The 452,536-nt window shown below is 59.8% G+C and carries 408 protein-coding genes, 5 tRNA genes, 1 pseudogene and 6 riboswitches (2 of these 420 cut by a window edge); of the genes and pseudogenes, 191 read left to right on the top strand and 223 right to left on the bottom strand.

Going from position 1 to position 452,536, the window contains the following annotated elements; translation table 11 throughout:
* Positions 1–1,527 carry the 3' portion of a methyl-accepting chemotaxis protein gene (locus B9Z50_RS08090; protein WP_146183184.1) on the top strand. The gene continues 408 nt to the left of window position 1, outside the view, so 1,527 of the gene's 1,935 nt are visible here — the last part of the coding sequence; its start codon lies off the left edge, out of view; its stop codon occupies positions 1,525–1,527.
* A 52-nt stretch (positions 1,528–1,579) separates the two neighbouring features.
* Here the strand turns inward: B9Z50_RS08090 and B9Z50_RS08085 are convergent, their stop codons facing one another.
* The 4 genes from B9Z50_RS08085 to B9Z50_RS08070 form a co-directional block, all read right to left on the bottom strand.
* The gene (locus tag B9Z50_RS08085; protein WP_108363121.1) at positions 1,580–3,619 is read right to left on the bottom strand and encodes a M3 family metallopeptidase; all 2,040 of its coding nucleotides are present in this window, start codon (positions 3,617–3,619) and stop codon (positions 1,580–1,582) included.
* Between the two features lie 36 nt (positions 3,620–3,655).
* Positions 3,656–4,507: a bifunctional methylenetetrahydrofolate dehydrogenase/methenyltetrahydrofolate cyclohydrolase FolD gene (folD, locus tag B9Z50_RS08080; protein WP_108363120.1), complete on the bottom strand. Its 852-nt coding sequence runs from the start codon at positions 4,505–4,507 to the stop codon at positions 3,656–3,658.
* Between the two features lie 89 nt (positions 4,508–4,596).
* Positions 4,597–5,223 carry a response regulator transcription factor gene (locus B9Z50_RS08075; RefSeq protein WP_090142963.1) on the bottom strand — a complete coding sequence of 209 codons (627 nt, stop codon included), beginning with the start codon at positions 5,221–5,223 and terminating at the stop codon, positions 4,597–4,599.
* Positions 5,224–5,251: 28 nt separating this feature from the next.
* Positions 5,252–7,750: a PAS domain S-box protein gene (locus B9Z50_RS08070; RefSeq protein WP_108363119.1), complete on the bottom strand. Its 2,499-nt coding sequence runs from the start codon at positions 7,748–7,750 to the stop codon at positions 5,252–5,254.
* Between the two features lie 177 nt (positions 7,751–7,927).
* On the opposite strand from B9Z50_RS08070, the gene aceE reads away from it, so the two are divergent.
* From aceE to lpdA (B9Z50_RS08055), 3 genes are read left to right on the top strand one after another with little or no spacing between them, the layout of a single operon-like run.
* Complete coding sequence (gene aceE, locus B9Z50_RS08065; protein ID WP_108363118.1) at positions 7,928–10,624, top strand: pyruvate dehydrogenase (acetyl-transferring), homodimeric type; 2,697 nt, start codon at positions 7,928–7,930, stop codon at positions 10,622–10,624.
* A gap of 15 nt (positions 10,625–10,639) precedes the next feature.
* Positions 10,640–12,313: a dihydrolipoyllysine-residue acetyltransferase gene (gene aceF / locus B9Z50_RS08060; RefSeq protein ID WP_108363117.1), complete on the top strand. Its 1,674-nt coding sequence runs from the start codon at positions 10,640–10,642 to the stop codon at positions 12,311–12,313.
* 9 nt (positions 12,314–12,322) lie between these two features.
* On the top strand, positions 12,323–14,179 hold the full coding sequence (lpdA, locus tag B9Z50_RS08055) for a dihydrolipoyl dehydrogenase (RefSeq protein ID WP_108363116.1): 1,857 nt from the start codon (positions 12,323–12,325) through the stop codon (positions 14,177–14,179).
* A 73-nt stretch (positions 14,180–14,252) separates the two neighbouring features.
* Here lpdA (B9Z50_RS08055) and B9Z50_RS08050 read toward each other — a convergent pair whose 3' ends face one another.
* From B9Z50_RS08050 to B9Z50_RS17425, 4 genes are all read right to left on the bottom strand, one after another.
* Positions 14,253–14,999: a DUF924 family protein gene (locus B9Z50_RS08050; protein ID WP_199221691.1), complete on the bottom strand. Its 747-nt coding sequence runs from the start codon at positions 14,997–14,999 to the stop codon at positions 14,253–14,255.
* Between the two features lie 32 nt (positions 15,000–15,031).
* Positions 15,032–15,901 (bottom strand): nuclear transport factor 2 family protein, encoded by an 870-nt coding sequence (locus tag B9Z50_RS08045; RefSeq protein ID WP_108363115.1) that lies wholly within the window; start codon positions 15,899–15,901, stop codon positions 15,032–15,034.
* 19 nt (positions 15,902–15,920) lie between these two features.
* Positions 15,921–16,370 (bottom strand): nuclear transport factor 2 family protein, encoded by a 450-nt coding sequence (locus tag B9Z50_RS08040; protein ID WP_158270648.1) that lies wholly within the window; start codon positions 16,368–16,370, stop codon positions 15,921–15,923.
* Positions 16,371–16,818: 448 nt separating this feature from the next.
* Positions 16,819–17,010, bottom strand: a complete 192-nt coding sequence (locus B9Z50_RS17425) for a hypothetical protein (RefSeq protein WP_146183183.1) — start codon at positions 17,008–17,010, stop codon at positions 16,819–16,821.
* A 189-nt stretch (positions 17,011–17,199) separates the two neighbouring features.
* On the opposite strand from B9Z50_RS17425, the gene B9Z50_RS17420 reads away from it, so the two are divergent.
* Both B9Z50_RS17420 and B9Z50_RS08030 read left to right on the top strand, forming a co-directional pair.
* Positions 17,200–17,568, top strand: a complete 369-nt coding sequence (locus B9Z50_RS17420) for a hypothetical protein (RefSeq protein WP_146183182.1) — start codon at positions 17,200–17,202, stop codon at positions 17,566–17,568.
* Between the two features lie 209 nt (positions 17,569–17,777).
* Positions 17,778–18,113 carry a hypothetical protein gene (locus tag B9Z50_RS08030; protein WP_146183181.1) on the top strand — a complete coding sequence of 112 codons (336 nt, stop codon included), beginning with the start codon at positions 17,778–17,780 and terminating at the stop codon, positions 18,111–18,113.
* Positions 18,114–18,408: 295 nt separating this feature from the next.
* On the opposite strand, the pseudogene B9Z50_RS08020 reads toward B9Z50_RS08030, so the two are convergent.
* Positions 18,409–19,239: pseudogene (locus B9Z50_RS08020) on the bottom strand (IS30 family transposase); the annotation flags it as partial.
* Positions 19,240–19,548: 309 nt separating this feature from the next.
* Here B9Z50_RS08020 and B9Z50_RS08015 point away from each other — a divergent pair.
* From B9Z50_RS08015 to B9Z50_RS08005, 3 genes are read left to right on the top strand one after another with little or no spacing between them, the layout of a single operon-like run.
* Positions 19,549–20,127 carry a GbsR/MarR family transcriptional regulator gene (locus B9Z50_RS08015; RefSeq protein WP_108363110.1) on the top strand — a complete coding sequence of 193 codons (579 nt, stop codon included), beginning with the start codon at positions 19,549–19,551 and terminating at the stop codon, positions 20,125–20,127.
* 41 nt (positions 20,128–20,168) lie between these two features.
* Positions 20,169–21,527, top strand: a complete 1,359-nt coding sequence (locus tag B9Z50_RS08010) for a cytochrome ubiquinol oxidase subunit I (protein WP_199221714.1) — start codon at positions 20,169–20,171, stop codon at positions 21,525–21,527.
* Positions 21,528–21,577: 50 nt separating this feature from the next.
* Positions 21,578–22,576, top strand: a complete 999-nt coding sequence (locus B9Z50_RS08005) for a cytochrome d ubiquinol oxidase subunit II (RefSeq protein ID WP_108363108.1) — start codon at positions 21,578–21,580, stop codon at positions 22,574–22,576.
* Between the two features lie 81 nt (positions 22,577–22,657).
* Here B9Z50_RS08005 and B9Z50_RS08000 read toward each other — a convergent pair whose 3' ends face one another.
* The 4 genes from B9Z50_RS08000 to B9Z50_RS07985 form a co-directional block, all read right to left on the bottom strand.
* Positions 22,658–23,512: a hypothetical protein gene (locus tag B9Z50_RS08000; protein ID WP_108363107.1), complete on the bottom strand. Its 855-nt coding sequence runs from the start codon at positions 23,510–23,512 to the stop codon at positions 22,658–22,660.
* A gap of 77 nt (positions 23,513–23,589) precedes the next feature.
* Positions 23,590–24,360, bottom strand: coding sequence for a class II aldolase/adducin family protein (locus B9Z50_RS07995; protein WP_158270647.1), 771 nt, complete (start codon positions 24,358–24,360; stop codon positions 23,590–23,592).
* A gap of 109 nt (positions 24,361–24,469) precedes the next feature.
* On the bottom strand, positions 24,470–25,198 hold the full coding sequence (locus B9Z50_RS07990) for a response regulator transcription factor (RefSeq protein WP_108363693.1): 729 nt from the start codon (positions 25,196–25,198) through the stop codon (positions 24,470–24,472).
* Between the two features lie 38 nt (positions 25,199–25,236).
* On the bottom strand, positions 25,237–26,871 hold the full coding sequence (locus B9Z50_RS07985; RefSeq protein ID WP_158270646.1) for a cell wall metabolism sensor histidine kinase WalK: 1,635 nt from the start codon (positions 26,869–26,871) through the stop codon (positions 25,237–25,239).
* Between the two features lie 111 nt (positions 26,872–26,982).
* Positions 26,983–27,089: riboswitch (TPP riboswitch) on the top strand.
* Between the two features lie 75 nt (positions 27,090–27,164).
* Between B9Z50_RS07985 and B9Z50_RS07980 the strand changes: the two genes are divergently transcribed.
* The 3 genes from B9Z50_RS07980 to B9Z50_RS07970 all read left to right on the top strand — a co-directional run bounded on the left by B9Z50_RS07980 (position 27,165) and on the right by B9Z50_RS07970 (position 30,686).
* On the top strand, positions 27,165–28,271 hold the full coding sequence (locus tag B9Z50_RS07980) for a thiamine ABC transporter substrate binding subunit (RefSeq protein ID WP_108363104.1): 1,107 nt from the start codon (positions 27,165–27,167) through the stop codon (positions 28,269–28,271).
* A 92-nt stretch (positions 28,272–28,363) separates the two neighbouring features.
* Entirely contained in the window at positions 28,364–30,022 is a 1,659-nt protein-coding gene (locus B9Z50_RS07975) for an iron ABC transporter permease (RefSeq protein ID WP_108363103.1), read from the top strand.
* A gap of 4 nt (positions 30,023–30,026) precedes the next feature.
* On the top strand, positions 30,027–30,686 hold the full coding sequence (locus tag B9Z50_RS07970; protein WP_108363691.1) for an ABC transporter ATP-binding protein: 660 nt from the start codon (positions 30,027–30,029) through the stop codon (positions 30,684–30,686).
* 39 nt (positions 30,687–30,725) lie between these two features.
* On the opposite strand, the gene B9Z50_RS07965 is transcribed toward B9Z50_RS07970, so the two are convergent.
* The 5 genes from B9Z50_RS07965 to B9Z50_RS07945 all read right to left on the bottom strand — a co-directional run bounded on the left by B9Z50_RS07965 (position 30,726) and on the right by B9Z50_RS07945 (position 35,784).
* On the bottom strand, positions 30,726–31,319 hold the full coding sequence (locus B9Z50_RS07965) for a 3'-5' exonuclease (protein ID WP_108363102.1): 594 nt from the start codon (positions 31,317–31,319) through the stop codon (positions 30,726–30,728).
* Between the two features lie 38 nt (positions 31,320–31,357).
* Complete coding sequence (locus B9Z50_RS07960; protein WP_108363101.1) at positions 31,358–32,710, bottom strand: ATP-binding protein; 1,353 nt, start codon at positions 32,708–32,710, stop codon at positions 31,358–31,360.
* On the bottom strand, positions 32,707–33,249 hold the full coding sequence (locus B9Z50_RS07955) for a heme NO-binding domain-containing protein (protein WP_108363100.1): 543 nt from the start codon (positions 33,247–33,249) through the stop codon (positions 32,707–32,709). The genes B9Z50_RS07960 and B9Z50_RS07955 overlap by 4 nt, the downstream gene beginning before the upstream one ends.
* 122 nt (positions 33,250–33,371) lie before the next feature.
* The gene (gene ylqF / locus B9Z50_RS07950) at positions 33,372–34,298 is read right to left on the bottom strand and encodes a ribosome biogenesis GTPase YlqF (protein WP_108363099.1); all 927 of its coding nucleotides are present in this window, start codon (positions 34,296–34,298) and stop codon (positions 33,372–33,374) included.
* Positions 34,299–34,875: 577 nt separating this feature from the next.
* Positions 34,876–35,784, bottom strand: a complete 909-nt coding sequence (locus B9Z50_RS07945; RefSeq protein WP_108363098.1) for a LysR family transcriptional regulator — start codon at positions 35,782–35,784, stop codon at positions 34,876–34,878.
* Positions 35,785–35,889: 105 nt separating this feature from the next.
* On the opposite strand from B9Z50_RS07945, the gene B9Z50_RS07940 reads away from it, so the two are divergent.
* The 4 genes from B9Z50_RS07940 (at position 35,890) to B9Z50_RS07925 (ending at position 40,986) form a co-directional block, all read left to right on the top strand.
* The gene (locus B9Z50_RS07940; protein ID WP_108363097.1) at positions 35,890–37,050 is read left to right on the top strand and encodes a twin-arginine translocation pathway signal protein; all 1,161 of its coding nucleotides are present in this window, start codon (positions 35,890–35,892) and stop codon (positions 37,048–37,050) included.
* Between the two features lie 174 nt (positions 37,051–37,224).
* A complete protein-coding gene (locus B9Z50_RS07935; RefSeq protein ID WP_108363689.1) occupies positions 37,225–39,249 on the top strand; it encodes an ATP-dependent DNA helicase RecQ in 2,025 nt (674 codons plus the stop codon).
* 35 nt (positions 39,250–39,284) lie between these two features.
* Positions 39,285–39,764 (top strand): hypothetical protein, encoded by a 480-nt coding sequence (locus B9Z50_RS07930; protein ID WP_108363096.1) that lies wholly within the window; start codon positions 39,285–39,287, stop codon positions 39,762–39,764.
* 4 nt (positions 39,765–39,768) lie between these two features.
* A complete protein-coding gene (locus B9Z50_RS07925; RefSeq protein WP_108363095.1) occupies positions 39,769–40,986 on the top strand; it encodes a CaiB/BaiF CoA-transferase family protein in 1,218 nt (405 codons plus the stop codon).
* A gap of 22 nt (positions 40,987–41,008) precedes the next feature.
* Here the strand turns inward: B9Z50_RS07925 and B9Z50_RS07920 are convergent, their stop codons facing one another.
* On the bottom strand, positions 41,009–41,755 hold the full coding sequence (locus B9Z50_RS07920) for a tripartite tricarboxylate transporter substrate binding protein (RefSeq protein WP_108363094.1): 747 nt from the start codon (positions 41,753–41,755) through the stop codon (positions 41,009–41,011).
* 193 nt (positions 41,756–41,948) lie between these two features.
* On the opposite strand from B9Z50_RS07920, the gene B9Z50_RS07915 reads away from it, so the two are divergent.
* Positions 41,949–43,124, top strand: coding sequence for a YbfB/YjiJ family MFS transporter (locus B9Z50_RS07915; protein WP_108363093.1), 1,176 nt, complete (start codon positions 41,949–41,951; stop codon positions 43,122–43,124).
* Here the strand turns inward: B9Z50_RS07915 and B9Z50_RS07910 are convergent.
* Positions 43,121–43,828 carry a VOC family protein gene (locus B9Z50_RS07910; RefSeq protein ID WP_108363092.1) on the bottom strand — a complete coding sequence of 236 codons (708 nt, stop codon included), beginning with the start codon at positions 43,826–43,828 and terminating at the stop codon, positions 43,121–43,123. The genes B9Z50_RS07915 and B9Z50_RS07910 overlap by 4 nt on opposite strands.
* Positions 43,812–44,375, bottom strand: coding sequence for a C40 family peptidase (locus tag B9Z50_RS07905; protein ID WP_108363091.1), 564 nt, complete (start codon positions 44,373–44,375; stop codon positions 43,812–43,814). Before B9Z50_RS07905 ends, B9Z50_RS07910 begins: the two co-directional genes overlap by 17 nt.
* 135 nt (positions 44,376–44,510) lie before the next feature.
* On the opposite strand from B9Z50_RS07905, the gene B9Z50_RS07900 reads away from it, so the two are divergent.
* The 9 genes from B9Z50_RS07900 to B9Z50_RS07860 all read left to right on the top strand — a co-directional run bounded on the left by B9Z50_RS07900 (position 44,511) and on the right by B9Z50_RS07860 (position 57,180).
* Positions 44,511–45,116, top strand: coding sequence for an isochorismatase family protein (locus tag B9Z50_RS07900; RefSeq protein ID WP_108363687.1), 606 nt, complete (start codon positions 44,511–44,513; stop codon positions 45,114–45,116).
* A gap of 184 nt (positions 45,117–45,300) precedes the next feature.
* Positions 45,301–47,199: a propionate--CoA ligase gene (locus B9Z50_RS07895; protein WP_108363090.1), complete on the top strand. Its 1,899-nt coding sequence runs from the start codon at positions 45,301–45,303 to the stop codon at positions 47,197–47,199.
* Positions 47,200–47,427: 228 nt separating this feature from the next.
* Complete coding sequence (locus B9Z50_RS07890) at positions 47,428–50,295, top strand: 2-oxoglutarate dehydrogenase E1 component (protein WP_108363089.1); 2,868 nt, start codon at positions 47,428–47,430, stop codon at positions 50,293–50,295.
* A 91-nt stretch (positions 50,296–50,386) separates the two neighbouring features.
* Positions 50,387–51,643: a 2-oxoglutarate dehydrogenase complex dihydrolipoyllysine-residue succinyltransferase gene (gene odhB, locus B9Z50_RS07885; protein WP_108363088.1), complete on the top strand. Its 1,257-nt coding sequence runs from the start codon at positions 50,387–50,389 to the stop codon at positions 51,641–51,643.
* 60 nt (positions 51,644–51,703) lie between these two features.
* Positions 51,704–53,131 carry a dihydrolipoyl dehydrogenase gene (gene lpdA / locus B9Z50_RS07880; RefSeq protein ID WP_108363087.1) on the top strand — a complete coding sequence of 476 codons (1,428 nt, stop codon included), beginning with the start codon at positions 51,704–51,706 and terminating at the stop codon, positions 53,129–53,131.
* Between the two features lie 113 nt (positions 53,132–53,244).
* On the top strand, positions 53,245–54,342 hold the full coding sequence (zapE, locus tag B9Z50_RS07875; protein WP_108363086.1) for a cell division protein ZapE: 1,098 nt from the start codon (positions 53,245–53,247) through the stop codon (positions 54,340–54,342).
* The gene (locus tag B9Z50_RS07870; RefSeq protein WP_146183180.1) at positions 54,339–54,803 is read left to right on the top strand and encodes a hypothetical protein; all 465 of its coding nucleotides are present in this window, start codon (positions 54,339–54,341) and stop codon (positions 54,801–54,803) included. Before zapE ends, B9Z50_RS07870 begins: the two co-directional genes overlap by 4 nt.
* On the top strand, positions 54,800–55,042 hold the full coding sequence (locus B9Z50_RS07865; protein ID WP_370463061.1) for a DUF465 domain-containing protein: 243 nt from the start codon (positions 54,800–54,802) through the stop codon (positions 55,040–55,042). The genes B9Z50_RS07870 and B9Z50_RS07865 overlap by 4 nt, the downstream gene beginning before the upstream one ends.
* On the top strand, positions 55,039–57,180 hold the full coding sequence (locus tag B9Z50_RS07860) for an ATP-dependent DNA helicase (protein WP_108363084.1): 2,142 nt from the start codon (positions 55,039–55,041) through the stop codon (positions 57,178–57,180). Before B9Z50_RS07865 ends, B9Z50_RS07860 begins: the two co-directional genes overlap by 4 nt.
* On the opposite strand, the gene B9Z50_RS07855 is transcribed toward B9Z50_RS07860, so the two are convergent.
* A complete protein-coding gene (locus B9Z50_RS07855; protein WP_108363083.1) occupies positions 57,149–57,937 on the bottom strand; it encodes an outer membrane protein assembly factor BamD in 789 nt (262 codons plus the stop codon). The genes B9Z50_RS07860 and B9Z50_RS07855 overlap by 32 nt on opposite strands.
* Positions 57,938–58,008: 71 nt before the next feature.
* Here B9Z50_RS07855 and B9Z50_RS07850 point away from each other — a divergent pair, with 71 nt between their 5' ends.
* The 22 genes from B9Z50_RS07850 (at position 58,009) to B9Z50_RS07745 (ending at position 79,510) form a co-directional block, all read left to right on the top strand.
* On the top strand, positions 58,009–59,001 hold the full coding sequence (locus B9Z50_RS07850; protein WP_108363082.1) for an RluA family pseudouridine synthase: 993 nt from the start codon (positions 58,009–58,011) through the stop codon (positions 58,999–59,001).
* A gap of 129 nt (positions 59,002–59,130) precedes the next feature.
* The gene (scpB, locus tag B9Z50_RS07845; protein ID WP_108363081.1) at positions 59,131–59,901 is read left to right on the top strand and encodes an SMC-Scp complex subunit ScpB; all 771 of its coding nucleotides are present in this window, start codon (positions 59,131–59,133) and stop codon (positions 59,899–59,901) included.
* The gene (locus B9Z50_RS07840; protein ID WP_108363080.1) at positions 59,898–61,106 is read left to right on the top strand and encodes a pseudouridine synthase; all 1,209 of its coding nucleotides are present in this window, start codon (positions 59,898–59,900) and stop codon (positions 61,104–61,106) included. The genes scpB and B9Z50_RS07840 overlap by 4 nt, the downstream gene beginning before the upstream one ends.
* 141 nt (positions 61,107–61,247) lie before the next feature.
* Positions 61,248–61,673: a nucleoside-diphosphate kinase gene (ndk, locus tag B9Z50_RS07835; protein WP_062404397.1), complete on the top strand. Its 426-nt coding sequence runs from the start codon at positions 61,248–61,250 to the stop codon at positions 61,671–61,673.
* Between the two features lie 52 nt (positions 61,674–61,725).
* The gene (rlmN, locus tag B9Z50_RS07830) at positions 61,726–62,892 is read left to right on the top strand and encodes a 23S rRNA (adenine(2503)-C(2))-methyltransferase RlmN (protein ID WP_108363079.1); all 1,167 of its coding nucleotides are present in this window, start codon (positions 61,726–61,728) and stop codon (positions 62,890–62,892) included.
* Entirely contained in the window at positions 62,870–63,826 is a 957-nt protein-coding gene (locus B9Z50_RS07825; protein ID WP_108363078.1) for a helix-turn-helix domain-containing protein, read from the top strand. Before rlmN ends, B9Z50_RS07825 begins: the two co-directional genes overlap by 23 nt.
* A 2-nt stretch (positions 63,827–63,828) precedes the next feature.
* A complete protein-coding gene (gene ispG / locus B9Z50_RS07820) occupies positions 63,829–65,118 on the top strand; it encodes a flavodoxin-dependent (E)-4-hydroxy-3-methylbut-2-enyl-diphosphate synthase (RefSeq protein WP_108363077.1) in 1,290 nt (429 codons plus the stop codon).
* A 29-nt stretch (positions 65,119–65,147) separates the two neighbouring features.
* Complete coding sequence (gene hisS, locus B9Z50_RS07815; RefSeq protein WP_108363683.1) at positions 65,148–66,443, top strand: histidine--tRNA ligase; 1,296 nt, start codon at positions 65,148–65,150, stop codon at positions 66,441–66,443.
* A 27-nt stretch (positions 66,444–66,470) separates the two neighbouring features.
* A complete protein-coding gene (locus B9Z50_RS07810) occupies positions 66,471–67,148 on the top strand; it encodes a tetratricopeptide repeat protein (protein ID WP_108363076.1) in 678 nt (225 codons plus the stop codon).
* Positions 67,149–67,186: 38 nt separating this feature from the next.
* On the top strand, positions 67,187–68,278 hold the full coding sequence (bamB, locus tag B9Z50_RS07805; RefSeq protein WP_108363075.1) for an outer membrane protein assembly factor BamB: 1,092 nt from the start codon (positions 67,187–67,189) through the stop codon (positions 68,276–68,278).
* Positions 68,279–68,297: 19 nt separating this feature from the next.
* Positions 68,298–69,638, top strand: a complete 1,341-nt coding sequence (gene der, locus B9Z50_RS07800) for a ribosome biogenesis GTPase Der (RefSeq protein ID WP_108363074.1) — start codon at positions 68,298–68,300, stop codon at positions 69,636–69,638.
* 70 nt (positions 69,639–69,708) lie between these two features.
* Positions 69,709–69,972 carry an RNA chaperone Hfq gene (hfq, locus tag B9Z50_RS07795; protein WP_082431612.1) on the top strand — a complete coding sequence of 88 codons (264 nt, stop codon included), beginning with the start codon at positions 69,709–69,711 and terminating at the stop codon, positions 69,970–69,972.
* Positions 69,973–70,024: 52 nt separating this feature from the next.
* Positions 70,025–71,212 (top strand): GTPase HflX, encoded by a 1,188-nt coding sequence (gene hflX / locus B9Z50_RS07790; protein ID WP_108363681.1) that lies wholly within the window; start codon positions 70,025–70,027, stop codon positions 71,210–71,212.
* Positions 71,213–71,268: 56 nt separating this feature from the next.
* Complete coding sequence (gene hflK, locus B9Z50_RS07785; protein WP_108363073.1) at positions 71,269–72,648, top strand: FtsH protease activity modulator HflK; 1,380 nt, start codon at positions 71,269–71,271, stop codon at positions 72,646–72,648.
* Positions 72,649–72,659: 11 nt separating this feature from the next.
* Positions 72,660–73,559, top strand: a complete 900-nt coding sequence (gene hflC / locus B9Z50_RS07780) for a protease modulator HflC (RefSeq protein ID WP_108363072.1) — start codon at positions 72,660–72,662, stop codon at positions 73,557–73,559.
* 3 nt (positions 73,560–73,562) lie between these two features.
* Complete coding sequence (locus B9Z50_RS07775) at positions 73,563–73,748, top strand: DUF2065 domain-containing protein (protein WP_108363071.1); 186 nt, start codon at positions 73,563–73,565, stop codon at positions 73,746–73,748.
* Between the two features lie 142 nt (positions 73,749–73,890).
* Positions 73,891–75,051, top strand: coding sequence for an ATP phosphoribosyltransferase regulatory subunit (locus B9Z50_RS07770; protein WP_108363070.1), 1,161 nt, complete (start codon positions 73,891–73,893; stop codon positions 75,049–75,051).
* A gap of 17 nt (positions 75,052–75,068) precedes the next feature.
* Complete coding sequence (locus tag B9Z50_RS07765; protein WP_108363069.1) at positions 75,069–76,397, top strand: adenylosuccinate synthase; 1,329 nt, start codon at positions 75,069–75,071, stop codon at positions 76,395–76,397.
* Positions 76,398–76,452: 55 nt separating this feature from the next.
* Entirely contained in the window at positions 76,453–76,977 is a 525-nt protein-coding gene (locus B9Z50_RS07760; RefSeq protein WP_108363068.1) for a phosphoribosyltransferase, read from the top strand.
* A gap of 72 nt (positions 76,978–77,049) precedes the next feature.
* The gene (locus tag B9Z50_RS07755; protein WP_108363067.1) at positions 77,050–78,306 is read left to right on the top strand and encodes a PLP-dependent transferase; all 1,257 of its coding nucleotides are present in this window, start codon (positions 77,050–77,052) and stop codon (positions 78,304–78,306) included.
* Positions 78,307–78,432: 126 nt separating this feature from the next.
* Complete coding sequence (locus B9Z50_RS07750) at positions 78,433–79,302, top strand: DUF2189 domain-containing protein (RefSeq protein WP_199221690.1); 870 nt, start codon at positions 78,433–78,435, stop codon at positions 79,300–79,302.
* A gap of 10 nt (positions 79,303–79,312) precedes the next feature.
* Entirely contained in the window at positions 79,313–79,510 is a 198-nt protein-coding gene (locus B9Z50_RS07745) for a hypothetical protein (protein WP_108363066.1), read from the top strand.
* A 187-nt stretch (positions 79,511–79,697) separates the two neighbouring features.
* Here the strand turns inward: B9Z50_RS07745 and mnmH are convergent, their stop codons facing one another.
* Together mnmH and B9Z50_RS07735 are read right to left on the bottom strand one after the other, a co-directional pair.
* Positions 79,698–80,756: a tRNA 2-selenouridine(34) synthase MnmH gene (mnmH, locus tag B9Z50_RS07740; protein ID WP_108363065.1), complete on the bottom strand. Its 1,059-nt coding sequence runs from the start codon at positions 80,754–80,756 to the stop codon at positions 79,698–79,700.
* Positions 80,753–81,403, bottom strand: a complete 651-nt coding sequence (locus tag B9Z50_RS07735) for an arylesterase (RefSeq protein ID WP_108363675.1) — start codon at positions 81,401–81,403, stop codon at positions 80,753–80,755. The genes mnmH and B9Z50_RS07735 overlap by 4 nt, the downstream gene beginning before the upstream one ends.
* Between B9Z50_RS07735 and B9Z50_RS07730 the strand changes: the two genes are divergently transcribed.
* From B9Z50_RS07730 to B9Z50_RS07720, 3 genes are all read left to right on the top strand, one after another.
* Positions 81,402–82,088, top strand: coding sequence for an ABC transporter ATP-binding protein (locus B9Z50_RS07730; protein ID WP_199221689.1), 687 nt, complete (start codon positions 81,402–81,404; stop codon positions 82,086–82,088). The genes B9Z50_RS07735 and B9Z50_RS07730 overlap by 2 nt on opposite strands.
* Before the next feature lie 115 nt (positions 82,089–82,203).
* Positions 82,204–82,938: a 23S rRNA (guanosine(2251)-2'-O)-methyltransferase RlmB gene (gene rlmB, locus B9Z50_RS07725; RefSeq protein WP_089960603.1), complete on the top strand. Its 735-nt coding sequence runs from the start codon at positions 82,204–82,206 to the stop codon at positions 82,936–82,938.
* Between the two features lie 43 nt (positions 82,939–82,981).
* Positions 82,982–83,332: a hypothetical protein gene (locus B9Z50_RS07720; protein WP_108363064.1), complete on the top strand. Its 351-nt coding sequence runs from the start codon at positions 82,982–82,984 to the stop codon at positions 83,330–83,332.
* A 38-nt stretch (positions 83,333–83,370) separates the two neighbouring features.
* Here B9Z50_RS07720 and B9Z50_RS07715 read toward each other — a convergent pair whose 3' ends face one another.
* The 4 genes from B9Z50_RS07715 to B9Z50_RS07700 are packed head-to-tail and all read right to left on the bottom strand — an operon-like array spanning position 83,371 to position 85,758.
* Positions 83,371–83,973, bottom strand: coding sequence for a chromate transporter (locus B9Z50_RS07715; protein WP_108363063.1), 603 nt, complete (start codon positions 83,971–83,973; stop codon positions 83,371–83,373).
* Positions 83,970–84,566 (bottom strand): chromate transporter, encoded by a 597-nt coding sequence (locus B9Z50_RS07710; RefSeq protein ID WP_108363062.1) that lies wholly within the window; start codon positions 84,564–84,566, stop codon positions 83,970–83,972. The genes B9Z50_RS07715 and B9Z50_RS07710 overlap by 4 nt, the downstream gene beginning before the upstream one ends.
* Positions 84,567–84,598: 32 nt before the next feature.
* A complete protein-coding gene (locus tag B9Z50_RS07705; RefSeq protein WP_108363061.1) occupies positions 84,599–85,198 on the bottom strand; it encodes a YigZ family protein in 600 nt (199 codons plus the stop codon).
* 38 nt (positions 85,199–85,236) lie between these two features.
* On the bottom strand, positions 85,237–85,758 hold the full coding sequence (locus B9Z50_RS07700) for a hypothetical protein (protein ID WP_108363060.1): 522 nt from the start codon (positions 85,756–85,758) through the stop codon (positions 85,237–85,239).
* Between the two features lie 168 nt (positions 85,759–85,926).
* Here B9Z50_RS07700 and B9Z50_RS07695 point away from each other — a divergent pair, with 168 nt between their 5' ends.
* The 4 genes from B9Z50_RS07695 (at position 85,927) to B9Z50_RS07680 (ending at position 91,496) form a co-directional block, all read left to right on the top strand.
* The gene (locus tag B9Z50_RS07695) at positions 85,927–86,814 is read left to right on the top strand and encodes a helix-turn-helix transcriptional regulator (protein ID WP_108363059.1); all 888 of its coding nucleotides are present in this window, start codon (positions 85,927–85,929) and stop codon (positions 86,812–86,814) included.
* Positions 86,815–86,886: 72 nt separating this feature from the next.
* The gene (locus B9Z50_RS07690; protein WP_108363058.1) at positions 86,887–88,617 is read left to right on the top strand and encodes an FAD-dependent monooxygenase; all 1,731 of its coding nucleotides are present in this window, start codon (positions 86,887–86,889) and stop codon (positions 88,615–88,617) included.
* Positions 88,614–88,805, top strand: a complete 192-nt coding sequence (locus tag B9Z50_RS07685) for a DUF2783 domain-containing protein (protein WP_108363057.1) — start codon at positions 88,614–88,616, stop codon at positions 88,803–88,805. Before B9Z50_RS07690 ends, B9Z50_RS07685 begins: the two co-directional genes overlap by 4 nt.
* 105 nt (positions 88,806–88,910) lie before the next feature.
* Positions 88,911–91,496 (top strand): YgiQ family radical SAM protein, encoded by a 2,586-nt coding sequence (locus B9Z50_RS07680; RefSeq protein WP_108363056.1) that lies wholly within the window; start codon positions 88,911–88,913, stop codon positions 91,494–91,496.
* Positions 91,497–91,994: 498 nt separating this feature from the next.
* Here the strand turns inward: B9Z50_RS07680 and B9Z50_RS18150 are convergent, their stop codons facing one another.
* The 5 genes from B9Z50_RS18150 to B9Z50_RS07655 form a co-directional block, all read right to left on the bottom strand.
* Complete coding sequence (locus B9Z50_RS18150; protein ID WP_158270645.1) at positions 91,995–92,261, bottom strand: DUF2971 domain-containing protein; 267 nt, start codon at positions 92,259–92,261, stop codon at positions 91,995–91,997.
* A 289-nt stretch (positions 92,262–92,550) separates the two neighbouring features.
* Positions 92,551–92,925: a DUF350 domain-containing protein gene (locus B9Z50_RS07670; protein ID WP_199221688.1), complete on the bottom strand. Its 375-nt coding sequence runs from the start codon at positions 92,923–92,925 to the stop codon at positions 92,551–92,553.
* 8 nt (positions 92,926–92,933) lie between these two features.
* Positions 92,934–94,049, bottom strand: coding sequence for a glutathionylspermidine synthase family protein (locus tag B9Z50_RS07665; protein WP_108363053.1), 1,116 nt, complete (start codon positions 94,047–94,049; stop codon positions 92,934–92,936).
* A 3-nt stretch (positions 94,050–94,052) separates the two neighbouring features.
* On the bottom strand, positions 94,053–94,613 hold the full coding sequence (locus B9Z50_RS07660) for a hypothetical protein (protein WP_108363052.1): 561 nt from the start codon (positions 94,611–94,613) through the stop codon (positions 94,053–94,055).
* Entirely contained in the window at positions 94,610–95,962 is a 1,353-nt protein-coding gene (locus B9Z50_RS07655; RefSeq protein WP_108363051.1) for a saccharopine dehydrogenase NADP-binding domain-containing protein, read from the bottom strand. The genes B9Z50_RS07660 and B9Z50_RS07655 overlap by 4 nt, the downstream gene beginning before the upstream one ends.
* 379 nt (positions 95,963–96,341) lie before the next feature.
* On the opposite strand from B9Z50_RS07655, the gene B9Z50_RS07650 reads away from it, so the two are divergent.
* On the top strand, positions 96,342–96,689 hold the full coding sequence (locus B9Z50_RS07650) for a hypothetical protein (RefSeq protein WP_108363673.1): 348 nt from the start codon (positions 96,342–96,344) through the stop codon (positions 96,687–96,689).
* Positions 96,690–96,749: 60 nt separating this feature from the next.
* On the opposite strand, the gene B9Z50_RS07645 is transcribed toward B9Z50_RS07650, so the two are convergent.
* Positions 96,750–97,538 (bottom strand): DeoR/GlpR family DNA-binding transcription regulator, encoded by a 789-nt coding sequence (locus B9Z50_RS07645; protein ID WP_108363050.1) that lies wholly within the window; start codon positions 97,536–97,538, stop codon positions 96,750–96,752.
* A 124-nt stretch (positions 97,539–97,662) separates the two neighbouring features.
* On the opposite strand from B9Z50_RS07645, the gene B9Z50_RS07640 reads away from it, so the two are divergent.
* Positions 97,663–99,369 (top strand): glycerol-3-phosphate dehydrogenase/oxidase, encoded by a 1,707-nt coding sequence (locus B9Z50_RS07640; RefSeq protein ID WP_233249805.1) that lies wholly within the window; start codon positions 97,663–97,665, stop codon positions 99,367–99,369.
* 40 nt (positions 99,370–99,409) lie between these two features.
* On the opposite strand, the gene aroQ is transcribed toward B9Z50_RS07640, so the two are convergent.
* A complete protein-coding gene (gene aroQ, locus B9Z50_RS07635; RefSeq protein WP_108363048.1) occupies positions 99,410–99,847 on the bottom strand; it encodes a type II 3-dehydroquinate dehydratase in 438 nt (145 codons plus the stop codon).
* A gap of 186 nt (positions 99,848–100,033) precedes the next feature.
* On the opposite strand from aroQ, the gene B9Z50_RS07630 reads away from it, so the two are divergent.
* Genes B9Z50_RS07630 through B9Z50_RS07610 form a run of 5 tightly spaced genes read left to right on the top strand, consistent with a single transcriptional unit; the run spans position 100,034 to position 103,165 of the window.
* Positions 100,034–100,690: a DsbA family oxidoreductase gene (locus B9Z50_RS07630; protein ID WP_108363047.1), complete on the top strand. Its 657-nt coding sequence runs from the start codon at positions 100,034–100,036 to the stop codon at positions 100,688–100,690.
* Positions 100,691–100,699: 9 nt separating this feature from the next.
* A complete protein-coding gene (locus B9Z50_RS07625; protein ID WP_108363046.1) occupies positions 100,700–101,323 on the top strand; it encodes a histidine phosphatase family protein in 624 nt (207 codons plus the stop codon).
* Positions 101,320–101,700, top strand: a complete 381-nt coding sequence (locus B9Z50_RS07620; RefSeq protein ID WP_108363045.1) for a thiol-disulfide oxidoreductase DCC family protein — start codon at positions 101,320–101,322, stop codon at positions 101,698–101,700. Before B9Z50_RS07625 ends, B9Z50_RS07620 begins: the two co-directional genes overlap by 4 nt.
* Positions 101,700–102,470 (top strand): formylglycine-generating enzyme family protein, encoded by a 771-nt coding sequence (locus tag B9Z50_RS07615; protein WP_108363044.1) that lies wholly within the window; start codon positions 101,700–101,702, stop codon positions 102,468–102,470. Before B9Z50_RS07620 ends, B9Z50_RS07615 begins: the two co-directional genes overlap by 1 nt.
* Positions 102,467–103,165, top strand: coding sequence for an SDR family NAD(P)-dependent oxidoreductase (locus tag B9Z50_RS07610; RefSeq protein WP_370463060.1), 699 nt, complete (start codon positions 102,467–102,469; stop codon positions 103,163–103,165). Before B9Z50_RS07615 ends, B9Z50_RS07610 begins: the two co-directional genes overlap by 4 nt.
* 22 nt (positions 103,166–103,187) lie before the next feature.
* Here B9Z50_RS07610 and B9Z50_RS07605 read toward each other — a convergent pair whose 3' ends face one another.
* On the bottom strand, positions 103,188–103,499 hold the full coding sequence (locus tag B9Z50_RS07605) for a hypothetical protein (RefSeq protein ID WP_146183179.1): 312 nt from the start codon (positions 103,497–103,499) through the stop codon (positions 103,188–103,190).
* Between the two features lie 130 nt (positions 103,500–103,629).
* Positions 103,630–105,426: an ATP-binding protein gene (locus tag B9Z50_RS07600; RefSeq protein ID WP_108363042.1), complete on the bottom strand. Its 1,797-nt coding sequence runs from the start codon at positions 105,424–105,426 to the stop codon at positions 103,630–103,632.
* A 140-nt stretch (positions 105,427–105,566) separates the two neighbouring features.
* On the opposite strand from B9Z50_RS07600, the gene B9Z50_RS07595 reads away from it, so the two are divergent.
* Positions 105,567–106,199 (top strand): LysE family translocator, encoded by a 633-nt coding sequence (locus B9Z50_RS07595; RefSeq protein WP_108363041.1) that lies wholly within the window; start codon positions 105,567–105,569, stop codon positions 106,197–106,199.
* Positions 106,200–106,339: 140 nt separating this feature from the next.
* Here B9Z50_RS07595 and B9Z50_RS07590 read toward each other — a convergent pair whose 3' ends face one another.
* Positions 106,340–108,265 (bottom strand): radical SAM protein, encoded by a 1,926-nt coding sequence (locus B9Z50_RS07590; protein ID WP_108363040.1) that lies wholly within the window; start codon positions 108,263–108,265, stop codon positions 106,340–106,342.
* Between the two features lie 152 nt (positions 108,266–108,417).
* On the opposite strand from B9Z50_RS07590, the gene B9Z50_RS07585 reads away from it, so the two are divergent.
* The gene (locus B9Z50_RS07585; protein ID WP_108363039.1) at positions 108,418–109,587 is read left to right on the top strand and encodes a J domain-containing protein; all 1,170 of its coding nucleotides are present in this window, start codon (positions 108,418–108,420) and stop codon (positions 109,585–109,587) included.
* Here the strand turns inward: B9Z50_RS07585 and B9Z50_RS07580 are convergent.
* The 9 genes from B9Z50_RS07580 to B9Z50_RS07540 form a co-directional block, all read right to left on the bottom strand.
* Entirely contained in the window at positions 109,568–110,050 is a 483-nt protein-coding gene (locus tag B9Z50_RS07580) for a GNAT family N-acetyltransferase (RefSeq protein ID WP_108363038.1), read from the bottom strand. The two genes, B9Z50_RS07585 and B9Z50_RS07580, sit on opposite strands and share 20 nt — an antisense overlap.
* Before the next feature lie 2 nt (positions 110,051–110,052).
* On the bottom strand, positions 110,053–111,312 hold the full coding sequence (locus B9Z50_RS07575; protein WP_108363037.1) for a D-amino acid dehydrogenase: 1,260 nt from the start codon (positions 111,310–111,312) through the stop codon (positions 110,053–110,055).
* 62 nt (positions 111,313–111,374) lie between these two features.
* Positions 111,375–111,476, bottom strand: a riboswitch (glycine riboswitch).
* Between the two features lie 10 nt (positions 111,477–111,486).
* Positions 111,487–111,576, bottom strand: a riboswitch (glycine riboswitch).
* 137 nt (positions 111,577–111,713) lie between these two features.
* Complete coding sequence (gcvP, locus tag B9Z50_RS07570) at positions 111,714–114,620, bottom strand: aminomethyl-transferring glycine dehydrogenase (protein WP_108363036.1); 2,907 nt, start codon at positions 114,618–114,620, stop codon at positions 111,714–111,716.
* 233 nt (positions 114,621–114,853) lie between these two features.
* Positions 114,854–115,219, bottom strand: coding sequence for a glycine cleavage system protein GcvH (gene gcvH, locus B9Z50_RS07565; protein ID WP_108363035.1), 366 nt, complete (start codon positions 115,217–115,219; stop codon positions 114,854–114,856).
* Positions 115,220–115,322: 103 nt separating this feature from the next.
* Positions 115,323–116,462 carry a glycine cleavage system aminomethyltransferase GcvT gene (gcvT, locus tag B9Z50_RS07560; protein WP_108363034.1) on the bottom strand — a complete coding sequence of 380 codons (1,140 nt, stop codon included), beginning with the start codon at positions 116,460–116,462 and terminating at the stop codon, positions 115,323–115,325.
* Positions 116,463–116,506: 44 nt separating this feature from the next.
* A riboswitch (glycine riboswitch) is annotated at positions 116,507–116,639 on the bottom strand.
* Positions 116,640–116,649: 10 nt separating this feature from the next.
* Positions 116,650–116,767: riboswitch (glycine riboswitch) on the bottom strand.
* Positions 116,768–116,776: 9 nt separating this feature from the next.
* Positions 116,777–118,054 carry a TRAP transporter large permease gene (locus B9Z50_RS07555; RefSeq protein WP_108363033.1) on the bottom strand — a complete coding sequence of 426 codons (1,278 nt, stop codon included), beginning with the start codon at positions 118,052–118,054 and terminating at the stop codon, positions 116,777–116,779.
* Positions 118,051–118,545, bottom strand: coding sequence for a TRAP transporter small permease (locus B9Z50_RS07550; RefSeq protein ID WP_108363032.1), 495 nt, complete (start codon positions 118,543–118,545; stop codon positions 118,051–118,053). Before B9Z50_RS07550 ends, B9Z50_RS07555 begins: the two co-directional genes overlap by 4 nt.
* Positions 118,546–118,617: 72 nt before the next feature.
* Positions 118,618–119,589, bottom strand: a complete 972-nt coding sequence (locus B9Z50_RS07545; protein ID WP_108363031.1) for a TRAP transporter substrate-binding protein — start codon at positions 119,587–119,589, stop codon at positions 118,618–118,620.
* 189 nt (positions 119,590–119,778) lie between these two features.
* Positions 119,779–121,470 (bottom strand): electron transfer flavoprotein-ubiquinone oxidoreductase, encoded by a 1,692-nt coding sequence (locus B9Z50_RS07540; protein ID WP_108363030.1) that lies wholly within the window; start codon positions 121,468–121,470, stop codon positions 119,779–119,781.
* 152 nt (positions 121,471–121,622) lie between these two features.
* Here B9Z50_RS07540 and B9Z50_RS07535 point away from each other — a divergent pair, with 152 nt between their 5' ends.
* Both B9Z50_RS07535 and B9Z50_RS07530 read left to right on the top strand, forming a co-directional pair.
* The gene (locus B9Z50_RS07535) at positions 121,623–122,405 is read left to right on the top strand and encodes an SDR family oxidoreductase (protein WP_108363029.1); all 783 of its coding nucleotides are present in this window, start codon (positions 121,623–121,625) and stop codon (positions 122,403–122,405) included.
* A gap of 10 nt (positions 122,406–122,415) precedes the next feature.
* A complete protein-coding gene (locus B9Z50_RS07530; RefSeq protein WP_108363028.1) occupies positions 122,416–122,838 on the top strand; it encodes a thioesterase family protein in 423 nt (140 codons plus the stop codon).
* A 5-nt stretch (positions 122,839–122,843) separates the two neighbouring features.
* Here the strand turns inward: B9Z50_RS07530 and B9Z50_RS07525 are convergent, their stop codons facing one another.
* A complete protein-coding gene (locus tag B9Z50_RS07525) occupies positions 122,844–123,740 on the bottom strand; it encodes a metal-dependent hydrolase (protein WP_108363669.1) in 897 nt (298 codons plus the stop codon).
* A gap of 101 nt (positions 123,741–123,841) precedes the next feature.
* On the opposite strand from B9Z50_RS07525, the gene B9Z50_RS07520 reads away from it, so the two are divergent.
* Complete coding sequence (locus B9Z50_RS07520) at positions 123,842–124,573, top strand: TetR/AcrR family transcriptional regulator (RefSeq protein ID WP_233249804.1); 732 nt, start codon at positions 123,842–123,844, stop codon at positions 124,571–124,573.
* On the opposite strand, the gene B9Z50_RS07515 is transcribed toward B9Z50_RS07520, so the two are convergent.
* On the bottom strand, positions 124,531–125,139 hold the full coding sequence (locus B9Z50_RS07515) for a peroxidase-related enzyme (RefSeq protein WP_108363026.1): 609 nt from the start codon (positions 125,137–125,139) through the stop codon (positions 124,531–124,533). The two genes, B9Z50_RS07520 and B9Z50_RS07515, sit on opposite strands and share 43 nt — an antisense overlap.
* A 57-nt stretch (positions 125,140–125,196) precedes the next feature.
* Here B9Z50_RS07515 and B9Z50_RS07510 point away from each other — a divergent pair, with 57 nt between their 5' ends.
* On the top strand, positions 125,197–125,610 hold the full coding sequence (locus tag B9Z50_RS07510) for a carboxymuconolactone decarboxylase family protein (RefSeq protein WP_108363025.1): 414 nt from the start codon (positions 125,197–125,199) through the stop codon (positions 125,608–125,610).
* A 39-nt stretch (positions 125,611–125,649) separates the two neighbouring features.
* Here B9Z50_RS07510 and B9Z50_RS07505 read toward each other — a convergent pair whose 3' ends face one another.
* Positions 125,650–126,210 (bottom strand): PAS and helix-turn-helix domain-containing protein, encoded by a 561-nt coding sequence (locus B9Z50_RS07505; protein ID WP_108363024.1) that lies wholly within the window; start codon positions 126,208–126,210, stop codon positions 125,650–125,652.
* A 78-nt stretch (positions 126,211–126,288) separates the two neighbouring features.
* Between B9Z50_RS07505 and B9Z50_RS07500 the strand changes: the two genes are divergently transcribed.
* Positions 126,289–126,996 (top strand): CoA transferase subunit A, encoded by a 708-nt coding sequence (locus B9Z50_RS07500; protein WP_108363023.1) that lies wholly within the window; start codon positions 126,289–126,291, stop codon positions 126,994–126,996.
* A gap of 1 nt (position 126,997) precedes the next feature.
* Positions 126,998–127,639 (top strand): 3-oxoacid CoA-transferase subunit B, encoded by a 642-nt coding sequence (locus B9Z50_RS07495; RefSeq protein ID WP_108363022.1) that lies wholly within the window; start codon positions 126,998–127,000, stop codon positions 127,637–127,639.
* 118 nt (positions 127,640–127,757) lie between these two features.
* Here B9Z50_RS07495 and B9Z50_RS07490 read toward each other — a convergent pair whose 3' ends face one another.
* The gene (locus B9Z50_RS07490; protein WP_108363021.1) at positions 127,758–128,579 is read right to left on the bottom strand and encodes a bZIP transcription factor; all 822 of its coding nucleotides are present in this window, start codon (positions 128,577–128,579) and stop codon (positions 127,758–127,760) included.
* Between the two features lie 222 nt (positions 128,580–128,801).
* On the opposite strand from B9Z50_RS07490, the gene B9Z50_RS07485 reads away from it, so the two are divergent.
* Entirely contained in the window at positions 128,802–128,984 is a 183-nt protein-coding gene (locus tag B9Z50_RS07485; RefSeq protein WP_199221687.1) for a hypothetical protein, read from the top strand.
* A 63-nt stretch (positions 128,985–129,047) separates the two neighbouring features.
* Here B9Z50_RS07485 and B9Z50_RS07480 read toward each other — a convergent pair whose 3' ends face one another.
* Complete coding sequence (locus B9Z50_RS07480) at positions 129,048–129,743, bottom strand: GntR family transcriptional regulator (protein WP_108363020.1); 696 nt, start codon at positions 129,741–129,743, stop codon at positions 129,048–129,050.
* Positions 129,744–129,834: 91 nt separating this feature from the next.
* On the opposite strand from B9Z50_RS07480, the gene dctP reads away from it, so the two are divergent.
* From dctP to B9Z50_RS07455, 5 genes are read left to right on the top strand one after another with little or no spacing between them, the layout of a single operon-like run.
* Entirely contained in the window at positions 129,835–130,830 is a 996-nt protein-coding gene (gene dctP, locus B9Z50_RS07475; protein ID WP_108363019.1) for a TRAP transporter substrate-binding protein DctP, read from the top strand.
* A 13-nt stretch (positions 130,831–130,843) separates the two neighbouring features.
* Entirely contained in the window at positions 130,844–131,374 is a 531-nt protein-coding gene (locus tag B9Z50_RS07470; RefSeq protein WP_199221686.1) for a TRAP transporter small permease, read from the top strand.
* Positions 131,371–132,678: a TRAP transporter large permease gene (locus tag B9Z50_RS07465; protein ID WP_108363017.1), complete on the top strand. Its 1,308-nt coding sequence runs from the start codon at positions 131,371–131,373 to the stop codon at positions 132,676–132,678. Before B9Z50_RS07470 ends, B9Z50_RS07465 begins: the two co-directional genes overlap by 4 nt.
* A 7-nt stretch (positions 132,679–132,685) precedes the next feature.
* Positions 132,686–133,999 carry a malonyl-CoA decarboxylase domain-containing protein gene (locus B9Z50_RS07460; RefSeq protein ID WP_233249803.1) on the top strand — a complete coding sequence of 438 codons (1,314 nt, stop codon included), beginning with the start codon at positions 132,686–132,688 and terminating at the stop codon, positions 133,997–133,999.
* A gap of 21 nt (positions 134,000–134,020) precedes the next feature.
* Complete coding sequence (locus B9Z50_RS07455; RefSeq protein WP_108363016.1) at positions 134,021–135,568, top strand: malonyl-CoA synthase; 1,548 nt, start codon at positions 134,021–134,023, stop codon at positions 135,566–135,568.
* Between the two features lie 161 nt (positions 135,569–135,729).
* Here B9Z50_RS07455 and B9Z50_RS07450 read toward each other — a convergent pair.
* From B9Z50_RS07450 to B9Z50_RS07440, 3 genes are all read right to left on the bottom strand, one after another.
* Positions 135,730–136,958, bottom strand: a protein-coding gene (locus B9Z50_RS07450) for an IS3 family transposase (protein WP_370463059.1) whose coding sequence is annotated in 2 segments (ribosomal slippage) — positions 135,730–136,613 and positions 136,613–136,958 — 1,230 coding nt in all. Because the reading frame shifts where the segments join, the coding sequence is not laid out codon by codon here.
* 186 nt (positions 136,959–137,144) lie between these two features.
* Positions 137,145–137,218, bottom strand: a tRNA-Gly gene (locus B9Z50_RS07445).
* A 13-nt stretch (positions 137,219–137,231) separates the two neighbouring features.
* Entirely contained in the window at positions 137,232–138,710 is a 1,479-nt protein-coding gene (locus tag B9Z50_RS07440; RefSeq protein ID WP_108363015.1) for an NAD-dependent succinate-semialdehyde dehydrogenase, read from the bottom strand.
* A 192-nt stretch (positions 138,711–138,902) separates the two neighbouring features.
* On the opposite strand from B9Z50_RS07440, the gene alaS reads away from it, so the two are divergent.
* Complete coding sequence (alaS, locus tag B9Z50_RS07435) at positions 138,903–141,554, top strand: alanine--tRNA ligase (RefSeq protein ID WP_108363663.1); 2,652 nt, start codon at positions 138,903–138,905, stop codon at positions 141,552–141,554.
* 105 nt (positions 141,555–141,659) lie between these two features.
* Here the strand turns inward: alaS and B9Z50_RS07430 are convergent, their stop codons facing one another.
* The 6 genes from B9Z50_RS07430 to B9Z50_RS07405 all read right to left on the bottom strand — a co-directional run bounded on the left by B9Z50_RS07430 (position 141,660) and on the right by B9Z50_RS07405 (position 148,025).
* A complete protein-coding gene (locus tag B9Z50_RS07430) occupies positions 141,660–142,877 on the bottom strand; it encodes a CaiB/BaiF CoA-transferase family protein (protein ID WP_108363014.1) in 1,218 nt (405 codons plus the stop codon).
* 2 nt (positions 142,878–142,879) lie between these two features.
* Positions 142,880–143,668, bottom strand: a complete 789-nt coding sequence (locus B9Z50_RS07425; RefSeq protein WP_108363013.1) for an enoyl-CoA hydratase/isomerase family protein — start codon at positions 143,666–143,668, stop codon at positions 142,880–142,882.
* Positions 143,668–144,951 (bottom strand): TRAP transporter large permease, encoded by a 1,284-nt coding sequence (locus tag B9Z50_RS07420; RefSeq protein WP_108363012.1) that lies wholly within the window; start codon positions 144,949–144,951, stop codon positions 143,668–143,670. The genes B9Z50_RS07425 and B9Z50_RS07420 overlap by 1 nt, the downstream gene beginning before the upstream one ends.
* Positions 144,948–145,484, bottom strand: a complete 537-nt coding sequence (locus B9Z50_RS07415; protein ID WP_108363661.1) for a TRAP transporter small permease — start codon at positions 145,482–145,484, stop codon at positions 144,948–144,950. The genes B9Z50_RS07420 and B9Z50_RS07415 overlap by 4 nt, the downstream gene beginning before the upstream one ends.
* Positions 145,485–145,697: 213 nt before the next feature.
* The gene (locus tag B9Z50_RS07410) at positions 145,698–146,723 is read right to left on the bottom strand and encodes a TRAP transporter substrate-binding protein (RefSeq protein ID WP_108363011.1); all 1,026 of its coding nucleotides are present in this window, start codon (positions 146,721–146,723) and stop codon (positions 145,698–145,700) included.
* A 90-nt stretch (positions 146,724–146,813) separates the two neighbouring features.
* Complete coding sequence (locus tag B9Z50_RS07405) at positions 146,814–148,025, bottom strand: alanine--glyoxylate aminotransferase family protein (protein ID WP_108363010.1); 1,212 nt, start codon at positions 148,023–148,025, stop codon at positions 146,814–146,816.
* Positions 148,026–148,141: 116 nt separating this feature from the next.
* Here B9Z50_RS07405 and B9Z50_RS07400 point away from each other — a divergent pair, with 116 nt between their 5' ends.
* Positions 148,142–148,879, top strand: a complete 738-nt coding sequence (locus B9Z50_RS07400; protein ID WP_233249802.1) for a GntR family transcriptional regulator — start codon at positions 148,142–148,144, stop codon at positions 148,877–148,879.
* Positions 148,876–151,989 (top strand): FAD-binding and (Fe-S)-binding domain-containing protein, encoded by a 3,114-nt coding sequence (locus tag B9Z50_RS07395; protein ID WP_108363009.1) that lies wholly within the window; start codon positions 148,876–148,878, stop codon positions 151,987–151,989. The genes B9Z50_RS07400 and B9Z50_RS07395 overlap by 4 nt, the downstream gene beginning before the upstream one ends.
* 19 nt (positions 151,990–152,008) lie before the next feature.
* Here the strand turns inward: B9Z50_RS07395 and B9Z50_RS07390 are convergent, their stop codons facing one another.
* The 7 genes from B9Z50_RS07390 to B9Z50_RS07360 form a co-directional block, all read right to left on the bottom strand.
* Complete coding sequence (locus B9Z50_RS07390; RefSeq protein WP_108363008.1) at positions 152,009–152,926, bottom strand: pseudouridine synthase; 918 nt, start codon at positions 152,924–152,926, stop codon at positions 152,009–152,011.
* A 1-nt stretch (position 152,927) separates the two neighbouring features.
* A complete protein-coding gene (trmB, locus tag B9Z50_RS07385) occupies positions 152,928–153,677 on the bottom strand; it encodes a tRNA (guanosine(46)-N7)-methyltransferase TrmB (protein WP_108363007.1) in 750 nt (249 codons plus the stop codon).
* Between the two features lie 94 nt (positions 153,678–153,771).
* Positions 153,772–154,239, bottom strand: a complete 468-nt coding sequence (locus B9Z50_RS07380; RefSeq protein ID WP_108363006.1) for a PIN domain-containing protein — start codon at positions 154,237–154,239, stop codon at positions 153,772–153,774.
* Complete coding sequence (locus tag B9Z50_RS07375) at positions 154,226–154,453, bottom strand: DUF6364 family protein (protein ID WP_233249801.1); 228 nt, start codon at positions 154,451–154,453, stop codon at positions 154,226–154,228. The genes B9Z50_RS07380 and B9Z50_RS07375 overlap by 14 nt, the downstream gene beginning before the upstream one ends.
* A gap of 48 nt (positions 154,454–154,501) precedes the next feature.
* Complete coding sequence (gluQRS, locus tag B9Z50_RS07370; protein WP_108363004.1) at positions 154,502–155,410, bottom strand: tRNA glutamyl-Q(34) synthetase GluQRS; 909 nt, start codon at positions 155,408–155,410, stop codon at positions 154,502–154,504.
* Positions 155,411–155,415: 5 nt separating this feature from the next.
* Positions 155,416–156,462 (bottom strand): NAD(P)/FAD-dependent oxidoreductase, encoded by a 1,047-nt coding sequence (locus B9Z50_RS07365; protein WP_108363003.1) that lies wholly within the window; start codon positions 156,460–156,462, stop codon positions 155,416–155,418.
* A gap of 77 nt (positions 156,463–156,539) precedes the next feature.
* The gene (locus B9Z50_RS07360) at positions 156,540–157,478 is read right to left on the bottom strand and encodes a LysR family transcriptional regulator (RefSeq protein WP_108363002.1); all 939 of its coding nucleotides are present in this window, start codon (positions 157,476–157,478) and stop codon (positions 156,540–156,542) included.
* A gap of 132 nt (positions 157,479–157,610) precedes the next feature.
* On the opposite strand from B9Z50_RS07360, the gene B9Z50_RS07355 reads away from it, so the two are divergent.
* The 3 genes from B9Z50_RS07355 to B9Z50_RS07345 all read left to right on the top strand — a co-directional run bounded on the left by B9Z50_RS07355 (position 157,611) and on the right by B9Z50_RS07345 (position 159,739).
* Positions 157,611–158,324, top strand: a complete 714-nt coding sequence (locus tag B9Z50_RS07355) for a pirin family protein (RefSeq protein WP_108363001.1) — start codon at positions 157,611–157,613, stop codon at positions 158,322–158,324.
* A 53-nt stretch (positions 158,325–158,377) separates the two neighbouring features.
* Positions 158,378–158,911, top strand: a complete 534-nt coding sequence (locus B9Z50_RS07350) for a flavodoxin family protein (protein WP_108363000.1) — start codon at positions 158,378–158,380, stop codon at positions 158,909–158,911.
* 132 nt (positions 158,912–159,043) lie between these two features.
* Positions 159,044–159,739 (top strand): DUF599 domain-containing protein, encoded by a 696-nt coding sequence (locus B9Z50_RS07345; RefSeq protein ID WP_108362999.1) that lies wholly within the window; start codon positions 159,044–159,046, stop codon positions 159,737–159,739.
* 61 nt (positions 159,740–159,800) lie between these two features.
* Here the strand turns inward: B9Z50_RS07345 and B9Z50_RS07340 are convergent, their stop codons facing one another.
* The 3 genes from B9Z50_RS07340 to B9Z50_RS07330 are packed head-to-tail and all read right to left on the bottom strand — an operon-like array spanning position 159,801 to position 166,918.
* The gene (locus B9Z50_RS07340) at positions 159,801–160,709 is read right to left on the bottom strand and encodes a transglutaminase family protein (RefSeq protein WP_108362998.1); all 909 of its coding nucleotides are present in this window, start codon (positions 160,707–160,709) and stop codon (positions 159,801–159,803) included.
* Between the two features lie 22 nt (positions 160,710–160,731).
* Positions 160,732–163,476 carry a circularly permuted type 2 ATP-grasp protein gene (locus tag B9Z50_RS07335; protein WP_108362997.1) on the bottom strand — a complete coding sequence of 915 codons (2,745 nt, stop codon included), beginning with the start codon at positions 163,474–163,476 and terminating at the stop codon, positions 160,732–160,734.
* Positions 163,469–166,918 carry a DUF2126 domain-containing protein gene (locus tag B9Z50_RS07330; RefSeq protein WP_108362996.1) on the bottom strand — a complete coding sequence of 1,150 codons (3,450 nt, stop codon included), beginning with the start codon at positions 166,916–166,918 and terminating at the stop codon, positions 163,469–163,471. Before B9Z50_RS07330 ends, B9Z50_RS07335 begins: the two co-directional genes overlap by 8 nt.
* Before the next feature lie 312 nt (positions 166,919–167,230).
* Here B9Z50_RS07330 and B9Z50_RS07325 point away from each other — a divergent pair, with 312 nt between their 5' ends.
* The 3 genes from B9Z50_RS07325 to B9Z50_RS07315 all read left to right on the top strand — a co-directional run bounded on the left by B9Z50_RS07325 (position 167,231) and on the right by B9Z50_RS07315 (position 172,400).
* The gene (locus B9Z50_RS07325; RefSeq protein WP_108362995.1) at positions 167,231–169,888 is read left to right on the top strand and encodes a DNA internalization-related competence protein ComEC/Rec2; all 2,658 of its coding nucleotides are present in this window, start codon (positions 167,231–167,233) and stop codon (positions 169,886–169,888) included.
* Between the two features lie 67 nt (positions 169,889–169,955).
* Positions 169,956–171,407: a circularly permuted type 2 ATP-grasp protein gene (locus B9Z50_RS07320; protein ID WP_108362994.1), complete on the top strand. Its 1,452-nt coding sequence runs from the start codon at positions 169,956–169,958 to the stop codon at positions 171,405–171,407.
* A 15-nt stretch (positions 171,408–171,422) separates the two neighbouring features.
* Complete coding sequence (locus B9Z50_RS07315; RefSeq protein WP_108362993.1) at positions 171,423–172,400, top strand: alpha-E domain-containing protein; 978 nt, start codon at positions 171,423–171,425, stop codon at positions 172,398–172,400.
* 1 nt (position 172,401) lies between these two features.
* Here the strand turns inward: B9Z50_RS07315 and xth are convergent, their stop codons facing one another.
* Positions 172,402–173,181 (bottom strand): exodeoxyribonuclease III, encoded by a 780-nt coding sequence (gene xth, locus B9Z50_RS07310; protein WP_108362992.1) that lies wholly within the window; start codon positions 173,179–173,181, stop codon positions 172,402–172,404.
* A 336-nt stretch (positions 173,182–173,517) separates the two neighbouring features.
* Here xth and B9Z50_RS07305 point away from each other — a divergent pair, with 336 nt between their 5' ends.
* The gene (locus B9Z50_RS07305) at positions 173,518–175,785 is read left to right on the top strand and encodes a tetratricopeptide repeat protein (protein WP_108362991.1); all 2,268 of its coding nucleotides are present in this window, start codon (positions 173,518–173,520) and stop codon (positions 175,783–175,785) included.
* 71 nt (positions 175,786–175,856) lie between these two features.
* On the opposite strand, the gene B9Z50_RS07300 is transcribed toward B9Z50_RS07305, so the two are convergent.
* From B9Z50_RS07300 to B9Z50_RS07280, 5 genes are read right to left on the bottom strand one after another with little or no spacing between them, the layout of a single operon-like run.
* A complete protein-coding gene (locus B9Z50_RS07300; RefSeq protein WP_108362990.1) occupies positions 175,857–176,345 on the bottom strand; it encodes a dihydrofolate reductase in 489 nt (162 codons plus the stop codon).
* A gap of 10 nt (positions 176,346–176,355) precedes the next feature.
* Positions 176,356–177,189, bottom strand: a complete 834-nt coding sequence (locus B9Z50_RS07295; protein WP_108363657.1) for a thymidylate synthase — start codon at positions 177,187–177,189, stop codon at positions 176,356–176,358.
* Between the two features lie 58 nt (positions 177,190–177,247).
* Positions 177,248–178,423, bottom strand: coding sequence for a sugar MFS transporter (locus B9Z50_RS07290; RefSeq protein ID WP_108362989.1), 1,176 nt, complete (start codon positions 178,421–178,423; stop codon positions 177,248–177,250).
* Positions 178,420–179,844, bottom strand: coding sequence for an FAD-binding oxidoreductase (locus B9Z50_RS07285; protein ID WP_108362988.1), 1,425 nt, complete (start codon positions 179,842–179,844; stop codon positions 178,420–178,422). The genes B9Z50_RS07290 and B9Z50_RS07285 overlap by 4 nt, the downstream gene beginning before the upstream one ends.
* A 5-nt stretch (positions 179,845–179,849) precedes the next feature.
* Entirely contained in the window at positions 179,850–180,281 is a 432-nt protein-coding gene (locus B9Z50_RS07280) for a DUF2069 domain-containing protein (protein ID WP_108362987.1), read from the bottom strand.
* Between the two features lie 21 nt (positions 180,282–180,302).
* On the opposite strand from B9Z50_RS07280, the gene B9Z50_RS07275 reads away from it, so the two are divergent.
* Positions 180,303–181,556 carry a YihY family inner membrane protein gene (locus B9Z50_RS07275; RefSeq protein ID WP_108362986.1) on the top strand — a complete coding sequence of 418 codons (1,254 nt, stop codon included), beginning with the start codon at positions 180,303–180,305 and terminating at the stop codon, positions 181,554–181,556.
* A gap of 24 nt (positions 181,557–181,580) precedes the next feature.
* On the opposite strand, the gene B9Z50_RS07270 is transcribed toward B9Z50_RS07275, so the two are convergent.
* Genes B9Z50_RS07270 through B9Z50_RS07255 form a run of 4 tightly spaced genes read right to left on the bottom strand, consistent with a single transcriptional unit; the run spans position 181,581 to position 185,405 of the window.
* Positions 181,581–181,904 carry a DUF962 domain-containing protein gene (locus B9Z50_RS07270; protein WP_108362985.1) on the bottom strand — a complete coding sequence of 108 codons (324 nt, stop codon included), beginning with the start codon at positions 181,902–181,904 and terminating at the stop codon, positions 181,581–181,583.
* An 18-nt stretch (positions 181,905–181,922) separates the two neighbouring features.
* Positions 181,923–183,251 carry a cytochrome P450 gene (locus B9Z50_RS07265; RefSeq protein ID WP_108363655.1) on the bottom strand — a complete coding sequence of 443 codons (1,329 nt, stop codon included), beginning with the start codon at positions 183,249–183,251 and terminating at the stop codon, positions 181,923–181,925.
* 40 nt (positions 183,252–183,291) lie between these two features.
* Positions 183,292–184,110, bottom strand: a complete 819-nt coding sequence (locus B9Z50_RS07260) for an alpha/beta fold hydrolase (RefSeq protein WP_108362984.1) — start codon at positions 184,108–184,110, stop codon at positions 183,292–183,294.
* Entirely contained in the window at positions 184,107–185,405 is a 1,299-nt protein-coding gene (locus B9Z50_RS07255) for an O-acetylhomoserine aminocarboxypropyltransferase (protein WP_108362983.1), read from the bottom strand. Before B9Z50_RS07255 ends, B9Z50_RS07260 begins: the two co-directional genes overlap by 4 nt.
* 111 nt (positions 185,406–185,516) lie before the next feature.
* Here B9Z50_RS07255 and B9Z50_RS07250 point away from each other — a divergent pair, with 111 nt between their 5' ends.
* The 7 genes from B9Z50_RS07250 to B9Z50_RS07220 all read left to right on the top strand — a co-directional run bounded on the left by B9Z50_RS07250 (position 185,517) and on the right by B9Z50_RS07220 (position 194,087).
* On the top strand, positions 185,517–185,975 hold the full coding sequence (locus B9Z50_RS07250; protein WP_108362982.1) for a CBS domain-containing protein: 459 nt from the start codon (positions 185,517–185,519) through the stop codon (positions 185,973–185,975).
* Between the two features lie 162 nt (positions 185,976–186,137).
* Positions 186,138–187,385: a TolC family protein gene (locus B9Z50_RS07245; RefSeq protein WP_108362981.1), complete on the top strand. Its 1,248-nt coding sequence runs from the start codon at positions 186,138–186,140 to the stop codon at positions 187,383–187,385.
* On the top strand, positions 187,378–189,561 hold the full coding sequence (locus B9Z50_RS07240; protein WP_199221685.1) for a type I secretion system permease/ATPase: 2,184 nt from the start codon (positions 187,378–187,380) through the stop codon (positions 189,559–189,561). The genes B9Z50_RS07245 and B9Z50_RS07240 overlap by 8 nt, the downstream gene beginning before the upstream one ends.
* Positions 189,558–190,766, top strand: a complete 1,209-nt coding sequence (locus B9Z50_RS07235; RefSeq protein WP_108362980.1) for an HlyD family type I secretion periplasmic adaptor subunit — start codon at positions 189,558–189,560, stop codon at positions 190,764–190,766. The genes B9Z50_RS07240 and B9Z50_RS07235 overlap by 4 nt, the downstream gene beginning before the upstream one ends.
* Positions 190,767–190,824: 58 nt before the next feature.
* On the top strand, positions 190,825–191,922 hold the full coding sequence (gene aroC, locus B9Z50_RS07230) for a chorismate synthase (protein ID WP_108362979.1): 1,098 nt from the start codon (positions 190,825–190,827) through the stop codon (positions 191,920–191,922).
* A 3-nt stretch (positions 191,923–191,925) separates the two neighbouring features.
* Positions 191,926–193,107, top strand: a complete 1,182-nt coding sequence (locus B9Z50_RS07225; RefSeq protein ID WP_108362978.1) for an MFS transporter — start codon at positions 191,926–191,928, stop codon at positions 193,105–193,107.
* A gap of 104 nt (positions 193,108–193,211) precedes the next feature.
* Complete coding sequence (locus tag B9Z50_RS07220) at positions 193,212–194,087, top strand: alpha/beta fold hydrolase (RefSeq protein WP_233249800.1); 876 nt, start codon at positions 193,212–193,214, stop codon at positions 194,085–194,087.
* 9 nt (positions 194,088–194,096) lie between these two features.
* On the opposite strand, the gene B9Z50_RS17930 is transcribed toward B9Z50_RS07220, so the two are convergent.
* From B9Z50_RS17930 to map, 4 genes are all read right to left on the bottom strand, one after another.
* Positions 194,097–194,417, bottom strand: a complete 321-nt coding sequence (locus B9Z50_RS17930) for a flavin reductase family protein (RefSeq protein ID WP_233249799.1) — start codon at positions 194,415–194,417, stop codon at positions 194,097–194,099.
* Positions 194,418–194,478: 61 nt separating this feature from the next.
* A complete protein-coding gene (locus B9Z50_RS07210; protein ID WP_108362977.1) occupies positions 194,479–195,402 on the bottom strand; it encodes an aldo/keto reductase family oxidoreductase in 924 nt (307 codons plus the stop codon).
* Between the two features lie 242 nt (positions 195,403–195,644).
* Positions 195,645–198,293: a [protein-PII] uridylyltransferase gene (locus tag B9Z50_RS07200; protein ID WP_108363649.1), complete on the bottom strand. Its 2,649-nt coding sequence runs from the start codon at positions 198,291–198,293 to the stop codon at positions 195,645–195,647.
* Between the two features lie 19 nt (positions 198,294–198,312).
* Positions 198,313–199,134, bottom strand: a complete 822-nt coding sequence (gene map / locus B9Z50_RS07195) for a type I methionyl aminopeptidase (RefSeq protein ID WP_108362976.1) — start codon at positions 199,132–199,134, stop codon at positions 198,313–198,315.
* A 134-nt stretch (positions 199,135–199,268) separates the two neighbouring features.
* Here map and B9Z50_RS07190 point away from each other — a divergent pair, with 134 nt between their 5' ends.
* Genes B9Z50_RS07190 through B9Z50_RS07180 form a run of 3 tightly spaced genes read left to right on the top strand, consistent with a single transcriptional unit; the run spans position 199,269 to position 202,164 of the window.
* Entirely contained in the window at positions 199,269–199,955 is a 687-nt protein-coding gene (locus B9Z50_RS07190; protein ID WP_108362975.1) for a GntR family transcriptional regulator, read from the top strand.
* A complete protein-coding gene (locus tag B9Z50_RS07185) occupies positions 199,952–200,824 on the top strand; it encodes a phytanoyl-CoA dioxygenase family protein (RefSeq protein WP_108362974.1) in 873 nt (290 codons plus the stop codon). Before B9Z50_RS07190 ends, B9Z50_RS07185 begins: the two co-directional genes overlap by 4 nt.
* The gene (locus B9Z50_RS07180; protein WP_108362973.1) at positions 200,821–202,164 is read left to right on the top strand and encodes an NAD(P)H-dependent oxidoreductase; all 1,344 of its coding nucleotides are present in this window, start codon (positions 200,821–200,823) and stop codon (positions 202,162–202,164) included. The genes B9Z50_RS07185 and B9Z50_RS07180 overlap by 4 nt, the downstream gene beginning before the upstream one ends.
* 116 nt (positions 202,165–202,280) lie before the next feature.
* On the opposite strand, the gene B9Z50_RS07175 is transcribed toward B9Z50_RS07180, so the two are convergent.
* Both B9Z50_RS07175 and B9Z50_RS07170 read right to left on the bottom strand, forming a co-directional pair.
* Positions 202,281–202,550, bottom strand: a complete 270-nt coding sequence (locus tag B9Z50_RS07175) for a type II toxin-antitoxin system RelE/ParE family toxin (protein WP_108362972.1) — start codon at positions 202,548–202,550, stop codon at positions 202,281–202,283.
* Positions 202,543–202,803, bottom strand: a complete 261-nt coding sequence (locus B9Z50_RS07170; RefSeq protein WP_108362971.1) for a CopG family ribbon-helix-helix protein — start codon at positions 202,801–202,803, stop codon at positions 202,543–202,545. Before B9Z50_RS07170 ends, B9Z50_RS07175 begins: the two co-directional genes overlap by 8 nt.
* Positions 202,804–203,017: 214 nt before the next feature.
* Between B9Z50_RS07170 and purL the strand changes: the two genes are divergently transcribed.
* Both purL and B9Z50_RS07160 read left to right on the top strand, forming a co-directional pair.
* Positions 203,018–207,208, top strand: a complete 4,191-nt coding sequence (purL, locus tag B9Z50_RS07165; protein WP_108362970.1) for a phosphoribosylformylglycinamidine synthase — start codon at positions 203,018–203,020, stop codon at positions 207,206–207,208.
* Positions 207,209–207,220: 12 nt separating this feature from the next.
* Entirely contained in the window at positions 207,221–210,625 is a 3,405-nt protein-coding gene (locus tag B9Z50_RS07160) for a DEAD/DEAH box helicase (RefSeq protein WP_108362969.1), read from the top strand.
* Between the two features lie 53 nt (positions 210,626–210,678).
* Here B9Z50_RS07160 and B9Z50_RS07155 read toward each other — a convergent pair whose 3' ends face one another.
* The 7 genes from B9Z50_RS07155 to B9Z50_RS07125 form a co-directional block, all read right to left on the bottom strand.
* Positions 210,679–212,085 (bottom strand): sensor histidine kinase, encoded by a 1,407-nt coding sequence (locus tag B9Z50_RS07155; RefSeq protein ID WP_108362968.1) that lies wholly within the window; start codon positions 212,083–212,085, stop codon positions 210,679–210,681.
* A gap of 98 nt (positions 212,086–212,183) precedes the next feature.
* A complete protein-coding gene (locus B9Z50_RS07150) occupies positions 212,184–214,154 on the bottom strand; it encodes a U32 family peptidase (RefSeq protein WP_108362967.1) in 1,971 nt (656 codons plus the stop codon).
* A 432-nt stretch (positions 214,155–214,586) separates the two neighbouring features.
* A complete protein-coding gene (locus tag B9Z50_RS07145) occupies positions 214,587–215,360 on the bottom strand; it encodes a peptidylprolyl isomerase (RefSeq protein WP_108362966.1) in 774 nt (257 codons plus the stop codon).
* Positions 215,361–215,453: 93 nt separating this feature from the next.
* Positions 215,454–215,726: a BolA family transcriptional regulator gene (locus B9Z50_RS07140; RefSeq protein WP_108362965.1), complete on the bottom strand. Its 273-nt coding sequence runs from the start codon at positions 215,724–215,726 to the stop codon at positions 215,454–215,456.
* Positions 215,723–216,265 (bottom strand): septation protein A, encoded by a 543-nt coding sequence (locus B9Z50_RS07135; RefSeq protein WP_108362964.1) that lies wholly within the window; start codon positions 216,263–216,265, stop codon positions 215,723–215,725. The genes B9Z50_RS07140 and B9Z50_RS07135 overlap by 4 nt, the downstream gene beginning before the upstream one ends.
* A gap of 43 nt (positions 216,266–216,308) precedes the next feature.
* The gene (gene msrB, locus B9Z50_RS07130) at positions 216,309–216,716 is read right to left on the bottom strand and encodes a peptide-methionine (R)-S-oxide reductase MsrB (protein ID WP_108362963.1); all 408 of its coding nucleotides are present in this window, start codon (positions 216,714–216,716) and stop codon (positions 216,309–216,311) included.
* The gene (locus B9Z50_RS07125) at positions 216,713–218,302 is read right to left on the bottom strand and encodes a YdiU family protein (RefSeq protein ID WP_108362962.1); all 1,590 of its coding nucleotides are present in this window, start codon (positions 218,300–218,302) and stop codon (positions 216,713–216,715) included. The genes msrB and B9Z50_RS07125 overlap by 4 nt, the downstream gene beginning before the upstream one ends.
* A gap of 122 nt (positions 218,303–218,424) precedes the next feature.
* Between B9Z50_RS07125 and B9Z50_RS07120 the strand changes: the two genes are divergently transcribed.
* The 15 genes from B9Z50_RS07120 to B9Z50_RS07050 all read left to right on the top strand — a co-directional run bounded on the left by B9Z50_RS07120 (position 218,425) and on the right by B9Z50_RS07050 (position 235,504).
* On the top strand, positions 218,425–220,053 hold the full coding sequence (locus B9Z50_RS07120) for a 3-(methylthio)propionyl-CoA ligase (RefSeq protein ID WP_108362961.1): 1,629 nt from the start codon (positions 218,425–218,427) through the stop codon (positions 220,051–220,053).
* Positions 220,054–220,192: 139 nt separating this feature from the next.
* Positions 220,193–221,425 carry a branched-chain amino acid ABC transporter substrate-binding protein gene (locus B9Z50_RS07115; RefSeq protein WP_108362960.1) on the top strand — a complete coding sequence of 411 codons (1,233 nt, stop codon included), beginning with the start codon at positions 220,193–220,195 and terminating at the stop codon, positions 221,423–221,425.
* A 209-nt stretch (positions 221,426–221,634) separates the two neighbouring features.
* Entirely contained in the window at positions 221,635–222,669 is a 1,035-nt protein-coding gene (locus tag B9Z50_RS07110; protein WP_108362959.1) for a branched-chain amino acid ABC transporter permease, read from the top strand.
* Between the two features lie 4 nt (positions 222,670–222,673).
* Positions 222,674–223,966 carry a branched-chain amino acid ABC transporter permease gene (locus B9Z50_RS07105; protein ID WP_108362958.1) on the top strand — a complete coding sequence of 431 codons (1,293 nt, stop codon included), beginning with the start codon at positions 222,674–222,676 and terminating at the stop codon, positions 223,964–223,966.
* Entirely contained in the window at positions 223,963–224,733 is a 771-nt protein-coding gene (locus B9Z50_RS07100) for an ABC transporter ATP-binding protein (RefSeq protein ID WP_108362957.1), read from the top strand. The genes B9Z50_RS07105 and B9Z50_RS07100 overlap by 4 nt, the downstream gene beginning before the upstream one ends.
* Positions 224,733–225,428 carry an ABC transporter ATP-binding protein gene (locus B9Z50_RS07095; protein WP_108362956.1) on the top strand — a complete coding sequence of 232 codons (696 nt, stop codon included), beginning with the start codon at positions 224,733–224,735 and terminating at the stop codon, positions 225,426–225,428. The genes B9Z50_RS07100 and B9Z50_RS07095 overlap by 1 nt, the downstream gene beginning before the upstream one ends.
* A gap of 139 nt (positions 225,429–225,567) precedes the next feature.
* Positions 225,568–227,679, top strand: a complete 2,112-nt coding sequence (locus B9Z50_RS07090; protein ID WP_108362955.1) for a 3-hydroxyacyl-CoA dehydrogenase NAD-binding domain-containing protein — start codon at positions 225,568–225,570, stop codon at positions 227,677–227,679.
* A 59-nt stretch (positions 227,680–227,738) separates the two neighbouring features.
* The gene (locus tag B9Z50_RS07085) at positions 227,739–228,914 is read left to right on the top strand and encodes an acetyl-CoA C-acyltransferase (protein WP_108362954.1); all 1,176 of its coding nucleotides are present in this window, start codon (positions 227,739–227,741) and stop codon (positions 228,912–228,914) included.
* Positions 228,915–229,086: 172 nt separating this feature from the next.
* Complete coding sequence (locus B9Z50_RS07080) at positions 229,087–230,928, top strand: acyl-CoA dehydrogenase (RefSeq protein ID WP_108362953.1); 1,842 nt, start codon at positions 229,087–229,089, stop codon at positions 230,926–230,928.
* Positions 230,928–231,233 carry a Dabb family protein gene (locus B9Z50_RS07075; RefSeq protein ID WP_108362952.1) on the top strand — a complete coding sequence of 102 codons (306 nt, stop codon included), beginning with the start codon at positions 230,928–230,930 and terminating at the stop codon, positions 231,231–231,233. The genes B9Z50_RS07080 and B9Z50_RS07075 overlap by 1 nt, the downstream gene beginning before the upstream one ends.
* 22 nt (positions 231,234–231,255) lie before the next feature.
* The gene (locus tag B9Z50_RS07070) at positions 231,256–232,047 is read left to right on the top strand and encodes an SDR family oxidoreductase (RefSeq protein ID WP_108362951.1); all 792 of its coding nucleotides are present in this window, start codon (positions 231,256–231,258) and stop codon (positions 232,045–232,047) included.
* A gap of 20 nt (positions 232,048–232,067) precedes the next feature.
* The gene (locus B9Z50_RS07065; RefSeq protein ID WP_108362950.1) at positions 232,068–232,559 is read left to right on the top strand and encodes a PaaI family thioesterase; all 492 of its coding nucleotides are present in this window, start codon (positions 232,068–232,070) and stop codon (positions 232,557–232,559) included.
* 79 nt (positions 232,560–232,638) lie between these two features.
* Positions 232,639–233,655, top strand: a complete 1,017-nt coding sequence (locus tag B9Z50_RS07060; RefSeq protein WP_108362949.1) for an NADP-dependent oxidoreductase — start codon at positions 232,639–232,641, stop codon at positions 233,653–233,655.
* 11 nt (positions 233,656–233,666) lie between these two features.
* Positions 233,667–234,602 carry a glutathione S-transferase family protein gene (locus B9Z50_RS07055; protein WP_108362948.1) on the top strand — a complete coding sequence of 312 codons (936 nt, stop codon included), beginning with the start codon at positions 233,667–233,669 and terminating at the stop codon, positions 234,600–234,602.
* On the top strand, positions 234,599–235,504 hold the full coding sequence (locus tag B9Z50_RS07050) for an SDR family oxidoreductase (RefSeq protein WP_108362947.1): 906 nt from the start codon (positions 234,599–234,601) through the stop codon (positions 235,502–235,504). Before B9Z50_RS07055 ends, B9Z50_RS07050 begins: the two co-directional genes overlap by 4 nt.
* A gap of 28 nt (positions 235,505–235,532) precedes the next feature.
* Here B9Z50_RS07050 and B9Z50_RS07045 read toward each other — a convergent pair whose 3' ends face one another.
* Both B9Z50_RS07045 and B9Z50_RS07040 read right to left on the bottom strand, forming a co-directional pair.
* Positions 235,533–235,757, bottom strand: coding sequence for a hypothetical protein (locus B9Z50_RS07045; protein ID WP_233249798.1), 225 nt, complete (start codon positions 235,755–235,757; stop codon positions 235,533–235,535).
* A gap of 324 nt (positions 235,758–236,081) precedes the next feature.
* Positions 236,082–236,453: a hypothetical protein gene (locus B9Z50_RS07040; protein ID WP_108363647.1), complete on the bottom strand. Its 372-nt coding sequence runs from the start codon at positions 236,451–236,453 to the stop codon at positions 236,082–236,084.
* A gap of 352 nt (positions 236,454–236,805) precedes the next feature.
* On the opposite strand from B9Z50_RS07040, the gene B9Z50_RS07035 reads away from it, so the two are divergent.
* The 5 genes from B9Z50_RS07035 (at position 236,806) to B9Z50_RS07015 (ending at position 242,417) form a co-directional block, all read left to right on the top strand.
* A complete protein-coding gene (locus B9Z50_RS07035; RefSeq protein WP_108362945.1) occupies positions 236,806–239,181 on the top strand; it encodes a Tex family protein in 2,376 nt (791 codons plus the stop codon).
* Between the two features lie 458 nt (positions 239,182–239,639).
* Entirely contained in the window at positions 239,640–240,737 is a 1,098-nt protein-coding gene (locus B9Z50_RS07030) for a phospholipase (RefSeq protein ID WP_108362944.1), read from the top strand.
* Positions 240,738–240,746: 9 nt separating this feature from the next.
* Positions 240,747–241,034, top strand: coding sequence for a DUF1330 domain-containing protein (locus B9Z50_RS07025; protein ID WP_108362943.1), 288 nt, complete (start codon positions 240,747–240,749; stop codon positions 241,032–241,034).
* Between the two features lie 28 nt (positions 241,035–241,062).
* A complete protein-coding gene (locus B9Z50_RS07020; protein ID WP_233249797.1) occupies positions 241,063–242,016 on the top strand; it encodes a rhodanese-related sulfurtransferase in 954 nt (317 codons plus the stop codon).
* 14 nt (positions 242,017–242,030) lie between these two features.
* Positions 242,031–242,417 (top strand): TfoX/Sxy family protein, encoded by a 387-nt coding sequence (locus B9Z50_RS07015; RefSeq protein ID WP_108362941.1) that lies wholly within the window; start codon positions 242,031–242,033, stop codon positions 242,415–242,417.
* A 276-nt stretch (positions 242,418–242,693) separates the two neighbouring features.
* Here the strand turns inward: B9Z50_RS07015 and B9Z50_RS07010 are convergent, their stop codons facing one another.
* Positions 242,694–243,830, bottom strand: a complete 1,137-nt coding sequence (locus B9Z50_RS07010) for an iron-containing alcohol dehydrogenase (protein ID WP_108362940.1) — start codon at positions 243,828–243,830, stop codon at positions 242,694–242,696.
* Positions 243,831–244,016: 186 nt separating this feature from the next.
* Between B9Z50_RS07010 and B9Z50_RS07005 the strand changes: the two genes are divergently transcribed.
* Both B9Z50_RS07005 and B9Z50_RS07000 read left to right on the top strand, forming a co-directional pair.
* Positions 244,017–244,988, top strand: coding sequence for an alpha/beta hydrolase (locus B9Z50_RS07005; protein ID WP_108362939.1), 972 nt, complete (start codon positions 244,017–244,019; stop codon positions 244,986–244,988).
* Positions 244,989–245,335: 347 nt separating this feature from the next.
* Positions 245,336–246,193 (top strand): YbgC/FadM family acyl-CoA thioesterase, encoded by an 858-nt coding sequence (locus tag B9Z50_RS07000; protein ID WP_108362938.1) that lies wholly within the window; start codon positions 245,336–245,338, stop codon positions 246,191–246,193.
* A gap of 285 nt (positions 246,194–246,478) precedes the next feature.
* Here B9Z50_RS07000 and B9Z50_RS06995 read toward each other — a convergent pair whose 3' ends face one another.
* Complete coding sequence (locus B9Z50_RS06995) at positions 246,479–247,435, bottom strand: folate-binding protein YgfZ (protein WP_108362937.1); 957 nt, start codon at positions 247,433–247,435, stop codon at positions 246,479–246,481.
* 71 nt (positions 247,436–247,506) lie between these two features.
* Between B9Z50_RS06995 and mltG the strand changes: the two genes are divergently transcribed.
* The 5 genes from mltG (at position 247,507) to B9Z50_RS06970 (ending at position 251,853) form a co-directional block, all read left to right on the top strand.
* Complete coding sequence (gene mltG, locus B9Z50_RS06990; RefSeq protein WP_199221684.1) at positions 247,507–248,511, top strand: endolytic transglycosylase MltG; 1,005 nt, start codon at positions 247,507–247,509, stop codon at positions 248,509–248,511.
* A gap of 201 nt (positions 248,512–248,712) precedes the next feature.
* Positions 248,713–249,354 (top strand): dTMP kinase, encoded by a 642-nt coding sequence (gene tmk, locus B9Z50_RS06985; protein WP_108362936.1) that lies wholly within the window; start codon positions 248,713–248,715, stop codon positions 249,352–249,354.
* On the top strand, positions 249,351–250,355 hold the full coding sequence (locus B9Z50_RS06980) for a DNA polymerase III subunit delta' (protein ID WP_108362935.1): 1,005 nt from the start codon (positions 249,351–249,353) through the stop codon (positions 250,353–250,355). Before tmk ends, B9Z50_RS06980 begins: the two co-directional genes overlap by 4 nt.
* Before the next feature lie 5 nt (positions 250,356–250,360).
* Positions 250,361–251,167, top strand: a complete 807-nt coding sequence (locus tag B9Z50_RS06975) for a TatD family hydrolase (protein WP_108362934.1) — start codon at positions 250,361–250,363, stop codon at positions 251,165–251,167.
* 17 nt (positions 251,168–251,184) lie between these two features.
* On the top strand, positions 251,185–251,853 hold the full coding sequence (locus tag B9Z50_RS06970; protein WP_108362933.1) for an ankyrin repeat domain-containing protein: 669 nt from the start codon (positions 251,185–251,187) through the stop codon (positions 251,851–251,853).
* A gap of 231 nt (positions 251,854–252,084) precedes the next feature.
* Here B9Z50_RS06970 and B9Z50_RS06965 read toward each other — a convergent pair whose 3' ends face one another.
* The 5 genes from B9Z50_RS06965 to B9Z50_RS06945 form a co-directional block, all read right to left on the bottom strand.
* A complete protein-coding gene (locus B9Z50_RS06965) occupies positions 252,085–254,583 on the bottom strand; it encodes a penicillin acylase family protein (protein ID WP_108362932.1) in 2,499 nt (832 codons plus the stop codon).
* A gap of 43 nt (positions 254,584–254,626) precedes the next feature.
* Positions 254,627–255,538 carry an LD-carboxypeptidase gene (locus B9Z50_RS06960; protein WP_108363643.1) on the bottom strand — a complete coding sequence of 304 codons (912 nt, stop codon included), beginning with the start codon at positions 255,536–255,538 and terminating at the stop codon, positions 254,627–254,629.
* Positions 255,539–255,611: 73 nt separating this feature from the next.
* Positions 255,612–257,021 (bottom strand): tRNA adenosine(34) deaminase TadA, encoded by a 1,410-nt coding sequence (gene tadA, locus B9Z50_RS06955; protein WP_108362931.1) that lies wholly within the window; start codon positions 257,019–257,021, stop codon positions 255,612–255,614.
* Positions 257,018–257,659 carry an FMN-binding negative transcriptional regulator gene (locus tag B9Z50_RS06950; protein WP_108362930.1) on the bottom strand — a complete coding sequence of 214 codons (642 nt, stop codon included), beginning with the start codon at positions 257,657–257,659 and terminating at the stop codon, positions 257,018–257,020. The genes tadA and B9Z50_RS06950 overlap by 4 nt, the downstream gene beginning before the upstream one ends.
* Positions 257,660–257,701: 42 nt before the next feature.
* A complete protein-coding gene (locus B9Z50_RS06945; protein WP_233249796.1) occupies positions 257,702–258,859 on the bottom strand; it encodes a PQQ-dependent sugar dehydrogenase in 1,158 nt (385 codons plus the stop codon).
* A gap of 426 nt (positions 258,860–259,285) precedes the next feature.
* On the opposite strand from B9Z50_RS06945, the gene B9Z50_RS06940 reads away from it, so the two are divergent.
* Together B9Z50_RS06940 and B9Z50_RS06935 are read left to right on the top strand one after the other, a co-directional pair.
* Positions 259,286–259,690, top strand: a complete 405-nt coding sequence (locus B9Z50_RS06940) for a hypothetical protein (RefSeq protein WP_108362928.1) — start codon at positions 259,286–259,288, stop codon at positions 259,688–259,690.
* Complete coding sequence (locus tag B9Z50_RS06935) at positions 259,687–259,935, top strand: hypothetical protein (RefSeq protein ID WP_108362927.1); 249 nt, start codon at positions 259,687–259,689, stop codon at positions 259,933–259,935. Before B9Z50_RS06940 ends, B9Z50_RS06935 begins: the two co-directional genes overlap by 4 nt.
* Before the next feature lie 45 nt (positions 259,936–259,980).
* Here the strand turns inward: B9Z50_RS06935 and B9Z50_RS06930 are convergent, their stop codons facing one another.
* From B9Z50_RS06930 to B9Z50_RS06810, 25 genes are all read right to left on the bottom strand, one after another.
* Complete coding sequence (locus B9Z50_RS06930; protein WP_146183177.1) at positions 259,981–262,020, bottom strand: PKD domain-containing protein; 2,040 nt, start codon at positions 262,018–262,020, stop codon at positions 259,981–259,983.
* Between the two features lie 120 nt (positions 262,021–262,140).
* On the bottom strand, positions 262,141–262,695 hold the full coding sequence (locus B9Z50_RS06925; RefSeq protein ID WP_199221683.1) for a hypothetical protein: 555 nt from the start codon (positions 262,693–262,695) through the stop codon (positions 262,141–262,143).
* Positions 262,696–262,749: 54 nt separating this feature from the next.
* The gene (locus tag B9Z50_RS06920) at positions 262,750–262,986 is read right to left on the bottom strand and encodes a hypothetical protein (protein WP_108362925.1); all 237 of its coding nucleotides are present in this window, start codon (positions 262,984–262,986) and stop codon (positions 262,750–262,752) included.
* A complete protein-coding gene (locus B9Z50_RS06915; protein WP_199221682.1) occupies positions 262,983–264,545 on the bottom strand; it encodes a terminase in 1,563 nt (520 codons plus the stop codon). Before B9Z50_RS06915 ends, B9Z50_RS06920 begins: the two co-directional genes overlap by 4 nt.
* Positions 264,542–265,072, bottom strand: a complete 531-nt coding sequence (locus B9Z50_RS06910; RefSeq protein ID WP_108362924.1) for a hypothetical protein — start codon at positions 265,070–265,072, stop codon at positions 264,542–264,544. Before B9Z50_RS06910 ends, B9Z50_RS06915 begins: the two co-directional genes overlap by 4 nt.
* Positions 265,069–265,311, bottom strand: coding sequence for a helix-turn-helix domain-containing protein (locus tag B9Z50_RS06905; RefSeq protein ID WP_108362923.1), 243 nt, complete (start codon positions 265,309–265,311; stop codon positions 265,069–265,071). Before B9Z50_RS06905 ends, B9Z50_RS06910 begins: the two co-directional genes overlap by 4 nt.
* Entirely contained in the window at positions 265,302–265,487 is a 186-nt protein-coding gene (locus B9Z50_RS06900; RefSeq protein WP_108362922.1) for a hypothetical protein, read from the bottom strand. Before B9Z50_RS06900 ends, B9Z50_RS06905 begins: the two co-directional genes overlap by 10 nt.
* Positions 265,488–265,500: 13 nt before the next feature.
* Positions 265,501–265,683: a hypothetical protein gene (locus B9Z50_RS06895; RefSeq protein WP_108362921.1), complete on the bottom strand. Its 183-nt coding sequence runs from the start codon at positions 265,681–265,683 to the stop codon at positions 265,501–265,503.
* Positions 265,684–265,686: 3 nt separating this feature from the next.
* Positions 265,687–266,073 carry a hypothetical protein gene (locus B9Z50_RS06890; protein WP_108362920.1) on the bottom strand — a complete coding sequence of 129 codons (387 nt, stop codon included), beginning with the start codon at positions 266,071–266,073 and terminating at the stop codon, positions 265,687–265,689.
* 18 nt (positions 266,074–266,091) lie between these two features.
* Positions 266,092–266,844 (bottom strand): hypothetical protein, encoded by a 753-nt coding sequence (locus B9Z50_RS06885; protein WP_108362919.1) that lies wholly within the window; start codon positions 266,842–266,844, stop codon positions 266,092–266,094.
* Positions 266,841–267,515 (bottom strand): hypothetical protein, encoded by a 675-nt coding sequence (locus B9Z50_RS06880; protein ID WP_108362918.1) that lies wholly within the window; start codon positions 267,513–267,515, stop codon positions 266,841–266,843. Before B9Z50_RS06880 ends, B9Z50_RS06885 begins: the two co-directional genes overlap by 4 nt.
* Before the next feature lie 81 nt (positions 267,516–267,596).
* Positions 267,597–268,061 (bottom strand): hypothetical protein, encoded by a 465-nt coding sequence (locus B9Z50_RS06875; protein ID WP_108362917.1) that lies wholly within the window; start codon positions 268,059–268,061, stop codon positions 267,597–267,599.
* A 119-nt stretch (positions 268,062–268,180) separates the two neighbouring features.
* Entirely contained in the window at positions 268,181–268,381 is a 201-nt protein-coding gene (locus B9Z50_RS06870) for a hypothetical protein (protein WP_108362916.1), read from the bottom strand.
* 22 nt (positions 268,382–268,403) lie between these two features.
* Positions 268,404–268,616 carry a DUF3820 family protein gene (locus B9Z50_RS06865; RefSeq protein ID WP_108362915.1) on the bottom strand — a complete coding sequence of 71 codons (213 nt, stop codon included), beginning with the start codon at positions 268,614–268,616 and terminating at the stop codon, positions 268,404–268,406.
* A 250-nt stretch (positions 268,617–268,866) separates the two neighbouring features.
* Positions 268,867–270,990, bottom strand: a complete 2,124-nt coding sequence (locus B9Z50_RS06860) for an AAA family ATPase (protein WP_108362914.1) — start codon at positions 270,988–270,990, stop codon at positions 268,867–268,869.
* The gene (locus B9Z50_RS06855; RefSeq protein ID WP_108362913.1) at positions 270,983–271,162 is read right to left on the bottom strand and encodes a hypothetical protein; all 180 of its coding nucleotides are present in this window, start codon (positions 271,160–271,162) and stop codon (positions 270,983–270,985) included. Before B9Z50_RS06855 ends, B9Z50_RS06860 begins: the two co-directional genes overlap by 8 nt.
* Complete coding sequence (locus B9Z50_RS06850) at positions 271,159–271,539, bottom strand: AlpA family transcriptional regulator (protein ID WP_108362912.1); 381 nt, start codon at positions 271,537–271,539, stop codon at positions 271,159–271,161. The genes B9Z50_RS06855 and B9Z50_RS06850 overlap by 4 nt, the downstream gene beginning before the upstream one ends.
* Positions 271,536–271,727, bottom strand: a complete 192-nt coding sequence (locus tag B9Z50_RS06845; RefSeq protein ID WP_108363641.1) for an AlpA family transcriptional regulator — start codon at positions 271,725–271,727, stop codon at positions 271,536–271,538. The genes B9Z50_RS06850 and B9Z50_RS06845 overlap by 4 nt, the downstream gene beginning before the upstream one ends.
* 290 nt (positions 271,728–272,017) lie before the next feature.
* On the bottom strand, positions 272,018–272,230 hold the full coding sequence (locus B9Z50_RS06840) for a hypothetical protein (RefSeq protein ID WP_146183176.1): 213 nt from the start codon (positions 272,228–272,230) through the stop codon (positions 272,018–272,020).
* 19 nt (positions 272,231–272,249) lie between these two features.
* Positions 272,250–273,713 (bottom strand): site-specific integrase, encoded by a 1,464-nt coding sequence (locus B9Z50_RS06835; RefSeq protein ID WP_108362910.1) that lies wholly within the window; start codon positions 273,711–273,713, stop codon positions 272,250–272,252.
* Positions 273,714–273,940: 227 nt separating this feature from the next.
* Positions 273,941–275,554: a glutamine-hydrolyzing GMP synthase gene (guaA, locus tag B9Z50_RS06830; RefSeq protein ID WP_089957620.1), complete on the bottom strand. Its 1,614-nt coding sequence runs from the start codon at positions 275,552–275,554 to the stop codon at positions 273,941–273,943.
* 70 nt (positions 275,555–275,624) lie between these two features.
* Positions 275,625–277,094, bottom strand: a complete 1,470-nt coding sequence (gene guaB / locus B9Z50_RS06825; RefSeq protein ID WP_108362909.1) for an IMP dehydrogenase — start codon at positions 277,092–277,094, stop codon at positions 275,625–275,627.
* Positions 277,095–277,179: 85 nt separating this feature from the next.
* Positions 277,180–278,088, bottom strand: a complete 909-nt coding sequence (locus B9Z50_RS06820; protein WP_108362908.1) for a class I SAM-dependent methyltransferase — start codon at positions 278,086–278,088, stop codon at positions 277,180–277,182.
* A 7-nt stretch (positions 278,089–278,095) separates the two neighbouring features.
* Positions 278,096–278,464 (bottom strand): RnfH family protein, encoded by a 369-nt coding sequence (locus tag B9Z50_RS06815; protein ID WP_108362907.1) that lies wholly within the window; start codon positions 278,462–278,464, stop codon positions 278,096–278,098.
* A complete protein-coding gene (locus B9Z50_RS06810) occupies positions 278,457–278,897 on the bottom strand; it encodes a type II toxin-antitoxin system RatA family toxin (protein WP_108362906.1) in 441 nt (146 codons plus the stop codon). Before B9Z50_RS06810 ends, B9Z50_RS06815 begins: the two co-directional genes overlap by 8 nt.
* Positions 278,898–278,991: 94 nt before the next feature.
* Here B9Z50_RS06810 and smpB point away from each other — a divergent pair, with 94 nt between their 5' ends.
* A complete protein-coding gene (smpB, locus tag B9Z50_RS06805; protein ID WP_108362905.1) occupies positions 278,992–279,486 on the top strand; it encodes an SsrA-binding protein SmpB in 495 nt (164 codons plus the stop codon).
* Between the two features lie 18 nt (positions 279,487–279,504).
* Here smpB and B9Z50_RS06800 read toward each other — a convergent pair whose 3' ends face one another.
* The 12 genes from B9Z50_RS06800 to B9Z50_RS06745 all read right to left on the bottom strand — a co-directional run bounded on the left by B9Z50_RS06800 (position 279,505) and on the right by B9Z50_RS06745 (position 295,559).
* Positions 279,505–280,587, bottom strand: a complete 1,083-nt coding sequence (locus B9Z50_RS06800) for an enoyl-CoA hydratase/isomerase family protein (protein WP_108362904.1) — start codon at positions 280,585–280,587, stop codon at positions 279,505–279,507.
* Positions 280,580–281,461, bottom strand: coding sequence for a DMT family transporter (locus tag B9Z50_RS06795; RefSeq protein WP_108362903.1), 882 nt, complete (start codon positions 281,459–281,461; stop codon positions 280,580–280,582). The genes B9Z50_RS06800 and B9Z50_RS06795 overlap by 8 nt, the downstream gene beginning before the upstream one ends.
* Before the next feature lie 14 nt (positions 281,462–281,475).
* Positions 281,476–283,293: a translational GTPase TypA gene (gene typA / locus B9Z50_RS06790; RefSeq protein ID WP_108362902.1), complete on the bottom strand. Its 1,818-nt coding sequence runs from the start codon at positions 283,291–283,293 to the stop codon at positions 281,476–281,478.
* A 13-nt stretch (positions 283,294–283,306) separates the two neighbouring features.
* On the bottom strand, positions 283,307–284,287 hold the full coding sequence (gene truB, locus B9Z50_RS06785; RefSeq protein ID WP_108362901.1) for a tRNA pseudouridine(55) synthase TruB: 981 nt from the start codon (positions 284,285–284,287) through the stop codon (positions 283,307–283,309).
* 2 nt (positions 284,288–284,289) lie between these two features.
* Positions 284,290–284,664, bottom strand: coding sequence for a 30S ribosome-binding factor RbfA (gene rbfA, locus B9Z50_RS06780; RefSeq protein WP_108362900.1), 375 nt, complete (start codon positions 284,662–284,664; stop codon positions 284,290–284,292).
* Entirely contained in the window at positions 284,665–287,670 is a 3,006-nt protein-coding gene (infB, locus tag B9Z50_RS06775) for a translation initiation factor IF-2 (protein ID WP_108363639.1), read from the bottom strand. It abuts the gene before it with no gap.
* A 26-nt stretch (positions 287,671–287,696) separates the two neighbouring features.
* Positions 287,697–289,181, bottom strand: coding sequence for a transcription termination factor NusA (gene nusA / locus B9Z50_RS06770; protein WP_108362899.1), 1,485 nt, complete (start codon positions 289,179–289,181; stop codon positions 287,697–287,699).
* A 71-nt stretch (positions 289,182–289,252) separates the two neighbouring features.
* Complete coding sequence (rimP, locus tag B9Z50_RS06765; protein ID WP_108362898.1) at positions 289,253–289,816, bottom strand: ribosome maturation factor RimP; 564 nt, start codon at positions 289,814–289,816, stop codon at positions 289,253–289,255.
* Positions 289,817–289,972: 156 nt separating this feature from the next.
* Complete coding sequence (locus B9Z50_RS06760) at positions 289,973–291,580, bottom strand: ABC transporter ATP-binding protein (protein ID WP_108362897.1); 1,608 nt, start codon at positions 291,578–291,580, stop codon at positions 289,973–289,975.
* The gene (locus B9Z50_RS06755; RefSeq protein WP_108362896.1) at positions 291,577–292,632 is read right to left on the bottom strand and encodes an ABC transporter permease; all 1,056 of its coding nucleotides are present in this window, start codon (positions 292,630–292,632) and stop codon (positions 291,577–291,579) included. The genes B9Z50_RS06760 and B9Z50_RS06755 overlap by 4 nt, the downstream gene beginning before the upstream one ends.
* Entirely contained in the window at positions 292,629–293,666 is a 1,038-nt protein-coding gene (locus B9Z50_RS06750; RefSeq protein ID WP_108362895.1) for a microcin C ABC transporter permease YejB, read from the bottom strand. Before B9Z50_RS06750 ends, B9Z50_RS06755 begins: the two co-directional genes overlap by 4 nt.
* Positions 293,667–293,669: 3 nt before the next feature.
* The gene (locus B9Z50_RS06745) at positions 293,670–295,559 is read right to left on the bottom strand and encodes an extracellular solute-binding protein (RefSeq protein WP_108362894.1); all 1,890 of its coding nucleotides are present in this window, start codon (positions 295,557–295,559) and stop codon (positions 293,670–293,672) included.
* A 37-nt stretch (positions 295,560–295,596) separates the two neighbouring features.
* On the opposite strand from B9Z50_RS06745, the gene fabI reads away from it, so the two are divergent.
* A complete protein-coding gene (gene fabI / locus B9Z50_RS06740) occupies positions 295,597–296,412 on the top strand; it encodes an enoyl-ACP reductase FabI (RefSeq protein ID WP_108362893.1) in 816 nt (271 codons plus the stop codon).
* Between the two features lie 429 nt (positions 296,413–296,841).
* Here fabI and B9Z50_RS06735 read toward each other — a convergent pair whose 3' ends face one another.
* Positions 296,842–299,115, bottom strand: a complete 2,274-nt coding sequence (locus tag B9Z50_RS06735; RefSeq protein WP_108362892.1) for an arginine/lysine/ornithine decarboxylase — start codon at positions 299,113–299,115, stop codon at positions 296,842–296,844.
* 196 nt (positions 299,116–299,311) lie between these two features.
* On the opposite strand from B9Z50_RS06735, the gene B9Z50_RS06730 reads away from it, so the two are divergent.
* Positions 299,312–299,402: transfer RNA gene (locus B9Z50_RS06730), tRNA-Ser, on the top strand.
* Positions 299,403–299,508: 106 nt separating this feature from the next.
* Here B9Z50_RS06730 and B9Z50_RS06725 read toward each other — a convergent pair.
* From B9Z50_RS06725 to B9Z50_RS06710, 4 genes are all read right to left on the bottom strand, one after another.
* The gene (locus B9Z50_RS06725) at positions 299,509–300,675 is read right to left on the bottom strand and encodes a branched-chain amino acid ABC transporter substrate-binding protein (RefSeq protein ID WP_108362891.1); all 1,167 of its coding nucleotides are present in this window, start codon (positions 300,673–300,675) and stop codon (positions 299,509–299,511) included.
* A gap of 112 nt (positions 300,676–300,787) precedes the next feature.
* Positions 300,788–301,057: a hypothetical protein gene (locus B9Z50_RS06720; protein WP_108362890.1), complete on the bottom strand. Its 270-nt coding sequence runs from the start codon at positions 301,055–301,057 to the stop codon at positions 300,788–300,790.
* Positions 301,054–301,488: a DNA polymerase III subunit chi gene (locus B9Z50_RS06715; protein ID WP_108362889.1), complete on the bottom strand. Its 435-nt coding sequence runs from the start codon at positions 301,486–301,488 to the stop codon at positions 301,054–301,056. Before B9Z50_RS06715 ends, B9Z50_RS06720 begins: the two co-directional genes overlap by 4 nt.
* A 31-nt stretch (positions 301,489–301,519) precedes the next feature.
* Positions 301,520–303,052: a leucyl aminopeptidase gene (locus B9Z50_RS06710; RefSeq protein ID WP_108362888.1), complete on the bottom strand. Its 1,533-nt coding sequence runs from the start codon at positions 303,050–303,052 to the stop codon at positions 301,520–301,522.
* Positions 303,053–303,076: 24 nt separating this feature from the next.
* Here B9Z50_RS06710 and lptF point away from each other — a divergent pair, with 24 nt between their 5' ends.
* The 6 genes from lptF to B9Z50_RS06680 all read left to right on the top strand — a co-directional run bounded on the left by lptF (position 303,077) and on the right by B9Z50_RS06680 (position 308,934).
* Positions 303,077–304,186: an LPS export ABC transporter permease LptF gene (gene lptF, locus B9Z50_RS06705; protein WP_108362887.1), complete on the top strand. Its 1,110-nt coding sequence runs from the start codon at positions 303,077–303,079 to the stop codon at positions 304,184–304,186.
* Positions 304,183–305,289 (top strand): LPS export ABC transporter permease LptG, encoded by a 1,107-nt coding sequence (gene lptG, locus B9Z50_RS06700; RefSeq protein WP_108362886.1) that lies wholly within the window; start codon positions 304,183–304,185, stop codon positions 305,287–305,289. Before lptF ends, lptG begins: the two co-directional genes overlap by 4 nt.
* Positions 305,290–305,297: 8 nt before the next feature.
* Positions 305,298–305,681 carry a sirohydrochlorin chelatase gene (locus B9Z50_RS06695; protein ID WP_233249795.1) on the top strand — a complete coding sequence of 128 codons (384 nt, stop codon included), beginning with the start codon at positions 305,298–305,300 and terminating at the stop codon, positions 305,679–305,681.
* 35 nt (positions 305,682–305,716) lie between these two features.
* Positions 305,717–306,658, top strand: a complete 942-nt coding sequence (locus tag B9Z50_RS06690) for a CysB family HTH-type transcriptional regulator (protein WP_108362884.1) — start codon at positions 305,717–305,719, stop codon at positions 306,656–306,658.
* Between the two features lie 21 nt (positions 306,659–306,679).
* Positions 306,680–307,849 carry a pyridoxal phosphate-dependent aminotransferase gene (locus tag B9Z50_RS06685; protein WP_108362883.1) on the top strand — a complete coding sequence of 390 codons (1,170 nt, stop codon included), beginning with the start codon at positions 306,680–306,682 and terminating at the stop codon, positions 307,847–307,849.
* Positions 307,850–307,992: 143 nt separating this feature from the next.
* Positions 307,993–308,934: an alpha/beta fold hydrolase gene (locus tag B9Z50_RS06680; RefSeq protein WP_158270644.1), complete on the top strand. Its 942-nt coding sequence runs from the start codon at positions 307,993–307,995 to the stop codon at positions 308,932–308,934.
* Between the two features lie 95 nt (positions 308,935–309,029).
* Here the strand turns inward: B9Z50_RS06680 and B9Z50_RS06675 are convergent, their stop codons facing one another.
* Both B9Z50_RS06675 and B9Z50_RS06670 read right to left on the bottom strand, forming a co-directional pair.
* Entirely contained in the window at positions 309,030–310,007 is a 978-nt protein-coding gene (locus B9Z50_RS06675) for an NAD(P)H-binding protein (protein ID WP_233249794.1), read from the bottom strand.
* Positions 310,008–310,235: 228 nt separating this feature from the next.
* Positions 310,236–311,531, bottom strand: a complete 1,296-nt coding sequence (locus B9Z50_RS06670) for a serine hydrolase (RefSeq protein ID WP_158270643.1) — start codon at positions 311,529–311,531, stop codon at positions 310,236–310,238.
* Positions 311,532–311,706: 175 nt separating this feature from the next.
* Between B9Z50_RS06670 and B9Z50_RS06665 the strand changes: the two genes are divergently transcribed.
* Both B9Z50_RS06665 and def read left to right on the top strand, forming a co-directional pair.
* Positions 311,707–313,404 carry an AMP-binding protein gene (locus tag B9Z50_RS06665; RefSeq protein ID WP_108362880.1) on the top strand — a complete coding sequence of 566 codons (1,698 nt, stop codon included), beginning with the start codon at positions 311,707–311,709 and terminating at the stop codon, positions 313,402–313,404.
* Positions 313,405–313,512: 108 nt separating this feature from the next.
* A complete protein-coding gene (gene def, locus B9Z50_RS06660; protein ID WP_108362879.1) occupies positions 313,513–314,052 on the top strand; it encodes a peptide deformylase in 540 nt (179 codons plus the stop codon).
* A gap of 88 nt (positions 314,053–314,140) precedes the next feature.
* Here the strand turns inward: def and ligA are convergent, their stop codons facing one another.
* Genes ligA through smc form a run of 3 tightly spaced genes read right to left on the bottom strand, consistent with a single transcriptional unit; the run spans position 314,141 to position 320,902 of the window.
* Positions 314,141–316,267 (bottom strand): NAD-dependent DNA ligase LigA, encoded by a 2,127-nt coding sequence (ligA, locus tag B9Z50_RS06655; RefSeq protein ID WP_108363635.1) that lies wholly within the window; start codon positions 316,265–316,267, stop codon positions 314,141–314,143.
* A 14-nt stretch (positions 316,268–316,281) separates the two neighbouring features.
* On the bottom strand, positions 316,282–317,355 hold the full coding sequence (locus B9Z50_RS06650; RefSeq protein ID WP_108363633.1) for a cell division protein FtsZ: 1,074 nt from the start codon (positions 317,353–317,355) through the stop codon (positions 316,282–316,284).
* Between the two features lie 19 nt (positions 317,356–317,374).
* Positions 317,375–320,902 (bottom strand): chromosome segregation protein SMC, encoded by a 3,528-nt coding sequence (gene smc, locus B9Z50_RS06645; protein ID WP_108362878.1) that lies wholly within the window; start codon positions 320,900–320,902, stop codon positions 317,375–317,377.
* A gap of 160 nt (positions 320,903–321,062) precedes the next feature.
* Between smc and dapC the strand changes: the two genes are divergently transcribed.
* From dapC to B9Z50_RS06625, 4 genes are all read left to right on the top strand, one after another.
* Positions 321,063–322,277 (top strand): succinyldiaminopimelate transaminase, encoded by a 1,215-nt coding sequence (gene dapC / locus B9Z50_RS06640; protein ID WP_108362877.1) that lies wholly within the window; start codon positions 321,063–321,065, stop codon positions 322,275–322,277.
* A 3-nt stretch (positions 322,278–322,280) separates the two neighbouring features.
* On the top strand, positions 322,281–323,450 hold the full coding sequence (gene dapE / locus B9Z50_RS06635) for a succinyl-diaminopimelate desuccinylase (RefSeq protein ID WP_108362876.1): 1,170 nt from the start codon (positions 322,281–322,283) through the stop codon (positions 323,448–323,450).
* A gap of 106 nt (positions 323,451–323,556) precedes the next feature.
* A complete protein-coding gene (prmB, locus tag B9Z50_RS06630) occupies positions 323,557–324,432 on the top strand; it encodes a 50S ribosomal protein L3 N(5)-glutamine methyltransferase (protein ID WP_108362875.1) in 876 nt (291 codons plus the stop codon).
* A 218-nt stretch (positions 324,433–324,650) separates the two neighbouring features.
* Positions 324,651–326,729, top strand: a complete 2,079-nt coding sequence (locus B9Z50_RS06625; protein ID WP_108362874.1) for an ATP-binding cassette domain-containing protein — start codon at positions 324,651–324,653, stop codon at positions 326,727–326,729.
* 208 nt (positions 326,730–326,937) lie between these two features.
* Here the strand turns inward: B9Z50_RS06625 and B9Z50_RS06620 are convergent.
* From B9Z50_RS06620 to tolB, 6 genes are all read right to left on the bottom strand, one after another.
* Positions 326,938–327,013 (bottom strand) — tRNA-Lys (locus B9Z50_RS06620).
* A 44-nt stretch (positions 327,014–327,057) separates the two neighbouring features.
* Entirely contained in the window at positions 327,058–327,855 is a 798-nt protein-coding gene (locus B9Z50_RS06615) for a ThiF family adenylyltransferase (protein WP_108362873.1), read from the bottom strand.
* Positions 327,856–327,904: 49 nt separating this feature from the next.
* On the bottom strand, positions 327,905–329,017 hold the full coding sequence (locus B9Z50_RS06610; protein WP_108362872.1) for a YeeE/YedE family protein: 1,113 nt from the start codon (positions 329,015–329,017) through the stop codon (positions 327,905–327,907).
* A gap of 6 nt (positions 329,018–329,023) precedes the next feature.
* Complete coding sequence (gene ybgF, locus B9Z50_RS06605; protein ID WP_108362871.1) at positions 329,024–329,833, bottom strand: tol-pal system protein YbgF; 810 nt, start codon at positions 329,831–329,833, stop codon at positions 329,024–329,026.
* A gap of 8 nt (positions 329,834–329,841) precedes the next feature.
* Positions 329,842–330,381: a peptidoglycan-associated lipoprotein Pal gene (gene pal / locus B9Z50_RS06600; RefSeq protein WP_108362870.1), complete on the bottom strand. Its 540-nt coding sequence runs from the start codon at positions 330,379–330,381 to the stop codon at positions 329,842–329,844.
* 41 nt (positions 330,382–330,422) lie between these two features.
* The gene (gene tolB / locus B9Z50_RS06595; RefSeq protein WP_108362869.1) at positions 330,423–331,709 is read right to left on the bottom strand and encodes a Tol-Pal system beta propeller repeat protein TolB; all 1,287 of its coding nucleotides are present in this window, start codon (positions 331,707–331,709) and stop codon (positions 330,423–330,425) included.
* Here tolB and B9Z50_RS06590 point away from each other — a divergent pair.
* Positions 331,708–331,893: a hypothetical protein gene (locus B9Z50_RS06590; protein WP_108362868.1), complete on the top strand. Its 186-nt coding sequence runs from the start codon at positions 331,708–331,710 to the stop codon at positions 331,891–331,893. The two genes, tolB and B9Z50_RS06590, sit on opposite strands and share 2 nt — an antisense overlap.
* A 50-nt stretch (positions 331,894–331,943) precedes the next feature.
* Positions 331,944–333,755, top strand: a complete 1,812-nt coding sequence (gene msbA / locus B9Z50_RS06585) for a lipid A export permease/ATP-binding protein MsbA (protein ID WP_108362867.1) — start codon at positions 331,944–331,946, stop codon at positions 333,753–333,755.
* A gap of 6 nt (positions 333,756–333,761) precedes the next feature.
* Here msbA and rng read toward each other — a convergent pair whose 3' ends face one another.
* The 9 genes from rng to B9Z50_RS06540 form a co-directional block, all read right to left on the bottom strand.
* Positions 333,762–335,234 carry a ribonuclease G gene (gene rng, locus B9Z50_RS06580; RefSeq protein ID WP_108363631.1) on the bottom strand — a complete coding sequence of 491 codons (1,473 nt, stop codon included), beginning with the start codon at positions 335,232–335,234 and terminating at the stop codon, positions 333,762–333,764.
* 79 nt (positions 335,235–335,313) lie between these two features.
* Positions 335,314–335,916, bottom strand: coding sequence for a nucleoside triphosphate pyrophosphatase (locus B9Z50_RS06575; protein ID WP_108362866.1), 603 nt, complete (start codon positions 335,914–335,916; stop codon positions 335,314–335,316).
* Positions 335,913–336,380, bottom strand: a complete 468-nt coding sequence (rlmH, locus tag B9Z50_RS06570; RefSeq protein WP_108362865.1) for a 23S rRNA (pseudouridine(1915)-N(3))-methyltransferase RlmH — start codon at positions 336,378–336,380, stop codon at positions 335,913–335,915. Before rlmH ends, B9Z50_RS06575 begins: the two co-directional genes overlap by 4 nt.
* A gap of 6 nt (positions 336,381–336,386) precedes the next feature.
* Positions 336,387–337,199: a ribosome silencing factor gene (gene rsfS / locus B9Z50_RS06565; RefSeq protein ID WP_108362864.1), complete on the bottom strand. Its 813-nt coding sequence runs from the start codon at positions 337,197–337,199 to the stop codon at positions 336,387–336,389.
* On the bottom strand, positions 337,199–337,858 hold the full coding sequence (gene nadD / locus B9Z50_RS06560; protein ID WP_108363629.1) for a nicotinate (nicotinamide) nucleotide adenylyltransferase: 660 nt from the start codon (positions 337,856–337,858) through the stop codon (positions 337,199–337,201). The genes rsfS and nadD overlap by 1 nt, the downstream gene beginning before the upstream one ends.
* The gene (hemF, locus tag B9Z50_RS06555; protein ID WP_108363627.1) at positions 337,855–338,775 is read right to left on the bottom strand and encodes an oxygen-dependent coproporphyrinogen oxidase; all 921 of its coding nucleotides are present in this window, start codon (positions 338,773–338,775) and stop codon (positions 337,855–337,857) included. The genes nadD and hemF overlap by 4 nt, the downstream gene beginning before the upstream one ends.
* 34 nt (positions 338,776–338,809) lie before the next feature.
* Positions 338,810–339,451, bottom strand: coding sequence for a 1-acyl-sn-glycerol-3-phosphate acyltransferase (locus tag B9Z50_RS06550; protein WP_108362863.1), 642 nt, complete (start codon positions 339,449–339,451; stop codon positions 338,810–338,812).
* A gap of 14 nt (positions 339,452–339,465) precedes the next feature.
* Complete coding sequence (gene purD / locus B9Z50_RS06545) at positions 339,466–340,746, bottom strand: phosphoribosylamine--glycine ligase (RefSeq protein ID WP_108362862.1); 1,281 nt, start codon at positions 340,744–340,746, stop codon at positions 339,466–339,468.
* A gap of 9 nt (positions 340,747–340,755) precedes the next feature.
* On the bottom strand, positions 340,756–341,481 hold the full coding sequence (locus tag B9Z50_RS06540; protein ID WP_108362861.1) for a YebC/PmpR family DNA-binding transcriptional regulator: 726 nt from the start codon (positions 341,479–341,481) through the stop codon (positions 340,756–340,758).
* Between the two features lie 71 nt (positions 341,482–341,552).
* Here B9Z50_RS06540 and B9Z50_RS06535 point away from each other — a divergent pair, with 71 nt between their 5' ends.
* On the top strand, positions 341,553–343,082 hold the full coding sequence (locus tag B9Z50_RS06535; RefSeq protein WP_108362860.1) for a helicase HerA-like C-terminal domain-containing protein: 1,530 nt from the start codon (positions 341,553–341,555) through the stop codon (positions 343,080–343,082).
* A 105-nt stretch (positions 343,083–343,187) separates the two neighbouring features.
* On the opposite strand, the gene clpA is transcribed toward B9Z50_RS06535, so the two are convergent.
* The gene (gene clpA / locus B9Z50_RS06530; RefSeq protein WP_108362859.1) at positions 343,188–345,521 is read right to left on the bottom strand and encodes an ATP-dependent Clp protease ATP-binding subunit ClpA; all 2,334 of its coding nucleotides are present in this window, start codon (positions 345,519–345,521) and stop codon (positions 343,188–343,190) included.
* Between the two features lie 60 nt (positions 345,522–345,581).
* Positions 345,582–345,941: an ATP-dependent Clp protease adapter ClpS gene (clpS, locus tag B9Z50_RS06525; RefSeq protein WP_108362858.1), complete on the bottom strand. Its 360-nt coding sequence runs from the start codon at positions 345,939–345,941 to the stop codon at positions 345,582–345,584.
* Positions 345,942–346,100: 159 nt separating this feature from the next.
* On the opposite strand from clpS, the gene B9Z50_RS18100 reads away from it, so the two are divergent.
* Together B9Z50_RS18100 and B9Z50_RS06515 are read left to right on the top strand one after the other, a co-directional pair.
* Positions 346,101–346,418: a cold-shock protein gene (locus B9Z50_RS18100; protein WP_108362857.1), complete on the top strand. Its 318-nt coding sequence runs from the start codon at positions 346,101–346,103 to the stop codon at positions 346,416–346,418.
* Between the two features lie 199 nt (positions 346,419–346,617).
* Positions 346,618–347,142, top strand: a complete 525-nt coding sequence (locus B9Z50_RS06515) for a DUF192 domain-containing protein (RefSeq protein WP_108362856.1) — start codon at positions 346,618–346,620, stop codon at positions 347,140–347,142.
* A gap of 3 nt (positions 347,143–347,145) precedes the next feature.
* Here B9Z50_RS06515 and B9Z50_RS06510 read toward each other — a convergent pair whose 3' ends face one another.
* The 8 genes from B9Z50_RS06510 to thrS all read right to left on the bottom strand — a co-directional run bounded on the left by B9Z50_RS06510 (position 347,146) and on the right by thrS (position 354,831).
* A complete protein-coding gene (locus B9Z50_RS06510; RefSeq protein ID WP_108362855.1) occupies positions 347,146–347,493 on the bottom strand; it encodes a DUF1840 domain-containing protein in 348 nt (115 codons plus the stop codon).
* A gap of 23 nt (positions 347,494–347,516) precedes the next feature.
* Complete coding sequence (locus tag B9Z50_RS06505) at positions 347,517–347,867, bottom strand: integration host factor subunit alpha (protein WP_090046653.1); 351 nt, start codon at positions 347,865–347,867, stop codon at positions 347,517–347,519.
* Between the two features lie 9 nt (positions 347,868–347,876).
* Entirely contained in the window at positions 347,877–350,306 is a 2,430-nt protein-coding gene (gene pheT / locus B9Z50_RS06500; RefSeq protein ID WP_108362854.1) for a phenylalanine--tRNA ligase subunit beta, read from the bottom strand.
* 33 nt (positions 350,307–350,339) lie between these two features.
* Positions 350,340–351,377 carry a phenylalanine--tRNA ligase subunit alpha gene (gene pheS / locus B9Z50_RS06495; protein ID WP_108362853.1) on the bottom strand — a complete coding sequence of 346 codons (1,038 nt, stop codon included), beginning with the start codon at positions 351,375–351,377 and terminating at the stop codon, positions 350,340–350,342.
* A 120-nt stretch (positions 351,378–351,497) separates the two neighbouring features.
* Entirely contained in the window at positions 351,498–351,860 is a 363-nt protein-coding gene (gene rplT / locus B9Z50_RS06490; RefSeq protein ID WP_026036460.1) for a 50S ribosomal protein L20, read from the bottom strand.
* 25 nt (positions 351,861–351,885) lie between these two features.
* Positions 351,886–352,089: a 50S ribosomal protein L35 gene (gene rpmI, locus B9Z50_RS06485; RefSeq protein WP_108331276.1), complete on the bottom strand. Its 204-nt coding sequence runs from the start codon at positions 352,087–352,089 to the stop codon at positions 351,886–351,888.
* A 136-nt stretch (positions 352,090–352,225) separates the two neighbouring features.
* Positions 352,226–352,825: a translation initiation factor IF-3 gene (gene infC, locus B9Z50_RS06480; protein WP_108362852.1), complete on the bottom strand. Its 600-nt coding sequence runs from the start codon at positions 352,823–352,825 to the stop codon at positions 352,226–352,228.
* Between the two features lie 86 nt (positions 352,826–352,911).
* Positions 352,912–354,831, bottom strand: a complete 1,920-nt coding sequence (gene thrS / locus B9Z50_RS06475) for a threonine--tRNA ligase (RefSeq protein ID WP_108362851.1) — start codon at positions 354,829–354,831, stop codon at positions 352,912–352,914.
* Between the two features lie 258 nt (positions 354,832–355,089).
* On the opposite strand from thrS, the gene B9Z50_RS06470 reads away from it, so the two are divergent.
* A complete protein-coding gene (locus B9Z50_RS06470; RefSeq protein ID WP_108363625.1) occupies positions 355,090–357,324 on the top strand; it encodes an NADP-dependent isocitrate dehydrogenase in 2,235 nt (744 codons plus the stop codon).
* Positions 357,325–357,600: 276 nt separating this feature from the next.
* Here the strand turns inward: B9Z50_RS06470 and aceA are convergent, their stop codons facing one another.
* Complete coding sequence (gene aceA / locus B9Z50_RS06465) at positions 357,601–358,932, bottom strand: isocitrate lyase (RefSeq protein WP_090138925.1); 1,332 nt, start codon at positions 358,930–358,932, stop codon at positions 357,601–357,603.
* A gap of 330 nt (positions 358,933–359,262) precedes the next feature.
* Here aceA and B9Z50_RS18065 point away from each other — a divergent pair, with 330 nt between their 5' ends.
* Complete coding sequence (locus tag B9Z50_RS18065) at positions 359,263–359,388, top strand: hypothetical protein (RefSeq protein WP_255418356.1); 126 nt, start codon at positions 359,263–359,265, stop codon at positions 359,386–359,388.
* A 56-nt stretch (positions 359,389–359,444) separates the two neighbouring features.
* Complete coding sequence (locus B9Z50_RS06460; protein ID WP_108362850.1) at positions 359,445–359,849, top strand: SWIB/MDM2 domain-containing protein; 405 nt, start codon at positions 359,445–359,447, stop codon at positions 359,847–359,849.
* A 125-nt stretch (positions 359,850–359,974) separates the two neighbouring features.
* On the opposite strand, the gene B9Z50_RS06455 is transcribed toward B9Z50_RS06460, so the two are convergent.
* Positions 359,975–361,675, bottom strand: coding sequence for a thiamine pyrophosphate-binding protein (locus tag B9Z50_RS06455; RefSeq protein WP_108362849.1), 1,701 nt, complete (start codon positions 361,673–361,675; stop codon positions 359,975–359,977).
* An 89-nt stretch (positions 361,676–361,764) separates the two neighbouring features.
* A complete protein-coding gene (gene clpB, locus B9Z50_RS06450) occupies positions 361,765–364,368 on the bottom strand; it encodes an ATP-dependent chaperone ClpB (protein ID WP_108362848.1) in 2,604 nt (867 codons plus the stop codon).
* 87 nt (positions 364,369–364,455) lie between these two features.
* Between clpB and B9Z50_RS06445 the strand changes: the two genes are divergently transcribed.
* Positions 364,456–365,007 (top strand): hypothetical protein, encoded by a 552-nt coding sequence (locus B9Z50_RS06445; RefSeq protein ID WP_108362847.1) that lies wholly within the window; start codon positions 364,456–364,458, stop codon positions 365,005–365,007.
* Between the two features lie 29 nt (positions 365,008–365,036).
* On the opposite strand, the gene B9Z50_RS06440 is transcribed toward B9Z50_RS06445, so the two are convergent.
* From B9Z50_RS06440 to B9Z50_RS06415, 6 genes are read right to left on the bottom strand one after another with little or no spacing between them, the layout of a single operon-like run.
* The gene (locus tag B9Z50_RS06440; protein ID WP_108362846.1) at positions 365,037–365,525 is read right to left on the bottom strand and encodes a molybdenum cofactor biosynthesis protein MoaE; all 489 of its coding nucleotides are present in this window, start codon (positions 365,523–365,525) and stop codon (positions 365,037–365,039) included.
* A gap of 4 nt (positions 365,526–365,529) precedes the next feature.
* A complete protein-coding gene (gene moaD / locus B9Z50_RS06435; RefSeq protein ID WP_108362845.1) occupies positions 365,530–365,781 on the bottom strand; it encodes a molybdopterin converting factor subunit 1 in 252 nt (83 codons plus the stop codon).
* Positions 365,778–367,034, bottom strand: a complete 1,257-nt coding sequence (gene glp / locus B9Z50_RS06430; protein ID WP_108362844.1) for a gephyrin-like molybdotransferase Glp — start codon at positions 367,032–367,034, stop codon at positions 365,778–365,780. Before glp ends, moaD begins: the two co-directional genes overlap by 4 nt.
* A gap of 6 nt (positions 367,035–367,040) precedes the next feature.
* On the bottom strand, positions 367,041–368,486 hold the full coding sequence (thrC, locus tag B9Z50_RS06425; RefSeq protein WP_108362843.1) for a threonine synthase: 1,446 nt from the start codon (positions 368,484–368,486) through the stop codon (positions 367,041–367,043).
* Complete coding sequence (locus B9Z50_RS06420) at positions 368,486–369,808, bottom strand: homoserine dehydrogenase (protein ID WP_108362842.1); 1,323 nt, start codon at positions 369,806–369,808, stop codon at positions 368,486–368,488. Before B9Z50_RS06420 ends, thrC begins: the two co-directional genes overlap by 1 nt.
* Positions 369,809–369,859: 51 nt before the next feature.
* On the bottom strand, positions 369,860–371,101 hold the full coding sequence (locus tag B9Z50_RS06415; protein ID WP_108362841.1) for a pyridoxal phosphate-dependent aminotransferase: 1,242 nt from the start codon (positions 371,099–371,101) through the stop codon (positions 369,860–369,862).
* A gap of 122 nt (positions 371,102–371,223) precedes the next feature.
* On the opposite strand from B9Z50_RS06415, the gene B9Z50_RS06410 reads away from it, so the two are divergent.
* From B9Z50_RS06410 to B9Z50_RS06400, 3 genes are all read left to right on the top strand, one after another.
* Entirely contained in the window at positions 371,224–371,601 is a 378-nt protein-coding gene (locus B9Z50_RS06410) for an Mth938-like domain-containing protein (RefSeq protein ID WP_108362840.1), read from the top strand.
* A 160-nt stretch (positions 371,602–371,761) separates the two neighbouring features.
* Positions 371,762–372,247, top strand: a complete 486-nt coding sequence (locus tag B9Z50_RS06405) for a peroxiredoxin (RefSeq protein ID WP_108362839.1) — start codon at positions 371,762–371,764, stop codon at positions 372,245–372,247.
* Between the two features lie 156 nt (positions 372,248–372,403).
* Positions 372,404–374,107 (top strand): PhoH family protein, encoded by a 1,704-nt coding sequence (locus B9Z50_RS06400; protein ID WP_108362838.1) that lies wholly within the window; start codon positions 372,404–372,406, stop codon positions 374,105–374,107.
* A gap of 17 nt (positions 374,108–374,124) precedes the next feature.
* On the opposite strand, the gene dnaB is transcribed toward B9Z50_RS06400, so the two are convergent.
* The 7 genes from dnaB to ppsA all read right to left on the bottom strand — a co-directional run bounded on the left by dnaB (position 374,125) and on the right by ppsA (position 381,795).
* Positions 374,125–375,543 (bottom strand): replicative DNA helicase, encoded by a 1,419-nt coding sequence (dnaB, locus tag B9Z50_RS06395; RefSeq protein WP_108362837.1) that lies wholly within the window; start codon positions 375,541–375,543, stop codon positions 374,125–374,127.
* A gap of 175 nt (positions 375,544–375,718) precedes the next feature.
* A complete protein-coding gene (gene rplI / locus B9Z50_RS06390) occupies positions 375,719–376,171 on the bottom strand; it encodes a 50S ribosomal protein L9 (protein ID WP_108362836.1) in 453 nt (150 codons plus the stop codon).
* Between the two features lie 11 nt (positions 376,172–376,182).
* Positions 376,183–376,464, bottom strand: a complete 282-nt coding sequence (gene rpsR, locus B9Z50_RS06385; protein ID WP_019427495.1) for a 30S ribosomal protein S18 — start codon at positions 376,462–376,464, stop codon at positions 376,183–376,185.
* Between the two features lie 14 nt (positions 376,465–376,478).
* Positions 376,479–376,766, bottom strand: coding sequence for a primosomal replication protein N (gene priB / locus B9Z50_RS06380; protein ID WP_108362835.1), 288 nt, complete (start codon positions 376,764–376,766; stop codon positions 376,479–376,481).
* 17 nt (positions 376,767–376,783) lie between these two features.
* Complete coding sequence (rpsF, locus tag B9Z50_RS06375; protein WP_108362834.1) at positions 376,784–377,149, bottom strand: 30S ribosomal protein S6; 366 nt, start codon at positions 377,147–377,149, stop codon at positions 376,784–376,786.
* 95 nt (positions 377,150–377,244) lie between these two features.
* On the bottom strand, positions 377,245–379,371 hold the full coding sequence (locus B9Z50_RS06370) for a VC_2705 family sodium/solute symporter (protein WP_199221681.1): 2,127 nt from the start codon (positions 379,369–379,371) through the stop codon (positions 377,245–377,247).
* 33 nt (positions 379,372–379,404) lie between these two features.
* The gene (ppsA, locus tag B9Z50_RS06365) at positions 379,405–381,795 is read right to left on the bottom strand and encodes a phosphoenolpyruvate synthase (protein ID WP_108362833.1); all 2,391 of its coding nucleotides are present in this window, start codon (positions 381,793–381,795) and stop codon (positions 379,405–379,407) included.
* 147 nt (positions 381,796–381,942) lie between these two features.
* On the opposite strand from ppsA, the gene B9Z50_RS06360 reads away from it, so the two are divergent.
* Positions 381,943–382,764, top strand: a complete 822-nt coding sequence (locus tag B9Z50_RS06360) for a pyruvate, water dikinase regulatory protein (RefSeq protein WP_108362832.1) — start codon at positions 381,943–381,945, stop codon at positions 382,762–382,764.
* Positions 382,765–382,841: 77 nt separating this feature from the next.
* Here B9Z50_RS06360 and glmM read toward each other — a convergent pair whose 3' ends face one another.
* The 4 genes from glmM to B9Z50_RS06340 all read right to left on the bottom strand — a co-directional run bounded on the left by glmM (position 382,842) and on the right by B9Z50_RS06340 (position 387,887).
* Positions 382,842–384,170, bottom strand: a complete 1,329-nt coding sequence (gene glmM / locus B9Z50_RS06355) for a phosphoglucosamine mutase (protein WP_108362831.1) — start codon at positions 384,168–384,170, stop codon at positions 382,842–382,844.
* A gap of 83 nt (positions 384,171–384,253) precedes the next feature.
* Positions 384,254–385,108 (bottom strand): dihydropteroate synthase, encoded by an 855-nt coding sequence (gene folP / locus B9Z50_RS06350; protein ID WP_108362830.1) that lies wholly within the window; start codon positions 385,106–385,108, stop codon positions 384,254–384,256.
* Positions 385,109–385,201: 93 nt separating this feature from the next.
* Positions 385,202–387,118 (bottom strand): ATP-dependent zinc metalloprotease FtsH, encoded by a 1,917-nt coding sequence (gene ftsH, locus B9Z50_RS06345; RefSeq protein WP_108362829.1) that lies wholly within the window; start codon positions 387,116–387,118, stop codon positions 385,202–385,204.
* A 106-nt stretch (positions 387,119–387,224) separates the two neighbouring features.
* On the bottom strand, positions 387,225–387,887 hold the full coding sequence (locus B9Z50_RS06340; RefSeq protein ID WP_108362828.1) for an RlmE family RNA methyltransferase: 663 nt from the start codon (positions 387,885–387,887) through the stop codon (positions 387,225–387,227).
* A 31-nt stretch (positions 387,888–387,918) separates the two neighbouring features.
* Between B9Z50_RS06340 and B9Z50_RS06335 the strand changes: the two genes are divergently transcribed.
* The gene (locus B9Z50_RS06335; RefSeq protein ID WP_108362827.1) at positions 387,919–388,392 is read left to right on the top strand and encodes a YhbY family RNA-binding protein; all 474 of its coding nucleotides are present in this window, start codon (positions 387,919–387,921) and stop codon (positions 388,390–388,392) included.
* Between the two features lie 68 nt (positions 388,393–388,460).
* Here the strand turns inward: B9Z50_RS06335 and greA are convergent, their stop codons facing one another.
* The 17 genes from greA to rpsB all read right to left on the bottom strand — a co-directional run bounded on the left by greA (position 388,461) and on the right by rpsB (position 406,739).
* A complete protein-coding gene (gene greA / locus B9Z50_RS06330) occupies positions 388,461–388,937 on the bottom strand; it encodes a transcription elongation factor GreA (protein WP_053176598.1) in 477 nt (158 codons plus the stop codon).
* A 102-nt stretch (positions 388,938–389,039) separates the two neighbouring features.
* Positions 389,040–392,300: a carbamoyl-phosphate synthase large subunit gene (gene carB, locus B9Z50_RS06325; protein WP_108362826.1), complete on the bottom strand. Its 3,261-nt coding sequence runs from the start codon at positions 392,298–392,300 to the stop codon at positions 389,040–389,042.
* 1 nt (position 392,301) lies between these two features.
* Positions 392,302–393,465 carry a glutamine-hydrolyzing carbamoyl-phosphate synthase small subunit gene (carA, locus tag B9Z50_RS06320; RefSeq protein WP_199221680.1) on the bottom strand — a complete coding sequence of 388 codons (1,164 nt, stop codon included), beginning with the start codon at positions 393,463–393,465 and terminating at the stop codon, positions 392,302–392,304.
* Between the two features lie 197 nt (positions 393,466–393,662).
* Positions 393,663–394,436: an RNA methyltransferase gene (locus tag B9Z50_RS06315; protein WP_108362824.1), complete on the bottom strand. Its 774-nt coding sequence runs from the start codon at positions 394,434–394,436 to the stop codon at positions 393,663–393,665.
* Positions 394,433–395,050, bottom strand: coding sequence for a ribonuclease HII (rnhB, locus tag B9Z50_RS06310; protein ID WP_108362823.1), 618 nt, complete (start codon positions 395,048–395,050; stop codon positions 394,433–394,435). Before rnhB ends, B9Z50_RS06315 begins: the two co-directional genes overlap by 4 nt.
* Positions 395,022–396,140 (bottom strand): lipid-A-disaccharide synthase, encoded by a 1,119-nt coding sequence (lpxB, locus tag B9Z50_RS06305; RefSeq protein ID WP_108363621.1) that lies wholly within the window; start codon positions 396,138–396,140, stop codon positions 395,022–395,024. The genes rnhB and lpxB overlap by 29 nt, the downstream gene beginning before the upstream one ends.
* A gap of 56 nt (positions 396,141–396,196) precedes the next feature.
* Positions 396,197–396,991 carry an acyl-ACP--UDP-N-acetylglucosamine O-acyltransferase gene (lpxA, locus tag B9Z50_RS06300; protein WP_108362822.1) on the bottom strand — a complete coding sequence of 265 codons (795 nt, stop codon included), beginning with the start codon at positions 396,989–396,991 and terminating at the stop codon, positions 396,197–396,199.
* Between the two features lie 5 nt (positions 396,992–396,996).
* On the bottom strand, positions 396,997–397,443 hold the full coding sequence (gene fabZ / locus B9Z50_RS06295; RefSeq protein WP_108362821.1) for a 3-hydroxyacyl-ACP dehydratase FabZ: 447 nt from the start codon (positions 397,441–397,443) through the stop codon (positions 396,997–396,999).
* 11 nt (positions 397,444–397,454) lie between these two features.
* Positions 397,455–398,432, bottom strand: coding sequence for a UDP-3-O-(3-hydroxymyristoyl)glucosamine N-acyltransferase (gene lpxD / locus B9Z50_RS06290; RefSeq protein ID WP_108362820.1), 978 nt, complete (start codon positions 398,430–398,432; stop codon positions 397,455–397,457).
* 29 nt (positions 398,433–398,461) lie between these two features.
* A complete protein-coding gene (locus B9Z50_RS06285; protein WP_370463068.1) occupies positions 398,462–398,953 on the bottom strand; it encodes an OmpH family outer membrane protein in 492 nt (163 codons plus the stop codon).
* A gap of 26 nt (positions 398,954–398,979) precedes the next feature.
* Positions 398,980–401,292: an outer membrane protein assembly factor BamA gene (bamA, locus tag B9Z50_RS06280; RefSeq protein ID WP_108362818.1), complete on the bottom strand. Its 2,313-nt coding sequence runs from the start codon at positions 401,290–401,292 to the stop codon at positions 398,980–398,982.
* 211 nt (positions 401,293–401,503) lie between these two features.
* Positions 401,504–402,697: a 1-deoxy-D-xylulose-5-phosphate reductoisomerase gene (ispC, locus tag B9Z50_RS06275; RefSeq protein WP_108362817.1), complete on the bottom strand. Its 1,194-nt coding sequence runs from the start codon at positions 402,695–402,697 to the stop codon at positions 401,504–401,506.
* Positions 402,698–402,713: 16 nt separating this feature from the next.
* Positions 402,714–403,562 (bottom strand): phosphatidate cytidylyltransferase, encoded by an 849-nt coding sequence (locus B9Z50_RS06270; RefSeq protein ID WP_108363619.1) that lies wholly within the window; start codon positions 403,560–403,562, stop codon positions 402,714–402,716.
* Positions 403,563–403,650: 88 nt separating this feature from the next.
* Entirely contained in the window at positions 403,651–404,211 is a 561-nt protein-coding gene (gene frr / locus B9Z50_RS06265) for a ribosome recycling factor (protein WP_062405022.1), read from the bottom strand.
* Positions 404,212–404,235: 24 nt separating this feature from the next.
* A complete protein-coding gene (gene pyrH, locus B9Z50_RS06260) occupies positions 404,236–404,958 on the bottom strand; it encodes a UMP kinase (RefSeq protein ID WP_090139365.1) in 723 nt (240 codons plus the stop codon).
* A gap of 59 nt (positions 404,959–405,017) precedes the next feature.
* On the bottom strand, positions 405,018–405,911 hold the full coding sequence (gene tsf / locus B9Z50_RS06255) for a translation elongation factor Ts (protein ID WP_108362816.1): 894 nt from the start codon (positions 405,909–405,911) through the stop codon (positions 405,018–405,020).
* Between the two features lie 78 nt (positions 405,912–405,989).
* Positions 405,990–406,739: a 30S ribosomal protein S2 gene (rpsB, locus tag B9Z50_RS06250; protein WP_108362815.1), complete on the bottom strand. Its 750-nt coding sequence runs from the start codon at positions 406,737–406,739 to the stop codon at positions 405,990–405,992.
* A gap of 221 nt (positions 406,740–406,960) precedes the next feature.
* Here rpsB and B9Z50_RS06245 point away from each other — a divergent pair, with 221 nt between their 5' ends.
* Complete coding sequence (locus B9Z50_RS06245; protein ID WP_108362814.1) at positions 406,961–408,316, top strand: amidase; 1,356 nt, start codon at positions 406,961–406,963, stop codon at positions 408,314–408,316.
* A gap of 4 nt (positions 408,317–408,320) precedes the next feature.
* The gene (locus tag B9Z50_RS06240) at positions 408,321–409,820 is read left to right on the top strand and encodes an NAD(P)H-hydrate dehydratase (protein ID WP_108362813.1); all 1,500 of its coding nucleotides are present in this window, start codon (positions 408,321–408,323) and stop codon (positions 409,818–409,820) included.
* Positions 409,821–409,842: 22 nt separating this feature from the next.
* Here the strand turns inward: B9Z50_RS06240 and rnr are convergent, their stop codons facing one another.
* The gene (gene rnr / locus B9Z50_RS06235) at positions 409,843–412,086 is read right to left on the bottom strand and encodes a ribonuclease R (RefSeq protein WP_199221679.1); all 2,244 of its coding nucleotides are present in this window, start codon (positions 412,084–412,086) and stop codon (positions 409,843–409,845) included.
* A gap of 51 nt (positions 412,087–412,137) precedes the next feature.
* Here rnr and B9Z50_RS06230 point away from each other — a divergent pair.
* Positions 412,138–412,222: transfer RNA gene (locus B9Z50_RS06230), tRNA-Leu, on the top strand.
* Positions 412,223–412,374: 152 nt separating this feature from the next.
* Positions 412,375–412,459, top strand: a tRNA-Leu gene (locus B9Z50_RS06225).
* 171 nt (positions 412,460–412,630) lie between these two features.
* On the opposite strand, the gene rimO is transcribed toward B9Z50_RS06225, so the two are convergent.
* Positions 412,631–414,040 (bottom strand): 30S ribosomal protein S12 methylthiotransferase RimO, encoded by a 1,410-nt coding sequence (rimO, locus tag B9Z50_RS06220; protein WP_108362811.1) that lies wholly within the window; start codon positions 414,038–414,040, stop codon positions 412,631–412,633.
* A 57-nt stretch (positions 414,041–414,097) separates the two neighbouring features.
* Complete coding sequence (gene phaR, locus B9Z50_RS06215) at positions 414,098–414,688, bottom strand: polyhydroxyalkanoate synthesis repressor PhaR (RefSeq protein WP_108362810.1); 591 nt, start codon at positions 414,686–414,688, stop codon at positions 414,098–414,100.
* A gap of 192 nt (positions 414,689–414,880) precedes the next feature.
* Between phaR and B9Z50_RS06210 the strand changes: the two genes are divergently transcribed.
* The 9 genes from B9Z50_RS06210 to tolA are packed head-to-tail and all read left to right on the top strand — an operon-like array spanning position 414,881 to position 421,422.
* Entirely contained in the window at positions 414,881–415,519 is a 639-nt protein-coding gene (locus B9Z50_RS06210) for a riboflavin synthase (RefSeq protein WP_108362809.1), read from the top strand.
* Positions 415,516–416,643, top strand: coding sequence for a bifunctional 3,4-dihydroxy-2-butanone-4-phosphate synthase/GTP cyclohydrolase II (gene ribBA, locus B9Z50_RS06205; protein ID WP_108362808.1), 1,128 nt, complete (start codon positions 415,516–415,518; stop codon positions 416,641–416,643). The genes B9Z50_RS06210 and ribBA overlap by 4 nt, the downstream gene beginning before the upstream one ends.
* 2 nt (positions 416,644–416,645) lie before the next feature.
* Positions 416,646–417,155 carry a 6,7-dimethyl-8-ribityllumazine synthase gene (ribH, locus tag B9Z50_RS06200; protein WP_108362807.1) on the top strand — a complete coding sequence of 170 codons (510 nt, stop codon included), beginning with the start codon at positions 416,646–416,648 and terminating at the stop codon, positions 417,153–417,155.
* A complete protein-coding gene (gene nusB / locus B9Z50_RS06195) occupies positions 417,152–417,673 on the top strand; it encodes a transcription antitermination factor NusB (RefSeq protein ID WP_108362806.1) in 522 nt (173 codons plus the stop codon). The genes ribH and nusB overlap by 4 nt, the downstream gene beginning before the upstream one ends.
* Positions 417,674–417,683: 10 nt before the next feature.
* On the top strand, positions 417,684–418,871 hold the full coding sequence (locus B9Z50_RS06190; protein ID WP_108362805.1) for a pyridoxal phosphate-dependent aminotransferase: 1,188 nt from the start codon (positions 417,684–417,686) through the stop codon (positions 418,869–418,871).
* Positions 418,868–419,287 carry a tol-pal system-associated acyl-CoA thioesterase gene (gene ybgC, locus B9Z50_RS06185; protein ID WP_108362804.1) on the top strand — a complete coding sequence of 140 codons (420 nt, stop codon included), beginning with the start codon at positions 418,868–418,870 and terminating at the stop codon, positions 419,285–419,287. The genes B9Z50_RS06190 and ybgC overlap by 4 nt, the downstream gene beginning before the upstream one ends.
* Positions 419,284–419,988 carry a protein TolQ gene (tolQ, locus tag B9Z50_RS06180; protein WP_108362803.1) on the top strand — a complete coding sequence of 235 codons (705 nt, stop codon included), beginning with the start codon at positions 419,284–419,286 and terminating at the stop codon, positions 419,986–419,988. The genes ybgC and tolQ overlap by 4 nt, the downstream gene beginning before the upstream one ends.
* 10 nt (positions 419,989–419,998) lie before the next feature.
* Positions 419,999–420,418: a biopolymer transporter ExbD gene (locus B9Z50_RS06175; protein ID WP_108362802.1), complete on the top strand. Its 420-nt coding sequence runs from the start codon at positions 419,999–420,001 to the stop codon at positions 420,416–420,418.
* Between the two features lie 11 nt (positions 420,419–420,429).
* Positions 420,430–421,422 carry a cell envelope integrity protein TolA gene (gene tolA / locus B9Z50_RS06170; RefSeq protein ID WP_233249792.1) on the top strand — a complete coding sequence of 331 codons (993 nt, stop codon included), beginning with the start codon at positions 420,430–420,432 and terminating at the stop codon, positions 421,420–421,422.
* A 186-nt stretch (positions 421,423–421,608) separates the two neighbouring features.
* On the opposite strand, the gene dnaE is transcribed toward tolA, so the two are convergent.
* Both dnaE and B9Z50_RS06160 read right to left on the bottom strand, forming a co-directional pair.
* Positions 421,609–425,175, bottom strand: coding sequence for a DNA polymerase III subunit alpha (gene dnaE, locus B9Z50_RS06165; protein ID WP_108362801.1), 3,567 nt, complete (start codon positions 425,173–425,175; stop codon positions 421,609–421,611).
* Positions 425,176–425,272: 97 nt separating this feature from the next.
* On the bottom strand, positions 425,273–428,083 hold the full coding sequence (locus tag B9Z50_RS06160) for a DUF349 domain-containing protein (RefSeq protein WP_233249791.1): 2,811 nt from the start codon (positions 428,081–428,083) through the stop codon (positions 425,273–425,275).
* 401 nt (positions 428,084–428,484) lie between these two features.
* On the opposite strand from B9Z50_RS06160, the gene B9Z50_RS06155 reads away from it, so the two are divergent.
* The 3 genes from B9Z50_RS06155 (at position 428,485) to nrdR (ending at position 431,238) form a co-directional block, all read left to right on the top strand.
* Positions 428,485–429,273 (top strand): lytic transglycosylase domain-containing protein, encoded by a 789-nt coding sequence (locus B9Z50_RS06155; protein ID WP_158270642.1) that lies wholly within the window; start codon positions 428,485–428,487, stop codon positions 429,271–429,273.
* 38 nt (positions 429,274–429,311) lie between these two features.
* Positions 429,312–429,480, top strand: a riboswitch (ZMP/ZTP riboswitch).
* Positions 429,481–429,531: 51 nt separating this feature from the next.
* Positions 429,532–430,776: a serine hydroxymethyltransferase gene (glyA, locus tag B9Z50_RS06150; protein ID WP_108362799.1), complete on the top strand. Its 1,245-nt coding sequence runs from the start codon at positions 429,532–429,534 to the stop codon at positions 430,774–430,776.
* Between the two features lie 12 nt (positions 430,777–430,788).
* Positions 430,789–431,238: a transcriptional regulator NrdR gene (gene nrdR, locus B9Z50_RS06145; RefSeq protein ID WP_108362798.1), complete on the top strand. Its 450-nt coding sequence runs from the start codon at positions 430,789–430,791 to the stop codon at positions 431,236–431,238.
* A gap of 101 nt (positions 431,239–431,339) precedes the next feature.
* On the opposite strand, the gene B9Z50_RS06140 is transcribed toward nrdR, so the two are convergent.
* Complete coding sequence (locus tag B9Z50_RS06140; RefSeq protein WP_108363613.1) at positions 431,340–431,891, bottom strand: GspH/FimT family protein; 552 nt, start codon at positions 431,889–431,891, stop codon at positions 431,340–431,342.
* Between the two features lie 136 nt (positions 431,892–432,027).
* Between B9Z50_RS06140 and B9Z50_RS06135 the strand changes: the two genes are divergently transcribed.
* From B9Z50_RS06135 to ribD, 5 genes are all read left to right on the top strand, one after another.
* A complete protein-coding gene (locus tag B9Z50_RS06135; RefSeq protein WP_108362797.1) occupies positions 432,028–432,489 on the top strand; it encodes a type IV pilin protein in 462 nt (153 codons plus the stop codon).
* Between the two features lie 43 nt (positions 432,490–432,532).
* A complete protein-coding gene (locus B9Z50_RS06130; protein ID WP_233249790.1) occupies positions 432,533–433,234 on the top strand; it encodes a hypothetical protein in 702 nt (233 codons plus the stop codon).
* Entirely contained in the window at positions 433,231–434,346 is a 1,116-nt protein-coding gene (locus B9Z50_RS06125; protein WP_233249789.1) for a hypothetical protein, read from the top strand. The genes B9Z50_RS06130 and B9Z50_RS06125 overlap by 4 nt, the downstream gene beginning before the upstream one ends.
* The gene (locus tag B9Z50_RS06120) at positions 434,343–434,855 is read left to right on the top strand and encodes a hypothetical protein (protein WP_108362796.1); all 513 of its coding nucleotides are present in this window, start codon (positions 434,343–434,345) and stop codon (positions 434,853–434,855) included. Before B9Z50_RS06125 ends, B9Z50_RS06120 begins: the two co-directional genes overlap by 4 nt.
* A 73-nt stretch (positions 434,856–434,928) precedes the next feature.
* Positions 434,929–436,044 (top strand): bifunctional diaminohydroxyphosphoribosylaminopyrimidine deaminase/5-amino-6-(5-phosphoribosylamino)uracil reductase RibD, encoded by a 1,116-nt coding sequence (gene ribD / locus B9Z50_RS06115; protein WP_108363607.1) that lies wholly within the window; start codon positions 434,929–434,931, stop codon positions 436,042–436,044.
* A gap of 4 nt (positions 436,045–436,048) precedes the next feature.
* On the opposite strand, the gene rpiA is transcribed toward ribD, so the two are convergent.
* The gene (gene rpiA, locus B9Z50_RS06110) at positions 436,049–436,720 is read right to left on the bottom strand and encodes a ribose-5-phosphate isomerase RpiA (RefSeq protein ID WP_199221678.1); all 672 of its coding nucleotides are present in this window, start codon (positions 436,718–436,720) and stop codon (positions 436,049–436,051) included.
* Between the two features lie 105 nt (positions 436,721–436,825).
* Between rpiA and B9Z50_RS06105 the strand changes: the two genes are divergently transcribed.
* Positions 436,826–437,869, top strand: a complete 1,044-nt coding sequence (locus tag B9Z50_RS06105; RefSeq protein ID WP_108362794.1) for a quinone-dependent dihydroorotate dehydrogenase — start codon at positions 436,826–436,828, stop codon at positions 437,867–437,869.
* A 37-nt stretch (positions 437,870–437,906) separates the two neighbouring features.
* Here the strand turns inward: B9Z50_RS06105 and B9Z50_RS06100 are convergent, their stop codons facing one another.
* Positions 437,907–438,737 (bottom strand): acyl-CoA thioesterase II, encoded by an 831-nt coding sequence (locus B9Z50_RS06100; protein WP_233249788.1) that lies wholly within the window; start codon positions 438,735–438,737, stop codon positions 437,907–437,909.
* Between the two features lie 73 nt (positions 438,738–438,810).
* Entirely contained in the window at positions 438,811–439,920 is a 1,110-nt protein-coding gene (locus B9Z50_RS06095) for an NAD(P)/FAD-dependent oxidoreductase (protein ID WP_108362792.1), read from the bottom strand.
* A 199-nt stretch (positions 439,921–440,119) separates the two neighbouring features.
* Between B9Z50_RS06095 and B9Z50_RS06090 the strand changes: the two genes are divergently transcribed.
* A complete protein-coding gene (locus B9Z50_RS06090; protein WP_108362791.1) occupies positions 440,120–440,881 on the top strand; it encodes an SDR family NAD(P)-dependent oxidoreductase in 762 nt (253 codons plus the stop codon).
* Positions 440,882–441,083: 202 nt separating this feature from the next.
* Here B9Z50_RS06090 and B9Z50_RS06085 read toward each other — a convergent pair whose 3' ends face one another.
* The gene (locus tag B9Z50_RS06085; RefSeq protein WP_108363605.1) at positions 441,084–441,665 is read right to left on the bottom strand and encodes a superoxide dismutase; all 582 of its coding nucleotides are present in this window, start codon (positions 441,663–441,665) and stop codon (positions 441,084–441,086) included.
* Between the two features lie 373 nt (positions 441,666–442,038).
* Positions 442,039–443,394, bottom strand: coding sequence for an exodeoxyribonuclease VII large subunit (gene xseA / locus B9Z50_RS06080; RefSeq protein WP_108362790.1), 1,356 nt, complete (start codon positions 443,392–443,394; stop codon positions 442,039–442,041).
* A gap of 353 nt (positions 443,395–443,747) precedes the next feature.
* Between xseA and B9Z50_RS06075 the strand changes: the two genes are divergently transcribed.
* The 11 genes from B9Z50_RS06075 to B9Z50_RS06025 form a co-directional block, all read left to right on the top strand.
* Positions 443,748–444,365 (top strand): MotA/TolQ/ExbB proton channel family protein, encoded by a 618-nt coding sequence (locus B9Z50_RS06075; RefSeq protein WP_108362789.1) that lies wholly within the window; start codon positions 443,748–443,750, stop codon positions 444,363–444,365.
* Positions 444,366–444,376: 11 nt separating this feature from the next.
* Positions 444,377–444,799: a biopolymer transporter ExbD gene (locus B9Z50_RS06070; RefSeq protein WP_108362788.1), complete on the top strand. Its 423-nt coding sequence runs from the start codon at positions 444,377–444,379 to the stop codon at positions 444,797–444,799.
* A gap of 6 nt (positions 444,800–444,805) precedes the next feature.
* Positions 444,806–445,798, top strand: a complete 993-nt coding sequence (gene lpxK, locus B9Z50_RS06065; protein ID WP_108362787.1) for a tetraacyldisaccharide 4'-kinase — start codon at positions 444,806–444,808, stop codon at positions 445,796–445,798.
* A gap of 72 nt (positions 445,799–445,870) precedes the next feature.
* Positions 445,871–446,077, top strand: coding sequence for a Trm112 family protein (locus tag B9Z50_RS06060; protein WP_108362786.1), 207 nt, complete (start codon positions 445,871–445,873; stop codon positions 446,075–446,077).
* A gap of 10 nt (positions 446,078–446,087) precedes the next feature.
* Positions 446,088–446,882 (top strand): 3-deoxy-manno-octulosonate cytidylyltransferase, encoded by a 795-nt coding sequence (gene kdsB, locus B9Z50_RS06055; protein WP_108362785.1) that lies wholly within the window; start codon positions 446,088–446,090, stop codon positions 446,880–446,882.
* A gap of 106 nt (positions 446,883–446,988) precedes the next feature.
* Entirely contained in the window at positions 446,989–447,645 is a 657-nt protein-coding gene (adk, locus tag B9Z50_RS06050; protein ID WP_108362784.1) for an adenylate kinase, read from the top strand.
* A 315-nt stretch (positions 447,646–447,960) separates the two neighbouring features.
* Positions 447,961–448,632, top strand: a complete 672-nt coding sequence (lexA, locus tag B9Z50_RS06045) for a transcriptional repressor LexA (RefSeq protein ID WP_108362783.1) — start codon at positions 447,961–447,963, stop codon at positions 448,630–448,632.
* Positions 448,633–448,812: 180 nt separating this feature from the next.
* A complete protein-coding gene (locus B9Z50_RS06040; protein WP_146183175.1) occupies positions 448,813–449,067 on the top strand; it encodes a hypothetical protein in 255 nt (84 codons plus the stop codon).
* Between the two features lie 152 nt (positions 449,068–449,219).
* On the top strand, positions 449,220–450,227 hold the full coding sequence (locus B9Z50_RS06035; RefSeq protein WP_108363603.1) for a D-2-hydroxyacid dehydrogenase family protein: 1,008 nt from the start codon (positions 449,220–449,222) through the stop codon (positions 450,225–450,227).
* A gap of 136 nt (positions 450,228–450,363) precedes the next feature.
* Positions 450,364–451,884, top strand: coding sequence for a 3-hydroxyacyl-CoA dehydrogenase (locus tag B9Z50_RS06030; protein WP_108362781.1), 1,521 nt, complete (start codon positions 450,364–450,366; stop codon positions 451,882–451,884).
* 2 nt (positions 451,885–451,886) lie between these two features.
* Positions 451,887–452,536: the 5' portion of an oxepin-CoA hydrolase, alternative type gene (locus B9Z50_RS06025; protein WP_108362780.1), read on the top strand. 130 nt of this gene lie beyond the right edge of the window; only the first 650 of its 780 coding nucleotides appear in the window; it begins with the start codon at positions 451,887–451,889; its stop codon lies off the right edge, out of view.

Raw genomic sequence — 452,536 nt, 5'->3', positions numbered from 1 at the left:
CTGTCGCATGTGCAAGCTTTGATAGACGAGTTGCACCACTTCATCCACGCCCTCTACAACGAAGTGCATGACACATCGCAGGCCGCTCAGTCGGTGACCTCGACTTGGCTGGACCACCCTTTGCTGGGACCGGCTTTGGCCAAGATGGGGCAGGGCCATGTGCAGTTGCTCAAAACGGTGCATGACATGACCACGGTGGTCGAAAAAAGTGCCATCACGCTGGCCGATTTGTCATGGCAAGCCAACACCATCAACCGGGAGATGAAGGCCTTGGCCGCCAAGGGGGCTCAGATCTCGGCTTCCTCGCGCTCCTTGGCCGACAACTCCAGCCGAGTCAGTGCCGATGCGGCCTCGGTCGCGCAGCTGGCCCAGCAGGCCCGTGACAATTCACACTTGGGGCAGCTGGAGCTGTCTCGCACCATGGAGAGCATGCGCCAGATGGGTGCGCGCACGCAGTTGGTGTCGACTTCGATCACTGGTTTGCAGTCAAGTTCTCAAAAAATCGAACACATCGTTCAGCTCATCCGCGACATCGCCAACAAAATCAATCTGTTGTCTTTGAATGCGGCGATTGAAGCGGCGCGGGCAGGCGAACACGGCAAAGGCTTTGCAGTCGTGTCTGACGAAGTGCGCAAACTGGCCGAAAAAACCTTCGAGGCCACCCAAGAGATTGACGCGAGTGTGGGCGGCATCATGAGCCAGACTGGGCAGGCGGTCAGCAACATGAATGATTTGCTCGGTGATGTGCAGGCCAATGTGGGGCAGATCGAGCAAGTTGGGCAGCGCCTGTCGGGCATTCTGGATTCGTCGAGCGTGTTGTCTGAGCAGATGGACGGCATTGTTCATGCGTCGAGCCAGTCGGCGCAGGAGGTGGCCAAGATCTCCAGTTATCTGGGCGAGATCCAAGACGAGCTGGCCAGCTTTGGTGTGCGCATCGAGTCGCAGGAAAACCAGACCCAAGCGCTGACCGAACTGAGCGAGGGCTTCTATGAAAAACTCGTGGATTTGAATCTGGAGACCACCCACAGCCGCATGTTTGTGGTGGCCCGTGCCGCAGCCGATGCGGTGCAGGCGGTGTTTGAGCAAGCGGTGGCACAAGGCACGATCAGTCAGGCAGACTTGCTCAGCCAGGAGCATGAGCCGATCCCGGGCACCAACCCGGTCAAGTACACCTCACGCTTCGATGCCTTCACCGACCGGGTGTTGCCTGCGATTCAGGAAAAGGTGCTGGCTGCGCATCCGCAACTGGTGTTTGCCATTTGCACCAACAAGAGGGCTTATGTGCCCACCCACAACGACAAGTTTGCCAAACCCCTGACAGGCCGCTACGAGGTGGATTTGGTCAACAGCCGCAGCAAACGGATTTTCAGCGACCGCACTGGCAGCCGTTGTGGTTCACACACACAGAAGATGCTGCTCCAGACCTACAAGCGCGATACCGGTGAAATCATGCACGACCTGTCGGTACCCATCCGCGTGGCGGGCACGCACTGGGGCGGTTTTCGCATGGGTTACAAGGCCGATTGAGCGGCCCTGCCGCGGCAGACACAAAAACGGGAGCCGAGGCTCCCGTTTTGCATCAGGCGTTGACCATGCCTTGGTGGCGCAGCAAAGCGTCCAGATTGGGCTCGCGGCCTCTGAAGGCCTTGAACGATTCGAGTGCCGGGCGGCTGCCACCCGCTTCCAAAATGGCTTGGCGGTACAAGCGACCCGTTTCCACGCTCGGCGATCCGTCTTCAGCAGCGGTTTCCTCAAACGCGGCATAGGCGTCTGCGCTCAGCACCTCGGCCCATTTGTAGCTGTAGTAGCCCGCCGCATAGCCGCCTGCAAAGATGTGGCTGAAGGTGTGGGCCATGCGGTTGAAGGCGGGTGGTCGCATCACGGCCACCTCGTCACGCACTTGTTGCAAAAGCGGCATGAAGTCTTGCGCGGGGTCGTGCTCGGCATGCACCAGCATGTCAAACAGCGAAAACTCGATCTGGCGCAGCGTCTGCAAGCCGCTTTGGAAGTTTTTGGCGGCCAGCATTTTGTCGAACAGCGCACGCGGCAGGGGCTCGCCGGTGTCCACATGGGCGGTCATGTGGCGCAGCACCGACCATTCCCAGCAGAAGTTTTCCATGAACTGGCTGGGCAGCTCGACCGCATCCCACTCCACGCCGCTGATGCCCGAGACATCGCGCTCGTTCACTTGGGTGAGCATGTGGTGCAGGCCGTGGCCAAACTCGTGGAAGAGGGTGATCACGTCGTCGTGTGTGAGCAAGGCCGGTTGGCCGTTCACGCCTTCGGCGAAGTTGCACACCAGGTGCGCCACAGGCGTTTGCAGCACACCCGTGTCGGGGCGCTGCCAACGGCCGCGCACATCGTCCATCCACGCGCCGCCGCGCTTGCCGGCGCGGGCTGGGGGGTCCAGATAAAACTGACCCACCAGTCGGCCTTCACGCTCGATGCGGTAAAACGCTACAGCAGGGTGCCACACGGGGGCTTGGTCGGCGCGGATGCTGACTTCGAACAAGGTTTCGATGATTCTGAACAGCCCGGCCAAGACCTTGGGCGCGGTGAAGTACTGCTTGACCTCTTGCTCGCTGAAGCTGTAGCGGGCTTCTTTGAGTTTTTCGCTCAAGTAGGGCACATCCCAGGCGTTAAGAGGACTGGTAATCCCTAAGGCGTTGGCGGCGAATTCGCGCAGGTCGGCCAAGTCTTTTTCGGCAAAGGGGCGGGCTTTGGCCGCCAGGTCGCGCAAGAAGGCGGTGACTTTTTCGGGCGACTCGGCCATTTTGGGCACGACCGACACTTGGGCGTAATTGTCAAAACCCAGCAGACGCGCTTCTTCTTGGCGAAGCGCCAGAATTTCCTGCATCAAGGGTGTGTTGTCGAAATGTTTGGCGTCATCGGGGGCTTGGTCCGAGGCGCGCGTCACATAGGCTTTGTAGAGTTGCTCACGCAGTGCGCCGCTGTCTGCGAACTGCATGACCGGCAGATACACCGGCATTTTGAGCGACAGTCGGTGGCTTTCTTTGCCTTCTTTTTGCGCGGCATCGCGGGTGGCTTGCACCACATCGGCGGGCACACCTTGGAGCTGGTCTTCGCTCACGTACAGCGAGAACTTGTCGGTCGCGTCGAGTGTGTTTTCGCTGAACTTTTGCGTGATTTCAGCCAAGCGCTCCTGAATGGCGGCATAGCGCTCTTTGGCCGCGCCTTGCAGTTCGGCACCGCCCAGGACAAAGCCGCGCAGGGCATTTTTTTGGGCTTGTTTTTGCTCTGTGTTGAGGCTGGCCGCGTCAATGGCTTTGTATTTGGCGTAGAGGCGTTCGTCGCTGCCCAAGCGCGTCCAGAACTCCGTCACGCGGGGCAGGGCGGCGTTGTAGGCGGCGCGCAATTCAGGGGTGTCGGCCACGCTGTTGAGGTGACTGACCGCTCCCCAGGCCATGCCCAACCGCTCGGTGCTCACGTCCAAGGTCTTTGCAATGGCTTTCCAGTCAGCCGGAAACTCGGCGGCGGTGACGGTGTCCAGGGCTTTTTCGGCGGCGGCCAGAAGTTCGTCCAGAGCCGGGGCCACATGCTCGGGGGCAATGCGGTCAAACAAGGGCAGGCCAGAGGTGTCGAGCAAGGGGTTGGTCATAGGACTTTCAGTGAGCAGTTCAGTGGTTACTTTGTATCACTTGGAGGCGCGTTCGGCCGCCTCAAGGGTATTGACCAGCAGCATGGTGATGGTCATGGGGCCCACGCCGCCGGGCACGGGGGTGATGTGGCTGGCGACTTCTTTCACGCCTTCAAAGTCCACATCGCCGCACAGCTTGCCTTCGTCGTTGCGGTTCATGCCCACGTCCAGCACCACCGCGCCGGGTTTGACCATGTCCGCCGTCAGCACATTACGTTTGCCAACGGCCGCCACAATCACATCGGCTTGCAGGGTCAGGGCTTTGAGGTTTTGGGTGCGCGAGTGGGCCACCGTCACCGTAGCGTCTTTTTGCAGCAGCATGAGTGCCATGGGTTTGCCCACAATGTTGCTGCGGCCAATGACCACAGCGTGTTTGCCACGCAGGTCGTAACCGATGGATTCCAGCATCTTCATGCAGCCATAGGGCGTGCAGGGCCAAAAGCCGGGCATGCCGGTCATGAGTGCACCCGCGCTGGCGATGTGAAAGCCGTCCACGTCTTTGGCGGGGCTGATGGCCTCAATGACTTTTTGGGCGTCGATGTGCGCGGGCAGGGGCAGTTGCACCAAGATGCCGTGGATGCTCGGGTCGTTGTTGAGCGCTTCCACCCGAGCCAACAAGTCGGCTTCGGTCATGGTGGCTTCGTATTTCTCCAGCACCGAATGCAGGCCGCTGTCTTCGCAAGCTTTGACCTTGTTGCGCACATAAACCTGGCTGGCCGGGTTGTCGCCGACCAGCACCACGGCCAGGCCTGGTGTCACGCCCTTGGCTTTGAGGGCTTGGGCGCGGGTGGCGACTTCGGTGCGCAGTTGTGTGGAGAGGGCGTTGCCGTCGATGCGTTGTGCGGTCATGTGAGAGAACCCCAAAAGTCAGAAAGAAAATGCAAAACGCCCGGCAGGTGCGGGCGTTGGATACAGGCGTTTCGGCGCAGGAAAGGAGATCAGGCCTTGGGTGCGTTTTGCCCGAGCGCGATCTTGAGCAGATCGGCCACGGTGTTGGCGTTGAGCTTTTCCATGATGTTGGCGCGATGCGCTTCCACCGTCTTGATGCTGATGCCCAGATCGTCGGCGATTTGCTTGTTCAAGCGTCCTGCGACGATCCGCTCGAGCACTTGGGCTTCGCGGCCGGTCAGTTTGGACAGCAGTGCATCGCGGCTGGCCGCTTGCTGGTAGTCGGAGAACGAGTCACGGGCTTCGTCGAGCATGCGCTCGACCAGACCCAGCAGTTCTTCTTCTTTGAAGGGCTTTTGGATGAAGTCCATGGCACCTTTTTTCATGGTGTTCACCGCCATGGGCACGTCGCCGTGACCGGTGATGAACACGATGGGCAGAGGTGACTTGCGCTCGATCAAGCGGTCTTGCAGCTCCAGACCGGTCATGCCGCCCATGCGAATATCAGCGATCAGGCAGGCCACTTCGCGAGGGTCGTAGCGGCTGATGAAGGATTCGGCACTGTCAAAACAGCGCACCCGGTAGTCCTTGCCCTCGAGCAACCACTGCAGGGAATCGCGCACTGCTTCGTCGTCATCAACGACATAAACCGTGCCTTTTTTTGGTATCAAACTCATTCATTTACCCCAGTGGGTTGTAGTGTGGTCAATGGGTTTCGACCGGTATCCAGAAGGAGAATCGACATCCTGTCACTTCGCCCGAATTGTAGAGGTTCTCGGAAGTGATTCTGCCCTGGTGGGATTCGATGATGCTGCGGCATAAATTCAGGCCAATGCCCATGCCTTCGACCTTGGTTGAGAAAAAGGCCTCGTACACCCGCTCTGTGTCCTCTAACGGCAAGCCTTGCCCGGTATCGGTCACTGAAAATTCAACCACCGATTGCTGGTCGATTTGCTTGGGCACGATGCGCAATTCCACCTGACGTTGACCGGCCGGGCGCTGGGCGTTGTCGATGGATTCGGCGGCGTTTTTCATGAGGTTGATCAGCACCTGCTCGATCAGGATCGGGTCCACCATCAACTGCGGCAGACGCGCGGCCACATGGTGTGTCAGTCGCACGTTGCGCCGGCGCATCTCGATCTCAGCGAGTTCCAGCGATTCACTGACCATGGCCGAGACATCGGATAGGGTGCGGTTGGGTTCGCTGCGTTTGACGAAGCTGCGGATGCGCAAAATGATTTGCCCAGCACGTTGCGCCTGACGGGCCGTTTTGTCCAGGGCCGACAACAGGTCCTCTTCTTTGACCTGTTGTGATTTGATGCGCGAAATCATGCCACTGCAGTAATTGCTGATGGCCGTCAGCGGCTGGTTGAGTTCGTGTGCCACGCTCGACGCCATCTCGCCCATGGTGATCAGGCGGCTGGCGGTTTGGGCACGTTCAGCTTGTTGGGCGGCCAGCTCTTCGGCTTGGCGGCGTGGGGTGATGTCGCTGGCGATCACCATCTGCGCCAGTCGACCATCGGCCCAATTGATGTAGCGCGAGCGCACTTCCAGCCACTTGCCCAATTCTGTGACAAATATTTCTGCGTTTTCTGAACTGGCCACGGTCAGGCTTTCGGTGGGCAGGCCTGCCATGTCGTCCACATCATCAGAGGCCTGTTCGCCGTTGTAGGCCCCGGCTTGCTGCACCAGGCGCAAATGGCCTTCGGTGTTCTGGCCAAACCAAAGTCGATAGAGTTTGTTGGCAAACAGCAGCTCTTGGCTGCCCAAAGGAGCCACCGAGACCGACGCGTCCAGCGCTTCCAGAACAATGGTGAAGCGCTCGTGCGAACTGGCCAGTTGTTCCCGAATCCGGTTGGGCTCGGTGATGTCGGTCATCGACGTCATCCAGCCGGTTTGCTTGCCCGTGGCATCGATCAGGGGCGACACATACATGCGGGCATCAAACAACTGGCCGTTTTTGCGTTTGACCCGCACCTGGAAGCCGCCCGCTGAGTGCTGGCCGCTGATTTCTTCTTCCAGCCGCTTCATCAGCAATTCGCGGTCCTGGTCTGGCCAATAAGGGAAAGGGGCCACGGCGCCCACCAGGTCGTTTTCGCTCCAGCCGGTCATTTGGCAAAAGGCGGGGTTGACGTAGGTGATCCGCCCGCGCAGGTCCAGGGCCCGCATGCCTGTGAGCATGGAGTTTTCCATGGCGCGGCGGAAATTGGTTTCGGCCACCAAGGCTTTTTGGGCCTGCAGCCGCCTGCGGGTGTGACGCCAGTTGCCAATCAGCATCCAGGCGGTCATGACGCTGAGCACGCTGACCAGCCAGAACAGACCGCTGCCCACCAGGCCTTGAGAGGTGCGCCACGCTTGGGCACGTAAGACCAGGTCGTTGCCCACCGGTGAGACGGGCACCTCGTAGTCGTTATTTCGCCTGTCGCTGCCTGGCAGCAGTCGCCACAGCGCAATGCGCTCGGGAATGACTTGACCGGCCAGCAAGCGGCTGCTGCCGTCTTGAAGGGCCACTGCATATTTGGCCAGCACCTCAGTGGGTATGCCGTAACGCAGCAGGCCCTCCATGCTGTACTCGGCCAAGATCACGCCGGCGAAACGTCCCTGGTCGTTGGTCAGGGGTGTGTGCAGTTGCAGCACCGACATCTGGGTGTCGCGATCCGCTTCGGCATCCAGCTGGCCGTAAATAGGCTGCATCAGGTCACGTGCCAAACTGAAGTGGCTTTCAGATTCACCGATTTTCAGCACCGTGCCCGCCCGCAGTTGTTGACTGGGAGCGATGCTGGAGATGCTCTGGTTGGCCACGATGCGGCGGCGGTCATCGATCCAGGTCAGTGACAAAAATTCTGGGTACTGCTGCACCAGCGCTTCGGCGCGTGACAAAAACTGGTCGGTGCGGATTTCTTTGTTGGACACATCGCGTGCCAAGCGCATGACCTGCTCTTGGCGCTCCAACAAACGCAGGCGCAGGCGCTGCTGGGCGTATTCGACATCACGCTTGATGGCTTCTTGCTCGCGTTCCATCTCCTCGACGCGCAGGTACCAGAACGCGGTGGCGATGGCGGCCAAAAAAAGCACCACCGCAGCCACAGGGGCGAGGTTGGCGAAACGGTCCTGCCGGTTGGGCGACTGGCTGCGCCACCACGACAGCCACCAAGCCCACGGACCGACTTTGGTCACCACCGATGCTGCTTTGTTCAATTCCATACCAAGGAGTTTAGAGGACAAGCTGAGTCGTCTTGACTTGAAAGGATTTCAAAAAGTTATGGCCGATGGTCAAATAATTTCATAATACAAAATCAATAGGCACTATTTGAAATTTTCGGCAAATCATGGGAAAATCCAGGCATCATTTACCCACAACATTCACTTCAGGAGACAAGCATGACAGCGGCAACACCACAACAACCGGGCCGTGACCTGGACAGCCAGGAAACCCGTGAATGGATGGACGCCCTGTCCGCCGTGATCGAAAAAGCGGGCCCTGAGCGCGCCCACTTTCTGCTCGAGGAACTGCTGGAAGAAGCCCGCCAGCACAGCATTGACTTGCCGTTTTCTGCCACGACGGGGTATGTCAACACGATTGAGCCTACCGAAGAAGCCCGTTGCCCCGGCAACATCGAGATCGAAGAGCGCCTGCGCGCCTACATGCGCTGGAACGCCATGGCCATGGTGGTCAAAGCCAACCGCCACAACCCGGCAGACGGCGGTGATTTGGGCGGCCACATCGGCTCCTTTGCCTCCTTGGCCCACATGTTTGGTGCCGGTTTCAACCATTTTTGGCATGCCGAGAACGAAAACCACGGCGGCGACTGTCTCTACATCCAAGGCCACGTGTCGCCCGGCGTCTATGCCCGCGCTTACCTCGAAGGCCGCCTGACCGAAGAGCAGTTGCTCAACTTCCGCCAGGAAGTGGACGGCAATGGCTTGTCGAGCTACCCGCACCCCAAACTCATGCCCGAGTTCTGGCAGTTCCCCACCGTGTCCATGGGTTTGGGCCCCTTGATGGCGATCTACCAAGCGCGATTTTTGAAATACCTGCACGCCCGTGGCATTGCCAACACAGAAAACCGCAAGGTTTGGGTGTTCTGCGGTGACGGCGAGATGGACGAGGTCGAATCGCTGGGCGCGATTGGCTTGGCCGCCCGCGAGAACCTGGACAACCTGATTTTTGTTGTCAACTGCAACTTGCAGCGCCTTGACGGCCCAGTGCGTGGCAACGGCAAGATCGTGCAAGAACTCGAAGGTGAGTTCCGTGGCTCCGGCTGGAACGTTATCAAGCTGCTTTGGGGCAGCGAGTGGGACAGTCTCCTGGCCCGCGACAAAGACGGCGCTTTGCGCAAGTTGATGATGGAAACCTTGGACGGCGACTACCAAGCCTTCAAAGCCAACGATGGCGCTTATGTGCGCAAGCATTTCTTTGGCCGCGATCCGCGCACGCTGGAGATGGTGGCGCACCTGTCGGACAACGACATCTGGAACCTCAAGCGCGGCGGTCATGACCCGCAAAAGGTGTACGCCGCCTACCACAAGGCCGTCAACACCAAGGGTCAGCCCACGGTGCTGCTCATCAAAACCGTCAAAGGTTTTGGCATGGGCAAAGCGGGCGAGGGCAAGAACACGGTCCACCAGACCAAGAAGCTCACGGACGATGACATCAAGTACATGCGCGACCGTTTCAACATCCCGATTCCTGACAGCGAACTGGCCAACATTCCGTTTTACAAGCCCGCTGACGACACGCCCGAAATGCGTTACCTGCACGAGCGCCGCCAGGCCCTGGGTGGCTACCTGCCCAAGCGCCGCGCCAAGGCCGATGAAAGCTTCACGGTGCCTTCGCTGGAGACCTTCAAAGCTGTGATGGAGCCCACCGCCGAAGGCCGTGAGATCTCTACCACCCAAGCCTATGTGCGTTTCTTGACCCAGTTGCTGCGCGACCAAGCCTTGGGCCCACGCGTGGTGCCTATCTTGGTGGACGAAGCTCGCACTTTCGGTATGGAAGGCCTGTTCCGTCAAATCGGTATTTACAACCCCGCAGGTCAGCAGTACACCCCGGTCGACAAAGACCAGGTCATGTACTACAAGGAAGACAAGGCCGGTCAGATCCTGCAAGAAGGCATCAACGAAGCCGGCGGCATGTCCAGCTGGATCGCTGCGGCCACCAGCTACTCCACCAGCAACCGCATCATGTTGCCGTTCTACGTGTACTACTCGATGTTCGGTTTCCAGCGCATTGGCGATTTGGCCTGGGCGGCGGGCGACATGCAAGCTCGCGGCTTCTTGTTGGGTGGCACATCGGGCCGCACCACTTTGAACGGTGAAGGCTTGCAACACGAAGACGGTCACAGCCACATCATGGCCAACACCATCCCCAACTGCGTGTCTTATGACCCCACCTTTGCACATGAAGTCGGTGTCATCCTGCACCACGGCTTGAAGCGCATGGTCGAGAAGCAAGACAACGTCTTCTACTACCTGACCTTGCTCAACGAAAACTACGCCATGCCAGGCCTGACGCCCGGCACCGAAGAGCAGATCATCAAGGGCATGTACATGTGCAAGCCCGGTGCCGCCGGCGACAAGCGCGTGCAACTGCTGGGTTCGGGCACCATCTTGCGCGAGTCGATTGCCGCCCAAACCCTGCTGGCCACTGACTGGGGCATTCAGGCCGATGTGTGGAGCTGCCCAAGCTTCAACGAACTGACCCGCGATGGCCAAGACGCCGAGCGCCACAACATGCTCCACCCCATGGAGGCGCCGCGTGTGTCGTTTGTGGGCCAACAGCTGGCTGCACACAGTGGCCCCGTGGTCGCATCGACCGACTACATGAAGGCCTATGCCGAGCAAATCCGTCCGTTCATTCCAAAGGACCGCACCTACAAAGTGTTGGGCACCGACGGTTTTGGCCGCTCTGACTTCCGCAGCAAGCTGCGCGAACACTTCGAGGTCAACCGCCACTACATCGTGGTCGCCGCGCTCAAGGCGCTGAGCGAAGAGGGCAAAGTTCCTGTTGCGCAAGTGGCTGAAGCGATCCAAAAGTACGGCATCAAAACCGACAAGATCAACCCCTTGTACGCATAAAAACTGGAGACAAACATGGCACTGGTAGAAGTTCAAGTCCCAGACATCGGGGATTTCGATGAAGTGACCGTCATTGAGTTGATGGTCAAAGTGGGCGACACCGTCAAAGCTGAGCAGTCGCTGATTACCGTCGAGTCTGACAAAGCCTCTATGGAAATCCCGTCAAGCACCGCAGGCGTCGTCAAGGAAATGCGCGTGGCCCTGGGCGACAAGGTCAAGCAAGGCTCCGTCGTGCTGGTGGTGGAGGCCGTTGCTGCCGCACCCGCAGCAGCGAGCGCAGCCCCTAGCTCGACAAGCCCATCACCCGTCATTGCGAGCGAAGCGCGGCAAACCAATCCAGCACCTGCTGCACCAGCCGCATCTGGCCCTGTTCAGGTGCATGTGCCTGATATCGGTGACTTCAAAGACGTGGCCGTCATCGAAGTCATGGTCAAGCCTGGCGACACCATCAAGATCGAGCAATCGCTGATCACCGTGGAGTCTGACAAGGCCTCGATGGAAATCCCGTCCTCACACGCTGGCGTGCTCAAAGAGCTCAAAGTCAAAGTGGGCGACACCGTCAACATCGGTGACTTGTTGGCGATTCTGGAAGGCACTGTGACTGTTGCTGCGCCTGTGGCGGTGGCGGTTGCTGCAGCCCCTGCGGCTTCTGCGGCTGTGGCTTCGGCACCCGCTGCTGCGCCAACCCCAGTGGCTGCAGCCGTCGCTGCGGTGGCAGCACCTGCCCACGCACCCGGCGGCACCACGCTGGGCTTGCCCCACGCCTCGCCCTCCGTGCGCAAGTTCGCCCGTGAGCTGGGTGTGCCGCTCGCAGAAGTCATAGGTTCGGGCCTCAAAGGCCGGATCACAGAGGCCGATGTACAAGCCTTCACCCAGGCGGTCATGTCGGGTGCTGCACAAACCAAGGCGCAAGCGGCCAAAGCCCCTGCGCAGGCTTCGGGTGGCGGCGGCTCCGAGTTGGGTCTGATCCCATGGCCCAAGGTGGACTTTGCCAAGTTCGGCCCCATCGAGCGCAAAGAAATGGGCCGCATCAAGAAGATCAGCGGTGCGAATTTGTTGCGCAACGCCATCATGATCCCGGCCGTCACCAACCACGACGATGCCGACATCACCGACCTCGAAGCCTTCCGTGTCTCGACCAACAAAGAGAACGAGAAGAGCGGCGTGAAGGTGACCATGCTGGCTTTCTTGATCAAGGCTTGCGTGGCCGCGCTCAAGAAATACCCCGAGTTCAACAGCAGCCTGGACGGCGACGCACTGGTCTATAAAAACTACTGGCACATCGGCTTTGCCGCTGACACGCCCAATGGTTTGATGGTGCCCGTCATCCGCGATTGCGACAAAAAAGGCGTGCTGCAGATCAGCCAGGAAATGGGTGAGCTGGCCAAGAAAGCCCGCGACGGCAAACTCGGCCCCGCAGAAATGACAGGCGCAACCTTCACCATCTCCAGCCTCGGCGGCATTGGTGGCAAGTACTTCACGCCCATCATCAACGCGCCCGAAGTAGCCATTTTGGGTGTGTGCAAGAGCACCATGGAACCCGTCTGGGACGGCAAGCAGTTTGTGCCCCGCCTGATGCTGCCTTTGTCGCTGACATGGGACCACCGCGTCATCGACGGCGCCGCAGCGGCACGCTTCAACGCGTTCCTCGGTCAAATCCTCAGCGACTTCCGTCGCGTGTTGCTCTAAGGACAGACCATGGCACTGATCGATATTCAAGTCCCCGACATCGGCGACTTCGACGAAGTCACCGTGATTGAGTTGATGGTCAAGGTGGGCGACACCGTCAAATCTGACCAAAGTCTGATCACCGTGGAGAGCGACAAAGCCTCCATGGAAATTCCTTGCAGCCACGCCGGCGTGGTCAAAGAACTCAAAGTCAAGCTCGGCGACAAGGTCAAGCAAGGCTCAGTGGTGTTGGTGCTGGAAGGCGAGGGCGCGTTGCCCGTCATGGCGAGCGACGCGCAGCAATCCACAGCACCTGTCATTGCGAGCGAAGCGCAGCAATCCATGGATCGCGTCGTCCCTCGCGATGACGGTCCTGCGCCTACGGCCGCCAGCTTCAGCGGCCCCTCAGACATCGAGTGCGATGTGCTCGTATTAGGCGGCGGCCCCGGCGGCTATTCGGCAGCCTTCCGCGCGGCCGACCTCGGCCTGAACGTCGTCATCGTCGAGCGCTACGCCACCTTGGGCGGTGTGTGCCTGAACGTAGGTTGCATCCCCTCCAAAGCCTTGCTGCACGTCGCGGCCGTCATGGACGAAGTCAGCCACATGGCTGACTTGGGTGTGGACTTCGGCAAGCCGGTGGTCAACATCGACAAGCTGCGCGGCCACAAAGAGAAAGTCATTGGCAAACTCACAGGCGGCTTGGCTGCCATGGCCAAGATGCGCAAGGTCACCACCGTGCGCGGTTTGGGTCAATTCGTGGGGGCAAACCACCTCGAAGTGAGCGAGACCACCGGCACCGCGCAAGAACAAAACGGCAGCAAAAAAGTGATCGCCTTCAAACGCGCCATCATCGCTGCTGGTTCGCAAGCGGTCCGTTTGCCTTTCATGCCCAACGACCCACGCGTGGTCGACAGCACCGGCGCTTTGGAACTCAAAGAAGTGCCCAAGCGCATGTTGATTTTGGGCGGCGGCATCATCGGCCTGGAGATGGGCACGGTTTACAGCACGCTGGGCGCACGCCTGGACGTGGTGGAAATGATGGACGGCCTCATGCAAGGCGCTGACCGCGACTTGGTCAAAGTCTGGCAAAAGATGAACGCCAAGCGCTTTGACAACATCATGCTCAAGACCAAGACCGTGTCTGCACGTGCCTTGCCCGAAGGCATTGAAGTCACGTTTGCACCGGCAGAAGAGGGCGGCACAGCCCCCGCACCACAGGTGTACGACCTCGTGTTGCAAGCCGTGGGCCGCACGCCCAACGGCAAAAAACTCGCGGCTGAAAAAGCAGGCGTGTCTGTGACCGATCGCGGCTTCATCAACGTCGACATTCAAATGCGCACCAACGTGCCGCACATCTTCGCCATCGGCGACATCGTGGGCCAGCCCATGTTGGCGCACAAGGCGGTGCACGAAGCACATGTGGCAGCCGAAGTGATTGCGGGCGAACTGCAAGGCAACAAAGAGTTGGCAGCCGCGGCGTTCAACGCACGCGTGATCCCGAGCGTCGCTTACACCGACCCCGAAGTGGCCTGGGTGGGCTTGACCGAAGACCAAGCCAAAGCGCAAGGCATCAAGGTGAAAAAGGGCTTGTTCCCTTGGACGGCTTCTGGCCGCGCCATTGCCAACGGCCGCGACGAAGGCGTGACCAAACTGCTGTTTGACGATTCACCCGAGGCCCACGGCCACGGCAAGATCTTGGGCGGCGGCATGGTGGGCACACACGCTGGCGACATGATTGGCGAGATCGCTCTGGCCATCGAGATGGGCGCAGATGCGGTTGACATCGGCAAAACCATCCACCCCCACCCCACGCTGGGCGAAAGCATCGGCATGGCGGCAGAAGTGGCGCACGGCAGCTGCACGGACTTGCCGCCTAGCAAGAAGTAAACGCTTCGCGCTGTAAAAAAGCCGTCAACCTGAGAGGGTTGGCGGCTTTTGTCAAGCTGGTTTGATTCCCATATTAAATCGGTCGGTCAAATGGCAATTTGCCACCAGCCCAAGTGGGTAGATTGTCTTTGTCAGCGAGCCACGCAAGTTCGGCTTGGGTGCTTGGCCGTCCGAAGTCAGTGTTTCTTTGAGGATATCGCCCGAACTTTTGGAGCACTTGCCGATGTTGGTTAACGGCCTGCTTGTTACGTCCTTCAAACAATTTGAAATCAGGATAAGCCTTGATCGCCATATCGATGACTTCGCAAGCGCGCTCTAAATCCGCCAAGTCCTCCGAATGCGCCAGAGCCCAAGGCAACAAATACAAAATGGCTGCTGGCAGTGTGAGCGTCGCCTCAATCTCTTGCGCACTGACCAGTTCACGCACCAATTGCCTGGCAATCGGGTCGTAGGAAAAGGCCTCTGCAGAGCCGCGAAAACACGATCTGGACAGTTGGTCTCCAAGCAACACCTTGGCCACCTTGCCCTCTAAAGTGTCCCACTCCCCCCCGACCAAACTCGGAGGATCGGCTTTCAGCTCGCGCACCACGGGCGCAAAGGGCTGACAGAGATCGTCCAGTGCCCTACCGCTTGCAAACCAAATGCCCAAAAGAGGGCCGACCTTGTCGTCGGTATTCAGGCCACTTTGCACTTTGGGGTCTGCGGTGTCGCAGCCACAGATGTAGTTAAGCACGCTGCGTGGCGAGCGCGGGTTGTCAAGCGCCCGAAGTACATCCGGTAGCTGGCGAAATGTATCCGGGGTAAGTGTGGTGACCAACATGTCGTCTGGGCCTTTCTCTGGGTTGCGGCGCTTTACAGCCCGGACAGCATGCCATTGGAGTTGGCCAGGCCGGTGGTGGGAATGTTCTGGATCACATCCCAGTGTTCCGCGACCTTTCCATTTTCAAAACGAAATAAGTCATAGAACACCGATGGAACACCTTTGACCGTACCTTCCGATATGGTCAACACGAAATTGCCTTCGGCCAGAACCTTGTAGCGCTTCTTATAAACCCATTGCTCCGCACCAAAGGCCGCAAAAATTGCAGAAACGCCATCCCCCACCGTAGGGCTGTGTTGTTTGTAGTCGGGCAAGAAGTTATTAGTGACCACGGCGCCGATATCTGCCGGAACCCCTTCAATGATGGTGTCAATAATGTTGGTGGCCAGCGCCTTGTTGGTGGCAGTTTTTTCCAAATCGGTGATCGCAGTAGTGCCATCGGTCAGGCTTCTGCCTGATGGGTTGAGCGGCGTGTTGGGCATGATTGCATCCCAGTGCTCGGCGACTTTGCCGTTGCCGTCAAACCGGAAGACATCAAAAGTGACCACTTGGTCTGATCCAAACGGCGTAGCTTTGTTCCAGAAATTGTGAACTGCGACAAAGTTGCCGTCTTCAATGACCCGGATGTTGTTGACGGTGGTTCCTGCTGCATCCAGTGTGGGGAAAAGCCCCACAATACCGGCCCTGCCTGTGGGAACGTAGGGGTTGTGCTGAATGAAGCCCTCCCACACCACAGACTCAAAGAGAGGGACGTTCTTCGCATTGACTGCTGCAAAAAAGGTGTCTATTTTTTCCCTCTGTGTGGTCTCGGTATTGGAGCCACCGCAGGCAGTAAGGGATGCCAGCAATGCTGCACCCGCCATCAGATAGACCGTTTTCAGGATCAGTGGTAATTTCTTCATGATAGTGTCGCCTTTCCGTCTACCTGAAACCAAACATGCCGTTGGTATTGGCTAGGCCCTTGGTGGGGATTTCTTGAATCACGTCCCAGTGCTCAACAATTTTGCCGCCTTCAAAGCGCAGCAAGTCGTAAAACGCCACAGCCTTGCCTTTGTGTGTGCCCTCGGCAATAGAGAGGACAAAGTTGCCTTCGCCCAGCACTTTGTGCTGCTTTTTGAACACCCACTGCTCGGTCAGCATAGCGGCCAAGAAGCCTTTTAGGCCGTCCGCTGCCATGGGGTTGTGTTGTTTGTAGTTGGGGGCAAAGTTGGCCTGCACGGCGGCACCGGCTTGTTCGGGCGTGCCGTGGATCAGGGCATCAAACAACTGCTTCACCTGCGCTTTGTGGGCCTCGGTTTTGTCGAAGTCGGTGATGGCGGTTGCGCCATCGGTCAGCGTGCGCCCAGAAGGGTTCGGCGGTGTCTTCGCCATCATCGCGTTCCACAACGCACGGCGCAGACATCCGCCACATACTGGAGCTCATCGGGGTTAATTCAGAGCCGCAGCGCATCACCCCAGCAGGCGGGACGCCGCTGTGTGACGCGTGCGGTCTGCAAACATGCGCTTGTTGCGGTGTGGCACCGGTCTGGAGCGATACGGCACAACCGGCACCCGAATTTGGAGTCGATCAGCACATCAGTTGATAGGGTGCAACAGCGTTTTTGCAAATGCTGAGAGGCAGGTTACGTCTGTCACCGCCAAAATGCGTCATAGCGAAAATCTCGGTCAACTGAGCCGGTGTAGGTACCCATGCCAATCCCAATGGGTAGACTTTTTTGCAATCAAAAAGAATGCAATAATTGCACTTATGCACATGGATTGCCTATCCGTCGATTCAATGCACCCATCTTTATGCGCCAGATGCATAGAAAATTTAAATTCAACTTGATTTTTCAATCAAAGGCAATATTTTCAAAATGAGGCCCTCTTCAAAAATCAACCCTATACACTCATTTAAGTTAATTTTGTTACTTTTAATCTTTGCCGGACCAGCAAACGGAGAGGATTTATTTAGAACCCTATCTCTAACTGAAAAGTTACAGATCGCAAGCAACGTTTCTTCACGTTGCACAATTAACTTCAAACAACAAACCACCAAAATATCCAATCAATACATTCAGGGAGTTTGCAGTTGTATTGGCAATCAAATGGCCGAATTGCTTACTCCATTCGATATTTTAGAAGAATCTCAAAAGAATCCAAATTACGTTATTGACGACGCAACTAACTTTCGAAAAATTCAAAAATTATCGATATCAAGATGCACAAATACAAATCCATAATTATTTCAACTTGTCTAGCCATTTGCGTGGTTACTACTGCTCTTGGGCAATCTTTTCCCCAGGATAAGTTAGGCTTAAGTTGTTTCTTCGCGGGTGAAACTCAGCTTCCACCATCTACTTACATAATTGATTTAAAAAATGGGATTGCCTCACAAGATCAAAAATTTTTCGGTCCAGTTGTTTCAGTATCCGATGATGCTATTATTTTTAAAATTGCGGACAATAAAAATAATTTAGACTTTACTTATAGTTTAAATAGATGGAGTGGTGATATAGCAGTTTTTGATAAATCTGGCGTATTTACCAAGTTATGGTTTAAGTGTTCAAAAATTAGCAGAATGTTTTGACATTCATGGAGGAGCTAAAAGAATTTGACCTTGGTTGGACTTGGCAGGTTAGATCCTCTTGGCCGACCAACTCGCATAGCAGACCATATTGAGTCTGTACCAATTCGGTGACAGCACCTTTGTCACCGGCTACTTCAACATCGAGTATTTCCTCGAATGCAACCACCAGGATTTCGTGACTATCCAACCCAACCACCGAAGAAGCCACCATGACCGCATCAACACGATACAAACTGTTTTTGAACGCCGTCCTTGGCATGTTCCTAGTCGTTGGCAAGGTTGAAGCGCAAACCTACCCAATTACCCCGGAGCAAGCCGCGAATCGTGCGGCCTTAGTCGATGATTGGGTTGACGGCGGTCACCGCTACTGCATCCTCAATGGAGGCGGTATAAATTTTTGTGGCTGCATTGCTGGCGGTATTCGCGAAACCCCGGTGGTAGATATCCTTGTTGTCAAAGCCCTGCTCGCCAAGGATATCCCTATCGCAAACACCCGCGCCGTCAAGTACGTTGAACACGTTTACCGAGTTTGTTCACATCGTTAAAACGCGGTTTAACCGTGAAGCGCTATTCACCAATACCAATAGCGATTTGTAGTTGGTGCGGCAACCAAATGGAGAAATCACTATGACTGCTATGGCGACTATCGCTTTTATCGCTTGGATTTTATATTGGGCGGATTCAAGTACGAACTGCAACACGGTTTAACGAGGCGTGAAACACCTCGTGGGGTGTCTTGAATCCCAGCCGCTTTCTGGGCCGGTGATTCAATCTGTTTTCGATCATAGTCAACTCTTCATCTGTGACAGTTTCCATGCGCCGCTTTTTGGGAAGGCGGATTCAAGTACGAACTGCAACACGGTTTAACGAGGCGTGAAACACCTCGTAGGGCGTCTTGAATCCGAGCCGCTTTCTGGGGCGGTGATTCAATCTGTTTTCGATCATAGTCAACTCCTCATCGGTGACAGTTTCCATGCGCCGCTTTTTGGGAATGTATTGGCGCAGCAAACCATTGAAGTTCTCGTTGCTGCCGCGCTGCCAGCTGCAATACGGATCGGCAAAATAAGTCTGGATGCCAAGGGTCTGATCGATGGCCTGGTGATCGGCAAACTCCTTGCCGTTGTCCACCGTCAAGGTCTTCACCCGTGAGTTCAAGGGCTTGAGCTTGGCTTCAATGGCCCGCGCCACCAAATCAGCCGTCTTGTTGGACACCTTGGCCAGCACAGCAAAGCCACTCTTGCGTTCTACCAATGTCACGATGGCTTGTTTGTGAGCCGCGCCAATGACGGTATCTCCCTCCCAGTGGCCCACTTGCTTGCGATCTTCAATGTGACTTGGTCTCTCGCTGATCAGGCGGCGGTTCGGGATCTGGCCACGCCTGTCACGCCCGCACAGGTGGCGTTTGCGCCGGGGCTTTTGGCTGCGCAGGTTCTTGTGTAAATCACCACCGGCGGCTTTGTTGGCATACACATGCAAATAGACGCTCTCATGGCTGACCGCCACCTTGCCTGCAATCTGCTCGGGGCTCCATTGAATGCCAAGGTAGAAATCCACATCGGACCAGACTTTGGAATCTACACGGCGGGCATTACGGCTTCGCTGTGCTCGCTCAGACGCCTTGGCGCAGGCTTGTTCGGCTCGATAGCCACGCTGACCTCGGCCACGACTGAGGCGGTGGAGCGTTGCTAGGCGCGGCGTTGTTGCGTTTGCCTAGAACTTCAAGCCGCCAACCCATTCAAATAATCATCCGCCCGCGTCACCTGTATCTCGCCCAGCACATGGCTGTGCGGCAAATGGCGCACCACTTGCTCTGCCTCATTACCCTCGACGCTGACAAGCGCCGCCATTGAAGCCCCGAACTGGGAACGGTCCGGGTTTTTTTATGTTCAGGTATTGCCACGAGATACGGGATAACCCTATAATCATTTCTGAATTTTCAGTATTTACTGAAAATTCTTAAACAAAAGCCAACGTCACCCCATGCCCATTTCTGACCAAATTCCTGCCCTCAACCGAGAGTTCATCGCCCATTTCGGTGAAATGGGCAGCAAATGGGGCATCAACCGCACCGTGGGTCAAATTTATGCGCTCATTTATGTGTCACCGCAGGCATTGAATGCCGATGAGATTGCGGAGGCGCTGGAATTCTCTCGCTCCAATGTGAGCATGGGCCTCAAGGAGTTGCAGGCCTGGCGGCTGGTGCGTTTGCGTCATCAAGCGGGTGACCGGCGCGAATACTTTGAGGCACCCGCTGACATTTGGGAAATCTTTCGAGTCTTGGCCGAAGAGCGTCGTCGCCGTGAAATCGAGCCCACATTGTCCATGCTGCGAAGCGCTTTGCTTGAAACGCCCACTACCGACGCAGAGCGGCATGCCCAGCAGCGCATGCGCGAAATGCACGACCTGATCGACCGCCTCATGACTTGGTTTGACGACGTGCAAAAGCTCGCGCCCGAGACCGCCATGCAGCTCATGGGCATGGGCGCCACGGTGACCAAAGTGCTCGAATTCAAAGACCGTCTGACAGGGCGAGCCAACAAAGCGCCTGCATCAACCTGACACGCCAAGGCGAATGATCCCCAAAGAAAGCCACCATGGACATCGACGCACTCATCCTCTCTCGTATCCAGTTTGCTGCAAACATCAGCTTCCACATCCTGTTCCCCACCATCACCATCGCGCTGTGCTGGTTCTTGCTGTTCTTCCGTTGGCGCTTTGCCCGCACCCATGACCAGGCGTGGGAAGAGGCCTACTATTTTTGGACCAAGGTGTTCGCGCTCACCTTTGCGCTGGGGGTGGTCTCGGGCATTGTGATGAGCTTCCAGTTCGGCACCAACTGGCCAGGTTTCATGGAGCGCACGGGCAATATTTCAGGGCCGTTGCTGGGCTATGAGGTGCTGACAGCGTTTTTTCTGGAGGCCAGTTTTCTGGGCATCATGCTGTTTGGCCGTGGCCGGGTGAGTGAGCGGGTGCACCTGATCGCCACATTTTTGGTCGCGTTCGGCACCACCATGTCGGCTTTCTGGATCCTGAGCCTGAACTCCTGGATGCACACCCCGGCAGGTTTTGAAATCGTCAACGGCCAATTCATCCCCACCGATTGGCTGGCGGTGGTCTTTAACCCTTCATTTCCCTACCGCTTCTCGCACAAGTTGCTCGCTTCGGCACTGACCGCGTCGTTTTTGATCGCTGGTCTGTGCGCTTGGCAACTGATCAAAGGCAGCGCCACGCGCGGCACCCACAAAGCCATGCGTGCGGCCGTTTTCACCGCCGCTTGCGTGATGCCGCTTCAGTTCCTTGTGGGTGACATGCACGGCCTCAATACGCTGGAGCACCAGCCTGCCAAGGTCGCTGCCATGGAGGGCATCTGGGAGACCGAGCGTGGCGCACCGCTGACGCTGTTTGGCATTCCTGACCAAGAAGCACGCACCACCCACTACGCGGTGAAGATCCCCAAAGTGGCCAGCCTGATCTTGACCCATGAGCTCGACGGCGAAGTCAAGGGCATCAACGAATTTGAAGGGGCACACCCACCCGTGGCGCCGGTGTTTTATGCCTTTCGCGTGATGGTGGGTGTGGGTTCGCTGATGCTGCTGGTGGCGGGTTTCACCGCCTGGCGCTTGTGGCTTCAGCGCAGGCAGCCAGAAGTGACACTGCCCAAGCCCCTGCTTTGGGTGCTGTCGGGCATGGCGTTCTCCGGCTGGGTCGCCACGCTGGCGGGCTGGTACGTGACCGAGATCGGTCGCCAGCCCTTCCTGGTGCATGGCTTCATGCGCACCAGCGAAGCCGCCACCACCTTGCCTCCGCCCTATATTGCGCTCACTTTAACGGCTTACCTGGTGGTTTATGGCCTGCTGTTGGTCACTTACGTCGGCGTGTTGAAGTACATGGCAGAGAACCCCAAAGAACACAAACAAGAAGCGCCCACGGTTGCCTTGTTGGGCAAAGCAGGGGTGTGATGTCCCACTCCCAGCTGTTCTGTATTTGAAAATGATTTTGAAAGGCGACCATGACTTGGGCTGAATTTCTGCCATTGTTTTTCCTGGCTGTGATGGGGTTGTCCCTGCTGGCTTATGTGGTTTTGGATGGTTACGACCTGGGCGTTGGCTTGCTGCTCTTGCAAGCGACCGACGCGGAGAAGGACACCATGATCGCCAGCATCGGCCCCTTTTGGGACGCCAATGAGACCTGGTTGGTCCTGGGCGTGGGTGTGTTGTTGATCGCCTTTCCGATGGCCCATGGCCTGGTCCTGCAGGCCTTGTACCTGCCCGTGGCGATGATGTTGATTGGCTTGATCTTGCGAGGCGTGGCGTTTGACTTCCGCGTGAAAGCGCCGCTGCGTTACAAGCCGTTCTGGAACCGCGCGTTTTTTGCCGGCTCGCTCATGGCCAGTGCATCTCAGGGCTGGATGCTGGGCAGTTACATCACCGGCTTTGCCAGCGGTCCCCTGGGCTGGGCATTTAGCCTGGGCATCGCCGTCACCTTGCCTGCGGCTTATGTGCTGCTGGGCTCGGGCTGGTTGATCATGAAAACCGAAGGCGACCTGCAGCAGAAGGCTGTGCGCTGGGCGCGGCTTGTGCTGTGGCCCATGGCAGGCGCTTTGCTGGCCATCTCGGCGGCCACGCCGCTGGTCAAAGAGGGCGTGCTGGAGAAATGGTTTGGTGTGCCGCAGGTGTTTGCCTTGCTGCCAGTGCCCCTCATGTGCGCTCTGGCTTTTTTTGCCATGCGCTGGGTGCTCACGCGTGCGAATTTGGTGAACGCGGGCTATGGCTGGCTGGTGTTCGCCAATACCGTGCTGATTTTTGTGCTGGCCTTTTTCGGCTTGGCCTACAGCATCTTCCCCGACATCGTGATCGGCCGCATGACGGTGTGGGAAGCTGCCATCAGCACGGCTTCGCTGAATGTGATTTTTTTCGGTGTGGCGATCACGCTGCCGGTCATCATCGGCTACACGGTGTTCATGTACCGCGTGTTTTGGGGCAAGGCGACCGCGCTGAAGTACGGCTGAGCGTCACACGTCTGGTTCAGGGCTGAACGGCCCTGGGCACAGAGGCGGCTGATTCAGCTTCGAAAGTGGCGAAATGCAAAGTCAGTGCGCCCCGAGGTAACACCCCTCAGCCCGCGCCCCATCCACTTCATCACCTTCTTCGCTGCACAGCGCCGCAATCAAGGTTGGGTCCACCACTTGGCCGGGTAGCAGCAGTTCTTCATTCGTCCAGCGCTTGACCAAGTGGCCATTGGCCACACCGCCGGTGTGGGGGGCTTGGTAGGCGCGGCGGTGTTGCATGGTGAGCCGGCTGTTGGCGTTGGCAATAAAGCGGCTTTCGCCCAAGGCCCAAGGTTCAAAGTAGGCGTTGGCGGCGGCATCGACTTGGCGGAAGAAGCTGCGGGCGCCTTCGGCGTTGAGCTTTTTGCGCACGGTGCGGGTGATCAGGCCTTGCAAGTGGTCTAGCGCGGCAGCCTCCATTTGGCTCAAGGCTTCGGGGCTCATGTCTTGTGTGGTCAGCGCCGCTATCTTGGCCAATTCGGCGGGTAACTCGGCAGCTAAGACTTGCACCATGGCTTTGACCACATCGCGGTGCGGTGCTACGGCGGTGGCCACGCCGCGTGTTTGCGGTTGGATGGGGCAGCGGATTTCCACAAAGCGCGGTTTGACGGGGCCGGTGCAGCCGTCGTGGTGGTAGTACTCGCCTTGGCTCAGGCGCCCTTTGCTGGAGCGTCCGCGCACGTCGCGGTAGGTGGGGTGCCCGGTGTGGACGTTCAGGCAGACTACCAAGCCGGTGTCATCGACCAGTTGGTAAAAGGCTTCGCGCCATTCGGGCAACAGCAGTTTGTTGTGCAAGTAGTCGGTTGGGGCTTGTGACTCTTGACCCACTTCACCTTCAATCACCAACACAAAGGGCTTGGGTCGGCGCACCCGCCACAAAGCGTTGGCGAAGTTCAAAGTTGAGTGTGTGTGGGCAGGGGGGAGTGGGGCGATTGTGCTGGGGACCATGCCGCAATTTTAGGGGGCGGACATGTTCAATCGACATACCCCGGGTTCACCCGGTCGACCACGCGCATCATGGCTTCAAAAAAGAGGTGCTCGCGTTCGCTGCGGGGATGGCGGTCTTGCGGGCTGGGGTTTTTGATGCGCTGGATGACGGATTCGGTCAGCACGTTCAGGGGCTGGCCAGTGCCCATGGCCAGCACTTGGGTGCGGCAGGCTTTTTCGAGTTTGTAGAGTCTGCGGTAGGCTTGCGCCACGGTGTCACCGACCGTCATGACGCCATGGTTTTTCATGAAGAGCACGGTTTTGCCGCCGCTCATGAGTTGTGACAGGCGTTCCCCCTCAGACAGGTCTGCCGCCAGCCCCGTGTAATGGTCGTCGTAGGCAATGACGCCATCAAAGAAAGCCGCAGTTTGCGTGGCGGGCAGCAAGCGGTTGGCTTTGAGCATGTTCAAGGCCGTGGCCCAAGGCTGGTGGGTGTGCAGCACCACTTTGGCGCCCGTGAGGCGGTGCACCGGGGCGTGAATGGATTGCGCTGACAACTCCACCACGCCTTCGCCCTCCAGGGTTTCGCCCGCTTCGTTGAAAACCATCATGGTGCTGGCACGGGCCTCGGACCAGTGCACACCAAAGGGCGAAATCAGGTATTGGTCTTCACGCCCCGGCACGGCCACGGTGAAGTGGTTGTCGATGCCCTCGTCAAAGTCGTGCATCACCGCCAAACGCAGGGCGGCCGCCAAGTGCACTTTGGCTTGCCAGACAGGGTCATTGGGGTTGTGTGCGGGTGCTGCAGTGGTCGACATGTGCAATCTTTCGGGCGATGAATGAGCCCTGACTCTATGCATCAGCCGCCTGGGTGCCTGTCACTTTGGCAGCAAATCCTGCAGGCTGAGTGTCAAATGGGCCCCATGATCAGACCGACTGGGGCAATGCGGTGTCATCTGGCGCTTCCAGTCGATAACCCAAACCGCGCAGGGTCTGTATCAGGGGGCTGTCGCGGCCTTCGTCGATCTTGCTGCGCAAGCGCCGAATGTAGACATCCACCACGTTGGTCAGCGGGTCTTCGTTCAGGCCCCAGACACTGGACAAAATGCGCTCACGGCTGAACAGCCTGCCCGGCTCGCTCATCAACAGTTCCAGCAGCGCCAGCTCTCGCGCCGTCAGGTTCAGGGCTTCGCCTGCTCGGCTGGCCCGCATGCTGTTGCGGTCAAGCACGATGTCGGCCACCTGCAACTGGCTGGGGCGACTGACCATGCCCTGTGCGCGTCGGCCCAAGGCCTCCAGCCGTGCGAGCAGTTCTTCGAACTCGAAGGGCTTGCACAGGTAGTCGTCAGCCCCCATGCGCAAGCCTGCGACGCGATCTTCTAAGGTGCTCAGCGCCGTGAGCATCAGGATGGGGAAGGGCACAGCTTGGGCCCTCAGGGTTTGGCAAATGTCCAGGCCGTTCATGCCCGGCAGCATCAGGTCGAGCACCACCACGGTGGGGATGTGGCTTGTGGCGTTTGGCCGGGCTGCGTCTAGCACCAAGGCAAGTCCCTCGGGGCCGGTGGCTGCGTGCTCTACCTGCAGCCCCTCTGCAATCAGGCCGCGTTGCAAAAAATCGGCGATGCGCGGGTCATCTTCGATCAGGATGATGTTCATGGTGGGGCTGGGTGGGGTCAACATGGAGGCCATGCCTGTCAGCTGGTTGTGGGTGCAGCGGAGGACGGGGAGGTCAGCAAAGGCAGACTCAGCTGCACGCGGGTGCCCTGGCCTGTGGTTTCGTCGGCAGGGCTTTCCAGGGACAAACTGCCACCATGGGCCAGGGCCCAAGCCTTGGCGATGGGCAAGCCCAGGCCGCTGCCGGCGGCGCGGTGCAGACGGGCCGTGCGCCCCCTGAAATGCCGATCAAACACCTGATGCAGCTCTTCGGCTGGAATGCCGATGCCTTGGTCAATCACCTGCAGCACCAGCATCGGGGGCGTTTCGTCACTGCGCCACCAGCGCAGACTCACACAACCATCCGGGTGGGAGTAGCGCACCGCGTTGTCTAGCAACAAGAGCAGCAGCTGACACAAACGCTGCGCGTCGCCCATGACGTGCACGGCAGCGGCGGGCATGGCTTGTGCGTCGATCCGGATGTGCCGCTCTCCCGCCAAAGCTTGCGCCTGCGCCAGCGCATCGGCCAGGGGGGCGGACAGGTCGACCCGCTGTTGCACCATGCTCAGGGTCTCCATGTCGCTGCGGGCCATGGCCAGCAAGTCGTCGATCACCGAGCCCAGTTGCTTGGAGGTCATCACGATGCGCTGCAGCGCTTGCCGGTATTGCGCCGCTGGTCGCTCGCCTCCGCGCAAGGTGATTTCGGCCTCACCTCGGATGGCGGTGGTGGGGGTGCGCAGTTCGTGGCTGATGTCGGCCAGCAACTGGCGCCGGCGCGTGTCGGTTTGCTGCAGCGACTGGTTGGCCTCGTGCAAGGCGCTGGTGCGCTCGCGCACTTGGCTCTCCAGCCGTTGACGGTGTTCGATTTCTTGTTGTTGGTGCTTTTCTAGCTCGGCGGCCATCGCGTTCATGCTGCGGGCCACATCAGAAAACTCATCTTGATCGTCGAGTGGAACACGGTATTGCAGACGACCTTGGCGCAGCCTGCGCGCGCCTTGCACCAACTCATCGATGGGGCGGCGCAGTGCCCGTTCAAAGTAGAACGTGGCACCCAAAGCCAGCAAAGCCAGGGTCAAGGCCATGCCAATCCACAGCCAGCGAATGCGTGCCAGCGTGGCGTCGGCAGCCAAGCGTTCGCGCTGCATGGCGGCACTTTCGCGGGCGACGCTTTGGGCGATAAGTTCCCGCAAATCGCGGCCCTCTGATTTGTCAAATACCTCACTGAGTGATTCCCAGCCCAGCCGCGCGGGCATGTTGGCGGGCAGGGTTTGAATCTGCGCCAGGGCTTGGCCGAGTGCGTGAACGTTTTGGCCCAGCACCTGCAAAGCGTCAGTTCGGGCGGCGTGTTCTTCGCTGTCCCGGCCTTGGAGCAGGCCCAAGGCGGCTGATTTTTGGGCCAGCAAAGCCAATTCGCCCAAGCTTTGCTGCATCTGCTCAATCAACGCATCGCGCTCTGAGGGATTGCCACCAGCGCCGATTTTGTGCTGCGTGACCCACGAACGCAGGTGCTGCTTGGTGGCCGACAGTTGCACAAACCCCTGGTGGATGTCGCTGGCCAAACGCCCGCGCACCACTTGGCGTTCGGCCTCGCGCAAGGCAAACACCGCCCCCAAGCCTTGCAAAACGATGCACGCGGCCAGAAAAATCAACACCCCACTGAGTTGTCTACGGAACATCGTTCGATTGTCACCGCCACGGCCCCATTTCGCGTCCGTTTCATCTGCGGTTAATGCAAGTCCGTGGCTGGGTAGAGCGCGTGCGCCGCGCATGGTACGCGCCTACAATGCACGTTTCACCGGGGGTGCTCTGGCTGCGCTGTGCAGCGGGGGCTGAGACATACCCCTCTCACCTGATCTGGGTTGTGCCAGCGTAGGGAGCGTGAAGCAATGGCCACCCTCAGCACTCAGCGTGCACCAAGGCTTTGCGCTTCATGCCCCGAGCGGGCTTGTGGCAAGAAAGGCATCGGTACATGTGGCAAAGGTTTAAGCGTTTTGGGATTTCTGCAGCAGCAGCGGCTGGCCTGGGTGCCTGTCTTGCGGCTGTGCCTTCTTGGGCTTGGGCACAAGCGGGCTCGGCTGCAGGCTCGCCACTGCGGGTCATGACGCACAGCTCTTTTGACCTGCCCAAACCCTTGTTGGCCCGTTTCGAGCAAGAGGCGGGCGTGAAGCTGCAGCTCATCAAGGGCGGAGATGCAGGTGAGATGCTCAACAAACTCATCTTGAGCCAGGCCGCGCCCGTGGCCGATTTGGTCTACGGCATCGACAACACCTTGCTGCCTCGCGCTCTGGCCAGCGGCATTTTGGCCCCGTTGCCACAGGCTGCAGGCTCTGAAGCGCAACGCCCAGCCCTGGCCCGAATGGCGGAGACTGCGGGGCCGGATGGTGTGGTGGGTGGCTTGGTGCCCATCAATTACGGCTACGTGAACCTGAACATCGACAAAGCCTGGTTTGCCCAAAAAGGCCTGGCTCTGCCCCAGAGCTTGCAAGATCTGAGCAGCCCAGCTTACCGGGGTTTGCTGGTGGTGCCCAACCCGGCCACATCGAGTCCGGGCCAGGCCTTCATGCTGGCCACCGTGGCCGGCATGGGCGAGCAAGCCGCTTTTGACTGGTGGGCCCGCATGCGGGCCAATGGCCTCAAAGTGGTCAAGGGCTGGAGTGAGGCTTATTACACCGAGTTCAGCCGCAACGGCGGCAGCCGCCCTATCGTGGTGAGCTATGCCACCAGTCCTGCAGCCGAGGTGTTCTACAGCAAGGAAAAAATCAGCGCCTCACCCACAGCGAATTTATTTTTGCAGGGGGCTGTGTTTCGCCAAGTCGAGGGGGCTGCCTTGCTCAAAGGGGCCAGCCCAGCAGCCAAGGCCGCAGGGGTGAAGTTCATTGAATTTTTGCGATCTCCTGCGGTGCAACAAGCGCTGCAAACTTCGATGTGGATGTACCCCGCTGAGCCGGGCTCGCCACACGACGCGGTCATGCAACACGCGCAGGAGCCCACCCGTTTTGAAGTTTTGCCCCTGCCCGCCTTGACTGCGCAAGCGGCCCGCTGGCAGCAGCGTTGGACACAAGTGGTGCTCAAGTAATGGCTGCTCAAGTCATGGGCGTGCAAGTCAGTTGAGTGCGAGTCGCAGTGGCCTATGCACATGGACCGCTTTCATGCCATGAACACGTTGCCATGACGCCCACCCGGTTTTTCACCTCGAACACCGCACGCCTGCGTCAGCGCCGCCTGTCGCTGTGGCTGGCGGCCGGACCGGCGTTGTTTGTCTTGGCGCTGTTGGCTTTGCCTGTAGCCCGGCTGTTGTGGCAAGGCCTTTGGGGCGAGCCTCTGGCGGGTTTGGCCGTTCACGACACAGGCCCTTGGTGGCTGGACGCACACGTCCAGTGGCGCTTGGGCTGGACCCTGGTCCAAGCGCTGGTCACTTGTGTGCTGTGTCTGGTCTTGGGCTTGCCCATGGCTTGGGTTTTGGCTCGGTTGGAATTCAAAGGGCGAATGGCCTGGCAACGCGCTTTGATGCTGCCTTTTGTGGTGCCCACGCTGGTGGCCTCGCTCGGCATCTTGGCGCTGTGGGGTCCACAAGGTTTGCTGGGCACCCCTCTGGCGCAGGCGGGCTGGACGCTGGAGGGCAGCCCCTGGCTGCTGCTGTTGGGCAATTTATTTTTCAACTTGTCCTTGGTGGTGCGTGCGGGCATGGACGGATTGGCGCAGGTCAGTGCTCAGCGTGTGGCGGCGGCCCGCACCCTGGGAGCCACGCCGTGGCGGGCCTTTTGGCGGGTCGAATGGCCAGTGCTTGCGCCTTGGCTGGCTTCGGCTTTGTGCCTGGTGTTTTTGTATTGTTTGACGGGCTTTGGTCTGGCCCTGGTGCTGGGCGGGCAGCGTTGGGCCACGGTCGAGGTGGAGATTTACACGCTGATCGCCCACGAGTTGGCGCTGGCCCAAGCGGCCTCGTTGGCGGTGGCCATGTTGGCGCTTACGGGAGGCATGGCTTGGGTCTATGCATGGGTGGAGCGGCGCTTGGCCAGCCCGGCCCGCGTCATCCCGGTGCCACGCCGTCCTGTGCGGGGACTGGCCATTCGGGGGGGCTGGGCGCTGGCCTTGGGCGGCTGGTTGTTGTTGTGTGGTGCGCCTTTGTTGGCCTTGCTGCTGCAAGCGCTAGAAGCGGTGTGGGCTGGGCAGGGATGGCTGGTGCTGGTTGAGGAGGACACTTGGTTGGCTTTGGGCAACACCTTGCGGTTTACCTTGATGGCGCTTGTGTTGGCCACAGCGATGGGCGTGCTGCAGGCGCTGGCGGGGCAGGCCATGGGCCGATGGGCGCCTGCTGCGCTGGTTTGGCGGGCCAGCGCCTATGCGCCGCTGGTGGTCTCGCCCGTGGCCCTGGCCTTCGGTTTGTTGTTGCTGTATCCGCAATGGCTGGCCAGTTTGCCGCTGCTGGTGGCTGCATATGCTTTGCTGGCCTACCCTTTTGTGGCCAAGGCACTGACTGCGGCGTTGGATGCGTTGCCGGCGCAATATGCCCATGCCGCTGCCACTTTGGGGGCGCGGCCCTTGCGCGTGTTTTGGCGCGTGACCTTGCCATTGGTGGCGCCCGCCTTGCGCCGAGGCATGGCCTTTGCAGCCGCCACCATGTTGGGCGAGTTTGCCGTGTCCTTGTTGCTCTCGCGCCCCGAATGGCTGACCTTGAGCACCTTGATTTACCAACGCCTGGGCCGCCCCGGCAGCGCCAACCTGGATGCCGCGCTGGTGCTTTGTGCTGGGCTCATGGCCCTGGCCTTGATCGCTTTTTGGCTCATCGAAGGGCGAGGTGAACACCACCGAGTCCCCCACCAGGATTGACCTCATGCTTGAACTGCGCCACATCACCCACCACTGGATAGGACCCCAAGGCCAGCGCCAAACCCTTTTGCAAGACGTGAACTTGCGCATCGAAGCCGGCCAAACCGTGGCCCTGCTTGGGGCCTCGGGCAGCGGCAAAAGCACGCTGCTCAAAATCGTGGCGGGGCTGGAGACGCCGGAGTCGGGCCGCGTTTGGCTCGACGGTCAGGACATCACCGACTGGCCTCCAGAAACACGCCGCCTGGCGCTGATGTTTCAGGACTTTGCGCTGTTCCCGCATCTGAGCTTGCAAGACAACGTGGCCTTTGGACTGGTGGAGCAAGGCTTGAGCCGCGCCGCTGCGCGGGGCAAGGCACAGACACTTTTGGAGCGCTTTGGCTTGTCAGGCCGGGGCGGCGATCGGGTGGACACGCTGTCGGGCGGCGAGCAGCAGCGCGTGGCCTTGGCCCGGGCGCTGATCACCCAACCTCGGGCATTGCTGCTCGATGAGCCCTTTTCTGCACTCGACGCTGAGTTGCGCGTGAGCCTGCGCGAAGAATTTGTCCGCCACATTGCCGAGCACGGCATGCGCGCCTTGCTCGTCACCCACGATGAAGCCGAAGCCCGTGCCATGGCCGGCGCCGCCTGGCGTGTGCAGGGCGGCAGCTTGGTCAGTTTGTGGTGACGGGGTCAACCTCGTGAAGCTGGCGCTTTTAAGATCCCGTCAAAGTTCCAGGGCTTGCCAGACCCGAATGGCCGCGTAGGCATCGTTGGCGGCGTAGACCAGTTGCGCCTCGCTCAGGCGGGTGTTGGCCCAGTTGCTGGTGGCGGCTTTTTTGGACTTGATGAATCGCTGATTGAACAGCACCGCCACTGCCCCTTTGACGCCCATGTCCTTGCGGTAACCGCGTTCGCGAAAGATGGTGTTGAGCTCCAAGATGCCTTGCGGGTCAATGCCCAGCTTGTGCACGATGCGCTTGCGGTCGTCACCCAGGCCAAACCCGGCTTTGGCAATGCCCCCGCGTGCCAGCAAATCGGCGGCTACTGCGCGGCACTCGGGCTCGTGCAACTGAAACACCCATGCTCGTTCGGGGGTGGCCAGCTGCAGAATGTGCGGCCCGTCGGACTGTTCGCCCACTTTGAAGGTGGGTTTGGACTCGGTGTCAAAGCCCCAAGCTCTGGCGGTGATCAACTGGTCATGCGCCTGATGCGCCTGCGCCGCAGTGTTCACCAGGCTGATGCGGTCCAGCCCCAGACGCTCAAATTCGGGCAGCAGGGCGATGGCGTCTTTGTCGGGGGTAGGGCGTTGGGCGTTCATGGGCGCTGACCTTATCACCTTCTGCTTGGCTTTTGAGCTCAGCCTTGCTCTGCCCCAGGCAGCATCGGCTGGGCAAACAGTTGGTGCAGCTTTTCTTGCAGGTCCTTGGCCAAGATGGGTTTGGACAAATAGTCGTTCATGCCCGCTTCCAGACACATCTCGCGGTCACCGAGCATGGCGTTGGCGGTCATCGCCACGATGGGCAAATCGCGAAAGGGCGGCATCTGTCGAATCTTGGCGGTGGCCTCTAGGCCTCCCATGACCGGCATTTGCATGTCCATCAGGACCAGATCGACGCTGTCGGTGTGCGCGCTTAGGCGATCCAGGGCCTCTTGCCCGTTTTCAGCCAAACTGACCCGATGGCCCCACTTTTCCAGCATCCTGCAGGCCAGCATCTGGTTGATCGGGTGATCTTCTACGATCAGGATGGACAGCGATGGCAATGGCGCAAGCGTCAGCACGGGCGTGGGTTGTGGGGCTTCGGGCGTGGCGGCCTTCTCAAAAGGCAAATCGAACTCGAACGTACTGCCGACGCCGAGCTGACTTTGGACCCATAAGCGACCGCCCATCAAATTGACCAAGCGCTGGGTGATGGTCAGGCCCAAACCTGTGCCGCCATAGTGACGTGTGGTGGAGATATCGGCCTGAGCGAAAGCCTCAAAAATGTTGTCGAGCTTCTCATTGGGAATACCAATCCCGGTGTCTTGCACACTGAATTTCAAGCGTGAAGGCGGATCTGCGAGAGGCTGCAGTTCGATGTCGAGGGTGATGCTTCCCTCCTTGGTGAATTTGATGGCGTTGCCGATGAGGTTGATCAGGATTTGTCTCAGGCGCGTTGGGTCGCCCATCACCATATGGGGGGCTTGATCAGAAAAACTGCATTCGAGGCGCAGGTTTTTTTCTTCCGCTCGCCCGCGCAACACCTGAAGGCAGTCGCTGACTGTTTGATGCAGGTTGTATGCAACGTGCTCGAGGTGGATTTTTCCGGCCTCAATTTTCGAAAAATCAAGGATGTCGTTGATGACGGCCAACAAAGACTGCGCCGAGCGTTTGACGATGTCCAGGTACTCTTGCCGCTCTTGCTGGGTGTCGGCATCGAGCGCCAAATCGGTCATGCCGATGATGCCGTTCATGGGGGTGCGAATTTCGTGGCTCATGTTGGCCAAAAAATTACTCTTGGCCAAACTGGCAAGTTTGGCGGCCTGCAGGGCTTGGGACAATTCGGCGGTGCGCTGCACCACCAGCATTTCGGCTTGTTCGGCGGCTGCTTGCAGCCGGACATTGGCGTTGTACAGCGCCAAGGATTTTTCTTCCAGGATTTTTTCGGCTTCTTTGCGGGCCATGCGCTCACGCGCCAGGCGTTTGTGCAGGCGGTCGATGTCTTCGCTCATGTGCGCGTCAAAATAAATCGTTCCTGGCGCTGGCCCTGGTTCTCCACAGTTTCTCGGTGCAGTTCGATTTTTTCTCCGAAATGCATGATGCACCCCGCGATCAATCCTTCGGCTAAATCTTCAAAATGTCTGCTCGAGTGGTAGAGCAGCACGAGCCGTTGGGGGCTGTGGTGCTCGGTCTCAAACCGTGGCAGTTGCGCATCGGGGTAGAGCTTTAAAACCTCTGCATGGATGATGACTTCGATGCCGGCCAGAAAGCTCAAGGCGTCATGGACATTGGCAAAAAAGGACGGGTGCGTCGAGAAAAAATGTGCAAACAGATGCTGACCATAGGCGCGCAACAAATCCGGTATGGCAATACCCGAGCGCTTGGACAGCGCCACGACCAAGTCCACCATTTCTTCATGCGGGTAGGTGCCCACAGCGGTATAAGCCCCGCAGGAAGGCAAATCGCAGTCGTCAATGATGTCATCCACCATGTCGGCTGTGAATTGACTCTCCACCATTTCGAGGAATGAGGTAAAAACAACGCCCTTCACAGATCACCTATTTTGAGTAATTAAGTGAACTATTTTATGGCTTTTGGCCAGGGGTTGACGCCATTTCTAACCTGCAGGAAGCCAGATCTCGACGGCAGCCATGCGCGGCCAGCGCAAGCCGCTCAGTCTTTCAGAGCTTTTTGGGCCTTCTTGCTGCCCGCTTTGCGCACGGCCCGCTCGGCATCGGCTTTTTTGCCCTCGGCCAGCCAGACGGCAAATTCAGCGGGGGTTTCCAGCGTCAGGCGCCCCAAAGCGGCTGAGCGGAAATCGTGAATCACGATTTCTGCGGCTTTGGTGGTGTTGACCCGGCCGCCGCTTTGGATCGCGCCGCGCTGGCGGGCGATGGCTTCGAGCAGGGTTTCGTCGGTGTGACTGGCGACGTTCTGAACTTTGTAGCGCTCGGTGATGGCCTGCGGGTAATGCGGTATCAGGTAGTTCAGCAATTCCAGCGCCACCACCTCTTCGTCAAAGGCGTTCACACCAATCGCGCCGCTGGCGGCCAGGTTGTAGCCGCTTTGCTCCACGATGATGCGAGGCCACAGCACGCCAGGTGTGTCGTAGAGGTAAAAGTCATCGGCCAAGGTGATGCGCTGCTCCAGCTTGGTCACACCCGCTTCGTCACCGGTTTTGGCCGCGCGTTTGCCTTTGAGGGTGTTGATCAGCGTCGATTTGCCCACGTTGGGAATGCCGCAGATGAGCACCCGCATGGGCTTGACCATGCCGCCCCGGTTGGGTGCCAGCTGACGGCAGGCGTCGATCAAGGCTTTGGCCGGCTGCGTCATGCTGGTGTCCAGCCCCAGGGCACTCACACCCGGCAGGGCGTTGTAGTGGGTCAGCCAGGCGGCGGTTTGCGCCGGGTCGGCCAAGTCTTGTTTGCTCAGGATTTTGAGGCCCGGTTTGGCCCCGATCAACTCGGCCAGCATCGGGTTGGCACTCGATCCCGGCAAGCGGGCGTCCAGCATCTCAATGACGACGTCGATGTCTTTGATGCGCTCCCCAATCGCCTTGCGCGTGAGGTGCATGTGTCCGGGAAACCATTGAATCGCCATAAAAGAAGCCGCTGCTGACTGAAAGTGCTAGAGGCTTGATTGTCGGGCAGTTCGGACCCGCTCAGCTGCAAGCAAAACCCACGATCAGTACAAAGCCTAGGGGATGATGACTTGAACCATGAACAGGATTCTTCGAATTCGTGATGGCGAGCCAGGCGCGTTGATCCCAAGCCAGCCGGAAAAATGGATTGCCGCGCTTCGCTCGCAATGACGCTTTCACTGTCATGGCGAGGAACGAAGTAATCCAAATCACCATCATTGCGAGGAACGAAGCAATCCACAGCCCCCCAGAGGTCATGGATTGCCGCGCTGCGCTCGCAATGACGGGGGCACAGTCATGGATTGCCGCGCTGCGCTCGCAATGACAGGTATACCGTCATTGCGAGGAACGAAGCAATCCACAGCCCCCCAGAGGTCATGGATTGCCACGCTGCGCTCGCAATGACGGGGATGCCGTCATGGATTGCCACGCTGCGCTCGCAATGACAGGGATACCGTCATTGCGAGGAACGAAGCAATCCACAGCCCCCCAGAGGTCATGGATTGCCACGCTGCGCTCGCAATGACGGGGATGCCGTCATGGATTGCCGCGCTGCGCTCGCAATGACAGGGACACCGCTTCAGCCAAAAAGTCAAACACCGCCCGCATCAGTGCACTGGTGCGCAGCTCGCGGTGCACCGTGAGCCAAACGGGTAACACGGGCAGCTCGATCATGGGCAGGATGGCCGTGACGGTGGGGTCTGAGCCGATCAGGTGCTCGCTCATGAAACCCACGCCCAGGCCGGCTTGCACCGCGGCCCATTGGGCGTTCAGGTCGTCGCTGCGCAGGCCGTGTCGCAGGCCGCTGGCCGGAAAACCGAGCGCCGCAAAGCCGTCTTCGATCTCGGTGTTGTGGTCGCCGGTGATGAGGTCGTGCGCCAGCAGGTCTGCGGGTTGCACCGGCGTGCCCCTGCGCTCCAAATAGCTTTGGCTGGCACAGGCGCGCAGGGCCATTTGGCCAATGTGCTTGGCCACCAAGCTGCTTTGCTCAGGCCGCACCATGCGCAGCGCCATGTCGGCCTCGCGCATGAGCAAGTTGCTCACCGAGTTGCTGACCAGCAAATCGACCACCACATCGGGCAGCGCTTGACGCATGCGGGCCAGGATGGGTGGCAACAAAAAGCAGGCCACGGGCTGGCTGGCCGACAGCCGCACCCGGCCTTGCACCGTTTGCCCCGAGCCCGAAGCCATGCGAGAAAACCTCGCCGCACCGTCTTGCATGGCGTGGGCTGCTTCGGCCAGCGACAGGGCTTGCGCGGTGGGCTGCAACCCGCGCCCGGTGCGCTCAAACAGCACGAGTTGGAGTTGCTCTTCCAGCTCGGCGATGTGCCGCCCCAGTGTGGGCTGGCTCACGCCCGTGGCGCGGGCCGCGCCCATCAGGCTGCCGTGCTCCAGGGCCGCCAAAAAAGAGGGGATGAGTGCCCAGTTGAAGTTGGATGTATTCATGAATGAATGGCTGGTGTTCGGTTTTATGCAATTGTGCAATGGCGCTGAGGTCCAGACAATCCACCTCAGACCTTTTATGAACACTTTTTAACCAGGAGCCACACCATGAACAGAAGACAGATGTTGCGCATTGCAGGCGGCGGATTCATCGCCGCAGCCACCGTGAGCAGCTTGACCGGCTGCGACAGCAGCATGCCGCCCGAGGCCATTGCGGCCTGGAACCCTCCAGCCGACAGCCTGGACATCCGCCGTTGGGTTTTGTCTCACGCTTTGTTGGCACCCCACGCGCACAACCTGCAGTCGTGGTTGGTGGACTTGGACACGCCTGACACCATCGTGCTGCGTATGGACATGACGCGCCTGCTGCCCGAGACCGATCCGCTCTCGCGCCAGTTGGTGATCAGCCAGGGCACTTTCATTGAGGTGCTGGATTTGGCAGCCCGCCAGCGCGGCTACCGCACCGAGGTGGCGATGTTCCCCGAAGGCGAATACAGCGCCCAAGCCCCCGACACCCGGCCCACGGCCCGCATTCATTTGGTGCGCGACGCGCAGGTGCGGCCCGACCCGCTGTTTGCGCAGGTGTTCCGGCGCCACACGCACAAGGGTGTGTACGAAACCCGCACGCCCGATGCGGCTGCTTTGCAGGCGGTGGGTGACAGCGTGAAAGGCTTGCCCGTCACTTTGGGCCTGGTCACTCGGGGCGAAGACGCGGCCATGGCCCGCCACGCGCAGATCGCCATGGATGCATGGCGCACCGAACTGGTCACACCGCGCACGCTGCTGGAGTCCTACCATGTGCTGCGCATTGGCCCGAAGGAAATCGCCCAGCACCGCGACGGCATCTCGCTCAACTCGCCCATGGTGCGTGCACTCCATGCCCTGGGATTGTTTGACCGCACCAAGGCCTCGGCCCCAGACAGCTCGGAAATCAAGGGCCAACTGGAGCGCTTCAATGCCGCCATTGCCAGCACGCCCGCCTATTTCTGGCTGAGTACCGAGCGCAACGACCGCGTCACCCAACTGCTGGTCGGCCGTGCCTATGTGCGGGCGCAACTGGCCGCCACGGCACAAGGCCTGTCCATGCATCCTTTGTCGCAGGCCTTGCAGGAATACCCCGAGCAAAAACCGCATTACCAGGCCGTGCACCAGTTGCTGGGCGCTGCTGAGCGTGGGCACACGGTGCAGATGTGGACGCGTTTGGGCCATGCTCCGGCCATTGGGCCTGCGCCGCGCCGGGGGCTGGCGGCGCATTTGGTGAAGGCTTGATGCACAAAGGCCCATCGGTCGGGTTGGTGTCGATGGGGTGCTCATGAACGGGTGCTGCGTTGCAAAATGGCGCTTTATTAAAAACGCCAGCCAAGGCGAACAGGGGAGCCGATGAACACAGCCAGTCACTTGCAGCCGCCAAGCTCACCCACCCGTGACTTCGCCGTAAAGCACATGCACACCATCCTGGCCCGCCTGGCCGGGGCAGGCGCTGTGCCTCGCGCTGATCAGGTTGATGCGGTGCACGCGGTGCTGCAGCCCGCCTCGCGGGTGTTGGTGGTGCAGGCCACGGGCTGGGGCAAGTCGGCGGTGTACTGGGCGGCCACGCACGCGATCCGCAGCACGGGCGCTGGCCCCACGCTGGTGGTCTCGCCCTTGCTGGCGCTGATGCGTGACCAGGTCAGTGCCGCCGAGCGGGCGGGTCTGAAGGCAGCCACGGTGAACTCCACCAACATCGACGACTGGGACGAGGTGTTCCAGCAGCTGGACGCGGACGCCATCGACGTGTTGCTGGTCTCGCCCGAACGCTTGGGCAACCCGCGTTTTGCGGCGCGGCTGGGCGCTTTGCTGGCCCGGGTGGGCCTGATCGTGATCGACGAGGCGCATTGCATCAGCGATTGGGGTTTTGATTTCAGGCCCGATTACCAGCGGCTGGCGCGGGCGCTGCTGTCTACACCCACGGCCAGTGTGCTCGCCACCACGGCCACGGCCAACGAGCGGGTGACTTTGGATATAGGTAAACAGTTGGGTGAAAGCACTGTGACTTTTCGCGGCACGCTGGCCCGCACTTCGCTCACGCTGTCGGTGGTGCCGGGCTTGTCGCCCTTGCAGCGCTATGCCTGGATTGCCGATGCGCTGGCACAATTGCCCGGCTCGGGCATTGTGTATGTGCTGACGGTGGCCGAGGCGGAACGGCTCACGGCGTTTTTGCGCAGCTGTGGCCATGCGGTAGACGCCTACAGCGGCCAGACCGACGCCGACACGCGCCTGAAAGTGGAAGAGCGTTTGCGCCACAACCAGGTCAAGGCGGTGGTGGCCACCTCGGCGCTGGGCATGGGTTATGACAAACCGGACCTCGGGTTTTGTGTGCATGTGGGCTCGCCCTCGACCCCGGTGGCCTATTACCAGCAGGTGGGCCGGGCGGGCAGGGCGGTGGCGCATGCCGAAGGGGTGTTGCTGCCGTCGGACGCCGACGAGCGCATCTGGGATTACTTTGCCACCGCGTCGATTCCCGATGCGACCACGGCGGCCAAGGTGCTGAGCAGCTTGGACAACGACGGACGCAGTTTGCTGGAGATCGAAGCCGACACGGGCGTGCGCCGCGGGCGGCTGGAGGCGCTGCTCAAAATCTTGGCGGTCGATGGCGTGGTGGACAAAGACGGCCCCACTTGGCGCGCCACGGGCATGCCTTATGAACACGATACGGCCAAATGGACCGCTCTGGCCCAGGTGCGCCAGCAAGAGGCGGGCATCATGCGCCAGTACGCGCAGGGTGCGGGCTGCCTGATGGCGTATTTGCAAACTGCGCTGGATGACCCTTCGCCTGCGCCTTGCGGTCGCTGCTCGGTGTGCACCGGGCATTTGCCGTTTCCGGGCCTCACGCCTTCACCAGACAAACTGATCGCGGCGCGTGACTTTTTGCGCGGCATGGACGTGGACATCGAGCCGCGCAAACGCTGGCCGGGTGGTGTGGGGCGCAAAGGAAGTATTCGCGGCTTTGACGCGGGACGCGCCGTGGCCTTTGCCGATGACCCGGGCTGGGTGGCCGAATTGCTGGCCCTGCGTCACGGCGCATCGGACCAGGTGCCTGAGGCGCTGCTGGCCGGTGCGGTGGCCAGCTTAGGGCGCTGGGCCAAGAGCTGGCCTGCACGTCCGGTGTGCGTGGTGCCGCTGCCTGCGCCCGACATGGCCGCCAACCGTGTGCTGGCCGAGCAGATCGCCCGCAAGGGGCGCTTACCGCTGCACGATGTGTTCAGCTGGCGCGGTGGCCCCGCGCCCGACGACAGCGCCTCCACGCCCGTGGTGGCGCACCTGGAGTCGGCCATTCGCCTGGCCTCCCATGCCGCACTGCCCGCCGGGCCGGTGCTGCTGGTGGCCACTCAGGTGCGCACCCGCTGGGCCGCCACGGTGGCGGCGGCGCTGTTGCGCGAACAAGGTGCGCCTCAGGTGCTCCTGCTGGCATTGCATTTGCAGCCTTGAGGCATGATCGGCAGCAACTTTTGAGCGATGACACGATGAGCGACGACACACAAGACACCCCTCTGCGGCAAGAAGCCCGCCTATGGCAAGACGACAACTGGACCGCCCAGGTCATCAAAAACGAGGACGACGACGGCTGGGCGGTGGCGATGTACAAGGTGGGTGAGTCTGAGCCTGCCTTGGTCGGCCCTTGGACCATGGGGCGCGACAAGAAAAACCCCAAGCCGCTGGACGGCACGGCCTTCATCACCTTGGTCAAAACCGCCAGCGAGTTTGTGCGACGCAGCGAGCAGCAGTTGCACGCGCAGCTCAACCAGAGTGTTGTGGTGAACGGCCAGGACAGCCGCGTGACGGTGCTGCTGCGCATCGTGCCCGACGAGGACAACCCCTATGCCGTGCTGAGTGCGCAGGACGAAGGCGGCGATGCGCTGGCCGAAGTCAAGGTGGATGCCGGTTTCAAGCTGAACCGCCAAACCGCGCAGGCCTGGGTGGATGCGGACTTTGCCTACACTTGAGACCATGAACGCAGACAAAGCTTTTTCACCCGCCACCGGCCCCTTGGCCGGGCTCAAGGTCCTTGAATTGGGCCAGTTGATTGCAGGCCCTTTTGCGGCCAAAACCCTGGGCGATTTTGGGGCCGATGTGGTCAAGATCGAGCCCCCCGGCGCAGGCGACCCTTTGCGCCAATGGCGCTTGATGAAGGGCGGCACCTCGGTCTGGTGGCAGGTGCAGTCGCGCAACAAACAGTCTTTGGCGCTGGACCTCAAGCAGCCCGCCGCGCAGGACATCGTGCGCCAATTGGCTGCCGAAAGCGATGTGCTGATTGAAAACTTCCGCCCCGGCGCCATGGAGGGCTGGGGTTTGGGGCCGGAGGATTTGTTGGCCCTCAATCCGCGCCTGATCATGCTGCGCGTGAGCGGCTACGGCCAGAGTGGCCCCTACCGCGATCGCCCGGGTTTTGGCGTGGTGGGTGAAGCCATGGGCGGTATTCGTCACCTCACGGCCGAGCCAGGCCGGGTGCCGGTGCGTGTGGGCATCAGCCTGGGCGACACGCTGGCGGCTTTGCATGGCGTGATCGGCATCTTGATGGCCTTGCACGAGCGCCAGACTTCGGGCCGGGGCCAGGTGATTGACGTGGCTTTGTACGAGGCGATGTTCAATTGCATGGAAAGCTTGCTGCCCGAATACAGCGCCTTTGGCGCTGTGCGTGGCCCAGCCGGTAGCGCTTTGCCCGGTATTGCCCCCAGCAACGCTTATTTGTGCAAGGACGGTGGCTACGCCCTGATTGCAGGCAATGGCGACAGCATCTTCAAACGCCTGATGGCCGAAATTGGCCGCGACGACCTGGCGCAAGACCCGGCCCTGAAAGACAACACGGGTCGAGTGGCCCGCGTGGCCGAAATCGACGGTGTGATTGGCCAGTGGACGGCCCAGCACACGGTGGACGAGGTGCTGGCCGCATTGGACCGCGCCAGTGTGCCGTCCGGGCGCATTTACACCGTGGCCGACATTGCGCAAGACCCGCACTACTTGGCGCGTGACATGCTGCAAACCGTGCGCATGCCAGACGGCAGCGATTTGATGGTGCCCGGTATCGTGCCCAAGCTCTCGCGCACGCCCGGCGGCCACCGCCGCAATGCACCTGGCATCGGTCAGGACAGCGACGCGGTGTTGTCTGGCATGGGGCTGAGTGCTGTGCAAATCCAGGCCCTGCGCGAACAGGGCATCGTGGCCTGAGCGCAGCGCCTGGCTGGGCGCATCACTGCGCTTTGGCGCCCGACTCCTTCACCACCTTGGCCCACTTGGTGATTTCGCTGGCTTGGTAGCGGGCCAGCTCTGCGGGGTTGGAGAGCACCGGGTCGAGGCCCAGGGTTTTGAGGCGTTCTTGCACTTCGGGCAGTTTGAAGACGCGCAACACCTCGGCGTTGAGCTTGTCGATCACGGGGCGGGGCACATTGGCCGGTGCGAACATGGCAAACCAAGTGGTGGCCTCAAACCCGGGCACCGATTCGCCCACGGTGGGAATGTCTGGTGCGGCTGGCGAGCGGGTGGCGGTGGTTTGTGCCAAAGCCCGGATCTTGCCCTCCTTGGCCATGGGCAGGGCCGAGGGCATGTTGTCAAACATGAGCTGGATGCTGCCGCCAATCAGGTCAGGGATGGCGAATTGTCGGCCCTTGTAGGGCACATGTTCCATGGTGGTGCCGGTCAGCGACTTGAACAATTCGCCTGAGACGTGCACCGAGGTGCCGATGCCGGGTGAGCCAAACGAGAGCTTGTTGGGATTGGCCTTCATGTAAGCAATCAGCTCGGGCACGTTTTTCACGGGCAGGGCGTTGTTCACCACCAGTCGCAAAGGCTTGGAGGGAGAGGCCTGAGCCACAGCGCTGGTGGCACTGAAGGCCCCCAAGCTCAGCAGCAAGAGGCTCAGACCTGCTTGCCGTTTGAGTGGCGAGGCCAGTTGGGCGCGGGTCGAGGTGATGCGAGAGTGGAATGGGTTGATGGGCATGTGGTGTCTCCTTGGGGTTTTCACTTTGGGACGCGCGGCCAGCCCCGAGCATGGTGAAAACCCTTTGCACCTTGTTCGGGACTGTCATCTGCGTGACGCGCCAAGTGGCTTCAAGCGACCGAGTGGCTGGGTGTGTACTTCGAATCAGGGGTGCATCAGGCCACAATGGCATCCCTTGACCGAATCACCGCACATGACCTCCACGCCCATCACCCGTCCCCTACAAGCTTGGCAAGTCATGCTGGGGGGCATTTGCGGCTTGGTGCTGACCATTGGTCTGGCTCGTTTTGCCTACACGCCCTTGCTGCCCGCCTTGCAGGCACAAACCGGTTTGAACGATGCCGCCGCCGGAGGCTTGGCCGCCATCAATTACGCGGGCTACATCGTCGGGGCCCTGGTCACGGCCTGGATGGACGATGTGCGCTGGCGTCACCGTTTTTACAGCGCAGGCCTGTGGATGGCCTTGCTCACCACGGCGGCCATGGCGCTGTCGAGTTGGTTGCCCGCTTGGGGGCTATGGCGCTTTTTGGGTGGTTTGTGTGGTGCCACCGGCATGCTGCTGGGCTCGGGGCTGGTGCTGGGCTGGCTAATGCGCCAGGGCCGCAGGCCTGAGCTGGGCGTGTTGTTCATTGGTCTGGGGTTGGGCATCGTGGTGTCGGCGCTGGGGGCTTGGGTCTTGTCGGACATTTGGACGCTGTGGTCGGACCAGTGGTTGGCTTTTGCCGCGTTGGGTCTGGTGTTTTTTGTACCGGCTTGGCTGTGGCGTCCGCCTGTGCCGCCCGCGCCCATCGCCGCAGCCGCCGCTCTGGCGCAGCCATTGGTCTCGCGGCGCTGGATGGCGACCATGGCGCTGGCCTATTTTGCGGCGGGCTGGGGGTTTGTGATCAGCGCCACCTTCACTGTGGCCATTGTGGAGCGCGAACCGGCTTTGGCCGGGCAGGGCGCTTTGGCCTGGGCACTGGTGGGGCTGGCGGCCATGCCGGCCGTGTTTTTATGGGACCGTGTGGCCCGAAGATTAGGCGACATACCAGCCTTGCTGCTGGCTTTTGGTTTGCAAACGGTGTCCATCGTGCTGCCCGCTTTGTCGGGGTCACTGACGGCGGCGCTGATCGGTGCAGTGGGTTATGGGGCGACTTTCATCGGCATCGTGAGCCTGACCTTGGCCTTGGTGGGGCGGCGTGCGCCCCAAAACCCGGGCAAGGCCATGGCCCGTTTGACGCTCAGCTACGGCGCCGCGCAAATGATGGCGCCCGTTGTGGCCGGTGCCATGGCGCAGGCCACAGGCAGTTTCAAAGGTGCTTTGTGGCTCACGGCCGCCGTGATGCTGGTGGGCATGGCGCTGCTTTTGGCTTTGCCCAAAGAGACTTAAATCCCCAAGCTTTGCAGTTGCACCAATCCTTTGGGGGTTTGCAGGCTGGCCACCAGGTTGGCGGGGCCGGTTTCGATGGCGATGTCTGCCAGGCCGATGGCATCAAAAGCGGCTTGGAGCTTGGGGCCGCTGGGGTGACTCACGGTCAGACTTTGCAGGGTCACGCCTGAGCGCGGTAGGCTGTTGCGGGGGTGCAGGCGCAGCGGTTCGGTCGCATCAGGTTTGCCCCACTGGATCAAGGTGGGCAAGCAGCCGTTGAAGAGCCGCTCGCCGTCTTCGCGCACGGTGATTTGCCAGTTGAGCGTGCCCTTGCTCGATTTGCGGCTGGCGTGCACCACCTGACCTCGTTCAATGCCTTGGGTGCGCAGCAGATGTCGGGCGGCCTTCACGTCATCGGTGCTGCTGACGAAATGGACAAGCCTGGGGCCTTGTGCCACGGCTTTTTGCAAAGCGGGATTGTCCATGTCGAACCAGCGCGGCACTTGTGCGCGCTTTGGAATCACAGCCTGTGGGTTGATGGCAATGATTTCGAAATAGGCCAATGGAAATTGGGGTGAAGCGATCTTGAACAGGCGGTTGTGCGTCCCGTATTTTTCATGTTCGCCGCCGGGGCCGGGGGTGATGCCCAGGGTGTCTTCGCACCACTGAACACCTTGGTCCAAGGATGCAGCCATCACCACCAGGTGATCAATTTGAGTTTTCATGCTTGGGATTGTCGCCGCTCAAGGGCACTCGGCGTGCGCCGTTGAAGCGTTTTTGCCAATAAGCGCTGCGCATGTCTTCGACGTTGACTGATTTGCCAGTACGCGGGGCGTGGATGAATTTGCCATCACCCACGTAAATGCCCACATGGCTGAAGGCCCGGCGCATCGTATTGAAAAACACCAGATCGCCGGGTTTGAGTTCTTCTCGGTCAATGATCTCTGTGGCTCGGGCCTGGTCGATGGCACGGCGCGGCAGAATTTGTCCGACCGATTTTTCGTAAAGGTGGCGTACAAAGCCGCTGCAATCAAAACCGGTGCTTTCGCTGGTGCCGCCACGGCGGTAGGGTACGCCCAGCAAACCCATGGCTTGCTCCACCAAGCCTGCAGCTTGGTCGCCTGCCTTGTCTTTGACCGCGCTCAATTGGGTGCCGATCTGAGAGACCAGGCCTCGTTCGGCCAGGCCCGGTGTGGCGACTTCCTCCGTTGGGGATGACCAAACAGGCAAGTTCAGGGCCGCAGCCAGAGATAAAAAAAGGATCCAACGCATAGCTCTCCAGCATAACGGATATTTTTGGCTTAAAAATGGGTGTGGCAGTTGCTGGATTGTTTTTGATGGCCATTCAATTTTTCAGTCCACGATGCTGCTGCGACAATCCAGCCTAAGAAACACAGAGGAATGAACATGTTGATCGATGCAGATGAAAGCCAATTGGTGCTGGTGGATTTCCAGGCGCGACTCAAGCCTGCGATGCTGGACGCCGATGCGGTCTGGGCCAACGCCGCGCGTCTGGCCACCTTGGCCCAGGCACTGGACGTGCCCACCTGGGGCACCGAGCAAAACCCATCGCGCTTGGGCGAGATGCCCCCGGAAATTCGCAGTCACTGCCGTCAGGTGTTGGCCAAGATGCAGTTCAGCGCCGTCGAAGAAGGCTTGGGCGAGTGGCTGCAGCCCGAACCCGTGCAGGCCCCGCGCGGCAATGCCCGCAGCTTGCCGCGCCACCTGCAAAAGCCTCAGCCGGGGGCTGAGCCGCGCAAGACCATCGTATTGGCCGGTTGTGAGGCGCACATTTGTTTGATGCAGACCGCGCTCGATCTGCTGGAAGACGAGTTTGAGGTGTGGGTGGTGACCGATGCCTGCAGCTCACGCACCGAGCGCAACCGCGATGCCGCCTATGATCGACTGGCAGGTGCTGGAGCCGAGTTGGTGACCGCCGAGATGGTGGCGTTTGAGTGGATTCGCACGGCCGAGCACCCCGACTTCAAGTTGCTGCAAAGCTTGTTCAAGTGATCTTTTGACCCGGGGCTTGGCCCCGGATTTCACCGCCCATGAATGGGGCGAAGAGCTGTCCGGCACGGGACAGAGTCAGCTTGTTGCAAGTCCCTTGCTCATAATTATGAATTCAGAAGAGGCGGGCACCCGATGGGTGACCCCAATGCCTTTTTCTTCATGTTGGGACATCAGGAGACTTTTCATGGGCAACTTTGCTGACTTTCACGCGCGCTCGATCAATGACCGCGACGCATTCTGGGCCGAGCAGGCCAAACTGGTGGACTGGAAAGTCCAGCCCCAGCAAATCTGTGATTACAGCAACCCACCCTTTGCCAAGTGGTTTGTGGGTGGCGAAACCAACCTGTGCCACAACGCGGTGGACCGCCATTTGGCCGAGCGGGCCGACCAGCCCGCTTTGATCTTTGTGTCCACCGAGACCGATCAGGAAAAAACCTACACCTACCGTGAGTTGCACGCCGAAGTGCAGCGCATGGCGGCCATCTTGCAAGACCTGGGCGTGGTCAAGGGCGACCGCGTGCTGATTTACATGCCCATGATCGCCGAGGCTGCTTTTGCCATGCTCGCCTGCGTGCGTTTGGGCGCGATCCACTCGGTGGTGTTTGGTGGTTTTGCCTCGCACTCGCTGGCCACCCGCATCGAAGACGCCTCGCCCAAAGTCATCATCAGTGCCGACGCCGGCTCGCGTGGCGGCAAGGGCGTGCCTTACAAACCGCTGCTCGACGAAGCCATCAAGCTCTCGGCTCACAAACCCGCCAACGTGGTCATGGTCGACCGCAAGTTGGCCCCATTCACCCCTGTGGTCGGCCGCGATGTGGATTACGCCACCGAGCGAGCCAAGCACATGGATGCGGTCGTGCCGTGTGTGTGGGTCGAATCCACTCACCCCAGCTACACGCTCTACACCTCAGGCACCACCGGCAAACCCAAGGGCGTGCAGCGCGACACCGGGGGCTACACCGTGGCCTTGGCTGCCAGCATCCCCAACATCTTTGAAGGCAAGCCGGGCGGCACCTTTTTCTGCACCAGCGACATCGGCTGGGTGGTGGGCCACAGCTACATCATCTATGGCCCGTTGATCGGCGGTATGGCCACCATCATGTACGAAGGCCTGCCGATTCGCCCCGATGGCGGCATCTGGTGGAGCTTGGTCGAAAAGTACAAAGTCCAAGTGATGTTCAGCGCCCCCACGGCCATCCGTGTGCTCAAAAAACAAGACCCCGCGCTGCTGACCAAATACGACCTGTCCAGCTTGCAAGCCTTGTTCTTGGCCGGTGAGCCACTGGACGAGCCGACCGCCAAGTGGATTTCTGAAGGCTTGAACGGCAAGGCCATCATCGACAACTACTGGCAGACCGAGACTGGCTGGCCGATTTTGAGCATTTGCAATGGCGTGGAAAAAGCGGCCAGCAAGTTCGGCTCGCCCGGTAAGGCGATTTATGGTTACAACGTCAAACTGGTCGACGACCAAACGGGCGAAGAGCTCACCGGCGCCAACCAGAAGGGCGTATTGACCATCGAGGGCCCTTTGCCACCCGGCAACCTGCAGACCATCTGGGGCGACGACGAGCGTTTTGTCAAGACCTATTGGAAGACTGTCCCGGGCAAGTTGGTCTACAGCACCTTCGACTGGGCGGTGCGTGACGAGGACGGTTATTACTTCATCTTGGGCCGCACCGACGACGTGATCAACGTCGCAGGCCACCGTCTGGGCACCCGCGAGATCGAGGAAAGCATCTCCAGCCACCCCAATGTGGCCGAAGTCGCGGTGGTTGGTGTGGCCGACCAGCTCAAAGGGCAGGTGGCTATGGCGTTTGCCATTGCCAAAGACACCTCGGGCCTGGCGGACGCGGCGGCACGCCTGAAGCTCGAAGGCGAAGTCATGAAGGTGGTGGACAGCCAACTCGGCGCAGTGGCCCGTCCATCGCGTGTGTTCTTTGTCTCGGCTCTGCCCAAGACGCGCAGCGGCAAGTTGCTGCGTCGTGCCATCCAGGCCGTGGCCGAAGGGCGCGATCCGGGTGACCTGACCACCATGGACGATCCAGGTGCTTTGCAGCAGATCGTGGATCTGATCAAAGGCTGATGTTTGGGGACCCCGCTTTGTCGGGGTCTTTTTTTAGCCCAAATACCTTCTCCCCATTTTTGTTTCATGTGACTGTAAGTTTGGTATCGGATAAGGCGTGGCACAATGCGGGCTGTACTCAGGCCCTTCCTTTGCCACAGTCGCATCCGCCAACCGGTTCAGCCGTGTCGCGGAAGGTAAATCTCAACCAACTAATGTTTCCCAGAGGGAAACGGAGGTCAGCGAAATATGAGCGAGACTAATTCCGTCTACGCTGCCTACCAAGGCAACACTCACTTGTTCGGCGGTAACGCCCCGTACGTCGAAGAGATGTACGAAAACTACCTGGCCAACCCCGGTAGCGTCCCAGACTCCTGGCGCGACTATTTCGACGCACTTCAGCACGTCCCCGCAGTCGACGGCACCAACGCCAAAGACGTCCCCCATCTGCCCGTCATCAATGCTTTTGCCGAACGCGCCAAGTCCGGCGGCACCAAAGTTGTCATGGCCAGTGCCGATGTTGAAATGGGCCGCAAGCGCACCGCCGTTCAACAGCTGATCGCCGCTTACCGCAACGTGGGCCAACGCTGGGCTGATCTGGACCCCTTGAAGCGCACCGAGCGCCCCAATATTCCTGACCTCGACCCCGCTTTCTTCGGCTTCACCGATGCCGATCATGAAATCGTGTTCGACACCAGCAACACCTTCTTCGGCAAAAACCGCATGTCTTTGCGCGAGTTGCTCAATGCGCTGCGAGAGACCTATTGCGGCACGATCGGGGTCGAGTACATGTACACCACCGAGCAGGCTGAAAAGCGCTGGTGGCAGCAAAAGCTTGAAAGCATCCGCAGCAAGCCCAACTTCACGGCCGAGAAGAAAAAGCAGATCCTCGACCGCCTGACGGCTGCCGAAGGCCTGGAGCGCTACCTGCACACCAAATACGTGGGCCAAAAGCGCTTCTCCCTCGAAGGCGGGGAAAGCTTCATTGCCGCCATGGACGAGCTGATCCAATCAGCAGGTGCCCAGGGCGTGCAGGAAGTTGTGATCGGCATGGCCCACCGTGGCCGCCTGAACGTGCTGGTCAACACCATGGGCAAGTTGCCAGCGGACCTGTTTGCCGAGTTTGACCACACTGCCCCGGAAGACTTGCCTGCCGGTGACGTGAAGTACCACCAGGGTTTCAGCTCTGATGTGAGCACGGCCGGTGGCCCTGTGCACTTGTCGCTGGCGTTTAACCCCTCGCACCTCGAAATCGTGAACCCCGTGGTCGAAGGCTCGGTGCGTGCCCGCATGGACCGCCGCGATGACCCATTGGGCAAGCAAGTGCTGCCCGTGCTGGTGCATGGCGACGCCGCGTTTGGTGGCCAAGGTGTCAACCAGGAAACCTTTGCACTGGCGCAAACCCGTGGTTATTCCACAGGCGGTACGGTGCACATCATCATCAATAACCAAATCGGTTTCACGACGTCTGACCCGCGCGACATGCGTTCGAGCGTGTTTTGCACCGACATCGTCAAGATGGTTGAAGCTCCTGTGCTGCACGTCAACGGCGACGATCCAGAGGCCGTCGTCATGGCTGCACAACTCGCTTTGGAATACCGCATGACCTTCTGCAAGGATGTGGTGCTGGACGTGGTGTGCTTCCGCAAACTGGGTCACAACGAGCAGGACACCCCCGCTTTGACCCAGCCGCTGATGTACAAAAAGATCGCGGCCCACCCTGGCACGCGCAAACTGTTTGCCGACAAACTGGCCGCTCAAGGCTTGGGTGACACATTGGGCGAGGAGATGGCCAAGGCCTACCGGGCCGCCCTGGACGCAGGCAAGAACACGACCGAGCCTGTGCTGACCAATTTCAAGACCAAGTTCACCGTGGACTGGTCGCCCTTCCTGGGCAAGAAGTGGACCGATGCCGGTGACACCGCCATCCCCTTGGCCGAGTGGAAGCGTGTGGCCGAGAAAATCTCGACCATTCCTGAATCTGTCTCACCACACCAGCTGGTCAAAAAGGTGTACGACGACCGTGCGGCCATGGGCCGGGGCGAAATCCCGGTGGATTGGGGCATGGGCGAGCACATGGCTTTTGCCTCTTTGGTGGCCAGCGGCTATCCCGTGCGCCTGTCGGGCGAAGACTGCGGCCGTGGCACCTTCACACACCGCCATGCAGTGATCCACGACCAAAAGCGCGAAAAGTGGGATACCGGCACCTATGTGGCGCTGCAAAACGTCACCGAGAACCAGGCACCCTTCACCGTGATCGATTCGATCCTTTCTGAAGAAGCGGTGCTGGCGTTTGAATACGGCTACGCCTCGAACGATCCCAACACCTTGGTGATCTGGGAAGCGCAGTTTGGTGACTTTGCCAACGGCGCACAGGTGGTGATCGACCAGTTCATCGCGTCGGGTGAAGTCAAGTGGGGCCGTGTCAACGGCATCACCCTGATGCTGCCCCACGGCTACGAAGGCCAAGGCCCCGAGCACAGCTCGGCCCGCGTTGAGCGCTTCATGCAGTTGGCGGCCGACACCAACATGCAACTGGTTCAGCCGACCACCGCCAGCCAGATCTTCCATGTGTTGCGTCGCCAAATGGTGCGCAACCTGCGCAAGCCCTTGGTCATATTCACGCCCAAGTCGCTGCTGCGCAACAAAGACGCGACTTCGCCCGTGTCCGAGTTCACGCATGGCAGCTTCCAGACCGTGATCCCCGAGAACAAAACGCTCAAAGCCGACAAGGTCAAGCGCGTGGTGGCTTGCTCGGGCAAGGTGTACTACGACCTGGTCAAGCACCGCGAAGCCAAGGGTGCCGACGACGTGGCCATCATCCGTGTCGAGCAGCTCTATCCATTCCCGCACAAGGCGTTTGCGGCCGAGCTGAAAAAGTACCCCAATGCCACCGACATCGTGTGGTGCCAGGACGAGCCACAAAACCAGGGTGCCTGGTTCTTCATCCAGCACAACATCCACGAAAACATGCAAAGTGGCCAAAAGCTCGGTTATGCCGGTCGCGCCGCCTCCGCTTCTCCAGCGGTGGGTTACTCGCACCTGCACCAGGACCAGCAAAAGGCGCTGATTGAGGCGGCTTTTGCCAAACTCAAAGGCTTCGTGCTGACCAAGTGAAGTGGCTCCTGGCGCTGAGTGTTCAGCGCCAGACCCTTCACCCACATCCTCCCGTACACCTTCCTAACGTACAACGCATAACGGAAAAATCATGGCAATCGTAGAAGTCAAAGTTCCCCAACTGTCCGAGTCCGTGGCCGAGGCCACCATGCTGCAGTGGAAAAAGAAAGTCGGCGACACCGTGGCCGCCGACGAGATCCTGATCGAGATCGAAACCGACAAGGTCGTCCTTGAAGTGCCCGCGCCCGCCGCTGGTGTGCTGTCTGAAATCATCCAGGGCGACGGTGCCACCGTGGCCGCCGAGCAACTGATCGCCCGCATCGACACCGACGGCAAAGTTGCCGCTGCCGCCCCGGCAGCCGCTGCAGCGCCAGCCGCCGCTGCGCCTGCGCCTGTTGCCGCAGCGCCAGCTGCTGCCACAGGTGGCAGCATGGCCGGTGTGGCCATGCCCGCCGCCGCCAAACTCATGGCCGACAACAGCTTGGCTGCAGGTTCTGTGGCAGGTTCTGGCAAAGACGGTCGTGTGACCAAGGGTGATGTATTGGCCGCTGTGGCCGGTGGCGTCAAGTCCACCGCCGCCGTGATCCCGACCGGCGTGCCCACCAAGGCCTTGCCTCAGGTGTCTGGCCCTGCTGTGGATTTGGGCGAGCGCCCAGAGCAGCGCGTGCCCATGACCCGTCTGCGTGCCCGCGTGGCCGAGCGTTTGCTGCAATCGCAATCGACCAACGCCATCTTGACCACCTTCAACGAAATCAACATGGCCCCGGTCATGGAGATGCGCAAGCGCATGCAAGAGCGTTTCGAGAAGGAACATGGCTGCAAGTTGGGCTTCATGAGCTTCTTCGTCAAAGCCGCTGTGCACGCCCTGAAGAAATTCCCGGTCTTGAATGCTTCGGTCGACGGCAACGACATCGTCTATCACGGCTATTTCGATATCGGTATTGCCGTGGGTTCGCCCCGTGGCTTGGTGGTGCCCATCTTGCGCAACGCCGACCAGATGAGCTTTGCCGACATCGAGAAAAAGATCGCCGAATTCGGCGTCAAGGCCCGTGACGGCAAGCTGGGCATGGAAGAGATGACCGGTGGCACCTTTTCGATCTCTAACGGTGGCACTTTCGGCTCGATGATGTCCACCCCGATCATCAACCCACCCCAGTCCGCTATTTTGGGCGTGCACGCGACCAAAGACCGCGCCATGGTGGAAAACGGCCAAGTCGTGGTTCGCCCCATGAACTACTTCGCCATGTCGTATGACCACCGCATCATCGACGGCCGCGAAGCCGTTCTGGGCCTGGTGGCCATGAAGGAAGCGCTGGAAGACCCAGCCCGCCTTTTGTTCGACATCTAAATCCCCTTGTTTTGAATGCCCCCTGCCCAGGGGGCGTTTTTCATCCAGAAGACATATCCCATGAGCAAACAATTCGACGTCGTTGTCATCGGCGGTGGCCCCGGTGGCTACATCGCAGCCATTCGCGCTGCCCAACTCGGTTTCCAGGTCGCCTGTATCGACGAGTGGAAAAACGCAGCCGGTGGCCCAGCGCCTGGCGGCACCTGCACCAACGTGGGTTGCATCCCCTCCAAGGCTTTGTTGCAGTCCAGCGAGCACTTTGACCACGCCAACCACCACTTCGCCGAGCACGGCATCAGCGCCACGGGCGTGAAGATGGACGTGGCCAAAATGATCGCCCGCAAAGACACCGTGGTGAAGCAAAACAACGACGGCATCTTGTACTTGCTCAAGAAAAACAAGGTCACGTTTTTCCATGGTCGCGGCAGCTTTGCTGGCAAGGCTGAAGGCGGCTACACGATCCATGTGGCGGGCAAGACCGAAGAGGACATCACCGCCAAACAAGTCATCATCGCCACCGGCTCCAATGCCCGCGCTTTGCCTGGCACACCGTTTGACGAAGTCAATGTGTTGTCCAACGACGGCGCTTTGCGCGTGGGTGCAGTGCCCAAGAAGTTGGCCTTGATTGGTTCTGGCGTGATTGGCCTGGAAATGGGTTCGGTCTGGCGTCGTCTGGGCTCGGAGGTCACCATTTTGGAAGGTCTGCCCACATTCCTCGGCGCTGTGGACGAGCAAATCGCCAAGGAAGCCAAGAAAGCTTTTGACAAGCAGGGCCTCAAGATCGAGCTCGGCGTGAAAGTCGGCGAGATCGTCAACGGCAAGAAGGGCGTCACGGTCAACTACACCAACGCCAAAGGCGAAGCCGTGAAGCTGGACGCCGACAAGCTGATCATCTCGATCGGTCGCGTGCCCAACACCATCGGCTTGAACACCGAAGCGGTGGGCCTGCAGTTGGACGAGCGCGGCGCGGTGGTCGTGGACGCCGACTGCAAAACCAACTTGCCTGGTGTCTGGGCAGTGGGTGACGTGGTGCGTGGCCCGATGCTGGCGCACAAAGCCGAAGAAGAGGGCGTTGCCGTGGCTGAGCGCATTGCTGGCCAACACGGTCATGTCAACTTCAACACCATCCCTTGGGTCATTTACACCAGCCCAGAGATCGCTTGGGTCGGCCGCACCGAGCAGCAGCTCAAAGCCGACGGCGTGGCCTACAAGGCGGGTTCGTTCCCGTTCCTGGCCAACGGCCGTGCCCGCGCCCTGGGCGACACGACCGGCATGGTGAAGATGCTGGCCGATGCCGTCACCGATGAAATCCTGGGCGTGCACATCGTGGGTCCACAAGCGTCCGAGCTGATCGCCGAAGCCGTCGTGGCCATGGAGTTCCGCGCCAGCGCGGAAGACATTGCACGCATTTGCCACGCGCACCCTTCCTTGAGCGAGTCCACCAAAGAGGCCGCTTTGGCGGTGGACAAGCGCAGCCTGAACTTCTAAGACCTTGACGCGCCCGGCACTGCAGCGCTGGGTGAGTTGGGTTAAAGTTCTGCATCCCTGAAAACCCGGGCCTGGTCCCGGGTTTTGTTATTGAATTGAAGAGCAAGCCACCCATGTCCGTTCGTGAAGTTTACGAAGAAGAACTCCAAAAACGGGGCTACCAAAGCGACCCCGCGCAGTTGCGGGCCATCGAGGCACTGGAGCGCTGCGCCACCGAGTGGGCGGCTTACAAGTCCAAGCGATCTGGCCTTTTGGGCAAATTCTTCAGCCGCCCCGAGATCCCCAAGGGGGTTTACATGTTTGGCGGAGTGGGGCGCGGCAAGAGCTTTTTGATGGACTGCTTTTTTGCGGCCGTGCCGATCGAGCGCAAAACCCGTTTGCACTTTCATGAGTTCATGCGCGAAGTACACCGCGAACTCACGGTGATCCAAGGCACCGTCAACCCGCTAGACGAATTAGGCAAACGCATGGCCAAGCGTTACCAGTTGATTTGCTTTGACGAGTTCCATGTGGCCGACATCACCGACGCGATGATCTTGCACCGCTTGCTTGTGGCGCTGTTCGACAACGGTGTGGGCTTTGTCACCACCTCCAACTTCGAGCCCGATGGCCTTTACCCCGACGGCCTGCACCGCGACCGTATATTGCCTGCCATCGCATTGCTCAACCAGCGCATGCAGGTGCTCAATGTGGACAACGGCACCGATTACCGCCGCCGCACGCTGGAGATGGTCAAGCTCTACCACTCGCCTTTGGGCGAGCAGGCCGATGCCGAGATGAACGACGCCTTCAACCGCTTGGCCACGGGGCCGGACGAAGACCCGGTGCTGCACATCGAAGCGCGAGAGATCACCGCCCAACGCCGTGCCGGTGATGTGGTCTGGTTTGACTTTCGCGCCATTTGCGGCGGTCCACGTTCGCAAAACGACTACCTTGAAATTGCCACGCAGTACCACACGGTGCTGCTGAGCAATGTGCCGCACATGCCCGTGAGCATGGCGTCTGAGGCGCGGCGTTTCACCTGGTTGATCGATGTGTTGTATGACCGCCGGGTCAAGCTCATCATGTCGGCCGCGGTGCCGCCCGAAGGGCTGTACACCTCGGGCCCCATGTCTCACGAGTTTCCGCGCACCGTCTCGCGCCTGCACGAGATGCAGTCCAGCGAGTTCTTGGCGTTGGAGCACCGCACTGTGGACACGCACCTCACATGACACGCCGACCTGTACGCGGATGGTGTGGCTTGGTGCTGGGCCTCTTGACACTCTGTGCAGCCCAGGCGCAATCGGCCCAAGAACCATCCAAACTTCTGGCCCTTGCAGCTGGTGTGCCGTTCACCGCACCATCGTCAGCCCCAGCGCAGAATCTACCCCAGTCCAACGCGCAGTCAGCATCCAACCCCGACGCGCTGCCCGAGACCATCACCCGTCAAAGACAAGCGCTGGCTTTGCAGCGAAGCGCCATCGAGCAGGCTGAAGCAACGCAGCAGGCGGTCTGTTGGCAAAAGTTCGCTGTCAATGCCTGTTTGACCGAGGCGCGCCGCGCCCGCCGACAGGCACTAGAACCCCTGCGCCAGCAAGAGCTGGCCCTGAACGCCCAAGAGCGCTTGTGGCGCACCGAGCAGCGCGAGAGGCGGCTGCAAGGCAAGCAGTCTGATACCCGGGAGACGCCATGAGCACGGACAACTGCGCAGATGCTTCCCAAAGCGCTGCGATGGATCTGCGCTCGCCGCAGCGCCAGTTGATCGAGTGGCAAATCGAGCATGCCGACCTGGATGCGCTGATTGACCAAGCGGCTGCAGCGCCAGGCCACCTGGATGAGTTGCGAATGCGCCGCATGAAAAAGCGCCGATTGGCTTTGCGTGACCAGATGGCCAGCCTTCAAGCGCAGTTGGCCCCCAAGGAGCCCGCTTGAATTTGCTTGACCAGCGGGTGGCCGAGACCCTGTCCGATCACGGAGTGTTGGCGCAGACGGTGCCTGGCTTTCAGCCCAGACAGGGCCAGACCGACATGGCCATGGCCGTCAGCCGCACGGTGCAAGACGGCGGCCAGTTGGTGGTGGAGGCGGGCACAGGCACGGGCAAAACCTATGCCTATCTGGTGCCGGTTTTGCTCAGCGGTCAGCGGGCGCTGGTGTCCACGGCCACCAAGGCGCTGCAAGACCAATTGTTTTCACGCGACATCCCGCGCCTGGTGGAGGTGCTGGGTCTGCCTATCCGTGTGGCTTTGCTCAAGGGGCGATCCAATTACCTGTGCCTGCACCGCATGGAGCAATCCCGCCACAGCCCCGAGTCGGCCCAGCCCGGTGCACAAAAAGCGCTGGCCAAAATCGAAACGTGGGCGCAATCCACACGCACGGGCGACATGGCCGAGCTGACGGGCCTGGACGAGCGCTCGTCCCTGTGGCCGCTGGTCACCTCCACCCGCGACAACTGCTTGGGCTCGACCTGCCCACGCTACCGCGCCTGCCACGTCAATCTGGCACGCAAAGAGGCCATGGCATCGGATGTGGTCGTCATCAACCACCATTTATTTTTTGCCGACCTGTCGGTGCGCGAGTCGGGCGTGGCCGAGTTGCTGCCCACGGTGCGCGTGACGGTGTTCGATGAGGCCCACCAGCTCAATGAGATTGGCGTCAATTTTCTGGGTCAGCAACTGTCCACCGTGCAGTTGCACGAGTTGGTGCGCGACGTTCTGGCCACGGGCTTGCAATTGGCGCGTGGCTTGGTCGATTGGCAAAGTTTGACGGGCCAATTGGAAAAAACTGCCCGCGACCTGCGCTTGGCGGCGGGCATGCACCGCGGCTCGGTGCGCTTGCGCTGGATCGGCCAGCAACCCGAGGGTGTGGAGCCCAGCGAATGGAACGCGGCTTTGCAGGCGGTGACCCAGGCCTTGGGCCATTTACAAAATGGCCTGGACATGGTCAGCGAGCTGGCTCCGGATTTTCAGCGTCTGGGTGATCGCACGCGCGAGTTGATGCAGCGCGCGGCCCTGTTTGCCGACACCCCGAACCCCGAAGGCGTGCGCTGGGCCGAGGTCAGTGCGCAGCTGCGCCTGATCGAGTCGCCGCTGGACATCGCTCAAGCCTTTTCTGCCTTGACTCGGCCCGTGTCGGTCGCGCCGGCCGGTGATGCCGAGTCTGGTGCAGCGCTCGGCCCCGATGTCGATCCCGATTCACTGGAGGCCTTGATGGCGGGTGACCCCCGACACGCAGCCGGCGAGTCGGCTGCATCTGGGCCTGTGTGCGGTGTCGGTCAGCGGGCCTGGATTTTCACCTCGGCCACCTTGGGCGACGAGCCGAGTTTGCGCTGGTTCACCGAGCCTTGTGGCCTGAGCACGGCCGAGGTCATGCAGGTCAACAGCCCCTTTGACTATGCCCAGCAAGCGGCGCTGTATGTGCCGCCGCACTTGCCGCGACCGGGTGACCCGGCCCACGCCAGCCAGGTGGCCGCTTTGGTGTTGGAGGCGCTGGCCACATTGGGTGGCAGAACCTTGGTGCTGACCACCACTTTGAACGCCATGCGCAGCATTGGCGAGCAACTGCAAGCGCAGTGCGAAGGCGGTGTGGAAGTGCTGGTTCAGGGTCAAAGCCCCAAGCGCCGTTTGATGGAGCGCTTTCGCGAAGGCGGTGGCCTTGGCGATGCACACGGCCGCACGGGTTGCGTGCTGGTGGCCTCGGCTTCGTTTTGGGAAGGGTTTGACGTGCCCGGAGATGCGCTGCAGTTGGTGGTCATCGACAAGTTGCCTTTTCCGCCGCCCGGTGACCCGTTGTTTGAGGCACGCAGCCAGCGCATCACGCAGCAGGGCAAGAGCGCATTTGCCGACCACGCTTTGCCCGAGGCGGCGGTGTCACTGAAACAAGGCGCAGGGCGATTGATTCGCAGCGAAACCGATCGCGGGATTTTGGTGGTCTGTGACAACCGTTTGAGCACGATGTCATATGGACGCCGTTTGGTGCGGGGTTTGCCCGCCATGCGCCGCCTGGAGGACCACGCGGCTTTTCTGCACGCGCTGCGTCAGCTCACCACAGACGCCAGCCACCCGAGCGCTTGACCTCTGCGCCATCGGTGAGCAAAAAGGGCGACTTCGGGAAGTTGGTCTGCAACACGCGCTTGGCATCGTTGCTCAGCGCCGTCATGCCCATGGCCTTGTAGGAGCTGACCAAAATCGCCAGCGCCTCTTCAAGGGCGGGCACGCCTTGGTAGTCGGCAATGGCCTGCTGCGCCCGGTTGATGGCGGCCACATGCGCGCCACGGCTGGCGTAGTAGCGCGCCACATGCACCTCGTAGGCAGCCAGCGAGTTGACGATGTGCGTCATACGCTGGCGCGCATCGGCGCTGTATTTGGAATCTGGAAAGCGTGTGGTCAGCTCGCGAAAGGACTCGTAGGAGTCTTTGGTCGCCTTTTGGTCGCGCTCGGACAGGTCTTGTCGCGTGATGAAAGAGAACAAGCCCAAGTTGTCGTTGAAGTTGACCAGACCTTTGAGGTAGATGGCGTAATCAATGGCGGGGCTGGTGGGGTGCAGGCGGATGAAGCGGTCCAAGGTGGCAACCGCTTGGATCTTGTCGCCGGTTTTGTACTGGGCAAAAGCCTTGTCGATTTGGGCTTGCTGAGCCAGCGCCGTGCCGGCTGCGCGGCCTTCGAGTTTTTCGTAGTAGCCAATGGCCTTGTCCCAAGCCCCAGCGTTCACTTCATCGCGCGCTTCGCTGTAGATTTTTTCAGGGGTCCAGCCCGCCGTCGGGTCATTGGGGGTGTTGGCGCAGCCGCTCAGAAGGAGTCCCGTGGCCAAAACCAGGCCGGCTGGAACCATCGATAATCTGAAGCTTTGCATCTGTGACACCTTGATTGTTGAACGCTTTGATTATATCGACCGACCCCGAAATGCCTGATCCCGGCGAGCTGACCGAGGATGCCGAGTCCGCGCTTGAAGCGTCGCAAGAAGAGGTGCGCCAAGCGGCGGTCCCTGTGGCCTTGCACGGCCAGCGGCTGGACAAGGTGTTGGCGCAGCTGGTGCCTGAGTTTTCCCGCAGTTATTTACAGCAACTCATCGAGCAAGGTGAGGCGCTGATCGATGGCCGCGTCACCACCAAGGTATCGGCCAAGGTGCGGCTGGGACACCAACTTCAAATCACCTTGCGGGCCACGCCGCAGTCACAAGCTTTTGTGCCCGAGGCCATGCCCATCAACGTGGTGTACGAAGACGAGCACCTGCGCGTGGTCCACAAACCGGCGGGTTTGGTGGTGCACCCGGCGCCGGGTAACTGGCGCGGCACGCTGCTCAATGGCTTGTTGGCGCTCGACCCCAAAGCCTTTGAGGTCCCCCGTGCGGGGATCGTGCACCGGCTGGACAAGGACACCAGCGGCCTGATGGTCGTGGCCCGCACGCGCCAGGCCATGGACGCACTGGTGGCTCAAATTGCGGCGCGGCAAGTGCACCGCCAATACCTGGCCTTGGGGCACAAAAACTGGACAAGCGCCTCACCGCGCACGATCGAAGCGGCCATTGGCCGTGACCCGACCAACCGCCTGCGCATGGCCGTGGTGGACCTGAGCCACCAACCGGGCAAAACGGCGGCCACCACCTTTGATTTGCGGGACCAAGGTGAGCGCTGCTGCCTGGTCCAGTGCACCTTGCACACCGGACGCACGCACCAAATTCGGGTCCACATGGCGCATTTGGGTCACCCCCTGTTGGGCGACGCGGTGTACGGTGGCGCCCCCTTGGGCGGCATGTCGCGCCAGGCCTTGCATGCTTGGCGGCTGGCCTTTGAGCATCCGATCACGGGACAGCGCATCGACCTGACATCGGCTTTGCCCGAGGACATGGCCCAGGCCATGCAAAATCTGGGCCTCAGTTACAATCTCAGCCCTTGAAGCGACTTGAGTGAGGCGCTGCCAGATCATCCATTTGGGGCCTGGTCGCTCACATCGCCTTCATTTCGACACGCCGTGAGGCGTTTTGCCACCACGCCGTGAGGCGTTTTTTTCCGAAAGACCGACACCATGAATACGGCGCAAGCCAAGCGTGTCCTGGAAACGGCCCTGCTGACGGCGGGCCAGCCATTGTCCTTGCGCGACTTGCGCGTGCTGTTTGACGATGTGCTCGGGGCAGATACCCTGCGGTTGATGCTGCAAGACCTCGAACTTGAATGGGCTGGCAAAGGCCTGGAGTTGACCCATGTGGCCAGTGGTTGGCGCTTTCAAAGCCGCCCTGAGCTGCGGGTTTATCTGGACCGCCTGCACCCTGAAAAGCCCCCCAAATACACCCGTGCTGTGCTGGAGACCCTGGCCATCATCGCTTACCGACAGCCAGTCACCCGAGGCGACATGGAAGACATCCGGGGCGTGACCATTGGCTCACAAATCATCAAGCAGCTGGAAGACCGAGGGTGGGTCGAAGTCATTGGCCACCGCGAAACCGTGGGCCGTCCCAGCTTGTTTGCCACCACCCGTCAGTTCCTGGACGATCTGGGTTTGTCCTCGTTGGACCAGTTGCCTTTGCTCTCCCAGGTCGATTCGCCCGTGTCGGCTCTGGCGGGCATGCTGGACGAATCGCCTGCTCAAGCCAGCCTCTCACTAGAAGAGGCCCTGGCCGACTCAGTCGAGTTCAGGTTGGCAGCCGAGCCCAGCACAGCCGCGATGACTCAAGACGTCGACATCACCCCCCACAACGATCTGGCCAGCGACCCGCTCGTTGCGCCATCCTCCGACGCCGATCTGCCTGACGCAGCCTCTGCCCACCCTGGCCGCGGCCAAGAAAACACCCCGACATGAACGATTCCTCCTCCAACGCACAGGGCCAGCGCACTGGCGTCTACGCCACCCGCAAGCCGGGTACAGCCTCTAGCTCGACGCCCACACCCTACAAAGCGATTGACCTGGCCGATGTGGTCTCTGGCCAGTTCGATGACGAGGACGCCGTCGAAGACGTGACACAAGACCTGGGCAAGCGCGTGCTTGCCCCCCAGTCCGACTCGCCCAAACTGCACAAGGTACTGGCTCAGGCCGGCATGGGCTCGCGCCTGGAGATGGAAAAACTCATCACCGAAGGTCGCATCGCCGTGAACAACGAGCCCGCCCACGTGGGCCAGCGCGTGCAGTATGGTGACCAGATCAAGGTCGACGGCAAACCGATCCGCATTCGCATCGACCCGCCGCCGGCTCGCGTGATTGCCTACCACAAGCCTGCAGGCGAAATCGTCAGCCACGATGACCCGCAAAACCGCCCCTCGGTGTTTCGCAAACTGCCACGCCTGCAAAACGGCAAATGGCAGTCGGTGGGGCGTTTGGACCTGAACACCGAAGGGCTGCTGCTGTTTACCAGCTCAGGCGAGCTGGCCAACCAACTCATGCACCCGCGTTTTGGTCTGGAGCGCGAGTACGCCGTGCGCGTCTTGGGGGCTTTGAGCAAGGATGAAAAGCAAAAATTGCTGGACGGCGTGATGCTCGACGACGGCCCAGCCCAGTTCGGCTCGATCGAGGACGGCGGCGGCGAAGGCTCCAATTGCTGGTACCGCGTCACCATCTCTGAAGGCCGCAACCGTGAGGTGCGCCGCATGATGGAAGCGGTGGGCCACGCAGTCAGCCGCCTGATCCGCATCCGCTACGGTGCGATGGTCCTCCCGCATGGCTTGCGCCGCGGTGCGTGGCTGGAGCTGGACGAAGCGGACATCCGCTCTTTGATGCGTGCAGCGGGAACGAGCGAGCGCCCCCGTCCGGTGAGCGACCTCCCCACACGCACCAACCGCAACGACCGACGTCCGCGCACGGGTGGACAGGGCAGGGCGGGGACAGCGGTGCCGCGTGCCAAGCCCGCAGCCAAACCCAACCAAGCGCCCGGAGGCTCAGGCCTCCACGCCAAATCCGATGCACCCAAAAGCGAGGCCAAGTACATTGGCGCTGAAAGTTTCAACCGTCTCAAAAACAAACCGGGTGGACCTGGTCGGGGTGGGCGCGGCGGCAGTGGCCGAAGTCGATGAGATTTCTCGCTTGACCCCGCTGTGCCAACGCCCCTTTGACCCTGCGTTGCAGAGGCCTTTTGCCTGCCCCGCTCAGGTTAGAATAGTGGGCTTTGCCGCAGGGCAAAAATGCTTTTACACACTTTCGTAACAGGAAATCTTATGGCCATCGAACGCACCCTCTCCATCATCAAGCCCGACGCCGTCGCCAAGAACGTTATCGGCCAGATCTACGCCCGTTTCGAAGCCGCTGGCCTCAAAGTGGTCGCAGCCAAGATGGCCCACCTCTCGCGCGGCGAAGCCGAGCAGTTCTATGGCGTGCACAAAGAGCGTCCTTTCTTCAAGGACTTGGTGGACTTCATGGTTTCCGGCCCCGTCATGATCCAGGCCCTGGAAGGCGAGAACGCCATCGCCAAAAACCGCGACCTGATGGGTGCGACCGATCCCAAGAAAGCCGCTGCTGGCACCATCCGCGCTGACTTCGCTGACAGCATCGACGCCAACGCCGTGCACGGCTCTGACGCTCCTGAAACCGCTGCCGCTGAAGTTGCATTCTTCTTCCCCGGCATGAACGTGTACGCACGCTGATCGCGTCGCGGACCGCACGCGCCCTTTAGCGCCCCGACCCCGCCCTGACCCTATGACGGCCAACCTTCTCGAATTCGACCTGGAAGGTCTGGCCGTTTTTTGCGAGGGTCTGGGTGAAAAGCGCTTTCGGGCCACCCAGTTGTTCCGCTGGATCCACCAGCGGGGCGCTGCGGATTTTGATCAAATGAGCGATCTGGCCAAGTCTTTGCGCCAAAAGCTCCAGTCTCATGCGCACGTCACGGCATTGCCCGTGATCACCCAACACATCTCAGCCGACGGCACCATCAAGTGGTTGTTTGATGTGGGCGATGGCAACGCCATCGAATCGGTGTTCATCCCCGAAGACGACCGGGGCACCTTGTGCATTTCCTCCCAAGCCGGTTGCGCTGTGGGATGTCGTTTTTGCTCCACCGGCCACCAAGGCTTCAGCCGCAACCTCACCACCGGTGAGATTCTTGCGCAGCTGTGGTTTGCCGAGCACTTTTTGCGCAAACACCTGAACACGCCAGACCGCGTCATTTCCAACGTGGTGATGATGGGCATGGGTGAGCCGCTGCAAAACTATTCGGCCTTGGTGCCCGCTTTGCGCGCCATGCTCGACGACCATGGTTATGGCCTCTCGCGCCGCCGCGTCACGGTGTCCACCTCGGGCGTGGTGCCCATGATCGAGCGCTTGTCCGGCGATTGTCCGGTGGCCTTGGCCGTGTCCTTGCACGCGCCTTTTGATGCGCTGCGCGACAACCTCGTGCCGCTCAACCGCAAATACCCGCTCGACGAACTCATGCAGGCTTGCATTGGCTACCTGGCCCACGCACCGCGTGACTTCATCACCTTTGAATACTGCATGCTCGATGGCGTGAACGACCAACCCGAGCACGCCAGCGCCCTGATTGATTTGGTGCAAAAACACGCCCGCCAGGGTCTGCGCTGCAAGTTCAACCTGATTCCCTTCAATCCTTTCCCGGCCTCCGGTTTACTGCGCTCACCACAGGGCCGAGTGCAGGCCTTTGCCAAGCAGTTGCAAGACGCGGGCTTGGTCACCACGGTGCGTAAAACCCGGGGTGACGACATCGATGCGGCCTGTGGCCAGTTGGCCGGTGATGTCAAAGACCGCACCCAGGTCCAATCGCGCATGGCCGAGCAGCGCACTGTTTCGCTGGTGCCCCTGTCTGCTGTGACTTATTCGGAGCCCCGTCATGACACCAAGCCTCAAAACTGAGTCCGCTTCAGAAGACGGCCTCGCTCAGCCCAAAGCTGCGTCCTTGACGGCTGGGCAGTTGTTGCGTGAGGCGCGCCAAAAAGCGGGCATGCACCTGGCGGTTTTGTCGGTGACCTTGAAGGTGCCCGTGCGCCAACTCGAGGCTTTGGAGGCCGATGAGCTTGACCTGGCCAAGGGCCCGGTTTTTTACCGTGGTTTGGCCTCCAGCGTGTGCCGCCACCTGCAAACTGACCCCACCCCAATTTTGGCGCTATTGCCGCACATGAGCACCCAGTTGCCGCCCCGGAGCAGCTCCATTCAACCTCTTGGGCCCCTAAACTCATTGCGTATTGGCGGCATGCCCTGGGCCCGCGTGGCATCTTCCAAAGTGTTTTGGGGTGCAGCTTTCATTGTGCTGTTGACGGGCGCATTTCTCTGGCTGCCTGCGCCGTCGCAGTGGGCTTGGTTGAATGACGTCAAGTCCTTGATGGCCGATGAGGTGGTCTCGCAAGAGGTCACTGAGACCATGGTGGTCACGCCTGCGCTGGTGTTTGATGAACCAGTGCCCTTGTTGGATGCCTCTGCCGCCGCCCCGTCATCGACTGCTGCTTCAGCTCCCACTCAGGTCACAGTCCCCGCTGCGGCATTGCCCCCAGTCCAGCCCACTCCAGTTGCGCAACCCGCGCCAAGCGCTGCCTTGGCCCCTTTGGGTTCTGGTCCCGAATGGGTTTTTTCTGCCACCAACGACAGCTGGCTGGAACTGCGCAACGCGCAAAAAGCTGTGGTTTGGAGCGGTGTGGTCAAGGCCGGTGAAAGTGCCCGCATTCAAAGCCCTTTGCCGGTCAGTGTGGTGGTGGGCCGTGCCCAAGCGGTCACCGCCACGCTGCGCGGTCAGCCTTTTGATCTCAAGCCCCACACCCAGGTGACCGTGGCCCGTTTTGAAGTGAAGGAGTGAACATGTCCGTACCCGACTTGCCCCTGAGCCCTGAGCCCATTGCCATTGCCCGTCCAGCATTGCGGCGCAGCCGCCAATCCAAAGTGGTCTGGGGTTCTCGCGTGGTCACCGTGGGCGGTGGCGCCCCGGTGCGTGTGCAGTCCATGACCAACACCGACACGGTCGATGTAATTGGCACCGCCATTCAGGTCAAGGAACTGGCGATTGCCGGCTCCGAGATGGTGCGCATCACCGTCAATACGCCAGAAGCCGCAGAGGCCGTGCCACACATCCGCGACCAGCTCGACAAGATGGGCATCGACGTGCCCCTGATTGGTGACTTCCATTACAACGGCCACCGCCTGCTGACCGATTACCCGGCATGTGCCGAGGCCCTGTCCAAATACCGCATCAACCCAGGCAATGTGGGCAAGGGCGACAAGCGCGATGTGCAATTTGGCCAAATGATCGAAGCGGCCATGCGTTGGAACAAAGCCATCCGCATCGGCGTCAATTGGGGCAGTTTGGACCAGGAGCTGTTGGCCGACCTGATGGACACCAACAGCCAGCGCGCCGCCCCTTGGGAAGCGCGTCAGGTCATGTTCGAGGCGCTGATCGCTTCGGCCATCTCTTCGGCCCAGCGCGCCGAGGCCATGGGCCTCAATGGGGACCAAATCGCCTTGTCATGCAAGGTGTCGGGCGTGCAGGACTTGATCTCGGTGTACCGCGAACTCGGTCGCCGCACCGACTATGCCTTGCACCTGGGCCTGACTGAAGCGGGCATGGGCACCAAGGGCACGGTGGCGTCGGCGGCGGCTTTGTCCGTGCTGCTGCAAGAGGGCATTGGCGACACCATCCGCGTCTCGCTCACGCCCCAGCCGGGCGAAGCCCGCACGCAAGAGGTGGTGATCGCCTCCGAAATTTTGCAGTCGCTGGGTTTGCGCATTTTTGTGCCCAGTGTGACGGCTTGCCCCGGTTGCGGCCGCACCACCAGCAGCACCTTCCAGGAGCTGGCCAAACAGATTGACGACTTCTTGCGCGCCCAAATGCCCGTCTGGCGCGTGCGCTACCCTGGGGTAGAAAACCTGAAGGTGGCGGTGATGGGCTGCATCGTGAACGGCCCCGGCGAAAGCAAGCATGCCGACATCGGCATCAGCCTGCCCGGCACAGGCGAAGCGCCTGCGGCCCCGGTCTTCATTGACGGTGAGAAGCGCCTGACTTTGCGCGGCGAGGGCATTGCGCAAGAGTTCCAGGTGCTGGTTGAAAACTACATTGAGAACCGTTTTGGTTCCGGATCTGCTGAGAAAAAATGAGCGAATCGGTGAAAGAAAACGCCCCCAAAATGGCCAAAGCCCAAAAGCTGGTCGGCGTCAAGGGCATGAACGATATCCTGCCGCCCGACTCGTCGCGTTGGGAATGGCTGGAATCACAAGTGCGGGCCTTGATGGCCCGCTATGCCTACCGCAACGTGCGCCTGCCCATCGTCGAACCCACAGCTTTGTTTGTGCGCGGTTTGGGCGAGGTGACCGACATCGTTGAAAAGGAGATGTACTCCTTTGAAGACCGCTTGAACGGTGAGCAACTGACTCTGCGCCCCGAAGGCACAGCCGGTTTGGTGCGCTCGGTGGTCGAGCACAACCTCCTGTACGAAGGCGGCAAGCGCCTGTATTACATGGGCCCCATGTTCCGCCACGAGCGCCCGCAGCGTGGACGCTACCGCCAGTTCCACCAGATTGGTGCCGAGGTGCTGGGTTTTGGCGGAGCTGAGGTCGATGCAGAGCTGATCTTGCTCGCCAATGACCTGTGGAAGGTGTTGGGCCTGAAAGATGTGCGACTGGAACTCAACAGCCTGGGCCAACCGGCCGAGCGACAGGCCCACCGCGCCGCGCTGATTACGCACCTCGAAAAGCACAGCGATGTGCTCGACGAAGAAGCCAAGCGCCGCCTGCACAGCAACCCGCTGCGCATTTTGGACACCAAAAACCCGGCCATGCAAAGCGTGGTCGAGGCTGCGCCCCGTTTGCTCGACTTTTTGGGTGAGGCTTCTTTGGCCCACTTTAATGCGGTCAAAGCCATCCTGGACGCCAATGGCATCGCCTACAGCATCAACCCGCGCTTGGTACGCGGCATGGATTACTACAACCTCACGGTGTTCGAATTCATCACCACCAGCCTGGGCTCGCAAGGCACCATTTGCGGTGGTGGCCGGTATGACTACCTGATTGAGCAAGTGGGCGGCAAACCCGCACCCGCTGTGGGATGGGCGCTGGGCGTTGAGCGCGTGCTCGAACTGATCAAAGAGCAGGGTGAGGCCTTGCCTGATCTGGCCCCCGATGTGTACGCCATCATCCCCGAGTCCACCGCCTTGCCGGTGGCCATGCAGGTGCTGCAATCCTTGCGTGCCTGTGGTGTTTCGGCCCAAATGCACGCGGGCAGTGGTGAAGGCATGGGCAGCATGAAATCTCAATTCAAAAAGGCCGATGCTTCAGGCGCGCGTTTTGCCTTGGTTTTTGGTGCCGAAGAACTGGCCCAAGGCCTGGTCGCGGTCAAATCGCTGCGCGACGGTGCAGGTGCCCAGCGGACAGAGACGCTTGGCACTGTGGCCCACTGGGCGCACAGCCTACAATCCGCGCTTTGATTCGCACAATCCTCACTCACACACACCATGGCCAAAGCCCTCGACCTTGAAGAACAAGAACAACTTGACCAGATCAAACATTTCTGGAAAAAGTACGGCAACCTGATTTCCTGGGTGCTGATTGTCGTTTTGGGCAGTTTCGCGTCCTTGAACGCCTACCAATATTGGCAACGCGACCAGGCCGCCAAGGCGGCTGTGTTGTTTGACGAGGTCGAGCGCGCTGCTACCGCCGGGGATGTGGCCCGTGTTGAGCGCAGTTTGGCCGATATGAAGGACAAGTTTGGCGGCACGCATTACGCGCACCAGGCTGCCTTGCTCGCAGCCAAGGCCTTGCAGGCCAAAGACAAGGCCGATGCGGCGCGTGCTGCCCTGAAGTGGGTGGCCGAGGGCGCGCCCGATCCAGCTTACCGCGACATTGCACGTTTGCGTCTGTCGGCTCTCTTGGTCGATGCGGGCTCCCACGACGAAGCGCTGACCCAGTTGAGCGCGCCTTTTACCCCCGCTATGGCTGGTTTAGCCGCCGATTTGCGTGGTGATGTCCTGTTGGCCAAAGGTCAAAAAGCCGAAGCCTTGAGTGCCTACCAAAGCGCCTGGCAGCAACTGGCCGACAGCCCGGATTACCGCCGCTTGGTCCAAGCCAAGCTCAATGCCTTAGGTCAGGATCCTCAATCGGACTCGGCCAATGCCACAGGAACTGCCAAGTGACTGCTTCTTTGACCTCTGCATGGACCCGTTGGTTGGCGATGGCCAGCTTGGGGCTTTTGTCGGCTTGCTCTAGCGCGCCAGACAAACCACAACCTTCTCCTTTACCCGCTGTGAGCGGCGCGTTCAAGCTGCAAAAAGCTTGGACCAACCAAATTGGGGAGGTCAGCGGCCCGATGATGGCTTCAGTGCATGGACAGCAAGTCGCAGTGGCCTCTAGCCTCGGCCAGTTGGCCCTGATCGATGCGGGCAGTGGACAAGATGTGTGGCGTCTGAATCTGGGTGCGCCCATTCAGGCGGGCGTTGGTGGTGATGGCCAGCGCTTTGCTGTGGTCACACGCAACAACGAACTGGTGGCTGTCGAGTCAGGCCGTGTGATTTGGCGCCAGCCTTTGCCCGCCTTGTCTTACACGCCCCCTTTGGTGGCCGGTGCCCGGGTGTTTGTCTTGACAGGCGACCGTGCCGTGAGTGCCTTTGATGGGGCCTCGGGCCAAAAACTCTGGACGCAGCAGCGTCCGGGTGACCCACTGGTCCTGCGCCAGGCCGGCTTGTTGATGCCTGTGGGCGACCAGTTGCTGGTCGGCTGGGGCGGCCGTCTGGCGTCATTGAACCCCTTAACGGGCAGTGTGCGATGGGAAACCCTGGTGGGCAGTACCCGCGGCACCAACGAAGTCGAGCGCTTGGTCGACGTGGTTGCCGGAGCCAGCCGTGTAGGCAATTCCGTGTGCGTGCGCGCGTTTCAAACGTCTGTGTCCTGTGTCGACGCCGCCAACGGCCGCTTGGCCTGGAGCCGCCCCGCCAATGGTCACCAAGGCCTGGACGGTGACGCCCAAACCCTGTGGGGCGTTGAGTCCGATGGCAAGCTGTTGGCTTGGCAGCGTACGTCGGGTGCACCGCTGTGGACCCAAGAAGCATTGCGTTTCCGTGGGCTGAGCTTGCCTTTGGCCTGGGGTCAAGCTCTGGTGGTGGGCGATCAAGAGGGCTGGGTGCATGCACTGTCGCCCCAAAATGGACAACCCTTGCAGCGCATAGGCACGGATGGCAGCGCCATCACTGGCCGACCTGTGGCCGTGGGGCAGACTTTGGTGGTGGTGACACGCACCGGGGGCGTCTTCGGATTTCGCCCTGAATGATGGATCGGAAAATTTTTAAGTGAAACCTGTACTGGCCCTCGTTGGCCGCCCCAATGTGGGCAAATCCACGCTGTTCAACCGCCTCACCAAGAGCCGGGATGCCATCGTGGCCGATTTTGCGGGCTTGACCCGGGACCGCCATTACGGCAACGGCAAACAAGGCCGTCAGGAATTCATCGTCATTGACACGGGCGGTTTCGAGCCCGATGCCAGCAGCGGCATCTACAAAGAGATGGCCAAGCAGACCCAGCAGGCTGTGGCCGAGGCCGATGTGGTCATTTTTGTGGTGGACGCCCGAGGCGGGCTGTCAGCGCAAGACCACGACATTGCCAAATATTTGCGCAAGATCGGTAAACCCTGTTTGCTGGTGGCCAACAAGGCCGAAGGCATGCTCGAAGGCATCCAGCTGACCGAGTTCTACGAACTGGGTTTGGGCGAGGTGATCGCCATCTCGGCAGCGCATGGTCAGGGCACCCGCGGCTTGGTCGAGTTGGCTTTTGAATCGCTGAATTTGCCCGACGAACCCGAAGAGACCGAAGAAGACCCCTCGGTCATCAAGTTGGCAGTGGCCGGTCGCCCCAACGTGGGCAAGTCCACCCTGATCAACACTTGGCTGGGCGAAGAGCGCCTGGTGGCCTTTGACATGCCGGGCACCACGCGGGACGCGATCAGCGTGCCGTTTGAACGCCAAGGTCAGAAATTCGAGCTGATTGATACGGCTGGTTTGCGCCGCAAAGGCAAAGTGTTTGAAGCCATTGAAAAGTTTTCGGTGGTCAAAACCCTGCAAGCCATCGAGTCGGCCAACGTGGTGTTGCTCTTGCTTGACGCCGAGCAGGGCGTGACCGATCAGGATGCGCACATCGCCGGTTACGCGCTCGAAAGTGGCCGCGCCATGGTGCTGGCGGTGAACAAATGGGACGCGGTAGACGAATACCAGCGCCAGTTGGTGCAGCGCTCGATTGAAAACCGTTTGCCGTTTCTGAGTTTTGCCAACATGCACTTCATCTCGGCTAAGAAACGCCAGGGTTTGGGGCCGGTCTGGAGTTCGATTGTGCAAGCCCACAAATCGGCCATGTGCAAGATGAGCACGCCGATTCTCACGCGCTTGCTGCTCGAAGCCGTGCAGTTTCAAAGTCCGCAGCGCGGGGGCATGTTCCGCCCCAAGATGCGTTATGCCCACCAAGGCGGCATGAACCCACCTGTGATCGTGATCCACGGCAATTCGTTGGAACACGTCACCGACACCTACAAACGCTTTTTGGAAGGGCGCTTTCGCAAGGCCTTCAACCTGTCCGGCACGCCGTTGCGAATTGAAATGAAAACTTCGACAAATCCTTTTGCTGACAAAGAATCCAGCTGAGATTTGTGGAATTCATTTTTCCCCTCGAGTCAGGCCCTGACCCTGTGGTAAGGTCAGGGCTTCAAAACTTCTGAACACGGAGAATATCGTGAGCAACAAAGGTCAACTTTTGCAAGACCCCTTCTTGAACGCACTGCGCCGCGAGCATGTGCCGGTTTCTATTTACCTGGTCAATGGCATCAAGCTGCAAGGCCAAATCGAATCCTTCGACCAGTATGTGGTCCTCCTTCGCAACACCGTCACGCAAATGGTTTACAAACACGCCATTTCGACCATCGTTCCTGGTCGTTCCGTGACTTTCAGCACCCCCGAAACGGGTGAAATCACCGCTTGATGCGGTGTTTGTTCTCCCGGTGGCGTGACGCCGCCACTGCAGGTTGCTGACATTGTCTGAAACATCCTCCAAACAAGCTGCGCCGACCTTATTGGTCGGCGTTGACTTTGGGCTGCCTCATTTTGACGGTGAACTGCAAGAACTCGGCCTTTTGGCGGAGTCTGGCGGTTTAAAGCCTGTGGCACGCCTGATCTGTAAACGCAAAGCACCAGACCCGGCGCTTTTTGTGGGCAGTGGCAAGGCCGACGAGATCAAAGAATTGGCCCTGATGCACGGGGCGGTCGAGGTCTTGTTCGACCAGTCCCTAAGCCCTGCGCAGCAGCGAAATCTGGAGCGCCACATCGGTTTGCCGGTGAATGACCGCACCTTGCTGATCCTGGAAATTTTCGGCCAGCGTGCGCGCAGCCACGAGGGCAAGCTGCAAGTGGAGCTCGCTCGCCAGCAGTACCTCAGCACCCGCCTGGTGCGCCGCTGGTCGCACCTTGAGCGCCAAAGCGGCGGTATCGGTATGCGCGGTGGTCCCGGTGAGACCCAAATCGAACTCGACCGCCGCATGATCAACGACTCGATCAAGCGCATCAAAGAGCGCTTGGTCAAAGTCAAAAAGCAGCGCAACACCCAGCGCCGCCAGCGCGATCGCCGCGACACCTTCAACATTTCGCTGGTGGGTTACACCAACGCGGGCAAATCGACCCTGTTCAATGCGCTGGTCAAAGCCCGTGCTTATGCCGCCGATCAGCTGTTTGCCACCTTGGACACCACCACGCGCCAGTTGTATCTGGGTGAGGCGGGCCGCTCGGTCTCCTTGTCGGACACCGTGGGTTTCATCCGTGATTTGCCACACGGTCTGGTTGAAGCCTTCCAGGCCACTCTGCAAGAGGCCACCGAAGCTGATCTGCTGCTGCATGTGGTGGACGCAGCCAACCCTGATTTCCCCGAGCAGATGGCCGAGGTGCAAAAAGTTCTGGCCGAGATCGGTGCCGACCAGGTGCCGCAATTGCTCGTCTTCAACAAACTCGATGCACTGCCTGCTGAGCGTTACCCCTTGCAGATGCAGGACCAGTACGAACTTGATGGCGAGCCCGTGCCGCGTGTGTTTCTGAGCGCACGAAGCGGCGAGGGACTGGCCATTTTGCGCACTGCGCTGTCCGACATCGTCAAGGCGGCGCTGCCCTCGGCTGCGCCAACCGAGCCTGATCCCCGTGACTTGGACCGGGAATATCCCGGTGACATGCCTTGAGTGGCTACTAAATTCGGCACAATGCTGTTTCGTCCTTCAGACAAAGACAAAGAACCATGAATTTTCACCTGCCAGCCCTGCGATGGTCCTTGCTGCCCGCAAAGATACGAGGCATGTTCAACCTGAACGACCCACGCTGGGGTCGCGACGACGACAAATCTTCCAGTGAATCGGGCAACAAGCCAACGGGCGACATGCCACCACCCGGCCCCAAGCCAGATGCTTGGCAGCAACCACCCGGACGAGGTCCGCAGCAGCAACAAAGCGGCCCACCCGATCTGGACGAGTTGTGGCGTGATTTCAACCGCAAGCTGGGACAGATTTTTGGCGGCAAAGGCGGCCCTCAGCGTCCCCAAGGGCCCGGTGGCTCGGGCGGTGGTTCGGGCGGCCCGGAAATTCCGGCCTTTATCAAGAACCTGGGCATTGGTGTCATTTTGGGCGGTGCCTTGCTGGTCTGGTTGGCCACCGGCTTTTTCATCGTGCAAGAAGGTCAGCAGGCCGTGATCACCCAGTTTGGAAAATACCACTCCACGGTGGGCGCTGGTTTCAACTGGCGCATGCCTTATCCCGTGCAACGCCATGAGCTGGTGTTCGTGACCCAGATCCGCTCGGTGGACATTGGCCGCGACAACATCGTCAAGGCCACAGGCCTGCGCGAGTCGGCCATGCTGACCGAAGACGAGAACATCGTTGAAATCAAGTTCGCTGTGCAGTACCGATTGAACGATGCACGCGCTTATTTGTTCGAAAGCCGTGACCCCACCATGGCGGTGGTGCAATCCGCTGAAACCGCGGTGCGCGAGGTGGTGGGCAAAATGCGCATGGACTCGGCTCTGGCCGAAGAGCGCGACCAGATCGCCCCCCGTGTGCGTGAAAAAATGCAGATCATTCTCGACCGCTACAAAGTCGGTATCGAAGTGGTGGGTATCAACTTGCAGCAAGGTGGCGTTCGTCCGCCCGAGCAGGTGCAGGCCGCATTTGATGACGTGCTCAAAGCCGGTCAAGAGCGTGAACGCGCCAAAAACGAAGCGCAAGCCTACGCCAACGACGTGGTGCCGCGCGCAGTCGGTGCCGCCTCCCGTCTGAAGGAAGAGGCCGATGCTTACCGTGAACGCATCGTGGCGCAAGCCGAAGGTGATGCGCAACGCTTCAAGACCATCTTGCCCGAGTACCAGAAGTCGCCCCAAGTCATGCGTGACCGCATGTACACCGACACCATGCAGCAGATCTACAGCAACGTGACCAAGGTGCTGGTGGACAGCAAACAAGGCTCCAACCTCTTGTATTTGCCGCTCGACAAAATCATGCAACAGGTCACGCAAGTGGCCCCGCCCGCCATGGATGTGCCCGCAGCCCCTGCCAATGCAGGCAGCAACGGCACGGTGGATACCCGCTCCCGAGACCTCGAGCGTTCGCGTAGCCGCGATCCACGATAAGGAATAAGACAATGAATCGCATCGGATTGTGGATTTCGAGTTTGCTGGTGGTGTTTGCACTGCTCAGCTCTACATTGTTCGTGGTGGACCAGCGTCAATTTGGCGTGGTCTACGCTTTGGGTCAGATCAAGGAAGTGATCACCGAGCCGGGTTTGCACTTCAAACTGCCGCCCCCCCTGCAAAACGTCAATTACATCGACAAGCGTCTGCTCACGCTCGACAGCCCTGACAACGAGCCCATGCTCACAGCTGAAAAGCAGCGAGTGGTGATCGATTGGTATGTGCGCTGGCGCATCACCGACCCACAGGCTTACATCCGCAACGTGGGTCTGGACGAAAAGGCCGGCACCAACCAGCTCAACCGCGTGGTACGTAACGCTTTCCAAGAGCAGATCAACAAACGCACCGTCAAGGAATTGCTCTCGCTCAAGCGTGAAGAACTCATGGACGATGTGAAGGAAGACGTTTTGGTTGTGGTGCGTGGCGCCAAGCCTTGGGGTGTGGACGTGGTGGACGTGCGTATCACGCGCGCCGATTACGTGGACACCATCACTGAGTCGGTTTACCGCCGTATGGAAGCCGAGCGCAAGCGCGTGGCCAACGAGCTGCGCTCCACCGGTGCGGCCGAGGGTGAAAAAATTCGCGCCGATGCCGACCGCCAGCGCGAGGTGACGATCGCCAATGCTTACCGTGATGCCCAAAAGATCAAAGGTGAGGGCGACGCCCAAGCTGCCCGTCTGTACGCCGACTCTTTTGGCCGCGACCCGCAGTTTGCGCAGTTCTACCGCAGCTTGGAGGCCTACAAGTCCAGCTTCAACAGCAAGGGCGACGTGATGGTGCTGGACCCCGGCAGCTCAGAGTTCTTCAAAGGCATGCGCGGCACACCAGGCGGTGCACCTGCCCGGAAGTAAATTTTGCTCGACACCCTCCTGATGGCCTTGGGCCTGATGCTCATCCTGGAGGGTTTGCTGCCCATGATCTCGCCACGCAGTTGGCGAAGTCTGTTTGTGCAAATGCTCCAACTTGAGGAAGGCCAAATCCGATTTTTCGGCCTCCTCATGGTGGTCTTCGGCCTGCTGGTGATCTGGTTGCTGGCCTGACGCTCTTGGGCTGCCATGCCGGCCCAAATGCATTCCATTCTTTGCTGACAGACTGGATTTGGACAATTTGCCAATCTCTTTGCCGGAAATGCGCCTGTCAACCCGGTAAAATCTCGTTTTTAACCGTCTCCCCCATCCCCTCATGTCTGCTTGGGTCCTCCCGGATCATGTTGCCGATGTCTTGCCTTCCGAGGCTCGTCACATCGAAGAACTCCGCCGCGAATTGCTGGATACCGCCCGTGGCTATGGCTACGAGTTGGTCATGCCGCCGTTGCTGGAGCATTTGGAATCCCTGCTGACCGGCACGGGTGAAGCCCTGGACTTGCAGACCTTCAAACTGGTCGACCAACTCTCAGGACGCACCTTGGGTTTGCGTGCCGATACCACCCCTCAGGTGGCGCGCATCGACGCCCACTTGCTGGGCCGCACATCCCTGACCCGTCTTTGCTATTGCGGGCCTGTTTTGCACACCCGCCCGGCACGTCCGCACGCCACCCGTGAGCCGTTGCAGTTGGGCGCCGAAATTTACGGCCATGCCGGACCCGAAGCCGATCTGGAAATCCTGCAGCTGGCCTTGGACTGTTTGGTTGTTGGTCGCGCCACAGGCTTGCAGGTGGATTTGGCCGATTCCCGTATCGTGAGCTGCTTGCTGCAGGACACGACTTTGAGTGAAGCGCAGCGCCATGCCATCCATGCCGCATTGGCGAGCAAGGACGCCTCGGCCCTGGCCCGCTTGAGCGCTGGTTTGAAACCTGCTGCGCGTGATGGGCTTTTGGCCCTGGTTGATTTGTACGGTGACATCAGCGTCCTGGACCGCGCGGCGGCGCGTTTGCCCGATCACCCCGAAATCACCCAAGCCTTGACTCAGCTGCGCTGGTTGGCCGAGCAAATTCCAGGTGTGTCCGTCAGTTTTGACCTGGGTGACTCCCGTGGTTACGCTTATTACAGCGGCATGCGCTTTGCCATTTATGCCAAAGGCGCCTCAGATGCTTTGGCCCGCGGCGGCCGGTACGACGGCGTGGGCGCGGTCTTTGGGCACCGCATTGAACGCGACCGTCCGGCCGTGGGTTTCAGCCTGGACTTGAAAGAATTGGTGGCCGCCGTTCAGCCTCTGGCTTTGCGTGCAGCCATTCGCGCCCCATGGGGCCCCTCGGCGTCCTTGCGTGCGGCCATCGCTGCACTGCGCAGTCGAGGCGAAACCGTGGTCTGCGTCTTGCCAGGCCACGAAAGCGAAGTGGACGAATTCCATTGCGACCGCGAGTTGATCGAAGCGGCAGGGCAGTGGTTGGTACAGGCTCTTTGAGAAAGAACATTTCAAGCATGAACAAGTTACAAGGCCGTAACGTGGTCGTCGTGGGTACCCAATGGGGCGACGAAGGCAAAGGCAAACTGGTCGACTGGTTGACCGAAAGCGCCCAAGGCGTGGTGCGTTTTCAAGGTGGACACAACGCGGGTCACACTTTGGTGATCAACGGTGTCAAAACCGCTTTGCACCTGATCCCCAGTGGCATCATGCGCGCAGGCGTCAAGTGCTACATCGGCAACGGTGTGGTGCTGTCGGTGCCCAAACTGCTTGAAGAAATTGCAGGCCTTGAAAAAGCCGGTGTCGAGGTGCGTTCTCGCTTGCGCGTGAGCGAAGCCTGCCCGCTGATCTTGCCCTACCACGTCGCTTTGGACGTGGGCCGCGAAGCGGCCAAGGAAAAAGCCGGTACCGCCAAAATTGGCACCACAGGCCGTGGCATTGGGCCCGCCTACGAAGACAAAGTGGCGCGCCGTGCGCTGCGCGTGCAAGACCTCAAATACCCTGAGCGTTTCGCCACCAAACTGCGTGAAAACCTGGCTTTGCACAACGAAATCTTGGTCAACATCCTGGGCGCGGCGCCTGTGGACTTTGACACCACTTACAACGAAGCCATGGCCTACGCCAAGGACTTGTTGCCCATGGTGGCCGACGTGTCGCGCGAGTTGAACGACGCCCATGCTGCAGGCGCCAATTTGCTGTTCGAAGGTGCGCAAGGCACTTTGCTCGACGTGGACCACGGCACTTACCCGTTTGTGACGTCGAGCAACTGCGTGGCGGGCAACGCCGCAGCCGGTGCGGGTGTGGGCCCGGGCATGCTGCACTACATCTTGGGCATCACCAAGGCTTATTGCACCCGCGTGGGTGGTGGTCCATTCCCCACCGAACTCGATTGGGAAACCCCCGGTACACCCGGCTACCACATGTCCACCGTGGGCGCTGAAAAAGGCGTGACCACCGGCCGTTCGCGCCGCTGCGGCTGGTTCGATGCGGCCTTGCTCAAGCGCAGTGCGCAGGTCAATGGTCTGAGTGGTTTGTGCATCACCAAGCTTGATGTCCTCGATGGCCTCAAAGAGTTGTGGTTGTGCACCGGCTACGAGCTCGATGGCGAAACCATCGACATCTTGCCCATGGGTGCAGATGAAATTGCCCGCTGCAAGCCGATCTACGAAGTCATTCCCGGCTGGACCGAGACCACCGTGGGCGTGACCGAGATGGACAAACTGCCTGCCACGGCGCGTTATTACCTGGACCGCATCGCCCAAGTGACCGGGGTGCCCGTGCATGTGGTGTCCACCAGCCCTGACCGTGACCACACGATCTTGCTGCACAACCCCTTTGCAGCCTGATTGTTCAGTCCGCAAAACCCATCGATCTCAACCCCTGATTTTTTGGAGTGACCCTATGTTGACCGAAGACGGCAAGCACCTGTACGTGAGTTACGACGAGTACCACAACCTCATCGAAAAACTCGCCATCAAAATCCACCAGTCCGGCTGGGAATTCGACAACATCCTGTGTTTGGCACGTGGCGGCATGCGACCTGGCGACATCTTGTCGCGTATTTTCGACAAGCCCCTGGCCATCATGTCCACCAGCTCCTACCGCGCTGAAGCCGGCACGGTCCAGGGTCATTTGGACATCGCGCGCTACATCACCACGCCCAAAGGCGAGATTGCAGGCAAAGTACTGTTGGTGGACGACTTGGCCGATACCGGCCACACCTTGCGTGCGGTGGTCGATCAGTTGAAAAACAACTACAAGCCCGTGACCGAGTTGCGCACCGCCGTGATCTGGACCAAAGGCGTGTCGACCTTCAAGGCCGATTACTCGGTCGATGATTTGCCCACCAACCCTTGGATTCACCAGCCTTTTGAGCCGTATGACAACATGCGCCCCGAAAAGTTGCTCGAAAAGTGGAGCGTTTGATCCGCTTCTGATTTTCCCTGAGTTGACCTTCAACAGCCTCCCCCGGGAGGCTGTTTGCATTAGGATGTCCGGATGCAAAAAGACCGTTCAAATTCACCCGCCATGCCCAGCGTCACTGGCCTGATTCACCACCCCTACACACCGCCTGACACGTTTGCCGCGCCCCAGCCGGGTGTGTTCAAGGCCTCAACGGTTTACTTCCCCACCGTGGCCGACATGCGCCAGCGCGAGTGGAAAGACAAATCAGCCTATACCTATGGCCTGCACGGCACACCCACCACCTATTTGCTCGAAGAGCGCTTGTGCAGCCTGGAGGGTGGCTTGCAATGTTTGCTGGTGCCCAGTGGTCTGGCGGCTTTGGCCTTGGTGGCCTTGTCGGTTTTAAAAACCGGTGACGAAGTTCTGATTCCTGACAACGCCTACGGCCCCAACAAGGCGCTGGCCGATGGTGAGTTGCGCCACTTCGGCATCACGCACCGTTTTTACGACCCGATGGACCCGCAGGATCTGTCTCGCCAGATCACGCCCAATACACGCTTGGTGTGGCTGGAAGCGCCTGGCTCGGTCAGCATGGAATTCCCTGACTTGCCTGAAATGGTGCGCCGCTGCCGCGAGCGCGGCGTTTTGTGTGCGCTGGACAATACCTGGGGTGCGGGCCTGGCTTTCAAGCCATTTGATCTGTTGGGCGATGGCGCTGCGGGTGAGGGCAGTTTGGCCGTGGACATCAGCGCCCATGCGCTGACCAAATACCCCAGCGGTGGGGGTGACGTGCTGATGGGCAGTGTCATCACTCGCGATGCGGCCTTGCACCTCCAGCTCAAACTCTGCCACATGCGACTGGGCTTGGGCGTGGCGGCCAACGATGCCGAAACCGTGCTGCGATCTTTGCCCAGCATTGGGCTGCGTTATGTCGCGCATGACCAAACGGCTCGCGCTCTGGCCGCTTGGTGGCAAGCCCAGCCGCAATGCGCGCAACTGATGCACCCGGCCTTTGAAGGCGCACCCGGTCACGTGTATTGGCAAGCTCTGTGTGATCGCGAGCCGGGCACGGGCCTGGCAGCGGGCTTGTTCAGCGTCATGATCGATGCGCGTTTCAGCCAAGCCCAGGTGGACGCGTTTTGTGATGGCCTCAAACTCTTCAAGATCGGCTACAGCTGGGGTGGCCCGGTGAGCTTGGTGGTTCCCTATGACATCGCCTCCATGCGACAGGCCTGGCCCGGTCATTTGAAGCCGGGCACGCTGGTGCGTTTTTCAACCGGCTTGGAGTCTGCGCAGGACCTCATTCTTGACCTGAATCAATCTGTGCGGGCGCATCTGCCCATGGTCTGATCACGCAGGTGACAAAGTGGGCACTTTTGTGGCCCAGGACACGCGAAGTTGGGGGTTTCCTGACTGTTCAAAGCGTACCGGTGGGGGTAATCTGAAAACCTTTGTATTTTCAGATTGAGTTTGCCCATGAACGCCGACGCCAAGACTCTTGAGGCCGCCCAAGATTCAGACCTGCCCACCATGGCCACGCCCTATGTGCCGCCGCCTCCCGTAGGGCCCCGGTCGATCATGCGCCCATTGGGGTTTTCAGACCCTTTTCGCTGGCTGGTACGGGGCCTGCAGGACATGCGCCAGCACCCTGGCATTGCGCTGTTTTATGGCCTGTGCTTTTTGGGCATGGCCCAGGTGCTGGCCTTGGTGTTCAAGCACAAGCCCGAGTACACCTTGTCCTTGATCTCCGGCTGCTTGCTGGTGGGGCCATTCATGGCCATGGGCCTGTATGAGGTCAGCCGCAAACGCGAGCGCGGCGAGCTGCCCGAGATGGCCACTTCACTCATGTGTTGGGACCAACACATCCGCAGCATGGCCATGCTGGTGTTGGTGCTGATGGTGCTGGAGTTGCTGTGGGGCAGGGCGTCTTTGGTGGTGTTTGCGGTGTTCTTCAACACAGGCATGCCCTCCACCACGGGAGTGATCGAGGCCGTGTTCAACCCGCAAAACATCGAATTCTTGATGGTCTACTTGGCGGTGGGTGGCGTGTTTGCCGCCTTGGTCTATGGCCTGTCGGTGGTGTCTATTCCCATGATTTTGGACCGCGACACCGATGCCATTTCGGCGGTGATCACCAGCATGCGGGTGGTTTTTTCACACCCGGGGGTGATGTTGCTGTGGGGCCTGCTGCTGAGCATGTTGGTGCTTGCGGCCTTGTGGCCTTGGGCGCTGGGGATCATTGTGGTGGGGCCGTGGCTGGGACATGCGAGCTGGCATGCGTACCGGGGCAGTGTCGAGTGGGAAGAAAACCCTGAAGAAGCTGTTACATTGGGCAGCTCAAATTAAAGGAGCCATCTTGGCCACACCCAACTACGGATTCGAAAAACGCCAGAAAGAACTGGCCAAGAAACGCAAAAAAGAAGACAAGCTCAAAGCCAAGTCCGACCGCAAGTCGGGCCTGTTGGCGGAAGACGGCTCTGAAATCGCAGGTGATGAAGGCGATGCTGACAATGCAGCGCCCGGTGCGGCTGAGTCATCTGCGCCTGCAGCTTGACCAGCTCTCTGCAGCCTGTTGCCTTGTAGGAGCGACGTCCTCGTCGCGATAGCCTCGCAGCTTATTTTCGCGCCCATCGCCCACAGGGGGGCTCCTACACAGTGCCAAACTGCTTCTCCGTAGGAGCCTAGCCCTGTGGGCGATGGTGCCCTCGCAGACCCCCAACAATCGTCTGCACAATATGTCCTCATGTCCCTTGAACCAGCTCACGCGCCAAAATTAGCATGTCGGCCATGCTGTGGCTCGCTGGCGTGACCAGAGGGGCTTGGGCGTAGTGCACAAAGTTGTTGCCCGTGGATGTCTCGTATCCCGGGTCGTAATGGCCTGAGAGCAATTCGGTCACCACCTCGCGCATTTCACCCCGCTCGATGCGTTCTTGCCAGCCTTGAACCACGGCCTTACCGCGCAGGGCCGTCAGGCGCTCCAGGCGGTCGGCAAACAAGGCGCGGTCTTGTGTGAAGAACGCGTAGTCCTCCAGCAGCAAATTCACCCTGTTTTCCAGTGACAGGTCTACCCGCAGGCATGGGCTGACCCGCATGGCGGTCATGAGCGCATCGGGCACGGCCAGATTGCCCACTTTTTTGCTCTCCGCTTCAACGAACACCGGACGATCGGCGCTGAAACCGCGCAAAGCATTCCACACCTGTGTGTCAAACGCCTTTTGAGTGGGCTGCGGCGTGCCGGGGATCAGGCCCAGCACCGAGCTGCGGTGGCAGGCAATGGCTTCCAGGTCCAGCACCTGTGCGCCTTCTTGAGCCAATGCTTGCAGCAAACGCGTTTTGCCCGAACCGGTGGGTCCGCACAGCACCTTGAACTGCAGGCGCTGGGCCTGGCGGGGCGTGTTTTCCATCACCTCTTTGCGAAAGGCTTTGTAGCCGCCCTCGATCAGGTGCACCTTGAAACCGATTTGCCCCAGGATCAGCGCCAGCGAGTTGCTGCGCTTGCCCCCACGCCAGCAGTACACCAGCGGCTGCCAGTTCTTGGGCTTGTCCATCACTTGGGTTTCGATGTGGCGGGCGATGTTTTTGGCCACCAGCGCAGCCCCCACCTTTTGTGCCTCAAAAGGGCTGACCTGTTTGTACAGCGTGCCCACCTTGATGCGCTCTTCGTTGTTGAGCGATGGCCAACTGAACGCGCCGGGCAGGTGGTCTTCCGCATGCTCGCCTTCAGAGCGGGCGTCGAGGATCGCGTCAAACTGGTCCAGTTGGGCCATGGCCTCAGAGGCCGAGATCAGGTGAAGGCTCATTTCAATTGTTTCTTCAAAGTGGGCCAGACGTTGGCCAGCATGCGCGGCTGCGCGGCTTCATTGGGGTGGATGCGGTCGGCCTGGAACCATTTGAGCGGCTCGGGGTCGTCGCCCACGCCTTTCAAAAAGAAGGGCACCAGCGCCGCCTTTTGGCTTTTGGCCACCTGGGCATATGCCGCTTCAAACTGGCGGGCCATGTCGGGGCCGTAATTGGGCGGCATTTGCATGCCCAGCAGCAGCACCTTGGCCCCGGCCGCTTGGGCTTGTTGCGTCATGGCCAGCAAATTACCTTGGGTCATGGCCATGGGCAGGCCGCGCAGTGCGTCGTTGCCGCCCAGCTCTATGACCACATGGCTGGGCTGGTGGCGTTTGAGCAAGGCGGGCAGGCGAGAGCGACCGCCCGAGGTGGTGTCGCCGCTGATGCTGGCGTTGATGACTTGGGCACCGGGCTTTTCTTGGTCCAATTGTTTTTGCAGCAAGGCCACCCAGCCCGTGCCCCGGGCCAGACCGTACTCGGCGCTCAGGGAGTCGCCCAGCACCAAAATGCGCTGGGCTGAAGCGGCTTGGACCGATGCGGCAAAGCCCCAGCCGGCAAGGGCCAGCAGGGTCCAGTTAAAGTGTCGTCGTCTCAACAAAGGTTTGTGCATGCCTGAATCCATCATTGCCGTGCGTGGCGTTTCCAAAAGTGTGCAAGATGCCAGTGGGCAACTGGACATTTTGCGCGATATCGATTTCTCATTGAGCGCTGGGGAAACAGCCGCCATTGTCGGTGCTTCCGGCTCGGGCAAAAGCACCTTGCTCGCCATCCTTGCAGGCCTGGACACGCCCAGCAGTGGTCAGGTCATGCTGGCGGGCCAGTCGCTGTTTGATTTGACTGAAGACGAACGCGCCGCTGTGCGGGCCCAGCATGTGGGTTTTGTGTTCCAGAGCTTTCAGCTCATGCCCAACCTCACCGCCCTCGAAAACGTGATGCTGCCCTTGGAGCTGGCCGATTGGCCCGATGCCCGCAGCACGGCCACCGCCATGCTGCAGCGCGTGGGCTTGGGCGAGCGTCTCAAACATTTGCCCAAAGTCTTGTCGGGTGGTGAGCAGCAGCGCGTGGCCTTGGCCCGTGCTTTTGTGGTGCAGCCCGATCTTCTCTTGGCCGACGAGCCCACAGGCAGTCTGGACCACGCCACGGGCGAGGCCATCATGGATTTGATGTTCGCGCTCAACCGCGAGCAGGGCACCACCTTGGTCTTGGTCACACACGACCGGCAGTTGGCCGCTCGTTGTGAGCGCAGCTTGGTGATTCAGGCCGGGCGTTTGAGCGAGGCGACCGCTCAACCATAAGTCGGTTATTTTTCTGAAGGAGCCCACCCTTGGGCGATGGTTTGCAGAGCCTGTTCCATGCCCATCGCTGAATGTTGGGATCGGACAGGGTGGTGGGACCAACGATAATCCCAGCATGTCATCCCACAAAGTGCTGTTCGGCTTCCATGCCGTGGGCGTTCGCCTCAAGATCGCCCCCCAATCCGTTGTTGAAATCCATTACGAGGTCACGCGTCGCGACGCGCGCATGCGGCAGTTCATCGACAAGGCCCGAGACTCGGGCATGCGCATGATCGAGTCGGACAACGAACGCCTGGCCAAGCTGGCTGGTGGCCATGGCCACCAGGGAGTGGTGGCCGTGGTCGCCCCCTTGCCGCAAAACCATTCGCTCGACGACCTTCTTGACACCGTACAAGGCCCGCCTTTGCTCTTGGTGCTGGACGGCGTCACCGACCCGCACAACCTGGGCGCCTGCCTGCGTGTGGCCGATGGTGCAGGTGCGCACGCCGTGATCGCCCCCAAGGACCATGCGGCCGGCATCAACGCCACCGTGGCCAAAGTGGCCAGTGGTGCGGCCGAAACCATGCCGTATTTCATGGTCACCAACTTGGCGCGTACCTTGGGCGAGCTCAAGGAACGCAGCATTTGGGTGATCGGCACCAGCGGCGACGCGCCACGCAGCATCTACCAAGCTGACCTGAAAGTGCCTACAGCCTTGGTGCTGGGGGCCGAGGGTGATGGCATGCGCCAGCTCACGCGCAAAAATTGCGACGAACTGGTCAGTATCCCCATGCGCGGCGCTGTGGAGAGCCTGAACGTCTCGGTCGCCAGCGGCGTCTGTCTGTATGAAGCTTTGCGTCAGCGCAGCTGAGCGGCTTGCGCCACAACCAAGCATTCAAAAAAGGGAGTACGCCATGTCCAAAAATACAACTCGGATCGCCTTGGTACTTGCAGTGGGTGCAGCCAGCCTGCTGGCCGCTTGCACGCAAGAGCAGCAAAACAAAATCAGCCGCAGCATCCAGAACTGGACCGGCACCAACGGTGTGATGGAGGTCTACGCTGGCGACAAGCTGGTGCGCCGCTTCATCCAGGTGGACAAAGTCAGCACGGCTTTGGGAACCGACGACAAAGCCCCGCGTGCTTACCGTTATGGTTACGGCGTGCTCGACGAGAACTTCAATTTCGAGGTTGACGCTGGCGAGAAAAAAGTCTATTTCGAGGTCAGCGATTACTCGAACACGGTGTTCTTCGAAAGTCCGCGCTAAAGACCCGTTGGCAAAAGCTGTATGCGGCGGTTGCAGCTTCAAACAAAACCAGTAGCCCCGAGCAGGGCGCCTGCCCCAATGAGCCACAACAGGTGGATGCGCGTGCGCCAGACCAGGCCTATGGCCACCAGCGTCAACACCCATAGTGGCCAGTCGCGCATGGGGTCGTTGTGGCTGGCCGTGAGCAACCAGCCCGTGGACACCAGCAGGGCAATCACTACAGGGGCCATGCCCAGCTTGAAAGCCCTCACACCGCGGTTGTTGCGGTGCTTGTGCGCCCAGCGCGTGGTGGTGTAGGTCAACACCGAAGAGGGCAGCATGATGCCCAACAGGCTGGTTAACATGCCCAGCGCTGACAAGGCCACACTGATCCAGCCACCGCCCAGGCCTGCGCCAGCATTGAGTCCCACGTTCCAGCCCATCAAGCCGACAAACAACACATTGGGGCCCGGGGCCGACTGGGCCAACGCAATGGATGAGCTAAATTGCTGCTCGGTCAGCCACTGGTTTTCGTCCACCAAAAAGCGATGCATGTCGGGTGCCGTGATGATCGCACCGCCCACTGCCAACAAGGACAGCGACAGGAAATGGTTGAACAAGGCCAGCCAGTCTCCCACACTCAATTGAAGATTGAGCATCATGGAGTGGCCTTCGTTGCGTTGGCTTGTCTGGTCAGTTGAACATAGGCCCAGCCGCAGGCCAAACTGCCAATGCCCAGCAGCACCCACATCAAGGGCCAGCGCAACAAACTCACGCCTATGAACGTGCTCAGCATGACGGCCGTGCAGACGGCGATCCCCATGGGATTGGATTTCAGCGCTGTGATGAGCTTGATGCCCGTGGCTGCAATCATGCCCGCGGCCACAGCCCCCATGCCGCGCAAGGCCCCTTGAGCCCATGCTTGATCAGAAACACTGCCAAATGCGAGGGCCAGCACCAATAAAACGGCAGTGGGTGCAGCCAACATGCCTGCCAGCGCTGCCAGCGCTCCACGCAAGCCGAAATAGCGCCCACCAATGATCAGACAAAAATTGATCACGTTGGGGCCGGGCAGAATTTGTGCCACCGCCCAGTCCTCGACAAACTGAGCGGGTGTCATCCAGCGCTTGCGCTCGACCACCTCGCGTTGCACCACGGCCAGCACCCCACCGAAGCCCTGCAAAGCCAACAAGGTGAAGGACACAAACAAATCTGTTTTGGACTTCGGACGGTTCAGCGGGAGTTCTTCGGGCATTCGGACATTATGGAGCCGTCAAGGCTCTCTGATCAGGTTGAACTGTCACCTTCCAGCCAGACCAGCTGACCCCGACCGCTCTCGCTCAAGCGCGCCATCAAGGCCGACGCCTGCGTTTGCGGCAAGGTAAAGCGCAAGGTGACCACGCTGCCGTGGGCCACCTCCAGCAGTTGAGCTTGGGCCAGCTCTAGTTCGCGCCGCACCAGGCCTTCGAGGGCATAAGGCACGCTGCAAGCCAGCGACGTCTGAACGATGAGCGGAATCTTTTCGGCGCTGAGCAAGGCTTGCGCCACCGCATCGGTGTAGGCCCGCACCAGCCCGCCCGCGCCCAGCTTGACGCCGCCAAAGTAACGCACCACCGAAGCCATCACGCCTTCCAAGTCTTGGTGACGCAACACCTCCAGCATGGGGCGTCCGGCCGTGCCGCCAGGCTCACCATCGTCGTTGGCCGCCGACTGGCCCCCGGCCAGCAGCGCCCAGCACACATGGGCGGCATCGGGGTGAAGGGCCTTGAGCTGGGCCACCCGGGCCTGCGCCTCATCGCGTCCGGCGACCGACTCGACACAGGCGATGAAATGGCTCTTTTTGATGACCAGTTCGTGGTGGGCGGGTCGGGCGATAGAAAAAGGCATGTATCGAGGATATCGGACCCGCGATGCTTCTGGCAGATTTACGAGAGGTCAATACGGCAGCCTACCAGCCGCAATTGAAGCCGATCGGCCAATATGTGGGCTAAATTGGCCATTGCTTTTGCATCCAGTGGATCTTTCGACGAGGCTGCTGTGAAAAGGGTCAAGATGGGGCCTTGACTCGGGTGTGTGATATCAATCTGTCGATGATGTGCCAGCAAGCCCATTTCAGAGGTCAGCTGATAAGAGTGATCGTATTTTTGCCAGACTGTTTGTATGCTGCGCTGATGAAGGTCGATGATCCAGCCCGGCTGCTGGCGATGGCGTTGCCAAAACCAATGTGCCATGTAAAAGGGAAGGAATGCCAGTAACAGTGGCCCAAGACCCATGAAGGGCACCGTGTTCGAGAACAAATTCAAGAGGCTTGCACGGAACGCTACCTTCGAGTATTTGTCCGCACTGGGACAATAAATCTTGCGGGACTTTTCGTTCTGAACATCGCAAAGCAAGTGGTGCTGCGTAGTCACTGTCCAAGACAGCCGTGAATGGGTGCTGAATGTCATAAAAGAATTATTTAGCATCCAAATACTTTAATTTTATTTTCTTATAAAGTGGTTCGTACTTACCCTCAAGCAAGAACAAGAACAGACTTCCAAAAGTATTTACCTGCGCACGCCCACGACTGAAATACCAATGCGGCGCTGCGACTGCGTCACCGCTAACATGGCCCCATGACCTGTCCAGACTGTTCCCTTGCGTGCGCACCATCGGGCCATTGGGTTTGCCCGGCTAACCCTGGGGCCTCGCCCGATGTGCCGCTTTGGCAGGTGGCGGCTTTGATGTGGAAATTGGGCGCTTCCGACCGCCACGCCGTGGCCGAGGAAATCTTGCGCTTATTGGCCACCTGGGTGCCCATGGCGCAGTGCACCATTTTTTCCTTTGAGGGCGCAGGGCGGCCACGCACGCTGGCGGTGGGCGACCGCTCGCGCACCCGTGACTTGCCCGACATCTCGCAGGCCTATGTGCAGCGTTTTTACAGGTTGGACGGCGCGCAGCAGGCCATGCAAGCGCACCACCAGGCAGCCCTGCGGGCCTCTCCCCAGCAGCCGCACATCGTGCTGCACCGGCAAGCTGCACACGCTGTCGAGCATCCAGAGTACCGGCAAATTTGCTATGAATGGCCCCGCGTGGCCGAGCGGCTGGCCATTTTGTCGCTGCACGAGGGGCGGCGCTGGCTATCGGTCAACCTCTACCGGGGGCTTGAGCATGGCCTCATGTCAGAGACCGAGCTGGCCAACGTGCAGGCCCTGGCCCCTTTGATTGTGCAGGCCGTGCGCCTGCACTACACCGGTCAAGTGCTCAGCGTCGATCTGATGGCCTTGCTGCTGGACCGCTTGGCCCTGCGGGGTCCGGCGCTCAGCCCGCGCGACTTGGATGTGGTGCGCGGTTTGCTGGAAGGCCTGAGCACCGAACAATTGGCCGAGCGCTTGGGCCTGACGCTGGCCAGTGCACAGACCTACACCAAGCGCATTTACCGCAAGTTGGGCGTGTCGAGCCACAAAGCCTTGGTGGCCTGGTTGCTTGCCCCGAATAGCCCCGAGCCTGTCCCCAAAAGGTGACGTCTTGTCTGCCGGACCTTGTCTAAACTCGGCCCCCATTGAGTCAGTGAAATTCCCATCTCTGGAGGCACCATGCACCAACCGGCCAACGCGCCCCGGCCCTCGATCTATTTCAACTACACCGTGCACCAGCCTTGGTTGCCCTCGGAGCACCCAGCGCAGCCGATGCACCCGGTGGTGATCGCGGGCGGTGGGCCGGTGGGGCTGACGGCGGCACTGGAACTGGCCCGTTATGGTGTGCCGTGTGTCTTGCTGGAATCGGAGCAACAGGTTTGCGAAGGCAGCCGCGCCATCGTGTTCACCCGCCGCTCCATGGAAATCCTGCAGCAAGTGGGTGTGGCTGATCGTGTCACGCAAAACGGCTTACCTTGGCGCTTTGGCAACTCGTTTTACCGTGGCGAGCGGGTTTACCGTATGGAAGCTCCCCACGACGACAACGACCGTTTTGGCCCCATGATCAACCTGCAGCAGCAGTTTCTGGAGCAGTACCTGGTTGAAGCCTGCCAGGCCAACCCTCTGATCGATCTGCGTTGGGGCAACCGCGTCACGGCGGTTGAGCAGCATGCCGACCACGCCCAACTGCAAGTGGACACCCCCGAAGGCCCCTATACCCTGAATACCGAGTGGCTGGTTGCCTCGGACGGCGCCCGCTCAGGCATCCGCAGCATGCTGGACCTCAAGCTCGAAGGCGCGTCCTACGAAGGCCGTTTTGTCATCGCCGACATCCGCATCGACCTGCCTTTGCCCACCGAGCGCCTGGCTTTTTTTGACCCCGAATGGAACCGCGGCAACACGGTGCTGCTGCACCGCGAGCCCCTGGGCATCTGGCGCATTGACTACCAACTGCCCGAGGGCGAAACCCCCGAGCAAGCCTTGTCGCCCGAATCGCTCAAAACCCGAATCAATGCCCAACTGTCTCTGATCGGCCACGCCGACAAGCCCTGGGAGATGGACTGGTGCTCTGTCTATTCGGCCCGCACGCTCACCTTGCCCGATTACTTGGTGGGCCGCACCTTGTTCATGGGCGACGCCGCCCACCTGCTGCCGATTTTTGGTGTGCGGGGTGCCAACACCGGCTTTCAGGACGCGCAGGCCTTGGCCTGGCGGCTGGGTCTGGTGTGCCGTGGGCAGGCCTCCAGCGCATTGCTGGCCAACTACAGCGCCGAGCGCGTGGGCGCGGCCTGGGAAATCATCGAAGAAGCGGGCAAAAGCACCCGGTTCATGACCCCGCCCACACGCGGTTTCCGTTTGCTGCGCGACGCTGTTTTGTCGCTTTCGCTCACCGAAGCCTTTGTGCGCCCGCTCTACCACTGGCGCACCTCACGCCCGCACGAGTACAGCCACTCCAGCCTCAACTGCCGCGCGGACGACAACGCGCATTTCCAGTCCGGCCCCGCGCACGGCGCACCGCCACTCAATGTGCGTTTGACGCCAGAGCAGTTTTTGCTGGACCACTTGGGTGGCGGCTTTGACCTGCTGTGGTTTGGCGCGGCCGACGCTTTGCCAGCCGATGTGCGGGCCACCGTGACCCAATGGCGGGTTAAGGGCTTGCCGCTCAAGGTCACTTGCATCACCCAAGAAGACGCCGCAAATGCGGGCCTGCAGCCCAGCCAGGCCGACGCGCCTTGGCTGCAAGTGCTGTCTGACCCGCAGGGGCAGGTGTACAGCCGCTACGGCGTGACCGCCCCCTGTGCGGCTTACCTTTTGCGTCCCGACCAACACATTTGCGCCCGCTGGTTGCACCTCGATGCCCAGCGCCTGGATGCAGCTCTTGCACAAGCCACCACCGGAGAAGCCCCATGAACCCCACCACTGGTCTGGACATTGCCGGCCTGGAAACCGCCTACGACCAATTGGCCATGGCCATTGACGCCGCAGGCCCTGAAAAATCCGAACTCTTTCTCGTCAAGTTGGCCTTGCTGGCCGCTCAAGCTTTGGGCGACGCCCCAGCCTTTGTGGACTTGATCCAGCGCGCCCAAAAAGACCTGTAAGGAGGGTTGCGCCTTGGGGCGTGTTCGAGCAGGGGTGAATACCCGCGCCGACTTCAAGCCCAACGCTCAGCACCTACACTAGCGGGTTATCCCGAATGCCCGCCCATGAACGCCTTTGTCGACGTCTCTTTCTTCCCGCGTGACGCCAAACCACTGACCAGTTACCGCAAGTTCTGGGCGCAGCGCTTTGGCACGGCCCCGTTTTTGCCGATGAGCCGCGCCGAAATGACCCAACTGGGTTGGGACAGCTGCGACATCATCATCGTGACGGGCGACGCCTATGTGGACCACCCCAGCTTTGGCATGTCGGTCATTGGCCGCATGCTGGAAAACCAGGGTTTTCGGGTGGGCATCATCGCGCAGCCCGACTGGACCAGCGCTGACGCCTTCAAAGAACTGGGCAAACCCAATCTGTTTTGGGGTGTGACCAGCGGCAACATGGACTCCATGATCAACCGCTACACGGCGGACCGGAAAATTCGCACCGACGACGCCTACACCCCGGGCGATGTGGGCGGCAAGCGACCCGACCGTGCGGCCATCGTTTACAGCCAGCGTTGCCGCGAAGCCTTCCCCGAAGTGCCCATCGTGCTCGGCGGCATCGAAGGCAGCCTGCGCCGCATCGCGCATTACGACTACTGGTCTGACAAAGTGCGCCGGTCGGTGGTGGTGGACAGCAAGTGCGACTTACTTTTGTACGGCAACGCCGAGCGCGCGATTGTCGAGATCGCCCACCGTCTGGCCGCCCGCGAGCCGGTGCAGCAGATCACCGACGTGCGCGGCACCGCCTTTGTGCGCCGCGAAACGCCTGAAGGCTGGTTCGAGATCGACTCCACCAGCGTGGACACGCCCGGGCACGTTGAGGCGCACATCAACCCGTATTTGATGATCTCTGACCAGGCGCGAGAGCAGGGCGCCACTTGCGCCCGTGAGGAAGAGGCCAAGGAAGTGGCTGAGGTCGAGAACAGGAAGGTTCAACCTCTTCGCTTTGTGCCGAACGCTGCTACTGGATCGCCACGTCGCTTCGCTCCTCGCGATGACGAAAGTTCTGTCATGGCGAGCGAAGCGCGGCAATCCACAACCGTTGTCATGGCGAGCGAAGCGCGGCAATCCACAACCGTTGTCATGGCGAGCGAAGCACCGCAATCCACAAGCTCCGTCATGGCGAGCGAAGCGCGGCAACCCACAAGCTCTGTCATTGAGAGCGAAGCAGGGCAATCCACAAGCTCCGTCATTGCGAGCGAAGCGCGGCAATCCATGACTGCTTCTTCCGAGCTGCGCGGCAAAGGCACCCACAAAGTCCCGCCCCGCGACAAAAGCGTCATCCGCCTGCCCAGCTACGAGCAGGTCAAGCAAGACGCCGTGCTCTATGCCCACGCCAACCGCGTGCTTCACCTGGAGACCAACCCCGGCAACGCCCGCTGCCTGGTGCAAGCGCATGGCGAAGGCACCACCGCCCGCGATGTTTGGATCACCCCGCCGCCCATCCCGCTGACCACCGCAGAGATGGACCATGTGTTTGACCTGCCGTATGCCCGCAGCCCGCACCCACGCTATGCCGATGAAAACGGCAGCCATGACCACTCGACCAAAATCCCCGCGTGGGAAATGATCCGCTTCAGCGTGAACATCATGCGCGGCTGCTTTGGCGGCTGCACCTTTTGCTCCATCACCGAGCACGAAGGCCGCATCATCCAAAGCCGGTCTGAAGAATCCATCATCCGCGAGGTGGAAGACATCCGCGACAAGGTCAAAGGCTTCACCGGCGTCATCTCTGACCTGGGCGGCCCCACGGCCAACATGTACCGCCTAGGCTGCAAGAGTCCGGCCATCGAATCGGCCTGCCGTAAACCGAGCTGCGTGTTCCCCGGCATCTGCCAGAACCTGACCACCGACCACGGCCCGCTCATCAACATGTACCGCCGGGCGCGCAACCTCAAGGGCATCAAGAAGATTCTGATCGGCTCTGGCCTGCGTTACGACCTGGCCGTGCAGTCGCCCGAATATGTGAAAGAACTGGTGCAGCACCATGTGGGCGGGTATCTCAAGATCGCGCCCGAGCACACCGAGGGCGGCCCGCTGTCCAAGATGATGAAGCCGGGCATCGGCAGCTACGACAAGTTCAAACAGATGTTTGACAAGTACAGCGAAGAGGCCGGCAAAAAGCAGTTCCTCATCCCGTACTTCATCGCAGCCCACCCGGGCACCAGCGACGAAGACATGATGAACCTGGCCGTCTGGCTCAAGAAGAACGGATTCCGCGCCGACCAGGTGCAAACCTTCTACCCCAGCCCCATGGCCACGGCCACGGCCATGTACCACTCCACCCGCAACCCGCTGCGCAAAATCACCCGCGACAGCGAAAAAGTGGACGTGGTCAAAGGCGACAAACGCCGCCGCTTGCACAAAGCCTTTTTGCGCTACCACGACGCCAACAACTGGCCTCTGCTGCGCGAAGCCCTCAAAGCCATGGGCCGGTCCGACTTGATCGGCAACGGCAAACACCACCTGATCCCCAACTGGCAGCCACTGGCCGAAGAAGGCTACCAAAGCGCCCGCCGTAAAAACAGCACGGGCGCGGGGGCTAAGTCGTCGGTGTCTTTGTCGACAGCGCCCAAGCGCATCGGGCAGCCGAAGAAGGGGCAGTTGCTGACGCAGCACACGGGGTTGCCGCCTAGGAAGAAGGGTTGACTCCAAGCTAATCGGCATCCTCTTTATTGTTTCTAAAATCAACTTTTTAGATTTCTTTTTTCGTAACTAATGATACTTGCAGATTATTAATCAAGAGATCATTGATTTGTAGTCTGCTAAGCCCGGTAAGGTATTGAAGATTCGCTGACAGTTACCGACGTGAGAACGATGGGAATTTCATATTTTGCTTCAATTAATGCAAATAGGCCTCTTTTTGCCAACTGCTGAACCCTAGTTGGGCCAACGCAAATCTCTTCAATGAAATTGCGTGGTGCAGGTATTTCAATATACGGAATTATAGAAAGGGGGCCTGCCCTGAATTTTGTATGTTCTGATGCATCAAAATTTAGTTGAATAACCAAACGATGTTCGTTCTCTTCTGCAAAAGATGGATGCTTAAAATGTGAAGCAAGAATTATCATTTTTTCCGCTAAATTATCAATAACTGTTTGGCGACTTTTTACATCATTGGTAGCATAGTAGCGATGCTAGTGTTCATTAAGTACCATTGCGATTTTTTTCTTTTTCACTGTTGTCGTATACGCATTTGAATATCTTGCAGGTAGGGTATTTTATTAATGCAAATTCAAGTATTTTCTCAATATTAAAGTGAATGCAGTAGCCTTGGTTTCCTGGGCAATAACCTCTCCATTGACTCAGTAAATCTGTTTGCTCGGAAAAAGAGCAAGTAAATATTGATTCAGAACTGTAAAGCTCAAGGTTAGTGAAAGTCTTTTCTATTTCAGTAATGTATAAATCGTACACATTTGCGAATTTTGATGTTCGATCAAACTTCTCTTTCGATCGTATTATTACTTTCCTGGCCAAATCCAATGCATGCTAAAATTCATGTTCATCATTAAGGAATTTTATATTGGTAGCCCACAGAGCTTCATTTTCCAAAATTCCAATTAAAGATGTTGCTGTGGTGTAGTGTCCGTATGTCATGAGTTCGTATATTTTTAATATTATTAAGGAGGTTTGGTGCTTTTCCGTGCATCAATTAAATTGTGATTTTTTGATAATTAATATGAGGATGGTTGGTTTTGATCGATCAACTGATACACACCGCATTCAACACCCCCGTCGCCACCGACATGGCGCACAAGAAGATCGCCGGAGCGGTGTGGCCTTGTTCGATGGCGGGGGCGAAGCGGCGCAGCAGGGTAAATACGGCGATTTGTGCTGCGCCGGTGATGACAGCCCACTTGATCATTTCCAGCAGGTCGTGTGTGAGGTAGATGGCTGCGGCCATGGGCAGGGCAAAGCCGATGCAGGCCCCGGCCAATGAGATGGCGGCAGCGGCGTTGTCTTGTTTGATCAGTTCAAACTCGTTGTAGGGCGTCACGCGCACGTACACCACCAAAAAGGCGCCCAGCAAGAGCAGGGCGGCCACAAAGTACTGGAGGAAGGCGAGAAAGGCTTGCATGTTGGGGCTCATTCAAAAAAGTGGGGAACAAACTGGCTCATGTTGGTGGTGACAGGGCGGGTGTCTTCGCGCAGGCACATGCCCGCTGCGCTGTCGCCCACGATCCACGAGCCGATGACGGGGTAGCGCCCATCAAATTGCGGCATGGGGGCCAGGGCTTGGTACACAAAACCTTCCGCGCCATAAGGCCCTTCGGCTCCGGCGCTCATGCCCTGCGGGGTGTGCAGCTGCACATTGGCCCCTTCGCGTGAAAACATGGGTTTGCGGGCGTAGTGCTGCAGCCGCCCGGGCTCAAAGTAGGCGGGCAGCAGGTTGGGGTGGCCTTCAAACAGTTCCCACAGCACGGGCAGGATGCCTTTGCACGAGAGCACCGCTTTCCAAGCTGGTTCAATGAACCGGGTTTGGCTGGCCGCTATGTGCAGGCCAAAAGGCTCTTTGAAGATCCATTCCCAGGGGTAGAGCTTGAACAGGGTGGTGATGGGCTTTTGCGCCATGTCCACATAACGCTGTTGTGCGTTGTCCCAGCCGATGTTTTCCAGGGTGATGTGTTCGGCGTGCAGCCCGGCCTGCAAGGCGGTTTCGATCAGGTAATGGGTGCAGACCCAGTCTTCTTCGTTGTCGTCGAGCGAGGCGATGTGCAGCGGACCTTGCACACGCAGCTGTTGCCAGCGCTCAACCAGGCGTTCGTGCAGTGAGTTGAATTGGTCGGCTTTTGGAAACACATCTTGCAGCCAGTACCACTGGGCCACGGCCGATTCGAGCAGCGAGGTGGGCGTGTCGGCGTTGTATTCGAGCATGCGCGGGGGCGAGTTACCGTCATACGCCAAGTCAAAGCGGCCATACAGGCTGGGCTCGCGCTTGTGCCATGAGGCTTCGATCAAGGCGTGCGCGTGTAACGGAAAACCCAGGTGTGCCAGCCGTCCTTGGGTGATCACATGACCGACCGCTTGCAAGCACATGGCGTGCAGTTCTTCGGTGGCGGCTTCGAGTTCGTCGACCTGCTGGGCGTTAAAGCGGTAGCAGGCGGTTTCGTTCCAATAATCATCCCAGGCGTGAAAGGACAGGCCAATCGCTTCGAGCTTGGTGGCTTTGTCGGGCCGTGGGGTCAGGGTCAGGCGCTGCATGGCTTAGCCGCCCCCACTTAGGCCGCGCCCGAAGCTGCCAAAACCACTGCGCACCACGCCTTTGGATGCCGTCATGTGTGTGGGCATGGCGGTGCGGGTGTTGACCGATTGGCTGGCGAATTGGGCACCGGAGGGCGGGATGCGGCTGCCGATGACGGGGCGGGTTTTGCCGCTGGAATCCACAGCCATGGGGTAACCGCCCTGTTCGTTTCGGTACCAGAAATAACGGGGGCCGGAATAGCGGTAACCGCCACCGCCATGAAATCCGCTGGATGACGAGGCGCTGGGGGTGCCCGCCGAAGTCATGGCGTTGGTGCTGTCTGTGGCGGCGTTGCTGCCTGCGTAGCCGCTGCTCACGGTGTCTTGCCCGTTGACGCTGGTGGTGGTCAGGGCCTGTTGGCAGTTTTCGGGCTCATTGCCCCAGTCGCGCTGGCAATCGTCCAAGCTGGCGTAAAAGTCTTGCTTGACTTGAACTTCGGTGTTGGCCGGCGGCTCGTCGCTGCAGCCGCTCAGAGCACCCAGGGTGCCCAGAAATATCAAGGGGACAGAAATGGATCGTTTCATGGTGTGGTGGATGCGATGAAATTCTGAAAGCGCAGATCTGGCCCGGGTTGCCAGTGCGTGTGCGTGCCGCCCACCTGGCCCAGGTAAGGCAGGGCCACGGCCAGCACTTGGTCGCTGTCCATGGCTTCGGCTTCGGTGATGCCTGCGCGGGGGTGGTCCAGCATCCAGGCCACTGCGCCCACAATGCCTGCGGCCACTTGCAAAGTGGTGGCGCTGTTGTGCGGGGCCAAGGTGCGTGCGGCCTCTAGGCTAAGGGTGCTGCCGTACCAGTAGGCACCTGTGCTGTGGCACAGCAACACGCCCAACTCGTCTTGCCCTTGCTGCAAGTCGGCCAGAGGCATCACGTTTTGCGCGTTGGGGGTTTGTTTGTGCTGGCCCAGCCAGTGCGCGATTGACTGGCACGCTTGCGGACAGGGCTGGTAGGCGAAATACACCGTGGGGCGGTAGCTGGTTTGGCCTTGGCTATCTTGCACCGTCAAAAACTCGGCCAATGAAATCGATTCGTTGTGCGTGACCAGCCAGGCCAAGCTGTCGCCAGTTGAGGGCACCCACGACTTGACCTGAACCAGGCCTTGCTCGGGGTGGGGCCAGTAGATGCTGGCTTGCGAGCCTTGGCTGGGGCGCTGTGCGCCTGGGGGCAGGGTGCTTTCGTGGCTGCCCCAGCCCGCTTCGCAGGCTTGGCTCAGTTCGCTGATGAAGCCTGGCACGGACCAAGTGTTGCAAAACTCGCCCGCCGCCACGGGACGGTGGTCGGTTTGTGTGTCACGCTCGGCCACCTGGATAACTTGCACGCCAAGCGCCTGCGCCAAGTCGGCCCAGCGGCCTGGTGTGCAGGGCAGGTCTTGATCGTGCGCGAGTTGCTCCAGTGCCCGTTTGGCCAGGTGAGAGATCAAGCCCGGGTTGGCCCCGTGCGCCAGCACGGCGGTGGCGCGGTCAGCTTGGCGCAGCGCCAGCACTTGTTCGCGTAGCCATTGGTTGGTGGTGGGCTCCAGGCCTTGGTCGGGCTGGTAGCCGCCGGGCCAAGGTTCAATGCCAGTGTCCAGATACAGCACGTCGTGTTGTTGGCACCAGACGATCAGGTCATGGCTGCTGACTTCGACCGCCAGGTTCAGCAACACATCGCCCGCTTGCAAGTGCGCGGCCAGCAGCTGGGCATGGTTGTCGGGTGTGAGGGGCTGCAATTGCAGGGCCATGCCAACAGCCTGCGCCACAGAGACCCCTTCCAGATCGGCTGCCCAAGCGGTGATGCGCGAGGGCTCAACCCCCAAAGCCTGCACCAGCAAAGGTGCCAGGCCTTGGCCGACAGCGCCAAAGCCGATGAGGAGGAAGCGGGGTGCGGGGGCTTTCAAAGCTGTGAGGTGATGACAGATGTGGCGGCTACAGCGCAGGAGAACTGGTGAGTGGAGCCTTCAGACCTTGCTCGGTGTTCTGGCTGTACGGTCATACTTCTGATGGAATAGCACTACTATATTTGAAAAAATAAGCCATAAAGTTCGGTACTTGATCGATTCTTCCCCTCGGTTGTCCGTAGCCTTGCTGCTCATTTTTTGAGCGCATAGCGCCAGCCCAGTCGCCATGCGCCTTGGCGCAGTTGTCCTAGGGTTTATCCACAGGCTTGGGCACGGTGGGTGTGGATGCTTCTTTACACAGTCTCCGCCATGGTTTTTTGAGCGATGTATGACCGCTTTGGTTTTTTTTTGGCGCAAAATGCGCCAAAAGGAGAGCCTCATGTCCGCATCGTCGTCTTCGTCCTCATCTTCGTTCTCATCCGTCAAGTTGTCTTCAGGTTTGGTCAGTCAGGCCCGTGACGCGGCCTCAAGCATGCGCCGTTCGGTGGCCGGCCAGATCGAGTATTGGGCAACTTTGGGCCGCATTGCCGAGGCTTCGGGCTTGACGGTCTCTGAGGCGCGCGAGGCTATCGCGCTCTACGATGTCCGCCAGGCGGCCCCTGCGGATGCCGACCCGCTCGACGCTCTGGAAGCAGATTTTTTGGCCGCAGAAAGCTCGGGCCGTCTGGCGCAGGCCGTTAGGCAAAGTGTTCAGAACCAACAAAGTCCGGTTCTAAAGGACGAATGAACGATGGTTGTGTGGGGTGTCCGTTGGCGGGCGGCCATGTCTGATCTCTTCAACCCCCGTTCAGGCGAGCTCATCCACCTCAGTACCGCCCGAAACTACGCACTTCACCCCCCATTCGCCCATGCGCTCGGCCAGTTCCATGGCAGGGGGCAAGTCGGTAAACAGGGTGTGTACCGCTTGGAGCGGGGCCATTTCGATCATGGCCGGGCGGTCGAATTTGCTGTGGTCAGCCACCAGCCAGACTTGCCGTGACTGGGCCACGATGGCGCGGGCCACCATGACTTCGCGCATGTCGTAGTCGCGCAGGGTGCCGTCGGCGTCGATGCCGCTGATGCCGATCAGGCCAATGTCGACCTTGAATTGGCGGATGAAGGCCAGCGCCGCTTCGCCCACCACGCCCAGGTCTTCATGGCGCACGGTGCCGCCTGCTACCAGCACTTCGCACTGGGGGTTGGCCGCGAGGATGTGCGCCACATGCAGGTTGTTGGTCACCACGCGCAGGCCTTTGTGCTGCAGCAGTTCGCGGGCCACGGCCTCGACGGTGGTGCCAATGTTCATGAACAGGCTGGCACCGTCGGGGATGGCTTGTGCCACTTGCCGGGCGATGTCTTGTTTGGCCTGCGCCTGGGTGCGTTGGCGCTCGGCGTAAGTGGTGTTGCGTGTGGACGAGTCGGCCACCCGCACACCGCCATGAAAGCGCTCGAGCATGGCTGTCTCCGTTAGGCGCTGCAGGTCGCGCCGCACGGTTTGCAGGGGGATGCCCAGCTGTTCGGCCAGGGTTTCGGTTTTGACGCTGCCGTGTTCGCGCACGGCTTGCAAAAGGGACAGTTGTCGGGGATTGAGGGCCATGGCAGTCGCTGTAGGTCAGGGTCGGACACAGTTCTTCAGAATAGCGCAAAAACCGAGCACTTCACAGATACAATCAAAAACGGTCAATTTAGAACAATATTTTTTGATCATTTCAGGAAAATTTGTGGAAAATCCAAGCGCTTGGTCTTCTGATGCCCCCCGCGTGAACGCCTCCGGTGCGCCCACTGAACCCGATGCCCCGTGGGATGTGTTGGTGGTCGGTGGTGGTGCAACGGGCTTGGGGGTGGCCGTGCAGGCTGCGCTTCAAGGCCAGCGCGTGACCTTGCTGGAGGCGGGCGATTGGGCCTGTGGCACCTCGTCGCGCTCAACCAAGTTGCTGCACGGCGGCGTGCGATACCTGGCGCAGGGGCAATGGCGGCTGGTGCGCGAGTCCTTGCGCGAACGCGCCACGGTGCTGGCCTTGGCCCCACATTTGGCCCAGCCTTTGTCTTTTGTGGTGCCCGGGGCCAGTTGGCTGTCTTGGGCCTGGACGGGCATGGGCTTGAAAGTCTACCAATGGTTGTCTGGGCGCTGGAGCTTGGGGCGCACGGTGGCCTTATCGCGCCGCCAGTTGCTGGCGCGTTGCCCGGGCGATGCTTCTAATGGCGTTGCAGGTGGCACTGCAGCCGTGGCGGGCAGCGCTGGGCCGCAAAACACCTGGGTGGCGGGTATGCGTTACTGGGATGCACAGTTTGAAGACGCGCGCCTGGCCTTGGCGCTGGCCAAGACGGCTCGCCGCGCTGGGGCCAGTTTGCACAACCACGCCCGGGTCACGGGTTTGCAGCGCGAGTCGCAGGGCTGGCGGGTGCAGTGGCTGGACGAGCGCAGTGGCCAAACCCGCGTGAGCCTGGCCCGTTGTGTGGTCAATGCCACCGGGGTCTGGGTCGATGGTTTGCGCCACATGGCCTTGTCGCCCAGCAGCAGCACCCGCAGCGAAGGCACCCCAGTCAAGCCACTGGTCACGGCCAGTCAGGGCGTGCACCTGGTGGTGGCCCGCGAGCGTTTGCCCATTCGCGAGGCGGTGTTGATTCCGCGCACCGCCGATGGCCGTGTCTTGTTTGCCGTGCCTTGGCTGGGGGCCACCGTGATTGGCACCACCGACACCCCCTGCGCCGACGCGCCGCAAGAGCCCGTGCCCATGGCCGAGGAGCTGGAGTTTCTTTTTCGCGAAGCCCGCCAGTCGCTGGGCGTGAGCTTGAGCAGGGCCGATGTGCTGAGTGTCTGGGTCGGTTTGCGCCCCTTGGTGGTGCAGGGCGCAGCGGCTGCGGCAGGCGGGTCGACCAGCCAAATGTCGCGCGAGCACCTGATTCGCCGCGAAGCACCGGGTTTTGTGACGGTGACGGGCGGCAAGTGGACCACGTACCGCAGCATGGCCGAGCAAGTGATGCAGGCACTGGCCGAGCACGGCGACCTGGCCGCAGGGCTGGGCGTGGCCCCAAGTCCGGTGAACACCGCGCTGCACCGCTTGGTGGGTGCGCCGCCAGTTGATTCAGCGACCACCTCAGTCTCGGCGGCATACTCGCGTATCGGCGACGCCCCCGGTTTGCATTTGTGGGGCACCGAGGCCGAAGAGGTGCTGCGCTTGCCCGGAGCCGGGCTTGACCTGGGCATGGGCCTGAGCGAGGCCATGGTGCGCTTTGCGGCCCGCCATGAATGGGCATTGACGGTGGAAGACATGCTGGCTCGCCGTTGGCGTGCGCTGTTCCTCGATGCCCGGCAAGCGGCCCGCATGGCACCTGCTGTGGCCGCCTTGCTGAAAGAAGAAACCGGACTTGACCCCCGGCTTGAAGCGTTTTTAGAGCTGTGCCATCGTTACACCCTGGCAGATTGATTCACGGACTAGCGCATGCTAGGCGCTGTCAACCTGAGGTTCAGGCTTGTGCCGCCGAGACCGCAGCGCGCAGGCCCAGCAGGTAGCTGTCTACCCCAAAACCGGCAATCTGGCCTTTGGCGATGTCAGCGATCACCGAGTGGTGGCGAAAGGCTTCACGGGCGTGGATGTTGGACATGTGCACTTCAATGATGGGGCACTTGAGGATCGCCAGCGCGTCGCGGATGCCGTAGCTGTAGTGCGTCCAGGCCCCTGCGTTGATGACCACCGCCTGCACGCCTTCGCCGTGGGCGCGGTGAATGCGTTCGGCCATTTCACCTTCGAAGTTCGTCTGAAAGCACTCGACTTGTGCACCCAGGGTTTGGCCCAGAGCGCTCAATTGGGTGTTGATCTCGTCCAGCGTGGTTGTGCCGTACTGGGCCGGGTCGCGTTTGCCGAACATGTTCAGGTTGATGCCGTGCAAGACTAGGATGTTCATGGGGGGTCTCTATCGCTCGATGGATCATGGGCATTGGGTGCCGGATCTGCGATTGTCGGTGATTTGCGGCAATATCCTGTCCATATCACCGTTGTCGATTGGCCCGTAGGTTGAACGCGACGGTTTTGACCATCTCGCTTGGGTCTATCAGCCCCATCGCTTTGAATGCCTCCTTGAAAGCCGAACATGACCGCTTTGAAAATCGATTTTGTCTCTGACATTGCCTGCCCTTGGTGTGCCGTGGGCCTGGGCGCTTTGGAAAAAGCCCTGGAGCGCCTGAACGGCGTGGTGCAGGCCGACCTGCACTTTCAGCCCTTTGAGTTGAATCCGCACATGGGCCCCGGGGGCCAAGACTTGGGCGAGCACCTGACCGAAAAATATGGCTCGACGCCCGAGCAGCAGGCGCAAATTCGCCAGACCATTGCCGCGCGCGGGGCCGAGGTGGGTTTTGAATTTCACCCGGGCGGCCGCGGCCGGGTTTACAACACCTTCAATGCGCACCGCTTGCTGCACTGGGCACAGGCCCAAGGCGCGGGGGCCCAACATGCCCTGAAAAAAGCCTTCTTGGAAGCCTATCAAGGCCGCGCCGAGTGCGTGGAAGACCCCGAGGTTTTGCTAGCGGGCGTGGCGGCAGCCGGGCTGGATGTGGTGGGCGCCCGTGCGGTGCTGCAAAGCGATGAGCACGCGGCCGAAGTGCGCGAACGCCAGCAGTTCTACACACAGGCGGGCATCCGGTCGGTGCCTGCGGTCATCATCAACGACAAGCATTTGATCTCGGGCGGTCAGCCGGTCGAGGTCTTTGAGCAGGCGCTGCGACGCATTGCTTCGGGCGAAGTCTCCTGAGACGTGCGTATGAAACACACTTCGCCAGCCCCAGCGAGTGCGCCGCGCCGCTCGGCCTTGGCCCGTTTGGGGGCGACCCTGGTCGCGCCCTGGCTGACTTGTGTGCCTGGCTTGGCGCACGCGCAATCTTCACAGACTGCGACACGGGCGCAGTTTTTGGCCGTTTGGCGTCAAAGCGGCGGTGTGCTGCTGATCCGCCACGCAGCCACCGAATCGGGGGTAGGCGATCCGCCGGGTTTTGTGATCGGCCAGTGCCGCACACAGCGCAATCTGAGCGAGGCGGGGCGGCAAGCCTCGCGGCAATTGGGCGCTTGGCTGCAAGCGCAGAGTTTCAAACCCGACGCCGTGCGCAGCAGCCAGTGGTGCCGCTGCCAAGACACGGCGCGGTTGGCTTTTGGCGCTTACGAGGATTGGCCCGCGCTCAACAGCACCTTTGCTGGGCAGGGCGATGCGACGGCTCAACAACTGGCTTTGCGCGAGCGCTTGCAAGCGCTGCCTGCCGGGCGCACCGAGGTATGGGTGACTCACCAGGTCATCATGACCGGATTGACCGGGGCCTACCCGGGCTTGGGTGAAGGCTTTTTGGTGGACCGGCAGGGCCGTTTGTTGGCCCGAGGGGACTTGGCCGGATGAGCACACTCCACCACTTGACGGTTTACTTTGACGGCTCATGCCCCTTGTGTCGGCGCGAAATAGCGATTTATCGCCGCTTGCCCCAAGCGGCCAGTGTGGACTGGGTGGATGTGAGCTCCGGGGCCGAGTTGGGTTCGCTCAGTTGTGCGCAGGCCATGGCGCGTTTCCATGTTCGAGACGCGCAGGGCCGCTTGTTCAGCGGCGCGGCGGCGTTTTCTCAGATGTGGCGTCTGTTTCCGGGCTGGCGATGGCTGGGTTGGTTGTCGGCCTGGCCGCCCATGTCATGGGTGTTTGAGGGGGCTTACCGTTTGTTTTTGCCGCTTCGCCCGCGCCTGCAAAAGTGGGTGCGGCGCTGGGTGGGTGAGGAGAAGGTGTGATGAAGCGGTCAGGTGTTTCTGCGCAGCTGCTGGTCAGCTTGGCCACGCTGGGCTGGGCTGTGGCGCAAGCCCAAACGGGCCCAACTTCGACTGAAAAAGTGTCTGACAGGGTGGCTTTGGGCGACTGGGCCATCGACCGAACCGAAGTCACCATCGGCCAGTTTGAGCGCTATGTACGGGCCACCGGCACCGTGACCCGCGCTGAAAAAGAGAGCGGTGGTTTTGAATACGGCGCAGGCTGGGAGCGCCGCCCCGGCTGGTCTTGGCGCAAGCCCGACGGCGTGGCTCCTGTCAGCGCTGATTTGCCCGCCGTGCATCTGGACTTTGCCGAGGCGCAGGCTTACTGCCGCTGGGCCGGGGGGCGATTGCCCACCGGGGCCGAATGGCAAAAAGCGGGCTTCACCGAGCTGCGCAATGCGCCGCCTGCACCTTGGGTCAAGGGCCGCACCTACTCCTGGACCACGGGCGACAGCCCACAAGGCGCCAACACCAGTGACCCAGACCCTTGGCCGCGGGCCGCGCCCGCCGGGGCGACGCGACAAGGCGTGAATGGCTTGTACGACATGGGGGCCAACGTGTGGGAGTGGACCATCGATGCCCAGGGCAACCAGAGGCGAACGGTGGGGGGCTCCTGGTGGTACGGCGCGTTCAACATGAAGGCGGATGTGCAGGCCTACAAACCGGCTGACTTTTACGCGGTCTACATCGGCTTTCGCTGTGCGTACAACCTTCAACCGCCAAGCGCCAACCCCAGCAAGGCCCGGCCATGATGCACTCCCTGCCCGACGGTTACCGCGCTTTGGTGGTGGGCGCCAGTGGCGCCATTGGCCGTGCCTTGATGCAGCAGTTGCAAAGCGACCCGCGTTGTGCCTTGGCGCTGGGGGTTTCACGCCAAAGCGAGCCGGGGCTGGATTTGTTGGACGAAGCCAGCATCGCCAACTGTGCGCAGGCGCTCGCTGCACAGGGGCCGTTTCATCTGGTTCTGGACGCCACGGGGGCACTCACGGTGGACGGGCGCGGTCCTGAAAAACGCCTGGACGAACTGGATGCATCGCATTTGCTGGCAGCGCTGCACCTCAACAGTGTGGGGCCGGGCCTTTTGCTCAAACATTTTGCGCCCTTGTTGGCAACGGGTCAGCGCGTCATTTGGGGCAAGTTGTCGGCACGGGTGGGCAGTATTGAAGACAACCGCAAAGGCGGCTGGTACGGCTACCGGGCTGCCAAGGCTGCGCTGAACATGCTGCTGCAAACGGCGGCGATTGAATTGGCTCGCAGACGACCTTTGGCGGTGGTGGCCGCCTTGCAGCCGGGCACGGTGCAGTCGGTGCTCAGCCAGCCCTTTGTGGGCAGCGATGCAATGCGCCCTGAAGATTCTGCGCAGCGGTTGCTGGCGGTGCTCGACGCCCTGCAGCCTACAGGGCGGGCCCAGTTTGTGGACCACCAAGGGCACAACATTCCTTGGTGAGCCCATCAGGCCAAGCGTTGGGTCAGGGCACACAATCGCGTACGGCGTTGCCAATCGATGCGGGTGAGATGGGGCCTTCGGTCACGATGGTGCAGGCCGCAGGGGCCAGGAACACGCAGCCACTGGGCACGGGGCTGTCCACTTTTTGACCGTATTGCGTTTGTGCTTGACCGCACAAGGTGGCCGCGTCTTTGCGCATGACCCAGTGCACATGGCTGGGTAGTTTTTTGCGCCAATTCCAGCCCAGTTCGCCCACCGAAGCGCCGAATTCGTAGCAGTCTGCGGGGTCAGATGAGGGGCCCGACGGTCTGCTTGGCGTCTGTGTGGTGTCCACGCTGCACATGTGGGGTAATTCAAAGTCTTCGGCCCGGGCTGGCAGAGCCAGGGCCAGCAGCAAGCCACAGAGGCACGCCAATCGTCCAGCAGTGCGCTGCCCTTTAGCCCCAACCGGTCTGAGCAGGGTGTCACGCGACATAGGACAGGACGCGCTTGACCAGCAAACTGCGGTTGAAAGGTTTGAGAATGCTCTCGTTCATGCCGCACGCCAAGCTCCGCGCCAGTTCGTCTTTGTCGCCGTTGGCTGTGAGGGCGATGATGGGCGTCGAGCGCTGGGGTTCGGGCAATTCGGTGCGGATTTTCCGAGTGGCGGTTTGACCATCCATCTCGGGCATCAGCAGGTCCATCAAAATCACATCGAATCCATCACCATCGCGCACCGCTTCAAAGGCTTTGAGACCGTCTTCCACTTCGGTGACCTGCGCTTGCGGCAGGTGGCGGCGCAGTTGCAAAGACGCAATTTGGCGGTTTAGCGGGTTGTCGTCGGCAATCAGGATGCGCACCACCTTATCGCTGTTGCTTTCTTCCTCAGGCGCGGTCTGGGTGTGTGCGGGAGGTGGGCACAAAGGGCAAGGCAGCAGCACATAGAAGGTGGTGCCCACGCTCAGCTCACTGTGCAGGCCGATGGTGCCGCCCATGGCTTCGACCAGGCCTTTGGTGATCGACAAACCCAGGCCGTTGCCCCCAAATCGCCGGGCAATGCTGTTGTCGACCTGCGAGAAGCTTTGAAACACCCGGTGCTGAAGGTCCGGGGCAATGCCCATGCCCGTGTCGCGCACGGCCAAGCGCACTTGCACGCGGCCCTGGGCATCGTCCGGCATGGCCTGGGCACTGCAGTGCAACTCGATCTCGCCTTGCGCAGTGAACTTGATGGCATTGCCCAGCAAGTTGACCAGAATTTGGGTCAGCCGGTGGCTGTCGCCTTGGACCCATGTGGGCACGTTGGGGTCCACATGCAAGGTGTATTTCAGCGGTTTGGTTTCAGCGCGTCGTTGGAGCAACTGAAAGGCTGTGCTCAAGGTGTCGTGCAGGTTGAAGAGCTCTTTCACGACCTGAAGCCGACCAGCCTCCATCTGGGCGTGGTCCAGCAAGTCGTTGATGATGGTCAGCAGGTGCTCACCCGATTTCTGGATGTCCTCCATTTTGGCGCGCACCTCAGCGTCCAGTTTTTTGTCATGCTGGATCAGGTCTGCCAGACCCAAGATGGCGTTCATCGGCGTGCGTAACTCGTGGCTGACCGATGCCACGAACAGGTCTTTTTGTTGCTGAGTGTTCTGCAGATTCTTGGTGAGTTGGCGCAATTGACGTCTTTGTTGCTGGGTGCGTTGCATGCGTTCGTTGCGCACATGGTTCAAGCGAAACAACAAGGCCACCTGCATGCCAAAAATCACCACGGCCATCATCAAATGCCAATGGAGCAGGTCCTGCGGCATGATTTGCAAGGCGATCTCTCCGCCCAGCAGGGCGTACACATACAACCCCAAAATCAGCAACCAGCCCGCTGCTAAGCCGGCCACGCGCGCACGTGGCTTGGGGGCCAAAATGGCGGGCAAAGGGGCCAGCGCCAACCAGCTGATGGTGGCCGAATAAATGCCTCCGGTCAGCCAGGTGATGGCAAAGGCTTGTGTCAGTGTCAGCACTTGCAAGGCGGTGATCAGGCGGCTGAGCCGCACGCCTGCAATTCGCAACCCGCCCAGCACGGCCATGGCCAATATGCCCAGCACGTTGGCCAGCAATCCGGCATGGAATTGCAGACCCCATGACACCAAAGCAAATGCGGCATAGCCAATCATGAGGATCAGCAAAAACGAAAAGAACAACCATTCGCGCTCGTTGTTCATGGGTTGACGCCACCATGGACGCCAAAAATTGAGTTCTGTCGAATGCAGCGTGGCATCCGTAGAGTCGAGAGATGTGTGTTGCATGGCATTTAAATGAATACCAAATATTACATTAAATGAAATGACGACTTATCCCCCTCGCTTGATGAACAGCCCGTACGGGATGCTCTGAAGTGCAAGGCACAATCGGTTTCATTTTTAAACGGTTGATTTCGAGGCGCTCAATGGGTTTGCAAACGTGGTGGCTTTTTGTGCTCATGACATTTGTGGTGTCAGCCACCCCGGGTCCCAACATGCTTTTGGTCATGAGCCACGGTGCGCGTTTTGGTCTGCGCTCGGCCATCTGGACCATGGCGGGCTGCATGACGGCCCTGATCGGCATGGTCAGCATTTCAGCAGCAGGTGTGGGCGCTTTGCTGCACAGTTTTCCAGCGGTTTTTGATGCGCTGCGTTACCTGGGTGCGGCCTATCTGGCCTATCTGGGCTACAACCTTTGGCGTGCCGGGGTGCCCAAGGATGACGTGCCTGTCCATGCTGTTTTGCCCGAGATGGCGCAGCGCAGCGCTGGCTCTCATTACCGGCAGGGACTGGCGGTGGCGGCCAGTAACCCCAAGGCCATTGTGTTTGCGACGGCGTTTTTCCCACAGTTCATTCAGGCCGATCGGCCAGCGGGCCTGCAGTTTGCGGTGTTGTTGATCACCTTCACCGTCATTGAGGTCGGCTGGTACCTGATTTACGCCGTGAGCGGTCACAAGCTGTCGCGCTTTTTGCAGCAAGCCCATGTGCTGAAAAACTTCAACCGCATCACCGGTGGTGTGTTCGTGGGCTTTGCAGCCATGATGGCGGCCAGCCGCTGAAATTTTCAGGGCGTTGCCACAGCCTGCTGGGGTTTACCCCCATGAGCTGTGCGCCAATCTGTGGATAAGCCCATGAACAAGCCCTGAGAGCCGCATGCCTGAAGGCTTGGCACGCGATGCCTGTTATTTAGGCATCGGGCCTAGCCCAGCGCTTTGGCAATCTTGTGGCGCGGCACGGTGGTTTTGGGGCATTGGCCTTTGGGCAGCTCAAACCACTGGCGCACATCGTTCTCGACCCCTACGCCGTGCATGAAGTTGTAGATGGCTTTTTTGAGGCCCTGGCCCAAGAGGTCGTGGTCCACACCTGGGGGCATGGGGGTCGGGTCGACAAATCCCACATCGTTTTTGGCAAAAGTGCCTTCGGGCAGGGGCAGCAGCGTCACGCCGTAAGTCTCGGGGTTTTGTCCCACGGGCGAATGCACGGTGCAGACAAAGCGGTGAAAAAAGCCGCTGTGGATGCAGCCGTTTTCAAACAGCTGGCGCACGTATTCGAGCGCGTCCACCGTGTCTTGCACAGTTTGTGTGGGAAAGCCGTACATCAGGTAGGCGTGCACCAGCACGCCCGCGTCGGCAAAACCTTTGGTGACTTGCGCCACCTGCTCGACCGAGACGCCTTTTTTCATCAGGTTGAGCAAGCGGTCAGAAGCGACCTCCAGCCCGCCCGACATGGCGATGCAACCGCTTTGGGCCAGCAGTTCGCACAGCTCGGGCGTGAAGGTTTTCTCAAAGCGGATGTTGCCCCACCATGAGATCTGCACGCCCCGGCGCAGCAGCTCCTCGGCCAAGGCTTTCAGGGCTTTGGGTGGCGCGGCTTCGTCTACAAAGTGAAAACCGGTTTGCCCCGTCTCGGCCACGATTTGCTCGATGCGGTCCACCAGCGTGCTGGCCTGTGCGGTTTCGTAGCGGCTGATGTAGTCCAGGCTCACGTCGCAAAAACTGCACTTTTTCCAGTAGCAGCCGTGCGCCACGGTGAGTTTGTTCCAGCGCCCGTCACTCCACAGCCGGTTCATCGGGTTGAGCATGTCGAGCAGCGACAGGTACTTATGCAGCGGCAAACCATCCCAAGTGGCCGTGCCCACCTCTTCAAAGGGGATGTCGGGCTCAGTCAAGTTGATGTACTGCACCTGACCTGCGTCGTTGCGCACAAAGGTGCGCTGAAGGCGCTGCATGCTGCGCTGGCCTTGCAGGTGTTCGATCAGGCTGAGCAGCGGGCGCTCGCCACCGTCCAGCGTGACGAAATCGACATGGTCGAAAACTCGCGCGTCTTTGAGCTCACGCAGCTCGGTGTTCACAAAGCCGCCGCCCAGGCCAATGCGGATCTGCGGGTGTGAGCGTTTGATGCATTGGGCGATGCGAAAAGCCGCATAGACCGAGCCGGGGAAGGGCACCGACAGCAACACCAGCGTGGGCTGGTGCCGAACGATGGCCTGAAGCGTCAGGCGCTCCAGCGTGGTGTCGATCAGGTTGGGAGGCTCAGCCAGAGCTTCGGCCAGCGCGTCAAAGCTGGGCTGGCTCGCAGCCAGGCGTTCGGCATAGCGCACAAATTCAAAGCCTTCGTCTACGGCGTCGCGCAGCACATCGGCCAGGTCGTTCAGGTACAGCGTGGCCAGGTGACGGGCGCGGTCGGTTTGGCCCAGGGCGCCAAAAGCCCAGCCAATCGGGTCGCCCGTGCCATCGTCGTCATACGCGTCGAGCGCCGCAAAACGAGGGCCTTCGGGCAAAAAGCCTCGGCCGGCGATGCGGTGGCTGAGCGTGCTGTCGCGGCCCTGCAAAAAGGCAATCACCGGGTCGATGCTGACGGCGTAGTCGTTGAAGTGGTCGAGGAAAAAGTTCACCGGGCCCGAGCGGTCTTCGACCGGCAAAGCCAGCGCCGCGTCGCGCAAATCGGTCAGCCCTTTTTTGTTCAGCAAAGCCAGCACGGTGGCCAAAGCCAAATCTTCTTGCACCGCTTCGAAACCCCGCGAACGCAAAAAACCCGTCAGGTAGGCCGTGGACGGGTAGGGGGTGTTCAGTTGCGTCATCGGCGGGATGAGGCTCAAAACTTTGAACGGGGTCGGACTGGGCATCAGGCAGTTGGGTTTCGAAAGGGTGGGGTGGATTATCAACGGGCTCAGGCTTGTCCGCCTGTATGGATGGGCGTACTCGCCCCCAGGAACTGGCTTTCAGGGCGTTAACATCCAGCTGCCTTGTCAGCGACCGCCCGATCCCATTGCTTGAGATGACCCACTTGCCCCAAACACCCTCCAACGCTGCGCCATCACTTTCTTCCTTGATGGTGCAGTCCAGCGAGCAGGCGCCGCTGACCGCCGCACAGCAGCGCTTCAACGACTTGCTGGCCCAGATTGAGCGGCTATCGGGGCAACTCCAGCGACTGCAGGCGTGGTCTGACCGCCACCGTTATGCGCACATTCAGGCCTTGCGCGAGTCGGTTCAGTTGGCGCAGGCGCACCGCAAAAGTCTGCTGCTCTTTGTGCACGAGCGCCTACAAACAGCAGACTTCACTGACCGCCAGCAACGCATGGCGCGGGGACTGGTGCGCGGCTTGATCGACCAATTGGTCGCGAGCGCCGACCCGCAAGTGCAGGCTCTGGCCGATTTGTACGTGAGCGAAGAGGACACCGAAGAAGCTGCCCAAGAGCAGGCCGAGGCGGCGCAGCGCTTGCGCGAGCGCATCGAAGAAGCCTTGGGCCAACCCTTGGAAAAACCCAGCCAGTACCAGACGCCCGAAGAAATGATGGCTGCGGGCATGCGTCAGTGGCAACGCCAGCAGCAAGCCGATGAAGAGCGCAAGGCTGCCAAGCGTGCAGCCCGAAAAGCGCAAAAACAGGCCCAAAAGAAAAGCGCTGCCGCCGAGAAAGGCGAAGTGCCTGCGGCGTTGATGCGCGAGTTGGATGCCAAAAGTGCCATCCGAACCCTCTTTCGGCAACTTGCCAGCGCCTTGCATCCCGACCGTGAGCCTGATGAACAAGAGCGTGTGCGCAAAACCGGCTTGATGAGCGAGGTCAACGCCGCTTATGAAAAAAACGACCTGACCACTTTGCTGCGCCTGCAAATGCAGTTGACGCAAGGTGCATCCCAAAACAAGGCAGGCGCGGCACGCATGGCCGACGACAAGTTGATCGCCTTGTCGGTATTGCTCAAGGAACAGGTTTCGGCGCTGCAGGACGATCTGGAGGCGTTGCAAAGCCGCTTGAGCCAAGAGTTGTGTGTGTCGGTGCGCGCCGATGCCGATGAAGGCTTGCTGACCCAGTCACTGCAGCGCATCCAGGCCGACCAACGTTACTGCGCCGAGAGCTTGGCGACCGATTTGCGCCGGATTCAAAACGATGCCGAGCTCAAGCGCTGGCTCAAAGAGCAGTGGCAGCTGGCTAAAGCCACTTCTGCATGAAGCTCGCCTGGCCCGCGGCGGGGTCGAGCGCGTAGGGCTCAAAGCCAAAGCCCAAGTAACTTTTCAAAGCCCGCGTGTTGCCCGTCAGCACTTCCAAGGTCAGCTTGCAGCAGCCGCGATCTTTGGCGTGTTGCTCGGCCGCCGCCAGCAAAGCCTGACCCACCCCCGCGCCCCGGTGGCCCGGCAGCACGGCGATGTCGTGGATGTTCATCAAGGGCTGCGCCTTGAAGGTCGAATAGCCCTCGATGCAGTTGACCAAACCCACCGGCGCATCGTCCAACCAGGCGATGAAGCTGGCCGCATCGGTGCGAGCGGCCAGGTCATCGCACAAGCGCGCTTTCACATCCTGCGCCAATGGCTCGCTCCCGCCCATCGGGTCTTGGGCATAAGCGTCCAAAAGCATCACCAAGGCTTGGCGGTGCTTGGGGTTTTGGTAGTCAACGGGCAGGACGTGAAGGGTCATGGTCAGGCGGTGGCAGGGGTCATGAAGGAGCGCACATTGTCCTGCATAGCGGCCATGACATGCCCTGCCAGTTGGTGCGCTGTGATGGCGCTCAGCGTCCAGCCCAGGTGGCCGTGGCCGGTGTTGTAGAACACGTTGGCCTTTTTGCCGGCACCCACGCGCGGCAGCATGTTGGGCATCATCGGGCGCAGGCCCGCCCAAGGCTCGACGCGGCGTGTGTCCACACCGGGAAAGCACTGGTTGACCCAGTTGACCAGCGGCTTGATGCGGTCGGCGCGGATGTTGAGGTCAATGCCGTTGAACTCGGCCGTGCCCGCCACGCGGAAGCGGTCTGCGCCCAAGCGGCTGGTGACCAGCTTGGTCTCATCGTCGAGCAGGCTGACCTGCGGCGCGGCGGCTTGGCTGGCTTCGTCGTTCAAGCCCACGGTGATCGAATAGCCTTTGACGGGGTAAATGTTCAAGCGGTCGCCGAGCTGCGCGGCCAGGCCCCGGCCATGCACGCCCGCGCAGATCACGATGCCGTCAAAAGTCAGGGTTTCAGTCAGACCTTGGTGTTGCACCTGCACCGTGGCAGTTTGGCCGTTGGATGCGACATTCAGGACCTGGTGCTCGGTCAGGAGCATCACACCCAGACGTTCACAGGCCTTGGCTAAGCCGAAGGTGAACTTGTGGATGTCGCCTGTCGAGTCACTTTCGGTGAAATAGCCACCGTAATACTGGCCTTGCAGCGTGGGCTCGATGGCCTTCATTTCGTCGGGCGTCACGGCTCGGCGTGGCAAGCCGCCTTGGGCCAGCAGCTTGGAGACTTCGCCCGCGTGGTCAAAGCCTTTTTTGTCGCGGTAGATGTGCAAGATGCCTTCGCGCTTGTGGTCAAACTCAATGCCTTCGGCTTGGGCCCAGGCAAAGTGGTGCTCGCGCGACTCAATGGCCAGCCGGGTCGTGGTGATGGTGTTGTCTTTGTAGCGGGGAATGGCGGCCACGAACTCGGCCATCCAGCTGAGTTTGTGCCAGGTGGGGGCGGGGTTCATGAGCAGTGGCGCGTCGCTCTGAAGCATCCACTTGAGGCCCTTGACGATGGTGGAGGGGTGTGTCCAAACCTCGGCATTGGAGGCGGACAACTGACCCCCGTTGGCATAGGACGTTTCCATGCCGGGGTAGCGGTTTTTCTCAATCAGGGTGACCTGAATGCCCTGTTGGGCCAAAGCGTAGGCGGATGTGACGCCGGTGATGCCGCCACCAATGATGACCATGTGCTTTTTCATAAGGAGTTCTCTCTTCAAACGTCTCAAACAAGTGGACACGCTGCGCACCGGTTGTGCGCAACATGACCCCCTCTGTTTGAAACCTGAGAGATTCACCTCGGATGAGGCTTGCTCCTGCGGTGGAGCCTGGTGACGAACCCGGCTCGCTCTTCAGAGTTTTTGACACGGATGTGTCGACCTGCATCGGTCCTTTGGCCTGAGAGTTTCCGGGGTGGTTGCTCCTTCGGCGCTGTCTGCGGTGACAGTCTCTCCCGATGCGGGTGTTGGTTCTTAAGTTTTGTTCTTGGTGTTGAATGTTTGGGTGACCAATTCATCGCGGTCGGAGACCGCTCCTACCAGTCAGCGCACGCCAAGGCGAAACGCCCACTGTAGGAGCGGTCTCTGACCGCGAAAGGCTCAGATCAGGCGTAATCGCTCAGCGGGATGCAGCTGCAAAACAGGTTGCGGTCACCGTATACGTTGTCGACCCGGCCCACTTGTGGCCAGTACTTCACGCTGCCCGGCACCCGCTGGCCTTGCGCCGCGCCGACTTCGCGGCTGTAGGGGCGGTTCCAGTCGCCGCCCAGCAGGCTGTCTGCGGTGTGCGGTGCGTGTTTCAGCGGGTTGTTGTCTTGTGGCCAGGTGCCGACTTCAACTTGGCGGATTTCCTCGCGGATGGCGATCATGGCGTCGATGAAGCGGTCGATCTCTTCAAGTGTTTCGCTTTCGGTGGGCTCGACCATCAAGGTGTTGGTCACAGGGAAGCTCAGCGTGGGCGCATGAAAGCCATAGTCCATCAATCGCTTGGCCACGTCTTCGGCCATGACGCCGCAGCTTTCCTTGAAGTGGCGCAGGTCCAGGATGCACTCGTGGGCCACATGCCCGTTGTCACCGGCGTACAGCGTGGGGTAGTGGGGGGCTAGACGCTTGCTGATGTAGTTGGCCGCCAAAATCGCCGATTCGGTCGCGTGTTTGAGGCCCTCAGCGCCCATCATGCGGCAGTACATCCAGCTGATGGGCAAGACTGCAGCGTTGCCCAAAGGCGCAGCACTGACAGCGCCCACACCATTGACCGGCACGCCGCCTGTGGCATGACCGGGCAAATAAGGCACCAAGTCTTCCACCACGCACACCGGGCCAACGCCCGGGCCTCCACCGCCGTGCGGGATGCAGAAGGTCTTGTGCAGGTTCAGGTGGCTCACGTCGCCGCCAAACTCTCCGGGAGCGGCCACACCCACCAGGGCGTTCATGTTCGCGCCGTCTACGTAGACTCGGCCGCCGTGTTGGTGCACCAGCTCGCAGAGCTGCTTGACCTGCGTTTCGAACACGCCGTGCGTGCTGGGGTAGGTGATCATGACCGCTGCCAGATTCGCGCTGTGCTGCTCGCACTTGGCTTGCAGGTCGGCCATGTCCACGTTGCCGTTCTCATCGCATTTCGTCACCACCACGGTCATGCCGACCATTTGGGCGCTGGCGGGGTTGGTGCCGTGCGCGCTGGACGGGATCAGGCAGATGTTGCGGTGGCCCTGGCCTTGAGCGCGGTGGTAGGCCTGAATGACCAAGAGACCCGCGTATTCGCCTTGGCTGCCGGCGTTGGGCTGCAGGCTGATGCCTTTGTAGCCGGTGGCTTGGCACAGCCAGTCGCGCAGCTGCTGGTCCAGCAGTTGGTAGCCCTTGAGTTGCTCAGCCGGGGCAAAGGGGTGGACGCCTGCAAACTCGGGCCAGGTGATGGGGATCATCTCGCTGGTGGCGTTGAGCTTCATGGTGCAGCTGCCCAGCGGGATCATGCTGCGGTCCAGCGCCAGGTCTTTGTCAGACAGTTGGCGGATGTAGCGCAGCATGCCGGTCTCGGAGTGGTAGCGGTTGAACACTGGGTGCGTGAGGAAGGCGCTGGTGCGGCGCAGCTCGGTCGGGATCAAGGGCTCGACGCCTTTTTCAAACGCATCGAAGCTGGGCAGGGTCAGGCCCGGGGTGGCCGATTCGGCGGCGAACACTTGCCACAGAGCCTGGATGTCCTCGCGAGTGGTGGTCTCGTCCAGCGAGATCGACACGCTCTTGTCGCAAGCTTTGCGCAGGTTCATGCCGGCGTGCAGGGCGCGTTCGATGAGCGAGGCCGAGGATTCGCCGATGGCGATCCACACGGTGTCAAACGCGGTTTCTTTGCGCAACTTGTAGCCCAGGCTCTGCAGGCCTTGCGCGAAGACGGCGGTGTAGCTTGCCACGCGGCGGGCAATGCGCTTCAAGCCCTCTGGGCCGTGGTACACGGCGTACATGCTGGCGACCACAGCGGGCAGCACTTGCGCAGTGCAGATGTTGCTGGTGGCTTTTTCGCGGCGGATGTGCTGCTCGCGGGTTTGCAGGGCCAGGCGGTAGGCGGGTTTGCCGTGCACGTCCACGCTCACACCCACCAAGCGGCCTGGCAGGGAGCGTTTGTAGGCGTCGCGGCAGGCCATGAAGGCAGCGTGCGGGCCGCCTGCGCCCATAGGCATGCCCAAGCGCTGGGTGGTGCCCACCACGATGTCGGCACCCATCTCGCCCGGGGGCTTGAGCAGTGTGAGGGCCAGCAGGTCGGCGGCCACGATGAGGGCTGCGGATTGTGCGTGGCTTTGCGCGGCATAGCCACTGAGGTCTTCCACCAAACCAGTGCTGCAGGGGTACTGCACCAGCGCCGCAAAGTGTTCGGCGTTCAGCGCTGCGGTGAAGGCGTCGGCGCTCTGCGGCACCAGCACCTCAATGCCCAGCGGTTGTGCGCGCGTCTGAATCACTTCGATGGTTTGTGGGTGGCAGGCGCGTGAGACCACGAAGACTTTGCTTTTGCTTTTGACGGTACGCATGGCCAGTGTCATGGCCTCGGCGGCGGCCGTGGCCTCGTCGAGCATGGAGGCGTTGGCGATGTCCATGGCCGTCAGGTCGGTCACCATGGTCTGGAAGTTCACCAATGCTTCCATGCGGCCTTGGCTGATTTCGGCTTGGTAGGGCGTGTAGGCGGTGTACCAGGCGGGGTTTTCAAGGATGTTGCGCAGGATCACACCCGGCGTGTGCGTGCCGTAATAGCCCTGACCGATGAAGCTCTTGAGCAACTGGTTTTGCTGCGCCATGCTTTTGAGTTCGGCTAGTGCGGCGGCTTCGGTCACTGGCGCTGGCAAGTCCATCGCCTGGGCGCGGGCAATGCTGCGCGGCACGATGGACTCGATCAGGGTGTGGCGTGATGCCTCGCCGATCACGCTGAGCATGTGCTGTTCGTCGGCAGCGCTGATGCCAATGTGGCGGGCGATGAATTCGGACGGGTTTTCGAGTTCGCCCAAGGGCTTGAGGGTGGACATCAGCATGACAGTTCCAGTGGGGTTGAAGATGGATCGCTTCGTGCCTCGCGATGACGGTCAAAGCGCTTGAATTGACGCAGTCATTGCCAGCACGGCGTGGACACTCGGTCATTGCGAGCGCAGGGTCATAACTCCGTCATTGCGAGCTAAGCGTGGGCACTCGGTCGTTGCGAGGACAGCGACGTAACTCTGTCATTGCGAGCGAAGCGTGGCAATCCATGCGGTCAGACGGTGAGCTCTTATTGGGCGGAGAAGGTCTTGTATGCCGTCTCGTCCAACAAAGCATCGGTCTGCGCGGGGTTAGACAGCTTGACCTTGAAGAACCAGCCTTTGCCCAGCGGGTCGGTGTTGGCCAGCGACGGGTCGCCGCGCAGCTCTTCATTGACCTCGGTGATTTCACCGTCCACGGGCATGTAAACGTCGGCGGCGGCCTTGACCGACTCGACCACGCCTGCGACCTCTTTGGCAGCAAAAGATTTGCCAACTTCGGGCAGGTCCACAAACACCACATCGCCCAGCGCATCTTGCGCGTGGTGCGTGATGCCCACGACAGCGGTGTCGCCGTCAATTTGCAACCATTCGTGGTCTTCGGTGTACTTGATCATCTGGGGGCTCCTGGTGTGTGTTTGGAAATTAATCGGGGTCAGATCCCAATTGTTTGGCTTGAGTTGGTGTGTGGATTTAATTGGGATCTGACCCCGATTAACTTCAACCGCGGAAATAGCGGTTGGGTACGAAGGGCAGGCCGCTGACTTCCATGGGCACGGCTTTGCCGCGCACCATGGCGTTCAGACGTGTGCCCGACGCTGCATATTCTGCCTGCACATAGGCCAGCGCCACGGGCTGATCGGCGGTGGGGGCGAGCAGCCCGCTGGTGACTTCGCCCACTTTTTGACCGTCGTCGTTGTGCAACTCAACGTGCTCGCGCACCGGCACGCGCTCCAAGCCCACCAAACCCACACGCAGACGCTGGGCCGGGGTTGTGCCGTCGAGCTGTGAAAGGATCTTGCCGGCACCCGGAAAGCCACCCGCACGGGCGCCACCGGTGCGGCGCACCTTTTGCATGGCCCAGTTCAGGCCCCCTTCGACCGGGGTGGTGCTGGTGTCGATGTCGTTGCCGTACAGGCACAGCCCGGCTTCCAGGCGAAGCGAGTTGCGCGCTCCCAGGCCAATCGGCTTGACCTCAGGCTGGGTCAGAAGGCTGCGTGCAAAGGCCTCGGCAGCGTGGGCAGGCACAGAAATTTCGAAACCGTCTTCGCCGGTGTAGCCGCTGCGTGTCACGTACAAATCGGCACCGTCCCAAGTGGCAGGCATGCCAGTCATGAACACCAATTTTTCAACGCCAGACAACAGGCGCTGCAAAGCGGTCACAGCTTGTGGGCCTTGCAGGGCCAGCAAGGCGCGGTCAAATTGCGGCGTGATGGTGCAGCGGCTGCCGATGCGCTGCTGGATGTGGGCCAAATCGCCGTGTTTGCAAGCACCGTTGACGATCACAAAAATATCGCCACCATTGGCCACATCGCGGTTCACAAACATCAGGTCGTCGACGATGCCGCCTTCGTCATTCAGCAGCAGGCCGTAGCGCTGCTTGTTAACGCCCAAGCCGATCACGTCCACCGGCATCAGGCTTTCAAAGGCGGCTGCGGCATCCGGCCCGCTCAGGCACAACTGCCCCATGTGAGAAACGTCGAAGAGGCCTGCTGCGTTGCGGGTGTGGTGGTGCTCGGCGACCAGGCCAGCGGGGTATTGCACCGGCATGCTGTAACCAGCAAAAGGCACCATGCGGGCGCCCAGCTCGATGTGCAATGCGTTCAAAGGGGTGGTGAGCAAGTCGGCAGCAGCGGTCACAGAAACTCCAAGGGCAATGAAAAACCACAGCACGTGCTGTGGCGCTTGCCCTCGCTGTCCGCTTTACCTGAGAGATTCGCCGGGAACATTCAGCCAAAAAGCCAAACACTCTGCGGGTTGCTCCTTCGGTGGATGCCGTGGATCGATGTCCCGGCACCTCTCTCCAGTGAGGTAACGCCTTGGGTAAAGCGTTTTGTCAGTCCTTTTGCCTGAGCGTTCAGCAGTTTTTCAAACCGCCTGCGCCTTCGGCGGCCTGACTTGTTTCACAAGGGAAGACAAGTCAGGCGCTCTCCTGACAGAGGTGGATTCTAACTTTATTTGTTGTAAATCCAGTCTCGCAAGGTCAGGGATATTTCGGGCACGTAGCTGATCAGCATCAGACAGGCCAGGATCACGCCGATGAAGGGGATGAGGTCTTTGACGATCCTGTCCAGCGAGATTTTGGCCACCGTGCAGGCTGCAAACAGGTTCACGCCAAAGGGCGGTGTGATCATGCCCAAGGCCAAGTTCACCACCATGACCATGCCGAAGTGGATCGGATCGATGCCAAAGTGCATGGCCACCGGCACCAAAATCGGAGCCAGCACGATGATGGCCGCACCGGTTTCGATGAACATGCCGATGATGAACAAGGCCGCGTTGATGCCCAACAAGAAATAGACGGGTGACTGCAGGACTTCTTGCAACCACATGCCAATCGCTGCGGGCACGCCCGCACGGGTGATCAAGAACGCAAACAAGCCGGCGTTGGCAATGATGAACATGATCACGGCGCTGGAAATGACCGATTTGCGCAAGATGTTGAAGATGTCTTGGAGGCTGATTTCACGGTAAATGAGTGTGCCCACCATGAAGGAATACAGCACTGCCACAGCGGCCGCTTCGGTGGGGGTGAAGATGCCGCCGTAAATGCCCCCGAGCACGATCACGGGCATCAGCAAGGCCCAGCCAGCCTGCCAAGTGGCCTTGCCAAAGCTTAAGCGGACATCGCCGTCGTTTTTGCCCCAGCCCATGTACTTGGAGTAGAGCCAAACAAACAGCATGAGCGAGCCGCCAATCAACAGACCTGGCCCGACACCTGCCACAAACATTTCACCGATGGAGACTTCGGCGCTCACGCCGAACAAGATCATGGGAATGGAGGGGGGGATAACCACGCCCAGTTCGGCCGAGGTGGCTTGCAAGGCAGTGGCCCAAGGACGGGGGTAGCCGTGTTTGATGAGAGCCGGGATCAGAATCGCACCAATGGCAAATGTGGTGGCCACCGAAGAGCCCGAGACGGCCGCAAAAATCATGCACGTCAACACGCAGGTCATGGGCAAGCCACCCTGAATGCCGCCGACAATGCTTTTGGAAAATTCAATCAGCCGCTTGGAAATGCCACCGGTTTCCATCAGGTTACCCGCCAAAATAAAGAAGGGAATGGCGGCCAAGGGGAATTTGTTGATGGAGTTGAACATTTCCTTGACGGAAATGAGCATGTTGGCGTTGGCAATCTGGATGCCCACCACGGCCGACAGGCCAATGGACACGGCCACAGAAACACTGAGTGCAAAGCACAGCAGCATGGTGATCAGCATGGCGGCACTCATTGCGCGTTCTCCAGTTCCAGACGCTGGGGGTCCAGCCAATTGCCAATGATGCCGATGATGCTGAAGATCGCGCCCACAGGCATGGCCAAGTAAGCCCAAAACATGGAGACGCCCTCCAGTCCGATCATTGATTGGACACTGCCCCGATTGGCGTAGTCCCAGCCCCACCACAAAATGATGCCGCTGAGTGTGAGGGCCGCAAGGGCCACCACGGTATCGAGCACGCGTCGCATGCGCTGGCCGCTCAGGCGGTAAAGCATGTCAACGCTGACCATGGCCCCTTGGCGAAAAGCCGTAGGAATGCCCAAGAACACCATCCAGATCAGGCTAAAACGGATGAGCACTTCTGTCCATTCAGCAGGCGATTCAAGTATGAACCGGGTCACGATCTGGTGGATGCCAAAGCCGCTGGCAAGCGCCATCATCACACAAGCGATCCCCATCGAAATCGATGTGGTCCAGTGTTCAAAACGTAAAAATAGTTGTTTCATCGGCCCGTTACTTTGCTGAATTGAAAAACGCCCGCCAGCGCTGGCCGGTCGGGCGTTGCAAAAAGCTTCAGATCACTTGAAGTTGCGGATGCGGTCCAAGTTGGCTTTGCCGAATTGCTTTTCAAACTCGGCCATGGCCGGTGCCATGGTGGCGACAAACTTGGACTTGTCCACGTTCTCGATGATGGTCATGCCTTTTTTGCGCAATTCAGCCACACCATTGGCATCATCCTTGTCCACGCGAGCGCGGTTGGCCTTCACGGCTTCCTTGGCCGAGTCGAGGAAGATTTGCTTGTCAGCAGCGCTGAGTTTGTCGAATGACGCCTTGTTCATCAAGATGACCGCAGGTGAATAAACGTGGCCTGTGAGGGACAGGTGTTTTTGCACTTGGTCAAAGTTGGCGGCCATGATCACCGACAGCGGGTTTTCCTGACCGTCCACAGTGCCTTGCTGCAAGGCGGTGAACACTTCAGGGAAAGCCATAGGAGTAGTCACAATGCCCAGACTCTTGTAGGCCGTGACGTGCACCGGGTTTTCCATGGTGCGCATTTTCAAACCTTTAAGGTCAGCAGGCGCATTCACGGCTCGCTTGCTGTTGGTCATGTGGCGCACACCGTTCTCACCCCAAGCCAAGGCCTTGAAGCCTTTGGAGTCGAACTTGGTCAGCAGTTCTTGGCCAATGGGGCCATCCAGCACAGCACGCGCGTGGGCTTTGTCTCGGAATAAAAAGGGCACATCCAAAATCCGTGCTTCTGGCACAAAATTGGGTACAGGGCCGGTGGAAGTGGTGGTCAGTTCTTGAGTGCCCAGCTGCACGGATTCAATGGATTCGCGCTCGCCGCCCAAAGAGCCAGAGTAGAAGTTTTGGATTTTGATGCGCCCATTGGTGCGCTTTTCAACTTCTTTGGCCAGCGTGTCGATGGCTTCACCCTGGTGCGAGTTTTGGCCGACAGAGATGCTGTTGCGCATGGTGACTTGCGCAGAGGCCGTGGCCAGAACACCAACGGCCAAACTCAGGCCCAACATCAGTTTGCTCAATTTCATTCGAAAGCTCCTCGTGGATCGGTGGACGACAACAAATTGCGGATCAACTTGTCATACAAGTTCATTATGGTGTGATCATTGCGCTGTGGGCCTAGGGTTTTCGCGGGGGTGCTGTTGCCTTGGCGACGCCACTAAACGTGACCGAAAAAAAGAGGCCCCGAAGGGCCTCTTGAATTGAATGCACAGGACTTACATGCCCGTGTAGTTGGGGCCGCCGCCGCCCTCTGGCGTGACCCAAACGATGTTTTGGGTGGGGTCCTTGATGTCGCAGGTTTTGCAGTGCACGCAGTTTTGCGCGTTGATCTGCAGACGATCTGTGTTGTCCTCGTTCTTGACGTATTCGTACACCCCGGCCGGGCAGTAGCGGCTTTCTGGCCCGGCAAACTTGGCCAGGTTGATGCCCACCGGCACCGATGCGTCTTTCAGCGTCAGGTGGGCTGGCTGGTTTTCTTCGTGGTTGGTGTTGCTGATGAACACGCTGCTCAAACGGTCAAAGGTCAATTTGCCGTCGGGCTTGGGGTAGACGATTTGTTCGCATTCGGCCGCGGGCTTGAGGTAGGTGTGGTCGGCCTTGTCGCGGCGCAGGGTCCATGGGATGTGGCCGCGCAAAACAAACTGCTCGAGGCCGTTCATCAGTGTGGCCACCGTCAGGCCCTTCTTGAACCAGGTCTTGAAGTTGCGTGACTTGTTCAGTTCGGTGTGCAGCCAGCTGGCCTCGAAAGCCTCAGGGTAGGCGCTCAGCTCGTCGTGTTCGCGACCGGCCACGATGGCGTCGTACGCCGCCTCGGCAGCCAGCATGCCGGTCTTGATGGCAGCGTGGCTGCCCTTGATGCGGCTCACGTTCAGGTAACCGGCGTCACAGCCGACCAGTGCACCGCCCGGAAACACGGTCTTGGGCAGGCTCATCAGGCCGCCTGCGGTGATGGCGCGGGCGCCGTAGCCGATGCGCTTGGCGTTGACTTCGCCCTTGTCGTTGGTGAAGTACCACTTGATGTTGTTGTGGGTTTTCCAGCGCTGGAACTCTTCAAAGGGGCTGAGCCAAGGGTTGGCGTAGTCCAGACCCACCACGTAACCGATGGCGATCTTGTTGTCCTCCATGTGGTACATGAAAGCACCGCCATAGGTGTCGTTGTTCATGGGCCAGCCGGCGGTGTGCATCACAAAGCCGGGTGTGTGGCGTGAAGGATCAATCTCCCAGACTTCCTTGATGCCGATGCCGTAGGTTTGTGGGTCGCGGCCGTCGTCGAGTTTGTATTTGGCGATCAGCTGTTTGCCCAGATGGCCGCGTGCACCTTCGGCGAACACGGTGTACTTGCCATGCAGCTCCATACCGAGCTGGAAGTTCTCAGTGGGCTCGCCATCTTTGCCGATGCCCAGATTGCCGGTGGCCACACCTTTGACGGAGCCGTCATCGTTGTAGAGCACTTCGGCGGCGGTGAAGCCGGGGAAAATTTCCACGCCCAAATTCTCGGCCTGCTGGGCCAGCCAGCGTGTGAAGTTGGACAGGCTGATGATGTAGTTGCCGTGGTTTTGTGCGCACTCGGGCAAGAAGATGCCGGGGGTGCGGGTGGCACCGGTTTCGCTCAAAAAGCTCCAGGCATCATCGGTCACGGGCTGGTTCAGCGGTGCCCCCAACTCTTTCCAGTTGGGCAAGAGTTCGGTCAGGGCCTTGGGGTCCATGATGGCGCCGCTCAGGATGTGGGCTCCGGGCTCACCGCCTTTTTCCAGCACCACCACCGACACGTCGGTGCCTTTTTCAGCGGCCAGTTGTTTGAGGCGAATGGCCGTGGACAGGCCAGCGGGGCCGCCACCGACCACCACCACGTCATAGGGCATGGATTCGCGGGGGCCGTAGGTGCTCAGGATTTCTTCGGGGCTCATGACAGACTCTTTTGAACAAGTTAGATTTCGGAGGCCCGGCACCTGGGGTGTCGGGCGTGTGACTCATTTTATGCATCTTGGGGCGGCTTCCCGCGCACAATGGTGTCAGCTGTTGCGGTGCAACGGATGCTAAACCCCTGGAAGGATTTGACATGGCTTATGAAATCGATTTGTCGGGGCGTGTGGCCCTGATCACGGGTGCGTCGGGCGGCTTGGGCGCGCAATTTGCCAAAACCCTGGCTGCTGCCGGAGCGGGCGTTGTGCTGGCCAGTCGTCGCATGGAAAAACTCAAAGACCTTCGCGCCGAGATTGAAGCGGCTGGCGGTGATGCGCATGTGGTCGAGATGGACGTGACCGACCGCCACAGCATTGCGGCTGCCGTGGCGCACGCTGAAACAGAGATGGGCAGCATCGACATCTTGGTGAACAACTCTGGCGTGAGCACCACCCAACGCATCCAAGACGTGACGGAAGAAGACTTCGACTTCATCATGAACACCAATGTGCGCGGGGCGTTTTTTGTGGCGCAAGAGGTGGGCAAGCGCATGCTGGCCCGCGCCAAGGGGGCGGCGCCTGGCAGCTTCACGGGCGGGCGCATCATCAACATCGCCTCGATGGCAGGGCTCAAAGTGCTGCCGCAAATTGGCGTGTACTGCATGAGCAAGGCGGCTGTGATCCAGATGACCAAAGCTTTTGCGGTGGAGTGGGGCAAGTTCGGCATCAACGTGAACGCGATTTGCCCGGGCTACATCGATACCGAGATCAATCACCACCATTGGCAAACCGAGCAAGGTCAAAAGCTCATCAGCATGCTGCCGCGCAAGCGCGTGGGCCAGCCACAAGACCTGGACGCCTTGTTGATGCTGCTGGCCAGCGATCAGAGCCACTTCATCAACGGCGCGGTAGTGTCGGCTGACGACGGTTTTGCGGTGTGAGGGCCAAGCTATGAAGTTGGCGTTGCCCGAACGCAAGAAGCTGGTCAATGAATTGGTCATTCCCATTCGCTGGGGTGACATGGACGCCATGGGCCACGTCAACAACACGGTTTATTTCCGCTACCTGGAGAGCACCCGTATCGACTGGTTTGACAAGATCGGTTTCACCCCGAACCCTCAAGGCGAGGGCCCGGTGATCGTCAATGCCTTTTGCAATTTTTACAAACAGTTTGAATACCCGGGCGACATCTTGGCCAAGATGTTTGTGAGCGACCCGGGACGCACCACGTTTGAAAGCTGGTGCACGCTGGAGCGGACCGATCAGCCCGGTGTGGTGTTTGCCGCAGGCGGTGCAACCACGATTTGGGTGGATTTCCCCAAGCAAAAAGCCGTGAGCCTACCCGAATGGGTGCGGGCCTTGGTCAGCGACTGAAAGCTTCAGGCGTTGGATTGGGCAGGTGCGCCCACCGCGCGCCATTGGTCGGCGTGGCTCTGCAGCCAGTCTTGCGACAACGTGGCGCTGCCCACTTGCATGGGGTGAAAGTCTTTGCGGGTGTATTGCCACAACGGCTTGGCCACGCGCCAGACCATGCCGTGGCGACCGAAAAGGAATTTGGAGGCAGACCACCAAGTCGAAGGCTTGAACAATGTTTTGTCGTGCCAAAGGTTGTTGACGGTCTGGCGGAAGACGTCGGTGCTGAACTGCACCGTGACGTACCAGAACCAGCGCATGCGCCACTGGTGGTTGCCGCCCAAGCGTTGGTACAGGTCAAAGGCCACGCATTTGTGTTCGGACTCTTCGGCCGCGTGCCAGCGCCAAAGGGTTTTGAGGGGTTCTTCGGCCCCGGCAAACCAGTCGCCCGGTTGGTCGATGTTCTCCAGGGTCAGGTCACCAAAAATGGCGGTGTAGTGCTCAAAAGCGGCCGTAATGGCCAATTCGTGCAGGTAACCCTTGTCGCTTTTGCTGAAGAACTCATCGCGGCCCTTTTTCAATCGCTGCTCGGCGCGTGGGCCCCAGTGGTTCACCAAGCCTTGCTTTTCCAAGTGGGCGTTGTAGAGCGCATGCAGGTGGCGGTGGGTCGCTTCTTGGCCCACAAAGCCCTTGGCGATTTGCTTGAGTTCGGCGTTTTCAGGGGTGTCGGGCAGTTGTTTGGCGCCAGCCTTGACCGCATCAATGAAAGACTGCTCACCCACTGGAAAGCTCATGGACAAAGCGTTGGCATAAGCCGTCAAAAAAGCATCACCGCCATTCCAGTGGCGCGAGAAACCCTGGCTCAGGTCCACGCTCAGGCGGCGCACGGTCAACTCGGTCGGGGCGGCGGGGTGGTTGTTCATGGTGGGTCTCGTGTGCAAATAGGTCAGAATGTGAGCATTGTTCAGGTTTTGCAAAGACCTTGCAACTCGCTATCTGCTCAGATTTTCAAAAAAGGCTTTTTATGCCCGCCGCCAAACCCGCTTCAAAACCCACCATCAAGCCACAGGCCAAGCCCCAAGCCGATCTCAGCCTGCGTCGCCAGCCTTCTCAGGCCCGCGCGCAGCAAACCATGCAGACCCTTTTTAAGGCCGCTGCTCAGATTCTCGACAGGGAAGGCGAGGGCGGTTTGACCACCAACAAGGTGGCTGCGGCTGCCGGGTTTTCAATTGGCACGCTGTACCAATACTTTCCGAGCAAAGAGGTGCTGGTGCGGGCCATGGCCGCTCGCGGGCAAGAGATGGTGCTGCAGGAGTTGGGGCGTTATCTGAGTGAGCTGGAAACCCTGCCCAATGTGCGCGAGCTCGATGGGCGCGAGCTGCTGGGTCAGGCCATACGCATTTTGGTGCGCGGTTTTGCCACCGGCAAGGGCTTGAGCCAAAGCCTGATTCACCTGTGCTGGACGCTGGAAAAGCCCGATGAAACCGCCAGCGCTGTGCGTCAGGTGGCAGATCGCCTGGCCATTTTTTTTGAACGCATCGATCACCCTGCGCTGCAAATGCCGAGCCCAGCACAGCTTTTTGTCCTGACCCGCTCGGTCATCGGCACACTGCGCAGCGCCAGCCTGGAGAAGTCGCCCCTGCTGGGCAGCCCCGCGTTTGAAGATGCCCTCGTGCAAATGGCCTGGGCTTTGCTGGCCCGCCCGCCAGCACTTCAGGCCGCAGGTTTGGCCTTGGGGGCACGGCCCATCAGGTAGAACTCGGGGTTGGGCATCATGCCGCTGAAACTGGCCATGCGGTTGCTCAGCCCAAAGAAAGCGGTGATGGCCGCGATGTCCCAGATGTCTTCGTCGTTGAAACCGTGGGCGTGCAGGGCTGCAAAGTCGGCGTCTTCCACTTCATGGGATTGGTTGCAGACCTTGAGCGCAAAGTCCAGCATGGCGCGTTGACGGGGGCTGATGTCGGCCTTGCGGTGGTTGATGGCCACTTGGTCGGCCACCAAAGGGTTTTTCTCGTAGATGCGCAAGATGGCGCCATGCGCCACCACGCAATACAGGCAGTGGTTGGCTGCGCTGGTGGTGGTCACGATCATCTCGCGCTCGCCTTTTGTGAGGCCGCTGTCTCGCCCCACCGACTCGGGCACCATCAGTGCATCATGGTAGGCAAAAAACGCACGCCACTCTGCGGGGCGGCGTGCAAAGGCTAAAAACACGTTGGGCACAAAACCGGCCTTTTCTTGCACTTCGAGCACCTTGGCGCGGATATCGTCAGGCAAGTCCTTGATTTCGGGGGCGGGGTAGCGTGATGGTGTAGGTGTGCTCATGGTGTCTCCTGTGGGGCAAGCCTTTGATTATGCTCTCGGGTCTTTAAGGAGTCTGTCATGTCCAAAACACCGATCGAAAATGCACGCCAAGCCTATGCCGATGATGCGGCCTTCCAAGCCGGGCTCAACACCCGCAGCCAGGTCATGGGCGCCGAATATGTGGACCGCGCCCTGGGCGCCGCCACCGACTTCACCATGCCCATGCAGGCGTTCATCACGGCCAATGCTTGGGGCAATGTGTGGCAGCGCCCTGGGCTGGACCTGAAAACCCGCAGCCTCATCACCGTGGCCATGCTCACGGCGCAAGGCAAACACCAAGAACTCAAAGCCCATGTGCGTGGCGCATTGACCAACGGTGCCACGCCCGAAGAAATCCGCGAACTCATGCTGCACGCTACCGTCTACTGCGGCTTTCCGACGGCCATCGACGCCTTCAGGATTGCTGCTGAGGTGATTGAGCCGAAAACTTGAGGTGCCAGGCAAGCGTAGACCAACAGGTCAAGGCTGGGGCTACCCCCGCACCAGCTTCTGTATCAAATCCGCAGCCCCGGTGGCTTCGTATTTGCGCATGAGCTTGACGCGGTAAATCTCCACGGTGCGGTGGCTGATACCCAAGCCTTTGCCGATTTCCTTGCTGGTCTGGCCGTCCATCAGGTGGGCGGCGACCTCGCGCTCGCGGGCGGTGAGTTCGGCTTTGACGGGTTTGCGGGCTGACAGGTCTTCAAAGGTCCAGATGCCCGCCTCGTGTGGGGCTTCGCGGTTGAGCGCCCGGCCCGTCACATGGCACCAAAAGGTTTCGCCTTTGAATCGGCCGTCCACCCGTTTCATGACCCGGTCGTCGGCGTACACACCTTTGGCGTTCAGGATGGGGGCGATCCGTTGTCCGGTGCGCTCGTATTCGTCGGCGCTGGGGTAGAGCAGCTGAAAGCTTTGGCCGGTCAGTTGCTCGCGGCTGACGCCAAACATGTCGCACACGCGCTGGTTGCAGTCGACGATGGTGCGGTTGCGTGACAGCACCATGCCGATGGGGGCGAGGTCGAAGGCGAGGCGGTAATCGATGTCGTTTGACATGAGGGCAGACCATTACGAAAAACTACGTAGTCCAATACGTAGTATCGTATCGTTTTCATCCTGTATCTGGAGATTGGCGTGAACAAGATTTTTCCCTCCGCAGCCGAGGCCCTCAAGGGCATCGTGGCTGACGGGCAACTCATTGGTGTGGGCGGTTTTGGCCTGTGCGGCATTCCCGAAGCTTTGATTGCGGCGCTGCGTGACAGCGGCGTGCAAAACTTGACGGCCATTTCCAACAACGCGGGTGTGGACGACTTCGGCCTGGGTCTCTTGCTGCAGACACGTCAAATCAAGAAGATGATTTCTTCTTATGTGGGCGAGAACAAAGAGTTTGAGCGCCAGTACTTGGCAGGCGAGCTGGCCTTGGAGTTCACACCCCAGGGCACCCTGGCCGAGAAGCTGCGTGCCGGCGGTGCGGGCATTCCGGCCTTCTTCACCAAGACCGGTGTGGGCACCTTGGTCGCCGAAGGCAAAGAGCTGCGCGAATTCGACGGTGAAACCTATGTGATGGAGCGCTCTTTGGTGCCCGATGTGTCGCTGGTCAAAGCGCACCGCGCCGACAAATCCGGCAACCTGCAGTTCCGTTACACCTCGCGCAACTTCAACCCGGCTGTGGCCATGGCCGGCAAGATGTGTGTGGTCGAGGTCGAGGAGATTGTGGAAACCGGCGAGATGCACCCCGACAGCGTTCACTTGCCCGGCATTTATGTGCACCGCATCGTGCTGAACACGAAGCCAGAAAAACGCATCGAGAAACGCACCATCACTGAAAAGGCGGGAGTCTGATATGAGCTGGAGTCAAGACCAAATGGCCGCCCGTGCGGCCCACGAACTGGAAGACGGTTTCTATGTGAACCTGGGCATCGGCATCCCCACGCTGGTGGCCAACTTTGTACCCGCCGACAAGGAAGTCTGGCTGCAAAGCGAAAACGGCATGCTGGGCATCGGGCCGTTTCCGACTGAAGACGAGGTGGATGCCGACCTGATCAACGCGGGCAAGCAGACCGTGACGACCATCAAAGGCTCGTCGATTTTTGGCAGCGAACAGTCGTTTGCCATGATCCGCGGCGGCAAGATCAACTTGTCCATCCTGGGCGCGATGCAAGTGACCGACAAGGGCGATTTGGCCAACTGGATGATTCCCGGCAAGATGGTTAAGGGCATGGGCGGCGCGATGGACCTGGTGGCGGGCGTCAAGCGCGTGATCATCCTGATGGAACACGTTGCCAAAAAGAAAGACGGCACCGAAGACATGAAGATCTTGCCCGAGTGCACCTTGCCGCTCACCGGCAAAGGCGTGGTCGACCGCATCATCACCGACCTGGCCGTGATGGACGTGACGGACGCGGGCCTCAAAGTGGTCGAGCTGGCCCCGGGCGTGACGCCTGAGCAGCTGCAAAGCAAGACCGGCGTGAAACTGATTTTCTGATCGGTTGCTGCGTTCATGACAAAAGGCCCTTTGTGGGCCTTTTGTCATGTTGTGGCATTGCACAGTGGGTTGTCGTCCTGTGTGAGGCGCTCACCGGTCGGGCCCAAACCCTCCACATTCAAACCGCCAGTTGAGCCTGCAACTGCGCCACCTGTGCACGCAGCGCCTGGTTTTCTGCGGTCAAGGCGGCAACCTGATCGTGCAGGGCTTGCAACTCTCTGGCTGCGTGGCCAGCTTTGTCGGCATCTGCAGAGGGCTGGGTGTCTGGTGGCGTTTTTCGGTTGACATCACGCACCCGCTTGGCGGCTTGTTTGAGCACGTCTTTGCCACCCAGGGCGGCGCTTTTTTGCTCTTCGGCAGGCAGGCTGGCCACGGCAGCGGCGGCATTGATGGAGATGACGCCTGACTTGACGGCAGCCACCAGTTCAGGCGCTGCTTGTTGACGAATTTTTTCGATCTGTACCACCTGGCTGTTGCTCAGGCGAGCGGCCTTGGCAATGTCGGCGCGGCTTTTGAGTGGGTTGGACTCTGGCACAGCGCCGTTCTGGGGCGTGCGGTGTGAATCTTCAGGGGGCGCTTCATGCACAGAAGCGGTCGCGGCGATGGCTTGGGCCCGCCGCTCGGACAGAATTTCTCGCTTGCGCAAGGCCAGCACACCACGCTGAAAATCCGACACACTGCGCCGCCCCAAGTGTTGGTCGATCATCCACAGGTGCACGTCCTCGATCGATTGGAAGCGTGTGTTTTGCACCGTCTGAAAGGGTAGGCCATGCTTTTGACAGATGCCGAAGCGGTTGTGCCCGTCCACCAGCAGATCGCCCCACAGCACCAAGGCGTCACGGCAGCCTTCGCCCAGGATGCTGCGCTCCAGCGCCGCATGCTCATCGGGCGTGAGTGGGTCGATGTAGGCTTTGAGTTCTTCGTTGACGGTGATATTCATGAGCTGGGTACAAATGCAGAAGGCCCCTTGCGGGGCCTTCTGAAAATTGGCGAAAAATCTGGAGCGGGTGATGGGAATTAAATAATTACCCTAACTTCTTGATTTGAAATAATATTTTAAAAGAGAATTAACTTTCTACCAACAAAAATACCAACAAATGTGTTTTTGTCCTGATTGATGCTGCCGTGCTTCTTTGAACTACTCACTTTCAAGTCTTTGCCTTTGTCTGGTGGTTCTTCCTTCGCTCCCTTTGCAATCGACGAAGACCCGCGCACCAGCGCACTGCTGCGTCAATTGAGCGAAGTGGATGCCTGGCTGAAAGGCCAAGCGCACAAGCTGGCCACGGCTGAAGAAGCGCTGGCCGTGCAAGAGCTGGTCGAGGCCATGCTGGCAGGGCAGGCCTGAAAAACCAAACCCCGCTGACAGGCATTGGGGGCGGTTTTGGCACTTTGGATGGGCCATCTCGGCTCAGGCCCGTTCGGGGCTCGCGCTCGCTTGGCGGCTTTGGGTGAGCGCGCTGATCAAATCGGTGAACCTTTGCCCCTGCACCAAAACGTGTTGCCGTGCCGCCTGGGCGGCCAATTCTTCTTCGCCGTTGCGGATGGCTTGCGCCAAATTGCGGTGTTCAGCCACCGACTGGGCCAAGCGGTGGCGAACTTGCAGTTGCAGACGCCGGTAAGGCTTGAGCCGGTTTTTCAGTTGAATCGTCTCTTGCACCAAAAAGGCATTGCCACTGGCGCGGTAAATCAGCTGGTGAAAAGTGTCGTTGGCATGGTAGTAAGTGTTGGCTTCGCCTTTTTCTGCCTCGGTTTCACAGTGTTCCATGGCCTGCGAGAGGTCTGCGATCAGGGTTTTGTCGGCACGCCGGGCGGCCAAGCGCGCGCACATGGCCTCCAGTTCGGCCATGACCTCAAACATCTCGATCAGGTCGGCGGTGCTGATGCTGGCCACATAGGTCCCCCTTTTGGGCCTGACCTCGACCAAGCCACTGGCTTCGAGTTGCTGAAAGGCTTCGCGCACAGGGGTTCGCGAGACGCCGTATTGCGCGGCGATGTCATCCATGTGCAATTGATCGCCGGGTCTCAGGCGGCCCTCGACGATGTCGTCTTCAATTTGTTCGCGAACGCGCTGAACCAAGGATCGGGTTCGGTGAGGTGTGCTCATGGTGATCGGTGTTCAGGGGTAAACCACTAGGAAACGCTCAGGCTCATACATATAACATTCCGACTCTTTTATACAACAGCAGGAGACATCCATGAAACCCGTTTTCAAGAATATAGCCGCCATCGCAGTTTGGACTGGCGTTGCCCTGTCGGCCCAAGCCGATATCGTGTTGAAGGCTTCGCACCAATTCCCTGGTGGCAAAGGGGATGCGCGTGACGAAATGGTGCAAATGATTGCACGCGAGGTCGCAGCAGCCAATGTGGGCTTGACGATCAAAGTGTTTCCTGGCTCCAGCTTGGTCAAGCCCAAAGAGCAATGGAAGGCCATGCTCAGCGGTCAAATTGACATGACCTCCCTGCCGCTTGATTACGCCTCCGGCTTTCACCCCGAGTTTGGTGCCACTTTGATGCCTGGTTTGGTGAAAAACCACACGCACGCCCGCCAAATCAATGCCTCCCCTTTCATGGATGACATCCGGGCCATCATCAACCGTGGCGGTGTCGACGTGTTGGCCGATGCCTGGTTGGCGGGTGCTTTTGCCGGCAAAGACAAGTGCATTTTGGAGCCCAAGGACGCGGATGGTCTGAAGATCCGTTCGGCCGGTGCGACCTTTGCGCAAATGTGGGCTGGGGCTGGTGCTTCCATTGTTTCTGTGCCCTCCAGTGAGGTGTACAGCGCCTTGCAACAAGGCGTGGCGCAGGGAACAGACACCTCGGCTGGCAGTTTTGTGTCCTTCCGACTCTACGAGCAAGTCAAGTGCCTGACCGCGCCTGGCGACCAGGCGCTGTGGTTCATGTACGAGCCTGTGCTGATCTCCAAAAAAGCCATGGCTAAATTGAATGCAGCGCAAAAAGCAGCCTTGATGGCGGCCTCCAAAAAAGCAGAAGATTATTTTGCAGCCGAGTCCAAGAAGCTCGACGACAAGATGGTCGAGGCCTACAACAAGGCCGGTGTGAAGGTGGTCACCATGACCGCCGCACAGGCCGACATGTGGCGTGCAGTGGCAGCCAAAACTTCTTACGCGGAGTTTGCCAAGACCGTGCCCACAGGCAAGGCGCTGATCGACAAGGCGCTGACCGTCAAGTAAGCAGGAGCCTCTCTTGAAACAGCTGCACCAATGGGTTTGCCGTCTGTCTGAGTGGAGCGGCGTCGTGGCCGCTGCACTCATGATCGTGTCGGTGTTCGTCGTTTGTCAAATGATCTTCGTGCGTGCCGTGCTTGGAGAATCGTCTATCTGGCAAACCGAATTTGTGACTTTCGCCTTGGTGGCGGCCACGTTTCTCGGGGCCCCTTACATTTTGCTCACGCGTGGGCATGTCAACGTTGATTTGCTGCCCATGTTCTTGGGCGATTCCGCACGTTTGGCGCTGGCCTGGTTGGCCTCCATTTTGTCATTGGGCTTTTGCGTGCTCTTTTTGTACAGCGCGGCCCATTGGTGGTGGGAGGCTTGGGAATTGGATCTCAAGACGCCCAGCATCTGGAATGCCCGTTTGTGGATTCCTTACCTGAGCGTACCGGTTGGCATGACGTTGGTCTGCCTGCAATATGTGGTGGACATGTGGGCCTTGGCCACAGGCCGCGATTTGCCTTTCGGCATGCCTGCCGCCCACGACATGAAGGAAATGGCATGACCCCCTTATTGATGGGCGGCATCATTTTTGCCGTCGCTTTGTTGTTGTTGGCCACGGGCATGCCCATCGCGTTTGCGCTGGGCAGTACCGCCTTGATTTTCATGGTCTGGTCGGATGGTTGGGGCTCGGTTCTGTACATGGCCGACACCGTGTTTTCTGGGCTGGACGATTTCACACTGGCCTCCATTCCGATGTTCATCATCATGGGGGCTGCGGTGGCGTCTTCGCGGGCGGGCAGCGACTTGTACGAAGCCCTGAACCGCTGGTTGTACAAAGTGCCCGGCTCGTTGGTGATTTCCAACATCGGCGCGTGCGCGCTGTTTTCGGCCCTGACCGGTTCATCCCCAGCCACCTGCGCGGCGATTGGCAAGATGGGCATCCCGGAGATGCGCCGTCGTGGCTACGAGGCCGACCTGGCCACGGGTTCGATCGCTGCAGGAGGCACACTGGGCATTTTGATCCCGCCCAGCGTGACCATGATTTTGTACGGCATTGCCAGCGAGACATCGATTGGCCGCTTGTTCATTGCGGGCATCTTGCCTGGCCTGTTGCTCACAGGTTTGTTCATTGCCTGGGCGCTTTTCTTGAGCTGGCGTCGTGGAACCGGGCTGGGCAAAACCAACGAAAGCTACAGCTGGGCCCAACGCTTTGAGTTATTGCCCCGTCTGCTGCCTTTGATGGGCGTGATTGTGGGTGTGATTTATGCACTCTACGGCGGCATCGCCACCCCCTCCGAGGCCGCCGGTGTGGGGGCTGCTTTGTGCTTGTTGATGGTGATCGTGATTTACCGGATGTGGAATTTCACCGCCATCTGGGGCATCGTGCGAGAGGCCATTCGCGAGTCCGGCATGCTGCTGCTGATCATCGGCATGTCGGTGCTGTTCAGCTACGCCATGTCTTCGAGCTTGGTGACCCAAAGCGTTGCCCAAGCCATTGCCGAGCTGAACGTCAACCGCTGGGTGTTGCTGGGCATCATCAACATGTTGCTCTTGGTCCTTGGGTGTTTCTTGCCCCCGGCAGCGATCATCTTGATGACCACCCCCATCATCTTGCCCGTGATCACGGCAGCAGGCTTTGATCCGATTTGGTTTGGCGTGGTGCTGACCATCAACATGGAGTTGGGTTTGATCACCCCGCCGGTGGGCTTGAACCTGTTTGTCATCAATGGCATCACGCCAGATGTCAAGTTGACCACCATTCTTCGTGGTGCTTTCCCTTTCATGATGTGCATGGTGTTGTCCATTGTTTTGTTGTGCGTGTTCCCTGAAATTGCGACTTGGTTGCCCACTTACCTGATGGGTTGAACGCACCATGATGTCCTGGAAAAATCTGCTGGCTTTGGGGCAACGCGCCAAGGCCGATGGCGGCTTTGCCAAATTGGTCGATGCATGCCATCAGCTGGTTTCTGAGCGGGGGCAAGCCAACATGTATGTGCTGGCGGCAGCGGTGGTGCGAGGCTGGGAGGCGCTCAGCCAAGACCGACAAGAAGCCTTTTTTGCGGTCTTGGCCACCGAGTTTGCACCCGATGAACGTGTGGTCAAGGCGGCCGCGACGGCTTACCTCAAAGAGGCCTCACCTGAGGCTTTGTCGCACTTGTCCCATGTGACCGAATCGCCTCGGCAAGAGCTGTTCCGGCGGATCAACCGCACCCCAAAAGGGACCGCAACCCTGTTGTCCATGCGGGTGGCCTTGATGGGCTGCATGAATAACCGAAAAGGTTTGAAGGCTGTGGATGCGGACTTTCTGCACCTACTCAGCTCGTGGTTCAACCCGGGATTTTTGCGTTTCGAACCGGTCAGCTGGAACTCCTCGGCCGCGTTGCTTGAAAAAATCATCCAACACGAAGCCGTGCACGCCATCGACAGCTGGACCCACTTGCGCCGACGGCTGGAGTCCGACCGCCGCTGTTACGCGTTCTTTCATCCGCAGCTGCCCAATGAGCCCTTGATTTTTGTGGAAGTGGCGCTCATGAACGACATTCCCGGAGAAATTGCCCCCCTTATTGCACTGCGCAGTGAGGCCGAACTCGTCAAATTGGCCAAAGCCAGAAAAGCGCCGGCACCCACCACCGCCATTTTTTACTCCATCAGCAACTGCCAGCCAGGTTTGCGGGGGGTGTCGCTGGGCAACTTCCTGATCAAGCGGGTGGCCGAGCACCTGGCCGCCGAGGTCGAGAGTTTGAAGACCTATTGCACCTTGTCGCCGGTGCCAGGATTCATGCGCTGGATCGAGAAAGTCGACCCCGCCAAGTTGTCGGCCAAGGATGGCTTGGCCCATGCCACGTTGACCCACTGGTTGGCGGCGCACAAACCCCTGTTGGCCGACCATGTCAACACCATGCCGGCCAATGTCAAAGACTGTCTTTTGCGCTTGTGCACGGGCTTTCTGGTGGGCCAAACCCACGGCCAGCTGGCAGACCCCGTGGCACGCTTTCACCTCGACAATGGTGCGCGCTTGGAGGCGGTGCATGTCGGTGCTGACCTGTCTGCCAAAGGGCTGCAGCAGTCGGCCTCTCTGATGGTCAATTATTTGTATGATTTGGGCTCCGTCGAAGCCCGTCACCAGGCCTTTGTGAACGAGGAAGTCGTGTACGCCAACCCATTGAAAAAATGGGTCAAAGCCTGAGTTTCTTTTGAGCGTTATCCCATGACAACCCACCCTAATTTTTTCGTCGCACTTCAAAACGCGTTTCCAGCCAACAAGCAAGCCACGGCCGTCTGGGCCGAAGAGGGGCTCACCTACAGCTGGCAAGACTTGGAAGACCAAACCGCCAGGTTGGCCAACTTGATTGACTCGCTCCAGTTGCCCCCCAGCAGCCGGATCGCGGTGCAAGTGGACAAGTCGGTGGAGATGCTGATGCTCTACCTGGCCACTTTGCGTGCCGGGCATGTGTTTCTGCCCTTGAACACCGCTTACCAAAGCAGCGAGGTGGATTACTTCTTGGGCAACGCCACGCCCGCGGTGGTGGTGTGCAGTCCGGCCAACTTGGGCTGGGTGACGCCCATCGCGGCCCAAAACAAAGTGGCCCACGTCTTCACTCTCGATGACAAGCGCCAGGGCAGTTTGCTCGAAAGTGCGGCGTCCATGGCCAGCCAACATACCCCTGCCCGGGTCGCACCCGACGCGTTGGCCGTCATCATCTACACCAGCGGCACGACAGGGCGCAGCAAGGGGGCCATGCTGTCCCACAGCAACATCGCCAGCAATGCCCAAACGCTCAAGACATATTGGAACTGGCAGGCCGATGATGTGCTGATCCACGCGCTGCCGATTTTCCATGTGCATGGCTTGTTTGTCGCCATCCATGGGGCCTTGATCAACGGCAGCCCCATGATCTGGATGAACAAGTTTGACCCCAAGCGCAGCATTGAACACATGTCGCAGGGCACGGTGTTCATGGGCGTGCCCACGCTTTACACCCGCATGTTGGCCGAGCCCGGCCTGAACAAGGCGGCCACCGCCCACATGCGGCTGTTTGTGTCAGGCTCAGCCCCCATGTTGGCTGAAACCCACGCCGCTTGGCAAGCGGCCACGGGTCACGCCATTTTGGAACGCTACGGCATGAGTGAAACCGTGATGCTGACCTCCAACCCCTGCTTGCCGGATGCCCGTTTTAATGGCCAGTCCGAGCGGCGCGGCGGCACGGTCGGTTTCCCTTTGCCCGGCGTGACGCTGCGTGTGGTCGACGAAGCGAACCAGCCCCTGCCTGCGGACGAAATCGGTGGGATTCAAGTCAAAGGCCCCAATGTGTTTTTGGGCTACTGGCAAATGCCAGAAAAAACAGCGGAAGAGTTCACCGCAGACGGCTTCTTCAAAACCGGTGACGTGGGGCAGCAAGCCGCCGACGGCTATGTGACCATCGTAGGCCGAAGCAAGGACTTGATCATCAGCGGGGGCTACAACGTCTACCCCGCAGAGATCGAATCGTTCATCAACAACCTGGACGGCGTGGCCGAGAGCGCGGTGGTCGGCGTGCCCCATCCTGACTTTGGCGAGGTGGGTGTGGCGGTGGTGGTGGCCAAGCCGGGCGCCAGTGTCTCGCCGGAATCGGTGGTTCAGGCCATCAAGTCACAAATGGCCAATTTCAAAGTGCCCAAGCACTGCGTGCTGATCGACACCTTGCCCCGCAACATCATGGGCAAGGTACAGAAAAACGTTTTGCGCGATGCACACAGCCACAGGTTTCAGAAGTAGAAACCAGCGGCCATCCATGCAAAACGCCCCGAAAGGGGCGTTTTGCATTGGGGGTTCTTGGCGGAAGCGGTGTCCGTCTCCGTCGAACTTTAGGCCGTATCAAGCCGTATCAGCTACTTAAGACTTGGTCTTGACCCCGTAACCCAGTACCGCCGGTATGTTTAATTTACCGCTCGTTTTTCCCTGAACAGCTTGGCTGGCACATAACCCAACGCGCTGTGTGGGTGGTAAGAATTGTAGTCATCGAACCATTTGGGCAATAGCGCCATCACCGTTTGCGAGTCGGGTCGATCGGCCAGTTTGGCATAGTCCCGTTTCAATGTTTTCACGAAGCTCTCTGCCATGCCGTTACTTTGCGGGCTTGTTACCGGTGTGGTCACTGGCTTGAGCCCTAGTTGCTTGGCAAAACTCCTGGTCTCGGCTGCCGTGTAGCAACTGCCGTTATCGGTGAGCCATTCAATGGGCTTTGAGGGCTTGCCGTTAGGTCCAAACCTGTTCTCCACTGCCTGCATCATCAAATCGCCGACCAATGCTGCATCAATGCCTTTGGTGGTGGCCACCCAGCTCATGATTTCCCTGTCGCAGCAATCCAGCGCGAAGGCCACCCGCACCTTCTCGCCGTTGTCACACGACAGCTCCAAGCCATCTGAACACCAGCGCACATCACTTTCCTTGACGGCCACTTTTCCTTCGTGCTTTCTTGTATCTACAGGCTTTGCGCCATGCCGGTACAGCAGCCAGCCTTCATCACGCATCACCCGGTAAACCCGCTTGTGATTGACCCGGTCATGCCCATCCAATCGCAAGCGAGCCCAGAGGCGGCGGTAGCCATAAGTGGCACGGTCCTTGACCACATTGGCAATGGCTTGCTTGACGGCGGTGTCATCAGTTCTTGGAGGTGACTTTCTCAAGTCTGTCCATTCGGATGGTCGATCTCTCATGACCAACACATGGCTACGCGAGACGCCAAGGGCAAAGCAGACGGCTCTCACTGCTCGCCCCCGGGCAATACTGGCGAGCGCGCAATCCACTTTTTTGCTTTGGCAAAGTCCACAGCCTCCTTGATAGTCTCGTTCTCCAAAGTCTTGCGGCCCAATGCGCCTTCGAGTTGTTTAATGCGGCGCATGGCCTCTTGAAGCTCAGACTCTGGCACCACTGTTTCGTTGGCACCAACCGCCATCAGTGTGCCTTGCAGGTAGGCCTTTCGCCATTGAAAGAGCTGAGCCGCAGAGATGCCAAATTGCCGTGCCACCATCGAGACAGAGCTGCCAGGTTCGTTGGTCTGTTTGACGATTTCAAGCTTTTGCTCTGGGGTCCAACGCCTGCGGCGCTGAACGCTTGTCACCACGTCAACCCGAGAGGGTGTTGCTGAAGACATAGTCATATCCATGGTCGTATTCCTGTTTCTTAGTTTAAGGAATACCGACGGGACTGTGTTTCAGGGGGCTAACTCAAATACCATGAATTTGTTGGTATGTCATGATAGCTGGCAGTACGGTGCAAGACAATAAAAAACCCGCATTACCTTACGGTAAGCGGGTTGTGAGGCTCATTGAGATGAGCTGAGATGATCCTGTGGAGCGGGTGATGGGAATCGAACCCACGTTATTTGCTTGGGAAGCAAGAGTCCTACCATTGAACGACACCCGCGAAGGCATGTAGTTTACTTCAGGATATCGCCCACGCAGAGGTATTTGATCTCCACATAGTCGTCCATGCCGTGGTGTGAACCTTCACGGCCCAGACCCGACTGCTTGACCCCACCAAAAGGCACATGTTCGGTGGCCAAAATGCCCACGTTGATACCGACCATGCCGTATTCGAGCGCTTCGCTCACTCGGAAGATGCGGCCCACATCGCGGCTGTAGAAGTAGCTGGCCAGACCAAACTCGGTGTTGTTGGCTGCAAAGATGGCGTCTTGCTCGGTTTTGAATTTGAAGATGGGCGCAAAGGGGCCAAAGGTTTCTTCTTTGGCGCAGACCATGTCGGCGCTGGCATCGGCGATCACGGTGGGCTCAAAAAATTGGCCGTCCAGGCGCTTGCCGCCTGTGAGCACACGGCCGCCCTTGGCGATGGCGTCTTTCACATGGCGCTCCACCTTGTCGAGGGCGGATGGCTCGATCAGCGGGCCTTGGTTCACGCCGTCGGCAAAGCCGTTGCCCACTTTGGCGGTTTTGACTTTGGCCGCGAACTTGGTGGCGAACTCCTCGTACACCGACTCCTGCACATAAAAGCGGTTGGAACACACGCAGGTCTGGCCTGCGTTGCGGTATTTGCTGGCGAATGCGCCTTCCACGGCGCTGTCGATGTCGGCGTCTTCAAACACGATGAAGGGCGCATTGCCTCCCAACTCCAGTGACATTTTTTTCACCGTAGGAGCCGACTGGGCCATCAAGATACGACCCACTTCGGTGGAACCTGTAAAGCTGATGTGGCGAACCACGTCGCTGGCGCACAGGACCTTGCCGATGGCGATGCTTTGCGGGCCGTCGGCGGTGATGATGTTGAGCACCCCTGCCGGAATGCCTGCGCGAATGGCCAACTCGGCTGCCGCCAAGGCCGTGAGCGGGGTTTGCTCGGCAGGTTTGATGACCACAGGGCAGCCTGCAGCCAGCGCAGGTGCCACCTTGCGGGTGATCATGGCCAGCGGAAAGTTCCAGGGCGTGATGGCCGCGCAAACGCCAATGGGCTGCTTGAGCACCAGCAGGCGGCGGTTGTTGTCAAACTGGGGGAGGGTCTCGCCGTTGACGCGCTTCGCTTCTTCGGCAAACCACTCCACAAAACTGGCGCCATAGGCCACTTCGCCACGCGACTCGGCAATCGGCTTGCCGTTTTCTGCGGTCATCAAACGGGCCAGGTCTTCGGTGTTGGCAATCAGCAGGTCAAACCACTTGCGCAAAATGATGCTGCGCTCTTTGGCGGTCTTGGCTTTCCAAGGGCCCCAGGCAGCGTTGGCAGCGGCAATGGCGGCTTCGGCCTCGGTCGCACCGAGGTTGGCCACGCTGGCCAAATGCCCACCCGTGGCCGGGTCGGTCACTTCAAAACGCTGGCTGCCTGCGACCCATTGGCCGTTGATCAAGGCGTCGGTCTTGAGCAAAGTGGGGTCATTCAAGAGGGCGAGAGGCGATGTTTTCATGTCCATAGGAGTCTCCAAAGGCCGCAAAGGTAGGCTGTGATTTTTCAGTAGCCGTGGAGCTTAGCCCCTCTTGAGCCTTGCGTCTGTCACAAAAGTCGCAAAACCACGGTGGTGACGGGGTGGATGGTGCAAGTTGACCCTCAGAGGGCGCGAGCCACAAATCTATAATGTGCGGTTGCATTGAAAGCCATCACCACCATGAGCCAAGCCCCCATTTCCGTCTCCGACATCCGCAAGACCTTTTTGGACTTTTTCGAGTCCAAAGGGCACACCGTGGTGGCCTCCAGCCCCCTGGTGCCGGGCAATGACCCGACCTTGATGTTCACCAACTCGGGCATGGTCCAGTTCAAGGACGTGTTTTTGGGCTCGGACAAGCGCTCGTATGTGCGCGCCGCCTCTGTGCAAGCTTGCCTGCGTGCCGGTGGCAAACACAACGACCTGGAAAACGTGGGCTACACCGCCCGCCACCACACTTTCTTCGAGATGCTGGGCAACTGGTCGTTTGGCGACTACTTCAAGCGCGAGTCGCTGGAGTGGGCTTGGGAGCTGCTGACCCAGGTCTACAAACTGCCCGCTGACAAGCTGTACGCCACCGTCTACATGGAAGACGACGAGGCCCATGGCATTTGGGAAGGCATTTTTGTCAAAGCCGGCTGGACGCCGGAGCGCATCAAGGCCGAGAACCGCATCATCCGCATCGGTGACAACAAGGGTGGCCGCTACAAGTCCGACAACTTTTGGATGATGGCCGACACGGGCCCCTGCGGTCCTTGCTCCGAGATTTTTTACGACCACGGCGCACACATTCCCGGCGGCCCTCCTGGCAGCCCCGATGAAGACGGCGACCGCTTCATCGAAATCTGGAACAACGTGTTCATGCAGTTCAACATGGACGAAACCGGTGCTGTGACGCCGCTGCCCGCGCCTTGCGTGGACACGGGCATGGGCCTGGAGCGCTTGGCCGCCATCTTGCAGCACGTGCACAGCAACTACGAAATCGACATTTTTGACGCGCTGATCAAGGCCGCCTCGCGCGAGACCGGCTGCACCGACCTGAACAACAAGTCGCTGCGCGTGATCGCCGACCACATCCGCGCTGCTGCATTTTTGGTGAGCGACGGCGTGGTGCCGAGCAACGAAGGCCGGGGTTATGTCCAGCGCCGCATCGTGCGCCGCGCCATTCGCCACGGTTATTTGCTCGGCCAAAAGACCCCGTTTTTCCACAAGCTGGTGCCCGATTTGGTCAAGCTCATGGGCGCGGCTTACCCCAACATGGCCGATCAGGCCGATCGCATTGCCGACGTTTTGCGCGTGGAAGAAGAGCGCTTCTTTGAGACGCTGCAAAGCGGCATGCAGATTCTGGACGCGGCCCTTGAAGGCGGCGTGAAAGTGCTGCCTGGCGAAGTGGCCTTCAAGCTGCATGACACCTATGGCTTCCCGCTCGACCTCTCGGCCGATGTGTGCCGTGAGCGCGGCCTGAGCGTGGACGAGGCTGGTTTCGCCACCGCCATGGAAAAGCAAAAAGCCCAGGCCCGTGCGGCGGGCAAGTTCAAGATGGACAAGGCGCTCGATTATTCGGGCGCAGGCAACGATTTTGTAGGCTACGACGACCTGACGGCCAACGCCAAAGTGCTGGCCTTGTATGCCGACGGCAATGCCGTGACCGAGCTGAAAGCTGGCCAATCAGGTGTGGTGGTGTTGGACACGACCCCGTTTTATGCCGAGTCCGGTGGTCAGGTGGGAGACCAGGGCATGGTCCACAACGCGGGCGGCCAATTCAACGTGGCCGACACGCTCAAGATCAAGGCCGATGTGTTTGGCCATCATGGCGAAATCAAGTCCGGCAGCCTGAAGGTGGGCGACGCGGTGCAGGCGCATGTGGACTTGGGCCTGCGCGCCGCCACCGTGCGCAACCACAGCGCCACCCATTTGATGCACAAAGCCCTGCGCGAAGTGCTGGGCAGCCATGTGCAGCAAAAGGGCAGCTTGGTCAATGCCGAGCGCACCCGGTTCGACTTTGCGCACAACGCGCCCGTGACCGATGCCCAGATTCGCGAGATCGAGGCTCAAGTGAACGCCGAAATTCTGGCCAACGCTGCGGCACAAGCGCGTGTGATGGACATTGAAAGCGCCCAGAAAACCGGCGCGATGATGCTGTTTGGCGAGAAATACGGCGAGACCGTGCGCGTGCTCGACATTGGTTCCAGCCGCGAACTGTGCGGCGGCACCCACGTCAAAGCCACGGGCGACATTGGCCTGTTCAAGATCGTGAGCGAAGGTGGCGTGGCCGCAGGAGTGCGCCGCATCGAAGCGGTGACCGGCGCCAATGCTTTGGCTTATCTGCAATCACTCGAAGACACCGTCACCCAAGCTGCTGGCGCGCTCAAAGCACAACCGGCCGAATTGAACACTCGCATCCAACAGGTGCTGGATCAGGTCAAGGCGCTGGAAAAGGAATTGTCAGCCGCCAAAGGCAAGCTGGCTTCGGCCCAAGGCGACGAGCTGATGACGAAAGCCATTGACATCCAGGGCATCAAGCTCTTGGTGGCCCAACTGGAAGGCGCGGACGCCAAGACCCTGCGCGACACCATGGACAAGCTCAAGGACAAGATGAAAACCGCCGTGATCGTGCTCACGGCTGTGGACGGCGAGAAGGTGCAGATCGCCGCTGGCGTGACCGCCGACACCGTGGGCAAAGTCAAAGCCGGTGAGTTGGCCAGCTTTGTGGCGGGCCAAGTGGGCGGCAAAGGCGGCGGCAAACCCGACATGGCCATGGCCGGGGGCACCAACCCGGGTGCCTTGCCTGCTGCGATGGCGAGTGTGCAGGCTTGGGTGACGGAGCGGGTCTGAAGCTTAGCGCCTGCACAATCAGGCTTTGGAAAAATAAAAATCGGACCCGAGGGTCCGATTTTTTTAACCAGCTTGTGATTCAGCTTGTGGCTTTGAGCGTGACGATCAAGCTGCCGCTTGCGAGACTGCTCCCTGCTCAATCAAGTCATCTATTTCGGTGTCTGTCAGGCCATGCTCTTGCAGAAGTTCGCGGGTGTGCTGGCCCAGCAGCGGGGCGGCTTGGCCAGTGTTGGTGGGCGTTTGCGAAAAGTGGATCGGGCAACCAATGCCGCGCGTGGTGCCCGCTTGCGAGTGCTCCAGCGTGACCACCATGCCGCGCGCCAGGGTTTGTGGGTGTGACAGCGCCTCGCCGATGGTGTGCACCGGCCCTGCAGGCACGCCGGCTGCATCCATGTCGGCTTGCCATTCGGCGCGGGTGCGTTGTCGCAGCACAGCATTCATGAGCGCGACCAATTCCTCCAGGTGCGCCATGCGGTCGCTGTTGGTGACAAATCGCGGGTCTTCACGCCACTCGGGGTGGCCAAGCACTTGGCAGATGCGCTCCCAATTGGTTTGGTTGGCGCCGCCGATGTTGATCCAACCGTCGCTGGCCTCAAAGGCTTGGTAGGGCGCGGTCAGGATATGTGCCGAACCTGTGGGCTGCGGTTCGCGCTGCGTGGCCAGCCAAACAGCGGCGTGCCAATAGGTTTGCTGCAGGGCCGCGTCGCTCAAAGAGGTGTCCACAATTTGACCTTCGCCCGTTTTGAGCTTGTGGATGTAGGCGGCCAAGATGCCGGTGGCCGCCAAGATGCCCGCGTTCATGTCGGACACGGCATTGCCGCTTTTCGCCGGGGGCCGACCGGGCTCGCCCGTCACCGCCATCAGGCCGGCGAAACCTTGGGCAATCAGGTCAAAGCCGCCCTTGTCGGCATAAGGGCCGGTGCGGCCATAGCCCGAGATGGCACAGTAAATCAGGCCCGGGTTCACCGCGCGCAGGGCTTCATAGCCCAGCCCGAGCTTGTCCATGGTGCCGCCCCGAAAGTTCTCGACCAGCACATCCGCGTTTTTGACCATGCGCAGCAACAGGTCGCGGCCTTGCGGTTTTTTCAAATCGAGGGCCAGGCCGCGTTTATTGCGGTTCATCATCAAAAAGGGCGCAGACACGCCATTGATTTGCGGATCGCGGTAGCCCCGTGCGTCATCGCCGCCGGGCAGTTTTTCGATTTTGATGACGTCAGCCCCCATGTCGGCCAACAGCAGGCCACAGGTGGGGCCCGACATGATTTGCGTCATCTCGAGGACGCGCAAACCAGCCAGAGGTCCGGTGCGTTTTGCGCTTGCCATGGTCAACGGCCTTTCCAAAGGGGTTTGCGTTTGGCCACAAAGGCTTGGACGCCTTCGCGGAAGTCTTCGCTGCCATAGGCTTGGCGAATCAGGTCTTCGGCCTCTGGTGCGCTGTGTTGCACCAAGCGGTTGAGGGCTTGTTTGCTGACCTGTTGAGTCACCGGGGCCAAGGCGGTCAGGCGCTGCACCAAGGCGTGTGTGACCGCGTCGATGTCGCTGGGTTCTACGATCTGGTGCAAATAGCCGCAGGCCAGGGCCTCGTCGGCCCCAACCATCTCGGCCAGCATGAGCATGCGTTTGACGCGTTGCGGCCCGAAAGCGGCGCTCAGTCGCGCCACATTGACCACCGACAAGCAGTTGCCCAAGGTTTTGGCAATCGGCACACCCAATTGCGAGCCCGGTGTGGCCAGGCGAAAATCGCATGCGGTGGCAATGGCCAAGCCGCCGCCGACCGCCCAGCCTTCAATCACCGCTACGGTGGGCATGGGCAGCGCGCACAGCAGTTCGATGCAGGCCTCGATCTGCGCTTCGTAGGCCACACCGTCATCGCCCGTGCTGAAGGTTTTGAACTGCTCGATGTCGGTGCCCGCAACAAAGGCTTGACCGCCGGCACCACGAAACACCACGGCGCGAACGCTGGTGTCCGCTTTGAACGCTTCGCAGTGGCTGCTGAGTTGTTGGTACATGCCCCAGGTCATGGCGTTGCGCGCCTGGGGACGGTTGAAGGTCACGGTGGCCACACCGCTTTGGGTGTGCACCGTGACTTCTTCGGGGGCAGGAATGGTGTTCATCATCGGTAGAAGTATTCAACCAGGAACATGGGGATGGCAGGTATGTAGGTCACCATCATCAACAGCACAAACAACACGCCGATAAAAGGCAGGTTGACCCGTGTGACTTTCCACATGTCGGCTTTGGCGATGGAGCAGGCGGTCATGAGCACGCTGGCCACTGGTGGTGTTTGTTGGCCAATGCCCAAGTTGAGGGTGACGATCAGACCAAAGTGAACCGGGTCAATGCCCACGGCCAGTACCAATGGCATGACGATGGGCACCACCAAGATGATGGCCGCAGCCGAGTGCAGAAACAGCCCAACCAAGAGGAAGAACACGTTCAGGATGCCCAGCACCGCATAGCGGTTGTCGGTGAGCGAGGAAATCCAGGCGGCCAGTTGCTGGGGCATTTGCTGCTCGGTCAGCAGGTGGCCGAGCAGGGCCGAGGCGGCCACCAGCAGCATCACCACGGCGGTTTGGATGCCGCCTTCGAGCATGGATTCGTACAGGTGCTTGAAATTGAGTTCGCGGTAAATGACCCCGCCAATGAACAGAGCTGCCAACACGGCCAACGCTGCGCCTTCGGTAGCAGTGACCCAGCCGCCAAAAATGCCACCCAAAATGATCATGGGCAAGCAAAACGCCCAAGCAGCGTCCTTGAAAGTGGACCAGACCTTGCTCCAGCTGAACACTTCTTCAACCGGGTAGTTGTAGCGTTTGGCATACCAGTAGGCCAGTGCCATCATGCCGCCGCCGCCCAAAATACCCGGGACGATGCCGGCCACAAAAATTTGCACCACCGAGGCGTCGGCCATGACCGCGTACAAGATCATGGGAATAGAGGGCGGAATGATGATGGCCAACGTGGCCGACGATGAGGTGATGGCTGCCGCAAACTCTTTGGGGTAGCCCTTTTTCTTCATCGACGGGATCAAGATCGAGCCCATCGCGGCCACATCGGCCACGGCCGATCCCGATATCTCGGCAAAAAAGAGCGAGGTACCGATGTTCACCATGGCCAAGCCGCCCTTGATGAAGCCAAAAAGGGCTGAGGCAAAGGCGATCAGGCGGCGCGACAAACTCGACGAGTTCATGATGGCACCCGCCAAGATGAACAAGGGAATGGACAACAGCGGAAAGCTCGTGGCCCCGGTGAACATAGTGATGGCACCGCTGAGCAGCGAATCCATGCCGCCGTGTATGACCATGGCGACCATGGCCACCACGCCCAATGAAATGCCAATCGGCACATTGATCAGGATGAGGGCCAACAGGCCCAGGAACATGAAAACGGCACTCATGATTGCATCGCCTTTTGAATTTCTTTTTCCATCTCTTGCTTTTCGGCATCGATCACGCCCGCACCTCGGGCCTGGTCCAGCAACTCGGGCAGGCTCAGCAGCTGCGCCACAATGAACAAGACCGAGCCGACGGGAATCACCGACTGTGTGAACTGGGTGGGCACCCAAGGCAGGCTGACCATGGTGTCGCCTTGCAAAATGTCCAAGACTTGGTAGCCGTACCAGGCCAGCACGGCAAAAAAGCCAATCACGATGGCTTCTGCCAGCAGCACCACAGGCACGCGCAATGCAGGTGCCATGGCGTTGACCAAACCGGGAAATCCAATGTGGGCGCGCTTGAGCGCAGCCAGCGCGGCACCGTAATAGGTGAGCCAAGCCAAAGTGATCGAGGCCACCTCGTCGTACCAGACCAGGGACCAGCCCAGTTTGCGGTACGTCACCCCCATGAGGACGATGACGGCCAATGAGGCGAGCAAAAAGATGACGAAGGCGGTGAGCGTTCGGTCAAAAGTGGATCGGAGGGTTTGAAACACAGGGCGTTCCTTGGGGCTGGGCGTGGGGGCAACAGAGGTCGATCCAGATGCAAAGGCCGGGCTTCTATCACTGGATTTGGCTAAGCACTTGGCAGGGCTGTTTTCAGCGATGCCCAAGTGCAATGGCTTTGCGCAATGAATGGGCGCAATAGCTTGGTGCAAAGGTTTGAAGCACTCGGACGCGGTAGCTGCCGCGTCCGAGTTCACGTTGCTTTAATAAGCAGCGCCCAGTGCGACGGCTTTATCAACCAAGGCACCGCCACCGGGCACTTCTTTGCCAAATTCAGCATAGATGGCTTTGCTGGCCGCAATGAAGGCGTTTTTGTCCACCTCGTTGGCTTTGGTGCCAGCGGCTTTGATTTTGTCCAGCAGTTCACCATCGAGCTTGGCTGCTGTGGCATACACGTAAGGTTGCACGTCTTGCGCGGTCTTTTCCAGGATCACTTGCACATCGCTGGGCAGGGATTTGAATTTGCGCGAACCGGCCGCCAAGTAGGCGGGTGTGTAGACGTGGCCCGTCATGGAGATGTACTTTTGCACTTCTTGGAATTTGGCCGAGTAAATTTGGGTCAGGGGGTTTTCCTGGCCGTTCATCACGCCGGTTTGGAGTGCCACAAACACTTCAGAGAATGCCATTGGTGAGGGGTTTGCACCATAAGCTTGGAACATCTTGACGCGCCAGACGCCGGGTGGAACGCGCAGGCGCATGCCTTTGAGGTCTTCTGGCTTGACGATGGGCTTGGTGTTGTTGGTGATGTGCCGAAAACCGTTTTCCCAAACACCCAAAATTTTGAAACCCTTTTCTTCTGCCATGGGCAGCAAACTGGGACGCAAGACCTCGGTCTCGATCTTTTTCATGTGGTCACGGTTCTTGACCAGGTAAGGCATTTCGAACATGCCAAAAGCGGGCACGTTGGACGACATGATGCTCGACGGGATGGACAGCTCCAGAGTGCCCAAACGCAGTTTCTGCATCATCTCGGAGTCACCCCCCAGCTGGCTGGAGCCAAAAACCACCACCTTGGCTTTGTTGCCCAGGCGCTCGTTGGCCACGCGGGCAAATTCAAGGGCCGAGAGTTCAAAGAGGGAACCCGGGCCGCCAACGTGGCCGAGTTTGATTTCCATCTGAGCTTGGGCAGCAGTGCTGCCCAGTGCCAGTGCGGCTGCGCCCAACAGGGTCACCGTTGCGCGGCGCAACGGGGACGCGAGTGGGCTGCGTGTCTTGAGTTGGGGGGTCATGGTTGTCTCCTTTTAGTGGTTTGGGGCTTAAGTCGATGCCTTGACCGAAACTGGTGCAAGGCGGGGGGGGGAACGGAAATGTTTGTGGTTTCAGGCCTTTGCCAAACCACCGGGGTGGCTTGTGAAATGGTCCATGATGGCCTGTACGCCGCTGCCTTGCAGCGCCACGCCCGACAGCTTCAGGCCCATTTCGCAGCCCGCCACGGTGGCGATCAGGGTCAGGTCGTTGCTGTCGCCCAGGTGGCCAATGCGGAACATGCGGCCTTTGACTTTGCCCAAGCCCGTGCCCAGTGAGCAGTCAAAGCGTTGGTGGATGACTTTGCGCACCGCGTCGGCGTCCACGCCCTCGGGGGTCATGACGCCAGTCAGGATGGGGGAGTAAACAGCCGGGTCGGCGCACTGAATGGGCAGACCCCAAGCGTGCACGGCAGCGCGCACCCCTGCGGCCCAGCGCTGGTGTCGGGCAAAAACCTGGTCCAGGCCCTCGGCCAGCAGCATGTCGCAGGCCTCGCTCAGGCCATAGAGCAAATTGGTGTTGGGGGTGGAGGGCCAGTAGCCGTTTTTGTTCATCTCGATCATCTCGCCCCAAGCCCAATAGCTGCGGGCCATACCGCCTTTTTGACTGACTTCAATGGCGCGGGGTGACAGGGCGTTGAAGCTGATGCCGGGCGGGAGCATCAGGCCTTTTTGCGAGCCGCTGATGGTCACGTCCACGCCCCATTCGTCGTGGCGATAGTCGGCGCTGGCCAGGCCCGAGATGGTGTCCACCAAGAGCAATGCCGGGTGTTTGGCGGCGTCGATGGCGCGGCGCACGGCGGCAATGTCGCTGGTCACGCCGGTCGAGGTTTCGTTGTGCACCACGCACACCGCTTTGATGCTGTGGCCAGAGTCGGCTTTCAGGCGCTGCTCGATCAGGTCGGCCTGCACGCCGTTGCGCCAGCCCTCCAAGCCCGGCAGGCTGATGACCTCAGATTTCAGACCCAGCTGGTTGGCCAACTTGTTCCACAAAAATGCAAAGTGGCCTGTCTCGTACATCAGCACATGGTCGCCCGCCTGGAGCACGTTGCTGAGCGCCGCTTCCCAGGCACCCGTGCCGGAGGCGGGGTAGATCATGACCGGATGGCGGGTTTTGAAAATCTTTTGCACATCGGCCAGGACTTTGAGGCCCAGGGCACCGAACTCGGGGCCACGGTGGTCGATGGTGGGTGAACTGATGGCGCGCAAGATGCGATCGGGCACGGGAGACGGGCCGGGAATTTGCAGGAAGTGGCGGCCGGTGGGGTGGAAATTGGTGGTGAGCATGACTTCAAAATACCTTTCTGATGAACTTCATTTTTTGTATTCAAAATACATTTGTCAAGGGTGTTTGTCCTAGAATTAAACTTAGAGCACACATTTTTTGTATTCAAAAAAATTCTATGGCCACTGACACCCTGTCGACTCCATTGTCTATTTCACGTCCCGTGTTACACGAACAAGTCGCGCAGCGCCTGCGCCAGATGTTGGTCGAGGGCCTGATCCCGCCCGGCGGCAAACTCAACGAACGCACCCTGTGCGAAGAGCTGAGCATCTCGCGCACACCCTTGCGCGAAGCCATCAAGATGCTGGCGGCCGAGGGTTTGGTAGAACTCTTACCCAACCGGGGCTCGGTGGCCGTGCAGCTGAGCGAGGCCGATGTGCGCCACACCTTTGAGGTGATGGCCGGGCTGGAGGGCCTGTCGGGCGAGCTGGCCGCCCAGCGCGTGACCGAGGCCGAACTCAATGAAATCAAGGCCTTGCATTACGAGATGCTGGCCGCTTACACCCGGCGCGACCTGTCGGCCTATTACCAAATCAATGCGGCCATTCACCGCAGCTTCAACGCGGCGGCCAAAAACCCCGTGCTCACCGCAACCTACAACCAGGTCAATGCCCGTTTGCAAGCTTTGCGCTTTCGCTCCAACCAAGACGGTGACAAGTGGCAACGCGCTGTGGACGAGCACATCGCCATGGTGCAGGCGCTGGAAGCGCGCGACGGCGCAGCCCTGCGCCAAGTGCTGATGCAGCACCTGGACAACAAGCGCAGCGTGGTGATCGAGCAGCTGCGCAGCGCCTCCATTGCCGCCTTGACCGAGAACAACGTATCGCCATCCCTCACAGAAGGACACGCCCCATGAACGCCCCTTTGCCGATTGATTTGTCCAAAGCATCGCCGGACCAAACCTACGAGACGGTGGCCAGCAGCAGCAACGAGGTGGCCGCTTTATTGGCCAAACGCCTGCGCCTGCATGCCCGGGGCGAGGTCTTGTTTTCTGCGGCCGACCGGGGCCGCTACGCCACCGATGCCTCGATCTACCAGGCCATGCCCATCGGGGTATTTGTACCGCGCGACGCGGCCGATGTGCGCCTGGCGATGGACATATGCCGCGATTTGGGCGTGCCCATCGTGCCGCGTGGTGGCGGTACCAGCCAGTGCGGCCAAACCGTGGGCGCGGGTTTGGTGATTGACCACTCCAAACACATGCGCAAGATCATGGCGGTCGATGCCGAGCAGCGCACCGCCACCGTGGAGCCGGGCTTGGTGCTGGACCACTTGAACGCGGCCCTTAAACCGCATGGCCTGTGGTACCCGGTGGACGTGTCCACCAGCGCCCAAGCCACCTTGGGTGGCATGGCGGGCAACAACTCTTGCGGCAGCCGCTCGATTGCTTACGGCAACATGGTGCACAACGTGCTGGGGGCTGAGGCTTGGCTGGCCGACGGCAGTTTGGTCGAATTTAGCGCCTATGAGCAAGCCCAAGGCCGCGCTCGCCAAATTGGCGACTTTGTGCGCGACTTGGCGCTTCAGCACGCCAGCGAGATCGACGCCCACTGGCCCAAGGTGTTGCGCCGCGTGGCGGGCTACAACCTGGACATTTTCCGCAACCAAAACGATCGGCCCTACACGGCGGACGGCTCGGTGAACCTGGCGCACTTGCTCATTGGCAGCGAGGGCACACTGGCGCTGACCCGTTCGCTGACTTTGCGCTTGGCCGAGTTGCCCCGAGCCAAAGTGCTGGGCGTGGTGAACTTCCCCAGCTTTTACCAAGCCATGGACGCGGCGCAGCACATCGTCAAGTTGGGGCAGGGCATGCCGGTGGGGCATTTGTCAGCCGTCGAGCTGGTGGACCGCACCATGATCGAGCTGTCTTTGCAAAACCCGGCTTTTGCACCCACCATCCGCACGGCCTTGTCGCCGCACATCAACGGCGGCATGCCCGAGGCGGTGTTGTTGGTGGAGTTTTCCGGGCCGAGCAAGGCCGACATCGCGCACAAGATCAAGGAGCTGGTGGAGCTGATGGGCGACTTGGGCTTGCCTGGCAGCGTGGTCGAGATGGTGGAGGATGCCCCACAGAAAAACCTCTGGGAAGTGCGCAAAGCGGGCCTGAACATCATGATGAGCCTGCGCGGAGATGGCAAACCGGTGAGCTTCATTGAAGACTGCGCCGTGCCGCTGGAGAGTCTGGCCGAGTACACCGACGCGCTGACCGGCGTGTTTCGCAAATACGGCAGCCGGGGCACTTGGTACGCCCACGCCTCGGTGGGCACTTTGCATGTGCGGCCGATTTTGGACATGCGCCGCGATGGCGCGAGCAAAATGCGCGCGATTGCCGAAGAGGCCAGCGAACTGGTGCGCCGCTACAAAGGCGCTTTCAGCGGCGAGCATGGCGACGGTCTGTGCCGTGGCGAGTGGATCGGTTGGCAGTTTGGCCCGCGCATCAGCGAGGCCTTTGCGAAGATCAAGCAGGAGATGGACCCCGGGCAGATGCTGTGCCCGCAGCGCATCGTCAACCCGCCCAAAATGGACGACACCGCGCTGATGCGTTTTCCGCCCACCTACAAGGTGGTGCCGATCCGTACTGCGCTCGACTGGAGCGCCTGGAACGTGCAAAACGACCCGGTCACCGAGCAAACCAGCGCCCCAGGCACCGGCGGCGACCCGGCCCAAGGTCTGGCCAAGGCGGTGGAGATGTGCAACAACAACGGCCATTGCCGCAAGTTCGATGCGGGCACCATGTGCCCCAGTTACCGCGTGACCCGCGACGAAAAACACCTGACGCGCGGCCGCGCCAACACCTTGCGCTTGGCGTTGAGCGGCCAGATCGAAGGTCTGGCGGGCGAAGACGCTTTGAGCAGCGAAGCTGTGCGCGAGGCCATGGACCTGTGCGTGGGCTGCAAAGGCTGCAAACGCGATTGCCCCACCGGGGTGGACATGGCCAAAATGAAGGTCGAGTTTTTGCAGCACTACAAGGCCAAGCATGGCCACACGCTGCAAGACAAGATGGTGGCCCATTTGCCCGACTACGCCCGCTGGGCGGCGCGCTTGGCCCCGGTGCTCAACCTGCGCAACCGCATGCCGCTGTTGGCCGCGCTCACCGAAAAGCTGCTCGGCCTGTCGGCCAAACGCAGCTTGCCGCAGTGGCAGATGCGTCACTTCTTCAACACCCCGCCAAGCGCTGCACAAGCGACCGCTAGCCGAGAAGAGGTCTTGGCCGCCGCGCGCGGTGTGGTCTTGTTTGTGGACACCTTCAACGGCTATTTGGAGTCGGCCAATGCGCATGCGGCTGTGAAGGTGCTGCAGGCGGCCGGTTACACCGTGCATGTGGCCACCAAGTTGCAAGAAGACGGCCAGCATTTGTGCTGCGGTCGTACCTACTTAGCCACCGGCATGGTGGAGCGCGCCCGTGAAAAGGCCAGCGAAGTCGTGCAAAGCCTGCTGCCTTTTGCCGATCGCGGTTTGGCCATCGTGGGCCTGGAGCCCTCCTGTTTGCTGACCCTGCGCGACGAGTTGCTGGTCATGGGCTTGGGCGAGGGCGCTCAAAAAATTGCCCAGCAGGCCTTGCTGTTTGAGGAGTTTTTGGCCCGGGAAGCCCAAGCCGGGCACCTGGACGAACTGAAAGCGCAAATCACCCCTGTGGACCGCCCAGTTTTGTTGCACGGTCATTGCCACCAAAAGGCCTTTGACGCGGTGTCACCCGTGATGGAGGTCTTGCGCTGGATTCCAGGGGCCAAGCCGCAGTTGATCGAGAGCAGTTGTTGCGGCATGGCGGGCAGCTTTGGTTATGAAGCCAGCCACTACGAGGTGTCGATGCAAATGGCCGAGCTGAGTTTGCTGCCTGCGGTGCGGGCCCAAGCCGATGCGATCGTGGTAGCGGACGGCACCAGTTGCCGTCACCAAATCCACGACGGCGCTCAGCGAGAGGCCGTGCACCTGAGCCAGTTGTTGGCGCGTTTGTTGCCAGGCTGAGTCAAGCCGTCTAAACGCCTCAAGGCGGACTGATGCTCAAACGCAACCTGCTGGACCACTCGCGGGTTTGGCCGGTGATCGGATCGGTGAAGCGCACCGACTGCGCCAAGAGTTGCAAAGGCTGGCTGAAGTCTTCTGGTGCGTCCGGGCCGCGCAAGACGTTGGGGTAGAACTGGTCGCCTTCGATCGGGATGCCGATGGCGTTCATGTGCACCCGCAGCTGGTGGCGTTTGCCGCTGATGGGCTCCAGCGCATACAGCGCCCGCTGGCCATCGGTGTGCAGCACGTCGATGCGGGTTTCGCTGTTGGCCGTTCCCGGCACTTCCTGTGTTCTGAAAAACGGCTCGCCCGGCACCAAGCGACTGGAGCGCACCAGAGGCAGCTGCAGGTGCGGCGCATGCGCTGCCACCGCGTGGTAAGTCTTGTGAATCTGGTGGTCCCGAAACAGCGCATGGTAGGCGTCGCGCTCGTGCAGGCGTTTGCCCAACAAGACCAGACCTGCGGTTTCGCGGTCGATGCGGTGCAGCGGCACCAAGTCGGCACAGCCGGTCTGGCGCTTGAGCTGTACCAAAAGGCTTTGCTGCACGTAGCGGCCGGTGGGGGTGACGGGCATGAAGTGCGGTTTGTCCACCACCAGCAAATGATCGTCTTCAAACAAGACCTGCGCTTGAAACGGCAGCACGGGTTCATCAGGCAGGTGCCGGTAGTAAAAGAGGCGCTGGCCCGGTTGGCAACTTTGGTGGGGCAGCGCCGGTTGGCCGTCTTCGTGCAACACCAAGCCTTGCGCCAAGCGTTCGGCCCATTCGCTGCGCGATATGCCGGGCATGCGCTGCGCCAAAAAATCGAGCAAGTGGGGGGCGCCATGCGGCACCGACACCACGCTGGCGCTCACCCCGTTGCGCATGGGCAACTGACTGGGGTGACCGGATTCGCGCATGTCAGACCCGGCGGAAGACCAGGTCCCACACGCCGTGACCGAGTTTGAGGCCCCGGTTTTCAAACTTGGTGAGCGGCCGGTAGTCGGGTTTGGCGGCAAAACCGTCGACCGCCTCGCTGGTGTTGACCAGCAAAGGCTCGGCGCGCAACACGCCCATCATTTGCTCGGAATAAGGCTGCCAGTCGGTGGCCAAGTGCAGGTAGCCGCCTGGCTTGATGTGCTGGGCCAGGCGCTGGATGAAAGGCGACTGGATCAGGCGGCGCTTGTGGTGGCGACTTTTGTGCCAAGGGTCTGGAAAGAAAATGTGCACACCGTCCAGGCTGTCCGGGCCCAACATGTTGTCCATGACCTCGATCGCATCGTGCTGCACGATCCGGATGTTGGCAATGCTTTCCTCGCCGCATCGCTTGAGCAAGGCGCCCACGCCCGGCTCATGCACCTCGCAGCACAAAAAGTTATCACTTGGGCGCACTTGCGCGATCTTGGCGGTGGCATCGCCCATGCCAAAACCAATCTCCAAAATCAGCGGCGCGCTGCGCCCAAATGCGGTTTGCACGTCCAGGCGCTCGGCGCTGTAGGGGATCAAGAACTTCGGTCCGAATTGCTCAAACGCCCGCACCTGGCCCGAGCCCATGCGTCCGGCACGCAGCACATAGGTTTTGATTTGACGCATGAAGGGTGCGTCGGGCGCAGCCTGATCAGTGACAGTTTCTTGGTCAGGTTGCTGCTGGGTGTTCTCGGGGGTCGTCATGTGGGGTTGGCTTTGGGGCCGAAGTGTTTCGCAATGCCTTCGATTATCGCGGCTGCTGTATGGGGTGTGGGCGATGAGAGGGGGATGCGAAGGGTCAGGTGGCTGCAAACGGGTTGACCAACTGCACACCCGCCAGAACTTCGCCTGAGCCCATGTCTTCGGTCAACAACACCGCGCAACCTGAAATGTGGGCGCTGGCCAAAATCAGGGCATCCCAGTAACTGAGGGTATGACTTTGGTGGAGATCGAGCGCCATGTCGATGGTGTCTGGTGTCACACCCGCCAGTTCCATTTGTCGGTAGCACTGCAGTTGCGCGCGCACATGGCTGTGGGGTAGGCCCAGTTTGCGCAGGCCGACCTGGATGTATTCGTTGAGCACCTGGGTCGACAAAACGCCCAAACGCTGAAACCTCAGGTGGCGCAGCAAGTCGATGGCGATGCGCTGTTTGTGGGGCTCGTCGGTGCTGTCGGCATAGACCAAGATGTTGGTGTCGATGAAGCACCTGTTTTTGGGCAGCGCGAGCAGTTGGCCCCAAGGAGGCGTGGGTTCACCCGCGATCATGCAGCGCATCTCGGTCAAACTTCCAGCCCTTGAGTTGCCCACCACCACTGAGACAGCGTTGCTCCCAGGCTTGCCATTCGGCGGTTTGCTGCTCATGCCCCGCGAGTTGCTCTAAGTAATCGCGCACGGCTTGGTTCAAGCTTTTGCCCATTTTTCGGGCGGCTTCACGCGCCGATTCTGCGACCCGCTCGTCCACAGACAAAGTGATGTTCATGGTTGGACCTCCCGCAATGGCATGAAATTCACACATATTATGTGTGAATCATGGGTTGGTTGCAATCGCCGCCGCCAAGGTGTTGTGGTGCAGACTCGTCCAATGAACCAAGGCGTGTTGCACGGGCGTGTGTTCGGGCAGCCTGGGCAGGCCCAAGGCATGCGCCGCTGCGTTCAGGGCCCGGACAGGATGCTGCAAGTCAAGTGCCAAGGCCCCGTTTTGCTTGCTGAGTTTCTCGCCATTCGTGCCCAGCACCAGGGGCGTGTGAACGTAGTGCGGCGTGTGCAGGGCCAGGGCATGTTGCAGCACGATTTGCCTAGCGGTGTTGTCGGCCAGGTCTTGACCGCGCACCACATGGGTGATGCCTTGCGCGGCGTCGTCTACCACCACCGCCAGCTGGTAGGCCCACAGGCCGTCGGCGCGGCGCAGCACAAAGTCGCCGACTTCTTCACACACGTTTTGCTGCTGCGGCCCCAAGCGCCGGTCGCTCCAGAGGGTGAGGGCGGGCAAGCCCAAGGCCTTTTGTACGTCCTGCACATCGAGCCGCCAGGCGCGTGCGGGTTTGCCGTTCAGGCCGTTGCGGCAGGTGCCAGGGTAGATGGCGGCGCTGTGCCGGGCCACGGCTTGGGCCGATTCAATCTCTTTGCGTGAACAGCCACAGGGGTAGGCCCAGCCTTTGTCCACCAGGCTTTGCAAGGCCGCGGCATAGTGCTCGCCGCGCTGGCTTTGCCACAGCACGGGGCCGTCAGACGCCAGGCCACAAGCTGCCAGTTGCTGCAAGATGGCTTGGTCAGCACCGGGCACGCAGCGGGGTGTGTCCACGTCTTCGATGCGAACGAGCCATCGGCCTCCGTGGGCGCGGGCATCGAGCCAACTGGCCAGCGCAGCCACCAGCGAGCCGGCATGCAAAAGGCCGGTTGGCGAGGGCGCGAACCGGCCTGTGTAACCCAGGTTCATGGATTTCAGCGTTTTTTGAGCACCGCCAAAGCCAGTTCCAGGCCCGAGACAAAGGCGTCTTCGACCCGGTGGCCCAGGCACCAGTCGCCGCACAGGCCGATGCCTTGCGCTTTGGACCACAAGAAGCTTTGGCCCAAGGGCTGAGCGGTTTTGGCGTACAGCCAGCGGTGCACCTCGGCGTGGTCCGGGGTGACACGGATGCCGGTGATTTCGGCAAAGGCCTTCATGAGTTTGCCTTTGACGCGATCGGGGGTGTCGTTGACGTGTTCGGCCGACCAAGGGGCACTGGCCTGCACGGTCCAGCGCTCGATGCGTTCGCGACCGGGCTTGGACGATTCACGCGCCATCCAGGCGATGCGGTGGTGGGTGCTGCGCGCGGCGTTCCATTGCGGGCCAATGGTGATCAGGCCTGGCTGCACCGCTTGTGGGTAAGCCAGCATCAGTGTCCAGCACGGGTCCACACGCACATTTTTGAGGGGCTCGGCCAAGGCGCTATGGCCCGAGGCTTCCAGCAAAGCCTGCGCTTGGGCGGGTGGGATGGCCAAGATCACTTGGTCAAAACCGGCATAAATGTGTTGGCCACCGTCGTCGCTTTCGGTGTGCAGTTGCCAGCCGTTTTTCTTCAAAGGGTCGGCCGAGATGTGCGTCACACGGGTTTGCAGCTGCACATTGCCGTCTTCCACCAAGGGGGCTGCCCAAGCTTTGACCAGGCCGTTCATGCCGGGCGTGGCGACCCAGTGGCGCTCGCCGCCGGGCAGACCGGCCTCGATCACGCGCCCATTGGGGTCCAGCACGCGCACGGCGTTGGCGCTCCAGGGTTTGCACACGCCGGGGACGGTGGTGATCGCCAGCTCAAAGCGCGGGTCACGCACCGTGAAGTATTGGGCCCCGTGGTCAAAGCCACCAAAGGCGCTGGAGCGGGTGGACATGCGTCCGCCCAAGCCCCGGCTTTTTTCGAACAAGGTGACGTTGTGGCCGGCTTGGCGCAATGTGCGTGCGCAAGTGACGCCGGCCATGCCGACACCGATGATGGCGATGTGTGGTGTGTTCATAGGATCACTTTAGCTGAGAAAAGGGCCTTGAAACCACCCGGGTGGGTTATCCCCGATGCCGTTTGCGTTGGATGTTTTCAAACGATGTGCACGGGCCGCAGCAGCGCCTCGCGGGTGGCAGGGCGCTCCAGTTGAGCCAACCACCAGCGCAAGGCTTGACCAGCGGGTGTTTGTGGGGTGTCACGCCAGGCGGTGTGGCAGGTGTTGGTGCGCGGCGCATGCACTTGCTTGGCCACCAGTTGACCGCTGTTGATGTAAGGCCGGGCCAGCGATTCGGGCAAAAAACCGCCGCCCAGTCCGCGCAGTTGGGCTTCGAGTTTGCTGGGCATGTCGGGCACGGTGAACACGTCTTGCCCGCCTTGCAGCCCAATGGTCAGACCTGCACCCCGGCTGACCGAGTCGGCCACGGCCACGGCGCGGTGTTGCTGCAAGTTGGCGTCCGTCAGCGGCTCGGCTTCTTGGGCCAGCGGGTGGTGCGGGGCCACGGCATACACAAAAGTGATCTCGCCGAGTACCGCGTGCCGCAGGTCGGTTTTGAGGCCCGGCTCCAGCACCACACCCAGCGCCAGATCGGCTTGGCCCGAGGTGAGTGCGCCCAGGGTGCCCGACAGGGTCTCGTAGCGCAGCCGCAGTCGGGTGGGCGCACCCAGCGCCAAAAAGCTGGCACACAGGTCCATCACCACGCTGCGCGAGACGATGCCGTCGACAGCCACGGTGAACACGGCTTCCCAGCCTGTGGCCACGCGGCGCACGCGGTTGGCCACGGCGTCCATGTCGTCGAGCAGTCGGCTGGCCTCGCGCAGCAACTCGTGGCCAGCTGCGGTGGGAACGGCTTGGCGGGCACTGCGGTCAAACAGCAGCACATCGAGCGCGTCTTCGATCTGGCGCACCCGGTAGGTCATGGCACTGGGCACCAGGTTCAGGGTGCGCGCGGCTGCGGCAAAGCTGCCTTGCTGGCCAATAGTTTGCAGCATCAGCAGGGCTTCGGGCGTGAGCCAGTCGCGAGGGGTTTGCATGGTAGTGACTTCATCGTTGAATTAATTTGAATGATGCCAGCAAACAGCATCAATGGTTCCAGATCGTTAGATCGTTAAAGTTCTGACACGTGTTGCAGAGAATGCTGCACCCCATTGACCAGGAGAAAACCCATGCTGACCCTGCGCAAATCTGCCGAACGCGGCTACGCCGACCACGGCTGGCTCAAGTCGTTTCACAGTTTCTCGTTTGCCAATTACTTTGACCCGGCCCACATGGGCTTTGGCAATCTGCGGGTCATCAACGAAGACCGCATCGACCCTGGCACTGGCTTTGGCACGCACGGTCACCGCGACATGGAGATCATCAGCTATGTGCTGTCGGGCAATTTGGCCCACCAGGACAGCATGGGCAATGTGAAAGGGATTCCGCCCGGTGATGTGCAGCGCATGAGTGCGGGCAGCGGCGTGCGCCACAGCGAGTTCAACCACGCCAAGGGTGAGCAAACGCACTTTCTGCAAATCTGGATCGAGCCCAATGTGACGGGCATTGACCCTGGGTATGAGCAAAAAACCGTGCCCGAAAGCGCCAAGCGCGGTCAACTGGCCTTGGTGGCCGCACCTGCCACCGATGCCCAAGCGGCCGCCCACGCGGTTGAAATTCACGCCGATGCCCGCATGTACGCTGGCCTGTTCAATGGTTCAGAAAGTGCCACGTTGCCCTTGAACCCGGCCCGCAAAGCTTATGTGTTTTTGGTGCGAGGTGCGCTGCAGATCAATGGCCAGGCGCTGGGCGCAGGCGATGCGGCCATGCTTCAAGCCGAGTCTTCTTTGGCTTTGGGCGAAGGCCAGGACGCGGAAGTCCTGGTCTTCGATCTGGCCGCTTGATTTTTCTTTCTTTTCTTTTTTAAACCTCTGTCATTTATTCAGGAGCTTTTCTCATGGCAAAAACCGTTGTTGTTTACCACTCTGGCTACGGCCACACCCAGCGCGTCGCCCAATTTGTGGCCCAAGGCGCCAACGCACAAGTGATCGCCATTGACGCCGACGGCAACATCACCGACGCCGACTGGACCGCACTGGACGCCGCAGACGCGATCATCTTCGGCTCGCCCACTTACATGGGTATGGCGTCTTGGCAGTTCAAGAAGTTTGCCGACGCCACCTCCAAGCGTTGGTTCACCAGCGCTTGGAAAGACAAGGTTGCTGGCGGCTTCACCATCTCGGCCAGCCCGAGCGGCGACAAACTGTCCACCATCCAGTACTTCATCACCTTGGCCATGCAGCAAGGCATGGTGTGGGTGGGTCAGCCCGCCTTGAACGACGGCAACATCAACCGCATTGGCTCCAACTCCGGCGTGATGGCCCAAGTGGGCCCGACCAGCCCAGCCGAAGACATCCCCCAGGGCGACCTGGACACCGCCAAAGCCTATGGCGAGCGTGTGGCGGCCGTGGCGGCCAAGCTGCGCGGCTGATCGCGATCTTTCTGGATGAACAAGCCGAGGCACATCGTTGTGCCTCGGCTTTTTTGTGGGCGCTTTGAAAAAGACAGGCGTGTTGACGATCTGGGGCTCATCCGAACACCCTGCGCTTGCTAGGATAGAGGCATGAAAATCATCACCATGCTGCCTTGGCTCGATTGGCTGGCCCTTTTTACGTTTTTCGGCATGTGGGTGGGTTATGCCTGGCTGGCCAAGGTGCGCGGCATGCGTGACCAAAGCCTGATCGCCAACACCAACCGATACCGCCAGATGTGGATGATGCAGGCCACAGGCCGTGACCCCCGCATGCTCGACGGCCTGATCACCCAGAACCTGTCGCAAACCCCGGCATTTTTTTCCTCCACCAGCATCATCATCATTGGTGGTTTGTTCGCGCTCTTGGGCACCACCGACAAGGCGGCCGAGCTGGTGGGAGAAATTCCATTTGCGCAACCCACGCCACTGCTGGTCTTCGAGTTCAAGATCTTGGTGTTGGTGGGCATTTTTGTGTATGCCTTCTTCCGTTTTTCTTGGTCCATGCGGCAGTACACCTTTGTGGCGCTGGTCATTGGGGCCATGCCCCCACCAGAGGACTTTGCCGCCCAGCGGTTTGACCGCCAGCATTTTGCCGAGCGTGCGGGCAACCTGGTGAGCGCGGCGGCCGAAACTTTCAACGATGGCTTGCGGGCCTATTATTTTTCTTTCGCCGCCATGGCCTGGTTTTTTTCGCCCATGGCCCTGGTTTTGGCCACGGCCTTGGTGGTGCTCATTTTGTATGGGCGTGAATTTCGCTCGGAGGTCTTGCAGGTCCTGCGTGACTGATGGACCCAATGTGGCCAAGGTGGAGGCATTTTTTGCGCTCACAGTCTTGCCAGCCCTTTTTTCAACCCGGTAAAGGTGCCACCGTGACCGCGACCTCGAGGGTGTGCGCCCCGCCGCCTTGCAGCACGCCGCGCAGGGGCGAGACATCGGCAAAATCGCGGCCGACCGCCAAGCGCACGTAATCTTCACCCGGGCTGGCCAGGCCGCAGCGGTCGTTGGTCGGGTCCAGGTCGAACCAGCCTTGGCTGGCGTGGTTGGCCAACTGGGGCACATACACCGAGGCCCAGGCGTGTGAGGCGTCGCTGCCCACCAAGCGGGGCTGACCCGGCGGCGGCTGTGTCAGCAGGTAGCCGCTCACGTAGCGGGCGGGCAGGCCCAGCGAGCGCAAGCAGGCCACCAGGATGTGGGCAAAGTCTTGGCAAACCCCGCGTTTGTTTTGCAGCGCCTCAAGCGCCGGGGTGTTGATGTCGGTGCTGGCCGTTTCGTAATGGAAATCGCGGTGCATGCGGGCCGTGAGGGCTTGGGCCGCTTGCATGAGCGAGCGCCCAGGCGTGAAACTGCTTTGGGCATAGTCCGCAAAGTTGGCGTGAACGGGCGCGTGGTGCGAGCCAAAGACCATGCCCGCATGCACATCACCCGCCTGACCGCCTCTGTAGCGGAAGTGCTCGCGCACGGCTTCCCAGCTTTGTTGGGCGTTGGCAGCGGGTATGGGGGCGATGGCGCGGGTCTCGACCTCGGTGTAGGCCCGCACGCTCAGGCCCTCGTGCGGGTGCGTCAGCGCCCAATAGGCGCGGTGGTTCAAAAAGGCATCGATGCTGTGCTGCACCGTGGCCTCGGGCGAGATCTGCAGGGTGTGACGCAGGACGCTTTGGCAAGGCGTGTCGGCCGCTTGCAGGTGGGCCACGTGCTGCGCGGTTTGCACCGAGGGGCTGTAGCGGTAGCGGGTGTCGTGTGTGATGGCCAGGCGCATGGTGTGTGTTGTGCTCTGTACTTCAAGCGCCCACGCTGTAGCGGGCTTCGCCACTGTGCGTGAAAAACAGGCTGCACAGATGGTCCGAGACCTCGCGTGCGGCGCTTTGGCATTGGCCGAGTGTGGCCAGCAGGGGCAGGGGCTGGTGTGTTGCCGTGGGGTCGGCGCTGGTGCTGGCGTCTCGTGGGGTGTCCAGGGGCCAAAGCGCTTGAGGCCTCAGCTCGATCAGCGCGGGCAGCCGCTCGGCCAGGGGCAAGGTTGCCCCTTCGGCCAATTGGCCCATGCGCCGCAGGCGCGAGCGCAGGGTGTGCGCCACCCAGCCCAGCGAGCGGGGGTTGTCCGGGTCGGTCACCAACAGGTCCACCAGGGCCTGGGGGGTGCGGCTTTGCTGGTACTGGGCGTGGAAACTGATGGTGCTGTCAAACAGGTCCAGCACGGCGTCAAACCCGGCTTGCTCTTCGATCAGGCCCAGTTGCACGGCTTCGCTCAAGGCGTGCGACAAAAATTCCAGCCGCTCGATGTGGCGGCCTATGGAGAGCAATCGCCAGCCATCGTCGCGGCTCATGCGGTCGGTTTGTGCGCCTGTGAGCGCGGCCAGCATCTGGCTGGTGTCGGCCAAAAGCCGCTGCACCGCCACAGTGTCCGGCAAGGCGTCTGGGGTGGGTTGGGCCAAGCCGGTCCCTTTGGCCAACTGGAAAAAGCGCGACTCGGCTTGTTCCAACAGGCGCCAGTGTTCGGGCGAGAGGCGCTCGCGCACCGAAGCTGCGGCCAGGCGCACTGAGCGCAGGTTAAAGCCCACACTGGTGGCCATCTCTTGGTCCCACAGACCGGCGATCAAGGAGCGCTCGAACACGCGGTGCGCCTGCGCTGCGGCAGGCACGCCTGCACGCACCAGGCCGTGGCGCGTGGCCATTCGGGTGATGAAGTGGCGCAAACAAGGCAGGTTCTGGTTTTCGCTGCCCAAAATCTCCAAGCTCAAACGCACCAAGCGCAAGGTGTTTTCAGTGCGCTCGGTGTAGCGGCCCATCCAAAACAGGTTTTCTGCGGCGCGGCTGGTGACCAAACGTTGGCGCTGCGCGAGCGCATCGCTGGCGGCCGGGATGCTGGTGGTCAATGGGGAAAGGGCCGGTGCTTGGGTTGGACTGGGCGACTGTGTTGGAGACTGGGCTTGTTTCTGACTGGATTGGGCAGCGCGAGTGCTGGCTTTGGGCGCAGCAGTTGGGCTTTGCACCCACACGTCCGCGCTGGAGCCGCCGCGCTGCATCGAGGCGATGCCTTCGCGTGTGCCCAGTCGGGCCAGACCTCCGGGCAAAACCTGCCAGCCGCCTTGGGCGTCGACCACTGCAAACACGCGCAGCACGACCGGGCGCAACGCGATGCTGGAAGTGCCATCCGAGCCGCTTTGCCAAGTGGGTTGGTGCGACAGCGGCAACCACGACTGCAGGGTGTGGTCATCGGGGTTGCGCTGGATACGCCGGGCCCATTCGCTTTGTTCTGAGGGCGAGAGGCGATGGCCCAGCACCGGCTCAAAACTGTGGCGGTCGGTGTGGTGGGGGTAGGTGGGCTTGATCACACAACTTGAGATGCGCGGCAGCACGTCTTGCAGCGCAGCGGCTTCGCCGCACCACCAGCTGGGGATGGCAGGCAGTTGCAGTTCTTGCCCCAACAGTTCCCGCGCCAGGCCGGGCATGAAGCCCAGCAGCGCGCTCGACTCCAAAAAACCCGAACCAGGCGTGTTGGCCACCAACACGTTGCCGCTGCGCACCGCTTGCAGCAAGCCGGGCACCCCCAGCGTGGAGTCGGCGCGCAGCTCCAGCGGGTCAATCCAGTCGTCGTCCACCCGCTTGAGCAAGCCGTGCACAGGCTGCAGGCCTTGCAGGGTTTTGAGGTACAGCTTTTGGTCACGCACCGTCAGGTCGTTGCCCTGCACCAGGCTCAGGCCCAGATAGCGGGCGAGGTAAGCGTGCTCAAAATAAGTTTCGTTATAAGGCCCGGGCGTGAGCAAGGCGATGTGCGCCGAAGCGCCTGCCGGGCTGCGGGCCTTGAGGCCGTCGATCAGGGTGCGGTAGGTGTGCGCTAGTCGCTGCACCGGAAAGGCTTCGAAGGCCTGCGGGAACAGGCGCGAGACGATTTGGCGGTTTTCGATCAGGTAACCCAGGCCCGAGGGCGCTTGTGTGCGTTGCGACAGCAACCACCAGCAGCCGTCCGGGCCACGCGCCAGATCGAACGCGGCCAAGGACAAGTAGCGTCCACCCACCGGAGCCACGCCCTGCATGGCAGGCAAATAGGCTGGGTGGCCTTGAACCAAGGCGGCGGGCAACTGGCCACGCAGCACCAGCTGTTGTGGGCCATAAGCGTCGGCCATGATGCGTTCGAGCAACTGCATGCGCTGCATCACACCGGCCTCGATCAGCTGCCAGTCGCTGTGGCTGAGCATGAGCGGGAACAGGTCAAGCGACCACGGGCGCTGCGGCTGGTCCGCGCTGGCGTACACGTTGTAGGTGATGCCGTTGTCGCGCACCTGCCGCTGCAAGTTCGCCATGCGGCTGTTGAGGTCGGCCTCGCGGCTGGGGTCCGCCTTGTTCAACGGCGCCAAGAAGTGCTGCCAGGGGGCACTGATGGAACGGCTTGTATCCGCCTTGGCCAATGAGACTTCGCCCCGCAGCTCGTCCCAATGCCCAGTTGGCGCGGCTTCGTGTCCAAGCACCAGCCCTTTCAGGGCAGCAGTTTCTGGAGCACCGTCTGGTCGGGGCGATCGGTCATTCATCAAACGATTGTCGCCTCAAATCCAGGGTGTGCGGAAACTCTGGGCTGGCGTGCAACTGGGCGTTGGGCCGCAGACGGGTGAGCTGTTTCATGACATTGGGCGTGTGGCCCATGCGGAAAAAGCGGGCCAGTCGACGGCTTTCGGCCTCGTAGGCGTTGACCGGGAAGCTGTCGTAGCTGCGCCCACCGGGGTGCACCACATGGTATTGGCAGCCGCCCAAAGACCGCTTCATCCAGGTGTCCACCAGATCCACCGTGAGCGGCGCATGCACGCCAATACTCGGGTGCAGTGATGACGGTGGGTTCCAAGCCTTGTAGCGCACACTGGCCACGTATTCGCCGACCACGCCGGTGGGTTGCAAGGGCAGGGGCTGGCCGTTGACGGTCACGGTGTGCCGCGCCGGGTTCATGCCGGTCACATGCACCTCGATGCGCTCGAGCGATGAATCCACATAACGGGCGGTGCCGCCCGCTGAGCTTTCTTCACCCATGACGTGCCAAGGCTCCAGCGCATTGCGCAGCGTGACGACTGCGCCATCGACCTTGACTTGGCCGACCAGCGGGAAGCGGAACTCAAAATGCGGCGCGAACCAGCTCGGGTCAAAGTGGAAACCCGCATCGCCCAACTCGGTCAGCACGTCGTCAAAGTCCTTGTGTATCCAGTGCGGCAGCATGAAGCGGTCGTGCAGCTCAGTGCCCCAACGGGTCACGGGGGCCGAATACGGTGCCTCCCAAAAACGGGCCAACAGCGCGCGCAGCAGCAACTGCTGCACGATGCTCATGCGGGCGTGCGGCGGCATCTCAAAGGCGCGCAGTTCCAAAAGGCCCAGTCGCCCGGTGCTGCTGTCGGGTGAATACATCTTGTCGATGCAAAACTCGCTGCGGTGGGTGTTGCCGGTCACGTCGATCAGGATGTTGCGCAGGGTGCGGTCCACGATCCAAGGGGGCATGTCTTCGCCATGCTTTTGTCGGTGTCGCACGATCTCGCGCAGGGCAATTTCCAGCTCATAGACCTGGTCGTTGCGCGCCTCGTCCACACGCGGGGCCTGGCTGGTGGGGCCGATGAACATGCCGCTGAACAAATAACTCAGGCTCGGGTGGTTGTGCCAATACAGGACCAGGCTAGCCAGCAACTCGGGGCGGCGCAAAAACGGGCTATCGGCGGGCGTGGCCCCGCCCATCACCATGTGGTTGCCGCCGCCGGTGCCGGTGTGGCGGCCGTCGGTCATGAACTTCTCGGCCGACAAGTGGGTTTCAAACGCCGCCTGGTACAAAAACTCGGTGTGGTCGACCAACTCGGTCCAGTTGTGGGCCGGGTGGATGTTGACCTCGATCACGCCGGGGTCGGGTGTGACCTGCAACAGTTTCAGGCGCGGGTCGCGGGGGGGAGGGTAGCCTTCGAGGACGATTTTCAGGCCCAGGGTTTTGGCGGTGGCTTCGACCGCGCTGAGCAGCGCCAGGTAGTCTTCGAGGCGCGCCAGAGGCGGCATGAAGACATACAGCACCCCGGACTTTTCGCCCTTGGTCATGGCAGCGGCCTCGACCTTGGGACCGTTGGCGCGGTTCGGGTCGCGCACTTCCACGCACAAGGCGGTGCGCACCACCGATGGATCGGACTTGAACTTGGCCGAGACGTTTTGCGCAGCCACCTCCTTGCTGGTTGCGCTGGCGTCAGGGCTTGCCGTGATGTGCCTGGGCTGCATGGCAATCGGTGAAGCAGGCAAAGCCGCGCGCGGCAAGAGGTGAGGCGAGAAGGGATCTTGCTCGATCATGTGCCAGCGATCGGTCGGCGCGGCCCAGGGCAGCGAGTCCAGTGGCAAGCGCCAGCCCATGGGGGAATCACCGGGCATCAAATACATGCGCTCGTCGCGCACAAACCAGCGGCCGGTTTGCCACTGCGTTCCGGTCAGCACAGGGCTCTTGCCCTCGGGTGGATCGATGGGCTGCAGCGGCAGCACATAGCCCACCGCCGCATCCAGCCCCTGGCTGAAGATGCGGCGCAAGCGGTTGCGCTCCATCTCGTCGTCCAGTCGGGCGTCAAACGGGTCCACGTTGACGGGCAAGCGGCGTTCGCGCCACAGGTAGTACCAGGTGTCCTCGTAGCCGGGGAGCACTGTTTCACCCGGCAGACCCAGCTGTTCAGTCAGGGCTTGCATGAAGCGCAACGCGTCGGCGCTGGTGTAGGCACTGGGTTCGCACTCATCGGCGAACACGGCCGGGTCTTGCCAGCAGGGCTTGCCATCGGCGCGCCAGTAAATGCTGAGCGCCCAGCGCGGCAGCTGCTCGCCCGGGTACCACTTGCCTTGGCCAAAGTGCAAAAACCCGCCTTGGCCATACTGCTGGCGCAGCTTGTGCACCAGCTCCGTGGCCAGGCCCCGCTTGGTTGGGCCCAGGGCGTCGGTGTTCCATTCCGCACCATCGCGGTCTTGGGTCGACACAAAAGTGGGCTCGCCACCCATGGTCAGGCGCACGTCTTGGGCCACCAACTGCGCATCGACCATTTCACCCAGTTCCAGCACATCGGCCCATTGCTCTTCGCTGTAAGGCTTGGTCACGCGGGGTGACTCGTGGATGCGCGTGACGCTCATCTCGTGGTGGAACTCGACCTCGGCCTTGTCCATCAGGCCTTCGATCGGTGCGGCAGCTGACGGCTGCGGTGTGCAGGCCAGCGGGATATGGCCTTCGCCCGCCAGCAAACCCGACGTTGGGTCCAGCCCAATCCAGCCTGCGCCCGGCAAATACACCTCGCACCAGGCGTGCAGGTCGGTGAAGTCGACTTCGGTGCCGCTGGGGCCGTCGAGCGATTTCACGTCCGGGGCCAGCTGGATCAAGTAGCCGGAGACAAAACGGGCCGCGATGTTCATGTGGCGAAACAGCTGCACCAACAGCCAGGCCGAATCGCGGCATGAGCCGCTTTTCAGGGTCAGTGTTTCTTCGGGCGTTTGCACGCCGGGCTCCATGCGGATGGTGTAGCGGATGTCTTGGTGCAGGCGTTGGTTGATCTGCACCAAAAAATCGATGGTGCGTTGGCGCTTGCGGTCCAAGCTGGCCAGGTATTTTTTGAACAGCGGGGCCTTATGGTCTTTGACGAGATAGGACTGCAGCTCCTCGCGCACCGTATCCGCGTACTTGAAGGGCACTTCTTCAGCCGAGGGCTCCAGAAAAAAATCAAAGGGGTTGAACACGGCCATTTCGGTGACCACGTCCACCGTCACTTTGAAGGAGGTGGTTTTTTTCGGGAAAACCAAACGCGCCTGGTAATTGGCAAAGGCGTCTTGCTGCCAGTTGATGAAGTGCTCCGCGGGTTCGACCTGCAGGCTGTAGCTCAGGATGCGGCTTCGGCTGTGGGGGGCCGGGCGCAGGCGGATGACCTGGGGGCCAAGCTGCACGGGTCGGTCGTAGGTGTAGTGGGTGACGTGGTGCAGGGCAACGTGTATCGACATATCTCGTTCAGCGCAACAGGGGCTGCACGCATGACAAATGCAGCTTGGGCGTTTACAACTAGCAAGACACGCGCCAGCGGAGCTTGCGAAACACGGTGAACGTACCGTTATGGGTTCAAACCCCAAGCTGACTCACGCACAGAGCGCCCAAGTCAGCGACACAAAAAACAGCCAAATCAGGGAGGCTGGGATGAAACAATGTGGTGCGCCTGCCCAGCAGGCGAAGGCGGCAGCGTCAAGTTGGGGGACGGCGCGGGGTCGTTCGTTGCAACAACACGCTGGCTGGGGCTTTGGCAATGTGCGGAGCGGTCCATGACGACCCTGAACTGGTCCAGAGGGCTGGGAGGGGGCCTGCTGGCTTGGTGCCTGGGCGTGGCGATGCAGTTGCAACAAACCGCTTTGTGGCCTGTGTCGGCCTATGGGCTGGGTCTGGTGTGTGTGGTGGCTGCCGCCTGGCTGTTGCGATCGTCGGCCAGCAAAAAACGAAAAGTTCCTCGCCTGCCCCTCTCAGTGCGTTGGGCCTTATGGGGTTTGCTGTGGGCAGTCTCGGCCTTTCATGTGACCGGCTTGCACGCCTGGAGCCGGGCCCACACCATAGCCCCGGCGCTGGAAGGACAAGACCTGGATGTGGTGGGCGTGGTGCAGGCCATGCCCCAGCGCCAAGAGCTGGGCTGGCGCTTTCGGTTTCGCATTGAACAGGCTTGGCGGCTGGACGCTTCGGGTGCCCACCACGCCCTGCAGGTCGATGCCGATGTGCCTGCACAAGTGGTCCTGGGCTGGTATGGGCAAGAGGGCACGCACGACAGCGGCTGGAACCTGTCTGCCTTGCCAGAGCCGGTCAAGCCCGGGGAACGCTGGCGCTTGCGTGTGCGTTTGAAAGCGCCGCACGGCCACCTGAACCCGCGCGGCTTTGACTACGAGCTGTGGCTGTGGGAGCAGGGCATCCGGGCCAGCGGTTATGTGCGCAACCGCGCCAAAGACCCGGCCCCGCAGCGCTTGGGCAGCACCTGGTCGCACCCGATTGAGGCTTGGCGGCAGGCCGTGCGAGACCGCTTGTTGACCCAACTGTCACCGCCTGGCAGCGATGCCGATGCGGCCCGACGGGCAGGCGTGGTGGCGGCCCTGGTCACGGGCGATCAGGCCGCCATTGAGCGCAGCGACTGGGATGTGTTCCGGGCCACGGGCGTGGCGCACCTGATGAGCATTTCGGGCTTGCATGTGACCATGTTCGCTTGGCTGGCTTCGGCCCTTGTGGGCTGGCTTTGGCGGCATTCGGCCCTGTTGGGTTTTGATGGGGCATTGCACTGGCCTGCTGCTCATGTTGGCGCATTGTCGGGCCTGGTTCTGGCCACTTTGTATGCATTGTTCAGCGGCTGGGGCGTGCCCGCACAACGCACCTTGCTCATGCTGGGGGTGGTGTTGGTGCTGCGCCTGTCGGTGCGCCTGTGGCATGGCGTGCTGGTGTGGTTAACGGCCTGCGCCGTGGTGTTGGTTTGGGACCCGTGGGCCTTGCTGCAGCCCGGGTTTTGGCTGAGTTTTGTGGCTGTGGGGGTGTTGATGGCCTATGCGCCCTCGGCGCTTGGCGCGGGTCACCCGAACCCCGACGCACCACAAAGGGATGTTCAGAATGCACCAACATGGCGCGTGGCGACCGGGCAAACGCCCAGCGGGCACCGTTGGGGTGCATGGGCGCCGGGCGCTTGGGTTGGGCATTGGGTGATGTGGATTCTGACGTTGGGGGCCAAGCTGCTGGCCTTGTTGCGCGAGCAGGCCACCGTCACCTTGTCGTTGGCCCCTTTGACCTTGCTGTTTTTTGGTCAGGTGTCGCTGGTGGGTTTGCTCGCCAATTTGCTGGCCATTCCGTGGGTGACGCTGGTGGTCACGCCGCTGGCCATGTTGGGCGTGGTCGTGCCTGGGGCGTGGATCGCGGCGGCCTGGTCCTTGGAGCCTCTACAAGCGGTTCTGGGTGGGTTGGCGTCTTGGCCGATGGCCACTTGGTCCAGCGCCGTGCCGCCCTGGGGTTTGGCTTTGCTGTCGCTGCTGGGGGCTGTGGGCCTGGTGCTGCGCCTGCCGCTGCCCTGGAAGCTCTTGTGTTTGCCTCTGCTGTGGCCGGTGTTGTTTTGGTCTTCCCCGCGCCCGGCACCCGGCAGCTTTGAGTTGCTGGCGGCCGATGTAGGGCAGGGCAATGCGGTGCTGGTGCGCACCGCTACACACAGCCTGCTGTATGACGCCGGGCCGCGCTATTCGGCCGAAAGCGACGCCGGGCACCGCGTGCTGGTGCCCTTGTTGGCGCAATTGGGCGAGCGCATCGACACCTTGATGCTCAGCCACCGCGACAGCGATCACACGGGGGGTGCAGCAGCTGTGCTGGCCATGCAGCCGCAGGCTGCGCTCTCGTCTTCGCTGGAAGATGAGCACGCTTTACATGCCTTGCGACCGGGCTGGACGCGCTGCCAGGCAGGGCAGGCCTGGGTGTGGGATGGGGTCGAGTTTGAAGTGCTACACCCGCCAGCACCGCTCGATCTGCCAGCCTCTGGCGGACAGTCAAACCCCTTGAAAACTCTTCACAAGTCCCGGCCCAACGAGGTCAGCTGCGTTTTGCGTATCCGTACGGCGCAAGCCTCTGTTTTGCTGGCGGGAGATATCGAGTGGGCACAAGAGCAGGCCTTGCTGTCCACAGGCCTGAGCCCTGTGGATGTGTTGCTTGTGCCGCACCACGGCAGCAAAACTTCGTCGAGCCTGCCGTTTTTGCAAACCCTGCAGCCTCGGCTGGCGCTGGTGCAAGCCGGCTACCGCAACCGCTTTGGCCACCCGGCCCCTGAGGTGGTGGCGCGCTACGAAGGGTTGGGCATACCCCTTGTGGAAAGCACCCGCTGCGGCGCCGCCCTCTGGCGCAGCGAGGCCCCGGACCAAGTGCAATGCGAGCGGACACAGCGCTTGCGCTATTGGCACCACCGCATCGATCCTTGAGGGTCTTGATGAGGGTTAAACGGTCTGGGTATACATCTTGCTAAGCTCTACACAGGAGTAAAGAGCCATGCGCCAATTCGATGAGATGTACAGCCGCTTGCCCGCGGGCGGGCAGGGCGGTGAAGTTCGGGACCATTACCAAGCCTATGCCCGATGGCTGGCTGCGCAGGACCCGAAATCCATGGCCTCGCGCCGGGAAGAGGCCGAAATGATATTTCGGCGGGTGGGCATCACCTTCGCCGTCTATGGCGACAAAGACGAAGACGGATCGGGTACAGAGCGCTTGATTCCGTTTGACTTGATCCCCCGCGTCATTGCCGCACAAGAGTGGAAAAACATGGAAGCCGGTCTGGTGCAGCGCGTCACCGCTTTGAACCGTTTCATCCATGACGTGTACCACGACCAAGACATCTTGAAGGCTGGGGTGGTGCCGCGCGAACAAATCGAGCGCAACGCCCAGTTCCGACCCGAAATGATGGGCGTGGACGTGCCCAATCAGATTTATTCACACATCAGCGGCATTGACATCGTGCGTGCCCCAGACAGCGCGGGCCACGGTGAATACTACGTGCTCGAAGACAACCTGCGTGTGCCCAGCGGCGTGAGCTATATGCTCGAAGACCGCAAGATGATGATGCGCCTGTTCCCCGAGCTGTTCAGCCAGCACCGTGTGGCCCCGGTGGCGCATTACCCCGACTTGTTGCTCGAAACCTTGCGTGCCTCAAGCCCCGCCACCACGGCCGAGCCCACGGTGGTGGTGCTCACGCCCGGCATGTACAACAGCGCCTACTTCGAGCACGCCTTTTTGGCCCAACAGATGGGCGTGGAGCTGGTCGAAGGACAGGATTTGTTCGTCAAAGACAAGTTTGTTTACATGCGCACCACACGCGGCCCCAAGCGGGTGGACGTGATTTACCGCCGGTTGGACGACGACTTTTTGGACCCGAACGTGTTCCGCCCCAGCTCCACATTGGGCTGCCCAGGTCTCATGGATGCCTACAAAGCCGGGCATGTGACGATTTGCAACGCGGTGGGCACGGGCGTGGCCGACGACAAGTCGATCTACCCCTACGTGCCCGACATGATCAAGTTCTACTTGGGCGAGGAACCCATTCTCAAAAACGTGCCGACCTATCAGTGCCGCAAGCCCGATGACCTGAAATACACCTTGGCCAACTTGAAAGACTTGGTGGTCAAGGAAGTGCACGGCGCTGGCGGTTACGGCATGTTGGTCGGCCCGGCTTCGACCCAGGCAGAGATCGAGCGTTTTCGCGGCGCCTTGTTGGCCAACCCCGAAGGCTACATCGCGCAGCCCACGCTCAGCTTGTCCACTTGCCCCACCTATGTGGACAGTGGCATCGCCCCTCGCCACATCGATTTGCGCCCCTTTGTGCTGAGCGGCCGCACGGTGCAGATGGTGCCCGGGGGCCTCACCCGTGTGGCGCTCAAAGAAGGCTCTTTGGTGGTGAACTCGTCACAAGGCGGCGGCACCAAGGACACCTGGATCTTGCAAGATTAAAAGGGGAGAACACACATGCTTTCAAGAACCGCCGACCACTTGTTCTGGATGTCCCGCTACATGGAACGTGCAGAGAACACGGCCCGCATGCTGAACGTGAGCTACGAGACCTCGCTTTTGCCGCAGTCGGCTGCGGCCGTCGAAGCGGGTTGGGAGGGCCTTTTGTCCATCAGCGAGTTGTTGCCGTCCTACCTGGCCCGCTACAAAACCATCAACCCCCGTGATGTGATGGCCTTCATGGTCCGTGATGAAAACAACCCTTCCTCCATCTTGTCGTGTTTGCGCGCTGCGCGAGAAAACGCCCGCGCCGTGCGGGGCACACTCACCACCGAGGTGTGGGAGACGCAAAACCAGACCTGGCTCGAAGTCAACCGCATGCTCAAAAGCGGCGAGTTCGAGCGCGATCCGGGCCAGTTCTTTGAATGGGTCAAGTTCCGCTCGCACCTGTCGCGTGGCGTGACGGTGGGCACCATGCTGATGGACGAGTCGCTTTACTTCATGCGCATGGGCACGTTTTTAGAGCGTGCTGACAACACGGCGCGGCTGGTGGATGTGAAGTTCCATGCCATGCAAAACGATTTTTTTGGCGCGCCGCAATACGGGGCACCCGAGACCGAAAGCACGGAGGAATATGATTTTTACCACTGGAGCGCGATCTTGCGCAGCGTCAGCGGCTTTGAGGTGTACCGCAAGGTTTACCGCGATGTGATCCGCCCCGAGCGCGTGGCCGAGTTGCTGATCTTGCGCCCCGACATGCCGCGCTCGTTGCTGGCCAGCTTGAACGAGGTGGTGGCAAACTTGAAACTGGTCTCACACGACGCCGACAGCGACACGTTGCGCCACGCCGGCCGTTTGCGCTCGGAGCTGGCTTTTGGCCGCATCGATGAGATCCTGGCCACGGGTCTTCACGCCTACCTGACGCAGTTTTTGGAGCGGGTGAATGTGCTGGGCGGGCGCATCAGCCGCGAGTTTTTGATGCCTCAGTCGGCCTGATTCAGTCCAGCGTCAACACCACCGGCGCGTGGTCGCTGGGGCGCTCATTTTTGCGCGGGGCGCGGTCGATCACGCAGGCGCTGGCGCGGGCCTTGAGCGCTTGCGAAATCAGGATGTGATCGATGCGCAAGCCCCGGTTGCGGCGAAACGCGAACTCGCGGTAATCCCACCAGCTGTAGCTTTTTTCAGGCTGCTCAAACAAGCGGAAGCTGTCGGTCAGGCCCAGGTCAATCAGGGCTTGCAGCTTCTCGCGCTCTGCGTCTGTGCAGTGGATGGTGTCGGCCAGCGCCACCGGGTCCCACATGTCCAGTTCGTCAAAAGTGATGTTGTAGTCGCCCAGCAGCACCAGGTTCGGGTGCTGTTGCATCTGGCTGCCCACCCAGTCGCGCAGCGCGTCCAGCCAGCGCATTTTGTAGACAAACTTGTCGCTGTCAGGGGCTTGGCCGTTGGGGAAATACGCACCGATGACACGCACTGTGCCACCCGCGCCATCGGGGTAGGTGGCAGCGATCACACGCGACATGTCGTCTTCAAAGCCAGGGATGTTTTTCACCACATCCGCGCCGTCGGCCTTGGAGATCAGGGCCACACCGTTGTAGGTTTTTTGGCCGAACCATTGCGCCTGGTAGCCCGCCTCGGCCAAAGCTGCGGCGGGAAACTTGTCGTCGGTGAGCTTGAGCTCTTGCAGGGCCAGCACCTCGGTGGGGTTGGCCGCCAGCCAGTCCAGCACTTGGGGCAGGCGCACGGACAACGAGTTCACATTCCAGGTGGCAATTTTCATGTTCAGGCTTGAGGTGGGGGTGAGGCGGACTGGCGTTGGAGTTTAGCCGAGCAGCCCAAGTGTGTATCGCTTCGTTGGGGATGGCTTGTTGGGTTGCCAGCAAGTCAAGTTCATGGTGTGCAGGGCGACACCTACCCACACAGAAGGGGCAAAACTTCAGGCTTGCAGGGTGTCGGTCGGCACCTCCAGCGTGAAGCTACAGCGGTGGGCAAAGACAATCACTTGGGCTTACCCATCGGTCCCTATCCGTAAAAACATTTCACTTTTTTACAATTTGTCGACATATTGCGACTTAACACATGGAAAATCCTTGGCTTGATCTTTCCATCGAACACCATGAACAGCCCAACCCTTGATTCAAATGAAAAAGGCGCCGAGCCCGTCACCATCGAGTTGACAGCCGAGCTTGCACAAGCCTTTCAAGAAGCCCATGAACACTTCAAAGCCCATCAATGGGCACAAGCTCAGGCCTTGTATGAACGGGTGTTGAAAGAGGTTCCTCAAATGGAGCCTGCCGCTTTGCAATGGGTCAGGTGCCTTGTATTGCAGGGCCATCCAATGCAAGCGCGCGAGGGGTTTTCGCAGGTTCTCAGAAATTTTCCGAACAATTACAGTGCGTGGCTGGAGGCGGGTCACTTGTGTCGCCAGCAGGCCCAGCATCAGCAAGCTCAGGTTTGTTATGCCAAAGCCATCGGCTTGGTGCCTGGCCGATTTGAGGCACGTTTGTCGATGGCACGCTTGCTGGAGGACCAGGGGCAGTTTGATGCTGGGGCTGTGGAGTACCACCGTGCTTTGCAGGCGGGGGGCGCAGACAAGGCCCGCACGATGCATTGGCGCATGGCCAAATTCAGACTGGAGCGCGGCGATGTGCCCAGGGCACTGGAATCCATGCGTCAAGCTTTGCTGATTTTGCGTTTGGCATCCGAGCCCCTGGATGACAATGAGCGTGCCGAAATGCAAATGGATCTGGGCGACATCTTTTTGCGCTTGGGCATGACAGAAGACGGCCACCGCGCCTTGGAGCGTGCCAGCGCCGGCACGGCCGAGGTCACTTTGGCCCGCTTGGCTGAATTGTCCTTTCGCTACAACCTCTGGCAAGAAGCCCAAGAGGTGCTGCGCCGCAGCGTGGCTTTGCATCCAGACAGTGGCACAGCGCACTGGAACTTGGCGCACTCTTTGGCTGAAAGCTGGTGCATGCAAGAAGCGCTGGAAGTGTTGGCCAAGGCTGAAGCCTTGTCGCCTCAGTCGGGCGCCAAGTCCATGCGGGCCAGCGTGGCAGGCCGTTCGGGCGATGCCGACACCGCGATGCGCCTGTACAAAGAGCTGGCTGATGAAGAGGGGCCGCTGTCCAAGATGCGTTCCAGCGCTGCCATGAGTGCGCTGTACAGCGACAAGCTCAGCCCGCAGGATGTGGCCGATCTGCACCGCGAGTTGTTTGCGCCTTTGGGTGCTCGAGCGCGCGCTGTGGGCAGTTTCAAGAATAAAAAGAGTCCCCAGCGCAAGCTGCGCGTGGGCTTGGTCACGGCTGATTTTCACCACCAGCATCCGGTCAACATTTTCATGCAGCCCGTGCTGGCACGCCTTGATCCCAAGGCGGTTGACCTCACGGTCTATTTCACGGGCGTGTCTTACGACGACCAGACCCAACTGGCCAAGCGCCGTGTGCCCCATTGGGTGGAGGTGACGGCCTGGAACGATGCCCAACTGGCGCGCCGCATCGAAGAAGATGGCATCGACATTCTGCTCGACCTGGCCGGCCACACCAGCATGCAGCGCATGAGCTTGTTCGCGCAGCGCGCCGCGCCTGTGCAGGCCACCTTTTTGGGTTACCCCGGCTCCACAGGTGTGCCCAACATCGACTGGCTGGTGGCCGACAGCGTGGTGGCCCCGCCGGGCAGCGAAAACCTGTTCAGCGAAAAGTTGGTTCGTTTGCCGGGCAGTGTTTTCTGTTTCTCGCCTGAGGTGGATTACCCCTTTCCAGCCTACGACGCCAGCCATGCCGAGCGCCCGCTGACTTTTGGCTCATTCAACAACGTGCCCAAACTCACACCACACACCGTCAAACTCTGGGCGGCGGTGCTGCAAGAAGTTCCGGGTTCACGTTTGCTGCTCAAAGCCCCGAGCTTCAAGGACGCAGGGGCCATCGAATCATTTGTCCAGCGCTTTGAAGCCGAAGGCATTGCGCGTGAGCGCCTGGAGTTCCGCGGCCCGGTGGGCCTGACCGACATGATGGCCGAGTACGCCGATGTCGACATCGCGCTCGATCCCACGCCCTACAACGGGGGCACCACCACTTTGCAAGCCCTGTGGATGGGCGTGCCTGCCGTGGTCAAGGCGGGGGGCAATTTTGTCTCGCGCATGGGGGCCAGCTTCATGACGGCGGCGGGATTGAGCGAATGGGTCGCCGAGTCGGATGCCGACTACGTGCGCATTGCAGCAGCCATGGCGAGGGACCGTCAGGCCCTGCTTGAGCTCAAGCAGGGCATGCGTGAACGCCTGCTGGCAAGCCCCGCTTGGGACATTGATCAGTACACCCGTGATTTTGAAAATGCCCTGCGCCAAATGTGGCTGGCGCATTGCCAAAAGTCCAGCGAAGGCGTTTGAAACGCCGTGAGTCTGTCGGATGGGATTTGACTTGAATCTCATCGGGCGCCATGCACCGCATGGGGCGCAGATCAAGCTGTGCGGTAGTAGGTGACAAAACTGAAAGGTAAGCCCTTGGTCGAGACACAGGTCTCACGTTGCTTTTCATGCCAGCGGGTGCCCAGCACGGGGGCGAAAGCATCCCCTTCAAAGTCCGCATCGATCTCGGTGACCACGGCCGTGCTGGCCAGGGGCTCGGCCTGACGGTAAATCTCGGCACCGCCCATGATCCAGGCATCGGGCACCTCGCCGCAAAGGCGCATCGCCTCCTCTATAGAGGCCGCGCGCAGTGCGCCTTCGGAGCACCAGTCGTTTTGGCGGGTGATCACAATGTTCAAACGCCCGGGCAGCGGCCGAAACCGTTCTGGCAGCGAGTCCCAAGTCTTGCGGCCCATGATGACCGGCTGGCCCAGCGTCACGCGCTTGAAATGCGCCAAGTCTTCAGGCAGGTGCCAGGGCATCTGGTTGTCTTTGCCAATCGTGCCATTGCGGGCGCGGGCGTAAATCAGGTGCAACTTCATTCGCCTCGCCTCAGACAGCCACCGGCGCTTTGATGGCAGGGTGACATTCGTATCCCACGACCTCAAAGTCTTCAAATTCGTAATCGAAGATCGAAGCGGGTTTGCGTTTGATGTTGAGCGTGGGGTAGGCCATGGGCGCACGGCTGAGCTGCAATTGCACCTGATCGTGGTGGTTGCTGTAAATGTGGCAATCCCCGCCCGTCCAGATGAAGTCGCCCACGTCCATGTCGCATTGCTGGGCCACCATGTGGGTAAGCAGGGCGTAGCTGGCAATGTTGAAGGGCACGCCCAAAAAGATGTCAGCACTGCGCTGATACAGCTGGCAGCTGAGCTTGGGCTTATCGCCCGCCTTTTGGGGGGGCGCCACATAAAACTGGAAAAACGCATGGCAAGGCATCAGCGCCATTTGGTCGAGTTCGGCCACGTTCCAGGCGCTCACGATGATTCTGCGGCTGTCAGGGTTGTTTTTGAGCGTGTCCATGACCTGCTGCATCTGGTCGATGTGGCCGCCGCCCGGTGTGGGCCAGCTGCGCCACTGCACACCATAAACAGGGCCCAGTGATCCATCTTCGCGTGCCCACTCATCCCAAATGGTGCAGCCGCGCTCTTGCAGCCACTTCACGTTGCTGTCACCCCGCAAAAACCACAGCAACTCCACAATAATGGCCCGCAAAAAAACTTTCTTGGTCGTGACCAGCGGGAAGCCCTCGTTCAGGTCAAACCGCATCTGGTGGCCAAACACGCTGCGGGTGCCGGTGCCGGTGCGGTCACCCTTTTGCACACCCGTGGTGTAGACGTGGCGCATGAAATCTTCGTATTGGCTGCGGATGGGGCGAGCTGGCATGTTCATGGGTGTGAGTTTAACAATCCAGGGGGTTGAGGGCGGGTGATCTGTTGGGGGCTCAGGTGATGCGGTCCAGACGCTGGGTGGTCACCAGCAGACCGAGCAAAAGCAGGATGACCCCGGGCATGACCCAAGTCAGACCAATCCAGGTGGCCAAAAGCCCCAGACTGGCAGGTACCAAAGAACCACCCAAATAAGAGAAAACCATTTGTCGGCTCACCAGCGTCCGCGCCATTTCGGCCGGAAACCGCTCAGTGGTTTCGGCCATCAGCGATGGAAATATCGGGGCGCAACCACAACCCATCAGCACAAGCCCAAGCAATCCTATGGAGCCGGGCAATGGCAATGCAAATAGGCCAGCGCCCAGCAGGGCCAGGCCGAGCCCGACTCTGACCCATTGACGGTTGTGCATTCGGTGCGCAACCAACCCAACAGCAAAACGCCCCAAAGTGATGGCACCAAAATACAAGGACAACCCCATACCCGCTTGTACCAGGCTCAAACCACGTTCCTGCACCAAAATACTCACCGCCCAAAGGCCAACGCCTGCTTCTGCCCCCACATAAAACAGAAAGCATAGGGGGGCCATCCAGGCCGCACGGGTGGGAACGCCTTGGCGGGATGGGCGGCTTGTAGGGGGCAGTGCTGGTTTGTCGACCGGCACCTGCGGTAAGGGCCGAAGCCACAGAGGCAAATAAAACCAGAGCACAGCGGTGATTGCCAACTGAATCAGGCCTAGAGTCAAGACGCCGTATGTCCATTGCCCGGTTTGCACCATCACCACGCCCATGAGCAAAGGTCCTGTGCTGGCGCCAATGCCCCAACTTCCATGTAACCAGTTCATGTGCCGCGCGCTGTAGTGCTTGGCCACAAAGTGGTTAACACTGGCATCAACGGCGCCCGCACCCCATCCCAAGGGCACGGCCATGAGCAGTAACCAGACAAAAGTGGGGGCGAATGCGAAACCCAGCAAGGCCAGTGCAGTCATGCCACCACTGACCACCACAATCGGGCCGGTTCCCCACCGGCGCGTCAGTGGCGCGGCAAACCAGCTGCTGAGTCCAGCGCAAATGGTCACCGTCAAAGTCATCCACCCCACAGCGGCCAAAGGTTGACCCAAATCGGCACGGATCGCAGGCCAGCCTGCGCCCAAAACGCCATCGGGCAAACCCAAGCTGATGAAACACAGGTAAATCAGCAGCAATAAACCTGTTGACTGCGGGATTCGACTCACGCAAGCACACGCCCAGGGTTGAGCAGGTTCTGCGGGTCCAGTGCCTGCTTGACGGCACGCATCATGGCCAGAGCCGTGGGGTCTTTGTAGTGGGGGAGCTTGTGCACTTTTTGCTCGCCCACGCCGTGTTCGGCGCTGATGGAGCCGCCAAAGCGTTTGACTTGGTCGAACACCAGGGTGTTGACCTTGTCTTCGAACTCGCGCAAAAAGGCTTTGCCATCGGCCCCCTCGGGAGCCTGCACGTTGTAATGCAGGTTGCCGTCGCCCAAGTGGCCAAAGTCCACCATGCGCACGCCGGGCACTTCTCTGGCCAGCAGGGCATCGGTCTCGGCCACAAAGTCCGGGATGCGCGAGACGGGGATGCTGATGTCGTGTTTGATGTTCAGGCCCTCGGTGGCTTGGGCCAAAGTGATGCTCTCGCGTATATGCCACAGGCCTTTGGCCTGCGTCAGGTTTTCGGCGACCACGGCGTCGGACGCGTAGCCTTGTTCCAGCGCAGCCTCGAGCAGGGCTTCAAACTGTTCCCGGGCGTGGCTTTCGCTTTCGCTGTCGGAGTTCTCGAGCAGCACGCACCAGGGCGTTTCTTGCCACAGCGGCACGCGCAGCTGCGGGTAATGTTTGTCGACCAAGCTCAGCGCGAACTGGCCCATGACTTCAAAACCGGTGAGTCCGGGGCCCAAGCGCTTATGGGCCAAGCCCAACAGTTGCACAGCAGCTGCCATGCTGGGCACGGCGGCCCAAGCGGTCAGCTGGGCAGCAGGCAGGGGGTAAAGCTTCATGGTGGCGGCGGTGATGATGCCGAGCGTGCCTTCGCTGCCAATCATCAAATTGCGCAGGTCATAACCCGTGTTGTCTTTGCGCAGGCCGCTCAAGCCGTGCCAGACCTCGCCTTGTGCGGTGACCACTTCCAGGCCCAGGCACAGCTCACGGGTGTTGCCGTAGCGCACGACCTGTGTGCCGCCCGCGTTGGTGCCCAGGTTGCCGCCGATGGTGCAACTGCCTTCGGCGCCCAAACTCAAAGGGAACAAAAATCCGGCTTGCTCGGCAGCGGCTTGCAGGTTTTGCAGCACACAACCGGCTTCCACCGTGATGGTGAGATTGGCCGGGTCGATGGCCCGCACCGCGTTCATGCGGGTCATGCTCAGCACAATCTGTGAGCCCGAGCCGTTGGGTACGCCGCCCACCACCAGCCCGGTGTTGCCGCCTTGGGGCACGATGGAGGTGCCCACCGCAGCACAAGCTTTGACCACGGCAGCCACTTGCGCGGTGTCACCCGGACGCACCACGGCCAGAGCGCGACCGCACACACGTTTGCGCCAGTCTTGCTCCCAGGGGCTCAGGTCAGTGGCCGGGTCGTCGTGCGTGAGAACGTTGGCAGCGCCACAAATTTGGCGCAATTGGTCGAGCAAGTGCTGTGTCATGGTGTTCAGTCACGGGGTACGGGCACAAAATTGCCGGTGGCCTTGGCGGCCTTGAAACGGATCCGCACATGGAGAGCGCAAGCCACAAACAACGTGATGCACAAGCTGATCTGCAGGCCGGCCAGAGCGTTGGAGGGCCAGGCATCGCCCCACGCGCGCATGACGCCTTCGGTGAAGTACAACCAGACCAACATGCTGACCCAGCGGTAGGTGTACATGCGGTTTTTAAGGAGACCGGCCAAAGGCATGCACAAAGGCAGTACTTTGATGACCCACCAGGAGCCGCCCGGGCGCAAAGGGGCCAACCAAAGCTCCCAGAGCAAGCCCAAAACGATCAGGCCCAGCAAGCTGCCGACAGCCAACCAGCGCGTGAAGTCCAGGCCCGCTGGGGAATTTTCTTGTGGGGGGAGGGCAGAGTTTTCGGGGTTCGAGTTCATTGCGGTGGCATCATACCGGGCATGCAAACAACCTTGTCCAAGACCGGCCTGAGCGCGCACACCCGTTTGTGGTGGCAGGAGCTGTCGGTGTTTCCCTGGCGCCAGATGGGCGGCGTCTTGGCCGAGCGCTTTCGCGATGCGCGTTTGGGCGTCAGTGCCAGCTCGCTGACTTTCACCACCGTGCTGGCCATGGTGCCCTTGTTTGTGCTGGGCTTGGCGGTCTTCTCGGCCTTTCCGGTGTTTGGCAAGTTCCAAGACACGATCCAGCGCTGGCTGATCGAGAGCCTGGTGCCCGAGAGCATTGCCCGCCAAGTGCTGAGTTATTTGACGCAGTTTTCGCGCAAGGCCAGCCGCTTGGGCTCGGCGGGTCTGGTGGCGGTGCTCTTGTCTGCCGTGTTTCTGATGGTGACCATCGAGCGCACCCTGGGCCAAATCTGGCGGGTGCAACGCCAACGGCCCTTGCCCCAAAAGGTGCTGCTCTATTGGTCAGCCATCACCTTGGGGCCACTGCTTTTGGGCGGCAGTCTGGCCATCACCTCGTATGTGGTCACGGCGTCTCGCGATGTGGTGAATGTCTTGCCCGGTTCGGTGCGCTGGTTGCTCGACAGTTTTGAGTTTTTGCTGCTGACCGCCTGCGTGAGCGGTCTTTACTTTTATGTGCCCTACACACGGGTGCGGTGGCGCCATGCCATCACCGCCGGTTTTCTGGTGGCCGCTTCCCTGGAGCTGGCCAAAAAGGGCATGGCCTTTTATTTGCTTGAAGTGCCCACCTATTCGCTGGTCTACGGAGCCTTTGCGGCGGTGCCGATTTTGTTGGTGTGGATCTATGTGACCTGGTTATTGGTTTTGTTGGGGGCTGTGCTGGCTTCCAGCTTGCCGGAGCTCGGTCGCGAGCAGTGGCGAAAACCCCAAGGGGCAGGTTGGTCCTTCAGATTGGCTCTGGAGGTGCTGGCCGAATTGAACGCTGCCAAGCTCAGCGAGCAGCGGGGCTGGAGCACCGGGGCTTTGGCTGCCCGATTGCGCGTGGAGCTGGGCGAGTTGCAGCAAGTGTTGGCCGTTTTGCAAGGACTCGACTGGGTAGGGCGCCTGACCGAACAAAACGACCAGGCCCAAGCAAGGCAGGTGTTGCTGATTGACCCTTCCCAGGCGTGTGTGGCGCCATTGGCCGACCGATTGCTGGTGTTGCGCGAATCGGCAGCGGACCCGCTGTGGGTCCAAACCGGTCTGGACCGAATCCGTGTGGCGCAGTTGCTGCCCCCAGCGCGGGACCTTTGATGCGGCCGCTTGAGGCTGGAATGCTCAAAAACTCACACGCCCGCGCCACATGTCGCGGTACATCACCCAGTCGCCCATGAAGCTGTAGAGCGGGCGCTTGAAGCTGGCGGGCTTGTTTTTCTCGAACACAAAATGCCCGACCCAGGCGCAGCCGTAACCACACAGAAGGGCGTACAAAAAGTACTGCGGTTTGCCGGTCACGGCCAACATGGCCAGACACATCAGGCTCAGCGTACTGCCCACAAAATGCATGCGGCGGCAGGTTCGGTGGCTGTGCTCGCTCAGGTAAAACGGGTAGAACTCGGCAAAGCTGTTGTGCTCAACCTTGGGGGTTTCAGTCGGGTTCATGGCGTGTCTCCTTGTTGCTTATCGGATTGAAAACGGGGCGTGTAAAAAGCCGCGAAACCGGGCCCGGCCGCCGCGCTGAGGCGCTTGCGTGAGCTGGTAATTGGGAAAGCGCTGCAAAAAACGGCCAATGGCCACGCGGCCTTCCAAACGCGCCAGACTCAGGCCCGCGCACTGGTGCACGCCAAAGCCAAAGGCCAGGTGCTTGTTGCCGGTGCGGCGCAGGTCCAGTTGCTCGGGATTCTCGTAAACCGCCGGGTCGCGGTTGGCCGCGCCAATGCACAGCGTGACCAAGGCCCCGGCGGGCAAGTCAACGCCGTTGACTTGGGTGGCTTGAACCGCGCGGCGGTTGCTCAGCTGGTTGGATGATTCGAAACGCAAAAATTCATCGACCGCCAAACCCAGGATTCGTTCGCGCACTTCGTCAGAGCTGGCTGCTTTCAGATCGGCTTGGAGTTGTTCTCGCTGCTCGGGCCATTCCTGCAGGCTGATGAGGGCGTTGCCGATCAGGTTGGTGGTGGTCTCGTGCCCGGCATTGAGCAAAAAAACACAGTTTTGCAGCAGCTCGACTTCGCTCAGGGCTTCGCCATTTTCCTCACCCTGGATCAAGCGGGTCAGCACGTCGTGCTCCGGGTCTGCGGGGTGCTGGCGGCGCTGCGCCACCAATTGGCGCAGATAGGTCAAAAACTCGGTCACGCTGCGGTGGCCCAGTGCTTCTTGTTCAGGGCTAAGGGATGGTTCAAGCGCCCCCAAAATGGCCAGCGACCAGCCGCGCAGCGGTTCGCGCTCGGCATGTGGCACACCCAGCAGGTTGCCGATGATCTCGACTGGAATGGCCGAGGCAAAGTCTTCGATCAGGTCGCCACCGCCTTGCGCTTCAATCTTGTCCAGCAGGCTGTCCACCAGCAACACCAGGCCTGGCTCCATGGCTTCAATGGCCCGGCGGGTGAGGGCGCCCATGATGAGTCGGCGAACCCGGGTGTGCAGTGGCGGATCGTTGAAGACCAAGCTGCTGGTGTGGTGCTCGAACAGCGGGGAGACACCGCTTGCTGTGGCGTAGGGCGGCTGGTTGAAAGGCGCGTGGTTGTATTTGGGGCTGAACTCCACTTGCTTGTCGGAGCTGAACACTTTGGCGTCGCGGTACACCGCCACCAGATCGGCGTGCCGTGTGAGGAAGTACGAGCCGTCGGGCATGCGCTTGAAGGGTTCGGACTCGCGCAGCGCGGCGTAGACCGGGTAAGGGTTGTCCAGAAAGTCTCGTGGCAAGGCCCGCAGGTCCAGGCTTTGGGCCAACTCGCTGGCCCGCTCAGCCGACAAGGGCGGGGTGATCTGGGCAGTCAATGTGTTCATGTCGTAGAAGCGCACCCCTGTGCGCGAATGGCCTTCATGCTCAAGGCTTCAAAAAATCCTTGAGCGCCTTCAACACGCCTTCGGGCGCTTCGGTCATGAGCGAGTGACCGGCTGGCAGCTTCTCTACTTTGGGCTGGCCGCACAAATCGATCAGGGTTTGCGCCGCTTTGGGCGGCGTCATTTGATCGGCGCTGCCCAGCACAAACAGCGTGGGACAAGCCACTTTTGGCATGGCCGCTTCTGCGCCTCGGTAGTCGTCGCAGGCCTTGAATCCCGTGTGGAACACGTTCACTTGTGTGTTGCTGGCCAGCACCCGCCGCATGAGCGCCTTGCTGCCGCCATAAAGCCAAGTGCCGGGGCCCAAGGCAGAAGGCGGTGGGGCCAGCGTGGAGTGCGAGAAGCTGTTGACCATGTCAATGGCTTTGAAGGGTGCGCTGACCGACAGATCGAGCAAGGCCGGTGACACGCGCATGGGGTAGGCCGTGCCCACCATGACCAGGTGGCTCACCCGTCCGGGGTGGTCTGCACCGTCGCGGGCCGCGGCTTCCAGGGCGATCAGCGAGCCAAAGCTGTGGCCGATCAGCGCGGCTTTTTCGATGTTCAGCGCATTGAGCAGCGCGATGAGGGTGTCGGCCGCTTCTTCCACGCTTTGGGGTGGTGTGCCTTCGCTTTTGCAGTGCCCGGGCAGGTCGATGGCCAGCACGTTCCAGCCGTGGTGCGCCATATAGCGGGTTTGCAAAATCCAGACGCTGTGGTCGTTGAGCACGCCATGGATGAACACAGCGGTGGGTTGCGCGGGGTTGAAGGGCTTGCCGCCGGTGTAGGCGTAAAGCTCGTGGCCTTGAACGGTGATTTTCATGCTGCTTTCTCCGCGGCTTTGAGCGCCTTTTTCAGGTCGTCGATCAGGTCAGCAGGGTCTTCCAAGCCGATCGACAGTCTGATGGTTCCGGGGCCAATGCCGCCTGCGGCCAAGGCCTCGTCGGTCATTCGGAAATGCGTGGTGCTGGCCGGGTGGATCACCAGGCTGCGGCAGTCGCCCACGTTGGCCAGGTGGCTGAAGACCTTGAGGGTTTCGATGAACTTTTGGCCTTGGGCGCGAGAGCCTTTGATGTCAAAACTGAACACCGAGCCTGCGCCGCGTGGCAAGAGTTTTTGTGCCAAAGCGTGCGATGGGTGGCTCTCCAGCATCGGGTGGCCTACGCGGCTGACCGAAGGGTGCGCGGCCAAAAATTCGACCACTTTGGCTGTGTTGTCCATGTGGCGGGCCATGCGCAGGGGCAGGGTTTCGATGCCTTGCAAGATCAGCCAGGCGGTGTGTGGGCTCATGCAAGCGCCAAAGTCGCGCAGGCCCTCGCGCCGGGCGCGCAGCAAGAAGGCGCCCACGGTGCTTTCTTCGCTGAACACCATGTTGTGAAAGCCCTCGTAGGCTTGGCTCAGCTCCGCAAATTTGCCCGATTTGTCCCAGTCAAAACTGCCGCCATCGACCACCACGCCGCCCACCACCGTGCCGTGGCCCGACAAAAACTTGGTGGCCGAGTGGTAAACCAGATCGGCCCCGTGGTCGAAGGGCTTGATGAGCCAGGGCGAGGTGAGGGTGGAGTCCACCAGCAAGGGCACACCCGCTTCGTGTGCGATGGCGCTCACAGCCTCAATGTCCAGCACGTCCATGCCGGGGTTGCCCACGGTTTCGCCAAAAAACAGTTTGGTGTCGGGTTGTACCGCAGCCTGCCAGGCGTCCAAATCGCCGGGTTTGACAAAGGTGGTGCGGATGCCAAAGCGGCTCAGGGTGTAGTGCAGCAGGTTGTGTGAACCGCCGTACAAAGCACTCGATGCCACGATGTGCGAGCCCGCACCCATGAGGGTGGCAATGGCCAAATGCAAGGCCGCTTGCCCGCTGGATGTGGTGATGGCGCCGATGCCGCCCTCCAAAGCCGAGATGCGCTGCTCCAGCACCGCGTTGGTGGGGTTGCTGATGCGGCTGTACACGTGGCCTGGGCGCTCAAGGTTGAACAGCGCTGCAGCCTGGTCTGAAGACTCAAAAACGAAGGACGTGGTCAGATGGATCGGCACCGCGCGGGCACCGGTGGTCGGATCGGGGGCAGCGCCTGCATGCAGGGCCAAGGTGTCAAAACCGGGATCGCTGTAGCCAGCCATGGGAGTCTCCGAAAAAAGAAAAGGCCTGCGTGTGTGAAACGCTGTGCACGGCGCACATTGTGGGCTATATTAAATCCACGGTAGTTACACACCAGCTTGAGGAGAGACACCATGAAAGTCAGCGATATTTTGCGGGTCAAGGGGAGCACCTTGTTCACGGTCAACCCCGATGAACTCCTGTCCAGCGCCCTCAATGCCATGGCCGAAAAAGACATCGGTTCCCTGGTCGTCATGTCCCAAGGCCAGCTGGCGGGCATGCTGACCTTTCGCGAAGTGATTCAGCAAGTGGTCAAAAACGGCGGTCAGGTGGGCCAAACGACTGTGCTCGAAGCCATGGACGCGCAGCCCATGTCCTGCACCAGCGAGACCGATTTGGACGAGGTGCGCCGCATCATGCTCGAGCGCCATGCCCGCTACATGCCCATCATGGATGGCGCGACCTTGATGGGCGTGATCAGTTTTTACGATGTGGCCAAAGCCGTGGTGGACAGCCAAGACTTTGAGAACAAGATGCTCAAGGCCTACATCCGTGACTGGCCTGACCAGGAAAGCACTCAGCCTTCCAACTGATCCGCCTTGCCTTGGTGATCGCCACCCAAGGGTGAAGGTTCCATTTGTTTATGTGCCCACTGTCTTGATGACAGTGGGTTTTTTTATGCGTTACTGGGAATTATCATGCAATAATATTTGAGTACTAAATTAATAAAACACTGAAAAGTGATTTTTACTCAAATGACCCATCGCAAAGTTTGGCAAACCAGTTTGGTGTTGGCGGCCCTGCTGGGGGGCTGGCCTTCAATTTCTGTGGCCACCGAGTTACGGCTGGTCGATGCCCTGAGTCTTGCAGCCACGCACCATCCTAGCGTCAAAGCCAAACTCGCCGAGGTGAAAGCCGCACAAGCGGATCTGGAAACAGCCAAATGGTCGCGATATCCGACTGTGAGCACCGAAGCCACAGCCTCAGGGGGGCGTCCCCAAGCGGCCTTGTTGGTACAACAACCGTTGTGGGCTGGCGGCAAAATCGATGCCCAAAACCGTTTGGCACAAGCCCAACTGACACTGGCCGAGGCCAGTCTGCAAGAAACACGCACCAGCTTGATGCAACAAGCAGGGCAGCAGTTTTTCGAAATGCTGCGCTGGCACCAACGGCTGGAGGTGGCCCGCAAAACCGAGAACGAACACCGCAAGCTGCTGGAGTTGATTCAACGCCGCGTGGTGGCCGAGATCAGCCCCTTGACCGATCAGGTGCTGGCCACTGCACGTTTTCAGCAAGCTGTAACCGAGCGCATCCAGTTTGCCCGTTCCTTGCAGACGGCACAGCTGGCCCTGCAGCAATTGGTGGGCGAGCCTCACACGGCTTTGAAAGCACCTACCCGAATGGCCCTGCCACCACAAGACGTTGGCGTGGCCATTGAAGCGAGCAAAACCCACTCGGCCGAGTTGCTTCGCTGGCGCACCCAGCAAGAGGTTGCCCAAGCGCAAATCGACATGGCCCAAGCGGGCCTTTACCCAACGGTGGCCTTGGCACATCGCCAAAATTTAGGGGCCCAAGACAATTCGACCCAGGCCAACCGCACGTATTTGTCGCTGCAGTTCACTCCCGGCCCGGGTTTGTCGGTCCGCAGTGTGGCTGCCGCAGCGCGTTCGCGACTGGAAAACAGCCTGCAAAACACCGTGGTGTTTGAACGCCAGCTCGAGCAGCAAGTGCGCACGACTTTGGCCGAACTCGATGCGCTCACACAACAGGTCGAGCCCGCCCGCTTGTTGGTCACGGCCACAGAGGATGTGGTGGAGTCCTATCTGCGCCAGTACCAAATTGGCAAGAAAAACTGGCTGGATGTGCTCAACGCCCTGCGCGAGAGTGCCCAGGCCCATTACAGCGCGCTCGATGTGTCTTCCACCACGCAGTCACTGCAGCTGCGCGTGATGTTGCTGACCGGGCCCATGAACAGCCAAGCGCTCGGACTGATCCATGACTGAACACGACAGCGCTTCCAGCATGATGCTGGACCGCAACTTGGCGGTGGTTTTGTCTCGACTGGCGGGCCTCTTGGGCCAAGCCGTACCCGCGCACCGCTTTGGCATGATGTCGCGCACCACCGATGGCCTGATGGTGGATCACCTGAGCCGCGAAGAGCGCCTCAAAGCCTGGTGGCTGGGACGCTTTCCCACCGCGCACATCCATGCGCTCGACCCTAAAAATCTCAAGCCGTCTGATTTCCCGATGCTTTGGGTGGGCTCTGAGGGCGAGCAGGTCTTGCTGGTGCGCGGCGGCTCCGGCCGTCACCGCCTGACCTGTCAGGACCCGGAGGGCAACCCCTGCGTTTTGTCCATGGCCGATGCCCGTCAGGGGCGTTTGTTGAAGCTGAGCATCATGCCCGCCCGCCCGGGTGAGTCGGGGCACCGCGCACTGAGCGCGACCGACTGGTTTGCCACCTCGATTCGGCGCTACCGCTCGGTGTTCTTCGAGGCGGTGGTGGCCACCTGCGTGATCAGCTTGGTGGGGCTGGTAGCGGCTTTGTACTCGATGCAGGTGTACGACCGTGTGATCCCGACCAAGGGCTATTCGACTTTGTGGGTGCTGACCATTGGGGTGGTCATTGCCATCTTGATGGAGTTGGTGCTCAAACAGGTGCGGGCCTTCATGGTGGACCGTGCCTGCAAAGCGATCGACCAGGAGTTGTCGGCGGTGTTTTTTGGCAAAGCCCTGGACATCCGCATGGACGCGCGGCCCAACACGGTGGGCACCTTCGCCTCGCAAATCCGGCATTTCGAATCGGTGCGCAATTTCCTGACTTCGTCGAGTCTGTTCATCATGGCCGACTTGCCCTTTGCGATTTTGTTCGTGGGCGTGATCGCCATCATTGCCGGACCAGTGGCGCTGGTGCCCTTGGTGGCTGTGCCGTTGGCCGTGCTGGCAGGTTTGGCGTTTCGCGGATCCATCGAAAAGTACACCGGCATGCACATGAAGGAGTCCAACGAAAAAAACGGCTTACTGATCGAGGCCATCGACGGGATCGAATCGGTCAAGGCCGCCAACGCCGAATGGAAGATGCTCGAGCGCTGGCGCAGCATGACCTCGACCATGGCCGACAGCGAGCTGAAAATGCGGCAGTTCTCCACCTTGTCGAGCAACCTGACGCAAACCATTCAACAACTGAGCTACGCGGGCATGATCGCCGCTGGGGCTTACGCCATCAACAACGGACACCTGACCATGGGGGGCTTGATCGCTTGCTCCATCATCTCCGGGCGGGCCTTGACGCCCGTGGCACAACTGCCGGGGTTGATCGTGCAGTGGCAGCACGCCAAGATGGCGCTTCAATCACTCAACGGCATCATGGGCATGCCCAGTGAACGCGAGTACAGCGAGCGCCTTGTGGTGCCCGAGTTGTGCCGAGGTGGTATCCGTTTGAACAAGGCCCATTTCACCTATGCCAAAGATTTGCCCGGTCTGGAGGTGCCCCAGTTGAGCATCGCGCCGGGTGAGCGCATCGCCATCCTGGGCTCGGTGGGTTCTGGCAAGACCACCCTGATCAAGTTGCTGTCGGGGATGTTCAAACCTTCTTCGGGTCAGGTTTACCTGGACCAGGTCGACATGGTGCATCTGGCGCCCGAGTTTGTGCGCGAGCACGTGGGCTATTTGCCTCAGGACGTGCGCCTGTTCAATGGTTCATTGCGGCACAACCTGACCTTGGGCTTGCCCCTGCCCAGCGACAGCCAGATCTTCAAAGCCGCGGCCATGACCGGGCTCGATCAGGTGATTCAAAACCATCCCCAGGGCCTGGAGCTGAGCATTGCCGAGGGCGGACGCGGTTTGTCGGGGGGGCAGCGCCAGTTGGTGGGCCTGACACGCATGTTGCTGGCCATGCCCAAAGTCTTGCTGCTCGATGAGCCCACGGCCTCCATGGATGCCAAACTTGAAAACCGCGTGATGCAACATCTTTTTGAAAACATGCCTGCTGAATCGTCCATTGTGGTGGTCACGCACAAGCCCTCGGTTTTGTCTTATGTCAGCCGGATTTTGGTGGTCGACAAAGGCCGTGTGGTGCTCGACGGGCCGCGTGACGAGGTCCTGAACCGTTTGCGCCAACCCAGCGCCAATACTCCGGCGGCCACCGTCTCGCCCGGACCTGCTGCAGGAGTTTCGGCATGAAAATTTTCTGGTTTTTGGGCCCCTCTGACCCCGACCACCAGCGTGAGGACTTGAGCGGCGCGCTGAGTGGATCGCGCTGGGCGCTGTGGTCCTTGTTCCTGACCTGTGTGGTGTTTTTTGGTTGGGCTTATTTGGCCGAAATTGACCAGATCACCCGCGCACCGGGCTCGGTGATCTCCAGTGCCCGCTCGCAAATCATCCAGTCTCAAGACGGCGGGGTGATTGAAGAGATGATGGTGCGCGAGGGCGATGTGGTCCAACGAGACCAGGTGCTGGTCAAGATCGACGGCACGCGCCAGCAGTCCAGTTACCTGGAAACCCGAGCCAAGGCAGCAGGTCTGGCCATCACGGTGGCCCGTTTGCAAGCCGAGGTGCTGGGGCGCGAGCCGCGTTTTCCGCCCGAAGCCAGGGATTACCCCGAGTTCCGCGACACACAAACCATGTTGTTCATGAAGCGCCAATCGGCCATCAAGGACGAGCTGCAGTCTTATGAAAACATCAAGGCCATCGTGCAAAAAGAGCTGAACATGACACGGCCCCTGCTCAAAACTGGCGATGTCAGTGCCACCGAGGTCTTGCGCCTGGAGCGGCAAATTGCCGACACGCAGGCCCAGATCACCAACCGCAAGAACAAGTATTTTCAGGACACGCAGGCCGAGCTGAGCAAGGCCCTTGAAGATCTGGCCGGGGTGCAGCAGATCATGGCCCAGCGCAAGGACCAACTGACGCAGACCGAGTTGCGTGCGCCTTTACACGGCATTGTGAAAAACGTGCGCGTGACCACGCGCGGTGGTGTGATCCGCCCCGGTGAAGAGGTCATGCAGATCGTGCCTTTGGAAGAGGACCTGGTGATCGAGGCCAAGGTCAGCCCGGCCGACATCGCCTTCATCAAAACCGGCATGAAGGCCACGGTCAAGATCGACGCCTACGACTACACCATCTATGGCGACCTGAGTGGCACCTTGTCCTACATCAGCCCAGACACCTTGACCGACAACCTGAACGTGCAGCAAGGCGAGCAGCCTTACTACCGGGTGCAGGTCAAAACAGATGGGCGCATGTTCAGTGGCCGCCCTGACCAAAAGCTCGACATCCAGCCGGGCATGACCAGCATGGTGGAGATTAAAACTGGCTCCAACACGGTGCTCAAATACCTGTCCAAGCCCGTCATCAAGACCTTGAACCAGTCGCTCGGCGAGCGCTGAGATGGCGATTGCCCCCGTGCCCTCCAAACGAGGGCCGGGCTCTGGGATAATCCAGCACATGAGCGGCAATACCTTCGGACAACTTTTTTCGGTCACCAACTTTGGTGAATCCCACGGCCCGGCCATTGGCTGCGTGATCGACGGCTGCCCTCCGGGCATGCCGCTGAGCGAGGCCGACATCCAGCCCGACCTGGACCGACGCCGACCCGGCACCAGCAAATTCGTCACCCAGCGCAACGAGCCCGATGCGGTACAAATCCTGTCAGGCGTTTACCAGGGCATGACCACCGGCACCCCGATTTGCCTGTTGATCAACAACACCGATCAGCGCAGCAAGGACTACGGCGACATTTTGCAAACTTTTCGCCCAGGTCATGCCGACTACACCTACTGGCGCAAATACGGCCTGCGCGACCCGCGTGGTGGTGGCCGCTCGTCGGCACGCCTCACGGCGCCTATGGTGGCTGCTGGGGCGGTGGCCAAGAAGTGGCTCAAAGAAAAATTTGGCACCACCTTTGTGGGCTGCATGACCCAGATCGGTGATGTGCCGATTGGTTTTGAAAGCTGGGACCATGTGCAGGGCAACCCGTTTTTTGCCCCGGTGGCCGATGTGTCGACTCTGGAGGACTACATGAGCGCCCTGCGCAAATCGGGCGATTCCTGCGGTGCCCGTTTGCGCGTGGTGGCGCGGGGCGTGCCCGTGGGCTTGGGCCAGCCGCTGTTTGACAAGATCGACGCCGACATCGCCTACGCCATGATGGGCATCAACGCGGTCAAAGGTGTGGAAATTGGCGCTGGCTTTGGCTGCGTCACGCAAAAAGGCAGCACCGCAGGTGACTCGCTCTCGCCGGACGGCTTTGTGGGCAACAACGCGGGCGGTGTGCTGGGTGGCATCAGCACCGGACAAGACATCGAGGTGTCCATCGCCATCAAGCCCACCAGTTCGATCCTGATCGCCCGCGATTCGATTGATTCAGCAGGCCAGTCCACCGAGGTCATCACCAAGGGCCGGCATGACCCGTGTGTGGGCATCCGAGCCACCCCGATTGCCGAGGCCATGCTGGCGCTGGTGGTCATGGAACACGCCTTACAGCACCGCGCCCAATGCGGCGATGTCGTGCACGACTTGCCGCCTATTGCTGCCGCCAAGCCTTAAGGCATGACGCCACGTCGTCAGCTCATGCCCTTTGCCGCGCTGTCGGCCAGTTACTTCGCGCACATCGGTTTTTTCAACCCCTATCTGCCCCTGTGGTTGCAGGACATGGGGCTGAGCTTGCTCACCATCAGCGTGCTCACCGCCGTGCAGGCCACCACGCGTTTGTTCGCACCCTACGCCTGGGGGGCCATCAGCGACCGCACGGGTGAGCGGGTCAAACTGTTGCGAATCGGAGCAGGTGTGGCGTTTGCCACGGCTTGCCTTCTTTTTTGGGATTGGGGCCCTGTGGGTTTGGGCTTGATTTTGCTGCTGATGTTCACCCACACCAGTGCCATGATGCCCATGAGCGAGGCGGCCATGGCGCACTTGGTCAGCCAAAACGGCTCTTTTGACAGCAAGCGTTACGGCCGTGTGCGCCTGTGGGGTTCTTTGGGTTTTCTGGTCACGGTGTTTTTGGCCGGGGCTTGGTTCGAAGCCTTTGGCATGAAGCATTTCCCGGGCTGGACGGTGCTCAGCTTGGCTGCCGTGCTGCTAAGCGTGTGGTGGATGCCCGACATCAAGGAAGCGGCGCATCAGGTGCGCGAGCATGTGTCGGTCATGCCCGTTCTGCGGCAAAAGCCGGTGCAGTGGTTTTTTGCCTCCACGTTTTTTCATGTGCTGTCACACATTGGCATCTACGTTTTTTTCTCGCTGTACCTCGATTCTTTGGGTTACAGCAAAACCATGATCGGCGTGCTGTGGGCCTTGTCGGTGGCAGTGGAGGTGGTCTGGTTTTTCACCCAGTCGCGCTGGCTTCCGCGTGTGCCATTGACCGGCTGGCTGGTGGCCTGCTCGGGCGTCATGCTGGTGCGCATGGGCATGACGGCCGCTTGGGCCGATGTGTTGTGGGTCTTGCTTTTGGCGCAAACCTTGCACGCCATCACCTTTGCCACGCACCACACGGTGTGCATCACCCTGATTTCTCAACATTTTCCAGGGCGCTTGCGCGGTCGTGGGCAGGCGCTTTACACCGTGGTGGCCTATGGCTTGCCGGGGGTGATTGGGGCTTTGTTGGGCGGTTTGCTCAGCGAGCGCTGGGGATTGCAGAGTGTGTTTGTGGCCAGCATCGTCACCAGCGCTTTTGCCACTGCTGCTGCATGGAAGGTTTGGCGTTTGCAACACCCCAATCTCAAGGTTCCCAGTTGAACTGCCTGGGCCGTCAACTGACAGCTTCTCGCTGGAGCCGATGGCCTTTTTAAAACCCATTCATTCGACCATTGTTTTTGCGTTGTTGATGCCATTTCAGACCTATGCCAGTTGCAGTTTTGCCTGATTTTTTGCCCCACGATCTGGCCGCCGCTTTGGCCGGTGGCGAGCGCCATGAGACTTCTTTCGCATCGGCCCGGATGGTGTGGCATGCGTGGGGGGATGTCGCTGCGCCAACATTGGCCCTTTTGCATGGCGGCAGTGGCAGCTGGACGCATTGGCTGCGCTGCATTGCCCCGCTGCGCGATGCAGGCTGGCGCGTGTTGGTGCCCGACTTACCGGGTTTTGGCGACTCGGACTTGCCTCAGGGCTGCACCGATGTGGATGACTTGCCTGCCCATTTGCATGCGGGTCTTGCGCAATTGCAAGCCGCTGGGGTGTGCGCCGGACAGCTGAGTGTGGCGGGGTTTTCTTTTGGGGGGATGGCCGGGGCTTTGTGGTTGGCCGAGCACCCCCAAGACGCCGTGCAATTGGTGCTGGTGGGCGCGCCCGGCATGGGCCTGACGGTGCCCGATCGGATCCCGCTCAAAGGCTGGCGGCATTTGTCTGTGCCTCAAGCGCAAGAAGCGGTACACCGCCACAACCTGATGGCCCTCATGCTGCACGCCCCACAAGCCTTGGACGAGTTGGCCTTGCACCTGCACACGGCCAATGTGCAGCGCGACCGCATGCCGCGCAGGCGTCTGTCATCGAGCGACATCGTTGCGCGGACTTTGCCGAAGTTGTCCGCCCGGGTGAGCGCGATTTTTGGGGAGCAAGACGCCCTGTACCGGGGGCGCTTGTCGCAGCTGGCTGATGCCATGCCGACCATGGCACGCCATTGGGGCCATTGGCAAGTGGTGCCGGGCGCTGGCCACTGGGTGCAGTACGAGGCGGCAGATCCGTTTCTGGCAGCTCTACGCCAGGCACTCCGAGCGTGAGTACCCCGATCAAAACAACAGCATGTGGGCGGCCACCAGTGCCAAAAACCCGGCAAAGGCCAATTGCAGTTTGCGTTTGTCTATGCGCTGGGACAGGCGTGCCCCCCAGTTGGCAAACACGATGCTGACTGCTTTGCGCATGCTCCACAAAACCAGTCGGGGCTCTAAAGAGACCGACGAAAAGGAGTTGCAGGTCATGCCCCAATCGCTGCCTTGCCAGTGTGAGGTGACCACGGTGACCCCGGTGGCAAAACAGGACAAGGCTTTGCGGTATTCAGCCGGGTCCGGAGGGATGGGGCTCGCCGCTCCCAGGGTTTGGGTAGCGGTCAAGGCTTCGGGCAGGGTGCGCTTGGCGAACTTTCAAAAACAATGAGGCAGCCAAGCGACTGTTTCAGGGGACTTCGTGACCGTTGGCCAACTCGTAGAGCTCGTACCAGGTCTGGCGGTCCATGGGGACGCGGGCGGCGTCGCCAAAGCAGGCGATGCGATCGAGTTGGTTGGAGCCCATGACGGGCAGGACGCCCACCGGGTGGTGCATCAGCCAGGCCATGGCCACGGCGGTGGTGTCTGTGCCTGCAGCGCTGGCCAAAGAAGTCAGTTTGGGGGCCAGTCGTGTAGCGGCAGTGCCGGGCGTGCTCGCTTGCGAATGCAAACGTCCGCCACCGAGCGGCGACCAGGCCATCACCGGCATGCGGTGTTGCTGTGCATGCGCCAGTTGACCATTGATGAAGGGGGCCGTGTGCAACAGGCTCAGCTCCAGTTGGTTGGTTTGCAGCTTGTGCTTCATGCACGACTGCAGCAAATCCACGTCCCAGGGCATGAAGTTGGAAACGCCCACGCCACGGAGCTTGCCGCTGTCCATCAAACCATCCAGGCAGGCGCCCAGTTCCTGGGCATCCATCAGCGGGTCCGGGCGGTGGATGAGCAGCAAATCGATCACGTCCACGCCGATGCGCGAGAGCGAGCGCTCAACGCTGGCCGTGACGTGGGCAGCGCTGGTGTCGTAGTGTTTGACCCGCGTGCTTGGCCACTGCGACGACAGCAGCATGATGTCGGTCTTGGTGACAATCTCGATTTGGCTCTTGAGGCTGGGGCGGGCCTTGATGGCTTCGCCAAACAGGGCCTCGCAGCGGTAGTCGCCATAAATGTCAGCGTGGTCAAAGGTGGTGATGCCTTGTGCCAGGCAGGCGTCAATGCGGGCCAGGTTGGCGCTGACCGAGTGGTCTTGCGCCTCCGATAAACGCCACACGCCATAGGCCATGCGGCTGAGGCTGCGCCCATTGGGCAAGGTTGTGCGGCCGATGTCTGAATTCATTTGCGGACTCCTGTGCCCAAAGGGGTGGGCGGTGTTTGGGCCGGAACACGGCCATATTCTTGGGCTAGGGACACGGTTTTGAGCTGCGGCAAAACTTTGGTGCCGAAGATCTCGCATTCCTGCAGATCATTCCAGGGCATGTTGGCGAATTTCGCGGCCTTTTTCATTGTCCCGTTGAGACTTCAGATCGGCCTCGGATTTTCGCGCTTTGTCATCGGTGCTGACGCCCGAAGCAGACGTATTCAGGCCGGCTGCAAGGCATGCAGCAACTCGGTTTCGATCTCGATTTGCGCTCGGTTGTGCTGCAAGGCGGGTCCGCTGATGAGGAAGGTGTCTTCAACCCGCTCACCCAAGGTGCTGATCTTGGCCAGGTGCAGGCGGATACCGTGCAGCGCCAGCACACGGGCCACGCGGTAGAGCAAACCAATGCGGTCACTGGCGGAGATGCTGAGCAGCCATTTTTGCCCTTGTTCATCCGGGTTCAGGGTCACCCGGGGTGTGACCGGGAAACTCTTGACGCGGCGCGAGACGCGGCCGCGAGACGGCGAGGGCAGGGGGCCTTCTTGCTCCAGGAGTTTGGTCAGGTTCGACTCGACCATGGTCATGAGTTCACGGTAATGCTCGGGCAGCATGGGCGTGACAATTTGGAAGGTGTCCAGTGCCCACCCTGTGCGTGTGGTGTGGATTTTGGCGTCCAAAATACTGAAGCCCGATTGGTCAAAGTGACCACAAATGCGGGCGAACAAATCCGATTGGTCGGGCGTGTAGACCAGCACCTGCAACCCCTCACCGACCGGTGAGGGCCTGGCGCGCACGATGGTGCGGGTTTGATCGGGCGTGTGCAGGGCCACTTGGCGCGAGAGCTGACGCGCATGCCAGGCGATGTCAGAAGCATCGTGGCGCATGAAGTAGCTCACCTCCAAGGTGTCCCACAAGGCTTTGTGACCCTCGTGGGGCTGGGCTTGTCGGGCCAACTCGATCAGGGCTTCACGTTTGCGCGCTTCCACCTCGGCATTGGCATCGGGGGCACGGCCACCCAGCACCCGCAGGCTTGACTTGTACAGGTCCTCCAACAGCTTGCCTTTCCAGGCATTCCAGACCTTGGGGCTGGTGCCCCGGATGTCGGCCACGGTGAGCAGGTACAGGGCCGTCAAACGGCGCTCATCGCCCACGCGCTGGGCAAAACGGGTGATGACTTCGGGGTTGCCCAGATCTTCCTTTTGCGCCACGCGGCTCATGGTTAAGTGTTCACTGACCAGGAACTCGATCAGCTGCGCGTCTTCCTTGCCTATCTGGTGCTGGCGGCAAAAGGTGCGCACCTCGGCGCAGCCCAGCTGCGAGTGGTCGCCGCCGCGCCCTTTGGCGATGTCGTGGAACAAGGCGGCCGCGTACAAGATCCAGGGCTTGTCCCAGCCGCTGGCCAGTTGGGAGCAAAAGGGGTACTCGTGCGTGTGCTCGGCCATGAAAAAGCGCCGCACATTGCGCAGCACCATCAGGATGTGCTGGTCAACGGTGTAGGCGTGAAACAGGTCGTGCTGCATCTGGCCCACGATGCGCCGAAACACCCATAGGTAGCGCCCGAGCACCGAGGTTTCGTTCATCAGGCGCATGGCATGGGTGATGCCCTGGGGCTGCTGGAGGATCTGCAAAAACGTTTGGCGGTTGACAGGGTCGGCGCGAAAGCGTCCGTTCATGATGGCGCGCACGTTGTACAGCGCCCGCAGCGTGCGGGCCGACAGGCCTTTGAGGCCAGGTGTGGCCTGGTAGAGCAAAAAGGTTTCGAGGATGGCGTGCGGGTGCTTTTGGTACAAGTCGTCACTGGCCACTTCGATCAGCCCGGCCTTTTCAAAAAAGCGCTCATTCAAGGGGCGAAAGTGATCGATGCTCTCGCCGCGCTCGGTTTTGAGGCGGTCTTCGATGTTGAGCAACAAGATCTGGTTGAGCTGCGTGACCGCCTTGGCCGCCCAATAGTATTGGCGCATCAGTTTTTCACTGGCGCGCAATGCCAGTCGGCCTTCGGGCGTGATGTCCGAGGCATAGCCAAAGCTTTCAGCGACGTTCGTTTGCAGGTCAAACACCAGTCGGTCTTCGCGGCGCTTGGCTTGCAGGTGCAAGCGGGCGCGAATCAGACCCAGCAAGGCTTCGTTGCGCTTGATTTGGCGCGCCTCCAGCGGCGTGGCCAAGCCTTTGCGGGCCAACTCGTCCCAACTCTGGCCCAAACCTGCCGCGCGGGCCACCCACAAAATCATCTGCAGGTCGCGCAAGCCGCCGGGGGACTCTTTGCAGTTGGGCTCCAAGGCGTAGGGGGTTTTGTCGAACTTGGTGTGACGCTGGTGCATTTCCAGGGTCTTGGCCACCAAGAAGGCCTGCGGGTCCATGGCGGCCTGAAATTGCATTTGGAACTCGGTGAACAGTGGGGTGTTGCCCGTCACCCGTCGCGACTCCAGCAAAGAGGTTTGCACCGTGATGTCCTTGGCCGATTCGGCCAGGCACTCGTCCAAGCTTCGCACACTGGCGCCAATTTCCAGGCCTGTGTCCCAGCAACTGCCAATGAAGCGCTCGAGCTGTGCCTGCAACTTTGGGTCGGCCTCCGGGGTTTGGCCGGAGGGCAGCAACACCAGCACATCCACATCGGAGTGGGGAAACAACTCGGCGCGCCCAAAACCGCCAACCGCCACCAGGGCCAGTTCGGCGGCGAAACCCGCGTTTTGCCACAACTCGATCAGCAAGCCATCGGCCAGAATGGCCAATTGTTTGAGGGTCTGTTTGAGGCCTCGCACGGACGCGCCACTGTTGGCCAAGCCCTGCAAAACGGTTGCTTTGTCGCTTTTGTAGGTTTCTCTCAGGGCAGCCAGATCGGCTGGAGCGGCCACATCGGGTAAGACTGGCATGAGGGCCGGGGCACGCATCTCAGGCCGAAGCTGGAGCTTGAGCGTTCACAAAGATGGGCACGGCCGGGGAGCCTGCCGAAACGGTGAGCACTTCGTAGCCGGTTTCGGTCACCAGCACCGTGTGCTCCCATTGGGCCGACAGTGAATGGTCTTTGGTGACGATGGTCCAGCCGTCGCCCATTTCCTTGATGTCGCGCTTGCCCGCGTTGATCATCGGCTCGATAGTAAACACCATGCCCGCCACCAATTGGGTCAGGGTGCCGGGTTTGCCGTAGTGCAGGACTTGGGGCTCTTCGTGGAACACGCGGCCGATGCCGTGGCCGCAAAACTCGCGCACCACTGAAAAGCCATGGCCTTCTGCAAACCTTTGGATGGCGTGGCCGATGTCGCCCAAGTGGGCGCCGGGTTTGACCATCTCAATGCCTTTCCACATGGCGTCGTAGGTCAGTGTGGCCAGTCGCTTGGCCGCAATCGAGGCCTCGCCCACATGGAACATGCGGCTGGTGTCGCCATGCCAGCCGTCCTTGATGACGGTGATGTCGATGTTCACCGAGTCGCCTTTTTTGAGCGGCTTGTCGTTCGGAATACCGTGGCAGACCTGGTGGTTGACCGAGGTGCAGATCGACTTGGGGTAGGGCTTGTAGCCCCCCGGTGCGTAGTTCAAAGGCGCTGGAATGGCTTGCTGGACATCGACGATGTAGTCGTGGCAGAGCTTGTCGAGTTCGTTGGTGGTGACACCCGGCTTGACGTAGGGGGTGATGAAGTCCAGAACTTCTGAGGCCAGGCGGCCTGCCACGCGCATCGCAGCGATGTCGTCGGTGTTTTTGATGGTGATGGTCATGGGGCGTGATTATCCCATTGGGGCTGAGCGCACGCCATGCATTCGCTGGAAAACCATCGCAGCAGCTTGATTCGGGCCTCTCGGGTAAATACCAATTCAGGTGCGACTTGTGCATTTGTATTCTGTATACAGACATGAAATCATCGCTCCTTCAACTCTGTGCAGCCCCTGATTTGGTTGAACAGGTCTACAGCCGCTTGCTTGATGCCATCAGCGAGGGGACATTGCCGCCAGGTGAGCGCCTGACGCAAGAAGACTTGGCCCAACGACTGGCCGTGTCGCGCCAGCCAGTCCTGCAGGCCCTTCGATTGCTGAAAAAAGACGGTTTTGTGGAAGACGCACCGGGCCGCGGTGTGCGCGTGACACAACTGGATGTGGGTTGGATCGCGCAGGTTTACCAAGTGCGTGGCAGTCTGGATGCCTTGGCCGTTCGGCTGGCAGCTGAGCGCGGGGCCCGGTTGGATGAAGAGGTGATGCGCTTGGGGCGCCTGGCCGAAAGCGGGCGCGATGTGCAAGCCATGATCCAGGCCGATTTGGCCTTTCACGGCGCCATTTACCAAGCCTCTGGCAATCCGCTCATCGCCCAAAGCATTGACCTGCACTGGCACCACCTCAAGCGCGTCATGGGCGCTGTCCTGCAGTCTTCGCAACAGCGCCAAACCGTGTGGGATGAACACCAAGCCATCGCCCAAGCGATTGCCGCAGGCGACGCCCACCTGGCGGTGCAACTGGTTCAAGAACACGCCCACGAGGCCAGCGTGCAACTCACGGCCCGGCTTTCCGAACAAATTCAACACCGAAAAACAGGAGCACCATCATGAGACTGACCCCCGAACAACTCGAACAATTTGACCGTGAGGGTTATTTGTTTTTCCCCGGCCTGTTCACGCCCGAAGAAACCAAAAACCTGACCGATGCTGTGCCCGAGTTGTACAGCCGCCGTGAGGCCTACAACGTGCGTGAAAAAGGCAGCGATGCGGTGCGCACCAACTTTGCGGCGCACATGTACAGCGAGCCCTTTGCCAAGCTGGCGCGACACCCCCGCATGATCGAGCCCGTGCAAGACCTGTTTGGCGAAGAGTTGTACATGCACCAGTTCAAGATCAACGGCAAGATGGCCTTTGAGGGTGATGTGTGGCAGTGGCACCAAGACTACGGCACTTGGCTGAACGACGACATGATGCCCACCGAGCGCGCCATGAACGTGGCGATTTTTCTGGACGACGTGAACGCCTTCAACGGCCCGCTCATGTTCATCCCCGGCAGCCACAAAAAGGGTGTGGTGGAAGCCAAACACGACCTCTCCACCACCAGTTATCCCTTGTGGACGGTGGACAACGACCTCATTGCCCAGTTGGTTGAGCGCGCAGGCGGCAAAGAAGGCGGCATCGTCAGCCCCACCGGGCCAGCAGGCTCGATGATCTTGTTCCACAGCTGCTTGGTGCACGCTTCGGCCAGCAACCTCTCGCCCTGGAACCGGGTGAGCGTGTACCTGAGCCTGTGCGCCGTGTCCAACCACATTCGCCGCCACAAGCGTCCCGAATACATCGCCCACCGCGACTTCACGCCCATCAGCTGCTTGCCTGACGACTGTCTGATCAACAGCTACCCGGTGGACTTGCCCTGGAAAGGGGGCATGCCCGAAAGTGCCCTGAAAACTTCGCTCGATGTTCTGAAAGACCCCGCATGAACTTACACGCCAAACTCCTGCAACGCGCCGCCGAAAACCGCCCCATCCGCATTGGCCTGATCGGCGCGGGCAAATTCGGCTCCATGTATCTGGCGCAGATTCCCCGCACGCCGGGTGTGCATTTGGTCGGCATTGCCGACCTCTCGCCCGACAACGCCCGCAGCAACCTGGCCCGCGTGGGCTGGAACCCAGAGCGCCTGAGCGCCACCAGCCTAGACGATGCCGTGAAAAACGGCACCACCCATGTGGGCGACGACTGGCAAAGCCTGGTGCGTCACCCGGCAGTAGACGTGATCGTCGAATGCACGGGATCGCCCCTGCATGCGGTCGACCACATTTTGGAAGCCTTCGCGAACCGCAAGCATGTGGTCAACGTCACGGTGGAGGCCGACGCCTTTTGTGGCCCCTTGCTGGCCACCCGCGCGCAAACAGCGGGGGTGGTGTATTCGCTGGCCTTCGGTGACCAGCCTGCGCTCATTTGCGATTTGGTGGACTGGGCCCGCACCTGCGGCTTTCCAGTCGTGGCCGCAGGCCGGGGCCACAAGTGGCTGCCGCACTTCTGTGAATCCACGCCTGAGACGGTGTGGGGCTATTACGGTCTCACGCCAGAGCAGGCCGAGCGCGGCGGGCTCAATCCCAAAATGTTCAACAGCTTTCTGGATGGCTCCAAGCCCTCTATCGAAAGCACAGCAGTGTCGAATGCCACCGGTTTGGGCGTGCCCAGCAACGGTTTGCTCTACCCGCCGGCCAGCGTGGAAGACATTCCTTATGTCACCCGCCCGATCTCGGAAGGCGGTGTGCTGGAACGCAAGGGCATGGTCGAGGTGATCTCGAGCCTGGAAACCGATGGCCGAAAAATCCCCTACGACATCCGCATGGGCGTGTGGGTCACGGTGCAGGCCGAGACCGACTACATCAAGAACTGCTTTGAAGAGTACAACGCCCACACCGACCCGTCGGGTCGTTACTTCACGCTCTATAAACGCTGGCATTTGATTGGCCTGGAAGTGGGCGTGAGTGTGGCCAGCGTCGCCCTGCGCAACGAACCCACGGGTGTGGCCATCGGCTGGAACGCCGACGTGGTGGCCACTGCCAAACGCGACTTGAAGCCCGGCGACATGCTGGACGGTGAGGGCGGCTACACCGTCTGGGGCAAGCTGCTGCCCGCAGCTACCTCCAAGCGCATGGGCGGCGTGCCGCTGGGCCTGGCACATGGCGTGAAAGTCATTCGCCCTGTGGCCAAGGGCCAGAGCCTGACTTGGGACGACGTGGCCATGGACACCAGCACCCACGCCTACAAAATTCGGCGCGAGATGGAGGCGACTTCGGTGCTGGGTTGATGGAGGGGTGACCTGAAAAGCCGTGCCGTGAGAGCTCCTCCTGCACGGCTTTTTGGGTCAGTAAGTGATAGCAAGACCTCGATCTTAAACTTGCAGGTATTGAACCGACCACGAGATCATTTGTTTTGCGCAGTGTGCAAGATCGTCAGAACTTGCACTTGATCTCCTTTGATCCGGTAAACCGCCAAGTAGTTCGGGTGCAGAACGAGTTCTTTGGTCCCGAATACACGACCTGAGCGGCCCAAACTTTGGTTTTTCAAAACTTCCAGCTTGTTGCGCAGTTCAATGACAAAAGTCTGCGCGCGATGCGGGTTGTCTCTTGCAATGAAATCGGCAATATCGTCGAGCCGTTTCAAAGCGCGGTTCGTCCAAATCAGATCACGCACCGTATTTGGCCATCACGTTTTTGACTTGCTCTGGTGAAGCGAAATCTCCGTTATCGGCTTCTGAAATCGCCGCTTCGATGTCTGAGATTTGCCAGCTTTGCTCGTTGAGGTAACTGGACAAGGCCTCTAAAGTGACAAAACTTTTCGTGCGAGAAGTGGCCTTCGCCAAGCCCTCGAGTCGCTCATACACGCTGACTGGCAACCGGACATTGATGGTTCGGGTCGTGGCTTCTTTGGAGGAGGGTGAAGACATGGCGTGGTTGTGTTGCTTGTAATACGCTGCATTGTATGAATGACGTTGCGACAGTCAAGTTTTGGTCGTCTTGTTTCACTTTGCCAGGAAGCTTTTCAGAACTGTTCGGCCAGCCTCAAATCAGGGTTTCCCCCGTTAAAATACCGCCTTTGCCGGCCAGCCCCAGTCAGCGGCCCCGGAATGACGGTTTTCTGTCTCTTTACAAGGCCACCCCGTGTCCCTGCACATCACGACTTTTGAAGGCGCCAGCGCCCTCAGCGACTTTCGTATTGCCCAGCTTTTGCCAAGTTTGGCGGACATTTCGCCGCAAATTCAGGGCATTTCAGCCCGTTTTGTGCATTTGGTGGCGACCGTTGCCCCATTGGGCGATGCCCAAAAGCAGACCCTTGCTGCACTGTTGACCTACGGCGAGCCTTACACCGGCCCGGTCGATGGCCCACTGATTGTGGTCAGCCCCCGCATCGGCACAGTGTCCCCTTGGGCGTCCAAGGCCACCGACATTGCCCACAACTGCGGCTTTGAGGTGCGCCGCGTTGAGCGCCTGACCGAATACCGTTTGACGCTCAAGTCGGGCTTGTTCAGCAGCGCCAAACTCTCAGCCGAGCAACTGGGCCAGGTGGCCGCCGTGTTGCATGACCGCATGACCGAGTCGGCCATGCCCAGCCGCGATGAGGCGGCGGCCTTGTTCACGGCCCTAGAGCCTGCACCCATGGACCATGTGGACGTGCTGGGCGGCGGGCGCGACGCTTTGGTGCTTGCCAACAAGGATTGGGGCCTGGCCTTGGCCGAAGATGAAATCGACTACTTGGTCACCGCCTTCACAGGCCTTGCGCGCAACCCCACCGATGTGGAGTTGATGATGTTCGCGCAGGCCAACAGCGAGCACTGCCGCCACAAGATTTTTAACGCCGAGTTCACCATCGACGGCGTGGCCCAGCCCAAGAGCCTGTTCGGCATGATCCGTAACACGCACCAGCTCAGCCCCCAGCACACGGTGGTGGCCTATTCGGACAACGCTTCGGTGATGGAAGGCCACACCGTGGAGCGTTTTGTGGCCAGAACTTCAGGGCAGGGCGCCGCTTACCAGAGCGAACAAGCCTTGCACCATGTGCTCATGAAGGTCGAGACGCACAACCACCCGACTGCAATTTCGCCATTCCCCGGCGCATCGACTGGCGCGGGCGGCGAGATCCGCGACGAGGGCGCGACGGGTCGCGGCTCCAAGCCCAAGGCGGGTTTGTCGGGTTTCACCGTGTCCAAAATTTGGGGCGGCATGTCGGACCAAGCGGGTGGCAAGCCCGAGCACATCGCCAGCCCGCTGCAGATCATGACCGAAGGCCCGCTGGGCGGCGCGGCGTTCAACAACGAGTTTGGCCGCCCCAATTTGCTGGGCTATTTCCGCGAATACGAGCAGACCGTGGACGGCGTGGTGCGTGGTTACCACAAGCCCATCATGATCGCGGGCGGTCTGGGCCAGATCGACGCGGAGCAAACCCAAAAGATCGAATTCCCTGCGGGCAGCTTGCTGATCCAGCTTGGCGGCCCCGGCATGCGCATCGGCATGGGCGGCAGCGCGGCCAGCTCCATGGCCTCCGGCACCAACGCCGCGAATCTGGACTTTGACTCGGTGCAGCGCGGCAACCCCGAGATCGAGCGCCGGGCGCAAGAGGTCATCAACCACTGCTGGGCGCAGGGTGCCAACAACCCGATTCTGGCCATCCACGACGTGGGAGCAGGTGGTTTGTCCAACGCCTTTCCTGAGTTGACCAATGACGCAGGTCGTGGCGCACGCTTTGATTTGCGCGCCGTTAAGCTCGAAGAATCGGGCCTGTCACCCAAAGAAATCTGGTCCAACGAGAGCCAGGAACGCTATGTGATGGCGATTGCGCCCGAGTCTTTGGCGCAGTTCACTGCCTTTTGTGAGCGCGAACGCTGCCCATTTGCGGTGATTGGTGTGGCGACCGAAGAGCGCCAGCTGGTCTTGGCCGATGAGCCTTTGCCGATTGATCCCGCTTTGCGTGGCCCAACCGGCTCTGCAGAAAATGGATCGCCACGCTTCGCTCGCGATGACGAAAGTGCTGTCATCGCAAGCGAAGCACGGCAATCCATGGATCACTTCCCACCTCACGATGGTGGCACTGTCATGGCGAGCGAAGCGCGGCAATCCAGTTCAGTGCCCGTCGACATGCCGATGAACGTGTTGCTGGGAAAGCCGCCCAAAATGCACCGCGATGTGAAGACTGTGGTGCGTCAGTCGCCTGCCATGGACTTGACGGGCGTCTCGCTGCAACAAGCCGTGATCGACGTGCTGAGCCACCCCACCGTGGCGTCCAAGCGCTTTTTGATCACCATCGGCGACCGCGCAGTCGGAGGCCTCACGCACCGTGACCAGATGGTCGGCCCTTGGCAAGTGCCCGTGGCCGACGTGGCCGTGACGCTGGCCGATTACCAAGGCTTTGCCGGTGAAGCCATGAGCATGGGCGAGCGCACGCCGCTGGCCTCGCTCAACGCCGCAGCGTCTGGCCGCATGGCCGTGGCCGAAGCCATCACCAATTTGCTGGCCGCGCCCATCGAGCTGCCCCGCGTCAAGATGTCGGCCAACTGGATGGCCGCCTGCGGCGAGCCCGGCGAGGACGCTGCTTTGTATGAAACCGTCAAGGCCGTGGGCATGGAACTGTGCCCGGCGCTCGACATCTCGATCCCGGTGGGCAAAGACAGCTTGTCGATGCGCACCCAGTGGACCGTACCGAAGGGCGATTCAAGTTCCGAGGGTGAGACCCGCAAGGTCACTTCACCCGTCAGTCTGATCATCACCGCCTTTGCCAGCCTGAGCGATGTGCGCGGCACGTTCACGCCACAGCTGGACGCGCAAGAGGCCGACACCAGCTTGCTGCTGATCGACCTGGGTCAAGGACGCAACCGCATGGGCGGCAGCGTGCTGGGCCAGGTGCTGGGCCAGTTTGGCGACAGCGTGCCCGATCTGGAAGAGCCACAAGCGCTGGTCAGTTTGGTCCAGGCCATCAACACCTTGCGGGCGCAAGGCCAGATCCTCGCCTACCACGACCGCAGCGACGGCGGCTTGCTCGCCGCTGTGGCCGAGATGGCTTTTGCAGGCCATGTGGGCGTGGCGCTCAATGTGGACATGCTGGTGACCGAGGGCGACGGCATCACCGACAGCCGCGCAGATCACGGCGACGCCAAGAACTGGGCCGGCCAGGTCAGCGCCCGCCGCGACGAACTCACGCTCAAAGCCCTGTTCAACGAAGAACTGGGCGTAGTGCTGCAGGTGCGCACGACCGAGCGCAACGCGGTGTTGCAAACCTTGCGCGAACACGGCCTGTCCAAACACACGCATGTGATCGGCAAGACCCGCCCCGTGCAATCGACCATCCAAAAAGGCGTGGGCGAGCTGAGTGTGTGGCGCGACACCAAAGAGGTGTTTGCGGCCAAGCTGGAAGACCTGCACCAGGTCTGGGACAGCGTGAGCTGGAAGATTTGCCAGCAGCGCGACAACCCCTCCTGCGCCGATGCCGAACATGCCGCTGCGGGCCGCGCTGATGACCCCGGCATGCATGTGGCGCTCAGCTTTGATCCGTCTGAAAATGTGGCCGCGCCGTTTTTGAATTTGTCGCGCCCCAAGGTGGCGATCCTGCGCGAGCAGGGCGTCAACTCGCATGTGGAAATGGCTTACGCCTTCCACACAGCCGGTTTTGAGTCGCACGACGTGCACATGACCGACCTGCAATCGGGCCGTGCCAACTTGGCCGACTTCCAGGGCCTGGTCGCTTGCGGGGGCTTCAGCTACGGCGACACTTTGGGCGCTGGCATCGGCTGGGCGCGTTCCATCACCTTCAACCCCGCTTTGGCTGAGCAATTCAAAGGCTTCTTTGGCCGCACAGACACCTTTGGTTTGGGCGTGTGCAATGGCTGCCAGATGTTCGCGGAACTCGCCGACATCATCCCCGGCGCGCAAGATTGGCCGCGTTTCACCACCAACCAGAGCGAGCGCTTCGAAGCGCGTCTGTCGATGGTCGAGGTGCTGGAGTCGCCCAGCTTGTTCTTGCAAGGCATGGCAGGCAGCCGCTTGCCGATTGCGGTGGCGCACGGCGAAGGCTTTGCCAACTTCAAACACCGGGGCAACCCAGCCCAAGCCATTGGCGCCATGCGCTTTGTGGACAACCACGGCCAGGCCACCGAGCAGTACCCGTTCAACCCCAACGGCAGTGCGGGTGGTTTGACAGCGGTGACCACGGCCGACGGCCGCTTCACGGCCATGATGCCGCACCCCGAGCGCGTGTTCCGAAATGTGCAAATGAGCTGGACAGACCTGGCCAAGTCGGGTGGCATCAACGCCACCAGCCCATGGCTGCGTGTGTGGCAAAACGCCCGCAAGTGGGTGGGTTGATGTGTTGATCGCATGAAGTCCAACAACTCGGCTCAGTGGTTCCCGCCCTCGCAACTGGCTTTTTACTTTGACCAGGGTGCTTGGTCACGCGGCACCACGTTGTACCTGCAAGACAAGGTGCTGTCTTCGCATTTGACGCCCGACGGCGACGGCTGGCGTTTGCAGGGTCAAGTACAAGGCAACGATGTGCAGCCCTATTCGATCAATGCCGAGCTGCGCGTGAGCGCAGGCGGCAACTTGAGCGAGTGGCGCAGTGGCTGTACCTGCCCGGTGGGCCGATACTGCAAGCATGGCGCTGCTCTGGGCATTTTGGCCTCGATGCAAGGCTTGGCGCTGCTCAATGAATGGGGGCCAAACGGTCCCTCGCCCGAGGCGCTGGAGCGCCGCGCGCAAATGGAAAAAGAGCGGGCGCTCAGCCACGCTGAATACCAAGTGCGCGACTGGCTGAACCGCCTGGAAAACGCCAACGGCCCGGCCGCCTATACTTTGCCCGGGAGCACCCACGACCAATTTGTGTACAGCTTGTCCGTGGTCCCATCCGCCTACAAACCCATCTTTCACTTGGCCGTCAAACGGGCCGCACAAAAGCGCAACGGTGAGTGGGGCAAAGCCAAAAAGCTCAGCAACGAACCTTCGCCGCACGACCCGATCTGGCAAACCAGCAGCACGCTGGATCGCGATATTTTTGACCTGATGAAAGCCTGTCCTGCTGCCAGCAGCTTCAGCTCTTATGGATTCCAAAGCCAGGTCAAGCTGCACGGCATGCCCGGCCATCTGTTGTTGCAACTGTGCAGCCAGACGGGCCGATTGGTGGCGGATGACGGCACGGCTTTGCGCTGGCAAGACGCACCCGAAGCCTTGATCGGCTCTTGGCGCGAGGTCAAAGGTGAAGAAAACTTGCCCGATGGTTGGCAGCTGAGCATGCAGCCGCAGCGCACGGGTGTGGTGTACGGCCTGAACGAGCCGCCTTTCTACATGGACACCGTATTGGGCATTTGTGGCCCGCTGGACACACAGGGGCTTTCTGCCAACGAATTGCAAATTTTGTCCAATTCGCCCGTGGTGCCTGAAAGCGTGGCGTTCAAGTTTCAAAACCAATTGCTCGAGCGCTTGGGGCCTGTGCCCTTGCCGCCCGTGATCCAAAAATTGCCGGAGATTCGCGGCGTCAAGCCCAGCGCCGTGCTCGACATCGCCCCCGTCAATTCGACTGACCGGGATTTGTTTGGCTTGTTCATGGCCGAGTTGACATTTGACTACGACGGACACCGTGGCTTTTGGCCGGGCACTCAAAGCCGGGTCATGGTCGGTCAGGGCCCACAAGCGCGCATGTTGATGCGTGATTTGCCCAGTGAGCTCCAAGTCTGGGAAGCGCTGGCCGCATTGGGCATGGTCCGGTTGGACGCGAACATGCTCGGTTTGCCTCCCTCGCAGTCTCAACAGCGCTGGCTGCAATGGCTGGAGAGTGACTTTGCGCCCCTGCGACAAGCAGGTTTGGATGTGCGTTTCATCTCGGGCGCAACCCCTTGGCTGCGCGAGGCAGACGATGTGCACGTTGATTTGTCGGGCGACGAAGAATCACCCGAAACCTCGCCTTGGTTCGACCTGTCTTTGGGCATGGACATCGATGGCCAACGGGTGAACATCTTGCCTTGGGTGCCTACGATTTTGACCACGTTGGCGCAGATCAGCAGCGCCACTGCCGAGGGCGACAAAGCCAAGCTGCCGCCATTTTTGTACTTGCCAGATTTGCAAGGCGAGGGTTTTGTGAAGCTGCCTACGGCGAAGATCGAGCCTTGGCTGAACACGCTCATGGAGCTGGTGTCGGAACGCGGACGCGACTGGAGCGGCGATGAATTGCGCTTGTCACGCCTGGAGGCCTTACGCACCGCTGCATCCTTGGGGGAGGACGTGGCTTGGGCGGGTGCCCAAAACCTGCTGAACCTGGTGCAGCAAATGCGCGGCCTCGACAGCCTGCCTGAGGTGCCTGCGCCCGCCAGTTTGCAAGCCATTTTGCGGCCTTACCAGCAGCAAGGCTTGAACTGGCTGCAGTTTTTGCGCACGCACCAACTGGCCGGTATCTTGGCCGACGACATGGGTCTGGGTAAAACTTTGCAGACCCTGGCGCACATCCTGACCGAAAAAGAAGCAGGTCGGCTCACACAGCCAGCGCTCATCGTGGCCCCGGTGAGTTTGCTCGGCAACTGGCAACGCGAAGCAACCCGCTTTTGCCCCAGTCTGCGCACGCACATCCACCATGGCCTGTTGCGGCATGACACAGCGCAAGACCTGATGGGGTTTGACATCGTGTTCACGGCATACTCTTTGCTGCACCGCGACCGCGAGCTGTGGACGGCCATCGATTGGCATATGTTGGTGCTGGACGAAGCGCAAAACATCAAGAACGCCAACACCCACGCCGCACAAACCGTGGGCGATATTGCAGCCAAACACCGCCTTTGCTTGTCGGGCACGCCCATGGAAAACCACTTGGGCGAGCTGTGGAGTCTGTTCCACTTTCTGATGCCGGGCTTTTTGGGCAGTCAAAAGCGCTTTGGTGAGCTGTTTCGAAACCCGATTGAGCGCCAAGGCAACAGTGAAAAAATGGACCAGCTGCGCAAGCGCATCACGCCCTTCATGCTGCGGCGCACCAAGGACGTGGTGGCCAGTGAGCTGCCACCCAAAATCGAAACCCTGATGCCTGTGCCGCTGCAGGGCCAACAGGCCGACCTGTACGAAACCATCCGTTTGGGCATGGAAAAAACCGTGCGCGACGCGCTCAACGCTCAGGGCTTGGCCAAATCGCAAATCACGATTCTTGACGCACTGCTCAAGCTGCGCCAAGTGTGCTGCGACCCGCGCCTGCTCAAACTGGGCACGGCCAGCCAGGTGCAGCAATCGGCCAAGCTCGAGCAACTGCTGGACATGCTGCCCGAGATGGTGGCTGAAGGTCGCAAGATTTTGCTGTTTTCGCAGTTCACCCAAATGCTCAGTTTGATCGAGCAAGAACTCCCGCGTCTGGGCATCCCTTGGGTCAAACTCACCGGCCAGAGCAAAAACCGCGACACGATCATTGACCAGTTCACCAGCGGGCAGGTGCCACTGTTCCTCATCAGCCTCAAGGCTGGGGGCGTTGGCCTGAATTTGCCGCAGGCCGACACGGTGATCCACTACGACCCCTGGTGGAACCCCGCGGTGGAAAACCAGGCCACCGACCGTGCTCACCGCATCGGGCAGACGCAAAGCGTGTGGGTGCTCAAACTGGTGGCGCAAGGCACGATTGAAGAGCGCATGCTGGCCCTGCAAGAGCGCAAAGCCTTGCTGGCGCAAGACATGTATGCGGGTTCAGTGCAACGCAAGGAGCCGCTGTTTGGTGAGTCCGATTTGAATGAGCTCTTCAAGCCCCTGGACCCATCCTGACCAACCCACTGAGCGGGCTTTTCCTCGACTGTGAAGACGTGATGGGGTCGCCCTCAGGCCACGGTGGCCAGGGGCAGGACAATTTGTGCACAGGCTCCTTGCTCGGTGTTTATCAGCGACAGCTGCCCGCCAAACTGAACCAGTATGGTTTTGGAAATTGACAAACCCATGCCCAGACCTGAAATTTTGGTGGTGTAAAAAGGGTCACCTGCTTGTTCTGCTGCCGTCTCCGACAAACCGGTCCCCGTGTCATGAACCTCGATCACGATGTCGCGGTTTTCTTGCCCAACGTCCAGGCGAATACAGCGCGTTTGAACTTGGACAACCGATTCCATGGCATTGCGCAAGACATTGAACAAAACTTGGGACAGTTGCACGGCATCACCCAGAACCCAAATCGGCGTGTCAGGAAGGACTGGTCTGTCCATTTCTATGTTCGATTGTCGAATCTCGGGATCGATCAGCGCGAGAACCTCTGTGATCACACCTCGAAGGTCGACCAGCTCCCTTTGGAGTGCAGACGATTGAATGAACGTACGGATACGTCGGATGATTTGACCGGCACGTTCACTGTTGGAGATGATGCCTTCGACCGCAGCTTGGCTTGTGTCGAGCGTCAAGTTGCCACTTTTTAATTGGTCTTGGAGCAGTTCGCCATAAAGGAGGGTGTTGGCCAAAGGTTGGTTCAGCTCGTGGGCAAAAGAGGCAGACATGACCCCCAGACTTTGCTGGCGTTCCAGCCTTGCCAGCTTTTCACTCATCCGCCGCGAGGCTTCTTCTTGCGCCAAGGTGGTGATCATGGCCAATTTTTTATGGTGGCTGTCTTGCACCCGAATGGCGATGTACAGGAAGTAGCGCAACATGCCCAGCATGAATATCGCGGTCCAAATCACCAAGGTCCAAGCCTCGCGGCCAAGTGACTGGATGTCCCAGCCCGTCCAAGCCACTTGAATTCGCAAAAGTTGCAACAAGCCCACCCCCGCCATGACCCAGCGCATGTACCATGCAATGCGGTTGCCGCTCGATTGGCCATAGACATGGGCGTGATGGGCGGTCCACAAACTGAGGCCACCAAAAACCAGGCCGGGCAAGATGAGCATCAGACTGGGGCTGCCCAGCATCCGGCTGTATTCGAGAATCCCGGTGAAGATCAACGACGCCAACCCCAAGCCGGTCAACTTATGCCAATTTGAATCTTGTTGATCGATTCGCAGCAGTCCCCAACCCATCAAAACCAGGCTGGCCGCATTCAAGCTGATGGCGACGCTGTAAGACCAAAAAAGCGGCAAGTCCTGTCGAAAGACCGTGGCCATGCAGGTGACACCCTGCAAGAGGGTGGCCAACACCCAATACCTGGCTGAGGAGTCCAGACGCTTGAAATAGATGGCCGAAGCCCCACCGCCCAACAAGGAAAAAAGGGCGAAAAATATAAAGAGACTTTGCGCGTTGTAGGAGCTCATGGGCCCAGTTTGCGGAGGGATAAAAATCTAATTTATCTTAATTTTATTAAATAAAAATAAGAAAAATAATATTCCGAAACCGGTGACCCACATCCCATTCAATGGACACCGATCTTGGGCCGTGACTTGTAAAACTGAACGGGACTTTCCGCAGCGGCGTTGAGCACCGACTTTTTCATCTTGCCCACCACATGCATTTCGCAGGGCTTGCAGTCAAAGCGCAGGGTGAGTTTTTCCTTGCCGTTGATCAGTTGCATCGGCTCGGCTTTCACGGTGCCTTGCACGCCCGTCACGCCTTTGGCTTGTTTGGGACACAGGCTCAGACTGAAGCGCACGCAGTGCTTGGTGATCATCAGACTGACTTCGCCCAGATCTTCTTGCGCCTCGTAAGCGGCAGCAATCACCTTCACGCCGTGTTTGGCGTAAAAGTCACGGGCCTTTTGGTTGAACACGTTGGCCAAATAGGTGAGGGTGTCTTCGGGGTAAGCGACAGGCGGCTCCACCGGCACCGCTCGCGGCAGGCGATGCAGGCCCTGGGTGCGTGCGTCTTCCAGCGCCTGAACAGCGTCGCGGCGCAAAGCGTTGAGCTGTGAGGGCGGCACAAACCAGGTTCTGGGCAGGGCCAGCTGCACGTCGAGCGGCTCAAACAGGGTGTCGCCCAGTTTTCCCAAAGCGGTTTTGAGTTTGTCTTCGGCCTGGGCAGCGTCTTTGGGGGCTTGCCAAGCGATGGCCATTTGCGCCGTGCCGGTATGACCGGCTTCGTCGGTCAAGGTCAGTTGCAGACCCTCCTTGTTTTCAGCCAGCTGCATCCAAACGCCCATGCGGCGTTCGGCCGATTTTTTGTCCAGCGTGCGCACCCAGCTCATGTCGCGGTTGCGGTTGACCTGCACGCCTTGGCGCAAGTCCTTGAAGCCGTCCATCGGATCTTTGGGGAACAGCTTCCAAACCCCTTTGGCTTTTTGCGCCTCGGCGCGGTTGATCTGCAGGCCCACCAGCTCCTTTTGCAGGTCGTAGTAGCACAGGCCGTCGCCGTTGTGCAGCTCGGTGGCCGGGTCGTCGGTGGTGATCTCGACGTGCTCGGCCGTGACCTTGTTGACCCAGCCAATGGGCTGGCCCGGGTTTTTGGGTGTGTCAAACGCACCGATGTCTTCTTTGCGGCCCTGCACAAAGTAGTCGGTGAACTCGCGGTTGAAGTTCTGATTGGGGTCGGGCTCGAAGTTGAACGTGGTGCGGCCGTGTGAGGCGGCTGCCAATTCGGGGCGCTCGGTCAGCACTTCGTCGAACAGTTTGCGGTAGTGGGCCGTGATGTTCTTCACATAGGCCATGTCTTTGTAGCGGCCTTCGATTTTGAAGCTGCGGATGCCTGCATCCACCAAGTCGCGCAGGTTCTCGCTTTGGTTGTTGTCTTTCATGCTCAGCACATGCTTGTCGTGCGCCACGATGCGGCCTTGTGCATCCTTCACCTCATAGGGCAGGCGGCAAGCTTGTGAGCAGTCGCCCCGGTTGGCGCTGCGCCCGGTGTGGGCGTGGCTGATGAAGCACTGGCCGCTGTAGGCCACGCACAATGCGCCGTGCACAAAGAATTCGATCACGGTGCGCTCGGTGTCGATCACGTCGCGAATCGCGCTGATCTGCGGCAGCGTCAGTTCGCGCGCCAGCACGATTTGGCTGAGACCTGCGTCTTGCAAGAACTTGGCTTTTTCGGGGGTGCGGATGTCGGTCTGGGTGCTGGCGTGCAGCTGGATGGGCGGCAAGTCGATCTCGAGCAGACCCATGTCCTGGATGATCAGCGCGTCCACCCCGGCGTCATAAAGCTGCCAGGCCAACTTACGGGCCCCTTCGAGCTCGTCGTCGCGCAAGATGGTGTTGAGGGTGACAAAAATGCGGCTGTGAAAGCGGTGCGCGTATTGCACCAATTTGGCGATGTCCTTGACCGAGTTGTCGGCCGTCGACCGCGCCCCGAACGAGGGGCCGCCAATGTAGACCGCGTCCGCTCCATGGTTGATGGCTTCGATGCCGATGTCGAAGGTTCGGGCAGGGGCAAGGAGTTCGAGGTGGTGAGGCTGCATGGGCTGGGATTATCCCAGCTTGTGTCATTGATCCCTAGGGGCACCCTCTAGCTCCGGGGGAGCCATGGGGGTCTGGGGGAGCCCTGAAGGGGCGGGCACTGGCCGGGGCTCAGAGGCGCTTCGCTTTGCCACATCGCCCCAGCCAATGCCCGCCCCTTCAGGGCATGGGCGTTCGTGGTTTTGGTGCAGGTGTGATCTTCAGCGTTGCCATCAGGGTAGCCAAGACATGCCGGGGCTTAAGGCGCCTGCATTTTGGGGTTCGCCCTCAAGAGACGCCGAACAAAAGACATGGGCGCGGGGTGGGGTGATGTGGCAAAGCGAAGCGCCTCTGAACCCCAGCCCGCGCCCATGTCTTTTGACTACAGACCAACAGAACCTCAGAAAACAAAAAACGCGACCGAAGTCGCGTTTTTGAAGTCAAGCCATTTCAGATCACTGGATCTTGGCTTTGGAGCGCAGACCTTCTTGGTAAGCGCTCAGCTTTTGCTGTTGCAACTGCTGCGCAATCTGGGGTTTGACTTCATCGAGTTTGGGCAGTTGGGCATCGCGCACATCGTCCACGCGGATGATGTGGAAACCAAACTGGCTCTTGATGGGCGCATCGGTCATCTGGCCCTTGGCCAGTTTCACCATGGCGTCTGAGAACTCGGGCACATAGCTGCCTGCTGCAGCCCAATCCAAGTCACCGCCGTTGGCGCCAGAGCCTGGGTCTTTGGAGGCCTTTTTGGCCAACTCTTCAAAACTGCCGCCTTTTTTGATCTCGGCGATCAGGGCTTTGGCATCGGACTCGGTCTCCACCAAAATGTGGCGGGCGCGGTATTCCTTGCCGCCGTTTTCCTTGACGAATTTGTCATATTCGGCCTTGATGTCGGCATCGGTGACCGGATTCTTCTTCTGAAAGTCCGCAAACAACTGACGGATCAGGATGGTCTGGCGGGCCAATTCCAGTTGGGTTTTGAAGTCTTCGCTGGCATCCAAGCCGCGCTTGCGGGCTTCTTGCATGAACACTTCGCGGGCAATCAGCTCTTCCTTGATCTGGGCCATCACTTCGGGCGTGACGGGGCGACCAGAGGCCTCCACTTGTTGCTGCAGCGCTTTGACGCGCGAAGAAGGCACGGGCTTGCCGTTGACCACAGCCAGATTTTGCGCCAGAACAGGTGACGCCAGCAAGGCCACCAAAGCGGCGCTGAGGATTTGCTTTTTCATCGTTTTTTCCTAAAAGACAGGTGTCAGAGATGGGGGAGGAGAGGAGTCAAGGGTTCAAAAAAAGGGGCTGTCACCCATGGGTGACGGCCCGGTTCAGATCAGCTCGATGGCCAGAGCATGCAAGCCCTGGTCAATGAAATCTTGCAGCGCATCATACACAAGGCGATGGCGCTGCACGCGGCTGATGCCGTCAAACAGGGGCGAGGCAATGCACACCCGCATGTGGGTGCCTTCGCCGCTGTCGTTGGCCCCGACATGGCCCGCATGCTGGGCGCTTTCGTCGATCACGCGCAACGCGGTGGGCTGTAGGCGATCGGTCAGTCGGGCGTGAATCTGCGCGCTCAGGGGCAGGGTGCCAGTGCTCATTTGGGTTCACCTTCGTCTTTGGGCAAATAGCGCGAGATGTAAAGACCTTGGCCCAGGATAAAGACCACCGGAAACACATAGCCCCAGAGCTTGAAGTTCACCCAGTCTTCGGTGCTGAAGTAGTGGGCCACATAGGCGTTGATGGCGGCCATGAAAACGCAGTAGAGCATCCAAGACAGGTTCAATCGGTTCCAGACAGCGTGGGGCAATTGCAATTGCGTGCCCAGCAGCATGTGCAAAAAGTTCTTTTTCATGAACCAGTGCGCCACAGCCAGCGCCACCGCCAAGCCCGAGTACAGCAAGGTGGGCTTCCACTTGATGAAACGCTCATCGTGCAGGCTCAGTGTGAGAGCCCCAAAGCCCAGCACCAGCACCAGCGTGATCTTGTGCATGGTTTGCAGCTTGCCGTCCATCTTGTAAATGATGGCCGTTTGCAGCACAGTCGCGCCCATCAGCACCGCCGTGGCGGTGTAGATGTCGGCCATCTTGTACGCGCCAAAAAACAAGAGGATGGGGAAAAAGTCGAGGAGGAGTTTCATGGAAAAAGGTGAGAGGCTGTGCGAAGGGCGAAGCCGTGTTCTGTCAGGAAGGCTCGAAGTCTAACGAAGCGGAGTTCATGCAGTAGCGCAGGCCTGTGGGGGCGGGGCCGTCCTCGAAGACATGGCCCAGGTGCGCGCCACACTGAGCGCAAACGGTTTCCACCCGGCGCATGCCGTGGCTGGTGTCCACGCGCTCTTCGATGGCCCCTTCGGAGGCCGTTTGGTAAAAGCTTGGCCAGCCGCAGCCCGCGTCAAACTTGGTGCCCGATTTGAACAGCTCAGCGTCGCAGCAGATGCAGCGGTAAATGCCGCTGGACCAATGGCCCTCGTATTTGCCCGTGAAAGGCCGCTCGGTGGCCGCTTGGCGTGTGACGGCAAAGGCCACAGGCTCGGCGCCTTTGGCGGCCAACAACTCACGCCACTCGTGGTCGGTTTTGGTGATTTGGCTCATGATGAACAGCTGATTTCCAGTTGGGCCGCCCAGTCGGGCGGCAGGGCGGCATAGGCCTCAAAGCCCGGATGCTCGTCGAAGGGAGACTTTAACAAGTTGTAGAGGGTCTCAATTTCCGAGAAGTCGCCCGCTTGAGCTTGGCGGATGGCCATTTCAGCCAAGTGGTTGCGCAGAACAAATTTGGGGTTGGTGCGCAGCATCTGAATGCCCATGTCAGGCCATTGGGCCGGGTCGGTCCGCTTGGCATAACGCGCCAACCAGGCTTGCCAGCGAGCACGGTCGATGAACAAGTCGTCCATGGACTGCCACGCTTCGCTCGCAGTGACGGGAAATTCGGGATCCGTCATCGCGAGCGAAGCGTGGCGATCCATGCATGTCTTGCCGGCCGCCACCGCCTCAGAAAAGCGACGCCAAAACAAAGTGTAGTCAGTGCGCTCAGAGGCCAAGATTTGCATCAGGTCTTCCACCAACGTCCAGTCGGCTTCGCGCTCGGACTCGGGGGCCAATGTACCGGTCAACCCCAGTTTGGTCCGCATCGCATCCCCCAAAAAGCGCGGAAACAGGCTCTTGTAGCCTTCCAGCACCTGCAGCGTCATGTCGTGGTCATCGATCAAGGGGGCCAGCGCCTGCGCCAAGCAGTACAAGTTCCAGTAAGCCACATTCGGTTGGCGGCCATAGGCGTAGCGCCCTTGGTGGTCCGAGTGGTTGCAAATGTGACCGGGGTCAAAGCCATCCATGAACTGGAAGGGGCCATAGTCGATGGTCAGACCCAAAAGGCTCATGTTGTCGGTGTTCATCACGCCGTGGCAAAAGCCCACCGCCTGCCATTGCACCAGCAACCGGGCGGTGCGCTCTTGCACCTCATCGAGCAAGGCCGCGTACACATTGCCTTGCCACAGCGCGGCGCGCTCCTGGCATTCGGGCAAGTGGTGGGTGATGGCGTGGTCGGCCAGGGTGCGCAGGCTGTCGGTATCACCCTGGGCTGAAAAATGCTCAAAGTGGCCAAAGCGCAAAAAACTGGGGGCCACGCGCGCCACCACGGCGGCGCTTTCCATGGTTTCGCGCCGAACCGGCTCAGGGGACGCGACCAGGGACAGCGCCCGTGTGGTGGGAATGCACAGGCCATGCATGGCTTCGCTGCACAAATACTCACGGATGCTCGAGCGCAGTACGGCACGGCCATCGCCGCCGCGCGAGTAGGGCGTGCGCCCCGCGCCTTTGAGTTGAATCTCTTGCGGTCCTTGCGCAGATTGGGCCTCGCCCAGCCAAATGGCCCGCCCGTCGCCCAGCTGCCCGGCCCATTGGCCAAACTGGTGGCCGCTGTAAACCGTGGCCAGCGGCTGGGAGCCCACCATAAGGGCATTGCCGGCGAAGGCTTGCAGGTGATCGTCGTCAAACAGCTCGGCGGGCCAGCCCAGTTCAGTGCGCAGCGCATCGTTGCGGGCGGCCCAGCGGGGCGCGGCCACAGGTGTGGGCTGCAGGGGCGTGAAAAAACTGGGACCCAGCTGGGTCAGCCGGTGCGTCCAGTCGAGCACGGGCACATCGCACGGCTGACTGGCGGGAAGTTCCAAAGGGTCAAAAGACATAGTCGCTGATTGTCACGCCCTTGACAAGCACCCGGGGTTTGGCGGGTTTTAGGCCCCAACCGGCCATTGGGCAGGTGCACAATGATCCGCTTAAGAACAACCCCTTGACAGGAGACCACCCCATGCTGGGATTGATGCAACAGCAATCATTGCTGATTTCTTCTCTGATCGACTTTGCTGAAAAACACCACGGCGACAGTGAGATCGTCTCTCGCCGCGTGGAGGGCGACATCCACCGTTATGCCTGGACTGACGTGGCCCGCCGTTCGCGCCAAGTGGCCAACGCCCTCGACGCACAAAAGGTGCCGCAAGGCGCTCGCATCGCGACCTTGGCCTGGAACGGTTACCGCCACCTGGAGCTGTACTTTGGTGTGAGCGGCTCCGGCCGCGTGCTGCACACCATGAATCCGCGCCTGCACCCCGAGCAGCTGGCCTGGATCGCCAACCATGCCGAAGACCAGGTGCTGTGCTTTGACATGACGTTTTTACCCCTGGTGCAGGCGGTCCATGCCCATTGCAAAACCATCACCCACTATGTGGCTTTGTGCGACGCGGACAAACTGCCCGCCGATACGGGCATCCCGAACCTGGTGAGTTACGAGGCTTGGATGGGCCAGCAGACCAGCACCTACGCTTGGCCGCAGCTCGACGAAAACACCGCCTGCAGCCTGTGTTACACCAGCGGCACCACCGGCAACCCCAAAGGTGCTTTGTACAGCCACCGCTCCACCGTGCTGCACGCCTATGCGGCTGCCTTGCCCGACTCGATGTGCATCTCGGCGCGCGATTCAATCTTGCCCGTGGTGCCCATGTTCCACGTCAACGCCTGGGGCATCCCCTACAGCGCGGCCATGGCGGGCTCCAAATTGGTCTTTCCAGGCCCCGCGCTCGACGGCAAGTCGGTTTATGAACTGATCGAAGCCGAGGGCGTCACTTTTGCAGCGGGCGTGCCCACCGTGTGGCAAATGCTGCTGGGCCACATGAAGCCTGCGGGCCTGAAATTCAGCCTGCTCAACCGCACCGTGATTGGCGGCTCGGCTTGCCCACCCGCCATGATCGACGCCTTCCGCCAGGACTACAACGTGGAAGTGTTGCACGCCTGGGGCATGACCGAGCTGAGCCCCTTGGGAACCGTGTGCACCTTGAAAAACAAGCACCTGAGCATGCCCGCCGATGCGCAAATGAAACTGCGCATGAAGCAAGGCCGCTGCATTTTCGGCATCGACATGAAGATCGTGGACGCGCAAGGTCAGGAATTGCCACACGATGGCAAAGCGGCGGGTGACCTGCTCGTCAAAGGTCCCTGGGTGATCGCGTCCTATTACAAACAAGAAGGCCGCAACCCCTTGGTGGACGGCTGGTTCCCCACCGGCGATGTGGCCACCATCGACGCCGATGGTTTCATGCAGATCACCGACCGCAGCAAGGACGTGATCAAGTCCGGCGGCGAGTGGATCAGTTCCATCGATGTGGAAAACATCGCCATGGCCCACCCGTCAGTCGCCATGGCCGCTTGTATTGGCATGCGCCACCCCAAATGGGACGAGCGGCCGATTGTGTGTGTGGTCAAGAAACCGGGTGCCGAGGTCAGCCGTGAAGAGCTCATTGCTTTTTACGACGGCAAGACCGCCAAGTGGCAGATTCCGGACGACGTGGTCTTTGTCGATGCCATTCCTTTGGGGGGCACCGGCAAGATGCTCAAGACCAAGCTGCGCGAGCAATTGGCCGACTACGTCTTGCCCGGTCTTTGAAGCACATCCAGTGCTCGTGCTCATCGCGTGACCCGTGCAAGTCGCGCGGGTGATACGACTTAGGGACAAACCCCGAGCGCATTTGTTTCATCAGCGGTTACGCTGATCTTGTTTCAATTCACAACGCAGGAGACCTTGAATGAAAACCACCCACCGTTTGATCGCCGCAGCCGCCTTGGCCGCTTGTTCCATGGGCGCTTACGCGCAAAAGGGCGAGACCGTCAAAATTGCTTGGATTGATCCATTGTCTGGCCTGATGGCCCCCGTGGGCAGCAACCAGCTCAAGAGCTTCCAGTTTTTTGCCGAAAAATTCAGCAAGACCAACCCTGCTGGCGTCAAGTTTGAGGTCATTGGCATCGACAACAAATTGAGCCCTGCTGAAAGCCTGAACGCGCTCAAAGCAGCCATGGACCAAGGTGTTCGCTACATCACACAGGGCAACAGCTCCGGTATCGCTGGTGCGCTGGTGGATGCCGTCAACAAGCACAACGCTCGCAACCCCGGCAAGGAAGTGATTTTCTTGAACCACTCGGCGGTGGATCCAGACTTGACCAATGCGAAATGCAGCTATTGGCATTTCCGTTTTGATGCAGACACATCCATGAAAATTGAGGCCATGACCTCGTTCATGGCGGACAAAAAAGACATTCAAAAAGTCTACCTGTTCAATCAAAATTACTCCCATGGCCACCAAGTTGCCAAGTTCGCCAAAGAGAACTTGGCACGCAAGCGCCCAGATGTGCAGATCGTCGGCGAAGACCTGCATCCACTTGCCCAGGTTCGCGACTTTTCTCCTTACATTGCCAAGATCAAGGCCTCTGGCGCTGACACTGTGATCACTGGCAACTGGGGTTCTGACCTGGCCTTGTTGGTGAAAGCGGCTAATGAAGGCGGTTACAACGGCAAGTTCTACACCTACTACACCGGTGTGACCGGCACACCTACGGCATTAGGTCAAAATGGTGCCGGACGTGTTTACCAAATTGCCTATGGTCACTACAACATGGGCGGTCAAATGGACAAGTGGGCTGCTGAATTCCAAAAGCGTTTTAACGATGACTTTTACACGCATTCTGTCATCCGCATTTACGAATCGCTCGGCGCTGCGATGGCCAAGGCCAAGTCAACAGATCCCGTCAAGGTTGCGGCAGCCCTGGAGGGTTTGACCTTCAACACCTTCAATGGTGAAGTGCAAATGCGCAAGACGGACCACCAGCTGCAGCAGCCCTTGTACATGACCGTGTGGCAAAAGGCGGACAAGAAGTTTCCATACAGCCCAGAAAAAACAGGCATGACTTTGGCCCCAGTCAAAGACATCCCTGCTTACGTGGCCAGCACACCCACCAGCTGCCAAATGAAGCGTCCTGGTTAATGCCAGGCCTCTCATAGCCCCAACTTTCTTGACTGTGATGGCGCGCTTTGCGTTCATCACGGTTCATGTGAGGGTGCGGGCTGGCCCGATCAACAGATGTTTTTCGGGCTTTTTTTTGACTTCTGATTTTTTAAGTCTTTGCTAGGTTGGCTTGTGCAAACCTACTTTCAGTAACGCAGTTAGGCCCACACGGGCCTGGAAAGTTTCTTATGGAGTTTTTCATCATCTCCATGCTCAACGGCCTCAGTTACGGGTTGTTGCTCTTCATGCTCAGCTCCGGCCTGACGCTGATTTTCAGCATGATGGGGGTGCTCAACTTTGCGCATGCCAGCTTTTACATGATTGGTGCTTACTTTGGCTACAGCCTGACAGAGCTTGTCGGATTTTGGCCCGCATTGGTCATCGCGCCCTTGCTGGTTGGTGTTTGTGGTGCGCTGTTTGAACGCATCACACTGCGTAAAGTCCATCCGTTTGGCCATGTGCCAGAGCTCTTGGTCACTTTCGGACTGTCGTACGTCATCGTCGAACTGGTTCAGCTCTTGTGGGGCCGCACCGCAGTGGAGTTCACGCCACCAGACATTCTTCGGCATTCGGCCTTCACCCTGATCAACCATTCAGTCAATGGTCTGAGCATGGTTTGGGGGGCTGCACCCGCAGAGATGTGTACAGCGGCTGATGCCGCCATTCGTCTCGTGTGTTCACCATTTCCTGCAACCCGAGCGTTCATGATGCTGGTGGCATTGTTGATGTTGTTGGGTTTGTGGCTGCTGCTCACCCGCACCCGCATTGGCTTGGTGATTCAAGCCGCCTTGACGCATCCCGAGATGGTGGAGTCGCTGGGTCACAACGTGCCACGCGTGTTCATGCTGGTGTTTGGCGCTGGCACAGGCCTGGCTGGCTTGGCTGGCGTGATCGGCGGCAGCACCTTTGTCACCGAGCCTGCCATGGCCGCCACGGTGGGTTCGGTCATCTTTGTGGTTGTGGTGGTGGGCGGCATGGGCTCTTTGTCTGGCGCATTTTTAGCCTCTGTGCTGATTGGCGTGATCCAGACCTTTGCCGTGGCCATCGACTACTCCTTTCTCTCCTTGGCTCAAGACCTGGGCGTGTCGGTTTCGGCTGCGACACAAGAGAATACTTTTGCCAAACTCACGCTGTCACAGATGGCGCCGATCTTGCCTTACCTGTTCCTGGTGTTGATCCTGATCTTCCGGCCCAAAGGCCTTTTGGGTACCCGCGAGACTTAAAGACATGGCTGCTGTTTATAAATTCAAATCTTACAACGTGGGCCGTTGGGTCATCTGGAGCTTGTTTGCGCTCGTGCTGATCTTCGCGCCTTTGGTGTTCACCAACAACTTGTCGGTCACCATGCTGGCGCAAATGGGCATCGCCATCATTGCTTGCCTGTCTTACAACATCTTGTTGGGGCAGGGTGGCATGCTCAGTTTTGGCCACGCGGTCTACACAGGGTTGGGCTCCTACATGGCCATGCACGCGCTGAACGCGGTCACGGCTGGAAAGCTCCACTTGCCCGTAAGTCTTTTGCCCATCGTTGGCGGCCTGACTGGAATGGGCTTTGCTATTTTGCTGGGCTGGGTCACCACCCGAAAATCCGGCACCACCTTTGCCATGATCACCTTAGGTGTTGCCGAGCTGGTGTTCGCCATGTCGCTGATGTTCTCTGAATTTTTCGGTGGCGAGGCGGGCGTCTCGGGCGACCGTGTGGCCGGAGAGCGATTTTTCGGCATCACCTACGGCCCGCAAATCCAGGTGTATTACCTGATCGCGGCCTACACCTTTGTGTGTGTGGCGCTCATGTACGCCTTCACGCAAACGCCGCTGGGCCGGATTTTGAATGCCGTGCGCGACAACCCTGAGCGCGTCGAGTTCATCGGCTACAACACGCAGCGAGTGCGCTACATGGCCTTCATCATCTCGGGCTTTTTTGCGGGCATCGCAGGTGGGTTGGCGGCTTTGAATTTCGAAATTGTCACCGCCGAAGTCGTGGGTGCAGCCCGCTCGGGAGCGTACTTGCTGTTCACCTTTTTGGGTGGCGCCACCTTCTTCTTTGGCCCCATCATCGGTGCGGTGCTCATGATCATCGCCTTTGTGCTGCTGTCCGAGTTGACCAAGGCTTGGCTGCTGTACTTGGGCCTGGTGTTCTTGTTCATGGTCATGTATGCGCCCGGTGGCATTGCCAGCCTGATCATGATGAACCTGCGGGTAGCCAAGTTCGGCAAGTTGCGTCAGATTTGGACCAGCTACCTGGCCTTGGGCCTCACAGGCGTGGTCATGCTCGCGGGCGCTGGGGCCATGATCGAGATGGTCTATCACTTGCAGCTCAATTCGGCTTTGGGTGACACCGTCAAGTTCATGGGCGCCACGCTCAACGCCAAGAGCCTGGACAGCTGGTTTGGCTCGGCCTTTGTCATGCTCACGGGCCTGGGCCTGTTTGAGCTGGCCCGCAGGCAGTTCGCCCGCGACTGGGGTGAAATCCAGACCGACATCGAAAAAGAAATCAAGCGAAGGGAAACGGCCTTATGAGTTACGCCCTTGAACTCCAGGACGTGCGCAAGAACTTCGGCAAGACCGAAATCATCCGAGGCGTGAACTTGGCTGTGCAGTCCGGTGAACGCGTGGCCGTGATCGGCCCCAACGGCGCCGGCAAGTCCACGCTTTTTAACCTGATCAGTGGTCGCTTTGGCCCCACCAGCGGCGAGATTTTGCTCAACGGCCAAGCCATCCAGAACAAGACGCCTTATGAGATCAACCGCATGGGGCTGTCGCGCAGCTTCCAGATCACCAACATCTTTCCCAAGTTGAGCGTGTTCGAAAACCTGCGCTGCGCGGTGCTTTGGAGCCTGGGCTACAAGTACAGCTTCTTCAAGTTTTTATCGAACCTGAAAGATGCCAACGATCGCACCGATGAATTGCTGGACATGATCCATCTGGACAAAAAGCGCGACGTGCTCGCCGTCAACCTCACCTACGCCGAACAGCGGGCGCTGGAAATCGGCGTGACCATCGCCAGCGGCTCGAATGTGATCTTGCTGGACGAACCCACGGCGGGCATGAGCAAAAGCGAGACCTCACGTTTCATCCAGCTCATCAAGGATGTCACCGTGGGCAAAACCCTGCTCACGGTGGAACACGACATGGGCGTGGTGTTTGGCCTGGCCGACAAGATCGCGGTGGTGGTGTATGGCGAGGTCATCGCCTTTGACACACCCGAAGCCGTGCGGGCCAACGCCAAGGTGCAGGAGGCTTATTTGGGCTCTCCGGTCGCAGACAGCCAAGCAGGAGGCCACTGATGCTGCAAATCGACAACCTTCATGCCTTTTATGGCAAAAGCCATGTGCTGCATGGCGTCAATTTTGAAGTGGGGCAGGGCGAGATCGTGGCTTTGCTCGGCCGCAACGGCTCAGGCCGCTCCACCACCGCCAAGGCCATCATGGGTTTGGTGGAGTGCGAGGGGCGCATTGACTGGAAAGGCCAGCCCATTCAAGGCAAAAAAGCCTACGAAATTGCCCACTTGGGGGTGGGTTATGTGCCTGAAAACCGCGAAATTTTCCCCAAACTCACGGTGAGCCAAAACCTGCAACTGGGTCAAAAACGCAGTGGGCAAAACGGTCGTTGGTCTTTTGACGACATGTTCGCCATGTTTCCACGTCTCAAAGAGCGTGAGCACACCGAAGCTGGCGTGTTGTCGGGCGGCGAGCAGCAAATGCTCACACTGTGCCGCACCCTCATGGGTGATCCTGACCTCATCATCATCGATGAGCCCACCGAGGGCCTGGCTCCTAAAATTGTGGAATTGGTGGGCCAATTCCTGCACAGCCTCAAGGCCAAAGGGGTGTCGGTTTTGCTGATCGAGCAAAAACTCACCATCGCCATGAATATTTCAGACCGTGCTTTGGTCATGGGGCATGGCTCCATCGTGTTCCAGGGCACACCCGACGAGCTGCGGGCCAACACCTATATCCGCAAGGAATGGCTGGAAGTTTGATGCAGCCGCAGGGTCCGTACCGCTCCATGGCACCGTCCCTGTTGCGACAAATTTTTTGCCTGACATCTATTTTTTGTGTCTACAATGCAAAAAACGAACGGTCGTTCTTTTTTAACTTTTCACGCAAAGGAAGTCCAGCATGACAGCTGAATACAAAGTCCACGGTGATGTCGCGGTCATCACGATGATGAACCCGCCCGTCAACGGTTTGGGCCTGTCTACCCGAATCGGCATCACCGATGGTCTGGAGAAGGCCAACAACGACGCATCGGTCAAATCCATCGTTATCACGGGTGCTGGCAAAGCCTTCTCGGGCGGTGCGGACATCCGTGAATTTGGCTCGCCCAAAGCGATCCAAGAACCCAATTTGCTCAGCGTCATCCGCGCGTGTGAAAACTCATCCAAGCCCGTGGTTGCGGCCATCCACTCGGTGGCCATGGGCGGCGGATTGGAGCTGGCCTTGGGCTGTCACTACCGCATCGCATCACCGGGCACCAGCGTCGCACTGCCCGAAGTCAAGCTGGGTCTGATTCCCGGCGCGGGCGGTACGCAGCGCCTGCCCCGCGTGATCGGTGTGGAGCCTGCGCTCAACATGATCGTCAGCGGCGAAGCCATCAAGAGCGAAATGTTGGCCATGTTGCCCGGCCAGAAACTTTTTGATGCCATGGCCCAATCGGCCGAAAGCCTGCCCGAAGAAGCCCTGGCCTTGGCCCGCAAAGTCGCCGCAGCCCACGCCGATGGCAGCCCGCTGCCCCTGGTGCGCAACCTGCCTTGCAAGCACGCCCAAGGCGACGCTTACTTCCAGTTTGCCCGCAACATGGCCAAAGGCATGGCGAAAAACCTGCCCGCGCCCGTCAAGTGTGTGGACGCTGTAGAAGCCGCCACCAAGAAGAAGTTTGAAGACGGCATGGTGTTCGAGCGTGACATCTTCATGAACCTGATGCTCACCCCCGAAAGCCGGGCTTTGCGCCACATCTTCATGGCTGATCGCGCGGCCAGCAAGATTGCCGATGTGCCCGAAGACACGCCCAAGCGCGATATCAAGTCCGTGGCGGTCATTGGCGCCGGCACCATGGGTGGCGGCATCTCGATGAACTTCTTGAACGCAGGCATCCCTGTCAAGATGCTGGAGATGAAGCAAGAAGCCCTGGACCGTGGTGTGGCCACCATCCGCAAGAACTACGAAGCCCAGGTCAAAAAAGGCAAGCTCAAACAAGAAAAGTACGACGAGCGCATGGCGCTGTTGTCCACCACGCTGAGCTACGACGAGATCGGCCAGGCCGACCTGGTGATCGAAGCGGTTTTTGAAGAAATGGGCGTGAAAGAAGCCGTCTTCAAGAAGCTTGACGAAGTGATGAAGCCCGGTGCTATCTTGGCGTCCAACACCTCCACCTTGGATGTGAACAAGATCGCCAGCTTCACCAAACGTCCACAAGACGTGATTGGCATGCACTTCTTCAGCCCAGCCAACGTGATGAAATTGCTCGAAGTCGTGCGTGGCGCCCAAACCGGCAAAGACGTGCTGGCCACCGTGATGGCCATCGGCAAGAAGATCAAGAAGACCTCGGTGGTCTCGGGCGTGTGTGATGGCTTCATTGGCAACCGCATGATCGAGCAGTACAGCCGCCAAGCCGGTTTCCTGATCGAAGAAGGCTGCACCCCAGCGCAGGTCGACAAAGCCGTTGAGAAATTCGGCTTTGCCATGGGCCCCTTCCGTATGGGCGACTTGGCCGGCAACGACATCGGCTGGGCGATCCGCAAGCGTCGCTACACCGAAAAGCCCGACCTCAAGTACAGCAAAACCGCTGACTTGCTGTGCGAAATGGGCCGTTATGGTCAAAAGACCGGCGCAGGCTGGTACGACTACCAAGCCGGCAAGCGTGACGCCATCCCCAGCGCCGTGGTGGTCGAGATGATCGAGAAGCACCGTGCGGCCATGGGCATCACGCCCCGCAAGATTTCAGACGAAGAAATCGTGCAGCGCTTGGTGTACTCGCTGGTGAACGAGGCGGCGCACATTCTGGAAGAAGGCATTGCCAGCAAAGCCGGTGACATCGACATGGTCTACATCACCGGCTACGGCTTCCCCTTCTGGCGCGGTGGCCCCATGAACTACGCCGACACCGTGGGCCTGTTCAACGTGGCCGAAGCCATGAAGCGCTTTGCCAAGAACCCACTCGACGATGCCCAATTCTGGCAACCCGCGCCCCTGTTGGCGCGCTTGGTGGCCGAAGGCAAGACATTCAACTGATTTATTAATTTTTTGGCGGGACAGATCTTCAGCTCTGTCCCCCACTTGAAAGGACCATCATGACGAATGCTGTCATCGTTTCCACCGCACGCACCCCTCTGGCCAAGAGCTGGAAGGGCGCTTTCAACATGACCCATGGTGCCACTTTGGGCGGCCATGCGGTGCAACACGCCGTGGCCCGCGCAGGCATTGACGCCGCCGAAGTCGAGGACGTGATCATGGGCTGTGCCAGCCCCGAAGGTGCCACCGGTGCCAACATCGCCCGCCAGATCGCCCTCAAGGCCGGTCTGCCCATCTCGGTGTCGGGCATGACCGTGAACCGTTTTTGCTCCTCTGGCTTGCAAACCATTGCCTTGGCCGCCCAGCGCATCATCGCCGGTGAAGGTCAGGTCTATGTGGCTGGTGGCGTGGAAAGCATCTCTTGCGTTCAGCAAGAAATGAACACCCACATGATGCAAGACTTGGCATTGGCCAAGATGAAGCCCGAGATCTACTGGAACATGCTGCAAACCGCCGAACAAGTGGCCAAGCGCTACAAAATCGGCCGTGACGTGATGGATGCTTACGGTGCGGCCAGTCAGCAAAAAGCCTGCGCTGCCCAAGCCGCTGGTTTGTTCAATGACGAAATCGCCCCCATCACCGTCACACAAGGCGTGATCGACAAAGTCATGGGCATGACCACCAAACAAGTGACCGTGAGCGTGGACGAAGGCCTGCGCGAAGGCACCACCGTGGAAGCCATCAGCGGTTTGCGCTCGGCGCTGCCGGGTGGCTTGGTCACTGCGGGCAATGCCAGCCAGTTCTCTGACGGCGCAGGCGCTTGTGTGCTGATGGACGAAAAACTGGCCGAGCAACGTGGACTCAAACCCATGGGCCGATTCCTCGGTTTTGCCGTGGCCGGTTGCGAGCCTGACGAAATGGGCATTGGCCCCGTTTATGCCGTGCCCAAAGCCCTGGCGCGTTTGGGCTTCACCGTGCAAGACATTGACCTGTGGGAACTGAACGAAGCGTTTGCCGTGCAGGTGCTGTACTGCCGCGATAAGCTGGGCATCCCAGCCGACCGCCTGAACGTCAACGGCGGCGCGATTGCGGTGGGACACCCCTACGGCGTTTCGGGTCAGCGCCTGACGGGCCACGCCCTGATTGAAGGCAAGCGCCGTGGTGCCAAGCGCGTGGCGGTGACCATGTGCATTGGCGGCGGCATGGGTGCTTGCGGCATTTTTGAAGTGCTGTAACACCTGTCTTATGGCGTGCTGATCCAAAAAGGGCAGAGGACATTCAGTTCTCTGCCCTTTTTGTTTTTTGTAGGAGCGGTCTCTGACCGCGAAAAGCGAATCTAAAAATTCAAAAGCTGTATTTTGGTAGGAGCGGTCTGAGACCGCAAAACGCGAACTTGAAAGTTGAAACATGAGCCTGCGCCCTACGGTTGATTTTTTGCTCCACGACTGGCTGAAGGTCGAAAACCTGCAAAGCCGCGAGCGCTTTGCCGACCACTCTCGAGAGACCTTTGACGCGGTGCTGGACACCTGCGAGCGCATCGCGCGCGAGAAATACGCCCCTTTCAATCGCCTGGTGGACACGCAAGAACCCCACTTTGATGGCGAAAAAGTCATCTTGCCGCAGGCCACACACGACGCTTACAAGGCCTATGCCGAGTCAGGCATGCTGAGCGCCGCGCAAGACTACGAGATCGGCGGCATGCAGCTGCCCTACACGGTCGAAGCCGCGGCCAACGCGTTTTTTGCCATGGCCTCGGTCAGCATTGGCTCGGGCATGCTCACGAGTGGCAACGCCAATTTGCTCATGGTGCACGGCACCGATTTGCAAAAGCAGGTGTTTGCAGCCAACGAATTTTCGGGTCGTTTCTCGGGCACCATGTGCCTGAGTGAGCCGCAGGCGGGTTCGTCGCTCAGTGATGTGACCACCCGTGCCACGCCCGATGGCGAGGGCTTTGAATCTGACGCATTGGGCGCACGTTACCGCCTCAAGGGCAACAAGATGTGGATCTCCTCGGGCGAGCACGAACTGTCTGAGAACATCATCCACTTGGTGCTGGCCAAGATCCCTGATGCCAATGGCCAGTTGGTGCCGGGCGTCAAAGGCATCTCGCTGTTCATCGTTCCCAAAAAGATGGTGGACACGAATGGACAGCTGACCGGAGAGCGCAACGACGTGGCTTTGGCAGGCCTGAACCACAAATGCGGCTGGCGCGGCACGACCAACACGCTGCTGAACTTTGGCGAGGGCAAATACCCGGTAAGAGGCGATACAGGCGGAGGCCTAGACGGTGCCGGAAGCGGCGCCGTGGGCTACCTCGTCGGCAAGCCTGGTGAAGGCCTGCGCTGCATGTTCCACATGATGAACGAGGCCCGCATTGGTGTGGGCATGGCGGCCACCATGCTGGGCATGGCCGGTTACTACGCCAGCCTGGACTACGCCAAAAACCGCCCGCAAGGCCGCGCCACTGGGGCCGGGGGCAAGGACGCCAGCCAACCGCAAGTGCGCATCATTGAACACGCCGACATCAAGCGCATGCTGCTGGCGCAAAAGGCTTACAGCGAAGGCGCTCTGGCTTTGGCCTTGTACAGCGCCCGCTTGGTGGACGAACAACACACGGGCACAGCCGAAGACGCCGATGTGGCGCGACTGCTGCTGGAGGTGCTGACCCCCATCGTCAAGAGCTTCCCCAGCGAGTGGTGCTTGGAGGCCAACAGCCTGGCGATTCAAATCCACGGCGGCTATGGTTACACCCGTGACTTCCCGGTCGAACAATACTGGCGTGACAACCGCCTGAACATGATCCACGAAGGCACCCACGGAATCCAGGCCATGGACTTGCTGGGCCGCAAGGTCTTGATGGAAAACGGACGAGGCCTGCAACTGCTGGCTGAGCGCATGCTGGCCACAGCCGCCAAAGCCGACGGCAGCTGGGGTCCAGAGGCCGCCGCCTTGCGCGATGCCTTGAACCAAGTCGGCCAAGCTACCCAACAAGCTTGGGCCGGTGCCGAGCCCGCACTAGCGCTGGCCAACGCCGTGCCCTATTTGCAAGCCTTTGGCCACACCGTGATCGCCTGGATCTGGCTCGATGTGGCCCACAGCTTAGGCGATGACAACAGCGCCGCAGCGCAAGGCCGCCGCGCGGCATGCCGTTACTTCTTCCGTTACGAACTGCCCAAAATCGGGGCCTGGCTGAATGTGGTGCGCAGCCGAGATGCGACTTGTGCCGACTTGTCCGAGGAGGCCTTCTGATGATCCGCCACGTCGTCATGTGGAATTTGAAAGAGCAAGCCGAAGGGGCCGACAAGGCCAGCAACCTTGAAAAAGCGAAATCGCTGTTGTTGTCGTGTGCCCACGTGGTGCCCGGCATCCACACTTTCGAAGTCGCCACCGCCACCCCCGGCATGGATTGCACGAATGATTTGGTGCTGCATATGCTGCTCGATGACGCGCAGGTGCTAGCGGCTTACCAAAATCACCCCGATCATCTGGCCATCAAACCTTTCATGAAAGCGGTCGTGCAAGAGCGCTTCTGCATGGATTTCACCGTCGAATAAGACCTACAAAACAGGAGCAAATATGGCACGCAGCATTCAACAACTTTTTGATTTGAACGGGCAGGTGGCCTTGGTCACGGGCGGCTCGCGTGGTCTGGGCCTGCAAATGGCCCACGCTTTGGGCGAAGCCGGCGCCAAGATCATGCTCAGCTCACGCAAGGCGGCTGACTTGGAAGAAGCCGCAGCCGCGTTGCAGGCCGTAGGCATCGATGCCAGTTGGATCGCAGCCGACTGCGGCAACGAAGAAGACATTCGCCGCTTGGCCAGGGAAACCATGGAGCGCATGGGCCCCATCGACATCCTGGTCAACAACGCAGGCGCCACCTGGGGTGCCCCAGCCGAAGACCACCCTGTCGAGGCTTGGGACAAGGTCATGAACCTCAACGTACGGGGCTACTTCATCTTGTCGCAAGAGGTGGCCAAGCTGAGCATGATCCCGCGCGGCAAGGGCCGCATCCTCAACGTCGCCTCGATCGCAGGCTTGGCGGGCAACCCTTCAGAGATGAAAACCATCGCTTACAACACCTCCAAGGGCGCGGTGGTCAACTTCACCCGTGCCTTAGCAGGCGAGTGGGGCGAGCATGGCATCACCGTCAACGCGATCTGCCCGGGTTTTTTCCCCAGCAAGATGACGTACGGTTTGCTCGAAAAACTGGGCGCAGACAAGATGGCGGCAGGCGCCCCGTTGCGCCGCTTGGGCGATGACGAAGACCTCAAGGGCTTGGCGGTGTTGTTCGCATCCGAGGCAGGCAAACACATCACGGGCCAATGGCTGGCGGTGGATGGTGGCGTGAGCGCCATCATCGGCGGCTGAGGCGTGCTTTGAGTCTGGACATGAGCATTCCTTTTGGCGCCCACATTCCCTTCGTGGAGCACTTGGGCTTCACCTTGGAAAAGTTTGCGGGTGGCGAGTCCGAGCTGCATTTTGCGCCGCGACCCGAACACCTCAATTCCTTCGACGTCACACACGGCGGCGCACTCATGACTTTTCTGGACGTGATCATGGCCACCGCTGCGCGCAGTGTGGACCCGAACATGGGGGTGGTCACCATCGAGATGAAAACCACCTTCATGCGCCCAGCCAAAGTGCCAGCGGGTCAGCCTCTGGTGGGCAACGGTCAACTGCAACACCGCACCCGCAGCATGGCGTTCACCGAAGGACGCATCTACGACACCACAGGCCAGCTGTGCGCCACGGCGACCGGCACCTTCAAATACGTGGCTCGGCGTGAAACGCAAAGCCCATCCACCGATTTAGCCATGAGCACGACACCATTCGCGGTCGGAGACCGCACCTACAGCGATGCCCATAGGCGCGGTAATTGACCAACACCACAGAAAACCCCGTAGGAGCGGTCTCTGACCGCGATCAACCACCCACTTTTTTACCCCACAGGAAAACACCATGACCATCAACCACCGCATCGTTTTGGACAACCGCCCTCAAGGCGAGGCCACAATCGCCAACTTCAAACTGGTCGAAGCGCCCATTCCAGCCTTGCAAGAGGGACAAGTGCTGGTCAAGCACCACTTCATGAGCCTGGACCCCTACATGCGCGGCCGCATGAACGAGAGCAAAAGCTACGCCGTGCCCCAGCCCTTGGGCGAGGTCATGATCGGTGGCACCGTGGGCGAGGTGGTCGAAAGCCTGCACCCCAAATTCAAAGCCGGTGACCAAGTGGTCGGCATGGGCGGCTGGCAAGAGTACAGCGTGGTGGACGCGACCGTGATCGGCGCCCTGCGCAAGGTCGACACCACGCACGTGCCTTTGTCGCATTACCTGGGCGCTGTGGGCATGCCCGGCGTGACCGCTTGGTATGGCTTGGTCAAGATCATTGCCCCCAAAGCGGGCGAGACCGTCACGGTGAGCGCGGCCAGCGGCGCGGTGGGCAGCGCCTATGGCGCATTGGCCAAAGCGCGTGGCTGCCGAGTGGTCGGCATCGCGGGTGGCAAAGACAAGTGCGATTACGTGGTCAACGAACTCGGCTTTGACGCTTGCATCGACTACAAACAGCACAAGGACTACCTGAGCCTGTCCAAGGCCCTGCGCGAAGCCTGCCCCAACGGCATCGACGGCCACTTTGAAAACGTGGGCGGCATGGTGCTCGACGCGGTGATGTTGCGCACCAACGCCTTCGCACGCATCGCGGTGTGCGGCATGATCGCCGGCTACGACGGCGCGCCGCTGCCCATGGCCAACCCAGCCCTGATTTTGGTCAACCGCATGAAGATCGAAGGCTTCATCGTCAGCGAGCACATGGAAGTCTGGCCCGAAGCCCTGCAAGAACTCGGCACCTTGGTCGGCACCGGCAAACTGCGCCCCCGCGAATCCGTGGCCCAAGGCTTGGCCGCTGCGCCCGAGGCGTTCCTGGGCTTGCTCAAAGGCAAGAACTTCGGCAAGCAGCTGGTCAAGCTGATCTGAGGCCACCCCGCATGTCCGATCTGATCCTGCACCACTACCCGACCTCGCCGTTTGCTGAAAAGGTCAGGTTGATCCTTGGCCACAAACAACTGGCCTGGAAGAGCGTGTTCATCCCGATGATCATGCCCAAGCCCGACCTGACGGCGCTCACGGGCGGCTACCGCAAAACGCCAGTGCTGCAGATCGGTGCGGACATTTACTGCGACACCGCGCTCATTTGCGATGTGCTGGAGCAATTGGCACCCACACCTACGCTTTACCCCGAGGCTGACCTGGGCGCTGCGCGCATCGTGGCGCAGTGGGCTGACAGTGCTTTGTTCACGGCCGCCATGGCCTACAACTTCCAGCCCGCTGGCGTGGCGCAGGTCTTTGCGGGAGCGCCCGCCGAAGGTGTGCAGGCCTTTGTGGCCGACCGCACCGCCATGCGTGGTGGCGCGGCCCGAATGGCGTCTGCTGACGCCACGGGCACTTACAAAACTTATCTGCGGCGCATCGCCAACATGCTGCACAGGCAAGACTTTTTGTTCGGCAACCAGCCTTGTGTGGCCGATTTCTCGGTCTACCACCCGCTGTGGTTCACCCAGGAACGCACGCCCGCATTGGCCGGTATTTTTGATGACACGCCCGAAGTCAAAGCCTGGATGGCGCGCATGCAGGCCATCGGGCACGGCACGCCCGGCAAATGCAGCGCCGAAGAAGCCTTGCAAATCGCCAAAAGTGCAAACCCTGCTGACCTGCAAGGCGAGGCTTTTATGGACGAGCACGGCATCGGGCTGGGCAGCGCAGTGCAGATCGCAGCCGACAACTTTGGCCTCGAGCCCACCGAGGGCGAACTGGTCGCTGCCACGCACAACCACTACAGCTTGCGCCGCACCGATGACCGTGCGGGCAGCGTCCATGTCCATTTCCCGCGTGTCGGGTTCACACTCAAAAAGGTTTCCCCATGATCGAGAACTTCCAAGGCAAAACAGCCGTCCTGACCGGCGCAGGTTCGGGCTTCGGGCTGGAGTGCGCACGCATTGGCGCCAAGCTGGGCATGAACCTCGTGCTGGTGGATGTGCAGCAAGACGCACTGGACAAAGCCGAAGCCGAAATGACGGCCCATGGCGTACAGGTATTGGCGCGCAAAGTGGACGTGTCGAACGCTGCAGCCATGGAGCAGCTGGCTGCCGACGTGAAAGGCCGATTTGGCGCACCGCACTTCGTGTTCAACAACGCGGGCGTCGGGGCAGGGGGCCTGGTTTGGGAAAACTCCGTGGCCGACTGGGAGTGGGTGCTGGGCGTGAACCTGTGGGGCGTGGTGCACGGCGTGCGCCTGTTCACCCCCATGATGCTCGAAGCCGCCAAAGCCGATCCGGCTTACCAAGGCCACATCGTCAACACCGCCAGCATGGCTGGTTTGCTCACGCCCCCCAACATGGGCATCTACAACGTCAGCAAACACGCCGTGGTGTCGCTGACCGAAACCCTCTACCAAGACCTACAGCTGGTGTCTGACCAAGTCAGCGCCAGTGTGCTGTGCCCTTACTTTGTGCCCACAGGCATCAGCCAGAGCCACCGCAACCGTCCCACGGATCTGCCGCCCGAAAAACCAACCGCCAGCCAATTGATTGGCCAAGCGCAAAGTGACAAAGCTGTCAGCAGCGGCAAAGTGTCAGCGGCCGATGTCGCACAAAAGGTGTTTGATGCCGTGGCCAGCGGTCAGTTTTACATCTACAGCCACCCGCAGGCGCTGGGCAATGTGCAAAGTCGCATGGAAGCGATTGTTCAGGCCATCAACCCACCCGACCCTTTTGCTGCGCGGCCCGATGTGGGCGAGGGATTGCGACGGGCGCTTCGTGCCGGCTGAGTCAGCAAAATGCGAAGGCCGCTGCCGATCAACGGTGAAAGTGGCCTTCAAAGCAGTGCCGTACTTCATGGCCTAGGGCGACATGGCTGGTCACCGGGCCCGTGACGATGGTGCATTCAGCATTCAGAATGTCCCAAATGGCGCAGGCCATGGGTGGTGTCAAATACGACTGTTCTCGCCCCATGCTTTTGGCATGCGCGCAAAAGTGCGCCACGTCGTCTCGCACTTCCCAGTTGATACGCGTTTGGTTCATGATCCGGTACTGCGCAGGCTTCACATTGAACGAAACGAATTCCCAACTCGGTACTTTGTGGTGGGAAGTACCTTGGCAAGCGCTCAATCCCAAGACCGAAACTGTCAGCGTTAAGAGTCGTAGCCAGAAGTATCGTCTCGAAAAAGACTCAGTGAGCTTCGCATGCATAAAGTGATCGAGGGCTTCGTAAATAACACCCTATAAAATAACACTTATTAATTAAAAATGGCATAGAGGTACTACCTATAGCGGATAGAACTCGGCATTTTTTGACAACTGTTGGCGCTGTAGGACCGGTCCGCGAACAGAACAGATCTCACAATATCAGCGGTGAAAGTTGCCCTCAAAGCAGTGGCGCAACTCATGACCGAGCTCAACGTGGGAAACTTTTTTCCCCGTGATGATCACGCACTCCTTGCTGGCCACGTTCCACATTGCGCACGCCAAAGGTGGTGTCATCCACGCTTGAGCAGCGCTGATTTTGGCGGCACGACCACAAACCTCGGCCACGTTCTCGCGAACCTCCCAACGCACTTTGACGTCGTTCATTAAACGCGCATGACTGGGGACGGGGATGAAGGATTCCAGTTCAGAAACGGGCAAAGTGGGGCCCTGCACCGAAGCGCAACCCGTCAACACCAGGAGTGCACCGGCCGAGGCCAAAAGAGCCAGACCACGAATTGCACTGCGAATCATGCTTTTGCCAGAGATCATCATTTACCACTCCCGTAATCATTAATACCGTCAATGATTGATAGTTTACGTATTTGATAGTTGAGTGTCAAATTTGTTAGTTAAATAGTGACATATGTAGTTTTTTTGCAATTTTTCAATAAATTTGAAATTGCGCATTTCTAATTCATATTTTTTATGGTTTAAGTGTGTGGTTGCACTGTGTTTTGCGGATCACAGCCCCCTCTGTCAGCTGTTGGGTATGCGGCATGCACGTCAGTCCATCAGCGCATCTAAATGGGCCGAAGCAGCCAAACTGCTGTGGCACACTCACGCCCTTTGACCCTTGAGGCGCTCCAACAGCGCCGACTCAGACATGCAAAAAATCCTGGCCCAACTGGCCGCAGAAATCCGAATCCGCCCTGACCAGGTCAAAACTGCCGTGGAATTGCTGGACGGAGGCGCCACCGTCCCGTTCATCGCCCGTTACCGCAAAGAAGTGACCGGGGGGCTGGACGACATCCAGCTGCGCGAGCTCGAGTCCCGTTTGGGCTACTTGCGCGAACTCGAAGACCGCCGCGCTGCGGTGATCAAAAGCATCACCGAGCAGGGCAAGATGACGCCCGAACTGCTGGCCGCCATCGATGCCGCGCCGACCAAACAAGAACTCGAAGACCTGTATCTGCCCTTCAAGCCCAAGCGCCGCACCAAGGGCATGATTGCCCGCGAAGCCGGCCTGGAGCCGCTGGCCGACAAGCTGTTTGCCGACCCGCGCCTCGACCCGCATGCCGAAGGTGCCGCCTTTGTGTTGCCCGCAGGCGCGATTGAAGGGGCCGACTTCACCACCACCGCCGCCGTGCTCGACGGCGTGCGCGATTTGCTCAGTGAGCGCTGGGCCGAAGACGCATCCTTGGTTCAAGCCCTGCGCGAATGGCTCTGGAACGAAGGCCTGTTCAAAAGCAAACTGGCCGACGGCAAGGACGAGAACAACGCCGACGTGGCCAAGTTCCGCGACTACTTTGACTATGACGAGCCAATTGGCCGTGTGCCTTCGCACCGTGCGTTGGCGGTTTTCAGGGGCAGGGCGCTGGAAATGCTCGACGCCAAACTGGTGCTGCCCGTGGAGCCCGAGCCCGGCAAACCCAGCATTGCGGAAGGCAAGATCGCCATGCACCTGGGCTGGAGCCACGCGGCCCGCCCCTCGGACGACCTGATCCGCAAATGCGTGGCCTGGACCTGGCGCGTCAAACTGAGCTTGTCCACCGAGCGCGACCTGTTTGCCCGGCTGCGCGAAGAAGCCGAAAAAGTCGCCATCAAGGTGTTCAGCGACAACCTGCGCGACCTGCTGCTGGCCGCGCCCGCAGGCCCTCGCGTGGTCATGGGGCTGGACCCGGGCATCCGCACCGGCGTGAAAGTCGCCGTGGTCGACGCCACCGGCAAACTGGTCGACACCTCAACCGTCTACCCCCACGAGCCCCGCAAGGACTGGGAAGGATCACTCTTTACCCTGGCCAAGCTCTGCGAAAAGCACAACGTCAACCTGATCGCCATTGGCAACGGCACCGCCAGCCGCGAAACCGACAAACTGGCCGGTGACCTGATCAAACAACTGGCACGCCTGCAGGGTGGGATTGGGGAGGGCATCGAAATCCAGAAAGCCGTGGTCAGCGAAGCGGGGGCCTCGGTGTACTCGGCCAGCGAATTTGCCAGCCAAGAAATGCCCGATGTGGACGTGAGCCTGCGCGGTGCGGCCAGCATTGCCCGCCGCCTGCAAGACCCCTTGGCCGAGCTGGTCAAGATCGACCCCAAAGCGATTGGTGTGGGCCAGTACCAGCACGATGTGAACCAAAGCGAGCTGGCCAAAACGCTGGACGCGGTGGTCGAAGACTGCGTGAACTCGGTGGGCGTGGACCTGAACACGGCCAGCGTGCCGCTCCTCACCCGCGTGTCGGGCCTGTCGGGCAGCGTCGCCAAGGCCGTGGTGCGCTGGCGCGATGCCAATGGCGTTTTCAAAACCCGCCAAGACTTGCTGAAAGTGACCGGCCTGGGCGCCAAGACCTTCGAGCAAAGCGCGGGCTTTTTGCGCATTCGCGGCGGCGACAACCCACTCGACATGACCGGCGTGCACCCCGAAACCTATCCGGTGGTTGAGCAAATCATCGTCAAAACCGCCAAGCCGATCCACGAGATCATGGGCCGCTCGGACGTTTTGAAAACCCTCAAGCCTGAGCTGTTTGCCAACGACAAGTTCGGTGCGATCACCATCAAAGACATCCTGGGTGAGCTGGAAAAACCTGGCCGCGACCCGCGCCCCGACTTCAAAGTGGCCCGCCTGACCGATGGCGTGGAAGACATCAAAGACCTGAAAGAGGGCATGACCTTGGAAGGCACCGTGAGCAACGTGGCCCAGTTTGGCGCGTTTGTGGATTTGGGCGTGCACCAAGACGGCCTGGTGCATGTGAGCCAGTTGGCCAACAAATTTGTGAGCGACGCCCGTGAAGTCGTCAAAACCGGCGACATCGTCAAGGTGAAAGTGCTCGAAGTCGACGTGGCCCGCAAACGCATCAGCCTGACCATGAAGCTGGACGCTGCACCCGCCAGACGCGATGGCCCCCGCGACAACAAATTTGAAGGGGCAGGGCGTGACAACCGACAGCGTGGCGGCGGTGGTGGTTACACATCCCCCCCCGAAGCAGGTTCGGGCTCGGCCATGGCCAGTGCCTTTGCCAAATTGCAAGGCCTGAAAAAATAAGCGCCCCTGTAGGAGCGGTCTCCGACCGCGAAGGACTTCATCTTGTGTGGGAGCGGTCTGCGTCCGCGAATACCCTTCATCTTGTGGGAGCGGTCTCCGACCGCGAATACCCATGCCGATCCGCGACATCGAGTCAGAGGCTGTACGCGATCGCGGTCAGAGACCGCTCCTACAACCACCACATGGCTCCCCTGTAGGAGCGGTTTCCGACCGCGAATACCTGTGCCTATCCGCGACATCGAGTCAGAGGCTGTACGCGATCGCGGTCAGAGACCGCTCCTACAGCCACCACATGGCTCACCTGTGGGAGCGGTCTCCGACCGCGAATACCTGTGTCAATCCGCGACATCCGATCAGACGATGGTCAAGATCGCAGTCAGAGACCGCTCCTACAAAGGGTTGTGACAAAAACCACCCAAGCAATCCAAGCGCGTGCACTGCAACGGCACAATAACGACATGCAAGCCCTTCATATCCACGCCGGCCCCAAGGCCTTGGCCCACATCCGCGAACACGGCCTGCAGCCCGAGCACATTGGCGTCATTCCGGGCGCAGCCGGTGGCCCCAAAGGTCTGATCCTCGGCCCACTCGACCGCTTCATCTTCGGCGACTGGCTGACCCAAAGCACCCAGCCCGTGGACCAGGTGGGCGCGTCGATTGGCGCTTGGCGAATGGCCACCGCTTGCCTGAATGATTCGGTGGCCGCGTTTGAGCTGCTGGAACATCAATACATCCATCAGCATTACGAACCGCTGCCGGGCAAAAAGCGCGTGAGCGCCGAGCAGGTGAGCGAGGCGTTTGGACAAAGCCTGCAAGCGTTTTACGGCGGCCGCATCCCTGAGGTGCTGAGCCACCCCCGTTTCCGCCTGCACATCGTCACCTCACGCGGGCGGCACATCCTGCACCGCGAGCACCCTTTAGGCACCCCTCTGGGCTATGCGGGGGCATTTTTGAGCAACGCTGTGCAACGCCGGGCCTTGGGCTGCTGGTTGGAGCGGGTGGTGTTTTCAGGGCAGGGCGCGCGTTTGCCGTTTGATGCACAAGACTTTCGCACCCGCGCCGTGGGCCTGACCGAAGGCAACTTCATGCCCGCATTGCAAGCCAGTTGCTCCATCCCATTTGCCCTCAAAGCCGTGCACGACATCCCCGGCGCACCCGCTGGCGCCTATTGGGACGGCGGCATCACCGACTACCACCTGCACCTGAATTGGACCGCGCCGGATGAGGTTGCAGGCAAAGGCCCCGAACGCGCCATCGTGCTGTACCCGCACTTCCAGCAAAACGTGGTGCCAGGCTGGCTCGACAAAGCGCTCAAGTGGCGGCACGGCGCGACGGCGTTCTTGGACAGCACCATCGTGCTGGCCCCCAACCCCGAATGGGTCAAAACCCTGCCCAACGGCAAATTGCCCGACCGCAAGGACTTCATGACCTACGACCGCGATTTGGCGGGGCGGGTGAAGGTGTGGAACGCGGCCACCCGTGCCAGCCAGCAATTGGCCGATGAATTCAGCAACTGGTTGCAAAACCCTGTCCTATCCATGGTTCAGCCCTTGTAAGGAACACCCATGTCTCAAGCCTATGTGGTCGGTCAAATGACTGTGAAAAACCCAGAAAAGTGGGCGCAATATCGGGCGCAGGTCTTGGCCACCTTGCTGCCTTTTGGTGGTGAACTCGTGTTTCGGGGTGAACAGGTTCACTCGTTTTCGGGTGTTAACCCGCACCCTGACATCGTGGTGATCCGTTTCCCTTCTTTGGGAGATGCCGAGGGCTGGCATGGCTCTCAAGCCTACCAATCCCTGATTGCGCTGCGCCAAGAGGCTGCCGATGTGGTTTTGACCACTTATGCGGCATAACCCTGATATCAAAGCGGATAATCACGGCATGTTGACCGAACCCATTTTCCTCACCGCTGCGCTCTACAAATTTGTCGATTTGCCCGATTTCGTGGCCCTGCAAGGTCCTTTGCAGGCTTGTTGCGAGGCCAATGACGTCAAGGGCACCCTGCTCTTGGCGCACGAAGGCATCAACGGCACGATTGCCGGGCCCGAAACAGGCATCCGTGCCGTGCTGGCGTTTTTGCGGGCCGATCCGCGCCTGACCAGCTTGGTGCACAAAGAGTCCTGGAGCCCCAAGCCGCCGTTCACCCGCATGAAGGTCAAGCTCAAAAAAGAAATCGTGACTTTGCGTGTGCCCGAGTTGGACCCGAACAAGACCGTCGGCCAGTACGTCAAACCCGCCGACTGGAACGCCTTGCTGGCCGACCCGGATGTGGTGGTCATCGACACACGCAACGACTACGAGGTGGCCATTGGCACCTTCAAGGGCGCGGTCAACCCAAACATCAAGAACTTTGTGCAGCTGCCCGCGTGGCTGGATGCGCAGCCCCATTTGCAAGGCGAAGCCGCCAAAAAGACCAAGGTGGCCATGTTCTGCACCGGTGGCATCCGCTGCGAGAAATCCACCGCGCTCATGAAGATGCGCGGCTTTGACGAGGTCTATCACCTAGAAGGCGGCATCCTTAAGTACCTCGAAGAAATTCCCCCGGAGCAAAGCACCTGGGAAGGCGAGTGCTTTGTGTTTGACGAGCGCGTGAGTGTGGGCCACGGCCTGGGCGTGGGCAGCCACGAGCTGTGCCGCTCCTGCCGCTGGCCCTTGAGCGAGCAGGACAAGCTGTCACCGAACTATGTGCTGGGCGTGAGCTGCGACCACTGCCACGACCAACGCACGCCCGAGCAAAAGCTCAAACTGGCCGAGCGCCAGCGCCAAGTCGAGTTGGCCGAAGCGCGAGGCGAGATCCACGTAGGCGCCAAGATGCCCAGCCACGACGCCCCCTGAGACCGACCCAGCCCATGAGCGACTTCATTCCCTTTGTGCAGGAGTTGCTGGAAGATTGGGCCCCCGTGTCGGCCCGCCGCATGTTTGGCGGGCATGGCCTGTACCACGAGGGCCTGATGTTCGCCATCGCGATGGACGGCCGGCTGTACCTCAAGACCGATGAAGCCAACCGCCCAGAGTTTGAAGCGCTGGGCCTGGCGCCTTTCACTTTCGCCATGAAGGGCAGGGATGTGGCGCTGTCGTATTGGGCTGCGCCAGATTCGATTTTCGACGCCCCACATGAAGCCGTGCACTGGGCCAAATCCGCATGGGATGCCGCTTTGCGGGGGCATTTGGCCAAGGCCAAAGCCATTGAAAAAGCGAAGGCACGAAGGCAACGCAAAGTATTTCCCACCCCGTGAAGCCCGATTAAACCCTAGGCCTCTGTAGGCGCGGTCTCCGACCGAGAAAGATCAATCACCGCATCCCTTCGAGGTCAGAGACCTCTCCTACAGAGACCCATAGACGTTATGTAGGAGCGGTCTCCGACCGCGAAAGATCAACCACCGCACCCCTTCGAGGTCAGAGACCTCTCCTACAGGGGCCGATAGGCTTTTTCTGTAGGAGCGGTCTATGACCGCGAAAGATCACCCAGCAAACCCATTCGCGGTCTCAGACCGCTCCTACAGAGGCCGCGCTTACAGGCTGGTCAGCAACATGTCGCGGTACTCTTCCGCCGAGGCAATGCGCGGGTTGGTTTTGTGGCAGTGGTCGGCCAGCGCCCCCGTGATGACCGCATCAAACAGGCTTTCTGTCACGCCCATGGCACCCAGCCCGGTGGGCAGGCCCAGTCGGGCGCACATGTCGCGGATGGCATCGGGGATATCGGAGCCGCTTTGAAGACCCATGGCTTGGGCCATACGGTTGAGGCGGTTTTCTTTTTGCACGCTTTCAGCCGCCGCATTGAACTTCACCACCGCTGGCAAAAACATGGCGTTCAAAGTGCCGTGGTGCAGACGCGGATTCACGCCGCCCAGGCTGTGGCTGAGCGAGTGCACGCAGCCCAGGCCTTTTTGAAAAGCCATGGCCCCTTGCATGCTGGCACTCATCATGTTGAGGCGCGCTTCGCGGTCTTGGCCGTTGACCGTGGCGCGCTCGATGTGGGCCCAGCCGCGGGCCAGGCCGTCGAGCGCAATGCCGTCGGCAGGTGGGTTGAAGGGTGCGGCCATGAAGGTTTCCATGCAGTGCGCCACGGCGTCCATGCCGGTCGCCGCCGTCAGGATGGGCGGCAGGCCGAAGGTCAGTTCGGGGTCGCAAATGGCCGCTTTGGGCACGATGAACCAGCTGTGAAAACCGACTTTGCGGCCGTCGTCCAGGATCAAAATCGCGCCCCGCGCCACCTCGCTGCCGGTGCCACTGGTGGTGGGCACAGCGATGATGGGGGCGACGCGGTCGGTGATCTTGAGCGAGCCGCCTTCGATGGTGGCGTAGGTTTTGAGCGGGCCTTCGTGGCTAACGGCAATCGCCACACCCTTGGCGCAGTCGATGGCCGAGCCACCACCCACCGCAATCAGACCGTCGCAGCCATGCGCTTTGTACATGGCAGCTGCAGCGCGCACGGCCGCTTCGGTTGGGTTGGAGGGGGTTTGGTCGAACACGGTGACAGGCAAGCCGGGCAGGGCGTCTAAGGCTTTTTGCAACACCCCTGCAGCTTTGACGCCCGCGTCGGTCACGATGAGGGGTTTATGGATGCCCACGCGCTCGCACTCGGCTTGTAGCAGCTTGACGGCGCCAAAGTCGATCTGGATTTGGGTGACGTAGTTGATAAAGGACATGCGAAGGCTCCAATCTGGCGCCCCGGTTCGGATGTGACAGAACAGCGGGGCAGGGCGTTGTACGATCAAAGCCCATTTTGATGCACGTAGCCGCTGGTGACACGCCAGAGCTGTCACCCTTGTTCGGACCTTGTTTGAGTTTGCCCCTGCCGCACCGCACTGCTGGCATCTACAACGCACACACCCATGAGCAGCCACCACACCAATCCCCGATCGTTGTTGAATGCCGCCACACGCAGCCTGCTTGAGCGGGTTCACCGTGCAGGTCGCCCCCCCATGGCCACCATGACACCCACGCAGGCGCGCGAGTTTTACGACATCGGTGGACCCATGCTGGACTTGCAGCCCGCGCCACAGGTGGACCGGGTGGAAGACATCACTGTGCCTGCCCGCGATGGCCATCACATGCCCGCTCGGTTGTATGCGCCGCGCAGCAATGCCACTTTGCCTGTGTTGTTGTACATCCACGGCGGCGGTTTTTCAGTGGGGAGCCTGACCACCCACGACGTGCTGTGCCGCCAACTCTCACGCCAAGCTCACTGCGCCGTGGTGTCTCTGGACTATCGGCTGGCGCCCGAGCACCGCTTTCCAACGGCAGTGCACGACAGTTGGGACGCCTTGAACTGGCTTCACCAGAACGGCCAGTCGCTGGGTTTGGACACCACCCGGCTGGCCGTGGGCGGCGACAGTGCGGGTGGCACTTTGGCCGCCGTTTGCGCCCTGATGGCCCGCGATGTGGGCCTGCCCCTGTGCCTGCAGCTGCTGTTCTACCCCGGCTGCATCTCTCGGCAAAACACCGCTTCGCACCACACCTTTGCAGAAGGCTTCATGCTCGACAAGGCCACGGTGGACTGGTTTTTTGACAACTACATCGACCAAGCCGACCGCGACGATTGGCGCTTTGCACCGATGAACGCGCCCGATCACGCGGGTCTGGCCCCCGCCTGGATAGGTTTGGCCGAATGCGATCCCCTGGTGGACGAGGGCGTGCAGTACGCCGACCAGCTGCGCATGTCGGGTGTGGCGGTCGATCTGGAGGTTTACAAAGGCGTGGTCCACGGATTCATCACCATGGGCCGCGCCATCCCCGATGCTTTGACAGCCCATGCTGACGCCGGTCGGGCGCTGGGGCAAGCCTTTGACCTTGCGCCCCAATGAGACGTGCTGACACAGTCGCTTGCATGACCCATGCCCTGTGGGAGCGGTCTCTGACCGCGATGGGCGCTTGAATTCGGCAGCTTCGCGGTCAGAGACCGCTCCTACACCAATGCTCTGCCACTGCCGCTGGCGGAGCGCATGCCCCGTGGGAGCGGTCTCTGACCGCGATGGGCGCTTGAATTCGGCAGCTTCGCGGTCAGAGACCGCTCCTACACCAATGCGCTGCCATTGTCGCTGGCGGAACGCATGCCCTGTGGGAGCGGTCTCTGACCGCGATAGGCGCTTGAATACGGCAGCTTCGAGGTCAGAGACCGCTTCTACAAAATGAACCCATTTAAAGGAACCCTATGAAACGCCAAGACTTCCGTTTTTCTCATCGCATGCGCGTACGTTGGGTGGAGGTGGACATGCAAAAGATCGTTTTCAACGGTCACTACCTGATGTACTTCGACACGGCCGTGACCGATTACTGGCGTCAGTTGGCCATGCCGTACGCCGAGACCATGCACCAGCTGGGCGGAGATCTGTTCGTCAAAAAGGCCTGTGTCGAGTACCACGCCAGTGCCGAAATGGACGATTTTCTCGATGTGTGTATGCGCTGTGACCGCATAGGCAATTCGTCCATGACCTTTGCTGGCGCTATTTTTCGGGGCGATGAACTGCTGATTACCAGCGAGCTGGTCTATGTGTACGCCGACCCGGTTGCCAAAAAGAGCCAGCCCATCCCGGCCCCGCTGCGCGACATGCTAGAAGGCTTTGAGCGCGGCGAAGACATGGTGCAGGTGCATGTGGGCTCGTGGCACGATTTTCAGAAACACGCCAGCCCGCTGCGCCACGAGGTGTTTGTGGATGAACAAAAAGTGCCTGTCGAGTTGGAGTTGGACCACGAGGATGACACGGCCTTGCACGCCGTGGCTCTGAACCGCATGGGCTTTTGTCTGGCCACAGGCCGTTTGATTCAGCACGCGCCGGGCGTGGCCCGAATCGGTCGCATGGCCGTCAAAAAGCAAATGCGCGGCAGCGATTTGGGCCGCCGCGTGCTGCACGCCCTGATGGACGCGGCCAAGCACCGGGGCGACAAGGAGGTGATTTTGCATGCCCAATGCAGTGCAGAAGGTTTTTACAAACGTTCAGGCTTTACCCCGCATGGCGCGATTTTTGAAGATGCGGGGATTTCGCACATTGAGATGGTGCGCAAGCTTTGAGCACGTCGCAGACGATCTGATCGCGGTCGGAGACCGCTCCTACATTGGGGGCAATTGGCTTTTGTGGGAGTGGTCTCTGACTACGATAAGTGGCAGCCGCATACCTTCGCGGTCGGAGACCGCTCCTACATTGGAGGCAATTGGCTTTTGTGGGAGTGGTCTCTGACCACGATAAGTGGCAGCCGCATACCTTCGCGGTCGGAGACCGCTCCTACATTCATTGAGAGGCTTCTGTGTTTTGTGGGAGCGGTCTCTGACCGCGAATAGCCGTGCTTTGCAAGCAGCTCAAATGTCGGCCAGCAGGGCGTACGGCAGTGCCAAAATGTCCAAGGCTTCGCCCTCTGAGCCGCCCACACCCCAGCCCGATGCCATGCTCTCGGTCGTGCCGCTGACCAACGCATCAAACCCCTGACCGTCCGGTCGCGCGGCACACTGCACCACGGTGGCGCAGGGCTGCTCGGAGTCGGTGGGCGTGAACACGTCTTGCCCTGCCATCAAGGCGACGGGGCTGTGCACCCTCGCCGTGCGGCGCTTGAGCGTGCCGCGAAACTGGCTCCGGGCCACGACTTCCTGCCCGGGGTAGCAGCCTTTTTTGAAATTCACGCCACCTACCGATTCATAGTTGAGCATTTGCGGCACAAAAGCCTCGAACACGGGCTGGCTGACCAGCGTCACGCCGCTCATCACTTCGGCCCATTGCCAGACGTCGTTGGGTACATCGGCGCCTGCAGGCAGCGCGTGGCCCACAGGAGCGACCCACAAAGCGCGCGGGATTTTGGATTCGCCCAGCACGGCGGGATAAAGCGCTACCGCGTGTGCTCCGTCCAGGCCCTGGGTCTGCCAAGGGGCGGATGCGCCCACAACAGCCCGGGCACCGTCGCCCAGCAAGCCGCGCAGCTGCCACTGGCCGGACGCATCGCTCATTTTGACTTTGGCTCGCAGCACAAACATGGACAGGCGTTTGAGGGTCTGGGCCAGCAAGTCTTGACTCAAGACCAGCAAGATGGTGTCGGGCGCGGTTTTGACCAAGATGAAGCTGGCCTGCATCCGGCCCTTGGCAGAGCAAAAAGCCGCCAGGCGTGATTGGCCCACGGGCAACAGCAGCACATCGTTGCTCAACTGGTTGTGCAGAAAGTTCGCCGCATCCTCGCCTTGCGCCTGGATAACGCCCAAGTGGGGCAGGGCGCTGGTGCCGTTCAAGAGGGTTGGAAGCTGAGGGCTGAAATCTGCGGGGGTGTTCATGTCGCGGCTCGTTCGTCTGGCAAGGACGTGAATTATCATCCCCCCCACGTTTTCAACACCCGAACAAGGACATGGCCGTGCTCAAAGGCTTGATGAAATGGTTGGCCAGCCTGTTGCTTGTGGCCTTGGGCCTGCTGGGGGCCACATCCTGGTGGCTGAACCAACCCATCAACACCCGCCAAACTGCGCTGGATTTGTCCATCGAGCCCGGCACATCGGCCAAAGCCATTGCCCAGGCCGTGGCCGACGCGGGCGCTCAGACCTCGCCCACGCTGCTGTATGCCTGGTTTCGCTTGTCGGGCCAGTCGCGCCAAATGCGTGCGGGCAGCTATGAAATTGCACCAGGCACCTCGCCGCAACGCTTGCTGAGCATGCTGGTGCGGGGCGAAGAAAGCCTGCGTACCGTGACGCTGGTCGAAGGATGGAACTGGCGGCAGGTGCGCCAGGCTCTGGCCAAAGCCGAAAACCTGCGACCCGACAGCCGCACCCTGTCTGATGAGGCCTTGATGGCCCAACTGGGTCGCCCTGGCGTGGCCCCGGAAGGGCGTTTTTACCCAGACACGTATTCGTATGCCAAAGGCAGCAGCGACCTAGCGGTGTTGCAGCGGGCCATGAAAGCCATGGACAAACAGTTGCAGCAAGCCTGGGAAGCTCGTCAACCCGGCTCAGCCTTGCAGTCGCCCGAGCAGGCGCTGATTTTGGCCAGCATCGTGGAAAAGGAAACAGGCAAGGCCCAAGACCGGTCGCAGATTTCGGGGGTATTCAACAACCGGCTGCGCATTGGCATGCGCCTGCAAACCGACCCGGCAGTGATTTATGGACTGGGCGAAGCTTTTGACGGCGACTTGCGCCGGGTGCACCTGACGACCGACAACCCGTGGAACACCTACACCCGGGCCGGTCTGCCGCCTACGCCGATTGCCATGCCGGGTAAAGCGTCCTTGCTGGCCGCAGTGCAGCCGGCCAAGACGTCCGCGATTTACTTTGTCGCCAAAGGCGATGGCAGCAGCCATTTCAGCGCCACGCTGGACGAGCACAACCGGGCCGTGAACCGTTACCAACGCGGGCAGAAGTAGGCGCTGGTTGTGCAAGCGCCTATCGCGGTCAGAGACCGCTCCCACCGGGGGAGGGTGGTGTCTAGGATGTTTTGTAGGAGCGGTCTCTGACCGCGATGGAATTCGGCTAAGGCTATTCATGGCCAAATACAGCTCCCACGGGGAAGCAGCATCGACAGGGGCCACACCTGCGACAATCGGGTTTTGTCTTTCACTCACACCATGACACGCGGTTTGTTCATCAGTTTTGAAGGCATCGACGGTGCGGGCAAGTCCACGCACATCGCCCGCGTGGCCGAACTGTTTCGCCAAGCGGGCAGGGGGGTGGTGCTGACCCGCGAGCCAGGCGGCACGCCACTGTCTGAAAAGCTGCGCGAGCTGGTTCTGCACGAGCCGATGGACCCACTGACCGAGGCGTTGTTGATGTTCGCGGCCCGCCGTGAGCATTTGGCGCAGGTGATTGAACCCGCGCTGGCCCGAGGCGATGTGGTCCTGTGCGACAGGTTCACGGACGCCACCTTTGCCTACCAAGGCGGTGGCCGGGGCTTTGATTGGCAGGTGTTGGCCCAACTCGAAGGCATGGTGCAAGGTCTGCCTGACGGTTCATTGCGCCAACCCGATCTGACCGTTTGGTTCGACCTGGATCCCTTGATTGCAGCCGAACGTCTGGCTTCGGCCCGGGTGCCAGACAAGTTTGAATCCCAACCGGCTGATTTTTTTGCCGCTGTACGGGCCGGTTATGCACGCCGCCAAGCCGAAATGCCCAGCCGTTTTGCCCGAATCGACGCGGCTCAGAGCATCGAAGCCGTGGGGGCTGATGTGTCCCGCATCGTGAGCGATTGGCTGAAAGGGGCCGACAGATGAGCGCCATCTTGAACGCCCCCTGGATCGCCCGGCAGACCACCGATTTGCTGGCCCAGCGCGGTCACGCCTGGCTGTTGCAAGGACCCTCGGGCTTGGGCCAGTACGAGTTGGCTTTGGCCCTGGCTTCGGCCTGGCTGTGCGAAAAACCCACCGCTCAGGGCGCTTGTGGCGACTGCCCCAGCTGTCACGCCATAGCCGTGCACACCCATGCCGACCTGGAAGTGTTGATGCCTGAGACGGTGATGATCGAGCTGGGCTGGCCTTTGTCCGAAAAGGCCCAGGACGAGATTGACAAGAAAACCCGAAAACCCAGCAAAGAGATCCGTGTTGACGCGATGCGTGAAGCGGTGGAATTTTCTCAACGAACCGACGCACGCGGTCGTGGCAAGGCCGTTTTGGTGTTTCCCGCCGAACGCATGAACACCATCACGGCCAACGCCTTGCTCAAAACCCTGGAAGAGCCGCCCGGCGATGTGCGTTTTGTGCTGGCCACCGAGGCCAGCCACATGCTGCTGCCCACCATCCGCAGCCGCTGCTTGGCCCACACCATGAAGTGGCCCGAAGCCGAAGAGGCGCTGCCGTGGCTCACGGGTCAGGGCGTGCCCGCTGCGGTTGCACATGACTTGCTGCGCAGTGCGGGCGGGCGGCCCACCGATGTGCTGCGACAGGCCGAATCGGGTTTGTCGCCCGAATGGTGGGCCCATTTGCCCAAAGCCATGCGCCAAGGCGATGCCCGTCACTTGGCTGATCTCAGCCCCGCCCAAGCCATCGACGCCTTGCAAAAGCTTTGCCACGACTTGGTGCTGCGCCAAACTGGCGCTGCACCACGCTTTTTTGACACAAGCCAATTGCCCCCCAGCACGGCTTCTGTGGCGGTGCTGACCGACTGGTTCAAGCGCCTGATGCAGTCTGCCCGCACGGCCGAACACCCTTTTAATGCCGGTCTGATGCTCGAAGCGCTGACCGCTGATGCCCAACAAACCCTGATGTCTAAGGGCTGATTCACATGTACACCGATTCCCATTGCCACCTGAATTTTCCCGAGCTGATGAGCGAGCTGGACCATATCCAGCAAGCCATGCAAACCGCCCAAGTGACGCGGGCCCTGGTGATTTGCACCACGCTGGAGAAATTTGATGAAGTGCATGGTCTGGCCATGGCCCACGACAACATGTGGGCCACAGTGGGTGTGCACCCGGACAACGAAGGTGTGCTTGAACCCAGTTTGCGAGATTTGCTGGACGGCGCGGCTCGGCCCAAAGTGGTGGCGATTGGCGAGACCGGGCTGGATTACTACCAAATGGACGAGCGCAAAGGTGGACGTACCGTGGCCGACATGGAATGGCAGCGTGAGCGTTTTCGCACGCACATCCGCGCAGCCCGTCAGACTGGTTTGCCTCTGGTGATTCACACACGACAAGCCTCGGATGACACGATCGCTATCTTGAAAGAAGAGGGCGAAACCGGAGGATCAGGGTGCGCGGGGGGCGTTTTCCACTGCTTTACTGAAAGCCAACAAGTCGCTAGGGCTGCATTGGATCTGGGTTTCTACATCTCGTTTTCAGGCATCCTGACCTTCAAAACAGCGGCCGACCTGCGCGAAGTGGCTAAATTTGTGCCTGATGACCGTTTGCTCATCGAGACCGACAGCCCTTATTTGGCGCCTGTGCCTTACAGAGGCAAGACCAACAACCCATCGTTTGTGCCCTATGTGGCCAAGTTGCTGGGCGAATTACGGGGCAGCTCGTCCGAGGCTGTGGGCGAGTTGACCACGCATAATTTTCTACAGTTGTTCTCCAGAACCGCCCTCTGATCAACGCCATTAACCTCATGAATTACTTTATTAAAACTAAAAAACTCTTTGTTTATATTGGTTTTTTTCTGATTCCGTTTGGGACTCAAGCGGGATCATACGAAGACTTTTTCAAAGCTGTCCAATTCGACAATGTGCGCGTTGTTCAGGGCTTGCTCCAACGTGGTTTTGACCCCAACACCGTCAACCCCGAAGGCGTGCCTGCCTTGATGTTGGCAGTGCGAGAGCCTTCTTTGAAAGTGGCCGAGTTGCTGGCGGCGCACCCCGACACCAAAACCGAAGTGCGCAATGGCCAAGACGAAAGCGTGTTGATGCTGGCCGCGCTCAAGGGTTACTTGCCCTTGGTTCAGAAGTTGGTAAACAACGATGCCGACGTGAACAAAACCGGCTGGGCACCTTTGCATTACGCGGCCTCAGGCGGTCATGTTCCGGTCATCGCGCACTTGCTCGAACACAGTGCCTATATAGACGCCGAATCACCCAACGGCACCACACCTTTGATGATGGCCGCCATGTACGGTAGCCCCGAATCTGTCAAGCACCTCATTCAAGCCGGAGCCGACTTGACCCTGAAAAACCAGTTGGGTTTGACAGCGCTTGACTTCGCCATTCGGGGTCAACGCAAAAATGCCAAAGAGCTGATTGAACAAGCTTTGGCCAGGTTGTCATCACGCCAGAAACCTTGATCAATTGGAGAGTCGGTCTGATGGCCAAAACACGCAGGTTTCGCATCTTGTAAGTTACATACGATGTGTATTATGTAAAGTCACAGAAGCAGAGAGCCATCAAAAAGATAAAGATGTCAAGCGCGACAAAACCCATTGCGCCGTGAAACCCATGGAAATGTCTACAACGCGGGGTTATCGCAGCATTGAGATAAAAAGGACCCCAAGCATCGCTAGAGGTCCTTTGCTTATTCACGGCAACAAATGAAGTTCTTGCTGATACGGCGTAACGGGCCAGTGCAAAGCACGGTAGTGACCTTTTGCCCAGGCCTGAGACATGTCGCGACTGCGAGGTGAAAACACATGCCCACTCTGGCCGGTTTGGAAAATGAAACGCGAGTCGCCAGCCGGGCTCAAGTCATAAACGGCTCTGAGCGAAGCCGCGTGGCGGTTGGCAAAGGGTTCAGTTTTGTCATTGGCCCAATATTGACCCACGTTCACAGTGAATAAATCGCCCGCACTTTCAACGCGCACATCGAACAATGCGTTCAAACCCGGAACTTTTCCAAAAGGCTTGTGGCTGCTGATGGCCTGATGCCACGCACCCCAGCGCCAAGCAGTCGGATCACGGCCCAGTTTCGATGCGATTCGATCCAAGCTGCGGTCCATGGCTGCGTTGGAAACCGCAGAGCAACCGGCATCGCCACACCAGAATTTGTCGTCGCGCGCCAAAATGCCCTGTAAAGCCGCTCTGAAATGCCGCTTCCCGTAAAGCCCCTGAAAACGCTCTGCCCCCAATCGTGGCGCCAACACTGCTCGGGTCACCTCGTCAGCCCAGACATTCAAAATCAAAGCCGCTGCGCTTTGGGTATGCATCTGCGCGTCAAAATCAGCCAGTAACTTCATCGCCTTCTGACCCATTGCGTACGTAGGCTGTGCTTTCAGGGCATGGGGCAACAAAGCTGCGCCCCCCAAAGACAGCACATCGTTTTGCACGGTTTGCATGCTTTCGAGGCTGTGCTTGGGTGTAGCCGCCATCAGTTGTTCGATGCGGTCGAAACGCTCCGGAGTTGTCCAGTCTGCGCCAACAAAATGCGGATAGTCCGCAGGCAATATGTTTTGGTTGGCTGTGGCATGCCAGCCTTTGGCCTGGATTTGCTCGGAATTCAGGCCCGGGTTCTCGGCGTAGGAAATCCAGCCCTGCCAATCGTATTTGGCCAACCAACCCGGTGCAGGGGCCACGCCACGAATGTCGTTGTCCGGCCCACGAACAGGCACTTTGCCCACGGCCTTGAATGCGACCTCCCCTTGTGTATCGGCCATCACCACACTTTGCATGGGCGAATGGTGATCCGCAAAGGCTTGCACCAACTGCGGCACAGTTTGTGACCAGTTGGCCTGCATGCCGGCATCGATGGTGGGGTTGTCGGGCGTGAGGGCCGACCAGCGCAAGCTGACCGCGTAGGCGTCCGTGTTGATCAAGCCGCTGTACTGAGGCTGCACATCACTGATGACAGGGCCATGCCGGCTGTTGCGAACTGTCAGGCTGACATCGCCCTGCCCTTTGATGCGTATCGTTTCGATCCGAGTTTCGAAAGCGGCCCAACCCTCGGGCGTTCTGTATTGGCCAGGACGAGATGCATCGAGTTGCTCCAAATACAGGTCTTGCACATCGGGTCCGGTGTTGGTGAAGCCCCAAGCCACACCCCGAGTACGACCCAGCACCACAAAAGGCAAACCGGGCAAAGTGGCGCCCATCACGTCCAGGGCTGGCAAGGACTGACCTTGCCACACCGTCGCAGGTGCCTGCAAGCGGGCAAAGTACCAAATGGCCGGGGCGCTGAGCGCCAAATGCGGGTCATTGGCCAGCAAAGGGTGGCCGCTCTCGGTGTGGCTGCCGGGCACCACCCAGTTGTTGCTGCCTTTGCCATCCAGGGTGCCCATGTCGCGCACCCATTCGGCGGACCATTGGGCCAGCTGGCTGCGTTGGGTGGACAATTTGCTCGGCTGCTCAGGGGCAGCTTCTGCGCTGGTCTTGGCGACAGCATAGACTCCCAGTTGGGCATAAAGCGCCGGTAAATCCACCAACGTGGGGGCTTGCTCGCCGGGGTACGGCGGCATCAATTGCCACAATTGCGTGTTGTTCAGAACCTTGGATGAGGTCAGGCGCGCAAACTCCTGACCCCAATTGCCCCCGAGATCCAGCGCCATCATCAACGCCCAACCGACGCTGTCTTCGGGTGACCATGCCTGTCCTGCTTTACCGCCTGCATGGGTGCCCAAAATATGAAACTCGGGCGATGGCCGCACCGCGCCCGTGCGCCAAGCGGCTTGAATGCCATCGCTGTAAGCCTGCAAAGAAGCTTGGGCCAAGGGCGAGAGGTTTTTGAGCTGCTCACGCGCCATGGGGATGATGCCCAGAGTGCGCATCAGCTTGTCGGTGTCCAAAGTAGCAGGCCCCAGAATCTCGGACAACTCACCGTGCATGATCCGGCGGTTGAACTCCAGTTGCCAGCCGCGCTCTTGCGCATGCACAAAGCCTAAGGCGCGCCAGGCGTCCAAAGCTGAGGCGGCTTGGATGTGGGTCACATCCGACGCATCTCGACCGATTGACACGGATTTGACCAGACCGGGCAGTAGCAGCGCGCCGTCGAGTCGGGGCAAGCTGCGCAGCATCTGCACAGCCAACACGCCACCAGCGAACACAATGGCGAGAACAGCCAACAAACTCAAACGTCCGAGCCATTTCATGCGCGTCCCCTTTATTTCTTGATGGATATTGTTTTTCAGCGTGTCAAATGTGACCCCAAACCATCAGCGCGTCACGCCCTTCGGTGACAAGGTCCACCTTGGCGCCAACAGGCAGCAAGACCTTGGTCTGCACATGACCAAAGGGCAGACCCGAAAGCACAGGCGCCTTGATCTGGCTGCGCAGCCAGTCGAGCACGGTGGCCAGTTTGAAGCCTTTGTCATGGGCTGGCACCAGCTTGTAGTTGCTGAACTGACCGAACAGAACGGCTTTTTGCTGGGCCAAAACGCCTGCATGCAACAGCTGGGTCAGCATGCGCTCTACCCGGTAAGGGTGCTCGCCTACGTCTTCCAAAAAAAGCACACCAGCTTTGATTTGCGGGAAATAGGGCGAGCCGAGCAATGAGGTCAGCACTGTCAGGTTGCCGCCCCACAGCGGCGCGTCTTTCACCACCACGCGGCGCTCAGCCTCAACCTTTGGCCGTTGCCAGCCCGTGCCCTCCCCTTGCTCCAGCAACAAGTCGTCAAAGCAGGCTTGCATGATGTCGTCGGGTTCTTGTTCAGGCCCAAAATCTTCGCCCAAGGCCGGCCCCTGCCAAGTGATGCGTCCGGTTTTGGCCAACACCGCTTGGTTGAACGCCGTGAAATCACTCAGGCCCACAAACTGCGTGCCAGCGTCAATGGCTTTGGCAATCTGCTTGTAGGGCAAGGCGGGCAGGATGCGCGTGAGGCCGTAGCCGCCGCGCGAGATGAGTGCAACATTGGCCCCACTGGCCGCCGCGCGGGTGATGGCAGCAATGCGCGTGGCATCGTCACCCGCAAAACGCATGTGACTGGCCAGCGCCGCCTCGTCGACTTCCACTTCATGGCCTTGGGCTTTGAGCCGTTTGAGGCCCCTGCGAAAAGCCACTTTGTCGCGCACCGCGCTGGAGGGAGAAAAAATGTAAATGTGAGCCATGATTTTGGGAATGGGATGATCGGTCATGCGTGCCGCAGTTGCGGGTGTCGACAGACCTTGCTGCGCGAAAGAATCAGGGCTCGAAGTGTCGCACAGCTGCCTGGGCAATCGCCCTGCCCTTCTCTTGCACAAAATGACCCGCATCGGGCACAAGCATTGGCTCAGGGCAGCCCTGGATCTGGCTTTGCAAATGGCGCATCACGGGCTCTCCAAGTACCGGATCTTGCTGTCCAATGGCCATGAGCGTTTGGCCTCGCCAGTGATCGCGCCAAAAAGCCTGCGCCTGTCGCGAAATGGCTGCGCCAGGTGAATCGGCAAACTCCGGCACCATGGGCGGAAATGCCCTGAGCGCGGCGCGAAAGCCTTTGTCTGGGAACGGCGCGTTGTAAGCCGCCGTCTCCTGCGGCGTCATTCCAGGGTTACCGCGCTTGAACAACTTACCCACGTCAAACAAGGGCTGGCTCTGGCACCAATCCCGCCAAGCCAAAAAACCTGCGCTCAAGGGCGCCTCACCCGTGGCCAAAGTGGTATTCATGACCAGCAGGCCTTGGTAACGCTCTGGCGCGGCCATGGGCAAGGTCAGGCCTAGAATGCCGCCCCAGTCTTGCACCACCAACACCACACGCTGCAAATTCAGTCGATCAATCAACTCGAGCAAAGACTGGCGGTGCGTTTCAAATTGATGAAAGCTGTCTTTTTTGGGCTTGTCGCTCTTGCCAAAACCGATCAGGTCGGGCGCCACCACGCGATGTCCCCCCGCCAACCAGACCGGGATCATCTTGCGGTAGAGGTAACTCCAAGCCGGATTGCCGTGCAGGCAAAGCCAGGTCAGAGGTGCGTCATTTGGCCCCTCGTCCAGGTAATGCAAACGCAACCCGGCGATGCTGGGCAGATCGTTCACATAATGCGGCGGCCAAGGGTAGTCGATCAACTCGGCAAACGCGGCATCGGGTGTGCGCAGCGCGTCTTCTCTCAGGGGTTGGGGGTTCATTCTTTTGGGCCTGAAAAAGTCCTTCAGCAGCTGGCCGCACTCGTCGGCCAGCACACCACCCGTCACCTCGGTTTGGTGATTCAGCTGCGCGTGACCAAACAGGTTCAGCACAGAACCGGCCACGCCGGTGCGCGGGTCGGGGGCGCCAAACACCACACGGTCCACCCGGGCATGCAGCAAGGCACCGCTGCACATCGCACAAGGCTCCAGCGTCACATACAGCGTGCAGCCATCCAGCCGGTAATTGCCCAAGATGCGTGCCGCCTCGCGCAGCGCCACCACCTCGGCATGCGCTGTTGGGTCGTGGCTGGCAATCGGACCATTGCGCCCCATGGAGATGACCTGGCCGTTTTTGACGACCACAGCACCGACAGGCACCTCGCCCGCTGAAGACGCCAGTTGTGCCTGCGCCAGTGCCAGGCGCATGCCCTGCTCATCGGTCAGTTGCTGGCGTGGCGTATCTTGCGTGCGGTCGCTGGCGGCCTGGTTCATGGCACCAGCCCCAGGTCTTTCATCCAACGGGCCAGAGCTTGGGTTTGCTCGGTGCCTTGGGCATAAGCCGAGTGCATGGCTACATGGGCCTCAGGACGGTGCTGGTTGAGCTTGACCGCGCATTGCAGATCGGTGATCTGCATTTCAAAAGCCACGATGCCGTTGAGCATCGCCCCAGTGTAGTTGTCGGGCAATTCGCGCCACTGTTGTGCATACGCCGGTTCGTGCTCGGCAATCAGGCATTTGAGCAAACGGTCGCGGTCTTCGTGCGGGTCAATGATGCGCGTCAGCACCTTGGCCTGCACCGCCAAATAAGACCACGTAGGAACGCGCTGTTTTTCAGAATAGACACTCGGTGACATATAGGCTTGCGGCCCCATGAAACTCACCAAGGCCTGGGGGGTCGATACCAGCAACTGAGCCTGCGGGTTGGCGCGGGCGCAGTGCCCTAGCAAAACGCCATGCTCAGACTGAGGGCCATCTGACCACAGTGAAGCCGCTTGCCAATGCAATGGAATGTGGCTGAGCACCGGAAAACCATCCGGCCCCACCGAGACAATGGACGCCAACGGGTGTTCGCGCATGATGCGCTGGGCGATGGCGGGGTCTGAATGGTTGAAGTGCTTTGGCAGGTACATGGTGCCTGAGGTTACCAAAAGTCAGGGCATCCATGGCGATGCTCAAGGTCGCACAGGCTCCAGCCGCATCAATGCGCCGTCGGAGCCATCGCTCAACAAATAAACCAAACCGTCCGGCCCCATGCGCACATCGCGAATGCGCCCTGCCCGGCCTTGCAGCAAACGTTCTTCACGGATGACATTCTCGCCATCGAGCACCAGACGCACCAGCATTTGCCCTCGCAATGCCCCCACCAGCAAATTGCCTTGCCAATGGGGAAACTGCGGGCCACTCACAAAAGCCATGCCCGAAGGCGCAATCGAAGGCACCCACACGTGCAAGGGCTGCACCATGCCGGGCTTGGTCTGCCCCTCGCCAATGCGTGTACCCAGGCCATAGTTGACCCCGTAAGTGATCACCGGCCAGCCGTAATTGAGACCCGGACGCATCACATTGACCTCGTCACCGCCTTGCGGCCCATGCTCGTGGGTCCACAGCTGGCCTGTTTGAGGGTGCAAGGCCGCGCCCTGCATGTTGCGGTTGCCCAAGGTCCACTTTTCGGGCAATGCCCCTGCCTGCTTGGCAAAAGGGTTATCGGCGGGCACGCGGCCATCGTCGTGCAATCGGATGACGGAGCCGGCATGGTCATCCATCTTTTGGGCGCGGTCTTTGTCGCCCCGGTCGCCCAGGGTCAGGTAGAACATCCCGTTTTGATCGAACACGATGCGCCCACCAAAATGCTGGCTCGAACGGGTTTTGGGCTGCATGCTGAAAAGCACCTGCACCTCGGTCATGCGCTGGCCTTGGAGTTTGCCCCGCGCCAAAGCTGTGCCCCAGCCGCCCGTACCGGGCGCGTTGTAAGCCCAATAAATCCAGCCGTTTTGGGCATATTGCGGGTGCAAGGCCACATCAAACAAACCGCCCTGCCCGCGCTCAACAACTTCAGGCAGCCCTTCAATGGGTTTGGGGTCCAGACGAAAATCTGACCCCACCAAACGCATGCGCCCCGCCCGCTCGGTGACCAACATGCGGCCATCGGGCAAAAATGCCACCGCCCAAGGGCTCTCCAGCCCGGTCACCAAGGTGGCCAGTCGAAAAGCATGCTTTTCGGAAATGATGACCGAAGACCGTTCTTGTGCCCATGAGGGCAAACTAGCGGCCATGCTCCAGAGCAAGAGCCAATAGGGAAAACGGAGGGATCGCAAAAGTTGGACTTTCAAAGACAACCTCCAGTCAGGTCTTCAGGTGTTTATTCCCACTCAATTGTCAATAGGATAGTGCTTTTCACTAGTGACAGAGGGGAAAAACCGTTGTTAATAAACGGCGATACCGTCATTGATACCGTCAATTGTTGGGTCGTCTTTTGCATAGATCTGATTGTAGAAGCATGACCCACCACGCCGCACTCTATATACAGAGCACTTTGGGCGATTGACGGTATCGCCGGGTGGTCTGCGGCATCGCTTGACGGTATCGGGATTTTCAGACGGTTTGCGCAGCGGGTTTACCAGGCGTAAAATTTGAGCGTTGGCCACCACCAACCAGCCGATTTATGACTATTGCGGGGCTGACCCAACCGCTAAAACGTTGCATGACATCCGCAAATTGCAAACGTCGTCACTCCAAGCGGAATGGAGTAACCCCAAATGATTGAAATCAACATTCGCCTGGACGTACGCGACCAGGACAACACGCCGGCCGACATCACCCTGCGCGAGATCCAGGCCCTGGCTATCCTGGGCGAATGCTTCCACCACCGCGCCGACTACCTCGACCACGGCCAGTCGGTGCCACGCCTGGTGGCCGGCCTGGACAGCTTTGACGCCGACACGCTGCGCCAGCTGGCCAACGAGCTGCACCAGGATTGCGTCGCGGTCTTCCACCCCGACCAGCACCGCGGTGAGCTCCTGGGCCCATGTGCCGCGGCTTGGGGTGAGTTCGATCTGGCAAGGTTTCAGCGCTTGGACCTGGTGACTGCCTACGGTGAGACCACCGGCTTTGGTTGGGACCAGAGCGACACAGAGCGCTTTCGTGCAAGGAGAGCAGCATGAACGACTTCGACCCAACAGAATATGAGGGTGACCCTTACGAGGACTTCACCCTGACTGCGCAACAGCAACACGACGTGATGGCATGCCGTCGCAAGGGCAAGCTGCAGCCAGGCAGTAAGCAACGCCTGGTGAAGTTGCTCAAGGCCAAGGAAACGGCATTCGACCCGATTGCCGGCGCCATGCTCGATAACCCAGGGCTCACCCGGGACGAGGCCGAGCGTCACGCCAGGGCCTTGGGCTTTTAACGCCTGGCCTTGTAGCAGGCGCAATCAGGTCATCACCGCAGTCTGTTAACGAACATCGCCAGTTTTTACAGGCCAGACAGCAAGCTTACTGTTTGCATCGAAATAGATTGTGTCGTGAAGGCCGTGGGAAAAACCCCAAGGACTGCCATTCCCGTTGGCGGTTCCAGTCCAATACCAACCTGGCGGCGGGGGGTTGTGCCATGCGAAGGGTTTTTCGAACCAGAATGGCCCAATATTGTTCCAGTTCATTTGGACATTGCCCAACCTAAAGAAATACAAATCACTAAACTCAGATGTGATTGCCTGACCAGATATCACCTTCATTTCGGGAAGGCGCCAGCCAGTTACTCCGTAGACATTCAGAGACGCTACTCGGGTTTTAGCATCGGCCCATGTCAAACTTGGCAGACTTAGATTGACAAGGAAATTGCGATCGGCAAGCCAAGTAATATTTTGAACGGTGTCGTAATAGGCATCGACGACTCCATCCCCATTTATGTCACGCGGTTGGAGCGTTGTTTGCCAATCACCTTGCCCAGTTATGCCGGCGGTCCCAGCACTTACGCCCATCCAAGCTAAAGCGCTGTTCACTTTGCCATCGTTGACTACGAGTGTGACGGTATAACTTCCAGCCACATCTGTGGTGAACGAGGGTTTTGATGACGTCGGCGAGACTAACACCGCTTGACTACCACTCGGTTTGGTATCCAAAACCCAGCTATAAGTCAACGGGTCACCGTCAGCGTCAGAACTAGATGTACCGTCAAGCGCAATCATGGCACCGGGTGCCACGGTCTGAGAAGGCCCAGCGTTGGCAACAGGAGGCACGTTATTCACTGCATTTATCGAGACGGTTTTCGCTGTGCTATTGACCTTCCCGTCGTTTACTGTGAGGCTGACAACATAGTTTCCCGCAACGTCAGGTGCAATGTTAGGTGTCACAGTATTTGGAGAATACAGAATTGCTGTGCTCGATGCAGGCTTTGCAGTAACTGTCCAAGCGTATGTCAGTGTGTCGCCGTTTGCATCTGAACTAGCGCTTCCATCAAGCATCACCACTTGACCAACCAATACAAAACTTGGCGTGGTTCCTGGATTGGCTACTGGTGCTGCATTTGCTGCGCTGACTGTAATATTGATTGCATCGGCGCTACTATTAACCTGTCCGTCATTGACCACAAGACTAGCCGCATAGGTGCCTGCGACATCGGCTGTGAAAGTTGGTTTCATTGCAGTTGACGATGACAAGACTGCTGTGCTTGCAGTTGGCTTCAATGTAAGTGCCCAAGCGAAGGTCAACGTGCGATTGGGGCCAGCTGTACTTGCGCTGCCGTCTAGAGTAATAACAGTTCCCGAAATTGCGCTCTGGTCAGGACCAGCATTAGCCGCAGGCGGCACTGACATCATATTGGTGACAACTTGCTTTACGTCAGCCGCATTAATGGTGTGCGCGAGCGCTGTCACAATTTGCGTAAGCTGTTGTGGACTAATCTTTGAACCGAGCGCATCCAGCATCTTGTCTTGCGCGTCGCCACCGGTCGGATTGCTCCCGGTAGCAGCGTGCAGCGGTGTCCCAATGAAATCAACGAGTGCAGTGGTATCAACCGTGCCGGTCAGTACCATCGCGACGTCATTTTGTGCAGCCTTCACTTTTAATTCAGTGATCTTGCTGGCAGCCACAGAAGTATCGAAGGCAGCAAAGAATACTGATGGCTCAACTGTCAACAAACGCCCAGTTACCATCTCCGTAAGGGGCGTGATGTTCGCAACGGCGGAATTGCCACTTCCAGTTGCAACCGTGTGTATCTTTGAACTATCTATCGGATTAATACCCTGCACCAAGCACGGCAATTTCCCACCTACAACCACAAGGCTGTAGGCACCGTCCGCAGTTGAGGTTCCTGCGCCTGTGCCTGTTTGGCATTTGACAGCAATTGTTGCTCCGGCAATCGCTTTTCCGGTTGCTACGGTTCCTGAAAGGGTGACGTCTGACGGCAAGACGCCTGTTCCTCCACCTGAACCGCCACCGCCACCGCCACATCCGCTCAGCAATATGCCAATAAAGATAGAAAGAACAAATTTCATGCGACCTCCCTTTTTTATATGAAATTCATTGTCGCACCAATCCAACATCATAAATAGGTTAGCAAGTTGCCTTTAGCCCGGCCCAACAGGCGCCCGGGCCTGCCCCCAGCGGTTGCGCTGTTATCTCCCACCCTGGCCTTTGTGGTCCGCGAATGCGCTGTAGTCAGGGGCTGGTTTGTCCCAGGCGCCCTGTTTGCCCATGGTGTACCAGCTCGATGCCACCTGGCCAGCGCTGCCCAGCAGACTGCTGGAGAACGCAGAGCTCGGGCTGATGGCGCTGGCCGCGGCCCTTGAGCTCATGGCCTGGCTGGTCTGGTTGCTGGCCTGCGCCCGATAGCCCCAGGCACTTTTGATGGCATTGGCCTGGATGGTATTGGCGTCGATCTCACCCAGCACGTCGGTGCTGGTGAGGATCTGGGCAGCGCTGCCGACACCAAGATCCACACCGTTGGCGGCCAGCGCCACCCGCTGCGATCCCTTGAGGGCAGAGGTCGATATGCGCAGCTTTTGCTCTTCGCGTTGCCCAGCCAGCAGGGTCTGCTGGGCTTGGCTCTCGCTGGTGCGTGCGTTGACGTCGGCCAGGTTGGCCGTGAAATTGAGCTGCTCTTGCTGGGATTGGGCGTTGGCCTTGGCCGCGTTGGCAGAGCTGAGCGCCCCGAATATTTGCAACCCCATTGAGGCTCCTGCGACTGGACTACACATTTTGATTCTCCTTCGGTTGTCTGTTACTCATAGCCACTTCACTCGGCGCCTGGCCGCGGCAATGGCTTGCCCGAGCTGCTCGGTCTGTTCTGCCTGGTCGAGCTCACGAAGCAGCACCTTGGCCAGGACGTGCAGCGGGGTGACCTCCACGGCCACTACGCCGACACGGTCACCCAGGCGCACAGTGAGCACGCCCTGGTCATGGTGGGCAGTGCCCCACACAAAGCGCTGGCCGATCACGTCGAAGGTGGTCCAGGTGGTCATGCCCAGCTCGCTGAAAAGGGGTCGTATTCCCGCTTGACCGGGGTGTCCTTCAGATATTCATAGGGGTCGTATTCACCCCGGCGGCGCTTGGCTGCAGCGGCGTCATAGAACTCGTCCAGGCGTGGGTTGTCGATCATGGCCAGCATCAGCGCACTGGCAAAGTCAGGGCTGCGCTTGATGCGGCTGTAGATATCTTCCCTGGACTCGACCTTCACCACGCTGCCGCGCAGCTCCCACTTGGGTGAGCACAGGTCTGACAGCAGTCTGCGGTCAGGCGGCAGCGCAATGCCGTTATTGCTGTTTGGATCCAGCGCTTCACGCATCTGCCACCAGAGCTGTGAGCGCAGGTTTGCGAACTTCAGCCGGCCAGACTTGTCGGTGGTGTTGGGTGACTCGCTGACGTTGATGCCGTAGACGTTTTGGCGTGCCTCCTGCAGGAAGTCATACGGGCTGGCGCCGACACCGATCACGTCCAGGTGGATGGGTGCCCTGTCGCGCAGTGCTGCAATCACCAGCCCGGCCACGCTGGGGCCATCGGGTGTTGCTGCGCCTGGATAGGTCAGCAGCTCGTCAAACCACCAGCCATGGCGCCGGCTGATCACAGTGTTGTCCTTGCCACCGCGGGCAACGTCAACGCCGACAGAGTCCATCGCGGGCTTGACATCGAGCTTCTTCCAGCGCGCCTGGGCAATCTCCACCCAGGCCGTCGGGATCACCTGCATGGCGTCGTCCTCGCTGCCGGCGTCGAAATCACCATGCAGCATCTGAGAGCGCAATGGCTCTGGCAGGCTCTGCAACGTGGCCATGTAGCCCGTGCTGGCCAGGTAGGGGTTATCGCTGATCCTAGAGGGGATGAACGTGCGGGATTGCGGCTGGATCAGGTCGGTGCCATGGGCAAACGGTTCACCGTCAACCACCTCGGTCTCACGGCCATCCACCATGGCAAACCAGCGCAGCTCACCAGGCATGGCCGGGTTGGGGTGCTTCTTGTCCAGCCATGGCGCGAAGAAGTCTACGATCCAGCGCCCTTCAGCGTTGGTGGGTGGGTTGAAGCACATCAGTGTCTGCGTGTGCTGCTTGGGGTCTGTGGTTCTCACCCAGCCCATCAGGAAGCGCACCTGGGGCTCCAAGAAGTTGGCAGCCTCGTCGATCACCAGCAAGTCCTTGGCGCGGCCCTGGTACTTGCGCACATCGTCTGCATTGGGCACTGAGCCAAACTCAATGACCCGGTCACCCATGCGCCAGATCCCGTTTACTGAGTTGAGACCGTCGCGGGTGCACACCACCTCGGCGACACGATCAATGATCGACAGCATCTCGGTTGAAAACCTGCGGAAGATTGCAATGCGCTTGTGCTTGGTCAGGGCCTTGCCCACGGCCAGGTCGGTCTTGCCGCCACCGGCTGCGCCACCAAAACCGACCACGTCAGCCAGGGACTCGTAGGCCATGGTCTGGGGGCCAGGCAGCGGCTGCCAGATGGGCACCTCGTTGGCGGCCAGTGCGGCAGTGGACTCTGCCCTGGCGAGTCGCTTATCAAATGCTGTGGGTGCTGCGCTCATACAAGGTCACAAATGTCGTCATCGTCGGCCGGTGGCGGCTTGGCTGCGTCTGCGGCAATCTTTTCATCCACCAGCAGCGCCAGCTTGCCTTCTTCCAGCGCTGCCAACCTGATCTCATGATCGGTGGCAATTAGGGCCTGCGTGTATATGGAGACCAGACGCATTCCGCGTTCGCCCGCTTCAAATGACATCTGACCTTGTGCGACAGCAGCAATGATGCAATCGGCCTTCTCTTTCGGGGTGGCCGCATCAGCCAGGCCGGGGATAACGATGCGCTCAGATTCCTGTTTTGGAGCTGGGGCCAGATAAGCCAGGTAGAGCTTTTGGGCAGCTGAATCACCAAGTTTTGCCAGCTCGGTGAGCTTGGCCACTACGGCCTCTCGGTCGGGCTCCAGGAGGATGCGCACCTTCTCAGACGGGCTAAGTCCTCGCGGCGCCCCGGGGCTTTTAATGCTGTGGCCAGGTACAAAACGGCCATCCGGTGCGCGGTCTTGGTCGTCATCGAGCTCGTCAAGTTCATAGCTCATTCGTAAACCCTCACCATTTTCACTTTCACCCACTTTTGGACGCGCTGACGCCCGGTAAGCCAACCCATTACCGTGCTGCGGTGGACGCCAATTTCCTTGGCGATCTGGCGAGAGGGCATGCCTTGCGCAAAGTGCAACGCCCGCGCTTGCTCAACCACTTTGTCGGAATGCGTAGCTTTATGGTGGCTCTCACCCAGGCGGTAGCCGCGGGCATTGCACTGGGCTGCAACTATGCGCAAGGGATGGCCTCCACCAGCGGCACCGGCTGGAACAGATCTGGGCGATGTGAACGGCCCAGCGCTTGCGCGGCCTCGATGGCGGCAATGCGCTGGACTGGATGCGAGATCTGCGCGGCCTTCACCAGGGCAATGCGAATGTCGAAGGGAAGTTGCTCGGACACTTGGGGCTGGGTCATGGCTTTGGTTCCTTCAATGCAGCGGCCTGGTGGCACCAGGCTGCGGGGTTGGGTCATGTGGCGCAATGGGCAGGCCCTGGTCCAGCATGGCGAAGTCTTCCGTGAACTGATTCAGCAGGGCTTGCGCATCCGCGCAGAACCGACGCAGCAGGGCTGCCTGCGCGTCAGATCTCTGCTTGGCCTGGGTGTCGGCCATTGGTCAGGCCAGGCTTGCAGCCAGTTGCGCCAGCTTGTCGGTGGCGGCCTTGAGCTTTGCTTCAGCGGTGGCCACATCAGAGTCGAGCTGGGCCTTGGCGGCCACCTGTGCCTGGTAATGCTCGTTGAGCTCGTCGTAACGGGCCTTCAGCGCTGCGGTGTCTGCCTCGATGGCCGCGGCCTGGATGTCCGCCTGGACCTTCGCATGGTTCACAAACATCACGGCGTTGCGCTTGGCCTCTTCCACGATCTGGCTCTGGTGGGCATGCGCGGCGTGCGCTTCTTTGGTGGCCTGCTCGATGCTGCCGACTGCGGCCATGCCTTTGGCGAATTCGTGGATCTCGGCCAGTTGTTCCAGGGTGGCGAGTGCTTTGGGGCTGATGGTTGTCATGGTGATGTTCTCCAGGGGTTAAAGTTTTCCGTCCAGGCGTGCCTGGCGTGCGAGTCGGGCCAGGGTCAACACCACTTTTGGGTGCGAGCCGAGCCCGTTGTTTTCGAGGATTCGGCCCAAGCGTGGATCTCTGGCCACCAGCTTGCGGGCGTCGGCCAGTGCCATGCTGGCTGTGCCGCCAAACGTGCTGTTGAGCAAGTCGGCGGTCTGGTCGCTCCACTCTGTGAGCTTTGCCTGGCTGGGTGGCGCCTGGAGCTCGTTGCCGATAGTGCGAATGAGGTCGACATCGGCGGGTGATGCGGCCACGTCAGTGGCCATCTCGCGCAGCTCAGCGACCATGGCCTTCTGCGTTGGCTCGGGCAGATCGCTGTCTCCAAGCATTTGGTCAGGTAGCACCTCGGTGAATGCGTTCTGGTACATGCCGCGCTTGTTGTCCTGGTCGCGCAATTCCTGCACGGCGTCGGGTACTGGCGCCAGGACCGGGGCGTCAACAGATTGGTCGTCGTCACCCAGGTCAGGCGCCTGGTTCTGCTCGTATGGCATGCGGCTTGCGCGCTCCTCGAAGCTGCCTGGGGCCAGTGTGGCGAACTCGTTGCTGACAACGGGTTGGTCCTTGTAGCCCATGCGACTGGCCATGTCGTCGTAGCTGCTGGGCGCTGCTACAGGTGCTGGCGCTGCTTGCGGTTCAGCTGCACGGAATGGCGCGGGGGCATTGCCCTTGGCCATCGTCGGGTACAGCCTTGCAGCCAGCGCTGCATCGTCCCAGCTCATAGCGGCAAACCTTCGCGCTCACCCACACCACGCATGCGCTCTGCGGCCCCGCTCAGTGCTTTGCGCACCTCGCCAGCGAGGTCGAGCTGCTCACCATAGGTGCGCTGGTATTGCAAGGCGAGTTGGCCGCGGCCAATGGACAGTGGGCGAAGCGCATCGTCCACCATGGCCAGGATGGAATCGGCGCCTGTGCGCTCTAGGCCGCTGGACGACACGATGGCATTGAGCCGGCCGTTCTGGTCGTGGGCCAGTGCTGTCTTGTAAAAGCCGACCATGTTGTTGGAAAAGGTCGCGTGGCACTCGGCCAGCTTGGCCACCGCGGGTGCCAGTTGGCCTTCGAGGATCTGCTGCACAGCCTGGGCAGCCTGCACTGCCTTGAGCACGCTGCCTTCAGCTGTGACCAGGTGCTGCACGCCCTTGGCTTGTTGGGCAATGCCTGCTTCGGACAGCTCGTAGGCATCGGCTGCAGTGACTGCCTTCTCGGCAATCTTGATCTGTTCGGCCAATTGTTCGAGCTCGTTGCGGATGGTTTGCACGGTGCCAACAAGTCGGGCATCGCCGGGCAGGCCGGCGACCATGGCCGCAATGGCTTTGTCCTCGCGTGCTAGGGCATCGGCCTGCTCGGCCTGGAGTGCAGCCAGTGCTGCGCGTTGGGAGTCGGATTTGCTCATGGTGTTGGCCTCTTGTGAAAAGTTGGCCCAATGGTCGGCGGGAGTGCTGCTGGTGTGAACCCCGCACACGCTCGGCACACGCTAGGCGTCGAACACGATCTGCAGCCTGTGGTTGGTCGAGATGCCTTCACCGTCACTGATCACCAGGTACGGACTGCGCAGGCAGCCAGCGAGCTCCCAGATGCCTGTCTTGTCCTGAATCCAATCGGCCACGTTGTTCATCCGGTTGCGCACGGCATTGGCACTGGCGAAGGTCAAGCGGCCACGGGTGCACAGGATCTGCCAGGCATCGCGCATGCTGTCTTGCAACTTGGCCGGCACGGTGTAGACCTTGTCCTCGGGCCAGTACCCGATCTTGACGAAGCCAGGGCAATTGGCATCGAACACGACCGGCCTGAAGTCCTGGCGTTGCAGGACACCCACCCGCAGCCACAGCTGCCGGCACAGCAGGTCATAGCGCTGGTACTGCGGGGAGTCTGCCAGGTGCTTGTTGCGTAGCTCCTGGATGACGGCGTGAGTCTCTGCAAATAGGTCGAGGTCGGTCATTTTGTGAGCTCCGAGAATTGTTGACGGTACTTTTGACGGTATGGGCCAGACGCCCTCCCCCGCATCGCAAGCACTGGCGCGGGGTTGGGGTAGCCCGTTGATGATTGGTGTTGAACGATTTAGACCAAACTGGCCTCGTCGAGCGCTTCCTGGAGCTGGCTCTGACCCCAGGTGCGAAACGCTCTCGGGTCGTGCCCCTCTGCAGCCAGGCTGCGGTAAGTGCGCGAGCTGATGGTGTCGTAGCCTCTGCGGTGCAGGTCGGCCATCTGGTCCAGGTCAAATTCCTCGGGAAGGTCGCCGATGTGATGTCCGTGTGTCATGTTGGGTTTCCTTAGATTGGGTTTAGACCAGGTCGCAGTAGTCGGGGTCGACCAGGGCATCCACCTGGCCAGAATCCTCGAAACGGTCGTGCAGCACCTGGACCATTTTTCTGGACACCCAGGGGTACTTCTGGCGCAGGCTGGTGACGCTCAAAAACCACAGCAGGTAGTTGGTGGGCATCAGCGACACCGAGGTGCCCCTGTGCATGCCGATGGGCATCTCCACCCGCTTCATGGCCGCGCTCCTGCGGGTCTCATGTCTTGCATAAATCGCATTGGGTTTGGCGCAACTTCACCCGGGTTTGGCAAAAAGGCCATTTGCCTTGCACCATACCCAAATCCCCTCCTGCTGCACTTGCTTCGTGCTTCATCTGCTTCACTCCTAAAGTGTCGTGAAGCAGTTGAAGCAGATTGCCGAATCTTCAGCGCGCTTCTTGAAGCAAGTTGAAGCAGTTGAAGCACATGAACGTGTAATTTTTTGCAGATCACAGCACCACCACCCTTCCTTGAGCGAGGGAGATTCGATTCGCTGCAACAAGCGATTCAAGCGCCCTCAAGGTGTGTTGCCTTCTCTGATCGCGTTTGGTGCCTGTCTCCGGAATCTCATCCGCCGCGGCGTCCACCAACTGGGTGGTGGTGACCACGCCCGGCAGGTCGGTGAGCTCGATGGCCTTGCGCAACACCACCGCTTGGATCGCTCCTCTGGGCTCTGCCTTACGCTTGCTTTTAGGCACCATCGCGGTGTGGTGAAGCACGCAGCTGGTGATGGGCTCGCCGTCGCGGTCGACGCCCAGGCTGACCGTGGTGAGCTTGAAACCGTGCTGCTCGCCCTCTCCACTGCCGTCCTTCATCTTGGTAATGCTGGCCGCACGCTCGTCGCCTGCGCGCTCAACCAGCAGCTCAACGTCCAGCGCGCCCTTGATGCCCGACCAGCCCCGAATGCCTTTGGAGGCGTCCTTGCCCGAGTGCGCCACCATCAGCACCATGGCGCCAGTGACCTGGTGCAGCGCTTTGCAGTGCGACAACGCGCGGCCCATGTCCTCGCCCGAGTTCTCATTGCCGCCGGCCGTCACCTGGGCCAGGGTGTCCACCACGATCAGGGAAAGGTTGGGCAATTTCTTCAGTGAGCTCACCAAGTCTTTGATGTCGGCCTTGTCCAGGAAGTTAGGCGCCCCAGCCAGGACGTGCAGCGGCACGGTGGTGCCGTCGATGTCGTGGTGCTCGGCGTATGCCTTCATGCGCAGTGCAAAGCCACCAGCGCCCTCTGCGCAGATGTATGCGACCGTGCCCTGAACCACCTGGCGGTCCTTCCACGGCGTACCGGTGGCCACCGACATCACCAAGTCGAGCGCGAAAAACGATTTGCCGGCGCCTGACTCACCGTACACAACGCCGACCTCGGCCTGCGGCAGGATCCGCTTGATGATCCAGCTGATGGGCTTGCGGTCCAGGTAGTCGGCAAACTGCTGGAACTCAAAGCGGTTTGTCGGCGCAGCTGGCGCTGATGTCTCGCCGGACGGCGCTGCCTGGGTGACCGGTGCGGCCGCCGCAGGGGTGTGAGCTGAGCTCACATCCTCGAAGTCGTCCGCGGTCGCCACTTTGGATGTCGCCTTGGGCTTTGCCTTCTGGCAGTGCTCAGCCCACAGGTATTGCATGGCGCGTTCTGGATCCTGGCGCCGATGGTCCAGCGCCACCTCCATGACGTACGGGTTACTGACCAGGACACTGAACACCTGCTCGTCGTTGAGCCCCGCTGCGTATAGCGCGACACCAGCGGCCTGAACCAGTCTTGAACGGTCACCATCGGCGGCGCCCTCGGTCAGGAAGTCCTTGACCTTGTGGTGCAGGCCAAGTTCATCCAGGCCAGGTAGCGACAGCTCGTCCAGCAGATCTGGCATCGCTGTTGCCGGCGTGTCTGCTTTTGGTGCGGCTGGCTTGCCGTACTTGCCAAACAGGCCATCCAGAAACCCAGCGGGGGCCGCGTTGATCACTTCCACGCTGGTCTTCAGGCGCGAGCCCGACACAGTGAGGAAACGCCCCTGGTGGCCGGCGTAGATTTCCACGCCCACGATGTGGTTGGTCCAGTCATCGGGAACCGTGCCGCGAACGAAGATGCGCAGGCCCGTACCTGACGGCGACAGCTCGGTGTAGCTGCGTGCCTGGTCAATGATCTCCTGCGCCCAGGGCTCGATCTTCTCCGCCCAGGGCTTGACCTTCTCTCTCTTTATGCAATTGTCCAAGTCGATGCCCACCAGGTCGTGGGGGCCGGTCATCACATAGCCCAGGCCGGCGTAGCGGTCGGCCGCGTTGGCATAGGCCTGCAGGGCCTCGGCATAGGTGAACCACTGTTCGGGCTTTGCGGTACTGATGCCGTGGCCGTTGACGTGACAAGGGATCTTGTCGTACTTGCCGCGCTTTTCGCTCCACACGGCCTTCCATGGCGCCCAGCGCTTTTGCGCCTTGAGCTCCTGCGGGATCTTGTCGCTGTTGAACTCACGCAACGCTGGGGGATTGCCTGTTTTATGAGCAGTTGGTACATTTCCTGGGGTAGTGTTTTTGTCCGATGCCTCGGTTGCCGCCGGGGCATTGGTGTTTTTGGGGTCAGACATTGCCCACCTCCTTTGCGTCGAACTGGTCGAGCCAGGCTGCGACCTGCTCCAGCGTTTCAAATCGCCGGGTGATCGCCCACTGCCGACAGATGAAACCGTCCTGGGTATGGGTCAGCTCCACCATGTGGATCGCAGCCCGGGCTTTGAGTTGATCCAAGGTTGAGGCGCTCATGCCGACACCCCTGCAGGTTTGTTCCAGCAGCTGGCCACCGACACCGCAGGCACAACGCCCAAGCGCTCCAGCCGATCCAGCAGGCGCATGGCGTCCATCAGCATCTGGCGCACTTCGTTCAACTGAGGCCCTGCAGCTGCTTGACGCTTGCCGACCGTCTTGCGCCTGGTGACATCTGGCGCAGCCGCGGTGATGGCCGGCGCTGCTCTGCTCGATGCGAGCCAGGCGTCCACATCTGCCTCGCTCCACACTGCCAGGCGCGGGGTGAGCATGGTGTGCTGGGGGAAGGTGCCGGCCTTCTCCAGGTGGTAAAGGGCGGTCTTGCTCAGCCCAGTTTTTGCCAGCACCTCGGGGCGGCGAAGATTGCGGGCGCTCATGCTGGGATCCTTGCAGCCGCGCGCGTGGCCATCCAGTTTTTAATTTCAGACTCAAGCCACCCAGATGCGCGGGGGCCAATCTTGACCGGCTGGGGGAATCTGCCCAACTTAACGTCAAGATAAAGGGTTGACTTGGTGCGGCCGGTGATCTCTATTACCTTGGGCAAACGTAGGAATTTGTCAGACATGCTGAGCTCCTGGAAACAGTGGTGCCAGTTCAGTTCACCCCGGCGGTTGCCGTCCTGGGACTCGATCCGCGCCTGGAAACAGTGATGGCATCTGCTTCGGGCTCCTCGCATCGCTGCAGGCATTTCGCCTGCTGTCCACTCCCGTGTGCTGCGCGTAGCAGGCTGTCTCGGTGGGTGTTTATGGGACTCTATTGGCCGATAAAGGTCTTACGTGCACCGTGTAATTTTGTACAGTGGTTTAGTCATTAAAAAAGCCACCCGTAGGTGGCCTCGATTGGCGGCTGGCGCCTCTACACCAGGACCATCACGTCCTCGCCGATCAGGGCAGACTCCAGCGTGGCCTGCGCCGTGGCCAGGTGTGCATTCATGCTGCGCAGGGCGTCATAGGTCGAGTCGTGCGGCAGGTAGTCCAGAGCTCCATCATGGAACAGCTTCTCCATGATGTTCTGGGCGGACTGCACGTTGCTGAGCGCGGTCATTGCGTTGTCGTTTAGATTTGTCATTTTCAGTCCCGTGTGTAAGTTAAAGATCCATGTCCGCGTCATCGTGTGCGGCCGCATCAATGCGCACCTTGGTGGCGCCGATCACTTCCTTGGCGCTCTCACCCTTCATCCAGCAGTCCACCATGTCGGCCCAGCCTTGCATCAGCGCGCGGCGTGGCCCCATGTGCTTTGCGTGGTTGTAAGCGGCCGCGACCTGGTCCTGCTTCTGGTGTGCCAGGCAGGCCTCGATCAAGGCCTCTGGAAACATGGCCTCGTTCAGCCTGGTGGAGGCCGTGCGGCGCAGGTCGTGCACCGAAAAGCCCTCGAAGGGCTCGGCGTCTGGCGCCAGCTTGTCATTGATGGCCTTGACGGTGGCGTCAATGCTGCGGTTCAGCGTGGCATTGCTGATCGGGATATCCGACTCATAGCGGCCAGGGTGCAGGTAGCGGCTGGAGGGAAAGCAAGACCGCAGCGTGGTCAGGATGTCCATGGCCTGCTCGGACAGCGGCACAGTGTGGGCCTTGCCAGCTTTCATTCGCGCCGCGGGGATCGTCCAGGATGAGCGCTCCCAGTCGATCTCCTTCCAGGTGGCGTCGATGAACTCGCCCTTGCGCACCATGGTCAGCAGCATGAACTTGAGCACCAGGCGCAGCGTGGGCATGGTCTGGGTGGTCTGCAGGGCGTCAATGAACACCTTGACCTCCCGGCGGTTCAGATTGCGCTCACGGGCCTTGAACGTGGCAATCGTCCTGCGCTGGATCGACTCAGCTGGATTCGCCACCTCGACGCCCTTTCCTATTGCGAACCGGTACACCAGGAGCACCAGCTCACGGGCATGCACTGCGGGGCCTGGGCCGTTGTTGCTCTTAACTCCATCCAGCAGCTCGGCCAGGGCGGTCGGCTTGATCTCTTCCAGGCGCAGCTTGCCCAGCGGTTCCTGGAGCAAGCGCCGATACACCGACTTGCGCAGATCCAGGGTGGAGTCGGCCAGGCACTCGTCGCCACTCTTGGGGTCAGACTTGAACTCGAAGTACTTTTGCACCCAGGATCCAAAGGTCGGCGCTTCAGCGGCAACAGCGCGCTGCTCGGCCTTGGCCCTGGACGGCGACTCGCCGACCTCCACCAGGCGGCTAGCGCGGTCGCGCAGTGCCCGGGCATCTTTGAGCGAGACCGCCAGGCCGTAGTCCAGGGTCTTGAGCTCGTCCTCCAGCCGGCTGGCAGTGCCTGGCTCGAAGCGGCCGATGGTGAGGGTCTCGCGCTTGGCGCTTCCGTCAGCCTTGGGGACGCGGTAATCGTATCTAAATGTCTTCACCCCAGACGGAAGAACAACCAAATACAGGCCCATGCCGTCGGTGAACTTCTGGAGCTTGTCGCTCGGCTTGACGTTTTTGAGGAAGGTCTCGGTGAGCGCAGTTTTGTTGCGTTGCTTGCGTGAGGCTGGAAGTTGCTCGGAACCTGCAGAGTCGGTCTCGGCGATTGCGGAGGAGGTGTCATCAAACGGCATAGTCAGTCCTTTGGGTGGCTGTCTGATACCGTCAAACTCATTGACGGTATTGAACTCGGACAGGATCGAGGCCCCGAACAATACCGCCAGAAATACCGACTAAAAATGCAAAACGCCCCTGATCGACGTTGATCGATCTGGAGCGCTTAACTTTGGTAAGTTGTTGATTTACCTAGGGAAAGTGCCGGTTTGCTGAACGTTTTTGAACGTTGCAAACCGATCTTCCTTCACTCCCACTCAATGGTCGCAGGCGGCTTGCTCGATACGTCGTAAGTCACCCGGTTGATGCCGCGCACCTCGTTGATGATGCGCCCCGACACTTTCTTGAGCAGTGCATACGGCAGCTCGGCCCAGTCGGCGGTCATGAAGTCGCTGGTCTGCACGGCACGCAGGGCCACCACATAGTCGTAGGTCCGGCCGTCGCCCATCACGCCCACGCTCTTGACTGGCAAGAACACGGTGAAGGCTTGGCTGGTCAGGTCGTACCAGGTCTTGCCCGATTCGTCGGTGAAGTTGCGCAGTTCTTCGATGAAGATCGCGTCGGCACGGCGCAGCAGGTCGGCGTATTCTTTTTTGACTTCGCCCAGAATGCGCACACCCAGACCGGGGCCTGGGAATGGGTGTCGGTAAACCATCTCACGGGGCAAGCCCAGGGCCACGCCGAGTTCGCGCACTTCGTCTTTGAACAGTTCGCGCAAAGGCTCCAGCAGTTTCAGGCCCAGTTGCTCGGGCAAGCCGCCCACGTTGTGGTGGCTCTTGATGGTGACGGCTTTTTTGCTCTTGGCGCCGCCGGACTCGATCACATCGGGATAAATCGTGCCTTGGGCCAAGAACGTTGCGCCTTTGTGGCCGCCGTCGCCCGCCTTGAGTTTGGCGGCCTGTTCCTTGAACACATCGACAAACAAGCCGCCGATGATCTTGCGCTTGGCTTCGGGTTCACTCACACCCGCCAGTTTGCCGAGGAACAAGTCACTGGCATCGACGCGGATGACTTTGGCGTGCAACTTGCCGACGAACATCTCCATGACCATGTCGCCTTCATTCAGACGCAGCAGGCCGTGGTCCACAAACACGCAGGTCAGTTTGTCGCCAATGGCGCGGTGGATCAAGGCGGCAGCCACCGACGAGTCGACGCCGCCGGACAAGCCCAAAATGACTTCCTCATCACCGACTTGCTCGCGGATCTTGGCCACGGCTTCTTCGATGTAGTTGCCCATGATCCAGTCGGGGCTGGCCTTGCAAATGTCGAGCACAAAGCGGTTGAGCAGCGCCTGGCCTTGAACGGTGTGTGTGACTTCGGGGTGGAACTGCACCGCGTAGAAATGGCGCGATTCATCGGCCATGCCTGCAATCGGGCAAGCCGGTGTCGAGGCCATGACTTTGAAGCCTTCTGGCATTTGGGTGACCTTGTCGCCATGGCTCATCCAGACCTTGAGCATGCCGTGGCCTTCGGCCGTGGCAAAGTCTTCGATGCCCTTGAGCAGCTCGGTGTGGCCATGCGCCCGCACTTCTGCATAACCAAACTCGCGGGTGGTGCCCGCTTCGACCTTGCCGCCCAGCTGCTCGGCCATGGTCTGCATGCCGTAGCAAATGCCCAGCACCGGAATACCCAACTCAAAAACGGCGTCTGGCGCTCGGTCATCGACTTCGTACACGCTGGCGTGAGAACCCGACAAGATGATGCCTTTGAGGTTGCCGTCTTGGGCGTATTCGCGCACCCAATCGCTGCTCACATCGCAGGGATGCACTTCGCAAAACACATGCGCTTCGCGCACGCGGCGGGCAATGAGCTGGGTGACTTGCGAGCCGAAGTCGAGGATCAGGATTTTGGAGTGCTGCATGGCAGGCGTCGTTCTTTGAGAAATGAAAAGGCGTCTGGGGTGCAGACGCCTTGGTGATCAAATACAGATTTTACTCAGCCCGGTAGTTCGGCGCTTCTTTGGTGATCTGCACATCGTGCACATGGCTTTCACGGATGCCCGCTGCGGTGATTTCCACAAACTGGGATTCGTTGTGCATGGCCTCAATCGTCGCGCAGCCGCAGTAACCCATACTGGCACGCAAACCGCCCGCCATTTGGTAAATGATGGACACGACAGAGCCTTTGTAGGGCACGCGTCCCTCAATGCCTTCGGGCACCAGTTTGTCGGCATTGGGGTTGCCCGTGCTGGACTCTTGGAAGTAACGGTCGGCACTGCCCTGCTGCATGGCGCCAATCGAGCCCATGCCGCGGTAGCTTTTGTAGCTGCGGCCCTGGAACAGCACGATTTCGCCGGGGGCTTCTTCGGTGCCGGCGAACATGCCGCCCATCATCACCGTGCCCGCGCCTGCAGCAATGGCTTTGGCAATGTCGCCGCTGTAGCGGATACCGCCGTCAGCAATCAGGGGCACGCCCGTGCCTTTGAGGGCTGTGGCCACAGAGTCCACCGCCATGATTTGCGGCACGCCCACACCCGCCACGATGCGGGTGGTGCAGATGGAGCCGGGGCCGATACCGACCTTCACGCCGTCAGCGCCCGCCTCGACCAAAGCCAAAGCGGCTGCGCCGGTGGCAATGTTGCCGCCAATGACTTCGATGTGCGGGTAGTTTTGTTTGACCCAGCGCACGCGGTCGAGGACGCCTTTGCTGTGGCCGTGGGCGGTGTCCACCACGATGGCATCAACACCTGCAAGCGAGAGCGCCTCCACGCGCTCTTCGGTGCCCTCTCCTACCCCGACGGCCGCGCCCACACGCAGTTTGCCTGCACCGTCACGGGCGGCGTTGGGGAAGTTGAGCTGTTTGGTGATGTCTTTGACCGTGATCAGGCCCTTGAGCTCAAAGGCATCGTTGACCACCAAAAGGCGCTCGAGCTTGTGTTTGTTGAGCAGGTGCTTGGCTTGCTCTGGTGTGGTGCCTTCGGGCACGGTGACCAAGCGCTCACGCGGGGTCATGATTTCGCTGACTTTTTGGTCGTAGCGGGTCTCAAAACGCAAGTCGCGACCCGTCACGATACCGACCACTTTGCCGCCGTCGCACACGGGAAAGCCCGACACGCCCAGCTCTTCGCTCAAAGCCATGACCTGGCGCACGGTGGTGCCGGGTGTGATGACGACCGGGTCGCGCAGAACGCCCGATTCGTAGCGCTTGACCTTGGCCACTTGGGCGGCTTGTTCTTGCGCGGTGAGGTTTTTGTGAACAATGCCAATGCCGCCTTCTTGCGCGATGGCAATCGCCAAGCGCGCTTCGGTCACGGTGTCCATGGCGGCGGACACCAGGGGCAAGTTCAGGCGGATGTTTCGGGTGAATTGCGTCGCAAGGGACGTGTCCTTCGGAAGGACTTGGGAGTACGCGGGGACGAGGAGAACGTCGTCAAAAGTCAGGGCTTTACCGAGTAGGCGCATAAGCTAAGGCTCCAAAAAATGGATTGTACTCGCGCGAGCCAAGGGAATTCCCTGATTCACCCCCCAACTCCCAAGCTCAAAAGTCTCAGGCGTTTTGGTAATGCAACACTTTGAGTGACTTTTCTGGATCGATATCGGCAAAAGCTGGCGGATTGACCAAACGTTCCACAAAACGCAAGCTGGGTGCCGCTTGCGCCACCTGGGCGTGCAAAAAAGCCGTGTCCAATTCGGGCGCGTTCAGGCACAGAAGTACATGACCTTGTGGCTCGAGCAAATCCGGCAGTCGGCGGATCAGCTTGATGTAGTCCTTGGTGGCGATGAAGCTGCCCTTTTGGTAGCTGGGCGGATCGATCACGATCACACCGTAAGGCCCCATTTTGTTGATCTTGCCCCAGGTCTTGAAGATGTCGTGACCCAAAAAACGGGCCTTGGCAGGCAAGTCGTTGAGGCGGTGGTTTTGCTGGCCTACGGCCAATGCACCCTGGCTCATGTCGAGATTGACCACCTGCGCCGCCCCGCCCTGCAACGCCACCACCGAAAACGCGCAGGTGTAGGCGAACAGGTTGAGGATGTTTTCATGCTGAGCGTGGCGTTTGAGCCATTCACGACCATTCGCCATGTCCAGAAACAATCCGTGGTTCTGGCCGCGCATCACATGCACCAGGTACTTGGCGCCCTGCTCGGTGACCACATGCTGCTCGGGCACGCTGCCGGCCATGAGGCGGGTTTGTGCTTCACCTTGCGCACGGCACTGGAACACCCAGTTCAGCGGCTCGCCGTAGGCCAGGGTTTCCCACCGCTGCGCGAGTGCATCCTGGCACAGGGCCAGATCGTCCTCGCTCACGGCTTTGAAGCTGGTCAGGACCCAGACGGGCGCAAACCAGTCCAGCGTCCAGTGCTCGCAGCCGGGATACAGGCCACCACGGCCGTGGAAAACACGGTGGGCGTCGGGGGTATTGGCCATCTGGGCGATGGCGTTCAAAAGGGCTTGCATGGTCGTTTCAATACCCGGCAGCAGACCCGCTCTTGCGGTTGGCAAAAAGGCCAGTGCGGCCTTTGCCTTGTCGCTTGAACCGCTGGCGGCGAGCGACTTTGGGGTCCACCTTGAGAGGGCGATACAACTCGATGCGGTCGGCCTCTTGCACCACCTGTGTCCAGGGCACTTTTTTGCCCCAGATGCCGGGTTGCTGAAACTGCAGCGACGACAAGAATGCGGGGTCGATGGCCTCTTGACCTTGCAAGCACTGCGTCACACCGCGTGCCAACACGTCCTGCACGGTACTGCCTGTGGGCACCTTCAGCTGAATTTCTTGCACATGCCGGGGCGCCAAGCTCCAGCACAGTGTGACCGGTACGAGCTGCTCAGCCATACACCGATTCAGCTCGTTTGACAAAAGCATCCACCAAGCTGGCTGCGATCTTGTCGAAGACGGGGCCCACGAGCGCCGCCAGGGTTTTACTGGAAAAGCCGTATTGCAAATCCAGCTCGACTTTGCAGGCGCGTTGCGAGCCGTCGCCCACGGGGATGAAACGCCAAGTGCCGCTCAGATTAGAGAAAGGCCCTTTGACCAAGCTCATGCCGACAGAGCGCCCTTCTTCGTGGGTGTTGCGGGTGGTGAAGGTTTGCTGGATGCCGCCCAGACTGATGCCGACCTCGGCCACCATGCCCTGGGCGTCGGTTTCGAGCACACTGGCACGGTCACACCACGGCAGAAATTCGGGGTAACGCGCCACGTCGGTCACGAGGCGAAACATTTCTTCTGGCGAGTACCAGATCAGAACGGACTTGTGGATATTCTTCATACAATGCAGCGATTGTAGTTTTTCGACGCGCCCGCAGGCGCTTCGCCCAGCGGCACACCCTTGCGAACAGCAGTGCCGTCCTTATCTGCTCCTCATGGCCACCACCAAAAAGTCCCCTGCTGCCCCCACCTTCGCCAAGATCGCCGAGAACAAAAAAGCGTCATTCGACTATTTTTTTGAAGAGCGATACGAGGCCGGCATGGTGCTCGAAGGCTGGGAGGTCAAGGCGATTCGCGAAGGCAAAGTGCAGCTGACGGACGGTTATGTGGTGATTCGCAATGGCGAGTTGTTCATCATCGGCTGCTTGATCAACCCACTCAAAACCGCCTCCACCCACATCAACCCCGAAGCCGCACGCACGCGCAAGCTGCTGCTGAACAAGGAAGAGATCAAGCGGCTGATCGGCAAGATCGAACAAAAGGGCTACACCCTGGTGCCAATCAACTTGCACTGGAAATCAGGCAAAGTGAAGTGCGACATTGCGCTGGCCAAAGGCAAGGCCGAGCACGACAAACGCGACACCATCAAAGACCGCGAAGGCAAGCGCGAAATCGAACGCGCCATGAAGAGCCGCCACCGCGACCGCTGAACGGCAAGGCGCAAACGTTCAACTCAGATCGCGCAGCGGGTGATGGTCTGAGGGCCATGGGCTGGCAAAGAAACGCGCTGCTTCAGCAAGATCCACATCTTCCACACGTGCAGGCTTCCATTTCGGCGTGTGGTCTTTGTCCACGGCCAAAGCGCGGATACCTTCCACCGTTTCACTGTTGGCCACCGATCGCAGGTGGAAACAGTGGTGCACCATGTCCCGCTCCATGCGCAGGTCATCGGCCAGGCTCATTTGTCGGGCGCGGCGAATTTGTTCGAGCACCACATGCAGCATCAAGGGCGAGCGGTGACGCAAAGCCTGGGCCGTTTTCTGGCTCCATTCATCGGACGCCGACTCCAACCGGGTCAACATGTCGGCCACCGTGGGCAAGCCAAACACCTCGTCAATTTGTGGCTGAGGCGTGAGCTTTTCAGGGGTCATGGCACCGGCTTGGGCCAGCACCCAACGCTCCACCGACTCGGGGTTCTCAAAGGGACTGCTGATCAGGGTTTGCCAGATGGGCTCGAGCATACCGCTGGGCAGCGCGATATCGGCCAACTTGGCGGCCACGGCTTGTGCGCCGCTCAACATATGGCCTGTCAGGCCCAAGTATTCACCCAGACGGCCCGGGCAACGGCTCAGGAAATAACCGCCACCCACATCAGGAAACAGACCGATGTTGGTTTCGGGCATGGCCATCTTGGTCCGCTCGGTCACCACACGCACGCTGGCACCTTGGCTGATGCCCATGCCGCCGCCCATGACGATGCCATCCATGAAGGCAATGTAGGGTTTGCTGTAGGTGTGAATCAGGTGGTTCAGGCGGTACTCTTCGGTGAAAAAGTCACCCAAGGACGCATCACCTGCCGTGGCCGCTTGGTGGAAAAATCGGATGTCGCCCCCCGCACAGAAAGCACCAAACGGCCCTTCTTTACCCGTGCCGCGTACCGCCACGGCCAGCACTTGGGGATCGGCTTGCCAATCGAGCAAGGCCTGCGTCAGAGAGCGCACCATGTCGAGCGACAGGGCGTTGAGCGCTTTGGGGCGGTTGAGGGTGATGCAGCCGATGCGGCCTTCAATTTGTGCGATGACATCAGACATTGTTTTGTCTCCAGCCTAACCATTGGTTCATGAGCAAAGCCCCCAGGACGAGGGACCCGCCCAACAATACGCTCATTTGAGGGGCTTCGTTGGCACCCCACCAAGCCAATGTGATACCAAACACCACTTCGAGCATGCCGAGCAAGGACACTTCGGGGGCTTGAAGCACTCGGGCACAAATGACCGACAAAACGCAGGGAATCGCCAGTTGAAACAAACCCAGCATCGCCAGCAAACCTACATCGTGGGCAGAGGCCTGAAAAGGCCATGACACTGGCAGCATAAGCAAACTTGAAATAACAGCTCCAAGCAATACCGAGGGCACCAAATCAATGGGCCCTTTGCTTTGGCTTTTTTGCAGGAATGTCCATTGCACACCTGCAGCCAAGGGCACGCACAGGGCGACCAAGGTGCCAATGAGGAAGTTGGGATCGTTCATGGTCAGTTGACTGCCATACATCCAAGCGATACCAGCACCGGCCAGCATGATCGCCACCCAGGTGCGCAAGGGTAAACGGGCTTTGAGAAAGCCCCAAGACAACAAAGCGGTGAGAAACGGAGCCACGGCCATGGTGATCAGCACGTTGGCCACTGTGGTCAAAGTCAGGCCCACCATGAAGGCGGTGAACATGATGCTCCAGCACACCCCAGATATCCAGAAGTAAGGGTTTCGCCAAGGCAAACTTCGCCAAATGCCTTGGCCCTTCCACAGGGGCAAAATGATCAGAAGGGAGACCACCGTAAAGAGACTGCGCCAGAACGTGACCTCAAAGCCTTGGGCTCGGTCGAGGTGGCGCGTCACCACCCCGGCCATTGACCACAAGGCGGTACAGCCCACCATGGTCCAGACGGCCATGCCGTGAGTCAAACGCATGATGGCTTAGCCGATCACTTGTTGCGCTTGCGGTCGCTTTCCTTGAGGAAACGCTTGCGCAGACGCACGCTCTTGGGTGTGATTTCGACCAATTCGTCGTCTTCGATGAATTCAACGCCGTATTCCAGTGTCAAGTCGATTGGAGGCGTGATCTTGATCGCGTCTTCTTTGCCAGACACACGGAAGTTGGTCAGCTGCTTGGTGCGCGTGGCGTTGACCACCAGGTCGTTGTCACGGCTGTGGATACCCACAATCATGCCTTCGTACACCGGATCATTCGCCTTGACGAACATGCGGCCACGGTCGTCCAGCTTGCCCAGGGCATAGGTGAAGATTTCACCGTCGTCCATGGAAATCAACACACCGTTCTTGCGGCCGCCGATTTCGCCTTTGTGCGGCTCATAGCCGTCAAAGATGTTGGAGATCAGGCCGGAACCACGGGTCAAGTTCAGGAATTCGTTGGTGAAACCGATCAGGCCTCGGGCCGGGATGCGGTATTCCAAGCGGACACGACCACGACCATCGGGTTCCATATTGACCAACTCGCCTTTGCGCTCACCCAAGGCTTGCATCACGCCGCCTTGGTGGTTTTCTTCGATGTCGGCCGTCACCAACTCGATAGGCTCATGGCGCTCACCGTTGATGTCGCGGAACAACACTCGAGGCTTGGACACAGCCAGCTCGTAGCCTTCACGGCGCATGTTTTCCAGCAAGATGGTCAGGTGCAATTCACCACGACCGGCCACTTCAAAAATACCGTCTTCGTCGGTTTCTTTGACGCGCAAAGCCACGTTGTGCTGGAGCTCTTTTTGCAGACGGTCCCAGATCTGACGGCTGGTCACGTACTTGCCTTCACGGCCTGCCAAAGGCGAGGTGTTCACGCAGAAGTTCATGGTCAGGGTGGGCTCGTCCACCTTGAGCATGGGCAGTGGGGTGGGCTTGAGCGGGTCGGTCACCGTCACGCCGATGTTCAGGTCAGCAATCCCGTTGATCAAAACAATGTCGCCAGGACCGGCTTCGGTCACCTGCACGCGGTCCAGGCCTTGGAAAGTCAGCACTTGGTTGACTCGGCCTTTGATGGTCGAGCCGTCAGCGCCTTCCATCACCACCACATCCATGTTGGGCTTGACGGTGCCTTGGCTGATGCGACCCACACCGATACGGCCCACGAAGGTCGAAAAGTCGAGGGCAGAAATCTGCAATTGCAGCGGCGCTGCGGGGTCGCCTGCGTTGGGCTTGACGTGCTTGAGCACGGTATTGAACAAGGCCGACATGTCGGGGCCCCACTGCTCACCGGGTGCGCCCTCTTCCAAAGATGTCCAGCCATTGATGCCGGAGGCGTACACCACGGGGAAATCCAGCTGCTCGTCGTTCGCACCCAATTTGTCGAACAGGTCAAAAGCGGCATTGACCACTTTGTCAGGGTTCGCACCGGGCTTGTCGACCTTGTTCACCACCACGATGGGCTTCAAGCCCAAAGCCAAAGCCTTTTTGGTCACGAAACGTGTTTGGGGCATGGGGCCTTCTTGCGCGTCGATGAGCAGCACCACACCGTCGACCATGGACAAGGCGCGTTCAACTTCGCCACCGAAGTCCGCGTGGCCGGGGGTGTCCACGATGTTGATGTGGGTGCCTTCCCAGCTGACAGCGCAGTTTTTGGCCAAGATGGTGATGCCGCGCTCACGTTCGATGGCGTTGTTGTCCATGACGGTGTCGACGACTTTTTCGTGGTCAGCGAAGGTACCCGACTGACGCAGCAGCTGGTCCACCATGGTGGTTTTGCCGTGGTCAACGTGCGCGATGATGGCGATGTTGCGAATTTGCTTGCTCATGCTTTCTCTTCCTTTAAACCTGCTCGGCCAGCAATGGCACGTTGACAGGTGATTTTTCCAAAATCTGTTGAATTTCGATCGGGCTCAACAATCGACCCGGAATCAATTCGCCGCCATGCACATGTGCTGTTCCCAGCAAGGCACGAGGATGCTCTCCATACACCACGACTTGATCACAATCATTCCAAGGGCCGCGACGGCGCACCCCACTCAAAAACTTGCCTGCGTTGTCGCTGTCCAAACTCACCTGGGTGTAGTCCGGCAGCAGCACATCGACCGGCCGCAAAGCCGCCAGCCTTTGGTTTTCGTCCATGCTCTCGAGCGCAGACAAGGTCACGCACTGGGCTTCTTCAAAAGGCCCGGTCACCACGCGACGCAAAGCACTCAAATGACCACCACACCCCAATGCCTCGGCGATGTCTTCGCCCAGCGTTCTGATGTAAGTGCCTTTGCTGCACCGCACACGCAAACGCAAAAAAGGTGCATCACCTTGCAGTTGCATGTCCAGCAAGTTCAAATCATGAATCACCACGTTGCGCGCTTCGCGCTCAACGGTTTCACCCTCTCGGGCATATTCATAAAGTGCCTTGCCATCTTTTTTCAAGGCGCTGTGCATCGGAGGCACTTGGCTGATCGACCCCATGAACCGGTCCAACACTTCAACCACCATACCAGCCGAACATGACACTTCTCGGACAGAGATCACCTCGCCTTCGGCATCGGCCGTGTTGGTTTTCAGACCCAGCCGCACCGTGGTCTCGTAAGTCTTGTCAGCATCCAGATGCTGCTGACTGAACTTGGTGGCGGCGCCAAAACACAAAGGCAAGACACCCGTGGCCAAAGGGTCGAGTGTCCCGGTATGACCCGCTTTCTCGGCACGCAGCAACCATTTGGCTTTTTGCAAAGCCTGATTGCTGGAAAGACCCAGCGGTTTGTCGAGCAGCAGCACCCCGTGCACAGGGCGCCGCTGCACCCTGGTGCGTGGCGCGTTCATGCTCAGTCCTCCTGGGCGCGAGACGACACGGCCTTGGCGATCAATGCGTTCATATCTGAGGCACGTTCTGTGGTGCGGTCAAACAAGAAGTGCAATGTCGGCACGGTGTGGATGTGCAATCGTTTGAACAAGCCATTGCGCAAAAAACCCGCAGCAGCGTTCAGGCCTTCGGTGGCTTCTTCGGGATTGCCCGTCAAAACACTGAAAAAAACCTTGGCATGGGCGTAATCGGGTGTGACCTCGATGGCGTTGAGCGTGATCATGCCCACACGCGGGTCTTTCAACTCGCGTGCTATCAACTCGGCCAGATCCCGCTGGATCTGGTCGGCCACGCGGAAACCGCGGTTGGGCACAGAGGACTGCTTTTTACGCGCCATTTACAGCGTTCTCGCGATTTCCTTGACGTCGAAGAATTCGAGTTGATCGCCTTCTTTGATGTCGTTGTAGTTCTTGAGCTTGATACCGCACTCGAAGCCTTCCTTGACTTCACGCACATCGTCTTTGAGACGTTTGAGCGAGTCGAGTTCGCCGGTGTAGATGACCACGTTGTTGCGCAGCAGGCGGAATTTGGCATTGCGGGTGACTTGACCCGAAGTGACCATACAACCTGCAACCGTACCGATTTTGGAGGCCACGAACACGGTCCGGATTTCGGCCATACCCATGATCTCTTCGCGCTGCTCTGGAGCCAACATGCCCGACATCGCGGCTTTGAGCTCATCCACAGCGTCATAAATGATGTTGTAGTAATGCAGGTCAACGCCATTGCCTTCGGCCAACTTGCGCGCACCGGCATCGGCACGCACGTTGAAGCCGATCACGATGGCCTTGGAAGCGATCGCCAGGTTGATGTCCGATTCGCTGATGCCGCCCACACCGGAGTAAACCAGCTGGACTTTGACTTCTTCGTTGGACAGCTTGAGCAAGGATGCGCCCAAGGCTTCTTGCGAACCCTGTACGTCGGCCTTGATGATGATGGGCAGCATCTTGACTTCGCCCGCCGACATGTCGGTGAACATGTTCTCGAGCTTGGCCGCTTGTTGCTTGGCAAGCTTGGTGTTGCGGAACTTGCCTGCACGGTAAGTGGCGATCTCGCGGGCACGGCGCTCATCGCTCATGACCATGAATTCGTCGCCGGCTTGTGGCACTTCGGTGAGACCTTGAATCTCGACAGGAATCGAGGGACCAGCCGATTTGATGGTGGCGCCGTTTTCGTCCAGCATGGCACGCACGCGGCCAAAAGTCTGGCCAGCCAGCACCACATCACCCGTGTTCAAAGTGCCCGACTGCACCAAGATGGTGGCCACAGGACCACGGCCCTTGTCCAGACGCGCTTCGATGACCAAACCCTTGGCGGCAGCTTGCACCGGAGCCTTGAGTTCCAGCACTTCGGCTTGCAAGAGCACTTGCTCAAGCAATTCGTCGATGCCCATGCCGGTTTTGGCAGACACAGAGACAAAAGGCGATTCGCCGCCAAATTCCTCTGGCACGACTTCTTCAGAAATCAGTTCAGCACGCACGCGCTCGATGTTCGAATCGGGCTTGTCCATCTTGTTGATGGCCACCACGATCGGCACACCCGCCGCTTTGGCGTGTTTGATGGCTTCTTTGGTTTGCGGCATCACACCGTCGTCACCGGCCACCACGAGGATGACGATGTCGGTGGCTTGCGCACCACGGGCACGCATGGCCGTGAAGGCCTCGTGACCGGGGGTGTCTAAGAAAGAAATCATGCCGCGAGGCGTTTCGACGTGATAAGCGCCAATGTGCTGGGTGATGCCACCGGCTTCGCCGGATGCCACTTTGGCACGGCGGATGTAGTCCAGCAGCGAGGTTTTACCGTGGTCCACGTGGCCCATGACAGTCACCACAGGTGCTCGGGGCAACAACTCGGCGTGTTGATCGGACACTTCGTCGTCGGTGAAGGCTTCTGGATCGTCCAGAGCCGCCACCACCGCTTTGTGGCCCATTTCTTCCACCACGATCATGGCGGTGTCTTGGTCCAGCGGCTGGTTCATGGTGGCCATCTGGCCCAGCTTCATCAGGTGCTTGATGACCTCAGAGGCCTTGATGGCCATCTTGTGGGCCAACTCCGACACGGTAATGGTCTCCGGTACGTGGACTTCCAACACACGCACTTCAGCCGGTGCCTGCTGGTTTTGGCCTTCTTCACGGTCGCGCTCATTGCCGCGTCGGCCGCGAGGCCCTGTGCGCCAGTTGTTGCGGCCCACACCACCACTGGTATCACCACGCGTGGGAATGGCCTTTTTCTTGGCAGGATCGCCCGCCCAGCTGGACGACAGCTTGGCCGATTTGACTTCCTTGTTCGCACCAGGAGCGCCCGGCGCAGCAGATGTTGCAGCTTGGGCAGCCGCTGCACGTGCACCAGGGGCGGGTGTACCTGCTGGCTTGTGCAGCGTGCCTTTGACCGCTGCTTTGGGCTCAGCCTTGGGCTCTTCCTTCTTGGCCACCAACACCTTTTTGGGGGCATTCATCATGGCGCGGATGGCTTCGGCCTCGGCCAGAGCCTTGCGGCGTCGTGCGTCCAGATCCTGAGCACGCGCCGTGTCTTCATCAGCCTTGGCTTTGGACTCGGCAGCAGCCCTTTGGGCTGCGGCTTCACGAGCGGCCTTGTCGGCATCGGCTTTTGCGGCAGCAGCTTGGGCAGCTTCAGCAGCCGCTGCGGCTTTGTTGTCCGCGGCTGAGGTCACGGGCTCTGTCGCAGCAACAGCCGCAGGCTTGGCCTGGGACGCAGCATTGATTCTGGCCGCTTCTGCCCGCGCCAACTGTTCACGCTCTTCGCGGCTCAGTTGCGGCTTGGCTGCAGGAGCAGGCTCTTGCGTCTTGGCTTCCTCGATCACTTGTGCCTGGGCTTGTGCCAAAGCTTTCGCTTCTTGAGCAGCCAGCTCAGCACGCTGCGCGGCTTCTTGGGCTTCACGAAGGCGGCGCTTTTCTGCCAAATCTTCTTCTTGACGGCGGATCAACTCGGCCTGTCGGCGCGCTTCTTCTTCGCGGCGAGACAGTTCTGCGTGGTCAATCTGAGGCTCCTCAACCGCCTCTTCTGCCGCGGCCACAGGTTCGTCATCGCGTTTGATCAATGTGCGTTTTTTGCGCACTTCGACTTGGATGGTGCGGGCTTTGCCTGAAGCATCAGCTTGCTTGATCTCACTCGTCGATTTTTTGACCAGCGTGATCTTTTTGCGGTCGGCGGACACGGTGCCGTGGCTCGCTTGCAAATAGCTCAGGAGTTTTTGCTTGTCCGCGTCGGTCAAAGCATCGGCCTGAGTGGCCTTAGGCACCCCGGCAGATCGCAATTGCTCAAGCAAAACATCGGCAGATTTTTTGAGTTCATTGGCGAACTCGGCAACAGTGGTACTGGACATAATTTTGTTCAAGCCTCCATCAGACTTCAGGCCTGGCCAGCGAACCAATGTTCACGGGCTTTCATGATCAGGGCGGTCGCCTCTTCAGCTGTCTGAGCGGTAATGTCAGTCAGTTCGTCGGTGGCCAGGTCAGCCAGGTCGTCACGGGTGTGGATACCCGCTTCCACCAGCTTGGAAATCAGCTCAGGCGTCAAGCCAGGCAGGTCGCGCAGGTCCAGAGAAACGTCTTCAACGCTCTCTTCACGTGCAATCTCAAGGGTCAACAATGCGTCCTTGGCACGGGTACGCAGTTCATTGATCGTGTCTTCGTCGAAGCTTTCGATTTCCAGCATTTCCTGGATCGGCACATAGGCCACTTCTTCCAGGCTGGTGAAGCCTTCACCGATCAGGATGTCTGCAATCTCCTGGTCCACGTCCAGCTTTTCCATGAACAGCTGGCGAATGCCGGTGGTCTCTTCGGCCTGCTTTTGGGCCGACTCGGCCGCGTCCATGATGTTGATCTTCCAACCGGTCAGGTCAGAGGCCAAACGCACGTTTTGGCCACCGCGACCGATGGCGATGGCGAGGTTTTCTTCGTCCACCACCACGTCCATGGCGTGCTTTTCTTCGTCCACCACGATGGACTGCACATTGGCCGGAGCCAAAGCACCAATCACGAACTGGGCCGGGTCTTCACTCCACAACACGATGTCCACGCGCTCGCCAGCCAATTCATTAGTGACAGCGTTGACACGTGTACCACGCACACCCACACAGGTGCCAATCGGGTCGACGCGTTTGTCGTGCGACAGCACAGCAATCTTGGCGCGGGAGCCGGGGTCACGGGCGCAGGTTTTGATCTCCAACAAGCCTTGCTCGATCTCGGGCACTTCCTGACGGAACAACTCGATCATGAACTCGGGGGCCGAGCGCGACAACAAAATGGGGGCGCCGCGCAAAGTCAGGTCCACTTCCATGATCATGGCGCGCACACGGTCACCGCTGCGCAGGTTTTCCTTGGGGATCATTTCGCTGCGCTTGAGACGGCCTTCGATGCGGCCAGACTCGCAGATGATGTCGCCCTTGTCCATGCGCTTGACGGTGCCCACAAAAATCTTTTCGCCACGCGACATGAAGTCGTTGAGCAGCATCTCGCGCTCGGCATCGCGGATTTTTTGCAAAATCACCTGCTTGGCGGCCATGGCGCCAATGCGGCCAATCGGCAAGGATTCAATGGGCTCTTCGATGTATTCGTCAACTTCGATGTCCGGGATTTGTTCTTTGGCTTCGAACAACAGGATTTCCTGCTCGGGCAATTGCAAACCGGCTTCGTCGGGCACCACATGCCAGCGGCGAAAGCTCTCGTAATTGCCGTTGTCGCGGTCCACCGCCACACGGATGTCCACTTCGCCTTCGTACAACTTCTTGGTGGCCTGGGCCAAAGCAGCTTCCACGGCTCCAAACACCACATCGCGCTCAACGTTCTTTTCACGTGAGATGGCTTCGACCAACATCAACATTTCGCGATTCATGAATTGACTCTCCTGTTCCAGCGGGCCTGAGTACAGAGCCCGAAAGTTTGCTCAAAAAATGGGGGCGGCCGTCAGGCTTCCTGCTTGGGCTTTCGCCCTTTGAAGTCCACAACGGGGGCGAGTCGCGCATCGCGCAACTCATCGAGCGTGAAACCCAACGCATGTAAGGGCGCGGGTATCCGCTTTTTACTGACCTTTTGACCGGGCTTGACTGCAGGCTCATCGCTCCAGACGATTTGCCAGCCTTGGCCGGTGGCGTCACGCTCGAGCGTGCCGCGGAATTTTTTGCGTGTCGGATTGACCATGCCTGCAGCGCTTTCGCCCATGGGCTGCTTGAGCGTGATGTCAATCAATTCGCCCACAAAGCGCTCGAAGTCTTGCTCATTGCGCAAGGGGCGATCGATGCCGGGGGAGGACACCTCCAACCGGTTGTAGGTCACGCCATCGACTTCCAGCGCGAATTGCAACTGTCGATTGACCTTCTCACAGTCTTCCACGTTGATGAACAGCTCTGACCCTGGCTGCCATGGCCAGTCGATGGTGATGCGCAACAAACCGCCCGCTGTGCGGTCAATCTCAACCAGGTCATAGCCCAGACCGGTTACGGTTTCTTGAACAATTTGCTGCAATGCCACAGAGCTTCTGGATGTCAACGTTAAAAAAGAAACAACCAAAAAAAACGGGCGGTGAAAACCCGCCCGTTTGGTCGTGAAGCCAGTATTCTAGCCGAGAAAACGCTCTAAGTGTGTGATTTTTCTAGGAAAACGATGCATTCGCCAGCGATGTACCGGTCAAACAGTCTCAGGAAAGGCCTCAACCAAGCTGCGTGTGTAAGGGTGCTGTGGATCACCGAGCACCTGATCGGCCAAACCCTGCTCCACCACCTGCCCTGACTTGAGCACCAAGACCTGGTGGGCCATGGCCCGCAGCACGTCCACATCGTGGGTAATCAACAAATACGCCATGTTGCGTTTTTTTTGTAGCGTTTTCAGCAATTCCAGGATTTGCTTTTGTACCGTGACATCGAGTGCACTGGTGGGTTCGTCCAGCACCAACAGCGAGGGCTCGACCACCAAGGCTCTGGCCAAGGCAATTCGTTGGCGCTGCCCCCCTGAAAAAGCATGCGGGAAGCGGTTGAGCACATCGGCAAATCCTTCACCCACCAAGCCCACCTCGGCCAAAGCCGCGCGTACGCGATGCTCTGTTTGTTCTGATGTCCAGTGCGGCTGATGCAAGCGCAAACCCTCAGCGACGATTTCCCCCACCGTCATGCGCGGCGACAAACTGCCATAGGGGTCCTGAAAAACCACCTGCACCTGCTTGCGCAAAGCCTTGTCCCGCGACGGAATGCCTTGCCAGGTTTGGCCGTCAAAGGACAAATCACCCGTGAAAGGGATCAAGCCCAGCACCGCCTGAGCCAGGCTCGACTTGCCCGACCCCGACTCGCCCATCACGCCCAAGGTGCTGCCAGGCGACAGCGAAAAATCTGCGCCGTGCAAGGCGGTGAAATGGTGTTTTTGAAACCAGGCTTTGAATCCGGGCACCGCCTTCGGGTAGCGCACCTGCAGCTGCCTTGCCTGTAAGACAGGTGGAGTCTCCAAAGGTGGCTGCGCCACCAGACCCTCACGACTGGGGCGGCTGGAGAGCAATTTGAGTGTGTAAGGGTGTTGGGGTTGCTCAAAAACCGCTCGCAAAGTCCCCTGCTCGACCAGATGACCTTTCTCCATCACCGCCACCCGATGGGCAAAGTGGCGCACCAAGCCCAAATCGTGGGTGATGAGCAGCACGGCCATGCCGGTTTTTTGCTGCAGATCGGCCAGCAGCTGCAACATCTGCAGGCGCAAACCGGCGTCCAGCGCAGTGGTGGGCTCATCGGCCAACAGCAGCTTGGGCTCAGACGCCAAGGCCATGGCCATCATGGCGCGTTGGCGTTGGCCGCCCGACAACTGGTGCGGATAAGCCCCAAAACGGCGCTCAGGGTCGTCGATGCCGGTTTCAGACAACAAATGAACGGCTCGCGCATCGGCGTCGCGTCGGGACAAAAGCTTTTTGAGCTGCAGCACTTCCGAGATCTGCGACCCCACGGTCATCAACGGATTCAGCGCCGTCATGGGCTCCTGAAAAATCATGGCAATCTCGTCACCACGAATGCGCTGCATTTGCGCAGGGGTTTGCTGCAACAAGTCCTGGCCTTGCCAAAGCACCTGGCCCGACAGCTCTGCCGACTCCAACAAACGCAGCACCGACAGTGCGGTGACCGATTTGCCCGAGCCCGACTCTCCGACCAAGGCCACACGCTCACCGGCCTGAATGCTCAGGTTCACGCCATGCACCACGGCCTGGCCGCCAAAGGCGATGCGAAGGTCTTTCAGTTCCAGCAAAGCTTGTGAAGTGCTCATGCGTCCACCTTTCGCGGATCAAGCGCGTCGCGCAAGGCGTCCCCCATGAAGGTCAAGAGCAGCAAGGTCACCACCAGAACCACAAAGGTGGACATCGATATCCACCAGGCGTCGATGTTGTTTTTGCCCTGGGCCAGCAATTCCCCCAAAGAGGGGGTGCCAGGCGGCACACCCAAACCCAGAAAGTCCAGAGAGGTCAGCGCCAAAATGGCGCCGCTCATGCGAAACGGCAAGAAGGTCACCACCGGGGTCATGCTGTTGGGCAGCACATGTCGCCACATGATCTGCCAATGCCCCAAGCCCAGAGCCCGCGCCGACTTGACGTAGTCCAACTGGCGGTTGCGCAAAAACTCGGCCCGAACGTAGTCGGACAAACCCATCCAACCAAACAGCCCAAGCAACAAAAGCAGCAAGCCCACACTGGGCTCGAAGACGGCCGAAAAGATGATCAGCAAATACAACTCGGGCATGGCACTCCAGACCTCAATGAAGCGCTGGAACACCAAATCGGTCTTGCCCACAAAAAACCCTTGCACTGCACCGGTCAACACACCCAGCACCACACCAAACAGCGTGAGCGCCAATGCAAACAGCACCGATACCCGAAAGCCATAAAGCAAACGGGCCAACACATCACGCCCCCGGTCATCGGTGCCCAGCCAGTTGCGTGCTGTGGGCGGCGCGGGGTTGGGCAATGGGGCGAAATAGTCGAGCGTGCTGTGGTGGTAAGGGTTGGGGGCCTGCAAAGCCCAGTTGTCACCCTTGTGCAATTGCTGCTGGATAAACGGGTCCAAATAATCGGCGGGCGTCTCGAAATCACCCCCAAACACCTTTTCAGGCAAGGTCTGCACCACCGGGAAATACCATTGCCCCTCAAAACGCACCACCAAAGGCTTGTCGTTGGACAAAAACTCGGCCCCCAAGCTCAGGATAAAGAGGGTGAGAAAAATGATCAGGCTGCCAAAGCCCAACCGGTTGCGCCTGAAACGCTGCCAAGCCCGGGCCGAAGGCGACATCTGCTGCGGGAATGCGGTGGCGATTGCGGTGGTCATTTGTCGAACTTCACACGCGGGTCCACCCACAAGTAACACAGGTCACTGATCAGCTTGGTCACCAATCCAATCAGGGTGAACAAATACAGGGTGCCCAGCACCACCGGGTAATCCCGACGGATCACCGCCTCGTAGCTCAGCAAGCCCAAGCCATCGAGCGAGAACAAGGTTTCGATCAACAAGGAGCCAGTGAAAAACGCGCCGATGAAAGCCGCTGGAAACCCCGTGACCAGCGGAATCAAAGCATTGCGCATGACATGGCGGTACAGCACCCGGTTCTCGCTCAGGCCTTTGGCGCGTGCCGTCAGAACGTACTGCTTTCGGATTTCTTCCAAAAATGCGTTCTTGGTCAGCATGGTGATGACCGCAAACGAGCCGAGCACACTGGCCGTGACTGGCAAGGCGATGTGCCACAAATAATCGACCACCTTGGCCCCCCAGCTCAACTGTTCCCAGTTGGACGACGTCAAACCGCGCAGCGGAAACCACTGTAACTGACCGCCAAAGATCACCAGCAAAGCCACGCCCAGCACAAAGCCAGGAATCGCGTAACCCACCAGCACCAGCAAGCTGGTGAGCGTGTCAAAGCGCGTGCCCGCCCGCACCGCCTTGGCGATGCCCAATGGCACCGACACCAGATAACTCAGGAAAAACGTCCACAAGCCCAGACTGATGGACACCGGCAGCTTTTCTTTGATCAAGCTCCAGACGTCTTTGGGATAGAAAAAACTTTGGCCCAAATCGAACTGCACAAACTGTTTGAGCATCATCCAAAAGCGCTCGGTGGGCGGTTTGTCAAAACCATAAAGCGTTTTGATTTCTTCAATGCGCGCGGCATCTACGCCCTGACGCCCCCGATAACCACTGCCTGCAGCAGCAGCGCCCTCCCCACCCGTGTCGCGGCCTTGCAGCTGAGCCACCATTTGCTCCACCGGACCGCCGGGCACAAACTGGATCACCACAAAAGTCATCAGCAACACCCCGAACAAAGTCGGAATCATCAAGAGCAGGCGTTTAAAAATATAGGCCAGCATGGGTCAGGGGGCCTTTTTGACTGCTTGAGCCGCTGTTGAAGGTGCTGTGGCCAGGGCATTGGGCGACCACCACACGGTGGTGACCAGTTTTTCCGGCTGGTAATAACGCGGCAAGTCGGTGGGTCGGGCAAACGCCTTGGCCCGCCAAGACACCCGGTGCACCGCGCCATACCAATGCGCCACCACGTAATGACCGTGCCTGAGCACCCTGTCCAAGGCCCGCAGGCTGACCACCAGCTCCGGTCTGGACGTGGCACTCACCACCTTATCGAGCAGCGCGTCCACGGCGGGGTCTTTCAGGCCAATCACATTGCCGGAGCCCTCCACATCGGCCGATTGGCTGCCGTAGCGCTCGAGCAACTCGGTGCCGGGCGCTTCGCTGCCCACGGTGCGGTTGCTGATGATGTCAAAGTCGAACACGTCCATGCGTTTTTGCAACAGTGCAAAGTCGATCACCTTGTACTGAACTTGGATGCCCAGTTTTTCCAAGTTCTTTGCAAAGGGCGTGACGACTCGCCCCATGGAGCCCGAATTGTCCAGAAACTCGATGCTGAAAGCTTGTCCCTTGGCGTTGCGCAAAGCACCCTCTTTGTAGGTCCATCCGGCGGCTTGGAGCAAATCACGTGCTTGGCGCAAATGGTCGCGCAAGGTCTGGCCCGAAGCAGGATCGAGCGCAGTTTGGGGTGGTTGCGGCACATCCTGCTCAAACACGGCGCCAGGCAGCTTGGACCGCAAGGGGTTCAGCAAGGCCAATTCATCGGGGCCTGGTCGCCCCTTGGCCTCGAAGTCGCTGGCCACAAAATACCCACGCACCCGGCTGTAGGCGTTGTAAAAAAGTTGGCGGTTCAGCCATTCGAAATCCATGGCCAGCGCAATGGCTAGGCGCACCCGCACGTCCTGAAACTTGTCACGGCGCGTGTTGAACAAAAAGCCCTGAAAGTCCCCTGCATTGCCGTGCTGCAGCTCGGCCTTGATCAATTCACCGCGTTCAAAGGCGCGTCCAGTGAAGGCCCGGGCCCACTCCCTCGCAATGAATGACTGCATGTAATCGAACTCGCCTGCCTTGAAGGCTTCAAGCTGGGCTGTGGGGTCCTTGTAAATTTTGTAGGTGATACGGTCAAAGTTGAATTGGCCTTTGCGAACGTTCAAGTCACGCGCCCAATAGGCTGGGTCGCGCTCGTAGGTGATGTCCTTGCCAAACTGCACACGGCCAATCCGGTAAGGGCCGGACGCAATCGGGATGTCCGTGACCAATTGGTCCAGCGGTTGATGAACGCCACCTGCCAGTCCCCATTTTTGGCTGAACACAGGCAAGCTGCCCACAATCAAGGGCAGCTCGCTGTTGGGGCGAACAAAATCAAAGCGAATGCTGCGCTCGCCCAAAACCGTGGCGCCTTTGACTTCGCCAAAATAGGTGCGGTACTGGGGCGCGGCCTGTTTGCTCGTCAGGCGCTCAAAAGAATGGCGAACATCGGACGCCAGAACAGGGTCGCCATTGTGAAATCGCGCTTGCGGGTGGATCTGAAAAGTGACCGACATGCGGTCCATGGCCACCGCCACATCGGAAGCCAGCAAACCGTAGGCCGTGGTCGGTTCGTCCATGTTGCCCACCAACAAGGTATCAAACATCATGGACAGCATGGAAGGCGGGGCACTGCCCTTCAAGGTGAAGGGGTTGTACTTGTCGAAGTTGGACTGCCGTGTGGGCGGCACCAGGCTGATCTCGCCACCTTTGGGCGCGGCAGGGTTCACGTAGGCAAAGTGGGCAAACCCGGGCGGGTAGCGGATGTCCCCAAATTGTGCGTAAGCGTGTGCGGCCCAAGCGTTGCCCGCCACCCCAAGCCCGAGGGCCAAGCAGCAGTGTGTCCAGAAACGGGCCAAGGGTCTACGCATGCGACAATTCTGCCCACATTTTTCAGGAGTTGAAGGCATGACCACAAAAACAGGATTTCTGTCGGGTAAAAAATTGTTGATCACCGGCGTGTTGTCCAACCGCTCCATTGCTTATGGCATCGCCAAGGCCTGCCACGCACAAGGCGCTGAGCTGGCTTTCAGCTACGTGGGCGAGCGTTTCAAGGACCGCATCACCGAATTCGCGGCCGATTTTGACTCCAAGCTAATATTTGATTGCGATGTGGGCAGCGACGAGCAGATTGAAAAACTGTTCACCGACCTGTCGGCCACTTGGCCCAAGTTCGACGGCTTTGTGCACGCCATCGGCTACGCCCCGCGTGAGGCGATTGCGGGTGACTTTCTGGACGGTTTGTCGCGCGAAGGTTTCAAGATCGCGCATGACATCAGCGCCTACAGCTTCCCCGCCATGGCCAAAGCGGCTTTGCCCTATCTGAACGACAAGTCGGCTGTGCTGACCCTGACGTACTTGGGCGCAATCCGCACAGTGCCCAACTACAACACCATGGGCCTGGCCAAAGCCAGCCTGGAAGCCTCTGTGCGTTACCTGGCCGAGTCGCTGGGCAGCCAAAACCGGGGTCTGCGGGCCAACGGCATTTCGGCCGGTCCCATCAAGACGCTGGCAGCCAGCGGCATCAAGGGTTTTGGCAAGATTTTGTCGGTGGTGGCCGAGGCTTCGCCCATTCGCCGCAACGTGACCATTGAGGACGTAGGCAATGTGGCGGCGTTCATGTTGAGCGATTTGGCCGCGGGTGTGACGGCCGAGATCACCTATGTGGACGGTGGATTCAGCCAAGTGGTCGGTGGCATTGCCGAGCCATCGTCAGCGGCTTGATGCAAGTCTGGAACTGCTCTTTGTAAAACCTGGTTCCTGCTTTTTCATACACCGCCTGAGCCGAGGCGGGCGCTGCCCGGGCTCATAACTCGCTTCGCTCGCCAAATCGCCCGGTTCAGCGCCCACCTCACCTCAGGCTCAGAGGATGTTCGTGTGGCCATGGGCCAGATGAAGGTTTCAGGACTGCTCGGGCGTTCGGGCTTGACCAACCAACGGCGCTTGGCCACTTACATTGAAGAGTGGAATCGAACAACCATCATTTGGAATTGAAAAAAGCGGCGAAAGCCGCTTTTTTCAATTCTCCCCCGCAGGTGCGTTGGGGCCCTGTGCGGGGGCGATGTGGCAAAGCGAAGCGCCTCTGAGCCCCCGCACAGGGCCCCAACGCACCTGCCCCCTAAAGCCTTGAGACACATCGCCAAGGCAAATGTCTTAAAGTTTCACGCAATCCGCAAAGTACCGCTTCTTGCCATCGTCGTCTTTGATCTCGACCAGACCATGGATGTCGGTTTCGAAGCCCGGGCACTTTTCGTTGAACTCACGCGCGAACTTGAGGTAATCAACGATCTTCTTGTTGAAGACCTCGCCGGGGATCAAAAGTGGAATACCGGGCGGGTAAGGCGTGACCAAACCCACCGTGATACGACCTTCAAGGTGGTCGATTTCCACCCGCTCGGTCTTGCGGTGCGCAATATGTGCATAAGCATCAGACGGGCGCATGGCCGGGGCCAGGTCCGACAAATACATGTCAGTAGTCAGTCGGGCAATGTCGTACTTGGAGTACATCTCGTGCACGTGCTGGCACAGATCGCGCAAGCCCATGCGCTCATAGCGCGGGTGCTTCTGGCAGAACTCCGGCATGATTTTCCACATCGGCTGGTTCTTGGCGTACTCGTCCTTGAATTGTTGCAATGCAGTCAGCAGTGTGTTCCAGCGGCCCTTGGTGATGCCGATGGTGAACATGATGAAGAAACTGTACAGACCCGTCTTCTCCACCACCACACCATGCTCCGTCAGGAACTTGCTGACGATCGATGCAGGAATACCGGTCTTGTCGAACTTGCCATCCAGGTTCAGACCGGGCGTCACGATGGTCGACTTGATGGGGTCGAGCATGTTGAAGCCGTCGGCCAACTGCTGGCCAAAGCCGTGCCATTTGCTGGCTTTCTTGCGCGGGTCATTGCGCAAAATCCAGTCGTCCGCACGGCCAATGCCCTCCTCCGCAAATTTTTCAGGGCCCCAGACCTTGAACCACCAGTCCTTGCCATAGTCCTCGTCCACCTTGCGCATGGCACGGCGGAAATCCAAAGCCTCTGCAATGCTTTCTTCGACCAAGGCAGTACCGCCGGGTGGCTCCATCATGGCGGCGGCCACATCGCAGCTGGCAATGATGCTGTACTGCGGGCTGGTCGAGGTGTGCATCAGGTACGCCTCGTTGAACAAGTGTCTGTCGAGCTTCACGCTTTGGGCGTCTTGCACCAGCACATGGCTGGCTTGGCTGATGCCCGCCAGCAGTTTGTGAATGGACTGCGTGGCATACACCACAGACTCTTTGGGGCGAGCGCGCTTTTTGCCCATGGCGTGGTACGGGCCATAAAACGGGTGGAACGCCGCATGCGGCAACCATGCCTCATCAAAATGCAGATTTTCGACATAGCCGTCGAGCATGGTCTTGATGGTTTCGGTGTTGTAGAGCACGCCATCGTAGGTCGACTGGGTCAGCGTCATCACTCGGGGCTTGATCTTTTTCGGGTCCACGCCTTTGAGCAAAGGATTGGCCTTGATCTTGGCCATGATGGCCGCAGGCTCGAACTCGCTCTTGGGAATAGGGCCAATGATGCCGAAGTGGTTGCGCGTGGGCTTCATGAACACGGGCACCGCACCGGTCATGATGATGGCGTGCAAGATCGACTTATGGCAGTTGCGGTCCACCACCACCACATCACCTGGGGCCACCGTGTGGTGCCAGACAATCTTGTTGGAGGTGCTGGTGCCGTTGGTCACAAAAAAGCAATGGTCGGCATTGAAAATTCGCGCAGCGTTGCGCTCGCTCTCGCCAATGGCGCCGTTATGGTCCAGCAACTGGCCCAGCTCTTCCACCGCGTTGCACACGTCAGCGCGCAGCATGTTTTCGCCGTAAAACTGGTGGTACATCTGACCCACAGGGCTCTTCAAGAAGGCCACGCCCCCCGAGTGACCAGGGCAGTGCCATGAGTACGAACCGTCTTCTGCGTAATCGAGCAGCGCCTTGAAAAACGGCGGCTGCACGCCCTCGAGGTAACTTTTGGCCTCACGAATGATGTGACGCGCCACAAACTCAGGCGTGTCTTCAAACATGTGGATGAAACCGTGCAACTCACGCAGGATGTCGTTGGGCAAATGGCGCGAAGTCTTGGTCTCGCCATAGATGTAAATGGGCACATCTGCGTTTTTGCGGCGCACTTCGTCAATGAAGGCGCGTAAGTTGATCACGGCGGGGTCCAAATCGGGCCCAGGAGAAAACTCCTCGTCGTCGATCGACAAAATGAACGCACTCGCACGGCTTTGCTGCTGCGCAAACTGCGACAAATCGCCGTAACTGGTCACACCCAGAACCTCAAACCCCTCGGCAACGATCGCATCAGCCAAAGCGCGGATACCCAGGCCCGAAGTGTTTTCGGAACGGTAGTCTTCGTCAATGATGACGATGGGAAAACGAAATTTCATGGGCTTAAGGGCTGTGCGCCAAAGAGGGATCAAAGGGTTTGTCGGCAGTGGCGAAGTTTAAGGACAAAAAGTGCACCTTGAGTGACACAAATCAGAAATTCAAAAAAATCTCAGTCCCGTTGGGCCTGCAAACCACGAGAAGATTTGCGCGAACAGTCGGAAAACACGTTTTTCCACTGTTACAATCTGCGGCTTCGGAGCGGTGGATGAGTGGTTTAAGTCGCACGCCTGGAAAGCGTGTGTGGGTTAATAGCCCACCGCGGGTTCGAATCCCGCCTGCTCCGCCAAAACAAAAAAAGCCTGCACATGTGCAGGCTTTTTTTCGTCTGTGTATTTCAAGTGCAGTTTTATTGCCCTTGAAAGAAGGCCCTCCCGATCAGGAGGGCCAACAGATCAGCGAACCACAGCGATCTGTGAACGCTGACCACCTTTGTAGGTGTACAAGGTCAAAGCGCCGTTCTTGATGTCGCCTTTTTCGTCGAAAGCGATGTCACCAGTCACACCTTTGTAGGTGATGCTCTTCAAAGCAGGCAGGTACTTGGCGGGGTCAGAAGAGCCGGCATTGACCATGGCTGTGGCCATGACTTTGACGGCGTCATAGACGTAAGGGGCATAGACCTGCACATCGGCGTTGTACTTGGCTTTAAAGTCTGCACGGAACTTGTCCATACCAACTTTCTGTTCGCCTTCAACACCACCGGCTTCAGCGCAGATCACGCCTTCGTCTTTCATGGCATCGCCTGCCAGCTTGGCCAACTCGCTGGTGCAGATGCCGTCGCCGCCCATGAACTTGGCATTGATGCCCAATGATTTCATCTGACGCAACATTGGACCAGCCACAGCGTCCATGCCACCGAAGAACACCACGTCGGGCTTCTTGGCCTTCAGGGTGGTCAAGATGGCATTGAAGTCAGAAGCTTTGTCGGTGGTGAATTCGTGGCCGACCACGTTACCGCCAGCAGCTGCAACAGCTTTCTTGAACTCTTCAGCCACGCCTTGGCCGTAAGCGGTACGGTCGTCGATCACGGCGATGTTTTGACCCTTGAGGGTTTCAACAGCGTACTTGCCGAGCGTGCCGCCCAGGTGCACGTCGTCAGCCACCACGCGGAAAGCACCCGCATAACCTTGACGGGTGTACTTGGGGTTGGTGGCAGAAGGCGAGATCTGGGGGATGCCAGCGCCGTTGTACAGCTGCGAGGCTGGGATGGTGGTGCCCGAGTTCAAGTGACCGATCACGCCGTTGACTTTAGCGTCAACCAGTTTTTGCGCAGCGGCTGTGCCCTGCTTGGGATCGGCTGCGTCGTCTTCAGCCAACAACTCGAACTTGGCAGTTTTGTCGCCAATCTTCAAACCAGCGGCGTTCAGCTCTTCGATGGCCATGCGGGCACCGTTTTCATTGTCCTTGCCCAGGTGAGCAATGGCACCACTGACAGGACCCACGTGACCGATTTTGACGACCAGATCGGTCGATGCAACTTCTTTTTTGCCGCAAGCGGCCAAAACCACTGCTGCAACAGCAACAGACACCACGGTCAAAGAACGTGAACCAGAAAATTTCATAGGAACTCCGAAGAATAAATTTGCTTCAATCAAGCAAGCCGTAAAGATACTGCAAAAACACCCTTTTGTGACTAAGGGAAAACCAAAATCAATGGAATTAGGTGGATCTGGCCTACAAGTCCAAATGGGTTTTGGCGCGCTTTTCCCACACACCTTGGAGGGTTCTTTGCACCAAATCGGATGTCAATCGCTCAATTTCAGGACGAAGGTTCTGAACCAGCTCCTCCGACAAGGCCATCAAGGCCCGTTTCTCTTCGGCTCGTGCATCCAAGGCCAAAGACACACCCTTGGGTACATCGTTCAATGACATGTCTTGAGTCAAAGTAGGTATGGAGTCCGGTGTCACTGTGTGACCCGTCAACAAGGGTGAGTTGGGGGTCATGGGTCGGTCGCCTTGGACAAATCGTGTTGAAGAAGTTCATAGCCGAGGCTTTTGTAGTGCTTCCATCGCACGCGCGCCTGGGCTCTGCCGTGGTCGTCACTTGAAACAATTTCGATCAGACGGTCAAAGCGCTCAAAGCCTTCAGGCACCTCATCACCCAGGTTCAGCAAGACTTCATCGATGCCCCAGGCGTGTGGATCCGACCCGAGTGCCACCGGGGAGGCGCGCTGCACTTCAGGGGGGTCTTGCGCCGTGCAATGCGCCAAAAAGGATACATCCTGAAAGCGCCACAACTCGGCATCGAGTTGCTTGAGCGTAGAGGGCGCACCCACCACCACGATGCGCAAAGCCTGTGCACGCGCTTTTCTCAACAAGCGGCAGGTGTGAAGCAGCCGCTCGCTGGTGTTGAAATGAAACTCGATGCGGGTCATGGGCACATGGTGATTGGAGCAGACCTGCTGATCAATCCTTGCTCGCAGCACGGGCCTTGGGCTTGGTTTTGTCAGCGGCTTGGGGTTGGGTGTCGGGTTTTGACGCCGCAGGTGCTTGAGCAGTACTCATCAGATACTGCAGCAACAATCCCACAGGGCGGCCCGTGGCCCCCTTGGCTGCACCACCGCGCCAGGCTGTACCGGCGATGTCCAGATGCGCCCAAGTGAAGCTCTTGGTAAAGCGCTGTAAAAACTTGGCTGCTGTGACCGAACCAGCAGCACGCCCCGCCACGTTGGCCACATCGGCAAAGCGTGACTTCAGGCCTTCGGCGTAGTCGTCATCCAAAGGCATGCGCCAGCACGTGTCGCCCGAGGTCTCACCGGCTTGCTGAAGTTGAATGGCCAGGGTGTCGTCGCTCGAAAACAACCCCGTGCGCACGGCCCCCAGCGCGATCACACAAGCCCCTGTCAAGGTGGCGATGTCGATCACCGCTTTGGGCTTGAAGCGCTCGGCATAGGTCAGCGCGTCGCACAGCACCAGACGGCCCTCGGCATCGGTGTTCAAGATTTCAATGGTTTGGCCGCTCATGCTGGTGACCACATCTCCAGGCTTCACAGCCAAGCCGTCGGGCATGTTTTCGGTGGCAGGAATCAAACCGATCACATTGATGGCGGGCTTGAGCTCACCGAGCGCTTTGAACACACCCAGCACACTGGCTGCGCCACCCATGTCGTATTTCATCTCGTCCATTTCAGCCGCAGGCTTGATGGAAATACCGCCGGTGTCAAAGGTGATGCCCTTGCCCACCAGCACCACCGGCGCCTGAGAAGACGAAGCCCCGTTGTAGCGCATGACGATGAAGCGCAAAGGCTCTGCCGAACCTTGGGCGACGGCCATGAATGCGCCCATGCCCAGCTTGGCCACTTCCTTGGGGCCCAGCACCTCGCATTTGAAGGCGCGACCCGAAGCGATGCTCTTGGCCGTCTCGGCCAAGAGCGTGGGCGTGGCGTGATTGGCCGGGCGGTTGGCCCATTCCTTGGCCAGCTCAACCCCTGCCACCAAGGCTTGGGCGTGGATCACCGATTGGCGCAGTTCGACGCTGTCGTGCGTGCTGCTGACGAGCACCTGTTTGAGCGAGCGGGCTTTGGGCTTGCTCAAAGTGGTGGTGTAGCTGTAGCTGGCGTCGGCTAGGCTGCTGAGCGCCATTTGCAAGGCTTGGGCAGAAGTTTCTCCCACCACATGCACACCCAGACGCTTGATCTTGCTCGCCTTGAGTGCACCCCAAGCGGCTTGCATGGCGCTGCGAATCTGTCCAGGCAGGTTGTCCGCGCTGCAGACCACCACGACGTGCCGAGTGGCGATGCCGGGCTGGCTGTACAAAGACAAAACGGCCCCGGCCTTGAGATCGAAGTCACCATGGGCGATGGCCTGGGCCACCAAGCGGGTGACCGGCTCCACGGCTTTGGAGTCGGGCTGCACCTGGCTGGGCCAAAGCACCACCAAAGCGTCCACCGTAGCGGTCATGGCATGAGAGAGTGAGAGCTTTTGAAATTCGAAGTTCATAATCCGGGTTTTCCTGTTTTGCCAATGTTATTCCATTCTTCTTTACGTAAAGACCTTGCGCGCAATTTTGGCGCGGCGCTGGTGATATTGGTGACCATTGTGATGACGATCATCTTGATCCGCACTTTGGGGCAAGCCAGCAGAGGCAGTGTCAACCCTTCTGAGGTGATGCTGATCATGGGTTTTCATGTTTTGGGGCAGATGACCACCATCATCACCTTGAGCCTGTTTATTGCCTGCGTGGCCACCTTGTCGCGCATGTACAGCGAAAGTGAAATGGTGATCTGGTTTGGCAGTGGACAGGGCCTGGCTCAATTCATCTCACCGCTGTTTCGTTTTGCCTGGCCGATCTTGCTGGTCATCGCCCTGTTGGCCTTGATAGTCTGGCCGTGGAGCAACCAACAAGTTCAGGACCTGCGCCAACGTTATGAAGAGCGCAACGATGTCGAACGCATCGCCCCTGGCCAATTTCAGGAATCAGCCGGAGGAAACCGGGTGTTCTTCATTGACAAGGACAGTCCAGGCGAGCGCACGGGCAACAATGTGTTTGTTGCTAGCCGTGACGCTCAAACCGAAAGTGTGACAACGGCCTCGCGTGGCCGGGTGGAGTTTGTGGGCAACGACAGATTTTTGTTTCTTGAAAACGGTCAACAATGGCTCAGCCGACTGGACACAGGCGAAACCCGGCTGACGCAATTTGACCGTTACCAACTGCTGATCGACGCCAACGTGGTGAGCGCCGCCTCAGTACGCAACACCCGCCAAACCTACACCTGGCAACTGCTCGAACAGCCCACCCCAGCCAACCTGGCCGAATTGTCTTGGCGTGTAGGGTTGTTATTCACGGCCATCAACATGGTTTTGTTGGCGTTGGCCCTGTCTGCGGTCAACCCGCGTGTGGGGCGCAGCTACCACCTGGTGCTGGCTCTGTTTGTGTTTGTGGCCTATTACAACTTGCTGACCTTGGGACAAAGCTGGATCAGTTCAGGGCGCATGGGTGCCCTGCCTTACATGCTGCTGCTGCATGGGGGTGTTTTAGCGCTCGCTCTGGTTTGGCTGCGCTTGCGCCACATCAACTGGTCATGGCGTTACTTGATACCGGCTGCAGCACCTGCAAATGGAGTGAACCGATGAAAACAGTGCGGCATCTCCTGTACGGTGAAATCATCCGCGCCGTCGTGTTTGTGGCCTTGGGCTTTTTGGCCTTGTTCCTGTTTTTTGACCTGGTCGACGAACTCCAGAACCTGTCGCGATTGGCCGCTCAGGGTTACGAACTGCAGCACGCGCTGCTTTTTGTTGCCCTGAAGACACCGGATCACATTTACGAACTGCTGCCGATTTCCGTGCTCATCGGCAGCATTTTTGTGATGGCCAGATTGGCGCAAAGCTCGGAATTCACCATCTTGCGCACGGGCGGGCTGGAACCCTGGATGGCTTTGTCATCTTTGCTTCGGCTCGGCCTGGTCTTTGTCGGCATGACTTTCTTTTTTGGGGACTACGCCGCACCCTGGGCCGAGCGCCAAGCCCAACAACTCAAAGCCCCCTTTTTGGGACAACTGACGACCGGCCAAACCGGCGCTTGGCTGCGCGAAAAACAAGCAAGCCAGCAATACGCGGTGAACGTGCGCCGCTTTGACGGCATCCGCAAAATGCAGGACGTGCGCATCCACGCCTTCAACGACAAAGGTCAATTGCTGAGCATCACCACAGCCAAACAAGCCCAGATTCAGCCAGGGCAGTGGGAGCTGAGCGAGGTGGAAGAAAAATCCATCCTCTTGCCCAGCACCACCAAACCAGCGCAGTTCAGCGCCAGCAAGCTTGCCAACAAATCCTGGCCCACCGGCATCAGTGCCGACATGGTCGCCGCCGCCTTGCTCAGTCCCGACCGCATGAGCACTTGGGAGTTGTTCGCCTACATGCGCCACCTGTCGGCCAACAACCAAAATGCCCAACGTTACGAAATCGAGTTCTGGCGCAAAGTGTTCTACCCCTTGAGCTGCCTGGTCATGTTGGTGCTGGCTCTGCCCTTTGCTTATTTGCACTTCCGCTCTGGCCAGATCGCTGGACACGTTTTTGCGGGAGTGCTCGCGGGCATCAGTTTTTCTCTGCTCAACAACGTGTTCAGTTTCGTGGGCAATTTGCAAAACTGGCAGCCCCTGCTGACCTCGGCCGCACCTGCGCTCATTTACAGCGCCGTTTCTTTGGCGGCCTTTTGGTGGATGGTTTTAAGACGATGACAAAGCCCATGACTTCAGCCAGCGGCGTGATTTTGTTCGCCCACGGCTCGCGCGATCCGTTGTGGCGCTTGCCCATCGACGCCGTCGCCGAGCGCATGCGCTCGCAACACCCAGACCTGCCCGTGGCCGTGGCATTTTTGGAGCTGACCGAGCCTGACCTGCCCAGCACCGTGGAGGCATTGATGAAACAAGGCGTAGCCCATGTGCGCATCGTGCCCATGTTTTTGGGCGTGGGCCGTCATGCGCGCGAAGACTTGCCTGAGCTGGTGCATGGTCTGACCGAGGCTTACCCGCAAATGTCGTTTGAGCTTTTGCCAGCCATTGGCGAACACCCAGCCATGACCGCCCTCATGGCCGATATCGCGGCTGGCACGGCCCAACTAGACACATAAAGCATAATTGGGTTCATCTATATAGCTTTAAGCATATGAACCTACACCAATTTCGCTTTGTCCAAGAAGCCGCCCGCCGCAACCTCAACCTGACTGAAACCGCTAAGGCCCTGCACACCTCGCAGCCCGGCGTGTCCAAGGCCATCATCGAACTCGAAGAAGAGCTGGGCATTGAAATCTTTGCCCGTCACGGCAAGCGGCTCAAACGCATCACCGAGCCGGGCCAGCATGTGCTGCACAGCATCGAGCTGATCCTGCGGGAAGTGGGCAATCTGAAAAAAATTGGCGAGCAATACAGCGCTCAAGACAGTGGCACCCTGTCCATCGCCACCACCCACACCCAGGCCCGATATGTGCTGCCTGTGCCTGTGGCCAAACTGCGGGACAAATACCCCAAGGTCAACATCAGCTTGCACCAGGGTGCGCCAGATCAAGTGGCCAAAATGCTGCTCGACGACACCGCCGAGATTGGCATTGCCACCGAATCCCTGTCAGCCTACGAAGACCTGGTGACCCTGCCCTGCTACGAATGGCAACACGTGCTGGTGCTGCCACTGGACCACCCACTGGCCAGCAAAAGCCACCTCTCGCTCGAAGACATCGCCAACGAACCGCTCATCACTTACCACCCTTCGTTCACGGGTCGCAGCCGCATTGACCAAGCCTTTGCGGCCAAGAAAATCACCCCCCGCATCGCCCTCGAAGCCATCGACTCGGACGTCATCAAGACCTATGTGCGCTTGGGGCTGGGCATTGGCATCGTGGCCGAAATGGCGGTGCAAGACGACCCGGTCAAAGATCTGGCTGTTCGCCCCTTGGGTCAACTCCTGGGCATGAACGTGGCCCGCGTAGCCTTCAAGCGCGGGGCTTATTTGCGCCAGTTTGTTTACCAGTTTGCAGAACTGCTGAGCGACCGCCTCACCGCACCCCTGATTGCCCGCGCCATGACCGGCCACGTCACCGATTACGAACTCTGAACCCTGCTTCTTCTCTTGCACATGAACGCCACCCCCCCTGCCCTCGTCTCCAAGGCGCCCAACATGGGCACCACCATCTTCACCGTCATGTCGGCCCTGGCCGCTGAGAAAAAAGCCGTCAATCTCGGCCAAGGCTTTCCGGACTTTCCATGCGCCCCCCGCCTGACCGACTTGGTGAACGACGCCATGCGCGAAGGCCTCAACCAATACCCGCCCATGCCTGGCGTGGCACCGTTGCGCGAAGCCGTGGCCGCCAAAATCGAAGCCCTGTACGGTCGCCGTTACAACGCCAACACTGAAATCACCGTCACCGCCGGGGCCACGCAGGCCATTTTGGCGATCATCCTGGCCATCGTGCACCCGGGCGACGAGGTCATCGTGCTCGAACCCTGCTACGACAGCTATGTGCCAAACATCGAGCTGGCCGGTGGCCGCGTGGTGCGGGTGCCCCTGACCCCCGGCAGCTTCAGGCCCGACTTCGACCGCATCCGCGCCGCCATCGGCCCGCGCACCCGCGCCATCCTGATCAACACCCCGCACAACCCCAGCGGCATGGTCTGGAGCCGCGAGGAAATGCTGACCCTGCAAGAGATCCTGATGCCCACCAACGTGGTGCTGATCAGCGACGAAGTCTATGAACACATGGTCTACGCACCGCTGCAGCACTGGAGCGCCGCCCAATTTGAGGGCCTGGCCGCACGCGCATTCATCGTCTCCAGCTTTGGCAAAACCTACCATGTGACCGGGTGGAAAGTCGGCACGGTGGCCGCCCCCGCCGAATACACAGCCGAGCTGCGCAAGGTGCACCAATTCATGGTGTTCACCGTCAACACCCCCATGCAACACGCCCTGGCCCGCTACATGGCAGACCCCACGCCCTATTTGGAGCTACCCGCCTTTTACCAGCGCAAACGCGACCTGTTCCGCCAAGGCTTGGCGCAAACCTCGTTCAAGCTGCTGCCTGGCGAAGGCACCTACTTCCAGTGCGTGGACATGTCGGATCTGAAAGTGCCCGAAAAACACCTGAGCGAAGCCGACTTCTGCCAATGGCTCACCGCCGAAATCGGCGTGGCCGCCATCCCCTTGTCTGCCTTTTATGGCAACGGCTTCGACCAAAAAGTCATCCGCTTTTGTTTTGCCAAAAAAGACGAAACCCTGTTGGCAGCGATCGAGCGCCTCAAGCGGCTGTGATTATTCGCAGTCTTTCCGTGTCGTTTCGCCCCATGACCCCAAGGTTCAAGCCTGTCCATGGGCTGAGGCCGTGCCTGGCCATTCTGTGCATAGCGCTCGTGACCGCTTGCTCGGCCCCCGCCACCCAAGCTACTGCACCGGTCGTGCCGGACGACCTCGTGTACGCCTACGCCCCACCAGCCAAGCCCAGTGTTTTCAAGCTGCCAAGCGGCCAAACTCTGGCAGCCCGCGTCTGGGCCAGCCCCCAGCCCAGGCAGATCGTGCTGGGCGTGCACGGCTTCAACGATTACAGCAAAGCCTTTGAACCGCTCGCCCAACACCTGGTCGCCGAGCTGCAAGCCACCGTCTACGCTTACGACCAACGCGGCTTTGGTGCCAACCCGGAGCCAGGCATCTGGCCCGGATCAGAGGCGCTGCTGGCCGACTTGAGGCACATTGCCGCCCAACTGCGCGATCGCCACCCAGGTCTGCCGCTCACCGTGGTGGGCGAAAGTATGGGCGGTGCGGTCGTGCTGGTGGCCGCCAGTGAAGCGCCAGGTCTTGCCGCCGACCAACTCATCCTCAAAGCCCCCGCCGTCTGGGGGGCTCACAGCATGCCTTGGTACCAACGCCTGAGCCTGTTCACCATGAACCTGCTCGCGCCCGACATGACACTGACGGGACGAGGCCTTCCATCCCTGGGCATCCGCCCCACCGACGACATCGAAGTTTCACGCGACTTGAGCCGGGATCCGCTGTTCATCAAAGCCACCCGCGTGGGCAGCCTGGCCGGGGTGACCGAACTCATGGGTCGCGCCCAAACCCAAAACGCACTGCCCCCCCAACGCAGTTTGGTTTTGTATGGCCTGCGCGACCGCATCATCCCGCCACACCCCGTGTGTGATTGGCTCACGCATCTGAACACCGCAGTGCCCCATACCGGCTTGACCGATGTGGTCATTTACCCCGAAGGCTGGCATCTGCTGACACGCCAACTGCGCAACCGCGAACCGATGCAAGACATGTCCCGCTGGCTGCGAAACAACGCTATACCCCACCGACAAACCACGGCTCAAGCCCAACAAATGGTCTGCAAGGGCCTTTGAGCCCAAACCACACCAGAAAGTTCGAGCGTCCACTTGTGTGGCGGTGAGCGACAACCTCAACGGCTTTGTCGGCCTGAAATGCCGCACAAAAACGCTTAAAAAACCGCGTGCTCCCCACGATCAGGCGCGCCCTCTCCTTGGAGCCAGCGGGCATAGGCATCGAACAGCGTTTGTGAGCCGTGTGAGGGTGTGGCCTGGGCATCGTAGCGCTGCGCTTGCGCGTCCCACACCAACATGGATTCGGTGGCGTAATACCGCCCAATGCGGGCCAGCTCGGCCTTTTCGGCAGCAGCGGGAATGAGCTGACCTGTCCAGCTCAAAACACCCACGATCACATCCAGAAGACCCACTGGAACTCGCTTGAAGCGAGGCGGCTTTCCCAACAAAGCAAACAATTGCTCGCCCTGCGCCAGCGGCGTGATGGCAGGCCCCGGCCCACCGATGGGCAAGATTTGGTTATGCCGCGACGCATCATGAAGGCACCCTACCAAAAAATCCGCCAAATCGTCGTCGCTGATGGGTTTGCAGGCGGTCAACTGCCCATCGCCAAAAATCAAAAACGGTTTGCCTTTTTTGACACGATCGAGCTGTCCAGACAGCGATTTGAAAAAAGCAGTGGGCCGCACGATGGAATAAGTCAGGCCTGATGCGATCAAGGCTTTTTCAAAGGCCAGCTTGGCATGCTGAAACGCCAACAAAGGCTTTTGCACACAGATGGCCGACAGTTGCACAAAATGTTTCACACCCGCGGCTTGCGCCGCTTGCAGCGCCCACACATGGGCTTGGTGATCGACCTGCCAAGCATCTTGGGGCGAGCCCATGCGCGAGGCCATGCAAGAGATCACGGCATCAAAACGGGCGTGCGCCAAATCTGCTTGTTTCCAAAAACCCTCCTCGGCCGCATTGCCCCACAGGATGGTGGCCCCTGCCAAACGTTCTGAGAGCGCTGTCTCTGATGGCGATGACCCTGGGCCTTGGCGTGGCCTGACCACACAAACCACCTCATGGCCACGCCCGACCAAGGCCTTGACGGTGGCCATGCCGATCGTGCCAGTCGACCCCAGCAAAAGCACACGCTGGCCAGAGTTTGGTCCCCTTTGAGCCTCTGGCCGAGGTGTGGAGCTGTCGGAGCCAGACACAGGGCTGGAAAACATGTCGGTGGTCACGCCGGGAAATCCCAAATTTTGAGGAATTCAATGGTACTTGGATTTGACGATGTCCGGCAGGGGGGCAAGTGGAGTGGGCAAGTTGGGCGCGCGCACCTACACGCCCGAGCTGGCTCAAGAAACGCGGTTGATGTTTCAGTCCGTGACCCCACCCAAGCTCTTGAGCACACCCAGCCACAAGGCATCTCGCATTTGGTACGGGCGTGGATCTTGTCGGCCGCTGGGCTGCTCGTTGACCGAAGTCTGCACCATCACGATGCCCGATTTGGGTTGCACCATGATGTGTTGACCATGGATGCCTTGGAGGGCAAATGTGCGTTCATTGAAGGGTGCAATCCATGTTTGGTAGCCGTAGCCCATGCCCGGTGTTGCGCTGCGCGGCCGAAAGGCCCCCGGTTGGCGTGCCGCATCGGTCGCATCCAGCAGATAGTCGCGGGGGATGACCTGAACACCGCCCCTCACGCCATCATTGGCCAGCAGCACGCCAAAGCGTGCGTAGTCGCGCAGTGTGGCATTGAAGCTCCCGCCAGTACCCTCGCCTTGGTCGGTGCTTGCGAGCAACCACCGCGCCTGGGCCTCTGCGCCCATGGGTTTCCACAACCAATCTTCGGTCATCTGGGTGATGCTCATGCCAGCGGCCCGACTCAAGACCCTGCCCAGTATTTCTGTCTCGATGGTGGCGTATTTGAAGCGCACGCCTTGCTCCGCTTCTCGGGTAGTCTTGGTGTTGAGGTATTCCACAATTTTCTCGGGCCGCCTGCGGTTCTCAGGCGAATACAAGACCCGACCCCAAAGCCAGATGTCGTCGTCGGGCGTCCAGGTGTAGAGCTCCCGAAAAGGCACACCAGACGACATGCGCAGCAAGTTGCGGATGGTGGTTTGGCCATAAGCGGAAGGCGCAATTTCAGGCCAATAGTCGGCCGCTTTGTCGTCCAGTGAGCGAATCAGGCCTTTGCCGTGCGCAATGCCCACCAGCATGGCCGTGAAGGTTTTGGCCATCGAAAAAGAGCGAAACCGCATATCCGGTTGTCGGCCGTACTGGTAGCGCTCAGCCACCACGCGGCCATCCTGGATCACCATCAGACCCGTGGTTTGGGTCTCGGCCATGAAGTCGTCCAGGGTCTTGCTGAACAGGCCCCAGCGGTAGCTGATGGCGGGCGCGTCTTGCCAGTGTGGCAACGGCATGGGTTCGCCTGCGGGACGCACCACCGCACTGGGCGCGACTGTGTCATTGGCCGACCAAGTGCCCACGCGACATTCAGGCCGGGTCAAGGCTTGAGGGCAAGCCGGGTAAGCTTGTTTCATGCCCAAACGTTCGGCATTCGGTCCATCCGGCCGAATCAACAAAGTCTCGGCCCCGACGCCCCAATGACCACCCAAGCCGCCAACGAGGACCCAGGACAAGGCCCATTTTGTAGTCGCAAAACCCATGAATTCTCCAGTTGTCTTCGTGTGATGGATTGAAGCATTCGAAGAAAAGCTTATCAGAGGCTTGGAGGACTCTTGCAGACAATCGCCTCCAGACAAGCCCCCATGCACCGCACCCATAGCAGGCGCTAAACTGTTTTGGCCATATGGCCTAGCCCCAACCCCCGCCGAGGAGCCCATGAGCGAACTTGAACAATTTTTGGCCAGCCGCGATGCTTTGCTGACCCACCGCACCGACTACGAGGCTGCCGTGGCGGCGTTTGAGTGGCCTGATTTGACGCATTTCAATTGGGGCTTGGACTACTTTGACAGCATCGCACGGGACAACCCGGCCCCGGCTTTGCACATTGTGGAGGCCTCGGGAGAGCAGTTTCGCCTCAGCTATGCCGAGCTGTCGCATCGTTCCAACCAAGTGGCCAATTGGCTGGTGGCCCTGGGTGCGCGCAAGGGCGACCGGATTTTGCTCATGATGGGCAACGAGGTGCCACTTTGGGAAACCATGCTGGCCGCGATCAAGTTGGGCGTGGTGCTGATTCCCGCCACCACGCTGCTGTCGGGGGATGATTTGCAAGACCGCCTGGCGCGCGGGCGAGTCAAATTCATCATCACCAACGCGGTGGGCATGGCCAAAGTGCAGGATTTGCCCAGCGCCGTGACCCATGGGCTGACTTTGGTGAGCATATCGGGCAGCACAGGCTTGCCTGCGGGTTGGCAAGATTACGCGCAGTCGCACCAAGCCAGCACCGCCTTCACGCAGCCCGAGTCGACTCGGGTGACCGATCCTTTGCTGGAGTACTTCACCTCAGGCACCACCGCCAAACCCAAGCTGGTGCAGCACACCCAACAAAGCTACCCGGTAGGACACCTGTCCACCTTGTATTGGTTGGGTCTGCAAAAAGGCGATGTGCACTGGACCATCAGCTCGCCAGGCTGGGCCAAGCACGCCTGGAGCTGCTTTTTTGCGCCGCTCAATGCGCAGGCCTGCGTGTTCATCTACAACTACGCGCGCTTCAACGGGCCAGACATTCTGGGCACGCTGGTGCAGCACCGGGTCAACACCTTGTGCGCGCCGCCCACGGTGTGGCGCATGCTGATTCAAGAGGACCTGAAGGCCTGGCCCGTGCAGTTGCGCGAGCTGATTTCAGCGGGCGAGCCACTCAACCCCGAGGTCATCGATCAGGTGCGGGCCGCTTGGCAAATCACCATCCGCGACGGCTACGGTCAGACCGAGACCACGGCCCAGATTGGCAACCCACCGGGTGCGCCGCTCAAGGCGGGATCGATGGGGCGGCCATTGCCCGGCTACCGAATGGTGCTTCTGAACGCCGATGGTGAAGCCGCCGACGAGGGCGAAATTTGCATCGACTTGGCACACCGCCCTGCGGCGCTGATGAACGGCTATGCCGACGACGCAGACAAAACCGCCGAGGCCATGCGCGACGGCTATTACCACACGGGTGACGTGGGCCAGCGCGATGAACAGGGGTACATCACCTACGTGGGTCGGGCCGACGATGTGTTCAAGTCCTCGGGTTACCGCATCAGCCCCTTTGAGCTGGAAAGCGCACTGATCGAACACCCGGCCGTAGCCGAAGCAGCGGTGGTACCCGCGCCCGATCCGGTGCGGGGCCAGGTACCCAAGGCCTATGTGATTTTGGCTCCGGGCCACGCGCCCGATGCGGCCACGGCGGGGGCGATTTTTACGTTCATGCGTGAGCGGGTTTCGTCCTACAAATTGGTGCGCCGCATCGAGTTCAGTGACCTGCCCAAGACCATTTCAGGCAAGATCCGCCGGGTCGATTTGCGCGCTCAGGAAAATGCGCGCGCCCGTCAGGGGGGCCGCTACGAGGGCGAGTTTTGGGAAGACAAACCATGAGGGCCCAATGCCAAGGCGGTGGGTCGCACAGCTCCTACCCTTTTCCTGCCCAGCGCCATCGATGAATGTTGGATGGTTTTTAATTGATTTTCATGTGAGAGTGCCAACATGACCGTTCGAGACATCCTCAAAATGGGCGACGCGCGTTTGCTGCGCATGGCCGAGCCCGTGACCACTTTTGACACACCCGAGCTGCACGCCCTGATTGCGGACATGCAAGACACCATGGCTGCCGTCAACGGTGCAGGCCTGGCAGCACCCCAAATTGGGGTGAACCTGCAACTGGTGATTTTTGGCAGCTCAAGTGCCAACCCGCGCTACCCGGGGCGGCCTTTGGTGCCGCGCACCGTGCTGATCAACCCGGTCATCACCCCGATGGGCGTGGCCGAAGAAGACGATTGGGAAGGCTGCCTGTCGGTGCCGGGCTTGCGCGGGTTGGTGCCGCGCTGGGCGCACATTCGTTACACCGGTTTTGACGAAAAAGGCACGCCCATCAACCGTGAGGTGGACGGGTTTCACGCCCGTGTGGTGCAGCACGAATGCGACCACCTGATCGGCAAGCTCTACCCCATGCGGGTGCGCGATTTCAGCCGCTTTGGTTTCACCGAGGTGCTGTTTCCGGAAATCAGCGCGAGCGAGGACGATTGACGCCGTCCTCGGCCTGCCGCGCACCCCTTGCACATGCGGTGGGCCTGCGTGATCGCGCAGACAGACCCGCCCAGATCGCGCGCCAATTTCAGGGTTTTTGACCTGTCAGCAGCAGCGCCAAACCTGCGTCGTCGAGCACGGTCACACCCAGCGCTTGCGCCTTGTCTAGTTTGCTGCCCGCTTCGGCCCCAGCCACCACATAGTGGGTTTTCTTGCTGACCGAGCCGGCCACTTTGGCCCCCAGCGCTTCGAGTTTTTCCTTGGCCTCATCACGGCCCATGCTTTGCAAGGTGCCCGTCAACACCACAGTGATACCTGCCAAGGGCATCTCTGTGGGCGCCAGGGCGTCGCCTTCGGGCCAGCTCACGCCTGCATCGCGCAGGGCTTGCACCACCTCGCGGTTGTGCGGCTGGGCAAAGAAGGTGTGGATGCTGTGCGCCACCACCGGACCCACGTCGGCCACTTGCAAGAGGGCGTCTTCGCTGGCCACCATGATGGCGTCAAGCTGGCCAAAGTGCCGAGCCAGTTCCTTGGCTGTGGCCTCACCCACATGGCGGATGCCGAGGCTGAACATGAAACGGCCCAGCGTGGTGGTTTTTGATTTTTCCAGCGCTTGGAGCAGGTTGACGGCCGATTTCTCGGCCATGCGGTCCATGTTGGCCAGCGTGTCCAGCCTCAAGTGGTAGAGGTCGGCCAGGGTTTTGACGTGCCCGGCATCAACCAGCTGGTCCACCAGTTTGTCGCCCAAACCGTCCACATCCATGGCGCGGCGGTGGGCAAAGTGCCAGATGGCTTGCTTGCGCTGGGCGCTGCAAAACAGCCCGCCCGTGCAGCGGTGATCGGCTTCGCCCTCTTCACGCTCGGCCAGGCTGCCGCACACGGGGCAATGGCTCATCATGGTGAACACAGGGGCGTCGGCCAGTCGGCGGTCCAGGACCACCGACACCACTTCGGGAATCACGTCGCCAGCGCGGCGAACGATGACCGTGTCACCGACTCGCACATCCTTGCGGCGGGCTTCCAATTCATTGTGCAGCGTGGCGTTGGTGACCGTCACGCCGCCCACAAACACCGGAGCCAGCTTGGCCACAGGTGTGAGCTTGCCGGTACGGCCCACCTGCACATCAATGGCCTGCACCGTGGTCATTTCTTCTTGCGCCGGGTATTTGTGGGCCACGGCCCAACGCGGCTCGCGGGTCACAAAACCTAGGCGCTGCTGCAGCGCCAAGTCATTGACTTTGTAGACCACCCCGTCGATGTCGTAGGGCAAGGCATCACGTTCGGCCGCCATGCGCTGGTGAAAGGCCACGAGGCCAGCCGCACCTTGCACGCAGGCGGTTTGCTCGGCCACCGGAAAACCCCAGGCCTTGAGCTGCATCAGCATGTCGTAGTGGCTTGCCCAAGCCGGGCCACCCTCGCCCGCCGCGGTGATGTCGCCCAGGCCATAAGCAAAAAAGCTCAAGGGGCGCTCTGCCGCAATGCCCGAATCCAGTTGACGCACCGCGCCCGCGGCGGCGTTGCGCGGATTGACAAAGGTTTTTTCACCTTTGGTGCCTGCTGCGATGCGCTGGCGTTGGCGCCCGTTCAGTGCCTCAAAATCGTCGCGCCGCATGTAGACCTCGCCGCGCACTTCGAGCACCGCGGGCGCATCGCTTGGCAAGCGCAGCGGGATCTGGCCGATGGTGCGGATGTTGTGTGTGACCTCTTCGCCCGTTTCGCCGTCACCCCGGGTGGCCGCTTGGACGAGCACACCCTGTTCATAACGCAAGCTCATGGCCAGGCCATCAAATTTCAGCTCACCCACGTAAACAACAGCCGGGTCGGCCTCGGTCAGGCCCAACTCCTTGCGGATGCGGGTGTCAAAGGCCTCGGCCCCGCTGGCCTCGGTGTCGGTTTCGGTGCGAATGCTGAGCATGGGCACCCGGTGGGTGACCTGAGCGAAAGCGTCCAGTACCGCTCCACCCACTCGTTGGGTGGGCGAATCGGGTGTCAACAGTTCGGGATGGGCCAACTCCAGGGCCTGAAGTTCGCGAAACAAGCGGTCGTATTCGGCATCGGGGATTTCGGGCGCGTCGAGCGTGTAGTAGGCGTGCGCATGGTGGTGCAGCTGAGTGCGCAGGGCATGCGCCCGTGCGGCGGCACTGTCGGCAGGCGTCGGTTGTGAAGACGACTCGGCAAACAAGTCGCCAAAAAGATCTGGCGTGTTGGGGCTCACCGGTTGGGCCCCGCTCAAGAAAAGAGGCGACGCGCTTGGGGCGATCCTGCAGACAACTCACGGGCGTCCAGCGCGTCATACAGCTGTTGCAAGTCCAGGCCAATTTGGTCGAGCGTGGCTTCACCGAGCACCTGGCCTTCGCCATCGGTCACAACACCGTCCATCTGCGCCGCCAGCGCCACGGCGGCTTCGCGCAGGCGCACATACGGCTGCTCTTGACGGGCGGTCTGGGGCACATCAAGGCTCAATGCAAACGAACGGATGGCCGACAGTTCCGGGTCTTCTGCCATCGCGGCGTGGGTGTCAAACGTGAGCGACAGAACTGGCGGCAAGCCTTGCACCGCAGCGGGCAAGACCATGCGACCAGGAATCGCACCGGGCACAAAACCCAAACGTGCAGCGTGTTGGTGGATATAACCCGGGCTCCAGGCAGCGGAGCGAGCACACAGCGTGAAGCTCAGCTGGGCATCATGCACACTGGCAAATTGGTCCAACTCACGGGCACGGGCCACTTCTTCGAGCATGTCACTGAAGCTGACGCCCCCGCCCACGGCATCGGCAAAGGCTTGTGTTTTGACCACAAATTCCGAGAACTCGATGTTGTTGAGTGCCCCCACCCGGTTGGCCAACTGAACACCCGCATGAAAGGCGCTGTAGCGGTGACCGGGGACCAAGGCTTCCCACTGACTGGTCGCTTGCTCAAAACCTTCAACAGAAAACAACTTGGTGCCCACCCTGCGCGTGGTGGGCAAGGCGGCCAAGGCCGCATCACCTGAGACAGGCTGATCCACCTCGATGGCTGCCAAGACGTCAATCAGGGCATCGAGCTGGGTTTTGCGATCAGGCTGACTCAGGTGCGTGAACGTGTCTTTCAGCACCGGCTCGCGGGCCTGATCACTTTGGCCGGGTACGGCAGCATCCACGTCCAGCACAGGCTCGATGGCATGCGACACCGACTCGCGCATCGGCTCGCGATGGGGGTCGGCCTGTCGCGGTGCATTTTTGCGCGCAGTCCAGTAGTTGTAGACCACCACAGCCCCCACGGTGAGGGCCCCAATGGCCGCCAGACTCAATTGCAATGGGCTCATCGATTCCAACATAACTTCCTCAGGCCACGTCGGCCATTGACACTGCGGACTCCATGTCCACAGCCACGATGCGTGAAACGCCCTGCTCCTGCATGGTCACGCCAATCAACTGCTCGGCCATTTCCATGGCGATCTTGTTGTGGCTGATGAACAGAAACTGGGTCTCTTTGCCCATACCCGCCACCAGTTTGGCGTAGCGCTCGGTGTTCGCGTCGTCCAGCGGCGCGTCCACCTCGTCGAGCAAGCAAAACGGGGCCGGGTTGAGCTGAAAAATCGCAAACACCAGCGCGATGGCCGTGAGGGCCTTTTCGCCACCCGAGAGCAGGTGGATCGTCTGGTTTTTCTTGCCGGGTGGCTGCGCCAGCACCTGCACACCCGCGTCCAAAATTTCGTCGCCGGTCATCACCAAGCGGGCATTGCCGCCACCAAACAGTTCAGGGAACATGCGGCTGAAGTGCTCGTTGACGATCTTGAAGGTGCCGCCCAGCAACTCGCGGGTTTCGGCGTCGATCTTGCGGATCGCGTCTTCCAGCGTGTTCATCGCATCGGTCAGGTCGGCGCACTGCGAGTCGAGGAACACCTTGCGCTCGCGCGAAGTGGTCAGCTCTTCCAACGCGGCCAGGTTGACCGGGCCCAAAGCGGTGATTTCGCGGTGGATGCGGTCGATCTCGCCTTGCAGACCCGTCACACGCACCTGACCGGCTTCGATCGAAGCGGCCACGGCCTCCAGATCGGCTTGGGCATCGGCCAGCAGCTGCGTGTATTGCTCGAGACCCAAGCGGGCGGCTTGTTCCTTGAGCTGCAAATCGGTGATGCGTTGGCGCAGCGGGTCGAGTTCGCGCTCAAAACTCACGCGGCGCTCATCGCTGGCGCGCAGTTTGGCCGTCAGGTCGTCATAGGCGCTGCGGCAAGCGCCCAAGGCTTGCTCGCGCTCGAGTTTGACGGCCAGCACGTTTTGCAAACCCGCTTGGGCAGCGGCATCGGTCAAGCGGCTGAGCTCGTCGCGGGCCCGCTGCATTTCGGCTTCGATGCTGGTGACCTGCTGCTGCGCGGTCTCTATCGTGCGGTTGAGCTCGGCGCGGCGGGCGTCCAGGCTGCGCTGCGAGAACTGGGCTTCTTGCGCGCGGCGCTCCAAGCTGCGCTGCTGCTCGCGGCATTCGGCCAACTTGCGCTCGGCCTCGATCACGCGCTCGTCCAACTGAGCGTGGCGCTCTTGCGTGTCGGCCAGCTGCATGTCCAGCTCTTCGAAGCGGGCCTCGGCCGTCACGCGGCGCTCTTGCAGCTCATCGAGCAAGGCCTCAACTTCGGCCAAGTCGTTGCTGATTTGCTCGCTGCGGGCGCGGGTTTGTGCCACCAGCTGCGACAGGCGCAAAGTCTCAACCTGCAACTCATGGGTGCGCGACTGGCTCTCGCTGGCTTCGCGGCGCACGGTCATCAGGCGCTGCGAAGCATCAGCATAGGCCGCTTCGGCCCGCACCAAGGCGCTGCGGCTTTCTTCGGCAATCAGCGTTTGGGCGCGCAGTTGCTTTTCCAGGTTCTCGATCTCTTGGGCACGGGCCAACAAACCGGCTTGTTCAGAGTCTGGCGCGTAAAACACCACGCTGTTGAGTTGAACAGCATGGCCGGCCTGCACCAACAGGGTTTCGCCCGCTTGCAGCTGGCTGCGCCAAGCCAGCGCGTCTTCCAGATGGGGGGCGGTGTAGCAGCCTTGCAGCCAGTCGGCCAAGAGCGCTGACAAACCGGCATCGTGCACACGCAGCAACTCGGCCAAGGGCTTGCAGCCTGCGGGCATGCCGCTGCTTGGCGCGGCTTTGGTTGCCAGCGGAGGGCTGAAAAAGCTCAGTTTGGCGGGCGGTGCGTCGTTGGCAAAGGCGCGCACCATGTCCAAGCGCGAGACTTCCAAGGCCGACAGGCGTTCGCGCAGGGCCGATTCGAGGGCGTTTTCCCAACCCGGCTCAATGTGGATCCGGCTCCACAGGCCTTCCAGGCCTTCCAGGCCTTGCTTGGCCAACCAAGGCTTGAGCTTGCCGTCGGTGCGCACTTTTTCTTGCAAGGCTTTGAGCGCCTCGATGCGGGCGCTCAAGTCGGCCAGCTTGGACGACTCTTGGTTCACGGCGGTTTGGCGCGTGCGGCGGTCTTCGTCGAGAGCGGGCACCTGCTCTTGCAAGTCCTGCAACCGAGCTTCGGACTCGGCCGACAGGGCTTCGGCCTCGGCCAGTTGTTCTTGCAAGTGGTTCAGCCGGGCTTCGTCGGGCGCGGCCAGGGCGTTGCGGTCGGTTAGCAAGCGTTCGCGGCGGTTTTCAAGCTGCCGCGATTGTTCTTCGACGTTGCGCTGGTCTGCGGCCAGCACACCAATTTGCTGCTGCACCTGCACCACGCTGGCGCGTTGGGCGGTGGCGTCGTTTTGGGCTTTGCGCAGGGCTTCTTCCAGATCAGGCAGCGCCATGGCCTGGTCTTCCACCTGAGCGGCCAGCGTCATGCTTTGGTCTTCTGCCATGGCCGCTTGCTCGGCCAGGGTTTCCAGCTCGACCTGAGCGTCCTCGCTGCGGGTACCCCATTGCGCGGTTTGCTCGATCAGCTGCTGCAAACGCTGCTCGGCGCGTTGGCGGCCTTCCACCACAAAGCGGATTTCGGCTTCCAGACGCCCCACTTCGGCGCTGGCTTCGTACAGCTTGCCTTGTGCCTGGTTGACCTGGTCACCTGCGGCGTAATGCGCCTGGCGGATGGTCTCCAGATCGGCCTCGACGTGCCTCAGGTCGGCCATGCGCGATTCGAGCGCGTTCACGGCCTGGTCCACGTCGGACTTCATGCGGCCTTGGTCGGCCTCGGCGTCGCGGCGCTTCAAAAACCACAACTGGTGTTGCTTCAGGCTGCTGTCGGCCTGCAAGGCGTTGTACCGACGGGCCACTTCGGCCTGTTTTTCGAGCTTTTCCAGGTTGGCGTTGAGCTCCCGCAGGATGTCGTCCACCCGGGTCAGGTTCTCACGGGTATCCGACAAGCGGTTTTCGGTCTCGCGGCGGCGCTCTTTGTATTTGGAGACACCCGCGGCTTCTTCGAGGAACAAACGCAGCTCTTCGGGGCGCGACTCGATGATGCGGCTGATCGTGCCCTGGCCGATGATGGCGTAAGCGCGTGGGCCCAGGCCGGTGCCCAAAAACACGTCCTGCACGTCGCGGCGGCGCACGGGCTGGTTGTTGATGTAATAACTGCTGTTGCCGTCACGGGTCAGCACGCGCTTGACGGCGATTTCGGCAAATTGGCCCCATTGGCCGCCTGCGCGGTGATCTTCGTTGCTGAACACCAACTCCACACTGGCCCGGCTGGCCGGTTTGCGGGTGGTGGTGCCGTTGAAGATGACGTCTTGCATGGACTCGCCACGCAACTCCGACGCTTTGGACTCGCCCAGCACCCAGCGCACCGCGTCCATGATGTTGGACTTGCCGCAACCGTTGGGGCCCACCACGCCCACCAGCTGCCCAGGCAGCAAGAAATTGGTCGGTTCGGCAAACGATTTGAAGCCAGAAAGCTTGATGGAATTGAGGCGCACGGCGGTTCGGTTGGTGGTCGGATCGGTTGGAAATCAAATAAAGGGCCAGCCCAAATGGCCAACACCGATTTAAACGTCAATGTTACCCGACAGGCATGCTGAAAATCACACTGACAAGCCCAAGGACCAACAGGTACCCTCCATCCCGGATAATCGGGGGATGAATCCCCTCCTTGCCAAGCTGCAACCCTACCCTTTTGAACGGCTCAAGCAGCTGTTCGCCAGTGTCACCCCCAACCCCGCGCTTCGCCACATCAGCCTCGGCATTGGCGAGCCCAAGCACGCCACGCCTGCTTTCATTCAGGATGCGCTCAAGGCCTCGGTGGCCACGGGCCTGTCGGCTTACCCGGCAACAGCTGGCGAGCCCAGCCTGCGCAAGGCCTGCGCCGCCTGGCTGCAAAGCCGTTACGACTTGGCCCTGGACCCTGTCACGCAGGTTTTGCCCGTCAACGGCTCACGAGAAGCCCTGTTTGCCCTGACGCAAACCGTGATCGACCCGACCCGGCCGGGCGCCACCGTGGTCAGCCCCAACCCGTTCTACCAAATCTACGAAGGCGCGGCCTTGCTGTCTGGCGCTGAGCCGTACTACGTGCCCAGCGACCCGGCGCGCAACTTTGCCAACGACTGGGACAGCGTGCCTGCCGAAGTCTGGGCCCGCACCCAGCTCTTGTTCGTTTGCTCGCCCGGCAACCCCACGGGCGCGGTCATGCCGCTGTCTGAATGGGAAAAGCTGTTTGCCCTGTCCGACCAACACGGTTTCGTGATCGCGTCCGACGAGTGCTACAGCGAGATTTACTTCCGCGATGAAGCGCCACTGGGAGGGCTGGAAGCTGCCCACCAGCTGGGCCGCACCGACTTCAAACGCCTGATTGCCTTCACCAGCCTGTCCAAACGCAGCAACGTGCCCGGCCTGCGCAGCGGCTTTGTGGCTGGAGACGCGGCCATCATCCAACAGTTCTTGCTCTACCGCACCTACCATGGCAGCGCCATGAGCCCGGTGGTGCAAGCGGCCAGCGTGGCTGCTTGGGGCGACGAAGCCCATGTGGTGGACAACCGCAACCAGTACCGCACCAAATTCGCCCAGGTCACCCCCGTGCTGGCCGAGGTGCTGGATGTGAAGCTCCCCGATGCGAGCTTTTACCTCTGGGCGGGTGTGCCCGCTGGCTGGCACGGCGACGACGCCGCGTTGGCCCAAGCGCTTTATCAAGCAGAACATGTCACCGTGCTGCCCGGCAGCTACCTGGCGCGAGACTTTAACGGCGGCAACCCTGGCCAGGGCCGGATCCGCATGGCCCTGGTGGCTGAGACCGCCGAATGTCTGGAAGCGGCCGAGCGCATTGCGCGCTTTGTGCGTGCCCACCCCCAAAAGATCTGAGCCATGAACACCAATACCTGTCACGACACCCTGCGTCTGGCCGAGCAGCTGATCGCTCGCCCCTCTGTCACACCTGAGGATGCGGGCTGCCTGGACCTGATCACCGACGCCCTGAAACCCTTGGGTTTTGTCTGCGAGTTCATGGACTCCGGCCCCGACACTTTTCGCGTGCGCAACCTGTGGGCCAAGCGCGCAGGCACTTCGGGCCAAACCTTGGCCTTTGCCGGGCACACCGATGTCGTACCCACCGGGCCGCTCGCGCAATGGGACAGTGACCCCTTCACCCCCACGCACAAAGACGGCAAGCTGTACGGGCGCGGCGCCAGTGACATGAAAACCTCGCTGGCGGCCATGGTGGTGGCGGTGCAGGAGTTTCTTGCCAGCAACTCCAACCCGGCATTGGGCATCGCCTTTTTGTTGACCAGCGATGAAGAAGGCCCGGCGCTCGATGGCACCGTGATCGTTTGTGAAAAGCTCCAAACCCGTGGTGACGCGCCTCAGTTTTGCATTGTGGGTGAGCCCACCTCGGTTCAGCAAACGGGCGACATGATCAAAAACGGCCGACGCGGCACCCTGAGCGGCAAGCTCACCGTCAAGGGCGTGCAAGGCCACATCGCCTACCCCCACCTGGCCGACAACCCGATTCACCGCCTAGCCCCTGCCCTGGCAGAGCTGGTGGCCATCCGATGGGACGAAGGCAATGTCTTTTTTCCGCCCACGAGTTGGCAAGTGAGCAATATTCACGCAGGCACGGGCGCGAGCAACGTGATCCCGGGCGACTGTGTGGTCGACTTCAACTTCCGCTTTTGCACCGAGTCCACACCCGAAAGCCTGCAGCAGCGGCTGCAAGCGGTGCTCGACCAGCACGGTCTGAAGTACGAGCTCAAATGGACCTTGGGCGGTCGGCCATTTCTGACCACGCCGGGTACCCTGGTGGCCGCCATCCAGCAAGCCATCACCGACGAAACCGGTCTGAAGACCGAGCTGTCCACCACAGGGGGCACCAGCGACGGCCGCTTCATTGCCCAAATTTGTCCGCAGGTGATCGAATTTGGCCCACCGAACGCGACCATCCACAAGGTCAACGAGCATGTGGCGCTGGCCGACATCGCGCCGCTCAAAGCCATCTACCGGCGCACGCTGGAACATCTCAACACAGGCTTGACTGCATGAGCGTTTTGCCCACGATTTGCGAGCACCCACGCTGCCCGGTGCAGCCCTTGGCCTTTTCACACCCTTCACGTCACTGCGGGCCAAGCGCGGCAGTCCAGGAATCCCTATGCACCTGCACGAACTGATCGCCCAAGCCGCAAAGCGCCTGGACCAAGCCCAAGTGTCTTTTGGCCACGGCACCCAGAGCGCTTTTGACGAAGCCGTTTGGCTGGTGCTGTGGCGTCTGGGCCTGCCGCTGGACACCGATCTGGACGAAGTGGCCGAAGAAGCCGTGACGCCCGAGCAACAAGCGACTTGCGCCGCGTTGATCGACGAACGCATCACCAGCCGCAAACCGGCCGCCTACCTCACGCGTGAGGCCTGGCTGCAAGGCGTGTCGTTTTACATCGACGAGCGGTCCATCGTGCCGCGCAGTCTGATCGCTGAGGTGCTGGCCGACGGCACCATCGACGCTTGGCTGAGCGATCAAACAAAACAGGTATTGGACCTGTGCACCGGCAACGGCAGCCTGGCCGTGCTGGCGGCACTGGCCTGGCCCGAGGTGCAGGTCACAGGGGCCGATATTTCTGACGATGCGCTGGCGGTTGCCGCCATCAACGTAGAGCGCCACGAACTGCAAGAGCGCGTGACATTGGTCCACAGCGATGGTCTTTCTGACCTACCCGGCCCGTTTGATTTGATCCTGTGCAACCCACCTTATGTGTGCCAGGCCAGCATGGACGCCTTGCCCGCCGAGTACCGAGCCGAGCCCGAGTTGGCATTGGCCGGTGGCACGGACGGCATGGACTTTGTGCGTCAGCTGTTCAAGGATGCGCCTGCGCGGATGAGCGAGGACGCGGTGCTGGTCCTGGAGATTGGCAACGAGGTAGCGCACTTCATTGCGGCCTTTCCAAACCTTGAAGTGGCTTGGCTGGACACCAGTGCGGGCGATGACCAGGTGCTGCTGATCACCCGAGAAGCCCTGTTGCAAAGCTCAACATGACCTGACCTCAGGCATCAACTTGGTCGCCTGTGCGGCCATGCCACCTCGAATGCGGCTTCTTTGTGGCTGATTTTCGGCTCGCACAACCGGGTGCGCCGCACCCTCTTCCCCAATGACCCTCGCCTACATCGGCGAAAATACCGGCTTATGCCCCTCGCAGCGTCAGCCTCCTACTGACCACGCCCCTTATCCCGGAACCTGTCCGGTCACTGCTTTTCATGATCAACCTCAAAAACGTCACCCTCCGCCGAGGCACCAAGGTGCTGCTGGACCAAGCTTCGGTCACCCTCAACCCCGGAGAAAAAGTCGGTTTGGTCGGTCGCAACGGCGCGGGCAAATCCACCTTGTTTGCCCTGTTCAACGGCACCCTGCACGAAGACGGCGGTGACTTTGACATGCCCAAAGCCTGGCGCATGGGTCAGGTCGCGCAGAACATGCCCGAGACCGACCAGGCTGCCAGCGAGTTTGTGCTGGAAGGCGACACCCGCCTGGCAGAGTTGCGCCAGCGCCTGGTGGCCGCCGAAGCCAGTGGCGACGGCATGGAAATGGCCCATGTCTACACGGACCTGGCCGACGCAGGCGACCACGACGCCCTGCCCCGCGCTGAAGCTTTGATCTTGGGCTTGGGCTTTCGGGTCGATGAACTCAACAACCCGGTCAACAGTTTTTCGGGCGGCTGGCGCATGCGCTTGCAGCTGGCACGGGCACTCATGTGCCCCTCCGACATCCTGCTGCTGGACGAACCCACCAACCACTTGGACTTGGACGCGCTGGTCTGGCTGGAAGCTTGGCTGCAACGCTACGCGGGCACCATGATCGTGATCAGCCACGACCGCGAATTTTTGGATGCGGTGACCAACGTCACCCTGCACATCGATCACGCCAAATTGACGCGCTACGGCAGCAACTACAGCGGCTTTGAAATCTTGCGGGCTCAGCAGATGGAGCTGCAGCAGGCCTCGTTTGCCAAGCAGCAAGACAAAATCGCCCACCTGCAAAAGTTCATCAACCGCTTCAAGGCGCAGGCCAGCAAGGCCAAGCAGGCGCAAAGCCGGGTCAAGGCGCTCGAGCGCATGGAAAAAGTGGCCCCTTTGCTGGCCGATGCCGAATTCACCTTTGGCTTCAAAGAACCCAACAACCTGCCCAACCCGATGCTGGCCATCAGCGAGGCGAGTTTTGGCTACATCGTGGACAACGAACCCAAAGCGATTTTGCAAGGGGTCAGCAAATCGGTGCTGGCAGGCCAGCGTATCGGCATTTTGGGGGCCAACGGCCAAGGCAAGTCGACCCTGGTCAAGACCATTGCACGCACCATGCCGCTGCTGGCAGGCACGCTGACCGAAGGCAAGGGCCTGAACATCGGCTACTTTGCCCAGCAAGAACTGGATGTGCTGCATCCGCAGGACAACCCGCTGGAGCACATGATCCGTCTGGCCAAAGAGCTCGGCCCGAACAGCGGCGAGCCCAGCCGCGAGCAAGACCTGCGCAATTACCTGGGCACTTTCAACTTCACCGGCGACATGGTCAAACAGGCCGTGGGCACCATGAGCGGCGGTGAAAAAGCCCGCTTGGTGTTGGCCATGATCGTGTGGCAGCGACCCAACCTCTTGTTGCTGGACGAGCCCACCAACCACTTGGACCTGGCCACGCGCGAAGCGCTGTCGATGGCGCTCAACGAATTCGAAGGCACCGTCATGCTGGTCAGCCACGACCGCGCTTTGCTGCGCGCCGTGTGCGACGAGTTCTGGATGGTGGGCCGTGGCAAGGTCGAGCCTTTTGACGGCGACTTGGACGACTACCAAAAGTATTTGCTCGAAGAATCCAAACGCTTACGCGAAGCGGCCAAAAACTCGGCCCGTGATGCTGTAGCCACAGGGGTGGCAGAACCCGTTCCAACCACCCAAGCCAGTGTGCCCAGCGGCACGGGTCCTGCAAGTGCGACGCCCACTCCCGCAGCAGGGGCTGGCGCCAAACCCAGTACCTCGGCAGGCACGCAGAGCATGACACCAGGCCTGAGCAGTGCCGAGCAACGCAAACTCGACGCGCAAAAACGCCAGCAACTGGCTGCGCAAACCCGGCCGCTCAAGCGCGAGCTGGAACAAAACGAGCAGCGCATGGCCAGCATCGAAGCCGAGAAAACCCGTCTGGAAGCGCTGCTGACCACGCCCATGTCGCCAGCCGACATGGCCGATGCAGGACGCCGACTCAAAGCCCTGGCCGACGAAGTGACGCGCTTAGAAGAACGCTGGTTGGAGCTGACCTCTTTGCTCGAAGAAGCCACATCGACAGCGCTTTGAACAGCACTGACCCTCTCCCCTCATGCCGGACCTAACCCGTCCGGCATTTTTTTGCCTGCGTGATGCATTCAGACGCACCACCAAGAACACAACAACGCATGAATCGTGCGAAGCGAAAGACCCTCACAGGTTCAGCCGAGGAAGCATCATAAAAATCACCAGGAATAAAAAAAGCACTTTGAACCGAAGTTCAAAGTGCTTTTAAATTTGGTGGGACCAGCGGGGGTCGAACCCACGACAAACGGATTAAAAGTCCGCTGCTCTACCAACTGAGCTATGGTCCCTTTGCTGCTGTGTTGTGCACTGTAGCAAGACTCAAATTATAGCGTCATTTTTTGGCCTTCTCGGGGGTGATCGCTAAAAAATTCAAAATTTCTGAAGCAGCACACATGCCAAATGTCGCGGTCACGCTGACCACCGATCCGTAACCGTGGCAGTTGAGCGAACCATCGCCATCGATCGCACACGAGGCATCGGGCGGGGCCACCGATTCGCGGCTGAACACGCCTTGTATACCGATGCGTTTGTCACCTCTGGCCGCACCATGGTGTTTGCGCAGGCGATAACGCAATTGCGCCAAAAGGGGGTCGTGTGTGATGCGCGAGAGGTCGTCCACGTCAACTTTGTGCGCCAAGCGTTTGCCGCCCGCTGCACCCACGGTGATGAAGCCCACACCTTCGCTCAGCGCCCAATGCGCCAGGCTCACTTTGGCTTTCACCTGGTCGCAAGCGTCGATCACCGCATCGGGCTTAGAAGGCAAAAGCGCAGGCCAGTTCTCGGAGCTCACAAAATCGTCCACAGCATCGACATGGCATTCCGGGTGAATCAAGGCGATGCGCTCTTGCATGGCCAGCACTTTGGATTGGCCCGTGGTGCTGCTGAGCGCGTGAATCTGACGGTTGATGTTGGACTCAGAGATGTGGTCCATATCGATGAGGGTCAATCGCGCCACGCCACTGCGGGCCAAGGCTTCAGCCGCCCAGGAACCCACACCGCCAATGCCCACGACCACCACATGCGCTTGCCGGATACGCTCAGCGCCGGACACGCCATACAGGCGTTGCAAGCCGCCGAAGCGGCGTAGTCTGTCATCGGTCAAGGGGTCCATTGTTGGCATCTCGCTCATGGGCTGATCTTGCAAAAGTTGCGTGCAGGTGCGGCGCGATTCAAAAGTTTCAAGCCTCGCGCATTTGCCAATGCAATGCGGCCCAGGTGCCTGCAAAAATGCCCATCACCGACAACATGCTGCCCAAGTTCAATGTAGACAGGCCACTGAGGCCCTGACCAAAAGTGCACCCCATGGCCATCACACCGCCTGTGCCCATGAGGGCACCACCGGCCAAGTGACGCACCAAATCATGACGGTCGGTGAAACCCTCCCAACGAAAGCTGCCTTGCTGCACAGCGCTCAGGCCAGCGCCCGCCAACACACCGACCACCGTGACCATGCCCAAGGTCAACCGTTTGCTGCCGTCGCTGTAGTACATGAATGCATCCAGCCAGTAGCCAACTGGCGCCGTGAAACTCAGCGCCTCCATGCGGCCGCTGTGGGTGGTGAGGAACACCGGCTCCAGGGTATCGGGGTGTTCGGGTACAAAACCCAGCACGCCACTGACCCACCACAGCGCCACCACCAGCAAGCCCAAGCCTGCGCCTGTGACCCAGTTGAACGCCGTGTGGAAACGGCGGTCTTTGACCACCCAGCCCAGCAAGCACAAAGACACGAGCGCCGCGCTGATGCCAAAACCCGCGCGCAATTCAAGCCCCCAAAAAGCCGACAGCCACTGACCGACAAAAGGGCCGTGAGGCAAATCGATGGACACGGTGTCAAGGCCGTTCACGCGCCAAACCGCCGTCAGGCCGCGCATGGCCGCCAGCGCAGAGACAGCCATGGCCAGCAAGACCACCAAAGACTTGAGATTGCCCGCAGCCAACCGCACCAAGGATTTGCTGCTGCAGCCCGATGCCAAAACCATGCCGATGCCAAACAAGCAGCCGCCCAACAGCGCCGAAAGCCATGGCAGTTGTGAGGAAGCATAAATGGTGCTCAATGGGCTGATCCAACCAAGCCAGGCCATCAGGCCAAAACAGGCCATGGCGACGACCACGGCCAGCGCCCATTGCCGCAGCCGGGTGGCGTCACGCATCACCACCCAATCACTGATGGCCCCCATGGTGCAAAAGTGCCCCCGGTGGATCAACACGCCCGCCAGCAAGGAGATGGCAAAGCTGGCCCCCCAAACTTGATAGGCCAACTGCTGGACTTCATCCGCAGTCAAAAAGCTCATCCGATGTCAGCGCAGACGACTGAGGCGATCGCGGGCAGTGGCTGCCGTTTCTGCCTGCGGATATGTCTTTATCAAATCTTCCAAGGTTTTGCGCGCGGCCTTGAGGTCCTTCAGTTCGATTTGAACATTGGAGATGGCCAGCATGGCTTCGGCTGCGCGTGGGTGATCGGGCCTCATGCTCAGAAGCTTCTGGAAATTCGCCATGGAAGGCTGGTAAGCCTTGTTGGCGTACTGGGCATTGCCCAGCCAAAACAGGGCCGAGGGCACATAAGCACTCGTACTGTGTCTCAACACAAAGGATTCCAGGGCAACTTGGGCCGCAACAAAATCGGCTTGGCGAAACAGTGCCATGGCTTTGTCGTGGTCGGCTTTTTCTGCGGGGTCGACCATCACTTCACGACCATCGATGGTGGTCGGCACAGGCTCGAAGCGGCGCAAGCGATCGTCCACGGCGCTGAGCACGTCTTTTTGGCGCAGCTGCAGCTCGGTCAAGTCCCGCGCCAGGCGTTCTTGTGCGCCCAGGCTTTGCGCCAATTCAGATTTGAGGCGGTCGATTTGTCCCTGCAAATCGAGCAGCGATGCGCGCAGCTGGGCGATGGCCTGATTTTGTGATTGATTTTGAGACTGGACGTTTTGTTCGATCAGGGCGCGAGTAGCGTTTTGGGATTGCTCCAGACGCTGGCGCAAATCCAAGATCGCTCGACGCGCTTCGTCGTCCCCGCCAAACAAGGCCGCTTGCGACGGGCTGGACAAGGTGGCCAAGACAAGACTCAAGAGCAAGGCGGCTGGGCGCCAGCCAGATCGAACATAGTGCATCACAGACCTCAATAACGGATTTCAACGCGGCGGTTTTGCGCTTGGTCGGCTTCTGAGCCACCCGCGGCCAAGGGCTTTTCCTTGCCAAAACTCACGGCTTCCAGCTGGGACTCGGGAACGCCCAACAGGCTCAGCGCCTGACGAACCGCATCGGCACGTTTTTGGCCCAAGGCCAGGTTGTATTCTCGGCCACCGCGGTCATCGGTGTGACCTTCCAGATTGGCTTTGCGCTGCTTGTTGGCTTGCAAGAACTGAGCATGGGAAGCGATCACAGGACGGGCTTCGGCGCGCAGGACAAAGCTGTCGTAATCAAAAAACACCACATGGGCAATACCAACCGGGCCTTGACCTGCAGAGGCCTGACTGACCGAAACAGGCGCTACGCTGCTGGTTTGTGCGCTGCCTTGGCCAGCGCCAATGCTTTGAATCCCGACGCTGCTTGGCGTGGCCGATTTATCCACGACAGGCACCTCATCGAGCTTGACACCGGAGGCACAGCCCCCCAAGACCGCAGAGACCAACAACAACGACCCAACATGCTTTTTCATACGCAACCTCATGAATAAAAAACGAAATTGAAATTCAAACTTCAGGGACGCACCGGTCCCCAATGCGGCTCACGGATGTCGCCGCCCTGCCCCACCAGACGGGCTTTGATGCGGCCGTCCAGCGTCGTGGTCATCAAAGCCTCGCCGCCTTGATGTGTGGCATAGACCAGCAAACGGCTGTTGGCTGCAAAACTGGGGCGCTCGTCGGCGTTGGTTTCCGTCAGAGCCGTGACCTGGCCCGTGGCCAGCTCCATCAAATGGAGACGAAAACCACTCGGCAAGCGTGAGACATAGGCCAACCAGCGGCCATCGGGGCTGATGGCTGGCGAGATGTTGTAGTTACCCGAAAACGTCACCCGATCAGCCGGGCCACCTTGGGCGGACATTTTGTAGATTTGGGGGTTACCGCCACGGTCGCTGACAAAATACAAGGTATTGCCGTCAGGGGAAAAAGCGGGTTCGGTATTGATGTTGCCCGAAGTCAAGCGCTGGGGATCGCCGCCTTGCAAGGAGACCCGATACAGCTGCGAGCCACCATCGCGGCTGAGTGTGGCTACAAGCGAGCGGCCATCAGGGGCCCAAGCAGGCGCACTGTTGGAGCCTTTGAAGTTGGCCACCACCCGACGCTGGCCCGACGCGAGCTCATGGACATACACCACGGGCTTGCGTGACTCAAAGGATACATAGGCCAATTGGGTGCCATTGGGCGACCAGGAAGGAGAAATGATGGGCTCAGGACTGCTGAGCGCAGAGCGAGCAGCCTCCCCATCCGAATCGGCTATCCAAAGGCTGTAGCGGCCACTGGATTTGGTCACATAACTGATGCGTGAGGTAAAAACGCCGGGCGTGCCCGTCAACTGTTGGTATACCCAGTCGGACACCCGGTGGGCCGACAACCGCAGGTCCGCAGCGGTGACGTTGTCTTTGAAATCGGACTTTTCCTGACCCTTGACCGCATCCCACAAGCGGGCCCGCACATCGTAGCGGCCGTTCGCCAAACGTGTGACAGATCCCGCCACCAAGGCCTCGACCGACAATGGCCGAAGCACGGCCCAATCCGGACGGCTCATCTCGTCGAGCGCCAGACTCGATGCGGGCAATGGCTTGAACTGGCCGCTGCGGGCCAAGTCGGCTTGCACAATTTGGGAAATCTTTTGACTGGCCTGGACTTCGCCCTTGAAAGGGGCCACCAAAATAGGCAATTGAGTCAGGCCAACGCCTGTGACCTCGACACGGAACTGCGCCAATGCATGGCTGCCAAACAGTGAAAAACTGATCAAAGTCAGCAATGAACCCAATTGACGGACAAGCGAGGTTGACAGATTCATGTGCACCTACAGAGTGGGAGTGGGCCTGAAGAAAGCGGTGATCGTACACCGTGATGAGCCCAATTTGATGTCTGACCCTGTTGCCGGGGTCAAAGTCTGCGCATTGGCAGCAGACCAACTTGACATCACGGCCAAGGACTGGGGGCCCGATGCGTGTATCAAAGCTGGCCAGCCGAGCACCTGATGCATGCCAAAAGCAGCCCGGCTGCAGGCCTGCTTACAATATCCTCATCCATGTCTGAAGCTCAACCCGTCTCCACGCAGCCCTCGGGCTTCGCTCCACAGCCAGGAATTGTTCAGCGCTTGTTGCGCCTCAAACCCTATTTTTGGCGCCAACGTAATGTTTGGGCGCTGGCCGTTGGGGCTACTTTGGTCGCTGCCCTGACCGAGCCACTGATACCGGCCCTTTTTCAGCCTTTGCTGGACAGCGGATTTGCCCAAAATAGTTTGCCGCTGTGGTCAATCCCTTTGGTGGTCATTGGCCTGTTTGGTTTGCGTGGTCTAGCGCACTTTGTGTCTCAGTACGCGCTGGCGCGTGTAACCAACGACGGCATGGAGAAACTGCGCAGCGACCTGTTTGCCAAATTGGTGCGCGCCGATTTGTCGCTGTTCAATCGGCAATCGGCCAGCGCCTTGTCCAACACTGTGGTGTACGAGGTTCAAATCGGCGCATCGCAGTTGGTGTCGGCGTTGATCGGTTTGACCCGTGACGGCTTCACCCTTTTGGCCCTCATCGGCTATTTGATGTGGTTGAACTGGCAGCTCACACTGGTCGTTTTCACGGTCGCTCCGGGCCTGAGCTGGATCATGAAAGTGCTGTCTCGCCGCTTATACGGGCTGACCAAAGAAAGTCAGAAAGCCACCGATGATCTGGCCTACGTGGTGGAAGAAAACGTGCTCGCCCACCGGATGGTGCGTTTGCATGGCGCACAAGCCCAGCAAATCGGGCGCTTCAATGCCCTGGGACAGCGTCTTCGGCGCTTGGCACTCAAAACGACGGCAGCTTCGGCTGCCATGACACCGTTGACGCAAATCATGGCAGCGGTTGCCCTGTCCTTGGTGCTGGTGATCGCCCTGGAGCAAAGCCGCGAGCCTGGATCAGGGGCCACGGTGGGGGGGTTTGTAGCCTTCATCACCGCCATGCTGATGCTGATTGCGCCCATCAAACGACTGGCCGATGTGGCCAACCCCATCACCCGGGGCCTGGCCGCACTTGAGCGGGGCCTGGCCCTGATGCACGACGCCCCAGAAGAAAGCCAAGGCGATCACCGGGTGCACCGCGCCATTGGCGCCCTGGAATGGCACGACGTGAGCGTTCAGTTCAACCCGGATGGTGCGCCAGCTTTGGCGCAGATCAATTTGAGTGTGAAGCCAGGCGAGACGGTGGCCTTGGTGGGCACATCAGGTGCTGGCAAAACCACATTGATCCAATTGCTGCCGCGCTTTTTGAACCCGACCGACGGCCAGGTACTGCTCGACGGCGTACCCCTGGCGCACTGGCAGCTGGACAGCCTACGCCAACAACTGGCCATGGTCAGTCAGGACGTGGTCATGCTCAACGACAGTTTGGCAGTGAACGTGGGGCTGGGCGACAAACCAGATCGCGCCAAAGTCGAGCAATGCCTCCAAGCGGCCAATTTATGGGCACACGTTCAAACCCTGCCTCAGGGCATGGACACCAAATTGGGCCACAACGCCAATCAGCTTTCTGGGGGGCAACGCCAGCGCCTGGCGATTGCCCGCGCCTTGTACAAGGACTCGCCGATATTGATTCTGGACGAAGCAACCTCGGCACTGGACAACGAGTCCGAGCGCCTGGTGCAGGACGCTTTGCAAAAACTCATGCAAGGCCGCACCACCGTGATCGTGGCGCACCGACTGTCCACCATCGAGCACGCCGACCGGGTCATCGTGATGGAGCGCGGTCGCATCGTGGAACAAGGCGCCCCCGCCGAATTGCTGGCGCAGGGCGGCGCCTATGCAAGGCTGCACCACCGAGGTGATTGGGCCAGTGATGTCCCTGCTCAGGCCAACACACCTGCCTGAGCCGAATCAAAGCAACACAATGTCGTACTGCTCCGGCCCCATGGACGCCTCGACCTGCAGCGAAATTGGCTTGGCAATGAAGTCCGACAAACCCGCTAAGTGCTGGCTTTCTTCGTCCAGCAGCAAATCAATGACCGCCGAGGCGGCCACGATGCGGAACTCGCGCGGGTTGAACTGACGCGCCTCGCGCAGGATCTCGCGCAAGATGTCGTACACCACCGAACGCGGCGTCTTGACGATGCCCTTGCCTTGGCAGCTGGGGCAAGGTTCACACAGCATGTGGGCCAGCGACTCACGGGTGCGTTTGCGCGTCATCTCCAGCAAACCCAGCGACGAAAAGCCACCGGCCATGGTCTTGACGCGGTCACGCGAGAGCTGTTTGCGGAACTCGGCCAAGACCGCGTCCTGGTGCTCTGGGCGAGCCATGTCGATGAAGTCGGCGATGACGATGCCGCCCAAGTTGCGCAAGCGCAGTTGCCGAGCAATGGCTTGGGCCGCTTCCAGATTGGTCTTAAAGATCGTGTCCTCAAAGTTTCGCGCGCCCACATAACCGCCCGTGTTCACGTCCACGGTGGTCAGCGCCTCGGTCTGGTCGATGATCAGGTAGCCGCCCGACTTCAGATCCACCCGTCGGCCCAGGGCTTTGGCGATTTCTTCGTCGATGGCATAGAGGTCAAAAATGGGGCGCTCGCCTTTGTAGAGTTGCAAGCGCTCAGCCGCAATGGGCATGAATTCCTGCCCAAAAGCCTTCAGTTTGGCGAATTGCTCTTGCGAGTCGATACGGATGCTTTGTGTCGCCTCACCCACCAAATCGCGCAAGACACGCTGCAAAAGGGTCAGGTCTTGGTGGAGGATCGAGGTGGGAGGCAGGCGCAGCGAAGCCTCTTTGATGCGGGCCCAAGTCTTGCGCAAGTAAGCGATGTCCTCGCTCAACTCTTCGTCGCTGGAGTCCTCGGCGTTGGTGCGCAAAATGAAGCCACCGCCGGCCGGGCCCACCAAGGCCTGCAGCCTGTGGCGCAGCGCATCGCGCTGGTCAGACGGAATTTTCTGAGACACGCCAATGTGGTCGTCCTGCGGTAAAAACACCAGATGGCGGCCCGCGATGCTGATTTGTGTGGACAAACGGGCACCTTTGGTGCCCATGGGGTCCTTGATGACCTGCACCATGATGGCGCGGCCCTCAAACACCTGCTTTTCAATCGGCACCAGAGGCTGGCCCGTGCGGGCGGCTGCAGCCTCGCCTTCGGCATGCTTTTGCCAAACATCGGCTACATGCAAAAAGGCCGCTTTGTCCAGACCAATGTCGATGAAAGCCGATTGCATGCCTGGCAAAACGCGGGCCACTTTGCCCAGGTAAACATTGCCCACCAGACCTCGCTCAAGCGTTCGCTCGACATGCAACTCCTGCACCGCGCCAAACTCCACCACCGCGACCCGGATTTCCTGGGGCGACCAATTGACCAAAATATCTTGTTGCATGGTGGGCATGAGATGGGAAAAAAGAATAACAACGTGGAAAACGCCAGGGCATCAGCAGCGCCTTGGCATGCACGAACGCTCAACAGCGCATGCCCAAGGTGCGTAACAACGCAGCAGTCTCGAACAGCGGCAAACCCATGATGCCTGAATAACTGCCCCGGATCTGCTCAATATGGGCAGCCGCCCTGCCTTGCACCCCGTAAGCACCGGCTTTGCCCATGGGCTCGCCTGTCGCGACGTAGGCACGGATTTGCGCGGTGGTCATGGGCGCGAAGCGCACCCAAGACTCCGAAACCGCCGAAACCCGCTTGGCCCCTTTTTGCACCGCCACGGCCGTCAACACACGGTGGTTTTGAGCCGCCAGACGCTTGAGCATGCGCACCGCATCGGCCTCATCTGCCGGTTTGCCCAAAATATCCCTCCCTAGGCACACGGTGGTGTCGGCGCACAGCACGGGCGCTGCAGGCAAGCCCTGGCGCTTCATGCGCTGCACGGCGGCGTCGAGTTTGAGCCCTGTCACACGCGCCACATACCGTGCAGGCGCTTCCGCGCCGCGCACCTCTTCCAGGGACTCGGCATCTTCGTCAGGCCCGGCCAAGAGCAACCGATGAGCCACACCGATTTGGTCCAGCAGCTGGCTGCGCCGGGGGCTTTGAGAGGCGAGGTAAATGAAGTCACTCATTCGCGGTGGTAGGGGTGGTTGGCGTTGATGGACCAGGCACGGTAGAGCTGCTCGATCAAGAGTACCCGGGCCATGGCGTGGGGCAAGGTCATGTCCGACAAGCGGATCCGCTCATGGGCTGCTTGCCTGAATTCTGGTTCAAGTCCGTCGGGGCCACCAATGACCAAGGCCACGTCGTCCCCGCCGAGCTGCCAACTTGTCAAGCGCGTGGCCAAGGCCTGGGTGGTGAGGTTGGTGCCGCGCTCATCAAGCACCACGATGCGGGTGCCGCGCGGAATGGCCGCTTCAATGCGCTGGCGCTCGGCCGCATACAGGTTGGGCAGGGTTTTGGAGCCCCGGGGCTCAGTTTTCACGGCCTTGAGCTCAACCTTGAGCTCAGGCGGAAAGCGTTTGGCGTAGTCGTCCCAAGCGGTCTGCGCCCAATCGGGCACACGCAGGCCGACCGCAACGATCAGCAGCTTCATGCAGGATCAGTCGGCTTTACGGCGGGTGGTTGCTTGCACAGCCTTGCGCGCAGGCGCCTTTTTGGCTGCCGGTTTAGCTGCCGACTTGGCCGCCGCTTTGACGGCAGTCTTGGCGGCAGGCTTGGCCGTGGGCTTGCCCACTGTCTTTACCGTGGGCTTGCTGGTGGGGCTGGTCGCTTTAGTGGTCGATTTGGCGGCCGTTTTGGCTGCAGTTTTCGCAGCGGGTTTGGCCGTGGTTTTGGCTGGCGCCTTGGCCGCTGGTTTGGTGGATTTGGCGGGTGCCTTCAAAGCCGGTTTGGGCTTGGCTGCAGATTTGGCAGCGGGTTGAGCGGCAGACTTCTTGGCTGCGGGTGTTTTCGCTGCTGTTGATTTGGCAGCTGCTTTGCCCGTGGCTTTTTTCGCCACCGAGTTCTGGATGTGGCCCTTGACCTCGGCCGTAGTTGCCGGCTTGGGCGCACCGAACTTCAGGCGCACGGGCGTTCCGCCCCAAATTTCTTCCAAGTTGTAATAAGTGCGGATGGTCGGCTGCATGACGTGCACCACAGCCTGGCCGCAATCCACAATGATCCATTCGCCGTTGTCTTCGCCCTCGATGCGGGGCTTGCCAAATCCGGCGTTGCGCACTTTGTCGCGCACACTGGCGGCAAGCGCCTTGGTTTGGCGGTTCGAGGTGCCCGAGGCGATGATGACCCGCTCAAACAGCGAGGACAGGTGTTCGGTGTCAAACACCTGGATTTCTTGAGCCTTGACGTCCTCCAGAGCGTCCACAATGGCCCGCTGGAGTTTCTGGATGTCTTTTTTGGCAGCGTTTTCGGTCATCAATGGGGCCTGTAAAGGTGGTGTTCGTGAATATAGCGCTCAACAGCGGGGGATACCAGGCCCGTCAGGGCCTGCTCTGTGGCCGCCAGCACACGGATGTCCGTGGCACTGTGTGGCATCAGCGGCATGTCCAGAGTGCGAATGCGCGCTTGCAGCGTGTCAGAAAGGGGAGGGGTGGTGGGTGCAACGCCTGATTCTTCGTTCCAGGCACGCACGGCCATGTCACGGCCTGCGGCGCAGATTATAGCGATGCGCCCAATTTCATCGATTTGGTGCCATGCAGGCAAGGACCGCCGCTGATCATCTCCGAGCAGCAAATAGAGCTGAGCCTGCGGATATTCGGTCTGCAACTCCTTGAGAGTATCCACCGTGTAGCTGGGTCCAGTGCGCAGGATTTCGCGCTCGTCCACCACCACTTGGGGCACATGCGCAAAGGCCAGACGCGTCATGGCCAAGCGGTGTTCGGCATCGCTCAGGTTGCGCGGTTTGTGCCAAGCTTGGCCCGTGGGGAACACGCGCACTTGGTCGAGTTGCAACTGCGCCACGGCCGCTTCAACCAGGGCCACATGGGCCAGGTGTGGCGGGTCGAACGCTCCGCCAAAAACGCCCAAGCGCTGCACATAGGCTTGGGCGTTTTGCTCGGAGGATGGCAGGTTCAAACCCAATCCTTGGGCACCAGAAAATGGCTGAGCAAGCGCGCTTCGGGCGAGCCGACATCGTCTTGGCGCTGATATGACCAGCGAACCTCAGGCGGCATGGACATCAGGATCGATTCGGTGCGGCCACCAGACTGCAAACCAAAATGTGTGCCCCGGTCCCAGACCAGGTTGAACTCCACATACCGGCCACGTCGGTAGAGCTGAAAGTCTCGCTCGCGCTCGCCATAGGGCGTGTCATTGCGGCGCAACACAATGGGCATGTAGGCCGTCAGCAAAGCATCGCCCACGCTTTGAAGCATGGCAAAGCTTTGGTCCATGCCCAGCTCGGAAAAGTCGTCAAAGAAAATGCCGCCCACACCACGCTGCTCATGGCGGTGTTTGTTGCAAAAATAATCGTCGCACCAGGTTTTGAAACGTGGGTGCAAGGCCTCGCCAAACGGGCTCAAAGCGTCTTTACACGACTGGTGAAAATGCACCGCATCTTCGTCAAAGCCGTAATAAGGTGTCAGGTCCATGCCGCCACCAAACCAGGCCACAGGCGCCCTGCCCTCAGGCTTGGCAGCGATCATGCGCACGTTCATGTGCACTGTGGGCACATAGGGGTTGCGCGGGTGAAAGACCAGGGACACCCCCATGGCCTCAAAGGCCGAACCGGCCAACTCAGGGCGGTGCTGGGTGGCCGAGGGCGGCAACTGAGGCCCCGTGACGTGAGAAAAACCGCAACCAGCCCGCTCAAAAATCGGGCCGCCTTCCAGAATCTGGGTGATGCCATTGCCCTGAAGTTTTTCACCCGGGTCTTTTTGCCAGGCATCGGTCAGAAAAGGGGTGCCGTCGAGGTCGGTCAAGGCCCCGGTGATGCGGGACTGCAAGCCCAGCAGGTAGTTTTTGACAGTACCGAGTTCAAAGGGGGTGCTCATGGTGGATGTGGCGTTGAAAAGGTTCAAAAAATCTTCAAGGTTTGAGACGGGTGGCATCCACAGATTGGCCCGGACTCCAGGGGAGTATGGGTCCCATCTGGTTTTCGTGGAAGCCTTTGACACCCTGAAAGACTTGGGCCATGTGGGCGTAATCGCACTCGACGTCGCCAGTCAAATCGTAAAAATCGACCACACTGAAGCAGCGCTGACCCCAGTCCAGCTTGACGAGTGCCAGGGGTACTTGCGCGCCCAGGGCCAATTGGTAAAAGCCGCTGCGCCAGCCCGGTGTGAGGCTGCGTGTGCCCTCCGGGGCCAGGCCCAGCCAGAGCAGTTGGTCGTTTTGTTTGTGCTGATCGAACACATGAACCATCTGGCCCACCACGCCGCGAGATGAACTGCGGTCAATCGGGATGCCGCCCACATAGCGCATCCAAGCGCCGATCACCGGGAATTTGAACAGGGAATCCTTGCCCCAAAAGTGCGCCGGAATGCCCAGCGCCCACTTGGCGAGCATGCCAATCGGAAAATCCCAATTGCTGGTGTGCGGGTAGACAATGGCCACGCCTTGCCGGGAGGGAAAGCCCTCAAAGTCCACGCGCCAACCCAACATTTTCAAAATCCAACGGGCCAGACGGGAGCCCTTGAAGGTCACAGGATGGCGGGTCAAGGGGCTCATGCGTGTCAGGTGCTTCAGTTTTTGATCGCGCGATAACCAATGTCCAGGCGCATCTGCATCCCGTCAAAGGCAATCGGGCTGGCGGTTTGGTAGGCTTTTTGCTGCGCCTGCTTGACCGAATCGGCCAGTGCAGTAACGCACAGAACACGCCCCCCCGAAGTCAGGATTTGGCCCTCTTTTTCGGTGCTGCCCGCATGGAACACCATGGCATCGTCCTGGTCCTTAGGCAGCCCGGTGATGGCATCGCCCTTGCGTGGGTGGAGTGGGTAACCGGCTGCAGCCATGACCACACCCAGCGCCACGCGTCGGTCCCATTCCATTTCCAATTGACCCAAACCTTCTGACGTTGCGGCCAACAAAACCTCCAAAAAGTCTGACTTCATACGCATCAAAATGGGTTGGGTTTCGGGGTCACCCATGCGGCAATTGAATTCCAGGGTCTTGATGCGGCCTTGCGGGTCGATCATCAGGCCCGCATACAAAAATCCGGTGTAGTTGATGCCATCTTTGTCCATGCCGCGGATGGTGGGCAAGATGACCTCGCGCATGGCGCGGGCGTGCACCTCAGCCGTGACCACGGGCGCAGGCGAGTACGCACCCATGCCGCCGGTGTTGGGGCCCTTGTCGCCATCCAGCAAGCGTTTGTGGTCCTGACTGGTGGCCAAGGCTGCCACGTTTTTGCCATCGCACAGCACCATGAAACTGGCTTCTTCACCTTGCAAGAACTCTTCGATCACCACACGTGCGCCGCCTGCGTTGTGCGCCACACCGAGCGCGTTGTCCAGCAGCATGAAGTCAATCGCCTCATGGGCTTCGGCCAGTGTCATGGCCACCACAACGCCTTTGCCCGCCGCCAAGCCGTCTGCCTTGACCACGATGGGTGCGCCTTGGCGGTCCACGTAGGCGTGCGCCGAAGCCGCATCGGTGAAGGTCTCAAATTCGGCGGTGGGAATACCGTGTCGCTTCATGAAGGCTTTGGAAAAAGCCTTGGAGCTTTCGAGCTGAGCAGCAGCCTGCGTGGGGCCAAAAATGCGCAGGCCATGCGCCCGAAAATCGTCCACAATGCCTGCGGCCAAGGGGGCCTCGGGGCCCACCAGAGTCAAACCGATCCCATTGTCGATGGCCCACTGGCGCAATGCTGCACCCTCGGTGATCGGCACATTGACCAGGTTTTTGTCTTTGGCCGTGCCACCGTTACCGGGTGCCACGAAGACCTGCTGTACTTTGGGCGACTGCGACAGCTTCCAAGCCATGGCGTGCTCACGGCCACCACTGCCGACTACCAATACTTTCATCCAACTTCCTTAATCTTCAAATTCGGCGTTGTGGAAAACGTTTTGCACATCGTCCAAGTCTTCCAATATATCCAATAATTTTTGCATTTTGGCCGCTTCGTCGCCGGACAAGGACACAGAATTTTCGGCGCGCCAGGTGACTTCAGCCATCTCGGCCACTAGCCCAGCGGCCTCCAGCGCATTTTTCACGGCTTCAAAATCAGCGGGTGTCGTCAGGACTTCGATCGCACCCTCCTCGTCGGTGAGGACGTCATCGGCGCCAGCCTCCAAGGCCACCTCCATGACCCGATCCTCCGAAGTGCCGGGGGCAAAAAACAGTTGACCGCAGTGCTTGAACTGAAACGCCACCGAACCCTCGGTGCCCAAGTTGCCGCCGTGCTTGCTCAGGGCATGGCGCATTTCGGCCACGGTGCGCACCCGGTTGTCGGTCATCGTGTCCACAATGATGGCAGCGCCCCCAATGCCATAGCCTTCGTAACGGATTTCCTCGTAGCTCACGCCTTCCAGGTTGCCCGTGGCTTTGTCCACGTTGCGCTTGATCGTGTCGGCTGGCATGTTGGCAGCCTTGGCCTTTTCGATGGCCAGACGCAAGCGAGGATTGGCACTGACATCACCCCCACCCGTGCGGGCTGCGACCATGATTTCACGCACCACACGGGTCCAAATACGTTGCCTTTTTTCGTCTTGTCTGCCCTTGCGGTGCTGAATATTTGCCCATTTACTGTGGCCAGCCATCGGGAATTCCTTGAATGTTGATTTAACCTAGAGGTTGGATTTTACTTTTCACTCCGGGGAGGAGATTTTCGATGGCTGATCCCATGTTGATTGCTCAAAATGCCCAGGCGCAGTGTCACCTGCTGCCAGGTCTCGCCAACCGCCACGGCCTGATCACCGGGGCCACCGGCACGGGCAAAACCGTGACCTTGCAAACCCTGGCCGAAAGCTTTTCTCGCTTGGGGGTGCCGGTCTTCATGGCCGACGTCAAAGGCGACCTGACCGGGGTCAGCCAAGCGGGCAAGATCGGCGAAAAGCTGGCCGCTGTGCTCCAAGACCGGGGGCTTGCGCTGCCCGAATCTCTGGCCTGCCCCACCACTTTGTGGGACGTGTTTGGCGAGCAAGGCCACCCGGTGCGCGCCACCATCTCCGACATGGGGCCTTTGTTGCTGACCCGCATGCTGGGCTTGAACGACACGCAAGCCGGGGTGCTGAACCTGGTGTTCAAGATCGCTGACGACAACGGTTTGCTGCTGCTGGACATGAAAGACCTGCGGGCCATGCTGCAGTACGTGGGCGACAACGCCAAACAGTTCACCACCGAGTACGGCAACATCAGCGCCGCCAGCATCGGGGCGATCCAGCGCGGTTTGGTGCAAATCGAGACCCAGGGCGGCGACAAGTTCTTTGGCGAGCCCATGCTCAACATCGAAGACTTCATGCAAACCGACGCGCAGGGCCTGGGGGTGGTGAACATCTTGGCGGCCGACAAACTGATGAATTCGCCGCGCCTGTACGCCACCTTCTTGCTGTGGATGCTGTCGGAGTTGTTCGAGGTCTTACCCGAGATTGGCGATCCGAAAAAACCCAAATTGGTGTTCTTTTTTGACGAGGCGCATTTGCTCTTCAAAGACGCGCCTGCGGTCCTGGTCGAGCGCATCGAACTGGTCGTGCGCCTCGTGCGCTCCAAGGGTGTGGGAGTCTACTTCGTCACGCAAAACCCGCTGGACATTCCCGACAGCGTGCTGGGCCAGCTGGGCAACCGGGTGCAGCACGCACTGCGTGCCTACACCCCACGCGACCAAAAAGCCGTGAAATCGACTGCTCAAACCATGCGCCCCAAAGCGGGTCTGGACATCGAAGCGGCCATCACCGAGCTGGCCGTGGGCGAGGCCTTGGTGAGCTTTTTGGACGACAAGGGCCGCCCCTGCGAAACCGAGCGGGTATTTGTGCTGCCGCCGGGCAGCCAGTTGGGACCCATCACCCCCGCCCAGCGCCAGACGCTGGTTCAGGGATCTTTGGTGGCCGGGGTGTACGAGCAAGCCCAGGACCGGGAGTCGGCTTATGAACGGATCAAGAGCCAGGGCACGGTATCCGGCCAAGCCAGCGGCAACAACCCTTTGCCGGGCCAAGCACCGGCAGCAGCAGACCCTGCCAGCGGCGGCCTGATGGGCGGCTTGTCTGACATGCTGTTTGGCAGCACCGGGCCTCGTGGGGGGCAACGTGATGGCGTGGCGCAGCTGGTGGTCAAAAGTGCCGTGCGCACCGTGGGCTCGGCCATTGGCCGTGAAATCGTGCGCGGCGTGCTGGGCAGCTTGTTGGGTGGTGGTCGGCGCAGGTAAGGGCTCGCACAAGGTCATCCCTTCAACTGCAACCCACAAAAAAGGCCCTGACGGGCCTTTTTTGCATCTCTTGCCCCCAAGGGGTGGCAAGTGGGTCCAAGCGGTTTAACCCGCTGTGGCTTCTTCAGGCTCGGCGGGCTCAGAGCGTGAAGAGCGGCTTTCCTTCTTGGGGTTGGGCGTGATGTCCAGCAGCACCTCGTCCTTGGCATCGATGTCGACGGTCAAACGACCACCATCGGTCAAGCGACCGAACAGCAACTCGTCGGCCAAGGCCTTGCGGATGGTGTCCTGGATCAAGCGCTGCATGGGGCGAGCGCCCATGAGCGGATCGAAGCCCTTTTTGCCCAAGAACTTGCGCAAGGCGTCGGTGAAGGTGACTTCGACCTTTTTCTCGCCCAGCTGGGTTTCCAGTTGCAGCAGGAATTTGTCCACCACGCGCAAGATGATCTGCTCGTCCAGCGGCTTGAAGCTCACGATGGCGTCCAGGCGGTTGCGGAACTCGGGCGTGAACAGGCGCTTGATGTCGCCCATTTCGTCTCCGGCAGCGCGCGGGTTGGTAAAACCAATGGTGGCTTTGTTCATGGTCTCGGCACCCGCGTTGGTGGTCATGATGATGATCACGTTACGGAAGTCGGCCTTGCGCCCGTTGTTGTCGGTCAAAGTGCCGTGGTCCATGACCTGCAGCAGCACGTTGAAGATGTCCGGATGGGCCTTTTCGATCTCGTCGAGCAAGAGCACACAATGCGGCTTCTTGGTCACGGCTTCGGTCAAAAGGCCGCCCTGGTCAAAGCCCACGTAGCCCGGAGGCGCGCCGATCAGGCGGCTGACCGCGTGACGCTCCATGTACTCGGACATGTCAAAGCGGATGAGCTCGATGCCCATGATGTAGGCCAGTTGCTTGGCCGCCTCGGTCTTGCCCACGCCGGTGGGACCCGAGAACAAGAAGGAGCCAATCGGCTTGTCGGTCTTGCCCAAGCCCGAGCGGGCCATCTTGACGGCAGAAGCCAGCACTTCGAGCGCCTTGTCCTGACCAAACACCACCGATTTGAGGTCGCGCTCAATGGTCTGCAGCTTGCTGCGGTCGTCGTTGGACACATTGGCCGGGGGGATGCGGGCGATTTTGGCAACGATGTCTTCGATTTCCGATTTGCCAATTGTCTTTTTACGCTTAGACGCCACCTGGATGCGCTGGGCGGCACCGGCTTCGTCGATCACATCAATCGCCTTGTCGGGCAGTTGACGATCGTTGATGAACTTGGCCGACAACTCAGCCGCAGCCTGCAAAGCGGCGATCGTGTACTTGACACTGTGATGGTCTTCAAAGCGGCTCTTGAGGCCCTTGAGGATGTCCACCGTCTCGGAAACCGTCGGCTCGACCACGTCCACTTTTTGGAAGCGTCGGCTCAAAGCAGCGTCTTTTTCGAAGATGCCACGGTATTCGGTGAAAGTGGTGGCGCCGATGCACTTGAGTTGGCCACTCGACAGGGCTGGCTTGAGCAAATTGGATGCGTCCAGCGTGCCGCCAGAAGCCGCACCCGCACCGATCAGGGTGTGGATTTCGTCGATGAACAAAATGCCGTTGGGTTTGTCCTTGAGCGACTTGAGCACGCCTTTGAGGCGCTGCTCAAAATCACCCCGGTATTTGGTGCCCGCCAGCAGCGCACCCATGTCGAGCGAATACACCGTGGCTTCGGCCAGGATGTCAGGCACCGTGCCTTGCGTGATGCGCCAGGCCAGGCCCTCAGCAATGGCGGTTTTACCCACACCGGCTTCGCCCACCAAGAGTGGGTTGTTTTTGCGGCGGCGGCACAAGATCTGGATCGTGCGCTCGACTTCGTATTCACGGCCAATCAGCGGGTCGATCTTGCCGTCTTTGGCGGCCTGGTTCAGGTTGTTGGTGAACTGCTCCAGAGGCGAGGCTTTCTCATTGCGTTCACCACCGCTGGATTCTTCCGCCTCAGAACTGGCGGGTGCGTCGGCTTTGGTGGCTTCGGGCGGATCGCTCTTGCGAATACCGTGAGCGATGAAGTTGACCACATCCAAACGCGTGATGCCTTGCTGGTGCAGGTAGTACACGGCGTGCGAGTCTTTTTCACCAAAGATCGCCACCAGCACATTCGCGCCGGTCACTTCCTTTTTGCCGTTGCCGGTGGACTGCACATGCATGATGGCGCGCTGGATTACGCGCTGGAACCCCAAGGTGGGCTGGGTGTCCACCTCCTCGGTACCCGCCACTTGGGGCGTGTTGTCCTTGATGAAATTGCTCAAGGCTTTGCGCAAATCGTCGATGTTGGCGGCACAAGCGCGCAGCACTTCTGCCGCGCTGGGGTTGTCCAGCAGGGCCAGCAACAAATGCTCGACAGTGATGAATTCATGGCGCTGCTGACGGGCTTCAACAAAGGCCATGTGCAAGCTGACTTCCAATTCTTGGGCAATCATGTGATTTCCTTATGCCTTGCTGAGTAAAAGAGACGAATAAGAGGTGGGGGGCATGCCGGCTTAATCAATGGGTTCACTGACACATTGCAAGGGGTGACCCGCCTGTTTGGCCGCATCCAACACCTGATCAACCTTGGTGGCGGCCACATCGCGGGAATAGACCCCACAAACGCCTTTGCCGTCCAGGTGAATTTTGAGCATGATTTGGGTGGCCGCTTCGCGGTCTTTGCTGAAAAACTCCTGGATCACCATCACCACAAATTCCATGGGGGTGAAGTCGTCGTTGAGCATCGCCACCTGGTACATCTGGGGCGGTTCGATTTTTTGAGCACGTCTTTCGAGGACCACCGAATCGCCGCCATCGGGCGAACGGGGAGTCACGGTCGGCAGCGTGGGATTGGAAGGTTTTTTCGTTGCCATGATTTCATTCTATCGATGCTTTCAAGCCCTTTGAGCCTGGGGTCTGAAAAGTCTTGGCCAGGTGCGGCACAAATGCCGCACCCCGGGAAAACCTCACATTGACAAATTTGCCTTGAATTACTCAAACTGAGCTAATCCATAAAAACACGGAGACGTCGTATGCCCAGTGGTACGGTCAAATGGTTCAACGATGCCAAAGGTTTTGGTTTCATTCAACCCGACGGCGGCGGCGCAGACGCCTTCGCCCATTTTTCAGCCATCCAGATGGAGGGCTTCAAAACCCTCAAGGAAGGCCAGCGCGTGAGTTTCGAGCTGACGCAAGGCGCCAAGGGCCTGATGGCTGCCAATATTGTGGCAACCACGCCCATGCCATTGGCAGAATCGTCCCAACCCACTGACAACGCTGTGACCAGTCCTGACCAGGCCGATGGGGCTGACAGCGCCCCACCCGCCCCACCGGGCTCGGCAGGTCCTTGAGACGCCATGAGGTCAAATCCTGGCGCTTGGGCCCTAGGGTCTTCAGATGGGGCCTGACCTTCCCAGCGGCTGCCGGGTCCCGGCAAAGTCCCCAGCAAGCTGGGTCTTCGGATGGATTGGAATCGGTCGGCTTGCCCAGTTCTTTCAATGCGCCTGCAGGCGTTATCCTTGTGGCCTGCTTTGCACTCCAGCCCACACCATGAACCACTTGTTCTTTTTGACATCTCGCTCGTTTTGCAGCCCTGCCCGCAGTAAGACCTGGCGCGGCGCATCGTTTGGTATCGCCTGCGCCTTGTTGCTGGCCGGATCGCTGGCATCGGCCCAGTCCAATCCCGGGCCGCAATTGGGCTTGGCCCGCACAACATTGACGGCCGGCATGCACCGCTTGGATGTGCAGCTGGCTCAGACCCCCGAGCAGCGACAGATAGGTCTGATGTGGCGCAAGGACATGCCGATGCACGAGGGCATGCTGTTCATATTCGAGCAAGCGTCGACACAGTGCTTTTGGATGCGCAACACCCTGATTCCCCTCACGGCCGCTTTCGTTGAAGACGATGGCACCATCGTCAACTTGGCCGACATGCAGCCACAAAGCGATGACTCGCACTGCTCCAGCAAACCCGTACGCTTTGTCCTGGAGATGAACCAAGGCTGGTTTGCCAAGCGGCAAATCAAGCCCGGCTTCAAACTCGGTGGGGCCGTGTTCAGCAAACGACCCGGCTGAACCTCACACGCCCCAGACCACGTCAGACGGGTCGGCCACGCAGTGTTTGAGCAGCTTGAGCATGGGGGTGGCCCGCTGCGCAAGTCGCACGGCGTCCAACACCTCCACCGAGTCGTCCTGCGGGCTGTCTTTGGGGACGGCGGCTTTTTGCGCCGCTTGGCTGCGCTGCAAACGGGCCGCTTCATCTTGGGCAACAGCTGACTCCAACTTGGCAACGGCTGCAGGCATGTCCTTCACCAAAATGATGCCTTTGTCAGGGTCGTGGCCCAACATGATGTGCAGCAGCCTGCGGGCATCTGCCTCCAGCATGATGAGGTCGCTGGTGACTTGGGATTTGAACTTGAACAACATGGGCACTCCGATCAAAAAATGATTCAGCGGCCCACGGTCTCCACACCTTCGTCGTCAACCGCATCGCCCTGAATCAAGGCCTTGAGTTTATGGCTGGCATGGAAGGTCGCCACACGACGTGCATCAATAGGAATCAATTCTCCGGTGCGCGGGTTGCGCCCGGGGCGCGCGGCTTTGGTGCGAATCTGGAAATTGCCGAAGCCGGAAATTTTCACATCGTCACCCGCAATCAGGCTGTCCACCACCAGATCAAAGAACGCATCCACCATGTCCTTGGACTCACGCTTGTTCAGGCCAATCTGCTCGAACAGCAAATCGGCCAGGTGCGCCTTGGTCAGGGCCGGGGTTTCCAGGGATTCAAAACTGATTTGCATGGCACGCACTCAGGTACGCAAACGCGCACAAACCCGCTCGGACAAGCTGGCCATGATGGCCCCCATGGCGGCTTCAATCTGAGCGTCGGTCAAGGTGGCCTCGTCGCTGTGCAAACTCAAACGCACCGCCAAACTTTTCTCGCCCACCGCCAAGCCACCCGCAGCATCGGTTTTGGGGCGATAGACATCGAACAGCACAGCATGGCGCAATAACCCCTGGGTCGGCGCGCTGTGGATGGCCTGCATCAACTCGGCATGCGTGACCTGCTCGCGCACGATCACGGCAATGTCGCGCTCCACCGCTTGCAGCTTGGCAACCGGCTGCGCCACGGGCACGCTGCGTTGTGTGACGGCATCCAGGTCCAGCTCGAACACGACAGGCGCATGCGGCAAGTCCCAAGCCTGACGCCAGCGCGGGTGCAACTCACCCACATGACCCATCACCCGGCCATTCAGCAGCACCTGGGCTGAGCGGCCAGGGTGCAATGCGGGGTGTTCGGCGGCCACAAATTCGGCTTGGGCTGGGGCCAACAAACGCTCGACATCGGCTTTGACATCGAAAAAATCTACCAGGCGCGACTTGCCTGTCCAACTCAAAGGCTCCAAGGGACCCCAGGCGATGCCGGAGACCTTCATGGGCTGGTCAAAACCTTGCACCGTGGCGTCGCTGTCGAGCACGCTCGCATCACGCAGGAACACGCGGCCCAACTCGAACACGCGCACCCGATCGGCCTTGCGGTCGGCGTTGAACTTGACCACCTGCAAGAGCGAGCCAATCAAGCTCGAGCGCATCACGCTCATCTGGCTGGCGATCGGGTTAAGCAGACGGATCGGGTTGGTATTGCCCGCCAGATCGCGCTCCCAGTTTTCTTCAACAAAGCTGTAGTTGATGGTTTCCTGATAACCCAAAGCGGCAATGGCGCGTCGAACGGCAGACGGACTGCGCTCGGTCTCTGGGCGCACCTTGGCGGTGATGGGGGCCAGAGGCGGGTTTGTAGGCAGGTTGTTGTAGCCCACCATGCGGGCCACTTCTTCGATCAGGTCCTCTTCGATCTGCAAATCAAAGCGGAAGCTGGGCGGCGTCACGGTGATGGTGCCCTCGCCTTCAACCACTTGCAGACCCAAGCCTCGCAAGGCGTCAGCGCACTGTTGTTGGGAGAGCGGCATGCCGATCACTTTGACCGCACGGCCCACACGCAGCGTGACGGGCTTGATGGCTGGGATGTTCAGGGTCTGGTCATCGATGGGGCCGACCTTCGTCTCTGACGTGCCGCAAATGTCGAGCACCAGCTGGGTGATGCGCTCGATGTGCTCCACCGTCAACTGTGGGTCAACGCCACGCTCAAAGCGGTGTCCGGCATCGGTCGAGAAGTTGTAGCGGCGCGAACGTCCTGCAATCGAGGTAGGCCACCAGAAGGCCGCTTCGATGTAGATGTTTTGTGTGTCGTCGGACACGGCGGTGGCGTCACCACCCATGATGCCCGCCAGCGACTCGACCTGGCTGTCGTCGGCAATCACGCCCACTTTCGCGTCCACGGTCACCGTGTTGCCATTGAGCAGCTTGAGCGATTCACCGGGCTTGCCCCAGCGCACCTGCAAGCCGCCATGGATCTTGTCGAGGTCAAAAATGTGCGAAGGGCGACCGAGCTCGAACATCACGTAGTTGGAGATGTCTACCAACGGGCTCACGCTGCGCTGACCGCAACGGGCCAAGCGGTCGACCATCCACTGCGGGGTCTGTGCCTTCGTGTTCACGCCCTTGACAACGCGGCCACTGAAGCGGCCGCACAGGTCAGGCGCCTGAACATCCACAGCCAGCTTGTCGCTGATCTGTGTCGCCACAGCCGGGAAAGTCGGGGCTTTCAAAGGCGCACCCGTCAGGGCCGAAACTTCGCGGGCGATGCCGTAAACACTCAGGCAATGCGCCAGGTTGGGCGTCAACTTGAGCGTCATCAGGGTGTCGTCCAGATTCAGGTACTGGCGAATGTCTTGTCCCAATGGCGCGTCTGCGGGCAGCTCCAACAAACCACCATGGTCGTCGGCGATCTTCAGATCTTTGGCCGAGCACAGCATGCCCTGGCTTTCCACGCCACGCAGCTTGCCCACCTTGATGACGAAAGGTTTGCCGTCTTCGCCCGGAGGCAACTCGGCGCCGACCATGGCGCATGGCACGCGGATGCCTACACGGGCGTTCGGCGCGCCACACACAATGTTCAGCAGGCTGCCCTGCCCCACATCCACCTGACACACGCGCAAGCGGTCGGCGTTCGGGTGTTGCACGGCTTCCTTGATTTCACCGACCACGATTTTCGTGAAAGGCGGGGCCACGGGCTCGAGCTCTTCCACTTCGAGGCCGGCCATGGTCAAGGTCTCTGCCAGTTGCTGGGTCGTCAGGGGCGGGTTGCAGAACTCGCGCAACCAGGATTCAGGAAATTGCATGACTCGTGTCTCGTGTGTCGGACTTGGGAGGAATTACTGGAACTGGCTCAGGAAGCGCACATCGCCGTCAAAGAACAGGCGCAGGTCGTTCACGCCGTAGCGCAGCATGGTGAAACGGTCCATACCCATGCCAAAGGCAAAACCAATGAACTGCTCAGGGTCCAGGCCCATGTTGCGCACCACGTTCGGGTGCACTTGACCGGAGCCACCCACTTCGAGCCAGCGACCGGCCAGAGGGCCGCTTTGGAACTGGATGTCGATCTCGGCGCTGGGTTCAGTGAAGGGGAAGAAGCTTGGACGGAAACGCAACACCAGATCGTCGCTTTCGAAGAAGGTGCGGCAAAAATCTGTGACCACGACCTTGAGGTCTTTAAAACTCACGTTTTCGCCAATCCACAGGCCTTCGCACTGGTGGAACATGGGCGAATGGGTCGCATCGCTGTCCACGCGGTAAGTGCGGCCTGGCGCGATGACACGGATCTCGGGCATGCCTTGACCCGCGTCGAGTTGGTTTTTGTAGCGCTTGACGTGCTGGACCGCATGGCGAATCTGCATGGGGCTGGTGTGCGTGCGCAGCAAATGACCGCCTTCGACGTAAAAGGTGTCGTGCATGGATCGCGCGGGATGGTCTTCGGGCGTGTTGAGCGCTGTGAAGTTGAACCAATCGGTCTCGATCTCGGGTCCTTGGGCCACTTCAAAGCCCATGGAGCCAAAAATATTCTCGACCCGCTCCAATGTGAGCGAGACGGGGTGCAAACCACCGACGTTGGCACTGCGACCAGGCAGCGACACATCCAGCGCCTCGGCTTTGAGTTGCGCTTGCAACTCGGCGTCGGCCAGGGACTGGCGGCGGTCGTTCAATGCGGCCTCAATCGCTTGCTTGGCGATGTTGATGGCGGCACCTCGGGTTTTCTTGTCTTCCACGCTCAGAGCGGCCATGCCCTTCATCAGCTCGGTGATGCGACCGGCTTTGCCCAGAAACTGGGCCTTGGCGTTTTCGAGGTCAGCAGGTGTCAGTGCCTGCACAAAACTCTGGCGGGCGGATTCGACCAGGGTGTCCAGCTCGTTCATGGTGTGGGAGATCGGTGATCTGTGTGAGAAAGAACAAAAAAGGGATTGAAGCTTTTGCGAGCCTCAATCCCTTTGATCGAGTGCGTGGCACAGGCCCAAAGGCCCATGTCACTCATGGACTCAAGCTGCAGCCAATTTGGCTTTAACTTGGTTCACGATGCCAGCAAAAGCGGCCTTGTCGTGCACGGCGATGTCCGCCAGCATCTTACGGTCGATTTCGATGGCAGCCTTTTTCAGGCCGTTGGCGAACTGGCTGTAGGTCAGACCGCATTCACGCGCAGCGGCGTTGATACGGGCAATCCACAACTGACGGAACACACGCTTTTTGGTGCGGCGGTCACGGTAGGCGTATTGACCGGCCTTCATCACCGCCTGTTTGGCGATGCGGAAGACATTGCCGCGGCGACCGCGGAAACCTTTTGCAAGGGCCAAAACTTTCTTGTGACGGGCGCGTGCCGTTACACCACGTTTAACGCGAGGCATATTTATTCTCCTTGTTCGTCAGTGATTACAGGCCAGCCATGGGCAGCATTTGTGCCATGTGACCCATGTTGGTCTCATGCACAGACACAGCACCGCGAAGGTGGCGCTTGTTTTTGGTGGTCTTCTTGGTCAGGATGTGACGTTTGAAGGCTTGGCCGCGTTTAACGGTTCCACCTGGACGAACACGGAAGCGCTTTTTAGCACTGCTTTTGGTCTTCATCTTGGGCATATTCATGCTCCTTTAATTGTGCTCGTGAGGCGTCTGCAAAAAATTTGCAGCCTTGTTGGCCCCGAGCCACTTTTAACAAAAGCCACCCTGGGGCAGCTTTTGACTCAACCCGCCCGAAGGCAAGTCGAATTCTTTGTCAAGCCGATTCGGCCGGTGCAGACGCGTCTGCAGTCTTGCCACCCGCAGCAGGCTTTTTACGGCCTGGCGCGATCATCATGATCATCTGGCGACCTTCCAACTTAGGGAACTGCTCCACGATGATTGAGTCCGCTAGCTCATCGCGGATGCGGTTGAGCAGAGCCAGACCCAGTTCCTGGTGCGTGATTTCACGACCACGGAAACGCAGGGTGATCTTGCACTTGTCGCCATCGGCCAAAAACCGACGGATATTGCGCATCTTGATGTTGTAGTCACCATCGTCGGTACCTGGGCGGAACTTGACTTCCTTGATGTCAATCACCGTTTGCTTGGCTTTGGCTTCTGCCGCACGCTTTTGCTCCTGGTATTTGAACTTGCCGTAGTCCATCAAACGGCAGACCGGTGGGTTGGCCGTGGCAGCAATTTCAACCAAGTCCACGTCCATCTCGCCGGCCAAGCGCAAGGCTTCAGCCAGAGACAAAATGCCCATGGGCTCATTTTCAGGCCCTGAAACACGGACCTCTGGGGCCATGATTTCACGGTTCAAACGGTGTTTACGTTCTTCGCGTTGGCGACGATCACGAAATTCGGTAGCGATGACTCAATCCTTTACGGAACAAAACTGCGAAAAGCAGCCTATCCATCTTTGTGCCCACGGGCCAAAGCTTGTGGCGAAAAACACCTTCAGGCTTTAGAAGCGATGTCGGCAGCAATGAGTTCCATGAACGCATCGATCGACATCACACCGAGGTCTTTGTTGCCTCGGGCGCGCACTGCGACGGTACCTGCTGCCTTTTCTTTGTCACCTGCGACAAGGATGTAGGGCAGCTTTTGCAACGAATGCTCTCGTATTTTATACGTGATTTTCTCGTTACGCAGGTCCAAATCGACCCTAAGGCCTTGATTTGACACCGATTTTTGCAGTTTTGCAGCAATTTCGCGACAGTAATCGGACTGGGCATCGGTGATGTTGAGCACTGAAACCTGCAGGGGTGCGAGCCAAGTGGGCAAGGCACCCGCATGCTGCTCAACCAAAATACCGATGAAACGCTCCATACTGCCCACGATGGCACGGTGCAAGATGACGGGACGCTGGCGCGAGCCGTCTTCGGCCACGTACTCAGCATCCAGACGCTCGGACAGGTTGAAATCGACCTGGATCGTGCCACACTGCCATTCGCGACCAATGGCATCCTTGAGCGTGTACTCAATTTTGGGGCCGTAAAAAGCACCATCGCCTTCGGAAATGACGAAGTCGCAACCCGAGTGGCGCAGGCTGTCCATCAAGGCTTTTTCGGCCTTGTCCCACAGCTCATCAGAGCCAATGCGCGCGGCCGGACGGGTGGAGACCTTGTAGAGGATGTCGGTGAAACCGAAGTCGGCATACACCTTCTTGAGCACCTGCGTGAAAGTGTCGCACTCAGGCAGGATCTGGTCTTCGGTGCAGAAAATGTGGCCATCGTCTTGCGTGAAGCCTCTGACGCGCATGATGCCGTGCAAGCCACCCGAAGGCTCATTGCGGTGGCACTGACCGAATTCGCCGTAACGCAAAGGCAAATCGCGGTAGCTTTTCAAGCCCTGCTTGAAGATCAAGATATGACCCGGGCAATTCATTGGCTTCAAAGCGTAGTCACGCTTTTCGGACTCGGTGGTGAACATGTTGTCACGGTACTTGTCCCAGTGACCCGTTTTTTCCCAAAGTGTCTTGTCCAGCAACTGTGGACCCTTGACCTCTTGGTATCCACTGTCGCGGTAAACCTGGCGCATGTACTGCTCAACGGTTTGCCACACGGTCCAACCCTTGGGGTGCCAAAACACCAGGCCGGGCGCATGTTCGTCAATATGGAACAAGTCGAGTTCACGGCCGAGTTTGCGGTGATCGCGCTTTTCGGCCTCTTCCAAGCGGGTCAGGTACAGCTGCAAGTCTTCCTTGCTGGCCCAAGCGGTGCCATACACACGCTGGAGCATTTCGTTTTTGCTGTCACCGCGCCAGTAAGCACCCGCAACCTTCATGAGTTTGAAGTGCTTGAGCTTGCCCGTACTGGGCACGTGCGGGCCACGGCACAGGTCTTCAAAGTCACCTTCCCGGTACAAACTGACCTGCTCACCCGCTGGAATCGAGCCGATGATTTCTGCCTTGTAATGCTCACCCATGCCTTTGAAATGGGCCACGGCTTCGTCACGGGGCAGAACCCGGCGCAATACGGGCTCGTCCTTGGCAGCCAATTCCGTCATGCGCTTTTCGATCGTGACCAGGTCTTCTGGCGTGAAGGCGCGCGAGTACGAAAAGTCGTAATAAAACCCGTTGTCGATCACAGGGCCGATCGTGACTTGCGCCTCAGGGAAAAGACCCTTCACCGCATACGCCAGCAAGTGGGCCGTGGAGTGACGGATCAACTCCAGACCTTCAGGGTCTTTGGCCGTCACGATGGCCAATTGGGCGTTTGAGGAGATGGTGAAACTGGTGTCGACCAGTTGACCATTGACCTTGCCACCCAAGGCCGCCTTGGCCAAGCCGGCACCAATAGAAGAAGCCACTTCGGCCACCGTGACCGGGCCGGAAAATTCGCGCAATGAACCGTCGGGAAGCGTGATCTGAACCATGGATTTGAATGCAAAAGCGCGGTAATCGACCGCGCTGGATGATGGAATTGAAAAAGTTGCATCATTTTCCCACAATTGACATTAGGTTTGACCAAAGACGGACTGGCCTCAGGCATCAGGGGGCAGAACCCATGAACTGCTTGCCAAAACCGAGGCCATTTTTTCCTGTTTTACGAATGGTCGTCAGGCTCATGAGGGCGTGCTTGGTTTAAGATAGATGTTCCTTTTCATCTTGTAAAAACCTGTACCACGATGACCATGCCAGACGCCCGCTCCAAAATCATTTACACCCTCACGGATGAAGCCCCCCTGTTGGCCACGGCGGCATTTTTGCCTGTCATTCGCACCTTCACACAAGCCGCAGGCATTGAAGTCGAAACCAGCGACATTTCCGTGGCTGGCCGCATATTGGGTGAATTTCCCGATTTCTTGACGCCCGAGCAAAGGGTGCCGGACAACTTGACAATGCTGGGCAAGCTGACATTGAAGCCGCAAACCAACATCATCAAACTGCCCAACATCAGCGCCTCTGTGGGCCAGTTGACAGCGGCCATCAAAGAATTACAAGGCAAAGGCTACGCCTTGCCCGATTACCCCGACGCGCCCAAAAACGACGAAGAAAAAGCGATCAAAGCACGTTACTCCAAGTGCATCGGCTCGGCCGTGAACCCCGTGCTGCGGGAAGGCAACTCGGATCGCCGCGCTCCGCGCGCCGTGAAAGAGTTTGCGCGCAAAAATCCCCACAGCATGGCAGACTGGAGCCAGGCTTCTCGCTCGCACGTCTCGCACATGCATGCGGGCGACTTTTATCACGGAGAAAAGTCCATGACATTGGACCGCCCCCGTGACGTGAAGATGGAGCTGATCACCAAGAGCGGCAAAACCATCATCCTCAAGCCCAAAGTCTCTTTGCTCGACCGCGAAGTGATTGACAGCATGTTCATGAGCAAGAAAGCCTTGCTCGAGTTTTACGAAAAAGAAATCGAAGACGCGCACAAAACGGGTGTGATGTTCTCTTTGCACGTCAAAGCCACCATGATGAAGGTCTCGCACCCCATCGTTTTCGGCCACTGCGTGAAAATTTTCTACAAAGAAGCTTTCGAAAAACACGGTGCTTTGTTCAAGGAATTGGGCGTCAATGTGAACAACGGCATGGCCGATCTGTACGCCAAAATCTCCACCCTGCCCCAATCCAAGCAGGACGAAATCAAGCGCGACTTGCACGCTTGCCACGAAGGCCGCCCCGAGCTAGCCATGGTGGACTCGGCCAAGGGCATCACCAACTTCCACTCGCCCAATGACGTGATCGTGGACGCGTCCATGCCTGCCATGATCCGCAACGGCGGCAAGATGTGGGGGGCTGATGGCCGCTTGAAGGACGTGAAGGCCGTGATGCCCGAGTCGACCTTTGCGCGCATCTACATGGAGATGATCAACTTCTGCAAGTGGCATGGTGCGTTCGACCCCAAGACCATGGGCACCGTACCCAACGTCGGCCTGATGGCGCAGCAAGCTGAAGAGTACGGCTCGCACGACAAGACCTTCGAAATCCAAGAAGACGGCGTGGCCAACATCACCGACATCAACACCGGTGAAGTGCTGCTGAGCCAAGACGTGGAAGAAGGCGACATCTGGCGCATGTGCCAAGTCAAGGACGCCGCCATCCGCGACTGGGTCAAGCTGGCCGTCAACCGTGCGCGCAACTCCGGCATGCCTGTTGTGTTTTGGCTTGACCAGTACCGCCCTCACGAGGCGCAGTTAATCACCAAAGTGAAGATGTATCTGCACGAGCACAACACGGCTGGTCTGGAAATCCAGATCATGAGCCAGGTGCGTGCCATGCGTTACACCTTGGAGCGCGTGGTCCGCGGCCTGGACACCATCAGCGCAACCGGCAACATCCTGCGTGACTACTTGACCGACTTGTTCCCCATCATGGAACTGGGCACCTCGGCCAAGATGCTGTCCATCGTGCCCTTGATGGCCGGCGGTGGCATGTACGAAACCGGCGCGGGCGGCTCGGCCCCCAAACATGTTCAGCAACTGGTAGAAGAAAACCACCTGCGTTGGGATTCGTTGGGTGAATTCCTGGCCTTGGCCGTGTCTTTGGAAGACCTGGGCATCAAAACCAGCAACAACGCGTCGAAAATCTTGGCCAAAACCCTGGACGCTGCAACCGGCAAGTTACTGGACAACAACAAGAACCCTTCGCCCAAAACAGGTCAACTCGACAACCGTGGCAGCCAGTTTTATTTGGCCATGTACTGGGCGCAGGAACTGGCAGCGCAAACCGAAGATTTGGCGTTGCAAAGCAACTTCACCACATTGGCCCAAACCTTGACCGAACAGGAAAAGACCATCGTGGCCGAGCTCAATGCGGTGCAAGGTCAGCCTGTGGACATTGGCGGTTATTACTATCCGTCACCCGAAAAGCTCAAGGCCGTCATGTGCCCCAGCGAGACCTTCAACGCAGCCCTGGCGTCTGCTGCCTGAACTGACTGAGATCGCGCCATCCGCAAAAAAGCCATCCCTCGGGATGGCTTTTTTGTTCGCGGCATTGGATCTGAAACAAATCTCTACGCCGAGTCTGGATACACACCGGACAGGCCTGGGCGGCCCCACCGCACAACATGAAGTGCGCTGACGGGAGACGGAAAGTCCAGCCCAAACCGCCGAACACCAGATTGATCAAAAAACAAAAGCCACCCGAGCCCGCAGCATCGGATGGCTTTTGAAGGCCAGCGCCCTTTCAGGCGCCTATGCCAGAGATCAGTGGAACTGCTCTTCTTCGGTCGAACCGGTCAAGGCTTTCACGGAGGACGAGCCGCCCTGGATCACGGTGGTCACGTCGTCGAAGTAGCCTGCGCCGACTTCTTGCTGGTGCGACACGAAGGTATAGCCCTTGTCACGTGCTGCGAATTCAGGCTCTTGCACCATGTTGACGTAGTGCTTCATGCCTTCGCCGTTGGCGTATGCATTGGCGAACTGGAAGGTGTTGTACCAGTTGATGTGGATACCAGCCAAGGTGATGAACTGGTACTTGTAACCCAAGGCAGAGAGGTCTTCTTGGAAAGAAGCGATCTGGCTGTCGTTGAGGTTTTTCTTCCAGTTGAACGATGGCGAGCAGTTGTACGACAGCAGCTTGCCTGGGCATGCAGCGTGCACAGCCTGTGCGAATTCGCGGGCGAAGCCGATGTCTGGCACGCCGGTTTCGCACCACACCAAGTCGGCGTAAGGCGCATAGGCCACGCCGCGGCTGATGGCTTGCTCCAAACCGTTCTTGACGCGGTAGAAACCTTCTTGTGTGCGCTCGCCTGTCAAGAATGGCTTGTCGTTGGCGTCATGGTCAGAAGTGATCAAGTTGGCCGCTTCAGCATCGGTACGGGCCAACACGATGGTCGAGGTGCCCATGACGTCGGCTGCGAAACGGGCAGAGATCAATTTCTCGCACGCTTCTTGGGTAGGGACCAACACTTTGCCGCCCATGTGGCCGCACTTCTTCACAGCAGCCAATTGGTCTTCGAAGTGCACGCCAGCCGCGCCGGATGCAATCATGTTCTTCATCAATTCGAAGGCGTTCAACACGCCGCCGAAACCAGCTTCCGCGTCGGCCACAATGGGCAAGAAGTAGTCGATGAATTCTTTGTCGCCGGGGTTGATGCCGCGGCTCCACTGGATTTCGTCGGCGCGCTTGAACGTGTTGTTGATGCGGCGAACCATGGTGGGCACCGAGTCGTAGGCGTAGAGCGACTGGTCGGGGTACATGGTTTCGGACGTGTTGCCGTCAGCGGCGACTTGCCAGCCCGACAGGTACACGGCTTCCAAGCCGGCTTTGGCTTGTTGCATGGCTTGACCGGCAGAGATGGCGCCGAATGCGTTGACGTAGCCTTTCTTGGCGCCGCCGTTGACTTTCTCCCACAGCTTTTCTGCGCCGCGCTTGGCCAAGGTGTGCTCGATGGGCATGCTGCCGCGCAAACGCACGACATCGGCGGCGGAGTAGCCGCGCTTGACGCCCTTCCAACGGGGGTTGGTCGCCCAATCTTTTTCGAGGGCAGCGATTTGTTGTTCACGGCTGAGTTGTTGAGTGATGTCGGCTGGCATGGAAGACTCCTGTGGTCAAGTTGAAATCGGGCGACGAGAGCAGCGATTTCTGCTGTGTCGTTGTCAATATCTTAACTCTTATAGAAGACCTGCTTCATATCTTATGTCTTATACAAGACATATTTTTAATTGTTTAAAATCAATGGGTTAAGCTCGTAATTTTTCAATGTAAAAAATTTATCCATGATTCGAAAGAAAAGCTCAAGCTCGAAACTATAAAAATTTTGCAATATGAAAAAACAAAACAATCTATGAAATACACCAGCAAGCTCGAGCGACAACCCAAGCTGACCCAAGCAACATGCCTTTGATGAACCCACTAGACGCCAAATGAACCTGATGAAAGTTGGCAAGAACAAGAAAAGCCCAACAACAAGGGCAAATCAGCAACAAGATGGCGTGAAAAATGATTTTTCTGCTTGGAAAGTGCCACTTTCTACATTAGCATCCCAATAGCTGTAAACACACCGTTTCTCAGCGGCGAACCCACTTCCGACCAAAGGAATTTCATCATGGCAACTGCGAAAAAAACCCCGGCCAAAAAAGCTGCAGCTCCCGCTAAAAAAGCAGCACCGGCAACCAAGACTGCACCCGCCAAAAAAGCGGCTGCACCGGCTAAAAAGGTGGCTGCCAAAGCACCCGCCAAAAAGGCCGCTCCTGCAACCAAACGCACCCCCAACCCCGCCTTCATGAAGGCACTGACCCCCAGTGCCGCCTTGGCTGCCGTGGTGGGAGCCACACCTCTGCCACGCACTGAGGTGGTGAGCAAGATGTGGGTCTACATCAAGAAGCACAAGCTGCAAGACAGCGTGAACCGCCGCGCCATCAATGCCGACGACAAACTCAAGGCCGTGTTTGGCAAGGCACAAGTGACCATGTTCGAAATGGCCGGCTTGATCGGCAAGCACCTGACGTAATTCAGTCGCGCTGCCCATTGGCATCCATAAAAAAACCCGCCTCGGCGGGTTTTTTTTTGGATCAAGCCCAAGCCACGTGATGGCTTGGGATCACCTGGGCAGAGGCAGGCGTCAAACGCCTGCGTTCAAGTCGTCTCTTGCCGGGCCAAAGCGGCCTGGGTGATGGCGCTAAGCGTTCCGCGGGTGGTGATCACCTCCGGATCCAACATGACTTCAATGAGCGTGCCTTGAGGACGCGCCAGAGCCTCCAGCAGGGCTGACTCAAAGGCTTGTGTTTGCTCAATGCGCACGCCCACGTAACCATAAGCCGTAGCCAAAGCGGCAAAGTCAGGGTTTTGCAGTTTCGAGCCCGTGACATGGTCCGGGTATTCGCGCTCTTGGTGCATGCGGATGGTGCCGTACATGCCGTTGTTGAGCAGCACGATGATGCTTTTTCCGCCATGCTGCACCGCTGTGGCCAGCTCCTGACCGTTCATCAAGAAATCACCGTCCCCGGCGATGGTGAAGGCCAAGCGCCCAGTCAGCAAGTTCGCGGCAATGCCCGCAGGCACGCCATAACCCATGGCGCCTACAGTAGGAGCCAGCTGGGTTTTGTGGCCTTTGACCAAGCCATGGTGCTTGTAAAAACGGTGCATCCAGCTCGCAAAGTTTCCCGCACCATTGGTCAGCACGGCATCCGCTGGCAAATGCTTTTGCAGCGTGGCCACGATGGCCGGCATGTCGATGTCGCCGGGTAAGACCTGGGGTTTGAGGTTGTTCAGATAGTCATTGTGCGCGGCCTGCGTCCAATCGGCCCAAAGCAGTTCGGTGGGCGCACTCAAAACCTCCAGGCTGCGGGCGGCCGCGTTCATGGTGGCGTGGATGGCCAAATCAGCTTGGTAAACACGGTTGAGCTCCTCGGCGCTGGCATGGATGTGCACCAGCTTTTGACGGGTTTTGGGCGCTTGCAGCAAGGTGAAGCCCCCGGTGGTCATTTCACCCAGGCGAGGGCCGATGGCCACAATCAGGTCGGCATCGCGCACGCGCTGGGCCAATGCTGGGCCAATCCCGATGCCCACATCCCCGGCATACAAAGGGTGGTGGTTGTCGAACGTGTCCTGAAAACGAAACGCATTGGTTACCGGCAGCTGCCAGTTTTCGGCAAAGCGTTGCAAAGCTTGGGCCGCTTGGGGCGTCCAGCCGCCGCCACCCGCAATCACCAAGGGTTTTTGTGCGGCCAAGAGCATGTCTCGCAGCGTGCGCAAGGCACCCGGGTCGCTCCAGGCCTGAACCGGCTCCACACGACCGAGGGACTGGGCCTTGACGGGGCGGGTCAGCATGTCTTCGGGCAAGACCAAGACCACAGGGCCTGGTCGACCGTTCATGGCCGTCGCAAAAGCGCGGGCCACATACTCGGGTAAGCGTTCCGGATCGTCCACGCGCTCGACGCGTTTGGCCATGCCTTTGGTGGATGGACCAAAAAAGTGGGTGTAGTCCATTTCCTGAAAGGCTTCGCGATCGCGGGTGTCGCTGGCAACGTCACCCACAAACAGGACCATGGGTGTGGAATCCTGGAACGCCGTGTGCACACCGATCGATGCATTGGTGGCACCCGGGCCGCGCGTGACGAAACAAATGCCAGGACGGCCAGTGAGCTTGCCTTGGGCCTCGGCCATGAAGGCCGCCCCACCCTCTTGTCGGCAGGTCACAAAAGTGAGTTGATCGCGGTAAAGGTGAAAGCCGTCCAGCACCGCCAGGTAGCTTTCACCGGGTACGCCGAAAGCATGGGTAACGCCTTGGGCCAAGAGGCATTCAACGAGCAGGTGGCCAGCGATTTTTGATGTCATGGCCGCATTGTGCCCAAGCCACTGACCCGCCTGTGTCACCACCGTGCAGATCACCGCTCATGCAGCAGTGACCCGCTCGGCGCTGGCACTCAAGCCTGTTCGATCACCTGAAAACCGAACACTCCGGGCCGTTGCACCGGGTCCACGCTGACCTGCACCGTGCTCTTGGGCGGAAAACGACCTTCCAAGAGTAGCTTCGACAAAGGGTTTTCCAAACGTTGCTGGATGGCGCGCTTGAGCGGACGCGCACCAAACACCGGATCAAAGCCCACCTTGGCCAACTCGGACAAGGCTGCCGGGCTGACTTCCAGTTTCAGGTCCATGCGGGCCAAGCGGGCTTGCAGCACCTGCAACTGGATTTGCGCGATGGACGCGATGTGCTGGGCATCCAAGCCATGGAAAACCACCGTCTCATCGATGCGGTTCAAGAACTCGGGACGGAAGTGGGTCTTGAGTTCATCCCAGACCGCGTCCTTGATGTCTTCGGCGGGCTGGCCCACCATGGACTGGATCAGGTGCGACCCCAAGTTGGAAGTCATGACGATCACGGTGTTTTTGAAGTCCACCGTGCGGCCCTGCCCATCGGTTAGGCGGCCATCGTCAAGCACCTGCAGCAAGATGTTGAACACATCAGGGTGCGCTTTTTCCACCTCGTCGAGCAGCAGCACGCTGTAGGGTTTGCGCCGCACGGCCTCGGTCAGGTAACCGCCCTCCTCGTATCCCACATAGCCAGGCGGCGCACCGATCAGCCGAGCCACCGAGTGTTTTTCCATGAACTCGCTCATGTCCATGCGGATCAGGTGGTCTTCGCTGTCAAACAAAAAGCCAGCCAGCGCCTTGCAAAGCTCGGTTTTGCCCACGCCTGTGGGGCCCAAAAAGAGGAACGAGCCCGTCGGCCGGTTCGGATCGGACAGGCCCGAGCGAGAACGGCGAATGGCATTGGCCACCGCCGCAATGGCTTCGTCTTGGCCCACCACACGCTGGTGCAGTTTGTCCTCCATCTGAAGCAGTTTTTCGCGCTCGCCCTGCATCATCTTGGACACCGGAATGCCTGTGGCGCGAGAGACCACCTCGGCAATTTCCTCCGCCCCCACTTGGGTGCGCAGCAATCGGTGAACCGGTTTTTCTCCGGGGGCGGCTTCCTTGGCCTGCACCTCCTTGAGGATTTTTTCAAGCGCAGGCAGCTTGCCGTACTGCAACTCGGCCACCTTGTTGAAATCGCCCTTGCGGGTCAGCTCCTCGATTTGCTGCTTGAGTTGGTCGATTTGCTCGCGCACCTGCTGGCCACCTTGGGCTTGAGACTTTTCAGCCCGCCAAATTTCCTCCAGATCAGCCGACTCTTTTTTCAGTTTGTCGATCTCTTCCTCAATCAAAGCAAAGCGTTTTTGAGAAGCCTCATCGTGCTCCTTGCGCACCGCTTCACGCTCGATCTGCAATTGGATGAGACGGCGGTCGAGCTTGTCCATCACCTCGGGCTTGGAGTCGATCTCGATCTTGATCTTGGCCGCCGCCTCGTCGATCAGATCAATGGCTTTGTCGGGCAAGAAACGATCGGTGATGTAGCGGTGGCTGAGCTCGGCCGCCGCCACAATGGCCGGATCGGTGATGTCCACGCCGTGGTGGATTTCGTATTTTTCCTGGAGACCACGCAAGATGGCAATGGTGGCCTCGACCGTGGGTTCGTTGACCAGAATTTTCTGGAAACGGCGCTCCAAAGCCGCGTCTTTTTCGATGTATTTGCGGTACTCGTCCAGCGTGGTCGCGCCCACGCAATGGAGTTCACCTCGGGCCAGTGCGGGCTTGAGCATGTTGCCCGCATCCATTGCGCCTTCGGCCTTGCCCGCACCCACCATGGTGTGCAACTCGTCAATGAACACGATGGTCTGGCCTTCGTCTTTGGCCAATTCACTGAGCACAGTTTTCAGGCGCTCTTCAAACTCGCCACGGAACTTGGCCCCGGCGAGCAAAGCGGCCATGTCGAGCGACAGCACCCGCTTGCCCTTGAGCGAATCAGGCACCTCACCCGCCACAATGCGCTGGGCCAAACCCTCGACAATCGCGGTCTTGCCCACGCCGGGCTCCCCGATCAGCACCGGGTTGTTTTTGGTGCGGCGCTGCAAGACCTGGATGGCACGGCGAATCTCGTCGTCACGGCCAATCACCGGGTCCAGCTTGCCGATGCGGGCACGCTCGGTCAGGTCAATGCAATACTTTTTGAGCGCTTCACGCTGGCCCTCTGCTTCGGCGCTGTTCACGTTTTGTCCACCACGAACAGCTTCAATGGCGGTCTCCAAATTTTTGCGGTTGAGCCCATGTTCCTTGGCGATCCGCCCCGCCTCGGATTTGCTCTCGGTCAGTGCCAGCAAAAACAATTCACCAGCCAAGAAGGCGTCGCCGCGTTTGATGGCTTCTTTCTCTGCTGCCTGCAAGAGCTTGACCAGGTCCGGCCCCACCGTCACCTGGTCTTGTCCGGTGACCTGGGGCAAGCGCGAGACGGCCGCTTCCGCAGCCTGAAGCAAAGCAGGCACTTGCACGCCTGCGCGCAGCAAAATGGCTTTGGGACCATCGTCTTGCTTGAGCATGGTGACCAACAGATGCTGGGGTTCGATGTAAGCATGGTCTTTGCCGAGGGCCAACGACTGGGCGTCCGACAAGGCTTCCTGAAATTTGGTGGTGAGTTTGTCAATTCGCATGTGTGTTTCTCCAATGCTTGGCAACTTGTGCTGAAAGTGACATTTTCAAGTGCCTGTCCAGGGCTCACTATTGCCTAAAATCAAAGCATGAACATTCACCAACTGTCTGTGAACCACGATGAGCGTCAAGATCGCTTGTTGCTGCGCCTGAACACCCAGGACTTGCAGGAGTTTCGTTTCTGGCTGACGAGGCGCATGTCACTGCGTTTGGTACCAGCCATCGAACAATCGGCCGCTCGTTTGGAGGCGGCGCAACCCGGTATGGCCGCGATCGATGCGCCATCGCAGCAAATGCTGAGTGAACTCAAGCGCGATGCATTCTTGAAAAAAGCCGACTTTGCCACCCCTTTTGAAAACCGCGCTGCGCAATTGCCCCTGGGCGCTGAGCCCATGCTCATCACCGATGCCCATTTGACGATCAAGCCAGGGGGCGCTTTGGAAATTGCTTTTGAGGACAAATCCGACCCGGGCCAAGCCCGCGCTTGCAAGTTGCACCTGCAAGTCAGCCTGGTACACGGTATGGTGCACCTGATCCAGCAAGCCATCGAAAAAGCCGAATGGGGTGCATTGAGCAGCGCCGTCAAAGTGTCCGAGACAGGCCCTTTGACACCATCCGAGCCGCCCCGCTACGCCCACTGAGCATGGCTTGGCCTCTAAGGGGTCAAGACTTAGCCGTTTTTGGCCTCAATTCCCCAGCGCGCCAAAGCCGCGTCATCGGATACGCGAGCGTCCACCCAATGTGAGCCTTGTGGGGTTTGCTCTTTTTTCCAAAACGGTGCTTGGGTTTTGAGGTAGTCCATCAAAAATTCACACGCCTTGAAGCTCTCACCCCGGTGAGCCGAGGTCACGGCCACCAGCACGATCTGGTCTGCTGGCAATAAGCGCCCCACGCGGTGAACCACACGCGCCGCGTAAAAGTCAAATCGCTGATGCGCTTCGTCGATCATGGCTTCGATGGATTTTTCGGTCATGCCCGGATAGTGCTCCAGCTCCATGGCCTGCACCTCATCGCTCGCTTGACCGGTCAGCGCATGGGTGTCGCGTACCGTGCCCACAAAGCTGCACACTGCCCCAACGCGTAAATCCTGCCCCTGAAGGGCGGCCAACTCGGTGGACACGTCAAAATCATTCGTTTGGATGCTGACTCGGGGCGTCATGGCTTCAACCTCCGGTCACGGGTGGGAAAAAGCCGACTTCGCAGCCCTCGGTCAAGGCGGCGTTGCCCTGCACCATGACCTGGTTCAAAGCCATGCGCACTGGACGTTCTGGCGCAAGACAAGCGCGGTAGTGCTCGCCCCGGGCCATCAATTCGGTGCGCAAAGCGGCTACATCGGCCGTCTGGGTGTCCACGGTCTCATGCGACAAGCCAATGCTTTCACGCAATGAGGCGAAATAGCGAACTTGCACTTTCATGCCAAGCACTCCGAAAAAGGCCAAAAATTAACCAATTGCCCAGGCTCAATCGTCTGCCCACCGGGTTTGTCCACCACACCATCGGCCCAAACCACCGAGGTCAACACCCCCGAGCTTTGGTTGGGAAACAGGTCCAGCCCACCTTGCGCATTGCGGCGCACGCGCAAGAATTCACGGCGCTTGTCGGCCTTGGGCCACGCAAAATGCGCAGGCAAGCGTTGGGTGTGGGGCGCGGATGCGCACATGCCTTGCATCTGTCGCAGCAAGGGCCTGACCAGGAGCAAAAAGGTCATGAAACTGGACACCGGGTTGCCCGGCAAGCCCACAAAGTGGGCCACGCCCTCAGCGGTCTGCCGCCGCACCTGGCCGTAGGCGAAGGGCTTGCCCGGCTTCATGGCGATTTGCCACAGGTTCAACTCGCCCAAAGACTGGACCGCCGGTTTGACGTGGTCTTCTTCGCCCACCGACACGCCGCCGCTGGTCAGAATCAGGTCGTGGTGATCGGCCGCGGTTTTGAGCGCGGCCACGGTGGCTTCGCGCCTGTCGGGCACGATGCCGAGGTCACTCACCTCACAACCCATGCGGTGCAACAAGGTGCGCAGGAAAAAGCGGTTGGAGTTGTAAATGCTGCCCGGGGGCATGTCCTGCGGGGCCACATCGCCGGGCATGACCAGTTCGTCGCCCGTCGAAAACAAGGCTACACGGGGGCGGCGCAAAACTGGCAGATGTGCCAGGCCCAGGCTCGCAGCCAAGCCCAGCTCGGCAGGCCCCAGCTTTTGGCCGCGTTGCAGCGCCGTCTGACCCTGGCGGATGTCTTCGCCGCTGCGGCGAATCCACTGGCCTGGCTCGGGTACCACCGAAAAGCGCACGACATCGGATTCGTCAGGCACGGGCTCGGCCTGCTCCTGCATGACGATGGCGTCCGCACCTTCGGGCACGGGGGCTCCGGTGAAGATGCGGGCGGTTTCCCCGGCTTGCAAGGGTTGCCCGGTGTGTCCGGCTGCGATGCGCTGGCTCACACGCAGCGTGACCCCGGGCTGCAACAAATCGGCGCGGCGCACCGCGTAGCCGTCCATCGAGGAATTGTCAAAGGCTGGCACCTGCAAGGCGGACACCAGGTCCTCGGCCAGAACTCGGCCATCGGCATCAAAGGTCGCTACCAACTCAGCGTCGGTCAAGGGGGTGATGCGCGCGAGCAGCGCCTGAAGCGCGTCGTCCAAGGACATCAAAGGGGCGCGTGGGGCGGTGCTCATGGGCGCTCAGTCGCAATGCTGCTGGATGTAGGCCTTGACCAAGCCCACATCGGCTTTCATGACCTGCACGCGCTTGGGCAAAGCTTCGATGCCTTCAAACTGCGCTGGGCGCTCAGGCTGGCGACCCAAAGCCTCCACGATGGTGGCCGCGAACTTGATGGGCAGAGCCGTTTCCAGCACGATCATGGGCACCTGCGGGTTCAGATGCGCTTTGGCCACTTTGACACCGTCTGCGGTGTGGGTGTCGATCATTACGCCATAAGTGGCGAACACTTGTTGAATGGTCTTTAAGCGGTCAGCATGGGTGCTGCGGCCGCTGTCAAAACCGTACGTGGTGGCGGCTTGGGCAAAGCGTGGGTCGGCCGACAAATCGAAGAAGCCTTGGCGGCTCAAACCTTCGCCAAAAATGGCTTTGGTTTGGGCGGCATCGCGCTCCAGCAGGTCAAACACAAAACGTTCGAAGTTGCTGGCCTTGGAGATGTCCATCGAGGGGCTGGACGTTTCGTGCGTGTCGGCCGTACCGCGCACGCGGTAAATGCCGGTACGGAAAAACTCGTCAAGCACATCGTTTTCGTTGGTGGCCACAACCAGGCGGTCGATCGGCAAGCCCATCATGCGGGCCACATGGCCTGCGCAGACGTTGCCAAAGTTGCCGCTCGGCACTGTGAAGCTGACTTTTTGGTCGTTGCTCTGAGTGGCCTGAAAGTAACCCGCAAAGTAATAAACCACCTGGGCGAGCAAACGCGCCCAGTTGATGGAGTTCACCGTGCCAATTTTGTATTGGCGCTTGAAATCCAGATCGTTGGAGACCGCCTTGACGATGTCTTGGCAGTCGTCGAACACGCCTTCGATGGCGATGTTGTGGATGTTCTCGTCGAGCAGACTGAACATCTGCGCCTGCTGGAACGGGCTCATGCGGCCATTCGGGCTGGTCATGAAAACTCGAACACCCTTTTTGCCCCGCATGGCGTATTCGGCCGCGCTGCCCGTGTCACCCGAGGTGGCGCCAAAAATATTCAGCGCTTCGCCGCGCCGCGCCAACTCGTACTCAAACAAATTGCCCAGCAACTGCATGGCCATGTCCTTGAAGGCCAAAGTCGGGCCGTTGGACAAGGCTTCGAGGTACATCTCGGGCTGTGCTTGACCCGCAGCTTGCAAGGGCTTGAGCGGCACGATTTCTTTCGTGCCGAACACTTCGTGCGTGTAGGTCTTGCGGCACAGGGCCAACAAGTCATCCCTTGGAATGTCGTCGATGTAGAGCGACAACACCTCAAAAGCCAATGCCGCGTAGCCTTGGCTTTGCCAAACTTCGCGCAAACGGGTCAATGCGGCTGCGTCGATCTGCGGGTAGCTTTCAGGCAGGTACAAGCCGCCATCAGGAGCCAGGCCCTCCAACAGAATTTCACAAAATTTTTTGCGGTCAGCATGGCCGCGGGTCGACAGGTAACGCATCAGTTCAACTCTTCCTTGCGAATACGCACGATGGGGGCCATCACGGTGGGCAAGGCCTGCATTTGGGCCAACACATCGTTCAAGGTGCCTTCGCGGGTGTCGTGGGTCAAAATGATCACGTCGGTCTGGTTTTCACCCGCTTGGCTCACCTGATCGGCCTCTCGCTGCAAAACCGCGTCGATGCTGATGCCAGCATCGGCCAGCAAACCGGTCAGCTTAGCCAACACGCCCGCTTGGTCGGCCACGCGCAAACGCAGGTAATAGCTCGTCACGACTTCGGACATGGGCAACACGGTCAAGTTGCTCATAGACCCTGGCTGGAATGCCAGATGTGGCACGCGGTTGAGCGGGTCTGCAGTGTGCAAACGGGTGATGTCCACCAAATCGGCGATCACCGCGCTGGCGGTGGGCTCGGAACCTGCACCCTTGCCGTAATACAAGGTGGTGCCGACAGCATCGCCTTGCACCATCACGGCGTTCATGGCGCCTTCCACATTGGCGATCAAGCGCTGAGTTGGCACCAGGCTGGGGTGAACACGCAACTCGATGCCTTGTGCGGTGCGCTTGGTGATGCCGAGCAGCTTGATGCGGTAGCCCAGTTGCTCGGCATATTTGATGTCGGCCGCGCCCAACTTGGTGATGCCCTCGACATAAGCCTTGTCAAACTGCACCGGAATGCCAAAAGCGATCGCGCTCATCAAGGTCACTTTGTGTGCCGCGTCCACGCCCTCAATGTCAAAAGTCGGATCGGCTTCGGCATAACCCAATCGCTGAGCTTCCTTGAGCACATCGCCAAAGTCCAAACCCTTGTCGCGCATCTCGGACAAGATGAAGTTGGTGGTGCCGTTGATGATGCCCGCCACCCACTGGATGCTGTTGGCCGTCAGGCCCTCGCGCAGCGCCTTGATGATCGGGATGCCACCTGCCACTGCCGCTTCAAAAGCCACCATCACGCCTTTGGCCTGTGCCGCAGCAAAGATCTCGGTGCCGTGCACCGCCAGCAAAGCCTTGTTGGCCGTGACCACATGCTTGCCTGCGGCAATGGCTTCCATCACCAGTGCTTTGGCAATGCCGTAGCCGCCGATCAATTCGATCACGATGTCAATCTCAGGGTTGGCAATCACTGCACGGGCATCGGCCACCACCTGAACGCCCTCGCCCACCACCGCCTGGGCACGCGCCACATCAAGATCGGCCACCATCGCGATTTCAATGCCACGGCCGGCACGGCGCTGGATTTCTTCCTGATTGCGCTGAAGCACGTTGAAGGTGCCACTGCCCACAGTCCCAATGCCCAACAGGCCCACTTTGATCGGTTTCATTCAGTTCTCTTTAACGTTGCGCCCGGCCATACCGGGCTTTTCTAGAAAAAATCAGGCGACGAGCTCGTCGGTGCCAAAGCGCTTTCGGGCGTTTTCCAGGAACCGCGCCACGCGGCCAATGGCTTCACGCAAGTCGTCTTCATGGGGCAAAAACACGATGCGAAAATGGTCGGCATCGGGCCAATTGAAGCCCGTGCCCTGAACCAGCATGACCTTGGTTTCTTCGAGCAGTTGCAAGAAAAAGTCCTGGTCATCCTGCACCGGGTAAATCTTCGGATCGAGTTTGGGGAACATGTACAAAGCCGCACGGGGCTTTACGCAGCTGACACCCGGAATGGCCGTGATCAGTTGGTGCGCCAAGTCACGCTGCTTGCGCAGGCGGCCGCCCTCGCCCACCAATTCATTGATGCTTTGGTGGCCACCCAAAGCCGTCTGAATGGCCCATTGGCCCGGCACGTTGGCACACAAACGCATGTTCGAGAGCATGTTCAAGCCCTCGATGTAATCGCGGGCCACCTTCTTGTCCCCCGAAATCACCATCCAGCCAGCACGGTATCCGCAAGATCGGTAGCTTTTGGACAGTGAGTTGAAGGTCAATGTCAAAACGTCTTGCGACAAACTGGCCAAAGGGGTGTGCTTGACGCCGTCGTACAAAACCTTGTCGTACACCTCATCGGCAAAGATCACCAAACCATGTTCACGGGCAATGGCCACGATGCCCTTGAGCAGTTCGTCGGCATACAAAGCACCCGTCGGGTTGTTGGGGTTGATCACCACAATACCCTTGGTGCGCGGTGTGACTTTGGCGCAGATGTCGTTCAAATCGGGCATCCAACCATTGGCTTCATCGCACAGGTAATGCACGGGGGTGCCGCCCGACAAACTGGCCGCTGCCGTCCACAGTGGGTAATCGGGTGAAGGCAAGAGCAACTCATCACCATCGTCGAGCAAACCGTTGGTGGCCATGACGATCAATTCGCTGGCGCCATTGCCCAGGTAAATGTCGTCCAGCGTGACCCCCAAAATGCCCTGCTTTTGGGTCTCGTGCATCACAGCTTTACGTGCGGCAAAAATCCCTTTGCTGTCCGAATATCCCGCCGAATTCGGCAGGTTGCGGATCATGTCCTGCTGAATCTCTTCGGGTGCATCAAAGCCAAAAACCGCCAAGTTGCCGATGTTCAGTTTGATGATTTTGTGGCCGTCTTCTTCCATCTGACGCGCTCGGTCCATGATGGGTCCGCGAATGTCATAACAAACGTTAGCGAGCTTGGCAGATTTCTGAATGGTCTTCAAAGTGCCTCCAAAGGCTGTATGGATAAGGGAAAACCTATAATTTGACCACATTTTGTGCGCCCCTCTGGCGCAGTTTTCAGAGCTTGGTCTCTAATTGCGCTTGTCTCCACTTTGAATGCCTCATGAAACTCCAGCCCGACAAATCCAATGCACCGACCATCAATGCTTACGACCGGGTTTGGATCGAGGTCAATGGCGTGCGGCATGCACAGTCCCTGTCGGTGAGCAGCCTGCCCGATGTGCCCCCTGCACCTTGGGCCACTAACCATTTCGAAGCCCTGAGTGCCAATGACTTCAGCCCATGGGCCCAAAGCGGGGCCGAGCTCATCTTGTTCGGCAGCGGACAAAAACTGCGGTTTGCCAAGCCCCAATGGCTGCAGGACCTGATCGCCCGCGGCGTTGGGGTAGAAACCATGGACACCGCTGCGGCATGCCGCACCTACAACATTCTGGCTAGTGAAGGCCGCAAAGTGGTCGCCCTGCTTTTGATCGAGTCCTAAAGCATGCATTCTTGTGGGGTGATTTTTCAACACCACCCCCGAGAATATGCCCAACGCTGTTCAGAGTAAAATAGCAGATTGTCGAGGCCTACGGCCTTTAGCGAAACTGACACCAGTCATTGGTGGCACCCGCTCAACCAGTCAAGCGAGATAAAGTTCCATGGCGATCGTTCTGAACAAACCCCTCCCCGAATTTGAAGCCAACGCCACCAGCGGTCTGAAAGTTTCGAACATCTCCCACGTTGGTCAAACCGTCATTTTGTTTTTTTACCCCAAAGACAACACCCCCGGCTGCACCACCGAAGCCATGCAGTTTCGCGACAAATACAAGGATTTTGTCAAAGCCGGTGCCTTGGTCTTGGGTGTGTCGCGCGACAACATGAAATCGCACGATGATTTCAAAGCCAAGCTGGAGCTGCCTTTTGAGTTGATCGCCGACACCGAAGAAAAAATGTGCCACATGTTTGGTGTGGTCAAAAACAAAATCATGTACGGCAAAAAAGTCAAAGGTATTGAGCGCAGCACCTTCCTGATCGGGCCAGATGGCACCCTCAAACAAGAGTGGCGCGGCTTGAAAGTGCCGGGCCATGTCGAAGAAGTGCTCCAAGCAGTCAAAGATCTGAAAAAAGCCACTGCTGTGGCTTGAAGCGCCATGTCCGTGCTGTCACATGGCTCATGCATAATGATTTCATGACGCGTCAACGCAGCTCCGCATTACTCCCTACTTCAAGCCGCCCGGGTCTCCTGGCGGCTTTTTGTTTTCTGGCGTCCGACTTTTTCAAACACCCGAAGGCCTTCGCACATGCCATTGCCACCCGCCCCCACCCATCGCGCCAGCCGCTTGACCCACAAAGCCTTTGAGACCAGCGACACACCCAGCGATTCACCCGTGATGGTGCAGGTCGAAACAAAACGGCGCTTGATCAGCGAAGCCCCCGAGACCAGCACGGCCAAACGCCCTGCCCGTTCACGCAAGAGCGACGCCAGACCTTTGGCCCCCACACCCCCTCAGGCTACACAGCCCACGCCAGACGTCATAGACACAGCCACACCATCATCCGAGCCAGCCCATCGAGTGAGCAAACCAACACCCGCGCGAAGCAAGCGGCGCAGCGGCCCCAGCAAACTTTTTGTGCTCGACACCAACGTGTTGATGCACGACCCGATGAGTCTGTTCCGTTTTGAGGAACACGATGTCTTTTTGCCGATGATCGTGCTGGAAGAGCTCGATGGGCACAAAAAAGGCATGACCGAGGTCGCCCGCAATGCACGTCAGGCCAGCCGATCACTGGACGCCCTGGCCTCGGCACAAGGTGCAGATTTGGGCAAAGGCTCACCCCTGAACACAACCGGTCACACCGATGCGATGGGGCAATTGTTTTTCCAGACCCAGGCGCTCGATTTGAGCCTGCCCTTGGCACTGCCACAGGGCAAGGCCGACAACCAGATCTTGGGCGTGGTCAAGGCACTGGGCCAATTGCATGCGCCGCGTGATGTGGTGCTGGTCTCCAAAGACATCAACATGCGCGTCAAGGCCCGTGCGCTGGGGCTGCAAGCTGAGGATTACCAAAACGACAAGACGCTCGAAGACGGCGACCTGCTGTACCCGGGCTCCATGGCTTTGCCCCCTGACTTCTGGCTCAAAAATGGCAAAACAGTCGAAAGCTGGCAGCAAGGCACCCACACCTTCTACCGCATCAGTGGCCCCATCGTGCCCAGCCTGTTCATGAACCAGTTTGTGTTTTTCGAGGCCCCCGGAGAACCCAGCCTGTATGCGCGCGTGACCGAAATCCGTGGCAAAACAGCTGTGTTGCGCACACTCAAGGACTTCAACCACCAAAAGAATTCGGTATGGGGCGTCACCACGCGCAACCGCGAACAAAACTTCGCGATGAACCTGCTGACCGATCCGGACGTAGACTTTGTGACGCTCGCGGGCACCGCAGGCACGGGTAAAACCCTGATGGCCTTGGCCGCTGGCCTGACACAGGTGCTGGACGACCGCCGCTACACCGAAATCATCATGACCCGTGCCACCGTGAGCGTGGGCGAAGACATCGGCTTTTTACCCGGAACCGAAGAAGAAAAAATGGGCCCTTGGATGGGCGCGCTGGACGACAACTTGGAGTTTTTGGCCAAGGGTGACGGGGGCAATGCTGGTGAATGGGGCCGTGCCGCCACCAACGAGTTGATCAAGAGCCGCGTCAAGATCAAGAGCATGAACTTCATGCGCGGTCGCACTTTCATGAACAAGTACGTGATCATCGACGAAGCGCAAAACCTGACGCCTAAGCAGATGAAAACCTTGATCACACGGGCTGGGCCCGGCACCAAGATCATTTGTATGGGCAACCTGGCCCAGATCGACACGCCCTACCTCACCGAGGGCTCGTCAGGTTTGACTTATGCGGTCGATCGCTTCAAGGGCTGGGCACACGGGGGGCACATCACGCTGGCGCGGGGTGAGCGATCGCGCCTGGCCGACTTTGCCAGCGAAACGCTTTAAAACCCCGTCTTCGGACCTCAGTAATCGTCACTGAGGCCTGAAGCCAGGCTTTCAAAACGGGTCAGGTTCTTCAGGAAGGTGAGCCGAACCGTGCCTGTTGGGCCGTTACGCTGCTTGCCGATGATGATTTCGGCCACACCGGGATCTTTCGAATCCTTGTTGTAGTAATCGTCTCGGTAGATGAACATGATGATGTCGGCATCCTGCTCAATGGCGCCGGACTCTCGCAAGTCGCTCATCATGGGTCGTTTGTCGGTGCGCTGCTCGACGCTTCGGTTGAGCTGAGACAGGGCAATGACCGGACACTGCAGCTCTTTGGCCAGCATTTTCAAGCCCCGCGATATCTCGCCCAACTCGGTGGCGCGGTTGTCACCGCCGGAGCCACCCGAGCCACTCATCAGCTGCAAATAGTCCACCACAATCAAGCCCAGCTTGCCGCACTGGCGGGCCAAACGCCGGGCATTGGCCCGCAATTCGGAAGGTGTGAGCCCAGGCGTTTCATCGATGTGCAAGGATACGGTGCGCAGTTTTTCAATGGCTTCGGTCAGGCGGGGCCACTCATCGTCACTGAGCTTGCCCGTGCGCAAATGGCCCTGGTCGATTCGGCCGATCGAGCCGACCACACGCACCGCCAACTGCGATGCGCCCATTTCCATGGAGAACACCGCCACCGGCAAACCTTCGTTCAAGGCCACATGCTCGGCGATGTTGATGGCAAAAGCCGTTTTGCCCATAGAAGGACGCGCCGCCAGCACCACCATGTCACCCGGCTGGAGGCCAGACGTCATGCGGTCCAGGTCATAAAAGCCCGTGGGCACACCTGTGATGTCATTGGGGTTGTCGGCCATCTCCTGCACGCGGTCGAGCAACTCCACCACCAGGGTGTCCATGGACTGAAAGCCCTGCTTCATGCGCGAGCCTTCTTCACCGATGTTGAAGATTTTTTGCTCGGCCTCGTCCAGGATGCGGTCAATCGCCTTGCCTTGGGGGTTGAAGGCGTTGGTCGCGATCTCGTCGCTGGCAGACACCAGTTTGCGCAGAATCGAGCGTTCACGCACGATCTCGGCATAACGGCGGATGTTGCTGGCGCTGGGCACGTACTGCGCCAGGGAATTGAGGTAGCCTAAGCCGCCCATTTCCTCGGCCTTGCCCTGGTTCTGCAACTGCTCGTTCACCGTGATGACATCGGCCGGCTTGGAAGCATTGATCAGCGCCCCGATGGCCGCATAAATCAGCTTGTGTTCGTGCCGGTAAAAGTCGTTGTCAACCAACAAGTCACCCACGCGATCCCAGGCGCCGTTGTCCAGCAACAGTCCACCCAGCACACTGGACTCGGCTTCAATCGAATGCGGCGGCACGCGCAGTTTGGCCACTTGGCTGTCGCCAGAAAGGTCAGAAGGAAAGGTGTTCAAGGAAGGTGCAAAAACGGCGGACATGGGTGTAAGGCCTCAAAAGACCATGGTAGTCGCAAAAATGCGGCAGGCTTGGGATAAAGCTGTGGATAAGCTCTGTACATCCGGTGTTCTGCCCTGTAAAAGTCAGAACTTGTGAGCCCCAAAGAAAAAAGCCGCCCAGCACAAGGCCAGGCGGCTTTTCAGAACGCTGTGGATATCAGGCTGTTTCGCCGTAAACCGTCACGGTCACGTCAACCACCACATCGGTGTGCAATGCCACCGACACGGTGGAGTCACTCACCACCTTGATCGGGCCATGAGGCATACGGATCTGGGACTTGACCAGTTTGTAGCCTTGCTTGTTCAGCTCATCGGCGATGTCATTGTTGGTCACAGAACCAAACAAACGGCCATCAACACCAGCTTTTTGCGACAACTTGACTACCGTACCGGACAGCTTTTCGCCTTGGGCTTGGGCTTCGGCCAATTTGGCAGCAGCGGCTTTTTCCAGTTCGACGCGGCGCGCTTCGAACTCGGCCTTGTTGGCTTCGGTCGCACGGCGTGCACGGCCTTGAGGGATCAGGAAGTTGCGAGCGTAGCCGTCTTTGACTTTGACGATATCGCCCAGATTACCCAGGTTCACAACCTTTTCGAGCAGGATGATTTGCATGGTTGGACTCCTTAGACTTTGTGCTGGTCGGTGTAGGGCAACATGGCCAAAAAGCGTGCGCGCTTGATGGCGGTGTTGAGCTGGCGCTGGAAGATGGCACGGGTGCCAGTCAAGCGTGCGGGGATGATCTTGCCGTTTTCGGCGATGAAGTCACGCAATGTGTCCACATCTTTGTAGTCGATTTCTTCGACACCGGTCACGGTGAAGCGGCAAAAACGCTTGCGCTTGAAGAGCAGTGACTGGGTGTTGCGCTTGGGGCGCTTGTCTTTGTTGAATTTTTTGAACGTGGCCATGGGGCCTCCTGAAATTAATCTTGCTGAAATTCTTGAACGTGCAACACGACACTTTTACCTTGTCGAGGGGTGGCCAAAAAGCCCTGAAACGTCCAAACACTACCTACCGCTTGCTTGGCCAGTCTTTCGGCCAATGACCCGATGGCCAAGGCACGAAGCTTCAACTGGATTTTGCGCATTTGCCCTGCCTCTTCTACTTCAGAGGCATGCTCCAGAATCAAATCGAGAGCAGGCAAACCAGCGGGGGTGTATCGCAAAGCGGCTTGCTCAGCAATACAGGCAGTCAGTTCGGTTCGGTTCACTCCTCAACAGGCACGTGTCAAGCGGCGAATTCGGCTTGTTGGGACTTGCGGGCTTCTTCGCGCTCGACTTGCTTCATCATGGATGAAGGACCTGTGTCGGCTTTTTTCTTCAACACTGTCAAGTGGCGCAGCACGGCGTCGTTGAACTTGAAAGCGTGCTCGAGTTCAGCCATAACAGCTTGATCGGCTTCGATGTTCACGCACAGGTAGTGGGCTTTGCCCAGCTTGTTGATCTGGTACGCCAGTTGACGGCGACCCCAGTCTTCCACACGGTGAATGCTGCCGCCGCCGGCAGTGATCATGCCTTTGTAGCGCTCCAGCATGGCCGGCACTTGTTCGGACTGATCGGGGTGGATCAGCAAAATGATTTCGTAATGACGCATTGAGACTCCTTGAGGTTAACCCAAATGGTTGGAATAGCTGCCCCCAGCGTCTGACGGGGTGCAGCAAGGCGAAGCCTCAGATTATAGCCTGAACATCACAGCCCTGGATAGCTGTTGGTTGGGTCGGACTGATGTGTCCGTGAAGGCGAGTTTTGGCCGTGCAGGCGCTGCGGGATCAGCCAGGTGGCCAGCACCATGACTGCGAATCCCGCAGGAACCCCAAACACGCCTGCAGACAAGGGCTGGATGCCCCACCACAAGCCGCCATAGGGGTCCAACTCCCAAAAGTGGCGGAAGCCGGGGGCATTGACCACCATGTAAAAAATGGTCACGCCCAAGCCCGACAGCATGCCCAGCACCACCGCAGGGCGATGCACCCGCTGCCAAGCCATACCCAACACCATGCCCGGAAAGAAAGCCGAGGCAGCCAGCGAAAAAGAGGCCGAAACCAGGGCCAGGATTTCTGCAGGCTTGAAAGCGGCCACAAGCGCTGCCAGCATGGCCACAGCCAGCAAGGCAAACTTGGACAGGATGACCCGCCCTTCAGAAGACTTGGGGCCATTGACGCCATTGGGTCGCATATCGCGGACCAGAGCATTGCTGATGGTCAACAGCAAACCATCGGCCGTCGACAACGCGGCAGCCAGTCCACCGGCAGCCACCAGACCCGACACCACGAAGGGCATTCCGCCCAATTCGGGCGTGGCCAACATGATCATGTCCGCCCCCAGTTTGAGCTCGCCCAATTGCAAAATACCGTCGCTGTTGACATCCGAAAACTCCAGCAATGCCGAATCTAGCCTGGCCCACTGCGCCATCCAGCTGGGCAAGTCGGCAAAACTGCTGCCCACCAAGGTGTTGAGCACCTCGAACTTCACCAGCACCGCCAATGCAGGCACGCTCAGGTAAATCAGGCCAATAAAAAACAAGGACCAGGCCACGGAGCTGCGTGTTTCGGCCACCGAGGGCGAGGTATAAAAACGGGTCAACAAATGCGGCAAACCTGCCGTGCCAATCATCAGGCAAAACACCAACGCCAGAAAATTCAGGCGCGACTCGCTGAACAGTTTTTCCCTTGCCAGCCCACCGTCGGGCTCTCCGGTGAAAGCCTGGGTGTGCGGTGGCATGCCGCCCAATGGCCGCGCACGCTCCAGGTTGTCGTGCATGGCGCGGGTCCACAACTCGCGCGCCGAAGAAGCTTCCTGCGGCACAGCCAGCAGCTCACGGCGCACTTGGGCAATGGCTGCAAAGTCGGCCCCTTGCGCTTTGAGCAAGCGGATTTTTTCTTCCAACTCCTGGCGAAGATCGACCATGGCCGCGTCCACATCCTGCAAACGCGAAGCGTAAATTTTGGCCCTTTGTGCGTATTCGCGGCGAACTTCCAGCTCGGCCGGATCGTCCATCAAGCGCTTTTCGATGCTGGCAATGGCCGACAACTGAGCGCCGTAGGCCAATGGTGCGACAGGGTTGCCCAATTGTTTGTAAGCCAGCCAGGACACCGGGATGAGAAAGGCCAGCAGCAGCATGATGTACTGCGCCACCTGGGTCCAGGTGATGGCGCGCATCCCGCCCAAAAACGAGCACAGCAAAACACCGCCCAAGCCCAACAAGATGCCGATTTCAAACTGTACGCCGGTCAGACGTGAAGCGATCAGGCCAATGCCATAAATTTGGGCAACCACATAAGTGAACGAACACAGCACCGAAGCCAGCGCCGCAATCACCCGCGGCCAACGACCGCCGTAGCGCTGATCGAAGTAATCGGGCAAGGTGTACAGCCGCATGGCACGTAAGTGCGGCGCAATCAACAAAGCTACCAGACAGAAACCGCCAGTCCAGCCCATCACATAGGCCAAGCCACCAGGCTGGTTGCCGCTGCCAGAAAAGCCTTGAAGGTACAGGGCGCCCGCCAGACTGATGAACGAGGCCGCGCTCATCCAGTCTGCCGCCGTGGCCATGCCGTTGTACATGGCCGGAATGCGCCGGCCAGCCACGTAATACTCGTCCTCGTCCGTGGTTCTCGCCGCAATCCCGATCAACGCGTAGATCATGACCGTGCTGAACAAAAAAATCGGCCCGATCAGATTGCGGGACAGACCTGTGCGTTCGGCCCAAGCCATGGCCCCGATCAAGCCCAGCAGAAAGACCACATAAATCAGGACGTTGCGGTGCAGTCGCCAGCGGTAAGCCGAAGACATGGCAACGTCCATGGGTTTGCTCATCGGCTGGTCCTGATCGTGGGCAGGGGCGTGCGCTCAGCGCCCCAAGTTCGTCCAAGTCTCGATGACGGTATCGGGATTGAGCGAAATAGAGCTGATGCCCTGGTCCATCAACCAATGCGCAAAATCCGGATGGTCCGAGGGGCCTTGACCGCAAATGCCGATGTATTTGCCCTGCGCCAAACAGGCTTGAATGGCTTGAGAAATCAGGGCTGTGACCGCCGGATCGCGCTCGTCAAAATCAGCCGCCAGCAACTCCATACCAGAATCGCGGTCCAGACCCAAAGTCAGCTGCGTGAGGTCGTTCGAGCCAATCGAGAAGCCATCGAAAAACTCGAGAAATTTCTCAGCCAAAATGGCATTGCTGGGGACCTCACACATCATGATGACTTTGAGGCCCTCTTCACCGCGACGCAGACCTTGACTGGCCAACAACTGGGTGACCTTTTCGGCTTGGCCCAAGGTGCGCACAAAGGGCACCATGATCTGCACGTTGGTCAGGCCCATCTCACCGCGCACCCGCTTGAGGGCTTCGCATTCCATGGCAAACGCTTCGCCAAAATCGCGGCTGATGTAACGCGCTGCTCCGCGGAAACCCAGCATCGGGTTTTCCTCTTCCGGCTCGTAACGGCTGCCACCAATGAGCTTGCGGTATTCGTTGCTCTTGAAGTCCGACAAACGCACGATGACCGGCTTGGGCCAGAAAGCGGCCGCGATGCTGGCCACGCCTTCGGTGACTTTGTCCACATAAAAAGCACGCGGAGACGCATGGCCACGGGCCACAGATTCCACGGCTTTCTTCAGGTCAGCATCGATGGCGGGGTAATCCAAGATGGCCTTGGGGTGCACGCCAATGTTGTTGTTGATGATGAACTCCAGACGGGCCAGACCCACACCGGCATTGGGCAGCTGGGCAAAGTCAAAGGCCAGTTGGGGATTGCCCACGTTCATCATGATCTTGGTTTTGATCTCAGGCAGCACACCGCGCTGGATTTCGCTGATTTCGGTTTCCAACAAGCCGTCGTAAATGTGGCCGGTATCGCCCTCGGCGCAGCTGACAGTGACCAAAGTGCCTTCGGTCAACTGCTCGGTGGCGTTACCGCAACCGACCACCGCTGGTATGCCCAACTCGCGCGCAATGATCGCAGCATGGCAAGTGCGTCCGCCCCGATTGGTGACGATGGCGCTGGCACGCTTCATCACCGGCTCCCAGTTCGGGTCGGTCATGTCGGTCACCAGCACATCGCCAGGTTGAACCTTGTCCATCTCGCTGATGTGGTGCACCAAGCGCACCGGACCGGTGCCGATCTTTTGGCCAATCGCGCGGCCTTCGGCCAAGATGGTGCTTTTGCCTTTGAGCTTGTAGCGCAACTCGGGCGTGCCTTTGGCCTGGCTTTTCACAGTTTCAGGGCGTGCTTGCAAGATGTAGAGCAAACCGTCTGTGCCGTCTTTGCCCCACTCGATGTCCATAGGTCGGCCGTAATGCTGCTCAATGACCACCGCATAGCGGGCCAATTGCTCGACCTCGTCGTCGGTCAAACTGAAGCGGTTGCGCAGTTCGGTGGGCACGTCGGTGGTTTTGACCAGTTTGCCCGAGGCGGCTTTTTCTTCTGGCGTGGCGAACACCATCTCGATGAGTTTGGAGCCCAAGTTACGGCGGATCACGCTGCGCTTGCCCGCGGCCAACATGGGTTTGTGAACATAAAACTCGTCCGGGTTCACCGCGCCCTGCACCACCGTCTCGCCCAAGCCGTAGCTGGAGGTGATGAACACCACGTCTTCAAAACCGGACTCGGTGTCGATGGTGAACATGACACCAGCCGCGCCCAGATCAGAGCGCACCATGCGCTGCACACCCGCCGACAAGGCCACTTCAGCGTGGGCAAACCCCTTATGCACACGGTAGCTGATGGCGCGGTCGTTGTACAAAGAGGCAAACACCTCTTTCATCTTGTGTAGAACGTCCTCAATGCCGACCACATTCAAGAAGGTTTCTTGTTGGCCGGCAAAAGAAGCATCCGGCAAGTCTTCGGCTGTGGCCGAGGAGCGCACCGCAAACGAAGCCTCCGGGTTGTTGCCCTGCAGGCGCACAAACTCCTCACGGATGGCTTGCTCCAGATCGGCAGGGAAAGGTTGGGCCTCGACCATGGCACGGATTTCAGCGCCCGCTGCGGCCAAGGCACGTACGTCCTCGGTGTCCAAGGCGTCCAAACGTGCATTGATGCGCTCGGTCAGTCCATCAAAGGCCAAAAACTGTCGGAAGGCATGGGCGGTGGTGGCAAAGCCTGTGGGCACGCGCACGCCCGAGGGCAGCTGGGAAATCATCTCCCCTAAGCTCGCATTTTTGCCGCCGACCGATTCAACATCGGTCATGCGCAACAACTCAAAGGGAACGACCAGGGCGGTCTCACTGAAAAGAACAGACATGCTAAAGCTCCAAAGTTAAAACCAGGCTCCAGTGCAAAGGTCAGGGTTTTAGGTTGTTCTTGGAATGGAACCCTGATCCGGCCACGGTGGATAATTGACTGATTTTAGGGGTCTTGTTGACCTCGTCATTTGAAATAAATTACAAGCATGTCAAAACGCACTGTATTTTTCGTCTCTGACGGCACGGGCATCACGGCCGAAACTTTTGGCAACGCGATCCTGGCCCAGTTCGACATGAAAACGCGGCATGTCAGGCTGCCTTTCACCGACACCATCGACAAAGCGCATCAGGCGGTGCGGCAAATCAACCACACGGCCGAGGCCGAGGGCAACAAACCCATTGTGTTCACCACCTTGGTCAACATGGATGTGCTCAAGGTGCTGCAAGAGCACTGCCAAGGCATGCTGCTGGACATGTTTGGCACCTTTGTGAACCCACTGGAAGGGGAATTGGGCATCAAGTCACACCACCGGGTGGGTCGCTTTTCGGATGTCAGCAAAAGCAAGGAATACCACGACCGGATCGAGGCCATCAATTTCTCATTGGCCCATGACGATGGCCAGTCCAACCGGGATCTGGAATCGGCCGATGTGATTTTGGTGGGCGTTAGCCGCAGCGGCAAAACCCCAACCAGCTTGTATCTGGCCATGCAGCACGGCCTCAAAGCGGCCAACTACCCCCTGATTCCGGAAGATTTTGACCGCAGACAATTGCCTCCCGCCTTGGTGCCGCACCGGCAAAAGATCTTCGGTCTGAGCATCCATCCGGACCGATTGGCCGAGATCCGCGCCGAACGCAGGCCCAACTCGCGTTACGCCAGCATTGAAAACTGCCGAATGGAGGTCTCGGAGGCTGAAGCCATGATGCGACGATCGGGTATCCGCTGGCTGTCGACCACGACCAAGTCCATCGAAGAGATCGCAACCACCATCTTGCAGGAAATCAAGCCCGAGCGCCTGATTTACTGAGTGCAGGCCGTCCTGGTCAAAGACCGTTGACCGCTCAATAAATCAACGGTAAGACCTTAGCCAAGACCTGCTCACGCTCAACGAAGCGTATCGGCCAAGCGTTCAGCACATTGACGCGCTTGCGCAGCATCGCGCGCCTCGACCATAACGCGCACCAAGGGTTCCGTGCCACTGGCGCGGATCAACACCCGGCCTGCATCACCCAACTCGGCTTCGACGGCTTGCTTGACCGCCCACAATGGGGCGTGCACTTGCCAATCAAAACCCGGCGACAGGCGCACATTGATCAGGGTTTGGGGGAAAAGGCTGACGCCTTCTAGCAACTGCGCCATGGTTTGGCCGCTGCCCACACAGGCTTGCAACACCTGCAAAGCACTGACCAGTCCATCCCCCGTGGTGTGTTTGTCCAATGCCAGCAAATGGCCAGAGCCTTCACCGCCCAACAACCAGCCTTTGTTGTGCAGGACCTCCAACACATAACGGTCGCCCACGTTGGCCCGCTCAAATTGCACACCCCGCTTTTTAATGGCGAGCTCCACGGCCAGATTGGTCATCAGGGTGCCCACAGCACCAGGCACCGCTTCGTCGCGGGCCAAGCGATCAGCGACCATCAGGTACAACAATTCATCCCCATTGAACAAGCGCCCCGAGGCATCGACCAACTGCAAGCGGTCGGCATCACCATCGAGGGCGACACCATAGTCGGCACCGTGGTCCTTGACCGCCTGCACCAAGGCCTCGGGGTGGGTCGCGCCCACACCTTTGTTGATGTTCAGGCCATCGGGTGCACAACCGATGGCAACCACCTCGGCTCCCAATTCGTGGAAGACCTTGGGCGCGATCTGATAGGCGGCCCCATGGGCAGCATCCACCACGATCTTCAAGCCCTTGAGGGTCAGGTCGTTGGAGAACGTGCTTTTGCAAAACTCGATGTAACGGCCCGCCGCATCGTCCAGGCGCCGGGTCTTGCCAAGGGCGGCCGAGTCCACCCAAACCGGGTCTTCCAGCAGCCGGGCTTCGACGGTTTCTTCCCAGGCGTCCGACAATTTTTGACCTTGGGCGCTGAAAAACTTGATGCCATTGTCGGCAAATGGATTGTGGCTGGCACTGATCACCACCCCCAATGAAGCGCGTTGCGCCCGGGTCAAGTAAGCCACAGCGGGCGTGGGCACAGGCCCAAGCAAAACCACGTCGACGCCCGCTGAATTGAAGCCTGATTCCAGTGCACTTTCGAGCATGTAACCGGAAATGCGGGTGTCTTTGCCGATCAGAACCACTGGATGAGCTTCTTTGGCCTTCAACACACGGCCCACGGCATGGGCCAAACGCAAGATGAAATCGGGTGTGATCGGGCTTTGTCCGACTGTGCCGCGAATGCCGTCTGTCCCGAAATATTGCCGAGCCATGCCATAGTCCTTTTTTTGTAATGAATGCCTTGATTTTAATGGCCCCAACCCTATCCACTCCTGACAGGCGCGTGTGTTGGCGCTCAGTTGTGGACAGCCGCTGTCTGCAGGGCCTGCCAGACTCGAAGGGCATCCACCGTGGGCTTGACATCGTGCACACGCACCAAGCGCGCCCCCCGCTCGACCGCCATCAAAGCCGCCGCCACACTGGCCGACAGACGCTGCGATGGCGGGGGCATCAGCCCATCTTGTGCCAACACCGCCCCCAAGGACGATTTGCGGGACCAAGCAGCCATCAAAGGACGATCCAGCGCCAACAAGTCCGATTGATGGGCCAGCAATTCAAAGTTCTGATCCACGGTTTTGCCAAAGCCAATGCCCGGATCGAGCACCAATCGGGCCGCATCAACACCTTGCGCTAGCAAGCTTTGTAGGCGTGCTTGCAAAAACTGTTGAACAGCGCTGACCACATCACCACTCATGGGCTGCAGTTGCATGGTCTGAGGGTCGCGATGCATGTGCATCAAACACACCCCACAAGAGGGATGGGCCGCCACCACACGCTCGGCACCGGGCTGCCGCAAAGCCCAAATATCGTTGACGATGTCCACGCCCAAATCCAGAACCGCCTGCATCACCTCGGGTTTGTAGGTGTCCACAGAGATCGGCACCTGCCAGTGAACGGCTTCGCGCAAAAAAGGCATCAACCGTGCCAACTCCTCGTCCATCGGCACCACTTGGGCACCGGGCCGGGTGGACTCCGCCCCCACATCCAGAATGCCCGCCCCCTCGCGCAAGAGCTGCTCGGCATGCCGCAAGGCCTGCGAGCCCAGTGCGTGCTGACCACCATCCGAGAAAGAGTCTGGGGTCAGGTTCACGATGCCCATGACCCAAGGGCGCGAAAGGTCCAACTGAAAACGTGTGGTTTGCCAAAGCATGCAGCAATCGACCTTCAATCAAAACAAAAAAGAAAAAACCATTAAAAACGGGGCCCTTAGGCCCCGTTATTTCAATGGCAAGTCTAAGCCCGATCAGGCCGCCGTGGTGGCGGGCTCAGGCTGAACGACTGGAGAGCCGCCGCCGCTGTTACCGCCAGAGGGGGGCGTGCGAGGCGTGAAGTCCTTGGGCGGCAAGGGATCACGGCCCGCCATGATGTCGGCAATCTGGTCTTTGTCGATGGTTTCCCATTCGAGCAAAGCCTTGGCCATGCCGTGCATTTGAGCGCTGTGTTCCTCAATCAAACGACGCGCCAAGCTGTACTGCTCGTCGATGATGCGGCGCACCTCCACATCCACCTTTTGCATGGTGGACTCGCTCATGTTGGTGGTTTTGGTCACCGAACGACCCAAGAACACTTCGCCTTCGTTTTCGGCATACACCATCGGGCCCAGGGCATCGGTCATGCCGTAACGCATGACCATGTCACGGGCAATCGAGGTGGCGCGTTCGAAGTCGTTGCTGGCACCGGTGGTCATCTGATTCATGAAGACCTCTTCAGCAATGCGTCCACCAAACAGCATGCTGATTTGGTTGAGCATGAACTCCTTGTCGTAGCTGTAGCGGTCCTTCTCGGGCAAGCTCATGGTCACACCCAAGGCTCGGCCACGGGGAATGATGGTGACCTTGTGCACCGGATCGCACTTGGGCAACAAATTACCGATGAGGGCGTGACCTGCTTCGTGGTAGGCCGTGTTGCGGCGCTCTTCCTCTGGCATGACCATGCTCTTGCGCTCAGGGCCCATCAGGATTTTGTCCTTGGCTTTTTCAAAGTCGGCCATCTCGACCACACGGGCATTGCGACGCGCTGCCATCAAGGCCGCTTCGTTGCACAGGTTGGCCAAGTCAGCACCGCTCATGCCGGGTGTGCCACGGGCAATCACTGCAGCGTTGACATCCTGGCCGATTGGTACTTTGCGCATGTGCACGTTCAGGATTTGCTCACGGCCGCGGATGTCGGGCAAGGTCACGTAAACCTGACGGTCAAAACGGCCGGGACGCAACAAAGCGGCGTCCAGAATGTCCGGACGGTTGGTGGCCGCCACGACGATCACCCCCAAATTGGTCTCAAAGCCATCCATCTCGACCAGCATCTGGTTGAGGGTTTGCTCACGCTCGTCGTTGCCGCCACCCAGGCCTGCACCACGTTGACGACCAACCGCGTCGATTTCATCAATGAAAATGATGCAAGGCGCGTTCTTTTTGGCGTTTTCAAACATGTCGCGAACACGGGAAGCACCCACGCCCACAAACATTTCGACAAAATCAGAACCAGAAATGCTGAAGAACGGCACTTTGGCTTCGCCAGCAATGCTTTTGGCCAGTAATGTCTTACCGGTTCCAGGAGGCCCCACCAACAACAAGCCACGCGGAATACGACCACCCAGTTTCTGAAATCGCTGAGGATCCTTGAGGAAGTCGACCACCTCTTTGACTTCTTCTTTGGCTTCATCACAACCGGCCACATCCGCAAATGTGGTGTTGTTGTTGTTTTCGTCCATCATGCGCGCCTTGGACTTTCCAAAGCTGAAAGCACCGCCTTTGCCACCACCTTGCATTTGGCGCATGAAGTAGACCCACACACCAATCAGCAAAAGCATAGGCCCCCAGCTGACCAGCAAGGTCATCAGCAAAGAGCCCTCCTCGCGGGGCTTGACATCGAACTTGATGCCGCTGCTGATCAAATCACCCACCAAACCGCGGTCGAGGTAGGTGGCGGTGGTCTTGATACGGCGGTCATCGACCGTGACAGCCAGAATCTCAGTGCCACCAGGGCTCTCGGAAATCGTGGCGCTCTTGATCCGGTTGCTGCGCACCTCTTCCAAAAAATCAGAGTAACCAATGGCATTCGCGCCAGCGACACCACGGTTGTCAAATTGTTTGAACAAGGTGAACAGCACCATGGCAATCACCATCCAAACGGCAATTTTGGAAAACCAGGGGTTATTCAAGAGAGACTCCAATCGAAAAAAATGACTGTCACCATTCTAGGCCTGCCAGAAGCCTTGGTGACACAAGTGAGAGGTTTTGGCCCTCTAAAAGCTCGGAATTAGGGCCTCAAACCCCGTGAATCAGGCCCATGCCAACCAAAAAAGTCTCTGAAGACTTGTCCCGAGATGATTTGGGTTTGATCGGCTTGACCACCTTGAAGGTCTCCTTGAACATCTTGACGATCTGGCTGTAGCCGCTGCCGTGAAAGACCTTGACGACCAAGGCGCCCTGCGGCTTCATGTGGTGTTGCGCAAATTCCACGGCCAGCTCAATCAAATGTTGGACCCGCGCCGCATCTGACGATTCGATGCCCGACAAATTGGGGGCCATGTCGGACACCACCACATCGGCCTGACGCCCTTGCAAAGCCGCCTCCAGCAAGGCGGCGACTTCGTTTTCACGAAAATCCCCTTTGATGAACTGGACCCCCTCCACCGGCTCCATGGGCAAAATGTCCAAAGCGATGATGGTGCCGTTGAGCTCCCCCACGGCAGCACCATCGGGTGACAAGCGGCGGCGCAAATACTGACTCCAGGCACCAGGGGCAGAGCCCAGGTCCACCACCAAATGGCCGGGACGGATCAGGCCCAGGGTCTCGTCGATTTCCTTGAGTTTGTATGCCGCTCGCGCCCGGTATCCCTCTTTCAGGGCCAGTTTCACGTAGGTGTCATTGACATGGTCGTTCAACCAAGCTTTGTTGACCTTTTTACTTTTGGTTTTGACTTTCATTCTTTTGCGTCCTTGCGGGGATAATACGGGGATGCCCCAAATACAACTCACACCTGCCGAGCGCAAAGTTTTTCGCGCCGATGCCCACCACCTTGATCCGGTCGTCATGATCGGCGGCGATGGCTTGACCCCTGCGGTCATCAAAGAAACAGAAGCGGCGCTGAACGCCCACGGCCTGATCAAGATCCGCGTGCTGGGCGATGACCGTGCCGCACGCGAAGCCATGTTCGCGCAACTGGCCGATCAACTCAGCGCCGCGCCTATCCAGCACATTGGCAAACTTCTGATCCTGTGGCGCCCACAGCCAGACAAGCTCAAGGCTGTCGACGATGATCGCAAAGCAGGTCCTCGCGACTTCAAGATCCTCAAATACAGCTCACGCGGCGGCCAACGCCCCGAGGTCAAAACCGTTCGTGTGCTGGGCAACCAACGCCTGGCAGCCGGTGGCCAGATCAAGCGGGCCAAGCCCAAACAAAAATCAGTCAAAAAAGGACGCCACGACTGATCTTCGAACCGCCCGGAACGGGCCAATTGCATCCAACAAGGCCGCCACACAGCGGCCTTTGTTTTGGCTCAAACGTAGGACACGCCCACGATCTCGTAACGGCGCACGCCGCCTGGCGCCTGCACTTCGGCCACATCGCCCTCTTCCTTGCCAATCAAGGCGCGCGCAATGGGGCTGCTGATGTTGATCAAGCCGAGTTTCAAGTCGGCCTCATCCTCGCCCACAATTTGATACGTCACAGCTTCGCCTGAACTCTCATCTTCGAGCTCGACGGTGGTGCCAAACACCACACGCCCGCCCGCATCCACCGACGCTGGGTCGATGATCTGCGCGGCGGACAACTTGCCTTCGATTTCCTGAATGCGGCCTTCAATGAAGCCCTGACGGTCTTTGGCTGCATCGTATTCGGCGTTCTCGCTCAAGTCGCCCTGGGCGCGCGCTTCGGCAATGGCCTGGATCACGCCGGGGCGGTCCACCGTTTTAAGGCGATGCAACTCGTCCTTGAGTTTTTCTGCACCACGTTTGGTGATCGGGATGGTTGACATGTTCGGTTCTCCAAAAGCAAACCGCCGAGTCTTGAAACTCGGCGGTCATTCACAGCATTATGCCTTGCACCCTGTCAGGGATGCAGAACTGCAGACCTGGGATCAGGGGGCCAGTTGCGCGTGCATTTCCTGGATGGAAATCACGTCCAACTGGTCCATGTACTTCATGCCCTCAACAGCCGCTTCCGCGCCCGCAATGGTTGTGAAGGTGGTGACCCGATTGAGCAAAGCCGAGGTGCGGATGTGGCGCGAGTCGGCGATCGCATTGCGACGCTCTTCGACCGTGTTGATGACCAGCACAACTTCGTTGTTCTTGATCATGTCCACGATGTGCGGGCGGCCTTCGGTCACTTTGTTCACTGTGGCACAGGCCACGCCTGCGTCGGCTATCGCGTTGGCTGTGCCTTTGGTGGCGACCAGCGCAAAACCTTGTGCCACCAACTGACGAGCCACCTCAATGGCACGCGCCTTGTCGTTGTTCTTCACCGAGATGAAGACCTTGCCCGAAGGCGTGCCGTCGGCTTTCGTGGGGCGTGGCAACTTGGTGCCTGCACCCATTTGGCTCTTGACAAAAGCTTCGCCAAAGGTCTTACCCACGCCCATGACTTCGCCCGTGGACTTCATCTCGGGGCCGAGGATGGTGTCCACGCCAGGGAACTTCACGAAGGGGAAGACGGCTTCTTTCACGCTGAAATAAGGCGGCGTGACTTCTTTCGTGATGCCTTGTGATGCCAGTGTCTGACCGGCCATGCAACGCGCCGCCACCTTGGCCAGCTGGATGCCTGTGGCTTTGGACACATAAGGCACCGTGCGCGAAGCGCGTGGGTTGACTTCCAGCACGTAGATCACGTCTTTGCCGTCTACGTGTTGAATCGCAAACTGCACGTTCATCAAACCCACCACGTTCAGGGCGCCCGCCATCGCGGCCGATTGGCGCTTGAGTTCGTCCACCGTGGCAGACGACAGCGAGTAGGGTGGCAAGGAGCAAGCCGAATCACCGCTGTGCACACCCGCTTGTTCGATGTGCTCCATCACGCCGCCGATGAAGGTCTTGCCCTCAGGGTCGCGCAAGCAGTCCACATCGCACTCAATCGCGTCGTTCAGGAAGCGGTCCAGCAACACGGGCGAGTCGTGTGACACCTTGACCGCTTCGCGCATGTAGCGCTCGAGGTCACGCTGCTCGTGCACGATTTCCATGGCGCGGCCACCCAGCACGTAGCTGGGGCGCACCACCAAGGGGTAACCCAAGGCAGCGGCTTTTTCCAAAGCTTCGGGTTCTGTACGAGCCGTGGCATTGGGGGGCTGACGCAGACCGAGGTCTTGCAACAACTTCTGGAAGCGCTCGCGGTCTTCGGCCGCGTCGATCATGTCGGGGGTGGTGCCGATGATGGGCACGCCAGCCGCTTCCAAGTCCAACGCCAACTTCAAAGGCGTTTGGCCACCGTATTGCACGATGACGCCGGTTGGCTTTTCTTTGTCGACGATTTCAAGCACGTCTTCCAAGGTGACGGGCTCGAAGTACAAGCGGTCCGAGGTGTCGTAATCGGTCGACACGGTCTCGGGGTTGCAGTTGACCATGATAGTTTCGTAACCGTCTTCGCGCATGGCGAGCGCGGCGTGCACGCAGCAATAGTCGAACTCGATGCCCTGGCCAATGCGGTTAGGACCACCGCCAAGCACCATGATCTTCTTGTTGGTGGTGGGTTCAGCTTCGCACTCGCCGTCTCCATGGCCTTCGTAGCAGGAGTACATGTAGGCGGTGTCGGTGGAGAACTCTGCCGCGCAGGTGTCCACGCGCTTGTAAACTGGGCGGATGTTCAATTCATGGCGACGGGCACGCACGACATGCTCGGTGGTCTTGAGCAACTTGGCCAAACGGCGGTCCGAGAAACCCTTTTTCTTGAGCGCACGCAATTCGTCAGCCGAAATGGCTTCGAGCGTGGTGGTTTCCAGTTCCAGCTCAATCTTGACGATTTCTTCGATCTGCACCAAGAACCAAGGATCGATTTTGGTCAAGCCAAACACCTCGTCCACGCTCAGACCCATGGCAAACGCATCGCCCACGTACCAGATGCGCTCGGGGCCGGGCTCGCCCAGCTCCTTCTCGAGCACTTCGCGGTCCTGGGTTTTTTCGTTCATGCCATCCACGCCCACTTCCAGACCGCGCAGGGCTTTCTGGAAGGACTCTTGGAATGTGCGGCCCATGGCCATGACTTCGCCCACCGATTTCATCTGGGTGGTCAAGCGGCTGTCGGCGGTAGGGAATTTCTCAAAAGCAAAACGTGGGATCTTGGTCACCACGTAGTCAATCGATGGTTCGAACGACGCTGGTGTGGCACCGCCTGTGATGTCGTTGCGCAGCTCGTCAAGCGTGTAACCCACAGCCAGTTTGGCCGCCACTTTGGCGATCGGGAAACCCGTGGCTTTTGAGGCCAAGGCGGAGGACCGCGACACGCGGGGGTTCATCTCGATCACGACCATGCGGCCATCTTTGGGGTTGATCGAGAACTGCACGTTCGAGCCGCCCGTGTCCACACCGATCTCACGCAAAACAGCCAAGGAGGCGTTGCGCAAAATTTGGTATTCCTTGTCGGTCAGCGTCTGGGCTGGAGCCACGGTGATCGAGTCGCCAGTGTGCACGCCCATGGGGTCCAAGTTTTCGATCGAGCACACGATGATGCAGTTGTCCGCCTTATCGCGCACCACTTCCATCTCGTACTCTTTCCAGCCGAGCAGAGATTCTTCGATCAGCAACTCGGTGGTGGGCGAAGCCTCCAAACCGCGCTTGCAAATCACTTCGAATTCTTCGGTGTTGTAGGCAATGCCACCGCCCGTGCCGCCCAGCGTGAAGCTGGGGCGAATGACGGTCGGGAAACCCAAGGTCTTTTGCACATCCCACGCTTCTTCCATGCTGTGGGCGATGCCGGAGCGGGCCGAACCCAGACCGATCTTGGTCATGGCGTCCTTGAACTTCAGGCGGTCTTCGGCTTTGTCGATGGCCTCGGGTGTCGCGCCAATCAGCTCGACTTTGTATTTTTCGAGCACGCCGTGGTGCCAAAGGTCCAAAGCGCAGTTGAGCGCAGTTTGGCCGCCCATGGTGGGCAAGATGGCGTCAGGCCGCTCTTTGGCGATGATCTTCTCAACCGTCTGCCAAGTGATGGGCTCGATGTAGGTCACGTCGGCCGTGGCCGGGTCGGTCATGATCGTGGCAGGGTTGCTGTTGATCAGGATGACTTTGTAGCCCTCTTCACGCAGGGCTTTGCAAGCCTGCACGCCAGAGTAGTCGAACTCACAGGCTTGACCAATGATGATCGGGCCCGCGCCAATGATGAGGATGCTTTTAAGGTCGGTGCGCTTTGGCATGTTATGGAGCCTCCATCAAGTTGATGAAGCGGTCAAAGAGGTAAGCAATGTCGTGAGGGCCGGGCGATGCTTCGGGGTGACCCTGGAAGCAGAAAGCGGGCTTGTCGGTGCGGGCCAAGCCCTGCAAGGTGCCGTCAAACAAAGACACGTGCGTGGCACGCAAGTTGGCGGGCAAGGACTTTTCATCCACTGCAAAACCGTGGTTTTGGCTGGTGATGGAGACACGACCTGAGTCGAGGTCTTTCACAGGATGGTTGGCGCCATGGTGGCCAAACTTCATCTTGAAAGTTTTCGCGCCGCTGGCCAAAGCCATGATCTGGTGACCCAAGCAAATGCCGAAAGTGGGGATGCCGGTTTCGATCAGCTCAGCAGCAGCAGCAATCGCGTAGTCGCAAGGCTGTGGGTCGCCAGGGCCATTGGACAAGAAGATGCCGTCGGGCTTGTGCTTGAGCACCTCTGCAGCAGGGGTCTTGGCGGGCACCACGGTGACTTTGCAACCGCGCTCGGCCAACATGCGCAAAATGTTTTTCTTGACGCCGAAGTCGTACGCGACCACATGAAACTTGGGAGCGGTCAAGTTGCCGTAACCTTCGCCCAAAGTCCACTCGGTTTGAGTCCACTCGTAAGAATGGGGTACGGTGACTTTTTGCGCCAGATCGAGGCCAGCCATGTTGGGCGCGCCTTTGGCAGCGGCCACAGCTTGGTCGATGATGGCTTGAGTAACTTCCTGGCCTTTGGCCAAGCCCACGATCGAGCCGTTTTGGGCACCCTTGGTGCGCAAAATTCGGGTCAACTGGCGGGTATCGATGTTGGCAATGGCGACCGTGCCAGCATCGACAAGGTAGGCAGACAAGGTTTGACTGGAGCGGAAGTTGCTCGCGATCAAAGGCAAGTCTTTGATGATCAAGCCAGCGGCATGGACTTGGTCGGCTTCGATGTCTTCCACGTTGACGCCGTAATTGCCGATGTGCGGGTACGTCAGGGTGACGATCTGCTGGCAATAGCTGGGGTCGGTGAGGATTTCCTGATAGCCGGTGAGCGAGGTGTTGAACACCACTTCGCCGACTGTGGAGCCGGTGGCTCCGATCGAGTTGCCGATAAAGACCGTGCCGTCTGCGAGCGCCAAGATGGCGGGCGGGAAGGTTCCCTGAAGAGACAAAAGCACTGGGTTCTCCGGAATAGTTCGGGTACGCCTCAGCACTCACCAGAGATTGATCTCTTTTTGGCTGCTTGTTCGAGGATTGGGCCTGTGATGGACTGTGGCGTACAGGTTGATGCGGGAAAGCCTCTCATTATAGCTGAGGGCTGCTAGTAAACCCTGACAAATCACGCAGACTTGTCCTACATCTGGGACGAAATGGCTCAGGGGCTTGCAGTGGCGCTGGCGTGAAGGCAAATGGCCGCTGCCGTGGCCACATTGAGCGACTCTTCCCCGCCTGGCTGGGCGATACGCACCTGGTGACGTGCCATGGCCATCAGGCTGGTGCTGACGCCCTGCCCTTCGTGCCCGAAGACCCACGCACACTTTTGGGGCAAATCACCCACTTGCAGCAAGGCGTGCAAAAACGGTCCCTCGTGAGAGCTGGTGGTGAGCAAGGGGACCTGCAAAGCCGCCACATCGGCCTCGCTGACCGCCTCGACCAATTGAAGGCCAAAATGCGCCCCCATGCCCGCACGCAGCACCTTGGGTGACCACAAGGCCGCCGTGCCCTTGATGGCCAGCACCTGACGGTATCCAAAGGCCGAGGCACAACGCAAAATAGCCCCGACATTGCCCGCATCCTGTAAACGGTCCAGCACGACGGTGGCCGCGTCTGGTTGCACATCGTGGGCCGCCTGCCAAGCCACCACAAAGCCCATGCGAGCCGGTGACTCCAGGCCACTCAGACTGGCAAAGAAGGCATCGGGCACCACAAACACCTGATCGGTCAAGCCCAGCCATTCGTCACCCTGCTCTGCTTGAAATGACTCGGTCAAGACCAACTGCAGCGGACGCACACCGCGTTGCAAGGCGGCGCGGCACAGGTGATCGCCTTCCAGCCAAAACTGCCCCGCCTTGCGGTAGGCCGTGCTGTCCTGGGCCAAACGCCGCCAAGCTTTGAGTTGCGGGTTGTCCCGCGAGCTGATCAATTTCATCGCACACTCCTGGCCACTGGGGCAAATGTCATGCGGTGACAATCCGTCGGACCATGGGCTTGCAATGCGGCCAAATGCTGCGCCGTGCCATAGCCCTTGTGCTGATCAAAACCATACGAGGGGTGCTGTTGGTGCATCGCTTCGCACAGCCGGTCGCGGTGCACTTTGGCCAAAATGGAAGCGGCCGAGATCGCGGGCACCAGGGCATCCCCTTTGACAATGGCTTCGGCACGAATGGACAAAGTGGGCAATCGGTTGCCATCGACCAGCACCAATTTGGGCGGCAAACGCAAAGCCTCCACGGCTCGCCTCATGGCCAGCAAGGTGGCTTGCAAAATGTTGAGCTGATCGATTTCTTGCACCGATGCCTCGGCAATCGCGAAACACAGGGCCCGGGCCCGAATTTCATCAAAAAGCGCCTCACGCCGCTTGGCCGTGAGTTTTTTGGAGTCATTCAGACCGCGAATAGGGTTCAGATCGTCCAAGATCACGGCAGCGGCCACCACGGGGCCCGCCAGCGGCCCGCGCCCAGCTTCGTCCACGCCGGCGGTCAGGCCTTCGGTGGACCAATTCAAGGTTTTTTGCTCAAGCAGCAAGGACTTTTTCGAGGGCATGGGTGCTCAATTGTGCGGTGTCGCGCTGCAAGCTCAGGTGCAACTGCTCAAAACGGTCTTGCAAATCGTCCACACGGTCGGGACGTTTCAACCAATCCAATGTGGCTTGGGCCAGTGCCTCAGGGGTGCAATCGTCCTGCAAAAATTCGGGCACAACAAAGTCCTGGCACAAGATGTTGGGCAATCCCACCCAGGGCTGCAGTTTCTGGCGTTTCATGATCTGCCAACTGATCCAATTCATGTGGTAAGCAATGACCATGGGGCGCTTGAACAAAGCCGCCTCCAAAGTGGCCGTGCCACTGGCGATCAAGGTCACATCGCAGGCGGCCAACACCGCATGCGATTGACCCACCACGATCTGCAAGCCTGCAAGCCCACCTTGGGACTGAACCTGCGCCTCAATGGCACTTAACAAGCTAGGCACAGCTGGCAAGACAAATTGAAGGTGCGGCTGGCGCTGCTGCATGAGCTGCGCCGCACGTATAAAACGCGGTGTCATGTGCTCGATTTCCGAGCGTCGGCTGCCAGGCAACAAGGCCACCACGGGCCGCTCTTGATCCAAGCCCAGCTGCGCTCTGGCCGCATGGCGATCGGGCTGCATGGCGATGGTCGATGCAATGGGGTGGCCCACGTAAGTCGCCTCGATGCCCGCGCTCGCCAGCAACTGGGGCTCAAATGGAAAGATGCACAGCATGTGATCGACACTGCGGCGAATTTTCTCTATGCGCTCAGGACGCCAGGCCCATACCGAAGGGCATACGAAGTGCACCGTTGGAATACCCGCCGATTTGAGCTGCGCCTCCAAGGCCAGGTTGAAGTCGGGCGCATCGACGCCAATGAACACGTCGGGTGGGGTGGCCAGCAACCGTTGCTGTAATTGGGCACGGATCGCGACAATGCCCCGGTAGTGACGCAGCACCTCCACATAACCCCGAACCGCCAGCCGCTCGTGCGACCACCACGCATCAAAACCCAAGGCGGCCATGCGAGGCCCGCCAATACCATTGCCTTGCGCTTGAGGCCATCGCTCGCGCAAACCCTGAATCAACAAACTCGCCAGCAGATCACCCGAAGCCTCTCCGGCCACCATGGCAAAGGACAAAGCCCCCGCAGGGGCTTCGGACAGCGGCGAATCTGCAGGCTGTGTCAACGCACGATCCCGCGCTGAGGTGAGGCGGCCTGCAAAAAGCTCAGCATCATGTCCACATCGGGCTGGACCTCGGGCTTATCGACGGCCAAAGCAGCAATGCGGACCATGGCATCGCTGAGCGACAAGCCATCACGGTAAAGCGATTTGTGCATGGCCTTGACGGCGCTGATGCGTTCGGCCGAAAAACCACGACGGCGCAAGCCTTCAAAGTTCATCGAACGCGCTTGTGCAGGCTGGCCTTGTGCCATCACAAAAGGCGGCAGATCGGCAAACAGCAACGAGTTCATGGCCGTGAAACTGTGCGCCCCAATGCGACAAAACTGATGCACCACAGTGAAGCCACCCAGGATCACCCAATCGTCGACCACCACATGGCCTGCGAGTTGTGTGTTGTTGGCGAAAATCGTGTGGTTGCCCACTTGGCAGTCGTGCGCCAAATGCACATAGGCCATGATCCAGTTGTCGTGGCCCACAGAAGTCACGGCCCGGTCACCAGGCGAGCCGATGTTGAAGGTACAAAACTCACGGATCGTGTTGCGATCCCCGATCACCAACTCACAAGGCTCGTTGTTGTACTTCTTGTCCTGGGGCACTGCACCCAAGGAGCTGAATTGGAAAATCCGATTGTCGCGACCAATCGTGGTGTGGCCCTCGATCACGCAGTGGCTGGCCACGGTGGTTCCGGCACCGATGCGCACATGCGGTCCGATCACGGTGTAAGGCCCCACGCTCACCGACGTGTCAAGCTCAGCCCCTGGGCTGATGATGGCCGTAGGATGGATTTGGCTCATGCTGCTCAAGCCTGTGGGATTTTCCGCATGGTGCACATCAACTCGGCCTCAGCGGCGATCTCATCACACACCTTGGCCCGGGCCTTGAACTTGAAGATACCGGCCTTCATGCGGTCGAGCTCCACCTCCAGAATCAGCTGATCGCCAGGCTCCACCGGCCGCTTGAAGCGAGCACCGTCGATGCCCGCAAAGTAATAGACGGTCTGGTCATCAGGGGTCTCACCCAAGGTGTCAAAAGTCAGCAAAGCCGCCGCCTGGGCCAGAGCTTCGAGCATCAGCACCCCTGGCATGACCGGGCGGTGCGGAAAGTGCCCCTGAAAGTGCGGCTCATTGATGGACACGTTTTTCAACGCCTTGATGCGTACGCCTTTTTCGATTTCAAGCACACGGTCCACCAGCAAGATGGGGTACCGGTGGGGCAACTGTTTGAGAATTTTGTGGATGTCCATCATGGTCTTGTTTCCTATTTCTTTTGAATCTCGCTCTCCAGCGCCTTGATGCGTTCACGCAAGCGGGAAAGTTGTTTGAGGCTGGCGGCGTTTTTTTCCCAGTTGGCATTGCTGTCCAACGGGAACATGCCGGTGTATTGCCCTGGCTGCAAAATGGACCGGGTCACCACAGAGGCTGCCGAAATGTGCACATGGTCTGCCAGCGTCAAATGACCCAGCACCACCGCTCCCCCCCCCACGGTGCAGTGGGCGCCAATGCGCGCACTGCCGGCCACACCCACACAGCCGGCCATGGCCGTGTGTGCACCAATGTGCACGTTGTGGCCAATCTGGATCAGATTGTCGAGCTTGACGCCGTTGTCGATGACGGTGTCTTCGAGCGCGCCGCGGTCGATGCAGGTGTTGGCCCCAATTTCCACATCGTCACCGATGCGCACTGCGCCCAGTTGTTCGATTTTTTCCCATTGGCCTTGGTGAGGAGCAAAACCAAAGCCGTCAGCACCCACCACGACCCCCGAATGCAGGATGCAACGCGCCCCGACCGAGCATCCCTCAGACAAGGTCACACGTGACTTGAGCACCGAGCCAGCGCCGACCCGGGCACCACGCTCGATCACGCACAAAGGACCTATCACCGCGTCTTCGGCCACCCAAGCATCCGGGTCAATGACCGCGGTGGGGTGGATGCGAGGGCCGTGAGAGGTTTGTTGCGTCTGCTTCCACAATCGGGTCAGCCGCGCAAAATACAAGTACGGGTCGTCGGTCACGATGACGGAGCGCCCCTGACTGGCCAGCGCTTCAAAAGCGGGCGCCACGATCACACAACCGGCCTGACTCGCCGCGAGTTGGTTTTGGTATTTGGGGTGGCTTAGAAAACTGATCTGATCGGACCGTGCAGATTGCAATGGGGCCAAACCGGCTATCACCCAAGCGGGGTCACCGCATAAAAGACCGCCGAGCCGATCAACGAGTGTGGCAAGCGTCAAAGACACTGGATAAAGACCCGTCACATCAGACGGAATTATTTGGCCGTCGAGGCATTGAGCGCCTTGATGACCTTTTCTGTGATGTCGTGCTTGGGATTGATGTAAACCGCTTCCTGGAAAATCACGTCGTATTTTTCAGATTCAGCCACTTGCTTGACCGCACGGTTGGCACGCTCAACCACAGTTTGCTGCTCTTCATTTTTGCGGGCATTGAGGTCTTCTTGGAACTCGCGGCGCTTGCGTTGGAATTCGCGATCTTGATCGATCAGCTGCTTTTGGCGAGCAGTGCGCTGTGACTCGGCCAATGTGGGGGCTTCGCGCTCGAACTTTTCTGAGGCTTGCTTGAGGTTGTTGCCGGTTTCCACCAACTCTTTTTCCCTGCGCGAGAACTCTTGCTCCAATTTGACCTGCGCTTGCTTGGCGATCGCCGCCTCGCGGAAGATACGCTCTGTGTTGACGAAACCCATTTTGAAATCCTGGGCATGGGCTAAACCAGTCACACAGGCCGCAGCAGCCAGAACGGCCATGGAGATTTTTTGACGAAGCGTGTTCATTAGAAAGAGGATCCGATTTGGAATTGAAGTCGCTGGATTTTATCTTCTGTCTGCTTACGTATCGGCACGGCATAGGAAAAACGCAAAGGCCCCATGGGTGAAATCCAGCTCAAACCGATGCCTGCAGAAGCGCGTAAATCATCCACTGAGACATTTTCATCCTCTCCAAAAGCACGGCCAATATCGGTGAAGCCGAATAACCTGAGGGTCCTGTCATTGCCAGCACCGGGAAATGGCATGATCAACTCAGAATTAAAGACCAGTTTTTTGGGGCCCCCAAGGTAAATAGGCGTAGGGTTTAACTCACTGGGGGGTGGCCCCAAAGTTGACTGCTCGAAACCACGGACACTGCCCAAACCACCCACAAAAAAGTTCTTAAACAAAGGATAAGGTTGACCCTTCAAACCTTGGCCCCAACCCAGGTCGGTATTAAAAGCCAACGTGTATTTTTTACTCAGCGGGTAGTACTGCTGAAATTGGTAACTGGCGCGCGCGTAGCGCACATCGCCAGCCAGGCTCACATCAGCGTTAAATCGTTGCAAACTTCCCCGGGTGGGCACGAGGGCGCTGTCACGCCCGTCGCGGGCCCAACCCAAGGTCAAAGGCAAAGCTGAGCTAGTCCTCCCGAACTCATTGGCGTAATCACGGTACTCGTTAGGTAAACCCGTGCCCTCACTGATTTCGGTTTGCTCAACATTGATGCCCATGAAAACTGTGTCTGTTTCCGTCACGGGAACACCAAAGCGCAAACCCGCGCCCGAATTGATTAGGCTGTAGGCATCTAAATCACCCAAATAAGGACGAGTGGTCCGATGAAATACATCCAGGGTCCGGGAAACGCCATTTTTCGTGAAGTACGGATCGGTGGTACTCAGCACCAGATTGCGGTTGAACTTGCTGGTGTTGACCTCTACAGCCAAATAATGGCCCGAACCAAAAGCGTTTTCTTGGCGAATGCCGAAGCTCAAAGCCACTTTTTCGGCAGAAGAAAAACCCGCGCCCAAAGAAATACTTCCGGTTGGCTTTTCGGCCACCGTGAACAACAAATCCACCTGGTCGGGTGCACCGGGCACCTCCAGTGTTTCAACATTCACTTGGGTGAAATAACCCAGGCGGTCAACCCGATCGCGTGACAAACGTATTTTGTCACCGTCATACCAGGCCGCCTCCAGTTGGCGGAATTCTCGGCGAATGACTTCATCTCGGGTACGGTCATTGCCCGCCACCTGAATGCGGCGCACATAAGCACGGCGAGAAGGCTGCGCTTGAAGTACGAACTGAACCAAGTTGTTGCGCCTGTCGATTTCGGGCTTGGCCTCCACGCGGGCAAAAGCAAAACCAAATTTGCCAAAGTAATCGGTGAAAGCCTTGGTGGTTTCGGCCACCGTCTCAGCGCTGTAGGGCTTGCCCACAGCGATCTTGACCAGTGCCTTGAACTCGTCATCACGGTCCAAGTAATTGCCCTCCAGCTTGACGCCAGAGATCACAAAACGTTCACCTTCAGTGACGTTGATGGTGATGGACATGTCCTGCTTGTTCGGTGACATGGCCACCTGCGTGGAATCGATCCGGAATTCCAAGAATCCACGCGCCAGATAAAAGGAGCGCAGCGCTTCCAGATCGGCATTCAACTTGGTTCGGGAATAACGGTCGGACTTGGTGTACCAACTCATCCAACCGCCTGTATCCAGATTGAATTGATCACGCAAAGTGTCGTCGCTGAAAGCCTTGTTCCCCACAATGTCGATCTGAGCGATTTTGGCTGGACCGCCCTCGGTGATGGTGAATGTCAAATTCACACGGTTGCGATCGATGGGCGTGGCGGTGGACACCACCTCCGCGCCATAAAGACTGCGGCTGATGTACTGACGCTTGAGTTCTTGCTCGGCCTTATCTGCCAAAGCCTTGTCAAAGGGCCGCCCTTCGGACAGTCCCACATCTTTCAAGGCCTTGGTCAAAACATCCTTGTCAAATTCCTTCAGGCCAATGAACTCAACCGAGGCCACCGAGGGGCGCTCTTGCACCACCACCACCAAGACATCGCCTTGGGTTTCTAGGCGCACATCCTTGAACAACCCCAGGGCAAATAAGGAACGAATAATGGCAGCGCCCTTGTCATCCGTGTACTGATCACCCACACGCAAAGACAAAGATGCGAACACAGTGCCAGGTTCAATACGCTGCAAACCCTCAACACGAATGTCTCGCACTGTGAAAGGATCAACCGCCCAAGCAGGCAAGCTGAGCATGGCGCAAGCCAAAGCCTTCAAGGCAGATGGCAGGATTTGGGCGCGGACATCAAAGAGATTCATGGTGCAATCGTTGAAAAATCAAAGCCATTTCAGAAACGAAAAGAAGGCTTTTAAAACCGGACATCTGCAAACTGACAGGGACCGGCAAAGCCGGATGCCCGGCAGTCTTCGAAGTTTTGACCACACTCACGGGGCAAGTCAAATCAAGCAAAACATAATACATCAGGACCAAGCAGCGGCCACCCTAACAAGAATGGCCGCGGTGGAATTTTCATGCCAAACGAGTCAGGTTGCGCTCGGCCTCTTGGCGACTGCGCGCATCGAGGGCCAGCAGGTCGTCCAGACACTCGGGCGGGGTGCACTGCAAGCTGTCCAGGGTGGCACGGTTGAGTTCATGGATCTGGTCAAATCGGATGCGTTTGTTCAAAAAAGCCTCTACGGCCACTTCGTTGGCCGCATTCAATATGGCGCAGCTGCCTGGCGCACCGCGCAAAGTTTCCCAAGCCAGACGCAAGCCAGGAAAACGCAGCACATGCTCGGGCTCATCCATGGCCTCGAAAGTCATGGCGGCCAGGGCGTGAAAGTCCAGCGCTGCCGCGCCCGATTCGATGCGCTCAGGCCAGCTCAGACCATAGGCGATGGGCACACGCATGTCAGGCGTGCCCAACTGCGCCACCACCGAATGGTCGCGGTACTGCACCATGGAATGGATAACGCTTTGCGGGTGAATGACCACCTCCAACTGATCGGGCGAGAGGCCAAACAAGTAACGCGCCTCAATCACCTCCAAAGCCTTGTTCATCATGGTGGCCGAGTCCACCGAAATTTTGCGGCCCATGACCCAGTTGGGGTGTGCACAGGCCTGCTCGGGCGTCACATCCCGCAATGTGCGTGGGTCACGTGTGCGAAACGGGCCGCCAGAGGCTGTCAAGATGATCTTTTGAACGCGCCGTTGCCAGCTCGATGCGTCCTCGGGCAAGGACTGAAAAATCGCCGAATGCTCACTGTCGATGGGCAGCAGCAGCGCCCCACCCTCGCGCACGGCCCGCAAGAAAACGTCGCCGCCCACCACCAGGGCCTCTTTGTTGGCCAGCATCAAGCGCTTGCCCGCACGCGCAGCCGCGATGCAGGGTGACAAACCGGCCGCACCCACGATAGCTGCCATGACGGCATCCACCTGCGGGGCCGAGGCCACCTCGTCCAAGGCCGCAGCACCCCAGCGCACCTGAACGGGCAGACCTTCCGCCTTCACCCTATCGGCCAATTGCCGGCCAGCCGACTCCTGCACCATCACGGCCACTTCGGGTTTGAAACGGGCACACTGGGCCAACATCAGGTCCACCTGGCTGGAGGCCGTCAGGGCATGGATGCGGTATTGCGCAGGATGGCGACTGAGCACATCAAGTGTGCTGGTGCCAATGGAGCCGGTAGAGCCCAAAATCGTGATGCACTGTTGTTTGTTCATGCCAGAGGTCTCCACATCAAATCCAGGCCACGAGCATCATGGCCAAGGGCAAAGTCGGCAGCAAGGCGTCCACGCGGTCGAGCACGCCGCCGTGGCCAGGCAATAGGCCCGAGCTGTCTTTCAGGCCCGCGCTCCGTTTGACCAAAGACTCCACCAAATCGCCCACCACACTCATGGCCGACATGAACATCAATGCCGGAACGGCTAACCCTGCGCCTCGTGCCCACACAAGGGTGTAAAAACTGGGTGTGATCGGATTGAGTGATCGGTCAAAGACTGTCCAAGCCCAAGACACCAAGAAGACCCCCAACATGCCGCCGAAGACGCCTTCCCAACTCTTGCCCGGACTGATGGCTGGGGCCAATTTGAAGGAAAAGAACCGGCCACCTAAGGCTCGGCCAAAGAAATAGGCAAACACATCGGCCGCCCAAACCAGAACCAGTACAGACAGAAGAAAGTTAACGCCTCTTTGGTGGGCTTGTACCAAAGCCAGCCAAGCCAGGGCCAGCAAAAACAAGCCCGCATACCACCGCACAAGACGCGGCCAAAGCGCCCAAGCGGACACACCGCGCTGGATCATCCAAGCACCCAACAGGACCCAAATGGCCCCGGCCATCAACCACAACTGGGGCGGGGTCGATTGCAGCCAACCCGACAAAATGGACAGGGCACAAGCGACGAGACACCCCAACGCCCCCATCCATGCTTGAACCCGTCCAACACCGTTGAGCCGCCCCCACTCCCAAGCACCCGCAGTGATCATGACCAAGGTCAGCACCATGAAGGGCCAGGGATGGACCGCAAACAAAGCGGGCAACAGCAAAGCCAGCAGGACCAGAGCGGTGATGACGCGTTGTTTGAGCACGGTTTCTCCAAAAAAAGGCCGCCAAGTAAAAGGGCCGCCAATTGGGCGGCCCGTCAGGCCGTGATGAGCCACGGCGCCCCATTCAAACTCAAACCGCCATGATCTCTTGTTCTTTGGCAGCCACCAACTGATCAATCTCGGTCATGCGTTTGTCGGTCAGTTTCTGGACATCGGCCTCGGCACGCTTTTGATCGTCCTCAGACGCTTCCTTGTCCTTGACCAGTTTCTTCACCGATTCGTTGGCATCACGGCGCAAATTGCGAATGGCGATCTTGCCGTTTTCGCCTTCGGTGCGGGCCAGCTTGGTCATTTCCTTGCGGCGCTCTTCGCTCATGGGAGGCATAGGCACACGGATCAAATCACCCATGGAAGCAGGGTTCAGACCCAATTCGCTTTCGCGGATGGCTTTTTCAATCTTGGCACCCATGCCTTTTTCCCAGGGCTGCACGCTGATGGTGCGCGAGTCCATCAAAGACACGTTGGCCACTTGAGACAAAGGCACCATGGAGCCGTAGTAATCGACATGGATGGTGTCGAGCAAGGCCGGATTGGCACGCCCGGTGCGAATCTTGGTCAGGTTGTTTTTGAAAGCCGCAATGGATTGCTCCATTTTGGTTTCGGTTGTTTTCTTGATGTCTGCAATGGTCATGGGGTTCTCCTCGTCAGAACGGGCTCAAGCATAAACCAAGGTGCCTTCGTCCTCACCCAGCACCACGCGCTTCAAAGCGCCGTTCTTGATGATCGAAAACACCTTGATGGGTAGTTTCTGGTCGCGGCACAAGGCAAAAGCCGTGGCATCCATGATGCCCAAATTGCGCGAAATGGCCTCGTCGAAGCTGATTTCACTGTAACGCGTGGCCAAGGGGTCTTTTTTCGGATCGGCGGTGTAGACACCATCGACCTTGGTGGCCTTGAGCACCATCTCGGCACCGATCTCGGCACCGCGCAAAGCAGCGGCCGTGTCGGTCGTGAAAAATGGATTGCCTGTGCCCGCCGCGAACACCACGACCTTGCCCTCTTCGAGGTACTGCAAGGCCTTGGGACGCACATAAGGCTCCACCACTTGGTCGATACCGATGGCCGACATGACACGCGCCGTCAGGCCCGCCTTGTCCAAAGCGTCGGCCAAAGCCAAGGAGTTCATCACCGTGGCCAGCATGCCCATGTAATCGGCTGTGGCACGGTCCATGCCCACAGCCCCTCCGGCCACACCGCGGAAGATGTTGCCGCCACCAATGACCACCGCCACCTGCACGCCCAGACGATTGATCTCAGCGATCTCTTCGGCCATGCGCACGATGGTGGCGCGGTTGATGCCAAAGGCATCGTCGCCCATCAAAGCCTCGCCGGACAGCTTGAGCAAAATGCGCTTAAAGGCTGGCTTGGCTGAAGACATGAGGGGCTCCTTGGGGTTCAATGTGGACAATGGGTTGGCAAATCAGCAGGGGCGTGAACTCAGGCTGCGTTTTGGGCAGCAGCCACTTGGGCGGCCACTTCGGCAGCGAAGTCGTCGACCTTCTTCTCAATGCCTTCGCCGACCACGTACAAAGTGAATGCGCTCACGGTGGTGCCAGCGGCCTTGAGCATCTGCTCGACGGTCTGCTTGTCGTTCTTGACGAAGGATTGGTTGAACAATGACACTTCTTTAAGGTACTTCTGCACCGAACCCTCGACCATTTTGGTGGCGATGTCAGCAGGCTTGCCGGACTCAGCAGCCTTGGCCGCAGCAACCGAGCGCTCCTTTTCGATCAACTCAGCAGGCACTTCGGCGCTGGTCAAAGACACAGGCTTCATGGCAGCCACGTGCATGGCGACGTCTTTGGCAGCAGTTTCGTCACCTTCGTACTCGACCAACACACCGATGCGGGTGCCGTGCAAGTAGTTGGCAATCTTGGCTGCGCCAGCAGCGCGCTTGAAGCGGCGGAAGCTCATGTTCTCGCCGATCTTGCCGATCAGGCCCTTGCGCACTTCTTCCAGGGTGGGGCCGAAGCCGTCTTGGCTGTAAGGCAACTCGCCCAAAGCGGCGATGTCGGCAGGGTTGTGCTCAGCCACCAACTTGGCAGCGGCGTTGGCCAAAGCCAGGAAGCTGTCGTTCTTGGTCACGAAGTCGGTTTCGCAGTTCACTTCGATCATGGCGCCTGTCGTGCCGTTCACGAAGCTGGTCACCACGCCTTCGGCGGTCACGCGTGAAGCGGCTTTGCCAGCTTTGGTGCCCAGCTTGACGCGCAGCAGCTCTTCAGCTTTTGCCATATCGCCTTCGGCTTCGGTCAGGGCTTTTTTGCACTCCATCATGGGGGCGTCGGTTTTTGCGCGCAGTTCAGCGACCATGCTTGCGGTAATTGCAGCCATTTGATTTCTCCGTATTCAGTCTAAAAGTCAGATTAAAAAAAAGGGGCCACAAAGCCCCTTTCATCGAGTGTTGGGAACTCAGGCAGAAGCGTTGGCTTCTTCGACGAATTCGTCGGCGCCTTCGGTCACGGCCTTGACCACGTCGTTGACCGCATTGGCACGGCCTTCGATGATCGCATCAGCGATGCCACGGGCGTACAAAGCCACGGCCTTGGCCGAGTCGTCGTTGCCGGGGATGATGTAGTCGATGCCTTCGGGCGAGTGGTTGGAGTCCACCACACCAATCAATGGGATGCCCAGTTTCTTGGCTTCCGAGATCGCAATCTTGTGGTAACCCACGTCGATCACAAAAATCGCATCTGGCAATGCGGCCATGTCCTGGATACCGCCGATGTCTTTCTCGAGCTTTTCCATCTCGCGCTTGAACATCAACTGTTCTTTTTTGCTCAGGCTGTCGAGGCCGACTTCTTGCTGAGCTTTCATGTCCTTCAGACGCTTGATCGAGGTCTTGACGGTCTTGAAGTTGGTCAGCATGCCGCCCAACCAGCGCTGGTCGACGAAAGGAACACCAGCGCGCTGGGCTTCGGCAGCCACCAGCTCACGGGCTTGGCGTTTGGTGCCGACCATCAAGATGGTGCCGCGGTTGGCAGACAACTGCTTGGCGAACTTGATCGCATCCTGGAACATCGGCAGCGATTTTTCCAGGTTGATGATGTGGATTTTGTTGCGGTGGCCGAAGATGAACGGGGCCATCTTGGGGTTCCAGAAGCGGGTTTGGTGACCAAAGTGGACACCGGCTTCCAGCATTTCGCGCATGGTAACGGACATAAAAATACTCCAAAGGTTGGGTCTAAAATCCTGTCCACCGATCGCGAACAGCCTAGAAGAAACTGTGCGCAACACCTTGACGGGACGGATTCGCGGATGAACTTCGCTGAGGTTGAGAACTGTTTGGCGTGATGTTGAACATGACACTCAAAAAACAGCACCCGCGCTCTGCAAAGCCTTAGGATTATAGCATCCTGACCCACCCGAAAGTGCCCTTCTCCATGAAAACTGACCTGATCGCCACCCGGCAAGCCATCCGGGCTGGGTCTACAACGCCCCAAGCCGCTGCTGAAGCTTGTTTGGCTGTGGCGCAAAGTACGAACTGCAAGCATGCCTTCATGCAACTCACACCCGAGGCACTGCGGCGCGCAGCCAGTCAGCCCCACGCGGCCCAAAGCCTGCTTGCGGGCCTTGCGGTATCTGTCAAAGACTTGTTTGACGTTCAAGGGCAGATCACCCAGGCCGGCTCGGTCGTCTTGAAAGACCAGCCCCCAGCCACAGCGGACTGTCTGGCTGTTGCGCGATTGCGGACAGCAGGCGCAGGCCTGATTGGGCGCACCAACATGGTCGAATTTGCCTTTTCTGGCGTAGGCACCAACCCCCACCACGGCACACCTGCCGCCTGGGACGGGCTTTACGACCATGCCGTTGGCAACCCAGGACAGCCCCATGTACCCGGCGGCTCCAGTTCGGGCGCGGCCGTGTCAGTGGCCACGGGCGCCGCTTTTATCGGCCTGGGCTCGGACACGGGCGGCTCCATCCGGGTGCCCGCGGCGCTGAACGGCATCGTGGGCTTCAAAAACACCGCCCGCCTGGTGCCCACACAAGGTGCACTGCCCCTGTCCACCACGCTCGACACCGTCTGCGCCATGACGCGCAGCGTGCGTGACGCGATTTTGACGCACGAGGTGCTGTCGGCCAGACCAGTTCCCCTAGGGCAGCGGCCGTTGTCCGGCTACCGCCTGGCGGTGGTCAAGAGCTTGATGCAGGACGGCATGGACACACGCGTGTCACGGGCTTTTGAGCGCAGCCTGAACACGCTGCGCGCTGCCGGGGCGCGCATCGACGAGATCAACCTGAGCGAGTTGAACGAACTGGCCCCGATGATGAGCACCGGTGGCTTCAGCCCAGCCGAGGGTTTTACCTGGCACCGCGAATGGCTGGAGCGGGACAGCGCCCGTTATGACCCCCGCGTGCTGCAGCGCTTGATGCGCGGCTCGGGCATGAAAGCCCACGAATACATGGATTTGGTGCAAGCGCGAAGGGACTGGATTCGCCGCGTGGAAGCCGCATTGGTCGGTTACGACGCCGTGCTCTCCCCCACCACCCCCATCAGCGCCCCCCAAATCAGCGATGTGGCGCCGGGGGCCGAGCGCGATGCAGAGTTTTTCCGGGTCAACGGCCTGCTGCTGCGCAACACCAGCGCCGTGAACACACTCGACGGCTGCGGCATCTCCTTGCCCTGCCATGCGCCGAGCGAGCTTCCGGTGGGCTTGATGGCATGGCACGCAGCCATGCACGACGACACCATTTTGCAGCTGGCCTTGCTGCTCGAACCCTTGCTGCAACAGCACTGACACCATGCACATCCTGAGCCGCTCAATCGCCTGGCCTATCCTCGGTGCAGCGCAAGTGCGGCAGCTTGAACCTGCGCTGCAGGCCCTCAGCCCCACGCCTTTGATGCAAAGCGCGGGGATGGCTTGCGCCCGACTGGCCCTGGCTGTGGCGCCGCATGCCCGGCGCATCTGGGTCGCGGCAGGCCCAGGCAACAACGGCGGCGACGGTCTGGAGGCCGCTTTTCACCTGCACCAATGGGGCAAAGAGGTGGTGGTCAGCCTCGTGGCCTCAAGCGGACCCACCCCGGCAGATGCCCAAGCGGCCTTGCAACGGGCGCAGCAGGCGGGCGTGCGCATCCAGCCGGACATGCCTAAAGAGTGGCTTGCGGAGCTGGACGCGCAGGACCTGTGCATTGACGCGTTGCTGGGCATCGGTGCAAAGTGCCCCTTGAGCTCCGGTTTGCGGGCCTGCGTGCAGGCCATGCAAAACGGCCAAGCGCCCGTGCTGGCCATCGACGTGCCCACCGGGCTGAACCCGCAATCGGGCCAGTGGCTGGGCGGCGACAGCGCAGCCGCCATGGCCGTGCATGCCGATCACACCCTGTGCCTCATCGCGATACAAGCCGGTCTGCTCATGGGGCATGGGCGCGACGCCACCGGTCAAATTTGGCTCGAGGACCTGGGCTTTCGCCCCAGCCAGCACAGCGTCCCACCACTGGCCTGGCTCAACCTGGGTTACATGGCACCCATCAAACCCCACGCCAGCCACAAAGGCAGCCATGGTGATGTGGCGGTGATCGGTGGCGAAGGCATGGCCACTCACGGCATGGGCATGACTGGCGCGGCCATTTTGGCGGCCACAGCCGCCTTGCACGCGGGTGCGGGGCGTGTCATTTTGAGCCTGCTGCCCGGCCAAGCCGGTGACAACGTGCCGCCGGATGTGATGCAACGCGAATTCAAGATGCTGGAGCTTGAAAAACTCCATGTGGTGTGCGGCTGCGGTGGCGGCACCGCTGTGCAAGCACTTTTGCCCGAGGTGCTGCAGCGCAGTAGCTGCCTGGTGCTGGACGCCGATGGCCTCAATGCCGTGGCGCAAAACAGCGCACTGCAAGACGCGCTGCGCCAGCGGGCTGCGCACTCGGGAACACAAGCCACCGTCATCACGCCCCACCCGCTGGAAGCGGCCAGACTGCTGGGTTGCAATACGGCCCAGGTGCAAAACGACCGAATCAAAGCGGCGCAACAACTGGCCGAACGCTTCCAATGCAGCGTGGTCCTGAAAGGTTCGGGCACCGTGATCGCCGCGCCTGGACAAACGCCGCGCATCAACATCACGGGCAATGGCCGACTGGCCATCGGCGGCACAGGCGATGTGCTGGCGGGACTGGTGGGCGCTCGCATGGCGCAAGAATTGAGTTCATTCGATGCAGCCTGCGCGGCGGTGGCCCAACACGGCCAAGTGGCCGATGACTGGCCGCCAGGCGAGGCACTCACCGCCAGCCGACTGGCAAGGCGGCTGGCCTAAGCAGCGACTGACATGAATGGCCTCAGCGCCGAGGCTTGGTGGTCCTCGGGCCTTTTTTCTTAGCGGCCGCTTTTTTCACCGAAGCTTTGAGGGCCTGGATGGGTGAGCGATTGCGCTCGGCATCGGCCATGCGGCGATCTTGAGCGCCGCGCTTCTTCTCGCGCCCACCTTCCGCAGGCGCTGACACGCCTTTGTCGCGCAGGGCTCGCGGCACCAAATCGTCGCCAGCAGTCACCAAGCGGAAGTCGATCTTGCGCCCGTCCAAGTCCACACGGCTGACCTGCACCTGCACCCGGCTGCCAATGGCATAACGGATACCCGTGCGCTCGCCGCGCAACTCTTGGCGCAACTCGTCAAAGCGGAAATACTCGCCGCCCAGCTCGGTGATGTGCACCAACCCCTCAACATACAAAGTGTCCAAGGTCACAAAGATGCCGAAGCTCGTGGCCGCAGACACCACACCGCTGTATTCCTCACCCAAATGCTCACGCATGTACTTGCACTTGAGCCAGGCCTCCACATCGCGACTGGCCTCGTCGGCACGGCGCTCGTTGGCGCTGCAATGCAGGCCCGCAGCTTCCCATGCGCGTTGGTCCGCCGCCGACATGCGCACCCGTGGCGCCGACGGCTCGGGCGCGTCGCCCTTGGCCGCACGGCTTTTCTCCAACCGTTTGCTCAGCTTGGCATGCGCTTCACCCGGCACAGGCAAGCTGGGCAGCGTGTATTTGCGGTCCAACAAAATCGCCTTGATGACCCGGTGCACCAGCAAATCCGGGTAGCGCCGGATCGGGCTGGTGAAGTGGGTGTAGGCCTCGTAGGCCAAACCAAAGTGACCGCTGTTGACCGGTGTGTAAATGGCCTGCTGCATCGAGCGCAACAGCATGGTGTGGATCTGCTGCGCGTCCGGGCGGTCTTTGGTCGCGAGCGCGATTTTCTGAAACTCGCTGGTCTGCGGCTCGTCGCTGATGCCCATGCCCAAACCGAGGGCCTTGAGGTAATTGCGCAGGATGTCTTTTTTCTCAGCCGTGGGGCCTTCGTGCACCCGGAACAAGCCGGGGTGCTTGCCCTGTTGGATGAAGTCCGCGCTGCAGACGTTGGCCGCCAGCATGGCTTCTTCAATCAAACGGTGCGCTTCGTTGCGCACACGCGGCACGATCTTCTCAATACGGCCGCTCTCGTCGCAAACGATTTGCGTCTCGGTGGTTTCAAAGTCCACCGCACCGCGCACCGCACGCGAAGCCAGCAACGCCTTGTAGACGTCCTGCAAGTTCATCAGGTCGGTCACACGCGCCTTGCGCTTGGCCGCTTCTGGCCCACGGGTGTTGGCCAAAATGGCCGCGACTTCGGTGTAGGTAAAGCGCGCATGGCTGTGCATCACCGCCGGGTAAAACTGGTAGGCGTGCACATCGCCTTTGGCATTGACCAGCATGTCACACACCATGCACAAACGGTCCACGTCGGGGTTGAGCGAGCACAGGCCGTTGGACAATTTTTCGGGCAGCATGGGAATCACGCGGCGCGGAAAATACACGCTGGTGGCGCGGTCGTAAGCATCGATGTCAATGGCGCTACCCGTCTGCACGTAGTGGCTCACATCAGCAATCGCCACCAACAAACGCCAGCCTTTGCCCCGGCCCACTTTGGCTGGCTCGCAATACACGGCGTCGTCAAAGTCGCGGGCGTCTTCACCGTCGATCGTGACCAAGGGCACATCGCGCAAATCCACCCGGTCCTTGCGGTCCTTGGCGAGGACCTTATCGGGCAAGCCTTTGGCCTGCTCCAGACAGCCTGCAGAGAACTCATGCGGCACGCTGTATTTGCGCACCGCAATCTCGATCTCCATGCCCGGATCGTCGATCTCACCCAACACTTCTTTCACGCGGCCCACAGGTTGACCGAACAAGGCGGGCGGCTCGGTCAACTCGACCACCACCACCTGGCCCGGCTTGGCCGTGCCCGTGGCGCCTTTGGGAATCATCACGTCTTGGCCGTAGCGTTTGTCTTCGGGTGCCACAAGCCACAAGCCGCCCTCTTGGAGCAAGCGACCGATGATGGGTTGCTCGGGGCGCTCAACGATCTCAACAATGCGGCCTTCTGGCCGTCCCTTGCGGTCCTGTCGCACGATGCGCACCTTGACGCGGTCTTTGTGCAACACGGCACGCATTTCGTTGGGAGAAAGATAGATATCCGACTCGCCATCTTCGCGAATCAGAAAGCCATGACCGTCGCGGTGACCTTGCACCTGACCTTCGATTTCGTCCAGCATCCCGCTGGTTGGAGCTACTTTTTTAATATACAATCCTTGGATTCCTGAGATGCCCAGATGGCGGAATTGGTAGACGCACTAGTTTCAGGTACTAGCGAGTAACATCGTGGAGGTTCGAGTCCTCTTCTGGGCACCATCTTAAACAAACAAAAACCTGAAAAAGCCGATGACCTCAAGTCATCGGCTTTTTTTTGACCTGCATGGCAGCCTTCAGAAATTTTTGTACTTTTATCATGCCTCACCTGAAGATGCGCACCCATTGACCTATAATCAGAGGCTTCCTGAGATGCCCAGATGGCGGAATTGGTAGACGCACTAGTTTCAGGTACTAGCGAGTAACATCGTGGAGGTTCGAGTCCTCTTCTGGGCACCAAATTGATCGCACAAGATGCGTTAAAAAAACACCAAGCCGTTGATTTCTGATCAACGGCTTTTTTGTTGTCTGAAAAACGAGGCTTGAATTGAAAGCTGAGTGGATTCAAACCGTACCGCACGTGACGCAGCCAAGCCGACCGACAGCGGGCGGGCAGCGCAACGCACCCACTCAAACCGGCACCCCCACCAAATCGTGGCCTTCCACGCTGACAATGCGGGCGCGGGTGAATTCACCCACTTTGAGGGTTTTGCTGATCTTCTCGGGTGGCAGCAAACGCACCACACCATCGATCTCGGGCGCATCACCAAAGCTGCGCCCCACCCCACCGCGTCGGCCCATGGCCGGAGCACTGTCCACCAGCACCTGCATGGTGGCGCCCACACGTTGGTGCAGGCGGGCAATCGACACTTCCTCGGCCACAGCCATGAATCGGGCGCGGCGCTCTTCGCGCAGAGCCTCAGGGAGCATGCCGGGCAAATCGTTGGCCGTTGCGCCCTTAACCGGACTGTAGGCAAAACACCCTGCGCGGTCGATTTGCGCCTCGCGCAAAAAGCCCAGCAGGTGCTCAAACTCTTCCTCGGTCTCGCCTGGGAAACCGGCAATGAAGGTGCTGCGGATCACCAACTCGGGGCACAACTCGCGCCAGCGCTGGATGCGCTCCAAGTTTTTTTCGCCGCTGGCCGGGCGCTTCATACGCCGCAGCACATCGGGGTGGCTGTGCTGAAACGGCACATCCAGATATGGCAAAACCAGGCCTTCAGCCATCAAGGGAATGATGTCGTCCACGCTCGGATACGGGTAGACATAGTGCAAACGAACCCAAGCACCGTGCTCGCGAGCCATCTCGCCCAAGGTCTGCACCAATTCCAGCATTCGGGTCTTGACCGGTTTGCCGTCCCAAAATCCCGTGCGGTATTTCACATCCACGCCGTAGGCCGAAGTGTCCTGGCTGATCACCAGCAACTCTTTCACGCCGCCTTCAAACAAGGCCTTGGCTTCTTTGAGCACATCGCCAATCGGGCGCGAAACCAGGTCGCCCCGCATGGACGGGATGATGCAAAAGGTGCAGCGGTGGTTGCAGCCTTCGCTGATTTTCAAATACGCGTAGTGGCGTGGCGTGAGCTTGAGACCCGCTTCGCCAAAGCCACCGGGTACCAAATCCAAAAACGGGTCATGGGGTTTGGGCAGGTGCGTGTGCACCGCGTCCATCACCTCTTGGGTGGCATGTGGCCCGGTCACGGCCAACACACTGGGATGCATTTCACGCACCATATTGCCACCACCCTCGCCTGTTTTAGCACCCAGGCAACCGGTCACGATCACTTTGCCGTTCTCGTTCAGGGCTTCGGCAATCGTGTCCAGGCTCTCCTGGATGGCTTCGTCAATGAAGCCACAGGTGTTGACGATGACGAGGTCAGCGCCCTCAAAAGTCTTGGAGGTCTGGTAGCCCTCGGCGCTCAGCTGGGTGAGGATCAACTCAGAATCGGTCAGCGCTTTGGGACAACCCAAACTGACGAAACCCACTTTGGGGGCGGACTGGCTGGCGGGCAAGGGGGCGGTAGCGGTCATTTCACTCATCCCCGCATTGTCCCCGCAAAAACGACCGGCTTGTGACAAAAGGGCATGCAATGCCTATCAAGTTCTCAAACCCATGACCCCCAAGAGCTGCTCTGCGTTCTTCTGGATCTGCTTTTGCATCTGATCCTGCATTTGCGTCATCACGTTTTGCGAGGGGTTGGCCAGACCAGAAAACATGTTGTGCATCAAAGGCGTTTGCCACTGCATGAACTGCGACCACACTTCAGGGCTCAGGGCCGGACTGGACTCGCCCAGCTTGCTTTGCCAGTCCATAAATGACTGGACATGGCTCTCCAAATAAGAGCCCATGTGGCCCTGCATCGCGTGCCCATAAAAACGGATGATGTTGGACAGCACCGCCTCGCTGAACATAGGCACGCCCGCAGACTCCTCTTCCAAAATGATCTGCAGCAAGATGGAGCGCGTCAGGTCCTCGCCGGTTTTGGCGTCCAGCACCACCATGGGCGACGCCACCATGACCAGTTTTTTGATCTCGGCCAAGGTCACGTAAGAGGAGGTTTGTGTGTCGTACAAGCGCCGGTTCGGGTATTTCTTGATCGTGCGCACGGCTACGGGCAAAGACTGACGGGCTGAGGGCTCGGCTGGGGACGACTTGGCTGGGGACTTGGCTTGGGATTTGGCCGGCAAGGAAAACTCCTGATGGGGCACTGCATTTGAAAAATCTGCTGCAATGCAACATTCTAGGCACTCGCCATGTGCCTTGGTGCCTTGGTGCCTTGGTTTACCCTGAGCCCGAAAGTTGGTTTGGCTTCAAACTTGAGCCCTTTTTTGTTGCCAACCGTCCCGATTCACCCTCTTTACCTGCGAAAATAGACAGCTATGTTCACCGGAATCATCACCGGCGTGGGGCGAATCGTCGCCACCCACGACCTGGGTCGCTCTTTACACCACGGCAAGCGCCTCACCATTGAGGCCCCCGCCGGGTACCTTGACGATGTGGGCCTTGGCGACAGCATCGCCCTCAACGGCGCATGCATGACCGTCACCACCTTCAACCCCGAGAGCCGTCAGTTCACCATCGACATCTCAGCCGAATCGCTGGACAAAACCAGCGGCTTGGACCAGCAAGGCAGCGTCAACCTCGAAAAAGCACTGCGAGCCCATGACCGCTTGGGCGGGCACATCGTGTCCGGCCACGTGGACGGGGTGGGCCAAATCAGCCATTTCGAGCAGATCGGTGAAAGCTGGGAGTTGCGCATCCTGGCCCCGCTCGCCCTGGCCAAATACCTGGCCTACAAAGGCTCGATCACCGTCAACGGCGTGAGCCTGACTGTGAACAAAGTGGCCGATTTGGCGAATGGCTGCGAGATCAGCATCAACCTGATCCCCCACACTGTGGACAACACCGCCCTCGGCAGCCTCCAAGCGGGCAGCCGGGTCAACCTCGAAATCGACACCGTGGCCCGCTATGTTGAGCGCATGCTCAGCGCCGGCCTGATCCAGAAAGACCCCGCATGAACGCCCCAGCGCAACTGACCCCCGTGGCGATCTCGCCCGTCGAAGAGATCGTGGCCGAGATGAAGGCCGGTCGCATCGTGATCTTGGTCGACGAAGAAGACCGCGAAAACGAAGGCGACCTGGTGTTGGCGTCCGATCACGTCACGCCCGAAGCCATCAACTTCATGGCCCGCTTTGGTCGGGGCCTGATTTGCCTGACCCTCACCCGCGAACGCTGCGAATTCTTGAAGCTGCCGCCCATGGCGGCGCGCAACGGCACCGTCTACAGCACCGCGTTTACCGTGTCGATTGAAGCCGCCGAAGGTGTGACCACCGGCATCTCGGCCGCTGACCGTGCCCGCACGGTGCAAGCGGCTGTGGCCAAGACCAGCCAGCCCACCGACCTGGTGCAACCTGGTCACATCTTCCCGCTGCAAGCGGTGGACGGCGGCGTGCTCATGCGCGCTGGCCACACCGAAGCCGGTTGTGACCTGGCCGCGATGGCCGGCTGCAGCCCATCTTCGGTGATCTGCGAGATCATGAAGGACGACGGCACCATGGCGCGCCTGCCGGACTTGCAAATCTTCGCGGCCGAGCACGGCCTGAAAATCGGCACCATTGCCGACCTGATCGAGCACCGTAGCCGCAACGAATCACTGGTGGAACGCATTGGCAGCCGCCCACTGCAAACTGCGCATGGCGAGTTCACCGCCCATGCCTTCCGAGACCAAACCAACCAAAGCGTGCACCTGGCCTTGGTCAAGGGCGAATGGATGCCTGAGACCGAGGTGGCGGTCCGCGTGCACGAGCCACTTTCGGTGCTCGACGCCCTCGAAGTCAACCGTGCCATGCACTCTTGGGGTCTGGACGCCAGCCTGAGCTACATCAACGGCCAAGGCTGTGGCGTGGCCGTGCTGCTCAACTGTGGCGAGTCAGCAGACCAATTGCTGGCCCAGTTTGAAGGCCGCGCCCGCTCAGCCCAAGCGCCCGAACGCGGCAAGATGGACCTGCGCACCTACGGCGTGGGCGCCCAAATTTTGCGCGAATGCGGCGTGCACAAAATGCGCCTCATGGGGCAACCGCGCCGCATGCCCAGCATGACCGGCTACGGCCTCGAAATCACCGCTTACATCCCGAAGGAATAAACATGCAAGGCGCCAACCAAGGCCAGGCCGAAGAACTCGACGGCCAATTTCTGCACATCGGCATCGTGCAAGCCCGCTTCAACGAAGACATCACCAACGCCCTGGCCAAAGCCTGCATCGAAGAACTCGAAGCCTTGGGCGTGACCAGCATCGACCACGTCATGGTGCCCGGCGCTCTGGAAGTGCCCGTGGCCCTGCAGGCCATGGCCGAGCGGGCCGAGTACGACGCACTGATTGCGCTGGGCTGCATCATCCGCGGCGAGACCTACCACTTTGAGCTGGTGGCCAACGAATCCGGCGCAGGTGTCAGCCGCGTGGCACTGGACTACAACTTGCCCATCGCCAACGCGATCTTGACCACCGAAAACCTCGAGCAAGCCATTGCCCGCCAAACCGACAAAGGGCGCGACGCGGCCCGCGTGGCGGTTGAAATGGCCTGCATCATGGACGACCTGTCGGCCGACATGGCCGAGCTGGCCGATGACCTGGACGACGAAGAGACCACCCAATGACCGAAGACACCTCCACAACGGGCACGTCAGACGCAGGCCAAAAGCCCGCAACAGGCACACGCAAATCTTCGGCCAAACCCGCCCGCAGCCGCTCGCGTGAATTCGCCCTTCAGGCGCTGTACCAGCACCTGGTGGGCCGCAACGAAGCGGCCGACATCGACGTTTTCACCCGCGACCTCTCGGGCTTTCACAAAGCCGACTCGGCCCACTATGACGCCCTGCTTTACGGCTGCGTAGAGCAAGCCCAGGCCTTGGACGCCCTGATCGCACCCAAACTGGACCGCAGTTTTGCCGAAATCTCGCCCGTTGAGCGCGCCATCATGTGGATCGGTGTCTATGAGATGCAGCACTGCCTGGACGTGCCTTGGCGCGTGGTGCTCAACGAATGCATCGAGCTGGCCAAGGACTTTGGCGGCACCGACGGTCACAAATACGTGAACGCGGTGCTGAACGGACTGGCCCCCGAACTGCGCAGCGCTGAAGTGCAAGCCGACCGCCAGTCCGGCCGCGCCAAATAAGCCAGACACCATGCGCATCTCTGAGCGAGCCGAGCGGATCGAGCCCTTTTGGGTGATGGAAGTGGCCAAAGCCGCTTCGCAAAAAGCCCGCGAGGTCGCACACACCGACCGGCCTGTGGTGTTTCTGAACATCGGTGAGCCCGACTTCACCGCCCCACCCCGCGTGCAAGCGGCTGCACAGGCTGTTGTCGCATCTGGTCAAACCCAATACACCCCGGCCCTGGGCTTGGACGCCCTGCGCCAAGCCATCAGCAGCTGGTACGCGCAGCGCTTTGGCGTGCAGGTGCCCGCCAGCCGCATCGTGGTCACCGCGGGTGCGTCGGCGGCTTTGCAACTGGCCTGCTTGGCGCTGATTGACCGGGGCGATGAAATCCTCATGCCCGACCCGAGTTACCCCTGCAACCGCCACTTTGTGAGCGCAGCAGAAGGCACAGCGATCATGCTGCCCACCACAGCCGATGAGCGTTTTCAACTCAGCGCCGCCAAGGTGGCCGCCGCTTGGGGCCCGAAAACCCGTGGCGTCTTGCTGGCCTCCCCGTCCAACCCCACAGGCGCCTCCATCGACCCAGCCGAGCTGGCCCGTATCCTTGAAGTGGTTCGCCATCACGGCGGCATCACGCTGATCGACGAAATTTACCTGGGCCTGAGCCACGACGACCAGTTCGGCCAAAGCGCCCTGACCCTGGGCGACGATGTCATCAGCATCAACAGCTTCAGCAAATACTTCAACATGACAGGCTGGCGCTTAGGCTGGCTGGTGGTGCCTGAGCAACTCACGCCCGTGCTTGAGCGCCTGGCGCAAAACCTGTTCATCTGTGCCAGCACGGTGGCGCAACAGGCGGCCCTGGCCTGCTTTGAGCCCGAAAGCCTGGCCGAATACGAACGCCGCCGTGCCGAGTTCAAAGCGCGGCGCGACTACTTCATCCCGGCACTGAACGCGCTGGGCCTCACGGTGCCTGTCGCCCCCGATGGCGCGTTTTACGCCTGGGCCGATTGCAGCGCCGCCTGCCAAAAGCTGGGCCTCCAAGACAGTTGGGACTTCGCCTTTGCCGCGCTGGAAAACGCCCATGTGGCCATCACCCCCGGGCGAGACTTTGGCACCGACCAGACGGCCCGATTTGTGCGTTTTTCCACCGCCAACTCGATGGCCGAATTGCAGACCGCCATCGCTCGCCTGAAAGCCTGGTTGCAGCCATGAACAGCACCAGCGTTTTCGAACACCCCATCCGCATCTATTGGGAAGACACCGACGCGGGCGGCATCGTGTTTTATGCCAACTACCTCAAGTTTTTTGAGCGGGCCCGCACAGAGTGGCTGCGCGCCTTGGGTTTTGGCCAGCAGGTGCTGCGCGACCAATCGGGCGGCATGTTTGTCGTGTCTGAAACCGCCGTCAAATACCACTCGCCCGCCCGTTTGGACGACACCTTGGTCGTCACTGCACAGCTTCAAACGGGCGGCAAAGCCAGCCTGACCATTGCCCAGCGCGCCGTCCTGCGTACCCCCGGCCATGCTGACCGACTCCTGGCCGAAGGCACAATTCGCCTGGGTTGGGTCGACAGCCACACCTTGAAACCTGGCCGCATCCCGGCCCCTGTTCTGGAAGCCCTGAAATGAACCAAGACATGTCCATCGTCTCGCTGCTCTTGCACGCCAGTTTCGTCGTGCAACTGGTGGTGCTGATTTTGCTCGGCATCTCGGTGTCCAGCTGGGCAGCCATCGTGCGCAAGATCACCGCCATCAAACGCATCAAAAACCTCAACGAAGAGTTTGAGCGCGTGTTTTGGTCGGGCACCAGCCTCAACGAGCTGTTCAATGCCGCTAGCCAAAACGCCAAACTCTCCGGCCCGATGGAGCGTATTTTTGCCAGCGGCATGCGCGAGTATCAAAAACTGCGCGAGCGCCGCATCACCGACGCAGGCACCTTGCTCGACGGCGCACGCCGCGCGATGCGGGCCAGCTTCCAGCGCGAAATGGATGTGGCTGAATCCCAACTGGCCTTCCTCGCGTCGGTCGGCTCGATCTCGCCTTATGTGGGTTTGTTTGGCACGGTGTGGGGCATCATGCACGCCTTCACCGGGCTGGCCAGCTTGCAGCAAGTGACACTGGCGGTCGTAGCGCCCGGCATCGCCGAAGCACTGGTCGCCACCGCCATTGGCCTGTTTGCCGCCATTCCTGCGGTGCTCGCTTACAACCGCTTCTCGCACGACGTGGACCGCATCGCCATCAAGCTGGAAACCTTCATCGAAGAGTTCTCCAACATCTTGCAACGCAGCCTGGGCTCAGCCAGCGCTGGCAGTTCGGCTTCTGGCCACTGAAAGGACCACCATGCCCGCCGCTTCCTCCCGTGGCCGTGGACGCCGCACCATCTCAGAAATCAACATGGTGCCCTTCATCGACGTGATGCTGGTGCTGCTCATCATCTTCATGGTCACGGCCCCGATGATCACGCCCAGCATGGTGGATCTGCCCAGCGTGGGCAAGGCCGCCAAACAGCCTGATCAGGTGGTGCAAGTGGTCATTCAGAAAAACGAGCGGCTGGAATTGGTCAGCAACGGCAAAACCGACAGCGCCACTTTGTCCAGCGTGGCCAAAAGCGTGCAAACCCTGGTGGGTGACGGCACCAACACCGCCGTCGTGATCAGCGCCGACCGCACCGTGAAATACGAAACCGTGGTCAAGGTCATGGACAGCCTGCAGCGCGCCGGCATCGCACGTGTGGGCCTGTCGGTGCAACTGGCCCCCTGAAAGATGACGCCGTGAGTGCCAAGCCCGCCCCCCACCTGGAGTTCGCGCCCCCGGCACCGCCGGGCATGGGGCGCGCCTGGGGGGTGGCTGGCGCTGCGCACTTGGCCTTGTTCCTGGCCTTGGGCCTGGCCACTGCCTGGAAAACCCAGCCCCAAACCTTGCAAGCCGAAGCCGAGCTGTGGTCGGCCGTGCCGCAAGCGGCAGCCCCCAGACTGCAAGAGCCTCTACCACCCGAACCTGAACCCGAACCCGAACCAGAGCCTCAGCGCGAGCCTCCCAAGCCAGCCCAGCCTGCCCCTGAACCGGAGCCCGACAACAGCTTGCGTGACGCGCAAATTGCGCTCGAAAAGAAAAAATTAGAAGACCAGAAGAAAAAAGAAGCGGCCGAGCGCCAACGCAAGGCCCTTGAAAAGAAGAAAAAAGAAGCCGAAGAAAAGGCCAAGAAAGAAAAGGCTGCAAAAGACAAGGCCGCAAAGGACAAGGCCGCCAAAGATAAGGCAGACAAGGAAAAAGCCGCCCAGGAAAAGAAAGAACAAGACAAGAAAAAAGCCGCAGAAAAAGCCAAGGCCGACGAGAAGAAACGACAGCTAGAGCAAGCCCAAAAAGCCAAGCAAGACAAGGCCGATGAAGCCCGTGCGAACGCCATGCGCCAGGAAAACCTTCAACGCATGCAGGGCATGGCCGGCGCATCCGGCGGACCCAATGCCACGGGCACAGCGCTCAAATCCTCAGGTCCCTCGGCCAGTTATGCAGGCCGTTTGGTAGGCCGCATCAAACCCAACATCGCCTACCCGGGTGACGTGGTGGGCAATCCGCGCGCCGAAGTGGAAGTGCGTGTGGCACCCGACGGCACCATCACCAGCCGCCGCATCGTGCATTCCAGCGGCAACAAGGCTTGGGACGAGGCCGTGCTGCGCGCCATCGACAAAACAGAAATCCTGCCCAAGGACACCGATGGCCGTGTGCCCCCTTTGATCGTGCTGGGGTTCCGGCCACTGGATTGATGTCATGACCGAAGGCGCACAAGGGTCCTTCGGTCACTCCAGCCTCAAGCGCCCACGTGCGCCATTGATGAGCCTTTGATGCGCCCTTGATGCAAGCCAAAGTGGCATCAAGGTCCTCTCATCCTTGCCATTGCAGGTCAGCACAAACCCGTTGCAGGCACGCCACCGACCCAGGCGACAGCCACACTACATGCTGACCACAGGCAGCGCCACGATCTTCTGGCTTTCGTCGTACACGATCTGCGCCTGCCCCTGATGGGCCTGCGCCATCCAGCTGGCCAAGGCAGCGTCGGTCGGGAAAAACTTGGCCGCTTCACCCAGCGCCAGCTCAGCGCGGGCAGCCAATTGGTCGTTGCTGCGCTCCAGCACCAAGCGCACGGGTAAGCCCCGCACCAAATCGCCCTGCTCAGTTTGCTCGCGCTGCGCTGGGAACTCTTTGACGATGCGGGCAATGTCGGGCGCGCGGCCATTCACGGCCACACGCAAGTATTTGCCATAGCGACAACGGGCTGCGCCCAGGTCCATGATCTGTTCGATCTTGAGGCGAAAGCCACCCGAAAACCGATCCGCTTGCATCTTGGCCGTGACAACGATCAGCTCGTCGTCTTTGAGCAAATGCTTGGCCGAATTGATCAAGGCTTCGTCGGCCGTGGCCTCCATCACACCCGATTTGTCATCGAGTTTGAAAATGGCAACCTTGCCCCGTTGGCCGTTGATGATGCGCAGATCACTCACGATGCCAGCCATCAGTTGGGGCTCGCGGCTGTCGATCAGATCGTCGATCTTGCGACGCGCAAATTGGCGAACTTCGCGCTCGACCGCGTCAAACAAATGGCCGGACAAGAAAAAGCCCACAGCGGTTTTTTCGAGCAGCAGGCGCTCCTTGATGCCCCAAGGCATGACCTCCACCAAGTCCGGCTCTTGTGTGCTGGAGCCGTGCGAGTCGTCGCCCAGCATGTCAAACAGCCCGCCTTGGTTGGCGTTGGCCACAGTGGCTGCAGCAAACTCAAAAGCCTTGTCGATGCTGGCCGACAAGGCGGCACGGTTCATGTGCAGCGAGTCAAAAGCACCCGCTTTGATGAGCGCGTCCACGGTGCGTTTGTTGATGCGTGTACGGTCCACGCGCACCGCAAAGTCAAACAAGCTGGTGAAAGGGCCACCCTCGTTGCGGGCGGCCACGATGGCTTCAATCGCTTGCTGGCCCGTGCCTTTGATGGCACCCAGGCCGTAGCGGATGATCTTGTCGGTCACCGGCTCAAAGCGGTGCGTGCCCCGGTTCACGTCCGGCGGGTCAAAGCGAATGCCAAACTTCAGGGCATCCTCGTGCAAGACCTTGAGTTTGTCGGTGTCGTCCATCTCCACCGTCATGTTGGCGCAGAAGAACTCGGCGGTGTAGTGCACCTTGAGCCAACCGGTGTGGTAGGCCAGCAGCGAATAAGCGGCAGCGTGCGACTTGTTGAAACCGTAGCCCGCAAATTTTTCCATCAGGTCAAAGACTTCATCGGCCTTGTCCTGCGGGATGTTGTGGGTGGCCAATGCGCCCGCGCGGAACTTCTCGCGGTGCTCGGCCATTTCTTCGGCCTTTTTCTTGCCCATGGCGCGGCGCAACAAGTCGGCACCACCGAGCGAGTAGCCGCCCAGGATCTGCGCCGTCTGCATCACCTGCTCTTGGTAGACCATGATCCCGTAGGTCTCACTCAGCATCTCAGCCACCGCCGGGTGCGGGTACTCCACCTCTTCGCGTCCGTGCTTGCGGGCCACAAAGCTGGGGATCAGGTCCATCGGGCCCGGGCGGTACAAAGCGTTCAGCGCAATCAGGTCTTCCAAGCGACTCGGCCGCGCATCGCGCAACATACCCTGCATGCCCCGGCTTTCAAACTGGAACACGGCCTCGGTCTTGCCGTCCGAAAACAGTTTGTAGGTCGGCGCATCGTCCAGCGGGATGTTTTCAAAGGCGAAGTTCTCCTGGCCCTTGTGCCGCTTCATGATGAACTCGCGGGCGATCTCCAGAATCGTCAGCGTGGCCAGGCCCAAGAAGTCGAACTTGACCAGGCCCGCCGCTTCCACGTCGTCCTTGTCGTATTGGCTCACCGCCGATTCACTGCCGGGCTGCTGGTACAGCGGGCAAAAGTCAGTGAGCTTGCCCGGCGCGATCAACACGCCCCCGGCGTGCATGCCGATGTTGCGCGTCATGCCTTCGAGCTTTTGCGCCAGCTCGATCAGGGTTTTCACATCCTCTTCGCGCTCGATGCGCTCGGCCAAGATGGGCTCCATCGCAATGGCGTAATTGTTCTTGTCGCCCTCTTTGGGCGTGGCGGGCGGGTATTGCAGCGTGACCGACATGCCCGGCTTGTTGGGGATGAGCTTGCTGATGCCGTCGCAAAACGTATAACTCATGTCGAGCACACGGCCCACGTCGCGGATGGCCGCACGCGCGGCCATGGTGCCGAAGGTGGCGATCTGACTGACCGCATCGCGCCCGTATTTGTCCTTGACGTAGTCAATCACCCGGTCGCGGTTGCCCTGGCAAAAGTCGATGTCGAAGTCGGGCATGGACACCCGCTCGGGGTTCAAAAAGCGCTCAAACAGCAAGCTGTATTGCAGCGGGTCCAGGTCGGTGATCTTGAGTGCGTAGGCCACCAACGAACCGGCACCCGAACCCCGGCCCGGGCCGACCGGACAGCCATTGGCCTTGGCCCACTGAATGAAGTCACCCACGATCAGGAAGTAACCGGGGAAGCCCATCTTCAAAATGGTGCCCAGCTCAAACTCCAACCGCTCCACATAGCGCGGCCTTTCGGCATCGCGTTTGGCCAGGTCGGGGTACAGGTGCTGGAGGCGTTCCTCCAGGCCTTCAAACGAGACATGGCGGAAATAGTCATCCACCGACATCACCACGCCATGGACAGGCGGGATCGGGAAATTGGGCAGCTGGGGCTTGCCCAACACCAAACTCAAGTTGCAGCGCTTGGCAATTTCCAAAGTGTTGGCAATGGCACTGGGCACATCGGCAAACAAAGCACACATTTGCGCCGCCGACTTGAAATACTGCTCGCGGGTGAAACGCCGCACCCGGCGCGGGTTGGCCAAAATCTCGCCTTCAGAGATGCACACGCGCGCTTCGTGCGCCTCGTAATCCTCAGCGGCATGGAACTGTACCGGGTGGGTGGCCACCACCGGCAAACCCAAGCGTGCGGCCAGCGCCACAGCACCCGCTACTTGCGGCTCGTCTTCGGGCCGGCCTGCGCGTTGCAGCTCCAGGTAAAACCGGTGCGGAAAGACCGAACCCAGTTGCAGCGCCACATCGGCGGCCTTGTCGCTGTCGCCCTGCACGATGGCCTGACCCACCGGGCCAGCTTGCGCACCTGAAAGCAAAATCAATCCGTCGGACAATTCCTTGAGCCATGCCAGCTTGACGACTGCCACGCCTTTGACGATGTTTTGTGTCCAGGCACGGGCCAGAAGCTCGCACAAATTGAGGTAACCGGGGTGGTTTTGTACCAACAGCACCACCCGGCTGGTGGCTACGACGTCGCCCCCCAGACCTTCAAGGTTGATCTCTGCACCAATGATGGGCTTAACCCCCTTGCCCCGCCCTTCCTTGTAAAACTTGACGGTGCCAAACAGGTTGTTCAGGTCGGTGATGGCCAGCGCAGGCTGGGCGTCCTTCGCCGCCAACTTGACCACATCGTCGATGCGGCAGGTCGAGTCAACGACAGAAAATTCGGAGTGAAGGCGCAGGTGGACAAACATAACCGGGCAATTTAGAAGGCATCAATGGCCCATCAAACAAATTGAAAATCTCATCCAGCCTTGGCGGTCAAACCTTCAAAGTGTGACCGCCATTGGCTCAACTGCGCAACAAGTTCTTGAGCACGTTTTGCAAGCGGCGAGCCGTGCCCTCCTCGTGGGGGCCTGACAGAACCTGCGCCACGTCCTGTGCCCAGGTTTCGCTGGGGCCAGGTTGGTTGCGCTGGGTCAGCAGTTGCAACTGCAAGGCGCGGCGTTCGCTGAGTTTGTCAGCGGGTGTTGGCACATCGGCCGCCATCTCCAGGCGCAGCAAGGCGGTAGCCGCTGGTGTTTTAGGCTCGGCGCTCACAGCTTGTGCCCAGGCCTGACGGGTGGTGGCGTTGACGCCTTTGCCCAACTCTTGCACCGTAGGCAGCGCCTCGGCCTGGCGCTCTTGCCAAGCCGTCATCACGCGGCCAAGGGTTTCGCCGTGCGCCTGAGCGGCCAACTTACGCAGCGACATTTCGGCCCGCTCCAAAGCTTCGCGTTGGGCGCGGAAAGCGGCATCCCCCAGACGTGGGCCTCGGTCTTCACGGGGCGCGCGGTCACCAAAACGGTCTCCGCCGCGTTCAGCGCCACGGTCACCAAAGCGGCCCGCGCCTTGTCCGCGGTCACCCCCGGGGCGCGCACCGCGCTCACCAGGGCGGCCATCACGTCGGCCGTCGCGCCCAGCAGGGGCTTCGGCGCGCTTTTGGCCAGGGCGGTCGTCGCCGCGCACGGCCACCACGGGTTTGGCAGGCTTGGGGGCCACCGCCGCAGGCTGATCAGGGCTGGCGTTGTCCAATTCAGACCCCGACTGTTCGGCAGCAGACGATGCAGCGGCGCTGGCTTGTTCGTCTGACATCGTTTCGGTCGCTGCGGCTGCAGAAGCTGCAGCCTCATCACCTGGCGTCTGGGCCGATGCATCGGTCGTGGGCGCAACCACAGGGTTGGCTGTTGAAGTCGCGGCAGACTGGGCGGCTTGCGCCTGCAGGGCTTGCCCGCGCAGGGCAGCGTCAAGCGCAGCCATGGCAGCGCGAATCTTGGCCGCGTCGCCACTGGCGTTGGCCGCATCCAGGGCTTTGGAGGCGTCGATGACCGCACGGTCTCGATCGCTCAGGGGACCTGCAGCTTGTGGGCGATCTGTGCCCTTACGCTGGAACGCTTCGTCCAGCGGAGCGCGGAACACTTCCCACAATTTTTGTTCGGTCTTGCGGTCTAGGGGTACCGACTGCGCCTCCACTTGCCAGCGTTGCTGCAGGGCCTTGACGGCATCCACACGCAAAGCCGGTGCAGAGCCCACTTCACGCGCCTCGTTGATCAGGGCCTGGCGGCGATCAATGCTGGATTTTTGCGCTGCTTCAAGGCGGGCCGCTGCGGCTTTGAAAATACCTTTCCACTGGCCCTGCATTTCGCCAAAGGCCTTCTCGCTCAAGTGACCGGCATTGCGCCAACGGTCAGCAAACTGATGCAATGCGCGAAGCTGGGCACGCCAGTCCTCGCTTTGGGCATTCTCTGCGGTCCATGCCTTGACCTCGTCCATCAGCGCCACACGCTGGGCGCGTTGGTCGGCCGAGTCTTTTTTCATCTGCTCGAGCCACGCCAGCACGGTTTTGTAGGCCTCGTTGCAAGCCGCATCAAAGCGCTTCCACAGCGCATGGTTGGGCAGGCCACCTTGGTCAATTTGCTTCCAGCTGTCGCGCAGTTGGCGCAGCTTGTCCTGCATTTTTCGGCCACCCACGGTGGGGGCTTTGTTAGCGTCCAGCAAAGCTTCGGCCTGGGTGACCAGCTCGGTGCGCACCTGATCGGCGAGCCAGCGCTGCCAACCCTCGGCGTCCCCACCCGCCGTCAAGGCCTTGTGCAGACGCTCATCCAGACTGGTGTCCAGATGCTTGCCATGGGTCTTGAGCGCATTGCGCAAGGCGGCTGTGGCCTCGGCAGGCGGGGCATCTTGGACCTCCACAAGCTGCTTTTCCAGCATCTGCAACACCTCGGTCACCGCCGCCATGGCTTGCTCGCGCAAGGCCTGGCGCTGGGCCGGGTCGATTTTGGGTTTGGCCGGTTTTTCGGCGGGTTCTGTTTTGACTGACTTGGCAGGCTTGACCGATTCGGAAGCCGCTGCAGCGTGCTGGGGCAACTCACCGCGCAGGCGGCGGATCTCATCGGCCCACACGGGCACGGGGGGCAAGGCGGCCGAGGCGTCACTTTGGGCCAACGCGGCCACGCCTGCGGCGGCCGAAAAGCCATCCCACACCGCTTGCAGTTGCTTGCCCGCAGCCTCCAGCTGTGGCGGATACTTCAAGTCCACACTGGGCCAGACGCTGTTGTGGGTCAGGGCCTGGGCTTGGTTCTGCCACTGCGCCACATCGGCCTGCAAGCCGGTTTGACCACCCAGCGCCTCGGCCAGCGATTTGGTCGACAAAACCTCGATGCGCTGGGCCAGCAACACGGCCGCTTCGCGCTGCACCATGACTTGGTGCTGCAGGTCTTCCACGCCCTTGACCACTTCGGTCAAGCGCTGCTTGAAGCCCGCCAAGGGCTCGCGCGAAAGCGGTGCGCCGGCTTTGGCGGCATCGCGCTGCCACGCCAGTGCATCGGCGATGTTCAAGCGTGAGGCTTGCAGCAAATGTTCGGCTTTTTGGGCCCATTCAGTGGCCAGTGACTCTTGCCCATGCAGGCGCTTGAGGTCATCGAGCTTTTCCTTGAGCAACTTGGCCACACCCTTGTCGCGCCCCGAGAGTTCGCGGTAAACCTCGGACATCAGCTCCTCGGAGGGCTCGGACTGCAACCACTCGCGCAGGCGAGCTCCGCGATCGCCGGAGGTGGGCGCATTGAAAATCCCTGCGGTCAAAGAGTCCAGGGCGGCGATGTCAAAAGGCTTAGAAGAAGTCACGGTTAAAACTTTAAATCACGGTGTTGCCCACAGGGCATACAGGCCGAAACGGCGGCACTTGACTTCGCAAGTCTGCCAATCGGGCGTCAAACGGCTATTTTCGCCGGTATTTGAGCCGCACAAACACTTGGCGTGTTTTAGGGCGCAATCTCTGATCGATTCAGCACTCTGAAATTTTCTTTATGACAAAAATCATGTTTTTTGTAAATTTATATACTTGACGGGTTATGAAAAGTTCCTAAAATTCGCCCCACCCTGGATTCACTAGGGATTACCCGATACCGCTGCCGAATCCGGCTCAACCCGAAAAAGTGCCATTCACTTGTTTCGGGTCGCGTACCCACCAACCCATCAAGTCATGGCCTCTTCGGCGGCTTGTGCTTGGCATGAGAGGAAGTGTTATGACAGCGACATGGACCAGGCTGAAACTGGTTGCCCACACCCTGATTTGCGATGTGCGCGAGGGATTTGTTGAGATCACACGGCACAGTTTGGCGTTAATTGGTCTGATCGTGGTGGCTATTGCTCTGACTTTCGTGGCCCGCCCTGGTCTGCAACAAACCGCCAACGACACCCTGATTGGCTGGCTGCAAGGGCGACAGGTTCAACTGCTCCAAGCCCAAGAAGCCCCATGGCCCCCAAGCCCTGCTGAACGCTCCACAGCCACATCGGTGAACAACTTGAACCAGGAACAAGTGGCGGTGACGCAATGGCTCAGCCGAAAATACAAGATCTCTCCAGAGCCCTTGGCCGCCTTGGTGTCTGAAGCCTGGTCGCTGGGTGAGCGCAGCCAAATCGCTCCCACCTTGATCCTCTCCATCATGGCCATCGAGTCACGCTTCAATCCTTTTGCCTCAGGCAGCCAAGGCGCCATGGGCCTGATGCAGATCGAACCTGACGCCCACAGCACAGTCCTTTCACCCTTTGGCGGCCGATTGGCTGCTTTTGACCCCTTGACCAATCTGAGGGTGGGCACACGTTACCTGCAGGGCTTGATACACGATACAACCTCGCTCGAAGAAGCACTGCGCTTGTATGCGCTCGCCTCTGGACAGGGCAAAGGCGAGCAATATGTGGAACGCGTTTTGGCCGAGCAAAAATTGATGGACCACATCAGCCAAGGTCAAAAAACAGCTTTGGCCAACAAAACCAACGCCTCTCAGACGCCATTGCCAAAAACCCAAATGTGAGCGATTGACCGGATCTGCGGTGCCGCCTGGGCTACACTCAGCGGGTGCGCGACTGGCGATAGGAGCCTGTTTTCTCAGCAAAACAGAACACTCTGACGTGGAGCGTGGTGACCCGATTCACTGCCGAACCACTGGGAAGCGCACAGCCTGACCGGGCATTGACTTTCATCCGGGCCAGGTTTTAAGCCGTTCGCCTGGGCAGCCCTTGTCCGTTCACGCCGGGTTCTGGTCAAGGTCACCTCCATCCAAAGGACTGCCATGTACAACCGCAATACTCTGATTGAACAAACCGATCCCGAGCTTTTCGCTGCCATCCAAGCCGAAAACGCTCGCCAAGAACACCACATCGAGCTGATCGCCAGCGAAAACTACGCCTCGCCCGCCGTCATGGCCGCCCAAGGCAGCCAGCTCACCAACAAATACGCCGAAGGTTACCCCGGCAAGCGCTACTACGGCGGCTGTGAGCACGTGGACGTGGCCGAGCAGTTGGCCATCGATCGCATCAAACAGATCTTCGGCGCCGAAGCGGCCAACGTGCAGCCGCACTGCGGCGCATCGGCCAACGAGGCCGTGTTCCTGGCCTTCCTGAAGCCCGGCGACACCATCATGGGCATGAGCCTGGCTGAAGGCGGTCACCTGACCCACGGCATGCCGCTGAACATGTCGGGCAAGTGGTTCAATGTCGTGTCCTACGGCTTGGACGCCAACGAAGCCATCGACTACGAGGCCATGGAAGCCAAGGCCCGCGAAACCAAGCCCAAGCTGATCATTGCCGGTGCCTCTGCCTACAGCCTGCACATCGACTGGGCGCGCTTTGCCAAAGTGGCCAAGGAAGTCGGCGCGATCTTTTTGGTGGACATGGCCCACTACGCGGGTCTGATTGCAGCTGGTGTCTACCCCAACCCCGTGCCACACGCCGACGTGGTGACCTCGACCACCCACAAGAGTCTGCGCGGCCCCCGCGGCGGCATCATCTTGATGAAGGCCGAGCACGAGAAAGCCATCAACAGCGCCATCTTCCCCGGCTTGCAAGGCGGCCCGCTGATGCATGTGATCGCGGCCAAGGCTGTGGCTTTCAAAGAGGCGCTGGCTCCTGAGTTCAAGGCCTACCAAGCCCAAGTGATCAAGAACGCGCAGATCATTGCCGAGACCTTGACCGCTCGCGGCTTGCGCATCGTCAGCGGTGGCACCCAAAGCCACGTCATGCTGGTGGACCTGCGGGCCAAGGGCATCACCGGCAAAGTGGCCGAAGCCGCTTTGGGCAATGCCCACATGACCATCAACAAGAACGCCATCCCCAACGACCCTGAAAAGCCGTTTGTGACCAGCGGCGTACGCATTGGCACCCCGGCCATGACCACCCGCGGTTTCAAGGACGAAGAAGCCCGCGCCACGGCCCACCTGATCGCCGATGTGCTGGACAACCCGCTGGACGAAGCCAATTTGGCCGCTGTGCGCGCCAAGGTGCACGCCCTGACCAGCCGCTTCCCGGTCTACGGCTGATAGACCCGCGCGATGAAATGCCCGTTTTGCAGCCACCTCGAAACCCAGGTGGTCGAGACCCGTTTGGCCGAGGACGGGGATTTCATCCGGCGTCGTCGCCAGTGCGGCGCCTGTGAGAAGCGCTTCACCACCTACGAAAAGCCGGAGGTCAACTTTCCGGCCATCGTCAAAAAAGACGGCCGGCGCATCGAGTACCAACGTGACAAACTGCGTGGCAGCTTGAACCTGGCTTTGCGCAAGCGGCCTGTGAGTACAGAACAAGTGGACAGCGCCATTGAGCGGATTGAGGAAAACCTGCTGAATCTGGGTATCCGCGAAGTGGCCTCGCACCGCATTGGTGAATGGGTCATGCGTGAGTTGAAAAAGCTCGACAAAGTGGCCTATGTCCGCTTTGCCAGCGTTTACCGCAACTTCGAAGACATCGACGCGTTCAAAACACTGGTCGACGAAGTCCAGCGGTAAATGAGCGGCTCACGCCAGCGCCGGTGCGCTGGTTCAAAACTGCCCGGCACTTGGGCGCGGCCCAAGCTGTCAAGGCCTGGATTCAAGTCAAGAGCCCGCCCTTAGCAATTCGCATCTTGCTGACGATCGGCTTTTTCCAGACGGGGTTTGCCCACCGCGTTGATCACCACCCGCCAAACATGGGGCAGGCCCACCCCACACAGGGTCAAGGTCCCCGCCTGAAAGGCACCCGTGGTGCTTTGGCTGCGGCCTAGCGGACCGTACGAGATGTAGCGATCCACCGTGGCATTTCCTTGAAGCGTCAAAAATCCCGGCAAGGCTTCTTGCTGCTGCAGCACGGGCTCAGCCGCCTCGCGACGGCCGCTGTCGTTGCCATCGACAAACACCACCCAACCTTGCGCCCAAGTTCCCGCTGTGGCGCAGTCAGGCCCCGCATGGGCTGCTGAAGCACGCACACACAGGGTCACCCGCTGCTGGCGGCGCAAAGCCTCCGAACGCGCCAGCAGCAAGCTGGCCTGCAATTGCTCCGCATGGCTTTGCATCTGGTGCTTTTGCCGCAGACCTTGGAGACTGGGTGCCGCCAAAGACAGCAGCACCGCCAGCAAAGCCAAAACCACCAGCGACTCAAGCAGCGTGAAACCCCATTCGCGCATGAGCGGCCCTCCTTCTGAGGTGTGTCCAAAAATATGCCAATTCAGCCTGTGATGGCCCTTGAGTGGCCACCGCTTGGTGCACTGTACAAGTGAATATTAAGTATTCAAAATATCAGGCCCAAGCAAGGAGAGTGACATGCGTTGTTCCAGACAAAGGCCCGTGGTGCGCGCACCGACAACCCATGCTGGTTGGACCCTGAGCGAGTTGCTGGTCAGCCTGGCCTTGATGGCCGTCTTGGCTGCTGTGGCCTTGCCTTCGTTTGAGGCCCAACAGCGCCAAGCCCGGCGCAGCGATGCACAAAGCGCCTTGCAGCAACTGCAACTGGCCCAAGCCCGATGGCGTGGCACCCACAGCAGCCATGCCGCCGATTTGGCCAGCCTGGGCTGGGCAGGCGACTTGTCTCCGGGGGGGCATTACCGCCTGGCGATCGCTGACGCCGACAGCGAGGGCTACAGCCTGATCGCCACACCCATCGGCGCACAAGCACGTGACAGCGCCTGCGCGCCCATGCGTTTGCAACTGCAGCACATGGCCAGCGTGGTGTTCAGCAGCGGGGCCGATCTGACAGGCGATCCGGGTCGCTGCTGGCGGCAGTGAGTGCGTTGTGGCTGCCCACCACATGCACAAGTCAGACCTATCCATGACAGAACCAGCCGTTAGGCACTCAACGAATGCCTCCACAGCGTTTGGCCTCGCGGGCCAACACTGTCACCGTCAAGCACGCCAACAGCTGGGCGAAACCTTGGTGGGCTTGTTGGTGGGCCTGGGCGTGGGTTGGGTGGTGCTGGCCGCAGGCAGCCAGATGCTGGCGCAGCAATTGCACGGCCATCGACTGGCCCTGCAAGACAGCCATGTGCACCACGACCTGCGCTCGGCGCTGGACAACATCACGCGGGAGTTGCTCCAGGCGCAGTCACTCGGACAAGCTTGGCGAGGACGCGCCACGGCGCAATGTAACGACGCTTTTTGCGCAGAGCCAGCCGATTTGCGGGTAGAAGGTCAGCGCATCGGCTTTGGGCTGGACCGCAACCGAAGCGGCCTGCTGGACAACAACGAGTGTTCGGGTTTCCGCTTGAAGGACCATGAGCTGCAAATCCGCACCGCCTGTTCACCCGAGGTCTGGACCGATTTGACCGATGCGGGCAGCATCAAAATGACCGGCTTGCAGTGGCAAGTGCACTGCGAAAAACGTGGGCGCTGGGTGGCGCGATGGGTGACGGTGCACCTCAGTGCGCAATGGCCGCGCGACCCCAAACGGTCCCTGAGCCTGTCGCAAACCGTGTCGCTGCGCAACGACGTGCCCGCCACGCCCTGGCCTGCGGCGTGTGGGGCAGCCCCATGATCGATCTGCTTGCGCTGCGCCATCTCGCAGCACCATCGGACCGCAGGGCGCTTCAGGGTCGCGATGGGCAAAACGGTGCCATCAATCTGCTGGCGGCGATCAGCCTGACGCTGCTGGCCAGTCTGGCCAGTTTTTACAGTGCCCGCAGCGTATGGGTGGACCGCCTGGCCAGCCACAACCAAAGCCAGGCCGCTCAGGCGCGACTGGCCGCCGAAGCCGCCCTGGCTTGGGCACGGGCCGAATTGCAGCGGCAATACACAGCCGCTGCAACGCCGCCCTTGTGGAGGGCTGACCCAGCGCACGCGCCCTGCCCAGCCAACTTCAGCGGTCCACGCTGGCAGTGCGTGGCCCTGCAGCCGCCGACTCACCCAGGCCTGCCCGACGCCGTGGCACAAGTGCTGGCCGTGCGCGACCTGATCCACTCGCCCCATGTGGCCCAACTGTTGGCCCGCGTCAGCTTAAAAGATGGCACAAGCCAAGCGCAGGTCCAGGCCGAAGTGTTCATCCCCACCGTGGCACCGGCCCCAGACCCCGCCAACACGGCCGCCGTGGTGCTCCATGGCTGTGCTTTGGCCACGCAAGAGGCCAGCGCTTGCCCCAACATCAACACACCCAGCCCCATCCCTGGCACTTGCACGCCTATTGCGTGGACCAGCGTACTGGGCGACATCACCCCCGAACAAATCCGTGCCTGGTCTGAAGCGCAATCGCGCAACGGCTTGAGCGCCCTGAGCCAACCCGCGCGCAGCGTTTACTGGGTGGACAGCTCAGCCACCTGGAGCCAAAGTTTGGGCTCACCCGAGGCCCCTGTGCTGTTGGTGTTTTCGGAGCAAGCCTGCGCCCAGCGCTGCCCGTCCATGGCTGCGGGCGTGCGTGTGGTGGGCACCGTGGTTCTGCAGACTCAATGTCAGGACAACCGAGCCCGCGCCTGGCACGCCGGGCACATCGAAGGGCAATTGGTGGTGGCGTCGGGCTTGCCCGAGTTGCAAGCCGGCAGCCGCATACAGGCGCGCGAACTGGCCCAAGCGCCCTACCGGCTGCCATGGCCTGCGGGCATGGACACGCGCCAGGTGCAACGCGTGCCTGGCAGCTGGCGCGAGGGCGGGCCATGAGCACCATGTTCGTCAATCGACGGGCCCTCAACCGCTCACCCCACAAGCCATCACGGCGCAGGCTGCAAGGCATGGCGCTGATCGAGGCGCTGGTGGCTTCGGCGGTGCTGGGCATAGGGCTGGCTGCGGCCACGCGCCTGACCCTGCACGCCCTGCACACCGCCAGCGACACGCGCCAGCGCACGGTGGCCATGGTCCTCGCCCTGGACGCCATGGACTGCCACCAATCGGGCCGCACAGGCTGCGCCCTGCAAGTCTCCAGCATGGTGCAAGGCACGGCCTACAGCCTGCAAGTCCAGCTGCAAACGCGCCCCGGCCTGGCCTTGGAGGACCTGAGGGTGCGTGTCCAGTGGCCGACCGCGGGACCCGGTTTGGGCACCAGTGGACAGGCCTCTGGTGAAGGCGCAGGGGCAAGCTCACCCGGGCAGGTCCAGCCTCCCATGGGTGAACTCGTTTTGCACAGCAGCCGCGATGCGGTACCCGCCTGGCTTGGCGTATCCTTGCCATGATTTGCTGCACCCGAATTTCGCCGTGACCCATTCGAAACCGACACCCCTGACCGACCAACCCCGGCACCCGGCCATGAATTTGGCATTGAACTTGGCCCGCCAGGCGCTGTGGCTGACTTCGCCCAATCCGCGTGTGGGCTGCGTCATCACTGCGGCCGATGGCACGGTGCTCGGCCAAGGCCACACCCAGCGTGCAGGCGGTCCCCACGCTGAAATCATGGCCCTGCGCGATGCAGCGGCACGTGGCCAGAGCGTTCAAGGCGCCACCGCCTGGGTCACGCTGGAGCCCTGTGCCCACCAAGGACGCACCGGGCCCTGCTGCGACGCGCTGGCGGCCGCCGGCATCGGCCGCGTGGTTGCGGCCCTGACCGACCCGAACCCCCAAGTTGCGGGCCAAGGCATGGCGCGCTTGGCAGCTGCGGGCGTTCAGACCGAAATTTTGGATGCGACCGATGAGATCGTCGTGCAAGCGCGTGAACTGAACCTCGGGTTTTTCAGCCGCATGGAACGTCAAATGCCCTGGGTGCGCATGAAGATGGCCGCTTCGATCGATGGGCAAACCGCCTTGCAAAATGGCCAAAGCCAGTGGATCACCGGGCCCGAGGCCCGCGCCGATGGGCACGTCTGGCGTGCCCGCGCTTGCGCCATCCTGACCGGCATTGGCACCGTGCTCGAAGACGACCCTTGGCTCAATGTGCGCGGCCTCAACACACCGCGTCAACCGCACCTGGTGGTGGTGGACAGCCGCCTCGACATGCCACTGAACGCCCGGCTGCTGGACACCCAAGGCGCAGGCGATCAGGCCCGGCAGATCTGGGTTTACACGGCAATCGACCCGGCCAACGCTGCGCAAACCGAGAAACGCGTTGCCCTGTGCGCACGCGGCGTCACCGTGATCGACATGCCGGGCCCCGGTGGCAAGGTGGATCTGGCGGGCATGCTGCGCGACCTGGCCCGACGCGAAATCAACGAGCTGCATGTGGAAGCTGGCCACAAGCTCAACGGCTCCTTCATCCGCGAAGGTCTGGTAGACGAATACCTGATTTACCTCGCCCCCCAGCTGCTGGGCCCCGGTCAGGGCCTGGCGAATTTGCCAGCGCTCACGGCACTGAGCGACTCGGTGCAACTGGGCTTTCACGCGGTGGACCGCATCGGCCCCGATCTGCGCCTGCTGCTGCGCCGGCTCTGATGCTTCAGAACGCCAGCGTCTTCACCCCAGCGGAGGTGCCCAGCAAACACACCTGCGCTTTTTGCAAGGCAAACACGCCCACCGTCACCACACCCGGCCACTGGCTGACGGTGTTCTCAAACGCCACCGGGTCGGTGATCTTCAAGCCCTTCACGTCCACAATGTGCTGGCCGTTGTCGGTCACCAGCGGCTGACCGTCTTTTTGACGCACCACGGCGCTGCCGCCCATGGCCGCAAACTGGCGCATGACCCGGGCCGTGGCCATGGGGATGACCTCGACCGGCAGGGGGAAAGCGCCCAAAGCATCCACCAGCTTGCTTTCATCAGCGATGCAGACAAACTGTTTGCTCTGAGCGGCCACGATTTTTTCGCGGGTCAGGGCCGCACCACCGCCTTTGACCATGTGGCCCTGGTGATCGATCTCGTCAGCGCCGTCGATGTAAACCGACAGGCTCTCGACCTCGTTGCTGTCAAACACCGGAATACCCAAAGCCTTCAGGCGCACGGTCGAGGCTTCGGAGCTGGACACAGCACCCTTGATCTGATCTTTCATGGTGGCCAGCGCGTCGATGAATTTGTTGACCGTGGAGCCGGTGCCCACGCCGACGATCTCGCCGGGGACAACGTATTTCAGGGCGGCTTGGCCCACCAGGGCTTTGAGTTCATCTTGGGTCATGGCATCGGTTCCGGTCAGTCAAATAAAAGAAGGGGCTGGCGTTTGCGACAATCGGGGGCACCGTTACAAACGCCGCAGCCCACTGCGCAAGCCCGGAATTATCCAATGTCCCTGATCCCCTACGCCCTGGTTCGCCCGTTTTTGTTCAAGATGGACCCCGAAGAGGCCCACGAGCTGACGATTGACGGCCTGGCCCGCACCCAAAACACCCCGCTCGACCGCGTTTACCGCCAACCGTTTGTGGCCCAACCCATCACGCTGGCCGGTTTGAACTTCCCCAACCGCGTGGGCCTGGCCGCCGGTCTGGACAAAAACGCCCGCTGCATCGATGGCCTGGGGGCCATGGGCTTTGGCTTTGTCGAAGTCGGCACCGTCACCCCCAAAGCACAACCGGGCAACCCCAAGCCGCGCATGTTCCGCCTGCCCGAGGCCAACGCGCTGATCAACCGTCTGGGTTTTAACAACGACGGGCTCGACGCCTTCATAGCCAACGTCAAACGCTCCAAATTTCGCCAGCAAGGTCGCCTGCTGGGCCTGAACATCGGCAAAAACGCCGCCACGCCCATTGAAAACGCCACCGACGATTACCTCATTGCCCTGGCCGGGGTGTACCCGCATGCCGACTACGTGACGGTGAACATTTCCAGCCCCAACACCAAAAACCTGCGCGCCCTGCAAAGTGACGAGGCGCTCGACGGCCTGCTGGGCGCATTGGTGGCGCGGCGCGAAGAACTGGCCGCGGAGCACGGCCGCCGCGTGCCCATGTTCCTCAAAATCGCCCCCGATCTGGATGAAACCCAAGTCGGCGTGATCGCCGCCACCCTGCAAAAGCACGGCATGGACGGCGTGATCGCCACCAACACCACGCTGGCTCGCGATGCGGTGAGCGGCATGGCGCACGCCGAAGAAATGGGCGGCCTGTCCGGCGCGCCGGTGTTGGAAGGCAGCAACCGCGTGATTCGCTTGTTGCGGGCTGCGTTGGGCAAAGACTTTCCGATCATCGGTGTGGGCGGCATCCTGAGTGGACACGACGCGATTGCCAAAATAGAAGCCGGGGCCGACGTGGTGCAGATTTACACCGGCCTGATTTACAAAGGCCCGGCTCTGGTGACCGAGGTGGCGAGCGCCTTGCAGCAGATGAAGCGCTGAAACCACATGCCTGAGGCCATCTTCATGACCCGTGTGTTCAATCCTTGAAATACACCAACTGGTGTGTGCTCGCCAGCAGCTGCCCTTCCGGACTCCACAGCTCGCCGGTCTGGTCAAAGTAGCCGTGGCGGTAGTTCAGCGCCTTGGCCACGCCCAGCACATGGCGCGTGCCCACTTGAGCCAATAAGGGACTGTCTGCGTGGAAATAAGTGGTAAGGGACACCGTTCCGATCATGGCGCGGCGGCGACGACGGATAAAGATGCGCGGGAAAAAACTGTCGCTCAAAGCCGCCAAAGAGGCAAAGTCCAGCGCCCGCTCGGGCTCGTCCCGCACCCACAGGGTGGAACGCGAATGGCGCTGCTCTTGTTCGTCAAAGTCCGTTGGGAAAGCCCCTTCGATAAAGCGCATGTCGTAGCGCTGAGGAAAGGCGGGCAGACCTGTGACAGGCATGCGGGGCACAGCGTCTGGCGCTGGCAAATTGGCGGGCATCACGGCCTCGACATCCGACCAGGTCTCGCGCCGCACCGCGAACACAGCGGTGGCGGTAGCCACCACGCCTTGCGTGGCATTGGCTGTTTGGTGGGCCTCGATGATCCAGTGCTGGGTCGAGCGGTTGGTGCGCACGGGCCGCGCCACAAACCGGATGTCGCCTTCGGCCACCGGAGCGGCAAAGTTGACGGTGAGCGCCACCGGCTCGCCCAAGCGCTCGGGGTGCAGCATGGCCGACTGCAACAACTGCGCAGCCGTGGTGCCCCCAAAGGGCCCCACCATGTTGGCATAGGCCGGATGGGTCGCGCCGATGAATTCGTGCGCCACATCCTGACGCTCTGAAACGCGCAGGGCGATGGCTTCGTCGAATGTATGCATGCTGTGGGGGTTAGACGTGATCATGTGCCCGATGGTAGGCGCACCAAGACCCTTGGCGCTGTCACGAAAGAGCTCACAGTAGCCGGTCGCAGACCTCTTGCGCGATGGCCAAAGAGCTCGTCAAACCCGGCGACTCGATGCCCAGCAAGTTCACCAGCCCCGGCACGCCGTGCTCGGCCGGGCCCTGGATCATGAAGTCGGCCGCTGCTTCGTGCGGGGCATTGATTTTGGGACGCATGCCCGCATAACCCGCCTGCAAGGCACCGTCTTGCAAGGCAGGCCAGTATTTGCGCACCTCGGCATAAAAAGCGTCGCCCCGGCGCGGGTCGACTTGCAGGTCAGAAGGATCCTGGACCCACTGCACATCAGGCCCGAACTTGGCCTGACCGCCCAAATCGAGCGTCAAATGCACGCCCAGTCCGGCCGCTTCGGGCACGGGGTAGATCAGGCGCGAAAACGGGGCCTTGCCCGCCAGCGTGAAGTAATTGCCCTTGGCGAAATGCGCCTGAGGCAGCAGACCGGCGTCCAGACCCGCCATGGCACGTGCCACCGACACAGCATTCAAGCCAGCGGCGTTGACCAGCACTTGGCAAGCCAGCTCGGTGCCGTCTTGTGTGGTCACACGGATCGGGTGCGTGGCTGTGCCGTGCTTTAGGCCTATGTGCTGCACGGGCGAGACCAGCGCCAGCAGACCACCTGCATTTTCCATGTCCCCTTGCAGTGCGAGCATGAAGCCGTGGCTGTCGACCACACCCGTGCTGGGGGAGAGCAAAGCGGCTTCGCAGGCCAGTGCAGGCTCCAATGCTTGGGCCTCAGCGGCGCTGAGTTTTTGCAGGTCGTGCACGCCGTTGGCGGCGGCCTTGGCCCGGATTCCGTCCAGCGCCAGCACTTGCTCAGGGCTGGTGGCCACGATCAACTTGCCCAGGCGCTGGTGCGCCACGCCACGCTCGGCGCAATAGGCGTACAGCATGGCCTTGCCTTGCACGCACAGCCGCGCTTTGAGCGAGCCTGCAGGGTAGTAAATGCCCGCGTGGATGACCTCGCTGTTGCGCGAGCTGGTCCCCGTGCCCATGGCGTTTTCCGACTCGAGCACCAGCACCTCACGGCCCGACAGCGCCAGCGCCCGCCCCACAGCCAGGCCGACCACGCCGGCCCCGATCACGACAGCATCAACTTGTTCCATGGGTCCTATTGTGGCGCACAGACCGGTCTTTTGTGGCAGCGGTGTCCTCACCGCGATAGCGGCTTTAGCAGGCCACTGTTCACCGACTTGAGGTGCGTGCACTCACAAGGACTGGCGCCCCCACAGGGTGACACCCGCAAGACAGACACCTGAGGCACGCACGGGCAGACTGTTCAACATTCAACCAGGAGACCGTTTCATGTCGCTGTTCAACCTCAAAGGCAAAGTCGCCGTCGTCACGGGCTCCAGCCGGGGCATTGGCCGCTCCATTGCGCACCAGCTGGCCCAGCAAGGCACCAAAGTGGTGGTGTCCAGCCGCAAGCAAGACGCTTGCGAAGTGGTGGTCAAGGAGATCCAGGCTGCAGGCGGCGAGGCGATGGCGATTGCGGCGAGCATCTCCAACAAGGAGCAGCTGCAAAACCTGATCGCGCAAACCCGGGCTGCCTGGGGACCGATCGACATCTTGGTGTGCAATGCGGCCACCAACCCCTATTACGGCCCGTCCACCGGTATGAGCGACGAGGTGTTTGACAAGGTCATGCGCAACAACGTGTTGTCGAACGCCTGGTTGTGCAACCTGGTCTACCCCGACATGAAGGCTCAAAAAGACGGGGCCATCGTGATCGTGTCGTCCATTGGCGGGCTGCACGGCTCGTCAGTGATTGGGGCTTACAACCTGTCCAAGGCGGCCGACATGCAGCTGGCGCGCAATCTGGCAGTGGAATGGGGCCCGGACAACATCCGGGTGAACTGCATCGCCCCGGGCCTGATCAAGACGGACTTTGCCAAGGCCCTGCACGAGGACCCGGTGATGAGCGCCAAGTACAACAGCGAAACACCGCTGCGCCGCATGGGCGAGCCCGACGACATTGGCGGGGTGGCCGTGTTTTTGGCGAGCCCGGCTGGGCAGTATGTGACGGGGCAGACCATCGTGGCGGATGGCGGGATGATGATTCGCTGAGCATTGTCGAGCGCCGCTGAGAACGGGGTGGGGCCGGGCGCCTCATGCTGGAGTACCAGAAATCGGCGCCCTGCCCCACCCCGTTCTCAGCTCGGTGGTTCTGCACCTCAATGCAGATCCGCTTCTTCCGGTCCGAAATCTCCAAGCTGAAGAAAGTAAAAAGCCCGCATCAGCGGGCTTTTTGAGTTGGAGAAAACCACGATCAGGCGAAGTTTTTCTCAGCGAAAGACCAGTTCACCAGTTTGTCGAGGAAGGTCTCAACGAACTTGGGGCGCATGTTGCGGTAGTCGATGTAGTAGGCGTGTTCCCATACGTCCACGGTCAACAAGGCGGTGTCGCCAGTGGTCAGGGGGGTGCCTGCGGCGCCCATGTTGACGATGTCGACCGAACCGTCGGCTTTCTTGACCAGCCATGTCCAGCCGGAGCCGAAGTTGCCCACGGCGCTCTTGACGAAGGCTTCTTTGAAGGCGGCGTAGCTGCCGAACTTGGCGTTGATGGCTGTGGCCAGGGCGCCTGTGGGCTCGCCGCCGCCATTGGGCTTCATGCAGTTCCAAAAGAAGGTGTGGTTCCAGATCTGGGCCGAGTTGTTGTAGATGCCGCCGCTGGACTTCTTGATGATTTCTTCGAGGGACATGCTCTCGAACTCAGTGCCTTTTTGCAGGTTGTTCAGGTTCACGACGTAAGCGTTGTGGTGCTTGCCGTGGTGAAACTCCAGGGTTTCCTGGCTGTAGTGAGGGGCCAAAGCGTCGATCGCGTAAGGCAATGCGGGCAAGGTGTGTTCCATGAGGATGTCCTTTTGTTGTTGCGGGTTGAGGGTAAACCCATTCATTTTAGGGGCAGCGTGATCGCCCTAGAGCGCTGCAGGTCACTGAAAAGCAACGAAGCCAAGTTCAGGCCGCACAGAAAACACTGACCGCCGCCATCGAGAACCAATGCATCTGAGCTTGGGTTTGAGGTTCCCCAAAAATGGGTGCACAGTCCACACCGTCCACCGCCGTCCTGGGCCGGGGCCTGGGCACCGATTTTGGGTACTTCCTCATGAGGTGCCCAGGCCCCGGCCCATGACGGCTTACCCATAGCGACTGCCCCATAAAGAATTACCCATAACGACTACGCCGAAACGGCCCACCCCAAACAGCTGGCCCGTCAAACAAAACTCAAGGGCTCACCGTCAAAGGCACATCCCCATCCGCCAATGTCGCCCGCACCGCCTGACCCGGCTGAAATTGGGCCGCATGGGTCAAGGCTTGGCCGTGCTCATCGGTGAGCCAGGCATAACCGCGCTCCAGCACTTGACGCGGGTCCACCGACGACAAACGCAAAGCGGCCCGCTCCAGGCGCTGGGCGCGTTGCGGCACTTGCTGATCCCGGTTGAAACCCAAACGGTCGCTCAGACGCTCCAACTGATGGCCCTGCCCCACCCATTGGCTTCGGACCCCCGTCTGCAAACGACCGGCCAAACGGTCCAGCCACTGGTTGTGCTGGCCCAACAAGGCTTGCGGGCGGCCCAGACGTGCCGCCACCGCGCTCAGCCGCTGGCTTTGCCGCTCTTGTTGGCGGACCAAACCCACGCCCAAGCGCGCCGCCACCGCATCCAGACGTTGTGCCTGCCGGTCTTGCTGTCGCAACAGCCCCCGGCTCAGGCGGTGCGCCAGCACCGACAGGGCTTCGAGGCCCACACCCCGGTCGCTCGCGGCCATCTCGGCTGCGGCTGTAGGTGTCGGGGCACGCACGTCGGCCACAAAATCGGCGATGGTGAAATCCGTCTCGTGACCCACGCCGCAAATCAGCGGCACCGGACTTTGGGCGATCAAGCGGGCCAGGTTTTCATCGTTGAACGACCACAGGTCCTCCATCGAGCCGCCACCGCGCACCAGCAAAATCACGTCCACGGGCGGACACAGCGGGTTGTCTTCGGCCGTGAGGGCGTAGATGTTTTGCAAAGCCTGCGCCAGTGTGGCCGCAGCGCCAGCGCCCTGCACCAAGGCCGGGGCCATCAACACCGGAATGTGCGGCACGCGCCGCTGCAAGGCGGTCACCACGTCGTGCCAAGCGGCAGCGCCCAAAGACGTGACCACCCCAATGGCACGGGGCTGCGCGGGCAAAGCGCGTTTGTGGGCGGGATCGAACAGGCCCTCGGCTTCGAGTTGGGCCTTCAGACGCAAAAACTGCTCAAACAATGCGCCCTGCCCTGCGCGTTCCATGGATTCAACAATCAGCTGCAGATCACCCCGGGCTTCATACACGCCCAAACGACCCCGCACTTCGACCAGTTCACCATCACGCGGGACAAAGTCCATCAAGCTGGCGGCACGCCGAAACATGGCACAGCGGATCTGGCCTGTGTCGTCCTTGATGGAGAAATAACAATGCCCACTGGCAGCACGCGAAAACCCCGAAATCTCACCGCGCACACTGACCGGGTTGAACTGGGCGTCCAGGCTATCGGCCACCGCGCGGCACAACGCAGACACCGTCCAGGCACGGTTTTTTTTCATTTCTGAAGGAATCATGCCTCGATTCTCCTACAGCAAGCAGACGCCTCGCCGCAGGCACTGTCGGCCAGTCTTCCACAGGCTTGAGCTTTGACCTCTACCAAGGCACAAGACCATTACCCATACTCTGCAAAAAGCCCAAGTACTTGATTTGTCTTGTATTTTCAGTTTTCAAATAAATTATTTCGGCAAAATATAAAACTAAAAAACTCATATTCAACCAGAAAAAGCCGACTTCTTCACAAAGTTATCCACAGCTTGGGCATCCCATTGAATGCTTGTTGGCCATCTTCTGAGCACGCGCCAAGAACGCAAGTCATCGTCCATAATCACCCGCTTTTGTCACTCCGTCTCCCTTGTAAGGAACTGTTTTGTTATCCATTATTCAAGCCGCCGGATGGCCCATCTGGCCGCTCATCTTGTGCTCCGTTTTGGCTTTGGCATTGATCCTTGAGCGCCTGTTTCAGCTGCGTGCCGGCAAAATCTTGCCCCCCCAGACAATGGAACAGGCTGTGGAAATCACCCGTCGCGGTGTTCCCCCCGAAGCTTCGGTGGTGCAACTTGAGAAAAAAGGCTTGCTCGGACCCGTTTTGGCCAGCGGTCTGCGCTGCCTGCAAAAAAACCCTACCGCATCGGATGAGGACATCCGGGCGCACATGGAAATGGCTGGCCGCTTGGCCGGGCGGCATTTGGAGCGTTATCTGACGACCCTGGGCACCATCGCTTCAGCGGCACCTTTGCTGGGATTGCTCGGCACCGTCATCGGCATGATCGAGATTTTTGCGGCCCAGACGGCTGGCACAGGCCAGCCGGCCCAACTGGCTTACGGCATCTCTGTGGCCCTGTACAACACCGCATTTGGCCTGATCGTGGCGATTCCAGCACTCATGTTCTGGCGCTATTTCAGATCCTTGGTGGACAATATGCTGCTGTCGATGGAGGTGGCCAGTGAACAATTTGCCCGCCACTTGAGCCATCTGCGCCGCTGAACGAGTCCGCTGTGAACTTTCGACAACGCACCCCCTCGGCTGAGCCCGAGATCAACCTCATCCCTTTCATTGATGTGCTGTTGGTCGTGCTCATCTTTTTGATGCTCACCACATCGTGGTCTCGCCTGACCGAAATCAACATGACCCTGCCGCTGGCAGACGCCCAAAAGCAAAAAGATCGGCCACAGCAAATTGTCTTGTCAGTCACCGCCCAAGGCCAATATGCGGTGAACAAATCCCCCATTGAAGGCACTTCGGTGAGTGCTTTGGCGGCCGTTTTGGGCCCCTTGTCCTCCAAAGAAGCAACCTTGGTGATCAGCGCCGATGCCCAGGCCAGCCACCAATCGGTGGTCAACGCCATGGAAGCGGCCAGGCGCACCGGGCTGTCTCAAATCACCTTCGCCACCCAGTCGCCCGAGCGCTCTGGCTCCTGAAACGCCATGCGCCTGACCAACTGGCTGCACCTGCTTTTGCCACGGGTATGGACTTCGCGGGGCTTGTTCGCATGGCTGCTGTGGCCCATTACCTGGGTGCATGCAGCCGTGCTGGCCACACGAGGCCTGGTCTGGCGCATGGGCTGGCGGCAAGCCCATCGCCTGCCAGTGCCAGTGATTGTCGTGGGCAATGTGGTCGCCGGTGGTGCAGGCAAAACCCCTTTGACCATGGCCTTGGTACAGCATTTGCAGCAACGCGGCTGGCATGTGGGCGTGATTTCTCGCGGCCATGGCCGCCAGACGCGAGACACCCGCGCTGTCCTGCCCCACAGCCTGCCCAACGATGTGGGCGACGAGCCCTTGCTGATCCGTCAAAAAACCGGTGCACCTGTGTGGGTGTCGGCCACACGCGCCGAGGCCGGGCGCGCCCTGTTCCAAGCCCACCCCGAAGTCAACCTTCTGGTGTGCGACGACGGCCTTCAGCACTGGGCGCTGGCGCGGGACTTGGAAATTTGCGTCATGGACGAGCGCGGCGTGGGCAACGGGTGGCTGCTGCCGGCCGGTCCTTTGCGTGAGCCCTGGCCACGCCCTGTGGACTTGCTGCTGCACACCGGCGCCAACGGCTTGCCAGGTGGATTTCAGGCGCAGCGCCAACTGGCTCCAACGGCGCACGATGCGCAAGGCCGCAGCCTGGCTTTGGCCAGCCTGATGGGGCAGCCCGTCGATGCAGTCGCCGGTCTGGCCCGCCCCGAGGCATTTTTTGCGATGCTGCGCGCCACCGGCCTGCAACTGCAGATCACGACCGCTTTGCCCGACCATTTTGACTATGCGAACGGCGCGCCAGAGGCCACAGAACGCCCCTTGCTGTGCACCGAAAAAGACGCGGCCAAACTCTGGCAACACCAGCCACAGGCCTTGGCCGTCCCCTTGGTGCTGACACCCGAAGCCGCTTTTTGGAAGGCGCTGGATCAGCGTTTGGCCGAAAAACCCTTTCGCTGAAAGCCCCCAACCGGGCAGCGTGCGGGCCACTGCAGCCTCTGCCCGGCCGATCTGCACCGTTATCATTGCCCCATGGACACCAAACTGCTTGAATTGCTGGTCTGCCCGGTCACCAAAGGACCGCTGGATTTTGACCGCGAGACCCAGGAGCTGCTCTCGCGCAGCGCCCGCCTGGCTTACCCCGTGCGCAAGGGCATTCCCATCTTGCTCGAAAACGAAGCGCGCGCATTGAGCGACGAGGAAATCGAGAAACTGGCCGCGTTGCGCCCCCCGATCTAAGAGACAACGCATGCGTCTGGCCAACACTCACAGCGACTTCACCGTCCTGATCCCCGCGCGCATGGCGTCCAGCCGACTGCCGGACAAACCCCTGGCGGACATCGCCGGACTGCCCATGGTGGTGCGGGTGGCCCAACGCGCCATGTTGTCCAACGCCCGCCAAGTGGTGGTGGCCGCCGATGACGAGCGCATCGTGGCCGCCTGCGCATCCCACGGCGTTCAAGCCCTTTTGACCCGCCAAGACCATGCCAGTGGCAGCGACCGCTTGGCCGAGGCTTGCAAGCTGCTGGGCCTGAGCGATCAGGCTGTGGTGGTCAACGTGCAAGGCGATGAACCTTTGATCGAGCCCACACTGATTGACCAAGTAGCGCAGCTGCTCATCGATCGGCCCGAAGCGAGCATGAGCACAGCCGCCCACGCCATCAGCCAGCTGGCCGACTTCTGCAACCCGAATGTGGTCAAAGTGGTCATGGATGCCCGCCAGATGGCGCTGTACTTCAGCCGCGCACCCATCCCTTGGTGGCGCGACGGTCAAAGCGCTGGCAATCCAGGCGGCGAAGCCTTCACCCAACTGCCCTTGCCGCCCCCCCTGCGACATGTGGGCATTTATGCCTACCGAGCCGGTTTTTTGGCGCAATTTCCCTTGCTCCCTGCGGCCCCCATCGAGCAGCTGGAGTCACTCGAGCAGCTTCGCGCCCTGTGGCACGGGCATCGAATTGCTGTGCACACCACCGAACAAGCCCCGGGTCCTGGGGTCGACACACCCGAAGATTTGCAACGCGTTCGCGCCTTGCTAGAGGCGTAAGGCTGGCTAGAGCCTCGCGTGATATTCTCACCAAAGTCGTTTGCCGCACCATGGGCCCCTTCGAGGCTCGGCAAACCCACTCCATGACAAGCGATAAGGAACTTCCATGAGACTGATTTTGTTGGGCGCACCCGGCGCAGGCAAAGGCACCCAAGCCACATTCATTTGCCAGAAATACAACATCCCCCAAATTTCGACCGGTGACATGCTGCGAGCCGCCGTCAAAGCAGGCACCCCATTGGGTCTGCAAGCCAAAGCCGTCATGGAGTCTGGCGGTCTGGTCAGCGACGACCTGATCATCAACCTCGTCAAAGAACGCATTGCCCAATCCGATTGCGCCAACGGTTTCCTGTTTGACGGCTTTCCCCGCACCATTCCCCAGGCCGATGCCATGAAGGCTGCAGGCGTCAAGCTCGACTATGTGCTTGAAATCGACGTGCCCTTTGACGCCATCATCGAACGCATGAGCGGCCGCCGCTCGCACCCCGCCTCAGGCCGGACTTACCACGTCAAGTTCAACCCGCCCAAAGTTGCAGGCGTGGACGACGTGACCGGCGAACCTCTGGTGCAGCGCGCAGACGACCAGGAAGAGACTGTGAAGAAGCGTCTCCAGGTCTACAGCGACCAGACCCGCCCCTTGGTGGACTACTACTCCAACTGGGCCCAAGCCGATGCCTCATCCGCCCCTCAGTACCGCGCCATCAGCGGCACAGGGACTGTGGAAGACATCACTGCACGTGCCTTCACTGCCTTGGCCCAATAAGCCAACTCACGCAGCAACAAGCTGCCCTATCCCACAAAGCCCCTTTTCAGGGGCTTTGTTGTTGGTGCACGACAAATTTTCGCCCCAATGACGCCCACGGATTCTGAAGACTCTGTGCGTCAATGCGCCACAGCCCTCACCCCCCATGCCAACTTTGAAATCAGCGGGGCACACACACGAATGAGATGCGTACGCCACTGATGTTCATCTTGAATTCCATTATTTTTTCATGGCGAGCTTGCACAATTGAAAAAACTGTTTAAAAATACAGTCACTGGATGAAACAACAGCCCCAGTCCCCACAAGGAGACCGCCATGACCGACAGCCCCAAACTCACCGCCCGGCAACAAGAAATTCTGGAATTGATCCAGAACACGATCGCCAATACGGGTGCACCGCCAACGCGCGCAGAAATTGCCAGCGTCCTGGGCTTCAAGTCGGCCAACGCGGCCGAAGAACACCTCAAGGCTTTGGCCCGCAAGGGCGCAATTGAGTTGGTCAGTGGCACCTCGCGTGGCATTCGGCTCAAGGGCAGCTCGCGCAGCAGCTCGCGCGCGCCTTCGGATTTGTTCAGCCTGAGCCTGCCCGGCCTGGGTCAATTGTGTTTGCCTTTGGTGGGTCGCGTGGCTGCGGGCTCGCCCATCCTGGCGCAAGAACACGTCGACAGGACCTACCAACTCGAAAGCAGCCTGTTTGCCCAACAACCCGACTACTTGCTGCGCGTGCGCGGCATGTCCATGCGCGATGCAGGCATCATGGACGGTGACTTGTTGGCCGTCAAATCAACCAAAGAAGTGCGCAATGGCCAAATTGTGGTGGCCCGCTTGGGCGATGAAGTCACGGTCAAACGGTTGCACAAAACCGCCAATGGCATCGAACTGCTCCCTGAAAACCCCGACTACCCGACCATCTTGGTCCACCCAGGGGAACCTTTTGACATTGAGGGCCTGGCCGTGGGCCTGATTCGCAACAGCTTCGTCATATAACCTTTTCAGTCGAGGCCTCAGGTGGCGGGCGCTGTTCATCAGCCCTGAGGCCGTCGACTTTTTCCATCAATCCTGCCTGTGTCCAACCTCCATGCTTTTGAAAGGTTTCACATGGGAATCGCTCTGCTTGCTCTTTCAGGTCTTTTTAAGAATCTGACCTCCTTCACCACCAGCACTAAGGTGCAAACTTTGCCCAAGAGGCAAGCTGTGCGGCTGCACCCGGAGTGGGCCGTTCGGTCCTCGTCTTGCGCCCAACCGTCCCTCGGCAAGACCCTGGTGGCCCAACGTCAACCCAGCTTGCGCGTTGTCCATGTCCATGAAAGTGGTCAAAGTGCGGCTGCTGCAGGACGCATGTTGATCTCCGGTCGCATGGCCGACGTCTGCGCTGAACTCGATCGCCTGGTCGCCATGGAAGCACGCCAGCGGCCTAGCTGAACTGCTTGGCAAGTTCGAGCGCTCGCACAGGGGGCACGCGTTAGTGGCGGTTGCAGCTGGGCACATCAGCCGCAACCGCACCCCTAAAAAAGACGCATGGACGCATGCTTTCAAAGGCCAAGTCTCTCAACTGACAAGGCACAATGGCGAACATGAACATTGTGATCCTTGACGACTACCAAGATGTCGTGCGCAAACTCGACTGCGCAGCCAAACTCGAGAACTACCCGGCCAAGGTCTATACCAATACGGTCAAAGGCATTGGACAGTTGTCAGTGCGCCTCAAAGACGCCGATGTGATTGTCTTGATCCGTGAACGCACCGGCCTCAACCGCGCCCTGATCGAGAAGCTACCTCGGCTCAAAATGATTGCACAGACTGGCCGTGTGGGTAGCCACATCGACCTAGCGGCCTGCACCGAACGCGGTGTGGCTGTGGCCGAGGGTGTAGGCTCGCCCGTTGCACCCGCCGAACTCACCTGGGCTCTGGTCATGGCGGCCACCCGCAGGTTGCCGCAATACATCAGCAGCCTCAAGCACGGCGCGTGGCAACAATCGGGCCTCAAATCCAGCTCCATGCCAGCCAACTTTGGCTTGGGCACTGTGCTCAAGGGCAAGACACTGGGCATCTGGGGCTACGGCAAAATCGGCCAAATGGTGGCGGGCTACGGAAAGGCTTTCGGCATGCATGTGCAAATCTGGGGCAGCGACGAATCTCGCGTTCGTGCGGTCAAGGACGGGCATGCAGCAGCCACCAGCCGCGAAGATTTTTTTCAGAGTTCGGACGTGCTGACCTTGCACCTTCGGCTGAGCGAAGCCACCACAGGCATCGTCACCATTGATGACCTCGGGCTCATGAAACCCACCGCCTTGCTGGTCAACACTTCGCGGGCTGAACTGGTCGAAACGAATGCACTGATCGGTTCCCTCAATCGGGGTCGCCCCGGCATGGCAGCCGTGGACGTGTTCGAATCCGAACCTATCTTGCAAGGCTCTGCCTTGCTGCGGCTGGAAAACTGCATTTGCACGCCCCACATTGGCTACGTTGAAAAAGACAGCTATGAACTGTATTTCGGTGCAGCATTTGACAACGTCATCAACTTCATCAAGGGCACGCCCACCAACATCGTCAACCCGGGGGCCCTGCAGGTGCGGCGTTGATGCCCGGCAAGGCCCCTGCCACCACCGCGCACCGAAGCCATAATCTGCTCCTGGGTGTCCGGCCTGCTAAGGCCTCGGCCAACACGACCGGACTGTCCTGCCACCAGGCCTTGAGCCTTATTTCCTCACATTCAACATGACCCTTGCATTTCAACAAGTCGCCGTCATTGGCGCAGGCGCCATGGGGCGCGGCATTGCCCAAATCGCCGCACAAGCGGGCAGCCAGGTCTGGCTGTACGACACCCAACCCGAAGCGATTGCCAAAGCGCGTGACGCCGTGTTCCAGCAATGGGACAAGCTTCATGAAAAAGGTCGCCTCACGGCCGAAGCCGTGGCCGGCCACAAAAGCCGCCTGCTGGGCGCAGCCAAGCTGCAAGACCTGGCCGGATGCGATCTGGTGGTCGAAGCCATCGTCGAAAAGATCGACATCAAGAAAAGCCTGTTCACTGAACTGGAAAAAGTGCTAGCCGCCACTGCCGTGCTGGTGACCAACACCTCGTCACTGTCCGTGACCGCGATTGCCGCTGCCTTGCAGCGACCCACCCAGTTTGCGGGCTACCACTTCTTCAACCCCGTGCCACTCATGAAGGTGGTCGAGGTGATCTCGGGCCTGAAAACCGACCCGACCGTCTGCCAGCGCCTGTCGGACTTTGCCCGTCAGATGGGCCACACCCCGGTGCAGGCCCAGGACACACCGGGCTTCATCGTCAACCACGCCGGGCGCGGCTACAGCACCGAGGCGCTGCGCATCGTGAGTGAGGGCGTGGCGGATTTCGCGACGATTGACCGCATCCTGCGTGACCAAGTCGGCTTCAAACTCGGCCCCTTCGAGCTGTTTGACCTGACTGCTTTGGACGTGTCGCATCACGTCATTGAAGCCATCTACCACCAATATTACGAAGAGCCGCGCTACCGCCCCAACGTGATCACCGCTCAGCGCTTGGCTGGAGGCGTGGTCGGCAAAAAGGTCGGCGAAGGCTTCTACAAATACGTGGATGGCGCAGCGCAAGTGCCTGCCGAGCCGCCCGTGCCCGTGGTGGAAAACATCCCGCCCGTCTGGGTCTCGCCCCGCGCGACTCGCCGCATGGAGCTGCTGCAACTTCTGAAGGACCTGGGCGCAAAAATCGAAACCGGTGCCTCACCCTCGCCCGAGGCGCTGACCATCGTGGCACCGCTGGGCTTTGACATCACCACCGTGGCCGTGGTCGAGCGCTTGGACCCGGCCCGCACCGTCGGCATTGACATGCTGTTTGTGGATGCATCCACCAAACGCCGTGTGCTCGCCACCAACCCCGCCACCCGCGCCGACATGCGCGATGCGGCGCACGCCCTGTTTGCCCGTGACGGCAAAGCCGTTTCGGTGATCCGCGACAGCGGTGGCTTTGTCACGCAGCGCGTGGTGGCGACCATTGTCAACATCGCCTCCGACATTTGCCAGCAGCGCATTTGCAGCCCGCAAGACCTGGAAACGGCCGTGACCTTGGGGCTGGCTTACCCCATGGGCCCTCTGGCCATGGGCAATCGCTTGGGGCCTGACAGCATCCTTGAGGTGTTGTTCAACCTGCAAACGGTTTATGGTGACCCCCGATATCGCCCCAGTCCTTGGCTGCGCCGACGGGGTGCGATTGGTCTGTCTTTGATGCATACGGAAGACTGAAGATGACCGCCCAACTGCTCAGCACCAGCGAAGGTCGGACCCTGGTCCTGACCCTCAGCAACCCGGAGTTTCGCAACGCCCTTGGGCCTGAGATGTACGCTGCAGGTGTTGAGGCCCTGAGCGTGGCCGAATCAAGTGCCGATGTGCGCAGCGTGGTCATCACCGGGGCCAACGGCATCTTCAGCGCAGGCGGCAATTTGCAGCGCCTGCAAAACAACCGCCAACTGCCGCCTGAACATCAAGCGCAAAGCATCGAAGGGTTGCACAACTGGATCGAAGCCATCCGCACCTTCCCCAAGCCCGTGATCGCGGCCGTGGAAGGCCCGGCGGCCGGTGCTGGTTTTTCGCTGGCCCTGGCGTGCGACATGATCGTGGCAGCCCGAAACAGCGTGTTTGTGATGGCCTACAGCTCGATTGCCTTGTCGCCCGATGGCGGCGGCAGCTGGAGCCTGTCGCGTGCCGTGCCACGGCAGTTGGCCACTGAGCTGCTGATGTGCGGTGAGCGCATCGGCGCCGAGCGCCTGCAACAGTTGGGCGTGGTGAATCGACTCGCTGATGCAGGGCAATCTTTGCAGCAAGCTTTGGAGCTGTGCAAACAACTCAACGCACGCGCCCCGAACGCACTGGCCAGCATCAAAGAACTGCTCAGCGA

Origin of the sequence: Limnohabitans sp. Bal53 (assembly GCF_003063355.1) — a bacterium.
Taxonomy (GTDB): domain Bacteria; phylum Pseudomonadota; class Gammaproteobacteria; order Burkholderiales; family Burkholderiaceae_C; genus Limnohabitans_A.
The sequence above is the reverse complement of the archived record's forward strand: the minus strand, read 5'-3'. Positions and strand labels throughout refer to the sequence as shown.

What these genes read in the sequence shown, in the direction of transcription:
- B9Z50_RS08085 (WP_108363121.1), bottom strand. Translation starts at nt 3,619, where the DNA reads ATGACCAACCCCTTGCTCGACACCTCTGGCCTGCCCTTGTTTGACCGC.
- folD (WP_108363120.1), bottom strand. Translation starts at nt 4,507, where the DNA reads ATGACCGCACAACGCATCGACGGCAACGCCCTCTCCACACAACTGCGC.
- B9Z50_RS08075 (WP_090142963.1), bottom strand. Translation starts at nt 5,223, where the DNA reads ATGAGTTTGATACCAAAAAAAGGCACGGTTTATGTCGTTGATGACGAC.
- B9Z50_RS08070 (WP_108363119.1), bottom strand. Translation starts at nt 7,750, where the DNA reads ATGGAATTGAACAAAGCAGCATCGGTGGTGACCAAAGTCGGTCCGTGG.
- aceE (WP_108363118.1), top strand. Translation starts at nt 7,928, where the DNA reads ATGACAGCGGCAACACCACAACAACCGGGCCGTGACCTGGACAGCCAG.
- aceF (WP_108363117.1), top strand. Translation starts at nt 10,640, where the DNA reads ATGGCACTGGTAGAAGTTCAAGTCCCAGACATCGGGGATTTCGATGAA.
- lpdA (WP_108363116.1), top strand. Translation starts at nt 12,323, where the DNA reads ATGGCACTGATCGATATTCAAGTCCCCGACATCGGCGACTTCGACGAA.
- B9Z50_RS08050 (WP_199221691.1), bottom strand. Translation starts at nt 14,999, where the DNA reads ATGTTGGTCACCACACTTACCCCGGATACATTTCGCCAGCTACCGGAT.
- B9Z50_RS08045 (WP_108363115.1), bottom strand. Translation starts at nt 15,901, where the DNA reads ATGAAGAAATTACCACTGATCCTGAAAACGGTCTATCTGATGGCGGGT.
- B9Z50_RS08040 (WP_158270648.1), bottom strand. Translation starts at nt 16,370, where the DNA reads ATGGCGAAGACACCGCCGAACCCTTCTGGGCGCACGCTGACCGATGGC.
- B9Z50_RS17420 (WP_146183182.1), top strand. Translation starts at nt 17,200, where the DNA reads ATGCACAAATACAAATCCATAATTATTTCAACTTGTCTAGCCATTTGC.
- B9Z50_RS08030 (WP_146183181.1), top strand. Translation starts at nt 17,778, where the DNA reads ATGACCGCATCAACACGATACAAACTGTTTTTGAACGCCGTCCTTGGC.
- B9Z50_RS08015 (WP_108363110.1), top strand. Translation starts at nt 19,549, where the DNA reads ATGCCCATTTCTGACCAAATTCCTGCCCTCAACCGAGAGTTCATCGCC.
- B9Z50_RS08005 (WP_108363108.1), top strand. Translation starts at nt 21,578, where the DNA reads ATGACTTGGGCTGAATTTCTGCCATTGTTTTTCCTGGCTGTGATGGGG.
- B9Z50_RS07995 (WP_158270647.1), bottom strand. Translation starts at nt 24,360, where the DNA reads ATGTCGACCACTGCAGCACCCGCACACAACCCCAATGACCCTGTCTGG.
- B9Z50_RS07990 (WP_108363693.1), bottom strand. Translation starts at nt 25,198, where the DNA reads ATGAACATCATCCTGATCGAAGATGACCCGCGCATCGCCGATTTTTTG.
- B9Z50_RS07985 (WP_158270646.1), bottom strand. Translation starts at nt 26,871, where the DNA reads ATGTTCCGTAGACAACTCAGTGGGGTGTTGATTTTTCTGGCCGCGTGC.
- B9Z50_RS07980 (WP_108363104.1), top strand. Translation starts at nt 27,165, where the DNA reads ATGTGGCAAAGGTTTAAGCGTTTTGGGATTTCTGCAGCAGCAGCGGCT.
- B9Z50_RS07975 (WP_108363103.1), top strand. Translation starts at nt 28,364, where the DNA reads ATGACGCCCACCCGGTTTTTCACCTCGAACACCGCACGCCTGCGTCAG.
- B9Z50_RS07970 (WP_108363691.1), top strand. Translation starts at nt 30,027, where the DNA reads ATGCTTGAACTGCGCCACATCACCCACCACTGGATAGGACCCCAAGGC.
- B9Z50_RS07965 (WP_108363102.1), bottom strand. Translation starts at nt 31,319, where the DNA reads ATGAACGCCCAACGCCCTACCCCCGACAAAGACGCCATCGCCCTGCTG.
- B9Z50_RS07960 (WP_108363101.1), bottom strand. Translation starts at nt 32,710, where the DNA reads ATGAGCGAAGACATCGACCGCCTGCACAAACGCCTGGCGCGTGAGCGC.
- ylqF (WP_108363099.1), bottom strand. Translation starts at nt 34,298, where the DNA reads ATGGCGATTCAATGGTTTCCCGGACACATGCACCTCACGCGCAAGGCG.
- B9Z50_RS07945 (WP_108363098.1), bottom strand. Translation starts at nt 35,784, where the DNA reads ATGAATACATCCAACTTCAACTGGGCACTCATCCCCTCTTTTTTGGCG.
- B9Z50_RS07940 (WP_108363097.1), top strand. Translation starts at nt 35,890, where the DNA reads ATGAACAGAAGACAGATGTTGCGCATTGCAGGCGGCGGATTCATCGCC.
- B9Z50_RS07935 (WP_108363689.1), top strand. Translation starts at nt 37,225, where the DNA reads ATGCACACCATCCTGGCCCGCCTGGCCGGGGCAGGCGCTGTGCCTCGC.
- B9Z50_RS07930 (WP_108363096.1), top strand. Translation starts at nt 39,285, where the DNA reads ATGAGCGACGACACACAAGACACCCCTCTGCGGCAAGAAGCCCGCCTA.
- B9Z50_RS07925 (WP_108363095.1), top strand. Translation starts at nt 39,769, where the DNA reads ATGAACGCAGACAAAGCTTTTTCACCCGCCACCGGCCCCTTGGCCGGG.
- B9Z50_RS07920 (WP_108363094.1), bottom strand. Translation starts at nt 41,755, where the DNA reads ATGCCCATCAACCCATTCCACTCTCGCATCACCTCGACCCGCGCCCAA.
- B9Z50_RS07915 (WP_108363093.1), top strand. Translation starts at nt 41,949, where the DNA reads ATGACCTCCACGCCCATCACCCGTCCCCTACAAGCTTGGCAAGTCATG.
- B9Z50_RS07910 (WP_108363092.1), bottom strand. Translation starts at nt 43,828, where the DNA reads ATGAAAACTCAAATTGATCACCTGGTGGTGATGGCTGCATCCTTGGAC.
- B9Z50_RS07905 (WP_108363091.1), bottom strand. Translation starts at nt 44,375, where the DNA reads ATGCGTTGGATCCTTTTTTTATCTCTGGCTGCGGCCCTGAACTTGCCT.
- B9Z50_RS07900 (WP_108363687.1), top strand. Translation starts at nt 44,511, where the DNA reads ATGTTGATCGATGCAGATGAAAGCCAATTGGTGCTGGTGGATTTCCAG.
- B9Z50_RS07895 (WP_108363090.1), top strand. Translation starts at nt 45,301, where the DNA reads ATGGGCAACTTTGCTGACTTTCACGCGCGCTCGATCAATGACCGCGAC.
- B9Z50_RS07890 (WP_108363089.1), top strand. Translation starts at nt 47,428, where the DNA reads ATGAGCGAGACTAATTCCGTCTACGCTGCCTACCAAGGCAACACTCAC.
- odhB (WP_108363088.1), top strand. Translation starts at nt 50,387, where the DNA reads ATGGCAATCGTAGAAGTCAAAGTTCCCCAACTGTCCGAGTCCGTGGCC.
- lpdA (WP_108363087.1), top strand. Translation starts at nt 51,704, where the DNA reads ATGAGCAAACAATTCGACGTCGTTGTCATCGGCGGTGGCCCCGGTGGC.
- zapE (WP_108363086.1), top strand. Translation starts at nt 53,245, where the DNA reads ATGTCCGTTCGTGAAGTTTACGAAGAAGAACTCCAAAAACGGGGCTAC.
- B9Z50_RS07870 (WP_146183180.1), top strand. Translation starts at nt 54,339, where the DNA reads ATGACACGCCGACCTGTACGCGGATGGTGTGGCTTGGTGCTGGGCCTC.
- B9Z50_RS07865 (WP_370463061.1), top strand. Translation starts at nt 54,800, where the DNA reads ATGAGCACGGACAACTGCGCAGATGCTTCCCAAAGCGCTGCGATGGAT.
- B9Z50_RS07855 (WP_108363083.1), bottom strand. Translation starts at nt 57,937, where the DNA reads ATGGTTCCAGCCGGCCTGGTTTTGGCCACGGGACTCCTTCTGAGCGGC.
- B9Z50_RS07850 (WP_108363082.1), top strand. Translation starts at nt 58,009, where the DNA reads ATGCCTGATCCCGGCGAGCTGACCGAGGATGCCGAGTCCGCGCTTGAA.
- scpB (WP_108363081.1), top strand. Translation starts at nt 59,131, where the DNA reads ATGAATACGGCGCAAGCCAAGCGTGTCCTGGAAACGGCCCTGCTGACG.
- B9Z50_RS07840 (WP_108363080.1), top strand. Translation starts at nt 59,898, where the DNA reads ATGAACGATTCCTCCTCCAACGCACAGGGCCAGCGCACTGGCGTCTAC.
- ndk (WP_062404397.1), top strand. Translation starts at nt 61,248, where the DNA reads ATGGCCATCGAACGCACCCTCTCCATCATCAAGCCCGACGCCGTCGCC.
- rlmN (WP_108363079.1), top strand. Translation starts at nt 61,726, where the DNA reads ATGACGGCCAACCTTCTCGAATTCGACCTGGAAGGTCTGGCCGTTTTT.
- B9Z50_RS07825 (WP_108363078.1), top strand. Translation starts at nt 62,870, where the DNA reads ATGACACCAAGCCTCAAAACTGAGTCCGCTTCAGAAGACGGCCTCGCT.
- ispG (WP_108363077.1), top strand. Translation starts at nt 63,829, where the DNA reads ATGTCCGTACCCGACTTGCCCCTGAGCCCTGAGCCCATTGCCATTGCC.
- hisS (WP_108363683.1), top strand. Translation starts at nt 65,148, where the DNA reads ATGGCCAAAGCCCAAAAGCTGGTCGGCGTCAAGGGCATGAACGATATC.
- B9Z50_RS07810 (WP_108363076.1), top strand. Translation starts at nt 66,471, where the DNA reads ATGGCCAAAGCCCTCGACCTTGAAGAACAAGAACAACTTGACCAGATC.
- bamB (WP_108363075.1), top strand. Translation starts at nt 67,187, where the DNA reads ATGGCCAGCTTGGGGCTTTTGTCGGCTTGCTCTAGCGCGCCAGACAAA.
- hflK (WP_108363073.1), top strand. Translation starts at nt 71,269, where the DNA reads ATGAATTTTCACCTGCCAGCCCTGCGATGGTCCTTGCTGCCCGCAAAG.
- hflC (WP_108363072.1), top strand. Translation starts at nt 72,660, where the DNA reads ATGAATCGCATCGGATTGTGGATTTCGAGTTTGCTGGTGGTGTTTGCA.
- B9Z50_RS07770 (WP_108363070.1), top strand. Translation starts at nt 73,891, where the DNA reads ATGTCTGCTTGGGTCCTCCCGGATCATGTTGCCGATGTCTTGCCTTCC.
- B9Z50_RS07765 (WP_108363069.1), top strand. Translation starts at nt 75,069, where the DNA reads ATGAACAAGTTACAAGGCCGTAACGTGGTCGTCGTGGGTACCCAATGG.
- B9Z50_RS07760 (WP_108363068.1), top strand. Translation starts at nt 76,453, where the DNA reads ATGTTGACCGAAGACGGCAAGCACCTGTACGTGAGTTACGACGAGTAC.
- B9Z50_RS07755 (WP_108363067.1), top strand. Translation starts at nt 77,050, where the DNA reads ATGCAAAAAGACCGTTCAAATTCACCCGCCATGCCCAGCGTCACTGGC.
- B9Z50_RS07750 (WP_199221690.1), top strand. Translation starts at nt 78,433, where the DNA reads ATGAACGCCGACGCCAAGACTCTTGAGGCCGCCCAAGATTCAGACCTG.
- mnmH (WP_108363065.1), bottom strand. Translation starts at nt 80,756, where the DNA reads ATGAGCCTTCACCTGATCTCGGCCTCTGAGGCCATGGCCCAACTGGAC.
- B9Z50_RS07730 (WP_199221689.1), top strand. Translation starts at nt 81,402, where the DNA reads ATGCCTGAATCCATCATTGCCGTGCGTGGCGTTTCCAAAAGTGTGCAA.
- B9Z50_RS07735 (WP_108363675.1), bottom strand. Translation starts at nt 81,403, where the DNA reads ATGCACAAACCTTTGTTGAGACGACGACACTTTAACTGGACCCTGCTG.
- rlmB (WP_089960603.1), top strand. Translation starts at nt 82,204, where the DNA reads ATGTCATCCCACAAAGTGCTGTTCGGCTTCCATGCCGTGGGCGTTCGC.
- B9Z50_RS07720 (WP_108363064.1), top strand. Translation starts at nt 82,982, where the DNA reads ATGTCCAAAAATACAACTCGGATCGCCTTGGTACTTGCAGTGGGTGCA.
- B9Z50_RS07715 (WP_108363063.1), bottom strand. Translation starts at nt 83,973, where the DNA reads ATGATGCTCAATCTTCAATTGAGTGTGGGAGACTGGCTGGCCTTGTTC.
- B9Z50_RS07710 (WP_108363062.1), bottom strand. Translation starts at nt 84,566, where the DNA reads ATGCCCGAAGAACTCCCGCTGAACCGTCCGAAGTCCAAAACAGATTTG.
- B9Z50_RS07705 (WP_108363061.1), bottom strand. Translation starts at nt 85,198, where the DNA reads ATGCCTTTTTCTATCGCCCGACCCGCCCACCACGAACTGGTCATCAAA.
- B9Z50_RS07700 (WP_108363060.1), bottom strand. Translation starts at nt 85,758, where the DNA reads ATGACATTCAGCACCCATTCACGGCTGTCTTGGACAGTGACTACGCAG.
- B9Z50_RS07695 (WP_108363059.1), top strand. Translation starts at nt 85,927, where the DNA reads ATGACCTGTCCAGACTGTTCCCTTGCGTGCGCACCATCGGGCCATTGG.
- B9Z50_RS07690 (WP_108363058.1), top strand. Translation starts at nt 86,887, where the DNA reads ATGCACCAACCGGCCAACGCGCCCCGGCCCTCGATCTATTTCAACTAC.
- B9Z50_RS07685 (WP_108363057.1), top strand. Translation starts at nt 88,614, where the DNA reads ATGAACCCCACCACTGGTCTGGACATTGCCGGCCTGGAAACCGCCTAC.
- B9Z50_RS07680 (WP_108363056.1), top strand. Translation starts at nt 88,911, where the DNA reads ATGAACGCCTTTGTCGACGTCTCTTTCTTCCCGCGTGACGCCAAACCA.
- B9Z50_RS07670 (WP_199221688.1), bottom strand. Translation starts at nt 92,925, where the DNA reads ATGCAAGCCTTTCTCGCCTTCCTCCAGTACTTTGTGGCCGCCCTGCTC.
- B9Z50_RS07665 (WP_108363053.1), bottom strand. Translation starts at nt 94,049, where the DNA reads ATGCAGCGCCTGACCCTGACCCCACGGCCCGACAAAGCCACCAAGCTC.
- B9Z50_RS07660 (WP_108363052.1), bottom strand. Translation starts at nt 94,613, where the DNA reads ATGAAACGATCCATTTCTGTCCCCTTGATATTTCTGGGCACCCTGGGT.
- B9Z50_RS07650 (WP_108363673.1), top strand. Translation starts at nt 96,342, where the DNA reads ATGTCCGCATCGTCGTCTTCGTCCTCATCTTCGTTCTCATCCGTCAAG.
- B9Z50_RS07645 (WP_108363050.1), bottom strand. Translation starts at nt 97,538, where the DNA reads ATGGCCCTCAATCCCCGACAACTGTCCCTTTTGCAAGCCGTGCGCGAA.
- aroQ (WP_108363048.1), bottom strand. Translation starts at nt 99,847, where the DNA reads ATGAACATCCTAGTCTTGCACGGCATCAACCTGAACATGTTCGGCAAA.
- B9Z50_RS07630 (WP_108363047.1), top strand. Translation starts at nt 100,034, where the DNA reads ATGACCGCTTTGAAAATCGATTTTGTCTCTGACATTGCCTGCCCTTGG.
- B9Z50_RS07625 (WP_108363046.1), top strand. Translation starts at nt 100,700, where the DNA reads ATGAAACACACTTCGCCAGCCCCAGCGAGTGCGCCGCGCCGCTCGGCC.
- B9Z50_RS07620 (WP_108363045.1), top strand. Translation starts at nt 101,320, where the DNA reads ATGAGCACACTCCACCACTTGACGGTTTACTTTGACGGCTCATGCCCC.
- B9Z50_RS07615 (WP_108363044.1), top strand. Translation starts at nt 101,700, where the DNA reads ATGAAGCGGTCAGGTGTTTCTGCGCAGCTGCTGGTCAGCTTGGCCACG.
- B9Z50_RS07610 (WP_370463060.1), top strand. Translation starts at nt 102,467, where the DNA reads ATGATGCACTCCCTGCCCGACGGTTACCGCGCTTTGGTGGTGGGCGCC.
- B9Z50_RS07600 (WP_108363042.1), bottom strand. Translation starts at nt 105,426, where the DNA reads ATGCAACACACATCTCTCGACTCTACGGATGCCACGCTGCATTCGACA.
- B9Z50_RS07595 (WP_108363041.1), top strand. Translation starts at nt 105,567, where the DNA reads ATGGGTTTGCAAACGTGGTGGCTTTTTGTGCTCATGACATTTGTGGTG.
- B9Z50_RS07590 (WP_108363040.1), bottom strand. Translation starts at nt 108,265, where the DNA reads ATGCCCAGTCCGACCCCGTTCAAAGTTTTGAGCCTCATCCCGCCGATG.
- B9Z50_RS07585 (WP_108363039.1), top strand. Translation starts at nt 108,418, where the DNA reads ATGACCCACTTGCCCCAAACACCCTCCAACGCTGCGCCATCACTTTCT.
- B9Z50_RS07580 (WP_108363038.1), bottom strand. Translation starts at nt 110,050, where the DNA reads ATGACCCTTCACGTCCTGCCCGTTGACTACCAAAACCCCAAGCACCGC.
- B9Z50_RS07575 (WP_108363037.1), bottom strand. Translation starts at nt 111,312, where the DNA reads ATGAAAAAGCACATGGTCATCATTGGTGGCGGCATCACCGGCGTCACA.
- gcvP (WP_108363036.1), bottom strand. Translation starts at nt 114,620, where the DNA reads ATGCTGATGTCCACCCTCAAGCCCTTGGGCGAACTCGAAAACCCGTCC.
- gcvH (WP_108363035.1), bottom strand. Translation starts at nt 115,219, where the DNA reads ATGATCAAGTACACCGAAGACCACGAATGGTTGCAAATTGACGGCGAC.
- B9Z50_RS07555 (WP_108363033.1), bottom strand. Translation starts at nt 118,054, where the DNA reads ATGAGTGCCGCCATGCTGATCACCATGCTGCTGTGCTTTGCACTCAGT.
- B9Z50_RS07550 (WP_108363032.1), bottom strand. Translation starts at nt 118,545, where the DNA reads ATGAAACAACTATTTTTACGTTTTGAACACTGGACCACATCGATTTCG.
- B9Z50_RS07545 (WP_108363031.1), bottom strand. Translation starts at nt 119,589, where the DNA reads ATGAAATTGAGCAAACTGATGTTGGGCCTGAGTTTGGCCGTTGGTGTT.
- B9Z50_RS07540 (WP_108363030.1), bottom strand. Translation starts at nt 121,470, where the DNA reads ATGAGCCCCGAAGAAATCCTGAGCACCTACGGCCCCCGCGAATCCATG.
- B9Z50_RS07535 (WP_108363029.1), top strand. Translation starts at nt 121,623, where the DNA reads ATGGCTTATGAAATCGATTTGTCGGGGCGTGTGGCCCTGATCACGGGT.
- B9Z50_RS07530 (WP_108363028.1), top strand. Translation starts at nt 122,416, where the DNA reads ATGAAGTTGGCGTTGCCCGAACGCAAGAAGCTGGTCAATGAATTGGTC.
- B9Z50_RS07525 (WP_108363669.1), bottom strand. Translation starts at nt 123,740, where the DNA reads ATGAACAACCACCCCGCCGCCCCGACCGAGTTGACCGTGCGCCGCCTG.
- B9Z50_RS07520 (WP_233249804.1), top strand. Translation starts at nt 123,842, where the DNA reads ATGCCCGCCGCCAAACCCGCTTCAAAACCCACCATCAAGCCACAGGCC.
- B9Z50_RS07515 (WP_108363026.1), bottom strand. Translation starts at nt 125,139, where the DNA reads ATGAGCACACCTACACCATCACGCTACCCCGCCCCCGAAATCAAGGAC.
- B9Z50_RS07510 (WP_108363025.1), top strand. Translation starts at nt 125,197, where the DNA reads ATGTCCAAAACACCGATCGAAAATGCACGCCAAGCCTATGCCGATGAT.
- B9Z50_RS07505 (WP_108363024.1), bottom strand. Translation starts at nt 126,210, where the DNA reads ATGTCAAACGACATCGATTACCGCCTCGCCTTCGACCTCGCCCCCATC.
- B9Z50_RS07495 (WP_108363022.1), top strand. Translation starts at nt 126,998, where the DNA reads ATGAGCTGGAGTCAAGACCAAATGGCCGCCCGTGCGGCCCACGAACTG.
- B9Z50_RS07490 (WP_108363021.1), bottom strand. Translation starts at nt 128,579, where the DNA reads ATGAATATCACCGTCAACGAAGAACTCAAAGCCTACATCGACCCACTC.
- B9Z50_RS07480 (WP_108363020.1), bottom strand. Translation starts at nt 129,743, where the DNA reads ATGAGCACACCTCACCGAACCCGATCCTTGGTTCAGCGCGTTCGCGAA.
- dctP (WP_108363019.1), top strand. Translation starts at nt 129,835, where the DNA reads ATGAAACCCGTTTTCAAGAATATAGCCGCCATCGCAGTTTGGACTGGC.
- B9Z50_RS07465 (WP_108363017.1), top strand. Translation starts at nt 131,371, where the DNA reads ATGACCCCCTTATTGATGGGCGGCATCATTTTTGCCGTCGCTTTGTTG.
- B9Z50_RS07460 (WP_233249803.1), top strand. Translation starts at nt 132,686, where the DNA reads ATGATGTCCTGGAAAAATCTGCTGGCTTTGGGGCAACGCGCCAAGGCC.
- B9Z50_RS07455 (WP_108363016.1), top strand. Translation starts at nt 134,021, where the DNA reads ATGACAACCCACCCTAATTTTTTCGTCGCACTTCAAAACGCGTTTCCA.
- B9Z50_RS07440 (WP_108363015.1), bottom strand. Translation starts at nt 138,710, where the DNA reads ATGGACATGAAAACATCGCCTCTCGCCCTCTTGAATGACCCCACTTTG.
- alaS (WP_108363663.1), top strand. Translation starts at nt 138,903, where the DNA reads ATGAGCCAAGCCCCCATTTCCGTCTCCGACATCCGCAAGACCTTTTTG.
- B9Z50_RS07430 (WP_108363014.1), bottom strand. Translation starts at nt 142,877, where the DNA reads ATGGCAAGCGCAAAACGCACCGGACCTCTGGCTGGTTTGCGCGTCCTC.
- B9Z50_RS07425 (WP_108363013.1), bottom strand. Translation starts at nt 143,668, where the DNA reads ATGAACACCATTCCTGCCCCCGAAGAAGTCACGGTGCACACCCAAAGC.
- B9Z50_RS07420 (WP_108363012.1), bottom strand. Translation starts at nt 144,951, where the DNA reads ATGAGTGCCGTTTTCATGTTCCTGGGCCTGTTGGCCCTCATCCTGATC.
- B9Z50_RS07410 (WP_108363011.1), bottom strand. Translation starts at nt 146,723, where the DNA reads ATGACCCCCCAACTCAAGACACGCAGCCCACTCGCGTCCCCGTTGCGC.
- B9Z50_RS07405 (WP_108363010.1), bottom strand. Translation starts at nt 148,025, where the DNA reads ATGCTCACCACCAATTTCCACCCCACCGGCCGCCACTTCCTGCAAATT.
- B9Z50_RS07400 (WP_233249802.1), top strand. Translation starts at nt 148,142, where the DNA reads ATGGCCACTGACACCCTGTCGACTCCATTGTCTATTTCACGTCCCGTG.
- B9Z50_RS07395 (WP_108363009.1), top strand. Translation starts at nt 148,876, where the DNA reads ATGAACGCCCCTTTGCCGATTGATTTGTCCAAAGCATCGCCGGACCAA.
- B9Z50_RS07390 (WP_108363008.1), bottom strand. Translation starts at nt 152,926, where the DNA reads ATGCGCGAATCCGGTCACCCCAGTCAGTTGCCCATGCGCAACGGGGTG.
- trmB (WP_108363007.1), bottom strand. Translation starts at nt 153,677, where the DNA reads ATGACGACCCCCGAGAACACCCAGCAGCAACCTGACCAAGAAACTGTC.
- B9Z50_RS07380 (WP_108363006.1), bottom strand. Translation starts at nt 154,239, where the DNA reads ATGATCGCGGGTGAACCCACGCCTCCTTGGGGCCAACTGCTCGCGCTG.
- B9Z50_RS07375 (WP_233249801.1), bottom strand. Translation starts at nt 154,453, where the DNA reads ATGAACATCACTTTGTCTGTGGACGAGCGGGTCGCAGAATCGGCGCGT.
- gluQRS (WP_108363004.1), bottom strand. Translation starts at nt 155,410, where the DNA reads ATGAACCTGGGTTACACAGGCCGGTTCGCGCCCTCGCCAACCGGCCTT.
- B9Z50_RS07365 (WP_108363003.1), bottom strand. Translation starts at nt 156,462, where the DNA reads ATGAACACACCACACATCGCCATCATCGGTGTCGGCATGGCCGGCGTC.
- B9Z50_RS07360 (WP_108363002.1), bottom strand. Translation starts at nt 157,478, where the DNA reads ATGCAAACCCCTCGCGACTGGCTCACGCCCGAAGCCCTGCTGATGCTG.
- B9Z50_RS07355 (WP_108363001.1), top strand. Translation starts at nt 157,611, where the DNA reads ATGCTGACCCTGCGCAAATCTGCCGAACGCGGCTACGCCGACCACGGC.
- B9Z50_RS07350 (WP_108363000.1), top strand. Translation starts at nt 158,378, where the DNA reads ATGGCAAAAACCGTTGTTGTTTACCACTCTGGCTACGGCCACACCCAG.
- B9Z50_RS07345 (WP_108362999.1), top strand. Translation starts at nt 159,044, where the DNA reads ATGAAAATCATCACCATGCTGCCTTGGCTCGATTGGCTGGCCCTTTTT.
- B9Z50_RS07340 (WP_108362998.1), bottom strand. Translation starts at nt 160,709, where the DNA reads ATGCGCCTGGCCATCACACACGACACCCGCTACCGCTACAGCCCCTCG.
- B9Z50_RS07335 (WP_108362997.1), bottom strand. Translation starts at nt 163,476, where the DNA reads ATGAATGACCGATCGCCCCGACCAGACGGTGCTCCAGAAACTGCTGCC.
- B9Z50_RS07330 (WP_108362996.1), bottom strand. Translation starts at nt 166,918, where the DNA reads ATGTCGATACACGTTGCCCTGCACCACGTCACCCACTACACCTACGAC.
- B9Z50_RS07325 (WP_108362995.1), top strand. Translation starts at nt 167,231, where the DNA reads ATGACGACCCTGAACTGGTCCAGAGGGCTGGGAGGGGGCCTGCTGGCT.
- B9Z50_RS07320 (WP_108362994.1), top strand. Translation starts at nt 169,956, where the DNA reads ATGCGCCAATTCGATGAGATGTACAGCCGCTTGCCCGCGGGCGGGCAG.
- B9Z50_RS07315 (WP_108362993.1), top strand. Translation starts at nt 171,423, where the DNA reads ATGCTTTCAAGAACCGCCGACCACTTGTTCTGGATGTCCCGCTACATG.
- xth (WP_108362992.1), bottom strand. Translation starts at nt 173,181, where the DNA reads ATGAAAATTGCCACCTGGAATGTGAACTCGTTGTCCGTGCGCCTGCCC.
- B9Z50_RS07305 (WP_108362991.1), top strand. Translation starts at nt 173,518, where the DNA reads ATGAACAGCCCAACCCTTGATTCAAATGAAAAAGGCGCCGAGCCCGTC.
- B9Z50_RS07300 (WP_108362990.1), bottom strand. Translation starts at nt 176,345, where the DNA reads ATGAAGTTGCACCTGATTTACGCCCGCGCCCGCAATGGCACGATTGGC.
- B9Z50_RS07295 (WP_108363657.1), bottom strand. Translation starts at nt 177,189, where the DNA reads ATGCCAGCTCGCCCCATCCGCAGCCAATACGAAGATTTCATGCGCCAC.
- B9Z50_RS07285 (WP_108362988.1), bottom strand. Translation starts at nt 179,844, where the DNA reads ATGACACAGCACTTGCTCGACCAATTGCGCCAAATTTGTGGCGCTGCC.
- B9Z50_RS07280 (WP_108362987.1), bottom strand. Translation starts at nt 180,281, where the DNA reads ATGAACTCGAACCCCGAAAACTCTGCCCTCCCCCCACAAGAAAATTCC.
- B9Z50_RS07275 (WP_108362986.1), top strand. Translation starts at nt 180,303, where the DNA reads ATGCAAACAACCTTGTCCAAGACCGGCCTGAGCGCGCACACCCGTTTG.
- B9Z50_RS07270 (WP_108362985.1), bottom strand. Translation starts at nt 181,904, where the DNA reads ATGAACCCGACTGAAACCCCCAAGGTTGAGCACAACAGCTTTGCCGAG.
- B9Z50_RS07265 (WP_108363655.1), bottom strand. Translation starts at nt 183,251, where the DNA reads ATGAACACATTGACTGCCCAGATCACCCCGCCCTTGTCGGCTGAGCGG.
- B9Z50_RS07260 (WP_108362984.1), bottom strand. Translation starts at nt 184,110, where the DNA reads ATGAAAATCACCGTTCAAGGCCACGAGCTTTACGCCTACACCGGCGGC.
- B9Z50_RS07255 (WP_108362983.1), bottom strand. Translation starts at nt 185,405, where the DNA reads ATGGCTGGCTACAGCGATCCCGGTTTTGACACCTTGGCCCTGCATGCA.
- B9Z50_RS07250 (WP_108362982.1), top strand. Translation starts at nt 185,517, where the DNA reads ATGAAAGTCAGCGATATTTTGCGGGTCAAGGGGAGCACCTTGTTCACG.
- B9Z50_RS07245 (WP_108362981.1), top strand. Translation starts at nt 186,138, where the DNA reads ATGACCCATCGCAAAGTTTGGCAAACCAGTTTGGTGTTGGCGGCCCTG.
- B9Z50_RS07240 (WP_199221685.1), top strand. Translation starts at nt 187,378, where the DNA reads ATGACTGAACACGACAGCGCTTCCAGCATGATGCTGGACCGCAACTTG.
- B9Z50_RS07235 (WP_108362980.1), top strand. Translation starts at nt 189,558, where the DNA reads ATGAAAATTTTCTGGTTTTTGGGCCCCTCTGACCCCGACCACCAGCGT.
- aroC (WP_108362979.1), top strand. Translation starts at nt 190,825, where the DNA reads ATGAGCGGCAATACCTTCGGACAACTTTTTTCGGTCACCAACTTTGGT.
- B9Z50_RS07225 (WP_108362978.1), top strand. Translation starts at nt 191,926, where the DNA reads ATGACGCCACGTCGTCAGCTCATGCCCTTTGCCGCGCTGTCGGCCAGT.
- B9Z50_RS07220 (WP_233249800.1), top strand. Translation starts at nt 193,212, where the DNA reads ATGCCAGTTGCAGTTTTGCCTGATTTTTTGCCCCACGATCTGGCCGCC.
- B9Z50_RS07210 (WP_108362977.1), bottom strand. Translation starts at nt 195,402, where the DNA reads ATGAATTCAGACATCGGCCGCACAACCTTGCCCAATGGGCGCAGCCTC.
- B9Z50_RS07200 (WP_108363649.1), bottom strand. Translation starts at nt 198,293, where the DNA reads ATGCCAGTCTTACCCGATGTGGCCGCTCCAGCCGATCTGGCTGCCCTG.
- map (WP_108362976.1), bottom strand. Translation starts at nt 199,134, where the DNA reads ATGACCATCACCATCAAAAACACCGACGACATCGCTGCGATGCGCGTG.
- B9Z50_RS07190 (WP_108362975.1), top strand. Translation starts at nt 199,269, where the DNA reads ATGAAATCATCGCTCCTTCAACTCTGTGCAGCCCCTGATTTGGTTGAA.
- B9Z50_RS07185 (WP_108362974.1), top strand. Translation starts at nt 199,952, where the DNA reads ATGAGACTGACCCCCGAACAACTCGAACAATTTGACCGTGAGGGTTAT.
- B9Z50_RS07180 (WP_108362973.1), top strand. Translation starts at nt 200,821, where the DNA reads ATGAACTTACACGCCAAACTCCTGCAACGCGCCGCCGAAAACCGCCCC.
- B9Z50_RS07170 (WP_108362971.1), bottom strand. Translation starts at nt 202,803, where the DNA reads ATGTCTTCACCCTCCTCCAAAGAAGCCACGACCCGAACCATCAATGTC.
- B9Z50_RS07160 (WP_108362969.1), top strand. Translation starts at nt 207,221, where the DNA reads ATGAAGTCCAACAACTCGGCTCAGTGGTTCCCGCCCTCGCAACTGGCT.
- B9Z50_RS07155 (WP_108362968.1), bottom strand. Translation starts at nt 212,085, where the DNA reads ATGAGCTCCTACAACGCGCAAAGTCTCTTTATATTTTTCGCCCTTTTT.
- B9Z50_RS07150 (WP_108362967.1), bottom strand. Translation starts at nt 214,154, where the DNA reads ATGCAGCCTCACCACCTCGAACTCCTTGCCCCTGCCCGAACCTTCGAC.
- B9Z50_RS07145 (WP_108362966.1), bottom strand. Translation starts at nt 215,360, where the DNA reads ATGAAAAAGCAAATCCTCAGCGCCGCTTTGGTGGCCTTGCTGGCGTCA.
- B9Z50_RS07140 (WP_108362965.1), bottom strand. Translation starts at nt 215,726, where the DNA reads ATGAGCACTGGCACCCTGCCCCTGAGCGCGCAGATTCACGCCCGACTG.
- B9Z50_RS07135 (WP_108362964.1), bottom strand. Translation starts at nt 216,265, where the DNA reads ATGAAACTCCTCCTCGACTTTTTCCCCATCCTCTTGTTTTTTGGCGCG.
- msrB (WP_108362963.1), bottom strand. Translation starts at nt 216,716, where the DNA reads ATGAGCCAAATCACCAAAACCGACCACGAGTGGCGTGAGTTGTTGGCC.
- B9Z50_RS07125 (WP_108362962.1), bottom strand. Translation starts at nt 218,302, where the DNA reads ATGTCTTTTGACCCTTTGGAACTTCCCGCCAGTCAGCCGTGCGATGTG.
- B9Z50_RS07120 (WP_108362961.1), top strand. Translation starts at nt 218,425, where the DNA reads ATGCTGGGATTGATGCAACAGCAATCATTGCTGATTTCTTCTCTGATC.
- B9Z50_RS07115 (WP_108362960.1), top strand. Translation starts at nt 220,193, where the DNA reads ATGAAAACCACCCACCGTTTGATCGCCGCAGCCGCCTTGGCCGCTTGT.
- B9Z50_RS07110 (WP_108362959.1), top strand. Translation starts at nt 221,635, where the DNA reads ATGGAGTTTTTCATCATCTCCATGCTCAACGGCCTCAGTTACGGGTTG.
- B9Z50_RS07105 (WP_108362958.1), top strand. Translation starts at nt 222,674, where the DNA reads ATGGCTGCTGTTTATAAATTCAAATCTTACAACGTGGGCCGTTGGGTC.
- B9Z50_RS07100 (WP_108362957.1), top strand. Translation starts at nt 223,963, where the DNA reads ATGAGTTACGCCCTTGAACTCCAGGACGTGCGCAAGAACTTCGGCAAG.
- B9Z50_RS07095 (WP_108362956.1), top strand. Translation starts at nt 224,733, where the DNA reads ATGCTGCAAATCGACAACCTTCATGCCTTTTATGGCAAAAGCCATGTG.
- B9Z50_RS07090 (WP_108362955.1), top strand. Translation starts at nt 225,568, where the DNA reads ATGACAGCTGAATACAAAGTCCACGGTGATGTCGCGGTCATCACGATG.
- B9Z50_RS07085 (WP_108362954.1), top strand. Translation starts at nt 227,739, where the DNA reads ATGACGAATGCTGTCATCGTTTCCACCGCACGCACCCCTCTGGCCAAG.
- B9Z50_RS07080 (WP_108362953.1), top strand. Translation starts at nt 229,087, where the DNA reads ATGAGCCTGCGCCCTACGGTTGATTTTTTGCTCCACGACTGGCTGAAG.
- B9Z50_RS07075 (WP_108362952.1), top strand. Translation starts at nt 230,928, where the DNA reads ATGATCCGCCACGTCGTCATGTGGAATTTGAAAGAGCAAGCCGAAGGG.
- B9Z50_RS07070 (WP_108362951.1), top strand. Translation starts at nt 231,256, where the DNA reads ATGGCACGCAGCATTCAACAACTTTTTGATTTGAACGGGCAGGTGGCC.
- B9Z50_RS07065 (WP_108362950.1), top strand. Translation starts at nt 232,068, where the DNA reads ATGAGCATTCCTTTTGGCGCCCACATTCCCTTCGTGGAGCACTTGGGC.
- B9Z50_RS07060 (WP_108362949.1), top strand. Translation starts at nt 232,639, where the DNA reads ATGACCATCAACCACCGCATCGTTTTGGACAACCGCCCTCAAGGCGAG.
- B9Z50_RS07055 (WP_108362948.1), top strand. Translation starts at nt 233,667, where the DNA reads ATGTCCGATCTGATCCTGCACCACTACCCGACCTCGCCGTTTGCTGAA.
- B9Z50_RS07050 (WP_108362947.1), top strand. Translation starts at nt 234,599, where the DNA reads ATGATCGAGAACTTCCAAGGCAAAACAGCCGTCCTGACCGGCGCAGGT.
- B9Z50_RS07045 (WP_233249798.1), bottom strand. Translation starts at nt 235,757, where the DNA reads ATGAACCAAACGCGTATCAACTGGGAAGTGCGAGACGACGTGGCGCAC.
- B9Z50_RS07040 (WP_108363647.1), bottom strand. Translation starts at nt 236,453, where the DNA reads ATGATTCGCAGTGCAATTCGTGGTCTGGCTCTTTTGGCCTCGGCCGGT.
- B9Z50_RS07035 (WP_108362945.1), top strand. Translation starts at nt 236,806, where the DNA reads ATGCAAAAAATCCTGGCCCAACTGGCCGCAGAAATCCGAATCCGCCCT.
- B9Z50_RS07030 (WP_108362944.1), top strand. Translation starts at nt 239,640, where the DNA reads ATGCAAGCCCTTCATATCCACGCCGGCCCCAAGGCCTTGGCCCACATC.
- B9Z50_RS07025 (WP_108362943.1), top strand. Translation starts at nt 240,747, where the DNA reads ATGTCTCAAGCCTATGTGGTCGGTCAAATGACTGTGAAAAACCCAGAA.
- B9Z50_RS07020 (WP_233249797.1), top strand. Translation starts at nt 241,063, where the DNA reads ATGTTGACCGAACCCATTTTCCTCACCGCTGCGCTCTACAAATTTGTC.
- B9Z50_RS07015 (WP_108362941.1), top strand. Translation starts at nt 242,031, where the DNA reads ATGAGCGACTTCATTCCCTTTGTGCAGGAGTTGCTGGAAGATTGGGCC.
- B9Z50_RS07010 (WP_108362940.1), bottom strand. Translation starts at nt 243,830, where the DNA reads ATGTCCTTTATCAACTACGTCACCCAAATCCAGATCGACTTTGGCGCC.
- B9Z50_RS07005 (WP_108362939.1), top strand. Translation starts at nt 244,017, where the DNA reads ATGAGCAGCCACCACACCAATCCCCGATCGTTGTTGAATGCCGCCACA.
- B9Z50_RS07000 (WP_108362938.1), top strand. Translation starts at nt 245,336, where the DNA reads ATGAAACGCCAAGACTTCCGTTTTTCTCATCGCATGCGCGTACGTTGG.
- B9Z50_RS06995 (WP_108362937.1), bottom strand. Translation starts at nt 247,435, where the DNA reads ATGAACACCCCCGCAGATTTCAGCCCTCAGCTTCCAACCCTCTTGAAC.
- mltG (WP_199221684.1), top strand. Translation starts at nt 247,507, where the DNA reads ATGGCCGTGCTCAAAGGCTTGATGAAATGGTTGGCCAGCCTGTTGCTT.
- tmk (WP_108362936.1), top strand. Translation starts at nt 248,713, where the DNA reads ATGACACGCGGTTTGTTCATCAGTTTTGAAGGCATCGACGGTGCGGGC.
- B9Z50_RS06980 (WP_108362935.1), top strand. Translation starts at nt 249,351, where the DNA reads ATGAGCGCCATCTTGAACGCCCCCTGGATCGCCCGGCAGACCACCGAT.
- B9Z50_RS06975 (WP_108362934.1), top strand. Translation starts at nt 250,361, where the DNA reads ATGTACACCGATTCCCATTGCCACCTGAATTTTCCCGAGCTGATGAGC.
- B9Z50_RS06970 (WP_108362933.1), top strand. Translation starts at nt 251,185, where the DNA reads ATGAATTACTTTATTAAAACTAAAAAACTCTTTGTTTATATTGGTTTT.
- B9Z50_RS06965 (WP_108362932.1), bottom strand. Translation starts at nt 254,583, where the DNA reads ATGAAATGGCTCGGACGTTTGAGTTTGTTGGCTGTTCTCGCCATTGTG.
- B9Z50_RS06960 (WP_108363643.1), bottom strand. Translation starts at nt 255,538, where the DNA reads ATGGCTCACATTTACATTTTTTCTCCCTCCAGCGCGGTGCGCGACAAA.
- tadA (WP_108362931.1), bottom strand. Translation starts at nt 257,021, where the DNA reads ATGAACCAGGCCGCCAGCGACCGCACGCAAGATACGCCACGCCAGCAA.
- B9Z50_RS06950 (WP_108362930.1), bottom strand. Translation starts at nt 257,659, where the DNA reads ATGTACCTGCCAAAGCACTTCAACCATTCAGACCCCGCCATCGCCCAG.
- B9Z50_RS06940 (WP_108362928.1), top strand. Translation starts at nt 259,286, where the DNA reads ATGATTGAAATCAACATTCGCCTGGACGTACGCGACCAGGACAACACG.
- B9Z50_RS06935 (WP_108362927.1), top strand. Translation starts at nt 259,687, where the DNA reads ATGAACGACTTCGACCCAACAGAATATGAGGGTGACCCTTACGAGGAC.
- B9Z50_RS06930 (WP_146183177.1), bottom strand. Translation starts at nt 262,020, where the DNA reads ATGAAATTTGTTCTTTCTATCTTTATTGGCATATTGCTGAGCGGATGT.
- B9Z50_RS06925 (WP_199221683.1), bottom strand. Translation starts at nt 262,695, where the DNA reads ATGGGGTTGCAAATATTCGGGGCGCTCAGCTCTGCCAACGCGGCCAAG.
- B9Z50_RS06920 (WP_108362925.1), bottom strand. Translation starts at nt 262,986, where the DNA reads ATGACCACCTGGACCACCTTCGACGTGATCGGCCAGCGCTTTGTGTGG.
- B9Z50_RS06915 (WP_199221682.1), bottom strand. Translation starts at nt 264,545, where the DNA reads ATGAGCGCAGCACCCACAGCATTTGATAAGCGACTCGCCAGGGCAGAG.
- B9Z50_RS06910 (WP_108362924.1), bottom strand. Translation starts at nt 265,072, where the DNA reads ATGAGCTATGAACTTGACGAGCTCGATGACGACCAAGACCGCGCACCG.
- B9Z50_RS06900 (WP_108362922.1), bottom strand. Translation starts at nt 265,487, where the DNA reads ATGACCCAGCCCCAAGTGTCCGAGCAACTTCCCTTCGACATTCGCATT.
- B9Z50_RS06895 (WP_108362921.1), bottom strand. Translation starts at nt 265,683, where the DNA reads ATGGCCGACACCCAGGCCAAGCAGAGATCTGACGCGCAGGCAGCCCTG.
- B9Z50_RS06890 (WP_108362920.1), bottom strand. Translation starts at nt 266,073, where the DNA reads ATGACAACCATCAGCCCCAAAGCACTCGCCACCCTGGAACAACTGGCC.
- B9Z50_RS06885 (WP_108362919.1), bottom strand. Translation starts at nt 266,844, where the DNA reads ATGAGCTGGGACGATGCAGCGCTGGCTGCAAGGCTGTACCCGACGATG.
- B9Z50_RS06880 (WP_108362918.1), bottom strand. Translation starts at nt 267,515, where the DNA reads ATGAGCAAATCCGACTCCCAACGCGCAGCACTGGCTGCACTCCAGGCC.
- B9Z50_RS06875 (WP_108362917.1), bottom strand. Translation starts at nt 268,061, where the DNA reads ATGACCGACCTCGACCTATTTGCAGAGACTCACGCCGTCATCCAGGAG.
- B9Z50_RS06870 (WP_108362916.1), bottom strand. Translation starts at nt 268,381, where the DNA reads ATGACACACGGACATCACATCGGCGACCTTCCCGAGGAATTTGACCTG.
- B9Z50_RS06865 (WP_108362915.1), bottom strand. Translation starts at nt 268,616, where the DNA reads ATGAAGCGGGTGGAGATGCCCATCGGCATGCACAGGGGCACCTCGGTG.
- B9Z50_RS06860 (WP_108362914.1), bottom strand. Translation starts at nt 270,990, where the DNA reads ATGTCTGACCCCAAAAACACCAATGCCCCGGCGGCAACCGAGGCATCG.
- B9Z50_RS06855 (WP_108362913.1), bottom strand. Translation starts at nt 271,162, where the DNA reads ATGAGCGCCTCAACCTTGGATCAACTCAAAGCCCGGGCTGCGATCCAC.
- B9Z50_RS06850 (WP_108362912.1), bottom strand. Translation starts at nt 271,539, where the DNA reads ATGAGCGCCCGCAATCTTCGCCGCCCCGAGGTGCTGGCAAAAACTGGG.
- B9Z50_RS06845 (WP_108363641.1), bottom strand. Translation starts at nt 271,727, where the DNA reads ATGTCTGACAAATTCCTACGTTTGCCCAAGGTAATAGAGATCACCGGC.
- B9Z50_RS06840 (WP_146183176.1), bottom strand. Translation starts at nt 272,230, where the DNA reads ATGACAAATCTAAACGACAACGCAATGACCGCGCTCAGCAACGTGCAG.
- B9Z50_RS06835 (WP_108362910.1), bottom strand. Translation starts at nt 273,713, where the DNA reads ATGCCGTTTGATGACACCTCCTCCGCAATCGCCGAGACCGACTCTGCA.
- guaA (WP_089957620.1), bottom strand. Translation starts at nt 275,554, where the DNA reads ATGCAGCACTCCAAAATCCTGATCCTCGACTTCGGCTCGCAAGTCACC.
- guaB (WP_108362909.1), bottom strand. Translation starts at nt 277,094, where the DNA reads ATGCGCCTACTCGGTAAAGCCCTGACTTTTGACGACGTTCTCCTCGTC.
- B9Z50_RS06820 (WP_108362908.1), bottom strand. Translation starts at nt 278,088, where the DNA reads ATGCAAGCCCTTTTGAACGCCATCGCCCAGATGGCCAATACCCCCGAC.
- B9Z50_RS06815 (WP_108362907.1), bottom strand. Translation starts at nt 278,464, where the DNA reads ATGGCTGAGCAGCTCGTACCGGTCACACTGTGCTGGAGCTTGGCGCCC.
- B9Z50_RS06810 (WP_108362906.1), bottom strand. Translation starts at nt 278,897, where the DNA reads ATGAAGAATATCCACAAGTCCGTTCTGATCTGGTACTCGCCAGAAGAA.
- smpB (WP_108362905.1), top strand. Translation starts at nt 278,992, where the DNA reads ATGGCCACCACCAAAAAGTCCCCTGCTGCCCCCACCTTCGCCAAGATC.
- B9Z50_RS06800 (WP_108362904.1), bottom strand. Translation starts at nt 280,587, where the DNA reads ATGTCTGATGTCATCGCACAAATTGAAGGCCGCATCGGCTGCATCACC.
- B9Z50_RS06795 (WP_108362903.1), bottom strand. Translation starts at nt 281,461, where the DNA reads ATGCGTTTGACTCACGGCATGGCCGTCTGGACCATGGTGGGCTGTACC.
- typA (WP_108362902.1), bottom strand. Translation starts at nt 283,293, where the DNA reads ATGAGCAAGCAAATTCGCAACATCGCCATCATCGCGCACGTTGACCAC.
- truB (WP_108362901.1), bottom strand. Translation starts at nt 284,287, where the DNA reads ATGAACGCGCCACGCACCAGGGTGCAGCGGCGCCCTGTGCACGGGGTG.
- rbfA (WP_108362900.1), bottom strand. Translation starts at nt 284,664, where the DNA reads ATGGCGCGTAAAAAGCAGTCCTCTGTGCCCAACCGCGGTTTCCGCGTG.
- infB (WP_108363639.1), bottom strand. Translation starts at nt 287,670, where the DNA reads ATGTCCAGTACCACTGTTGCCGAGTTCGCCAATGAACTCAAAAAATCT.
- nusA (WP_108362899.1), bottom strand. Translation starts at nt 289,181, where the DNA reads ATGAATCGCGAAATGTTGATGTTGGTCGAAGCCATCTCACGTGAAAAG.
- B9Z50_RS06760 (WP_108362897.1), bottom strand. Translation starts at nt 291,580, where the DNA reads ATGAGCACTTCACAAGCTTTGCTGGAACTGAAAGACCTTCGCATCGCC.
- B9Z50_RS06755 (WP_108362896.1), bottom strand. Translation starts at nt 292,632, where the DNA reads ATGACCACCGCAATCGCCACCGCATTCCCGCAGCAGATGTCGCCTTCG.
- B9Z50_RS06750 (WP_108362895.1), bottom strand. Translation starts at nt 293,666, where the DNA reads ATGCTGGCCTATATTTTTAAACGCCTGCTCTTGATGATTCCGACTTTG.
- B9Z50_RS06745 (WP_108362894.1), bottom strand. Translation starts at nt 295,559, where the DNA reads ATGCGTAGACCCTTGGCCCGTTTCTGGACACACTGCTGCTTGGCCCTC.
- fabI (WP_108362893.1), top strand. Translation starts at nt 295,597, where the DNA reads ATGACCACAAAAACAGGATTTCTGTCGGGTAAAAAATTGTTGATCACC.
- B9Z50_RS06735 (WP_108362892.1), bottom strand. Translation starts at nt 299,115, where the DNA reads ATGAAATTTCGTTTTCCCATCGTCATCATTGACGAAGACTACCGTTCC.
- B9Z50_RS06725 (WP_108362891.1), bottom strand. Translation starts at nt 300,675, where the DNA reads ATGAAATTTTCTGGTTCACGTTCTTTGACCGTGGTGTCTGTTGCTGTT.
- B9Z50_RS06720 (WP_108362890.1), bottom strand. Translation starts at nt 301,057, where the DNA reads ATGACCCCCAACTCACCCTTGTTGACGGGTCACACAGTGACACCGGAC.
- B9Z50_RS06715 (WP_108362889.1), bottom strand. Translation starts at nt 301,488, where the DNA reads ATGACCCGCATCGAGTTTCATTTCAACACCAGCGAGCGGCTGCTTCAC.
- B9Z50_RS06710 (WP_108362888.1), bottom strand. Translation starts at nt 303,052, where the DNA reads ATGAACTTCGAATTTCAAAAGCTCTCACTCTCTCATGCCATGACCGCT.
- lptF (WP_108362887.1), top strand. Translation starts at nt 303,077, where the DNA reads ATGTTATTCCATTCTTCTTTACGTAAAGACCTTGCGCGCAATTTTGGC.
- lptG (WP_108362886.1), top strand. Translation starts at nt 304,183, where the DNA reads ATGAAAACAGTGCGGCATCTCCTGTACGGTGAAATCATCCGCGCCGTC.
- B9Z50_RS06695 (WP_233249795.1), top strand. Translation starts at nt 305,298, where the DNA reads ATGACTTCAGCCAGCGGCGTGATTTTGTTCGCCCACGGCTCGCGCGAT.
- B9Z50_RS06690 (WP_108362884.1), top strand. Translation starts at nt 305,717, where the DNA reads ATGAACCTACACCAATTTCGCTTTGTCCAAGAAGCCGCCCGCCGCAAC.
- B9Z50_RS06685 (WP_108362883.1), top strand. Translation starts at nt 306,680, where the DNA reads ATGAACGCCACCCCCCCTGCCCTCGTCTCCAAGGCGCCCAACATGGGC.
- B9Z50_RS06670 (WP_158270643.1), bottom strand. Translation starts at nt 311,531, where the DNA reads ATGGGTTTTGCGACTACAAAATGGGCCTTGTCCTGGGTCCTCGTTGGC.
- B9Z50_RS06665 (WP_108362880.1), top strand. Translation starts at nt 311,707, where the DNA reads ATGAGCGAACTTGAACAATTTTTGGCCAGCCGCGATGCTTTGCTGACC.
- def (WP_108362879.1), top strand. Translation starts at nt 313,513, where the DNA reads ATGACCGTTCGAGACATCCTCAAAATGGGCGACGCGCGTTTGCTGCGC.
- B9Z50_RS06650 (WP_108363633.1), bottom strand. Translation starts at nt 317,355, where the DNA reads ATGAGCCCATTGCAATTGAGTCTGGCGGCCATTGGGGCCCTCACCGTG.
- dapC (WP_108362877.1), top strand. Translation starts at nt 321,063, where the DNA reads ATGAATCCCCTCCTTGCCAAGCTGCAACCCTACCCTTTTGAACGGCTC.
- dapE (WP_108362876.1), top strand. Translation starts at nt 322,281, where the DNA reads ATGAACACCAATACCTGTCACGACACCCTGCGTCTGGCCGAGCAGCTG.
- prmB (WP_108362875.1), top strand. Translation starts at nt 323,557, where the DNA reads ATGCACCTGCACGAACTGATCGCCCAAGCCGCAAAGCGCCTGGACCAA.
- B9Z50_RS06625 (WP_108362874.1), top strand. Translation starts at nt 324,651, where the DNA reads ATGATCAACCTCAAAAACGTCACCCTCCGCCGAGGCACCAAGGTGCTG.
- B9Z50_RS06615 (WP_108362873.1), bottom strand. Translation starts at nt 327,855, where the DNA reads ATGAGCGAGATGCCAACAATGGACCCCTTGACCGATGACAGACTACGC.
- B9Z50_RS06610 (WP_108362872.1), bottom strand. Translation starts at nt 329,017, where the DNA reads ATGAGCTTTTTGACTGCGGATGAAGTCCAGCAGTTGGCCTATCAAGTT.
- ybgF (WP_108362871.1), bottom strand. Translation starts at nt 329,833, where the DNA reads ATGCACTATGTTCGATCTGGCTGGCGCCCAGCCGCCTTGCTCTTGAGT.
- pal (WP_108362870.1), bottom strand. Translation starts at nt 330,381, where the DNA reads ATGAAAAAGCATGTTGGGTCGTTGTTGTTGGTCTCTGCGGTCTTGGGG.
- B9Z50_RS06590 (WP_108362868.1), top strand. Translation starts at nt 331,708, where the DNA reads ATGTGCACCTACAGAGTGGGAGTGGGCCTGAAGAAAGCGGTGATCGTA.
- tolB (WP_108362869.1), bottom strand. Translation starts at nt 331,709, where the DNA reads ATGAATCTGTCAACCTCGCTTGTCCGTCAATTGGGTTCATTGCTGACT.
- msbA (WP_108362867.1), top strand. Translation starts at nt 331,944, where the DNA reads ATGTCTGAAGCTCAACCCGTCTCCACGCAGCCCTCGGGCTTCGCTCCA.
- rng (WP_108363631.1), bottom strand. Translation starts at nt 335,234, where the DNA reads ATGCAACAAGATATTTTGGTCAATTGGTCGCCCCAGGAAATCCGGGTC.
- B9Z50_RS06575 (WP_108362866.1), bottom strand. Translation starts at nt 335,916, where the DNA reads ATGAGTGACTTCATTTACCTCGCCTCTCAAAGCCCCCGGCGCAGCCAG.
- rlmH (WP_108362865.1), bottom strand. Translation starts at nt 336,380, where the DNA reads ATGAAGCTGCTGATCGTTGCGGTCGGCCTGCGTGTGCCCGATTGGGCG.
- rsfS (WP_108362864.1), bottom strand. Translation starts at nt 337,199, where the DNA reads ATGACCGAAAACGCTGCCAAAAAAGACATCCAGAAACTCCAGCGGGCC.
- hemF (WP_108363627.1), bottom strand. Translation starts at nt 338,775, where the DNA reads ATGAGCACCCCCTTTGAACTCGGTACTGTCAAAAACTACCTGCTGGGC.
- B9Z50_RS06550 (WP_108362863.1), bottom strand. Translation starts at nt 339,451, where the DNA reads ATGAGCCCCTTGACCCGCCATCCTGTGACCTTCAAGGGCTCCCGTCTG.
- purD (WP_108362862.1), bottom strand. Translation starts at nt 340,746, where the DNA reads ATGAAAGTATTGGTAGTCGGCAGTGGTGGCCGTGAGCACGCCATGGCT.
- B9Z50_RS06540 (WP_108362861.1), bottom strand. Translation starts at nt 341,481, where the DNA reads ATGGCTGGCCACAGTAAATGGGCAAATATTCAGCACCGCAAGGGCAGA.
- B9Z50_RS06535 (WP_108362860.1), top strand. Translation starts at nt 341,553, where the DNA reads ATGGCTGATCCCATGTTGATTGCTCAAAATGCCCAGGCGCAGTGTCAC.
- clpA (WP_108362859.1), bottom strand. Translation starts at nt 345,521, where the DNA reads ATGATTGCCCAAGAATTGGAAGTCAGCTTGCACATGGCCTTTGTTGAA.
- clpS (WP_108362858.1), bottom strand. Translation starts at nt 345,941, where the DNA reads ATGGCAACGAAAAAACCTTCCAATCCCACGCTGCCGACCGTGACTCCC.
- B9Z50_RS18100 (WP_108362857.1), top strand. Translation starts at nt 346,101, where the DNA reads ATGCCCAGTGGTACGGTCAAATGGTTCAACGATGCCAAAGGTTTTGGT.
- B9Z50_RS06515 (WP_108362856.1), top strand. Translation starts at nt 346,618, where the DNA reads ATGAACCACTTGTTCTTTTTGACATCTCGCTCGTTTTGCAGCCCTGCC.
- B9Z50_RS06510 (WP_108362855.1), bottom strand. Translation starts at nt 347,493, where the DNA reads ATGTTGTTCAAGTTCAAATCCCAAGTCACCAGCGACCTCATCATGCTG.
- B9Z50_RS06505 (WP_090046653.1), bottom strand. Translation starts at nt 347,867, where the DNA reads ATGCAAATCAGTTTTGAATCCCTGGAAACCCCGGCCCTGACCAAGGCG.
- pheT (WP_108362854.1), bottom strand. Translation starts at nt 350,306, where the DNA reads ATGCAATTTCCTGAATCCTGGTTGCGCGAGTTCTGCAACCCGCCCCTG.
- pheS (WP_108362853.1), bottom strand. Translation starts at nt 351,377, where the DNA reads ATGAACGAGCTGGACACCCTGGTCGAATCCGCCCGCCAGAGTTTTGTG.
- rplT (WP_026036460.1), bottom strand. Translation starts at nt 351,860, where the DNA reads ATGCCTCGCGTTAAACGTGGTGTAACGGCACGCGCCCGTCACAAGAAA.
- rpmI (WP_108331276.1), bottom strand. Translation starts at nt 352,089, where the DNA reads ATGCCCAAGATGAAGACCAAAAGCAGTGCTAAAAAGCGCTTCCGTGTT.
- thrS (WP_108362851.1), bottom strand. Translation starts at nt 354,831, where the DNA reads ATGGTTCAGATCACGCTTCCCGACGGTTCATTGCGCGAATTTTCCGGC.
- B9Z50_RS06470 (WP_108363625.1), top strand. Translation starts at nt 355,090, where the DNA reads ATGCCAGACGCCCGCTCCAAAATCATTTACACCCTCACGGATGAAGCC.
- aceA (WP_090138925.1), bottom strand. Translation starts at nt 358,932, where the DNA reads ATGCCAGCCGACATCACTCAACAACTCAGCCGTGAACAACAAATCGCT.
- B9Z50_RS18065 (WP_255418356.1), top strand. Translation starts at nt 359,263, where the DNA reads ATGAACCTGATGAAAGTTGGCAAGAACAAGAAAAGCCCAACAACAAGG.
- B9Z50_RS06460 (WP_108362850.1), top strand. Translation starts at nt 359,445, where the DNA reads ATGGCAACTGCGAAAAAAACCCCGGCCAAAAAAGCTGCAGCTCCCGCT.
- B9Z50_RS06455 (WP_108362849.1), bottom strand. Translation starts at nt 361,675, where the DNA reads ATGACATCAAAAATCGCTGGCCACCTGCTCGTTGAATGCCTCTTGGCC.
- clpB (WP_108362848.1), bottom strand. Translation starts at nt 364,368, where the DNA reads ATGCGAATTGACAAACTCACCACCAAATTTCAGGAAGCCTTGTCGGAC.
- B9Z50_RS06445 (WP_108362847.1), top strand. Translation starts at nt 364,456, where the DNA reads ATGAACATTCACCAACTGTCTGTGAACCACGATGAGCGTCAAGATCGC.
- B9Z50_RS06440 (WP_108362846.1), bottom strand. Translation starts at nt 365,525, where the DNA reads ATGACGCCCCGAGTCAGCATCCAAACGAATGATTTTGACGTGTCCACC.
- moaD (WP_108362845.1), bottom strand. Translation starts at nt 365,781, where the DNA reads ATGAAAGTGCAAGTTCGCTATTTCGCCTCATTGCGTGAAAGCATTGGC.
- glp (WP_108362844.1), bottom strand. Translation starts at nt 367,034, where the DNA reads ATGAGCACCGCCCCACGCGCCCCTTTGATGTCCTTGGACGACGCGCTT.
- thrC (WP_108362843.1), bottom strand. Translation starts at nt 368,486, where the DNA reads ATGCGTTACCTGTCGACCCGCGGCCATGCTGACCGCAAAAAATTTTGT.
- B9Z50_RS06420 (WP_108362842.1), bottom strand. Translation starts at nt 369,808, where the DNA reads ATGAAACCGATCAAAGTGGGCCTGTTGGGCATTGGGACTGTGGGCAGT.
- B9Z50_RS06410 (WP_108362840.1), top strand. Translation starts at nt 371,224, where the DNA reads ATGAAACTCCAGCCCGACAAATCCAATGCACCGACCATCAATGCTTAC.
- B9Z50_RS06405 (WP_108362839.1), top strand. Translation starts at nt 371,762, where the DNA reads ATGGCGATCGTTCTGAACAAACCCCTCCCCGAATTTGAAGCCAACGCC.
- B9Z50_RS06400 (WP_108362838.1), top strand. Translation starts at nt 372,404, where the DNA reads ATGCCATTGCCACCCGCCCCCACCCATCGCGCCAGCCGCTTGACCCAC.
- dnaB (WP_108362837.1), bottom strand. Translation starts at nt 375,543, where the DNA reads ATGTCCGCCGTTTTTGCACCTTCCTTGAACACCTTTCCTTCTGACCTT.
- rplI (WP_108362836.1), bottom strand. Translation starts at nt 376,171, where the DNA reads ATGCAAATCATCCTGCTCGAAAAGGTTGTGAACCTGGGTAATCTGGGC.
- rpsR (WP_019427495.1), bottom strand. Translation starts at nt 376,464, where the DNA reads ATGGCCACGTTCAAAAAATTCAACAAAGACAAGCGCCCCAAGCGCAAC.
- rpsF (WP_108362834.1), bottom strand. Translation starts at nt 377,149, where the DNA reads ATGCGTCATTACGAAATCATTTTGCTGATCCACCCCGATCAGTCCGAA.
- B9Z50_RS06370 (WP_199221681.1), bottom strand. Translation starts at nt 379,371, where the DNA reads ATGAGCAAACCCATGGACGTTGCCATGTCTTCGGCTTACCGCTGGCGA.
- ppsA (WP_108362833.1), bottom strand. Translation starts at nt 381,795, where the DNA reads ATGTCTGTTCTTTTCAGTGAGACCGCCCTGGTCGTTCCCTTTGAGTTG.
- B9Z50_RS06360 (WP_108362832.1), top strand. Translation starts at nt 381,943, where the DNA reads ATGTCAAAACGCACTGTATTTTTCGTCTCTGACGGCACGGGCATCACG.
- glmM (WP_108362831.1), bottom strand. Translation starts at nt 384,170, where the DNA reads ATGGCTCGGCAATATTTCGGGACAGACGGCATTCGCGGCACAGTCGGA.
- folP (WP_108362830.1), bottom strand. Translation starts at nt 385,108, where the DNA reads ATGCTTTGGCAAACCACACGTTTTCAGTTGGACCTTTCGCGCCCTTGG.
- B9Z50_RS06340 (WP_108362828.1), bottom strand. Translation starts at nt 387,887, where the DNA reads ATGAAAGTCAAAACCAAAAGTAAAAAGGTCAACAAAGCTTGGTTGAAC.
- B9Z50_RS06335 (WP_108362827.1), top strand. Translation starts at nt 387,919, where the DNA reads ATGCCCCAAATACAACTCACACCTGCCGAGCGCAAAGTTTTTCGCGCC.
- greA (WP_053176598.1), bottom strand. Translation starts at nt 388,937, where the DNA reads ATGTCAACCATCCCGATCACCAAACGTGGTGCAGAAAAACTCAAGGAC.
- carB (WP_108362826.1), bottom strand. Translation starts at nt 392,300, where the DNA reads ATGCCAAAGCGCACCGACCTTAAAAGCATCCTCATCATTGGCGCGGGC.
- B9Z50_RS06315 (WP_108362824.1), bottom strand. Translation starts at nt 394,436, where the DNA reads ATGAAATTGATCAGCTCGCGGGACAACCCGCAACTCAAAGCTTGGCGG.
- rnhB (WP_108362823.1), bottom strand. Translation starts at nt 395,050, where the DNA reads ATGCCCTCGAAAAAGTCCTTGCTGCTTGAGCAAAAAACCTTGAATTGG.
- lpxB (WP_108363621.1), bottom strand. Translation starts at nt 396,140, where the DNA reads ATGGTGGCCGGAGAGGCTTCGGGTGATCTGCTGGCGAGTTTGTTGATT.
- lpxA (WP_108362822.1), bottom strand. Translation starts at nt 396,991, where the DNA reads ATGAGCCAAATCCATCCTACGGCCATCATCAGCCCAGGGGCTGAGCTT.
- fabZ (WP_108362821.1), bottom strand. Translation starts at nt 397,443, where the DNA reads ATGATGGACATCCACAAAATTCTCAAACAGTTGCCCCACCGGTACCCC.
- B9Z50_RS06285 (WP_370463068.1), bottom strand. Translation starts at nt 398,953, where the DNA reads ATGGCCGTTCTGGCTGCTGCGGCCTGTGTGACTGGTTTAGCCCATGCC.
- bamA (WP_108362818.1), bottom strand. Translation starts at nt 401,292, where the DNA reads ATGAATCTCTTTGATGTCCGCGCCCAAATCCTGCCATCTGCCTTGAAG.
- ispC (WP_108362817.1), bottom strand. Translation starts at nt 402,697, where the DNA reads ATGAACAAACAACAGTGCATCACGATTTTGGGCTCTACCGGCTCCATT.
- frr (WP_062405022.1), bottom strand. Translation starts at nt 404,211, where the DNA reads ATGACCATTGCAGACATCAAGAAAACAACCGAAACCAAAATGGAGCAA.
- pyrH (WP_090139365.1), bottom strand. Translation starts at nt 404,958, where the DNA reads ATGTCTTCAGCCAAGCCAGCCTTTAAGCGCATTTTGCTCAAGCTGTCC.
- tsf (WP_108362816.1), bottom strand. Translation starts at nt 405,911, where the DNA reads ATGGCTGCAATTACCGCAAGCATGGTCGCTGAACTGCGCGCAAAAACC.
- rpsB (WP_108362815.1), bottom strand. Translation starts at nt 406,739, where the DNA reads ATGTCCGTTACCATGCGCGAAATGCTGGAAGCCGGTGTCCACTTTGGT.
- B9Z50_RS06245 (WP_108362814.1), top strand. Translation starts at nt 406,961, where the DNA reads ATGAAAACTGACCTGATCGCCACCCGGCAAGCCATCCGGGCTGGGTCT.
- B9Z50_RS06240 (WP_108362813.1), top strand. Translation starts at nt 408,321, where the DNA reads ATGCACATCCTGAGCCGCTCAATCGCCTGGCCTATCCTCGGTGCAGCG.
- rnr (WP_199221679.1), bottom strand. Translation starts at nt 412,086, where the DNA reads ATGCTGGACGAAATCGAAGGTCAGGTGCAAGGTCACCGCGACGGTCAT.
- rimO (WP_108362811.1), bottom strand. Translation starts at nt 414,040, where the DNA reads ATGAGTGAAATGACCGCTACCGCCCCCTTGCCCGCCAGCCAGTCCGCC.
- B9Z50_RS06210 (WP_108362809.1), top strand. Translation starts at nt 414,881, where the DNA reads ATGTTCACCGGAATCATCACCGGCGTGGGGCGAATCGTCGCCACCCAC.
- ribBA (WP_108362808.1), top strand. Translation starts at nt 415,516, where the DNA reads ATGAACGCCCCAGCGCAACTGACCCCCGTGGCGATCTCGCCCGTCGAA.
- ribH (WP_108362807.1), top strand. Translation starts at nt 416,646, where the DNA reads ATGCAAGGCGCCAACCAAGGCCAGGCCGAAGAACTCGACGGCCAATTT.
- nusB (WP_108362806.1), top strand. Translation starts at nt 417,152, where the DNA reads ATGACCGAAGACACCTCCACAACGGGCACGTCAGACGCAGGCCAAAAG.
- B9Z50_RS06190 (WP_108362805.1), top strand. Translation starts at nt 417,684, where the DNA reads ATGCGCATCTCTGAGCGAGCCGAGCGGATCGAGCCCTTTTGGGTGATG.
- ybgC (WP_108362804.1), top strand. Translation starts at nt 418,868, where the DNA reads ATGAACAGCACCAGCGTTTTCGAACACCCCATCCGCATCTATTGGGAA.
- tolQ (WP_108362803.1), top strand. Translation starts at nt 419,284, where the DNA reads ATGAACCAAGACATGTCCATCGTCTCGCTGCTCTTGCACGCCAGTTTC.
- B9Z50_RS06175 (WP_108362802.1), top strand. Translation starts at nt 419,999, where the DNA reads ATGCCCGCCGCTTCCTCCCGTGGCCGTGGACGCCGCACCATCTCAGAA.
- dnaE (WP_108362801.1), bottom strand. Translation starts at nt 425,175, where the DNA reads ATGTTTGTCCACCTGCGCCTTCACTCCGAATTTTCTGTCGTTGACTCG.
- B9Z50_RS06155 (WP_158270642.1), top strand. Translation starts at nt 428,485, where the DNA reads ATGACAGCGACATGGACCAGGCTGAAACTGGTTGCCCACACCCTGATT.
- glyA (WP_108362799.1), top strand. Translation starts at nt 429,532, where the DNA reads ATGTACAACCGCAATACTCTGATTGAACAAACCGATCCCGAGCTTTTC.
- nrdR (WP_108362798.1), top strand. Translation starts at nt 430,789, where the DNA reads ATGAAATGCCCGTTTTGCAGCCACCTCGAAACCCAGGTGGTCGAGACC.
- B9Z50_RS06140 (WP_108363613.1), bottom strand. Translation starts at nt 431,891, where the DNA reads ATGCGCGAATGGGGTTTCACGCTGCTTGAGTCGCTGGTGGTTTTGGCT.
- B9Z50_RS06135 (WP_108362797.1), top strand. Translation starts at nt 432,028, where the DNA reads ATGCGTTGTTCCAGACAAAGGCCCGTGGTGCGCGCACCGACAACCCAT.
- B9Z50_RS06130 (WP_233249790.1), top strand. Translation starts at nt 432,533, where the DNA reads ATGACAGAACCAGCCGTTAGGCACTCAACGAATGCCTCCACAGCGTTT.
- B9Z50_RS06125 (WP_233249789.1), top strand. Translation starts at nt 433,231, where the DNA reads ATGATCGATCTGCTTGCGCTGCGCCATCTCGCAGCACCATCGGACCGC.
- B9Z50_RS06120 (WP_108362796.1), top strand. Translation starts at nt 434,343, where the DNA reads ATGAGCACCATGTTCGTCAATCGACGGGCCCTCAACCGCTCACCCCAC.
- ribD (WP_108363607.1), top strand. Translation starts at nt 434,929, where the DNA reads ATGAATTTGGCATTGAACTTGGCCCGCCAGGCGCTGTGGCTGACTTCG.
- rpiA (WP_199221678.1), bottom strand. Translation starts at nt 436,720, where the DNA reads ATGACCCAAGATGAACTCAAAGCCCTGGTGGGCCAAGCCGCCCTGAAA.
- B9Z50_RS06105 (WP_108362794.1), top strand. Translation starts at nt 436,826, where the DNA reads ATGTCCCTGATCCCCTACGCCCTGGTTCGCCCGTTTTTGTTCAAGATG.
- B9Z50_RS06100 (WP_233249788.1), bottom strand. Translation starts at nt 438,737, where the DNA reads ATGCATACATTCGACGAAGCCATCGCCCTGCGCGTTTCAGAGCGTCAG.
- B9Z50_RS06095 (WP_108362792.1), bottom strand. Translation starts at nt 439,920, where the DNA reads ATGGAACAAGTTGATGCTGTCGTGATCGGGGCCGGCGTGGTCGGCCTG.
- B9Z50_RS06090 (WP_108362791.1), top strand. Translation starts at nt 440,120, where the DNA reads ATGTCGCTGTTCAACCTCAAAGGCAAAGTCGCCGTCGTCACGGGCTCC.
- B9Z50_RS06085 (WP_108363605.1), bottom strand. Translation starts at nt 441,665, where the DNA reads ATGGAACACACCTTGCCCGCATTGCCTTACGCGATCGACGCTTTGGCC.
- xseA (WP_108362790.1), bottom strand. Translation starts at nt 443,394, where the DNA reads ATGATTCCTTCAGAAATGAAAAAAAACCGTGCCTGGACGGTGTCTGCG.
- lpxK (WP_108362787.1), top strand. Translation starts at nt 444,806, where the DNA reads ATGCGCCTGACCAACTGGCTGCACCTGCTTTTGCCACGGGTATGGACT.
- B9Z50_RS06060 (WP_108362786.1), top strand. Translation starts at nt 445,871, where the DNA reads ATGGACACCAAACTGCTTGAATTGCTGGTCTGCCCGGTCACCAAAGGA.
- kdsB (WP_108362785.1), top strand. Translation starts at nt 446,088, where the DNA reads ATGCGTCTGGCCAACACTCACAGCGACTTCACCGTCCTGATCCCCGCG.
- adk (WP_108362784.1), top strand. Translation starts at nt 446,989, where the DNA reads ATGAGACTGATTTTGTTGGGCGCACCCGGCGCAGGCAAAGGCACCCAA.
- lexA (WP_108362783.1), top strand. Translation starts at nt 447,961, where the DNA reads ATGACCGACAGCCCCAAACTCACCGCCCGGCAACAAGAAATTCTGGAA.
- B9Z50_RS06035 (WP_108363603.1), top strand. Translation starts at nt 449,220, where the DNA reads ATGAACATTGTGATCCTTGACGACTACCAAGATGTCGTGCGCAAACTC.
- B9Z50_RS06030 (WP_108362781.1), top strand. Translation starts at nt 450,364, where the DNA reads ATGACCCTTGCATTTCAACAAGTCGCCGTCATTGGCGCAGGCGCCATG.